At 61.1% G+C, this 336,602-nt stretch carries 332 protein-coding genes, 1 tRNA gene, 1 rRNA gene, 1 pseudogene and 1 riboswitch (1 of these 336 cut by a window edge); of the genes and pseudogenes, 286 read left to right on the forward strand and 49 right to left on the reverse strand.

What is annotated here, in order from left to right; all coding sequences use genetic code 11:
• From FE782_RS06145 to FE782_RS06155, 3 genes are all read left to right on the forward strand, one after another.
• Positions 1-472, forward strand: the final stretch of a protein-coding gene (locus FE782_RS06145) for a Gfo/Idh/MocA family protein (protein ID WP_439116421.1). The gene continues 605 nt to the left of window position 1, outside the view; 472 of the gene's 1,077 nt are visible here — the last part of the coding sequence; its start codon lies off the left edge, out of view; it ends in the stop codon at positions 470-472.
• 55 nt (positions 473-527) lie between these two features.
• On the forward strand, positions 528-1,373 hold the full coding sequence (locus FE782_RS06150) for an AraC family transcriptional regulator (protein ID WP_138193191.1): 846 nt from the start codon (positions 528-530) through the stop codon (positions 1,371-1,373).
• A gap of 132 nt (positions 1,374-1,505) precedes the next feature.
• Complete coding sequence (locus tag FE782_RS06155) at positions 1,506-2,204, forward strand: putative endonuclease domain-containing protein (RefSeq protein ID WP_138193192.1); 699 nt, start codon at positions 1,506-1,508, stop codon at positions 2,202-2,204.
• Positions 2,205-2,735: 531 nt separating this feature from the next.
• On the opposite strand, the gene phnC is transcribed toward FE782_RS06155, so the two are convergent.
• The 4 genes from phnC to FE782_RS06175 form a co-directional block, all read right to left on the reverse strand.
• Entirely contained in the window at positions 2,736-3,485 is a 750-nt protein-coding gene (gene phnC, locus FE782_RS06160; RefSeq protein ID WP_138193193.1) for a phosphonate ABC transporter ATP-binding protein, read from the reverse strand.
• Between the two features lie 16 nt (positions 3,486-3,501).
• Entirely contained in the window at positions 3,502-4,260 is a 759-nt protein-coding gene (phnE, locus tag FE782_RS06165; protein WP_138193194.1) for a phosphonate ABC transporter, permease protein PhnE, read from the reverse strand.
• Positions 4,261-4,275: 15 nt separating this feature from the next.
• Positions 4,276-5,163 (reverse strand): phosphate/phosphite/phosphonate ABC transporter substrate-binding protein, encoded by an 888-nt coding sequence (phnD, locus tag FE782_RS06170; protein WP_138193195.1) that lies wholly within the window; start codon positions 5,161-5,163, stop codon positions 4,276-4,278.
• Between the two features lie 120 nt (positions 5,164-5,283).
• Positions 5,284-6,168, reverse strand: a complete 885-nt coding sequence (locus FE782_RS06175) for a LysR substrate-binding domain-containing protein (protein ID WP_158299269.1) — start codon at positions 6,166-6,168, stop codon at positions 5,284-5,286.
• 176 nt (positions 6,169-6,344) lie between these two features.
• On the opposite strand from FE782_RS06175, the gene FE782_RS06180 reads away from it, so the two are divergent.
• From FE782_RS06180 to FE782_RS06225, 10 genes are all read left to right on the forward strand, one after another.
• Positions 6,345-8,561, forward strand: coding sequence for a bifunctional 2',3'-cyclic-nucleotide 2'-phosphodiesterase/3'-nucleotidase (locus FE782_RS06180; protein WP_138193197.1), 2,217 nt, complete (start codon positions 6,345-6,347; stop codon positions 8,559-8,561).
• A 131-nt stretch (positions 8,562-8,692) separates the two neighbouring features.
• On the forward strand, positions 8,693-9,481 hold the full coding sequence (locus FE782_RS06185) for a hypothetical protein (protein ID WP_138193198.1): 789 nt from the start codon (positions 8,693-8,695) through the stop codon (positions 9,479-9,481).
• A gap of 11 nt (positions 9,482-9,492) precedes the next feature.
• Positions 9,493-9,945, forward strand: coding sequence for a hypothetical protein (locus FE782_RS06190; protein ID WP_138193199.1), 453 nt, complete (start codon positions 9,493-9,495; stop codon positions 9,943-9,945).
• Positions 9,946-10,001: 56 nt separating this feature from the next.
• Complete coding sequence (locus FE782_RS06195; RefSeq protein ID WP_138193200.1) at positions 10,002-11,042, forward strand: glycosyltransferase family 2 protein; 1,041 nt, start codon at positions 10,002-10,004, stop codon at positions 11,040-11,042.
• A 79-nt stretch (positions 11,043-11,121) separates the two neighbouring features.
• Complete coding sequence (locus tag FE782_RS06200; protein ID WP_138193201.1) at positions 11,122-11,574, forward strand: VanZ family protein; 453 nt, start codon at positions 11,122-11,124, stop codon at positions 11,572-11,574.
• 36 nt (positions 11,575-11,610) lie between these two features.
• The gene (gene pxpB / locus FE782_RS06205) at positions 11,611-12,360 is read left to right on the forward strand and encodes a 5-oxoprolinase subunit PxpB (RefSeq protein ID WP_138193202.1); all 750 of its coding nucleotides are present in this window, start codon (positions 11,611-11,613) and stop codon (positions 12,358-12,360) included.
• Positions 12,357-13,361, forward strand: a complete 1,005-nt coding sequence (locus FE782_RS06210) for a 5-oxoprolinase subunit C family protein (protein ID WP_138193203.1) — start codon at positions 12,357-12,359, stop codon at positions 13,359-13,361. Before pxpB ends, FE782_RS06210 begins: the two co-directional genes overlap by 4 nt.
• A gap of 18 nt (positions 13,362-13,379) precedes the next feature.
• On the forward strand, positions 13,380-14,150 hold the full coding sequence (locus FE782_RS06215; RefSeq protein ID WP_138193204.1) for a 5-oxoprolinase subunit PxpA: 771 nt from the start codon (positions 13,380-13,382) through the stop codon (positions 14,148-14,150).
• Positions 14,137-14,958 (forward strand): inositol monophosphatase family protein, encoded by an 822-nt coding sequence (locus FE782_RS06220; RefSeq protein ID WP_138193205.1) that lies wholly within the window; start codon positions 14,137-14,139, stop codon positions 14,956-14,958. Before FE782_RS06215 ends, FE782_RS06220 begins: the two co-directional genes overlap by 14 nt.
• A gap of 85 nt (positions 14,959-15,043) precedes the next feature.
• Positions 15,044-15,181, forward strand: coding sequence for a DUF4023 domain-containing protein (locus FE782_RS06225; protein ID WP_138193206.1), 138 nt, complete (start codon positions 15,044-15,046; stop codon positions 15,179-15,181).
• A gap of 99 nt (positions 15,182-15,280) precedes the next feature.
• On the opposite strand, the gene FE782_RS06230 is transcribed toward FE782_RS06225, so the two are convergent.
• On the reverse strand, positions 15,281-15,499 hold the full coding sequence (locus FE782_RS06230; protein ID WP_138193207.1) for a hypothetical protein: 219 nt from the start codon (positions 15,497-15,499) through the stop codon (positions 15,281-15,283).
• Positions 15,500-15,668: 169 nt separating this feature from the next.
• Between FE782_RS06230 and lepB the strand changes: the two genes are divergently transcribed.
• The 10 genes from lepB to FE782_RS06280 all read left to right on the forward strand — a co-directional run bounded on the left by lepB (position 15,669) and on the right by FE782_RS06280 (position 25,583).
• Complete coding sequence (gene lepB / locus FE782_RS06235) at positions 15,669-16,217, forward strand: signal peptidase I (RefSeq protein ID WP_138193208.1); 549 nt, start codon at positions 15,669-15,671, stop codon at positions 16,215-16,217.
• Positions 16,218-16,250: 33 nt separating this feature from the next.
• Positions 16,251-17,732, forward strand: a complete 1,482-nt coding sequence (locus tag FE782_RS06240) for an amidase (protein ID WP_138193209.1) — start codon at positions 16,251-16,253, stop codon at positions 17,730-17,732.
• Between the two features lie 74 nt (positions 17,733-17,806).
• A complete protein-coding gene (locus FE782_RS06245) occupies positions 17,807-18,829 on the forward strand; it encodes a Gfo/Idh/MocA family protein (RefSeq protein ID WP_138193210.1) in 1,023 nt (340 codons plus the stop codon).
• A gap of 165 nt (positions 18,830-18,994) precedes the next feature.
• Positions 18,995-19,435, forward strand: a complete 441-nt coding sequence (locus FE782_RS06250) for a Fur family transcriptional regulator (RefSeq protein ID WP_138193211.1) — start codon at positions 18,995-18,997, stop codon at positions 19,433-19,435.
• The gene (gene yidD, locus FE782_RS06255; protein WP_138193504.1) at positions 19,435-19,659 is read left to right on the forward strand and encodes a membrane protein insertion efficiency factor YidD; all 225 of its coding nucleotides are present in this window, start codon (positions 19,435-19,437) and stop codon (positions 19,657-19,659) included. The genes FE782_RS06250 and yidD overlap by 1 nt, the downstream gene beginning before the upstream one ends.
• A gap of 397 nt (positions 19,660-20,056) precedes the next feature.
• On the forward strand, positions 20,057-22,054 hold the full coding sequence (gene metG, locus FE782_RS06260; RefSeq protein ID WP_138193212.1) for a methionine--tRNA ligase: 1,998 nt from the start codon (positions 20,057-20,059) through the stop codon (positions 22,052-22,054).
• A 121-nt stretch (positions 22,055-22,175) separates the two neighbouring features.
• Positions 22,176-23,237, forward strand: a complete 1,062-nt coding sequence (locus FE782_RS06265; protein ID WP_138193213.1) for a metal ABC transporter substrate-binding protein — start codon at positions 22,176-22,178, stop codon at positions 23,235-23,237.
• 12 nt (positions 23,238-23,249) lie between these two features.
• Positions 23,250-24,014 carry a metal ABC transporter ATP-binding protein gene (locus tag FE782_RS06270; protein WP_138193214.1) on the forward strand — a complete coding sequence of 255 codons (765 nt, stop codon included), beginning with the start codon at positions 23,250-23,252 and terminating at the stop codon, positions 24,012-24,014.
• A gap of 17 nt (positions 24,015-24,031) precedes the next feature.
• The gene (locus FE782_RS06275) at positions 24,032-24,838 is read left to right on the forward strand and encodes a metal ABC transporter permease (protein WP_138193215.1); all 807 of its coding nucleotides are present in this window, start codon (positions 24,032-24,034) and stop codon (positions 24,836-24,838) included.
• A gap of 37 nt (positions 24,839-24,875) precedes the next feature.
• Positions 24,876-25,583 (forward strand): cytochrome c biogenesis CcdA family protein, encoded by a 708-nt coding sequence (locus tag FE782_RS06280; RefSeq protein WP_138193216.1) that lies wholly within the window; start codon positions 24,876-24,878, stop codon positions 25,581-25,583.
• A gap of 21 nt (positions 25,584-25,604) precedes the next feature.
• On the opposite strand, the gene splB is transcribed toward FE782_RS06280, so the two are convergent.
• Positions 25,605-26,666, reverse strand: a complete 1,062-nt coding sequence (gene splB / locus FE782_RS06285) for a spore photoproduct lyase (protein WP_138193217.1) — start codon at positions 26,664-26,666, stop codon at positions 25,605-25,607.
• A gap of 139 nt (positions 26,667-26,805) precedes the next feature.
• On the opposite strand from splB, the gene mntR reads away from it, so the two are divergent.
• Positions 26,806-27,231: a transcriptional regulator MntR gene (mntR, locus tag FE782_RS06290; protein WP_138193218.1), complete on the forward strand. Its 426-nt coding sequence runs from the start codon at positions 26,806-26,808 to the stop codon at positions 27,229-27,231.
• Positions 27,232-27,329: 98 nt separating this feature from the next.
• Positions 27,330-28,355 (forward strand): patatin-like phospholipase family protein, encoded by a 1,026-nt coding sequence (locus FE782_RS06295; RefSeq protein ID WP_138193219.1) that lies wholly within the window; start codon positions 27,330-27,332, stop codon positions 28,353-28,355.
• Here FE782_RS06295 and FE782_RS06300 read toward each other — a convergent pair.
• Both FE782_RS06300 and FE782_RS06305 read right to left on the reverse strand, forming a co-directional pair.
• Positions 28,352-28,663: a hypothetical protein gene (locus FE782_RS06300; protein ID WP_138193220.1), complete on the reverse strand. Its 312-nt coding sequence runs from the start codon at positions 28,661-28,663 to the stop codon at positions 28,352-28,354. The genes FE782_RS06295 and FE782_RS06300 overlap by 4 nt on opposite strands.
• 4 nt (positions 28,664-28,667) lie before the next feature.
• On the reverse strand, positions 28,668-29,654 hold the full coding sequence (locus FE782_RS06305; RefSeq protein ID WP_138193221.1) for a DUF1385 domain-containing protein: 987 nt from the start codon (positions 29,652-29,654) through the stop codon (positions 28,668-28,670).
• Between the two features lie 160 nt (positions 29,655-29,814).
• Here FE782_RS06305 and FE782_RS06310 point away from each other — a divergent pair, with 160 nt between their 5' ends.
• The 5 genes from FE782_RS06310 (at position 29,815) to FE782_RS06330 (ending at position 33,937) form a co-directional block, all read left to right on the forward strand.
• Positions 29,815-30,342 carry a YqhR family membrane protein gene (locus tag FE782_RS06310; protein WP_138193222.1) on the forward strand — a complete coding sequence of 176 codons (528 nt, stop codon included), beginning with the start codon at positions 29,815-29,817 and terminating at the stop codon, positions 30,340-30,342.
• A gap of 99 nt (positions 30,343-30,441) precedes the next feature.
• Positions 30,442-30,891 carry a type II 3-dehydroquinate dehydratase gene (gene aroQ / locus FE782_RS06315; protein WP_138193505.1) on the forward strand — a complete coding sequence of 150 codons (450 nt, stop codon included), beginning with the start codon at positions 30,442-30,444 and terminating at the stop codon, positions 30,889-30,891.
• A gap of 1 nt (position 30,892) precedes the next feature.
• Positions 30,893-31,969: a M24 family metallopeptidase gene (locus FE782_RS06320; protein ID WP_138193223.1), complete on the forward strand. Its 1,077-nt coding sequence runs from the start codon at positions 30,893-30,895 to the stop codon at positions 31,967-31,969.
• A gap of 12 nt (positions 31,970-31,981) precedes the next feature.
• Complete coding sequence (gene efp / locus FE782_RS06325; RefSeq protein ID WP_138193224.1) at positions 31,982-32,539, forward strand: elongation factor P; 558 nt, start codon at positions 31,982-31,984, stop codon at positions 32,537-32,539.
• A 144-nt stretch (positions 32,540-32,683) separates the two neighbouring features.
• A complete protein-coding gene (locus tag FE782_RS06330) occupies positions 32,684-33,937 on the forward strand; it encodes an aspartate kinase (RefSeq protein WP_138193225.1) in 1,254 nt (417 codons plus the stop codon).
• A gap of 145 nt (positions 33,938-34,082) precedes the next feature.
• Here FE782_RS06330 and FE782_RS06335 read toward each other — a convergent pair whose 3' ends face one another.
• From FE782_RS06335 to comA, 3 genes and pseudogenes are all read right to left on the reverse strand, one after another.
• Entirely contained in the window at positions 34,083-34,550 is a 468-nt protein-coding gene (locus tag FE782_RS06335; protein WP_138193226.1) for a DUF441 domain-containing protein, read from the reverse strand.
• 55 nt (positions 34,551-34,605) lie between these two features.
• Positions 34,606-34,815, reverse strand: a pseudogene (locus tag FE782_RS06340) (2-phosphosulfolactate phosphatase); the annotation flags it as partial.
• Positions 34,816-34,992: 177 nt separating this feature from the next.
• The gene (gene comA, locus FE782_RS06345) at positions 34,993-35,802 is read right to left on the reverse strand and encodes a phosphosulfolactate synthase (protein ID WP_138193228.1); all 810 of its coding nucleotides are present in this window, start codon (positions 35,800-35,802) and stop codon (positions 34,993-34,995) included.
• Positions 35,803-35,951: 149 nt separating this feature from the next.
• On the opposite strand from comA, the gene FE782_RS06350 reads away from it, so the two are divergent.
• The 27 genes from FE782_RS06350 (at position 35,952) to spo0A (ending at position 58,694) form a co-directional block, all read left to right on the forward strand.
• Entirely contained in the window at positions 35,952-36,218 is a 267-nt protein-coding gene (locus FE782_RS06350) for a YqhV family protein (protein ID WP_138193229.1), read from the forward strand.
• Positions 36,219-36,314: 96 nt separating this feature from the next.
• Complete coding sequence (gene spoIIIAA, locus FE782_RS06355; RefSeq protein WP_138193506.1) at positions 36,315-37,346, forward strand: stage III sporulation protein AA; 1,032 nt, start codon at positions 36,315-36,317, stop codon at positions 37,344-37,346.
• Positions 37,340-37,861 (forward strand): stage III sporulation protein SpoIIIAB, encoded by a 522-nt coding sequence (spoIIIAB, locus tag FE782_RS06360; RefSeq protein WP_138193230.1) that lies wholly within the window; start codon positions 37,340-37,342, stop codon positions 37,859-37,861. Before spoIIIAA ends, spoIIIAB begins: the two co-directional genes overlap by 7 nt.
• Before the next feature lie 13 nt (positions 37,862-37,874).
• A complete protein-coding gene (gene spoIIIAC / locus FE782_RS06365) occupies positions 37,875-38,078 on the forward strand; it encodes a stage III sporulation protein AC (RefSeq protein ID WP_138193231.1) in 204 nt (67 codons plus the stop codon).
• 11 nt (positions 38,079-38,089) lie between these two features.
• A complete protein-coding gene (gene spoIIIAD, locus FE782_RS06370) occupies positions 38,090-38,479 on the forward strand; it encodes a stage III sporulation protein AD (protein ID WP_138193232.1) in 390 nt (129 codons plus the stop codon).
• 41 nt (positions 38,480-38,520) lie between these two features.
• On the forward strand, positions 38,521-39,651 hold the full coding sequence (gene spoIIIAE / locus FE782_RS06375) for a stage III sporulation protein AE (RefSeq protein WP_338016883.1): 1,131 nt from the start codon (positions 38,521-38,523) through the stop codon (positions 39,649-39,651).
• A gap of 24 nt (positions 39,652-39,675) precedes the next feature.
• A complete protein-coding gene (gene spoIIIAF, locus FE782_RS06380) occupies positions 39,676-40,437 on the forward strand; it encodes a stage III sporulation protein AF (protein ID WP_138193234.1) in 762 nt (253 codons plus the stop codon).
• A 33-nt stretch (positions 40,438-40,470) separates the two neighbouring features.
• Positions 40,471-41,127, forward strand: coding sequence for a stage III sporulation protein AG (gene spoIIIAG / locus FE782_RS06385; protein ID WP_138193235.1), 657 nt, complete (start codon positions 40,471-40,473; stop codon positions 41,125-41,127).
• 65 nt (positions 41,128-41,192) lie between these two features.
• Positions 41,193-41,918 carry a SpoIIIAH-like family protein gene (locus FE782_RS06390; protein ID WP_138193236.1) on the forward strand — a complete coding sequence of 242 codons (726 nt, stop codon included), beginning with the start codon at positions 41,193-41,195 and terminating at the stop codon, positions 41,916-41,918.
• A 169-nt stretch (positions 41,919-42,087) separates the two neighbouring features.
• Positions 42,088-42,573, forward strand: a complete 486-nt coding sequence (accB, locus tag FE782_RS06395; protein WP_138193237.1) for an acetyl-CoA carboxylase biotin carboxyl carrier protein — start codon at positions 42,088-42,090, stop codon at positions 42,571-42,573.
• Positions 42,574-42,598: 25 nt separating this feature from the next.
• The gene (accC, locus tag FE782_RS06400) at positions 42,599-43,942 is read left to right on the forward strand and encodes an acetyl-CoA carboxylase biotin carboxylase subunit (RefSeq protein WP_138193238.1); all 1,344 of its coding nucleotides are present in this window, start codon (positions 42,599-42,601) and stop codon (positions 43,940-43,942) included.
• A gap of 100 nt (positions 43,943-44,042) precedes the next feature.
• Positions 44,043-44,456: an Asp23/Gls24 family envelope stress response protein gene (locus tag FE782_RS06405; protein ID WP_138193239.1), complete on the forward strand. Its 414-nt coding sequence runs from the start codon at positions 44,043-44,045 to the stop codon at positions 44,454-44,456.
• 142 nt (positions 44,457-44,598) lie between these two features.
• Positions 44,599-45,156 (forward strand): alkaline shock response membrane anchor protein AmaP, encoded by a 558-nt coding sequence (amaP, locus tag FE782_RS06410; RefSeq protein ID WP_138193240.1) that lies wholly within the window; start codon positions 44,599-44,601, stop codon positions 45,154-45,156.
• 9 nt (positions 45,157-45,165) lie between these two features.
• Positions 45,166-45,411, forward strand: coding sequence for a DUF2273 domain-containing protein (locus tag FE782_RS06415; protein WP_138193241.1), 246 nt, complete (start codon positions 45,166-45,168; stop codon positions 45,409-45,411).
• Positions 45,412-45,453: 42 nt separating this feature from the next.
• Positions 45,454-45,909, forward strand: coding sequence for a transcription antitermination factor NusB (nusB, locus tag FE782_RS06420; protein WP_138193242.1), 456 nt, complete (start codon positions 45,454-45,456; stop codon positions 45,907-45,909).
• A gap of 32 nt (positions 45,910-45,941) precedes the next feature.
• On the forward strand, positions 45,942-46,802 hold the full coding sequence (gene folD / locus FE782_RS06425) for a bifunctional methylenetetrahydrofolate dehydrogenase/methenyltetrahydrofolate cyclohydrolase FolD (RefSeq protein WP_138193243.1): 861 nt from the start codon (positions 45,942-45,944) through the stop codon (positions 46,800-46,802).
• Positions 46,799-48,166, forward strand: coding sequence for an exodeoxyribonuclease VII large subunit (xseA, locus tag FE782_RS06430; protein WP_138193244.1), 1,368 nt, complete (start codon positions 46,799-46,801; stop codon positions 48,164-48,166). The genes folD and xseA overlap by 4 nt, the downstream gene beginning before the upstream one ends.
• A gap of 25 nt (positions 48,167-48,191) precedes the next feature.
• Positions 48,192-48,410 carry an exodeoxyribonuclease VII small subunit gene (gene xseB / locus FE782_RS06435; protein WP_138193507.1) on the forward strand — a complete coding sequence of 73 codons (219 nt, stop codon included), beginning with the start codon at positions 48,192-48,194 and terminating at the stop codon, positions 48,408-48,410.
• Positions 48,403-49,317, forward strand: coding sequence for a polyprenyl synthetase family protein (locus FE782_RS06440; protein WP_138193245.1), 915 nt, complete (start codon positions 48,403-48,405; stop codon positions 49,315-49,317). Before xseB ends, FE782_RS06440 begins: the two co-directional genes overlap by 8 nt.
• Before the next feature lie 839 nt (positions 49,318-50,156).
• A complete protein-coding gene (locus FE782_RS06445; RefSeq protein ID WP_338016884.1) occupies positions 50,157-50,762 on the forward strand; it encodes a hypothetical protein in 606 nt (201 codons plus the stop codon).
• Positions 50,734-52,653, forward strand: coding sequence for a 1-deoxy-D-xylulose-5-phosphate synthase (dxs, locus tag FE782_RS06450; RefSeq protein ID WP_138193247.1), 1,920 nt, complete (start codon positions 50,734-50,736; stop codon positions 52,651-52,653). The genes FE782_RS06445 and dxs overlap by 29 nt, the downstream gene beginning before the upstream one ends.
• Positions 52,654-52,682: 29 nt before the next feature.
• Positions 52,683-53,576: a TlyA family RNA methyltransferase gene (locus FE782_RS06455; protein WP_138193248.1), complete on the forward strand. Its 894-nt coding sequence runs from the start codon at positions 52,683-52,685 to the stop codon at positions 53,574-53,576.
• Positions 53,577-53,655: 79 nt separating this feature from the next.
• Entirely contained in the window at positions 53,656-54,105 is a 450-nt protein-coding gene (locus FE782_RS06460; RefSeq protein ID WP_138193249.1) for a hypothetical protein, read from the forward strand.
• Between the two features lie 7 nt (positions 54,106-54,112).
• Positions 54,113-54,562, forward strand: a complete 450-nt coding sequence (gene ahrC, locus FE782_RS06465; RefSeq protein ID WP_138193250.1) for a transcriptional regulator AhrC/ArgR — start codon at positions 54,113-54,115, stop codon at positions 54,560-54,562.
• A 13-nt stretch (positions 54,563-54,575) separates the two neighbouring features.
• Positions 54,576-56,273: a DNA repair protein RecN gene (recN, locus tag FE782_RS06470; protein WP_138193251.1), complete on the forward strand. Its 1,698-nt coding sequence runs from the start codon at positions 54,576-54,578 to the stop codon at positions 56,271-56,273.
• A gap of 117 nt (positions 56,274-56,390) precedes the next feature.
• Positions 56,391-57,716: a SpoIVB peptidase gene (gene spoIVB / locus FE782_RS06475; RefSeq protein ID WP_202914485.1), complete on the forward strand. Its 1,326-nt coding sequence runs from the start codon at positions 56,391-56,393 to the stop codon at positions 57,714-57,716.
• Between the two features lie 138 nt (positions 57,717-57,854).
• On the forward strand, positions 57,855-58,694 hold the full coding sequence (gene spo0A, locus FE782_RS06480) for a sporulation transcription factor Spo0A (RefSeq protein ID WP_138193253.1): 840 nt from the start codon (positions 57,855-57,857) through the stop codon (positions 58,692-58,694).
• A gap of 522 nt (positions 58,695-59,216) precedes the next feature.
• Here the strand turns inward: spo0A and FE782_RS06485 are convergent.
• Complete coding sequence (locus tag FE782_RS06485) at positions 59,217-59,822, reverse strand: YhjD family protein (protein WP_138193254.1); 606 nt, start codon at positions 59,820-59,822, stop codon at positions 59,217-59,219.
• 251 nt (positions 59,823-60,073) lie between these two features.
• Here FE782_RS06485 and FE782_RS06490 point away from each other — a divergent pair, with 251 nt between their 5' ends.
• The gene (locus tag FE782_RS06490) at positions 60,074-60,451 is read left to right on the forward strand and encodes a cupredoxin domain-containing protein (RefSeq protein ID WP_138193255.1); all 378 of its coding nucleotides are present in this window, start codon (positions 60,074-60,076) and stop codon (positions 60,449-60,451) included.
• A gap of 26 nt (positions 60,452-60,477) precedes the next feature.
• Here the strand turns inward: FE782_RS06490 and FE782_RS06495 are convergent, their stop codons facing one another.
• The gene (locus tag FE782_RS06495; RefSeq protein WP_138193256.1) at positions 60,478-60,738 is read right to left on the reverse strand and encodes a DUF2627 domain-containing protein; all 261 of its coding nucleotides are present in this window, start codon (positions 60,736-60,738) and stop codon (positions 60,478-60,480) included.
• A 175-nt stretch (positions 60,739-60,913) separates the two neighbouring features.
• On the opposite strand from FE782_RS06495, the gene lpdA reads away from it, so the two are divergent.
• From lpdA to FE782_RS06515, 4 genes are read left to right on the forward strand one after another with little or no spacing between them, the layout of a single operon-like run.
• The gene (gene lpdA / locus FE782_RS06500) at positions 60,914-62,350 is read left to right on the forward strand and encodes a dihydrolipoyl dehydrogenase (RefSeq protein WP_138193257.1); all 1,437 of its coding nucleotides are present in this window, start codon (positions 60,914-60,916) and stop codon (positions 62,348-62,350) included.
• A gap of 59 nt (positions 62,351-62,409) precedes the next feature.
• Positions 62,410-63,450, forward strand: coding sequence for a thiamine pyrophosphate-dependent dehydrogenase E1 component subunit alpha (locus tag FE782_RS06505; protein WP_202914486.1), 1,041 nt, complete (start codon positions 62,410-62,412; stop codon positions 63,448-63,450).
• 1 nt (position 63,451) lies between these two features.
• Positions 63,452-64,432, forward strand: coding sequence for an alpha-ketoacid dehydrogenase subunit beta (locus FE782_RS06510; RefSeq protein WP_138193258.1), 981 nt, complete (start codon positions 63,452-63,454; stop codon positions 64,430-64,432).
• A 33-nt stretch (positions 64,433-64,465) separates the two neighbouring features.
• Positions 64,466-65,860, forward strand: a complete 1,395-nt coding sequence (locus FE782_RS06515; protein WP_238392368.1) for a dihydrolipoamide acetyltransferase family protein — start codon at positions 64,466-64,468, stop codon at positions 65,858-65,860.
• On the opposite strand, the gene prli42 is transcribed toward FE782_RS06515, so the two are convergent.
• Positions 65,857-65,955 carry a stressosome-associated protein Prli42 gene (gene prli42 / locus FE782_RS32225; RefSeq protein ID WP_158299270.1) on the reverse strand — a complete coding sequence of 33 codons (99 nt, stop codon included), beginning with the start codon at positions 65,953-65,955 and terminating at the stop codon, positions 65,857-65,859. The genes FE782_RS06515 and prli42 overlap by 4 nt on opposite strands.
• A gap of 96 nt (positions 65,956-66,051) precedes the next feature.
• On the opposite strand from prli42, the gene FE782_RS06520 reads away from it, so the two are divergent.
• On the forward strand, positions 66,052-67,188 hold the full coding sequence (locus tag FE782_RS06520; protein WP_138193259.1) for a M20/M25/M40 family metallo-hydrolase: 1,137 nt from the start codon (positions 66,052-66,054) through the stop codon (positions 67,186-67,188).
• Between the two features lie 104 nt (positions 67,189-67,292).
• On the opposite strand, the gene mciZ is transcribed toward FE782_RS06520, so the two are convergent.
• A complete protein-coding gene (gene mciZ, locus FE782_RS06525) occupies positions 67,293-67,526 on the reverse strand; it encodes a Z-ring formation inhibitor MciZ (protein ID WP_138193260.1) in 234 nt (77 codons plus the stop codon).
• An 83-nt stretch (positions 67,527-67,609) separates the two neighbouring features.
• On the opposite strand from mciZ, the gene FE782_RS06530 reads away from it, so the two are divergent.
• The 17 genes from FE782_RS06530 (at position 67,610) to sigF (ending at position 82,838) form a co-directional block, all read left to right on the forward strand.
• On the forward strand, positions 67,610-68,173 hold the full coding sequence (locus FE782_RS06530) for an NUDIX hydrolase (protein WP_138193261.1): 564 nt from the start codon (positions 67,610-67,612) through the stop codon (positions 68,171-68,173).
• Positions 68,174-68,180: 7 nt separating this feature from the next.
• Complete coding sequence (locus FE782_RS06535) at positions 68,181-69,374, forward strand: endonuclease Q family protein (RefSeq protein WP_138193262.1); 1,194 nt, start codon at positions 68,181-68,183, stop codon at positions 69,372-69,374.
• An 80-nt stretch (positions 69,375-69,454) separates the two neighbouring features.
• Positions 69,455-70,120: a stage II sporulation protein M gene (spoIIM, locus tag FE782_RS06540; protein ID WP_138193263.1), complete on the forward strand. Its 666-nt coding sequence runs from the start codon at positions 69,455-69,457 to the stop codon at positions 70,118-70,120.
• 68 nt (positions 70,121-70,188) lie between these two features.
• Positions 70,189-70,653 (forward strand): ferric iron uptake transcriptional regulator, encoded by a 465-nt coding sequence (gene fur / locus FE782_RS06545; protein ID WP_138193264.1) that lies wholly within the window; start codon positions 70,189-70,191, stop codon positions 70,651-70,653.
• Positions 70,654-70,815: 162 nt separating this feature from the next.
• The gene (locus FE782_RS06550) at positions 70,816-71,673 is read left to right on the forward strand and encodes an SDR family oxidoreductase (RefSeq protein WP_238392369.1); all 858 of its coding nucleotides are present in this window, start codon (positions 70,816-70,818) and stop codon (positions 71,671-71,673) included.
• Between the two features lie 21 nt (positions 71,674-71,694).
• On the forward strand, positions 71,695-72,810 hold the full coding sequence (ald, locus tag FE782_RS06555) for an alanine dehydrogenase (RefSeq protein ID WP_138193265.1): 1,116 nt from the start codon (positions 71,695-71,697) through the stop codon (positions 72,808-72,810).
• A gap of 88 nt (positions 72,811-72,898) precedes the next feature.
• The gene (locus FE782_RS06560) at positions 72,899-73,132 is read left to right on the forward strand and encodes a DUF4227 family protein (RefSeq protein WP_138193266.1); all 234 of its coding nucleotides are present in this window, start codon (positions 72,899-72,901) and stop codon (positions 73,130-73,132) included.
• A 169-nt stretch (positions 73,133-73,301) separates the two neighbouring features.
• Positions 73,302-74,198, forward strand: coding sequence for a site-specific tyrosine recombinase XerD (xerD, locus tag FE782_RS06565; protein ID WP_138193267.1), 897 nt, complete (start codon positions 73,302-73,304; stop codon positions 74,196-74,198).
• Between the two features lie 74 nt (positions 74,199-74,272).
• On the forward strand, positions 74,273-75,448 hold the full coding sequence (locus tag FE782_RS06570; RefSeq protein WP_439116422.1) for a phosphopentomutase: 1,176 nt from the start codon (positions 74,273-74,275) through the stop codon (positions 75,446-75,448).
• A 1-nt stretch (position 75,449) separates the two neighbouring features.
• Complete coding sequence (locus FE782_RS06575) at positions 75,450-76,304, forward strand: purine-nucleoside phosphorylase (protein ID WP_238392370.1); 855 nt, start codon at positions 75,450-75,452, stop codon at positions 76,302-76,304.
• 18 nt (positions 76,305-76,322) lie between these two features.
• Positions 76,323-77,171: a purine-nucleoside phosphorylase gene (locus tag FE782_RS06580; protein WP_138193269.1), complete on the forward strand. Its 849-nt coding sequence runs from the start codon at positions 76,323-76,325 to the stop codon at positions 77,169-77,171.
• Between the two features lie 4 nt (positions 77,172-77,175).
• The gene (locus FE782_RS06585; protein WP_138193270.1) at positions 77,176-78,519 is read left to right on the forward strand and encodes a pyrimidine-nucleoside phosphorylase; all 1,344 of its coding nucleotides are present in this window, start codon (positions 77,176-77,178) and stop codon (positions 78,517-78,519) included.
• A gap of 358 nt (positions 78,520-78,877) precedes the next feature.
• On the forward strand, positions 78,878-79,534 hold the full coding sequence (locus FE782_RS06590) for a Fic family protein (RefSeq protein WP_138193271.1): 657 nt from the start codon (positions 78,878-78,880) through the stop codon (positions 79,532-79,534).
• A gap of 358 nt (positions 79,535-79,892) precedes the next feature.
• On the forward strand, positions 79,893-81,056 hold the full coding sequence (locus FE782_RS06595; RefSeq protein ID WP_138193512.1) for a D-alanyl-D-alanine carboxypeptidase family protein: 1,164 nt from the start codon (positions 79,893-79,895) through the stop codon (positions 81,054-81,056).
• A 219-nt stretch (positions 81,057-81,275) separates the two neighbouring features.
• Positions 81,276-81,629, forward strand: a complete 354-nt coding sequence (spoIIAA, locus tag FE782_RS06600) for an anti-sigma F factor antagonist (protein ID WP_138193272.1) — start codon at positions 81,276-81,278, stop codon at positions 81,627-81,629.
• A complete protein-coding gene (spoIIAB, locus tag FE782_RS06605; RefSeq protein ID WP_138193273.1) occupies positions 81,626-82,072 on the forward strand; it encodes an anti-sigma F factor in 447 nt (148 codons plus the stop codon). Before spoIIAA ends, spoIIAB begins: the two co-directional genes overlap by 4 nt.
• Before the next feature lie 10 nt (positions 82,073-82,082).
• Positions 82,083-82,838 carry an RNA polymerase sporulation sigma factor SigF gene (sigF, locus tag FE782_RS06610; RefSeq protein ID WP_138193274.1) on the forward strand — a complete coding sequence of 252 codons (756 nt, stop codon included), beginning with the start codon at positions 82,083-82,085 and terminating at the stop codon, positions 82,836-82,838.
• Here sigF and FE782_RS06615 read toward each other — a convergent pair.
• Positions 82,816-83,250: a GNAT family N-acetyltransferase gene (locus tag FE782_RS06615; protein WP_138193275.1), complete on the reverse strand. Its 435-nt coding sequence runs from the start codon at positions 83,248-83,250 to the stop codon at positions 82,816-82,818. The two genes, sigF and FE782_RS06615, sit on opposite strands and share 23 nt — an antisense overlap.
• A 183-nt stretch (positions 83,251-83,433) precedes the next feature.
• On the opposite strand from FE782_RS06615, the gene FE782_RS06620 reads away from it, so the two are divergent.
• From FE782_RS06620 to FE782_RS06740, 25 genes are all read left to right on the forward strand, one after another.
• Positions 83,434-84,828, forward strand: coding sequence for an aminotransferase-like domain-containing protein (locus tag FE782_RS06620; protein ID WP_158299271.1), 1,395 nt, complete (start codon positions 83,434-83,436; stop codon positions 84,826-84,828).
• 61 nt (positions 84,829-84,889) lie between these two features.
• The gene (locus FE782_RS06625) at positions 84,890-85,519 is read left to right on the forward strand and encodes a stage V sporulation protein AA (protein WP_138193277.1); all 630 of its coding nucleotides are present in this window, start codon (positions 84,890-84,892) and stop codon (positions 85,517-85,519) included.
• Complete coding sequence (locus FE782_RS06630) at positions 85,516-85,956, forward strand: stage V sporulation protein AB (RefSeq protein ID WP_138193278.1); 441 nt, start codon at positions 85,516-85,518, stop codon at positions 85,954-85,956. The genes FE782_RS06625 and FE782_RS06630 overlap by 4 nt, the downstream gene beginning before the upstream one ends.
• A gap of 47 nt (positions 85,957-86,003) precedes the next feature.
• Positions 86,004-87,695 carry a spore germination protein gene (locus FE782_RS06635; RefSeq protein ID WP_138193279.1) on the forward strand — a complete coding sequence of 564 codons (1,692 nt, stop codon included), beginning with the start codon at positions 86,004-86,006 and terminating at the stop codon, positions 87,693-87,695.
• A gap of 76 nt (positions 87,696-87,771) precedes the next feature.
• A complete protein-coding gene (gene lysA, locus FE782_RS06640; protein ID WP_138193280.1) occupies positions 87,772-89,109 on the forward strand; it encodes a diaminopimelate decarboxylase in 1,338 nt (445 codons plus the stop codon).
• Between the two features lie 91 nt (positions 89,110-89,200).
• Entirely contained in the window at positions 89,201-89,632 is a 432-nt protein-coding gene (locus FE782_RS06645) for a peptidylprolyl isomerase (protein WP_138193281.1), read from the forward strand.
• Positions 89,633-89,740: 108 nt separating this feature from the next.
• Positions 89,741-89,908, forward strand: a riboswitch (FMN riboswitch).
• A gap of 134 nt (positions 89,909-90,042) precedes the next feature.
• Complete coding sequence (ribD, locus tag FE782_RS06650) at positions 90,043-91,155, forward strand: bifunctional diaminohydroxyphosphoribosylaminopyrimidine deaminase/5-amino-6-(5-phosphoribosylamino)uracil reductase RibD (RefSeq protein WP_138193282.1); 1,113 nt, start codon at positions 90,043-90,045, stop codon at positions 91,153-91,155.
• A 9-nt stretch (positions 91,156-91,164) separates the two neighbouring features.
• The gene (gene ribE, locus FE782_RS06655) at positions 91,165-91,842 is read left to right on the forward strand and encodes a riboflavin synthase (RefSeq protein WP_138193283.1); all 678 of its coding nucleotides are present in this window, start codon (positions 91,165-91,167) and stop codon (positions 91,840-91,842) included.
• 28 nt (positions 91,843-91,870) lie between these two features.
• Positions 91,871-93,115: a bifunctional 3,4-dihydroxy-2-butanone-4-phosphate synthase/GTP cyclohydrolase II gene (locus FE782_RS06660; RefSeq protein ID WP_138193284.1), complete on the forward strand. Its 1,245-nt coding sequence runs from the start codon at positions 91,871-91,873 to the stop codon at positions 93,113-93,115.
• A 64-nt stretch (positions 93,116-93,179) separates the two neighbouring features.
• The gene (gene ribH, locus FE782_RS06665; protein WP_138193285.1) at positions 93,180-93,650 is read left to right on the forward strand and encodes a 6,7-dimethyl-8-ribityllumazine synthase; all 471 of its coding nucleotides are present in this window, start codon (positions 93,180-93,182) and stop codon (positions 93,648-93,650) included.
• Positions 93,651-93,718: 68 nt separating this feature from the next.
• The gene (locus FE782_RS06670) at positions 93,719-94,510 is read left to right on the forward strand and encodes a segregation and condensation protein A (protein ID WP_138193286.1); all 792 of its coding nucleotides are present in this window, start codon (positions 93,719-93,721) and stop codon (positions 94,508-94,510) included.
• Positions 94,467-95,111 carry an SMC-Scp complex subunit ScpB gene (scpB, locus tag FE782_RS06675; protein WP_138193287.1) on the forward strand — a complete coding sequence of 215 codons (645 nt, stop codon included), beginning with the start codon at positions 94,467-94,469 and terminating at the stop codon, positions 95,109-95,111. The genes FE782_RS06670 and scpB overlap by 44 nt, the downstream gene beginning before the upstream one ends.
• 57 nt (positions 95,112-95,168) lie before the next feature.
• Positions 95,169-95,855, forward strand: a complete 687-nt coding sequence (locus FE782_RS06680; protein ID WP_158299272.1) for a DUF2953 domain-containing protein — start codon at positions 95,169-95,171, stop codon at positions 95,853-95,855.
• 101 nt (positions 95,856-95,956) lie between these two features.
• Positions 95,957-96,469 (forward strand): GerW family sporulation protein, encoded by a 513-nt coding sequence (ytfJ, locus tag FE782_RS06685; protein WP_138193289.1) that lies wholly within the window; start codon positions 95,957-95,959, stop codon positions 96,467-96,469.
• 162 nt (positions 96,470-96,631) lie between these two features.
• Positions 96,632-98,047 carry a CAP-associated domain-containing protein gene (locus FE782_RS06690; protein WP_138193290.1) on the forward strand — a complete coding sequence of 472 codons (1,416 nt, stop codon included), beginning with the start codon at positions 96,632-96,634 and terminating at the stop codon, positions 98,045-98,047.
• A gap of 148 nt (positions 98,048-98,195) precedes the next feature.
• Positions 98,196-99,389: a D-alanyl-D-alanine carboxypeptidase family protein gene (locus FE782_RS06695; protein ID WP_138193291.1), complete on the forward strand. Its 1,194-nt coding sequence runs from the start codon at positions 98,196-98,198 to the stop codon at positions 99,387-99,389.
• Between the two features lie 6 nt (positions 99,390-99,395).
• Positions 99,396-100,031, forward strand: a complete 636-nt coding sequence (locus tag FE782_RS06700; RefSeq protein ID WP_138193292.1) for a nucleoside recognition domain-containing protein — start codon at positions 99,396-99,398, stop codon at positions 100,029-100,031.
• 22 nt (positions 100,032-100,053) lie between these two features.
• Positions 100,054-100,587, forward strand: a complete 534-nt coding sequence (locus FE782_RS06705; RefSeq protein WP_138193293.1) for a spore maturation protein — start codon at positions 100,054-100,056, stop codon at positions 100,585-100,587.
• Positions 100,588-100,655: 68 nt separating this feature from the next.
• A complete protein-coding gene (locus tag FE782_RS06710; RefSeq protein WP_138193294.1) occupies positions 100,656-100,997 on the forward strand; it encodes a peptidoglycan recognition protein family protein in 342 nt (113 codons plus the stop codon).
• A gap of 20 nt (positions 100,998-101,017) precedes the next feature.
• A complete protein-coding gene (locus FE782_RS06715) occupies positions 101,018-101,770 on the forward strand; it encodes a pseudouridine synthase (RefSeq protein WP_138193295.1) in 753 nt (250 codons plus the stop codon).
• A gap of 47 nt (positions 101,771-101,817) precedes the next feature.
• Positions 101,818-102,348, forward strand: coding sequence for a redoxin domain-containing protein (locus tag FE782_RS06720; protein ID WP_138193296.1), 531 nt, complete (start codon positions 101,818-101,820; stop codon positions 102,346-102,348).
• 43 nt (positions 102,349-102,391) lie between these two features.
• Positions 102,392-104,002 (forward strand): cytochrome c biogenesis protein ResB, encoded by a 1,611-nt coding sequence (gene resB, locus FE782_RS06725; RefSeq protein ID WP_138193297.1) that lies wholly within the window; start codon positions 102,392-102,394, stop codon positions 104,000-104,002.
• Complete coding sequence (gene ccsA / locus FE782_RS06730; protein ID WP_138193298.1) at positions 103,999-105,246, forward strand: cytochrome c biogenesis protein CcsA; 1,248 nt, start codon at positions 103,999-104,001, stop codon at positions 105,244-105,246. The genes resB and ccsA overlap by 4 nt, the downstream gene beginning before the upstream one ends.
• A 53-nt stretch (positions 105,247-105,299) precedes the next feature.
• Positions 105,300-106,016, forward strand: coding sequence for a response regulator transcription factor (locus tag FE782_RS06735; protein WP_138193299.1), 717 nt, complete (start codon positions 105,300-105,302; stop codon positions 106,014-106,016).
• Between the two features lies 1 nt (position 106,017).
• Complete coding sequence (locus FE782_RS06740) at positions 106,018-107,490, forward strand: ATP-binding protein (RefSeq protein ID WP_138193300.1); 1,473 nt, start codon at positions 106,018-106,020, stop codon at positions 107,488-107,490.
• Positions 107,491-107,893: 403 nt separating this feature from the next.
• Here FE782_RS06740 and serA read toward each other — a convergent pair whose 3' ends face one another.
• Positions 107,894-109,483, reverse strand: a complete 1,590-nt coding sequence (serA, locus tag FE782_RS06745; RefSeq protein ID WP_138193301.1) for a phosphoglycerate dehydrogenase — start codon at positions 109,481-109,483, stop codon at positions 107,894-107,896.
• 455 nt (positions 109,484-109,938) lie between these two features.
• Between serA and FE782_RS06750 the strand changes: the two genes are divergently transcribed.
• The gene (locus FE782_RS06750) at positions 109,939-110,265 is read left to right on the forward strand and encodes a rhodanese-like domain-containing protein (RefSeq protein ID WP_138193302.1); all 327 of its coding nucleotides are present in this window, start codon (positions 109,939-109,941) and stop codon (positions 110,263-110,265) included.
• Here FE782_RS06750 and FE782_RS06755 read toward each other — a convergent pair.
• The gene (locus FE782_RS06755; protein WP_138193303.1) at positions 110,262-111,173 is read right to left on the reverse strand and encodes a hypothetical protein; all 912 of its coding nucleotides are present in this window, start codon (positions 111,171-111,173) and stop codon (positions 110,262-110,264) included. The genes FE782_RS06750 and FE782_RS06755 overlap by 4 nt on opposite strands.
• Before the next feature lie 74 nt (positions 111,174-111,247).
• Here FE782_RS06755 and FE782_RS06760 point away from each other — a divergent pair, with 74 nt between their 5' ends.
• Entirely contained in the window at positions 111,248-111,850 is a 603-nt protein-coding gene (locus tag FE782_RS06760; RefSeq protein ID WP_138193304.1) for a CPBP family intramembrane glutamic endopeptidase, read from the forward strand.
• Between the two features lies 1 nt (position 111,851).
• Positions 111,852-112,037 (forward strand): hypothetical protein, encoded by a 186-nt coding sequence (locus tag FE782_RS06765; protein ID WP_138193305.1) that lies wholly within the window; start codon positions 111,852-111,854, stop codon positions 112,035-112,037.
• Here the strand turns inward: FE782_RS06765 and FE782_RS06770 are convergent.
• Positions 112,022-112,909 carry a polysaccharide deacetylase family protein gene (locus tag FE782_RS06770; RefSeq protein WP_439116423.1) on the reverse strand — a complete coding sequence of 296 codons (888 nt, stop codon included), beginning with the start codon at positions 112,907-112,909 and terminating at the stop codon, positions 112,022-112,024. The two genes, FE782_RS06765 and FE782_RS06770, sit on opposite strands and share 16 nt — an antisense overlap.
• A 165-nt stretch (positions 112,910-113,074) precedes the next feature.
• On the opposite strand from FE782_RS06770, the gene FE782_RS06775 reads away from it, so the two are divergent.
• The 57 genes from FE782_RS06775 to FE782_RS07045 all read left to right on the forward strand — a co-directional run bounded on the left by FE782_RS06775 (position 113,075) and on the right by FE782_RS07045 (position 159,484).
• Complete coding sequence (locus FE782_RS06775; protein WP_138193307.1) at positions 113,075-113,473, forward strand: hypothetical protein; 399 nt, start codon at positions 113,075-113,077, stop codon at positions 113,471-113,473.
• A 220-nt stretch (positions 113,474-113,693) separates the two neighbouring features.
• Entirely contained in the window at positions 113,694-114,293 is a 600-nt protein-coding gene (locus FE782_RS06780) for a genetic competence negative regulator (RefSeq protein WP_138193308.1), read from the forward strand.
• Positions 114,294-114,440: 147 nt separating this feature from the next.
• On the forward strand, positions 114,441-115,694 hold the full coding sequence (locus FE782_RS06785; RefSeq protein WP_138193309.1) for a Glu/Leu/Phe/Val family dehydrogenase: 1,254 nt from the start codon (positions 114,441-114,443) through the stop codon (positions 115,692-115,694).
• Positions 115,695-115,741: 47 nt separating this feature from the next.
• The gene (prsW, locus tag FE782_RS06790; RefSeq protein ID WP_138193310.1) at positions 115,742-116,437 is read left to right on the forward strand and encodes a glutamic-type intramembrane protease PrsW; all 696 of its coding nucleotides are present in this window, start codon (positions 115,742-115,744) and stop codon (positions 116,435-116,437) included.
• Positions 116,438-116,489: 52 nt separating this feature from the next.
• On the forward strand, positions 116,490-116,645 hold the full coding sequence (locus FE782_RS32555; protein WP_202914488.1) for a hypothetical protein: 156 nt from the start codon (positions 116,490-116,492) through the stop codon (positions 116,643-116,645).
• A 57-nt stretch (positions 116,646-116,702) separates the two neighbouring features.
• Positions 116,703-118,055 (forward strand): germination protein YpeB, encoded by a 1,353-nt coding sequence (gene ypeB / locus FE782_RS06795; RefSeq protein ID WP_138193311.1) that lies wholly within the window; start codon positions 116,703-116,705, stop codon positions 118,053-118,055.
• 159 nt (positions 118,056-118,214) lie between these two features.
• Positions 118,215-118,859: a flagellar brake protein gene (locus FE782_RS06800; protein ID WP_238392371.1), complete on the forward strand. Its 645-nt coding sequence runs from the start codon at positions 118,215-118,217 to the stop codon at positions 118,857-118,859.
• Between the two features lie 89 nt (positions 118,860-118,948).
• Positions 118,949-119,188, forward strand: a complete 240-nt coding sequence (locus FE782_RS06805; RefSeq protein ID WP_138193313.1) for a hypothetical protein — start codon at positions 118,949-118,951, stop codon at positions 119,186-119,188.
• Positions 119,189-119,281: 93 nt separating this feature from the next.
• On the forward strand, positions 119,282-119,971 hold the full coding sequence (gene cmk, locus FE782_RS06810; RefSeq protein WP_138193314.1) for a (d)CMP kinase: 690 nt from the start codon (positions 119,282-119,284) through the stop codon (positions 119,969-119,971).
• Positions 119,972-119,973: 2 nt separating this feature from the next.
• On the forward strand, positions 119,974-120,561 hold the full coding sequence (locus FE782_RS06815; RefSeq protein WP_158299273.1) for a lysophospholipid acyltransferase family protein: 588 nt from the start codon (positions 119,974-119,976) through the stop codon (positions 120,559-120,561).
• A gap of 118 nt (positions 120,562-120,679) precedes the next feature.
• Positions 120,680-121,903, forward strand: a complete 1,224-nt coding sequence (rpsA, locus tag FE782_RS06820) for a 30S ribosomal protein S1 (protein ID WP_138193316.1) — start codon at positions 120,680-120,682, stop codon at positions 121,901-121,903.
• 27 nt (positions 121,904-121,930) lie between these two features.
• Positions 121,931-123,010, forward strand: a complete 1,080-nt coding sequence (gene fni, locus FE782_RS06825) for a type 2 isopentenyl-diphosphate Delta-isomerase (RefSeq protein WP_138193317.1) — start codon at positions 121,931-121,933, stop codon at positions 123,008-123,010.
• A 55-nt stretch (positions 123,011-123,065) separates the two neighbouring features.
• A complete protein-coding gene (locus tag FE782_RS06830) occupies positions 123,066-123,689 on the forward strand; it encodes a YphA family membrane protein (protein ID WP_138193318.1) in 624 nt (207 codons plus the stop codon).
• Between the two features lie 86 nt (positions 123,690-123,775).
• On the forward strand, positions 123,776-125,098 hold the full coding sequence (gene der / locus FE782_RS06835) for a ribosome biogenesis GTPase Der (protein WP_138193319.1): 1,323 nt from the start codon (positions 123,776-123,778) through the stop codon (positions 125,096-125,098).
• Positions 125,099-125,190: 92 nt separating this feature from the next.
• Positions 125,191-125,793, forward strand: a complete 603-nt coding sequence (gene plsY / locus FE782_RS06840; RefSeq protein ID WP_138193320.1) for a glycerol-3-phosphate 1-O-acyltransferase PlsY — start codon at positions 125,191-125,193, stop codon at positions 125,791-125,793.
• Between the two features lie 16 nt (positions 125,794-125,809).
• Complete coding sequence (locus tag FE782_RS06845; protein ID WP_138193321.1) at positions 125,810-126,865, forward strand: NAD(P)H-dependent glycerol-3-phosphate dehydrogenase; 1,056 nt, start codon at positions 125,810-125,812, stop codon at positions 126,863-126,865.
• 84 nt (positions 126,866-126,949) lie between these two features.
• Positions 126,950-127,222, forward strand: coding sequence for a stage VI sporulation protein F (locus FE782_RS06850; RefSeq protein ID WP_138193322.1), 273 nt, complete (start codon positions 126,950-126,952; stop codon positions 127,220-127,222).
• Between the two features lie 161 nt (positions 127,223-127,383).
• Positions 127,384-127,563, forward strand: a complete 180-nt coding sequence (locus FE782_RS06855; protein WP_138193323.1) for a DUF2768 family protein — start codon at positions 127,384-127,386, stop codon at positions 127,561-127,563.
• An 18-nt stretch (positions 127,564-127,581) separates the two neighbouring features.
• Positions 127,582-127,875, forward strand: coding sequence for a 2Fe-2S iron-sulfur cluster-binding protein (locus FE782_RS06860; protein ID WP_138193324.1), 294 nt, complete (start codon positions 127,582-127,584; stop codon positions 127,873-127,875).
• Positions 127,876-127,912: 37 nt separating this feature from the next.
• Positions 127,913-128,548, forward strand: a complete 636-nt coding sequence (locus FE782_RS06865; RefSeq protein ID WP_138193325.1) for a nucleotidyltransferase family protein — start codon at positions 127,913-127,915, stop codon at positions 128,546-128,548.
• Positions 128,536-128,877, forward strand: coding sequence for a 2Fe-2S iron-sulfur cluster-binding protein (locus FE782_RS06870; RefSeq protein ID WP_138193326.1), 342 nt, complete (start codon positions 128,536-128,538; stop codon positions 128,875-128,877). Before FE782_RS06865 ends, FE782_RS06870 begins: the two co-directional genes overlap by 13 nt.
• Positions 128,871-129,617 (forward strand): YphF family lipoprotein, encoded by a 747-nt coding sequence (locus FE782_RS06875; protein WP_138193327.1) that lies wholly within the window; start codon positions 128,871-128,873, stop codon positions 129,615-129,617. The genes FE782_RS06870 and FE782_RS06875 overlap by 7 nt, the downstream gene beginning before the upstream one ends.
• Before the next feature lie 301 nt (positions 129,618-129,918).
• Positions 129,919-131,397: a stage IV sporulation protein A gene (gene spoIVA / locus FE782_RS06880; RefSeq protein WP_138193328.1), complete on the forward strand. Its 1,479-nt coding sequence runs from the start codon at positions 129,919-129,921 to the stop codon at positions 131,395-131,397.
• A 238-nt stretch (positions 131,398-131,635) separates the two neighbouring features.
• Complete coding sequence (hbs, locus tag FE782_RS06885) at positions 131,636-131,908, forward strand: non-specific DNA-binding protein Hbs (RefSeq protein ID WP_138193329.1); 273 nt, start codon at positions 131,636-131,638, stop codon at positions 131,906-131,908.
• A gap of 192 nt (positions 131,909-132,100) precedes the next feature.
• Positions 132,101-132,177: transfer RNA gene (locus FE782_RS06890), tRNA-Pro, on the forward strand.
• Positions 132,178-132,254: 77 nt separating this feature from the next.
• A complete protein-coding gene (gene mtrB / locus FE782_RS06895; RefSeq protein WP_138193330.1) occupies positions 132,255-132,476 on the forward strand; it encodes a trp RNA-binding attenuation protein MtrB in 222 nt (73 codons plus the stop codon).
• Between the two features lie 115 nt (positions 132,477-132,591).
• Positions 132,592-133,128 carry a hypothetical protein gene (locus FE782_RS06900; RefSeq protein WP_138193331.1) on the forward strand — a complete coding sequence of 179 codons (537 nt, stop codon included), beginning with the start codon at positions 132,592-132,594 and terminating at the stop codon, positions 133,126-133,128.
• 102 nt (positions 133,129-133,230) lie between these two features.
• Positions 133,231-134,073: a heptaprenyl diphosphate synthase component 1 gene (locus tag FE782_RS06905; protein ID WP_158299274.1), complete on the forward strand. Its 843-nt coding sequence runs from the start codon at positions 133,231-133,233 to the stop codon at positions 134,071-134,073.
• Between the two features lies 1 nt (position 134,074).
• Positions 134,075-134,791, forward strand: a complete 717-nt coding sequence (locus FE782_RS06910; RefSeq protein WP_439116424.1) for a demethylmenaquinone methyltransferase — start codon at positions 134,075-134,077, stop codon at positions 134,789-134,791.
• Between the two features lie 6 nt (positions 134,792-134,797).
• Positions 134,798-135,661: a UbiA-like polyprenyltransferase gene (locus FE782_RS06915; protein ID WP_138193334.1), complete on the forward strand. Its 864-nt coding sequence runs from the start codon at positions 134,798-134,800 to the stop codon at positions 135,659-135,661.
• Entirely contained in the window at positions 135,658-136,287 is a 630-nt protein-coding gene (locus FE782_RS06920; RefSeq protein ID WP_138193335.1) for a UbiX family flavin prenyltransferase, read from the forward strand. The genes FE782_RS06915 and FE782_RS06920 overlap by 4 nt, the downstream gene beginning before the upstream one ends.
• A complete protein-coding gene (locus FE782_RS06925) occupies positions 136,271-137,158 on the forward strand; it encodes a menaquinone biosynthetic enzyme MqnA/MqnD family protein (protein WP_158299275.1) in 888 nt (295 codons plus the stop codon). The genes FE782_RS06920 and FE782_RS06925 overlap by 17 nt, the downstream gene beginning before the upstream one ends.
• The gene (locus FE782_RS06930; RefSeq protein WP_138193337.1) at positions 137,155-138,123 is read left to right on the forward strand and encodes a polyprenyl synthetase family protein; all 969 of its coding nucleotides are present in this window, start codon (positions 137,155-137,157) and stop codon (positions 138,121-138,123) included. The genes FE782_RS06925 and FE782_RS06930 overlap by 4 nt, the downstream gene beginning before the upstream one ends.
• Before the next feature lie 50 nt (positions 138,124-138,173).
• Entirely contained in the window at positions 138,174-138,617 is a 444-nt protein-coding gene (gene ndk / locus FE782_RS06935; RefSeq protein WP_138193338.1) for a nucleoside-diphosphate kinase, read from the forward strand.
• Positions 138,618-138,651: 34 nt separating this feature from the next.
• The gene (locus FE782_RS06940) at positions 138,652-139,470 is read left to right on the forward strand and encodes a CheR family methyltransferase (RefSeq protein WP_138193339.1); all 819 of its coding nucleotides are present in this window, start codon (positions 138,652-138,654) and stop codon (positions 139,468-139,470) included.
• Positions 139,471-139,537: 67 nt separating this feature from the next.
• Positions 139,538-139,708: a hypothetical protein gene (locus tag FE782_RS32560; RefSeq protein ID WP_202914489.1), complete on the forward strand. Its 171-nt coding sequence runs from the start codon at positions 139,538-139,540 to the stop codon at positions 139,706-139,708.
• A gap of 163 nt (positions 139,709-139,871) precedes the next feature.
• Complete coding sequence (gene aroC, locus FE782_RS06945; RefSeq protein WP_138193340.1) at positions 139,872-141,035, forward strand: chorismate synthase; 1,164 nt, start codon at positions 139,872-139,874, stop codon at positions 141,033-141,035.
• Position 141,036: 1 nt separating this feature from the next.
• Positions 141,037-142,155 carry a 3-dehydroquinate synthase gene (gene aroB / locus FE782_RS06950; RefSeq protein WP_138193341.1) on the forward strand — a complete coding sequence of 373 codons (1,119 nt, stop codon included), beginning with the start codon at positions 141,037-141,039 and terminating at the stop codon, positions 142,153-142,155.
• Positions 142,156-142,524: a chorismate mutase gene (aroH, locus tag FE782_RS06955; RefSeq protein WP_138193342.1), complete on the forward strand. Its 369-nt coding sequence runs from the start codon at positions 142,156-142,158 to the stop codon at positions 142,522-142,524.
• Between the two features lie 268 nt (positions 142,525-142,792).
• On the forward strand, positions 142,793-144,355 hold the full coding sequence (trpE, locus tag FE782_RS06960; RefSeq protein ID WP_138193343.1) for an anthranilate synthase component I: 1,563 nt from the start codon (positions 142,793-142,795) through the stop codon (positions 144,353-144,355).
• Between the two features lie 15 nt (positions 144,356-144,370).
• Entirely contained in the window at positions 144,371-145,411 is a 1,041-nt protein-coding gene (trpD, locus tag FE782_RS06965) for an anthranilate phosphoribosyltransferase (RefSeq protein WP_138193344.1), read from the forward strand.
• The gene (gene trpC / locus FE782_RS06970; protein ID WP_138193345.1) at positions 145,398-146,192 is read left to right on the forward strand and encodes an indole-3-glycerol phosphate synthase TrpC; all 795 of its coding nucleotides are present in this window, start codon (positions 145,398-145,400) and stop codon (positions 146,190-146,192) included. Before trpD ends, trpC begins: the two co-directional genes overlap by 14 nt.
• Complete coding sequence (locus FE782_RS06975; protein WP_138193346.1) at positions 146,189-146,863, forward strand: phosphoribosylanthranilate isomerase; 675 nt, start codon at positions 146,189-146,191, stop codon at positions 146,861-146,863. The genes trpC and FE782_RS06975 overlap by 4 nt, the downstream gene beginning before the upstream one ends.
• Positions 146,863-148,065, forward strand: a complete 1,203-nt coding sequence (gene trpB, locus FE782_RS06980; RefSeq protein WP_439116425.1) for a tryptophan synthase subunit beta — start codon at positions 146,863-146,865, stop codon at positions 148,063-148,065. The genes FE782_RS06975 and trpB overlap by 1 nt, the downstream gene beginning before the upstream one ends.
• Positions 148,066-148,082: 17 nt before the next feature.
• Positions 148,083-148,898: a tryptophan synthase subunit alpha gene (gene trpA / locus FE782_RS06985; RefSeq protein ID WP_138193514.1), complete on the forward strand. Its 816-nt coding sequence runs from the start codon at positions 148,083-148,085 to the stop codon at positions 148,896-148,898.
• A gap of 81 nt (positions 148,899-148,979) precedes the next feature.
• The gene (gene hisC, locus FE782_RS06990; protein WP_138193347.1) at positions 148,980-150,089 is read left to right on the forward strand and encodes a histidinol-phosphate transaminase; all 1,110 of its coding nucleotides are present in this window, start codon (positions 148,980-148,982) and stop codon (positions 150,087-150,089) included.
• Positions 150,086-151,177, forward strand: coding sequence for a prephenate dehydrogenase (locus FE782_RS06995; protein WP_138193348.1), 1,092 nt, complete (start codon positions 150,086-150,088; stop codon positions 151,175-151,177). Before hisC ends, FE782_RS06995 begins: the two co-directional genes overlap by 4 nt.
• 666 nt (positions 151,178-151,843) lie before the next feature.
• A complete protein-coding gene (locus FE782_RS07000) occupies positions 151,844-152,437 on the forward strand; it encodes an RNA polymerase sigma factor (protein ID WP_138193349.1) in 594 nt (197 codons plus the stop codon).
• The gene (locus FE782_RS07005) at positions 152,434-153,042 is read left to right on the forward strand and encodes an anti-sigma factor family protein (protein ID WP_138193350.1); all 609 of its coding nucleotides are present in this window, start codon (positions 152,434-152,436) and stop codon (positions 153,040-153,042) included. The genes FE782_RS07000 and FE782_RS07005 overlap by 4 nt, the downstream gene beginning before the upstream one ends.
• A 164-nt stretch (positions 153,043-153,206) precedes the next feature.
• Positions 153,207-154,499 (forward strand): hypothetical protein, encoded by a 1,293-nt coding sequence (locus FE782_RS32565; RefSeq protein ID WP_202914490.1) that lies wholly within the window; start codon positions 153,207-153,209, stop codon positions 154,497-154,499.
• A gap of 171 nt (positions 154,500-154,670) precedes the next feature.
• Complete coding sequence (locus FE782_RS07015) at positions 154,671-154,862, forward strand: IDEAL domain-containing protein (protein WP_138193351.1); 192 nt, start codon at positions 154,671-154,673, stop codon at positions 154,860-154,862.
• Positions 154,863-155,015: 153 nt separating this feature from the next.
• Positions 155,016-155,453, forward strand: a complete 438-nt coding sequence (locus tag FE782_RS07020; protein WP_138193352.1) for a DUF2487 family protein — start codon at positions 155,016-155,018, stop codon at positions 155,451-155,453.
• Between the two features lie 186 nt (positions 155,454-155,639).
• Positions 155,640-156,185, forward strand: a complete 546-nt coding sequence (locus FE782_RS07025; protein WP_138193353.1) for a QcrA and Rieske domain-containing protein — start codon at positions 155,640-155,642, stop codon at positions 156,183-156,185.
• 18 nt (positions 156,186-156,203) lie between these two features.
• Positions 156,204-156,875, forward strand: coding sequence for a menaquinol-cytochrome c reductase cytochrome b subunit (gene qcrB, locus FE782_RS07030; RefSeq protein WP_138193354.1), 672 nt, complete (start codon positions 156,204-156,206; stop codon positions 156,873-156,875).
• Positions 156,876-156,894: 19 nt separating this feature from the next.
• On the forward strand, positions 156,895-157,803 hold the full coding sequence (locus FE782_RS07035; RefSeq protein WP_138193355.1) for a menaquinol-cytochrome c reductase cytochrome b/c subunit: 909 nt from the start codon (positions 156,895-156,897) through the stop codon (positions 157,801-157,803).
• Between the two features lie 72 nt (positions 157,804-157,875).
• Positions 157,876-158,553 (forward strand): DUF1405 domain-containing protein, encoded by a 678-nt coding sequence (locus tag FE782_RS07040; protein ID WP_238392372.1) that lies wholly within the window; start codon positions 157,876-157,878, stop codon positions 158,551-158,553.
• 43 nt (positions 158,554-158,596) lie between these two features.
• Entirely contained in the window at positions 158,597-159,484 is an 888-nt protein-coding gene (locus FE782_RS07045; protein ID WP_138193356.1) for a sporulation protein YpjB, read from the forward strand.
• Positions 159,485-159,497: 13 nt separating this feature from the next.
• Here FE782_RS07045 and FE782_RS07050 read toward each other — a convergent pair whose 3' ends face one another.
• Positions 159,498-160,385: a YitT family protein gene (locus tag FE782_RS07050; RefSeq protein WP_138193357.1), complete on the reverse strand. Its 888-nt coding sequence runs from the start codon at positions 160,383-160,385 to the stop codon at positions 159,498-159,500.
• Between the two features lie 214 nt (positions 160,386-160,599).
• On the opposite strand from FE782_RS07050, the gene FE782_RS07055 reads away from it, so the two are divergent.
• From FE782_RS07055 to FE782_RS07180, 26 genes are all read left to right on the forward strand, one after another.
• Positions 160,600-160,914 (forward strand): nucleotide pyrophosphohydrolase, encoded by a 315-nt coding sequence (locus tag FE782_RS07055; protein WP_138193516.1) that lies wholly within the window; start codon positions 160,600-160,602, stop codon positions 160,912-160,914.
• A 70-nt stretch (positions 160,915-160,984) separates the two neighbouring features.
• Positions 160,985-161,506 carry a tetratricopeptide repeat protein gene (locus tag FE782_RS07060; protein ID WP_158299276.1) on the forward strand — a complete coding sequence of 174 codons (522 nt, stop codon included), beginning with the start codon at positions 160,985-160,987 and terminating at the stop codon, positions 161,504-161,506.
• Entirely contained in the window at positions 161,503-162,309 is an 807-nt protein-coding gene (gene dapB / locus FE782_RS07065; RefSeq protein ID WP_138193359.1) for a 4-hydroxy-tetrahydrodipicolinate reductase, read from the forward strand. The genes FE782_RS07060 and dapB overlap by 4 nt, the downstream gene beginning before the upstream one ends.
• Before the next feature lie 27 nt (positions 162,310-162,336).
• Positions 162,337-162,741 carry a methylglyoxal synthase gene (locus tag FE782_RS07070; protein ID WP_138193360.1) on the forward strand — a complete coding sequence of 135 codons (405 nt, stop codon included), beginning with the start codon at positions 162,337-162,339 and terminating at the stop codon, positions 162,739-162,741.
• Positions 162,728-163,435 carry a bacillithiol biosynthesis deacetylase BshB1 gene (gene bshB1, locus FE782_RS07075; protein WP_138193361.1) on the forward strand — a complete coding sequence of 236 codons (708 nt, stop codon included), beginning with the start codon at positions 162,728-162,730 and terminating at the stop codon, positions 163,433-163,435. Before FE782_RS07070 ends, bshB1 begins: the two co-directional genes overlap by 14 nt.
• 67 nt (positions 163,436-163,502) lie before the next feature.
• Positions 163,503-164,681 (forward strand): N-acetyl-alpha-D-glucosaminyl L-malate synthase BshA, encoded by a 1,179-nt coding sequence (gene bshA, locus FE782_RS07080; RefSeq protein ID WP_138193362.1) that lies wholly within the window; start codon positions 163,503-163,505, stop codon positions 164,679-164,681.
• Complete coding sequence (locus tag FE782_RS07085) at positions 164,678-166,003, forward strand: tRNA nucleotidyltransferase/poly(A) polymerase-related protein (RefSeq protein WP_202914491.1); 1,326 nt, start codon at positions 164,678-164,680, stop codon at positions 166,001-166,003. Before bshA ends, FE782_RS07085 begins: the two co-directional genes overlap by 4 nt.
• Entirely contained in the window at positions 166,004-166,987 is a 984-nt protein-coding gene (locus FE782_RS07090; protein WP_138193363.1) for a biotin--[acetyl-CoA-carboxylase] ligase, read from the forward strand.
• 294 nt (positions 166,988-167,281) lie between these two features.
• Positions 167,282-168,166, forward strand: coding sequence for a 3-methyl-2-oxobutanoate hydroxymethyltransferase (panB, locus tag FE782_RS07095; protein ID WP_138193364.1), 885 nt, complete (start codon positions 167,282-167,284; stop codon positions 168,164-168,166).
• Positions 168,167-168,172: 6 nt separating this feature from the next.
• Positions 168,173-169,054, forward strand: coding sequence for a pantoate--beta-alanine ligase (panC, locus tag FE782_RS07100; protein WP_138193365.1), 882 nt, complete (start codon positions 168,173-168,175; stop codon positions 169,052-169,054).
• A 6-nt stretch (positions 169,055-169,060) separates the two neighbouring features.
• Entirely contained in the window at positions 169,061-169,444 is a 384-nt protein-coding gene (gene panD, locus FE782_RS07105) for an aspartate 1-decarboxylase (protein WP_138193366.1), read from the forward strand.
• Between the two features lie 102 nt (positions 169,445-169,546).
• Complete coding sequence (locus FE782_RS07110) at positions 169,547-170,218, forward strand: tetratricopeptide repeat protein (protein ID WP_138193367.1); 672 nt, start codon at positions 169,547-169,549, stop codon at positions 170,216-170,218.
• A 126-nt stretch (positions 170,219-170,344) separates the two neighbouring features.
• Positions 170,345-173,239 carry an ATP-dependent DNA helicase DinG gene (gene dinG, locus FE782_RS07115; protein ID WP_138193368.1) on the forward strand — a complete coding sequence of 965 codons (2,895 nt, stop codon included), beginning with the start codon at positions 170,345-170,347 and terminating at the stop codon, positions 173,237-173,239.
• A complete protein-coding gene (locus tag FE782_RS07120) occupies positions 173,236-173,880 on the forward strand; it encodes a redox-sensing transcriptional repressor Rex (protein ID WP_138193369.1) in 645 nt (214 codons plus the stop codon). Before dinG ends, FE782_RS07120 begins: the two co-directional genes overlap by 4 nt.
• Positions 173,877-175,181, forward strand: a complete 1,305-nt coding sequence (locus FE782_RS07125) for an amidohydrolase (RefSeq protein WP_138193370.1) — start codon at positions 173,877-173,879, stop codon at positions 175,179-175,181. Before FE782_RS07120 ends, FE782_RS07125 begins: the two co-directional genes overlap by 4 nt.
• Positions 175,182-175,188: 7 nt before the next feature.
• Positions 175,189-175,725 carry a cell wall elongation regulator TseB-like domain-containing protein gene (locus FE782_RS07130; RefSeq protein WP_138193371.1) on the forward strand — a complete coding sequence of 179 codons (537 nt, stop codon included), beginning with the start codon at positions 175,189-175,191 and terminating at the stop codon, positions 175,723-175,725.
• Positions 175,726-176,027: 302 nt separating this feature from the next.
• Positions 176,028-176,561, forward strand: coding sequence for a hypothetical protein (locus tag FE782_RS07135; RefSeq protein ID WP_138193372.1), 534 nt, complete (start codon positions 176,028-176,030; stop codon positions 176,559-176,561).
• Positions 176,554-178,059, forward strand: coding sequence for an AAA family ATPase (locus tag FE782_RS07140; protein ID WP_138193373.1), 1,506 nt, complete (start codon positions 176,554-176,556; stop codon positions 178,057-178,059). The genes FE782_RS07135 and FE782_RS07140 overlap by 8 nt, the downstream gene beginning before the upstream one ends.
• A 78-nt stretch (positions 178,060-178,137) precedes the next feature.
• Positions 178,138-179,013, forward strand: coding sequence for a 3-hydroxyacyl-CoA dehydrogenase family protein (locus FE782_RS07145; protein ID WP_138193374.1), 876 nt, complete (start codon positions 178,138-178,140; stop codon positions 179,011-179,013).
• Positions 179,010-180,206: an acetate/propionate family kinase gene (locus tag FE782_RS07150; RefSeq protein WP_138193375.1), complete on the forward strand. Its 1,197-nt coding sequence runs from the start codon at positions 179,010-179,012 to the stop codon at positions 180,204-180,206. The genes FE782_RS07145 and FE782_RS07150 overlap by 4 nt, the downstream gene beginning before the upstream one ends.
• A gap of 58 nt (positions 180,207-180,264) precedes the next feature.
• A complete protein-coding gene (asnS, locus tag FE782_RS07155) occupies positions 180,265-181,575 on the forward strand; it encodes an asparagine--tRNA ligase (RefSeq protein ID WP_138193376.1) in 1,311 nt (436 codons plus the stop codon).
• A gap of 21 nt (positions 181,576-181,596) precedes the next feature.
• A complete protein-coding gene (locus FE782_RS07160; RefSeq protein WP_238392373.1) occupies positions 181,597-182,334 on the forward strand; it encodes a DnaD domain-containing protein in 738 nt (245 codons plus the stop codon).
• A 162-nt stretch (positions 182,335-182,496) separates the two neighbouring features.
• Complete coding sequence (locus FE782_RS07165; RefSeq protein ID WP_138193377.1) at positions 182,497-182,754, forward strand: DUF2164 domain-containing protein; 258 nt, start codon at positions 182,497-182,499, stop codon at positions 182,752-182,754.
• Positions 182,751-183,422, forward strand: coding sequence for an alpha/beta hydrolase (locus tag FE782_RS07170; protein ID WP_138193378.1), 672 nt, complete (start codon positions 182,751-182,753; stop codon positions 183,420-183,422). The genes FE782_RS07165 and FE782_RS07170 overlap by 4 nt, the downstream gene beginning before the upstream one ends.
• Positions 183,422-184,153, forward strand: coding sequence for a DUF1361 domain-containing protein (locus FE782_RS07175; RefSeq protein WP_158299277.1), 732 nt, complete (start codon positions 183,422-183,424; stop codon positions 184,151-184,153). Before FE782_RS07170 ends, FE782_RS07175 begins: the two co-directional genes overlap by 1 nt.
• A 1-nt stretch (position 184,154) precedes the next feature.
• Positions 184,155-184,844, forward strand: a complete 690-nt coding sequence (locus FE782_RS07180; RefSeq protein WP_338016885.1) for a VC0807 family protein — start codon at positions 184,155-184,157, stop codon at positions 184,842-184,844.
• A gap of 12 nt (positions 184,845-184,856) precedes the next feature.
• Here FE782_RS07180 and mtnB read toward each other — a convergent pair whose 3' ends face one another.
• The 6 genes from mtnB to proB all read right to left on the reverse strand — a co-directional run bounded on the left by mtnB (position 184,857) and on the right by proB (position 190,865).
• Positions 184,857-185,492: a methylthioribulose 1-phosphate dehydratase gene (gene mtnB / locus FE782_RS07185; RefSeq protein WP_138193381.1), complete on the reverse strand. Its 636-nt coding sequence runs from the start codon at positions 185,490-185,492 to the stop codon at positions 184,857-184,859.
• A 14-nt stretch (positions 185,493-185,506) separates the two neighbouring features.
• Entirely contained in the window at positions 185,507-186,217 is a 711-nt protein-coding gene (locus FE782_RS07190; RefSeq protein ID WP_439116426.1) for a 2-hydroxy-3-keto-5-methylthiopentenyl-1-phosphate phosphatase, read from the reverse strand.
• 1 nt (position 186,218) lies between these two features.
• On the reverse strand, positions 186,219-187,463 hold the full coding sequence (locus tag FE782_RS07195; protein ID WP_138193382.1) for a 2,3-diketo-5-methylthiopentyl-1-phosphate enolase: 1,245 nt from the start codon (positions 187,461-187,463) through the stop codon (positions 186,219-186,221).
• A 136-nt stretch (positions 187,464-187,599) separates the two neighbouring features.
• Complete coding sequence (proC, locus tag FE782_RS07200) at positions 187,600-188,466, reverse strand: pyrroline-5-carboxylate reductase (protein WP_138193383.1); 867 nt, start codon at positions 188,464-188,466, stop codon at positions 187,600-187,602.
• Positions 188,467-188,478: 12 nt separating this feature from the next.
• Positions 188,479-189,726: a glutamate-5-semialdehyde dehydrogenase gene (locus FE782_RS07205; RefSeq protein WP_138193384.1), complete on the reverse strand. Its 1,248-nt coding sequence runs from the start codon at positions 189,724-189,726 to the stop codon at positions 188,479-188,481.
• A gap of 29 nt (positions 189,727-189,755) precedes the next feature.
• Positions 189,756-190,865, reverse strand: coding sequence for a glutamate 5-kinase (proB, locus tag FE782_RS07210; RefSeq protein ID WP_138193385.1), 1,110 nt, complete (start codon positions 190,863-190,865; stop codon positions 189,756-189,758).
• Between the two features lie 447 nt (positions 190,866-191,312).
• Here proB and FE782_RS07215 point away from each other — a divergent pair, with 447 nt between their 5' ends.
• Together FE782_RS07215 and FE782_RS07220 are read left to right on the forward strand one after the other, a co-directional pair.
• Complete coding sequence (locus tag FE782_RS07215; protein WP_138193386.1) at positions 191,313-191,975, forward strand: hypothetical protein; 663 nt, start codon at positions 191,313-191,315, stop codon at positions 191,973-191,975.
• A 137-nt stretch (positions 191,976-192,112) separates the two neighbouring features.
• Positions 192,113-192,775, forward strand: coding sequence for a hypothetical protein (locus FE782_RS07220; RefSeq protein ID WP_138193387.1), 663 nt, complete (start codon positions 192,113-192,115; stop codon positions 192,773-192,775).
• A 6-nt stretch (positions 192,776-192,781) separates the two neighbouring features.
• Here FE782_RS07220 and argS read toward each other — a convergent pair whose 3' ends face one another.
• The 3 genes from argS to FE782_RS07235 all read right to left on the reverse strand — a co-directional run bounded on the left by argS (position 192,782) and on the right by FE782_RS07235 (position 197,504).
• On the reverse strand, positions 192,782-194,467 hold the full coding sequence (argS, locus tag FE782_RS07225) for an arginine--tRNA ligase (protein ID WP_138193388.1): 1,686 nt from the start codon (positions 194,465-194,467) through the stop codon (positions 192,782-192,784).
• Positions 194,468-195,518: 1,051 nt separating this feature from the next.
• A complete protein-coding gene (locus tag FE782_RS07230; protein WP_138193389.1) occupies positions 195,519-196,277 on the reverse strand; it encodes an HAD family hydrolase in 759 nt (252 codons plus the stop codon).
• Between the two features lie 39 nt (positions 196,278-196,316).
• Positions 196,317-197,504 (reverse strand): pyridoxal phosphate-dependent aminotransferase, encoded by a 1,188-nt coding sequence (locus FE782_RS07235; RefSeq protein ID WP_138193390.1) that lies wholly within the window; start codon positions 197,502-197,504, stop codon positions 196,317-196,319.
• Positions 197,505-197,655: 151 nt separating this feature from the next.
• Between FE782_RS07235 and FE782_RS07240 the strand changes: the two genes are divergently transcribed.
• Complete coding sequence (locus tag FE782_RS07240) at positions 197,656-198,441, forward strand: carbon-nitrogen family hydrolase (protein WP_238392374.1); 786 nt, start codon at positions 197,656-197,658, stop codon at positions 198,439-198,441.
• On the opposite strand, the gene FE782_RS07245 is transcribed toward FE782_RS07240, so the two are convergent.
• Positions 198,438-198,788 (reverse strand): hypothetical protein, encoded by a 351-nt coding sequence (locus FE782_RS07245; protein WP_138193391.1) that lies wholly within the window; start codon positions 198,786-198,788, stop codon positions 198,438-198,440. The genes FE782_RS07240 and FE782_RS07245 overlap by 4 nt on opposite strands.
• 64 nt (positions 198,789-198,852) lie before the next feature.
• Positions 198,853-199,764, reverse strand: coding sequence for a LysR family transcriptional regulator (locus FE782_RS07250; RefSeq protein WP_138193392.1), 912 nt, complete (start codon positions 199,762-199,764; stop codon positions 198,853-198,855).
• Positions 199,765-199,897: 133 nt separating this feature from the next.
• On the opposite strand from FE782_RS07250, the gene leuC reads away from it, so the two are divergent.
• From leuC to FE782_RS07265, 3 genes are all read left to right on the forward strand, one after another.
• Positions 199,898-201,322 carry a 3-isopropylmalate dehydratase large subunit gene (gene leuC / locus FE782_RS07255; RefSeq protein ID WP_138193393.1) on the forward strand — a complete coding sequence of 475 codons (1,425 nt, stop codon included), beginning with the start codon at positions 199,898-199,900 and terminating at the stop codon, positions 201,320-201,322.
• Between the two features lie 15 nt (positions 201,323-201,337).
• Complete coding sequence (gene leuD / locus FE782_RS07260; RefSeq protein WP_138193394.1) at positions 201,338-201,925, forward strand: 3-isopropylmalate dehydratase small subunit; 588 nt, start codon at positions 201,338-201,340, stop codon at positions 201,923-201,925.
• A 278-nt stretch (positions 201,926-202,203) separates the two neighbouring features.
• Positions 202,204-202,917: a putative endonuclease domain-containing protein gene (locus FE782_RS07265; RefSeq protein WP_138193395.1), complete on the forward strand. Its 714-nt coding sequence runs from the start codon at positions 202,204-202,206 to the stop codon at positions 202,915-202,917.
• 1,343 nt (positions 202,918-204,260) lie between these two features.
• Here FE782_RS07265 and FE782_RS07270 read toward each other — a convergent pair.
• Genes FE782_RS07270 through FE782_RS07280 form a run of 3 tightly spaced genes read right to left on the reverse strand, consistent with a single transcriptional unit; the run spans position 204,261 to position 206,731 of the window.
• Positions 204,261-204,959, reverse strand: a complete 699-nt coding sequence (locus tag FE782_RS07270) for a TetR/AcrR family transcriptional regulator (protein WP_138193396.1) — start codon at positions 204,957-204,959, stop codon at positions 204,261-204,263.
• 24 nt (positions 204,960-204,983) lie between these two features.
• A complete protein-coding gene (locus FE782_RS07275) occupies positions 204,984-206,012 on the reverse strand; it encodes an ABC transporter permease (RefSeq protein ID WP_138193397.1) in 1,029 nt (342 codons plus the stop codon).
• The gene (locus FE782_RS07280; RefSeq protein ID WP_138193398.1) at positions 206,009-206,731 is read right to left on the reverse strand and encodes an ABC transporter ATP-binding protein; all 723 of its coding nucleotides are present in this window, start codon (positions 206,729-206,731) and stop codon (positions 206,009-206,011) included. Before FE782_RS07280 ends, FE782_RS07275 begins: the two co-directional genes overlap by 4 nt.
• A gap of 246 nt (positions 206,732-206,977) precedes the next feature.
• Between FE782_RS07280 and FE782_RS07285 the strand changes: the two genes are divergently transcribed.
• From FE782_RS07285 to FE782_RS07335, 11 genes are all read left to right on the forward strand, one after another.
• Positions 206,978-208,426: an N-acetylmuramoyl-L-alanine amidase family protein gene (locus tag FE782_RS07285; RefSeq protein ID WP_138193399.1), complete on the forward strand. Its 1,449-nt coding sequence runs from the start codon at positions 206,978-206,980 to the stop codon at positions 208,424-208,426.
• 24 nt (positions 208,427-208,450) lie between these two features.
• On the forward strand, positions 208,451-211,156 hold the full coding sequence (locus FE782_RS07290) for an S-layer homology domain-containing protein (RefSeq protein ID WP_138193400.1): 2,706 nt from the start codon (positions 208,451-208,453) through the stop codon (positions 211,154-211,156).
• Positions 211,157-211,348: 192 nt separating this feature from the next.
• The gene (gene nth / locus FE782_RS07295) at positions 211,349-212,026 is read left to right on the forward strand and encodes an endonuclease III (RefSeq protein WP_138193401.1); all 678 of its coding nucleotides are present in this window, start codon (positions 211,349-211,351) and stop codon (positions 212,024-212,026) included.
• 46 nt (positions 212,027-212,072) lie between these two features.
• The gene (locus FE782_RS07300) at positions 212,073-212,354 is read left to right on the forward strand and encodes an NAD/NADP transhydrogenase alpha subunit (protein WP_138193402.1); all 282 of its coding nucleotides are present in this window, start codon (positions 212,073-212,075) and stop codon (positions 212,352-212,354) included.
• Between the two features lie 163 nt (positions 212,355-212,517).
• Positions 212,518-216,228, forward strand: a complete 3,711-nt coding sequence (locus tag FE782_RS07305) for a dynamin family protein (protein ID WP_138193403.1) — start codon at positions 212,518-212,520, stop codon at positions 216,226-216,228.
• Between the two features lie 193 nt (positions 216,229-216,421).
• Complete coding sequence (locus FE782_RS07310) at positions 216,422-218,206, forward strand: ABC transporter ATP-binding protein (protein ID WP_138193404.1); 1,785 nt, start codon at positions 216,422-216,424, stop codon at positions 218,204-218,206.
• The gene (locus FE782_RS07315; protein WP_138193405.1) at positions 218,203-220,065 is read left to right on the forward strand and encodes an ABC transporter ATP-binding protein; all 1,863 of its coding nucleotides are present in this window, start codon (positions 218,203-218,205) and stop codon (positions 220,063-220,065) included. The genes FE782_RS07310 and FE782_RS07315 overlap by 4 nt, the downstream gene beginning before the upstream one ends.
• A gap of 102 nt (positions 220,066-220,167) precedes the next feature.
• Positions 220,168-221,367 carry a M24 family metallopeptidase gene (locus FE782_RS07320; RefSeq protein WP_138193406.1) on the forward strand — a complete coding sequence of 400 codons (1,200 nt, stop codon included), beginning with the start codon at positions 220,168-220,170 and terminating at the stop codon, positions 221,365-221,367.
• 77 nt (positions 221,368-221,444) lie between these two features.
• On the forward strand, positions 221,445-222,410 hold the full coding sequence (locus FE782_RS07325) for a TAXI family TRAP transporter solute-binding subunit (RefSeq protein ID WP_138193407.1): 966 nt from the start codon (positions 221,445-221,447) through the stop codon (positions 222,408-222,410).
• 66 nt (positions 222,411-222,476) lie between these two features.
• Positions 222,477-223,007: a DUF1850 domain-containing protein gene (locus tag FE782_RS07330; RefSeq protein WP_138193408.1), complete on the forward strand. Its 531-nt coding sequence runs from the start codon at positions 222,477-222,479 to the stop codon at positions 223,005-223,007.
• Positions 223,000-224,955: a TRAP transporter permease gene (locus tag FE782_RS07335; protein WP_138193409.1), complete on the forward strand. Its 1,956-nt coding sequence runs from the start codon at positions 223,000-223,002 to the stop codon at positions 224,953-224,955. The genes FE782_RS07330 and FE782_RS07335 overlap by 8 nt, the downstream gene beginning before the upstream one ends.
• A 123-nt stretch (positions 224,956-225,078) precedes the next feature.
• On the opposite strand, the gene FE782_RS07340 is transcribed toward FE782_RS07335, so the two are convergent.
• A complete protein-coding gene (locus FE782_RS07340; protein ID WP_138193410.1) occupies positions 225,079-225,585 on the reverse strand; it encodes a ferritin in 507 nt (168 codons plus the stop codon).
• A gap of 115 nt (positions 225,586-225,700) precedes the next feature.
• Here FE782_RS07340 and FE782_RS07345 point away from each other — a divergent pair, with 115 nt between their 5' ends.
• From FE782_RS07345 to FE782_RS07375, 7 genes are all read left to right on the forward strand, one after another.
• Positions 225,701-226,300 (forward strand): DUF421 domain-containing protein, encoded by a 600-nt coding sequence (locus FE782_RS07345; RefSeq protein WP_158299278.1) that lies wholly within the window; start codon positions 225,701-225,703, stop codon positions 226,298-226,300.
• Positions 226,301-226,376: 76 nt separating this feature from the next.
• Positions 226,377-227,156 carry a GDSL-type esterase/lipase family protein gene (locus FE782_RS07350; RefSeq protein WP_138193412.1) on the forward strand — a complete coding sequence of 260 codons (780 nt, stop codon included), beginning with the start codon at positions 226,377-226,379 and terminating at the stop codon, positions 227,154-227,156.
• Between the two features lie 13 nt (positions 227,157-227,169).
• Positions 227,170-228,102, forward strand: coding sequence for an ABC transporter ATP-binding protein (locus FE782_RS07355; RefSeq protein ID WP_138193413.1), 933 nt, complete (start codon positions 227,170-227,172; stop codon positions 228,100-228,102).
• Complete coding sequence (locus tag FE782_RS07360; protein ID WP_138193414.1) at positions 228,095-229,087, forward strand: ABC transporter permease; 993 nt, start codon at positions 228,095-228,097, stop codon at positions 229,085-229,087. Before FE782_RS07355 ends, FE782_RS07360 begins: the two co-directional genes overlap by 8 nt.
• Before the next feature lie 46 nt (positions 229,088-229,133).
• Positions 229,134-231,122: a DNA topoisomerase IV subunit B gene (gene parE / locus FE782_RS07365; protein ID WP_138193415.1), complete on the forward strand. Its 1,989-nt coding sequence runs from the start codon at positions 229,134-229,136 to the stop codon at positions 231,120-231,122.
• Positions 231,123-231,148: 26 nt separating this feature from the next.
• Positions 231,149-233,596, forward strand: a complete 2,448-nt coding sequence (gene gyrA, locus FE782_RS07370; RefSeq protein ID WP_138193416.1) for a DNA gyrase subunit A — start codon at positions 231,149-231,151, stop codon at positions 233,594-233,596.
• A 528-nt stretch (positions 233,597-234,124) separates the two neighbouring features.
• Entirely contained in the window at positions 234,125-234,550 is a 426-nt protein-coding gene (locus tag FE782_RS07375) for a MarR family winged helix-turn-helix transcriptional regulator (RefSeq protein WP_138193417.1), read from the forward strand.
• Between the two features lie 4 nt (positions 234,551-234,554).
• On the opposite strand, the gene FE782_RS07380 is transcribed toward FE782_RS07375, so the two are convergent.
• The gene (locus tag FE782_RS07380; protein ID WP_238392381.1) at positions 234,555-235,820 is read right to left on the reverse strand and encodes a CapA family protein; all 1,266 of its coding nucleotides are present in this window, start codon (positions 235,818-235,820) and stop codon (positions 234,555-234,557) included.
• 9 nt (positions 235,821-235,829) lie between these two features.
• A complete protein-coding gene (locus FE782_RS07385; RefSeq protein WP_138193419.1) occupies positions 235,830-236,696 on the reverse strand; it encodes a class I SAM-dependent methyltransferase in 867 nt (288 codons plus the stop codon).
• 120 nt (positions 236,697-236,816) lie between these two features.
• Between FE782_RS07385 and FE782_RS07390 the strand changes: the two genes are divergently transcribed.
• From FE782_RS07390 to cls, 15 genes are all read left to right on the forward strand, one after another.
• The gene (locus FE782_RS07390) at positions 236,817-237,470 is read left to right on the forward strand and encodes a phosphatase PAP2 family protein (RefSeq protein WP_158299279.1); all 654 of its coding nucleotides are present in this window, start codon (positions 236,817-236,819) and stop codon (positions 237,468-237,470) included.
• Between the two features lie 40 nt (positions 237,471-237,510).
• Positions 237,511-239,436 (forward strand): 1,4-alpha-glucan branching protein GlgB, encoded by a 1,926-nt coding sequence (gene glgB / locus FE782_RS07395; RefSeq protein ID WP_138193421.1) that lies wholly within the window; start codon positions 237,511-237,513, stop codon positions 239,434-239,436.
• Positions 239,433-240,587 carry a glucose-1-phosphate adenylyltransferase gene (locus tag FE782_RS07400; protein WP_138193422.1) on the forward strand — a complete coding sequence of 385 codons (1,155 nt, stop codon included), beginning with the start codon at positions 239,433-239,435 and terminating at the stop codon, positions 240,585-240,587. Before glgB ends, FE782_RS07400 begins: the two co-directional genes overlap by 4 nt.
• Positions 240,584-241,693, forward strand: coding sequence for a glucose-1-phosphate adenylyltransferase subunit GlgD (glgD, locus tag FE782_RS07405; RefSeq protein ID WP_138193423.1), 1,110 nt, complete (start codon positions 240,584-240,586; stop codon positions 241,691-241,693). Before FE782_RS07400 ends, glgD begins: the two co-directional genes overlap by 4 nt.
• Before the next feature lie 17 nt (positions 241,694-241,710).
• On the forward strand, positions 241,711-243,138 hold the full coding sequence (gene glgA / locus FE782_RS07410) for a glycogen synthase GlgA (protein ID WP_138193521.1): 1,428 nt from the start codon (positions 241,711-241,713) through the stop codon (positions 243,136-243,138).
• Positions 243,139-243,157: 19 nt separating this feature from the next.
• On the forward strand, positions 243,158-244,333 hold the full coding sequence (locus FE782_RS07415) for a GNAT family N-acetyltransferase (RefSeq protein ID WP_138193424.1): 1,176 nt from the start codon (positions 243,158-243,160) through the stop codon (positions 244,331-244,333).
• An 88-nt stretch (positions 244,334-244,421) separates the two neighbouring features.
• Positions 244,422-245,084 (forward strand): helix-turn-helix transcriptional regulator, encoded by a 663-nt coding sequence (locus FE782_RS07420; RefSeq protein WP_138193425.1) that lies wholly within the window; start codon positions 244,422-244,424, stop codon positions 245,082-245,084.
• 312 nt (positions 245,085-245,396) lie between these two features.
• A complete protein-coding gene (locus tag FE782_RS07425) occupies positions 245,397-247,034 on the forward strand; it encodes a response regulator transcription factor (protein WP_138193426.1) in 1,638 nt (545 codons plus the stop codon).
• A 24-nt stretch (positions 247,035-247,058) separates the two neighbouring features.
• Positions 247,059-248,849: a sensor histidine kinase gene (locus tag FE782_RS07430; protein WP_138193427.1), complete on the forward strand. Its 1,791-nt coding sequence runs from the start codon at positions 247,059-247,061 to the stop codon at positions 248,847-248,849.
• An 88-nt stretch (positions 248,850-248,937) separates the two neighbouring features.
• Positions 248,938-250,683, forward strand: coding sequence for an extracellular solute-binding protein (locus tag FE782_RS07435; RefSeq protein WP_138193428.1), 1,746 nt, complete (start codon positions 248,938-248,940; stop codon positions 250,681-250,683).
• A gap of 131 nt (positions 250,684-250,814) precedes the next feature.
• The gene (locus tag FE782_RS07440) at positions 250,815-251,675 is read left to right on the forward strand and encodes an ABC transporter permease (RefSeq protein WP_138193522.1); all 861 of its coding nucleotides are present in this window, start codon (positions 250,815-250,817) and stop codon (positions 251,673-251,675) included.
• Positions 251,676-251,694: 19 nt separating this feature from the next.
• Entirely contained in the window at positions 251,695-252,579 is an 885-nt protein-coding gene (locus FE782_RS07445; protein WP_138193429.1) for a carbohydrate ABC transporter permease, read from the forward strand.
• Positions 252,580-252,625: 46 nt separating this feature from the next.
• Entirely contained in the window at positions 252,626-253,882 is a 1,257-nt protein-coding gene (locus FE782_RS07450; RefSeq protein ID WP_138193430.1) for an alginate lyase family protein, read from the forward strand.
• A complete protein-coding gene (locus FE782_RS07455; RefSeq protein ID WP_138193431.1) occupies positions 253,879-254,985 on the forward strand; it encodes a glycoside hydrolase family 88 protein in 1,107 nt (368 codons plus the stop codon). The genes FE782_RS07450 and FE782_RS07455 overlap by 4 nt, the downstream gene beginning before the upstream one ends.
• A 203-nt stretch (positions 254,986-255,188) precedes the next feature.
• Positions 255,189-256,634: a cardiolipin synthase gene (cls, locus tag FE782_RS07460; protein ID WP_138193432.1), complete on the forward strand. Its 1,446-nt coding sequence runs from the start codon at positions 255,189-255,191 to the stop codon at positions 256,632-256,634.
• 5 nt (positions 256,635-256,639) lie between these two features.
• Here cls and FE782_RS07465 read toward each other — a convergent pair whose 3' ends face one another.
• Positions 256,640-257,263, reverse strand: coding sequence for a TVP38/TMEM64 family protein (locus tag FE782_RS07465; RefSeq protein ID WP_138193433.1), 624 nt, complete (start codon positions 257,261-257,263; stop codon positions 256,640-256,642).
• 149 nt (positions 257,264-257,412) lie between these two features.
• Here FE782_RS07465 and FE782_RS07470 point away from each other — a divergent pair, with 149 nt between their 5' ends.
• The 4 genes from FE782_RS07470 to FE782_RS07485 all read left to right on the forward strand — a co-directional run bounded on the left by FE782_RS07470 (position 257,413) and on the right by FE782_RS07485 (position 259,946).
• Positions 257,413-257,706, forward strand: a complete 294-nt coding sequence (locus FE782_RS07470; protein ID WP_138193434.1) for a Dabb family protein — start codon at positions 257,413-257,415, stop codon at positions 257,704-257,706.
• A 129-nt stretch (positions 257,707-257,835) separates the two neighbouring features.
• Positions 257,836-258,483, forward strand: coding sequence for a TetR/AcrR family transcriptional regulator (locus FE782_RS07475; RefSeq protein WP_138193435.1), 648 nt, complete (start codon positions 257,836-257,838; stop codon positions 258,481-258,483).
• A gap of 19 nt (positions 258,484-258,502) precedes the next feature.
• Positions 258,503-259,534, forward strand: coding sequence for an alpha/beta fold hydrolase (locus FE782_RS07480; RefSeq protein WP_238392376.1), 1,032 nt, complete (start codon positions 258,503-258,505; stop codon positions 259,532-259,534).
• A gap of 13 nt (positions 259,535-259,547) precedes the next feature.
• A complete protein-coding gene (locus FE782_RS07485; protein ID WP_138193436.1) occupies positions 259,548-259,946 on the forward strand; it encodes a hypothetical protein in 399 nt (132 codons plus the stop codon).
• Here the strand turns inward: FE782_RS07485 and FE782_RS07490 are convergent.
• A complete protein-coding gene (locus FE782_RS07490) occupies positions 259,924-260,805 on the reverse strand; it encodes a pentapeptide repeat-containing protein (RefSeq protein WP_138193437.1) in 882 nt (293 codons plus the stop codon). The genes FE782_RS07485 and FE782_RS07490 overlap by 23 nt on opposite strands.
• A gap of 228 nt (positions 260,806-261,033) precedes the next feature.
• On the opposite strand from FE782_RS07490, the gene FE782_RS07495 reads away from it, so the two are divergent.
• The 4 genes from FE782_RS07495 (at position 261,034) to FE782_RS07510 (ending at position 264,814) form a co-directional block, all read left to right on the forward strand.
• On the forward strand, positions 261,034-261,729 hold the full coding sequence (locus FE782_RS07495) for a CPBP family glutamic-type intramembrane protease (protein ID WP_158299280.1): 696 nt from the start codon (positions 261,034-261,036) through the stop codon (positions 261,727-261,729).
• A gap of 15 nt (positions 261,730-261,744) precedes the next feature.
• A complete protein-coding gene (locus FE782_RS07500) occupies positions 261,745-262,380 on the forward strand; it encodes a TetR/AcrR family transcriptional regulator (protein WP_158299281.1) in 636 nt (211 codons plus the stop codon).
• A gap of 33 nt (positions 262,381-262,413) precedes the next feature.
• Complete coding sequence (locus tag FE782_RS07505; protein ID WP_138193440.1) at positions 262,414-263,763, forward strand: MFS transporter; 1,350 nt, start codon at positions 262,414-262,416, stop codon at positions 263,761-263,763.
• 202 nt (positions 263,764-263,965) lie between these two features.
• Complete coding sequence (locus tag FE782_RS07510) at positions 263,966-264,814, forward strand: hypothetical protein (protein WP_138193441.1); 849 nt, start codon at positions 263,966-263,968, stop codon at positions 264,812-264,814.
• A gap of 15 nt (positions 264,815-264,829) precedes the next feature.
• Here the strand turns inward: FE782_RS07510 and FE782_RS07515 are convergent, their stop codons facing one another.
• Positions 264,830-266,011 (reverse strand): serine hydrolase domain-containing protein, encoded by a 1,182-nt coding sequence (locus tag FE782_RS07515; RefSeq protein WP_138193442.1) that lies wholly within the window; start codon positions 266,009-266,011, stop codon positions 264,830-264,832.
• Positions 266,012-266,129: 118 nt separating this feature from the next.
• Here FE782_RS07515 and FE782_RS07520 point away from each other — a divergent pair, with 118 nt between their 5' ends.
• From FE782_RS07520 to FE782_RS32230, 3 genes are read left to right on the forward strand one after another with little or no spacing between them, the layout of a single operon-like run.
• Positions 266,130-266,669 (forward strand): PadR family transcriptional regulator, encoded by a 540-nt coding sequence (locus FE782_RS07520; RefSeq protein ID WP_138193443.1) that lies wholly within the window; start codon positions 266,130-266,132, stop codon positions 266,667-266,669.
• Positions 266,670-266,693: 24 nt separating this feature from the next.
• The gene (locus tag FE782_RS07525; protein WP_138193444.1) at positions 266,694-268,073 is read left to right on the forward strand and encodes an MATE family efflux transporter; all 1,380 of its coding nucleotides are present in this window, start codon (positions 266,694-266,696) and stop codon (positions 268,071-268,073) included.
• Positions 268,074-268,104: 31 nt separating this feature from the next.
• The gene (locus FE782_RS32230; protein ID WP_158299282.1) at positions 268,105-268,254 is read left to right on the forward strand and encodes a hypothetical protein; all 150 of its coding nucleotides are present in this window, start codon (positions 268,105-268,107) and stop codon (positions 268,252-268,254) included.
• Here the strand turns inward: FE782_RS32230 and FE782_RS07530 are convergent.
• Both FE782_RS07530 and FE782_RS07535 read right to left on the reverse strand, forming a co-directional pair.
• Complete coding sequence (locus FE782_RS07530) at positions 268,249-268,755, reverse strand: DUF3189 family protein (RefSeq protein ID WP_138193445.1); 507 nt, start codon at positions 268,753-268,755, stop codon at positions 268,249-268,251. The genes FE782_RS32230 and FE782_RS07530 overlap by 6 nt on opposite strands.
• An 84-nt stretch (positions 268,756-268,839) precedes the next feature.
• The gene (locus tag FE782_RS07535; RefSeq protein WP_138193446.1) at positions 268,840-269,496 is read right to left on the reverse strand and encodes a TetR/AcrR family transcriptional regulator; all 657 of its coding nucleotides are present in this window, start codon (positions 269,494-269,496) and stop codon (positions 268,840-268,842) included.
• 147 nt (positions 269,497-269,643) lie between these two features.
• Here FE782_RS07535 and FE782_RS07540 point away from each other — a divergent pair, with 147 nt between their 5' ends.
• From FE782_RS07540 to FE782_RS07560, 5 genes are all read left to right on the forward strand, one after another.
• Entirely contained in the window at positions 269,644-271,017 is a 1,374-nt protein-coding gene (locus tag FE782_RS07540; protein ID WP_138193447.1) for a cytochrome P450, read from the forward strand.
• A gap of 107 nt (positions 271,018-271,124) precedes the next feature.
• Complete coding sequence (locus tag FE782_RS07545; protein WP_138193448.1) at positions 271,125-273,179, forward strand: thioredoxin domain-containing protein; 2,055 nt, start codon at positions 271,125-271,127, stop codon at positions 273,177-273,179.
• A 175-nt stretch (positions 273,180-273,354) separates the two neighbouring features.
• On the forward strand, positions 273,355-273,834 hold the full coding sequence (locus FE782_RS07550; protein WP_138193449.1) for a hypothetical protein: 480 nt from the start codon (positions 273,355-273,357) through the stop codon (positions 273,832-273,834).
• A 6-nt stretch (positions 273,835-273,840) separates the two neighbouring features.
• Positions 273,841-274,623, forward strand: a complete 783-nt coding sequence (locus tag FE782_RS07555; RefSeq protein ID WP_138193450.1) for an SDR family NAD(P)-dependent oxidoreductase — start codon at positions 273,841-273,843, stop codon at positions 274,621-274,623.
• Between the two features lie 104 nt (positions 274,624-274,727).
• Entirely contained in the window at positions 274,728-275,636 is a 909-nt protein-coding gene (locus tag FE782_RS07560; protein WP_138193451.1) for a D-alanyl-D-alanine carboxypeptidase family protein, read from the forward strand.
• 51 nt (positions 275,637-275,687) lie between these two features.
• Here the strand turns inward: FE782_RS07560 and FE782_RS07565 are convergent, their stop codons facing one another.
• The 3 genes from FE782_RS07565 to FE782_RS07575 all read right to left on the reverse strand — a co-directional run bounded on the left by FE782_RS07565 (position 275,688) and on the right by FE782_RS07575 (position 278,467).
• A complete protein-coding gene (locus FE782_RS07565) occupies positions 275,688-277,610 on the reverse strand; it encodes a glycosyl hydrolase family 18 protein (RefSeq protein WP_138193452.1) in 1,923 nt (640 codons plus the stop codon).
• A gap of 141 nt (positions 277,611-277,751) precedes the next feature.
• The gene (locus FE782_RS07570; protein WP_138193524.1) at positions 277,752-278,027 is read right to left on the reverse strand and encodes a DUF2653 family protein; all 276 of its coding nucleotides are present in this window, start codon (positions 278,025-278,027) and stop codon (positions 277,752-277,754) included.
• On the reverse strand, positions 278,027-278,467 hold the full coding sequence (locus FE782_RS07575) for a hypothetical protein (protein WP_138193453.1): 441 nt from the start codon (positions 278,465-278,467) through the stop codon (positions 278,027-278,029). The genes FE782_RS07570 and FE782_RS07575 overlap by 1 nt, the downstream gene beginning before the upstream one ends.
• A gap of 128 nt (positions 278,468-278,595) precedes the next feature.
• Between FE782_RS07575 and FE782_RS07580 the strand changes: the two genes are divergently transcribed.
• A complete protein-coding gene (locus FE782_RS07580) occupies positions 278,596-279,120 on the forward strand; it encodes a DUF309 domain-containing protein (RefSeq protein ID WP_138193454.1) in 525 nt (174 codons plus the stop codon).
• Here FE782_RS07580 and FE782_RS07585 read toward each other — a convergent pair.
• On the reverse strand, positions 279,071-279,433 hold the full coding sequence (locus FE782_RS07585; RefSeq protein ID WP_138193455.1) for an iron-sulfur cluster biosynthesis family protein: 363 nt from the start codon (positions 279,431-279,433) through the stop codon (positions 279,071-279,073). The genes FE782_RS07580 and FE782_RS07585 overlap by 50 nt on opposite strands.
• Before the next feature lie 80 nt (positions 279,434-279,513).
• Here FE782_RS07585 and FE782_RS07590 point away from each other — a divergent pair, with 80 nt between their 5' ends.
• The 16 genes from FE782_RS07590 (at position 279,514) to FE782_RS07665 (ending at position 305,971) form a co-directional block, all read left to right on the forward strand.
• A complete protein-coding gene (locus FE782_RS07590; RefSeq protein WP_138193456.1) occupies positions 279,514-281,022 on the forward strand; it encodes a carboxypeptidase M32 in 1,509 nt (502 codons plus the stop codon).
• Between the two features lie 673 nt (positions 281,023-281,695).
• Positions 281,696-281,791: a sporulation protein YjcZ gene (locus FE782_RS07595; protein WP_138193457.1), complete on the forward strand. Its 96-nt coding sequence runs from the start codon at positions 281,696-281,698 to the stop codon at positions 281,789-281,791.
• Positions 281,792-281,948: 157 nt separating this feature from the next.
• Complete coding sequence (locus FE782_RS07600) at positions 281,949-282,518, forward strand: outer spore coat protein CotE (protein ID WP_138193458.1); 570 nt, start codon at positions 281,949-281,951, stop codon at positions 282,516-282,518.
• A 146-nt stretch (positions 282,519-282,664) separates the two neighbouring features.
• A complete protein-coding gene (locus FE782_RS07605; RefSeq protein WP_158299283.1) occupies positions 282,665-284,122 on the forward strand; it encodes a putative amidoligase domain-containing protein in 1,458 nt (485 codons plus the stop codon).
• A 68-nt stretch (positions 284,123-284,190) separates the two neighbouring features.
• Entirely contained in the window at positions 284,191-286,848 is a 2,658-nt protein-coding gene (gene mutS / locus FE782_RS07610; protein WP_138193460.1) for a DNA mismatch repair protein MutS, read from the forward strand.
• A gap of 36 nt (positions 286,849-286,884) precedes the next feature.
• Positions 286,885-288,339 carry a S41 family peptidase gene (locus FE782_RS07615; RefSeq protein ID WP_138193461.1) on the forward strand — a complete coding sequence of 485 codons (1,455 nt, stop codon included), beginning with the start codon at positions 286,885-286,887 and terminating at the stop codon, positions 288,337-288,339.
• Positions 288,332-290,341, forward strand: coding sequence for a DNA mismatch repair endonuclease MutL (gene mutL, locus FE782_RS07620; RefSeq protein ID WP_138193462.1), 2,010 nt, complete (start codon positions 288,332-288,334; stop codon positions 290,339-290,341). The genes FE782_RS07615 and mutL overlap by 8 nt, the downstream gene beginning before the upstream one ends.
• On the forward strand, positions 290,341-291,126 hold the full coding sequence (locus tag FE782_RS07625) for a class I SAM-dependent methyltransferase (RefSeq protein ID WP_138193463.1): 786 nt from the start codon (positions 290,341-290,343) through the stop codon (positions 291,124-291,126). Before mutL ends, FE782_RS07625 begins: the two co-directional genes overlap by 1 nt.
• A complete protein-coding gene (miaA, locus tag FE782_RS07630) occupies positions 291,123-292,094 on the forward strand; it encodes a tRNA (adenosine(37)-N6)-dimethylallyltransferase MiaA (protein WP_138193464.1) in 972 nt (323 codons plus the stop codon). The genes FE782_RS07625 and miaA overlap by 4 nt, the downstream gene beginning before the upstream one ends.
• An 11-nt stretch (positions 292,095-292,105) precedes the next feature.
• Positions 292,106-292,345 carry an RNA chaperone Hfq gene (gene hfq, locus FE782_RS07635; protein WP_138193465.1) on the forward strand — a complete coding sequence of 80 codons (240 nt, stop codon included), beginning with the start codon at positions 292,106-292,108 and terminating at the stop codon, positions 292,343-292,345.
• Positions 292,346-292,472: 127 nt separating this feature from the next.
• On the forward strand, positions 292,473-294,914 hold the full coding sequence (locus tag FE782_RS07640; RefSeq protein ID WP_138193466.1) for a transglycosylase domain-containing protein: 2,442 nt from the start codon (positions 292,473-292,475) through the stop codon (positions 294,912-294,914).
• Between the two features lie 117 nt (positions 294,915-295,031).
• The gene (locus FE782_RS07645) at positions 295,032-295,664 is read left to right on the forward strand and encodes a peptidylprolyl isomerase (RefSeq protein ID WP_138193467.1); all 633 of its coding nucleotides are present in this window, start codon (positions 295,032-295,034) and stop codon (positions 295,662-295,664) included.
• Positions 295,654-296,496 carry a hypothetical protein gene (locus FE782_RS07650; protein ID WP_138193468.1) on the forward strand — a complete coding sequence of 281 codons (843 nt, stop codon included), beginning with the start codon at positions 295,654-295,656 and terminating at the stop codon, positions 296,494-296,496. Before FE782_RS07645 ends, FE782_RS07650 begins: the two co-directional genes overlap by 11 nt.
• 268 nt (positions 296,497-296,764) lie before the next feature.
• The gene (locus FE782_RS07655; RefSeq protein WP_138193469.1) at positions 296,765-297,754 is read left to right on the forward strand and encodes an AAA family ATPase; all 990 of its coding nucleotides are present in this window, start codon (positions 296,765-296,767) and stop codon (positions 297,752-297,754) included.
• 323 nt (positions 297,755-298,077) lie between these two features.
• A complete protein-coding gene (locus tag FE782_RS07660; RefSeq protein ID WP_138193470.1) occupies positions 298,078-300,285 on the forward strand; it encodes a hypothetical protein in 2,208 nt (735 codons plus the stop codon).
• A gap of 19 nt (positions 300,286-300,304) precedes the next feature.
• Complete coding sequence (locus FE782_RS07665) at positions 300,305-305,971, forward strand: S-layer homology domain-containing protein (protein ID WP_158299284.1); 5,667 nt, start codon at positions 300,305-300,307, stop codon at positions 305,969-305,971.
• Between the two features lie 48 nt (positions 305,972-306,019).
• Here FE782_RS07665 and FE782_RS07670 read toward each other — a convergent pair whose 3' ends face one another.
• Positions 306,020-306,913 (reverse strand): AraC family transcriptional regulator, encoded by an 894-nt coding sequence (locus tag FE782_RS07670; protein WP_138193472.1) that lies wholly within the window; start codon positions 306,911-306,913, stop codon positions 306,020-306,022.
• 104 nt (positions 306,914-307,017) lie between these two features.
• Here FE782_RS07670 and FE782_RS07675 point away from each other — a divergent pair, with 104 nt between their 5' ends.
• From FE782_RS07675 to FE782_RS07695, 5 genes are all read left to right on the forward strand, one after another.
• Positions 307,018-308,787: a sensor histidine kinase gene (locus FE782_RS07675; RefSeq protein ID WP_138193473.1), complete on the forward strand. Its 1,770-nt coding sequence runs from the start codon at positions 307,018-307,020 to the stop codon at positions 308,785-308,787.
• A complete protein-coding gene (locus tag FE782_RS07680) occupies positions 308,762-310,414 on the forward strand; it encodes a response regulator transcription factor (protein ID WP_158299285.1) in 1,653 nt (550 codons plus the stop codon). The genes FE782_RS07675 and FE782_RS07680 overlap by 26 nt, the downstream gene beginning before the upstream one ends.
• A 122-nt stretch (positions 310,415-310,536) precedes the next feature.
• On the forward strand, positions 310,537-312,267 hold the full coding sequence (locus FE782_RS07685; RefSeq protein WP_158299286.1) for an extracellular solute-binding protein: 1,731 nt from the start codon (positions 310,537-310,539) through the stop codon (positions 312,265-312,267).
• 76 nt (positions 312,268-312,343) lie between these two features.
• Complete coding sequence (locus FE782_RS07690; RefSeq protein WP_138193476.1) at positions 312,344-313,243, forward strand: ABC transporter permease; 900 nt, start codon at positions 312,344-312,346, stop codon at positions 313,241-313,243.
• Between the two features lie 14 nt (positions 313,244-313,257).
• The gene (locus FE782_RS07695) at positions 313,258-314,142 is read left to right on the forward strand and encodes a carbohydrate ABC transporter permease (RefSeq protein WP_138193477.1); all 885 of its coding nucleotides are present in this window, start codon (positions 313,258-313,260) and stop codon (positions 314,140-314,142) included.
• Between the two features lie 55 nt (positions 314,143-314,197).
• Here FE782_RS07695 and FE782_RS07700 read toward each other — a convergent pair whose 3' ends face one another.
• Positions 314,198-315,022 carry a phytanoyl-CoA dioxygenase family protein gene (locus FE782_RS07700; RefSeq protein WP_138193478.1) on the reverse strand — a complete coding sequence of 275 codons (825 nt, stop codon included), beginning with the start codon at positions 315,020-315,022 and terminating at the stop codon, positions 314,198-314,200.
• 141 nt (positions 315,023-315,163) lie between these two features.
• Between FE782_RS07700 and FE782_RS07705 the strand changes: the two genes are divergently transcribed.
• The 5 genes from FE782_RS07705 (at position 315,164) to FE782_RS07725 (ending at position 320,395) form a co-directional block, all read left to right on the forward strand.
• Positions 315,164-316,039, forward strand: a complete 876-nt coding sequence (locus tag FE782_RS07705) for an AraC family transcriptional regulator (RefSeq protein ID WP_138193479.1) — start codon at positions 315,164-315,166, stop codon at positions 316,037-316,039.
• A gap of 115 nt (positions 316,040-316,154) precedes the next feature.
• Positions 316,155-316,934, forward strand: a complete 780-nt coding sequence (locus FE782_RS07710) for a phytanoyl-CoA dioxygenase family protein (RefSeq protein ID WP_138193480.1) — start codon at positions 316,155-316,157, stop codon at positions 316,932-316,934.
• Between the two features lie 137 nt (positions 316,935-317,071).
• Complete coding sequence (locus tag FE782_RS07715) at positions 317,072-318,091, forward strand: Gfo/Idh/MocA family protein (RefSeq protein ID WP_138193481.1); 1,020 nt, start codon at positions 317,072-317,074, stop codon at positions 318,089-318,091.
• Positions 318,084-318,995, forward strand: coding sequence for an AraC family transcriptional regulator (locus FE782_RS07720; RefSeq protein ID WP_138193482.1), 912 nt, complete (start codon positions 318,084-318,086; stop codon positions 318,993-318,995). Before FE782_RS07715 ends, FE782_RS07720 begins: the two co-directional genes overlap by 8 nt.
• Positions 318,992-320,395, forward strand: a complete 1,404-nt coding sequence (locus FE782_RS07725; protein WP_138193483.1) for a sulfatase family protein — start codon at positions 318,992-318,994, stop codon at positions 320,393-320,395. The genes FE782_RS07720 and FE782_RS07725 overlap by 4 nt, the downstream gene beginning before the upstream one ends.
• Here the strand turns inward: FE782_RS07725 and FE782_RS07730 are convergent.
• The gene (locus FE782_RS07730; protein WP_138193484.1) at positions 320,392-321,330 is read right to left on the reverse strand and encodes a phytanoyl-CoA dioxygenase family protein; all 939 of its coding nucleotides are present in this window, start codon (positions 321,328-321,330) and stop codon (positions 320,392-320,394) included. The genes FE782_RS07725 and FE782_RS07730 overlap by 4 nt on opposite strands.
• 140 nt (positions 321,331-321,470) lie before the next feature.
• Here FE782_RS07730 and FE782_RS07735 point away from each other — a divergent pair, with 140 nt between their 5' ends.
• From FE782_RS07735 to FE782_RS07795, 13 genes are all read left to right on the forward strand, one after another.
• Positions 321,471-322,337, forward strand: coding sequence for a helix-turn-helix domain-containing protein (locus FE782_RS07735; RefSeq protein ID WP_158299287.1), 867 nt, complete (start codon positions 321,471-321,473; stop codon positions 322,335-322,337).
• A gap of 118 nt (positions 322,338-322,455) precedes the next feature.
• Complete coding sequence (locus FE782_RS07740; protein ID WP_138193486.1) at positions 322,456-323,430, forward strand: ABC transporter permease; 975 nt, start codon at positions 322,456-322,458, stop codon at positions 323,428-323,430.
• Positions 323,431-323,445: 15 nt separating this feature from the next.
• Positions 323,446-324,330 (forward strand): carbohydrate ABC transporter permease, encoded by an 885-nt coding sequence (locus FE782_RS07745; protein ID WP_138193487.1) that lies wholly within the window; start codon positions 323,446-323,448, stop codon positions 324,328-324,330.
• Positions 324,331-324,363: 33 nt separating this feature from the next.
• A complete protein-coding gene (locus FE782_RS07750) occupies positions 324,364-326,055 on the forward strand; it encodes an extracellular solute-binding protein (RefSeq protein WP_138193488.1) in 1,692 nt (563 codons plus the stop codon).
• Between the two features lie 90 nt (positions 326,056-326,145).
• Positions 326,146-327,897, forward strand: a complete 1,752-nt coding sequence (locus tag FE782_RS07755; RefSeq protein ID WP_138193489.1) for a sensor histidine kinase — start codon at positions 326,146-326,148, stop codon at positions 327,895-327,897.
• Positions 327,894-329,408, forward strand: coding sequence for a response regulator (locus FE782_RS07760; RefSeq protein ID WP_138193490.1), 1,515 nt, complete (start codon positions 327,894-327,896; stop codon positions 329,406-329,408). The genes FE782_RS07755 and FE782_RS07760 overlap by 4 nt, the downstream gene beginning before the upstream one ends.
• A gap of 126 nt (positions 329,409-329,534) precedes the next feature.
• A complete protein-coding gene (locus FE782_RS07765) occupies positions 329,535-330,608 on the forward strand; it encodes a Gfo/Idh/MocA family protein (protein WP_158299288.1) in 1,074 nt (357 codons plus the stop codon).
• A gap of 82 nt (positions 330,609-330,690) precedes the next feature.
• Entirely contained in the window at positions 330,691-331,797 is a 1,107-nt protein-coding gene (locus FE782_RS07770) for a Gfo/Idh/MocA family protein (RefSeq protein WP_138193492.1), read from the forward strand.
• 40 nt (positions 331,798-331,837) lie between these two features.
• A complete protein-coding gene (locus FE782_RS07775) occupies positions 331,838-332,641 on the forward strand; it encodes a sugar phosphate isomerase/epimerase family protein (RefSeq protein WP_138193493.1) in 804 nt (267 codons plus the stop codon).
• A 14-nt stretch (positions 332,642-332,655) separates the two neighbouring features.
• Positions 332,656-334,053 (forward strand): sulfatase family protein, encoded by a 1,398-nt coding sequence (locus FE782_RS07780; protein WP_138193494.1) that lies wholly within the window; start codon positions 332,656-332,658, stop codon positions 334,051-334,053.
• A 47-nt stretch (positions 334,054-334,100) separates the two neighbouring features.
• On the forward strand, positions 334,101-334,646 hold the full coding sequence (cysC, locus tag FE782_RS07785) for an adenylyl-sulfate kinase (RefSeq protein WP_138193495.1): 546 nt from the start codon (positions 334,101-334,103) through the stop codon (positions 334,644-334,646).
• Entirely contained in the window at positions 334,643-336,055 is a 1,413-nt protein-coding gene (locus tag FE782_RS07790; protein WP_138193496.1) for a sulfatase family protein, read from the forward strand. The genes cysC and FE782_RS07790 overlap by 4 nt, the downstream gene beginning before the upstream one ends.
• A gap of 363 nt (positions 336,056-336,418) precedes the next feature.
• A 16S ribosomal RNA gene (locus tag FE782_RS07795) occupies positions 336,419-336,602 on the forward strand; the annotation flags it as partial.

Below are 336,602 nucleotides of genomic sequence, written 5' to 3' on the forward strand. Positions count from 1 at the left end.
CAGCCATCAGATCGAACAGTTCTTGTTCTATGCAGGCTGCTCCGACGCGCGGGTCGCGTCGAGCAAGGTCGCGAACTATCATAACAAGGATTATCCGGAGCTGGAGGATTTCGGCGACGCGACGCTCGTCGGCGACAACGGCGCGACCAACTATTTCCGCGTCGACTGGCTGACGCCGAACGGACTCGGCACGTGGGGCGACGGCCGGACGATCATCCTCGGCACCGAGGGCTATATCGAGCTTCGGAAGTACATCGACATTGCGCGCGAGAAGTCGGGAGATCATCTGTACTTGGTCAACGGCGAAGGGGAGAAGCACTTGTCGCTCCGCGGCCAGGTCGGGTACCCGTTCTTCGGCGAATTGATCTTGGATTGCCTGAACCGAACGGAGAAGGCGATGACGCAGGCGCACGCGTTCAAAGCCGGCGAATTGTGCGTCCGGGCGCAGCTGCAAGCCGAGCGGGTAGAATAAGCGAGGCGGATCTTGTACAATGGGGGAAAGCCTGATTCGGGAAGGATCCCTGGACATGAGACCCGTAGAGCTCGGACATCGGAAAGATCACCCGTTGGAGATGACGTTCCATTCGCATCCTTACTATGAAATTTTCTTTTTTCACAGCGGACGATGCAATTACGTCATCGGGCCGAACGTCTACTCGCTGTCGCCCGGCGACCTCATTTTGATGCACGGCATGACGCTGCACACGCCGAATCCGGATACGCGGGTGCCGTATGTGCGGAGCATGATTCATTTCCAACCGGAGTTCCTGCATGAGTTTATGAATCGGAAATATATCGCTCCGCTGCTGAGACCCTTCGAAGAGCTGCGCAATTACCGGCTGCAGACCGGGGCGCGGAAGGACGAGGTCGAGCGGCTGCTCGCGGATATGGCGGCGCTGCAGGACTCGCCGGAGGAGCGCGCCTACGAGCGGTTCTTGCTGCGATTTATCGACTTGCTGTACGTCGTGGGCGAGCTGTGCCGCTCGCCGATGGCGGCGGACGCCGTCGACGGCGTCCGCTCGGAGCGGGAGCATCATGTGCAGCGCGTGATCGACTTCATCGAGTCGCATTACGCGGAGGACTTCTCGATGGAGGACGTGGAGCGGGAGCTGCACGTCAGCCGACATTATCTCGCCCGGGTGTTCAAGGCGTGGACCGGCTGGACCGTGTTCCAGTTTCTGTATCAGCGCCGGATCAATCAGGCGAAGACGTTGTTCCTCGTCGACGGCGAGCTGTCCGTCTCCGAAGTGAGCGAGCGCGTCGGCTTCAAGCATCTGTCTCACTTCAGCCGCGTCTTCAAGCAGTGGGAAGGCTGCGCGCCCGAGCAATACAAGCGGTCGCTCGCCGCCTCGCCTCGTTCGTGGCGGAGTTGAGCGGGCGTCAGGGAGCATGGTATCATATCTATATCGAAAATAACTTCTGCGCGCAAAGCATGCGCCGCCGGCCTAATGGGCCAGCGGCGCTTTTTTTTGTTGTTGCGCTATATTTTCAGGAAGGGGAGACGGGTGTTGCTGTTCGAGGAACAATTCGAAGCTTGGCATCGGGGACATGTCGAGGCGAGCGCGGGAGAGCGTCGCCGGCGGTTGAAGGAAAAGTACGGGGATGCGGAAAAGTTGTTTTTACGCAATGTGTGGTTCCCGGCGTTCAAGTCGTTGGATGGTCTGTTTCCTGAACATGAAGTGCTGGATGCGGAAGGGAAGACGAGATTCATGGACCACGCCTACATCGCGCCGGGTTTCTTATGGGGGTTCGAGGTGGACGGGTACGGACCGCATTTGAGAGACATCGATCGGCGTCAGTTCGCGGACGAGCGCAGAAGGGATGTGAGTTTGAAGGCCCTTGGTTGGCGAATCGCGCGGTTTGCATTCGACGACGTCAACGAGAAGCCTTGGGTTTGCCGCCGGCTGTTAGAGATGATTTTGGGTGGATCGGCGAAGGAGAGGGAGGGGAATGCAGAAAGCTTCAGCAAGGACCGCGTCATTAGGCATGCGATGGCGTTGGGAGGGACGATTAGCATAAGGGAGGCCCGGGGACTCCTTGGACAGAGCGATAAGCCGACGCTTGCCCTGCTTCGCGCGCTGGTCCGCGATGGCTTGCTTGAGCCATGCAGCGAGGGGGCGCAGCGGGTGCACCGGTACCGTCTCCGCAAGGAGGCGTTGGCGGAGTACTGGGGGACACATCCGTATAGGAGTCCGAAGAAATAATCGGAGGATATCCGACTAATGGAGCCGCGGAGGCCGCTGGAGGCGGGATAGTCGGAGTTTTTCCGACTAATGGCGCCGCGGAGGCTGGAGGAGGCGGGATAGTCGGAGAATGTCCGACTAATCGGCCCTCGGAAGCCGCTGGAGGCGGGATAGTCGGAGATTGTCCGACTAATGGCGCCGCGGAGGCCGGTGGAGGCGGGATAGTCGGAGAATGTCCGTCTAATCGGCCCTCGGAAGCCGGTGGAGGCGGGATAGTCGGAGAATGTCCGACTAATGTCGCCGCGGAGACCGCTGGAAGCGGGATAGTCGGAGTTTATCCGACTAATCGGCCCGCGGAGGCCGCTGGAGGCGGGATAGTCGGAGATTGTCCGACTAATGGCGCCTCGTAAGCCGGTGGAGGAGGGATAGTCGGAGTTTTTCCGACTAATGGCGCCGCGGAGGTTGGAGGAGGCGGGATAGTCGGAGAATGTCCGACTAATGGCGCCGCGGAGGCGGGCGGGGGCGGGATAGTCGGAGAATGTCCGACTCTCGTTACGCCCCGCCGTAGATCGTCTGCCGCACGGAAGCGTCGACCTCGTCGGGTCGGCCGTCGAAGACGACGCGGCCCTCGCGAAGGCCGACGATCCGGTTGCAGTACGCGAGGGCGAGCTCGACGTCGTGCAAGTTGACGACGGTGACGCGGCGGGCGTCCTCCCGGTGAATGCGGGCGAGCAGCTCGAGGATGCCGCGCGAGGTGACCGGGTCGAGGCTCGACACCGGCTCGTCCGCGAGCAGCACCGCGGGGCGCTGCACGAGCGCGCGAGCGATCGCGACGCGCTGCCGCTGGCCGCCGCTGAGCTGCTCGACGCGGCGCGGACCGAAGCCGCCGAGCTCGACCGCTTCCAGCGCGGCCGCCGCCGCGGCGCGTTCCCGCGCGCTGAAAAACCCGAGCGCGTTGCGCCATGCCGGACGCTGCCCGATCGCGCCGAGCAGCACGTTCGTCAGCGCGCTCGTACGAGGGACGAGTCCGAATTGCTGGAACACCATGCCGATGCCCGCGCGGCAATCGCGAAGCGCCCGCGAACCGAGCCGCGTCACGTCCCGGCCGTCGATCTCGACCGAACCCGACGACGGCTTGACCAGCGCGTTGATGCAGCGGATAAGCGTCGACTTGCCCGCGCCGCTGCGTCCGAGCACGCCCGTCATCTCGCCGGGGCGGAAGTCGAGCGTCACGTCGCGCAGCGCGGGCAAACCGCCGCCCGAGGCGTAATCGACGGTTACCCGCCGGAGCCGAACGGTCATCACAACGCCGCCTTTCTTATATCATCTTTCTTCTCGCCCATGCGCTGAGCGCGTCGGCGAGAAGAACGAGCGCCATTATGACGATCACGTCGACCGTCACTTGGGCGTACTTGAAAATTTTAAAATGCATGAACAATTGCTGTCCGATGCCGCCGGCGCCGATGAAGCCCAAGATAAGGGACGTGCGGATCGCGACCTCGAACCGATAAAAGTATTGCGAGACGACGTTCGGGGCGATCTGCGGCAAGATCCCGTACAACGCCTCCATGCCTCGCGACGCGCCCGCCGCGCGGAGCGCCTCCTGCGGGGCGGGATCGGCCGCTTCGACCAACTCGGAAACGAGCTTCCCGAGCACCCCGACGTTATGAAGCAGGATGGCGAGGACGGCCGGGAACGGACCGAGCCCGACCGCGACGACGAAGAGCAGGCCGAATACGATCTCCGGGACGGAACGCAGTAAGCTGAGGAACGCGCGAACGGCGCCCCTCAGCCATGGCGTCGCGACGTTGCCGGCCGCGAGAAGGCTGAGCGGCAAGGCGACGAGCAAGGCGAAGAAGGTGGACAGGAAGGCGATCATGAGCGTATCGATCGACAGCCGCACCGCGTCGCCGAGTACGCTCCAGTCGGGAGGCAGCCAGTCGTTGCGCAGGAAGACGACGATATTCGCCGCCGCGGCGAACTTCGTGACGTCCAGCTCGAGCCCGATCCAACTCAAGGCGAGCAGGAGCGCAAGCGCCGTTCCTAAGGCGATCGTACTTTTCTTGAGCCAAAGCATACCGCGTAGCCTCCGTTATTCGAGGCGGCCCTCTTTTTCCGCGACGACGCGGATGGACTCGTAATCCTCGTTGCTGGTCGGCGCGAAGCCGGAGATGCCGAAGCCGGACAAGATCGACTCGTCGGTAATCGATACGAACGTATCCTGCAGCTTCTTAATCAGTTCGGCGTCCATGCCTTTCTTGACGGCCCATGGATATTGATACAGCTCCTCGGATTGCCAAATCACCTTGAACTGATTCCCGTCGATCGTGCCTTGTTCGACGAGGTTGTCGTAGATCGCGCTGTCGATCGCGCCGGCGTCCACATCCTTATTTTGCACCGCGATCGCCGTAATATCGTGCGACCCCGTATAACGAACTTCCTTCAGCTTCGACTCCGTCTCCGAAACGAGCACGCCCCGCGCCTTCAATTCGACGCCAGGCACGAGCGAGCCGGAGGTGCTGCTCGGGTCTCCGAAAGCGAACGAGACGGCGCCCGGGTCGGCGAACAATTCGTCGAGCGAATTCCAGGGGTTGTCCTTGTGCGTAATAATGTAAGAATAATAGAGCGGCTTTCCCTTCACCAATTGGACGACGATCGCTTCCGCGCCGCTCTTGTGATGCGCGACGACGTAGGTCAGCGGACCGAAGAACGCCATATCGACATGTCCGAAGTTCATCGCTTCGACGACGCCGTTATAGTCCGGATAATCCGAGATCTCGACCTCTCGGTCAAGCGCGTCGGACAGAATCGTCTGCAGCTTCTTCATCGCTTCGCCGAGCTGTCCTTCGGTTTGTACGGGAATGACGGCGATCTTGAACGGCTCGTCCGCCTTGGCGCCCGATCCCGCGCAGCCCGTCAGCGCTGTCAATGCCAATATGATGGATAATAATGCCAGTAACGCTGTTTTGGAAAATTTCATCCTCTTCTTCTCTCCGTCTCTCGTAAGTTTCCTGAAATTCATGACCCCATTGAAAATTATTCAACGATTACTGTAACAAACGCCCTTCGCATTTGTAAAGACGCGAAGGGCGCTTTTTCGTTACCTATAGATTTCCGCAGCGTTATCGAGGAACAACCGAATCATCGGATCCGATGCGCGAGTCGCTTCGAAGGCGGCATAAAAGCTTCGATCGGTCGGCAGTTCGGCGACCGTCCGTAACGCGCGCGGCAGCGACAGCGCCCAACGGGAGACGACCGTGGCGCCGACGCCGGCTTCGGCGAGCGCCATCGCCGATTCCGTCGAGGACGATACCGCGGCCGTCATCAAATCGGTTGCGGACAGGCCGATCCCCGCGAGCGCCCGATCGAGCGCCTGTCGCGTGCCGGAGCCTTCCTCCCGCAGGACGAAGGGCAAGGCGGTCCACTCCGGAGAAGCGCCGGCGGAATCCCCCGCCGGGGGTTCAATGACGGCGTCCGCGGCCGCGACGACGACGAGCGTGTCCGGCACGACCGGCACGAATTGCAGGACGGGGGAGGGACGGAGAACGCCGACGAACGCGACGTCGATGTGCCGCTGCTCGAGCCGCGATAACACGGCGTCCGAGCCGTCCTCGACGACCGACAGCTCGACGTGCGGATACCGCTCGATAAGCCGCTTCGCGATGGCCGGGAGCAAGTAAGAAGCGGGCACGGTCGAGGCGCCGATGCGAAGCTTCCCCGAGGGGACGCCGGCGCGCGAACGGCACTCGGCCGCCAGCGCATCCCACTCGGCCAGCATCGCCTTCCCGCGCTCGTAGACGAGCCTCCCGGCCGCGGTCGGCTCGACGCCTCCGGTACGGTGGAACAACGGGAGCCCGAGTTCGTCCTCCAACGCTTTGATTTGCTTGCTCAACGCGGACGGGGTCAGCCCGAGGGCGCCGGCCGCTTCCGTGAAGCTGCGGCGATCCACGATATTTACGAACGATTGCAATCTTTTCAGCTGCATGGGGAAAGCGTCACTTCCTTTTTTCCGGACGAGGATCATGATTGTAGTATACACGTCTGAAAGCCGACATGCGTTGGAATCTATTTTTTTTGTAAATATACCTATTTTAGTAGAAAAATGTGGTAGAATCTGAACGTTGGTTAAAAAACGCGAATGGGTCCGGGAGGAGAGCGAGCATGCGCAAGAATGCATGGAAGCGAGGCGTGTTAGCGGCGACAGTGGCATTCAACGTGATGGCGGTGCCCGTATGGGCGTCGGCGGCGGAGGAAACCGCGCCTGTCGTCAAGCTGCGGGTGTTGGAAACGACGGATTTGCACACGAATATGGTCAACTACGATTATTTCGCGGACAAGCCGACGGACGAATACGGCTTCGCCAAGACGGCGACGCTCATCAAAGAGGCTCGCGCGGAAGCGAAAAACAGCTTGCTGTTCGACAACGGCGATCTCATCCAAGGCAACCCGCTCGGCGATTACGTCGCCAAGGTGGATCCGCTGCAGCAAGGCGAGACTCATCCGGTATATAAAGCTATGAATCTCTTCGGCTATGACGCGGGCAATATCGGTAATCATGAATTCAACTTCGGCTTAGACTTCCTGGCTACGTCGCTCGCAGGAGCGGACTTCCCCTATGTGAACGCGAACGTATACGTCGACGACGGCGACGCGGACGAATCGAACGATCGTCATTATTTCGAACATCCATATCTCATCCTCGACCGCGAAGTCGTCGACGAGTCGGGAACCAAACATACGATCAAGGTCGGGGTCATCGGCTTCGTACCTCCTCAGATTATGGCATGGGACAAGGCGCATCTCGAGGGCAAGGTCGTCGCGAAGGACATCATTCAGACGGCGAAAGCGCTCGTGCCCAAGATGAAGGAAGAAGGCGCGGACATCGTCGTGGCGATCCCGCACTCCGGCTTCGAAACCGTTCCGCAAACCGACAATATGGAAAACGCGACGTACTACCTGAGCGAAGTGCCGGGCATTGACGTCATCCTGTTCGGGCATGCGCACAAGAACTTCCCGGATCCTTCCTTCGCGAATACGCCGGGCATCGACTTGGAGAAGGGGACCATCAACGGCGTAGCCGCCGCGATGCCGGGGTTCTGGGGCAACCATCTCGGCGTCGTAGATTTGGAGCTCACCCAAGTCGACGGCGAATGGACCGTATCGAATTCGAAGGTCGAGCTGCGGAAAATTTTCGACGCGACGGCGAAGACGGCGCTCGTCGAGGCCGATCCGGCCGTGGTGGAAGCGGTGGAAGCGGAGCATCATGCGACGATCGAATACGTTCGCGGTCCGGTCGGCGAGACGTCGGCTCCGATCAACAGCTTCTTCGCGCTGCTGCAGGACGACCCTTCGATCCAGATCGTAACGGATGCGCAGACCGCTTATATCGAGAATGCGCTGCAAGGCACGGAATACGAAGGATTGCCGATTTTGTCCGCGGGCGCCCCGTTCAAGGCGGGCGGCCGTCAAGGTCCGAACTACTATACGAACATCCCCGCGGGACCGATCGCGATCAAGAACGTGGCGGACCTGTACTTATACTCGAACACGGTGCACGCGGTATGGCTGACGGGCGCGGAAGTGAAGGAGTGGCTCGAGTGGACGGCGGGACAATTCCTGACGATCGATCCGACTTCTACGGAGGCGCAGCCGCTCGTGGACCCGACGTTCCCGACGTACAACTTCGACGTCATCGACGGCGTCACGTACGAGCTCGACGTGACGCAGCCGCCTCGATACGACGCGAGCGGCAAAGAGCTCGCGAATCCGAATTCGCATCGGGTCGTCAACCTGCAGTATAACGGCAAGCCGATCGATCCGGAGCAGAAGTTCGTCGTCGCGACGAACAACTACCGCGCTTCGTCCTCGCTTCGCGCCAATCCGGACGGCGAACGCATTATCGTGAAGGCGCCGGACGAAAATCGCCAAGCGGTCATCGATTACATTCGCGACAACGGAACGATCAACCCGTCGGCGGACGGCAACTGGAAGCTCGCGAACACGTTCGGTTCGGCGAAGGTGACGTTCCAGACGTCCCCGGCCGCGGCCGAGTTCGCGAAGTCGATGGATACGCTGCAATACCTTGGCGAGACGGCCGACGGCTATGCGGAATACCGCGTCGTCTTGGGCGGCGATTCGGCGTCAACGCCTGCGCCAACGCCAGCGCCAGCGCCAACGCCAACGCCAACGCCAGCGCCAGTACCTGCGCCTGCTCCATCGCCGGCCGCAGAGCAAACTTACGTCGTGAAATCGGGAGACAACCTGACGAAGATCGCGAAGAAGTATGGCGTCGCTTGGCAGCAAATCGCGAAGCGCAACCAACTGAAAAATCCGAATTTGATTTATCCGAACCAAGTACTCGTCATTCCGATGAAGTAAGACGATTCGGCCCAATTTCGACCCGGGGGGAAGCCCTCGGGTTTTCTTTTGCATTTTCAAGAGAGGAGAACGCATGAAAACGGACGCGACAGCAAAAAATACCAACCGTGAACCATAACGGGGGGAGCGCCATGGCGATGCGCAGGGATCGGCGGACGTTCCGTCGGAAAATCGCGGAAATCAGCATGTTCGGAACGACGCATATGCATTTCCGCAACCCGTGGGTCGTCGCTTGGTGGTCGGCGGCGTTCCCGGGAACGGGACATCTGTTGCTTCAAAAATATATGAGAGGATTTCTCCTCTTCGTCTGGGAGATGTTCGTCAACACGAAATCTCAGCTGAACATGGCCATGGTGTATTCGTTCAACGGGCAGATCGAGCAGGCCAAGGAGGTGCTCGATCTGCGTTGGATGGCGCTGTACGCGCCGGTGTATTTGTTTACGATCTACGACAGCTACCGGACATGCGTGGACATGAACAAATACACGATGCTCGCCCGGTACGAGAACGCGCCGATCCACAGCTTCTGCCTCGGACCGTTCGAGATCAATTATTTGGATAAGCGGAACCCTTGGGTCGCCTTCGCGTGGTCGCTGCTCGCGCCGGGCATGGGCTATTTGTACGCCCATCGCATCGTGAACGCGTCGTTCGCCACCGTCACATGGATCGTGTTCGTCTATTACTCGAAGCTTTATGTCGTGTTGTATCATTCGCTCCTCGGGCAGATGGATTCGGCGCTTTCGGCGATCGATTGGGAGTGGTTCATGTTCATTCCGTCGATCATTTTTTTTACGGCGTACGACGCTTATGTCAGTACCGTAGAGTCCAACAAACTGTTCGATCTGGAATTGAAGCAGCATTTCCGGAACGACTATGGGTCGAAAGAAGCGCTTCCGAGCTTGAGGCCGAAGGAAAGTTGAGGAGAGTCGCATTGCACGTCATCGCATCCTTCCATTACTCCACATATATCGAGATCGCGTTGGCCGAGCTGGAGCAGCAGGGGATCGAGCGGAAGCGCTTGATCGCCGTACCGTTGGAGACGCGTCCGAGCGGCCGGTCGATGATCGACACGATGCACCGTTCGGACGGAGAATCGCTGATCGACGCCGGAATGGCGCTCGGCGCCGCCTCCTCCGTCGTCACGGCCTCCCTCGGCATGACGCTCGCGTGGGGACCCGTATATTGGGGGCTGATCGGCGCCGCGGGAGGCTTTACCGTCGGCTTTCTCATCGATTGGTCGCTGACCCGCAGGCGAAGGCGCCGATCCGCTAGGAAGAAGGGCGGCGATGTCGTCTTGGTCGTCGATTGCGAGCCGCATCAAGCGGACCGCGTCGCCGACACGTTGTGGCGGCATCAGGCGCTTGGCGTCGCCGTAGTGACTTGAAGACGCCGGAATCGGAATTATGAATCATTGAACTCGACGTTGTAGGAGGAATTGGTTTGAACCATAGAACGCGTCCCGTATTGGCCGTCGTGGTGCCCTGTTATAACGAAGAAGCCGTGCTGCCGGAGACGATCCGCCGAATCCGGCAGCAGCTCGATCGGCTGAGCGGGCAAGGAAGCATCGCGCCGAACAGCTATATGTTGTTCGTCGACGACGGAAGCGCCGACAGCACGTGGCCGATCATCGCCGCTTATCACGAGCGCGACGCCGCGGTGCGCGGCCTGAAGCTGGCGTGCAACGTGGGTCATCAACACGCGCTGTTGTCCGGCCTGATGCACGCGAAGGACGACGCCGATTGCGTCATCTCGATCGACGCTGACTTGCAAGACGACGTAGAGGCGTTCGGCGATTTCGTGGAAGCGTATCGCCAAGGCAGCGACATCGTCTATGGCGTGCGCGCGGCGCGGAAGGAAGACACCCCGTTCAAACGAGGGACGGCGGTCCTGTTCTACCGGCTGATGCGCCGGATGGGCACGCCCGTCATCCACAATCATGCCGATTATCGGCTGATGAGCGCGAAGGCGCTGGAGCAGCTTGCTTGCTATCGAGAGTCGAATCTGTTCCTGCGGGGACTCATTCCGCAGCTCGGGCTGCCTTCCTCGATCGTGACGTACGACCGGCACGCGCGATTCGCGGGAGAGTCGAAGTATCCGCTGCGCAAGATGATTTCGTTCGCATGGAACGGCATCACGTCGCTGAGCGTCGCGCCGATCCGGCTCGTCATGGCGGCCGGTCTGACGGTGTTCGCGGCGGGCATGCTGGCCGGCGCGTACGCGCTTTACTCGCACGGCCGAGGCGCCGCGGTGCCCGGCTGGACGTCCATGATGCTGACGGCTTGGCTGCTCGGCGGCATCCAATTGATCAGCCTCGGTATCGTCGGGGAGTATGTGGGGAAGGTGTACAAGGAGACGAAACGGAGGCCGCCGTATTTCATAGAAGCGACTGCCGGCGCTTCCCAGGCAGAGTTTCATCGGCAGCGCTTGGGCGCTTCGGCGGTTCACGCGGAGGAGCGCGCCTCCGCCGAAGCGCTGCAATAAAGATCGAAAAAACAATAGAACCCTCGCCTTCGTTGGGCTACAATGGAAGCAGACGACTTGGGACGGCGAGGTGGAACGCATGTTTTACGCGATACGAATCGACAAGAAGGTGGTATGGGGCCTATTCGGCGTTTATACTGCCTTTTTGCTATATATGATGCTTCTTGGATTCGGACGAACGCTGCCCGGAGGCCAGGATCTCGAGTACCGATGGAACCTCGTCCCGTTCGATACGATTCATCGGTACGTGTTTCACTCGAACGCGTTCAACACCGGGACGTGGGCGATCAATCTGTTCGGCAACGTCGGCGTCTTCATTCCTTACGGGCTGCTACTGCCTGCGCTGTTGAAGCGATGCCGGTCGCTGCTCGGCATGCTCGCGGCGTTCTTGTCCGGTCTGTTCGTGGCCGAGCTGCTTCAGCTCGTGTTTCGCGTCGGCAGCTTCGATGTGGACGACTTCATCTTGAACAGCTTGGGGGCTTGCTGCGGGTACGCCGCGTATGCGATGTGGCGCCGCAGCCGAAACCGGTGATCCCGGTTGAATACGACCCGAAGAGGGGGGAGCTCCGTGAGTAAGACGATGCGCCCCGCAATCGCCGCGTTCGGCGAGCAAGCGGTGATCGTTTCGTTCGGGGAGACGTTCGAGCCGGAGACGCATCGACAGGTCGTCCGGCTGTCGCGCGAGCTCGAGACGGCGCCGTTCCCGGGGTTTATCGAATTTGTGCCCGCTTATGCGTCGGTGTGCGTTTATTTCGATGCGCTCTCGATGATCGATCAAGGGTTCGCCGGGGGGAAGGACGGTTCGACGCCGCACGAAGCCGTTCGCCGATGGCTGGAGGAGCGGATCGACCGGTTGCAGCCGGACGTTGCGGAGCCAGCAGGGAAGACGGTGCGCATTCCCGTTTGTTATTGCGTGCGATGCGGTCCGGATTTGCCGGCGCTGGCGTCGGGGAGCGGGCTTGCGGCGGAGGCGGCAGCCTCCTTGCACGCGGCGGCGCGGCATACCGTGTCCATGATCGGATTTCTTCCGGGGTTCCCGTACCTAAGCGGGCTGCCGGAGGCGCTCTCCGCACCGCGGCTCGATACGCCCCGTGCGGTCGTACCGCGCGGCAGCGTCGCGGTGGCCGGGCGGCAGACCGGCATTTATCCCGCGGCCAGCCCCGGAGGCTGGCGCTTGATCGGCCGAACGGCCGCGCTTTTGTTCGACGCGGGACGGGCCGCGCCCAGCTTGCTGGAGATCGGCGATACGGTGACGTTCGAGCCGATCGCTCACGAGGACCTCGAGCGAGGCATGCGAGAGAGGGGGTGGCTCGCATGACGCTGCTCGTGCGAAAGCCCGGTTTATGGACGACCGTACAGGACGGAGGGAGGCGCGGCTGGCAGCGCTACGGCGTTCCCGTCGGCGGACCGATGGACGCCGCATCCTTCGCCGCCGCCAATGCGTTGGTCGGCAACGGGGACGATGCGGCGGCCCTGGAGCTGACGCTTACGGGCGGAACCTACGAGGCGGCCGCCGACCTGTCGATCGCCGTATGCGGCGCGGATCTTTCGCCGACCGTCGACGGCGCCCCGCTTCCGATGTGGCGTCCGGTCGACGTGCCGGCGGGCTCCGAGCTGCGCTTCGGATCGGCGAGCGTCGGGCGATACGCCTACCTTGCGGTCGCGGGCGGCTTCCGGACGGCCGTCGCGCTCGGCAGCCGCTCGACCGCGCCGCGGGACGCGCTTCCGGGCGCTGACGGCCGCCCGCTGTCCGCCGGCGACGCGCTGCCGACGGCGCCCGTCGCCGCGAGCCGCCGCCCGCGAGGCCCCTATGAAGCGGCTAGCTGGTATCTCGGCGAGCCGTGGCGCTTCTCCGGGCCGGCCGTCGCGGGCGAGCGCGTCGTTCGCGCGATGCCCGGCGCGGAATGGGAACGCTTCGACGCGGAGACGCGCCGAACGATCGAGGCCGGCGAATGGACCTGCGTCGTTCGCGCCGAGTCGGACCGTATGGGCTACCGGCTCCGACCGTCTCGTCCGCCGCAGGCGGCGGGCGGAACGAGCCTGCTGTCGTCGGCGGTGACGTTCGGTACGGTGCAGGTGCCGCCCGACGGTCAACCGATTGCGTTAATGGCCGATCGGCAGACGACGGGCGGGTATCCGAGATTGCTGCAGATCGCGGCCGTCGACGCAGGATGTCTCGCGCAAGCGAGGCCCGGCGACGTCGTCCGGATCCGGCTGATCGCTCCGGAGGAGGCGAGCGCCGTATGGATCGAACGAATGCGGCGGCTTCGTTGGCTGCGGGACCGCGTGCGTTGGGCGGAGCGCGAGAGGAACAGGTAAAGAGGGAGAGAGAGGGACATGAACGTCGAAATCGATCTGAATTGCGATACGGGCGAAAGCTATGGCGCGTACCGCCTTGGCGACGACGACGCCTTGCTCCGGCGCGTGAGCTCGGCGAACGTCGCCTGCGGCTTCCATGCCGGCGACGCGACGGTCATGCGCCGCACGGTGCGAACGTGCTTAGCGCACGGCGTGCGAATCGGCGCGCATCCGGGGCTGCCGGACTTGCAGGGCTTCGGCCGGCGCGCCATGGCGCTGTCGCCCGACGACGTGTACGATATTGCGTTGTACCAGATCGGCGCGCTGCAAGCGATCGCGGCGGCGGAGGGCGGACGCGTCGAACACGTCAAGCCCCACGGCGCGTTGTATCATATGGCCGAGGCGGACGACTCGATCGCGGAGGCGCTCGCCCGCGCCGCTTCGCGGACGGGCGGGCTGACGCTCGTCGGGCTGTCGGGCGGCCGGCTGGTCGCCGCGGGACGCGCCGCCTCGGTGCCCGTGTGGGAAGAGGCGTTCGCCGACCGCGCTTACCGGAGCGACGGCGCCTTGCTGCCGCGCTCCTCGCCGGGCGCCGTCCTCGATTCCCCGTCCGCGGCGGCGGAACAGGCGCTGCGGCTCGCAAGAGACGGGGAGGCGATCGCGAACGACGGGCAGGCCGTATCCCTCAAGGTCGATACGATCTGCATTCACGGCGACGGTCCTCATGCGGCGGAAACCGCGGATGCGATCCGCGCCGCCTTGGCGGCCGCAGGCATACGAATCGGGAGGGGAACGCATGGAACGACTTGAGCGGCAGGAGCAGCTCCGCCGGGCGAAGCAAGTCGCGACGGCCGCGGCCGAAGCCGCGGGCCGGTACGCGAAGGAACGATTTTTAACGGCATATGTCGTAACGGAGAAGGATGAGCACGGCGATCTCGTCACGGATGTGGACGTCGAGGCGGAGCGTCTCATTCTCGAGACGATCCGCGCCTCGTTCCCGCACGACGCGATCCGCAGCGAGGAGACCGGCTGGAGCGGCGTCGAAGGCGACTGGCTCTGGCTCGTCGATCCGCTCGACGGGACGAACAACTTCGCGATCGGCTTGCCTGCCTTCGGGGTGGCGATCACGCTCCTGTATCGGAAGGAACCCGTCGTCGGCGTCGTGTACGAGTCGGTCACCGATCGGATGTACGCCGCCGTCGCGGGGCAGGGGGCGACCTGCAACGGAGAGCCGCTCAACGTGTCGGGCGCAATGGAGACGCCGCTACGGAAGCGGACGGTCGGCTGGATCCAAGGGCACCGAGTCCAGAAAGAGCCGGGGGCGATGCGCTTGAAATCGCTGCTGGACGAATCGTGCAAGCGCGCGCTGCGATTATGGGCTCCCGCGCTGCTGTGGACGATGTTGGCCCGCGGGCAGCTCGACGGCATCGTGTTGTACGATTCCGAAGGAGACGATCTATACGCGGGCGTCTTGATCGCGAAAGAAGCGGGGGCGGCCGTTCTCCGCTTCGACGGTACGCCGTTCGACGGCATGGACGAGTCTCCTTATCTCGTCGCCGGGCGCGGGGATGCTCCGGAACAGCTGCTTCGACTCGCGAAAGACGCCTCTTCCGCATAAAACCACTCTTCCGGCAGAACGCTAACCGTACCGCGAGTCGCAAGGCGAAGCGGCAACGAAGGCGAACGAAGGAGGGGGAGCCACGATGTCGGATACGTCCGAATTCGTACGGAAGGTTCACGAGACGCAGGCGAAGGACGAGAAGAACAGAAAGCTGCAAGGCGCGAAGCATCCGGATGATAAACTGCCGAACCATCAGCATCGCAAAGGCAGAGGAGACTAATCGCAACGAACGCGAGCCCCGCTCGACCCTCGAAGCCGCCGACCCGAACGGGAGGCGCCGAGCGTCCCGCGGGGCTCTTCCGCATGCGTAGGAGGACGGTCAGCCTGCCGCGCTGCGATTCGCCTCAATGAGCTTGTTCTTGATGAATTGGATCTTCTTCTTGGCGAAAAAATCGAGCGGCGCACCCGACAACTCCTTCGGCCGAATCGTAGAATTCGTAGCGTTGTCGAAAATGGTAACCGTGCCGTTCGGATAAAACCGGAACGTATAATCGTAACCTCGCTCGATGAATCGATAATTCTGCAGCTTTGTTGTCATGGGATACACCGCCTTATGGGAACGTTTGTTTGTATTGAGTATAGCAAACATCCGTTCGGTTGTGAAGGGGGGATTTTCCATTATTCGACGCATTTTCGCGGGGAAGGAATTTATCCGGGACGGCCCGAATACATAAGTGAGAATTTATAGAAGAAGGCGGCGGTATACAATGTTCGGTAAGAAGTTCTTGCATGCGGCGTGGGATTGGGGCAAGACGGGGATCGTCGCGGTCGTCGCCGCGATTTTAATAAATTCCTACGTACTGCAGGCGTTCCAGGTCAAGGGAGAGTCGATGCTGCCGACGCTGCATAATAGCGATTCGACGTTCGCTTTGAAAATCCAGTCCGCTTACGATTACGGAGACATCGTCATCATCGACAGCCGGATCGGCGAACCTCGTTCTTGGCTCGACCCGGTGCTGGAGCATCCGCTGATCGCCCGTCTCCGCGGGGACGAGGCGGAATATTTGTGGGTGAAGCGCATCGTCGGCAAGCCCGGGGACAAGCTGGAGTTCCGGGACGGGCAAGTCATCCGCAACGGAACGCTTGTCGACGAGCCGTACGTACTGGAACCGATGCAAGCCGCTCCCGAACCCGTCGTCGTTCCGGAAGGAAGGCTGTTCGTCATGGGCGACAATCGCAACAACAGCACGGACAGCCGCATTATCGGAAGCATTCCGCGCGAGAACGTGATCGGCAAGGTCATTTTTACATACTAGATTTTACATACTAGGAACGAGAGAGGCTGCGACATGAACGAAAGACATCCTGAGACTGCGCTTTCGAACCGCTGGCTGGCCGAACGCTCCATCGCCGAGCTCCGGGACGCGCTTCGCCGAGGCGCAACGACGAGCGAACGGCTCGTTCTTCTCTATATCGAACGGATCCGGGAGCTCGACCGGGAAGGCATGAAAATCAACTCGGTGCTCGAGTTGAATCCCGACGCGGCGCGCATCGCGAGGGAGAAGGATCGGGAACGCGCGGAAGGAAAGGCTTACGGACCGCTGCACGGCATTCCGATTCTGCTGAAGGACAACATCGATACGGCCGACCGGATGCATACGAGCGCGGGGTCGATCGCCTTGGCCGAGTCGTTCGCGGACGAGGACGCCTTCGTCGCCGCCAAGCTACGGCAAGCGGGGGCGGTTTTGCTCGGGAAGACGAACATGACGGAGTGGGCCAACTTCATGGCGGAACAGATGCCTTCCGGATACAGCTCTAGAGGAGGACAAGTATTGAATCCTTATCATCCGGGCGTCGCGTTCGTCGGCGGCTCGAGCTCGGGCTCCGGCGCGGCGGTCGCGGCGAGCTTCGCCGCCGCGGCGATCGGAACCGAGACGTCGGGCTCGATCATCTCCCCGGCGAGCCAGCATAACGCCGTAGGCATTAAGCCGACGATCGGGCTCGTCTCGCGCGCCGGCATCATCCCGATCGCGCGCAGCCAAGACACGGCGGGACCGATCGCGCGCACGGTGGCCGACGCGGCGGCGGTGCTTACGGCGATCGCGGGCGCCGATCCCGCCGACGCGGCGACGGCCGCCCTCGCGGGTCGTCCGCCGCTCGACTATACCGCATTCCTCGACGCCGAGGGGCTGCGCGGCGCGCGAATCGGCGTCCCGCGGGCCTACTATAGGGAGCTTCCCGAGGAGGCGGCCGCCCGCATGGAGGAAGCGATCGCCGCTCTTCGCGCGGCCGGCGCGGACGTCGTCGATCCCGTCGCGATTCCGTCGGAAGGCGACGAGTGGGACTATGTCGTGCTGAAATACGAGTTCAAACCGGATTTGAACGCCTACTTGTCCCGACTCGGACCTCGCGTCCCCGTCCATTCGTTGGAGGAGCTGATCGCCTATAACGCCAAGCACGCCGAACGGGCGCTCAAATACGGGCAGTCCGTCTTGATCGAATCGCAGGCGACGTCCGGCACGCTTCAGGACCCCGAATACGTCGAAGCGCGGCGCGCCGATCTGGAACGGTCCCGAACGCAAGGCATCGACTTCGTCCTGGCCGAACATCGTCTCGACGCGCTCGTCTTCCCGAACAACTGGGGCTGCGGCATCGCATGCAAGGCGGGCTATCCGCTCGTCACCGTGCCCGCGGGGTTCGCCGGCCGCGAGCCGGTCGGCCTTACGTTCGCGGCCGGCGCCTTCTCCGAACCCGAGTTGATCCGCTTCGCGTACGCGTTCGAACAAGCGACGAAGCATCGACGCGCGCCCGATGGGTTCGCCGGCGAATAGGACGGGCAGTCATGCATTCGAAGACCGCTTTTGGTTTATGATAGGTGCGAACGAGTAGAAGGAGGTTCTCAACCATGTCGAAACTTAGAGTCGCCGTCATCGGATGCGGTTCGATCGCCATTCATCGCCACGTCCCCGAATATGCGGCCCGCGAAGACGTCGAGCTCGTCGCCTTCGTCGATCCCGTCGCGGAACGCGCGCAGAGGCTGTCGGGGCAGTACGGCGGCAACGTGTACACGGACCATAAGACGATGCTCGCGGCGGAGAAGCCCGGCGCGGTCAGCGTCTGCACGCCGAACGCGCTGCATGCGCCGGTCTCGATCGACGCGGCGAACGCGGGCGCGCACGTCCTATGCGAGAAACCGATGGCCGTCTCCGCGGAAGAAGCGCGGCAGATGATCGATGCGGCGCGCAAGAACGGCGTGTATTTGATGATCGGGCACAACCAACGGTTTATGCCGCCTCACGCGAAGGCGAAGGAGATTTTGAAATCCGGCAAGCTCGGCAGCGTATTGACGTTCCGCACGTCGTTCGGTCATCCGGGGCCGGAGGGCTGGAGCGTGGAGGGCAAGGGCGGCTGGTTCTTCCAGAAGTCCAAGGCGTACGTCGGCGCGATGGGCGATCTCGGCGTACATAAGGCCGACTTGATCCGCTGGATGCTGGACGACGAGGTGGAGGACGTAGGCGCCTTCGTCGGCACGCTGCATAAAGAAGATACGGACGTCGACGATAACGCGACTTGCATTCTGCGCATGAAGAGCGGCGCGATCGGCACGCTCGTCGCGTCCTGGACGTACTACCGGGGCGAGGACAACAGCACGGTGCTATGGTGCGAGAACGGCGTCATGAAGATCGGCACGCACCCGGACGACCAAGTCATCGTCGAGCTGCGCGACGGTTCCGTGGAGAAGCATAAAGTCGGCGGCATCTCCACGAACGAGAAGCAGCTGGCGAGCGGCGTCATCGACGCGTTCGTCGATTCGATCGTAACGAAGACGCCCCCTTCGATCTCCGGCGAAGAAGGCGCGAAGTCGCTGGCGGTCATCTTGGCCGCGATGGAATCGCAAGCGAGGGGCACGATCGTCAAGGTGACGTAAGCATCTTTCGCGAAGGCAAGCTCCCCGCACCGGGCCGTCCGGATCGCGAGGAGCTTTTTCTATTGTGTAACTATGGAAAATGGAAAAGGCGGCCGCCGCTTTGACGGGAACGCCGTTTTGGTGCACAATTAAAGGTACTATTCTCAGGGGAGCGGAGGAACAAGCATGCTGGCGCAAGAAATGATCGACGCGATGTCGAAGCGCGGGCTGCGCGTGACCGACCAGCGCCGCACGTTGGCGCGGCTGTTCGCGGAGGCGCCGGGCTATTTGTCCGCGAAGGACGTATACGACGAGATGGGCAAGACGTACGGCGGGCTCAGCTTCGATACGGTGTACCGCAATTTGCGAGTGTTGCAAGAGATGGACGTGCTCGAGCAATTCGTCTTCGAGGACGGCGTGAAGTTTAAGGCGCACTGCCGGGAGCACGGGCACCATCATCATGCGATCTGCTTGCATTGCGAGAAGACGTACGCCGTCCCGTTCTGTCCGCTCGACATTCAAGTGGAGCTGCCGCAAGGCTTCAGCGTCGTAAAGCATAAGTTCGAGCTGTTCGGTTACTGCGAAGCGTGCGGTCCGCAAGCGGAGGCCGGAGGGGCCGGGCGATGATGCGAAGCATCGTCAAAGCGCCGATTCACGTCTACCGCAAGGCGATCTCGCCGCTGCTGCCGCCGACGTGCCGGTACTATCCGAGCTGCTCCGCGTACGCGCTCGAGGCGATCGACGTGCACGGGCCGCTGCGGGGCGGGTGGCTGGCGGCCAAGCGGATCGCGCGCTGCCATCCGTTCCATCCCGGAGGCATCGATCCGGTCCCGCCCAAGCGGGAAAATTAGAATCCGTTCGACGGCGGCGCCCGGCTCGCTTGACTTCCGAAAGCCGGACCACTATAGTGTTGAGTAAATACACACAATCGTTTCCATGATGAGATGAGTACGGAGCCGTTCGATTATCGCAGAGAGCCGGAACAGGTGAAAGCCGGCATAATCGGAATCCGGAAGATGGTCTCGGAGAAATGGCCGTCGAGCGGGACTCGAATCTACGATTCGTCGCGCAAGGCGGGCACGTCATCCGGCGTTAACGGAGACTCAGTTCGACGAATCGTCGAACTCGACAAGCCGAAGCGGCGCGAGCTCTTCGGGAACTTGGGTGGTACCGCGTGAGCGCTAATGCAGCTCTCGTCCCTTGACCGGGACGGGGGCTTTTTATTATGCATATGGAGGAATCGAGAACATGAGCGAAACACGGAAAACCTTTTACATCACGACCCCGATCTATTATCCGAGCGACAAGCTGCATATCGGCCACGCGTACTGCACCGTCGCGGCCGACGTCATGGCGCGGTACAAGCGGCTGCGCGGCTACGACGTGCGCTTCCTGACCGGCACCGACGAGCACGGGCAGAAGATCGAACGCAAGGCGAAGGAAAAGGGCGTTACGCCGCAGCAATACGTCGACGTCATCGTCGCCGGCATTCAAGATTTGTGGACGAAGCTGCAAATTACGCACGACGATTTCATTCGCACGACCGAGGAGCGGCATAAGCGGTCGGTCGAACGCATTTTCCAACGATTGCTGGAGCAAGACGACATCTACCTCGGGACGTACGAGGGATGGTATTGCACGCCGGACGAGGCGTTCTTCACGGAGCGGCAGCTCGAGGGCGGCAAGTGTCCGGACTGCGGCCGCGAGGTCGAGAAGGTGCGGGAGGAATGCTATTTCTTCCGGATGAGCAAGTACGCGGATCGGCTGCTGCAATTCTACGAACAAAACCCGGGCTTTATCGAACCGGAATCGCGCAAAAACGAGATGATCAACAACTTCATCAAGCCCGGTCTCGAGGATTTGGCGGTGTCGCGGACGACGTTCGATTGGGGCGTGAAGGTGCCGTCCGACCCGAGACACGTCGTGTACGTGTGGATCGACGCGCTGTCGAATTATATTACCGCGTTAGGTTACGGCTCGGACGACGATACGTTGTACCGGAACTACTGGCCGGCGGACGTGCATTTGGTCGGCAAGGAGATCGTCCGCTTCCACACGATCTATTGGCCGATCATGTTGATGGCGCTCGGAGAGCCGCTGCCGAAGAAGGTGTTCGCGCACGGCTGGTTCGTCACGAAGGAAGGCAAAATGTCGAAGTCGAAGGGCAACGTCATCGACCCCGTCGTTCTCATCGATAAGTACGGATTGGATGCGCTGCGCTATTTCTTGATGAGAGAGGTGCCGTTCGGCACGGACGGCACGTTCACGCCGGAAGGCTTCATCGAGCGAATCAACTACGATCTGGCGAACGACCTCGGCAATCTGCTGAACCGGACGATCGTGATGATCGACAAATATTTCAACGGCAAGATCCCGGCGTACGTGCCTAACGCGACCGAGTTCGACGCTTCGCTCGTCGAGACGGCGGCCGAGACGGTCCGCAAGGTCGAGGAAGCGATGGACGCGATGCAGTTTTCCGCGGCGCTGACCGCGATCTGGCAGCTGATCTCGCGCACGAACAAATATATCGACGAGACGCAGCCGTGGAGCCTCGTCAAGGAAGAAGGCAAGCGCGAGCAGCTCGGCTCCGTGATGTACCATCTGGCGGAAAGTCTGCGCATCGTTTCGGTGCTCATTCGGCCGTTCATGGTCGCGACGCCGGCGGCGATGCAGGCGCAGCTCGGCCTCGCGGAGGCGGACTTCGATTGGGAGAGCGCCGCGACGTTCGGGAAGCTGCCGAGCGGCACGAAGGTGAACAAAGCGGAGCCGATGTTCCCGCGTCTGGACGCGGAAGCGGAAGTTTCGTACCTCGCGTCGAAGATCAGCGGCGGCTCCGCGGCCCCGGCTCCCGCGGAAGCGCCGCAGCCGAAGGCGGAGACGCCGAAGGGCGAAGCGCCGCTCGGCGAACAACCGGAGGGCGTCGCGCTCATCGGCATCGACGAATTCGCGAAGGTCGAACTGCGTGTCGCGCAGATCGTCGCCGCGGAGCCGGTGCCGAAGGCCGACAAGCTCCTGAAGCTGCAGCTCGATCTCGGAACGGAGCGCCGTCAGGTCGTGTCGGGCATCGCGATGTATTACAAGCCGGAAGCGCTCGTCGGCAAGAAGATCATCTGCGTGACGAATTTGAAGCCGGTCAAGCTGCGCGGCGAGCTGTCGCAAGGCATGATTCTCGCGGCGTCGGCCGGCGATATGCTGACGCTTGCGACGATCGATGGCGATATTCCGAACGGAGCGAAAGTTAAATAGTAATATTTACGATTAAACCGTTGACATATTTCCGGTAGGGCCCGTATAATCTTTAAAGTAAATCGGAACGTTTACGAATAAAAGAAACGCACATGTATACGGTGCCTATCGGAGGATACGGATGAAACGGATGAAACGTAATACGCTCTTGACGATCGGATTGGCCGCGGCCCTCGCGGCGACGACAGGCTGCGCTTCCCAAAGCGGGAGCGCGATCCAAGAGGAGAAAGTGAACGTCGTGACGTCGTTCTTCCCGCTCTACGATTTCGCGCGAACGATCGGCGGGGAATACGTGAACGCGATCAACATGATTCCGGCCGGCGTAGAGCCGCACGACTGGACGCCGAAGAGCCAGGATATGGCCAACATCACGAAAGCGCAAGTGTTCGCCTATCAAGGGGCGGGCTTCGAGGGATGGACGGACGACGTGCTCGGGGGCATCGATACGAAGGGGCTCGTCATCGTCGAAGCGAGCCGCGGCATCGAGCTGATGAAAGCGTCGGAAAACGCGCATGCGGAAGAAGCTCATGCCGAAGAGGAACATGCGCGCGAGGAAGAGCATGCCGACGAGCACGCGCACGAGCACGAGGAAGAACATGCCGACGAGCACGCGGCCGAACAAGCGGATGAGCACGCCGCCGGCGACGGTCACAACCATGGCGATTTCGATCCGCACACATGGCTCAGCCCTCGATCCGCGATGCAGATGGCGAGCAATTTGCTGGAAGGTCTGAAGCAAGCCGACCCGGCGCACGCCGCCGAATACGAGCGAAACTTCGAGGCGCTGAAGGCGGAATTGGCCGCGCTCGACAAAGCGTACACGGATCGACTGTCTCAAGTCGTCAATAAAGAGATGGTCGTCTCTCATCAGGCGTTCGGTTATTTGGCCCGAGATTACGGCCTCGTGCAGATGCCGATCATGGGCCTAACGCCGGACGGGGAGCCGACGGCGCACGATTTGAAGAAAATCAGCGATTTCGTCAAGGAGCACGACGTGCGGTTCATCTTCACGGAAGAACTCGTCTCGGATAAACTGGCGAAGACGCTCGCGAACGACCTGGGCGTCGAGACGCTGCCGCTGCACCCGCTCGAAGGGTTGACGGAAGCGGAGCGAGACGCGGGAGAAACATATATCTCTTTGATGGAGAAAAACCTAGAGCAATTGGCGAAGGCGCTAAAATAAGGAGGGATACTAATGGCTCCGGTCATCGAAGTGCGGAACTTGAGCTTCTCTTACGACGACAAGAAGGTCATCGAGGACTTGAGCTTTCAAATGAACGCGCGCGATTTCGTCGGGCTGATCGGCTCCAACGGCGCCGGAAAGACGACGCTATTGAAGACGCTGGTGGGCTTGCTGAAGCCGACGTCGGGCGAGCTGCTGCTGTTCGGGAAGCCCATTCGGCAGTTCGACGAATGGAGCCGTATCGGCTATGTGCCGCAGAAGAACGCCCTCAATCCGCTGTTTCCTGCGACGGTGAGGGAAGTCGTGCTGTCGGGGCTGTACGGCAAGCGGAAGCTTTATCGTCGCATTACGGCCGAGGATCGGCAGCGATGCGACGACGCTTTGTACGCGATGCAAATCGCGGACCTCGCCGACCGACGCATCGGGCAGCTGTCCGGCGGGCAGCAGCAGCGCGCGTTCCTCGCGCGGGCGCTCGTCGGCAACCCCGAGCTGCTTATTTTAGACGAGCCGACGGTCGGCATCGACGCGGAGACGCAGCGGTCGTTCTTCTCGATGCTGCGCCATATGCACGCGCATCATAATATAGCGTTCCTTATGGTATCGCACGACGTCGACATGATGCGCGCCTACCTTGGGGACAGCCCGGCCGCGACGAGCGGCAAATTAAAATTTTACGTGAAATCGATGGACGGCGCGGCGTCCTGCCGCGAGACGGACCTGACGCACGCGCTCAAGGATTGGCCGGGCGCGAGCGAACCGATTCCCGCGTACCAATAGGGGAGGCGGGGAGCCGCATGTGGGACATCTTTACATTTCCGTTCTTTCAACGTGCGCTGATCGGCGGCCTCTTGATCGGCGGCATGGCGCCTCTGCTCGGCATGTTCCTCGTGCTGCGGCGTCTGTCGATGATCGGGGATACGATCTCGCACGTATCGATCGCGGGCATCGCGCTCGGCTTCTTAATCAATGTGTACCCGGTCGGCGTCGGCCTCGTCTTTTCGCTGCTCGCCGCGATCGCCATCGAGCGGCTACGCAGCGCGTATCGGACGTACGCCGAGCTGTCGATCGCGATTATCATGTCCGGCGGGGTCGCGCTGGCGACGTTCTTGTTTACGCTGGGGCAAGGCTTTAACATCAATGTCACCAGCTACTTCTTCGGCAGCATCTACTCGCTCGATATGCTAGACTTGTATACGATTCTCGGCGTCTCGATCGTCGTCCTCGGCGTCATCGCGACGCATACGAAGGAATATTTCCTGCTTACGTTCGACGAGGACGCCGCAAGCGTCGGAGGCCTCCCGGTGCGGGCGCTCAATCTGACGTTGACGGTGCTGACGGCGCTCGTCATCTCCGTCGCGATCAAGATCGTCGGCGCGCTGCTCGTCTCCGCGCTCATCACGATTCCGGTCGCTTGCAGCCTGTTGGTGGCGAAGAGCTTCAAGCGCTCGCTCATTCTGGCGGTCGTCTTCTCGGAAATCGCGGTTTTGTTCGGGCTGATCGGCGCGGGGACGTTCAACTTGGCGCCGGGGGCCTCCATTGTGTTATTATTAATCGCGATGCTGATCGGTCTCCTTATGCTTAAGAAGGGGTTCCGGTTATAAGTTTCAACGGCGCGGAAAGCGCGGAGGAGAACCGTTCATGGACGTTACGATTTGGGTTGCGTTCCTCGCGGGGCTGGCGTCGTTCATTTCGCCCTGCTGTTTGCCCTTGTACCCATCCTATCTTTCGTATATATCCGGCATTTCTGTAGCGCAACTGAAAACCGACCAGACGAAAGAAGTGCGGCTGCGAACGCTCAGCCACACTTTTTTCTTCATTCTCGGTTTCTCGGTCGTCTATTATGCGTTCGGCGCCGGCGCAGGCTTCGTGGCGGAAATTTTCCGCGACTATCAAGAGCTGATCGCCAAGCTGTCCGCCGTGCTGCTCATTCTCGTCGGTTTGTTTCTGCTCGGCATATTCCAGCCTCAATTCCTGATGCGGGAGATGAAGCTGAACGTCGGCGGCAAGCCGGCGACGTACGTCGGCTCGTTCTTGATCGGCATCGGCTTCGCGGCCGGCTGGTCGCCTTGCATCGGGCCGATCTTCTCGGCGATTATCGGCCTCGCGACGACGGAGCCGGGCATCTGGTTTCGCTTGACGACCGCTTATACGCTCGGCTTCGCCGTGCCGTTCTTCCTCATGGCGTTCTTCCTCGGCTCCACCAAGTGGATCTTGCGGTATTCGAACGCCATTATGAAGGTCGGCGGCGTACTTTTGATCATCTTCGGCATACTGCTCTATTCCGGGCAGATGCTGCGTATCACGGTATGGTTCAATGCGATTACGCCGGAATGGCTTAAGTTCTAAGCGTTCGCATCGTGTAAGTCGCTACGTGAAATAATCGATCGTCGCCTTCGGGAAGTTCGCGAAGATTTGCTCCGCGATCCACTCCCGAAGGGCGGTCGCCTGCTCGTCCCGATACACGTATTTGCCTTGCCCCCAACGTCCCCACTTATATTTCCTCTTCGCCTCGTCCATCTCCAGCTTCGACTTCGGATACCGCGCCTCGATGACCCGTTTGGCCGTCTTCGTGAAGCGGTGCTGAATCAATTCGAACGTCAGCGTCGGCTCCGCCTCCGGCGGCACCTCGGCCTTCAGCTTGCTAAGCAGTTCCGCGTAGCCGTCCTCCCAGCCTTCGTACCAAATAATCGGCGCGATGATGAACCCGAGCGGGTAGCCGGCGCGCGCGACCTTGCCCGCGGCCGCGATGCGATCGGCGAAGCTGGACGTGCCCGGCTCGAAGTGCCGGATGACGTAATCGGCGTTCACGCTGAACCGAATGCGCGTATGGCCGTTATGCTCGAGTCCGAGCAGCGGCTCGACGTTGTTGAACTTCGTCACGAACCGAAGCCGTCCGTGCTCCTGCTTCGCCATAAATTCGATTAAGCGCGCAAGCGATCCGGAGATGTGCTCGAGACCGACCGGGTCGGACGTACAAGCCGCCTCGAAGCGGGTAATTTCGGGCCGGCGTTCTTCGATGTATTTCGCCGCGCGAGCGACGATGTCGTCGATATTGACGTAGATGCGCACATACGGCTTCGCGCCGAGCGTCGTCTGAAGATAGCAATAATGGCAGTGCGCCATGCAGCCGGTCGCGATCGGAATCGCGTATTCGGCCGACGGCTTCGACTGGTCGAAGTCGAGCGTCTTGCGGACGCCGACGACGAGCGTTCGCTTCGCGATGCGGTACTTCTCGAGCTCGCCCTCCCCGGGCAAATTCGTGATGCGGTTATGCGAAGTCGTCATATGGATCGGCAAGCCTTGATCCTGGGCCCACTTGCGGATGCGCTCGCCCATCGGATACGTCAGCGCGTCCGGCTCGAAATAGACGAGCTCCGGGATGAACGTCTTCAGCTCGGACGTCGGCTTGACCGGGGTTTGCGTCGCCATCGTCGCGCCTCCTTTTTTCGCTTAGGTTGCCTATGGCCGTCGGGGGGCAATCGAGGGAAAAAGAGGTCGTTTTCTTGCGTTAGGCGGCTCCGCACGGTATAGTACAAGTACGCAATCCAATTGGAAGGGGAAGCTGGGTGTGCCGACGCCAAGCATGGAAGATTATTTGGAGCGCATCTACCGTCTGATCGACGAGAAGGGATATGCGCGGGTGGCCGACATTGCCGAAGGCTTGGAAGTGCACCCTTCGTCCGCGACGAAGATGATCCAGAAGCTGGATAAAGACGAGTATTTGGTATACGAGAAGTATCGAGGGTTGATCTTAACGCCGAAGGGCAAGCGAATCGGGAAGAGGCTCGTCGAACGCCATCATCTGCTCGAGCAGTTTCTGGAGACGATCGGCGTGAAGGAAGAGAATATCTATAAAGACGTCGAAGGCATCGAACATCATTTAAGCACGGATTCGATCGCTTGCATCGAATCGCTCGTGGAATATTTCAGGCGGGAGCCGGAGCGGCTGGAGCAGCTCCGTTCAGTGAAAGAACAAATGGATTTGGAATCGTAAAGCGTCCGCGATGGGCGCTTTTTTTCGTTCGTTAGCATCGGGACGCGCCGCATCCGCATACATACTTGTGATGAACGTTCATGAGGAGGCGGCGGCGGATGCGCGTGAACGGAGTGTTTCAGGGCGGCGGCGTGAAGGGAATCGGCTTGGTCGGCGCCGTCTACGCGGCGGAGCGGAGGGGCATCACCTTCCATCAGACGGCGGGCACGTCGGTCGGAGCGATCGTGGCGGCGCTGCTCGCGGCCGGCTACACGGGCGAGGAAATGCGGGATCTGTTACTGGAGACGCCGTTCGGCAGCTTCGTTCAGAAAAACTGGTTTCATTATATATATGTCGTCGGTCCGGCGATTCGGCTGTTTCTAAAGAAAGGCTTGTATTCAGGCGATCCGCTCGAGGAGTGGATCGAAGCAGTGCTGGCTCGCAAAGGGATTCGTACGTTCGCGGATTTGCCTCCCAACGCGCTGCGCGTCGTGGCGTCCGACATTTCCCTCGGCAAGATGCTCGTATTGCCCGAAGACATCGCGCAATACGGCGTCGACCCGATGCGGTTTTCCGTCGCCAAGGCGGTGCGCATGAGCTGCAGCCTTCCGTTCTTTTTCGATCCGGTCAAATTTCGCGTGAAGCGGCGCGAGCCGGGGAAGCGGGTGCCGGTGTTCGGGAAGCCGACTTATATCGTGGACGGCGCGATCCTCAGCAATTATCCGCTATGGATTTTCGACAAGGACATTAAAGAATGGCCGTTGAAGGTGCCGACGATCGGGTTCCAGCTCGTCGGTTCGAAGGATCCCGGCCCTCGTACGATTCGGGGACCGATTACGATGCTGCAAGCGCTGTTCTCCACGATGTCCGTCGCGCACGATCTCCGATATATCGAGAGGCATAGCCGATTCCGCACGGTGAAGATCATGTCCGATATGGTGCATACGACGGAATTTTCGATACAGGAAGATAAGCTGAAGGAACTGTTCGAGTCGGGGATGAAGGCGGGGGACGAATTTTTCTCCGGATGGACGTTCACCGGCTATTCGAACGAATTGGATCAGTGGATCAAGAAGGTACGGCCGGAGCTTATCACGAAAATAGCCGTGGACCCGTCGGGCCCTCCGGCTAAGAAGAGAGTTTAATGATATTTCGGCTTATCGTCGTCGTCCGGCTTATTGCCTTGAATGACGCGGAACTTGGCCCGCTTCGTCGTACGGCCCTTCCGGACGCCGCCGTCCGACGCGCCCCACATCCCGGAGCCGTCGCGACGGTCGTTCCGTAGAAATTTCCAGCGTTGAGGCGGGTACTTATAAAGAAGAAAGACGCCGCCCAACACGACGACCGGGATAATCGCACCGCTAGGGTTCCGTACGATCATGCTCAGAATGCCGATGGCGATCAATCCGACGATAACGTAAAACAGCAGGTTCTGCTTACGCGGTCCTCTCATGTCGTCACGCTCCTACGGCTTTGCCCGGTTCGACGAGGCGGACGGCGTTGTTCCGGTCCGCTTCGAGCATGCGCTGGAACGAGGCGATCGCGACTTCGACCTGATCGTCCGTCGGCTGCTTCGTCGTGAGCAACTGAAGCCACAGCCCCGGATATCCCAAGTACCGGAGCAGCGGGATGTCGCGCACGCTGTTCGTAAAGCGAAGCACCTCGTACGATACCCCGATGACGACCGGCAGCAGCAAGATGCGGATGCCGAGACGTTCCCAGATGGAATCCCACGTAAAGATAGGCAACGAATATAATAAGATGCCGACCAGCACGGTCAATACAAGAAAACTGCTGCCGCAGCGATAGTGCAGCGTGTTATATTTCTGGACGTTCTCGACCGTCAGCGGATCCCCGTTCTCATAGGCGGTAATGACCTTATGTTCCGCGCCGTGGTACTGGAACAACCGCTTGATGAGCGGGGTCTGGGCGATCAAGAGAATGTAGCCGATCAAGAGAACGAGCTTAATGCCTCCTTCGATCAAGTTATGAAGAAAGATGCTCTCGAAGCTGCCTTCGAACAGCATGCTCTCGAGGGCGGCCGGAACTAACGTGAAAATCAGCTTGCCGGCCAAAAACGACAGGACGCCGACGACCGCGACGCCGAGAATCATGGTCAAGTTGTCGGACATCGACTTCTTCTCAGGTTCCTTCGGAGCGACTTCTCCCGATTCTCCCGCTTCGCCCTCGGCGTACGACTCCGCGGAAAAATTAAGATGCTGCGATCCCTTCGCGCTGGAATCGAGCAAGGCGACGATCCCCCGAAGGAGCGGAACTTTCTTCAGCTTCGTCACCCAAGCCTTCTCGGTTCTAGGGGATTCGAAATATGCGATGGAACGGTCTTTCTTCCGTACGGCGGTGACGTTGACGGTCCGACCGGCGAACATGACGCCCTCGATGACCGCTTGTCCGCCATAGGCGACCGGTGCTTTCACTTCAGACAATTGGCGTTCCTCCTCGCGTCTCGCGAAATATGCGTTTCCTTCATTGTACCGGATTCCACCCCCGTTTGCCACCGGAAACCCTCCCCGCTCGTTTACGACCGCGGCCGTTGAAGCATACTACTGCGTATCTACGTTTCCACGAAGGAGAGACCGAACCACTATGCCACATCCTAAAGATTCCGATCCGAAAGCGGCCGGCGTCCAGACGGTCGTCCGAACGAAAAAGCTTCCTTTCGCTCTTAACCTAGGCTTCTTCGCGGGAGCGATCTGGGGCGGCGTCCGGTGGATGTTTTACTATTTCGGCTTCACCGACGTCGTTCCGGGCTTTCTGGTGGAACCGTTCTTCCTGCACGATTTTCTGGCCGGAACGGGCGGCTTTCTCGTCGGGTACGCGTCCTTCATCGCCATGTCGATCGTCGCCGCGCTGCTTTATACGTTCACCGCATATAAGCTGAAGGGGCCCTGGCCCGGCGTCGCGTTCGGCGTCGTCTGGTTCGTCGCCGTCTACTTGGTCGTCGGTCCGCTGCTCGGCATGCTGCTCCCCCTCGGCCGTCTCGATTGGGATTCGATCTGGCTGGACGGCTCCATCTTCGTCTTGTGGGGCGTCTTCATCGGGTATACCGTGAATTACGAATTTACGGACGAGGAGCGCCGGATAAGAGAGAACCCGGTTGCGCCCCCCCATTAAAACCGAATCCTCCGTCGCACTTTCCAATGGGCTGTTCTCAAACCGGGGAAATCTATGGTAAAATGGCTCTTGGTGCAAAAAGAGAAGGTGGTGCGGCTCTTGAAGACGGTGTTGGTGCTCAACGGCCCGAACCTAAATACGCTTGGGTGGCGGGAAAAGAACGTATACGGCACGATGTCTTTGGCCGAAATCGAACGGAACCTGACCGCCCTCGCGGAACGGCTCGGCGTTGAGGTTCGTTGCTTTCAATCGAACCATGAAGGCGCGTTGATCGACGAAATCCATCGGGCGCGGGAGACGGCCGACGGCATCGTCATGAACCCCGGCGCGTTCACGCATTACAGCTATGCCATTCGAGACGCGATCGCCGCGGTGGAGCTGCCGGCGATCGAGGTGCATCTATCCAACGTATATAAGCGGGAGCCGTTCCGTCACGTCTCCGTGACGGCTCCCGTCATGCTCGGCGTCATCGCCGGTCTCGGCCCGATCGGGTACGAGCTGGCGCTGAAGGCGATCGTTGCACAACTTGACAACGTAAAGGGTGAGTGACATGGCCAATACCGAACACCGGCTGACGAAGCTCCGCGCCGCCATGGAAGGCGAGGGGCTCGAAGCGCTGCTCGTCACGAATCCGGTCAACCGGCGGTACCTGTCCGGATTTACCGGCTCCGCAGGATATGTCGTCGTAACCGCAACCCGCGCGCTGCTGTTCACGGACTTCCGTTATGTAACGCAGGCGAACGAGCAGGCGACGGGCTTCGACATCGTCGAGCACGGAACGTCTCCGCTCTCCTCCGTCGGCGACGCGCTTCGCGCGGCGGGCATCTCGCGGCTCGGCTTCGAGCAGCAGCACGTCAGCTACGGCGCGTATTTGTCTTACGGAAGAGACCTCGGGGGCATCGAGCTGACGCCGACCGACGGAATGGTCGAGAAGCTGCGCCGGATTAAAGACGAAGCGGAGCTCGCCGTCATTCGCAAGGCGGTCGCGATCGCGGACGCGGGCTTCGAGTTTATGCTGAAGACGCTGCGCCCGGGCATGCGCGAGATCGACGCGGCGCTCGAGCTTGAGAGCTTCATGAAGAAGCAAGGCGCGAAGGGCCCTTCGTTCGACACGATCATCGCTTCCGGCGAGCGTTCCGCGCTGCCGCACGGCGTCGCCGGCGAACGCGTCATCGGGACGAACGAATTCGTCAAGATGGATTTCGGCGCGTTGTACGATGGGTATTGCTCGGACATGACCCGCACGGTCGTGATCGGCACCCCGACGCCGAAGCATCGGGAAATTTACGACATCGTGCTGGAAGCGCAGATGGCCGCGCTCGCGGGCATCAAACCCGGCATCACCGGACGCGAAGGCGACGCGCTCGCGCGGAACGTCATCGCCGCGCGCGGGTACGGCGACAACTTCGGGCACGGCACGGGACACGCCGTCGGCATGGACATCCACGAGAGTCCGCGCCTTAGCAAGACGGAGGAAGCGAGGCTCGAGCCCGGCATGGTCGTAACCGTGGAGCCAGGCATCTACTTGCCCGGCTTCGGGGGCGTTCGCATCGAAGATATCGTCGTCGTAACGGAGAACGGCTGCGAGATCCTGACGAAATCGACGAAGGACTTTATTACACTCTAGGAGGACGAACCAGTGATTTCAGTTAACGATTTTAAAACGGGTCTTACCATCGAAGTAGACGGCGACATTTACACGGTCATTGATTTCCAACACGTAAAGCCGGGCAAAGGCGCCGCGTTCGTGCGCTCCAAATTGAAAGGCCTCCGGAACGGCAACGTCGTCGAGAAGACGTTCCGCGCGGGCGAGAACGTCTCCCGCGCCGTCATCGACAACCGCGCGATGCAGTATTTGTACAACTCGGGCAGCGAATATACGTTCATGGACAACGAGACGTACGACCAAATTACGTTGGCGGAGAAGCAGCTCGAGTGGGAAAAGAAGTTCTTGATCGAAAATATGGTCATTAACATCAGCTCGTACCAAGGCGAAATCATCGGCATTCAGCTGCCGAACAGCGTCGAGCTGAAGGTCACGGAGACGGAGCCGGGCATTAAGGGCAACACGGCGCAAGGCGCGACGAAGAACGCGACGCTCGAAACCGGCCTCACCGTTCAGGTGCCGCTCTTCATCAACGAAGGCGACGTGCTGCTCATCGATACGCGGGAAGGCAAGTACATATCGAGAGCGTAAGCAATCCGGACCGCCGCTCGCAGGAGCGGCGGTTTTTTGCTGCGCGCGCATTTCGATTTTTTGTCATGATTGCGCTCTTGCCCTATGGTATAATGTTTCAATATGTATGCTCGAAAGAAAGCTTCTTAAGGGAGTGAGAGTTCTTTGGCGTTAGTGGTGATGAAGTTCGGGGGAAGCTCGGTCGGCGACGCGGAGCGCATGAAGCGCGTCGCGAAGCGGGTCGTAGAGAAGAAACGCGAAGGAAACCGCGTCGTCGTCGTCGTATCCGCCATGGGCGACACGACCGACGACTTGATCGATTTATCGAAGCAGCTGACCGACCAGCCGTCCGCGAGAGAGATGGACATGCTGCTCACGACCGGCGAACAAGTATCGGTAGCGCTGCTGTCGATGACGATTCATACGCACGGCGAAGGCGCCGTCTCGTATACCGGCTGGCAGGCGGGCATGACGACGGAGGCGGCGCACGGCCGCGCGCGCATCAGCGACATTCGACCGGACCGCATTCATAAAGCGCTGGACGAGGACAAGATCGTCGTCGTCGCAGGCTTCCAAGGCATGACCGAAGACGGCGAAATCACGACGCTCGGCCGCGGCGGCTCGGACACGACGGCCGTGGCGCTCGCCGCCGCGCTGAAGGCGGACTTGTGCGAAATCTATACGGACGTCGACGGCATCTATTCGACGGACCCGCGCATCGTGAAGGTGGCGCGCAAGCTGAACGAAATTTCGTACGACGAGATGCTGGAGCTCGCGAATCTCGGCGCGGCGGTGCTGCATCCGCGCGCGGTCGAATACGCGAAGCATTATTCGGTGCCGCTCGTCGTACGGTCCAGCTTTACTTACAACGAAGGTACGATCGTGAAGGAGGACGCATCCATGGAGCAAGGCGTAGTCGTCAGCGGCATCGCATACGACAAGAACGTGGCGAGAATCAGCATTTTGGGCGTGAAGGACGTGCCGGGGCAGCTGGCGAAGGTGTTTACGGCGCTCGGCGATGCCGGCATTAACGTCGATATCATCGTACAGAGCGGCGTTCAGAACGGCAAAGCGGATTTCTCCTTCTCGACGGGATCGAGCGACGCGGAGCAAGCGGTGACGATTTTGCGAGGCATGCAGAACGACGTCGGCTTCGACGACGTGACGAGCGAGACGAATCTCGTGAAGGTGTCGATCGTAGGCGCCGGCATGGTAAGCAACCCGGGCGTCGCGGCGAAGATGTTCGACGCGATCTCGAGCCAAGGCGTCAGCATCAAGATGGTCAGTACGTCGGAAATCAAAGTGTCCTGCGTCATCGACGCGGACAAATTCCAAGACGTCGTGCGCGCCTGCCATACGGCATACGGACTGGACTCGACGGAGCAAGCGTTCGTCGGCGGACCGTCCGAACGTCGGTAAGCTTATGCAAGAGGCCGTTCGGTTTGAGTATCCTTACTCGAACCGAACGGCCTTTTTTTTCGTGTCCGCGCGCCCCCCGCCTGCCCAAAAGAAGAACCGCCGGGCGCCGATCGCGCCGAGCGGTTCGAATTTCCGTCCATCCAGGTCACCACTTGAATTTATCGAACAAAAAGGTGAAAACCTTCAGCAGGAACGCCGTAATGCCCGCGGCCATGAGGGGACCGACCGGAATGCCTCGCAAAAACAAAATGCCGAAGATCGATCCGATCACGAGCCCGACGATGAGCTCGGGATCAAGCTTCAGCAAATCCAAGCCTTTGCCGTTCATATAGGTGGCGATCGCGCCGCCGAGAAGGGCGAGAACGCCGGGCCAGCTCGTAAACACGGCTAAGATGTCCTTCTGCGCGATCCGCTCGCTCGCGAACGGAACGAGGACGCCCATGGTCAAAAACAATAAGCCGAACTCGAGTCCGCGTCGTTCGATCGTGGGCAAATACCGCTCGAGGGAGACCAGCTTGATGATCAGCAGGACGCAGGCGGCCGTCGTAATAATGTGGGACCGGCCCACCATGCCGATGATGATTAGAATGACCAATAGCAATTCACCGTTCATCGCGAGACTCCTGTCCTATTGGATTCTCTACATTCTATGAACGGCGTCGACGATTCTAGAACAACCCTAGTCCGCACTCGAACGGCCGCAATTCCCCGCCGGACAGGATCGGCGTGAGCCGATAGACGTCGCGCCGGGCGCAGAAGACGACGTCCTCGCGATACCCTAACGCGACGAGGCGGCTCCCTGTGTCCGAGCCTAACAGCGCATCCTCCAACCGATGCTCGAAATGACGGTACGCCCCTTCCATCGCGGCGGCCAAGTCGTCGGTCGCGACATGCCGTCAGACCTCTTCTTTAATCCGCTTCGCGATCATGCCCGCGAACAGTCCGTCTTCCGGCGCGAACGTCTCCTATTCGGCGCCGCGCTCGTCGCTCGAACGTCTCGCTAACCGTAGAGATGCAATCGATACGCAACCGTCTTCACTCTTTATCGCCGCCGACTACACTCTCGCTTGCATGCCTAGGTGGAACGTATCCGACCGAAGGCCGCGGCGCAGCGCTTCGAGCGACAGCACGTCTTCCGGCGCGACGTTGCCGATGTTCAAGTTCGGGCCGAGCGCCTGCAGCAACTCCGCCTGTTGCGACTTGAGCGGCGCTTCCCACATCAGCACGGAGCTATCCGGCACGCAGTGCATAATCCCGTCCAGATCGTCCGTTTTGCAAACGCCGTTTTCGTCGAAAATTCCTACGCCCTTGCCCGACTCCCTCGCTTCGATCGTGACGAACGTCGCTCCGAGCGCCGTGTCGATCTCCACCGTTCGGGCGAGCTCCTCCGTTTCGATCCCCGATCCGAAAATTTTCTTGCCGTACTCCGTCACGACCGTGAAGCCGACGTCGATCGCCTTAACGATCAGCGCGCTGCGTTGGTCCCGGTTCATCTCGATCGTGCCGTCGGACACCTCGACCGCCGTGAAGCCGAAGCCCCGCGCGGTCGCCAAAAACGTGTCGACGAGGTTTTGCGATACAGCGACTTCGAGGAACGTGCCTCCCGGCATAATCAGCAGCCCGGCTTCGCGCGCCGTCTCGATTTTGCGCCTCAGCTCTTCCTCGGGATATAACGCCGAGGTGCCGAAGCCGAGCTTCACGACGTCGATATAGGGCGCCGCCACCCGAAGCATATCCTCGAACGCGCGGAGCCCGAGTCCCTTGTCGATCACCATCGTGCGACCGGTCGTTCGGGGTTTCGCGGTCCTTCGTCCGGTCGGATCGGCGAGGGACGGATGCCAATCCAATCTAGAAGTTTGGTCCATTCGAATAACTCCTCGCTGGTTTAATAGAATTGTTCGTTTCTGAATGCAATATATGCATGGTCGGATGGGGGTGTGCCCATGATGCTAAACCGAGACGAGCCCGCATATATATGTACAAGTTCGTTCGCGATAGCGGGGGAGGACGCGGTATGGTCGATAAAATCGTAGTCAGTATGGCGCTGCTGAGAGTGTTGTCGGGGTCCATCGAGTTGATGGCGGCCTTTCTCATTTACAGGCTCGCCAGTGTAGAGAAGGCGCTCGTCATCAACTCGTCGCTGGCCTTGGTCGGGCCGATCATCTTTATTTCGATTACGGCGCTCGGGCTCGTCGGCATTACGGATAAGCTCTCTTTCGGCAAGTTGGCTTGGGTCGCCGTGGGGGTAGCTTGTCTATTAATCGGCATTCTGAAAAAGTAGCTTGTCATAATTCGATAGGCCAAGCATACATATGGTTGTAAGTTAGGCCAAGCCGGACTTACGACAACCGCCGACGCGGCGAAAGGGGAGATGACGATGTGGAACGCCGTGCTGGAGTGGCTGCCGGGGTCGATTCGAACCGTTCTGTCGCGTTTGCCCGCCGATTGGACGTCCCGAGCCGAGGAAATCCGGGTGCGGGACGGGCGGCCGCTGGAAATCGTCGCGGCGGGCGACTACACGTTCGTGGAGCCCGACGGAAGCCCGACGCTGCGGATCGAAGCCGCTTTCCGGCCGACGCGCGACGATTGCTTGAAGCTGCTGGACCGGATTACGAACCACTCGGTCTATACGATGGAAGAGCAGCTCCGCCGCGGTTACATTACCGTGCAGGGCGGCCATCGCATCGGTCTGGCGGGGCGGGCGGCGCTGGAGCGCGGTGCGATCAGAACGCTGCAGCATATCGGCGGCTTCAATCTTCGCATCGCCCGAGAGGTGAAGGGCTGCGCAAGCGCGCTGCTCCCCCGGCTGTGGGACGCGGAGTCGCGCCGGCTGCATCACACCTTGATCGTCTCTCCGCCGCAGCGAGGCAAGACGACGCTCCTGCGGGACGCGGCCCGCCTCGTCTCGACCGGCGGCTGGAGCGGCCGAACGGCGATCGATCGGCGGGATCGGGCGCGCAAGGTCGGCATCGTCGACGAACGGTCGGAGATCGCGGCCGCCGTCGACGGCAAGCCGACGTTCGACGTCGGCCCGCGGACGGACGTGCTGGATGCCTGTCCGAAGGCGGAAGGCATGATGCTGATGATCCGCGCGCTGTCGCCGGAGGTGCTCGTCGTCGACGAGCTCGGCCGGCTGGAGGACGCGGAGGCGGTGATGGAGGCGCTTCACGCGGGCATCGCCGTCATCGCCACCGCGCACGGCCGGGACGCGGACGAGGTTCGCGGCCGGCCGTCGCTTGCCGCCCTGTTCGAAGCGCGCGTGTTCACGCGCATCGTGACGCTCGCCGCCAGCGGACCGACGGGCACGGTGCTCGACGTGCGCGACGCCGACGGACGCCGGCTGCCGCCGTCGCGGCCGGCCGCGGCGCCCCCGGCGACGCTGGAACGGAAGGGGGCGACCGGATGCTGAAGTGGATCGGCGCGACGATGATCTTGGCCGCCGGCACCGCCTACGGCTTCGCGCAGGCTTCCCGATACGCCCGTCGCCCGAAGGAGCTGCGCCTGCTCGGGGCGGCGCTCGGGACGCTCGAGTCGGAGATCGTCTACGGGCTGTCGCCGCTGCCGGAGGCGCTGAACCGGGTGGCGTCGGCGACGCAGAAGCCCGTATCCCTTCTGTTCGCGGACGCGGCGGCCCGAATGGCCGATGCGCGGTCGGAGCGGACGGCGGGCGATTGCTGGAAGGAGGCGGTGAACGCCGTCTGGTCGGCGACGGCGCTCCAAGGTCCGGAGAAGGCGTCGCTGCTCGCGCTGGCGCCGACGCTCGGGATGACCGATCGGGACGACCAGGCGAAGCATCTTCGGCTCGCGATCGCCCAATTGCGCGCGGAGGAAGAGACGGCGCGGGAGGAGCAGGCGCGGTACGGCAAGATGTGGAGAAGCTTAGGGGCGCTTACGGCGGCGTTGGTCGTCATTTTAATGTACTAAGGACGGTGCCAGGATGAACGAGGATGTCAATGCCATATTTCAGATCGCCGCCGTCGGCATCATCGTCGCCATGATTCATACGGTGTTGAAGCAAATGGGGAAAGAGGATTACGCGCACTGGGTGACGTTAATCGGCTTCGTCGTGGTGCTGTTTATGGTGATACGCAAACTGGATCAGCTGTTTCAAGAAATTAAAACGATCTTTTTGTTTCAATAGGCGGTGGCGCCGTGGATATGATCCAAGTCGTCGGCTTCGGTCTGGTCGCCACCGTGCTCGTCCTGATCGTCAAGGAGCAAAAGGCGCCGGTCGCCTTCCTGCTCGCCGCCTTCGCGGGCATCGTCATTTTCCTGGCGTTGATCGGGAAAATCTCCGAAATCATCGCGATGCTCGAACGGCTGGCCGATCAATCGAACGTGAATATGGTGTTTTTCCAAACGATCTTGAAAATCATCGGCATTGCGTATATCGCGGAATTCGGAGCGCAAGTCGTTCGGGACGCCGGGCAGGAAGCGATCGCATCGAAGATCGAGCTCGCCGGCAAGGTGCTCATCATGGTGCTCGCCATCCCGATCATCTCGGTGATCGTCGAGACCGTCATGAAGCTGATGCCCGCATAAATCGAGGCGGATGTTCGTCGAAAGGTTGAGGAGGGGTGGACGTGTCGGCAACCGCAGCTCCGGGCGCAGACGACGCCGGCGCGGTCCAGGATTGGGTCGACGCCCAATCGGAGATCGTCCGTACGGACGAAGTAGAGCATTATTGGGACACGCTCATGCGCCAATACGGCGGATGGTTCCCGAACGGGAACCCGTCGTTCCAGGAAGCGCTTATGCCGGGCGGCGACGGGTTTTCTCTGGCGAACGCGGCGAGCGGACTGCTCCAGTTTCTGCTGCACGAGGTCGTCGTCAACGGGAAGCTGCTGGCGATGATCGTCATCCTGACCGTGTTCAGCATCGTGCTGGAGACGCTGCAGACGGCGTTCGAGAAGACGACGGTGAGCAAGGTCGCTTACGCCATCTCGTATCTCGTCATCGTCGTCATCGCGATCAACAGCTTCCACATCGCGATTCAATTCGCGAAGGACGCCATCTCCGGCATGATACACTTCATGACCGCGATGATGCCGCTCGTGCTGACGATGCTGGCGTCGATGGGCAACGTCGCGACGGTGTCGATCATGCACCCGCTTATCGTGTTCATGATTCATACGGTGGGGAACCTGGTTTTCTTCTTTATCTTTCCGTTATTGTTTTTCTCCGCCGTTTTACATATTGTTTCGACGCTGACCGACAAGTACAAGGTGACGCAGCTTGCTACGCTGCTCCGCAACATCGCGATCGGGACGCTGACGATATCGCTCACGGTGTTCCTCGGCGTCATCTCGGTACAGGGCGCCACGGGCGGCGTCGCGGACGGGGTGACGCTCAAGACGGCGAAGTACGTGGCGGGCAACTTCGTCCCGGTGGTCGGGCGCATGTTCTCGGAGACGACGGATACGGTGCTCAGCGCTTCGCTCCTCATGAAGAACGCGATCGGCCTCGCGGGCGTCGTCATCATCGTCCTGATCGCCGCGTTCCCGGCGCTGAAGATTCTGGCGCTCGCCTTTATCTATAACCTGGCGGCCGCGCTGCTGCAGCCGCTCGGCGACAGTCCGGTCATCGGCTGCCTGCAGACGATCGGGAAGAGCATGATCTTCGTGTTCGCGGCGCTCGCGACGGTGAGCCTCATGTTTTTTCTCGCGATTACGATCATTATCGCCGCGGGGAACGTGACCGTAATGATGCGATGAACGCGAACGAGGAGGCGATCCGCGATGATGGAGGCGTTGACCGGCTGGCTGAAACAGATCGTTCTGGTGGTGCTGCTGGCGACGTTCATCGATCTATTGCTGCCGAACCGAACGATGCAGCGGTACGTCAAGCTCGTCGTCTCGCTGTTCATCCTCATGACGATTCTATCGCCGGTGCTGCAGCTGCTCGGTTCGAACGCGAACGTGCGGATGCTCGCCGCGTCCGTCGGCGGCTGGTCCGTCGCCGGGACGGCGGCGCCGGCGCCGATCGGCTCTTCCGGTTCGTCCGGCGGTTCCTCGATGCCGGCATTGGGCGAGCTGCTCTCCGAGGGGGAAGCGATCGCGAGAGCGCAGAGCGAACGGTCGATCGACATGCTCGAAAACCGGATCGAAGCGATGGTCGAAGAGCATGTGCGGTCGAAGCACGAAGCGGAAGCGAGCGTCGAGGCCGCGGTGGACATCGACGGCGACGGCTTGCCGACCGTGAAGAGCATTCGAATCCGCGTCGGAGCGTCGCTCGCGGCCGCCGCGGCGGCGTCGGCGGAAGTCGAAGGGGGCGGCGGAGCGGCAGAGCCCGCGCCGGAGCCGTCCGGCGGGATAAACATCGAGCCGGTGGTCGTCGAGCCTGTCTTCGTCGAGCCGGTTCGCATCGGCGAGACGCGGACGGAAGGAGCCGCGGCGGACGCCTCGGCGCCCGCGCCGGTCTCGGCGGCCGAACGCAAGGCGATCGCGAAATCGGTCGCGGAAGCGTGGGCCGTCCCGGTCTCGAAAGTCAAAGTGGAATGAGAACGGATGCGTCCGGCGAAGGAGGTGATGCGAATGGCGAAATGGTGGAAGGCGTTCGAAGAGCGGTTCGGCGGCGGTCCGGGAGGCGCGAGCCGCACGAACACGTTCCGATGGCTCCTGATCGTGGCGGGCGTCGGCGGCGTCTTCATGATTCTGAATTCGTTCCTGACGGTGGAGGACGTGCAGCCTCCTTACGACGGCGGCGGGATTCCCGAGACCGCGACGAACGGCGCGCCGCCCGGCGGCGAAGTTCCCGCCTTCGGAACCGGCGCGGCGAAGGACTCGAAGTTCGCGGCGTACGAAGCGAGCTACGAGGACGAGCTGAAGGAGATTTTGCAAAAAATCGTCGGCGTCGGCGAAGTGAACGTACTCGTAACGATCGAATCGACCGAGGAGGTCGTGGCCGAGCGGAACGTGACCGAGTCGGCCCAGGAGACGAACGAGCGGGACCCGAACGGCGCCAATCGACACATTACGCAGACGTCCCGAACCGGAGAAATCGTGTTATATACGGAATCCGGCGACAGCGTGCCGCTCGTGCGCAAGACGATCCGGCCGACGATCCGCGGCGTGTTCGTCGTCGCCGAAGGCGCCGAAAACTTGACGGTGAAGAAGATGATGATCGAAGCGGTCGAACGAGGGCTCGGCGTGCCGTCCCATAAGATTTCTGTAGCGCCTAGCAAGAGGTAACCGCGCCGAACCGGCGTCCACATATTCCAAAAACCAATTCAGAAAAGCACAAGGAGGAAACAAGAATGAATACAAGAAGACAAACGGTGTGGCTCGTATCGATGCTGGGGTTGATGGTCGTCCTGTCCGCGTATTACTTGTTCACCGACGAAGCGGATCAAATTCCGGTGCCCACGGAGCAAACGGCGCAGAACGAAATTATCGTCGAAGGCGTCGGCATGATGGATCCGACGGCGGCGCAGCCGGGCGTGACGATCGACGACATCGCCGCGCTCGAAGAGGACGCGACGGCGGAAGGCGCGGCCGAAGGGGCGGCGGAAGGCGCGACGGACGGCGTCGCGGAAGCCGCGGATCCGGCGACGCCGGAAGGCGCGACCGCCGAAGCCGAAGAGACGATCACGGACGAGCAAGTGCTCGAGCAAGTGTCGAACCGATCGAGCGCGGACGCGATTACGGCGATGCAAATCGAGCGCGATTCCGACTTCTCCAGACAGATCGAAGCGCTGACGGCGGCGATGACGAACGAAGAAGCGTCCGAGCAGCAAATCACGGAAGCGATCAATAAGCACAGCGCCCTGATGGATTTGGAAGCGAAGCTGATCGCTTTCGAAGAGAAGCTGCTCGGCGACTACGAGAACGTAGCGGTCATGTACGACGATCAGAAGCAGCACTTTACGGTTCACGTCTCCGCTGCCCAGCTCGAAAAGAGCGAAGCGGTATCGATCGTCACCGAGGCGATGAAAGACCTGAGCATCGCGATTCATCAAATCACCGTCAAGCTGTACAACTAACGATCAGGCTTCGTCGACCGCGCGGCGTAAAAAAACGGAGGGAGCCCGGGGAAACTGGGCTCTTTCCATTTACTTCTTTTAAGGGTATAATTACAACGTCGCTTTTGAGGGTTGGCAAGCCGCTCGCGACGGCGCAGACTCATTCGCTTGAGGAGATGAATGCAAGACGATGTATAAACTTAACGAAATCAAAGAACTTATTCGATTGGTGGACAGCACTTCCATACAACATCTCGAGATCGAAAACGAGAACGGCAAAATCAGCATCAAGAAGCCCGAAGCTCCTGCGGTTCACGTGACGTCGCACCCGACGGCGGCCGTATCGGCGCAGCACGCGTTCGTACCGGCGGCTCCGGCCCCCGCCGCTCCGCAGGCGCCTGCGGCTCCTGCCCCGGCGCAAGAAGAGCGGAACGCCGATCTGCACCCGATCGTCTCTCCGATGGTCGGCACGTTCTACGCCGCCCCGTCCCCGGACGCGCAGCCGTTCGTCAAGGCGGGCGACGCGGTCAAAGAGAAGACGATCGTGTGCATCGTCGAAGCGATGAAGCTGATGAACGAAATCGAAGCGGAAGTGAGCGGCCAGATCGTCGAAGTGCTGGCGGAGAACGGCCAGCTCGTCGAGTACGGCCAGCCGCTCTTCTTGGTGAAACGGTAAGAGCGACAACGGGAGGAAAATACGCATGAAGTTTCACAAAGTGCTGGTCGCGAACCGAGGCGAAATCGCAGTCCGCATCATTCGCGCTTGCAGAGAGCTGGGCATCTCCACGGTCGCGGTGTATTCCGAGGCGGATCGCGAGGCGCTGCACGTTCGACTCGCGGACGAGGCGTATTGCATCGGTCCGGTATCGTCCAAAGACAGTTATTTGAATTTAACGAACATCATGAGCGTCGCCACGTTGACCGGCGCGGACGCCATCCATCCGGGGTACGGCTTCCTCGCGGAGAACGCGGACTTCGCCGAAATTTGCGAACGCTGCAACGTCGTCTTCATCGGCCCGTCCCCGGACGCGATCTCCCGCATGGGGGACAAGTCCGTGGCGAAGCAGACGATGCGCGACGCCGGCGTGCCGGTCATTCCGGGCTCGGTCGGTCTCGTCGAGACGATCGACGACGCGGTCGCGATCGCCCGCGACATCGGCTACCCGGTCATCATTAAGGCGACGGCCGGCGGCGGCGGGAAGGGCATCCGCATAGCGGCATCGGAAGAAGATCTGATCCAAGGCATCATCGCCGCGCAGCAGGAAGCTCAGAAGGCGTTCGGCAACGCCGGAGTCTATCTGGAGAAGTTCCTTACCGGCATGAAGCATGTAGAAATTCAAATCGTCGCGGACAAGCACGGCAACGTCGTGCACCTCGGCGAGCGAGACTGCTCCGTGCAGCGCCGGCGTCAGAAGCTCGTCGAAGAGGCGCCTTGTCCGGTGCTGTCGCCGGAGGTGCGCCGCCGCATGGGCGACGCGGCCGTCCGCGCGGCGCGCGCCGTCGATTATTCGGGAGCCGGAACGTTGGAGTTCTTGCTCGGTCCCGACGAACAGTTTTATTTCATGGAGATGAATACGCGCATTCAGGTCGAGCATCCGGTCACCGAGATGGTGACCGGCGTCGATATCATTAAAGAGATGATTTCCGTAGCGGAGGGACATCCGCTCAGCATTCGTCAATCCGACGTCGTCATCAACGGCCACTCCATCGAATGCCGCGTCAACGCGGAAGATCCGGCGAAGAACTTCATGCCGTCCGCGGGACGCATTAATTTCTACCTGCCGCCCGGCGGCGTAGGCGTGCGCGTCGACAGCGCCGCTTATCCGGGGTACGTCATTCCGCCGCATTACGACTCTATGATCGCGAAGCTGATCGTTTGGGCGCCGACGCGGGAGGAAGCGATCGCCCGCATGAAGCGCGCGCTCGGGGAGTTCGCGGTCGACGGGGTGCATACGACGATTCCGTTCCACATGAGGCTGATGGATCACCCGACGTTCCGACGCGGCGATTTCGACATCAAGTTCCTGGAAGAACACGACGTATAGCGATCGAACTATGCCGATTCGCCCGATTCTCCAAGGTTTGTCATAATTTTGGACGGGTGGTATAGTATTTAATTATAAGACAAGGGGAGGATGATCGATAATGAACACGATTGCCCCGGAATTCACGAAGACCGAGATGGGGAACATACAGATCGCTCCGGAGGTCATTGAAATTATCGCAGGCCTCGCAACGATCGAAGTGGACGGCGTCACCGGCATGAGCGGCGGATTCGCCAGCGGCGTGGCCGAGCTCCTCGGTCGGAAAAACCTGTCTAAAGGCGTGAAAGTCGAAGTCGGCCAACGCGAAGCGGCGGTGGACGTATCCATCGTCATCGAGTACGGTCGACGCATACCGGAAGTCGCGTCCGCCATCCAGGCGAACGTCAAGCACGCGATCCAATCGATGACCGGACTGAACGTCGTCGAAGTGAACGTTCATATTCACGACGTCATGTTCAAGGGTCAAGAACGGATCGAAGAAGAAGAAGGCCCGATCACGACCCGCGTGAAGTAACGAGCGCGGCGGGTCGCGCGGAACGAATGGACATACCGAAATCCCCCGGGCGTCGCCGTTCGGGGGTTTCCTCGTCGTAGCCCTGCGCAAGCGGCGGGAATCGGCATACGGCAAGGACGTACCAGTGGAAGGAGCTGCAGTCATGGGCAGAGTCGCGGACAAATTGTTTTTATTTCTGTACAGCGTGGCCATATTGATCTTTTCGGGGATCGGGCTGATCGTCTCGATGGAATGGGTGGCTCCGGCGTTCGCCGAATCGTTCGTCGATGCCATATATATGACGGGTCCGGCCAAATATGCCGCGATCGCCGTATGCGCCGCATTATTTCTGCTGTCGATCCGATTTCTGTTCGTGTCGCTGCGCAAGAGCCGCGAGCGGAGCGGCTCCATCGATCAGCGCACCGAATTCGGCGATATTCGCATCTCGCTCGAGACGGTGGAAAATCTCGCCCTGAAGGCGGCGAATCGCGTTCGTGGCGTGAAGGATTTGCGCGCGCGCGTGCGCGTCGACGACAGCGGCCTCGATATCCAGCTCCGCTCGGTCGTCGACGGGGAATCCTCGATTCAACAGCTGACGGAGGAGATGCAGCGCGGCGTGAAGGAGCATGTCGAGGACATTACCGGCATTCCGGTCGCTACGGTGACGGTGTACGTCGCCAACGTCGTGCAATCCCAAACGTTCAAAGCTCGAGTGGAGTAGGTGACGCCGATGTGGAAGAAACTCGCGGATTCGATTCTGGAGTGGGCCCTCGCGGGGCGCGTCGGGAGAATCGTCGGAGCCGCGGCGGGCGTGCTGCTCGGGTTCGTGTATTTGATTTGGGGCTTCTGGGATATGCTGGCCTTCGCATTGATCGGGTTTACGGGGTATACGCTTGGTTTAAAATCGGACAATCGGGAAAAATGGGTGGATAGAAACGCCATCGCCCGGTGGTTCACAGACAGATGGTATCGATGAATCCCATGACTGTGGGATTTTTTCGTTAGGAGGAGTTTATCGATGAAGCGAAGGTCCGCGCGCGTCGTAGCGGTGCAATGTTTGTATCAAATGGAGATGAATCGAGTGCCGGCGCACGAGGCGCTGCAAGCCGCGATGGAAGAGGCGCTGAACGACAACGAGTCCGGCACGGACGTCAGCGACGCGGACGCGTTGCTTGCGTACGTTCGGGGATTGTTGGACAAGCTGGTGCCGCTCATCCCGGAAATCGACGGGATGCTGACGGAGTTCCTGCAAGGCTATCAGGTTGACCGCTTGTCGCGGGTCGACCGGGAGGTGCTACGTCTCGCGGTGTTCGAGATGATTTACGCCGACGACGTTCCCCCGAAGGTGGCGGTCAACGAAGCGATCGAGGTCGCGAAGCACTTCGGTACGGACGAATCGGGCAAATTCGTCAACGGCGTGCTGGGGAAGATGGTTAAGCAAGTGGACGAGTTGAAGGCGAAAGCGAACGCGTAAATAACGGGCGAAAAACGGAGGCGTTACCATCCATGACGGCATTGATTCTCGACGGGAAAAAAATCGCGAACGAATTGATGGCAAGATTACATAAGGAAATCGACTCGCTGATCGAGTCCGGCGCGCGTCCGGGACTCGCGGTCGTGCTGGTGGGCGAAGACCCGGCTTCGCAGGTATACGTGCGAAATAAGGAAAAGGCTTGCGCGGATCTCGGCATCCATTCCGTCGTGCACCGCCTGGACTCGGATACCTCGCAGGACAAGCTGATCGACCTCATTCGCGCGCTGAACGAAAGCTCCGAAATTCACGGCATCTTGGTGCAGAAGCCGCTGCCGGGGCACATCGACGACAAGGCGGTCATCGGCGCGATTTCGGCGGAGAAGGACGTCGACGGCTTCCACCCGATCAGCGTCGGCAACCTGCTGATCGGCGACGAAGGCTTCGTGCCGTGCACGCCGGCGGGCGTCATCGAGATGATGCGCTCGGCGGGGATTTCCGTAGACGGCAAGCGCGTCGCGGTCATCGGCCGGAGCAACATCGTCGGCAAGCCGATGGCGGCGCTGCTCATCCGAGAGAACGCGACCGTGACGGTGTGCCACTCGAAGACGGCGAACCTGCAGGAAGTAACGCGAGAAGCGGACGTCATCGTCGCGGCGATCGGCCGGCCGAACTTCGTTACGCCGGAATATGTGAAGCCGGGCGCGGTCGTTATCGACGTCGGCGTCAACCGACTGCCGGACGGGAAGTTGGCCGGCGACGTCGACTTCGAGGCGGTGAAGGAAATCGCGTCCGCGATTACGCCCGTACCGGGCGGCGTCGGCCGGATGACGATCGCGATGCTCATGAAAAACACGGTCGAAGCGGCCCGGAAGACGTTGGAGTCGTCGCGGTGAGTCAAGGGCAAAACCAGAAAGTCTTTTCGGTTCGGGATATAACGAGATATATCAAAATGAAGATGGATGCCGACGCCGTGCTGCAGAACGTATGGGTGCGCGGCGAAATTTCGAACTTCACGAGGCATTCGAGCGGGCACTTATATTTTACTTTGAAAGATAAGGACAGCCGCATCAAGTGCGTGATGTTCGCCGGTCAAGCGTCCCGCCTGCCGTTCGCGCCGAAGGAAGGCGCGCGGGTCGTGGCGAACGGCAGCGTGTCGGTGTACGAACGGGACGGGCAGTACCAAATGTACGTGAACGGCATGCAGCCGGACGGCATCGGCAGCCTGTATCTCGCCTTCGAACAGCTGAAGAAGAAGCTGGATGAAGAGGGGTTGTTCTCCGCGGCGCGGAAGAAGCCGATTCCGACGTTCCCGACGGCGATCGGCGTCATTACGTCGCCGACGGGGGCGGCCGTGCGCGACATTATCATCACGCTGCAGCGGCGGAACCCGGCGGTGCCGGTTTTGCTGTATCCGGTTTCGGTGCAAGGCGAGGCGGCGGCGCCTTCGATCGTGAAGGCGATACGCGCCATGAACGAACGCCGCGAGGTCGACGTGCTCATCGTCGGCCGCGGCGGCGGCTCGCTCGAAGAGCTGTGGGCGTTCAACGAAGAGGCGGTCGCCCGGGCGATCGCGGCCTCTAGCATCCCGATCATCTCGGCGGTCGGCCACGAGACGGATACGACGATCGCCGACTTCGTCGCGGATCTTCGCGCGGCGACGCCGACGGCCGCCGCGGAGCTCGCCGTGCCCAGCCGCCTCGAGCTGCGCGACACGATCGGGCATCTGCGCAGACGGATGACGGGGGCGTTGCAAGGCGCGGTGCAGTCGCGCCGCGAGGCGCTCCTGCGGCTTCGCCGTTCGCCGTTCCTGACGAATCCGAAGCGGCAGCTGATGATGCAGCAGACGGAACGGCTCGACCGGCATACGGCCGCGCTGCAATATCACGCGAAGACGGCGCTGCGAACCGCGGGCGATCGGTTCGTTCGGCTCGATCGGCGTCTCTCATCGGTCAGCCCGAGGGAAGCGGCGCGCCATGCCGCCAAGGGGCTCGACGTCGCGAAGCTGAAGCTGCTGCAGCGGATGAACGCGATCATTCGCGATCGCGGCCACGCGTTCGACATGCACGCGAAGCGCCTCGACGCGCTTAGTCCGCTGAAGGTGATGCAGCGGGGCTACAGCCTGGTCTACGACGAGAACAAGCGCCTGGTCAAAACGGTGGGAGACGTGCAGCTCGGCGACATGGTCCGCGTGCGGCTCGCGGACGGCGAGCTCGACTGCACCGTATGGTCGATGAAGGGGGAAACAAGCAGTGACTGAACCAACGATCGGCTTCGAAGAAGCGATGGAGAAGCTGGAAACCATCGTCGCGAAGCTCGAGAGCGGCGACGTGCCGCTCGAGGAAGCGATCGAGCTCTTCCAGGAAGGCATGCGGCTGTCCCGCATCTGCAGCCAGAAGCTCGAAACCGTCGAACGAAAAATCGAGATGCTGCTCGAAGAGGACGGACAGACGGTGAAGAAGCCGTTCGGCGCCGCGCTCGACAAGGGGGATCCCGTTGAATAACGCAAGAAGCGAATCGATCGAAGCCTACCTGGCTTATGTCGCCGGCCGCGTCGCGGACGAGCTCGGCACGATCGTGCCCGAGGCGTGGGACGTGCCCGCGCCGCTGCGCGAGTCGATGGCGTATTCGCTGCTCGCGGGCGGGAAGCGGCTGCGTCCGGCGTTCGCGCTCGCCGCCGCCGAGGCGGCCGGCGGCGATCCGGAAGAAGCGCTTCCGGCCGCCTGCGCGGTGGAGCTGATCCATACGTATTCGCTCATCCACGACGATCTGCCCGCGATGGACGACGACGACTTCCGCCGCGGCCGCCCGACGAACCACAAGGTATTCGGGGAGGCGATGGCCATCCTCGCGGGCGACGCGCTGCTCACGCACGCGTTCCACGTGCTCGCGACGATGCCGGATCGGTTCCCGCGCGTGTCGGCGTCCGCCGCGCTTCGCATCGTGAAGGAGCTGGCGGCGTACGCCGGCGCGCCCGGCATGGTCGGCGGACAAGCCGCGGATATGCTCGGCGAGCAAGGAGAGACGACGCTCGCGCAGCTCGAGTACATCCATCTGCATAAGACGAGCGACCTCGTCGTTGCCTCTCTCCGCGCCGGAGCCATCGTCGCCGGCGCGAACGAAGAGCAGCTCGAGTCGCTCGCCGTCTACGGTCGATCGATCGGCCTCGCCTTCCAGATCCAAGACGACATCCTGGATCTCGTAGGCGATGCATCGAAGCTCGGGAAGAGCACGCAGAGCGACGTCGCGCAAGGCAAGGTGACGTATCCGTATCTCGTCGGCCTCGCGGCGAGCAAGGCGAAGGTCGAAGAGCTGACGGCCGCCGGCAAGTCGGCCGTCTCCGGCGGCGCGCTGCCGGCGCCCGAGCGGCTGCTTCAGATGGCGGATTATTTAATTACGCGAGAATATTAGATTGCTAGGAACGCCCTCCGGCGACGGCCGGGGGGCGTTCCGTTCTTTCGGAAGAAGGGGAATCAATCCCGCTTCCATTGAGCAGCCTTTTCCCGATGTGGTATAATGGCGGAAGGAATACGGAGTGGCGCAGTATTCTAGTCGGCCTACCGCTTTGAGGGCGAGCCTAAAAATTCGCCGAAGGGCACATCGATGAAGTTCCTGGTGCCGGCTTTCGACGCCCAGTCGGGGGCTGGTGGTGGGAGTTAAGGTTGCGGGGCGATCCGCAATGGCATGCGGGCGTTGACCCTGCTTCCGCGGAGGCCCAAGTGCGTGGCGCGAGCTTGTCGTCTTGCCGACGATCGAGAGAATCGGCCATGGCTCGGGGTATGAACCTGTCATTCGTTCCTGCGTGATTTTGAAGTGATCCTTTATCGCTTATCAGAGATACGCGGGGGCGGTGCAGCGTAGCCTGCCTTGAGTGGGCCAGCAGGGAGTATAGATATAGGCGCGATCGACCTCGGCCAAGGTCGGCCGTAATTGCCCACGCTATATGAAATCTGGTCTGCAAAAGAGGCTAAGAAGCGGTTCTTGCGCTGCCCGAGGAAAACTCCTAGACTGTTCATATCTATGGGGCTTCTTGGGGATTATAGTGTGGACTAAGTGGTAATCCAGTCTGACGGCCGGCGACGGCGTCAAGACGGTCTTAAAGGGGAACCGCCCTGCCGGCGACGGGGGGTGATCGTCTGGGAAAACCTACTGGACCTAAGCCACAGCATTTACTCGAGAAGCCGCCACTCCTCCCATTCCCGAAGAGAGGACCGTAAGAAACGAGAATGAAATCCATTTGGAAGCACTCCATGCGATGGAGTATTTTTATTTCTATAATTACGTTTATATTGGCCAGCGTGTTTTCCGTCGTATCCACAGCGATGCTGCAAGGCGTCGTCTGGGCCGCGGGCGTGGTCATCGTACTGTTTATCGTCCTCGTCGGCATAGGATTCGATATGATGGGCATCGCCTCCGCTTCCGCGAACGAGCGCCCGTTCCACGCGATGGCCGCCGAGAAAGTGCCGGGCGCGAAGCAATCGATCTTTATCGTACGCAACGCGGACCGGTTTTCGAATTTTTGCAACGACGTCGTCGGCGACATCTGCGGCATTATCAGCGGTACGGCCTCCGCGCTCGTCGTCGGGAAGATGATCGTCAGCTCGTCGGAAGGCGACGGGCTTCTGACCGCCGCGGTCACGGTCGTCTTCTCGGCGATCGTCTCCGCCCTGACGGTCGGGGGAAAGGCCGTAGGCAAGTCGTTCGCGATTCATTATTCGATACCGATCGTACTGTGGATCGGCAGATTTTTTTTCCTGCTGGAGCGCCGGTTTGGCATACGCATCTGGGGCGGCAAGAAGAAAACAAACGGAAAGCGGGGAAACAAGCGTGCTGCTCGATCGAATCACTCAGCCTAGCGATCTGAAATCGCTCGACCTCGCCCAGCTCGAACAGCTGGCGCAGGAAATCAGAGAATTTCTCATTACGACGTTGTCGTCGACCGGGGGGCATCTCGCTCCGAACCTAGGCGTCGTAGAGTTGACGTTAGCGCTTCATTACTTGTTCGACAGCCCGAACGACAAGCTGATCTTCGACGTCGGGCATCAAGCGTATGTTCATAAGCTGCTCACGGGGCGCAAAGACCGCTTCCCGACGCTGCGAAAATACAAAGGCTTATGCGGCTTCGTCAAACGCTCCGAATCGGAGCACGACGTATGGGAGGCGGGGCACAGCTCCACCTCTCTTTCGGCTGCGATGGGCATGGCGGCCGCGCGGGATTTGCAAGGGAAGAAAAATAAGGTCGTCGCGCTGATCGGAGACGGGGCGCTGACCGGCGGCATGGCGTTCGAGGCGCTCAATCATATCGGGCACGAGAAGAAGAACTTGACCGTCGTGCTGAACGACAACGAGATGTCGATCGCGCCGAACGTCGGCGCGCTGCACAACTACTTATGCAAGGTACGCTCCGACAAGACGTACATAAAGACGAAGGAAGAAGTCGAATCGCTGCTCAAGAAGGTTCCCGCGATCGGCGGCACGCTCGCCGCTTGGGCGGAGAAGGTCAAAGACAGCTTGAAATATTTGGTCGTCTCCGGCGTGTTGTTCGAGGAGCTCGGCTATACGTATTTCGGGCCGATCGACGGACATAACCTGTCCTCGCTGCTCGAGACGTTCCGCCAAGCGGAGAAGGTCGAGGGCCCGGTGCTCGTGCACGTCGTAACGACGAAGGGCAAGGGCTACGCGCCGGCCGAGGCCGACTCGCATACGTGGCATGGCCTCGGCGCATACAAGATCGAGTCGGGCCAAGTCGTGAAGTCGGCCGGTCCGCCGATGTATACCGAAGTGTTCGGCAAAACGCTGATCGAGCTCGCGGAGCGGGACGAACGCATCGTCGCCGTCACGCCGGCGATGCCGAGCGGCTCGGGACTGATCAAGTTCGCGGAGAAATTCCCGAACCGAATGATCGACGTCGGCATCGCTGAGCAGCATGCCGCCACGATGTGCGCGGCGATGGCGATGGAAGGCATGAAACCGGTGTTCGCGGTATATTCGACGTTCCTGCAGCGCGCGTACGACCAGGTCGTGCACGATATCGCGCGGCAAAATCTGAACGTCGTGTTCGCGATCGACCGGGCGGGCTTCGTCGGTCCGGACGGGGAGACGCATCACGGGGTATACGATATCGCGTATTTGCGCCATGTGCCGAATATGACGATCATGATGCCGATGGACGAGAACGAGCTCCGACACATGCTGTATACGGCCGTTCAGTACGACGGCGGCCCGATCGCGGTCCGCTACCCGCGCATTCAAGGCACGGGCGCGCCGTGGAACGACGAGCTGCGCGCGCTGCCGATCGGCCGCTGGGAGACGGTGCGGGACGGCGGCGACGCCGTCGTTCTGGCCGTCGGTCCGATGGTGCAGCTTGCGCTGGAGACCGCAGAGAAGCTCGCCGCCGAAGGCGTATCGCTGCGGGTCGTGAACGCCCGCTTCTTGAAGCCGCTCGATGCGGCGATGCTGTCCGCCCTGGCGGACGAACGCCTGCCGATCGTCACGATCGAGGAGGGCGCCGCCGCCGGCGGCTTCGGCGGGGCGGTGCTCGAATGGATGTCCGGGCACGGCGTATACGACGTGCCGATTCGCGTCATGGGAGTGCCGGACGCGTTCATCGAGCACGGCTCGATTCAGGAGCAGCGCGCCGAGGTCGGTCTCACGTCCGACCGGCTCGCGGAGACGGTGCGGACGATGCGCGCCGGCGTTCAGGCGACCTACGCGGCGAAGCCGCTCATGACCGGCACGAACAAGTAACGGACGAGAGAAGCTGGGGATATGAACCTATGACAGAATCGAATAACCCGGGACCCGTTCCCGATCGCCCGAAAGACGGTCCGCGCGAGAAGACGAGCCCGAACGCCAAGGAACGCATCGACGTGCTGCTCGTCGAGCGCGGCTTGTTCGACAGCCGCGAGAAAGCCAAGGCCGCCGTTATGGCCGGCCTTGTGTTTTTGGACGGGGAACGCATCGAGAAAGCGGGCATGAAAGTGCCGGCCGCCAGCGCGTTTACGGTGAAAGGCGACCTCCATCCGTACGTCAGCCGCGGGGGCCTTAAGCTCGAGAAGGCGATTCGCCACTTCGGCTTGGACCTGACGGGGGCGGTCATGATCGACATCGGCGCCTCGACCGGAGGCTTCACCGATTGCGCGCTGCGGCACGGGGCGTCGTTCGTCTACGCGATCGACGTCGGCTACAACCAGCTCGACTGGTCGCTGCGGAAGGACGAGCGGGTGCGCGTCATGGAACGGGTGAATTTCCGATACGTGACGCCCGCCGACCTCGTCGGCCCGCCGGCGACGTTCGCGGCGACGGACGTATCGTTCATCTCGCTGCGCCTCATCCTGCCGCCGCTGCGGCCGCTGCTTATGCCCGGCGCTCTGCTCGCGGCGCTCATTAAGCCGCAGTTCGAAGCGGGACGCGAGCTCGTCGGGAAGAACGGCATCGTCCGCGATCCCTCCGTTCACCGCGACGTACTGTTCCGCATGATTCGCTTCGGAGCGGAAGCCGGATACGTCCTGGAAGGCTTGACGTATTCTCCGATTACGGGGGGCGAGGGCAACATCGAATTTCTCGCCTTGTGGCGGCTCGCCGAAGGACCGCTCGAACCGCCGTCGGACGCGGACAAGCTCGCGGCGGACGTCGTGCGCGAGGCGCACGAGGCGCTGCATCGCGCGTAAGGAGACGAACGAAGCAAGGTAGGAAAAAGCAGGAAACCGCCGCCGCGTCTCGAATACGTTACGGTGGAGGTGCGCCGTCGTGAACGATGACGTGGTAGTGCTAATCTTCGTCTTGCTCGTATTCGCGGTATGGGGCTTCGTCTTATTCCGGCGTTGGCTGTACCGAACGCCCGACGTGAAGACGCCGGTCGCGGAAGGCAGCCGGAAGCCGAACGACGAGGTGACCGAGCTGCTGGCCGACCATGGATACGAGGTGACGCACGGGAAGTGGAAGGTGAGCATAACCGTGCGCGTCGACGACAAGGAGCTCGGCAGCCAGATGTTCGTCGACTATTTCGCGAAGAAGGGCGACGGCATCTACGTCGTCAAAGTCGCCAAAGCGCGCAAACCGCTCGATTTGACGGTCGGGAGCGCGATTCGGGAGCGGCTGCTGTCGTACGCGTTGTTGTACGAGGAGACGGCCGGGGTCTTGTACGTGGACGTCGCGGCGCGTCAGGTTCATCAAATACGATTCGAGTTGGAGTTGTGAAAGCGTTATGAAGGGGCAGCGGCATATTAAAATCAGGGAAATCATTACGGGACGCGAAATCGAGACGCAAGACGATCTAGTCGACGCGCTGCGGGCGGCGGGTTATACGGTCACGCAGGCGACCGTGTCGCGCGATATCAAGGAGCTGCAGCTCGTGAAAGTGCCGCTCGCGGACGGGAGATACAAGTATTCCCTGCCTTCCGACCAGAAGTACAACCCTGCGCAGAAGTTGAAGCGGGCGCTCATCGATTATTTCGGCTCGATCGATCACGCCGACAATCTCGTCGTCATGAAAAGCTTACCGGGGACCGCCAACACGATCGGAGAGCTGATCGACAATCTCGATTGGCCGGACGTGATGGGCACGATCTGCGGCGACAACACGGTGCTGATCATCTGTCGCAGCGGCGAAGCGAGCCAACGCGTCGTGGACGAAATCTTAAGCATGCTTTCGTAAGGGGGAATCGCATTTGCTCCTTGAGCTTTCCGTCAAACATTTGGCCGTCATCGAAGAGGTGCGCGTATCGTTCCGAACCGGGTTTCATGTCTTCACCGGGGAGACCGGCGCGGGGAAATCGATTTTGATCGACGCCTTAAGCTTAGCTATCGGAGGAAGAGCTTCGGCCGACCTTGTGCGTCATGGATGCGCCGTCGCTGCCATCGAAGCTCTTTTTGACGTTCCGGCGAACCATCCGGCGAGGGACATCCTGCGGGACAACGGGATCGAAGCTCCGGAAGATGAGCCGATCATCGTTCGCCGCGAGGTGACCGCGGCGGGGAAGAGCACCGCTCGGGTGAACGGGCAGCTGGTGACGATCGTGGCGCTGCGATCGATCGGCGAGACGCTCGTTAACATTCACGGGCAGCACGAGCACCAGTCGCTGCTCCGGGCCGATCGGCATTTGGAATGGCTGGACGCGTTCGGCGGCGGCGGCATCGCGCCGGCCAAAGCCGCCTATCGCAGCGTATACGACGAATACGCCGTGACGAAGCGCCAACTGGAACAAGTGAGCCGATCAGGGAAGGAAGCGCTGCAGATGGCCGACTTGTACCGGTTCCAATGGGAAGAGATCGATGCGGCGAAGGTAAAACCCGGCGAGGATGAATCGTTACAGGAAGAAAGGCAAAGACTAGCGAATAGCGAGCGCTTGTTTGCCGCGGCCAATGACGCTTTCGAAGCGTTATACGGCGGCAAACGCGGGCTCGATTCGGTGACCCGGGCGGTGCAGCGGATGTCGGATATTTCCAAATACGATCCGGCCTCGCTGCAGCCGCTCGTGGAGCAGATGCAGTCGGCGTTCTACCAACTGGAAGACGCCGCGTTCCAAATTCGCGATTACCGCGAGAAAATCGAGTTTAATCCGGACAAGCTCGAGCGAATCGAACAGCGTCTGCAGACGCTGCATTCGCTGAAGCGCAAGTACGGCGACTCCGCCGAAGACATCTTGGCGTACGCGGCCAAGATCAAGAAGGAGCTCGACGACGTCGACAATCAGGAGGAGCGCATCGCGGAGCTGTCCGCTCGCCTCGACCAGCTTACGACGGCGCTGCGGACGCGGGCCGAGGCGCTGACCAGAGCGCGCCGCGCAGCCGCCGAGACGCTGTCCGGAAAACTGATGGAGCATCTGAAGGACTTACATATGGAGAAAACGAGGTTCGAGGTCGAGCTTCGTTCGAACGAGGGCGCGTTCCGGCCGGACGGCTGGGACACGGCCGAATTTCTGATCGCGCCGAATCCGGGCGAGCCGCTCCGCGGACTCGCCAAGATCGCTTCGGGCGGGGAGTTGTCGCGCATCATGCTCGCGATGAAGTCGATCTTCGCCGCGGTCGACCGGGTGCCGTCGCTCATTTTCGACGAGGTCGATACGGGGGTCAGCGGCCGCGCCGCGCAGGCGATCGCGGAGAAGATGGCCCGCCTCGCCGGGCAGGTGCAAGTGTTCGCGATCACGCATCTGCCGCAGGTCGCCTGCATGGCCGACGCGCATTACGCGATCGAGAAGAAGGTGAAGGGCGAGCGGACGTACACCGAGGTGAACGCGCTCGGCGTCGCCGAACGGACGGCGGAGCTGGCGCGCATGCTGGGCGGCGTCGAAGTGACCGATACGACGATGCGCCACGCGCAAGAAATGCTCGCGTTGGCGGATAGCAGAAAGTCCGGGCGGATGTAGGCCGTCAGGAATCATTTCCGAGTTTAAAACGAGCGGGGCGGGGATACCTTATAGGTACGTTATTGGCGACCGCGCCAAAGTGCCTAAGGCGTGAGAACGAAAAGGAGCGTGAGGCGTTTGACTTCCGGCACCAAGAAAAAACTTTTCGGACTTATGCTCGTCTTTCTCGTATGTCTTATTTCATGGTCCCCGCCGTTCCAGCGTTACGCATCGTTCCCTGAGACGCTGCACGTGTTCTCCGGCGAAGGGAAGGAGCTTTCGCTTAGTATGCCCGTTCATGCGGTCGGATCGGTGAAGGACCCCGATATCGTTCAGGTGAACGGCTCGTCCGAGCCGACGTTCGATCTGAACCTGGAGGAGCCGATCTCCCTCCAAACGTACAAAGCGGGACAGACGGAGATGCAGCTCAAGCTGTTCGGGAAAATCCCGTTCAAGACCGTCAAGGTCGACGTCGTACCGGATCTGAAGGTTATTCCAGGCGGACAGACGATCGGCGTCAAGATTAAGTCGAAGGGCATCCTCGTCGTCGGCCACCACTTGGTCCAGACGGAGGATCGCGGCAAAGTGTCTCCCGGCGAAGAGGCGAAGCTTAATGTCGGCGACGTCATCCTCGAGATGAACGGGAAGAAGCTGAACGACGTCAACAAAGTGGCGGACATCGTACAACAATCGGGCAAGGCCAATCAACCGATCGAGCTGCTCGTCCTTCGCGCGGGCGAAAAGCTGAAGTCGTCGATTTCGCCGGTGTACGATCCGTCCGATAAGGCGTACCGGCTTGGCATCTACATTCGCGATTCCGCGGCGGGCGTCGGCACTTTGACGTTCTATGCCCCGGATCAGAAAGCGTACGGCGCGCTCGGACACGTCATCACCGACATGGATACGCAGACGCCGATCGTCGTCGGCGGCGGGCAAATCGTGCATTCCAACGTGACGTCCATCGACAAGAGCGAGAACGGCGAGCCGGGCGAGAAGCGGGCCGTGCTGATCGACGAGGATAAGGTGCTCGGCGACATCCGGAAGAACACCGACTTCGGCATCTTCGGCAAGATGTACGAGGCCCCGGAGTACGCAAGCATGAAGGAGCCGATTCCGGTGGCGTTCGCCGACGAGGTGAAGGAAGGCCCGGCCCATATCTACACCGTCGTCAACGGGCAGAAGGTCGAGAAGTTCGACGTGGAAATCGTCCATGTGGCGAAACAGACGTTCCCGGCGACCAAGGGCATGATCATCAAGATTACGGATCCGCGGCTCGTCGCCAAGACCGGCGGCATCGTGCAGGGGATGAGCGGCAGCCCGATCATCCAGAACGGCAAGCTGATCGGGGCGGTAACGCACGTGTTCGTGAACGACCCGACGAGCGGCTACGGCTGCTTCATCGAGTGGATGCTGCGCGACGCGGACATCTTAATGAATAACCAAACGAATCCTAAGGCGAGCTAAGCGGCCTTGGGTTTTTTTGTCGAAAATTAAATCTTTTTCGACAAAAGTAATTCAGCCTCTCATGTCGAATCCAATAAAGACCAAAAAATATGGCGGATCGCTTCCAACTGTGGCCAAGACGTCTAAGGAGGATTTGGATTGCATAAGATCGAGGTTTTATTGGCGGACGACAATCGGGAATTCGCGAATTTGTTGTCGGAGTACATCAGCGAGCAAGAAGATTTGTCTGTTGCCGGGGTCGCGTACAACGGGGAAGAAGTCATGGAGATGATCGAGGAGAAGGGGATCGTGCCCGATGTCCTCATTTTGGATATTATTATGCCGCATCTAGACGGTCTCGGGGTGCTCGAACGGCTTAGAGAGCTCAATTTGGATCCGGCGCCGAAGATCGTCATGCTGACCGCGTTCGGCCAGGAGAACATCACGCAGAAAGCCGTGCAGCTCGGCGCTTCGTACTACATTCTGAAGCCGTTCGACATGGACGTGCTCGTCAATCGGATTCGCCAGCTGGCGGCCGGTCCGGTTCCGCAAGTGAGCAGCGGCAGCTCGGGCGGCACGTTGTCGTCGATCTCTTCGCAAATGCGCAAGCGCCCGTCGCTGCTCTCGTCGAAGCCGCAAGGCAAGCCGAACTTGGACGCGAGCATTACGAACATTATTCACGAGGTGGGCGTGCCGGCGCATATCAAGGGGTATCAGTATCTGCGCGACGCGATCACGATGGTGTACAACAACATCGAGCTGCTGAGCGCCGTCACGAAGACGCTGTATCCGGCGATCGCCGAGAAGTATCGCACGACGCCGTCGCGCGTCGAGCGGGCCATCCGCCACGCGATCGAAGTCGCTTGGACGCGAGGCAACATCGACAGCATCTCGCATCTGTTCGGGTACACGATCAACATCTCGAAGGCGAAGCCGACGAACAGCGAATTCATCGCGATGGTCGCCGATAAGCTGCGCATCGAACACAAGGTTAGCTAAAGACTTCGAACATACATAACGGAAGAAGGAGAAGGATCCCCTTGCGGGATTCGCTCTCCTTTTTTGTTTTGGCTGACGTAGCGTCGAAAATAAAAAGACCCGGTTTCCCGGGTCTTCCGACGGCGCCGTTGGTTGATTTCACATCTTCAATGAGAAAGCTGTACCGGTATCTCTACCGATGGCGTCTAAAGCCGTCAAGCGTCTTTAGCACATCCCTCGCCCTCTATATCGAGTGAGAACCCTCCTGGCTGTTCGTTTCCGCTGAATTTCTTACGTCCTCCAACGTAACCACGACCTTTCTCGTCGCCGTCTGAGTATATTATGTCCGGCATGCGGCGCTTTAAACATGGCGGAGACAGGAAAATTTCCCCTCTTGGGCGCTTCCGCGCGGGTATCGAGCGATCCCCTTTCGGAAACACTAACGGTACGACAAGTACTGAACAAGACCCGAGGAGGGGCAACCGCATGAACGGACTGCTGCAGTGGATTACCAAGCTGAATTTGGTGTTGACGTTCTTGGTTTTATTCGGGGCGCACGGGCTGCTCTATTTCGCTCTCGGCAACGGGGATTGGTTTTTCCTCGCGTTGTCGGCCGCGCTCGTCTGGACGGGCGTGCTCGCCTTCGCGCAGCTGTTCGCGAGAGGGCGCTCCCGTTCCAAGTGAGCGGGGAGCCCGTCTCGCCACCGGGGCGAGCAGCCATTCGGGCCGCAGATGATCGGGCAGATCGTCCCGCACGTATTTACGAATGTCTTCCCCCAAATACTTGCGCATGCGAACTTCGGTCTCGGCTTTGGCGAAATGCCATAACATCTCGAAGCTCGCTTTATATCCGCGGCACCAATACACGCATCCGACCCCGTCTTCGTCGCGCCGCTCTTCGGTCATCTTGATTCCCTTCTCCTTCAGCCGGCGGCGCAGTCTCGCGAGGTCCGCCGTGACGTCGTCCATCGCCCGCTGCAGCAGGTCGACGTACGGTCCTTTGGTCTTCAATTTGCTGTCTTGAATTACCTTGATGTCTCGGTCGAACACCGTCATAAGGAGGCCCAGGATCAACGCTTCCTTGATCGTCCCGAGCTCGTCGACGGCGGTGACCGGCGGGATCATCGGCACGCGCTCTTGCTTCGCCATTGGCTGTTCCCCCACGACCGCGAATGTATGTTCTCGAATGTATGTTCTTATTTTATGCCAAAGCGGCTCGGTTATGCAAGGGCCTCCGCCCTTTTGCACGTCGGGGACGAGTATGATATAGTTACTTTTGGTCTCGGCCCGCGGAAAAACGTTCGAAAATTCGTCATGTTTGGAGGGAGTTCGGTTCTCCCAAAAAGCGGGCGAGTCTTTATAATAATAGGATGTATATTGTTTGAGGGGGAAGACGACACATGTACAAATGGATTATGGCGGTTCTGTTTTTCGGAGCGGCCGCGCTCGGCGTCGGCATCTTGTTTAGCGAGCTTCCGCAGCCGCCGAGCGAGGAAGAATTGGCGGCAGCCGAAAATACGTTAGAGATCGTAGCGAGCAACTGGGACTTCGACAAGGACGAATACGTCGTCGAGGCGGGGTCCACGATGACGCTGGCGCTCAACAACAAGCAAGGACTGCACGGGATCTCGGTCAGCGGTCTGGGCATCGAGCTGCAGGGCGCGTCGCTGTCGCAGGAAGTGACGTTCGGCGAAGCGGGCGAAGTGTACGAAATTAACTGTATCGTTCTGTGCGGTCAAGGCCACGCGGAGATGACGGCGAAGATCGTCGTTCAGTAAAAATACGAATAACAAAAAAACAGCACCTAGCGGCGCTGTTTTTTCTTTTCGCGGAAACGGGGAGCGACGTAATTGCGCTTGCGGTCGCGGTAAAAAATCCACCCGCCGATGAAGGCGACGCCCGCCGCGAACAGCAGCAGCCCGGCCGCGAACTTCAGCCAAGGCAGCGTGCCGGGGCCGAACGATTCGAACACCGAGTTTTTCATGAGCAAGAAACCGTATGTGGCCATCCAGCCCGGAATGACGAGCAGCAGGACGGCGATGAATCGGGAAAATTTCGTGGGCATGCCGACAGCGTTCCTTTCAAAGTGCCAAGTCGAGTGATTCATTCATTTTACCCTATCCGCCCTTCCTACAAAAAGGGTACAATAAGAAAGAGTCTGACAAATTCATGAACGGCTTGTTATTACATAGAATCAGAGTAAGGAAATCTAGTACAGTATAGTTTCGGAGGAACGTCCATTGACTCGTACATACGATATTGTAGTGCTCGGCGGAGGGCCGGGCGGTTACGTGGCGGCGATCCGGGCGGCGCAGCTCGGGAAGTCGGTAGCGGTAGTAGAGAAGGCCGGGCTCGGAGGGACATGCCTGCATAAGGGCTGCATTCCGAGCAAGGCGTTGCTGCGCAGCGCGGAGGTGCTCGCGACGGTGCGGCGCGGGGCGGAATACGGCATCGAGGTTCCGGCCGCGCCGACGATCGATTTCGGCCGCGTCCAGTCGCGCAAGGCCTCCGTCGTCGAAGAGCTGCACCGCGGCGTGCAGCATCTGATGAAGAAGCATAAGATCGACGTCGTGTACGGGAAGGGGCGCCTGATGGGGCCGTCCATCTTCTCGCCGCAGACGGGAACGATCGCGGTGGAGACGCCGGACGGGGAGGCGGTGACGCTCGTCAACGACCGCCTCATTCTGGCGACGGGCTCCCGGCCTCGCGTCATACCGGGACTCGAGCCGGACGGACGCTTCGTCCTGACGAGCGACGAGGCGCTGGAGCTGGAACGGCTGCCGGCCTCGCTCGCGATCGTCGGCGGCGGCATCATCGGCGTCGAGTGGGCGTCGATGATGAGCGACTTCGGCGTCGCCGTCACGGTGCTGGAGGCGGCGGATCGGCTGCTGCCGACGGAGGAAGAGGATGTGTCGCGCGAGATGGCGGCCTCGCTCGCGAAGCGGGGCGTTCGGGTGCTGACCGGCGCGAAGGTGCTGCCGGAGACGCTGAAGAAGCGGGAGATCGGCGGCGCCTCCGAGGTTCGCGTCGAGGCGGAGCGCTCAGGCGAACGCGTCGCCGTGGAGGCGGAGACGCTGCTCGTCGCGGTCGGCCGCGCGCCGAACGTGGAGGGCATCGGCCTCGAGAGCGCGGACGTGGCGCTCGAGCGCGGGGCGATTCGGGTGAACGGCTTCATGCAGACGAGCGAGCCGCACATCTACGCGATCGGCGACGTCGTCGGCGGGCTGCAGATGGCGCATGCGGCGAGCTATCAGGGCATCGTCGCCGTCGAGCATATGTGCGGCGCGGCGGACAAGCCCTACGATCCGTCGTACGTGCCGAGATGCGTCTTCTCGCATCCGGAGGTCGCGTCGATCGGCCTCACCGAGCGGCAGGCGAAGGAAGCCGGCCGTCGGGTGAAGGCGGCGAAGATGCCGTTCCGCGCGATCGGCAAGGCGCTCGTATACGGCGAGCCGGAAGGCTTCGTCAAGGTCGTCGCCGACGCCGAGACGAACGACGTGCTCGGCGTGCATATGATCGGCTCGAAGGTGACAGAATTGATCGGCGAGGCGTCGCTCGCGCGGCTGCTCGAAGCGACGCCTTGGGAGATCGGCGCGGCGATCCATCCGCATCCGACGCTGTCCGAGGCGCTCGGCGAAGCGGCGCTCGCGGTTGACGGTCGGTCGGTAGGGTTGTAAGATGAATGTGAAGGGGATTATGACCAGGTCATAATACTCGGTCTTAAGGAGGGCTCCCGATGATCAACGAGCACGAGTTGAAGAAAGGGCAGTCGAGGCACGCGCAGGCGGGCTTAAGCGACGACGATGCGATACAGATGTACGCCTTGATGGTCAAGGCGCGTAAATACGACGAGCGGGCGACGGTGCTGCAGCGCGCCGGCAAGGTGGCGTTCCACGTGTCCGGCATCGGGCAAGAGTGCGCGCAGGTGGCCGCCGCGTTCGCGCTGCGGCCCGGCACGGACTTGTTTTTCCCGTACTACCGGGACTACGGCTTCGTGCTGTCCGTCGGCATGACGCTGCGCGAGCTGATGCTGGCGCTGTTCTTCAAGGCGGAGGATCCGAACAGCGGCGGCCGGCAGATGGCCGGCCACTTCGGGCATAAGCGCCTGGGCATCTTCTCCGGCTCCAGCCCGGTGACGACGCAGGTGCCGCACGCGGTCGGCGCGGCGTACGCCGCGAGACTCCGCGGCGAGGAGAGCGTATCGTTCGTGACGTTCGGGGAAGGCTCGAGCAATCAGGGCGACTTCCACGAGGGCTGCAACTTCGCGGGCGTGCATAAGCTGCCCGTCATTCTGATGTGCGAGAACAACCGGTACGCCATCTCGGTGCCGGAGCGGCAGCAGGTCGCCGGACGCATCGTCGACCGCGCGATCGGCTACGGCTTCCCGGGCGTCCGGGTCGACGGCAACGATCCGTTCGAGGTGTATACGGCCGTGAAGCAGGCGCGCGAGCGGGGCCTCGCGGGCGAAGGCCCGACGCTGATCGAGGCGATGATGTACCGCATCTCGCCGCACTCCACGTCGGACAACGACCTGTTGTACCGGACGAAGGAAGAAGTCGAGGAGCATAAGTCGAAGGACGGCATTCCGAAGATGCGCGCCTACTTGGTCGAGCAAGGCCTGTGGGACGACGCGAAGGAAGCGGCGCTGCTCGAGACGATCGACGCGGAGCTGCGCGAAGCGACGGAATACGCCGAGCAGGCGCCTTACCCGCGTCCGGAGGATACGCTGCTGTATGTGTACGGCGACGATCACGCGAGCGAGGGGGACATCGGCTGATATGGCGGTCATGAAATATCTAGAAGCGATCCGCTCGGCGATGCACGAGGAGATGGGGCGCGATTCGCGCGTGTTCGTCCTCGGCGAAGACGTCGGCAAGGGCGGCGTGTTGAACGCGACGAAGGGGATGCGCGACGTCTACGGCCCCGACCGCGTGCTCGACACGCCGCTCGCGGAATCGGCGATCGCGGGCGTCGCGATCGGCGCGGCGATGCACGGCATGCGGCCGATCGCCGAGATGCAGTTCGCGGACTTCATCTTCCCGGCGACGAACCAGATCATCTCGGAAGCGGCGAAGATCCGCTACCGTTCCAACAACGATTGGCACTGCCCGATCGTCGTGCGCGCGCCGTACGGCGCGACCGGCGGCGGGGCGCTGTACCATTCGCAATGTCCGGAGTCGGTGTTTTTCGGCACGCCGGGCCTCAAGATCGTCGCGCCGTCGACGCCGTACGACGCCAAGGGGCTCATGCTGGCGGCGATTCGCGACCCGGATCCGGTGCTGTACTTCGAGCATAAGAAGTGTTATTTGGCCGTCTCCGGCGAGGTGCCGGAAGGCGACTACGTCGTGCCGATCGGCAAGGCGGACGTGAAGCGCGAAGGCGAAGACGTAACGGTCATTACATACGGCATGACGGTGCACTTCGCCCTGGCCGCGGCGGAGCAGCTGGCCGCCGAGGGCGTCAGCGCGCACGTGCTCGATCTTCGGACGCTGCAGCCGCTCGACAAGAACGCGATTCTCGCGGCGGCGGCGAAGACCGGCAAGGTGTTGATCGTCCATGAAGACAACAAGTCCGGCGGCGTCGGCGCGGAAGTATCCGCGATCATCGCCGAGGAGCTGTTATACGACCTCGACGCGCCGATCATGCGGCTGTGCGGTCCCGACGTGCCGGCGGTCGGCTCCAGTCCGACGACGGAGAAGTTTTTCATGTTAAACGCGGACAAGGTGAAGGAAGCGATCCGTACGTTGGCATCGTATTAAGGCTGCGGCAGGGATGGAGAGGAGTTGCGTACGTTGAACGAAACGAAGACGATCGACGGAATTCCAGGCGTCGCCGTTACGGTGCCGCACTTGGCGGAAAGCCTTGTGTCGGCGACGGTCGGCAAGTGGCTGGTGAAGGCCGGCGATTACGTGAAACAATACGACGTCATCTGCGAGCTGGTGACGGATAAAGTGACGACGGAGATGCCGTCGCCTGTGGAGGGCGTCGTGACGCATCTGCTCGTCGCGGAGGGCGTAGAGGCGGCCGTCGGCGAGCCGCTCTGCGTCGTGGCGGGCAAGGACGCCGTCGCCGCCGGAGCGGCTGCTGGCGCAGGCGCGCCGACGGCGGTAGCGGACGCGGCGCCGGCCCGCGGCGAAGCCGCGCACGCGGGCGGCGCTTCAACCGCGGACGGCGCGATGCGCCGCCGTTATTCGCCGGCGGTGCTGGCGCTCGCGGCGGAGCACGGCATTCGGCTCGACGAAGAGCCGATTCCGGGCAGCGGCCACGAAGGCCGCATCACGCGCAAGGACGTGCTCGCCTACGTCGCGAGCGGCGGCCCGCGGGCGGCGCAAGCGGCTCGAGCGGCCCAGGCCCAGAGCCAGAGCCGTCCCGCCGCGGCGGCCGTGCCGTTCGCGCCGGCGAAGGAAGCGGACGGACCGGTCCGGACGACGGGCCTTCATCTGTCGGAGGAGCCGCGCATTCCGGCGATCGAGGTCGAGAAGGGCGACGAACGGGAATACTTCATCGACGTTACGCCGATCCGCAACACGATCGCGAGCCGCATGCGGCAGAGCGTCAGCGAAATTCCGCATGCCTGGACGATGATCGAGGTCGACGTGACGAATCTCGTCAATCTGCGGAACAAGATGAAGGAAGAGTTTCTGAAGCGCGAAGGAATCAATCTGACGTACCTGGCGTTCGTGCTCAAGGCCGTCGTCGGGGCGATCAAGGACTACCCGATCATGAACTCCGTGTGGGCGGTCGATAAAATCATCGTGAAGCGCGACATTAACCTGACGCTTGCGGTGGGCACGGAGGACAGCGTCATGGTTCCCGTCATCAAGCAAGCCGACCGAAAGAACATCGCCGGCCTCGCGCGGGAGATCGACGAGCTCGCCCGAAAGACGAGAACCGGCAAGCTGACCCCGTCCGACATGCAAGGCGGGACGTTCACGGTCAACAATACCGGTTCGTTCGGTTCGATTCTGTCGCAGCCGATCATCAATTATCCGCAAGCCGCGAATTTGACGTTCGAGTCGATCGTCAAGCGCCCCGTCGTCATCAAGGATATGATCGGCGTTCGGTCGATGGCCAACTTGTGCCTGTCGCTCGACCATCGGATTCTCGACGGCGTCATCTGCGGCAGATTTTTGCAGCGGGTGAAGGAAAACCTGGAAAGCTTCGACGAATCGACGAACTTGTACTAGGCGCCGACGAAGCTGACTCCCATGAGAATCGTCGACAACAGCATCGAGATCAAGACGGCCCAGACGACGACCTTGATCCAACCGCGATTTTGCATGAGCGGAATCACGCTCCTTTCGATAGGAAGAAGAAACAGGGCATTCTAAGCCTGTCCCCATTGTAACGCAACGACATGCCGGGAGGAAACTGGAACATGGTGATGCAGCAACGATTGATCGACGAGTTTTTCGAGCTGGTGCGAACCGACAGCGAGACGAAGCACGAGCGCGTCATCTGCGATTCTCTCAAGCGGAAGTTCGCCGAGCTCGGCCTCGACGTATTCGAAGACGATACGGCCGCGAAGACCGGTCACGGCGCGGGCAATCTGTTCGCGACGTGGGCCGCGACCGAAGGCATGGAAGACGTAGCGCCGTTCTTGTTCACGGGCCATATGGACACGGTCGCCCCGGGCAACGGCATCAAGCCGCGCATCGACGACGACGGCTTCATTCGCAGCGACGGCACGACGATTCTCGGCAGCGACGACAAGGCGGGCCTCGCCGCGATGTTCGAAGCGATCCGCGTCGTCAACGAGTCGGGGCAGCCGCACGGGCGCATCCAGTTCGTCATCACGTCCGGCGAGGAGAGCGGTCTCGTCGGCGCGCGCGCGATGGATAAGAGCTTGCTCGACGCGAAGTACGGTTTCGCGCTCGACTCCGACGGCAAGATCGGCGAAATTTGCACCGCGGGGCCAACGCAGACGAAGCTGCGCATTACGGTGACGGGCAAGTCGGCGCATGCCGGCGTCAACCCGCAGGACGGCATCAGCGCGATTACGGTCGCCGCCAAGGCGATCTCGCGCATGCCGCTCGGCCGCATCGACCACGAGACGACGGCCAATATCGGCCGGTTCGAAGGCGGAGGCGAGACGAACGTCGTCGCGGAGCAGGTGATCATCACGGCGGAAGCGCGCAGCCTCGTGAACGAGAAGATGACCGCGCAGATCGCGAAGATGCGGGACGCGTTCGAATCGGCGACGAAGGAGTTCGGGGCGAAGTACGAGTTCGTGGAAAATTACTTATACCCCGCCTACAAATTCGACGACGACGCGCCGGTCGTGCGGGTCGCGGCCGACGCGTTCGAATCGCTCGGCATCCCGTGGAGCACGTTCCCGTCCGGCGGCGGCAGCGACGCCAACATGTTCAACGGCATGGGCGTGCCGACGGTCAACCTCGCGATCGGGTACGAACACATCCATACGACGAAGGAGCAAATCCGCGTATCGGATTTAGTGGGAGCCGCGCGCATGGTCGTCGCGATCATCGAGCAGTCGGTCAAGGTGAAGGCATAAAACGGGCGATACGCGCGTTTTCAACAAAGCAAGCCGCCGGTTCGAGAGGAGAAATTCCTCCGAAGCGGCGGCTTTTCGTTTTCGCAAACAAACGGTTCGTCGGCTCACGCCATCGGATACGAACGGGAATCCGCGATCGAATCATGCGGAGAATAGGCGGAGGCGGAACGGATCGACGCCGGCGCGAGGGCAGGCCGCAAGGCGGGAGGTTGCCGAAGCCATGCCGCCAGCGTCGTCGACGGATCGTCCGCCTGCCGCTGGATGTGACGAAGCTTCTCCCGTACCTCCCATCCTTTGCCTACCAGTCGCAGCCGCTTGCTTCCGTAGTACCCTTTCATCGTGTCCAACGCACCCTTTCCGCAGGTTTGGTATAATCACCCTATGCGCGTTTGGGTAAGCTTATGACGGGGAGGCAATACGAATGGAGAAACAGCATTTGGATTTCACGGAAAAGACGATTTCGACGAAGCCAATTTTTCAGGGGAAAATCATCTCGCTGCAGGTGGACGAGGTCGCGCTGCCGAACGGCGGCACGGCGACGAGGGAAATCGTGAAGCATCCGGGGGCGGTGGCGGTCATCGCCGACGTCGGAGGGAAGCTGCTCGTCGTCGAGCAGTACCGCAAGCCGCTCGAGCGGCTCCAAGTCGAAATTCCGGCCGGCAAGCTGGACGGCGGGGAGGACCCGGCCGAGGCGGCCGCGAGGGAGCTGCGGGAGGAGACGGGATACGCCTGCGAACGGACGACGCTGCTCCACTCGATGGCGACGTCCCCCGGCTTCGCGGACGAGGTCATCCATATTTACGTGGCCGAAGGGCTTCGCCCGGGTGAGGCGGATCCGGACGAAGACGAGTTTCTGAGCGCTTTCGCGTTAACGCCGGAGGAAGCGTCTCAAGCGATCGCGACGGGACGGATTTGCGATGCCAAGACGCTGCTGGCCGTCTACGCCTGGCAGCGGTATCTGACGACGGGAACATGGGGAGTCTGATGACGACGTGAACGAGGGTCTGCGCACCGTATACGCGGATTTGCACATTCATATCGGACGAACGGAGGCGGGCGCGCCCGTGAAGATCAGCGGGTCGCGCGACTTGACGTTCTTCAACATCGCGCGGGAAGCGAGCGTACGCAAGGGGATCGACGTCACCGGCATCATCGACTGCCAGTCGCCCGCCGTGCAGGACGAGATCGAGCGGTATTTGGAAGCCGGGGAGATGGAAGAGCTCGACGGGGGCGGCATTCGCTACGGCAACACGACGGTGCTGCTCGGCAGCGAGCTGGAGGTGAAGGATCCGGGCTGCGGCCCGGCGCATCTGCTATGCTTCCTGCCGAAGCTGTCGGCGATGAAGCAGTTCACGGCGTGGCTGTCGACGCGCATGAAGAACGTCTCCTTGAGCTCCCAGCGCGTCTACGCGCTGGCACGGGAGCTGCAGACGGAGACGGTGGCCTTAGGCGGGCTCGTCATTCCGGCGCATATTTTCACGCCGCACAAGAGCTTGTACGGAAGCTGCTGCAGCCGAATGGAGGAGGTGCTCGATCCCGAGGACGTCGCGGCGGTGGAGCTGGGGCTCAGCTCGAACACGGACATGGCCGACGCGATTCCCGAGCTGCGCAGACACGCCTTCGTCACGAACTCCGACGCGCACTCGCTCGGGAAGATCGCCCGGGAGTATAACGCCTTCCGTCTGGCGGCGCCCACGTTCGAGGAGGTCGCGAAGGCGCTGCGCGGCGAGGACGGCCGCGCCATCGAGGCGAACTACGGGTTGAAGCCGCAGCTGGGCAAATACCATCGCACCTATTGCGAGCGGTGCGACGCGCTCGTCGAGCTGGAGGACGGCCAGACGGAGAAGAAGTGCCCCGCCTGCGGCAGCGGCCGGATCGTGCGCGGCGTCTTCGACCGGATCGCGGCGCTCGCGAAGCCGGACGACGCGGCCGCGGCGCGCGCCGCGATTCAGCGCCCGCCGTATCGGAACCAGGTGCCGCTCGAGTTCGTGCCGGGGCTAGGGCCGAGGAAACGCGAGGCGCTGCTCGAGCGGTTCGGTACCGAGATGAACATCCTCCACCGCGTGCCGGAAGCGGAGCTCGTCGAGACGATCGGCGCCGCGCCGGCCGCCGTCATCGCCGCGGCCCGAACCGGCGACGTCGCGGTCGCGTCCGGCGGCGGCGGACGCTACGGAAAAATCAAGTAAGTCTCGCACGCCCGTCATAGTTTCCTTCCTAGCTTCATATATTCGTATAACGAAGCATGTTGGAAGGAAGGGAAGCCTCCATGACGGGCGTATTTCGCGTATATACCAAGGATTTGTTGCCGTTGTACTTATTCGTGTGCATCCTGTTCATTATGGGCGTCGTCTTCGGCGCGCTGCTCGTGAACGCGCTCACGCTGCAGCAGAAGCATGACGTCGGCCAATACGTCAATACGTTCTTGTCCGGCTTCGGCGGCTCGACCGCGGGCTTGGGAGGGACCGGGGCGGCGGAGCTCCGGACGGCGGGCGCCGGCGCCGTATGGGACGCGTTCGGGGCGCATGCGCGGTGGGTCTTTTTCATCTGGATCCTAGGGTTATCCGTCGTCGGCGTGCCGCTTATTCTGCTGCTCGATTTCTTGAAGGGCGTTCTGATCGGGTTTACGGTCGGCTACCTCGCGGGACAATGGTCGTGGGACGGCATCGTCTTTGCGATCGTGTCGGTCGCGCCGCAAAACCTGGTCGTCGTGCCGGCGATCATCGTATGCAGCGTCGCGGCCATCTCGTTCAGTCTGCTGCTCGTGCGCAGCCGGCTGCTGCATCGCAGCGGGACGGTGAAGCAGCCGCTCGCGTCCTTCTCGTTGACGGCCCTGCTGCTGACGGGCTTGATGCTCGCGGTATCGCTCTTCGAGGTGTACGTCTCGCCGGGGCTGCTCCAATGGGCGGCGCCGATGCTGCTCGACGCCGTTTGACTTGATCGATGGCCTCCCTCTATAATGATTAGAAGAGTTCATAGAGTCGCGTGAGGGGGGACTTCGACGTGGAGGCGCGCATCGAGAAGATTAAACAACAGCTTCAGTCGCAAGGATACAAGCTGACGCCGCAACGAGAAGCGACCGTTCGCGTCCTGCTCGAGAACGAGGAAGATCATCTGAGCGCCGAGGACGTGTTCATGCTCGTCAAGGATAAGGCCCCCGAGATCGGTCTCGCTACCGTGTACCGGACGCTCGAACTGCTTAGCGAGATGCACGTGGTCGAGAAGATGAACTTCGGCGACGGCGTAGCGCGGTACGATCTGCGCAACGACAGCTCGCATCATCACCATCACCATCTGATTTGCGTGCAATGCGGCGCGGTCGACGAGATTATGGAGGATTGGCTGGGCGAATTGGAGGAACGGCTGGAGAAGGAGTTCCGGTTCGCCGTCTTGGATCACCGCCTCGACTTCCAAGGCATCTGCCATCGCTGCCGCGACAAGGGCGTGGCTTTGCCCAAGCGCGGGTAACAACCGAATAGACATCTACTGACACTCCGACGGGAACGGCTCGGAGTGTTTTTTGTCGCGCCTACATATTTTCCCATGAGCGAAGCAACCTATCTCTATCAGCGCAAGCGCGTAAGGAACGACCGCGAAGCGACGAAGGGAAGGAAGGTTGAACATAAGGCCATGGTTATGTCTTTATTTACGAAGGATGACAAGAAGGCGGAGGCGTCGACCGGCGCGGCCGCGAACGCGGCGCCACGGCGCCGCAGACTCGAAGGGAAGGCGGCGATCGTCACCGGCGCGGGCTCGGGCATCGGGCGTGCCGCGGCGATCCGGATGGCGGAGGAAGGCGCGAAGGTATGCCTCGTCGACTTGAAGGAGCGGAACGCCGAAGCGGTGGAGCACATCATTACGGCGGCCGGCGGCGAAGCGATCGTCGCCGATACGGACGTCTCCGATCCGGCTAGGGTCGAAGCGGCGATTCTTTCGGCGGTCGACGCGTTCGGGCGGCTGGACGTCGTCTTCGCCAACGCGGGCATCAACGGGACGATGGCGCCGATCGAGACGTTGACGCCGGAGCAATGGTCGCATACGCTCTCGACGAATCTGAGCGGGACGTTCTACATCGTGAAATACGCGATCCCGCATTTGAAGGAGGACGGCGGAAGCATCGTCGTCACGAGCTCGATCAACGGCAACCGGAAGTTCAAAAATTTCGGCGGCGCGGCGTACAGCGCGTCGAAGGCGGCGCAGGTCGCTTTCGCCAAGATGGCGGCGCTCGAGCTGGCGCAGTACCGGATTCGCGTCAATGCGATCTGCCCGGGCGCGATTCAGACGAACATCGGCGAAAATACGCAGCAAACCGACGAGGTCCAATCGATCGAAATTCCCATAAAATATCCCAAAGGCAGCCAACCGCTCGCGCATCGGGCCGGAAGGCCCGAGCAGGTCGCCGACCTGGTGTTGTTTCTCGCGTGCGACGAGTCGAGTCACATTACGGGGACCGAAGTGTACATCGACGGCGCCGAGTCGTTGCTGTAACGATAGAGGAGGAACGGACGCATGATCGTGGGGGTACCGAAGGAAATCAAGAACAATGAATTTCGGGTCGCCTTGACGCCGGCCGGCGCCGGCATGCTCGCGGCGGCGGGACACGAGGTCGTCGTCGAGGCGGGGGCCGGCGCGGGCAGCGGCTTCGACGACGAGGATTACGAGCGCGAGGGCGCCCGCATCGGACGCGACGCCGGCGACGTCTGGTCGGCGGCCGAGTTGATCCTGAAGGTGAAGGAGCCGCTGCCGGAGGAGTACGGACGCTTCCGGGAGAAGCAGATGCTGTTTACGTACTTGCACCTCGCGGCGGCGGGCGGCCTCGCCGACGCCTTGCTCGAGAGCAAGGTGTCGGCGATCGCGTACGAGACGATCCAGGCGCCTAACGGCTCGCTGCCGCTGCTCACGCCGATGAGCGAGGTCGCCGGACGCATGTCGGTGCAGATCGGCGCTCGGTATCTCGAAGCGTACAACGGCGGACGGGGCATTCTGCTCGGCGGCGTGCCCGGCGTGCCGCCCGCCGAAGTTATCGTGCTCGGCGGGGGCATCGTCGGCCTGAACGCGGCCCGCATGGCGCTCGGACTCGGCGCCCAGGTCGTCATTATCGAGCGCAGCGCCGACCGGATGCGGTACATCGACGAGCTGTTCGCCGGCAGGGTGTCCACGCTCATGTCGAACCCGTACAATATCGCGAGCGCGGTTCAGAAGGCCGATCTCTTAATCGGCGCGGTGCTCATCCCGGGCGCGCGGGCGCCGAAGCTCGTCACGGAGGAGATGGTGACGCGCATGAAGAAGGGCGCCGTCATCGTCGACGTGGCCGTCGATCAAGGCGGTTCGATCGAGACGATCGACCGGGTGACGACGCACAGCGATCCGACGTACGTGAAGCACGGCGTCATCCATTACGCGGTCGCGAACATGCCGGGCGCGGTGCCGCGCACGTCGACGCTTGCCCTCACGAACGCGACGCTGCCGTACGCGCTGCAGCTCGCGAACAAAGGGCTTCGCCAAGCCGCGCTCAGCGACGTCTCGCTGCTGCACGGCGTCAATACGTTCGACGGGCGCGTCGTGCACCGCGCCGTCGCGGACGCGATCGGCAAGCCGTACGTGCCGGTGCAGGACATCTTGTAACAGACATAAAGCCGAGGACAAGTTCATATGTTGTACGAAGATCACGAGACATGTCCGAACGGCTTGTTCGCGGGAGGTGCCCGAACGTATGATCGTTCCGCTAAGGCGATGGATCCATCGCCTGAAATTCATCTTGCTGTTTCTTGCGCTCACCTACGCGGCATACCATCTTTTCGACGCCGTCGCCGCATGGATCGAACCGGATAAGTACCGGGAGCCCGGCGGGCGGGCGGTGAAGGCGTTCCGGCAAGATGATCCGTCCCGAATGGAGTACGACTCCGCGTGGGAGCGGCTGCGCGAGTTTTATTGGATCGGCGAGTGACCGCGGCGCGAAAGCTAGACCGAGGGCATCGGCGGAGCGACCGCCGGTGCCCTCCGTGCGCTTGAAGGAGGTCGGCTCGAGCAGGAAATCGCGGGGCATGCGGCGAAAGGAGTCGGCAAGACAAGCTCGGAAGGAAGCTCCTTCCGGCACAGACAAGGGGCGCGCGACGTTGAAACAGCATCTGCGGTTATTTATCGATTACTTGTCGGTGGAACGCGGGCTCGCCCGCAATACGCTCGAGGCGTACGAGCGGGACTTGACGTTATACCTGGAATATCTGGAACAGTCCGGCGTCGCCGACGTCGCCGAGACGACCTCGACGCACGTGCTTGGCTTCATGGCGGCGGGCAAGCGGAGCGGCAAGGCGTCCGCGACCGTCTTTCGGCGGCAGGTGGCGGTTCGGGCGTTCTATAAGTTTCTTACGGAAGAACGGGTGATCGCGGCGGACCCGACGTCGACGATGGGAACGCCGACGCCCGGCAAGAAGCTGCCTACGACGCTAACGACCGCGGAAGTCGAACGGCTGCTTGCCGCGCCGAACGTCTCCACCCCGCACGGCGTGCGGGATCGGGCGATGCTAGAGCTGCTGTACGCGACCGGCATGCGCGTCTCCGAGCTGCTCGACCTTGACCTTAGCAGCGTACACACCGGCATGGGTTTCGTGAAAGCCGTCGGCAAGGGTTCGAAGGAGCGCATCATTCCGATCGGCCGGATGGCGATATCCTGCTTGAACGATTATTTGAACGGCGCGAGAGGGAAGCTGCACAAGGGGAAGAAGGCGGAGGACGCCCTGTTCTTGAACCATCTCGGCGGGCGCATGACGAGACAAGGTTTTTGGAAAATCATTAAAAAATACGCTCTCGAAGCGGGCATCCGCGCGGAGCTGTCGCCGCATACGCTGCGACACTCGTTCGCCACGCATCTGCTCGAGGGCGGGGCGGATTTGCGCGCGGTGCAGGAGATGCTCGGCCATGCGGACATCTCGACGACGCAAATTTATACCCATGTCGCCAAGTCCCGCCTGAAAGAGGTATACGATCGGACGCATCCGCGCGCGAAGAAATGACGCCTTTTTGCATTCCCCGCCCGGGGAGTGAGATAATGGAGGATGCCACCAATTCCAAAGGGGGAAGTGCACTCTTGCGCACATTCGATAAAATTTGCATGATCGTGCTCGACAGCGTCGGCATCGGCGAACTGCCGGACGCGGCCCGCTTCGGGGACGCCGGGGCGCATACGCTCGGGCACATCGCGGAGCGCGTGCCGTCGCTCTCGCTGCCCCATCTTCGGGAGATCGGGCTCGGCAACATCGCGGACATCCCGGGCATCCCGCCGGTCGAATCGCCGAAGGGCTGCTACGGCAAGATGGCCGAGACGTCCGTCGGCAAGGACACGATGACCGGCCATTGGGAGCTGATGGGCCTGAACGTGACGATCCCGTTCCAGACGTTCCCGAACGGGTTTCCGGACAAGCTGATCGACGCGTTCGAAAAGGAGACCGGCCGCCGCGTCATCGGCAACAAGCCGGCGTCGGGCACCGAAATCTTGGACGAGCTCGGAGAAGAGCAGATGAAGACGGGCGCCTGGATCGTCTACACGTCGGCGGACAGCGTGTTCCAGATCGCCGCGCACGAGGACGTCATCCCGCTCGAAGAGCTGTACGACGCTTGCCGCGTCGCGCGCCGCTTGACGCAGGGCGAATTCGCCGTCGGACGCGTCATCGCGCGTCCGTACGTCGGGGCGCCCGGCGCCTTCAAGCGGACGAGCAACCGGCACGACTACGCAGTGAAGCCGCCGGCGCCGACCGTCATGAACGCGCTCAAGGACGCGGGTCTCGACGTCGTCGCGGTCGGGAAAATCGGGGATATCTTCTCGATGGAAGGGGTCACCGAGTCGCTGCCGACGAAGAGCAACGCGGACGGGGTGGACAAGACGATTCTTACGATGAAGAAGCCGTTCCGCGGCTTCTGCTTCACCAACCTCGTCGATTTCGACTCGCTGTACGGCCACCGCCGCGATCCGGAAGGGTACGCGCAGGCGCTCGAGGCGTTCGATCGAGCGCTCCCGGCGATCATGGAGACGTTCACGGAGCGGGATCTCTTGATCATTACGGCCGACCACGGCAACGATCCGGTGCACGCGGGAACGGACCATACCCGAGAATACGTCCCGATTTTGCTGTGGAGCCCGGCTTTGGCGGGCGGCGCGTCGATCGGCGTGCGCGGCACGTTCGCGGACGCGGGCGCGAGCGTCTTGGACAATTTCGGCGTGCAGCCGATGGAGCACGGCACTTCATTCATCAAGGAGTTGAAGTAAGATGGCGCAAGCGGCAGGCGGGAGAGGCATGATGGCATCGATTCGGGAGGCGGCCGCTTACCTGGAGAGCCGGACGAGCGTACGGCCGGAGATCGCGCTCGTGCTCGGATCGGGGCTCGGCGTGCTGGCCGACTCGATTCAAGACGCGGTGACGATCGATTACGCGGACATTCCGCATTTTCCGGTATCGACGGTGGAAGGGCATGCGGGCGAATTGCTGATCGGCAAGTTGGCGGGCAAACCGGTGCTGCTCATGAAGGGCCGGTTTCATATGTACGAAGGATACGGCGCCGAGACGGTATCGTTCCCGGTGCGCGTCATGAAAGCGCTCGGCGTGAAGACGCTGCTCGTCACGAACGCGGCGGGCGGCATCAACGCGTCGTTCAAGCCGGGCGACCTGATGCTGATCTCGGATCACATCAACTGGATGTTCCGGAATCCGCTGATCGGTCCCAACGATCCGGAAGTCGGCGTACGGTTTCCGGACATGTCCGAGGCGTACAGCAAGCGGCTTCGCGCGCTCGCTCGCCGCGTCGGCGAGTCGGTCGGCGTGACGTTCCAAGAAGGCGTCTACGCGGGTCTGCTCGGCCCGACGTACGAGACGCCGGCGGAAATTCGGATGCTGCGCACGCTCGGCGCCGACGCCGTCGGCATGTCGACGGTGCCGGAGACGATCGCCGCGCGCCATTCCGGCATCGAGGTGCTCGGCATCTCCTGTATCAGCAATATGGCGGCGGGGATGCTGGATCAGCCGCTCTCGCATCAAGAAGTGATGGAGACGGCCGAGCTGGTGCGGGAGACGTTCATTCGCGTCGTGACGGGCATCGTCGCCGAGCTTCCTGGCTCCGGCGACTAAACGGGAGGATACATAGGGATGGCTACATACTACGAACAAGCGCAAGAAGCGGCGGACGCGCTCCGCCTTCAGCTGGGCGGCCGGGAGCCGAAGATCGGACTCATTCTCGGCTCGGGTCTCGGCGACCTCGGCGACGACGTCGCGAACGCGGTGAAGGTGCCTTATGACGAGCTGCCGCACTTCCCCGTGTCGACGGTGGAAGGGCATGCCGGACAATTCGTGATCGGCGAGCTCGAGGGGAAGACCGTCATCGTCATGCAAGGGCGGTTCCACTACTACGAAGGGTACTCGATGCGGAAGGTCGTGTTCCCGGTGTACGTCATGAAGCTGCTCGGCGTCTCGACGCTCGTCGTGACGAATGCGGCCGGCGGCATGAACAAGTCGTTCGCGGCGGGCGACCTGATGCTCATTTCGGACCATATCAATTTCACGGGCGACAATCCGTTGATCGGCGCGAACGATCCGCGTCTCGGCGTGCGGTTCCCGGACATGTCGACGGCGTACGACGCGGAATACCGCGCGGCGGCGCGGCGCTTGGCCGCGGACGTGCGGGGCGAAGACGGCGAGCCGATGCGGCTCGTGGAAGGCGTCTACTGCGGCGTCAGCGGCCCGACGTACATGACGCCGGCGGAGCTGATTTTGCTCGCGCGCGCCGGCGGCGACGCGGTCGGCATGTCGACGGTCGGCGAGACGATCGCCGCGCGTCATGCGGGGCTGCGCGTGCTCGGCATCTCCTGCATTACCGACATGGCGATCGGCGAGGAGCTGGAGCCGCTGACGCACGAGCAGGTCGTGGCGGTGGCGAACCGCACGAAGCCGAAGTTCAAGTCGCTCATTCGCGCTTTCGTTCGCGAAGTAGAGGTATAGAGCGATGCGCGCGGTCGATCTCATTCAGGCGAAACGGGACGGGGCGGAGCTGTCGGAAGCGGAAATTCGCTTCCTGATCGACGGCTACGTCTCCGGCGCGATTCCCGATTACCAGATGTCCGCTTGGGCGATGGCGGTGTATTTCCGCGGCATGACCGCCGCGGAGACGGCCGCGTTGACGCTCGCCATGGCGGAATCGGGCGACACGGTCGACTTATCGGCCGTGCGAGGCGTCAAGGTCGACAAGCATTCGACCGGCGGCGTCGGCGATACGACGACGCTCGTGCTGGCGCCGCTCGTCGCGAGCGCCGGCGTGCCGGTCGCCAAGATGTCCGGTCGCGGCCTCGGCCACACCGGCGGCACGATCGACAAGCTGGAGGCGATTCCGGGCTTTCGGGTCGAGCTGACGCAGGACGCGTTCACCGCGCAGGTGAACGCTCTCGGCGTCGCGGTAATATCCCAGTCCGGCAACATTACCCCGGCCGATAAGCTGCTCTATGGGCTGCGCGACGTAACGGCGACGGTCGAATCGATTCCGCTCATCGCGAGCTCCATCATGAGCAAGAAGATCGCGGCCGGCGCCGACGCGATCGTGCTCGACGTCAAGACGGGCGGCGGCGCGTTCATGAAGACGATCGACGATTCGATCGCCTTAGCTAGAGCGATGGTGGCGATCGGCGCCGAGGTCGGCCGCCGGACCGTCGCGGTCATCAGCGGCATGGACCAGCCGCTCGGCAATTCGATCGGCAACGCCCTCGAGGTGCGCGAGGCGCTCAGCGTGTTGCGCGGCGAGCCGGGCGTATCGCCGGACTTGATCGAGGTGTGCCTCGCGCTCGGCGCGCACATGCTCGTGCTCGGCGGCGCCGCCGATTCGTACGACGCGGCCCGGGCCGAGCTTCGCGAGAAGCTCGCTTCCGGGGAGGCGCTGCGGAAGTTCGCGGCGTTCGTCTCCGCGCAGGGGGGCGACTCCGCCGTCGCCGACGAGCCGAGCCGCCTGCCGGCCGCCGCGCGCGTCGTGCCCGTGCCGGCGCCTCGCGCCGGGTACGTCGGCGCGATCCGCGCCGAGGACCTCGGCACGGCCGCGATGTGGCTCGGCGCGGGGCGCGCGACGAAGGAGGCGACCATCGACCTCGCGGTCGGGATCCGCATGCTGAAGCGGATCGGCGACCGGGTCGAAGCGGGCGAGCCGCTCGCGGAGCTGCACGTCGGCGACGCGACGGGCGAAGCCGCCTTGGCGGAGGTCGTCCGCAAGGCGAGCGACGCCTACGCGGTGCAGGACGCTCCGCCGGCGAAGCCGCCGCTTATCTACGCGGTCGTGACGCAGGACGGCGTCGAACGATTGGCATAATCGCATGACTTTACGAGAGATCCTCCGCATGCGGAGGGTCTCTTTGCCGTCAGGGGGGATGTGTGTTTTGATCTTTCTTCTCCTCGAATTACTTTCGCTCAGCTTGAGGCGCTCATTGGGCGTCGGAAAGTCGATCGGCTGAGCGAAGGGAAGACGAGGAGAAGGGGCGGTAGAAGCGGTATGATGCCCTTTTCAAGCAGAGCTTAGGGGGACGCACTGGCATCGCATCGCCGGATCGGGTATAATCGAAACCAAATCGAATTTCGGTCGCGAAGCACGCGCCGCTTTTTCTCGGGAACGAGAGGAGCGGCGCTTTATTTGTTTTTCGCGCGAACGACGAAGGGGCGGGAACGAGGACATGAACACGTTCGATTCGGCGCATGAAGCATGGTTCGACGCGGCGCTGCGCGGGTTGACGCGGAAGGCGCGGGAGTCGCTCGAACGGGGACACGGACACGGCGAGCGACGGTTTCTGCGCGACGTCTGGTGGCCGGCGGTCGGCTCGTTCGAACATCTGCACCCGCAATACGAGGTTCGGGATTTCGAAGGCAACGCGATCCGCATCGACTTCGCCTACCTGCGTCCTCCGTTCCGGATTTGCATCGAGGTGGAAGAGAATCCCTGCCGCTCGGCAAGCGAGCCCCGCGCGGAACGATTGGCCGCGGATTATTGGATCGTTCTTCGGTTCCCGCTCGCGGACGTCCTCCAGGATCCGCTCCGCTGTCGGCGGACGCTGACCGGCGCATTCGACCGCATGTTCCGGGACGAAACGACGGATCCGAGCCGACTTTCCCCAGGGGAAAAGGATATCCTGCGCCTGGCCGCCCGCTCCGTCCGCCCGACGAAGCCGTCGGACGTGATGCGCGCGCTGCAGGTGTCCGATAAGACGGCGCGCGCGCTGCTGAAGTCGCTCGTCGACAAACGGCTGCTCCGGCCGGCGGGTACCGGCTCCAAGCGCATTCGCGCGTATGAGCCCGCGCTGGAGCCGCTGCTGCTGCTGTACATGGTCGGGTGAGACCTAACCGCCGTTCGCCGCTGGATTGAGAAGCGGCACGAGAGCCCCGAGCGAATGCCGCTCGGGGCTTCGCCATGGTCTTCCGTTCCATTTCGAAGGTTATAGGTCACCTCTTGTCTAGTTACGGTCGATTATACTTCAGGAAGTTTCAGTTTCGTTTAAGCGCGAAAAAAAAAGAGTTCGATCGCCGAGAACGCGCGCCGCGACCCGGTATAAAACGATTCCCCCCCGTCAACAATGGTAAGAGCGCAAAAACCGCATTTTGCCAGTCTCGAAAAATAGGTTCGTCATTTCTTAGGAGGGGTAGAAGTTGATCACTAACAAGAAGAGCAAGAGATTCGCCGTCGCCATCCTCGCCATGCTGGTGGCCCTGACGCTGGGCTCGGGCTCGGCGGCCGCCTCGATCGGCGCGGACGAAGCCGAGTCGGCCGAAGCGCCGGTCGTCGATTTGGCGCCGAACGCACGCTCGGCGATCTTGATGGACGCCGATACGGGCACCGTCATGTTCCAAAAGAACGTATCGGAAAAGCTGCCGCCGGCATCCATTACGAAGGTGATGACGATGCTGCTGATCATGGAGGCGCTCGACGCGGGCAAGATCAAGCTCGACGATAAGGTGTCGACGAGCGAATACGCGGCTTCGATGGGCGGCTCTCAGATCTTCCTGGAGGTCGGCGAAGAGATGACCGTCGACGAGATGCTGAAGGGCATCGCGATGGCGTCCGGCAACGATGCGTCCGTGGCGATGGCGGAGAAAATCGCGGGCAGCGAGCAGCAATTCGTTCAGATGATGAACGAGCGCGCCAAGGAGCTCGGGATGAACAATACGAACTTCGTGAACGTCAACGGATTGCCTGCGGAAAATCACTATACGACGGCCGAAGACATCGCCATCATGTCCCGCGAGCTCATGAAGCACGAGGAAGTCACGAAATATACGAGCGTATATCAAGACTATCTTCGGAAGGATTCGGAGAAGCCGTTCTGGCTCGTGAACACGAACAAGCTCGTGCGGTTTTATTCCGGCGCGGACGGGCTTAAGACCGGATATACGAGCGAAGCGAAGTTTTGCCTTACGGCGACGGCCAAGCGGAACGACTTCCGCGTTATCGCAGTCGTGCTCGGAGAGCCGAATACGAAGACGCGCAATGCCGAGGTGACGTCCATGTTCGACTACGCGTTCGCGCAGTACCAAAACCATACGCTGATTAAAGACGGCGATCAGATCGGCAGCATCAAGGTCGAGAAGGGCCAGCAGGAACGCATCGAGCTGAAAGCCGACCACCAATACAGCGTCCTGCTGAAGAAAGGCGACAACACAGACGAGATTCGTTACGAGCTCAAATACGACGAAAACCTGAAGGCGCCGATCGCGATCGGCCAGCCGATCGGCAAGATCGTCGTGTACAAGGGCGACGGGGTGCTCAAGGAGTACGACCTCGAGTCGCCGGTCGACGTTCCGGAAGCGAGCTGGTGGACGATGCTGAAGCGCACCGCCTCCAAGCTGTTTCTGATCAAGTAACCGAGCGCCCCGGCATCCCGAACGGCCCCCCCCCCCGTCCCCGCCTTCCGAGGCGGGGGCGGAGGTTCTTTTTCCATCGTTCTATCAACCTCCCGCCCTTAGGCAGACCGCGAAATAGAGAGGAAAATGTCGCTTTTCTTCTAGTTTTGTCGCCAGGCAGGAAAGGAAGAGCCTTCCGTAGAATTGGAACGGACAAGACCAGGAAGGAGATGGAACAGCATGAGCTTCGGCATTCATATGGAGCAGCATCGGCAGGCGTTAATCGTCCGGCTCGAAGGCGAGTTGGATCACCACGCCGCCGATTCGGTACGCACCCAAATGGAGGACGCTATCATTCGGGGGAACGTCACGCACCTCATTTTAAGTTTAAAAGAGTTATCCTTCATGGACAGCTCCGGCATCGGAGTCATCCTTGGACGCTATAAGCTGATAACGAGCCGAGGCGGCAAGATGGTCGTATGCGATGCGTCGCCGGCCGTCTATCGATTGTTCGAGATGTCGGGACTGTTCAAGATCGTCGCGATCGAGCCGAGCGAGAAACAAGCGCTTTCGAGTCTGGGGGTCGTATCATGAGCGAGACGAATTTCATGAAGCTAGAATTCTCGAGCCGCTCCGTGAACGAAGCGTTCGCCCGCGTCGCGGTCGCCGCCTTCGTGAGCCAGTTGGATCCTACGCTCGACGAACTGACCGACATCAAGACGGTCATCTCCGAAGCGGTGACGAACGCGATCATTCACGGGTACAACGAGGATCCGAACGGCGTCGTCGCGATCCGGGGGCGCATCGAAGGGGATACCGTGTATCTGACCGTCGAGGACCAAGGCGGGGGCATCGAAGACCTGGACCTGGCGCGCACGCCGCTGTACACGTCGAAGCCGGAGCTCGAGCGATCCGGCATGGGCTTTACGATCATGGAAAACTTCATGGACCGATTGGACGTCGTCTCCGAGCCGGGCAAAGGCACGAAAGTCGAGATGGTGAAGCGCATCGAATCGAAAAAAGTGATGTATAACTAGGAGTTGGGCTATGGATGTCGATGTAAAAAACGCCTCCCACAGCTATCTCGACGACGCTGAAGTCAAGCGCCTGATCGCGCTCAGCCAAGCCGGCGAGACGACCGCGAGGGACACGCTCGTCAATTGCAACATTCGTCTCGTCTGGTCGGTCGTGCAGCGGTTCTTGAACCGCGGCTACGAGCCGGAAGACTTATTCCAAATCGGGTGCATCGGATTGCTCAAATCGATCGACAAGTTCGACTTGTCCTACGACGTTAAATTTTCCACCTATGCCGTTCCGATGATCATCGGCGAAATTCAACGCTTTCTCCGGGACGACGGCACCGTGAAGGTGAGCCGCTCGCTTAAGGAGATGGCGAACAAGGTGCGGAAGACGAAGGACGAATTGTCGAAGCGGTACGGGCGTCTGCCGACGATCAGCGAAGTCGCGGAAGAGCTCGGCGTCACGCCGGAGGAAATCGTATTCGCGCAGGAAGCCAACAAGCCGCCGTCCTCGATTCACGAAACCGTGTTCGAGAACGACGGCGACCCGATCACGTTGATGGACCAGATCGCCGACGACTCGCAGGAGCGTTGGTTCGACAAGCTGGCGCTCGGGGAAGCGATCAACGCGCTGTCCGAACGAGAGCGGTTGATCGTCTATCTGCGGTATTACCGGGACCAGACGCAATCCGAAGTCGCCTCGCGCCTCGGCATCTCGCAGGTGCAGGTATCGAGGCTCGAGAAGAAAATATTGCAGAGCATCAAAGACCAGATCGCCCAATAGGGGCGGTCTGGTTTTTCGTTCTCGCCATCGCCTCCCGACGTACGAAGCCGAAGCGTTCGTACAGTCCGTGAGCGTCGCGGGTGGCAAGCCCCATATTCGTGTCCCGGATCGCCGGGTGCGAGAGGGCCGTCTCCATCAGCCGCTTGCCGATGCCGCCCCCTCGGTGCGCTTCGTCTACGACGACGTCGCAAATCCACGCGAACGTCGCCCGATCCGTCACCGCCCGCAGGAAGCCGACTTGAAGTTCGCCGACGAACGCCGACAAACAAAGCGATCCCCGCACGCTCGCCTCGACGGTGCTCCTATCCCTGTCGGCCGCCCAATAGGAGGCTGCCAGCATCGCGTACACCTTGTCGAGATCGACGAGCTCCGTCTCGTCCGTAATCCGTAAGTCTCCCCATGTCCATTCCATTCTCTTTTCTCCCTTCTTTACTACCGTATTTTCGCGTCCCGACCGGTATTGTATGGGTACAGATGTCGAAATACCGGTGGTCCGGAGGGTTACAGATTCATTATTATGGATGTAAGAGGCGCAGGGAAAGAATCGATTCTTGACTGTGTACGGGTACAAATCTTCGGAGGAGGCGGGGGGACGATGCAGGAAGGAAGCAAGTACGGGAACATCGTTCGATATGCGCTCGATCGGATCGGCGAAGGGGCATGGAAGGCGGGGGCGAAGCTGCCGTCCGTCCGAGCGATGGCCGAACGGAACGGGTGCAGCGTGAATACGGTGCTGCGAGCTTACGAAGCGCTTCAAAGCGAAGGGTACGTGTATGCGAAGCCGAAGGCGGGGTTTTTCGTGGCGGCCGATCCGGATCGGCCTTCGCCTCGGGCGACCGCCGCGATTCCGTTCGACGCGGCTTCGCCGGACGAATCGGCGATGCCGTATAAGGAATTTTTCGAATACATGACCAAGGCGGTCTTTCAACGCAGAGGCGCCCTGTTCGACTACGGCGATCCGCAAGGGCTGCCGTCGCTCAGGCAAGCGCTCGCGAAGCATCTGCAGGACGTCGGCTTGTTCGTCGACGAACGGCGGATCTTCGTCGTCTCGGGATCGCAGCAGGCGCTCCAGCTGCTCGTCTCGATGCCGTTCCCGAACGGCAAGACTCACGTTCTCGTCGAACAGCCGACGTACCACGGCATGCTTCGCGCTTTGCGAACCGCGAACGTACCGGCGATCGGGCTGGAGCGGACCGAGTCGGGCATCGATCTGGAGCGGCTCGAGCGGCATTTCCAAAGCAATCCGATCAAATTGTTCTATACCGCGAGCCGGTTCCATAATCCGACGGGCTGGTCGTATGCGAAGTCGCAGCGAGAAAGCATCGCGAGACTCGCGCGTAAATACGATGTGTACGTCGTAGAGGACGATTATTTGGCCGATCTGGAGCACGATTCCCGGAACGAACCGATCGCCGCGAACGACGGCTGCGACCGAATCGTCTACGTGAAGAGCTTCTCGAAGACGCTGCTGCCCGGCATGCGGCTCGGACTGGCCGCATTGCCGCCGCCGCTCGTCGAGACGTTCCGAGAGCATAAGCTTTGCGCCGACTTCGGGACGTCGTCGCTGTCGCAGAACGCGCTGGAGCTGTATCTTCGCAACGGCTTGTTCGACGTCCACCGGAAGAGCGTTCGAGCGACGTACCGCGACCGTATGACGGAGCTGATCCGCGTCTGCCGGGAGACGCTGCCGACCCAGGTGACGTTGGACGCGCCGGCGGGAGGCATCTTCGCCTCCCTGTTCCTGCCGAAGACGCTGCCGGAGGCGGAATTCGCCCGCGCGCTCGGAGCGGCCGGGGTCCCGATGGTGCCCGGAGAACGATTTTTCCTGCCGGGCTTCCCGGAGGCGAAGCCCCTCATGCGTATCAGCGTCATACGCGCCGACGAAGCGGCCATCCGCCGCGGCGTCGAGCTCGTCGCCGCGGAAGCCCGGCGGTTGCTTCGCACGACGCCGAAGGAGCGGGACGAGGCATCCGGAGGTCATTGGATATAGACCGCGCATGTTCGGAGGGCGTCCCACCTATACTATGGGAACATAGCAGGGGGGGACAGCGATGAAGCCAACCGTGTATTTGCGGCTGCGCAAGCGCGCGCGGATGCCGAAGGGACACGCGATCCGGCTGCGGGACGTCGCGCAGCTGTTGTCGGAGCCGGAGCTGGAGGAGCAGTTGTACGATCTCGTCGTCCATCGGCCCGTTGCCGGCGACGGCAATCTGGTGTTAGTCGACATTCTCCGCGTCGTCTCGGTCATCCGGGAAGCGGCGCCGGACGCCGCGATCGAATCGTTCGGGGAACCGCACGCGCTGGTCGAGCTATACGCGCAGCGCCGGCCTGCGAACCGCATCGCTTTCGCGCTCGTATGGCTGTTGTTGTTTTTCGGCTCGGGGCTCGCGATCATGAACTTCCACGAGGACGTCTCGATGCCGGCGGTGCATCAGCGCATCGCCTTTTTGCTGACCGGGCAGACGATCGATCACCCGTTTTTCCTTCAAATCCCGTATTCGTTCGGTATCGGACTCGGGATGGTCATCTTTTTCAATCATGTGTTCAAGAAGAAGATCAACGAGGAACCGAGCCCGCTCGAGGTGGAGATGTTCAAATACGAGGAGAGCGTGCATCAATACGTCGTAACGGAGGAGTACCGGAAGCTTGACGCTCGGCGCCGCGAAGAACCGAAGCGATGACGGCGGCGATCGGCGGAGCGGTCGCGGGGGCGGCGCAGGCGTTCCTCGGCTTGGCCAGCGGTCTCGCGGTCGGCAGCGGCCTCGTGGCGTTCCTCGTCGTGCTCGACGTCATCCCGCGACTCGCGCAAATAACGGGAACGACGTCGCGCGGCGCGGATCTGGAGCTCGCGGTCGTGTTCGGAGCGGTGTTCTGGACGTGCGCGGACTTCTTCGGATGGTCGCTCTCCTGTCCGGAGGCTGCGCTGATCGGCGTCGGGCTGCTTACGGGCGGCTTCGTCGGCACGGTGGCGGCCGCGCTTACCGAGGTGTTGAACGTGTTTCCGATTTTGGCGCGGAGGCTCCGCTTGGAATCGCACCTGCGATGGCTGTTGGCCGCCATGGTGCTCGGCAAGGTGCTCGGTTCGTTGTTTGAATGGCTGGCGTTCCGGGTACAGTAAAGGAAACGCCGAACAACTGAGGAAAGAGCGAGGAGTGAAGGAATGCCATGAGCAGGACGGACGAACGCGTGCCGAACCAAGACCAAACGATCGTCTTCATTCCCGAAGGGGATATCGACGCGACCTTCGAGCCCGCGGACGGGCTGGGCGACAACGCGGAGCCCGACCTGAAGGAGCGAATCCGAGAAGGGATTCCGCCGAAGAAGAAGCCGCCGGAATCGGATTTATACCGATACACGAAGAAGGAAGAGGAGTTCCTGTTCACCGACGACGTTCCGGAGAAGCTCGAAGACGTCAAACGGGTCATGGAGGAGCGCGCGGGCTTCAACGCCAGCTTCGATGCGATCGCTCGCGATATGACGTACGGCGGCAAGCCGACGTCGTTATATTATTTGAACGGCTTCGTCAAGGACGAAGTGCTGACGATGATTATGTCGCGCTTGTCGATGCTGCCGGGGAACACGCTTAATACGGAAGCCGTGCGGAAGCTGTTCGATCAATACATTCCGCATATTCAGGTAGACAAGCTCGATACGATGACCGAAATCATCGGCAAGGTGCTCGGCGGCGGCAGCGCGTTGTTCATCGAAGGGGAACGGTCCGCGCTCGTCATGGACGTCAAGAGCTTGCCGCAGCGGGGCACCGACGAGCCGTCGGTCGAGAAGGTCGTGCGCGGCTCGAGAGACGGGTTCATCGAGACGCTCCTCACGAACGTAACGTTGCTCCGGCGCCGACTGAAGGATCCGCGGCTGAAGCTGGAGACGATGCAGGTCGGCCGCCGAACGCGTACGGACGTATGCATCGCGTACATTCAGGATATCGCGGACGTCAGTCTGGTGAAGGCGATCAAGACGAAGATCGAAGCGCTGGACATCGACGGACTCGCGATGGCGGACAAGGAGCTGCAGGAGGCGATCATCGACCGGGGATGGAACCCGTTCCCGATTGTTCGCTATACCGAACGACCCGACGTGGCCGCATACCATCTGTTGGAAGGACATGTGTGCTTGTTCGTCGACACGAGTCCGAGCGTCATCATATTGCCGTCGACGTTCTTTCACCACGTGCAGCACGCCGAAGAATACCGGCAGACGCCGTTCGTCGGCACGTATTTGCGGTGGGTGCGGTTCTTCGGCGTCTTCGCGTCGATCTTCCTGCTTCCGCTGTGGTTCCTGTTCGTGCTTAAGCCCGAGCTTCGCCCGATGGTGTTTACGTTCATCGGCCCGCAGGAGACGGGAAGGATTCCGATCCTGGCGCAGTTCTTGATCGTCGAGGTCGGCGTCGACATGATGCGTCTCGCCGCTATTCATACGCCGACGCCGCTCGCCTCCGCGATGGGCCTCATCGCGGCGATCTTGATCGGGGACATCGCCATTAAGGCCGGCCTGTTCGTCAACGAGGTCATCTTGTACATGGCCGTCGCCGCGATCGGCATGTTCGCGACGCCGAGCTACGAGCTGGCGCTGGCGAATCGGCTCGTCCGGATCGCGCTGCTCGTGGCCGTCGCCCTGTTCGGCATTCCGGGCTTCGCCGTGGGCACGGTGCTCATCATGCTGATGCTCATTACGCAACGGTCCCATCATACGCCTTACATGTGGCCGTTCATTCCGTTCGACGGGAAAGCGATGCTGGACATCATCCTGCGAAGACCGTTCCCGACGCAAAAATTTCGCATGACGCTGACGAAGCCGCAAGACCGGACGCGGATGGCGGCGAAGCTCGGGTTGAAGAAGAAATGACTGTTTTTCCCCTTGGTTTTGTGATAATGTCAGTCAGAGAGTACTGATTCGACAGAATAATGAAGGGGATAGGACGATGCATTTGCACGGAACGACGAAGATCAATCGTCACGGACGTTTGGAAATCGGCGGCGTCGACACGGCCGAGCTTGCCGAACGGTTCGGGACGCCTTTATATGTAGTAGACGAAGCGCTCGTACGCGAGCGATGCCGGCAGTTCATGGACGCGTTCCGCGCGTCCGGGGTGCCTTTCGAAGTGTCGTATGCGAGCAAGGCGTTCTGCGTGAAAGCGATCGTCCGCGTCGTCGAAGAGGAAGGGCTGTCGCTCGACGTCGTGTCGGACGGAGAGCTGTATACGGCGCTGGAGGCCGGGTTCCCCGCGAAGAAGATACATTTCCACGGCAACAACAAGACGCCCGAGGAGATCGCGATGGGACTAGACGCGGGCATCGGCTGCTTCGTCGTGGACAACTTCACGGAGATCGCGCTGTTGAACGCGATGGCGGGGGAGCGGGGCATCCGCGCGAAAGCGCTGCTGCGCATCACGCCCGGGGTCGAGGCGCATACGCACGAGTTCATCTCGACGGGCCAAGAGGATTCCAAATTCGGGTTTAACCTCGCGGGCGGCGCGGCGTTCGAAGCGGTGAAGGCGACCGTCGCGGCGCCGCACCTAGAGCTGCTCGGCGTTCATTCGCATATCGGCTCGCAAATTTTCGAGGTGGAAGGCTTCCGTCTGGCCGCCGAGAAGATGGCCGACTTCGCCGTCGAAGCGAAGTCGAAGCTGGGCGTCTCGTTCCCGGTCGTCAATCTTGGCGGCGGCTTCGGCATTCGTTACGTCGAAGGCGACCGCCCGCTGCCGGTGGCCGAGTACGTCAAGGCGATCACCGACGCGGTGAAGGAGCGCTTCGGCGCGCACGGCCTTCCGCTTCCGAGCATCTGGGTGGAGCCGGGCCGCAGCATCGTCGGCGATGCCGGCACGACGTTGTATACGGTCGGCTCGGTGAAGGACATCCCGGGCGTGCGCAAGTACGTCGCGGTGAACGGCGGCATGACCGACAACCCGCGCCCGGCGCTCTATGACGCCGTCTACGAGGCGGTACTCGCGAACCGGGCGAACGACGCCCCGGAAGAGACGGTATCGATCGCCGGCAAGTGCTGCGAGAGCGGCGACATGCTGATCTGGGATCTCGACCTGCCGAAGGTGAACGCCGGCGACACGCTCGCGGTGTTTTGCACGGGGGCGTACAATTATTCGATGGCCAGCAACTACAACCGGCTCCGCCGTCCGGCGGTCGCGTTCGTGAAGGACGGCGTCGCGGAGCTCGTCGTGCGCCGCGAAACGTACGAAGACCTGGTGGCGAACGACGTCGTGCCCGAGCGGCTGCGCAAGCTTCCGGCCGTGAACGGGCGATAAGCGGAGCTGCCGGATCGCCGGATTTGTCCCGAGCCCCCTGTTCGGGTACAATACTGTAGAAACCGAACCGAAGCAGGAGAGTGGGATAAAGATGACGAAGCAAGCGTTGATCAAGATGGCCGACGGCCATGAAGTGAAAATCGAGTTGTTCGATAAGGACGCGCCCAACACGGTCGCGAATTTCGAGAAGCTGGCGAACGAAGGGTTCTACGACGGACTGTCGTTCCATCGCGTCATTCCGGGCTTCGTCGCGCAAGGCGGCTGCCCTAGAGGCAACGGCACCGGCGGTCCGGGCTACACGATCAAGTGCGAAATCAACCCGAACAAGCACGAACGCGGCGCGCTGTCGATGGCGCATGCCGGTCCGAATACGGGCGGCAGCCAGTTTTTCATCGTGTACAAGCCTCAGCCGCACCTGGACGGCGTTCACACGGTGTTCGGCAAGGTCGTCGAAGGGATGGAGCACGTCGACACGTTCCGCGGGCAGGACAAGATGGAATCGATCCGCGTGACGGAAGCGTAAATTTTTGGCCGAAATCGGCTCTTCGCATGCGAAGAGCCGATTTCTTCGTTCCCGTCGATGACGGGATTCCTTGCAAAATAAGGTTTTAGGTGATATTATCACGACAAACATATCCTTCGGGGCCGGGTGAAATTCCCGACCGGCGGTGATGCGCGTGAACTCGCGCTCAGTCCGTGACCCGACGCGACGGAAGGCGGCGACGCCGAAGCCGACGCGGCGGTGGACTCGGTGAAACTCCGAGACCGACAGTGACAGTCTGGATGGGAGAAGGAGACGCAAGATTTTTACGGAGTTCTCATGTGCAATTTTTCACATGGACCGACCGTTCCTTTGCGTTGACCAAAACCGGACGCCCCTGATATGAGGGGCGTCTTTTTTTCGCCCCCTATATGACGGGAGTGGATGCGTACATGGAAGACGAAGATTATATGCGATTGGCGTTAACGCTCGGCAAGGCCGCGCTCGGGCAAACCGGGACGAACCCTTCCGTCGGCTGCGTCGTCGCGAAGCACGGCCGGATCGTCGGCATGGGAGCGCATTTGAGGCAAGGCGAGGCGCATGCCGAGGTACATGCCCTCGATATGGCCGGCGCCGAGGCTGCCGGCAGCACGGTGTACGTGACGCTGGAGCCTTGCAGCCATCACGGCCGGACGCCGCCTTGCGCCGACCGGCTCGTGCGGGAAGGCGTGAAGCGCGTCGTCGTGGCGACGCAGGACCCGAACCCGCAGGTGGCGGGCCGCGGCATCGCGCGGCTTAGGGAGCACGGGATCGAAGTTACGGTCGGCGTGTTGGGCGAGGAGGCCGCGTCGCTGCACGAGGCGTTCTTCCACGCGATCCGCATCGGACGGCCGTTCGTCGCCGCGAAGACGGCGATGACGCTGGACGGGCGCATCGCGGCGAAGACGGGCGACAGCAAGTGGATTACGAACGCCGCGTCGCGCGCGTTCGTGCATGAGCTGCGCCACCGGTACCCGGCGATTCTGGTCGGCGTCGGCACGGTGTTGGCCGACGATCCGTCGCTGACGGCGCGCGGCGATGCGGCGCCGAAGCGCGATCCGATGCGCGCGATCGTCGACTCGCGCCTGCGGACGCCGCTCCATGCGGCGGCGCTGTCGCCCCGCGCCGACGGCGAGCCGCCCGCGATCGTGCTGACGACGGCCACCGCGGACGCCGCCGCGAGAAGCGCGCTCGAAGCGCACGGCGCCGTCGTCGTCGACTGCGGGCCGGGCCCGCGCGTCGACCTCGAGCTGGCTTTGCGCGAGCTGTACCGGCTCGGGATCGGCGCCGTGCTCGTCGAAGGCGGCGGCGCCGTGACCGGCGCGCTGCTCGCCGCCGGGCTCGTCGACAAGACGTACGCTTTCGTCGCGCCGAAGATCGTCGGCGCCGGAGGGCCGTCCGGCTTCGAGTTCCCGAGCGTCGATCGGATGGCGGATGCGATCCGGCTCGACCGCCTTAAGGTGCGGACGTTCGACGGCGACGTCCTGTTCGAAGGGTATCCCGTCTATTCGAAGGAAACGAGGTGACGCTGCCATATGTTTACCGGACTTATCGAAGAGGTTGGAACGTTGCAACATATTAGCAGGCAAGGCGAGGCGCTCGTATTGACGATTCGGGCGAGCAAAGTGCTCGAGGGCGTCCGCATCGGCGACAGTATATCGGTGAACGGCGTATGCCTCACGGCGATCCGATTCGACGCGGCGTCCGTCGCCATGGACGTCATGCCGGAGACGTTCCGCAAGACGACGCTCAGCCGGCTCGTTCCCGGCGATCGCGTCAATCTGGAGCGGGCGATGCTCGCCACGGCCCGTTTCGGCGGCCATATCGTTCAGGGCCACGTCGACGGCACGGGGGTGATCCGGGAGCGGGGCGCGGTCGACAACGCAGTGTATTTCACGATCGAGCCCCATGATCCTTCTTTGTTCCGCTACATCATCGCCAAGGGCTCCATCGCGATCGACGGCATCTCGCTCACGGTCGTGGACAGCGCCGAGCGGACGTTCCGCGTATCGATCATCCCGCACACGCTTGCGGAGACGGTGCTGCAGCATAAGACGCCTGGCGACGACGTCAATCTCGAGACGGACATCGTCGGCAAGTACGTCGAGCATCTGCTCTCGTGGACGGGCGGCGCCGGCGCGTCCGGACGCGGCGCCGCGAGGCGCGGCGGCGGATTGTCGGAAGCCTTTTTCAAAGAACACGGCTATATGTAAATAGATACGGAAACGGAGGAGAAACCGGATGGAGAAAGCGAATGTCAAGTTCGATTGCATCGAAGACGCGATTTACGACCTGATTCTCGGGAAAGCGATCATCGTCGTCGACGACGAAAACCGCGAGAACGAAGGTGATTTCATCGCGTTGGCCGATATGGCCACCCCGGAAGTCATTAACTTCATGATCAAAGAGGGACGCGGCCTCGTCTGCGTGCCGATCACGGAAGAGCGTGCGGCCGAGCTGGAGCTGCCTCAGATGGTGCAGCGCAATACCGATTATCACGGCACCGCGTTCACCGTGTCCGTCGACCATTCGTCGACGACGACGGGCATCTCCGCGGCGGAGCGGGCGATGACGGTGAAGGCGCTGATCGACCCGCGGACGAAGGCGGGCGACTTCCGCAGGCCGGGACATATGTTCCCGCTCGTCGCCAAGAAGGGCGGCGTGCTGCGCCGCGCGGGGCACACGGAAGCGGCGGTCGACCTCGCCCGGATGTGCGGCAGGTATCCGGCCGCGGTCATCTGCGAGGTGATCAAGGAAGACGGCGAGATGGCGCGCGTGCCGGATTTGCGCGTCATCGCGGATCAGTTCGGGTTGAAGCTGATTACGATCAAGGATTTGATTCAATACCGCAACGAGAAAGAGAAGCTCGTCCGCCGCGAAGTGGAGGTTAACATGCCGACCGACTTCGGCACGTTCCGGGCGGTAGCGTACACGAACGAGATCGACGGCAAGGAGCACGTCGCGTTCGTGAAGGGCGAGATCGACTCGGAGCGTCCGGTGCTGGTTCGGGTGCACTCCGAATGTTTGACCGGCGACGTATTCCATTCGCATCGCTGCGATTGCGGACCGCAGCTGGCCGCGGCGCTTCAAGCGATCGACGCGAACGGCTCGGGCGTATTGCTCTACATGCGCCAAGAGGGACGCGGCATCGGCCTTATAAATAAATTGAAAGCTTACGAGCTGCAAGAGCAGGGATTCGACACCGTCGACGCGAATATTAAATTGGGGTTCGCGCCCGATCTGCGCGATTACGGCATCGGGGCGCAAATCTTGAAGGACTTGGGCGTTCGTACGATTCGTCTGCTGACGAACAACCCGAGGAAGATCGCCGGGCTGGAAGGCTACGGCTTGTCCATCGCGGAGCGGGTGCCGCTACAGATGAAGGAAAACAAAGATAACAGCCGCTACTTGCACACGAAGCAGGAGAAGCTGGGACATATGCTGCAATTCGAAGAGCAAGGCGAACCGGAACCGACCGGCAACTGACCCGAACGATCGGCCGACAACACGGCCGATAACCGACAAACAACATCTAAGGAGGATTTTCCCCATGGTACATGTATACGAAGGCAACTTAATTTCGCAAGGCAAGACGTACGGCATCGTCGTCGGCCGATTTAACGAATTCATCTCCTCGAAGCTGCTCGGCGGCGCGCTCGACGCGCTGAAGCGCCACGGCGCCGCCGACGACGAAGTGAGCGTCGCGTGGGTGCCCGGCGCGTTCGAAATTCCGTTAATCGCCCAGAAGATGGCCGAGAGCGGCCGCTTCGACGCGGTCATTACGCTCGGCGCCGTCATCCGCGGCTCCACGCCGCACTTCGATTACGTGTGCAGCGAAGTGTCGAAGGGCGTGGCGGCGATTTCGCTCAAGACCGGCGTGCCGACGATCTTCGGCGTGCTGACGACCGACTCGATCGAGCAAGCGGTGGAGCGGGCCGGCACGAAGGCGGGCAACAAGGGCTGGGAAGCGGCCGCAACCGCGATCGAGATGGTCAATCTCGTCTCGCAGTTTCAGAAGTAAACCGAATCTCGCGGGATACGGCGGGACGGACGGATCTATAAACTTAATGCAAACGGAATGAAGCCGGAATGAGCGTAACCTACAAGCTGTCCTCTTTCGAAGGGCCGTTGGATTTGCTGCTTCACTTGATCGACAAAGCGGAAGTGGACATCACGAATATTCCGATCAGCGAAATTACGGATCAATACATGGAATACGTCTCGCTGATGGAGGAGCTGGAGCTCGAGGTCGCCAGCGAATTTCTCGTCATGGCCGCGACGCTCTTGTCGATCAAAAGCAAGATGCTGCTTCCGAAGCCGCCTCCGATCGAGCTGGACTACGAATACGAGGAAGAGCCTGAGGATTCGCTCGAGGAGCTCGTCCAGAAGCTGATCGAATACCGGAAGTACAAGTCGATCGCCGAGCATCTGCGGGACAAGGAGCTGGAGCAGAGCCTCGTCTATTCGAGGGAACCTGTAGACTTGTCCCCGTACGCGGTCGAAGAAAAGAAGAATCCGGTCGAAGGGCTCGAGACGTTCGACCTGCTGCTTGCGTTCCAGAAGGCGCTGCGGCGCGCCGCGAATCGGAACTCGGTGGCGAAGATTCGCCGCGACGAAGTGTCGGTCAAGGATCGAATGCGCGACGTGCTTCGCCTGGTGCGGCAGCAGGGCGGGCGCATCTTGTTTTCCCGTCTGTTCGACGAGTCGACGACGAGGGACGAGCTGGTCGTGTCGTTCCTCGCGCTGCTCGAGTTGATGAAGATGAAGAAAATATCTTGTTTCCAGCACGGCCGGTTCGACGATATCGTCATCCAGGCGAAGGAAGGAGCGGAGCTCGATGACGAAGAAGAAGAACTGGAACGAGTGGAAGTCGATCATTGAAGGTCTCTTGTTCGCCGCCGGCGACGAAGGACTCGACGTTCGCGAAATCGCGGACGTGCTCGAGCTCGACTGGCGCGTCGCCGAAGAGCTGATCGACGATATGAAGGATACGTACGCGAAGGAGAAGCGAGGCTTTCGAATCGCGAAGGTGGCGGGGTCGTATCAACTGACGACGAACCCCGAACATGCGCCGTACTTCGCGAAGCTGGCGCAGGCGCCGACGCGCGGATCCTTGTCCCAGGCGGCGCTCGAGACGCTGGCGATCGTCGCGTACCGGCAGCCGATCACGCGCGTAGAGATCGACGAAATTCGCGGCGTAAAGTCGGACCGGGCTTTGCATACGCTCGTCGCCAAGGAGCTCATCCACGAAGCGGGACGGGCGGATGCGATCGGACGGCCGATCCTGTACGAAACGACGAAGCAGTTCCTCCACTATTTCGGGTTGTCCGCGCTGAGGGACTTGCCCGATGCCGAACGGATGGTCGGCGAGATCGATCTCGAAGCGGAAACCCGCATGCTGTTCGAGAAGCTGGAGGAGAAAGAGAAGCAGATTACGATCGACGATTTGCCGCAATCATCCAATCCCGAGAACGACGCATGAAAATATGGCCTCCGACCCGATACTAAGATGCACTGTATTGGGAACGGAGGTTTTTTTATGTGGTGGTGGATCGCATCCGCGGCGGCGCTCGCCGTCCTGATCGTCGTCGTGCTGCTCTCTAGCGTGCGCGTACGCTTGAAATATTACCGCGAAGGAGAGAACGACGAGGTCGACGCGTCGCTGTCCGCGTTGTTCGGGCTCGTCCGGCTTCGGTATAAAGTGCCGACCGTGGAGCTGAAGCCGTGGCTGAACGGCATTCGAATGAAGGTGGCGCCGGAAGAGACGAGCGGGGTACTGCCGGAGTTGGATTTCGCGCGAGAGGAAATCCGTCGCTTCGTCCAACGCGTGCGAAAACTGATCGCGCATATGAAAAATTACAAGCGATTTTTCGCGGACACGCTGAAGCATGTTCATGTCGTCGAGCTGCGCTGGGATACCCGCTTCGGATTAACCGACGCGGCGGAAACCGGCATGACCGGCGGAGTCGTCTGGGGGCTGAAGAGCGCCTTGCTCGGCGTCGCCTCCCGGTGGATGTCGTTCGAGCGGCTTCCGTCCGTCACCGTGACGCCGGTGTTCAACCAACCGACGTTCCGAACCGAGATCGTGATCCGGACGCGAATGAAGGTGTTTCGAATCATCGCCATCGGCGCGATGCTGGTGTATCGCGTATTGAAGCGGCGCGGCGGGTGGATCGTCTGGCTTCGCGTCCTGCTCGGCCGGTCGCCGAAGGAGTCGACTGCGTAAAGCATCGCATATTATTGTCAGGATAAGGGGAAATTAGCGTAAGCATGAGGTCCATTCAGGGTTCATGAGAACAGAACATCATCAGAGGAGGACAACGACCCATGAGCGAACATCCGATTCAAGGTCTTATGCGTACGGCCATGGAAAACCTCAAACAAATGGTCGACGTAAATACGATCGTAGGCGATCCGGTGACGACGCCGGACGGCACGCTGATTCTGCCGATCAGTAAAGTCGGCTTCGGCTTCGCGGCCGGCGGCAGCGAGTTTACGGTGGACAACGAAGAAGAGCATCACGAAGCCGAGCGGACGGTCACGCCGTTCGAATCGAAATCGACGGCGGCGGTCGGGTTTCCGTTCGGCGGCGGCAGCGGCGGCGGCGTTTCGATTACGCCGATCGCGTTCCTCGTCGTCGGCACGCACGGCGTCAAGGTCGTGCCGCTCGACAATTCGACCCGCATGATGGAGCGGATTTTCGACTCCGCGCCGCAGCTGTTCGATAAAATCACGAGCATGTTCGGCGGAGACAAGACGACGAACGTGTCGCTCACGGAATTCAACGACGTGACGGTCGCGAAACCGATGGAGCCGATTCCGAACAGCACGATTTCATAAACGCGTGCGGCCGGCTGGGGGACACCCTGGCCGGCCGTTCGTTTGAAGCGAGAGGAGACGACATGCAACTTTTGGCATGTCCCCCGAGCCGGTTCCCCATTCGGCGGCGGTCCTTTATACTGAAGGCACGATACGAAGGACAAGCGTAGGGGGGATCGGCTTATGATCATGCGTAAAACCGTCGGGAAGGCGCTGCTCGTCGGCGTCGTCGCGGCGCTGACGGCGTCGGGGTTCGGAGCGGACCGTCCCGCGGAAGCGGCGGCGTTCAAGGATACGGAGGGACATTGGGCGGAGGAGACGATTCAATGGGGGGCCGAAACGGGGATCGCGAACGGGTTCCCGGACGGGACGTTCCTCCCGAACGGCGCCGTCACGGAAGCCCAATTCACGGCGATGCTGCTCCGGGCGTTCCCGGAATCCGCTCCGGCGGAGAAGAAGCCTTACTGGTATACGGCATACTACGACTTAGCGGAATCGTGGCTGTGGCCGGTCGACGAAGCGAACGCCGCCGCGCCGCTCCGGAGGGGGCAGGTCGCGCAAATCGTCGCCGCCGCGTTCGGAACGCAGCTGAGCGTCGAGGATGCGGTCGAACTCCTGTTGGATCGCGGCTTGGCATCGGGACGCCGCGCGGCGAACGGTCGTGTCGACTTCGGCGAGTCTTCGACGCTTACGCGCGCGGAGGCGGTACAGTTCGTGCGCAACGCGGCGTCCTCGGGCTTACCGATCGGCAAGGCCGATAAAGCTCCGCAGCAAACCGCGAAGAAGAACGATGCGCCGGTTAGCGTAAGCGGCGTCGCCGTCGGGGATTCCGTCGATACGCTGCTTTCGGTATTCGGCGAGCCCGCGCGGAAGGAAGCCAGCGAATACGGGTTTACCTGGTATGTTTACAACGGCGATTACAAGCGGTTTTCGATGTTCGGCGTGAAGGACGGCAGCGTGGAGGCGCTGTACGCGAACGGCACGAATTTGAGTTTGAAATCATCGCTCGGCGACCCGCTCTCCTTTATATTGAAAGGCAATACTAGATTTCTGATCGACTCGGACGGGGAATACGACGTATTCGACGCCGGAACCGCATATGTGACGGTCTTCTACGACGTGCACGAGAACCGTGCGGTGAGCGGCGTGCAAGCGATCGAGAAGAAGACGGAGCAAGGGCTCGTCGGCTTCTATGGCAAGCCGTCCGAGGCGCTTGCCGGAAGCTTCGAGCGGCTGTCGCTGGAGCTCGCCAACACCGCTCGGGCGAAACGCGGGCTGCCCGCGCTCGCGTGGGACGACGGCGCGGCGAACGTCGCCGAAGGGCACAGCGAGGATATGGCGACGAACGGCTTCTTCTCCCATACGAACCTGAAGGGGGAAGGGCTGGGAGACCGGCTGGCGAACGGCGGCGTGCGGTTCCGCTCCGCCGGAGAGAACATCGCGTACGGCCAGACGAACGCGATCTTCGCCCATGAAGGTTGGATGAACTCGGAAGGACATCGGAAAAACATGCTCGGCGCCTTCGAACGGCTCGGCGTCGGCGTACGGTTTTCCGAAGACGACGCTCCTTATTACACGCAAAACTTCTTGACGAAATAACGAGACGACGGGTTTCCCGCGGACGGCGTAACGGCCGGACGAAGGCGGGGGCCCGTTTTTTGTTGTTCGAATATCCGAGGTGGAAAAGCATATACATGTACTACATGTCGTACGGACAAACATATCCGCTTTCTCTCGGGAGGTCACGATGAAACCTGCATTCCGCTTTCGCGCCGTTCTCGCTGCCGTCGTCGCCGCGGCCGCCTTGCTCGCTTCCGCGGGACTACCGCAGATCGCCAAGGCGGAACCGCCGCCGATCTCGTCTCATGCGGTCGCCTCGTCGGTCATCGACGTCGCTTCCGGCCGCATCGTCTTTCAAGAGCGCGGGGACGAACAGCTCCGCATCGCTTCGCTGACGAAGGTCATGACCGCGATCGTCGCCATCGAGCACGGGACGCTGACCGACACCGTCAAGGTCGGTCCAGCCGCCTACGGGAAAGAAGGATCTTCGATTTATCTTCATCTCGGCGAGGAGATGACGCTCCACAATATGCTGTACGGGCTCATGCTTCGTTCGGGCAACGACGCGGCCACGGCGATCGCCGAGCACGTCGGCGGTTCTGTCGAGGGCTTCGTCTATTTGATGAACGAGAAGGCGCGAGCGCTCGGGATGAAAAATTCCAGCTTCAAAAATCCGCACGGCTTGGACGACGAGGGGCATTATTCTTCGGCGAACGATATGGCGGTGCTGACCGCGTACGCTTTGAAGAACAAGACGTTCCAAGAGATCGTTAAGACGAAGGTGAAGTCGGCGCCGAATCCGAACGAGGATTGGGATTACCGCTGGATCAACAAAAACAAGATGCTTAACATGTACGAAGGCGCGGACGGGGTGAAAACGGGGTATACGACGCTCGCGCGCCGGACGCTGATTTCGTCCGCTACGCGGGGCGGCCAGCAATTCGCGGTCGTGACGCTGAACGACGGCGACGACTGGAACGACCATAAGCGGCTGTTGGATTACGCCTTCAAGCACTATCCGTCGACGTCGATCGTGAAGAGCGGCGAACGGGTGCAAAGCCCGAATCTCGTCGTCGCCCGGTCGTTCGATTACCCGCTCGCCCAAGGGGAGATCGGGGAGCTCCGGAAGAAGATCGTCTTGGAGGACCAGACGACGACCGATTTCAGGCTCGGGTTGCGCGGCAAGCTGGAGTTGTATTTGAAGGGCGAGCGCATCGCTTCGCTTCCGTTGTTCGAGGACGGCAGCCCTCGTTATAAAGCGCAGGAACAGGCAGCGTTTCAGTTTGCGAAATTCGAGCAGGGGCAGCGTCGCGCGAGCTTCGCCGACGTCTTTCGTACCTTACTGAAAGCGGTGTTCACGGGCGAAACGAAGGAAGGTTGACGCGAAATGGTCAATTGGATTTGGTTGTTCTTCATCGTCGCCGGCTTCGTCGTCGCGGCGATCAACGGCCGCATCGACGCCGTCACCGAGGCGGCGTTCGAAGGAGCTAAGACGGGCGTGACGGTGTGCTTCGGACTCATTAGCGTGCTCGTATTTTGGCTCGGTCTCATGCGCATCGCCGAAGACGCGGGGTTGCTGAAGAAGATGTCGAAGCTGCTCAGCCCGTTCGTCCGTTTTCTGTTCCCGAGCGTCCCGCGCGACCATCCGGCGTTAGGGTACATCTTGTCTAACATGAGCGCGAACATTCTCGGCCTCGGCAACGCGGCGACGCCCGCCGGCATCAAGGCGATGCAGGAGCTCCAGAAGCTTAATCCGGACAAGGAGTCGGCCAGCGCGGCCATGAGCACGCTGCTCGCGATCAACACGGCCAGTATCACGCTGATCCCGACGACGATGATCGCGATCAAGATGAATTTCGGCTCGAAGACGCCGACCGACATCGTCGGGCCGACGCTCGCCGCGACGGCGATCGCGCTCGCCGCCGCGATTGTGCTCGACAAGTGGTATCAGCGCCGAACGCCGGCGGCGCCGCCGCAGCCTTCGCCGCCGCCCTCGCCGCCGCCGCCTTCCGGCGATACATAACTAGAAAGGGGATCGATTCCGAATGTCATCCGTCATTACCGCCGTGTCCGCCTGGGCGATCCCCGTCATGGTCGTACTCATCCCGCTTTATGCGGCCTACCGCAAGGTGCCCGTCTACGAATCGTTCACGGAGGGAGCCAAGGAAGGCTTCGACACCGCGATTCGCATCATTCCGCACCTCGTCGGCATGATGGCCGCGATATCGATCTTCCGCGCCTCCGGCGCGATGGACATGCTGGTCGGCGCCGTGGCGCCGCTGTTCGCGAGGCTCGGCGTGCCCGCGGACGTGCTGCCGCTGGCACTCCTCCGGCCCATTACCGGGGCCGGCTCGCTCGCGTATACGACCGACTTGATGAAGACGTTCGGGCCGGATTCGTTCGTGGCGCAAATCGCGGCGACCGTGCAAGGCAGCACCGACACGACGCTGTATGTATTGACCGTATACTTCGGCGCCGTCGGCATCCGCAAGGCGGGGTACGCCCTCAAGGTCGGCCTCGTGTCCGACCTGATCGGATTTTTCGCGGCGGTCGCCGTCTGCTACCTCGTCTTCGCGTAACCGTTCGAACCCCCAAGCTCTCCCCCGCATACCTTGTAACCATCGATCCCGGAAGGAGTGACCGACGGATGAGGGTTACAGGCTTCGTCATTCATCAATCCCGCTGCACGTCGATTAACGGCAAGGGGTTCGATTTTTTCGTCGCACGGTCGGGCATCGTCATTCCCGGCGCCGAGACGACCGAACCCGGCCGCGTTCATATTTGCCTCGAAGGCGACTTCGCCGCGAACGACGGCTCGCTCGATCCCGAGACGGAGGAGCAGCTATTCGTCGCCGCACGGCTGATCGCCCGGCTCTCCGAAGCGTTCGGCGTCCCGCCGGACGCGATCTACCCGCACCGGGACGGATGTCCGGGCGCCCGGTTCCCGTGGCGGAAACTTGTGCTTTCCATATCGGATGGGTATCATTAGTTTTGAGGTGAAACCCATCAATGGAACGATTGCAGAAAGTGTTGGCCGCCGCGGGAATCGCTTCGCGCCGCAAGTGCGAAGAGATTATCACGCAGGGCCGGGTGACCGTGAACGGCAAGCCCGTGACGGAGCTCGGCGCGAAGGTCGATCCGACCAGCGACGAAATCGTCGTGGACGGCAAGAAAATCGCATTGCAGCAAAAAATATATTTGGCCTTCCACAAGCCGAAGGGCGTCATTTCCAGCGCGAAAGACCCGGAGGGACGCCAGACGGTAATGGATTACATGCACGGCATTAAGGAACGGGTCTACCCGGTCGGCCGTCTGGATTACGAGACCGAGGGTTTGATTTTGCTGACGAACGACGGCGAATTCGCCAATCTGCTCATGCACCCGAAGTTTCACGTGCCCAAGACGTATATGGTGCACACGAAGGGGGTGCCGCACGGCGCCCTGCTGGACAAGCTTCGGACCGGCATCGAGCTCGAGGACGGCATGACCGCGCCGGCGGAGGTCGAGTACGCGGACGCCGACCCGGACGGCAAGGAAGCGATCGTGCAGATTACGATCACGGAAGGCCGGAATCGGCAGGTGCGGCGGATGTTCGAAGCGATTCGCACGCCCGTCGTCCGGTTGAAGCGGATCCGGTTCGGTTCCGTCTTCCTCGGCGGTTTGCAGCGAGGGAAGTACAGGCACTTGACGAAGGCGGAGCTCGCCGAGCTGCGAGAGCTCGCGGAACAGCAGTCGACACATAATGTTCAAAAAGGGGACTGAACGAGGTCCCCTTCCTTTCGTTATAATGGAGTGTAGGGTGAATAACCATGGGAAAACATAGAAGATGGATCCAAATTTCTATCTTCGCTTTCGTGCTGCTTATCGTCGGCTATACGGTCGCGGGCAGCTTGTTTAAAGGCGAGGAGCGGCCTCCCGAGGCCGGCGATCCGGTCGCGCCGTTCGAATTGGAAGCGCTCGGCGGCGGGATGGTCGGCACCGAAACGTATAAGGGACGGCCGATGGTCGTGAATTTCTGGGGGACGTTCTGCCCGCCGTGCGTCGAGGAGACGCCGGCGCTGCAGCGGATGTACGAGAAGTACGAGGATCAAGGCGTCGTCATTCTCGGCGTCAATCTCGGCGAGAAGCCCGCCGTGCGCATCGAGCAGTTCGTCGATCGGTTCGGCGTCACGTATCCGGTGCTCCTCGATCCCGATCTGGACGTGCGCGACCGCTACGGCGTCCGATCGTATCCGACGACGTTCTTCGTCGACGCGTCGGGCGTCGTTCGCGAGGTGAAGGTGGGCGGCATGACCGAAGGTTATATCGAGGCCGGCATACGGCGGCTGCTACAACAATGAAGCGAGGCGCCGACCGGGCGCTTCGCAAGCGGGGGTGACGCGCGTGAACGAGACGCCGAAGCCGCTCGACATGCGCTACGACGGCGCGCCCAGACGTTCGCAGAAAGCCGACAAGGACTGGCTCGACCATGTGTGGAGCTTCTTCTCGTCGGTGAGGGTCGGGATGTGGCTGATCGTATTGACGCTGCTCGGCGCGGCGATCGGATCCGTCTACCCGCAAGAGGAGGCGTTCTTAACGCCGCCGGGGGTAGATTATTATACGGAACGATACGGATGGACCGGAAAGTGGTATTACCTGCTTGGACTGAGCCACACCTACTCGTCGTGGTGGTTCCAAGTGATCGTCATTATGCTCGGCGCGTCGATCGTCATCGCATCGCTCGATCGCGCGATTCCGCTGTATAAGGCGTTAAAGAAACAAAAGCCCGACCGCACGGTGGAATTCCTTCGCCGCCAGCAGGTGTCGTACGAGACGGATCTGGCGATTCCGACGGACGCCGGCGCGCAGTCGGCCGAAGCGTCGCGCCTCGCGGACGAAGCGGAGAAGGCGCTGAGGAAGCTGCGCTTTCGGACGAGCCGGGTCGGCAACGCGGTGATGGGCGAGAAGTACCGGTGGTCCCGCTGGGGGCCGTACGTAAATCACCTCGGTTTGATCATCTTCCTTCTCATCGTGCTCGTCCGCACCTTGCCCGGATTTACGCTCGAGGAATACGTCGACGTGCTCGAGGGCGACACCGTGCGAATCGCGGGGACGAATTTTTACGTGAAGAACGAACGGTTTACCGTGGAGTTTTATGAAAACGAGGAGCTTCGCGGGCAATTCCAAGAGGAGGAACGCGTCGTTCCGAAGCTGTTCAAGACCGAAGCGGTGCTCTACGAATGCACGGACCGATGCGGCACGTCCGATCCGGTACTCGTAGAAGCGACGCGGGGCGACATCCTCGTCAATCATCCGCTCGAATATCGCGGCTTGTCGATCTATCAATTCGGTTACGAAGCCACGCCGCAAATCCGGAGCGTCGACGTATCCCTGATCGACAAGAAGACCGGCGAAGCGTTCGGCAAGTTTACGCTGAAGACGGTCAATCCCGACCTGGCGTACGAAGCCGGGCCGTACAAGCTCCGCCTACACAACTATTACCCCGAATTTTCGCTCGACGCGAACGGCGAACCGACGACGGTGTCGGCGGAGAGGCCGAACGCGCCCGCTTATATCTTCATGATTACGGGGCCGGGGTTGCCGGAAGCGGGGGCCTCGTATTTATATTTCCCGAGGGAGATCGACAAGGAGCGCTTCCGCCAGGACGACATCAACGCCGCGGTCGGTACGGGCGACATGTTCGACATTCGGGCCGGCGGAATGGAAGACGTCGAAATATCGACGTATACGAGCACCTTGACGGCGCGCAAAGATTTGACGGTGCCGTACTTGCTGCTGGGCGGCGCGATCTGCATGCTCGGGCTTGTCATGGGATTTTATTGGCAGCATCGCCGCATCTGGGTGCGAATCGACGGGAATCGGCTCACGCTCGGCGCGCACACGAACAAAAATTGGCACGGCATGAAACAGGAGACGGCGAAGCTGCTGGCGGCGCTCGGACTCGACGCTTCGGCCGCGCTTTCAGGTAAATCGAAAGCGGGGGACCCTTCTTGAGTTTGTATGATATCAGCAATACGGCGTTAGTGATCGCCTTGTTTACGTACATCGCCTCGTTCGTTATGTTCACCATTAGCATCACGGGGCGCAGCTTCGGAGGCGCGGAGGCCGGGGCGGCCCGGTCCGCCGCCAGAGGCCGCCGCGCGTTCGCGGTCGCCATGATCGGTCTAGGCCTGCACTTGATTTTTTTCGTTTTGCGATGGATCGCCAACCGGCATATTCCGGTCAGCAACTTATTCGAATTCATGACGTTCCTCGCGATGATGATCGTCGTCGCGTTCGCGATCATCTACCGCATCTACCGCAAGCCCTTGCTCGGCGCGTTCGCGACGCCCGTGGCGTTCATCATTCTCGCTTACGCGATGGTGTTCCCTTGGGAAGCGCAGCCTCTCATTCCGTCGTTGAACAGCTATTGGCTGTACATTCACGTGACGACGGCCGCGACGGGCGAAGCGTTCTTCGCGGTCGCGTTCGCCGCCGGACTGATGTATCTGCTGCGCGTCGTCGATTACGACGCGAAGGGACGGCGGGCGACGCTTCAGAAGGCCGGCATCGAATTCACGCTGTTCTCGGTGCTGATCGTCGTCGGCTTCATCTTGGCCGCCTTCACGTTCCGCGGCATGGGCTACGAAGCCGCTTTCGTCGGCCAGCAGACGGTCGAAGGTCAGACGACCGAGGTGACGGTGGAGTACACGATGCCGCCGATCTATTCGCCCCACGGCTACGAATTGGTCGCTATGGATTCGTTCCTCGGCTCCGAGCGGCCGCTCATGACCGCTCCGGAATGGATGAAGGGCGTGAACGCGGGCCGCAAGCTGAACACCGCGGTCTGGTCCGTCCTGTTCGGCATCGCGCTGTACGCCATCCTTCGACTCGCGTTCCGGAAGCCTCTCGGCCGCGTCATTCACCCGAGGCTGGCGGGGATCGATCCGGAGGATATCGACGAAATTACGTACCGCGCCGTCGCGATCGGCTTCCCGATCTTCACGCTCGGGGCGCTCATCTTCGCGATGATCTGGGCGCATATCGCTTGGAACCGGTTCTGGGGCTGGGATCCGAAAGAAGTATGGGCGCTCGTCACTTGGCTGTTCTACAGCGTATACTTGCATCTGCGGCTCGGGCGCGGCTGGCAGGGCAACCGGTCGGCTTGGCTCGCCGTCATCGGATTTATCGTCGTCATGTTTACGTTGATCGGCGTCAACCTGATCATCGCCGGTCTGCATTCCTACGCCGGCGTATAAGGAACGGCGCGTCGACCACATTTTCCCATTGAGGGGTAAGGAGTTGTGGCTCCATGAGCGATAGACAACATACGATTCTCGTCGTGGACGACGAAGAGCGCATCCGCAGGCTGCTGCGCATGTATCTCGAGAAAGAACACTTCCTCATCGAAGAAGCGGAGGACGGCGAGACGGCGCTGCACATGGCGCTCGAGAAGGATTACGACTTGATCCTGCTGGACGTCATGCTGCCGGGCATCGACGGCGTCGAGGTATGTTCCCGGCTGCGCGTTCAGAAGGCGACGCCGGTCATCATGCTGACCGCGAAGGGCGAAGAGGCGAATCGAGTGCAAGGCTTCGAAGTCGGCGTCGACGATTACGTCGTGAAGCCGTTCAGCCCGCGGGAGGTTATCTTCCGGGTGAAGGCGATCCTGCGCCGGTCGTCGACGACGGCGTTCCTCACGAAGGAAGCGCCGTCCAGCAGCACGATCGTGTTCCCGCATGTGATGATCGAGCACGACGCGCACCGCGTCACCGCGGACGGGCAGGAAGTGAGCTTGACGCCGAAGGAATACGAGCTGCTGCACTACTTGGCGGTATCGCCGGATAAGGTATTTTCCCGGGAGCAGCTGCTGAAGGACGTCTGGAATTACGAGTTCTTCGGCGATCTCCGCACGGTGGATACGCATGTGAAGCGGCTTCGCGAGAAGCTGAACAAGGTGTCCCCGGACGCCGCCGCGATGATCACGACCGTCTGGGGCGTCGGCTACAAGCTCGAGGTGCCTCGATAAGATGAAGCAGCTTTGGCGAAATATCGTCATTAAGTTGTGGGGCACCATCATCCTGCTCGTCGCGTTCGTGCTTTCCCTGCTCGGCGTCTTCCTGCTGCCTTATATCGACATGGAGTTTACGTCCAACTCTTATGAGATCAAGCGGCTGTTCGTCATCATCTGTATCATAGGGTTTTCGCTGACGACGTTCTTCGCGTTCTTCCTCTCTTCGAAAATTACGCAGCCGTTGCTGCAATTAAAGCGCGCCGCGGACATGATTACGATGGGGCACTACGATACGAAGGTCGGAATCCGTTCGAGCGACGAGATCGGTCAGCTGGCGGTAGCGTTCAATCATATGGGCGAGAAGCTGGAAGGCACGATCAGGGACCTGAATTACGAAAAGGAACACCTCGCCAGCATCCTCGGCTCCATGACGGACGCCGTCGTGACGTTCGACGCGAGCGGCAAAATCATCTCCTCCAACCCGCACGGCGAGACGTTCCTCGCGCTATGGAGGGACCTGATGGAGAACGCCGCGGAGGGGGGGACGGCGTTCCCGCCCGGAAGCGGCGGGAGAAAGCGAATCCCGCAGCCGCTCGAGGAAGTGTTCGAGGCGGTCGTCGCCGAGGAGAAGGAAGTGACGACGAAGCTGCATGTCGGGGGCGGCGTCTGGTCCGTCGTCATGGCGCCCCTATATACGTCAGGGACGCTGCGCGGCGCCGTCGCCGTGCTGCGGAACGTGACGGAGGAGGTGCGGCTCGAGAAGCTGCGCAAGGACTTCGTCGCGAACGTATCTCATGAGCTGCGGACGCCGCTGTCGATGCTGCAAGGGTACAGCGAAGCGCTGCTCGACGACATCGTCTCGACGCCGGAGGAGCGCCGCGAGCTGGCGCAGGTCATCCACGACGAATCGCTTCGCATGGGCCGTCTCGTGCAGGACCTGCTCGACTTGGCGCGGCTGGAGACGGGCGTACTCGAGCTGCACGGCGTCGAGACCGATCTGGCGCCGCTGCTGCAGCGGGTGCACCGCAAATTCGCGGCGCTCGCCCGGGACCGGGGCATCGCGGTTGAGCTCGACACCCCCGGCGGCGAAGGGGCGCTCGTGCTGGCGCGGGCCGACGAGGATCGGCTCGAGCAGGTGTTCACGAATTTGCTCGACAACGCGATTCGACATACTCCGGAAGGAAAGCGCATCTTCCTCCGCGCGTCGCGGATCGAGGCCGACAACGGACCTTCGCTTCGAATCGAGGTGGAGGACCAAGGCGACGGCATTCCGGCTGAGGACCTGCCTTACATCTTCGAGCGGTTTTATAAAGCCGACAAGTCGCGCAAACGGACGTCCGGCACGGGGCTAGGACTTGCGATCGTCAAAAACTTGGTCGACGCCCACGAAGGCACTATTCACGCCCGAAGCCGAATCGGACACGGTACGACATTCACCGTCACGCTTCCCGTCGCGCCGAAATCGGTTGCTGTTGAAAAAAGAAGATAATTCTTGTTGTTCGTGGAACACTTGTCGATGGAGGGATCGCCCGAGGAGGGCGATCCCTTCTTTGCGTCCTTGCACTTTCGACGTCAACGACGTGTAACCGGAGGCGACCGGCTAAACCCTTGATGGCCTGCGATAGTGCAACTTCTGCACCATGCCTGTGCAAAAAGAGTACAATACGTGTGCAAGTGAGGGGAAGCTGAGGGTGGAGAACATCGTAAGCCATCGGTAATTACCTGCGATAGTGCAGGTTTCGCACCATGCCAGTGCAAAAAGAGCACAAGACGTGTGCAAATGAGAGGAAGAGCAGAGCGGGAGGGAGATGGGAGGAGTCCGCGAAAAAACACCGGTCGGGAGCGTCCCGACCGGTGTCGCATGCGGCGCTAAGCCGCAGTATTTTCCGTCATTACAACGTAATTTCGATCGCGTCCGTCAAATCCGGCAGCTTCTTCAGCTCGTCGATGACGGCCTTCGGCGCCGGCTTGTCGATCGTGAGCACCATGATCGCGGAGCCGCCGACGACCTTCCGGCCGACCTGCATCGTCGCGATATTGACGTCGTTGACGCCGAGCAGCGTGCCGACGCGGCCGATGATGCCGGGCTTGTCCGTGTGCGAGATGAGCAGCAGGTGGCCTTCCGGCGGAATGTCGACCGGGTACGGATCGATCTGTACGATCCGGGCGCCGTAGCCGTTGAGCAGCGTGCCCGCGGCCGAATGCTTCCCTTCGCGGGTGCGAATCGTTACGGAGATCAAGTTCGTGAAGCCTTTGGCCGCCGTCGACTTCTGCGTGATCACTTCGACGCCGCGCGTCTTCGCGAGGTGGAAGGAGCTGACGATGTTGACCTGCTCCTTGTCGAGGTGATGCGATAGAATGCCGGTCAGGATGTAGCGCGTCAGCGGCGTCGTGTCGACGTCCGACAAGTCCCCGGAGTAGCTGACTTGTACTTCGTTAATGGCGCCTTCCGCAAGCTGCGCGAGGAACGAGCCGAGCTTCGTGCCGAGTTCGAAGTACGGCTCGAGCTTCGCTCGCACGGCCGGCGGGATCGGCGGCATGTTGACCGCGTTCTGGAACGCTTCGCCGCGCAAAATATGGAGCACCTGCTCGGAGACGTCGATCGCGACGTTCTCTTGCGCTTCGATCGTAGAAGCGCCGAGATGCGGCGTCACGATGATCTTCGGGTGCGTCAGGAACGGATGGTCCGGCTTCGGCGGCTCCTCCTCGAAAACATCGAACGCGGCGCCGGCGACGATGCCTTCGTCGATCGCTTCCTTCAGCGCCATCTCGTCGATGATGCCGCCGCGCGCGCAGTTAATGATGCGCATACCGCGCTTCATCACGTCGAATTGCGGCTTCGCGATCATGTGATGCGTCTCGTTCGTGAGCGGCGTGTGCACCGTCATGAAGTCCGCCTGGCGGATGATCTCGTCGACGGAGCCGAGGCGCACGCCCATCTTCTCGGCGCGGTCCTCGGACAAGAACGGGTCGTAGCCGATGACTTCCATCCCGAACGCCTTCGCGCGTTTCGCCACTTCGGAGCCGATGCGGCCCATGCCGAGGACGCCGAGCACTTTGTTCCGCAGCTCTACGCCGAGGAACGACTTGCGATCCCACACGCCTTCGACCGTCTTGCGGTACGCCTGCGGGATGTGGCGGGCGAGCGCCATCATCATGGCGAAGGTATGCTCGCACGTCGTAATCGTGTTGCCGTCCGGCGCGTTGATGACGATGACGCCTCGCTTGGTGGCTGCGTCCAGATCGATATTATCGACGCCGACGCCGGCGCGGCCGACGACCTTCAGGCGCGCGCCCGCGGCGAGAATGCGCTCCGTAACTCGCGTCTGGCTGCGCACGAGCAGCGCGTCGTATTCGCCGATGATGGCGACGAGCTCGTCCTCCGACAGGCCGGTCTTTTTCTCTACGGCAATGTCGGCTGCGTCCGTCAGCTGCTGCAGACCCAAATCGCTGATCGGATCCGAAACTAAAACTTTAAGCATGGTCCCTTCTTCTCCTCTCGAAAATGGAAAAATGGAAAACAAAAAACTCTCGACGCTCATACGGATGCCGTATGAAGGGACGAGAGAATCGTTTCGTGGTACCACCCTACTTCGCCGCCTGTTCGCACCTGCGGCCTCGGTCGGTCTTAAATAAGACCCGGAAAGGTAACGGCTTCCGATTCGCCGGCCGCGTCTACTGATCCGCATCGAAGGGACGTTCAAGCAGCAACTCCGGAGCGCTGAAGACATATCGCGTTCGCCGATTTCCACCGACCATCGGCTCTCTGAGGAACGCGCGCGATGTCTCTTCTCCATCATCGTCTTTTATTCGTCTGTTAACACTTGCAAAATAATGTAACATGGCGTGATAGTCGTGTCAATATGAAAAGCGCGGCGAGGATGAGGTATAATAATTTGAATGCAACCATGCGAAGCCTGTCTAAGGGGGAGGACCCATGTCGAATTACGAACATATCTCGCCGGGCGAATTTTTACGTTTGTACGATCGCGGCGAATTGAAAAACGGCCTCGTCATCGATGTACGAGAGCCGTTCGAATGGGATTATTATCATTTGGACGGGACGACCTTGATGCCGCTGCAGACGATTCCGGCTTCGCTCGGTCGACTGCCGTCGGATCGGAAGATCTACGTCGTCTGCGCCCACGGCGTTCGCAGCGAATACGCGTGTCGTTATCTCGCGGAGCAAGGGTACGAGGACGTCGTCAACGTCATCGGCGGCATGGCCGCGCTGGCGGCGGCGCGCGGCTTCGCTTACGATTAATAGAAGAACGGAAGCTGAGGCAGCTTCTCGCCTTCGTAATGCTTCTCCTTCGACCGGAAGAAGTCGTTGCTTCGCACGGCGCCGGTCGAAAGGAGCATCTCGACGGCGGAGCGCAAATCTCCGAGCTGCAGCTGGCCGATTCTGCCTTCCGCGTCGAGATCGTCGATTCGGGCGGCGACGTCCTGCGGATAGAACGGAGAGAACGCGCCGGCGGCGGACAGCGCGCGGGCGAGAAACACGTTCTTGCCGTTCAGCGGCAGCTTGCGCCATTCCTCGAACGTCAAGTTGTCCTTCGTGATCGCGTCGGCGCCGACCAGACCCGGTTCGTTCGCCTCGTTCCACTTCCATATCGATTCGTAGTATTGCGCTTGGGCGGTCAAGGCGAAGCCGGCCGCTTCGGCGACGTACGGGTCCTGCCGCATCGTCTCCGCGAGCGCCGCGCCGTCCGGTCCGTTCTGCAGCCGATCGGTCGCTTCCGCGAATAATGTAAGGCTCTTCAGATAGTTCGCTTGCGACTCGCGCAACAGCGGGGACACCTCTGGGATCGTCGTAGGTTTGATTTCGCCGGCGTGTTCCCGGGCGAGACGCCCGAGCTCCTTCAACAGCGCGTCGGCGTCCGTGGAGCTTCCGCCGGCTCCGATCGTCTCCGAATGCCGGAACCACGTGTCTTGAAACTCTCGGAACGGAAGCAGCACGGTGTGGTAGAATGAAACGAGCTGCTGTTGGTGGTACGATACGTTGTTCTGATTTTTCTCGTCGGTCAATTCCGCGATCATCGCTTGGTATTTCGCGTCGGTTTGCTCCTTGCCGGTCTGCAGACCGAAGAAGAAAGCTCCGACGCCGACGACCAGCGCGAAGATGAATCCGAGCGCCATCATGATGTCGAACTTTGTCAATTTTTTATCCATAAGAACCCCTCTGCCTTCCGTGGCGATTACTGTTTCAGTATAGGGGATAAGCGGCCAAAAGGGAATTGTTGACTATGAAAAAATACGACTTCAAAAAATGGAAACAGGTCAAATTTCAGAAAGTCGACATGTCGAAGCTTGACGATCGAACGCTCTTGCTGAACGTCTATTTAACGCAGGCGCTAACCTTGCTTCTAGGGGCCGTTCTGCTGTGGATTCAGGGGCGAACCGTATGGGGCGTTCTGGCGCTGCCGTCGGGCTGGACGCCTTGGCTGTGGGGCGCGGCCTTGGCCGTCGTCGTGCTCGCCGCCGACGGCGTCTTGTCCCGATTCGTGCCGGAGGACGTGACGGACGACGGCGGAATCAACGACATGCTGTTCCGAACGCGCCCGGTTTGGCACATTGTCCTCTTGTCATTCGTCGTGGCCGTGTGCGAAGAGGTGCTGTTTCGAGGGGCCGTGCAGCATTGGATGGGGCCTTATTGGACGAGCATTCTGTTCGCCGTCGTCCACGTTCGATATTTAAAGCATTGGCTGATGACGGGCATCGTCTTCTCCATCTCTTACGGCCTCGGCTACGTCGCCGTCCGGACGGGCACGTTATGGACGCCGATCGCCGCGCATTTTATCATCGATCTCGTGATGGGACTCATTATTCGGTATCGGAGGGCGGAATGACGTGACGAACTATTCGTCGAATGCGGATCGGGACGAAAAGAAAACGGACGGACCGCTTCCGCCGAGAAGCAAGCTCCATCCGTCCAATAAACTGAAGATGACTCGATTGTTCTACCATTTCCTCGTCGTATGCTTCTTGCTGTTGACGGCCGGACTCGTCTTATGGGGCGTTCAATTTTTGGAATAATCCGGGTCGATCCGGTCCGGATCCAGGAAGCCGTATTCGCGCCGTTCCAGCTCGGTCAGCAGCTCGTCGAGCGCTTCCTCCGTCCAAGCGAGCTCGTGCATCAAGATGTTGCTGCCCGGGTGGAGCTGCTCCAGCACGCTGTCGATGACCTTGCGAGGTTCGTCGTACCCCTTCTCCCAGTCGCGGGAGCCGTTCGACCAGGTCATGTATAACATCCCCGCATCCTTCGCTTTCTTCTTCACGGCGTCCCCGCCGGAGCCGAACGGCGGCCGGAAGAACGCCGGCGCCTCGCCGACGATGTCCCGCACGAGCGCTTGAACGTCGTCGATCTGCTTCTCCATGCGCTCCTGCGTCTCTTTCTTCAAGTCGATATGATCCCAGCCGTGATTGCCGATCGTCTGGCCGCGCTCATGGATCAGCTTTACGAGCTCGGGCTTCTTCTCGGCGCGATAGCCGTTCAGGAAGAAGATCGCCTTCGCCTGATGACGCTCCAACGTGTCGAGCATCGACGTCAGCGTCGCCTCGTCCTTCGGTCCGTCGTCGAACGTCAGCAGAACGACTTTCTTCGGATCAGCGGATTCGTCCTTCGGACGAAGGATGTAGCTTCCGTCCATATAATAATCTTTCTCGACGGGCGGCGCTTCGGCCTCGGGCGCCGGGTCGGGCTTCGGCTGCGGCGCCGATTGCGGCGGCTGCGCCGGCCCCGCCTCTCCCGGATCGGCGTCGCCCTCGGGAGGGGCGACTGGGGCCGGGGCCGTCGTCTCGACCGGCGGCGGGGAGGCGTCCGGAGCGGCGCCTTCGCCGACGCTTCCGCAGCCCGCGAGGGCGGCGACGAGCAGCAGTCCCGCCGCGATCCGTCCGATGTTTCTCATGCGTAGCATCACACTCCTGCAGTCTGTTCGTCGTTCGTTTCGCACATTGTAGCATGCCCGCGGCAGATAAGGTACCCGCCGGTTTCCCTTATTTTCATCAGCATGAATCGGCGCGGCCCGAGACAAAATAGGGCTGTAGTTATTTTTGAAATGGAGGGATTTCCGTTGAGAATGAGCGGGATCGTGGTCGGCGGATTGCTTGGGGCGGCCGCCGCAATGTATTTCAGCCGCAACAACCGGACGTTCAGTTTCTCGGGCATCAGCTCTGCCACGCAGGCGTTGGACAGCATGGTCGAGAAGGCGCGCAGCAAGATGATGACGCCCGATAAGCGGTCGTATTACGGCGACAACGCGAGCGGCGCGAACGCGACCTCGACGGGCGCGGTGACGTCCGACATGAGCGGTATGACCGGTATGACGGGCATGGGATCGACGAACGCAGCTACGTCTTCCCAGACGACCGGACTCGACCGCGTCGAGTCGATCGTCAAGCAAGACCCGGCGCTGAAAAGCCAAGTGAACGACATCTTGAGCGAAAGCCGGGACGCATCGACGATACGTTAAGGGAAGCGGCCCGAAAGCCGCCGGAGCGCAGAGGCTCCGGCGGTTGTTTTGCGTCCGGGAAAAAGGGGGCGTTTACATAGTGCAATCGAGGGAATTTAATGATAACATGGAAGTACGCGAGACAAGCGAAGCGAAGGCGCTTCACTTTTTCGTTCACCATTCCGAGGTTTGAACATACCTTGGAGTAACCGGATTTTTTCGAATAAAGGAGGATCCTGCGATGAAAATCGAGAGGCTAAGCCATGATAAGATTCGGATTTTCCTTACATTCGACGATTTGACGGAGCGGGGCATCCAGAAATACGACATGTGGCGCGAAATCCCGAAGGTTCACGAGCTGTTCAACGAGTTGATGGACCAAGCCTATTCGGAGCTCGGCTTCGAGACGAACGGCCCGCTCGCCGTCGAAGTGTTCGCGATGCCGGCGCAAGGCATGGTCGTTATCGTCACCAAAGGAAAACAATCGGAGAAACGCGGTTCGTATCCCGACGAAGACGACGAAGACATGTTCGAGATGGAAGTGACGCTCGAGGAGAGCGACCTGATCTCATACACCTTCAACGATTTCGAGCACGTCATCTCGGCGGCGAAACGAATCGGACCTCAATATACGGATGCAGGCGCGCTATACGCCTACCAGAACAAGTGGGTGCTCCAGCTGGAGTACGAAGCGGAGGACGATCGCCGGTTCGACAACCTGATCTCGGTCTTGTCGGAGTACGGCGAGGCGAACTCCTACACGGACGCCGTTCTTATGGAATACGGCAAAGTCGTCATCGCGGAGGGCGCCATCGGGGTCGTCCGCGCCCAGTTTGCATAGGTCGTAAGGAACCGGCGAAGAAGCATCTTTTGTCAGCCCCCGAGCGGGGCGGAAAGATGCTTTTTGTCCGTACCGGAATGAACCGGCTTCCGCCAACGAACAATAGCACGTAGAACGTTCGAGATTACGGCATGCGAGGTGGAGAACGTGACTGCAACGGATCATGGCAACGTCCTGACGTCGACGCAGACGGTCATCGGGCAAGCGTTGAAGCGGCTGGGCTATACGGAAGAGATGTACGAGCTCCTGAAGGAGCCGATGCGGGTGCTGACGGTCCGCATTCCGGTGCGGATGGACGACGGCGCGGTCAAGGTGTTCACCGGGTACCGGGCGCAGCATAACGACGCCGTCGGTCCGACGAAGGGCGGCGTTCGGTTTCACCCCGACGTCACGGAGGACGAGGTGAAGGCGCTGTCGATCTGGATGAGCCTCAAGTGCGGGATCGTCGATCTTCCGTACGGGGGCGGCAAGGGCGGGGTCGTGTGCGATCCGAGACAGATGTCCTTCCGGGAGCTGGAACGGCTGAGCCGCGGCTACGTTCGCGCCGTCTCGCAAATCGTAGGCCCGACGAAGGACATTCCGGCGCCGGACGTCATGACGAACTCGCAAATCATGGCTTGGATGTTCGACGAGTACAGCCGCATCCGCGAATTCGACGCCCCCGGCTTCATTACGGGCAAGCCGATCGTGCTCGGCGGCTCCCACGGCCGGGAAACCGCGACGGCCAAGGGCGTCACGATCATGATCCGCGAAGCGCTGAAGAAGCGCGGCATCGACGTCAGGGACGCGAGAGTCATCGTGCAAGGGTTCGGCAACGCGGGAAGCTACTTGTCGAAATTCATGCACGAGGCCGGCGCGAAGGTCGTCGGCATCTCCGACGTCTATGGCGCGCTCTACGACCCCGAGGGGCTCGATATCGAATATTTGCTCGACAAGCGCGACTCGTTCGGCACGGTGACGAAGCTGTTCGAGAAGACGGCGATCACGAACGAACAGCTGCTCGTGCAGGACTGCGACATTCTCGTGCCGGCCGCCATCGAAAATCAGATCACGGCGGGCAACGCGCACGAGATCAAGGCTTCGATCATCGTCGAAGCGGCGAACGGACCGACGACGCTCGAGGCGACGAAGATCGTCTCCGACAGAGGCATTCTGCTCGTCCCGGACGTGCTGGCCAGCGCGGGCGGCGTCATCGTTTCGTACTTCGAATGGGTACAGAACAATCAAGGGTATTATTGGACCGAGGAAGAAGTGCACGCGAAGCTCGAAGACATGATGGTCAAGGGCTTCGACAACGTATATCAAACCCATGCCACGCGAGGCGTCGATATGAGGCTCGCCGCGTACATGGTCGGCGTCCGCAAGATGGCGGAGGCCGCACGGTACAGAGGCTGGGTGTAACGAGGGGCGGCGTGCGCGCCCTATTCTAACGGAAAGGGGGGCGACGCATGGCTTTGTTCTCGATCGCAGCGGCCGCCGCCGCTCCCGGGATCGCGCTGCTGTCTTACATTTACCTGAAAGACCGCTACGAGGCGGAGCCGATCGCGATGGTCGCGAGGCTGTTTCTGTTCGGCATGATGTCCGTGTTCCCGGTCATGGTGCTGCAGCGAGGCTTCGAGCTGTGGCTCGGGAAGGACGATCCGTTCGTGTTCTCGTTCGTGACGACGGCCGGCCTCGAAGAAGCGGCGAAGTGGCTCATCGTCGCGATCGCCGTGTTCCGCCACGCCGAATTCGACGAGCCGTACGACGGCATCGTCTACGCGACGGCCGCATCGCTCGGCTTCGCTACGATGGAAAATATGCTGTACGCGTTTTTCGAGCCCTTTTCCATGTCCACCTTAATCGTTCGCGCTTTGCTCCCCGTATCCGGTCACGCGTTGTTCGGCGTCGTGATGGGATATTACTTCGGACAGGCGAAATTCGCGAAGGAGGAGCGGGGCAAATTTTTCGCATTCGCGTTCATGTTCCCGGTATTCTATCACGGCATGTTCGACTTCCTGCTGACGACGGCGAAATCGAGCTGGATGTGGCTCATGGTGCCGTTCATGGCGTATCTCTGGGCCAGAGGGCTTTGGAAGATGAAGCGCGCGAACCATCACTCGCCGCTTCGCATGATTCGTCGCGAGGAAGAGTTTAAAATGTGACGCGTCCGTCCAAACTGGGTGAAGCATCCAATGGTAAAGGACGGGAAAAACGATGAATCCTCGCGTGAAAGTATCGATTCGCTGCAACCGGTGCGGCGAACGCTTCGTCTTGCGCGGCAAGAAGGAGAAGGGCCGTATCGAGACGGGGTTCAAGCGCTGTCTGTGCGATAACGATCACGATTTTCTAATCGATGAAGAAAGTGTATAACGTCGCCGCCTTCAACGAAAGCTAACGGTAAGTTTTCGTTGAAGGGGGACGTCTAGAGTGTACCAACGTTTAAGCGCCGTCCTGTTCCCGATCGTCGCGGTTCTCCTCGTGGGAGCCGGGCTGTGGGGGTATCAGGAGCACCAAGAGAAAAACCAAATCCTGGTCAAGGCGGAAAACCAATATCAACGCGCTTTCCATGACTTGTCTTATCATATGGACCAGCTGCACGAGGAGCTCGGCAACACGCTGGCCGTGAGCAGCGCGTCGAACTTCCACCGCAAAGGTCTCATCAACATGTGGCGGCTGACGAGTCAGGCGCAATCGGAAGTGAACCAGCTTCCGCTCACGCTGATGCCGTTCCACGAGACGGAGGAGCTGCTGGCGAACATCTCCAAGTTCTCCTACAAGACGGCGATGCGCGATTTGCAGAAGCAGCCGTTGACTCCGGCCGAAATGAAAATTCTTACGACGTTGTACGAGCGGTCGAAGGAGATCAAGACCGATCTTCGGAAAGTACAGGAATCGGTCCTCAACAATCACCTCCAGTGGATGGACGTCGAGGTGCTGCTCGCTTCCGGCGAGGAAAATTACGACAACGACATCATCGACGGCTTTAAGCTGATGAACAAGCGGGTCACCGAAAACGGCGACATCGACTGGGGTCCGACGATGACGGCGATGAATCGGCGCATGTCGATGCAGGGCGTGGAAGGCGCGCCGATAACGGCGGAGGACGCCAAACGAAAGGCTGCGGATTTCCTCGGATTGAAGGATACGTCGAGCATGAAGACGGTCGAAAACGGCGCCGATACCGAGTTTACGACGTATACGGTTTCGGTGCCGGCGAACGATCGGTCGACGCGCCAGCTCGAATTCACCAAAGCCGGCGGAAAGCTGGTGTACTTCTTGACGGAGCGCCCGGTCGAGAACAAGATCGTGGATATCCGCGGAGCGGTGGAAGCCGGTACGGACTTCCTGCAAGAACACGGATACGAAGGCATGCGGGCGGTCAGCTACGACGAATACAACAACGTGGCGAGCATTATGTTCGCCCGCGTCGTCAACGGCGTAACGGTCTACCCGGAGAAGGTGACGGTGAAGGTGGCGCTCGACGACGCGGAAGTGACGGGCCTCTCCGCCGGAGAGCTGCTGTTCCATCCGTCGACCGAGAAGATCGGCGAGCCGGCGATGACCGAAGCCGAGGCGAGGAAGCTGTTGAATCCGAACTTCAAGGTGAAGGACGCCTCGCTCGCCGTCATCCGGAACGACTTGGACGAGGAAGTGCTGTGTTACGAGTTCTTAGGCGGAATCAACGGCGGCGATTACCGGATTTACTTCAACGCCGACAACGGCTTCGAAGAAAAAATCGAGCGGATCCGCGACTCCGACGCCGAGGCGTCCGGGGCGTAACGGAACCGAACGGGAGAAAAAAGCGCAAGGCGGGAACTCCGTCTTGCGCTTTTTCATTCCTTTTCTTCCTCGCGGTTGGTATAATACCAGTATTAGGTCATGGGACGAACGAACCAGGTCATCCGGAAGGTTCGGTTCCGCAGGGGAGGGCCCGAGCGAGTGAAAATCAATCAAACTTTATTTCTTCAAGTGGCGTCGCTCGACGAAGAGGAGAGCAAGCGACAATATAAAACGCGCATCGCGGACGTCAGCGAGGAGAACGTCGCCGTCGAGCTGCCGATCGACGAGAAGACGGGCCGGTTCAAGCGGCTCGACGTCGGCGATCAAATATCCGCCCATTTCGTCACGGGCGACGGAGTGAAAAACTTCTTCGAAACCGAAGTCGTCGGACACCGGACGGACGTCGTCCGACTCGTGATTTTGCGGCGGCCGGACCCCGAGACGATCACCCGCGTGCAGCGGCGCACGTTCCTTCGCGTCCCGGCCACGCTCGAGATCGCCTGCCGGCTCGGCGATCATCTCCAATTTCTCGCGGTGACGGAAGACGTCAGCGGGGGCGGCATTTCGATCGTCTGCGACGGGCACATCCCGATCAAGGCGAACGATTCGCTGCATTGTTGGCTGCTCATCCACTTCCGCAGCGGCCACATCGAGCACGTGCCGTTCAAATCCGAAGTCATTCGCATCAAGCCGCTCGAGACGGGCAAGCAGCTTGCGATGATGCGCTTCCTCGACATCGCGGGGGTCGAGCAACAGAAGATCATCCGTTATTGCTTCGAACGACAGTTCGAAATGCGAAAGTAACGCCGAGTCCGCCATGCATAATTTTCCTATTGCGTAGCAACCTATCGGGAGCGAGATCCGATAGGTTTTTTTACGAAGGAGGAGCGCGGTTGGCTGCGGACGAACGGCGCGAAGAAAGCGCGGAAGAGGAATATGTCGGGCGGTTTCTGCGGCTGGCCGATAGCGTGGAGAAGCGTCTCTTGCAAGGGATCGCCCTATTATTTTTCATCTTGGTGCTAATGCAAGCATTGCTGACGATCGACGCCGTACGGGAGCGAATCGTAGAGGTGGACAGACTGGAAGGGCGTTCCTACGGTTTTGCACCATCCCCCGATCGTGTGCTATACTAAACGAGCGCGAAAGCAGGCCATGCCTGCTTTTCTCTGCGAGACGGCGACGTCTGCAGCGGTCCACTCGCTTTTCATGAAAGGAAGTTCTCGGATTTGAATTGGCCTCCTACTGCTAAGATTAATGTCGCGATCGACGGACCGGCCGGTGCGGGGAAGAGCACGGTGGCGCGGAAGGTCGCCGAAACATTGGGTTACATATATGTCGATACGGGCGCGATGTACCGGACGGTGACGTTGAAGGCGCTTCGCGAAGGCGCGGATTTGGACGACGCGAAGGCGCTTGCGGGGCTGGCGGAGCGGACCGACATTCGGCTCGTTCCCGAGCCGGGCGGGCAGAAGGTGATCATGGACGGCGAAGACGTCACGGAGCCGATTCGGACGAAGGAAGTGACCTCGTTCGTGTCGAAGGTGGCGGCCGTGCCGGACATTCGCAACGTGCTGGTTCGATTGCAGCGCGACATCGCCGATCGGCGCGGCGTCGTCATGGACGGCAGGGATATCGGCACGAACGTGCTTCCCGACGCGGAAGTGAAGGTGTTCATGACGGCCAGCGTCCGCATCCGGGCCGAGCGCCGCTGGCTGGAGCTGAAGGAGAAGGACCCGGAAGCGACGGTCGAAGGCTTGATGGAAGCGATCGCCGCCCGCGACAAGAGCGACTCCGAACGGGCGACCTCGCCGCTGAAGCAAGCGGACGACGCGGTGCTGCTGGACACGTCGCACCTGACCGCGGACGAAGCGGCGGAACGCATCGTCCGCTTATGCCGCCAGGCGTTGGAGGTGTAGCGATGGTATACGTCGTTTCTCGAGCGATCGTCAGGAGACTGCTCTCGATCGTCTTCCTCGTGAAGTCGATCGGGGCGGAGCGGGAGCCGGCCACCGGCCCCGTCGTCGTATGCGGCAATCATCGCAGCTTTCTCGACCCGCCGATTATCGCTTGTTACTTGCGAAGGCAGGTCACGTTCCTGGCGAAGGCGGAACTGTTCCGCGTTCCGGTGCTGTCTTGGTTCATTCGGTCCTGCGGCGCCTTCCCCGTTCAGCGGGGCGGCATGAGCATGGAAACGATGAAAACCGCGATCAAGGTGCTCAAGGACGGCGGCATGCTCGTCGTCTTCCCGGAAGGCACGAGGCAGAAGACGGAGAAGCTCGGCGAAGGCAAGAAGGGGGCGGCCAGCATGGCGCTTCGCAGCAAAGCGAACATCCTGCCGGTCGCGATCATCGGAAAATATAAGCCGTTCCGACGGTTGAAGGTCGTCTACGGGGAACCGTTCGACGCCGCCGAAGCCGTCGCGCATCTGCCCCCGGCGGAGCAGGCGGACGCGCTCACCGTCAAAATCATGAGCGCCATCCAGGACTTGCTGGATCGACATCGTTGATTACAAGTTTCCGAATACCGAAGACGTACAATTGATTTCTAACGTATGGAAATGGTATTTTGGAATTATACTACATTCATCACAAAAGGGTTTTTGGAAATCTGAGGAGGGTATCGTTATGACGGAAGAGACGAAGGTACAAGCGAACGAGCAAGCGGCGGCGGAATCCGCGGACACGGTGGACATGAACGAGGTGTCGACGGTAAAGAAGGGCGACATCGTCACAGGCACCGTCGTGAAGGTGGAGGACAATCAGGTGTACGTGGACATCGGTTACAAATACGATGGCGTCATCACCGCCCGCGAGCTGTCTTCCGTCCCTCTTGACAATATATCGGACGTCGTTCAATTGGGACAGGAAGTTACTTGCAAGGTTATCGGCATCAACGACGCGAAAGAAACGTTGACGCTGTCGAAGAAGCAAGTCGAAGGCGAGAAAGCTTGGGACAAAATGCAAGAGTACCTCGACAACAACGAGACGATCGAAGCGAAAGTCGTGGACGTCGTGAAGGGCGGACTCGTCGTGGACGTCGGCGTTCGCGGTTTCATTCCGGCTTCGATGGTCGAGCGCCACTTCGTCGAAGACTTCAGCGACTACAAGGGCCGCACCTTGAAGCTGAAGGTCAAAGAAATCGATCGTCCGAACAATAAGCTCATTCTCTCTCAGAAGGACGTTCTGGAAGAGCAATATCAAGCGCAAAAGCAACAGATCATGGAGCGTCTGAACGTAGGCGACGTCATCGAGGGCACGGTTCAGCGCCTGACGCAATTCGGCGCGTTCGTAGACGTCGGCGGCGTGGACGGCCTCGTTCACATCTCCGAGCTTTCCTATCAGCACGTCGAGAAGCCTTCCGACGTCGTGAAGGAAGGCGACAAGGTGAAGGTCAAGATCCTGAAGCTCGATCCGGCCAACGAGCGCATCTCCCTCAGCGTGAAAGCGGCTCAACCGGGTCCGTGGGAGCAAGCGGGCGGCCAATTCCAGATCGGCGACATCATTCAAGGCACGGTTCGCCGCCTTGTCGACTTCGGCGCGTTCGTCGAAGTGGCGCCTGGCGTCGAGGGCTTGGTCCACGTCTCCCAGATCGCGCATCGCCGCATCGGCACGCCGCATGAGGTCCTGAAGGAAGGACAGCAAGTGAACGTGAAGGTTCTCGACATCAACGTTGGGGAAAAGCGGATCTCCCTCAGCATCAAGGAGACGGAAGAAGCGCCGGAGCAGCCGCAACGCCAAGAGCGTCCGGAACGCGCGCCGAGACAGCCGAAGGTAGACATCCCGGACGCGCAATCGCTTAACTTGACGCTCGGCGAGCGCTTCGGCGACAAGCTTAGCAAGTTCAAGTAATCGACGAACGACGGGGAGTCGAGACGAATGACGCGAATGTCGCGCAAGATGGATCATGTCCGCCATGCGCTCGCTTCCGGCCAGAGCGGCCGGAACGGCCTGTCGGAAGTGAGATTCGTGCATAACCCGCTCCCCGACACGTCCGTATCCCATATCTCGCTTACGACTCGAATCGGCGAACTCACTATGAGGTCGCCGATTCTTATTAATGCGATGACGGGCGGGGCGGCGGAGACGGAAGAAATCAATTACGGCCTCGGGGAAGCGGCGAGGCTTACGGGCGTCGCGATGGCGGTCGGCTCGCAGATGGCCGCTTTACGCGATCCGGCGCTCGAAGCGAGCTACGCGGCCGCGCGGCGCGCCAATCCCGACGGGCTGCTGTTCGCGAATTTGGGCAGCGAGGCGACCCCGGAGCAAGCGAAGCGCGCCGTCGAGATGATCCGAGCGGATGCTCTCCAAATTCATCTGAACGTCGTGCAGGAGTTGGTCATGCCCGAAGGCGACCGCTCCTTCGAAGGGGCGCTGCGCCGCATCGAGCGGATCGTGCGGAACGTGGACGTCCCGGTCATCGCGAAGGAGGTCGGGTTCGGCATGACCATGAGCGCGGCTTCCCGCTTGCTGTCGGTCGGCGTCTCGGCCGTCGACTGCGGCGGAAGCGGCGGAACGAACTTCGCCCGGATCGAGAACGCTCGTCGGGATCGGCCGATTCCGTGGTTCGACGACTGGGGAAATACGACCGCGGTATCGCTGCTCGAGGCGAAGGAAGCGGCGCCGGCCGGCCGATTGATCGGCTCCGGAGGCATCCGCAACGGCATGGAAGCGGCGAAATCGATCGCGCTCGGCGCGGATGCCGTAGGACTGGCCGGCGCGCTGCTGCGCAAGCTTCGCGAAGAGGGAGTCGAAGCGGTCGCCGCCTCGATCCGCGACCTGCAGGAGGAGCTTCGGCTCGTCATGACCGCGGTCGGCGCCAGAACGATTCCCGAGCTCCAGTCCGCGCCGGTCGTGATCGTCGGCGACACGGCCGAGTGGTGCGCCGCGCGAGGCGTCGACATTCGGAAGTACGCAAGGCGCGCCGTTCGACCGGAGCGGGAGACGGACTCGGAGTAAAACGAGGCGCTTGGAGCGATAATAGGGGAAAGAACCGATTCGCGGAGGTACGAGCATGAATCCGGGCTTTCTCTCTTATATATTGCTCACCTTGTCCCTGATCCTGATCGGCTTCGGCTGGAGAACGCATGCGATCGGCGGGGCGTCGGCGCGGGCGGCGTCGCTGTTCGGCCTCGGCTGGATCGCGGCCGCCGCCGTCGACTGGAAGGCGGGAGCTTGGGCGGGGACTGCGGCGTACGCGCCGCTGCTCGCGCTCGCGGCGATCGGTCTCGTCTCCCCGTACTCGAGGAAGGACGCCGCGTCGGCGCTGTCGTTCGGGTGTTTGCTCGGCGCGATCTATTCGCTGGTGCAGCTCGTCGAGCGAATCGACCCGCTAGCGATCGTCCTGCATCCGTCCGTCGACCCCGTCGCGTTGATCGTCGTCTTGATCGTCTGTTATACGCGGCGCGCCTCGACGCAGTTCGCGATGCTGTCGATCGCGCTCGTCGTGAACGACGCCTATACGGCGCTGCTCTACGCACGATGGCAGACGCCCTTCTTCGGCGGCCGAGAATTTCAAGACGCGTGGTGGATGGCCGCGGCGTCGGCGCGCGCGCTGTCGGTCGCGGCCGCGGCCGTCGTCGACCGGGCGAAGCGGGAAGGCGGAAGGATCAGGGCATGGCTTCGAGTGCGAAGGTAGGACGCCTCTTTCGCATTCGGGGCTTCTTTTTGTTATGATGAGGTCAGTTTCAAACGAAGTCGTATACATAATAGGAGAGTGAACGTATGGCCAGACCGATCGTGGCCATCGTCGGCCGGCCGAACGTCGGCAAGTCGACGATCTTCAACCGAATCATCGGGGAGCGATTGGCAATCGTGGAAGACCGTCCGGGCGTGACGCGCGACCGGATTTACGGAACCGCCGAATGGAACGGCAAGCCGTTCAGCATTATCGACACGGGCGGCATCGAAATTTTCGACGAAGACGAGCTGCTGAAGCAAGTCCGAATGCAAGCGGAGTTGGCCGTCGAGGAAGCGGACGTCATTCTGTTCATCGCCGACGCGAAGGCGGGTCTCACCCCGGCGGACGAGACGATCGCGCAGCTATTGTTCCGTTCGAACAAGCCGATCGTGCTCGGCGTCAACAAGATGGACAATCCCGCGAGCACCGACGAGATTTACGAGTTTTATTCGCTCGGCTTGGGGGATCCCGTCGCCTTGTCCGGCACGCACGGTATCGGCGTCGGGGACTTGCTCGACGAGCTCGTGAAGCGTCTTCCGGAGAAGCCGGAAGAGCTGTACGGGGAAGAAGTGATCAAGATCGCGTTGATCGGCCGTCCGAACGTCGGCAAGTCGTCGCTCGTGAACGCGCTGCTCGGGGAAGAGCGCGTCATCGTCAGCGACATCGCCGGCACGACGCGCGACGCCATCGATACGCCGTTCGAGAAGGACGGACAGCAATACGTCCTTATCGATACCGCCGGCATTCGCAAGCGCGGGAAGGTGTACGAGGCGACCGAGAAGTTCAGCGTCATGCGGTCGATGCAGGCGATCGAGCGCGCGGACGTCGCGCTGATCGTCATCAACGGCGAGGAAGGCATTATCGAGCAGGATAAGCACATCGCGGGATACGCGCACGAGGCGGGCCGAGCGGCCATATTCGTCGTGAACAAGTGGGACGCGGTGGAGAAAGACGACAAGACGATGCAGCGTTTCACGGAATCGATCCGGGATCACTTCCTCTTCATGCCGTACGCGCCGATCGTCTACGTTTCGGCGACGACGAAGCAGCGCCTGCACAAGCTGCTGCCCGTCGTGCAGAACGTCGCGGAGCAGCATTCGATGCGCGTGCCGACGAACGTGCTGAACGATATCGTAGCGGACGCCGTCGCGGTCAACCCGCCGCCGACCGACAAGGGCCGTCGTCTGCGCATCAACTACATCACGCAAGTCGCGGTGAAGCCGCCGACGTTCATCCTGTTCGTGAACGATCCGGAGTTGATGCATTTCTCGTACGAGCGCTATTTGGAAAATCGGATCCGCACCGCGTTCCCGTTCGAGGGTACGCCGGTGCGATTCGCGACCAAACGGAAAAACGACGGGGAGTAACGAAGGAACCGCCGCAAGCGTACCTCCCGAGAGTACGCGATGCGGTTTCGACGAAACGGATGTAAGACCAGGAGTAAGGGGAGAAGGACAACGTGAATTACGTTCTCGCGGTCGTCATCGGCTATTTGATCGGTTCGATCAGCTTTAGCTTTATATGGGGAAGATTGTTTCAAGGCATCGACATTCGCAAGCACGGCAGCGGCAACGCCGGCGCGACGAATACGCTGCGCGTGATGGGCGTCGGTCCGGCGCTCACCGTGCTGGCGCTCGACATCGCGAAGGGCGTGCTCGCGGTATGGGTCGGCTGGTGGCTCGACCCGGTCTCGCTGCTGCTGCCGATTCTCGCCGGCTTCGCGGCCATCGTCGGCCACAATTGGCCCGTCTTCTTCGCGTTCCGCGGCGGCAAGGGGATCGCGACGATGATCGGCGTCGTGGCGACGCTGTGCTTCGTGCCCGGCCTCGTCGCGGGCCTCGTCGGCATCGCTTCCATCGTCGTCACGCGATTCGTCTCGCTCGGCTCGCTGCTGTTCGCGGCGCTGCTGCCGGTGTCGCTCTGGGCGTTCGGCCGGGAGCCGGAATTGATCGTATTCAGCTTGGCGCTCGCCGCGCTGGCGTTCTATCGGCATCGGAGCAACATCGTGAAGCTGGCGCAAGGGAAGGAAAATAAACTTTCGTTCCGCCGCTCGAACCGATAGGGGAGGGAAACACGCGATGAAGAAAGCGACCGTATTCGTGGCGGGCAGTTGGGGAACGGCGCTCGCCGCGGTGTTGGCCGACAACGGCCTCGAGGTGCTGCTCTGGACGCGCGGCGAAGCGCAGGCGCAGGAAATCAACGAGCGCCGCACGAACGAGAAGTACGTGCCGGGGGCGAAGCTCCCTCCGAATATCCGCGCGACGACGAGCATCGAGGAAGCGACGCGGCACGGGGACCTTCTCCTCTTCGTCGCGCCGTCGTCGGCGATGCGCGACGTCGCGCGGCTGGCGAAGCCGTTCATGCGCGGCGATCAATTGATCGTACACGCGACCAAGGGATTCGAAGCGGACACGCTGCTCCGCATGTCGCACGTGCTGGAGGAAGAGTTCGCGGGCGTCCTCGAGCCGGGCAGCGTCGTCGTTTTATCGGGGCCGAGCCACGCGGAAGAGGTCATCCTACGTTCGCCGACGACCGTCGTCGTCGCCTGCTCGCGTCCCGAGCTCGCGGAGGCGGCGCAGGACGCGTTCATTACGCCGGCGTTCCGGGTGTATACGAACCCAGACGTCGCGGGGGTGGAGATCGCGGGCGCGCTGAAGAACATTATCGCGCTCGGCGCGGGCATGTCGGACGGTCTCGGCTTCGGCGATAACGCGAAGGCGGCGCTCCTGACGCGGGGGCTCGCCGAAATCGGGCGCCTCGGCGTCGCGATGGGGGCGAATCCGCTCACGTTCGCGGGTCTCGCGGGCGTCGGCGACCTTGTCGCGACGTGCACGAGCCGGCACAGCCGCAATTGGCGCGCCGGGTATAAGCTCGCCGAAGGGGCGACGCTCGACGAGGTGCTCGAATCGATCGGCATGGTCGTCGAAGGCGTCCGCACGACGAAGGCTTCGATCGCCCTCTCGGAACGATACGGGGTCGAGCTGCCGATCGCCGAGCAGCTGCACGCCGTATTGTTCCAAGGCAAGAACCCGCGCTCGGCCGTCGAGGCGTTGATGGGCCGCGGGCGTACCCACGAGATCGAGGACATCGTTCGCGAAGCCGCGGCGGCGTTCCGCGGCGCGCCGGCCGAATAACGTCTTGCGATCGCGCCGCGCCCGCCTACACCTTCCGCTAGTCCCCATCATACGATGGAGAAAACGGCGGAGGGAGGAACGCGAATGGCGAAGCCTATCGGCAAAGACGTGCTCGGCGCGGTCAAGAAGAAGACCGGGAAGACGATCACGGAGAAGGACATCAACAAGCTCGCTAGCGGCGTGAAGCCGTCGACGATGCAGAGCGAAGCCGAGCTCAAGCAGCTCATCAAGAAGGTCGGCGCAATGGCCGGCGTACCGGTGTCGGATTCCCTGATGAAGGAAATCGTGTCGGCGGTCAAGAAAAGCGGCATGAACCCGAACAGCATGGAGCAGCTTATGAAGATGATGTTGAAATAATCTCGCGCGTCTAAAGGGCGAGATTCCAAAGCGGGCGTCCGTGCAGGTTATGCGGGCGCCCGCTTGCGTGTCGGGGAAATGGCTGTGTATACTGTTATGAAAATGAAATCTCGCTTCGGAGCCGAATGGCGGAGTCCGAAGCGTTTCCGGGAGAAGAGAATATGTCGCCGCTCGACAAAATGTGGGCGTCCTTCGTGGCGCTAGGATTCATGGCCGTCGCTTCGCTGCTCATCACGTACGCGCGCGCAAAGACGAAGGGGGCGGTTCGCGTCGTCCTGTCGGTCGTCGCGTTCGCGCTGCTCGTTTTGATGGTGCCGTTCGCGCTGTTATCCATGTTTTAGTAGAAAAGAGGACAAGCTATGCTGACGTTGAAGGGACGGGCCGTCGTCAAGACGGTGCCCGCCGAAATCGGAAAGACGCTGCTCGACCACGCGCTCGCGAACGGGATCGATCTCGGGTTTTCGTGTACGCGGGGGACGTGCGCGCGGTGCCGGGTTTACGTCGAAGAGGGCCGGGAGCTGCTCAGCGAGCCGAACGACGCGGAGTACGACCGCATGGACGAAGAGGAGATCGAACAAGGGTATCGCCTCGGCTGCCAAGCGGCGATCAAGCGCGAAGGCGAAATCCGCGCCGTCAACCGCACTTATTTTTAATACAGAAGCCACGTTAACGGAATCGAGGGGTAGAACCATGACTTCGGCTCAATTGCCGCCCGCGCTGGCGGAGGCGCTCCGCACGGCGGCCGATCGTTGGTCGTCCGTGCCGTCGCCGTGGCTCGTCGGCGGCAGCTGCGGCCTGACGTACCACGAAGTACCGATCGCGGCCGCGCCTCGGGACCTGGACATCTACGTCGACGCCGAAGGCGCCGACGCGTTCCATCGCGCGCTCGCCGACTTCGCGGTCGACGAACAACAATACAACGAAACCGAACGGTATCGCTCGGTGCTGTCTCACTATGCGATCGGAGGCGTGACGGTGGAGCTCGTCGCCGGCTTCGAGGTGCGCGAGCCCGGCGCCTTGTACCGCGTCGATATCGCGGGCGCGATGCGAACGTACGCGCTGCGGGCCGATGCGAACGGCGCTTCGATCGGCGTCATGCCGCTCGCTCACGAGTTGGCTTTCAATTTGCTGCGCCACCGTCCGGACCGGTACGAACGGATCGCCGCGGCCATGCGGAGCGACTTGCCTTCGCATCTGCCGGCGCTGATTCGGATTCTGGAGGACAACCGGTTCGACGAGAACTGGCGCGCGCGCCTGCTCGGGCTGCTGGACGTACCCGGCGATATCCTCGGGGCGGCCGGGGAGGCGACCGCGTGCCGCGAGTAACGTTCCAACCCGACGGGAAGACGATCGACGTACGTCCGGGGACGACGCTGCTGGCCGCGGCGCGTCAGGCCGGCGTCGCGGTTCGTACGCGCTGCGGCGGCGTCGCGGGGTGTCTAATGTGCAAGGTAAGGGTAGTCGATCCGTCGACCGTCTCCCCGCGCACCGACGCCGAACGGCGCAAGCTGGGGGACGACGCGGACGAGCGGTTGTCCTGCCAGACGAAGGCGACGAAAGACGCGACGGTTCTCGTGCCCGAAGACCCGTTGAAGGCGGCCGTGCGACGCCAACTCGAACGGCAGAAGGAAGAAGAGGAGGGGGGCTTATGGTGATTCGGCGTTGGTCTCGAGTCCTATTCATCCTGCTTGCGGCGGCGATGCTGACCGGGTGCATGTACCGGGGAGAAATCGAGCGCAGGCAAGCGAATCCGGCGTTCGTCCGCGAAGAGATCGACCGCGTCGCGGCGGCGGTAGAACGTTATTACAAGGCGAGAGGCGTCTACCCGATCAAGAACGCCGACGAATCGACGCCGGTGTTCGAGAAATACGTCATCGACCTGAATCGGCTCGTCCGGACGGAGATGTTAAGCTCCATCCCCGCGAATGCGTTCGAAGCCGGAGGCCATTACTATTATTTGCTCGTTCATCCGGAGACCGAGCCGGTCGTCATGCTGATGGATTTGTCCGCGGTGCAGCAGGTCGCGGACTTGCAGCAGGACGTCGATCGATACCGCGACGCGAACGGCAAGCTGCCGGCCGGCGCCGAGACCGCTCCGGGCTTCTTCGCGATCGATTACGCCGCTTTGAAGCGGGACGCGCCGGACATCCGGAGCCCGTTCACGAATCAAATTTTGCCGGTGTTGCTCCATGCGTCGGGAGAGACGTTGATCGACTACGGCCTCGACATCATGGAAGCGTCCCGTCAAGCGGCCGAAGCGGCGGAACCGCCCGTCGCCGAAGGCGAAGACGCGCGGGAATGGCTCGCGAAAGCGTCTCCGCTCGCGCCGGCGCTGTCGTATCCGTACGTCTGGAGGAACGGCGAACCGGTGCTGACGGCGCCGGAAGGGAAATAATCGAATCGAGTTCATTCGTAAGGCGCACGCGCTTCCGGTAAGACGGAAGGCGTGCGTTTTTCATTTTCTAAACATAATCGTTCGTTCGGAACATACAACTAAAAAAGGCTGATTTGTTTGCGTCGTCTATGGGCAAGGGGGCGAAAAAAAGCAGAAGGAAAAAGTCATAACGGCCGTCATGGCACATATATTGATACTAGTCCATTTGCATGTACGAGTTCCGGCGTCTCACGGGCTTGCCTAGAGCGGCGTACGGCGACATCCTCATGACGAAACCAATACTAACTGGGAGGAGATCTCATTGGAAAAAGTCGATATTTTCAAGGACATCGCGGAGCGTACGGGAGGCGATATTTACCTAGGAGTCGTGGGAGCGGTCCGTACGGGTAAATCCACATTCATCAAGCGCTTTATGGAGGCCGTCGTGCTTCCGAACATCCCGAACGAAGCGGAGAGGGCGCGCGCGATCGACGAGCTGCCGCAGAGCGCGGCGGGCAAGACGATCATGACGACCGAACCGAAGTTCGTGCCGAACCACGCGGTGCGCATTCGCGTCGCGGAAGGTCTCGACGTGAACGTTCGCATGGTCGACTGCGTCGGCTACGCGGTGGAAGGGGCCAAAGGATACGAAGACGAGAACGGGCCGCGGATGATTTCCACGCCGTGGTTCGAGGATCCGATTCCGTTCCAGGAAGCGGCCGAAATCGGTACCCGCAAGGTTATTCAGGAGCACTCCACGCTGGGCGTCGTCATCACGACGGACGGCACGATCTCCGACATTCCGCGCGTCTCTTACGAGGACGCGGAGCGGCGCGTCGTCGACGAGCTGAAGGAAGTCGGCAAGCCGTTCATTATGATCGTGAACTCGACGAAGCCGCGCGCTCCCGAGACGCTCGAATTGCGCTCCGCCTTGGCGGAGAAATACGATATCCCGGTCATCGCCGCCAGCGTGGCCACGATGACCGAAGACGAAATCTACGGCGCGCTTCGCGAGGTGCTGTACGAGTTCCCGGTGCACGAAGTGAACGTCAATCTGCCGAGCTGGGTCATGGTGCTCGACGAGCGCCATTGGCTGCGGGCGAGCTTCGAAAACTCGGTCCGCGAGACGGTCAAGGACATCCGCCGCCTTCGCGACGTCGACCGCGTCGTCGGGCAGTTCGGCGAATACGAGTTCATCGAGCGCGCGGGTCTGTCCGGCATGAACATGGGGCAAGGCGTCGCCGAGATCGATCTGTACGCGCCGGATGAGCTGTACGATCGGATTTTAATGGAGATCGTCGGCACCGAAATCCGCGGCAAGGATCATCTGCTGCAGATGATGGTCGAGTTCACGCACGCGAAGAGGGAGTACGACCGATTCTCCGAGGCGCTCGAGATGGTGAAGACGACCGGCTACGGCATCGCCGCTCCGTCTCTCGAAGAGATGGCGCTCGACGAGCCGGAGCTCATCCGCCAAGGCTCTCGTTTCGGCGTTCGCCTGAAGGCGACGGCGCCGTCGATCCATATGATCCGCGTCGACGTCGAGAGCGAGTTCGCGCCGATCATCGGCACGGAGAAGCAATCCGAAGAGTTGGTCCGGTACCTGATGCAAGATTTCGAGGAAAATCCGGTCAAGATTTGGGAGTCCGATATTTTCGGCCGCTCCTTGCACTCCATCGTCCGCGAGGGCATTCAGGGCAAGCTCGCGATGATGCCGGACAACGCGCGTTATAAGCTTCAGGAGACGCTCGCCCGCATCATCAACGAAGGCTCCGGCGGACTGATCGCCATCATCTTGTAAGCGTCTCGCGAACCGAAGACTCCCGATTCGAAGCCATTCGAATCGGGAGTCTTTTACTTTACATCGTAAATTAGATGCTTGCAAAGGATCATAGGTTTGTTTTATGATATTCATTGTCCCGGTTTCCTTGGGAAATCCTTGGAAAAGTTCAGCGTTTTCTTCCCTCGGATGTATAAACTTGATAGAAAACGTGAAGACAAAGAGTAAGACTCTTAAGCGTATTGGGAGGTGACATGGAATGAATAAGACGGATCTGATCGCCAAGGTCGCGGAAGCGACGGAAATGTCCAAGAAGGACGTAACGAACGTGGTGGAAGCCGTGTTCGACTCGATCGCCGACGCGCTGCAGAACGGCGACAAGGTGCAATTGGTCGGCTTCGGCAACTTCGAAGTTCGCGAGCGTACGGCGCGCAAAGGCCGCAACCCGCAAACGGGCGAAGAAATCGACATCCCAGCGAGCAAAGTTCCCGCTTTCAAGCCGGGTAAGGCGCTGAAGGACGGAATTAAATAAGCGATACATAGGGATTGAGGAGAGGCCGTGGACGATTTCAGTTCGCGGCCCTTTACTGTTATTTGGGAACTTGCTATAATAGCATTTGTGTTCACGATTCAGAATGTATATCCTCCGGATGTAACGCCTGAATCGTCCCGGTAAACGGATATCGTCCTTAGAGGACGGCGATGCCGTTTATCCTTGCAGTTTCGGGGTATGGCGCAGCCCGGTAGCGCGCACCCTTGGGGTGGGTGAGGTCGCAGGTTCGAATCCTGTTACTCCGACCATGATAGAGACATCGTCGAAGCCGGTGTCTCTTTCTTTTTCCCCGGATTCGACAAGTCGTCCATAGGAGGAGTCGCCAATGGAAAGCGGCCAGAACGATTACTTCGTCGTGAAGGCGAAGGAGAACGGGGTCCATGTCATCGGTCTTACCAGAGGAGCGGACACCCGGTTTCATCACACCGAGAAGCTGGATAAAGGCGAAGTAATGATCGCTCAGTTTACGGATCATACGTCCGCGGTGAAAATTCGAGGCAAAGCCGTCGTCATGACGAAATACGGCACGATCGAGACGGACGCCTGATTTCTTCAGGCGGTTCGAACGCTTCCGACTTTTGAAAATGTTGGACAAACGGCAGGCATAGCCTGCCTTTTTCATTTGTACAATGTTTTAAAAGGATCGGAAGGGGCAAGTCTTTATGAAAGCGTTCATTCGGATCGGTACGGCGGCGGCGCTGGCCGTCGCCATCTCGTTGTTGATATCTTGGGTCGGCGAGCTCGACGGCAGCGTGCTGTCGCCGAGCGGCGAACCGATGACCGTCTTCAGCGATCGGACGACCGGCGCGCTGACGCCGGAGACGGTCGTCGACGCGTTGGTCGATCTCGGCTTAACGGCCGAAATTCGAAGAGTGTCGGTCCGATCGTCCTTGCTGGAAATCGACCTCGCCCTCTCCGGCGAGCCGATCGACGAGGCGTCGATCCGCGCCGACATGGGCGCCGTCGCGGGCCTCGCGCTGGCGAAGTCGGACAATATATCCCGCGTCTTCGTGCGCGTGCTGGAGCCGGAGCGCGAAGGCAGCGGCGCGAAGCTGCTGCTTGCGTTGTCCGGGGCGAAATCCGAGTTCAGCGCGACGGAGCTGCAGCGGCTTCGAGACGGCGAACCGATGCCGGACGCCTGGCTCGAAGCGAAGATGCGGCTGACGGCCACCGACCGATGGCGCGAGCTCGCTCCTTAGCGCCGCCGCGCGCGGCTCGCCGTGCGTCCGTAATATCGTTATGCTATAATGTCAAGAATGAATGCGAACGAAGGACGACATCGGAGGAGTGCCTGGACACGCATGGACGGATTTAAGGAAACAGCCAAAAAGTATACCGAGCATGACTTGATCAGCACGCACACGAAGCTGCCGGAATATCCGGAGCTTCGTTCGAACGTGCTGACCGCGTTTTTGCAATACGCCGCTTCGACGTCGACGCATCCCAAGCTGCAGGAAGCGATCGGTCTCGCCGTGTCGCTCATGCAGCACGGGCTCGACACGCACGAGCTCGTGGACGGCAATGGCGAGACGCGCCGTCGGCAGATGACGGTGCTCGCCGGCGATTATTTCAGCAGCCGGTTTTACCAGCTGTTGTCGCAGGCGGAGAGCGTGCAGACGATTAAGCTCGTCTCGCAGGCGGTATGCGACGTAAATCGATTGAAGATGAACCTGTACCTCAAGGCGAAGCGGCTGCTGCTGACCGCGGAGGAATACGTCCGCGCCACGGTAGACATCAACACGCACTTGTTCGCGACGTTCTCTTCCTGGATGGACGTTATGTACCGCAAGTCCTGCCCCGCGATTTTGCGCGCGATCGCCGAATGCGAGCTGATCGCCAGCGAGCTCGGCCGGGTGCGGCCGGACAACGTGAAGGACGGCTTCGCGTATTGGTACGTCGTCGAGCACGGCACGACGGAAGAAGTGGATTTGTTCGTCGGAGGGAAGATCGACGAATCCCGGCTCCAGTCCGTATTGATCAAGTATAATTTGATCGGACGGCTGACGGACCGGTGGGATTCGAAGATCTTGGAGCTCCGGCATCTGCTGCGCGGCATCGGGTCGGACAAGCTCGCGGAGGAGCTGCATCGCCTCGCCGAGCCGCTGCTCGCCCGCGGGCATACAACCAGAGCGCAAGAAATATGAGGTGAACGCGGTGAGCGTACGAAACAAAGAGAAGCATGTTCATTCGGTATTCGAGACGATCGCTCCGAATTACGACCTGATGAACGATGTCATCAGCTTCCGCCGGCACAAGGCGTGGCGGGAGTACACGATGCGGCGGATGGACGTGAAGCCGGGGCAGTCGGCGATCGATCTATGCTGCGGCACGTGCGATTGGACGATCGCCCTCGCCAAGGCGAGCGGGACCGGCGAGATCGTCGGACTCGACTTCAGCCGCAACATGCTGGAGATCGGACGCGCCAAGGTTGAGAAGGAGGGGCTCGACGGGACGATCGAGCTCGTCCAAGGCAACGCCATGGCGCTGCCGTTCGAGGACGATCGGTTCGACTTCGCGACGATCGGCTTCGGGCTGCGCAACGTGCCCGACCTCGACGTCGTCTTGAAGGAGATGGCGCGGGTCGTGAAGCCCGGCGGCAAGGTCGTCTGTCTAGAGACGTCCAAGCCGACGGCGGAGCCGTTCCGGACGGTGTATTATTTGTATTTCGAGCATATTTTGCCGCGGCTCGCGAAGTGGTTCGTCAAGCGGTACGAGCAATACAAGTGGCTGCCCGAATCGCTCGCGGCGTTCCCCGGACGGGAGGAGCTCGAGGAGCGCTTCCGACAGGCGGGACTGGCGGACGTGAAGTCCCGCGCGTTCTTCATGGGCGTCGCAGCGCTGCATATCGGAACGAAGGTGTAACGGGAAATGAATAAAATCAAAGTGTTCTTAGAGATGATCAAGTTCGAGCATTCGATCTTCGCCCTCCCATTCGCTTACATGGGAGCGATTCTGGCATCGATCGCGCTGAACGATTCGCTGCCTTCCTGGCCGACGATCGGCTGGATCACGCTGGCGATGGTCGGCGCGCGCAGCGCCGCTATGGGCCTCAATCGGTTGATCGACGCCGCCATCGACGCGGAGAATCCGCGTACCGCGCTCCGCGCCATTCCCGCGGGTCTGCTGTCCAAGAAGGAAGTCCTGATCTTTATCGTCATTTCATTCGTGTTGTTGTTTTACGCTGCGTCGCAATTGAACCCGCTGTGCGTGTGGATGCTGCCGGTCGCCGTCTTTTTCTTGACGTTCTATTCTTACACCAAGCGCTTTACCTGGCTTTGCCATGTCGTGCTGGGCTTAACGATCGGTCTCGGTCCGCTCGGCGGCTGGATCGCGGTCACCGGAGCCTTCGACTTGACCGGGCTGGTGCTGTACGCGACGGTCGCTTTCTGGACGGCCGGCTTCGACATTTTGTACGCATGCCAAGATACCCAGTTCGACCGAGAGAAGGGGCTGCATTCGATCCCGTCGCGATTCGGCGTCGCCAGGGCGCTGCTGATCGCGAGGAGCTTCCACGTCGTTACGGCGGTTGGCCTCGTTGCCGTCTGGTGGATGGCGGACCTGAACTGGATTTATTTGATCGGTCTTGCGATCGCTTATGTGGTCTTGTTTTACGAGCATGCGCTCGTCAAGCCGAACGATCTGTCCCGCATTAACACCGCCTTCATGACGATGAACGGGATTCTCAGCATGGTCATGTTCACGTTCACGCTGATCGACGTGGCGGTACTATGAGCGAGTCGGCGGCGAAGCGCGGATGGATCGTAGGGCTGACCGGCGCCAGCGGGGCGGCGTACGGCGTTCGATTGGTCGAGCGGCTGCTCGATATGGCGTATCCCGTCCATCTTCTTATCACGGACGCAGGATGGCGCGTGTTGAAGGAAGAGCTCGATTGGGACGCGGCGAAGCGCGCGGCGACGATCGAAACGAAGTTCGCGGGTCGGAACGCGCGAGCGACGTATTATCCGATCCAAGATATCGGCGCGGCGGTCGCCAGCGGCACGTTCCGAGTGAACGGCATGGTCGTCGCGCCGTGCTCGATGGGGACGCTCGCGGCGATCGCTCACGGGTTGTCCGACAACTTGTTGGAACGGGCGGCCGACGTGACGCTGAAGGAAGGCAGAAAGCTTGTGCTCGTGCCGCGGGAGACGCCGCTGCATGCGATCCATCTGGAGAACATGCTGAAGCTCGCCCGGATGGGCGTGAGCATCGTTCCGGCGAGTCCGGGGTTGTATCATCGCGCTCAGACCGTCGAGGAGCTCGTCGACTTCATGGTCGGCAAGACGCTGGACAGCATGGGCATCGATCATGAATTGTATCGACGTTGGGGAGAGGGATCGCCGCATGACGAGGCAGAATGAAGAGACGGAACGGCAGCGAGACATTCGCCTCGGGAAGATCGTATTTACGAACGTATGGCCCGTGTTTTACGGCTTTCCGCCCGCGGGTCTCGAGTCGCGCATCGAGGTGACGACGCGGACGCCGACGGAGTTGAACGCCGCGCTGTCCCGCGGAGAGATCGACGTCGCGTCGATCTCCTCGTTCGCGTACGCGAAGCACGCGGACAAGCTGCTGCTTCTGCCGGAGCTGTCCGTCGGGGCGAAGGGATCGGTCGGCTCGCTCTTCTTATTTACGAAGCGTCCGCTCGAGGAAGCGCTGCCGGAACGGATCGCGCTCGCGACGACGTCCGCGACGACCGTGCACTTGCTTAAGATTATTATGGCGAAGCGTTTCGAATTTACGCCGACCTATGTAGATATGTCGCCGATTTTGGATACGATGATGAGTACGTGCGACGCCGCGCTGTTGATCGGCGACGACGCGATCCGCGCAAGCCGCCCTGCGGAAGCTCGGGGCTACCACCGGTACGACCTGTGCACGCTCTGGACGGAATGGACGGGGTTCGGCATGACGTTCGCGGTGTGGGCCGTTCGGGAAGCGTGGGCGGCGGAGCGGGCGCAGGACGCGGCGCTGGTGCACGAAGCGCTCCTTGCGTCCAAGCGGCTCGGCAAGCGTCTTCCGGACGATCTGTTGGACGAAGCGTCGCGGAGGGTCGGGGAGGATCGGGAGTTTTGGCGAGGGTACTTCGGGGGGCTCGACTACGATTTCGGGGAATCGCAGCGTCAAGGACTCGAGCTGTATTTCCGCTTCGCGCACGACCTCGGCTTTCTCGACTCCGCGCCGCCGCTGCGGGTATGGCGAAATCCCAACGTAACGCAGGTGAATGAATGAAGCTATTGGACATATACGCGAAAATGCAAGACGACATCCAATATATCGAGCGGAAGTTGGAGGGCAGCGTCCGCACCGAGGAAGCGGAGCTCAACGACGCTTCGCTGCACCTGCTGAAGGCGGGAGGCAAGCGGATTCGGCCGATCTTCGTCCTGTTGTCCGGCCGCTTCGGCCGGTACGACATCGAACGGCTGTCGCACGTGGCCGTCGCTCTGGAGCTGATCCATATGGCGACGCTCGTGCACGACGACGTCATCGACGACGCCGCGACGCGCCGGGGGCAGCCGACCGTCAAGGCGAAGTGGGACGAGCGGATCGCCATGTATACCGGCGACTACATCCTCGGCAAGGCGCTCGATGTCGCGGCGAACTTGGAACGGCCCGACATTCACCGCATCTTGTCCAAAGCGATGGTACAGATGGTGATCGGCGAGATGGAGCAGTTCCGCCTGTTCTACCGGTTGGACCAGTCGGTCCGCGATTACTTGCTCCGCATCCGTCGGAAGACGGCGCTGCTCATCGCCGTCTCCTGCCAGTTGGGCGCCCTGGCCGCCGGCGTATCGGTGCCGTTGTCTCACCGGTTGTACAAATTCGGGTACAACGCGGGCATGGCGTTCCAAATTCGGGACGACATCCTCGATTTGACCGGGACCGAGAAGCAGCTCGGCAAGCCGCCGGGGAGCGACATGCGGCAGGGAAACATTACGCTGCCGGTCCTATGCGCGATGCGCGACGCGCGCGTCAGGGAGGCTGTGGAAGCCGCGACGCGCGGAACGACGCCGGACGAAGACGCGCTGAAGCAGGCGCTGAAGCTCGTCCGGAAGAGCCCGGGCATCCGCGAAGCCGACGAGCTGTCGCATCGGTACATCGACAAGGCGATCGGCGCGCTGAACGAACTGCCGGACATCCCGGCGAAGAAAGATTTCGTCGCGATCGCCAAATTTATCGCGGATCGCTCGCATTGACTTTTTCCTTGGAGTTTTAAAAAAACATACATATACTTGGAGGAATCACAATGCAAAGAACGTACTTAATGGTCAAACCGGACGGCGTCCAACGCGGACTGATCGGCGAAATCGTGGCTCGCTTCGAGCGCAAGGGCTTCCAGCTCGTCGGCGCGAAGCTGATGCAGGTGACGCGCGAGCAAGCGGAATTCCATTACGAGGAGCATAAGGAGAAGGCGTTCTTCGGCGAGTTGGTCGATTTCATTACGTCCGGTCCGGTGTTCGGCATGGTATGGCAAGGCGACGACGTTATCGCGCTGTCCCGTCTCATGATGGGCAAGACGAACGTGATGGATTCCCAGCCGGGCACCATTCGCGGCGATTTCGCGGCGCACACGCCGAAAAACTTGATCCACGGCTCCGACAGCCCGGAGAGCGCGGAGCGGGAGATCGGCAACTTCTTCAAGCCGGAAGAATTGCTCGGCTACGACAAGGCGATCAACCGCTGGATTTAACGAAACGCCGCTCGCCTCGGGAGGTGGGGACCGCATGGGAGAAGAGGGACGCGAAGGGGAATACGATCCGGATTTCGCCGCGTTCGTCGCCGGATTTAAAGGGTTGACGGGGATCGACCTAGCTTTGTATAAGGAAGCTCAGATGAAACGGCGTCTCACGACGCTGCGGCAGCGAAGGGGATACGACACGTTCGCGACGTATTTTCAGGCGGTTCAGCGGGATAAGGAGCTGCTCGCCGAGCTGCTCGACCGGATGACGATCAACGTGTCGGAGTTTTGGCGCAATCCGAACCGGTGGGAAGTGCTCGAGAACAAGTTCATCCCGGAGATGCTGCAGCATTCGAGACGGTTGAAGTGCTGGAGCGCCGCATGCTCGACGGGCGAGGAGCCGTATTCGCTCGCGATGATCCTGGCGAGGCGAGGAGCGCTTCCGGACGCGAAGCTCGCCGCCACCGACATCGACGACAACGCGCTCGCGAAGGCGAAGCTCGGCGTCTACCACGAACGGAGCCTGAAGGACGTGCCGAAGCCTTATATCGACGCGTACTTCCGCCGGGAAGGCGAATCGTATTTCGTAGCCGACGAGCTGAAGCGGGGCGTGTCGTTCGCGAAGGGCAATCTGTTGACCGACGCCTTCGATACGGGATACGATCTCATCATCTGCCGCAACGTCATGATTTACTTCACGGACGACGCCAAGACGCTGCTGTATCGGAAGTTCGCGGAGGCGCTGCGTCCCGGCGGCATCTTATTCGTCGGCTCGACGGAGCAAATTTTTACGCCGGGCCAATACGGACTCGCGTCGGCCGATACGTTCTTCTATCGAAAAACGACGGCCGCCGACCATGTATAAGCATTTCCAACAATTCCTATACTAGGACTACGGAACTGTTTACTTGGTCAGGAGGAGCCATCCGAGAATGGACAAACGCAAAGTAATAACCGCTTATCGCCGCGGGTTTCTAACGATTCAAGAATGCGCGCAAATTTTGGGCATCGACTCGCCGCAGATCATGAAGCTGGTGAACGATCCGTCGATGTCCGAAACGAAGCCGTTCGCCTTGCCGAAATCCGCAGCGAAGACGGTTTGATTCGCAGCCCAAAACCCCCGGAAGCATGGCTTCCGGGGGTTTCGTTTTCTTGCCAAGGATGATAGATTAACTTATAATAGTTCAAAACGCATTCGCGCATAAAAGCGTTAAAGTCTCGAAGAGTACGGGGTCGGGCTGGGGCAGACAAAAGGAGGAACCGGTTGTGAGGTATTTAACGGCGGGGGAGACGCATGGACCGCAGCTGACGGTCATTATCGAGGGGATGCCGAGCAATGTGCCGTTGACGGCGGAATTCATCAACGAGCAGTTGGCGCGGCGCCAGAAGGGCCACGGCAGAGGCCGTCGGATGCAAATCGAGAAGGACGAGGTCGCCATCGTCGGCGGCGTCCGTCACGGGAAGACGACGGGAGCGCCGATCGCGCTGGTCGTATATAACAAAGATTGGAAAAACTGGACGTCCGTCATGGGCATCGAGCCGGTGGAGGAAGATTCGGAAGCGAAGCGGCGCGTCAATCGCCCGCGTCCCGGCCACGCGGATTTGTCCGGCGGCATCAAATACAATCAGCGGGATCTTCGGAACATTCTCGAGCGCTCGAGCGCGCGGGAGACGACGGTCCGCGTCGCGGTCGGAGGCGTGGCTCGGGCGCTGCTCGCCCATTTCGGCATCGCGGTCGGCGGCCAAGTCGTCCGGATCGGCGAAGTGGAAGCGCCGGCGAACGACCTCCCGCTCGACGAGCTGATCGCGCTGACGGAAGCGTCGCCGGTTCGCGTCGTCGACAAGGCGACCGAAGAGAAGATGATCGCGGCGATCGACGCGGCGAAGGCCGACGGCGACACGCTCGGCGGCATCGTCGAGGCGATCGTCGAAGGCGCGCCGATCGGCCTCGGTTCCCACGTGCAGTGGGACCGCAAGCTGGACGGGCGCATCGCGCAGGCGGTCGTGTCGATCCAGGCGTTCAAGGGCGTCGAGATCGGCATCGGCTTCGAAGCGGCGAAGCTGCGCGGCTCGAAGGTGCACGACGCCATCCACTTCGACGAAACCAAAGGCTTCGTGCGGCCGACGAATCGCGCCGGCGGCTTCGAGGGCGGCATGACGACCGGCGAACCGATCGTCGTTCGCGGGGTCATGAAGCCGATATCGACGCTTTACAAGCCGTTAGCGAGCGTCGACATCGACACGAAGGAAGCGTTCACCGCCCAGGTGGAGCGTTCCGATACGTGCGCGGTGCCGGCGGCCGGCGTCATCATGGAGAACGTCGTCGCTTGGGAAGTCGCGCGGGCGATGGTCGAGAAGTTCGGCGGCGACTCGATCGAGGAGATGCGTCGAAACTACGATTCGTACCTCGCGTACGTGAAGGATTACTAGGATGAGCGGCAACCCATCGCGAGAGCTGGTCGTCGAGCTGGGCGAGCGATCGTATCCGATCTATATCGGGGAAGGGCTGCTCGCCGGCTTCGGACGGACGGCGGAGAAGCACGGACTGCCGAAGAAGTCGCCGATTCTCGTCGTCACCGACGAGAAGATCGCGCCGTTGTACTTGGAGCGAGTCGTCGCGTCGTTGAGAGAAGCGGGCTACGAAGCCGCGAGCCACGTCATCGAATCGGGAGAGCAGGCGAAGCGGCTTGAGGTGCTCGGCGACGTCGTGACGACGGCGCTCGAGACCGGGCTCGACCGCGATTCGACGATCGTCGCTCTTGGCGGCGGCGTCGTGGGCGATCTCGCGGGCTTCGCCGCGGCCTCGTACATGAGAGGCGTCCGCTTCGTGCAGGCGCCGACGACGATCCTGGCGCACGACTCGAGCGTCGGCGGCAAGGTGGCGGTCAATCATCCGCTCGCCAAGAACATAATCGGCGCGTTCCATCAACCGGAGTTCGTGCTCTACGATACGGAGACGCTGCGGTCGCTTCCCGCCCGGGAAGTCCGCTCGGGGCTCGCCGAGGTGGCGAAGCACGGTCTCATCAAGGACCGCGCGTTCGCTCTCTGGTGCGACGAGAACGCGGAGAAGCTGCTCGCGCTCGACCCGGAGGCGCTCGCTTACGCGCTCTACGTCGGCTGCGGCGTGAAGGCGCGGGTCGTCTCTCAAGACGAGAGGGAAGGCGGCCTCCGGGCGATTCTTAATCTCGGGCATACGATCGGACATGCGCTCGAGGCGGTCGCCGGATACGGCGAACTGACGCATGGGGAAGCGATCTCGATCGGGATGTGCGGGTCCGCGCGTCTGGCCGAGAAGCTCGGCGTCGCGAAGGAGCCGGTCTACGGGCCGACGCGGAAGCTCCTCGCGAAGCTCGGGCTCCCCGTAGCGCTGCCGGCGCACTTCGATACGGACGCGATCATGGAAGCGATGATGCACGACAAGAAGTTCCGCGGAGGCCAGATGGTATTCGTGCTTCCGCAGGAGATCGGCGCGGTCGACATCGCGAAGGGCATTGCGTCGACGCTCGTGCGAGACGTCGTCGAATCGTTGAAACAAGGGGAGAGCGAGTAAATGTACTGCAGGGGAATTCGGGGAGCGACGACGGTAGAACATAACGAGGAACGGGAAATATTACACGCTACGGCGGAGCTGCTGTCGACGATCATCGCGGAGAACGGGCTCTCGCCCGAAGACATCGCTTACGTCTATATCACGGTCACGAACGATCTGGACGCGACGTTCCCGGCCCGGGCGATCCGCGGCATGGAAGGCTGGGACCTCGTTCCGCTCATGTGCGGCCTGGAAATCCCGGTGAAGGGCGCGCTGCCGCTGTGCATCCGCTTGCTCGTTACCGTCAATACGACGAAAACCCAGAAGGAAATGAATCACGTGTACTTGAACGAAGCGCGGGTATTGCGGCCGGATTTAGCAAGGCGTTGACCGCGAACGGACCGTTGGTGTATAGTGGGAGGTAGCCGAGTAGAGCCTAGCGAGTTTTTTAGATGAGTGGAGATCAGTCGAGACGAGAGATAAGCGTACCCCGAATCCGGGCGGACGTCGCTTCGCGTTGCCGCGATGCGCGACCTAGACGGCAGGAGGGCATGCTTCCTTTTCCATTGATAATGAATCCACCGGCCTCTACGTTCCGTAGAGGCCTTTCGTTGTTTTTCAGGCTCTTGCGCGGCAATCACGAGACGGAGGCGTTCCTATGATGTACCCAGATCGCGAATCGTTCGGGCGGTTCGCCCGCGATTACAACTTGATTCCGGTGACGCGCACGCTGCTCGCCGACACGGAGACGCCGATCCGCGTGTTCCAGCAGTTCAGCGAGGAGCCGCACGCGTTCTTGCTCGAGAGCGTCGAGGGCGGGGCCAAGTGGGCCCGGTATTCGTTCATCGGCACGGACCCGTTCCTCGTCGTCCGAGGCAAGGAAGGCACGCTCGAGGTCGAGCGCCGCGGCACGTACGAGACGTATGCGGAGCAGCCGGTCGATTTCCTTCGCGGGATGCTGGACCAATACCGAAGCCCGCAGTACGACGGCTTTCCTCGGTTCATGGGCGGGGCCGTCGGATTTTTCGGCTACGATCTGCTCCGGTATTACGAGAAGAAGCTGCCGCCGCATCGCGTCGACGATCTGAAGATGAACGACGTGCAATTTATGTTCTGCGACCAACTGATCGTGTTCGACCACTTGAAGCAGCATATGGTCGTCGTCGCCAACGCGCACGTGCCGCATGGCGCAGACGAAGCTCGGCTGGACGAAGCGTACCGCGACGCGGAAGCGAGAATCGACGCGACGATCGCGAGATTGCAGGGCGGCGGAGGGACGGCGGTCAACGCGTTCACGCCGCGATCGCCGCAGGAACCGGCGGCGATTCGAGCCGAGGAGCTCAAGTCGAATTTAACGAAGGAAGCGTTCCTCGCGAACGTCGTCAAGGCGAAGGAGTACATTCGCGCCGGGGACATTTTCCAAGTGGTGTTGTCGCAAAGATTCGAGATGGAAACCGCCGTCTCCCCGCTGCACGTGTACCGCGTGCTGCGGACGATGAATCCGTCCCCTTACATGTATTATTTGAAAATGGGCGAAGAGCGCATCGTCGGCGCGTCGCCGGAGCTGCTCGTCCGCGTCGAAGGCGGCAAGGTGCAAACCCGGCCGATCGCGGGGACGAGACCGCGGGGCAAGTCGGCGGAAGCGGACGCGGCCCTCGAGCGAGAGCTGCTCGCCGACGAGAAGGAGCTCGCGGAGCATCTGATGCTCGTCGACCTCGGACGCAACGACATCGGCCGCGTGTCCGTGCCGGGCACGGTGAAGGTCGACGCTTACATGGAGATCGAACGTTACTCGCACGTCATGCATATCGTCTCGAACGTCTCCGGCACGATGCGGGAGGATAAAGATTTCTACGACGCCTTCCTATCGTGCATGCCGGCGGGAACGGTGTCGGGCGCGCCGAAGCTGCGGGCGATGGAAATCATCGCGGAGCTGGAACAGGAAGCGCGCGGCGCGTACGCCGGAGCGATCGGATACTTAGGCTTCTCGGGCAACCTCGACACGTGCATCACGATCCGGACGATCGTCTTCCGCGAGGGCAAGGCGTACGTGCAGGCCGGCGCGGGCATCGTCTGGGATTCCGTGCCGGAGAAGGAATACGAGGAGACGGTGAACAAGGCGAAGGCGAGTCTGACGGCCATCAAGACGGCCGAGAGCATCTTCGGCGCCTCGAACCGCGAATCGGTCACCGTGAATCAAGACTACTACGCAAAGCCCTAGGGGAGGGGACGGACGATGAGCGAATCGGTAATGAAGTCTGCGCTCGCGACGCTGCTGGACGGAAGGCCGCTGACGCGGACGGAAGCGCAAGAAGTCATGGGGACGATCATGGACGGCGAGGCGACGCCCGCTCAGATCGGAGGGCTGCTCTCTTTGCTTCGGGTGAAGGGCGAGACGGCCGAGGAGGTCGCCGGCTTCGCGGAAGGCATGCGGTCGCGCGTGAACCGCGTTCCGACGCTGCAGGAGGGGCTGCTCGATACGTGCGGCACCGGCGGCGACGGTCAGCATACGTTCAATATTTCGACGACGGCCGCCCTCGTCGCCGCCGCGGGCGGCGTACGCGTCGCGAAGCACGGCAACCGGGCGATGTCGAGCAAGAGCGGCAGCGCCGACGTATTGGAGGCGCTCGGCGTGAACATCGAGCTCGGCCGGGAACAAGCGGCGGAATGCCTTCGCGAGGCGGGGCTTTGCTTCATGTTCGCCCAAGTGTACCACCCGTCGATGCGGCATGCCGCGGCGCCCCGGAAGGAGCTCGGCTTCCGCACGGTGTTTAACCTGCTCGGACCGTTAACGAATCCCGCCGGCGCGGACCGGCAGCTGCTCGGCGTCTATGACCGGGAGAAGACGGAGCTGATGGCCCATGTGCTTCGCAAGCTCGGGACCGTGCGGGCGCTCGTCGTCGGCAGCCACGACGGTCTGGACGAAATAAGCTTATCGGCGCCGACGCGGGTGACGGAGCTGAAGGACGGCCACCTCCGGACGTACGATATTACGCCGGACGATCTAGGGCTGCGGCCGTGCGCCGTGGCCGACATCGTCGGCGGAGACGCCGCGGAGAACGCCGAGAAGGTGCGCATCGTCCTCTCCGGCGAGAAGGGGCCGTACCGCGACATCGTGCTTGCGAACGCGGGCGCATGCTTCTATGTGTCCGGCCTGAGCGGCACGCTGCAGGAAGGCGTGAAGCGTGCCGCGGACGCGATCGATTCGGGCGCCGCGGCGCGCAAGCTGGACCAATTGGTGAAGACGACGGAGGCGCTGAGACATGTTTCTCGATAAGATCGTAGCGGTAAAAAAACAAGAAGTCGAGCGGCTGAAGTCGTCGACGAGCGTCGCCGAGCTGGAGCGGAACATCGCGGCCATGCCGGCGACGCTAGGGTTTCGATCGGCGCTCGTCGAGCGCGCGAACCGGCCGATGGGGCTCATCGCCGAAGTGAAGAAGGCGTCGCCGTCGAAGGGGCTGATCCGCCCCGACTTCGATCCGGTGGCGATCGCCGAGGCGTACGAGCGAGCGGGCGCGGACTGCTTGTCCGTCTTGACGGACGAGCCGCACTTCCAAGGCGCTAACTCGTACTTGACCGCGGTTCGCGCCGCGGTCGGTCTGCCCTTGCTGCGGAAAGACTTCACGATCGATCCGATTCATATTTACGAAGCTCGCGCGATCGGGGCGGACGCGATCTTGCTCATCGCGGCGATCTTGTCGAAGGAAGAGCTTCGCTCCTTCCTCTCGGAAGCGGCGGGGCTGGGCCTGGACGCGATCGTCGAGGTGCACGACCGCGAGGAGCTGGACGTCGCTCTGGAGCTCGGCGCCGATCTCGTGGGCATCAACAATAGAAATTTAAAGACGTTCGCGACCGATCTCGCGGTGACGGAGGAGCTGCTTCGGACGATCCCGAAGGATCGCTTCGTCATCAGCGAGAGCGGCCTCTCGAAGCCGGAGGACGTGGCGCGCGTCTCCGCGGCCGGCGCCCGCGCGGTGCTCGTCGGAGAGCACTTCATGCGCCAGCCGGACGTAGCCGAGGCGGTCGCCGCGCTCATGGGCGAGCCGGCCGCGCGATGAGCGCGCCGCTGCTGAAGGTGTGCGGCCTGCGGGACGCGGCGACCGCCGCCTCCGCCGCGCCGCTCGCGATCGATTACATCGGCTTCATGTTCGTCGCGACGAGCAAGCGCCGCGTAACGGCGGAAGACGCGCGCGTCATGATCGAGGCGATGCGGGCCGCCGGCGGGCGGCAGAAGTTCGTCGGGGTGTTCGTCGACCCGACGATCGAGGAGCTCGAAGCGCTGCTCGCCGACTCGCCGCTCGACGTGCTGCAGCTGCACGGCGCGGAATCGCCGGCGTTCGTGCGCGAGTGCCGCTCCCGGTTCCCTGGCGTCGCGGTGTGGAAGGTGATGGGCATCGCGGGCGAGGCGGAGCACGGCGACGACGCTGTCGAGGCGCGCCTCGCGCCGTACGGCGATTTGCTCGACGCCTTGCTGCTGGATACCTTCGATCCCGTCGTCGGCGGCGGCACGGGGCGGACGTTCCGCTGGGACGTGATCCCGGCGTATCGGCGATGGACGCAGGCGCAAGGCATTCCGTTGTTCGCCGCTGGCGGATTGCACGAGGGGAACGTCGGCGAACTGCTCGCCGCGGGCATCGTCGACGGCGTCGACGTCTCGAGCGGCGTGGAGACGGACGGCGCGAAGGATCTAGACAAGATACGTACATTCGTGAAAAGGGTGAAACCATAATGGCGATTTCGTTCGTTCCCGACAATCAAGGCCGCTTCGGCAAGTTCGGCGGGCGCTTCGTGCCGGAGACGTTGATGAACGCGCTTCTCGAGCTCGAGGAAGCGTACGCGCATTATTCGAAGGATGAGTCGTTCCAACAGGAAGTCCAGGAGCTCTACCGACAATATTCGGGCCGGCCGACGCCGCTGTATTACGCGGAACGGCTCTCCGAGCATCTCGGCGGGGCGCGCATCTACCTGAAGCGGGAAGACCTGAATCACACAGGCGCTCATAAGATCAACAACACGATCGGGCAAGGCGTGCTCGCGAAGCGGATGGGCAAGAAGAAGGTCATCGCCGAAACCGGCGCGGGCCAACACGGCGTCGCGTCCGCGACGATCGCGGCGCTGCTCGGCATGGAGTGCAAAGTGTTCATGGGCGAAGAAGACACGAAGCGACAGCAGTTGAACGTGTTCCGGATGAACCTGCTCGGCGCGGAAGTCGTTCCGGTCACGTCGGGCTCGCGCACGCTGAAGGACGCGGGCAACGAAGCGCTTCGTTATTGGGTCAGCCACGTCGACGACACGTTCTACATTCTCGGCTCCGTCGTCGGGCCGCACCCGTATCCGATGATGGTGCGCGACTTCCAGCGCATTATCGGCGACGAGACGAAGTCGCAGATGCTTAGGGACCACGGCCGGCTGCCTGACGCGATCGTCGCCTGCGTCGGCGGCGGCAGCAACGCGATGGGCATCTTCTACCCGTTCGTGGACGACGCCGACGTGCGATTGATCGGCGTCGAGGCGGCCGGCGAAGGCGTCGATACGGAGCGGCACGCCGCGACGATGACGCACGGGACGGCAGGCGTCTTCCAAGGCTCGATGAGCTATCTGCTGCAGGACGAGCACGGCCAAGTGCAAGAGGCGCATTCGATCTCCGCGGGACTCGACTATCCGGGCATCGGTCCGGAGCACTCGTACTTGAAGGACATCGGACGGGCGGAGTACGTCCCTGCCAGCGACGCGGAAGCGCTCGAGGCGCTGCAGCTGCTCTCCCGGAAGGAGGGCATCATTCCGGCGCTCGAATCGGCACATGCGATCGCGCACGTACTCCGGCTGGCGCCGACGATGTCCAAGGATCAAATCATCGTCGCGAATTTGTCCGGCCGCGGCGACAAAGACGTCGAGTCGATCATGAAGTATTTGGGAGGGACCGTGCGATGACCGTGGAAAACGTAGCCGTGAACGCTATCGATACGACGTTCGCCGCATTGAAGGCGGAAGGCCGGACGGCGCTCATTCCGTTCCTTACGATCGGCGACCCGGATCTGGACGCGTCGCTCGCGTTGATCCGCGAGCTGGAAGCGGCCAGCGCGGACATGATCGAGCTCGGCGTGCCGTATTCCGACCCGCTGGCCGACGGCCCGGTCATCCAGCGGGCGTCGCAGCGCGCCTTGAGCGGCCGGCTGACGACGATTCTGGACGTGATCGGGATCGCGCAGCGCGCGAAGGAAGAGGGCGTGAAGCTGCCTTTCATATTGTTTACTTACTACAATCCTATTCTGCAGCTCGGCTTCGACCGCTTCTTCGACCTGCTGAAGGCGAACAACATTTCCGGCATGATCGTTCCGGATCTGCCGATCGAAGAAGACGAGGAGCTTCGCGGACTCGCGGAGTCGCACGGACTTCATCTCATTCCGCTCGTCGCTCCGACGTCGAGCCAGCGGGTGAGCGCGATCTCGAAGAAGGCGCGGGGCTTCGTCTACTGCGTCTCGTCGCTCGGCGTCACGGGGGAACGCTCCTCGTTCGCGAACGATATCGACGCGTTCCTCGATACGGTGCGCGGCTCGACCGACGTGCCGATCGCGATCGGCTTCGGCATCTCGAACCGGGAGCAGGTCGCCCGCTTCGAAGGCCGCTGCGACGGCGTCATCGTCGGCAGCGCGATCGTGCGCAAGATCGAAGAGCAGGAGGAGAAGCTCCGCAATCCCGCCACGCGGGCCGAAGGGGCTCGCGCGGTCGGCGACTTCGTGCGGGAGCTGAAAGGCGCGAAATAAGCGTGGATGCGGTTCGCCGGATGCGATACAATGGTTGTATTATTTTCACATGACAGTAATGGGTTAGGAGTGGGTTCGAGGATGCAACCGAAAGCGAGAATCATGCACCTGCCGGTATACCAGCCCGGCAAACCGATCGACGAAGTGAAGCGGGAGCTCGGTCTGACCGACGTCATCAAGCTCGCTTCCAACGAAAATCCGTTCGGCTGCTCGCCGAAGGCGAAAGAAGCGATCATCGCGCACGTGGATCAAGCGAACATCTATCCGGACGGCGCCAGCGTCGAACTGAAAAGCGCGCTCTCCGCGCTGCACGGCGTGACGCCGGATCAGATCGTCTTCGGCGCGGGCTCCGACGAAGTGATCCTTATGATCGCGCGGGCGTACCTGTCGCCGGGCGACGAGACGATCATGGCGGATCGGACGTTCCCGCAATATCGTCATAACGCGGAGATCGAAGGCGCGACGGTCGTCGAAGTGCCGCTCAAGGACGGGACGCACGACCTCGAGGCGATGCTCGCCGCCGTAACGGACAAGACCAAGGTCGTATGGGTGTGCAACCCGAACAACCCGACGAGCACGATCGTCACGAAAGACGAAGTCGAATCGTTCCTGGCGCGCGTGCCGTCGAGCGTTATGGTCGTCTTGGATGAGGCGTACATCGAGTACGTCGTCGACGAGCGTTTCCCGAACGGCCTCGAGCTCGTGAAGAAGTACCCGAACGTCGTCACGCTGCGGACGTTCTCGAAGGCGTACGGCCTTGCGAGCTTGCGCATCGGTTACGGCATCGGACGACCGGAATTGATCAAGTCGATCAATCAAGTGCGGGAGCCGTTCAACACGACCGGCTTCGCGCAAGCCGCGGCGCTCGCCGCCGTGCAGGATCAAGCGTTCATCGACGGCTGCCGCAAGGCGAACGCCGCAGGCATCGTCTACCTGCGGGAGCAGTTCGACCGGCTGGGCCTCCGCAGCTTCCCGGCGCACGGCAACTTCGTATTGGTCGATTGCGCCAGGGACGCCAAGACGGTATACGAGGAGCTACTGAAGAAAGGCGTCATCGTTCGCGGAGGCCATACCGCCTCGATCGGCTTCCCGACCATGATTCGCGTGACGGTCGGGTCCGAAGCGCAAAATCGGACGTTCATCGAAGCGTTGACGGCCGTGCTGCAAGAGACGGCTGTGGCCGCCGAATGACGAAAATCGCGATTTTCGGAGTAGGGCTTATCGGCGGGTCGCTGGCGCTGTGCTTCAAGGGGCGCCCCGGCTTCCGCGTCGTGGGCCACTCGCCGAGGTCCGAATCGGTGCGGAAGTGCGTGGATCGAGGCGTCGTCGACGAAGGGACGACGTCGCTCGAGGAAGCGGCGGCCGATGCCGACTTTTTGTTTCTGTGCGTGCCGGTCGGCATGCTGAACGATTACTTGGAGGCGTTGTCCCGCTGCCCGCTGAAGCCGGGCGCGGTCATTACCGACGTCGGCAGCACGAAAGGCGAGATCGTCGAAGCGGCCTCGCGGCTCTCGTTCGGCGACGCCGTCTTCATCGGCGGCCATCCGATGGCCGGCAAGGAGCGCTCCGGGGTCGAAGCCGCGACGTCGAAGCTGTTCGAGAACGCCTATTATGTGTTGACTCCGACGTCCTCGACGCCGGAGACGTCCTATAACGCCCTGGTGGAGCTGCTGGCGTATACGAACGCGAGACTCGTTCGGATGGACGCGCGCACGCACGACGGCATCGTCGGGGCGGTCAGCCACCTGCCGCATATCGTCGCGGCGATGCTCGTCAACTTGGTCGCGCGCTTGGGCGAGTCGGACGACGGCTACGAGAAGCTGGCCGCCGGGGGCTTCCGCGACATTACGCGGATCGCTTCCGCCGATCCGACGATTTGGCGCGACATCTGCGTGAGCAACCGCGAAGTGCTATTGGAACTGCTGCAGGCATGGATCTCGGAGACGGAGCGGTTCATGGACATCCTCCGAGCGGAAGACGGGGAAGGCATCGCGGCGCAGTTCCGCACGGCGTCCGCGTTCCGCAGCGCGCTGCCGGAGCGTCGGGTCGGGATCGCGACGACGCACTACGAGTTTTACGTGCAAGTGGCGGACGAGCCCGGCACGATCGGCAAGCTGACGACGCTGCTCGGCAGCTGGCGCATCAACCTGAGGAACATCGGCATCTTGGAGCCTACGCCGGGCGGACCGGGATCGCTTCGGATGTCGTTCGGCAACGAGGACGACTTGGGGCGCGCGAAGACGTTGTTGGAACAAGAAGGGTATATCGTGCACTATTAGGATGTTGCAAGCCGTCCCGACGAGGGGCGGTTTTTTTCTAGGTTTAGGAAAGCGCGCGCCAAGTAAGCAGATAATAGGTACCCTGTACGCAGAAAGTACGCACTATGTACGTAGTTGGTCGCGGGAACGCCTCGGCGGACGGCGGACGAGGGGCAGTCTATTATTTCCGAAAATAAAGTACTTTTCCCCCGGGCGGAGAATAAGTACTCAAGTACGCAGTAGTGGGCATACGGTACAACTGAAAGCGTTTTAAAAAAAGTGTTGACAAAATGAAAACGGATACATATACTAAAAGTACAGTATGGTTTCTCTCCACTCCTATCCGATATATGGCACTCTGTGCAACCGCCGCGAGGCGGTCTTTTTTTTGCCCTTTTCCCCCTGCCCGATGGCTGAATTCGGAGATATTTTCCAAATAGGGATAGTCAATATATGGAATTTCTAGTACACTAGGGTTTGGCGGAAGGAGGGGAACGTTGGGAATTGTCGAAACAAGCAGGATTTCTACGAAGAAACACGAATAATCTTTACATATCGCTATGTTGACAATAGGCGAATCGAACTAATTTATTTTATGAAATAAGGTACCGCAACTTTTCCGTTCGGGGATGGTATACACTTGTAGCCGAACGGAATCGCGCACGGAAACCGGCAAGGAGGTTTTCCATGACCGATTCCCAGCTGATTCGGGAAATCAAGGACGGCAACGTTCAGCTCTATAAGGAACTGGTCACGCGTTACGAGCGGAAAATCCTGCTTTTCATCTACCATATGTTGAAAAATTCGCGCATGGATCACATGGCCGAAGATATGTGTCAGGAGACGTTCTACAAGGCATACCGGAGCTTACACTCGTTCCGGGAAGTGGAAGCGTCGTTCTCGACTTGGCTGTACACGATCGCCCGGAATACGGTGCTCAGCGAGCTCCGGAAAAATCGGAACGGCAACGTGTATCTTGAAGACAGCGGGTACGAGCCGATCACGTCGACGGAGGCGCTGCCGGAGCAAACCGTGCTCCGGAGCGAGAAGGTTCAGATGGTGCGCGAAGCGATCAACAGCTTGCCGGAGAAGCAGCGTTCCGCATTGATCTTGCGTGAGTATGACGGAATGGACTACCAAGAAATCGCGAACATTCTCGGGCAAACCGTATCATCCGTCAAATCGTTGTTGTTCCGGGCTAGAGCTAGCGTCAAGACGCAATTGGAGTCTTACGTGGGGGAACCGATCCTAGAGGAATATGAAGGGATGAAACAACGATGAAGTGCGAAGAGATCCGGGAGTCGATGCCCGAATATTGGGATAAGCCGGAAGGCGACTGGAGCCGCGTCCGCGTAGACGAGCACGTAAAGCGCTGCGCGGCGTGCGCGGAAGAGTTCGAACTGTGGCGGGAGAGCGGCGAGCTGCTCCAGGACATGGAGTGGAGCGAGTCGATCGAGCTGCCGGAGCGCGGGAGGGTATCCGCCGGCGTCATGGACCGCATCTACGCCGACGAAGGCTGGCGGCTGCCGGTGGCGGATCGGCTGCATGCGATTCCGCATCGCCTGCGGTTGAGGCTGCTCTCGATCGTCGCCGGCTGTCTGGCGATGTTCGGCTGCGCGTTCCTCTACCGCCTGCTGTCGCCGGACGCGAACGGGGCGGCGCTGCCTAGCTCGGGGCTCATGAGCGTCAACGCCCTCGGGGGCGGCGAGACGAACGAGTTCGCGCTGGCGGGCATCGAAGGAGTACCGGTCGCTTCGATCGGAGATCCGGTCGTACTGGGCTTGTCGGTCGTGGACTCTTACCCCGACTATCTCTTCGTCTTGTCGATGCTAGGGCTCATTTGCGCGCTTCTAACGATGAACTGGCTCGCCCGGATCCGGGCGTAAGCCATTACGATAATTTCATACCGATTCGCGGAAGGCGCCTGCGCGAGGGCGTCTCTTTTTGTGCCCAAAATTCGAAAAAAGATGCTTCCCGGCGAATACTTTTTGCAAAATGCCCAATAATGGGTAACAAAAGCAAGAGAATTCGAAAGGCGGGACGTCAAACGATGAATTTAGCTGACATGCTGAGCTATGCGGACATTCACCAGTTGAACCGAATCGCCGATCATTACGCATGCGATTGCAACACGAACTCCAAGAGAGAATTGATTCAATCGATCCTCAACACCTTAAATCGCAAGGACGTGTTTGAACGGTATGTCGAGACGCTGTCGGTGGAAGACATCCGGTTTCTGAATTCGCTCGTGTTCGATCCGAGAGACGCCTATTCGCTCGAGGAGCTGCTGGCCAGGGCGCAGATCAGCCGCTACGAGGCGGCGAAGCCGGGCGTGATCGGGGCCGCGCCTTCGGAAGCGGGGAGCGAAATCCTGTCGACGATCACGGTCGATCTGAGGGGCCGGGACGACGCCAAGCCTGCGAAGAAAGAGCTTAAGAAGCGGGAGTCGAAAAAGGCGAAGCCGCCCGCGGAGCCCGAGCCTCCTCAGTGGAGCCCTCGGCAGATGATCGTGAAATTCGCGCATCAAGGGTGGCTGTTTAACGGGTATTCCCATCATACGAAGTATTTATACCAAGTGCCGGCGGACCTGAAGCGGCGATTCGGCGATTCGCTGGCCCGCACCTTCCAGAAACAGCTTCGCGTCATCGACGAGCCGAGCGCATACCGGGACGAGCAGCGGATGCTCGTAGAGGATATCGGCAAGTTCCTGTCGTTCGCGGATCGGTACGAGGTGGAGCTGAACGCCGAGGGCACGATGTACAAGCGGTCCCAACAGATGATTCTGGAGACGTTCAACGTGAAAGAGGAGTTGGTGGGCAAGGGCGGATGGCGGTTCGGGTACGGACGGAAAATTAAAGATTACCCCAATCGCTTCTCTCTAATTTACGATTATTGTTTCTATAACGGACTGATCGACGAAGCGGACGGAATGCTGCTATTGACCGAAAAGGGCCGCGCCCAGCTTCTCGAAGGCCGGCCGGCGGATCCCGGAGTCGTATATCAATTTTGGCTGAAGCTGTATAAGAACCCAATCCATAACGTGCAAACGCTCGTGCATTGGATCGATCGGCTGGCCGGAAGCTGGGTGACGCTGGAAACATTGTCGCGGGTGCTGACGCCTTTGATCAGGCCGTATTATTACGACTCTCCGGAATCGATTCTCACGAACCGGATCGTCCTGATGATGATGCACCAAGGGCTGCTCCGCATCGGCGAGCACCCGGAAGAAGGCACCGTGGTCGAGATGACGAAGCTTGGGAGCAGCATCGTGCGGGGCGTGTACGTTCCGGACGACGAAAAAATCGCGCTGCCGGCCGACGCGGCTCCGGAAGCGGCTCCGTAACGAGGCGTTCGCCCGCCGCCGGGCGAATGCATATTCCAACGGCATGAGGGTATTCGCCTTCGTCGGCGCCTCGCCCGACGAATATAATTTTTCTAGAAGGATACGCTCCGACGGTTCGCGAGGTCCGTCGGTCGCATGGGGCGTGCGTCTTCAAGGGATGGAGGGTGACGTATGGATAATAAAATGGTTCCGGCTAACGAAGCGTTCCGACTGCTAATGGCGGAACTGATCGTGGACAAAGCCATACGCGACTACCGGGAGAAAGAACTGTACCGCGAGATCGACAGGGCTTTGGCGCAGGGAGACGAAGCGGCGTTCCTGTTATTGACGAGCGAGCTTCGGTCGTTGCAGGGCATCGCATAGCGACTCGACATGGGAATCGGTCTATGCCCGAGGGGCATAGACCTTTTTGGCTTCGTCGGTGGTGTCCGCCCCGCGGATGTGTTAGATTGAGGGGAGTGTCCGGCGGCGGGAACGCCGAAACGGACGGAATGGAGACACAAGGCGGGATCGAAAATGAAATTCAGCGAAATCGAACGGGAGCGGTGGGCGGAGCTGCAGCCGTATCTGGACACTGCGCTGCTGCCCCTAAGCGGACTGACGGGGAAGGAGTCGCCGTACGAGGCTACGGCGGCGCTGGAGCGGCTGCGCGACGCGCTGGACCCGATCGAACAAGCGTATCGAGGACGCGTCGTAACGTACCCGGCGCTTCATTACGCGTCGGACGACGAGTCGCTCGCGGCGTTGACGGACGAGCTTTGCGAGCGCCTGAAGCGGAGCGGCTTCCGGTACTGCGTCGTCGTGACGGGAGAATCGAGGCTAAGGGGGTTGACCGTACGGAACGCGTCCGCGGTACTGGGGCCGGAGCCCGAGACGAAGGAGGCGCCGAGTGAGTTATATCGCTCCTACGCGAAGCGGACGATCGAAGGAATGTGGCGCGGAGCGGACGCGTGAGCCGGATCGGCGGAGGCGAGTTGTGACAATTTCGCAACAGTTTCCCGCGGATCGCGGCGCAACGGCGGTTTGCCGAGTTGCGCTTTCTTGACGCCCCCTATGCCGTAAGCTATTATAATTATGACTTTGCATGTACAATTTTCAAGGCAAGATTTGACAGGTTTCGGCAAAGGGGGGTAACCGAATATGAGCGAACATCAACAACATGGAAACCACGAGTCCGAACACAAGGAGACGAAGCGGCGCGAGATGTCCCGCCGTCAGTTTCTTTCCTATACGCTTGGCGGGGCCAGCGCGTTCATGGCGGCAGGCGTCGTCATCCCGATGCTCCGTTTTGCCGTTGATCCGGTGCTCCAGGCGAAAGGCGCGGGCACGCTCGTGAAGGTGGTCGAGGTCGACAAGATTACAGAAGAGCCGGCATCGTTCACGTTCAACGTGCATCAAGTGGACGGATGGTACGAAAGCGATCCGGAAATGGTCGCATGGATTTCCAAAGACGCGGACGGCAACATCTTTGCGCTGTCTCCGGTGTGCAAGCACTTGGGCTGCGCGGTCAACTGGAACACGAACGCAGAATACCAGAACCAGTATTTCTGTCCTTGTCACGGCGCGCATTACACGAAGGAAGGCAAGAACTTGGCAATCGCGCCGGCGCCGCTGGACGAATACCAGGTAGAGATTCAAGAAGGCTTCGTATACTTAGGACCGATCAAACCGAACGAACGGGTGTAAGAGGAGGCGTAAAGTCGCATGTTAAAAACCGTATACAACTGGATCGACGAACGTCTCGACATTACGCCGATCTGGAGGGACGTGGCGGATCACGAGGTGCCGGAGCACGTAAACCCGGCGCATCACTTCTCCGCGTTCGTTTATTGCTTCGGCGGGTTGACGTTCTTCATCACCGTCATTCAGATTTTGTCGGGGATGTTCCTGACGATGTACTACGTCCCGGATATCGTGAACGCCTACGCGTCCGTCGACTACTTGCAGCATAAGGTCGCGTTCGGCGTCATCGTCCGCGGCATGCATCACTGGGGCGCGAGCCTCGTTATCGTCATGATGTTCCTGCACACGCTTCGCGTGTTCTTCACGGGTTCGTACAAACATCCGCGCGAGATGAACTGGGTCGTCGGGATGCTGATCTTCGGCGTCATGCTCGGTCTCGGCTTCACCGGATACTTGCTGCCGTGGGACAACAAAGCGTACTTCGCGACCAAGGTCGGCATTCAGATCGCGGCGTCCGTGCCGTTCATCGGCGAATCGATCAAGGTGTTCTTACAGGGCGGAGACATCGTAGGCGCGCAGACGATCGCCCGATTCTTCGCATTGCACGTATTCTTCTTACCGGCTGTTCTGCTTGCGCTTCTCGCGGGGCACTTCTTCCTGATTCGGAAGCAGGGCATCTCCGGACCGTTGTGATAAGGGGGTAACATTAGCTATGGCCGGTTCGCATCATAACGGTAAAGACAACAACGAAAAGATCGTTTACGTCGGCGACTCGCGGGTCCCGAAGCCTACGAAGGTTCATACGCCGCTTGACTATTCGGCATTCCCGGGCAAGTCCGAAGCGTTCATCCCGAACTTCCTGCTGAAGGAATGGATGGTCGGTTGCGTAGCGTTAGTAGGCGTCCTCGTCTTGGTGGTCTCTCATCCGGCGCCGCTCGGCTACCCGGCGGATCCGACGAACACCGGCTTCATTCCGATGCCGGACTGGTACTTCTTGTTCATGTACCAGCTGCTGAAGTATCCGTACATGTCCGACCAGTTCATCGTACTCGGTACGGTGGGCATCCCGGGCCTCGCATTCGGCGGCCTGCTGCTCGCACCGTTCCTCGACCGCTCCCCGGAGCGCCGCTTCTACCGGCGTCCGGTGACGTCCGCGATGATGCTCTTATCTCTTGCCGCGATCGTCTACTTGACGAACGTATCTTGGACGCACTATCAACACGAGCTCGAAGTGAACGGCATCGTGCCGGAGCATATCGAGCGCGAAGAGAAGATGCGCGAAGAGCGCGAAGCGATCAAGAACGGCGAGGAGCCGCCGAAGGAAGCGGAATCGGTCGTGTTCGCGGACGATCCGGCTGCGGAGATTTATCAGAAGGCGACTTGCATCCAGTGCCACGGCACTGACATGAGAGGCGCCGCAGCTTCGCTGATCGGCATCGGCGACAAGTACACGGAAGAAGAGATCGCCGATATCGTGCACAACGGCAAGGGCGGTATGATGCCGCAATACGACGCTAACATCGAACAAGGCCTCACGGCCGAAGAGATGGACGCGTTGATCGCATGGCTCGCGCTGCAGAAAGCCGAGAACGAAGGCAAAGAAGCGCCGGCGGCGCACTAAGCGCAACGACATAGACTCGACCCGATCGCCTAGCCGCGGTCGGGTCGATTTTCTTAAGGAGTGAATCCGCGAGTGATCGACCGAATCTCTTGGCTGTGGGGCCGTTCGCTGCTGCTCTCCCCTTGGTTTCTGCAAGCGTTGCTGTGGGTCAACGTCTTAGGTACGCTGTACGGATACGAATGGTATCGGGGGCAGTTGGTACGAACTTGGAACGAGTACGGGGAATGGTTGGTCGTCTTCGTGCCCGACAGTCCGACGGCGAGTTTATTTTTCAGCATTACGATCTTGTATTTGATCCGCGACGCATCGCGGGCGCGTCGAGGCGTAGAGACGCTGAAGCCTGCCGGAAGCGGCTCCCCGCTCAGCTGGCGAGGCGTCTGGGAGGGGCTCGCGGTCATCACGCAGGTGAAATACGGCATCTGGGCGGTGTCGATCATCTTCTGGGGCGCTTCGCAAGGGGATACGATCGTGTGGCAGGAGTGGATGCTGGTGGCGTCCCACTCGGCGATGGCGATCGAGGCGCTGCTCTACATGCGCTTCTACCGTTTCACGGCGCTCGCCGTCGCGATCGGAGCGGCGTGGACGCTGACGAACGATTACATCGATTACGCGTTCGGCGTATTTCCGTACTTGCCCGCGCCGCTGTACGACAATGTCGGCGAGGTGCAGCTGTTTACCGTATCGCTATCCGTACTCGGCATCGCGTGCGCCTTCCTGGGCGTACGTCTTGCCGCAAAATATCGCGTCTAAACCGGGACATCCCTCCATATCATGATGATAGGAGGGATGTCCAATGGTGTTTTTCGGGCGATTTCGCCGTTACGCCTTGATCGCGGTCGGCGCGGCGACGCTTCTGTTCGCGGCCGGCTGCGGGTCGGACGAGCCGGTCCCGGAAGCGGAAGCGAAGAAGGTCGTAACGGACGTGCAGCGACAGACGATGCGGTTAATGAACGATGCCGCCGAAGGGGCGTACCAAAGCGTGCAGAAAGGCGACCTGGAGCAGACGAAGGTTCGCGTGGCTCAATTGTCCGTCTTATCGACGAAGCTGTCTTACGAAGGGCTGGCGACCGTGGAAGGGATCGAAGCGGTGACCGGTTCGATCAACGCGGCGATGCGCGCGTTGAACGCGTCGTCTCCGGACCGGCAGTCGACGACGATGAAGGTCGCCTCCGCGCGACTCGCGGTGGACGCGTTGTCGCACCGGGAGCAGCCGATGTGGCTCGGCTTCCGCGATACGCTGACGGGCGATCTGGAGAAGATGGCGATGGCCGTCGAGGCGAGGAACGATCCGGCGGCAAGCGAAGCGCTCGCTTCGTGGCGGGGGCATCTGACGATCGTTCGTCCCGCCGTCGTCGTGTCTCGCAGCGCGTCCGAGGCGGTGAAGCTCGATTCGATCACGGCGTTCCTTACGAACGCCCTTCGTTCGGGCGATTGGGACGGTCTTCGGCAGGCGATGCCGAACCTGGAGGCGGCGCTCGGGGAAGTGTTCGCGGAGCAGGATCGGGAGACGACGGTCACGCCGCTCGCGCCGACGGCGGAGCCGCCGCATCCGATTCTTTGGTCGTTGGGTCTCGGGGCGTTCATCGTGTCGGTGCTGACTTACGTCGCGTGGAGACGATACGAGGCCGATCAAGGCGTGGCGAGAGTGAAGACGGAGCGGGATTTCGAAGGGCGAGGCTGAGACCTCGCCTTTTTTATTTGTCCGAACCGGGATCCTCGGATTTAAAGCCTTCCCCGAGTACGTCCTGTACCTCCGATACGATAATGAAGGCGCGGGGATCGGCTTGGCGAACGATCCGTTCGAGACGCCGAGTTTCGTGACGATAGACGACGCAATACAGCATCTCCTTCGGCTGACCGGTGAAGGCGCCCTTCGCCGGGATGAGCGTCACGCCCCGATCGAGCTCTAGCATGATCTGCTTCGAGATGTCCTGCGTCCGCTCGGAGATGACGGTGAACGCCCGCGCCGCGTATTCCCCTTGCTGAATGACGTCGATGATCTTGGCCGCGACGAAGACGACGACGAGCGTGTACAGCACTCTCTCCATGGAGATGAACAGCAGCGACACGGAGATCACGATCGCATCGAAGTAAAGGAAGAACTGTCCGATGCTCCACCCCTTCGTCCGATTGACGATCCGCGCCAGGATGTCGACCCCTCCGGTCGTTCCCCCGAATCGAAACACGATGCCGAGCCCCGCGCCGAGCGTGACCCCCGCGTAGAGCGAGGCGAGAAATAAGTCGTCCTCCGTCGCGAACGGGACGATGAACCCCATATGCAGCACGCGCTCCATGATATAGAGGAAGAGAGTCAACGACAGCGTGCCGAAGCCGGTCAGCAGCATGCCCTTACGGCCCAGCAGCTTCCATCCGATGATGAACAACGGGATGTTGAGAAGCAGCGTGGACACCGAGAGCGGTATGCCGAACGCGTAGTTGAGCAGGATGGAGATGCCGGTGACGCCGCCTTCCGTCAATTCGTTCGGGACGATGAAATAATGGATGCCGAAGGCGTAGATCGCCGTTCCGAGCATGATGGGAAACAATTGCTTCGCAAGCTTGATTCCGTTCTGGATACGCATCGGGAACACCTATTCTTTTTCGAGAGTAAGGAAAGTCGGTTACGTTCGTGCTTATTGTACCATTCTTTTCATCCGCCGTTCAAAAAACGAGCGCGAAAGCGCGACTCTTCCATTCTTGTGCAATCCCCCCGCTTTGCAGTAACATAGGGATAAACCTCAGGATGGTCGCGAAGGAGACCGGAAAGGCGGGGATAGCCCGGTGTCGGACAAGTCGATGCGGGAGATGCAGAAGGAAGTCGACGCGTACATCTCGCAGTTTAAAGAAGGTTATTTCAGCCCGCTCTCGATGCTCGCCCGCATGACCGAAGAGGTCGGCGAGCTCGCGCGCGAGGTGAATCATACGTACGGCGAGAAGCCGAAGAAGCGGGGCGAAGCGGACAATTCCATCGAATACGAGCTCGGCGACATCTTGTTTATCGTCATCTGCTTCGCGAATTCGCTCGGCATCGACCTGCAGAAAGCGCACGAGATGGTGCTCGAGAAATTCAACACGCGCGACGCGAATCGTTGGACGAAACGGGACACCTAAGCTTCGCGTCGCGAATATGCTGTACCATCATCCCTTGCACGTTGGTTCATCCGCAAAGGAGGTGGTCACGATGAGCGGCGAGAAGGAATTGCAGAAGGCTTATGAATCGATCCTCGGGCAGCATTTCGAGCAAGCGGTGGAATGGTTCCAGAAAGCGATCGAGCAAGATCCGGACAATCCGGATTATCATTATAAGCTGTCGATCACGTACGCGCGCAGCGGGCGGATCGACGAAGCGCTCGCGCATGCGCGCAAGGCGGCGTCGCTTGCGCCGGACGGCGCGGAGTACGGCATTCAGGTGCGCGCGCTGGAAGCCAAGCAGCTGATCGCGACGGCGGAGCGGCTGATCGCGGAAGGCCCGAGCGGCGACGCGCTCGCGACGACGTATTTGCGTCAAGCGCTGGCGTTGGATCCGCTGGAAGAAGGGGCGTACGTACTGCTCGCTTCGACGCTGTATCGCATGGAGGAGTATACGTCGGCCATGGCCGCGCTGAAGGAGCTCTTGGAGCTCTCTCCGAATCACCGGACGGCGTCGGCGCTGTTGGAACAAATCAAGTCATCATTCGCGGTTTATTTGGAGGAACGGACATGAACGAACGGAAAATACGCGTGGCGGTCGCCGGAGCGGGCGGCCGAATGGGCCGAGAGGTCGTTAAACTGGTGCTTAGCGAACCCGATTTCGAATTGGCGGCGGCGATATCGCCGTCTTCCCGCGGTAAGGACGCAGGCGAGCTCGTCGGCTTGCCGGCATGCGGGATCGAGGTCGGACACGATCTGGAGGAGTCGCTGAGCGCCGTCCAAGCCGACGTTCTCGTCGACTTTACGACGCCGCAGCTGGCGCTCCGCCACGCATACATAGCGATCGAACGCCGGGTGCGCCCGGTGATGGGCACGACGGGATTTACACCCGGCCATATTTCGGATTTGGACATGTTGTGCCGGGACGCGGGGATCGGCGGCTTGATCGCGCCGAATTTCTCCATCGGGGCGATCCTGATGATGAAGTTCGCGCAGGAAGCGGCGAAATATTTCCCTCATCTGGAGATCATCGAATATCATGGCGACCAGAAGCTGGACGCGCCTTCGGGCACGGCGGTCAAGACGGCGGAGCTCGTCTCGCAAACGCGGGCGCGGATGAAGCAGGGCAATCCGAACGAACACGAGACGATTCCAGGGTCCCGCGGCGGCGAGTACGACGGCTTCCGCATTCACAGCGTGAGACTGCCCGGAGTGTTCGCCCAGCAGGAGGTCGTCTTCGGCGCCTTCGGCCAAACGTTGAAAATTCGCCACGATTCGTACGATCGGGCGGGATATATGCCCGGCGTCGCGACGGCGGTGCGCAAGGTGATGGAGACGACGGGCATGGTGTACGGCTTCGAGCACATGATGGACTGACACGAGGGGACGACAAGGAGGAACGGCATGAATATTTCATTGATCGCGCACGACCGCAAGAAAGACGAGATGGTCGATTTCGCCATCGCTTACGAGCAAGTGTTGTCGCGTCACCGGTTGTTCGCGACCGGGACGACCGGTCAACGCATCATGGAAAATACGAAGCTGACGGTGCATCGGTTTCTGTCGGGGCCGCTCGGCGGCGACCAACAGATCGGCGCCATGATCGCCCAGAACGAGATGGATTTGATCATCTTCCTGCGGGACCCGCTGATGGCGCAGCCCCACGAGCCGGACATTATCGCGCTGCTTCGGTTATGCGACGTGCATAACATCCCGCTCGCGACGAATCTCGGCACCGCCGAGGTGCTCGTGAAGGCGATCGAGCGCGGCGACTTGGACTGGCGAGAGGTTGTCCATGGCGAAGCGTAACGAAGCCGAAGCGCTCGACCTGCTCGTCTTCGGCGCTCATCCCGACGACGCGGAGATCGGCATGGCCGGCACGATGGCGAAACACGCCGCCGCCGGACTTCGCGTCGGCGTCTGCGACTTGACGCGCGCGGAGCTGTCGTCGAACGGCAATCCGACGCTCCGCGCGGAAGAAGCGGAAGCGGCATCCCGGGCGCTCGGCCTCGCTTACCGGTCCAATCTCGGGCTGCCCGACCGCGGGCTGGTCGGCGACGCGGAGCAGCTTGCGCGCGTCGTACGGGAAATCCGCGAGCGGCGCCCCCGGTTCGTCTTCGCCCCGTATTGGAAGGACCGCCATCCCGATCATGTCGCGTGCAGCGCCTTGATCGAAGCGGCGGCGTTCAACGCGAAGCTGCGCCGGTGGATGCCGGACGTCCCCGCTTGGACGATCGAGCGGCTTTATTTTTATTTCATCAACGATACGGACCGCGCGGACGTCGCCGTCGACGTAACGGACTATTACGAAGCTAAGACGGCGTCGCTCGCGGCGTACCGCAGCCAATTCGAGCCGTCGGACGCCGACGCCGTCGCGACGCCGCTCACGCAAGGGTATTTACGGAAGGTGGAGCAACGGGACAGCTTATTGGGCAACGCGCTCGGCGTGCGATACGCGGAAGGGTTCGCCGCGAAGCAGCCGCAGCTCCTGACTCTATTTTGACGGGATTGTGCATATCTATAGATAGATACGAATCGAATTCAACGAATCGGGTCGGAGGTGAACAGCGGTGAGAGACAAAGACAAATTAAACATCGGCATTACGTGTTATCCGTCGCTCGGCGGTTCCGGCGTCGTGGCGACGGAGCTCGGCAAGCTGCTCGCAGAGCGCGGTCATCAAGTGCATTTCATCACTCACAGCATGCCGTTCCGATTGACCGGCTACCACAAAAATATTTTCTATCACGAGGTCGAGGTTTCCGACTACCACGTGTTCAAATATCCGCCTTACGATTTGTCGCTCGCGGCGAAGATGGCGCAGGTGGCCAATATGCAGAAGCTCGACGTGCTGCACGTGCATTACGCGATTCCGCACGCCGTCTGCGCGTATTTGGCCAAAGGGATGGTCGAGCGGCCGCTGAAGGTCGTTACGACGCTGCACGGCACGGATATTACGATTCTGGCGCATAACGAAAGCATGGCCGACCTGATTCGTCTCGGCATCAACGGCAGCGACGCGGTGACGGCCGTGTCCAACGACCTGATTCGCGAAACGCAGGAGCGGCTGCATATTACGCGCCCGATCGATCTGACGTACAATTTCGTCGATAAGCGCGTATATTATCCGCGGGATTGCTCGCGCTACCGGTGCGATTTCGCGCCGAAGGGCGAGAAGATTCTCATGCACGTTTCGAATTTCCGGCCGGTGAAGCGCATCTCCGACGTCGTCGACGTGTTCCGCCGGGTGAACGAAGAGGTGCCTTCGCGCCTCGTCTTCATCGGGGAAGGACCGGAGCTCGGCAAGACGATGGCGCGCGTGCGCGAGTACGGCTTGGAGGAGCGCGTGCTCTTCCTCGGCAAGCAGGACGAAGTGGCGGAGCTGTTGTCCGTCGCCGACATCATGCTGCTCACGTCGGAGAAGGAAAGCTTCGGACTCGTCGCGCTCGAAGCGATGGCGTGCGGCGTCCCGACGGTCGGGACGACCGCCGGCGGCATCCCGGAGGTCGTCAAGCACGGGGAGACCGGATTTTTGTCGGACATCGGCGACACGGACTCCATGGCCGACGATTGCATTAGGCTCTTAACGGATCCGACGTTGTACGCCCGCGTCTCGGCGAACTGCACGAAGCGGTCCCAGACGGTATTCTGCAACGATCTGATCATGGAGACGTACGAGGATATTTACTACCGCATTCTAGGGCGGGAGCGGGAGCAGGTCGTTCGGGAGCGAGTGTGCGCGGTCGAATGACGGACGGGATTTTCTTCGAAGACGAGATGGGGCGGGGCGGCCTTCGGCTGCTCCGGCGGCTGGCCGAACGCGGGTATGCCGCTTATTTCGTAGGCGGCTGCGTGCGGGACGCCTTGCTCGGCCGTCCCGTCAAGGATATCGATATCGCGACGGCGGCGAAGCCGGATACGGTGCTCGAGTTGTTCCCGGAGGCGATTCCGACGGGGCTGAAGCACGGCACGGTGACGGTGCCGCTCGGCTCCTGGCATTACGAGGTGACGACGTTCCGCGCGGAGTCCGATTATTCGGACGGGCGTCATCCGGATTCGGTGTCGTTCCTCGACGACGTGGAAGGGGACTTGGAGCGGCGCGACTTCACCGTGAACGCGATGGCGGTCGACGCGGAAGGCCGGCTCGTCGATCCGTTCGGCGGACGCCGCGATCTGGAAGCGAAACGTCTGCGCGCCGTCGGCGACCCGGCCGCGCGGTTCGGCGAAGATGCGCTGCGCATGCTGCGCTTCGTCCGCTTCGCGGCGGAGTACGGCTTCGCGGCGGACGAGCCGACCTGGGCGGAGGCGAAGCTCGGCGCGCCCGGGCTCGCCGTCGTCGCGATGGAGCGCGTCGCCGCGGAGCTGTCGCGCATGATCGGCGGCAGCGATCCGTATCGGGCGCTGGCGCTGCTTCGCGAGAGCGAGCTGCTCCGGTGGACGAAGGAGCGGCTGCGGCTGCCGCGCGCGCTCGGACTCGCGAACGACGACGGGGCCGACTCGGCTGCCCCCTCGGCGGAGGATCCGTTGCGGCGCCTCGCCGAGGTGGGGGACGAGCTGGCTCGCTGGGCGTTATGGTTCGACCGGATGGAGCTCGGACCGGACGAAGCCGAAGGCGTCTGCCGGGCGCTGCGAACGTCCGGGGCGTTCGAGGGCGCGCTTCGGCGGACGCTCGCGTTCCATGCGGCGCTGCGTGGGGCGCCGACGGAGCTCGCGCGCCGGGCTTGGATCGGCGCGGCGCTGCGGCAAGGCGAGGAGGCGGCGCGGCGTTGGTTGACGCTGGAGCCGGCGTATCGCGGCTTGCCTGCATTCGATTGGACGGCGCCGTACTTCGACGCAGGAGCCGCTTGGCTCGATGAGATGCCGGCGAAGACGCTGAAGGAGCTCGCGATCGGCGGCGCGGACGTGTTGGCCGCGGCCGGGGGGCGCAGGGGCGGACCGTGGACGGCGGATCTGCTCGGCAGGCTGCTGGAAGAGGCGGCGCTCGGGGAGCTGGCGAACGAACGCGAAGCGCTGCTGACGCGCGTTCGTTCGCTGCTGCCGCAATACGGCGCCGGTAACGGAGGGGACGATTAGATGGGGGCGAACGAGAAGCTGTTAGCGTGCTTCGAGGAGGCGCCCGGCGCGTACGTATCCGGCGAGCGGCTGAGCCGGGAGCTAGGCGTCAGCCGAACCGCCGTCTGGAAGCGAATTCGGCGGCTGGAGGAGGAAGGGTACGTGTTCGAGTCGGTGCCCCGGCTCGGGTACAAGCTGGTACGCGGTCCCGATAAGTACCGGATGGACGAGCTGATGAAGCGGTTCTCGGGGACGGCGTTCGGGAAGTCGGTGAAGCTGTACGACGTCGTGGAATCGACCCAAAACGCGGCGCACGAAGCGCTGCTCGCAGGCGCGCCGGAAGGGGCGTTGGTGTTGGCCGAGGGTCAATCGGCGGGCCGCGGCCGCTTCGGCCGCGTCTGGTTTTCCCCGCCCGGGAAGGGGATATATGTCAGCTTCCTCTTGAAGCCGAACGTGCCGCTCGCGGTTGCCCCGCAGATGACCCTGCTCATCTCGGTAGCGCTGTGCCGGGCGATCCGCAAGGAGACGGGCGCGAACGCGACGATCAAGTGGCCGAACGACATCTTGATCGACGGACGGAAGGTATGCGGCATTCTCGTCGAGACGATGCTCGAAGCCGACGTCGTGAAGGCGATGATCGCCGGCGTCGGCATCACCGCGAACGTTCGGCGGGACGAACTGCCCGAAGAGCTTCGCGACCGCGTGACGTCGCTGCTGGAGGCGACCGGGGCGCCGGTGTCGCGCGAGGCGATCGTGGGCTCGTTCTTCGAGCAGCTCGAATGGCTGTACGACGCGTACCGCAAGGAAGGCTTCGGTCCGGTGCGCACGCTGTGGGAGGCGCTCACGTCGACGCTGCACGGCCGGGTCCGAGTCGCGACGCCGCAGGGCGTGTCGGAGGGCGTGGCCGAAGGGATCACCGAGGAAGGCGCGCTGCTCGTCCGCGACGACGAAGGGCGCGTGCACACGATGTATTCCGGCGACTTGACCGCACCGATTTCCCGGTAAAGGCGCGGGCCGGCAGACGACCTATGTACAAAATCGAACGGTTTGATATACTAAGGAGAACGCAAGGAGGACGGTATCCGAACGGAACCGTACCTCCGAGCCGTTGTCTTTTCTTTTTTCTCCATCTATTTTCTGCTCTGAGCCGCAAGGACCGAGACGGAAAGGGACGCATCGCGCACGGCCGCCGACGGCGCCGGAACGCGCGAATTGGTTTTGCGCTGCCATCCTTCTTCGGCTTTGGGCCGGGAAGGATTTTTTTGTTTTCCAGGAAGGAACCCTAAGGAGGAATGTGCGATGTCGGAACAATCGTCATCGGGAACCCGTAAGCCAGTAACGACGACGCGGCTGCGGGCGATGAAGTCGAAGGGCGAGCCGATCGCGGTCGTTACCGCGTACGATTATCCTTCGGCGCAGCTGGCGGAAGCGGCCGGCGCGGACGTGCTGCTCGTCGGCGATTCGCTCGGCAACGTCGTGCAAGGCCGGGAGACGACGCTGTCCGTGACGTTGGATCACATCGTGTATCACGCGGAGATCGTCTCGCGGGCCGTGAAGACGCCGTTCGTCGTCGCGGATTTGCCGTTCGCCACGTACCACGGAGGCGTTGACGCGACATTGGCCAACGTCGCGCGCGTCATGCGGGAAGGCGGCGTCAAGGCGGTGAAGCTCGAAGGCGGCAACGAAATTTTGCCTGCGGTGCGAGCGGCGGTCGGCGCCGGCGTCCCGGTCATGGGGCATCTCGGCTTGACGCCGCAGTCGGTCCATGTCATCGGAGGGTATAAGGTGCAAGGCAAGCAGTCGGCCGCGGCGGAGAAGCTGCTCGACGAGGCGCTGCGGCTCGAGGAGGCCGGCGCGTTCGCGATCGTGCTGGAGCTCGTCACCGACGAGCTGGCGGCGAAAGTGACCGAGCGGCTGTCGATCCCGACGATCGGCATCGGCTCGGGAAAAAGCTGCGACGGGCAGGTGCTCGTGTTCCACGACATTTTGCAATACGAGCTCGACCCGATGGCGAAGAAATTCGTAAAGGCGTACGCGAACGTAGGCGCGGTCGTGAAGGAGGCGATCCGCGAATACGTGGCGGACGTGAAGCAACGATCGTTCCCGGAGGAGCGCCATACGTTCCATATGGAGGAAGCCGACCTGCAGCGGCTATACGGCGGCGGCGCGGCGGACAAGGAGTGAGCGGCCATGGAAGTGTTCCGTACGATAGCATCTTATAAACAATATCTTACCGTTGTCGAGAACGAAGGCCGATCGATCGGCTTCGTGCCGACGATGGGCTACCTGCACGCCGGCCATCTGTCGTTGGTCGAACGGGCCAAACGGGAAAACGACGTCGTCGTCATGAGCGTCTTCGTCAATCCGCTCCAATTCGGGCCGAACGAAGATTTCGAACGGTATCCTCGGGACGAAGCCCGGGATTTGGCGCTCATGGAGAGCGCCGGCGTGGACGCCGCGTTCCTCCCGACGGTCGACGAGATGTATCCAGGCGGCGGCGGGACGTCGAAGACGATCGTGACCGTCGGAGGAACGGTCGCGGAGCGGCTTTGCGGCGCCTCGCGCCCGGGCCACTTCGACGGCGTCGCTACGGTCGTCTCCAAGCTCTTCCACATCATCGAGCCGCGGCGCGCGTATTTCGGCCTGAAGGACGCGCAGCAGGTCGCCGTCATCGAGACGTTCGTCAGAGACTTGAACGTTCCGGTGGACGTCGTGCCTTGCGAGACGCTGCGCGAACCGGACGGCCTCGCGATGAGCTCGCGGAACGTGTATTTGACTCCGGAGCAGCGCAAGAACGCTCCGGTTCTCCGCCGGTCGCTCCTTGCGATCGACGAGTGGCTCGCCGCCGCGCCGGAGACGACGGCGCCCGAGCTGGAACGTAAGCTCGCGGATGAGATCCGCGCCGTTCCCGGGGCGGAGCTCGATTACGCGCAGGTGCTTGCGTACCCGTCGCTCGAGCCGATCGAGGGACCCGTCGCGAAGGCGGCGGGACGGTTCATCGCCGCGCTCGCGGTGAAGTTCGGGGGAACGCGGTTGATCGACAATCGATTATTTCATGAAAACGAGAGGTGACGAGCCATGTTTCGCACGATGATGAAATCGAAGCTTCATCGCGCCGTCGTGACGGAGGCGAATCTGAACTACGTGGGCAGCATAACGATCGACGAGGATTTGATGGACGCGGTCGATATTCTAGCCAACGAGAAGGTTCAAATCGTCAACAATATGAACGGCGCCCGCTTGGAGACGTACGTCATTCCGGGGCGGCGCGGCGAAGGGACGATCTGCTTGAACGGGGCGGCCGCGCGGCTCGTGCAGCCGGGCGACGTCGTCATCATTATCTCCTACGCGATGATGACGGAGGAGCAAGCAAGGAGCTATAAGCCGAAAGTGGCGATTCTGGACAGCAACAACAACATCGTGCAAACGGCGAACGAAGAAGTGCACGCGACGATTTTGTAATCGAGTCCGGAGTCAAAATGATTTGGCAGTATGAAATGCCTCCCCGGCGCAAAAAATGAGGGTACCCTCGCGTCGCGAATCCAACCGAAAGGTGGGAGGCCCATGTTCAAGTACTTGTTTCAATCGATGAACGAGAAGCTGGACGGCATCCTCGAGGCGCTGCCCGCGTCGCACGGAACGAAACACGAGTCGCTGCTCGAACAGCTGCAGGAGCTTCGGGAAATGAGCGACGAAATTATCGAGGAGTGGCTGTTGTTCGAAGAGAAAATGGCGAAAGCCAAACAGCGGCCTCAGCCCGAACCGGCGGCGGCCTCGACGAAGCCGCAAGCCCACGAGCCTCAAGGCCTCTTCGAATCGGTCGACGCCTTCGCCGAGTCGCCGGCGCAGACGATGCAGTACCAACGAGGCGAAGGATATTTCAAGCTGTACATGTTTCCGGAAGCGGCCCGCGAGTTCGAAGCGGTCGTCCGGGCATACCCTGATTTCTTGCAAGCGCGCTTGTTCTTGGCCTTATGTTTCTTACAAAGCGAAAACGTCGCGGAAGCTTCCGGTCATCTTCAAATCATTATTTCGCTTGCGGGCGACGGCAGGATGAAGGCGGTCGCGTACAATGCGCTCGGCTGCGTGCAAGCGGTCAGAGGGAATGTAGAACAGGCGTGCGAATGTTTCCGAACGTCCCATTCGTTGGATCCGAACTTTAAGGACCCCGTGTACAACTTGAAGGCTTGCCAGATCGACGGAGGCGTGCTGCAGCTCGGCGTCGCGATCGGCTGACGCCTTCGTTTTTTTTCTATGGATTCCCTCGCGAGAGGGTTTCTTCTATTTTCTTTTCCCCCTTCGGTTTGGTATCCTTAAAGGTACGAACGACAACGAATCGAAGACGAATGGGGTACCCTATAGATGAAATTTGCGGTTTTGGATTTGGAGACGACGGGCGAACAGCCGGGCCGCGACGAAATTATTCAGGTCGGCATCGTCATCGTGAACGACTTCGCGATCGAACGTACGTACGCATCCTTCGTTCGGCCAAGCGTCCCGATCCCGCCGTTCATCCGGTCCTTGACCGGAATTACGGACGAGATGGTGGCGGACGCCCCGGCGATGGACGACGTCGTGAACGAGATCGTTCCGCTGCTCGACGGCGCGGTGCTCGTCGCGCATAACGCGCCGTTCGACGTCGCGTTCTTGAAGCGCGCGCTCGCTTCGGCCGGGTATCCCGGCTACGACGGACGCATATTGGATACGCTCGATTGGCTGCGGGTGCTGTTCCCGACGTTGACGAGTTATCAGCTCGGCTTCGTCGCGAACGCCTTCGGCATCGCGCACGACCGTCCGCACCAAGCGGACAGCGACGCGGAGGCGACGGCGGAAATATGGGTTCGATGCATGGAGAAGCTGTTCTCGCTGCCGCTCATGACGCTGCAGCGGCTCGGCTTCTTGTTCGCGCATCCGGATTTCGCCTCGCAGCAGGATCAGGCGTGGTTCCTCGAGGAGGTCGTCGCCTGGAAGGAGAGCGCGGAGGAGCCCGGAACCCCGACGCGGTCCCACCGGCAATTCGCGCTCGGGGTCGACGACTGGACGACCGAGGAGGACCGGGATCGGGAGAAGTTCGAGGAGGACTTCGACGCATTCCAGGAAGCCTTGAAGCGGCGCATCCGGGAACGAATGCCCGATTACGAGGAGCGCCCCGCTCAGGAGCGCATGATGCAGGAAGTGTCGCAGTCGCTGAAGGACGAACGGCATCTCGTCATCGAAGCGGGCACGGGCACGGGCAAGTCGCTCGGCTATCTGATCCCGTCGATCCATTACGCGCTGCAGACCGGCGATAAGGTCGTCGTCAGCACGCATACGATCAACCTGCAGGAGCAGCTGCGGCAGAAGGAGCTGCCGATGCTGCACGAGCTGTCGCCGACCCCGTTCCGGTCCGCCGTGCTCAAGGGACGGAGCCATTACTTGTGCTTGCGTAAGTTCGAGGGCAAGGTAAACAATCAAGATTTTCCGAACGAACGGGAAGACCGCGTCATCGCCGCGCAGATGGTCGTCTGGCTCGGCGAGACGAAGCACGGCGACGAGGAGGAGCTGAACCTCGGACAGAAGGGCGGCGAGTTCTGGAGCCATGTCGCGTCCGACGCGGATTCGTGCTTGAACCGAGCTTGTCCTTGGTTCCGCAAGTGCTTTTACCACCGGGCCCGGAACGACGCGGGGGCGGCGGACGTCATCATAACGAATCATTCCTTATTATTCACGGACGTGAAAGCGGAGCATCGCATTCTTCCCGCCTACGGACGTCTCGTCGTCGACGAGGCGCATCATTTCGAGGATGTCGCCAGTCAGCATCTGGGCGTCGATCTGTCTTACTTTTCCATGGTGAGCGCTTTAACCTCCTTGTTGAAGGACAGCCGCTCCGGCCAGCTCCCGCTGCTCAAGTCGCTGCTCGAGCAGCATCCGAACGCGAAGACCGAAGGCTGGGGCGAGCGCATCGGCCAGCTGTTCCCCGACATCGTGAAGGTCAAGGAAAATTGGGACGAACTGTTCGATGCGCTGTACGACCGATTCATCGCGCGCGCGGCCGCGGGGCAGAGCGAGGGCGGGTCGGTCACGGTTCGTCTGAAGGCGGATAAGCTGCCTCACGATTGGAAGTCGTTCGTCGCGATGGAGGACAATTTGTTCTTGACGTTGACGAGCGTGCTGAAGGTGCTGGACCGACTCGTGACGGATGGGAAGGACGACGCGGAGGACTTCGGACTGGAAAGCTTGTTTACGGACCTGGCCGGCACGGTCAAGGACTTGTACAGGGCGCGCGACGCGTTGCGGCTGCTGCTGAAGGCGGACGACCCGAACATGGTGTATTGGATGGAAGCGACGCCGCACTTCAAGTCTCGCTCGCTGCGGTTATACGGGGCGCCGATCGACGTCTCGAGTTTGATGCGGGACTTCTTCTGGGAGCGCAAGGACGCCGTCGTCATGACGTCCGCGACGCTTACGGTCGAGAAGTCGTTCCAGTACGTCAAGTCGCAGCTCGGCTTGTCGGATCGGGACGAAGCGGAGGAGAAGCTGCAGACGGTGCAGCTGCCCTCGCCGTTCAAATACCGGGATCAAGCGTTGGTGCTCATCCCGAGAGACTTCCCGGGCTTCAAGGGCGCGAACGCGGATCCGCTGTTCATGGAACGGCTGATCGATTCGCTTCGCGACGCGGCCGTCGTGACGCACGGCAAGATGCTCGTTTTATTCACATCCCATAAGATGCTTAAGCTTGCCCACGGCCCGTTGAGGGAGGCGCTGCAGCCGCATGGCATTCACGTCCTCGGACAAGGGGTCGACAGCGGCAATCGGAGCAAGCTGACGCGGCTGTTCATGCAAGCGGGCTCCGCCGTGCTGCTTGGCACGAGCTCCTTCTGGGAGGGGGTCGACATTCCGGGCGACGCGCTGACGTGTCTCGCGATCGTTCGCCTTCCGTTCCAGCCCCCGAACCATCCGATGGTGGAGGCGAAGAGCGAATACCTGAAAGCCCAGGGCGAAAATCCGTTCACGAAGCTGTCGGTGCCGCAAGCGGTCATTCGCTTCAAGCAAGGCTTCGGGAGGCTCGTCCGTACGGCGAAGGATCGGGGCGTCGTGCTCATTTACGACACGAGGGTCATCGAGACGTCGTACGGGAAGCACTTCTTGTATTCGCTGCCCGGGCCGAAAATCGAGCATTTGCCGAGCGAGTCGATCCCCGGTCGGATGCGGGATTGGCTGGAAGCGCCGGGCGCGGAGACAGGGAACGGATCCTCGGGAAAGGTGGAAACGACATGAAGTTTCCTAAAATATCGGAAGCGGTCGTCCGCCGTCTGCCGATGTATCTTCGATTTTTGAACGAGCTCGCGAAGAGCGACGTCCAGACGGTATCGTCCCAGGATTTAGGGAGGCGTTTGGATCTGAATCCGGCCCAGATCCGCAAGGACCTCGCGTACTTCGGCGAATTCGGGAAGAAGGGCATCGGGTACGACGTCGGTTATTTGGTCGAGAAGATCCGCGGCATCTTGAAGCTGGATCAAGAAATCCGCGTCGCGCTCGTCGGCGCGGGCAACCTTGGTCAGGCGCTATGCAATTATAACGCGTATTTGAAGGACAATATGCGGATCTCCGCCGTGTTCGACGCGAATCCGAATCGGATCGGCGACCGCATCAACCAACTGTCCGTTCAGCCGATGGAAGAGCTCGTGCGGACGGTCCGGGAGCAGCATGTGCGCATCGGCATCATTACGGTGCCTGCGACGGAAGCGCAGCGCGTGGCGGACCAATTCGTGGAAGCGGGCGTGGAAGGCATTATGAATTTCGCTCCGGCGATCATTAAGGTGCCTTCCCAGATCCGCGTTCATTACGCGGATTTCACGATCGAGCTGCAGAGCTTGGCGTATTATTTGAACCGGGGCGAAACGGAGGAAGAAGAATGACGAAACGTACGGTGATCCGAGGCGGAACGTTCCTGACGATGGCGGAAGGCGCGGAGGGAACGACCGCGTTCGCGGGAACGCTGACGATGCGGGGGGACCGCATCGAATACATAGGCGCGGCGGACGTCGAGGTCGCGCCCGACGACGAGGTGATCGACGGCGCGGGCAAGCTGTACATGCCAGGCCTCGTGAATACGCATGGCCATGCGGCGATGTCGCTGCTGCGCGGTCTGAAGGACGACGTGAGCCTGCAGGTTTGGCTGCAAGAGTATATGTGGCCGACCGAAGCGAAGTTTACCGCGGCGAGCGTCCGAGCGGGAACGATGCTGGCGATGCTGGAAATGCTGAAATCGGGCACGACGACGTTCATGGATATGTACGACCATATGGATCAAGTGGCGGAAGCGGTGGAAGAAGCGGGTATGCGCGCCTGCCTCAACCGCGGGGTCATCGGTTTGTGCCCTGAAGACGTACAGCGCGCGAAGCTGGACGAGGCGATCCGGTTCGCGAAGACGTGGAACGGCGCGGCCGACGGCCGCATCACGACAGCGATGGCGCCGCATGCGCCGTATACGTGTCCGCCGGAATTCATCGCGAAGTTCGTCGAGGCGGCGCATGAATTGAATTTGCCGATCCACACGCATATGTCGGAGACGGCGCGCGAGGTGGAAGAGAACGCCGCCGCCTACGGCGTTCGACCGGTCGAGCATCTGCGGAGGCTCGGCGTGTTCTCGCGTCCGTGTCTCGTCGCGCACGGCGTGCACCTGACGGACGAAGAGATCGACATCCTGGCGGAGCACGGCGTCGGCGTCTCCCATAATCCCGGCAGCAACCTGAAGCTGGCGAGCGGCATCGCTCGCGTGACGGCGCTGCGGCAGGCGGGCGTCCGCGTCTCGCTCGGCACGGACAGCGCGGCCAGCAACAATAACTTGGACATCTTCCGGGAGATCCGCCTAGCGGCGCTCATCCACAAGGGCGTCAGCGGCGACCCGACGGCCGTGCCGGCCGGCGACGCGCTGCGGATGGGCACCGTCGAAGGGGCGCGTTCGCTCTGGTTGAACGACGTCGGCACGCTCGAGGCCGGCATGAAGGCGGACGTCGTCGCGATCGACGTGACGGCGCCTCATTACCAGCCGGAGGCCGATCTCGTATCGCATCTCGTGTACGCCGGCTCCGGCTCGGACGTGACGGACGTCTGGGCGAACGGGAAGCGGCTCGTTCGCGGTCGCCGCTGTCTGACGCTCGACGAAGAGCGCATCGTCGCCGAGGCGAACGCGGCGCTGCGACGCCTGAAAGCGTAGGCGCCGCATGGCCGAACGATTCATGAGCGAGAGCTCGTCGAACCGGCGCCGAGCGCTCCAGGCGACCGCTATCGCGATCGTCTTGATCGGCGCGATCGGGCTGTTCGGCAGCCGGTTTTACCAGACCGTGCAGGAGCCTCATTGGGATGCGTTAAGCCGGGCTCAAGCGGAAGCGGTACAGCGGCTGAACCTGACGCGCGTCGATTTCGTCGAACGATTCGTCGGGGACCGGCCGTACTCGGTCGTCTTCGGCGCGAACGCGAACGGCGAAGACGTCGCGGTATGGATGTGGGGCGAAGACGGCTTGCATATCGAACGGCAGCAGGACGGCCTGACGCGCGATGAGGTGAAGGCGCTCGCGCTGAAGGAGCGGCCGGAGATGCAGCTGCTGCGGATTTCGCCCGGGAAGCTTGGCGAGACGTACGTTTGGGAAGTGTTCTACGCGTTGCGGGAGCCCGGCGGAACGAGGAAATATTACGATTATTACTCGTTCCGGGACGGCGCGAAACTTGAAACTTACCGCCTTGCGCTGGAACGAGAGTAAGCCGGCGCAGGATGCCGGCGCTGCGAACGGAGGACGAGCGACGCGTGAAGTGGTCGTGGAAGACGAAAATATGGTTCGCGCTGACGGTGCTGTTCGGCGCGTTGTTGATCGCAAGCTTCTTTTATAAACCGTAACGAAGGCCGTCCCGATCACCCGATCGGGGCGGCTTTTTCATGCCGGCGAGATGCCGATTTCGCCGGGCGCCGGGTCGCCTTCCACACATTGCATCCCATTTCGTATGCCTATTATGATATACTCTCATATATACGAAATCGATAGATACTAGAAAGGGGGACGAAGTGTTGAAACTGCGTCTCTTACCTGTTGTTATAACGATCGTCGTGTCGTCCGGCGTCTTGTTCGGCGGTTGGTTCGCCTATGAATCGATCGCGATGGAAGACCCGTTCTTGGAGAAGGTCGCCGCCGTGGAAGGCATCGCGGATCCCGTCGTCGAGATCGAACGGGAGCGTGCGATCGTTCGCGCGACGATCGAGCCGGGCGCCAGCCTGCGCCAAGCGTATCGCGGCATCGTGGAGGCGGGAGCCTCGTCCCTCGGAGACCGCGACATCGTCGTGGAGGCTTCGGGCGAAACGAGCGAGAAGCTCGAAGATTGGTGGTCCGAAGCGTTGTTCGACGTCGCCCAAGCGATGGAGACGAAGCAATATTCGCTCATTCCGCAGCGTCTTCGCGAGCTTGCGAAGGCGGACGGCTCGCTCCAAGTACAGACCGAAATGGACGAAAAGAACGTATATATCACGTTGGTGGACGGCCCGAACAGCAAGCATGTCGTTTTGCCGCGACAGCCGGCGATAATGGGGGTGTGGCCGAATGAGTAAATACGGCAAAGAAATCGCGATCGGCTTCCTTCCCGTCTTGCTCGCCTTCCTCGTCTTCATCGGGGTCAATCCGATTCCGGTGCTGCTCGTCGGCGTCATCGGCGGCTCGCTTTTCCTAATGACGCGCATGCGGACCGGAGGCGGTCTCGGCATGGGCGAACGGAACAAGCCGAAGGCGAAACTTCCGACGTTCCTTACGTTCGATCATATCGGAGGGCAGGACCGGGCGAAGAAAGAGCTGATCGAGGCGCTCGATTTCCTCGTCAAGCCGGAGCAGATTCAGAAGTTCGGCATTCGCCCGTTGAAGGGCATCTTGCTGATGGGTCCTCCCGGAACGGGAAAGACGCTGATGGCGAAGGCGGCCGCGCATTACACGGACAGCGTCTTCGTCGGGGCGAGCGGCTCCGAATTCGTCGAGATGTACGTCGGCGTCGGCGCGTCCCGCGTTCGGGATATGTTCAAGGAAGCGCGTCAGAAAGCGATCAAGGAAAATAAGCAAAACGCGATCATCTTCATCGACGAGATCGACGTCGTCGGCGGCAAGCGCGACGGCGGGCAGCAGAAGGAATACGACCAGACGCTGAACCAGCTGCTGACCGAGATGGACGGCCTTCATACGTCGGAGACGCCTCGAATCCTGATCATGGCGGCGACGAACCGTAAGGACATGCTCGACTCCGCGCTCCTCCGTCCGGGCCGCTTCGACCGGCACATTCAGGTCGACCTGCCCGACGCGAAGGGACGTCTCTCGATCCTCGAGCTTCATGCGCGCAATAAGCCGCTGGCGGAAGGCGTATCCTTGCAGAAGATCGCGGACCAGACATTCGGCTTCTCCGGCGCACAGCTCGAGAGCTTGATGAACGAGGCGGCGATCTACGCGATGCGGGAAGGCCGCGAGACGATCGATGAGAGTCAGCTGCTCCAAGCGATCGACAAAGTCATGATGGGCGAGAAGACGGACCGCGAGGCCGCGGCGGAGGAACGCGAACGAGTAGCGATTCACGAACTCGGGCATGCTATCGTTGCCGAGACGGTACGTCCTGGCTCCGTCTCCCAAGTGGCGCTCAGCCCGCGGGGACAGGCGCTCGGGTACGTGCGGCACAACCCGCCGTCCGACAAGTATTTGTACACCAAGGCGTACTTGGAAGACCAGATCATGGTGGCGATCGGCGGTTCGGCCGCGGAAGAGCTGTTTTACGGCGAACGAAGCACCGGCTCTCGCAACGACTTCGAGCAAGCGCTCGGCCTCGTGCGCACGATGATCGACTCCGGTCTTACCGACCTCGGCATCGTAGATTCGCAGATGCTGACCAAAGAAGAGTATAATAAAGCGAACGGCGAAATCTTGGACGCGTTAACGAAGCGGACGCGGGAGCTGCTGGCCGCCCGCCGCGAGGTGTTCGAGCAGTCGCTCGACATTCTGAAGCGGGAAGAGACGTTGTCGGGAGACCGGTTTCGTGATCTTCTTCACAGCGTGGAGCTCCAGCCTGCCGGATAATAGAGTCGTTCATAATGCTCCGGGTGCGCGCATGACGCGCATGCGGAGTATCTTCATACATACATGGGGTGGAAGAGAATGGCAGCGTTTAAGAAAATCGGCGTGATCGGCGCGGGCACGATGGGGCAAGCGATCGCTTCGATGCTCTCGCACAAAGGATTGGACGTCTACATAGCGGAAAAGACGCAAAGCAAAATGGAACACGGCCTAAAGGCGATCGAAATGAGTCTCGATAAGCAAATCGAGAAGTGGGCGCTCACCGCGTCGGAGAAGAAGGTCATCCTCTCCCGCATTCATCCGATCCTCGATCTCGGTCGACTGTCGGAGTGCGAGCTCGTGATCGAGACGATAAGCGAAGATTTGGACGCCAAGAAGGCCGTATTCCAGACGATCGGGGACATCTGCGGCGAAGACGTCGTGCTCGCCACGAATACGTCTACGCTGTCCGTCACCGAATTGGCCGGCGCGACGCGTTATCCGAAACGGGTCATCGGGCTGCACTTCATTCATCCGGTGTCCAATATCGACATGGTGGAAATTATACGAGGATTGCAGACGACCGACGAGACGTTCGACCGGACCAAGGCGTTCGTGGAAGAGGTCATCTCGAAGAAGGGGATTCTCGTGTACGAGACGCCCGGCTTCGTTACGACGCGGCTCATCTGCACGCTGATCAACGAAGCGGTGCATACGCTGTCCGAAGGCGTCGCTTCCGCGGAAGACATCGATTCCGCCATGCGGCTCGGGTACGGCTTTAAGTACGGGCCGCTCGAAATGTGCGACCGGTTCGGCCTCGATTCCGTGTTGGCCGCGCTCGAGCGCATGTTCCGAGATTACGGCGACTTGAAATATCGCCCGGCGGTGCTGCTTCGCAAGATGGTCCGCGCCGGACAGCTCGGGGCGAAGACCGGTTCGGGTTTCTTCCGTTACGACGAGGATGGTGATAAAATATGAAGGTGCTCGTCATTAACGCCGGCAGCTCGTCGCTCAAATATCAGCTGTACGATATGAAGGACGAATCGGTGCTCGCCGCCGGCCGCGTGGAGCGGATCGGCATGGATACGGCCATCCTCACGCACGAACCGACGGGGAAAGCCGAAGTGCGCGAGGTCAGCGAAATATTGGACCACACGACCGCCATCCGCAAGGTGCTCGGCTTGCTCGTACATAAGGAACACGGCGTGCTCGATTCCATCGCCGACATCGAGGCCGTCGGCCATCGCGTCGTGCACGGCGGGGAATCGTTCCGCGAGTCCGCGATCGTGACGCCCGAGGTGAAGCAGGAGATCAAGCGGCTGTTCGATCTGGCGCCGCTGCACAACCCCGCGCATATGATGGGGATTCAAGCGGTGGAGTCGAACCTGCCCGACGTGCCGCAAGCGGTCGTCTTCGATACGGCGTTCCACCAGACGATGGACCGGAACGTGTATTTGTACCCGATTCCGCTGGCCCTCTACCGCAGACATAAGATCCGGAAATACGGCTTCCACGGCACGTCCCATATGTACGTCAGCCGACAAGCGGCGGCGTTCCTCGGTCGACCGATCGAAGAGATGAAGATCGTGACCTGCCATATCGGCAACGGGGCGAGCGTCACCGCGGTGAAGGGCGGTCGATCCGTCGACACGTCGATGGGCATGACGCCGCTCGAAGGCTTGATGATGGGAACGCGGAGCGGGGATCTCGATCCGGCGGTCGTCCCGTTCGCCATGGGCAAGGAGGATCTTACGATCGGCGAAGTCAGCTCGATGTTGAACAAGCATAGCGGCTTGCTTGCCATATCCGGCATGGGGGACATGCGCGAGGTGCAGGACGCGATGGAGAACGGCGACGCGAACGCGAAGCTCGCGTTCGAGATGTACGAATACCGGCTGCGCAAGTATATCGGCGCTTATGCGGCGGCGATGAACGGTCTCGACGCGATCGTCTTCACGGCGGGCGTCGGGGAAAATTCATGGCTGCTCCGGGCGCGGACGTGCCTGAACCTGTCGTATCTCGGCGTCGAGCTCGACCCCGAGGCGAACCTGGTTCGGTCCAAGGAGGCGCGCCGCATCTCGACGGCGAACTCCAAGATCGACGTGCTCGTCGTGCCGACGAACGAAGAGCTCGTCATCGCGCGGGACACGTACGAGCTGGTCAAAAAGTAGCGCCGGGCGCGCGGGCGCGGGACATATCATTTTCATAGGTAAAGTAGGGATCGATGGCATGAATCAAGCAGAGGCGAACCAAACGACGATTCGGGACGTGGCGGCGCATGTCGGCCAAACCGTCCGCATCGGATGCTGGCTGACCCGCAAGCGGTCCAGCGGCAAAATTCAATTCCTGCAGCTGCGCGACGGCACGGGATTCATTCAAGGCGTCGCGGCGAAAAACGAAGTCGACGAAGCGACATGGGCGGCGGCCGATCGGCTGACGCAAGAGTCGTCGCTGTGGGTGACGGGCGTCGTCCGGGAAGAGCCTCGCAGCCCAAGCGGCTACGAGCTGTCCGTGACGGGGGTCGAGATCATTCATTTGACGTCCGATTACCCGATCACTCCGAAGGAGCACGGGATCGACTTCTTGATGGACCATCGTCATCTGTGGCTCCGGTCGCCGAAGCAGCACGCGGTCATGACGACTCGCGCGACGATCGTGCGGGCGATCCAAGAGTTCTTCGACACGCGCGGGTTTACGCAGGTCGACGCGCCGATCCTGACGCCGACGTCCGCGGAAGGCACGACGAATTTGTTCCATACGAAGTATTTCGACGAGGACGCGTTCCTGACGCAGAGCGGTCAGCTCTACATGGAAGCGGCCGCGATGGCGCTCGGCAAGGTATACTCGTTCGGGCCGACGTTCCGGGCGGAGAAGTCGAAGACGCGCAGACATTTGATCGAATTTTGGATGATCGAGCCGGAGATGGCGTTCGTCGACCATGAAGAAAATCTCCGCGTGCAGGAGCAATTCGTCTCCCACGTCGTGCAGACGGTTCTCGCCAAGAACGCCAAGGAGTTGGCGACGCTCGAGCGGGATACGTCGAAGCTCGAGAAGGCGCTCGCGCCGTTCCCGCGCATTACGTACGACGATGCTGTGAAGTTCCTGAATGCGAACGGTTTCCCCGAGTTCGTCTGGGGCGAAGATTTCGGGGCGCCGCACGAAACGGCGATCGCCGAAAGCTACGAGAAGCCGGTGTTCATTACGCATTATCCGACGTCGCTGAAGGCGTTCTACATGAAGCCGGACCCGGACCGTCCGGACGTCGTGCTGTGCGCCGATCTGATCGCGCCGGAAGGCTACGGCGAAATCATCGGCGGCTCGCAGCGAATCGACGATCCGGCGCTCATGGAGCAGCGGTTCGACGAGCATCATCTTTCGAAAGAGACGTATTCTTGGTATTTGGATTTGCGGAAGTACGGCTCCGTGCCGCATTCGGGCTTCGGACTCGGTCTCGAGCGCACGGTCGCTTGGATTTGCGGTCTGGACCACGTGCGCGAGACGATTCCGTTCCCGCGCCTCTTATACCGCTTGTACCCGTAAGAGGAACGGAGGGGGAACGTTGTGACGGATACGGAATCGTACCGCGCGGGGCTTCGAGCCGGATTGCGGCTGGGCACGGTTTCCGTGCCCGGCATGCTGCTGCGCGGCTACGCAAGGCTCGGACTGTCGGAAATCGAAGCGATGCTGCTCGTTCACCTGTTATATTACGCGGAGCGGGAACAGACCCTCTTCCCGACGCCGGACCAGCTGTCGTCCCGGATGTCCACGACGCCGGACCGAGTGCTCGCGGCAATCGAGCGCTTCGTTCGCGAAGGGTTCGTGTCGATCGAGGACGACGTGGACGAAGCGACCGGCGTTCGGAGCGAACGGTACGACTTGTCGCCGCTCTACGATAAGCTGGCAGCCGCTTGGCTGGAGGAGCCGGAGCTCGACGCGTACGCCGCTTCGGCGGCGACGGACGGCGCTTACGGGTCGGCGGAGTCCCGAAGGGAAACCGCCGCCGCCGCGGCGCCGCGGGGACGAGAAACGGCGGCGACCCGGCGGAAGGACTTATTCACCGTCTTCGAGAGCGAATTCGCCCGTCCGCTGTCGCCCATGGAATACGAGACGATCGTCGGCTGGCTCGACCAAGACCGATATTCCGACTCGCTGATCATGACGGCGCTGAAAGAAGCGGTATTCGCGGGGAAGGTGCACTTCCGGTATATCGACAGAATCTTAATGGAATGGCAGCGCAATCGCATTACGACGCCGGAGGAAGCGAAGGCGTATACCGAACGGTTCCGGGGCGGGCGATAACGTCGGCGCTCCGGTCCGATTTTCAGCATTAGAAGACCGAACCGTCCGCGGGTCGGCACGTCGCCTAGACGTCGCCGGTCCGCGGACGGTTTTTTCGCGCCCGGTCGGGTGTGGTAAAATGAGGGAAGCTTACCAGCTTATCGACATAGGAGTGGATCCCGGATGATGACCCTAAAGCTGCCTAGAGAACAAAAAGAAACGATGATCGCGGCGGTGCAGGCGTATTTCGAGACGGAGCGGGGCGAGTCGATCGGCTCGATCGCGGCGGAAGGATTCGCCGACTTCATGATCGGCGCCATCGGCCCGCACCTCTACAATCAAGCGGTTCAGGACGCGCGTCGAACCGTCAACGAACGGCTCGCGTCGGTCGAGGACGACTTGTATGCCCTTGAGAAGCCGCTCCCTCGGCTCGGCCGATGAAGAGCGGGCGCGTCTGCTTGCTGCTGCACGGCTTCACGGGGGGGCCGTACGAAGTGCGCCCGCTCGCTGAACACTTGGAATCGCGCGGCTGGACGTGCAAGGTGCCGACGCTGCCCGGACATGACGGGCCGCTGCGCGACCTGTACCACACCAGGTACGAGGAGTGGGTGCTGGCCGCCGCGGCGATCGCCGGGGAGCTGACGGAGCGGCACGGGAGCTTCGACCTCGTCGGCTTCAGCATGGGCGGCTTGATCGCGGCGTACCTCGCGAATCGGTTCCCGGTGCGGCGCATGGCGCTGCTGAACGCGGCCGTTCATTACGTGAGCCCCGGCAGATTCGTTCGCAACGCGGTAAGGGTGCTGCGCTCCGGCGAAATTCGGGAGCTTCGATCGAAGCGGGAGACGCCGGTCGGGGCGGTCATCGAATTCGCGAAGCTGGTTCGAAGGCTGAAGCCCGAGATCGCCAAAATCCGAACGCCGACCTTCATCGCGCAAGGCGAGTTGGACGAAGTCGTTCACCCGCGGAGCGCCGTCTATATCGCTTCTCGCGTGAAAGGAGAGAAGACGATGACGGTGTACCCGCATTCGCGGCACATGTTATGCTTCGAGCCGGACGCTACGTACGTGTTCCGGCACGTGGAACGATTTTTTTCGGAGGGGGACCGGTAATGCGCGCGACTTCCGCTTTGAGTCCGCTCGGCAACGCCAGGGTCGCCGGACTGCTGGTTTTGCTGTCGCTCGGCTGCTTCGCGATGGTATGTTTTCGGCCGATCGTCTCGGGCGATCGGCTTTTCCTTTTTATGCTTTGGAATTTGTTTCTCGCGTGGCTGCCGTATGCGGCGTCGGTCGCGGCTACCATAATCGCGGGAGGCGGCAACGGTAACGGCGGCAGCGGCGGACGCGGCCGGAAGGCGCCGGGCGTCGCAGCGACCGTGCTCGTACTCGGTCTCGGCGCGCTCTGGCTGCTGTTCTTGCCCAACAGTACGTATTTAACGACGGACTTCATTCATCTCGTCGCGGGGCGTCATCGTTACGTCGATCGCGGCGAATTCGGATATCTCGTCTGGTTCGATATCGTCCTCTTTTTCCTCTTCGCTTGGTGCGGCGTCTTTCTGGCGTATTTGTCGACGTATCAATTCCAGCGGCTCGTCGCGATCCGATTCGGGCGGCCGGCCGGATGGGCGTTCGTCGGGGCGGTATCGCTGCTGACCGGCTACGGCGTCTTTCTCGGCAGAATCGTCCGGCTGAACAGCTGGGACGCTTGGGTGCGGCCGATGGAGTTGATCGGCGAAGTTTTGGGAAATCTACATTGGCGGGGGGCTTCGTTCAGCCTGCTCTTCGGCGTATTTATGGCGGTCACGTATTTGTTCTTGTACCATTTGCAGGAAGGCGATCGTTAGGGTGTTATGCGGGCCGGTCCATACATACACTGTATACGAACACGAGAGAAAGGGGACTTGCCTTACGAAGGGATCCGGAAAGCTCGTCGTTTTCGATCTAGCGTTCTATGCCGTCATGCCTTATGCGATCTGGATGATCACGCGGCATTCGCTCTCGGATTACCACGCGCTCCTGCTGTCCACCGTCCCCGGCTTCGTCTATACGATCGGCCGGTTCGCGAAAGAACGGAGCTGGAACGTCACCGGCATCTTCCTCATCGCCGCGCTGCTCATCGGCACGACCGTCGACCTGTTATCGGGCGATGCGGAGACGATGATCCTCAATAATATACGCACGCTGCTCGTCTTCGGCGTGTTCTTCCTCGCGACGATGCTGGCGAAGCGACCGATGGCGTTATACTTCTTCGCGGATACGGCGCGGGTGCTCGGTTGGCTGCCGGAACATGCCAGAGGCCGCGAACGACTTCGCGACGAGGAGCTCATGCCGTATTTTCAAGGCCTTACGTTTCTGTTCGCCTTGCGGTACGTCGCGATCGCGATCGTCAAGCTGGCGTTGTTTTCGATCCATGGGGTGGAGGGATACGCGTTGTTGATTTGGTGGCGGGTGGCGCTCAGCTGGGGCTTCGGCGCCCTCATCCTGCTGGCGTCGTTGTACGTCGCCGGCAGGGTGAGGAAACGCATCGAAGGGTAGTAGGACGCGAGGTTATTTCGTGAGCAGCAGGTACTTGTACCGATGCTCGAACAAAAACTCGAACGCCTCGAGATGGCGCTTCGCCTCGAACGCATTGGCGCCCCAGGCGTAGATGCCATGGTTTCGCAGCAAAATTCCGGGGATTCCGGGACGGATGGCGCCGGCCACCAGTTCCGCGATTCGCGGAATTTTCGCGTAATTGGGAAGAATCGGCACTTCGATCGACGCGTTCTCTTCCCAGATGTTGAACGCCTTGATGAGCTCGACGCCTTCGATCGGGACCGCCCCGAGCGACGCGTCGTACTCGGAGATGATGTTGTTATAGATCGTATGAACGTGGAAAATGGCGCCGCATCCCGTATGCTTATAAATTTCGCAATGGATGAGCGTCTCGGCCGACGGCTTCAGCCTCGTCGGCTCCGTCGGCAAACCTTCCTGATCGACGATCAGGAAGTCTTCCGGCGTATTCGCGGCTTTATCCTTGCCGCTCGCCGTGACGGCGAAGGCGAATCGCTCGGGCGAGTACTCGCCGACGCGGACGGACAGATTGCCGCTCGTGCCGGGGAACCAGCCGCGCGCGGCGAAGTCGGTTTTGACGGCGCGCAGCTCGGCGAACGCCGCCATTCGTTGTTCCAATGGCAAATTCATTAGAGATTCTCTCCTTACGAAGTTACGGATTCGGGAGCGCCCGGGTTCGCGAGCGTCTCCAGCACGCGGATGACGTCGAAGAACGTGTCGTATTCGTGATGCGGCAGCCCGAGCTCGCGGCATCGCGTCGCCAGATGCGATCTCGCGAACACGAGGTCGGCCAGCTTCGCGCCTTCGAAATCGGTAATGCTGTCGCCGATCAGCATGCGGAAGTAGCGGTCTTCGGGAAAACGGCGGATGACCCGCGTCTTGCACATCCCGCAATCGTTCTTACAGTGCTCGTCGCAAGGATGCGGCCACACGATTTCGATCCGCTCCCCGGCGAAATCCGCCGAATTGCAGAAGATGTGCGATTCCTCGATGTCGAACGGAGCGAGCAGCGGACGGAGGAAGAAGTCGATGCCGCCGCTCGTCACGTAGAACGGTATCTCCTTCTCCCGGCACAGCTTGAGCAGCTCGGCGAAGCCGGGTCGAATGCCGGCGGTGTTCAACACGTACTGCGTAATGTCTTCCTTCAGCGACGAAGGCAGCAGCGCGAACATCTCGCCGACGCCTTGGCGGATGCTCTTCGCCCCGGAGACGATGTCGTTCACGATCTGCTCGCAGCCGGGCGGGTCGAAGTGTTTCATAATCGCGACGATGTTGTCGCTCAGCGTAATCGTGCCGTCGAAGTCGCAGAAGACGATCGGCTGCTTGTCTTGGGGCACGGCGGTCGGACGGTTCAAGTTATTTCTTCACTCCCCATAGCTCGATAGCGGCTTTCAGTTGTTCGCGGCCGGGCTCCGCGGCGTAGGCTTCGAGTTCGACGCCTTGCAGCGCCGCGTCGATCGCCTGGCGGAACGCTTGTCCGCCCGCGGCCGTTCCCATCGGATGCCCGTGGATGCCGCCGCCCGCGTTCACGACCGAACGTACGCCGAAGTCTTCGAGCAGCAGCGGCACCAGCCCCGGATGGATACCGGCGGACGGGACCGGGAAGCTCGGCTTCAACGCCCCTTCGTGCCGCGTCAACGACTCGGCGATCGCGAGCGTCTCGTCCTTCGGCATGACGACGGAGCCGTACGGCGACGGGAAGAGGACGAGATCCGCGCCAGCGAGCCGCATCAGCTTGCCGAGCAAGAGCTGCGGCGCGACGCCGTAATGCCGCGGCGGATACATCGCGCCGGAGAACGCCGGATGCGCCGCGATCGGGACGTTGATGTCCGGGTCCTCGGCGAGCTCCTGCAGCGCGTCGAAGCCATAAGCGAGCACGTTGAACAAGAGCGCGTTCGCGCCGGCGTCGATCGCCTTCTTCGCCTGCGCCCTCAGCTGCGACGTGCGGCCGGTGACGTTCGCGGCGTACAACAGCTTCTGGCCCGTCTGCTTCGAAGCGTCCCGCGCCGCCGCCATGCACGCCTCGACGCGCTTCTCGATGGGAGTGAGCGGATTTTCGAACAAAATCTCGTCGTCCTTGATCAGGTCGACCCCGCCGAGCGCTTGTTGATAGAATTGCTCTTTCAGCTCCGGCAGCTCGTAGCCGACGACCGACTTGAAGATGCTCATCAGGAGCGGACGGTCATGAACGCCGAGCAGCTCCTGCACGCCGTGAATGCCGAACTTCGGGCCCGGGCATGTCTTGCGGAAGCCGTCCGATACGTCGAGGTCGAGCAGCCGGATGCGGCCGTCCATCGACAGCTTGCCGAACGCCGTGACAAGCAGCGCCGGGATGTCGCGGCTGAAGTTGACGTCCGGGTACGCGATCTTAATGTCCGCGTACCGCTCCGCCGCAAGGCTGCCCGGGGCCGCGCCGGCTTCGGGCTCGTGCACGTCGACCGATACGACTTGGCCGAGATGCTTCTCCATGTCTTTCTTCTTCGCTTCGGGCAGTTCCGTCCAGCTGCCGACCGTCAGGCCGACGGCGATGCCCGTCGCCTTCTTATGAAAATCCGCCTTCTCGTCGAACGCGCGATACGTCGCGGTGCAAAACGAGGTCATCGGAAACCACCGCCTTCGTTAGTTTGAACATCATTCCATTATACAAGAAAAAAAGGGAAGGGTAAATTTGGGCCGGGCGCAATAGAACCGCCCGGACGGCATGGAGGCCGGTCCGGGCGGTCGGAAGGGGCGTGGGTTATTCCTTCGCTTGCTGCAGCACCGACGTCGCGATGTCGTCGCCCATCTCGCCGGCGCGGGCGGCCGCGCGGCCGATCGCTTGCACGAGGCCGTCCCGGAAGCGGAACGACTCCAGATGCTGAATGGCGGCGAACGTCGTGCCGTTCGGCGACGTCACCTTGGCGCGGAGCGCGGCGGGGTCTTCGCCGGTCGATTCGACCATATGCGCCGCGCCGAGCACCGTCTGGACGACGAGCTCGCGCGCCTCCCGTTCGGTCAGTCCTCCCTGTACGCCGGCATCGATCATCGCTTCCATCAAGTAGTACACGTACGCCGGACCGGAGCCGGAGACGCCCGTGACGACATTAAGCAGCCCCTCTTCGAGCGGAACGGCTTTCCCGACCGCGCGCAGCATCTGCAGCGCCATCTCGCGCTGTTCGGCGGAGACGGAGGAGGAGAAGGCGATGCCCGTGGCGCCGAGGCCGATCGTCGAAGACGTGTTCGGCATCGTCCGGACGATCGGTTGGACGCGGCCGAGCAGCCGCTCGATCGTATCGATCGACAGTCCCGCCACGACCGACAGCAGCAGCTGCTCGGGCCGGAGGGCGTCCCGGAATTCGATCATAGCGGCGCCGACGTCCTTCGGCTTCATCGCGAGCACGACGATGTCGGCTTCCCGGACGAGCCGCTGCCGCTCCGCGTCGTCGTTCGTCTCCGGCACGCGGATGCCGTAGGCCGCCTTCAAGTCGTCCAAGCGGCTCCGGTTATGACGGTTCAGCACGACGACCGACAACGAACGGACGAGCTTCGCCTCGACGATGCCGCGCAGCAGCGCTTCGGACATCGAGCCGGCGCCGATGAAGGCGATCGTTTGTTCCTTAAGCATGGGGATTCTCCTCTACTGACGTATTTGGCCGTCTCCGACGACGATGTACTTGGACGACGTCAACGCCGGCAAGCCCATCGGACCGCGGGCGTGCAGCTTCTGCGTGCTGATGCCGATTTCGGCGCCGAAGCCGAATTCGAAGCCGTCCGTGAAGCGGGTGGAGGCGTTATGGTAGACCGCGGCCGCGTCGACCTCTTGCAGGAAGCGGCGCGCGTTCGCCTCGTCGTTCGTGACGATGCACTCGGAATGGCGCGTGCCGAAACGGTCGATATGCTCGAGCGCCGCGTCGAGATCGTCGACGACCTTCACGTTCAAGATGTAGTCGTTATACTCCGTCGCGTAGTCCTCGTCGCCGGCCGGCTTCATCCATGCGACGCGCGCTCTGGCGTCGTCGGATCCGCGCAGCTCCACGTTCCGTTCGCGGAACGCTTCGGCGAACGTCTCGAGATGGACCGCAGCGAAGTCGCGATGCATGAGCAGCGTCTCCATGCTGTTGCATACCGAGGGACGCTGCACCTTCGCGTTGAGCGCGATGTCGAGCGCCATGGCCGGTTCGGCCGACGCGTCGACGTACGTATGGCAGACGCCCGCGCCCGTCTCGATGACGGGCACCGTCGCGTTCTGTACGACCGTCCGGATGAGCGAGGCGCCGCCGCGCGGAATGACGCAGTCGAGCAGCCCGTTCAGCTTCAGCAACTCGTCGACGGAGCCGCGGCTCGGATCGTTCACGAGCTGCACCGCCTCCGGCGGCACGTCCGTCGCCGCGAGCGCGTCTTGGATCACTTCGACGATCTTGGCGTTGGAGGACAGGGCGGAGGAGCCGCCGCGGAGCAGCACCGCGTTGCCGGTCTTGAGGCACAGCGACGCCGCGTCGACGGTGACGTTCGGCCGCGCTTCGTAGATGATGCCGATCAGCCCGAGCGGCACGCGCACCTGACGGATGCGCAGGCCGTTCGGCCGCTCGATATCGGCGAGCGCTTCGCCGACAGGATCCGGCAGCGCCTCGACTTCCCGTACGCCGAGCGCCATCGCTTCGATCCGCTGCGGCGTCAGCGCGAGCCGGTCGAGCAGCGACGTCGACATGCCGCTATCGCGTCCTCGCGCTAAATCCTCCGCGTTCGCATCGACGATTTCGCCGCTTCGCGCGATCAGCGCGTCGGCGATGCTCCGCAGCGCGGCGTTCTTCGCCGCCGTCGAAAGACTTCCCATGCGGCTCGTCGTCCGCTTGGCGAGGGCCGCCTTATCTCTAACTTCGCTCATTCGTTCATTCCCCCGATTCGGTACATAGTTTAAAATAAGACCCATTCGTCGCGATGGATGACTTCGATGCGCGACACGTCCAGCCGCCTCAGCACTTCCTCCGAGGACAGGCCGGCCGCCGCCTGCAGCTGCCAAGCCGCGTAGTTGACGACCCCTCGCCCGATCCGCTTGCCGTCCTCGAGCGCGACCTCGATGACGTCGCCCGGATGGAAGTCGCCTTCGACTTGCTTGACGCCGGCGGGGAGGAGGCTCTTGCCGCCTTCCGCGAGCGCCCGGCGGGCACCGTCGTCGACGACGACGCGGCCCTGCGGCACCGAGTGGAAGCCGACCCATTGCTTCTTCACCGACAGCTTCTGGAGCTCGGCGTCGAAATACGTGCCGTCGCCTTCGCCCGTCGCCGCTCGAAGCACGTCCCCCGGCGCGTTCGCGCGGCCGATGAACGTTCGCACCCCGCCGCGAATGGCGATGCGTGCCGCCTCGAGCTTCGAACGCATGCCGCCCGTGCCGACGGAGGAGCCGCTGCCGCCGGCCATCCGGAACAAGTCGTCGTTCAGCTCGGAGACGCGGTCGATGCGCCGGGCGTTCGGATTTTTCCGCGGGTCCTCGGTATACAGCCCGTTCATGTCGGTGCAGATGACGAGGCAGCGGGCCTGCACGAGATTCGCGACCAACGCGGACAGCGTGTCGTTGTCGCCGAACTTCAGCTCGTTGACGGAGACGGTGTCGTTCTCGTTAATGATCGGGACGACGCCCCGATTGAGCAGCTCCTCGAGCGTAGCGGACGCGTTGCGAATGCGCCCCCGCGCAGAGAAGTCGTAGCGGGTAAGCAGTACCTGCGCGACGACGAGCCCGCGGCTCGCGAACGCTTCGTTGTACGCTTGCATCAGAAGCGCTTGGCCGACGGCGGCCGACGCTTGCTTCTCGTGCGTCGCCTTGGGCCGCTTGGCGAACCCGAGCCGGGCGAAACCGGCGGCGACCGCGCCGGACGTGACGAGCACGACCTGTTCTCCGGTCGCCGCGATGTTCGCGAGCTCCTCCGCGTAATAATCGATTTGCTCCCTTCGCAAGCCTCCCTCGGTCGCGGTGAGCGAGCTGCTGCCGATCTTGACGACGGTGCGTCGTCGATTCGTGCCGGTCATGACGGACGGCGCCTCCTTGTTTTCCAAAAATAAAAAAACAGCCCTTCATCCTTCAATCGTTAAAGGACGAAAGCTGCTCTTGTCGGTTGCTCCCGCGGTACCACCTTTATTGACGGCAATAGGGCGACGTCCGCGTAAACGCGTCGTCGGCTTCGGATGCCGTCCGGCTCCATGCCCTCGTATCAGGAGGGTGCACTGTCCGACTCGTCGCCGGCCGTTCCGGGGTGGGTCGGCGTGTCCTGCGGCGACGGATTCTTCCAGCTGACGAATCCGTTCTCTGTACGCCCGTTCGAACGCTTACTGGCCCCTTCATCACGTTAGGGTAATGAAGTTTTTCAATACTATACCATCCCGCGCCGCGGTTTGTAAATAAGCGTCCGCGCATTCGCGCCCCGTTCGCAACATCTTGGCGCCGAACGTCGTCTTCAAGAGTAAGAGGTGAGGCAAGTGTACAAAATGTCGTACGGCTCGATCCTTCTCATGTGCTTTCTCATCTTCGCGTTGGGCGGACAAGACCGTCTTTCTTGGGCGCCGGGGCCGGCGATGCCGGAAACCGCCGTTCGAACGGAGGCGCGGGCGGAGGCGCGGCCGCAGGTGCGGATCGCCGCCGTCGACGACGTCGACGCGCCGCCCGCGGCGACCGATGCGGGAAGGAAGAAGGGCGACGCCGTCGCGCTTCCGGATCCGGTTGCGCTCGCGGCGCCGGTCGGGCTGAAGTCGCCGACCGCCGAGGCCGCCTGCGCCGCGGGCTTTGCGTTGTCGCTGCCCCCGGAAGCGGACGAACGCTATCGGCAGCTCGACTGGGTGACCGAAGAGGGCGTGTCCGCGACGATCCGATTCGAATTCGCGAATGGCGGACTGCTGGAGCTTACGCAGTCGACGAACGATCAAGAACTTGACGTCACGGGCTCGTTAAGCACGGCTCCGCCGCCGCCGCTGCCGCTGCCTAGGATGACCCCAACCGCGTCGATGCCGGCGATCGACATCGCTTGGCAGGACGGGAGCCGCCGGTACGCCCTACGATCCTTCGGTTTAACGGAGAACGAAACGAGGGCGTGGATCCGCTCGCTCGAATCGGCCCGCGCGGGATGTTCCGCGCCGATGTCCTAGTCGAGGGCGGGGGTGGAGACGTCGTTTTCCCGGCCGATTTCCCGGTCCCGAAGGGACGATTATCCCTTGCGGTCGGGACGCCGCTCGTCATACGATGCCTACGAAGCAACGAATCGGATGACCGGGGGAATGTCCGCTTGATCCACGTGCCCGTATCGTTCCTGCGGCTCAGCGGAGGCCTGCTTGCCGCGGGAGGAATGACTTTGTTCATCGTACAGCTCGTTCATTTGGACGATAAGCCCTCCGGCTTGATGGAACTGAACTATTTCGTCGAGGTGGCCGCAGGCGCCCATGCGGCTTTGGCGTTGGCAACGCCGCCCATGATCGTCGGCTTAACCGGACTCTATTTTCGAATGTCCGCGAGCCTCCGGTGGTGGGGGTGGGCAGGCTATGTCGGCATGCTTTGCTTCTTCCTGATCGAGCTGTTTCGCGCCGCGCTGCCCGTTTATCAGTACCCGGCGCTATACCGAGGGATCCGGACCAAGGAGCAATTGCGCGAGGTCAATGCGCTCGTCGAGAGTTTACGATCGCAGGACGGGTTCCCGGCGCTGATCGAGCTGGCGGCGACGCCGCTCGGCACGCTCGGGTTCCTCCTGACGGCCGTGTCGCTCCTTCGCGGGAACGCGCTTCCGAAGCTTCCTGCGCTGTTGATGCTGGCGCCGCCTGCGTCGCTGGCGCTGCCCTGGGACGGACTGGACCCGTACGCCCACGCGGCGGCCTTATTCGCATACGTCTATTACGGCTGCTTGCTGGCGTTCGGCCTCCCGCCCGCGCCGCCGACGGCAGCCGCAGCCCCATGACGCGCTTTACATCCGCTCCGGCGCTTCGACGCCGAGCAAACCGAGGGCGGCTTGCAGCGTGTCGGCGGCCGCTCGCGCCAGACGGAGTTTCGCCGCGGCTTCGGCCGGGTCGTCGACGAGCACCCGCTCGGCGTGATAGAAGCGGTTGAACGCCTTGGCCACGTCGAGAGCGTACCGGGCGACGATCGAAGGCGCGAGCCGCTCCGCCGCTTCGCGCACCGCCGCCGGGTAGCCGGACAGCTGCTTGAGGAGCGCCCACGCGTCGTCGCCGGCGAGGGCGGCCGGGCTCGGCGCCGCCGCTTCGAGCGCCGCCGGTTCGGCCTTGGACAGCAGCGTGCGAATCCGCGCGTGCGTGTATTGCGCGTACGGCCCGGTCTCGCCTTCGAACCGGACCGCTTCTTCCAACCGGAAGTCGATCGCTCCTTCGCGGTCGTGCTTCAGATCCCCGAATACGACCGCTCCGATCCCGACCGCTTCGGCGACCGCCCTGCGGTCCGGCAGCGCCGGGTTTTTCTCGGCGATGACCGCCGCCGCCCGCTCTACAGCCTCGTTCAGCACGTCCTCCAGCATGACGACCCGCCCTTTGCGCGTAGACATCTTCTTGCCCTCGACCCGCATCAGGCCGAACGGCACGTGCGCGCACGCGTCGGCCCATGCGTACCCAAGCTTCTTCAGCACTGCGAACACCTGGCGGAAATGCACCGCCTGCTCCGACCCCACCACGTACAGCAGCCGATCGCCCTTCAGCGTCTCTCGACGGTAGATCGCCGTCGCCAAATCCCTCGTCGCGTAGATGGAGGAGCCGTCGGACTTCACGATGATGCAAGGCGGCAGTCCTTCGTCGTCGAGGCGGACGACTTGCGCGCCGTCGCTCGTCTCGAGCAGACCGGCGTCTTGGAGCCGATCGACGACGGGCTGCATCTTGTCGTTATAGAAGCTTTCGCCGAGCTCGTATTCGAACTCGACGCCGAGCCGGTCGTAGATGCGGCGGAACTCTTGAAGGCTCGTGTCGACGAAGAAACGCCACAGCTTCGCGGCTTCCTCGTCGCCTTGCTCGAGCTTCGCGAACCAAGCGCGGGCTTCGTCTTCGAGCCGCGGGTCGCGCTCCGCTTCCTCGTGGAAGCGGACGTATAGCTCGAGCGCCGCGGCGAGCGGCCGGCGCTCGAGCTGCTCGGCGTCGCCCCAGGCGCGATACGCGGCGATCATCTTGCCGAACTGGGTGCCCCAGTCGCCGAGATGGTTGACGCGGACGACGTCGTACCCGTCGGCCGTCAGGATGTGGCGCAGCGCGTTCCCGATCACGGTCGAGCGCAGATGGCCGATGCCGAACGGCTTCGCGATGTTCGGGGACGACATGTCGATGACGACCCGCTCGCCGCGCGGCTCGCGAGCTGCACGGAAGGCTGGCGCTTCGACGGCTTCGAGCCATCGTGGAGCGACCGCCTCGCGGCGAAGCGCGATGTTGACGTAAGCGCCGACCGCGCGGCAGGTCAGCATCGGGTGCGCAATGCGTTCGGCGAGCTCGGCGGCGATCGCCTGCGGCGGCTTCCGCAGCTCGCGCGCGAGGGCGAAGCAGGGCAGGGCGGCATCCCCGAGCGCCGGATCCGGCGGCGTCTCGAGTCGTCTCGCCGCTTCCTCCTTCGGTACCTGCAAATACGGTGCGATCCACTCGCCGATCGTCTCGATCATCATCGCGTCTTCCTCCTTGGTTTGTTGGATTTGAATTAGCGTCAAAATTTGAGCCTATTTCCGCGATAAGATCAAATTTTGACACTATAGCGGTACCGTGCCTTCGCAGCCCGGCTAGCGTGCGGGCCCCGAGCGATCCGCTGGCGGAAATAGTGTCAAAATTTAAGCTTATTTCCGCGATAAGATCAAATTTTGACACTATAGCGGCACCGTGCCTTCGCAGCCCGGCTAGCGTGCGGGCCCCCAGCGATCCGCTGGCGGAATTAGCGTCAAAATTTGAGCCTATTTCCGCGATAAGATCAAATATTGACACTATAGCGGCACCGTGCCTTCGCAGCCCGGCTAGCGTGCGGGCCCCGAGCGATCCCCGGGTGGAATAGTGTCAAAATTTAAGCCTATTTCCGCGATAAGCTCAACTTTTGACACTATTGCGGCACCGTGCCTTCGCACCGGCTAGCGTGCGGGCCACGAGCGATCCGCTGGCGGAAATAGTGTCAAAATTTAAGCCTATTTCCGCGATAAGATCAAATTTTGACACTATAGCGGCACCGTGCCTTCGCAGCCCGGCTAGCGTGCGGGCCCCCAGCGATCCGCTGGCGGAAATAGCGTCAAAATTTAAGCCTATTTCTGCGATAAGCTCAAATTTTGACATTATCCCGGCGTCGCGGCACCGCAGCCGGCGGACGACAAAAAACCTCCCGTCTCCAGGGAAAGATCCCTAAGAGACGAGAGGTTTAACTCCCGCGGTGCCACTCTTCGTGCCGATCCGCGCGCAACCGCGCAGTATCGACCGCTCGACGCCCGGTAACGGGGGCGACCCGGACCCGCCTGCCGCGTATCGACCGCGCCGAAGAGGGCGCGTCGAAGCATGGGCGAATCGTCTCGCGGGTGCGTTTCGCTTTAGGTACGCTCGTTCGGCGCCGGCTTCCACCATACCCGGCTCGCTGTTCCGTCGGTCGCGCGCTACTGTCCCGGTCAACGACGATGGCATTTCATTTTCCAATCATTATCGAACTATTATACGAATATTCCCAGCGCTTGTAAACGGTGACTCTTAACGATGCTGCCGCCGACCGGCGAGCGCCGCCGGCACCTGCGAGATCGACTCCAGCCGCAGCAGCCTCTCCGATTGCCCGACCGGAATGTCGACCAAGTCGAACGCCCAATTGGAGAGCGGCGGAATGTACACCGCGCCGATGCCGCAGGCGACGGCCGGGGCGATGTCGGTGCGCAGCGAGTTGCCGATCATCCACGTTCGCGAACGATCGAAGCCCATCGTCGTCAGAATGCGTTCGAGCGCTTCGGCGTTCTTATGCTGGGCGACGAAGATGCGATCCTCGAAGAACGGTCCCAGGTTCACCTTCTCCACCTTGGCCCGTTGAATTTTCTCCACGCCGCCGGTGTACAGCGAAATGAGATGTCCTTCGGACCGAAGCCGCGACAGCGTGTCCACGACATGCGGATACAGCTCGAATTCGCTGTCGTACACCGTATAGCCCAAGTCGAGCAGCCGCTGCCGTTCCTCCGGATCCGGCTCCCGACCGAATAGGTCGCTGTAATGGTCGTACGTCTCCGCGAACGATTCGGGGAACCGCTCCGCCGCGAACCCGTGGACGTGGATGCCCGCCAGATCGAGCTCGAGCTGTTTCTTCTTGATCTCTTCCTTGGTCAGCTTATGCGATGCGAACCACGTCTCGACCAAATCCGCGAATTGGTCGATGACCAAGTCGAAATATTTATTGCAATGGATGAGCGTATCATCCAAGTCGAACAGCAGGTTGAGCGTTTCCGTACGATTTCCGTTTTCCGTCATCCAAGCCAACTCCCGTCTCCTGAAGCGAACCTACTCTCTTTATCCGAAAATGCCGAGCCGCCCGATTCGCGCAGCCGCCTCGCGCAGCCGCTCTTCGTCGGTGAGCAGCCCGAGACGAACGTACCCTTCGCCGTGCTCGCCGAAGCCGATGCCCGGCGCGACGACGATATCGGCCTCGTCCAACAGCTTGTCCGCGAACGAAGCTGACGTGTAGCCCTTCGGCACCGGCAGCCAGCAGAAAAACGAGCCTTCCGGCTTCGCCGGGCGCCAGCCGATGTCCGCGAGCGCGCCGTACAGCGCGTCGCGCCGCGACTCGTACGTCGCGACGAGCGCGCGCACGGAATCCTGCGGGCCGAGCAGCGCCTCGCGCGCCGCCCACTGCACGCCGCCGAACAGGCTGCAGTAGAAATGATCCTGCAGCAGGTTGATCTGCGCAATAATTTCCTCGTTGCCGAGCGCGAAGCCGACGCGCCACCCGGCCATATTGTAAGTTTTGGACAAAGTGTAAATTTCAATACCGACGTCGATCGCGCCCGGCGTTTCGAGGAAGCTGACCGGCCGGCGGCCGTCGAAGCCGATCGCGCCGTACGCGAAATCGGACACGGCGAGGACGCCGTGCTTCGCCGCGAAATCGACCGTGTCCAGGTAGAACGAGGCGGGCGCCATCGCGGACGTCGGGTTGTTCGGGTAGTTGACGAACAGCAGCTTCGCCTTTTCCAAATTGGTCTGCGCGATAGCGTTATAATCCGGCAAGTAGCCGTTCGATTCCAGAAGCGGCATCGTCGCCATGCGGCCGCCGGCGATGGCGACGCCCGACCAGTAATCCGGGTAGCCCGGATCCGGCACGAGGGCGACGTCGCCCGGGTTCAGCATGATTTGGCTGATTTCGACGAGCCCGGCTTTGCCGCCGAACAATATCGCCACTTGTTTTTCCGGATCGAGCGTCACGCCGTAATCGAGCCGATACCGCTCGGCGACCGCTTCCTTCAGGAATGCGTACCCCGTGAACGGGGAGTATCTATGGAACTGCGGATTTTCCGCGCCTTGCTTCATCGCTTCGACGATCGTATCCGGCGTCGGACGGTCCGGGTTGCCTTGCCCGAGATTGATGACGTCGCGGCCCGCGGCCGTCGCGGCGTTCGCCTTCTTCACCAAAGACGCGAAAAATTGCTTCGGCAGCTCCGTCATGCGGGCGGCCGGTTGAAAGCGCACCTTCGAATCGTTCATCTTCCATTGCCTCCGTCTATCACGTAAATGCTATTAATCTTATCAAAAACGTCTTCCCCTGTATACCGTTCGACGTCTTGACATCGGCGGCGGGTAGCGTATGATGGGGGAAAACCATTCGAACAGTGGGGCAAAGGGGAACGAGAAACGCATGAAAGTCGCGGTCATTCAAATGGACGTGTCGATCGGAGAACCGGAACGGAATCGGGAGCGGGCGCTGGCCCGGATGGAGGAAGCCGTGAACGGCGGCGCGGAGAAACCGGACGTGCTCGTCCTGCCGGAGATGTGGAATACGGGATATTCGTTGGAAAATATAGAAGAGATCGCCGACGCGAACGGCGAACCGACGCACGCGATGATGTCCGCCTTCGCGGCGAAGCACGGCGTGAACGTCGTCGCGGGCTCGGTGGCGAACCGGACGGAAGGCGGCGTGAACAATACGATCTTCGTCTACGATCGCACGGGCGCGCGCACGTCGGAATATTCGAAGATCCATTTGTTCCGGTTGATGGAAGAAGAGAAGTATTTGAAGCAGGGCGGCGAGCTCGGCCGCCTCGTCGTCGACGGTGAAGCGGCGGGCATGATGGTTTGTTACGACATCCGCTTTCCCGAGCTGACCCGGCGCCTCGCGCTCGACGGCGCGAAGGTGCTGTTCGTGCCGGCGCAATGGCCGAAGCCGCGGCTGCATCACTGGCGCACGCTGCTGCTGGCGAGGGCGATCGAAAACCAGATGTTCGTCGTCGCGTGCAATCGAGTGGGCGTCAGCCGCGGCACCGAGTTTTTCGGTAACTCGATGATCATTTCGCCATGGGGCGACGTGCTCGCCGAAGGCGGGGAAGAGGAGACGATCCTGCGCGCGACGCTCGATCTCGCCGAAGCGGACCGCGTCCGCGGCACGATTCCGGTGTTCCAGGACCGTCGTCCCGAACTGTATTAACCGTTCGCGAGCAGCGTCGCCATGACGCGGTAATTGTCGTGGCGACGCAGCAGGAAGTCGACCTCCGCCTTCAGCCGGTCGGCATCGGCTTGCGCTTGGCGAATGTCCGCATGAAGCGGCCCGGTATACGCGCGGAACGCCGCGAGCCGGGCCGCTTCGTCGTTGTACGGCGCGGCGTCGGCCAAAGGCCACGCGGACTCGGCGTCGGCGAGCCGGCCGCGCTTTTCCGCAAGTGCGTGCTGCGCGCTGTAATACCGCATCTCGGCTTTGCGCAGCAGCTCGGGCAGCAGCTGCAATTCGTCGATGATCGTCTCCGTCAGGAGGTGGCGCGTCGTTAAGGTAGTCATCGCAATCATTCCTTCTGTTGAGGTGGACAAGAGTTATTAGGAATGTATGCGCGGGGGAGTCGACTTATGCTTGGCGCGCGCCGCGTTCGGTCGAGGTCACCTCCATCAGCGTCTCGATGAACGCTTCCGCCGCTTTCGTGAAGTAGCGGCCGCGGCGTTCGGCGATAACGAGCGTGCGGCTCGGCGTCGGATCGGTCAGCGCCTTGAAGACGGGAACGTACTTCCCCTTCTTCGAGGCGGCGATCATGTTCGGGATGAAGGCGACGCCCATGCCGGCGGCGACGAGCGACATGACCGTCTCGATGTTGCTGCTCTCGAACACGATGCGAGGCGCGAAGCCGGCTTCGGCGCAAATGTCCGACGTAATTTGGCGGAAGCCCTGTCCTTTCTTCAGCACGATGAACGCCTCGTCCGCGAGCGAACGTACCGGGATCGGCTCCGGCGCCGTCGCCAGTTCGTGCGACTGGGGCACGGCGAGGCAAATTTCTTCCGTGGCGTAGGGACGATAGTCGAGCGTCGTCTCCTCGATCGGCAGGGAGAGCAGCGCGAGGTCTACGGACCCGGACGACGTCAGCTGCTCCAGGTTGGCGCTGGTGTCTTCGACGAGCGATATTTCGATGCCGGGGTGGCGCTTCGCGAATTCGGGCAGGACGAGCGGGAGAATGTGGGAGCCGGTGATCGGGAGTGTGCCGACGACGAGCTTTCCTTTGCGCAAATTGGAAATATCGTTCATCTCGCTCCGGAGCTGCTCGACGAGGTCGAGGATGACTTGCGCTTTAGTCACGAAAATTTCGCCCGCGTGCGTCGGCTCGACGGCGTTCGTCGTCCGGTGAAACAGCGTGACGCCGAGCTCCTTCTCGAGCTTCGCGAGCTGCTGGCTTAAGGAAGGCTGCGCGATGTGAAGCTTTTCCGCGGCGCGGGAGAAGTTCTTATCATTATAGATCTGAACGGCGTAACCGAGTTGACGGAATTCCAAGGTCGGTCGACCCCCTTATAGATATTACCAATCAAATATATAGATATTATATCTTGGAACAATGACGAAAGAAATGATAGGATACGTTATAGAGGAAATTGCAATTATCGCGAAAACGGGAGAGGTGACGGGAATGGCGAAACGTACATTGTTCGAAAAAATTTGGGACAATCACGTCATTCATCAAGAAGAAGGCAAACCTAGCATCATCTATATCGATTTGCATCTCGTGCACGAAGTAACGAGCCCGCAGGCGTTCGAGGGCCTCCGCCTCGCCGGCCGGAAGGTGCGCCGTCCGGATTTGACGTTCGCGACGATGGACCACAACGTGCCGACGAAGGACCGCTTCAACATCGCGGACCCGATCTCGAAGCAGCAGGTCGACACGCTGACGAAGAACGCGCAAGATTTCGGCGTGACGCTGTATGACCTCAACTCGATCGATCAGGGCGTCGTTCACGTCATGGGGCCGGAGCTCGGCCTGACGCATCCGGGCAAGACGATCGTGTGCGGCGACTCGCATACGTCGACGCACGGCGCGTTCGGCGCGCTCGCGTTCGGCATCGGGACGTCCGAGGTCGAGCACGTGCTCGCGACGCAATGTCTGCAGCAGTCGAAGCCGAAGACGATGGAAGTGCGCGTGAACGGCAAGCTGCCGGCGGGCGTGACGGCGAAGGACTTGATCTTGGGGATTATCGCGCAGTACGGCACGGACTTCGCGACGGGCTACGTCATCGAGTACACGGGCGAAGCGATCCGCGGGTTGTCCATGGAGCAGCGCATGACGGTGTGCAACATGTCGATCGAGGGCGGCGCCCGCGCGGGCATGATCGCTCCGGACGAGACGACGTTCGAATATTTGCGCGGCCGTCAACACGTGCCTGCCGGCGCGGAATTCGACGCGGCCGTCGAGCAGTGGAAGGCGCTCGTCACGGACGAAGGCGCGTCTTACGACCGCGTCGTCGAGTTCGACGCTTCGGCGTTGATCCCGCAAGTGACGTGGGGCACGTCGCCGGGCATGGGCACGAACGTGCTCGCGTCGGTGCCGAATCCGGCGGACTTCGCGACGGAGAACGAGCGCAAAGCGGCCGAGAAGGCGCTGGAATACATGGATTTGAAGCCGGGCACGCCGATGACGGAAGTCGCGATCAACTACGTGTTCATCGGCTCCTGCACGAACGGCCGCATCGAGGACCTGCGCGCGGCGGCGAAAGTCGCTCGCGGCTACAAGGTGTCGCCGAACGTGACGGCGATCGTCGTTCCGGGCTCGGGCCGCGTCAAGATTCAAGCCGAGAAGGAAGGCTTGGACAAAGTGTTTACCGAAGCGGGCTTCGAATGGCGCGACGCCGGCTGCTCGATGTGCCTCGCGATGAACCCGGACGTCTTGTCGCCGGGCGACCGCTGCGCTTCGACGTCGAACCGTAACTTCGAAGGCCGTCAAGGCCGCGGCGGACGCACGCATCTCGTGTCGCCGGAGATGGCGGCGGCGGCTGCGATCGAAGGGCATTTCGTCGACGTGCGCGGCTGGAATTTCAAATCCGAACCGGTAACCGTGTAAGGGGGACATACGAACATGCAAGCATTCACGAAGTCTACAGGACTCGTTTGCCCGGTCGACCGCGTTAACGTCGATACGGACGCGATCATTCCGAAGCAATTCCTGAAGCGCATCGAGCGCACCGGATTCGGCCAATTTTTGTTCTTCGAATGGCGTTGGGACGAGAGCGGGAACGTGATCGAGAGCTTCCCGATGAACCAGCCGCGCTACCAAGGCGCGTCCGTTCTGATCTCCCGCGCGAACTTCGGCTGCGGCTCGTCCCGCGAGCACGCGCCGTGGGCGATCCTCGACTACGGATTCAACGTGGTCATCGCTCCGTCGTTCGCGGACATTTTCTATAACAACTGCTTCAAGAACGGCATCCTGCCGATCAAGCTGTCCGAAGAGCAAGTCGAAGACTTGTTCCAACGCACGGCGAAGCATGACGGCTATAAGCTGACGGTCGACCTCGAGAACAAGACGATCGCGGACGAGCACGGCCTGTCGATCGCGTTCGATCTCGACGAGCACCGCCGTCAGTTCTTGCTGCAAGGTCTCGACGACATCGGCCTGACGCTGCAGCACGAAGACAAGATCGCCGCGTACGAAGCGGCTCGCGCGTAATCGAATACGACGTTCTACGCGTCAGTGCAAAGCATGCGCTGTCTCCCGGATTCCGGGGGGCGGCGCTTTTTTTGTTTGTTGCTTTGGGAGCTGGTCCGAAGCCTGGGTATCCGAACGGGGCGGCTGTGCCGGGCACGGAGGAAGTTCGGCGCGAGCGCATGCAGTCCGGTTTCGTAAACACTTTATTTTTTGGAGGGGGCGGTCGTGATGGAAATGGAACGAAGTTTCGATGAAGCATATGAAGTCTGGATTCGAGAAACTTCTCGGGAGGGGCGGTCGTGATGGAGATGGAACGAAGTTTCGATGAGGCGTATGAAGTCTGGTTTCGGAAACACCTCAAGGAAAGCGCCGGGGACCGTCGGCTGCAGTTGGAACGTCGCATGTCGAAGGGGAGTCCTTATGACCACGAATGCGCGGAAACCCGGTTTTTACGGGACATTTGGTGGCCGGTTTACGGAGAGTTAGAGTCGTTGATTCCGGAGTACGAGATTGTGGACGGGTTAGGCAAATCCCGTTATCTCGATCACGCGATGATCCGATACCCGGTGTTGGCGGACCTGGAGGTTGACGGATACGCCTCCCATCAAAAAGAAGCCTCCCGTTGGAGTTTCGCCGACGACCGTCGCCGCGATGCGGGATTGCGCATGCTCGGGTGGGACGTTCTGCGGATCGCGTTCAGCGATATGCAGGCTCACCCTCTCGCGTGTCAGCAGTTGTTGAGTAGGTGGATGGATTCCATTAAGCCTAAGCCGACAATTAATCAAGAATGGAAGGAACATATCATTCAATATGCCAGGTACCATTCCCCATTCACGATAAGCGACATTATGCAATTATTGCGAACATCGGAGCATACATCTAGGAAACTGCTCAAGGAGCTACTGGCATTGCAGGTTCTCATATCCGCAGGGACGGGAGATAAGAGGGTAACGTGTTATCGTTTAAACGAACAATACCTTCAGAACCGTAAACCGCAGTTATTAAAATTTTAACAAACTAGTTTGGTTGAAAGCGCAAAAACGCGCTTTGAATGTCGGAACGGAGAGGGTCTTAGAGAGATAAGCGCGAATACGCGGTTCGCGAATACGCGGTTAGAGAGGCGGTTGGCAGGCAAAGTGTACGGGATAAGCGCGAATCCGCGCTTAAATCGGCGGTGGCGCGGGGAGCGGGCGAAATAAGCGCGAATACGAGGTTAGAGAGACGGTTGGCAGGCAAAGTGTGCGGGATAAGCGCGGATCCGCGCTTAGATCGGCGGTGGCGCGGTTGAGCGGGCGAAATAAGCGCGAATACGCGGTTAGAGAGGCGGTTGGCAGGCAAAGTGTGCGAAATAGGCGCGGATCCGCGCTTAGATTGGTGGTGGCGCGGTTGAGCGGGCGAAATAAGCGCGAATACGCGGTTAGAGAGGCGGTTGGCAGGCAAAGTGTATGGGATAAGCGCGGATCCGCGCTTAGATCGGCGGTGGCGCAGGGAATGAGCGAGATAAGCGCGAATACGCGGTTAGAGAGGCGGTTGGCAGGCAATGTGTATGTGATAAGCGCGGATCCGCGCTTAGATCGGCGGTGGCGCGGGGAGCGGGCGAAATAAGCGCGAATACGCGGTTAGAGAGGCGGTTGGCAGGCAATGTGTACAGGATAAGCGCGAATCCGGGCTTAGATCGGGCGCAGGGAATGAGCGAGATAAGCGCGAATACGCGGTTGGAGAGGCGGTTGGCAGGCAAAGTGTGCGAAATAAGCGCGGATCCGCGCTTAGATCGGCGGTGGCGCGGGGAGCGAGCGAGATAAGCGCGAATACGCGGTTAGAGAGGCGGTTGGCAGGCAATGTGTATGTGATAAGCGCGGATCCGCGCTTAGATCGGCGGTGGCGCAGGGAATGAGCGAGATAAGCGCGAATACGCGGTTAGAGAGGCGGTTGGCAGGCAATGTGTATGTGATAATCGCGGATCCGCGCTTAGATCGGCGGTGGCGCAGGGAATGAGCGAGATAAGCGCGAAAACGCGGTTAGAGAGGCGGTTGGCAGGCAATGTGTATGTGATAATCGCGGATCCGCGCTTAGATTGGTGGTGGCGCGGTTGAGCGGGCGAAATAAGCGCGAATACGCGGTTGGAGAGGCGGTTGGCAGGCAAAGTGTACGGGATAAGCGCGGATCCGGGCTTAGATCGGCGGTGGCGCGGGGAGCGAGCGAGATAAGCGCGAATACGCGGTTGGAGAGGCGGTTGGCAGGCAAAGTGTGCGAAATAAGCGCGGATCCGCGCTTAGATCGGCGGTGGCGCAGGGAATGAGCGAGATAAGCGAATACGCGGTTAAAAGTGGAGCACAGCCTCACAAACCCGCGGGCGTTACTCCCGCGGGCCGGCCAGGCCGTGCATCAAGAAGTCGATCGTGCGCTCCGTCTCCGCATCTTCGTCCCACGGGTAGTCCGGCAGCAAGATATGCCGGACGAACAAAAACCCGACGGCCGACGTGACCGTCAGCCGTATGACCGCGTCGGACGGGAAGTCCGCGCGCAAAGCGCCTTCGGCTTGGAATCGCTCCACCGTTCGGCGGATCCGGGGCAGGACGCCCTCGACAACCAAGTCCTTATAAGGCTCCCGCAGCTCCGGGTGAAACGGGATCTCCTGCAGCAAAATTCGCAGCGCCGGCAGATGCTTCCGCGCGAAGTCGGAGCGGTTGCGGATGACCGCACGCAGAAAGCTCTCGTAGTTCGGGTACGGCGCCTCCAACACTTTAAAGAAATCCTTGAGCACCAGAGGGGCGACGAGTTTGGCGACGAGGGGAGAGACGATCGAAAACAACAATTCCTTCTTCGTCTTATAATGACGGAAGATCGTGCCTTCGGCGACGCCCGCCTTCGTAGCGATTTCGCTCGTGGAGGCGGCGGAGTACCCTTTCTCGGCGAAGATTTCGATCGCGGCGTTCACGATTCTCGCCTGCTTATCCGTCATCTTCGGGCGGTCGTCCTCCGCCGCCCGAAGCAGCTCCTCGAGCCAACGCTCCTGAGCGCGTCGTTCCGCATCGTCCTTTTCCGGCCGATCCATCTCTATCCCTCCTCCCCGCGAAAGTTACGTCTTGCGATATTTCCGAAGCGCCAGGGCGTTCGCGGCCATGAAGACGAACGCGAAGCCGACCAGCGCGGATACGTCGACGGCGATGTCGCTCCAGCCGCCGCCGCGCACCATTACCTCGCGGAGCGCATCCGCGCCGTAAGTCAACGGAATGACGTGCGAGATCCACCGGAGCGCCGGATGGATCGTCTCGAGCGGGAACAGCCCGCAGAAGAAAATTTGCGGCACGATGACGATCGGAATGAATTGGATCATCTGGAATTCATTCGCCGCGTACGTCGACAGGAACACGCCGAGCGTCAGCGCGGCAAGCGCCAGCAAGGCGGTGATCAGCAGCACGTACCCGAACGATCCGACCAAAACCATATCCAGTATATCAACGGCGAACCATGCGATCAATCCGGCTTGAAGCAGCGTGAAGACGCCGAAGCCGAGCACGTAGCCGAGCACGATCTCGCCGCGGCGAAGCGGGGAGACGAGCAGCCGCTCGAGCGTGCCGCCGGTGCGTTCCCGCAGGAACGCGATGCCCGCGATCAAGAAGACGAAGAAGAACGCGAAGACGCCGATCAAGACGGGTCCGAACCAGTCGAACGGGACCGACGAAGCAGATCCGTAAACGTATTCCACCTCAGGGGAAAAGGAAGCCCCCGAAGCGCCGGCGCCGCCCAACGCTTCGCCGATCAACAGCAGCGCGGCCCGGCTCTTGGACGGATCGCTGCCCTCGAGCGTGACGCGCGGGCTCCCGCCGGCGAACGAGAGCGCGGCGTCGACCTCGCCCGCGGCGAGCGCCTTCGCCGCTTCAGCCGCGACCGCTGTCGCGACAGCCGCGCCGGCGACTTCGAGCCGCTCCGTTACGGAGGTCGGCGCGTCGACGACGAGCAGCGAAGGCTCGTAAGGATCGCCGTCGAAGACGAGCGACATGAGCGTGAGAATGACGAGCGGCGCGACGAACATCAAGGCGAGCGTTCGCTTGTCGTGGAGGAACTGGCGGAAAATGCGCAAGACCAATGCGGCGACGCGGCTCATACGACGGCCCTCCCGTACGCGAGGAACGCTTCCTCGATCGTGGAGGCGCCGGAAGAGGCTTTCAGCTCCGCCGGCGTGCCGACGGCGATGAGCGCGCCGTCGCGCATCAGGGCGAGCGTATCGCAATGCTCCGCTTCGTCCATGACGTGGGTGGTCACCAAGATGGAGGTGCCGTCCGCGCGAATGCGCTCCAGCTCCGCCCAAATCTCGCGCCGAAGCAGCGGATCGATGCCGACCGTCGGCTCGTCGAGCAGCAGGACGGCGGGCTCGTGCAGCAGGGCGACGGCGAGGGAGAGGCGGCGTTTCATGCCGCCGGAGTAGCGGGACACCCGCTTGCCCCGGTCGGCGGACAGTCCGACGAGCTCCAAGACGGCGTCCGAGCGCCGCTTCTTCGCCGCGCCGCGAAGACCGTAGAGCGAAGCGAAGAAGTCGAGATTTTCCCCGCCGGTCAAATCGGAGTAGAGTGCGTCCGATTGAGCCATGTAACCGATGCGGGTTTGGAGCGACAGCTTCGGCATGCGTTCGCCGAGCAGCTCGACGACGCCGGAGGTCGGGCTTTCGATGCCGGCGATCATCTTCACGACGGTCGTCTTGCCGGCGCCGGACGGGCCTAGCAAGCCGAAGATGCGTCCGGGCGGGACGTCGAACGAGACGTCGCGGACGATGGCGCGGTCGCCGAACGTCTTGCCGACCCGCGACAGTCGAATGACGGAATCCATCCAATCCACTCCTTGAAAGAAAATGAGTAATTACTCACTCATATCATACGCGCTTAATCCGAATTTGAGAAGTGAGTAATCACTCATTTTTGTCGAAAAAGATTGAATCGTCGTTTCGACCGAAACTAGCAACTTTTGCTATTCTCGTGCGTCTATTAAGTATCTTAGTGTCGGACGCTCTATTTTTATGTTCTTTTTTGGCGGTTTTTGATAGACTTAACATGGTTGCTAGATTCGGAGGGACTTATGAAGAACGGATGGAGAACCCTGGCTTGGACGGCCGGAGGAGTGCTGGCGGCGGCGATTTGGCTGCAGGCGGCGCCGGGGTCGGCGCTGGCCGCCGCAACGACGGCAACGCTCTACGTTGACGGCGAAGAACGCGACTGGTCGGCCCGATCCATCGACGGCGCGGCCTACTTATCGCTCGAGGCGATCGCCGGGTTGGGCGGCGCCGCGAAGGCGGAGCAAGACGGGAAGACGTATACGATAACGGCCGGCCGGAAGGAAGTCCGCTTCACGCTCGGAGAGAAGCAGCGCTTCGTCGACGGCGCGCCCGCGACGGGAGACGCGACCGCCCGCAGCGAAGAGGGAACGGTGTACGTTCCGGCGGCTTGGTTGACGGATACGCTCGGAGTGAAGGTCGTTAAGGATCGCTTCACCGATTCCGTGTACGTATTTCGGCTTCAGGCGGGAGCGAAGCCCATCGCGACGATTCCGACGCCGCCGAAGGAGAACGAAGCGGTCGTCTCGACGCCGCCGACTTCGGCGGATCCTGGGAAGCCGTCGACCGGCTCGTCCGGCTCGCCCGTGACGGTATCGGAAGCGCAACCGGTGTTCCAAGGGCTGACGCTGGACGGGGACGCGCTTCATATCGAGGCGACGGGCGAAGTGAAGCCGACCGTATTCGTGCTCAAGTCGCCGGAGCGCATCGTCGTCGACTTGCCGAACGCGACGCTGGAACGCGGTCCCGACGGCAGCGCGAGCGGCACGCTCGCCATAGACGCGAACCATCCGTATATCGCGGGCATCCGGTATTCGCTGTTCGCGACGGAGCCGTCCACGGTGCGGATCGTCGTCGATTTGAAGGCGCCTAAGCCTTATTCGCTTCGGACCGCGGCGGACGGATCGGGAGCCGTGCTTCACTTCACCGAAGCGAAGCCGGTCAAAGTCATGATCGACGCCGGCCACGGCGGCAACGATCCGGGCGCGATTTCGCGCACGGGGAAATACGAGAAGGACTTGACGTTATCCGTCACGCAGAAGGTGCTGGATCGGCTCAAGAACGAGAAGCTCGTCGAGCCGTTCTCGATCCGCGAGGACGATACATACTTGTCTCCCGCAGAGCGAGCGAAAGTCGCCAACGCGGCGGGAGTCGACCTATTCATCTCCATTCACGCCAACACCGCCTCCTCGGCGACCGTGAAAGGGACGGAAACGTACTACTGGAACGACAACAGCGTCGAGTTCGCGAAACAAATTCACGATTCGATTCTGCAGGCCGTCGGTTCGGCCGACCGCAAGGTGAAGCAAGAACGCTTCGTCGTCGTTCGCGAGACGACGATGCCGGCCGCGCTGCTGGAGCTCGGCTTCATTACGAACGCCGACGACGAAGCCAAGCTGTACAACGACGCGGTTCAAGACCGGATCGCGGACGCCATCGTCGCTTCGATCAAAGCTTATTTTCGCATTCAATAAAGACTACTCGGGAGGAATCGCTCCATGAATCATAAAGTACGTAAGCCGTTCGCGGTCCTGACGACCGCCGCTCTGACCGCCTCGCTCTTGCTCGGCACGGGCGCGACCGCGTTCGCGGCCGAGACGACGACCACGACCGCGTCATCGACGACGGGCGTGAAGCTGACGTTCCCCGACATCGTGTCGACCCATTGGGCGAAGAGCCATGTCGCCAAGCTGGCGTCCGCCGGCATCGTGAAGGGGTATACCGACGGCGGGTTCCGTCCGAGCCAGGACGTCACGCAACAGGAAGCGATCGTTATGGTGATCCGGATGGTCGGGCTCGAAGAGGAAGCGCTCGCCGGTTCCGGAGACATCGTCACCGGCTTCCAGGAGGACGCCTTCTTCACGAAGTACGTCGTGAAGGCGCTCGAGGAACGCATTATCGACATGAGCGAAGAGACGGCCGCCGCGGCGACGGGCACGACGCCATGGGGCAAGCGTCCGGCGACGCGGGAATGGGTGTCGAAGCTGATCGTCCGCGCGTTGGGCGAACAGCCGGCAAGCGGTGCGCTCGGCTTCGCGGACGCGAGCGACGTGTCCGCCGGCGCCGCGGGCTATGTCGCGAAGTCGCAGGAGCTCGAGCTCGTCACCGGCTTTACGGACAATACGTTCAAGCCGAAGGACGCCGTCACGCGGGCGCAGATCGCCACGATCCTGTCCCGCGCGGATAAGTACATCCCGGACGACGAATCGAAGTATACGAGCGGCCTCGTGTCGAGCCTTAGCGGCTCGTCGCTCGTCCTGCAGCCCGCTGGCGGCGGAGCCGCACGCACGTTCGGCCTGAACGCGGAGACGCTCGTCTTCGACGCCGAGGGCGGATCGCTCGATCGGAGCGCGCTGACGAGCTTGACGCCGATTCGCGTCATTCATCAAGGCGGCCAAGCCTATTATATCGAAGTGACGGGCGGCGCGGTCGAGCTCGAGTCGATCGACGGCGAGCTCGAAGCGCTCGACATCGCCTCTAGCTCGCTCGTATTGCGACGCTCGAACGGGTCGTTGGAACAGTACGATCTTACCTCGACCGTCACGGTGACGAATGCAGGCGGAACGGGGTTATCCTTGTCGCAGCTGACCAAGGGCAGCGAAATTCGATTGCAGCGGATGGCGGGTACGACCGAAGTGTCCGCGATCGTCTTGATCGAAGAGGCGTTCAACGCGAAGGGCACGGGAATCGTCCAGACGGTGAACGCGGCGGCTCGCACGGTGACGTTCACGGACGACAAGGGATCGATCGTAACGTATCCGCTCGTCGACGGCGCGACGTTGACGGTGAAGGGACAGCCGTTGTCCGATCTGAGCGGCATTCAGTCCGGGGATACGATCGCTTACGAGATCGAAGACAGCGAGATCGTGTCCGTCGACATTACGGTGCAGAAGTACGTCACGAAGACCGGCGACTTCCAAGTCATCGCCGGCGATACGATCACGATCAAGGTGAACAGTACGACGCCGGAAGCGTTCATCGTGAGACCGAACGCCGCCGTCAGCATCGATGGGTTGACCAATCCGACGATCGGCGATTTGCAGGTCGGCGATGTCGTGCAGCTGCGCCTCTCGGGCGCTACGAATCAAGTGGATCAAATTACGGTAACGAACCGCAACGTGACCAAGCTGCAAAACGTCACGATCGATACGCTGCAAGCCGAGTACATGATCGTCAGGGATTCGAAGAACGCCGTGCATTTCTATAAAATCACGGACCGTTCCATGTTCGTGCTCGACGGTACGGCGATGACGGATCAAATGTTTAAGACGTACGTCGCCGCAGGCCGCAAAGTGGATCTGAGCGTAACGTCCGACCAACTCGTACGTCTCGACGTCGTTACGAAGGTGAGCGGTACGGTGACGGCCGTGAACGCGACGGCGCGCACGATCACCGTCTCGACCGCGGACAACGCATCGACGACGCTGCCGTACGCGCAGTACACCGTCGTCGAGGTGCCGCTTCAATCGAGCGCCGGCTTCGCGGACGTCGCCGTGGGCGCGAAGGTCCATCTGTCCATGGGATATAACACGAACGAAGTGCAGATGATCCAAGTCGAGAAGTCGTTCGTATATACTCTGAACTCCGTTACGGCGGCGACCCGGACGGTATCCGCGAAAGACGCGAAAGGCTCGTCCGTCTCGCTGGCGTTGGACAGCGAAGCCAAGGTGCTCGGCCGCGACGGTCAACCGGCGGCGCTGGCGTCCCTGACGATCGGTCAGCCGATCGTCGTCAATTACGCGGGGCGCAGAGTCGTGTCAGTCCAAGAGCCGGCCGCGGTCGTCGGCAAGGTGTCGACGCTGGATACGACGGCCGGGAAGCTGTCCGTCACCGACTACAACGGCAACGTGAAAAACTACAGCTTAACCGGCGGCATCTCGGTCCAAAAAGGGACGACCGTCTCGACGAGCGCTTCGTCGCTGATGTTGAACGATCGCGTGTCGCTCATCGTCGATGCGCAAGGAAAGCCTTACGTATACGTCGCGCAAGCGGAGACGCGGAAGTTCAGCGGCTACGACGCGGCGAAGAACGAGGTTTCCTTCAAGATCGCGAAGGTCGGCGACCAGAGCAAATATACGGCGGAGGCGAACGTCAAAGTCACTACGGCCGCCGGCGCCGCGATGACGATGAACCAATTGAAGGAGAACGACACCATCGTCGTATACTTGATGAACGGCAAGATCGTCGAGCTCGTGAAGCAGTAACGAGCTCGCGGAGGGAGCCTCCGGGGCGAGACGAGACGTCTCGCCCTCGTTTTTTGTCCAAAAAAGTTCGCAATGTGACGTCGAATCGCACCCTTTTCCCATTGAAAAACGTTGGGCGGTTCGCTACACTAGAGTACGCTACGAAAAAACGACGAATTTCGAGGATACATACGCGAGAAGGAGGACGAACGGATGAACAAGGCGCAGGTTCGCGAGGCGCTCGACATCGTCGCCGGCATGTTCCCGGACGCGCATTGCGAGCTCGTGCATTCGAATCCGTTCGAATTGACGATCGCGGTGCTGCTCTCCGCGCAGTGCACGGACGAGACGGTCAACAAGGTGACGGCCGACTTGTTCCGGAAGTATCGGACGCCGGAGGATTACTTGGCCGTATCGCTGGAGGAGCTCGAGAACGACATTAAGCGGATCGGGTTGTACCGAAACAAGGCGAAGCATATCCGATCGCTCTGCAGGCTGCTCCTCGACGAATACGGCGGCGACATTCCGGAGGCGCACGAAGAGCTCGTGAAGCTGCCCGGCGTCGGAAGGAAGACGGCGAACGTCGTCGTCTCGACCGCCTTCGGGGTGCCGGCGATCGCCGTGGACACGCACGTCGAGCGGGTGTCGAAGCGGCTCGGCATCGCGGGCTGGGACGATTCGGTGCTAGAGGTCGAGAAGAAGCTGATGAGCAAGGTGCCGAAGGACGAATGGACCGCGACGCATCATCGGCTCATCTTCCTGGGAAGGTACCATTGCAAGGCGCAGCAGCCGAAATGCGAAGGCTGTCCGCTGCTTTCCTTGTGCCGAGAAGGGAAGAAACGTATGAAAACGCCGAAAACTAGAAAGACTGTAAAACATATAGAAGCATGACGCCGAACAGACGCGCGTCGGAGAAGCAGAAGGGTGAGAGAAACATATGAAATGCATTTCCGTATACACGAAGAATTTCGAGCAATTTTCGGATATTTACGATAAAGTGCTTAGCACGAAGCTGAAGGAAGACGAGGAGACCGTCGTCGAAGGGGTGACGGTGACCGAGTCCGGCGCGGTGCCGGAGCATTACATCGACCGCATGCGGGCGAAGCGCGACGTCGTCGTCATGAAAGAGAAGGGACGCGACATTACGATTCTTCAGCATGGCGAAGTGTTCGAGATTTTGGTCCCGGAAGAACATGATTTGAAAGTCACCTCGGTCTAACTTCGGTAGATGCGAGTCGCGTCGACGCCCGTCCCGGCCTTTCGCCCGGGAGGGGCGTCTTTTTTTCGTTCGCGAGGCCGCGGTTACAGGGCGCGGGGGATTGTTGTATAATGACAGAGTTGCACGTATAAAGAACGGTATCGGGTTAGGAGAGACACGGAGCATGATCGCGGAGAAGAGAAACCGGGTGATCGAAGAGCTGGAGGCGCTCGGAAGCGCCCTTCGGGAGCAGGGGGACGCGGCGCTGGCGGAGAAGGCCGACGCGCTCGCGGCGAAGGGGAGAAAGAGCGAGATTTATTTTGCGTTTTGCGGGCATTTTTCCGCGGGGAAGTCGAGTCTGATCAATCATCTGTGCGGCGCGCGGCTGCTGCCGTCGAGCCCGATTCCGACGAGCGCCAACATCGTGGCGATTCGCAGCGGCGCGACGTCCGAGGCGGTGCTGCGGTATCGGGACGGGCGCGAAGCGCGTGTCCGCATCGAGGAAGCGTCCAAGTACGCGAAAGCCGGCGAGGAGGTGCGGTCGGTCGAGCTGCGGCATCCGATACCGATGCTCGGGGACGGCGGCGTGCTGCTCGATACGCCCGGCGTCGATTCGACCGACGACCTGCACCGACAATCGACGGAATCGGCGCTGCATCTCGCGGACGTCGTGTTCTACGTGATGGACTACAACCATGTCTTGTCCGAGATGAATATGGACTTCGCGAAGCGGTTGTCCGAGATGGGCAAGCCGCTCGTGCTCGTCGTGAACCAGATCGACAAGCATCGCGAGGAGGAGGTGCCGTTCGCCTCGTTCCAGGAGGGCGTCGAGAACGCGTTCCGTTCCTGGGGCGTGAAGCCGGCGGCGTGCCTCTATACGACGCTGATGGCGCCGGATCATCCGAAGAACGAGACGAACCGGCTGCGCGCGCTGCTCGGCGCCTTGGTCGAGGGCGGGCCCGAGCTGGCGCTCGCCGGTCTCGCGGCCGCGGGGACGGAGCTCGCGGAGGAAGGCGCCCGCGCCGTCCGGTCGCGCCAGGAGGACCGCCGCGCCGAGCTGGAGCGGCTCGCGGCCGGCGAGGATCGGGACGCCGCCGAGCGATACGAGGCGCTGCGCGCGGAGCTTGAGGCGAGGGCGACGGTGCGGGAGCGGCTGACGGACCGGCTGCGCGCGGAAGCGACGTCGATCGCGGACAACGCGAACATTACGCCCGCGACGACGCGGGACGCGGCGCTCGCGTTCCTGGAGAGCCGGCAGCCGGGCTTCCGAGTCGGGCTGCTGTTCGCCGCCGCGAAGACGGAGGAAGAGCGCCGGCGGCGGCTCGAGGCGTTCCGCGCGGAGTTCGCGGAGCATGTGAAGGTGCGGCTCGTCTGGCACGTCCGCGACACCGTACGGAAGGCCGGGCTCGAGCTGGGCCTCGGCGATGCCGAGGTGACCGCGGCCGTCGAGACGGTGGACGTCGAGGTGACGCCCGAATGGCTGATCGCCATGGTTCGTCCCGGCGCCGTCGCCTCCGGCGAGTACACGCTCAACTACGCGAAGGAGATCGCCGCCGAGGCGCGGCTGACGGCAAGGCGCGCGGCGGTCGCCGCGGCGGAGGCGCTCGCGGACGCGGCCGAAGCGATGTACGCGTTGGACGGCGAGGCGCTCGCCGCGGAGGCGGAGACGCTCGAGGCGGCGCTGTCGCATCGGCGGGCGCTCGAGGCGCTGGACGCCGAGGAAGCGGCAGCGCGGGCGCGCCTGCTCGCGCTGCTGCCGACGGCCGCCGAGACGGCGCGCGCGGGGGCGACGCTGCCCGACGCGCGCAAGCTGCCGAACGCGGCGCCCGAGGCTGCGGCGGACGGCGCGCATGCGCATCCGCTGGCGCCGACCAAGGCCGCCGCGCTGAACCTGTCGCAGGCGGCGTCCGGGCAGCCTCGCGATGCGGCCGGCGGCGTCGCGACGGCCGCGCCGCCGCGCGCCGAGCTGCGCGCGCGCTTCGAGGAGGGCGCCGCCCTCCTCGAGGAGGCGAGCGCCCTCGCGGCCAAGCTGCCGGCGCTCGCCGGCGCGTCGGAGGCGCTGCGAGAGAAGGCGCAGCGTCTCCGGGACCGCCGCTTCACGGCGGCGCTGTTCGGCGCGTTCAGCGCGGGCAAGTCGTCGTTCGCCAACGCGCTGCTCGGCGACGCGGCGCTGCCGGTGTCGCCGAATCCGACGACGGCCGCGATCAACACGGTCGTGCCGCCGACGTCGGAGTGGCCGCACAACACGGCGCGCGTCACGATGAAGACGCGCGAGGCGGTGCTGGACGGCGTCCGGCATTCGCTCGCCGCGCTCGGCGTCGCGACGCCTTCCGGCGCTCTCGAGCCCGCCGAGCTGCCGAAGCGCATCGCGTCGCTCGAGAAGCGCGTCGACGACGTGCCGCCCGGCGGCAAGCCGCACCTCGCGTTCCTGCGCGCCGTCGCGAGCGGCTGGAGCGACGCCGAGCCGCACCTCGGCACGGACGTCCGCGCCGATCGCGACCTCTTCCGCGCCTACGTGGCGGAGGAGCGCAAGTCGGCGTTCGTCGAACGGATCGAGCTCTATTACGACTCGCCGCTCGCGCGCCAAGGCGTCACGCTCGTCGACACGCCGGGAGCCGACTCGATCAACGCGCGCCATACCGGCGTCGCGTTCAACTACATGAAGAACGCCGACGCGATCTTCTTCGTGACCTACTACAACCACGCGTTCTCTCGCGCGGACCGGCAGTTCCTCGAACAGCTCGGCCGCGTGAAGGACGCGTTCGAGCTCGATAAGATGTTCTTCGTCGTGAACGCCGCCGACCTCGCCTCGAGCGAGGCGGAGCTGCAGGACGTGCTAGAGCACGTCAAGGGAAACCTCGCCGCCTTCGGCGTGCGCCATCCGCGGTTGTTCCCCGTCTCCTCGCTCCAGGCGCTTGAAGCGAAGCGAGCCGGCGACGAGAACGCGGCGGCCATGTCCGGCATCGCCGCGTTCGAGGAACGGTTCGACCGCTTCGCGTCGACGGAGCTGGCGGGGCTCGCTTACCGCGCCGCGGGGGCGGAGCTGTCCCGCGCGGTGCATCTCGCGGCGACGGCGCTGCAGGGCGCCAGAGCGGGCGAGACGGAGCGTCGTCAAGCGATGGAGCGGCTCGCGGCGAGCGAGTCGCAGGCGCGGGAGACGGCGCGCGCGTTCGATATCGACGCGATCCGCGCCGAGGTCGTCAAGGAAGCGGGCGAGCAGCTGTATTACGTCAAGCAGCGGTTCCAGCACCGATTCGGAGAATGGTATGCCGCGTCGTTCAATCCTTCGACGCTGCGCGAGGACCGCGGCGACGTCAAGACGTCGCTCGCGTTCGCTTGGCGCGATCTCGTACAGTACCTGCAGACGGAGCTGGTCAACGAAGCGCTCGCGGTGTCGCTGCGGCTCGAGCGGTTCCTGAAGCAAGCGATCGAGGCGTCCGTCGGCCGCTGCAACGAGCGGATCGCCAAAGTCGCTGAAGCGTACGAGCCTCCGGCGTGGGAAGAGCCGGAATTCCGTACGCCCGAGATCGAATCGGTCTGGGAAGGGGAGGCGCCCGACGCGAAGCTGCTGTCGTCGCAATACCGGAGCGCGAAGCATTTCTTCGCGGGCGAAGGCCGGAAGGCGCTTCGAGAAGCGCTCGAGAAGCGTTGGCAGTCGAACGTAAGCGAAGCGGTCGACCGATTGGGCGAGACGTTCGCGGCGTGGATGGAAGACGAGCTGCGACGCGTCGGCGGGGAGATCGAGAGCAAGCTCGAATCGGCGCTCTCGCAATCGTTCGAAAGCGCGAGATCCGCTTGGGAGCGGCCGCTCGACCCGGCGGACGCGGAGCGGACATGGACGCGGTTGCGATCGCTTCGGGACGCCTTCGACGCGACTTCGCGCAAGGGGCAGTAATGTCGCTTGAAAACCGAAGATTTCAATGAATGATTCCCATTGTGTGAACATTTCGTGGAAATAAGGGAAAATAACCTGATTTATGCCGATTTCCCCTTTTTGAATGTTCCCCCCTACGGTGCTACACTGCATAAAGATTACAAAACCGATAGGGAAAAGCTCGCGCGACAAAGCGAGCGAGAGGGGAACCGGCATGGAAGTATTTAAACAGCTCCGAAGTTTTTATTGGCCCGGGAAGTTGAAGTATCTGATTTTCGCATCGATTCTCTGTTTGGCGGTTTCGACGGCGCTTGGTCTAGTGTACCCTTACATGCTGAAGCATCTGGTCGATGAGATCATCATGAAGGGGAACTACGGTCAGGTGCCGTTCGTTGCCTCTACCGTGCTCGTCGTCGTCGCGATCAAGGCGGGATTTCAATTTCTGCACGGTCTCGCGGGCGGCAGACTCGGCAACCAAGTCGCCTACAATCTCAGAAAATCATTGTACGAGAAGCTTCAGTACTTATCGTTCCAATATTACGACAAGGCGCGGACGGGCGACCTGATGTCGAGGCTCACGGGCGACCTCGACGGCATCCGGCAATTCATCGGCTTCGGTTTCCCTCAATTTTTGAACGTATTCCTAATGGTCGGCTTCGGTTCGATCATGATGGCGGCGTTGAACTGGAAGCTGATGCTGATCACGCTCGTCACGATGCCGTTCCTCGTGTTTACGGCGTTCCGGTTCGAGTCGAAGATTCACCCGGCGTTCCGGGAAATCCGCAAGTCCATGAGCGATCTGACGACGGCGGTCCAGGAAAACATTACGGGCGTCCGCACGGTCAAGTCGTTCGCTCGAGAGTCGCACGAGGTCGAGAAGTTCTCGGTGCGCAACGATCAATTCCGAGAAAATCTGACCGGCTCCGCGTTCATCTGGGCTCGCTACTTCCCGGTCATGGAAGTGTTCGCGAACCTGAGCATCGTCATCCTGCTGGCGACCGGGGGCACGTTCGTCCTGCGGGGCGAGATGACGACCGGCGAGCTGCTCGCGTTCTTCTCGCTCATATGGTACATCATCGGTCCGATGTGGGGACTCGGCTTCCACATCAACAATTACACGCAGTCGAAGGCGTCCGGCGAACGCGTGCTGGAAATCTTGAACCAATACATTCATGTCAAGAACAACCCGAACGCCGTCCCGGTGGACGACGCTCGCTCCGAGGGTCACGTCCAGTTTGAAAACGTCACCTTCGCTTATCCGGAAAACGCTCCCGCGCTCGTCGACTTCTCCGTCGACGCGAAGCCGGGCTCCGTCATCGGCCTGCTCGGACCGACCGGCTCCGGCAAGTCGACGGTGTTCCAGCTGCTGATGCGGGCGTACAACGTCAAAGACGGACGCATCCTGCTCGACGGGAAAGACATCAAGGAGCTGGAGCTCGAAAGCCTGCGTCAGCAGATCGCGATCGTCTTCCAGGAGACGTTCCTGTTCTCCTCGACGATCCGCAACAACATCGCGTACGGCCAGCGGGACATCTCGATGGAACGCATCGTCGAAGCGGCGAAGCTGGCGCAAGCGCACGACTTCATCATGGAGCTGCCGCTCGGCTACGACACGATCGTCGGCGAGCGCGGCATGGGTCTCTCCGGCGGGCAGAAGCAGCGCATCGCGATCGCGCGCGCGATCCTGGAAAATCCGAAGGTGCTGCTGCTCGACGACGCGACGAGCGCCGTCGACATGGAGACGGAACACGTCATCCAGCAAGGCCTGCGGCAAGTGATGAACGGACGAACGACGTTCGTCGTCGCGCATCGGATCTCTTCGCTCAAGCACGCGGACGAAATCATCGTGCTCGACGAAGGACGCATCGTGCAGCGGGGAACGCACCAAGAGCTGTTAGCGCAGCCGGGACGTTACCGCGAAACGTATAACATCCAATACTCCGATCACCCCGACCTCGCGGCGACACGGATGGAACAACGAGGAGTGGCACACGGATGACGACCGAACGGCAAGAGAAAAGAACGCAGGCGCAAGCGGCCGAAGCCGCCGAACGGAAGAAGGCGGAACGCTTCGTCTACCAAGACGACGAAGTGATGGAGAAGCCGTTCGACTGGGCGCAGTTTTCCCGATTGGCGGCGTATATCAGACCTTATGCGAAGCAGCTGCTGCCGGTCATCATCGTCGCGATGGTGCTCGGGACGATCACGAAGCTGCTCGTGCCGCTGCTGCTCGGCTATGCGATCGACGAGGTCGGGCCGGAGGGCGGCAAGAACGCGGCGACGCTGTGGACGTACTGCGCGGCGATCGCCGGATTGTTCCTCGTGCAATGGGGGGCGGGCTTCTTCCGCATCCGGTTCACGAACATTATCGGGCAGCGGGTCATCTTCGACCTGCGCGCCCATCTGTTCAAGCATATTCAGAAGCTGAGCTTCCGGTTCTTCGATAAGCGTCCCGCGGGCTCGATTCTGGTGCGCATTACGAACGACGTCAATTCGCTGCAGGAACTGTTCACGAACGGGGTCGTCAACCTGCTCATCGACTGCGTCCAGCTCGTCGGCATCATCGCGATCTTGCTGACGCTGAACGTGAAGCTCGGCCTCGCGATCATGATCACGGTGCCGATCATGTTCGTGCTCTCGACGTCGCTGCGCAAGCGCATCCGCCGGGTATGGCAGGACGTGCGGCAGAAGCAGTCGCGCATTAACTCTCACTTGAACGAGAGCATTCAAGGCATTAAGGTCACGCAAGCGTACACGCAGGAAAAGGATAACATGGCGTTCTTCGACACGATGAACACGAGCAACCGGAAGGCGTGGGATCTCGCCTCCTTGATGAACCAAGCGTTCAACCCGCTGATCGAAGTGACGGCCGGCGTCGGCTCGTTCATCTTGTTTTTCTACGGCGCGTATTTGATCCAGCAAGGCGAGCTGTCGATCGGGATGCTGCTCGCGTTCGCCACGTACGTCGGCAACTTCTGGGAGCCGATCAACCGGCTCGGACAGATGTATTCGCAGCTGCTCATCGCCATGGCTTCGTCCGAACGCATCTTCGAGTTCATCGACGAGGAACCGACGGTCGCGGAGAAGCGGGAAGCGAAGGAGCTGCAGTCGATCAAGGGCGACATCTCGTTCCGCGACGTCGTGTTCGAATACGAGAAAAACCGACCGGCGCTGAAGGGCGTCAGCTTGGAAGTGAAGGCGGGGCAGACGATCGCGCTCGTCGGCCATACCGGCTCCGGCAAGAGCACGTTCATTAACCTGCTCTGCCGCTTCTACGATCCGGTCGGCGGCCAGGTAGCCATCGACGGCACCGACATCCGCGACGTCACGATCCAGAGCCTTCGTTCGCAGGTCGGCATCGTGCTGCAGGATACGTTCATCTTCTCGGGCACGATTCGGGATAACATCCGATTCGGCAAGCTGGACGCGACGAACGCGGAGATCGAGGAAGCCGCGAAGGCGGTCGGCGCGCACGAGTTCATCGTGAACCTGCCGAACGGGTACGATACCCAAGTCGAAGAGCGCGGCAACGTGCTGTCGATGGGGCAGCGGCAGCTGCTGTCGTTCGCGCGGGCGCTGCTCGCGGACCCGAGAGTGCTCATCCTCGACGAGGCGACGGCGAGCATCGATACGGAAACCGAAGCGAAAATCCAAGAAGCCTTGAAGAAGCTGCTGCACGGCCGGACGTCGTTCATTATCGCGCACCGGCTGTCCACGATCCGGAACGCCGATCAGATCGTCGTGCTGGATCACGGCAGCATCGTCGAGCAAGGCGATCACGACGAACTGATGCGGCTGCAAGGGTATTATTACGGCCTGATCGAAGCGCAATATCGGTTTTTGGAAGAAGTCAGCTAGTTCCCGAGAAGCACGGGCCCGGCGCGCAAGCGGCCGGGTCCCTTTTTGTCTTGGGGGAGCAGTGGTAAAATGGGGCAAACGAAAGCATAAAGGGGAAGAGGCATGAGTACGCTGAATCGCATAAACAGACTTCAAAGCATGCTCCGGGAGCAGCGTCTCGACGGCTTCGTCGCGACGCACCCGATCGATATTTTCTACTTGACGGGCACGATGCAAAGCGGGTTTCTCGTCGTTCCGGCGGCGGGAGAAGCCGTCTTCTACGTGCGGCGCAGCGTCGCGCGCGCGGCGGAGGAGTCGACGTCCGCGCGGGTCGAGCCGCTCGGCAGTCTGAAGACGTGGAAGGAGCGCGTCGCGGCGAATACGCCGGCGCTCGCCGGCGCTTGCGCGCTCGCCGCCGCCTTCGACACGCTCGTCGTGGACGGACTCGAGCGGTTGAAGGCGGCGCTGCCGCAGGCGTCTTGGACGAACGGCGCGTCGATCGTGCGCACGCTGCGCATGGCGAAGGACGAGGCGGAGCTGAGCTGCATTCGACGCGCGGCGAAACTCGTCGACGAGGCGCTCGCGGAGGCGGTGCCGAAGCTCGTCCCCGGCATGCGGGAGATCGAGCTGCTCGCCGAGATCGAATACGCGCTGCGCCGGCGCGGTCATCTCGGCCTCATGCGCGTGCGCGCGGCGGGCTCCGAGCTCGTGACGGGCATCGCGGCGAGCGGCGCCGCGGTGGCGAAGCCGTCGGCGTTCGACGGTCCGGCGGGCGGCGAAGGGCTGCACCCCGCCTTCTCGAAAGGCGCGGGCTGGAGCCGGATCGAGCCGGGCGAGCCGATTCTGCTCGACATCGGCTGCAACGTCGACGGCTACGTCATCGACCAGACGCGCACGGCGGTCATCGGCGAGCTGCCGGCCGACCTCCTCGCCGCATACGAGGCGTCGGAGACGATCCTGCGCGCGATCGAAGAGCGGCTCCGGCCCGGCGCGATCTGCGAGGAGCTGTACGAGCTGTCGCTGTCGCTCGCGGCGGAGCTCGGGCTGGCCGAGCATTACATGGGCTTCGGACCGGACGCGGTCAAGTTCGTCGGCCACGGCATCGGCCTCGAAATCGACGAATGGCCGGTGCTCGCTAGAGGCTTCCGGACGGCGCTCGAGCCCGGCATGGTGCTCGCGATCGAGCCGAAGTTCACGTATCCCGGACGCGGCGTCGTCGGCATCGAGAACACGTACGTCATCACGCCGGACGGCTTCGAAAAGCTGACGATTTCCCGCGAAGGGCTGTGGAAGCTGCAGCCCGACATGGGACTACCATTATAAGTAATTCTAATAAGATTCGTTGATAATTTGTCCTCCGCCCGAATACCATTGGTAAAAAAGGAGAGGGGAATGATTCGATGAATCGCACACGCACATCGCTTTTAGCTCTTGTCGTAGCGTTGGCCGGCGCATTGGCGGCTTGCTCCGGCAGCGGAAGCGGGGATCCGGAAACGATCAGCATCGCCACCGGAGGCACGTCGGGTACATACTACCCGCTAGGCGGGGGCATGGCGCAAATCTTTACGGACGAAGTCGTCAACGCGACGGCGGAAAGCACGGGCGCATCCGTAGTCAATATGCAGCTCATCAAGGACGGCGACGTCGACCTCGCCTTCGTGCAAAGCGACATCGCCGATTACGCTTCCAAGGGCGTCATGATGTTCGAAGAGGGCGGCGCGATCGAAAACGTGCAAGCCGTCGCTTCGCTGTATAACGAGACGATCCAGATCGTCGTTCCGGAAAGCAGCGATATTCGAAGCGTCGAGGACTTGGCGGGCAAGAAGGTGTCGATCGGCGAACCGGGCAGCGGAACCGAAGCGAACGCCCGGCAAATTCTCGAAATTCACGGCATGAGCGAGGACGACCTCGGGCAGGTGCAGCGCCTCGGTTTCGGCGACTCGACCAGCTACATTCAAGACGGCACGTTGGACGCGGCGTTCGTCACGGCGGGCACGCCGACGTCGGCGGTCAGCGAGCTGGCGGCCACGAAGGGCGTCCGCATCGTCGGCATGACGGACGAGAACATCGAAGCGCTCATCGAGAAGTACCCGTATTATGCGGCGCAGACGGTGGAGGGCGGCACCTACGCGGGGTTCGACGAGACGGTGAACACGGTTGCCGTCAAGGCGCAGCTGGTCGTCCGCTCGGAGCTGAGCGAGGATCTCGTGTATCGGCTGACGAAAGCGTTGTTCGAGAATCTGGACGCGATGGCCGCCGTTCACGCGAAGGCGTCCGAGATCGCGCTCGAGAAGGCGCTGGAAGGCGTGAGCCTGACGGTGCACCCGGGCGCGGCGAAGTATTTCGAGGAAGCGGGCGTTCAATAATCGCCGGTTCATAAGAGAAGGGAGGGGAGGCGGCGCCTCCTCTCTTTTTCGAAATGGAGGCTGTTTATGAATATTCGCCGGAAGCGGATCGCCGCCTTGCTTGTCGCCGCCGTCGGCCTGGCCGGCGCAGCGCTGTTCGCGCCGACGCGGCTCGCGCTGACGGCGACGCTTGAACCGGAAGGCGGCCTTATGCTCGCCGTGCCGGTCCGGGCGGACGATCCGTTCGAGATCCGCTTTATCCATTCCGTTCATCGCACGCCGGTGATCGAAAGTTATCGGGTCGGGAAGGATCGTTCGCTCGTCCTGGAGCAAGTCGTATATGATTCCTACGGCATCGGCAATCCGTCGTCCCCGGAGCCGGGCGAGCGGTTCCGGATCGAAGACGGGAAGCTCGTCATCGAACAGATGGATCGCCGTTTCCGCGTCCTTCGACTCCGGATGGGACGGGAAGTGGCGAACCACGAGCTGACCGTCGCCGGCCGTACGTATCCGCACGCCGATTGGAGCGAACCCGGACGCCGGATCCGGTTGGAGGCGAAACGCGTGTCGGTTTGGGATGTATGGAGATTAACGTCGGGAGGAGCGGCCCATGGGTAACTTCGAAAGCATTCCGTCCGCGCCTGACCAGAACGAGCTGCTGGCGAAGTACGACCCGGAGTCCAGGGTTCGTCGGTTCGCCGGAGCGAAGGGGTGGTTCGTCGGCGCGTGGCTCGTCGCCTTTTCCATCTATCAAGTGGTTTTCTCGATTTTCCCGGCGCCTCCGGCGCAGCAGCATCTGTCGATCCATCTCGCGTTCGGGCTCGGAGCGATCTACCTGTTGTTTCCGCCCGGGAAACGGGGGGATCGCGGCAAGCTGCCTCTCTACGATGCCGCTCTCGCGATGCTGGCCGTCGCGGCGGCGGCGTACTGGGTGTATAACTTCGACGGACTGATTTCCCGAATCGGCAACTTCTCGGCCGTCGACTATGCGACCGGCGCCGTCGTCGTGCTGCTCGTGCTCGAAGCGGCGCGGCGCGTCGTCGGCGTCCCGATCGTCGTCATCGCCTCGCTGTTTCTGCTGTATGCGCTCTTCGGCGGCTTTCTGCCTGGATTTTTACAACATCGGGGCTATGACTGGGATCGCGTCATCGGCCAGATGTATTTCACGACGGAAGGCGTATTCGGTACGCCGCTGCAGGTGTCCGCCAAGTTCATCTTCTTGTTTCTATTATTCGGCGCGTTCTTGGAGCGGACCGGCGTCGGCGCGTATTTCAACGAGCTGTCGCTGGCGATCGCGGGCCGCCGGGTCGGGGGGCCGGCGAAGGTGACGGTGTTCTCCAGCGCCTTGCAAGGCACGATTTCAGGCAGCTCCGTCGCCAACGTCGTCATGTCCGGCGCGTTCACCATCCCGATGATGAAGCGGCTCGGCTATCGGAAGGAATTCGCCGGCGGGGTGGAAGCGGCTTCGTCCACCGGCGGGCAGATCATGCCGCCGATCATGGGCGCCGCGGCCTTCCTCATGGCGGAGTTCACGGGCATCGAGTACTGGAACATCGCGCTCGCCGCGGCGATCCCCGCTTCGTTGTACTTCGCGGGCATATGGATTATGGTGCATCTGGAGGCAAGGCGAACCGGACTGCGCGGATTGAACGACGAGGAGATGCCGGACCGGTGGGAGGTGCTGAAGCGGTCGTACCTGCTGCTTCCGATCGTCGTCATCATCGTCGCGCTAATGATGGGCGCGTCTCCGATCCGAGCGGCGTTATACGGTATCGCGTCGTCGATCGCCGTCAGCTTCTTTCGGAAGGATACGCGGCTGTCGGTCGCGGATTTCTTCCGGACGCTGCGAGACGGAGCGCGTTCGGCGCTCGGCGTCGTGGCCGCTACAGCGGCGGCCGGCATGGTCGTCGGCACCGTTACGCTGACCGGCCTCGGGCTCAAGTTCGCGAACGGACTGATCGATCTGTCCGGCGGCATCCTGCTGCTGACTTTATTTCTGACGATGATTTCGTCCATTCTGCTCGGCATGGGTACGCCGACGACGGCGAATTACATCATTACGGCGACGATCGCCGCGCCGGCGCTCGTTCAGCTCGACGTGCCGATCCTCGCGGCGCATATGTTCGCGTTCTACTTCGGGATCGTGGCGGATATTACGCCTCCGGTCGCGTTAGCCGCGTTCGCGGCGGCCGGCATCGCCGGCGGCGGGCCGATTCGCACGGGCATCGAATCGAGCAAGCTGGCGATCGCCGCGTTCCTGATCCCGTACGTGTTCGTTTTGTCGCCGGAGCTCCTTCTGATCGACGCGGCTTGGTACGAGACGCTCTTCGCCGTCCTGACGGCGACGGTCGGCATGTTCGGCGTCGGCGCGGGCATGATCGGCTTTTGGTTTCGACCGATGCGTTGGTGGGAACGCGTCTGGGCGGCGGCGGCCGGACTGATGCTGATCGTTCCGGGATGGATTACGGATTCGATCGGGTTCGGCTCGCTGCTCGTCATTGCGCTCATGCAATGGGCGGACATTCGGCGCAAGCCCGGACATTCGAACGCGACGCAAGAGATGTAAGCGGGACATAAACAAAAAAACCTCCCCCTAATTCACCTCAAGCCCGATATTTCGGGTTTCGGCGGATGAAGGGGAGGTTTTTTCGCGGAACAACGCCCGCGGAAGCGTTGCGACGCGCGCGACTTACTCCGTCGGCGGCGTGAACGAGCGCTTCGCGAATTCGGCGTCCATCATGAGGAACGCGTTCGAATCCTTTTCGATCAGCTTCAGCTTGTGCACGATGTTGTCGAAGAGCGCTTCTTCCTCGACCTGCTCGTCGATGAACCACTTGAGGAAGTGCATCGTCGCGTGCTCCCGCTCGTTGAGCGCGATGTCGGACAGGCTGTAGATGCGGCGCGTCACTTCTTTCTCGTGCGCATACCCCTTCTCGAAGGCGTCGCGAATCGACTCGAAGTCGGCGACGGGATCCTTCATGCCGGTAACGACGGCGCGCTTGCCGAGCGTATTGATAAACTTGTAAATTTTCATGGCATGGAACTTCTCTTCCTCGGCTTGCACCTCGAAGAAGTTCGCGAACCCGTCGAAGCTCTCCGCGGCGCAGTAGGACGCCATCGACAAGTATGTCTGCGAAGAGTAGAACTCGTAATTCATCTGCTCGTTCAACGCTTTCAGCAAGTTATCGCTTAACATGAGGTTCGCCTCCCGGTTTTGGTACTCATTGTACACGATGCGGGCGCCGTCTTGCAAAAAACGGTAAACATCTGGGCACCGTATTAGGAAAATGAGGAAAGGCGGGACGCGCGCAATGAAGGGAATGGATTGGATCTGGATGGCGGTGCTCATGACGTTGACGGGCTTCGTCCTTCTCCGATTCGTCGGCCGCAAGTCGATTTCGCAAATGACGATCCCGACGACGGTGATCATGATTTCGATCGGTTCGATCATCATTCAACCGTTCATCGAGAAGAGCATATGGAAGACGATCGGCTCCGCCTTCATCATCGTGATGCTCTTGATCATCGTCGAGAAGCTGCAGATACGATTCCAATGGTTGGAGGCGCTGCTCGGGGGGAAATCGATCCCGGTCGTCGAAGACGGAAAGCTGAACGCGGCCAACTTGCGCAAGCTGCGCATGACCGTCGACCAGCTGGAGATGCGTCTGCGGCAATCGGGCTATGGAAGCTATAAGGAAATCGAGGTCGCGACGCTGGAGCCGAACGGGCAGGTCGGCATTATGCCGAAGCCGGAACATCGCCCGCTTACGGCAGACGCGCTGCGGAAGGAGCTGTCGGCTTATTTCGATTCGAAGTCGGCGAGGGAATCCGACGCGACGGACCCTCCGCCCTTGTATCGAGAAACGACCGAAGGGGGCCACGAGAAACCTGTCGAAGATCGACTCCAATAGATTGAAATTTGCTTAAGGGCAATAAATTGCTTACTCTTGAAGTAAACCTATCGGCGGAAAAGGGAGAGGACCCTGCATGCAACGCTCTAAATGGCTATGGAGGGCGATCGCCGCCGTCTCCGTTTTGTTCACGCTGCTGTTCGTCGCGGGCTTCGCGTACGCCGTCAAGACGGTCGTCGCCCCGCACGGCGCGATTCGCTCCGTCGCCGACGCGAGGGAAGAAGCGCCGTTCGAAGGCGAAGACAGCATCGAGATCGTCGCGCTCGGCGACTCGCTGTCGTTCGGCTACGGCGATTCGACGGGGCAAGGCTACGTCGGCCGTCTTCGCGCCCTGCTCGAGGAACAGGCGGACGTCCCGACGCATGTCGTCGGCAACTTCGCGGTGAACGGGTATACGACGGAGCGGGTGCTGGCGGACTTGAAGGACCGCGAAGGGATCGCGGAAGCGCTTCGCCGCGCGGACATCGTTCTGATGACCGCCGGGGGGAACGATCTGGTCCGGCTCGGCGACGAAATCGACGTCCGGACGTTCGAAGCGAACATTCCGGATGCGCAGGCGCATATTCGAGAAATTTTGGCTACAATAAGGGACGTTACCCCCAGAGCTCACATCTACTACATAGGTTTGTATAACCCGTTCATCGAGTACACGGAAATCGAGGGCACGTCGCTTGCGGTACAGGCTTGGAACGCCGCCGTCTTCGAGGCGACTGAGCCGCTGACGGATACGACGTTCGTGCCGACGTTCGATCTGTTTCAACACGGAGTCGGGCGGTTTCTCTCCTCGGACCGTTACCACCCGAACGACGAAGGATACGCCAGAATCGCCGAGCGGTTGGCGGCGCTGATGAAGTAGGGGGGGGGCAGCCATGACGGATCGGAACGACGCGAACGCGGCGCCGGTATTGACCGTGCGCGGGCTAAAGAAGCGGATCGGCGGGAGGGACATCATTCACGGCCTCTCGTTCGACGTATACGGCGGGGAGGTATTCGGCTTCCTCGGCCCGAACGGATCGGGGAAGACGACGACGATCCGGATGTTGGTCGACCTGATTCGGCCGACGGAAGGGCAAGTGCTGTACGACGGCAAGGACATCCGGCGAGAGCATGACGAAGCGCTCTCGAAGGTCGGGTGCATCGTGGAAAACCCGGAGATGTATCCATACATGTCAGGTTGGGAAAACCTAGAACATTTCGCGGCGATGCTGCCCGGCGTCGGCGCGGAGAGAATCGCCGAAGTCGCCGCGCTCGTCGGCCTTGATACTCGAATTCACGACAAGGTGAAGACGTACAGTCTCGGGATGCGCCAGCGGCTCGGCATCGCGCAGGCGCTGCTCGGACGGCCGAAGCTGCTCATCCTGGACGAGCCGACGAACGGGCTCGACCCGCAAGGGATCAAGGAGCTCCGCGTCTTCATCCGCGGTCTCGCGGAGCAAGGGGTGAGCGTCTTCGTGTCGAGCCATCTGCTAAGCGAGATCGAGCTGATGTGCGATCGCGTCGGCATCTTATCCAAGGGCCGCCTGCTCGCCGTCGATCGCGTGGACAAGCTGCTCGCCCGTTCGACGGAGACGGTGCTTTGGACGGCGTCGCCTGCGGAGCGGGCGCTCGCGCTGTTGCTAGAGGCAGGAGAGGCGAAGCTGGACGAGGCCGGTACGGTGTCGGTGCGCATGGCGCGAGAGGAGGCGGCTCGTTGGAACCGCAAGCTGCTCGACGCCGGCGTCGAGGTACACGGGATCGAGATCCGCCAACCGGCGCTCGAGGATTTATTTTTGGAGCTGACGGAGGGGGACGCCATTGACTAGCCTGCTGCCGCTCGTTCGCAACGAAACGATGAAAGTTTGGCGCAAGAAGCGGTTTCTCGTCATCGTCGTCATATTGGCCGTCCTTATACCGATTTTTACGTACGCGCAGTGGAAGGCGGCGGATACGTTCCGCGCCCAGAGCGGCACCGACGATTGGCGCATTCGCGCGGAGACGCAAATCAATGACTACAACAACCGCCTAGGCAGCGCGCGCATTCCGGAGGAGTGGAAGCAGACGCTTCGGGTGGAGGTGCAGCGGCTCCAGTTCCATCTCGATCACGGCATCGACCCGAATGCGCCCAGCGGCGTAACGTTCACGAGGCAATTCGCGGAAAACGCCATCGGCTTATTTCTGCCGCTCATGGTTATGGTCATCGCGGCGGATCTCGTCTCCTCCGAGCACGCGCAGGGGACGATCAAGCTGCTGCTCACCCGACCGGTGAAACGGTGGAAGGTGCTCGCCAGCAAATACGCCGCGCTCGTCGTCTACGTGACGTTGACGGTGCTGGCGACGGCGCTGCTGTCGTACTTGATTTCCGGCGCGGCGTTCGGCTATACCGGCTGGCGCGTGCCGGTGCTTACCGGCTTCTCGGTAACGGCCGGGGGCATCGATACGACGAACGCGCACACGGTCGAGCAGTGGCTGTACGTGCTCATGGTTCTCGGGCTCGTCTGGTTTTCCTGCATGGTCGTCGCCGCGCTCAGCTTGATGGTATCCGTCCTCGTACGAAGCACCGCGGCGGGGATGGGCATCATGCTGGCGCTCTTGATCGCGGGATCGATTCTCGCGAGCATGGCGTCGAACTGGGAGCAGGCGAAATATTTCTTCATGGTCAACCTGAACACGGCGACGTATTTGGCGGGTCAGATGCCGCCCGTCCCGGGGATGACGCTGCAGTTTTCGCTGACCGTTCTGACCGTCACCGCGCTCGTTTCCGCGATCATTTCATTCGGAGTGTTTACGAGAAGGGACGTTTTGAACTAAAATAAGGCAGAATTGTGTTGCTTGCGAGATCGTTAGGGGGAACAGCATGGCCGATCAAATCGATCTGTTCGCGGACGCGCCTCAGACGTCGCCCGAGACTTCGGGGTACGACGCGGACGATATACAAGTACTGGAAGGCTTAACCGCGGTTCGGAAGCGGCCGGGGATGTACATCGGCAGTACGACGACGTCCGGATTGCATCACTTGATTTGGGAGATCGTCGATAACGCGGTGGACGAGCATCTGGCGAAGTTCGCGAACCGGATCGCGGTAACGATCCATAAGAACAACTCGGTCACCGTCGAAGACAACGGGCGCGGCATTCCGACGGGCATGCATAAAACCGGCGTGCCGACGCCGCAAGTCGTCTATACCGTGCTTCATGCCGGAGGCAAGTTCGGCGGCGGCGGTTACAAGAAATCCGGCGGTCTGCACGGCGTCGGCGCTTCGGTGACGAACGCGCTGTCCGAATGGCTCGAAGTGGAAATCCATCGCGACGGGAAAATTCATAAGATGCGGTTCGAATATTGGGTCGACCCGGACGGCAAAGAACACGTCGGGGAGCCCGTCACCGGTCTCGAAGTCGTCGGGACGACGAGACGAACCGGCACGAAGGTTACGTTCAAGCCGGACGCGCGCGTGTTCCACGGCAACGTGACGATCAACTACGATACATTGTCCGAGCGGCTGCAGGAGCTGGCGTTCCTTAACTCCGGCCTGAAGATTTACTTGAAGGACGAACGCTCCGGCAACGAAGTCACGTACGAGTATGCGGGCGGCGCGAGCGAGTTCGTTCGCTATTTGAACGACGATAAGACCGTGCTGCACGAATGCATTCATTTTTCCGGCGAGAAGGACGATATCGAGGTCGAAGTCGCGTTCCAATACAACGACGGCTATACCGAGACGATCGCGTCGTTCGTCAATTCGATTCCGACGCGGGGCGGCGGTACGCACGAAACCGGTTTTAAGACGGCGTACACGCGCATCATGAACGAATACGCTCGGAAGACCGGATTGCTGAAGGAAAAGGAAAAGAACCTTGAGGGCAACGATCTTCGCGAGGGCATGATGTGCGTCATCAACGTGAAGATGGGCGAGGTCGAATTCGTCGGTCAGACGAAAGATCAGCTCGGCAGCGCATCGGCGCGCGGCGCGGTCGACTCGATCGTCGCGGACAAGCTCGCCGTGTTCGTCGAGGAAAATCCGCAGGTCGGACAGATGCTCGTGAAGAAAGCGGTGCAGGCGGCGAAAGCGCGGGAAGCGGCGCGGAAAGCGCGGGAGGACGTTCGAAGCGGCAAGAAGGGCAAAGGCGAAGGCACCAACTTCGGCGGCAAGCTGACGCCCGCGCAATCGAAGGACCGCATGCGCAACGAGCTGTTCATCGTCGAAGGGGACTCCGCCGGCGGCTCCGCGAAGCAAGGGCGCGACTCGCGCCATCAGGCGATTCTGCCGCTTCGCGGAAAGCCGATGAATCCGGAGAAAGCGAAACTCGGCGACATCATGAAGAACGAAGAGTATCGCATGATCATCGCCGCCATCGGCGCAGGCGTCGGCTCCGAAGTGGAGCCCGAGGAAGCGAATTACGGCAAAATCATTATCATGACCGATGCCGATACGGACGGCGCGCATATCCAAGTGCTGCTGCTGACGTTCTTCTATCGGTACATGAAGCCGTTGATCGACGAGGGCATGATATATATCGCGCGTCCGCCGCTGTACAAGGTAACCCGGAAGGGCGGCCGCGGCGAAACGAAGATGAAATACGTCTACTCCGACGAGGAGCTCGCCAGCGCATCCAAGGAGATGGGCGGGAAAAACATCGAGCTGCAGCGCTACAAGGGTCTCGGCGAGATGAATCCGGAGCAGCTCTGGGAGACGACGATGGATCCCGAGTCTCGCGTGCTGTACAGGGTATTGATCGAAGACGCCGCGAAGGCGGAACGCCGCGTGTCGACGCTCATGGGCGACAAGGTCGACCCGCGGAAGCGTTGGATTATCGAAAACGTGGACTTTACGGAGTATGAAGAATAGATCAGCTTAGGACAGGGTGATAGCCGATGGGTACGTTGGAACAATTTATGCCGGTTGTAATGGAAGAGGTGGTCGGCGAACGATTCGGGCGCTACTCGAAGTATATTATTCAGGATCGCGCGATTCCCGACGTGCGCGACGGGCTCAAGCCCGTGCAACGGCGTATATTGTACGCGATGTACGAAGCCGGAAATACGCCGGACAAGCCGTACCGCAAATCCGCGAAGACGGTCGGCGACGTCATGGGCAACTATCATCCGCACGGCGACAGCTCCATCTACGAGGGAATGGTGCGCATGGCCCAGCCTTGGAAGATGGCGCATCCGCTGGTCGACGGCCATGGCAACTGGGGATCGATGGACGACGACCCGGCCGCCGCGATGCGGTATACGGAGGCGCGTCTGTCGAAGATCGCGTTGGAGCTGCTGCGCGATATCGAGAAGCGTACCGTCCAGTTCCGGGACAACTTCGACAACACGACGAAGGAGCCGGCGGTGCTGCCTTCCCGGTACCCGAACCTGCTCGTCAACGGCGTCAGCGGCATCTCCGCGGGCTTCGCGACCGAAATTCCGACGCATAACCTTCGCGAGGTCATCGACGCTTGCATTAAGGTCATCGAGGATCCGTTCGCGACCGTCGAGGATCTCATGGGCATCGTCCGAGGGCCGGACTTCCCGACCGGCGGAACCGTCATGGGCACCGACGGCATCCGAGAGGCCTATAACACGGGTCGGGGCCGCGTCTTCATCCGCAGCCGCACGGCGATCGAGGATTTGCGCGGAGGGAAGCAGCAGATCGTCATTACGGAAATTCCGTACGGCGTCGTAAAGTCGAAGCTCGTGACGGCCATGGAGACGATTCGGATCGAGAAGAAGGTCGAAGGCATCGCGGAAGTGCGCGACGAGAGCGGCCGCAATGGCCTCCGCATCGTCGTGGAGCTGAAGAAGGACGCCGACGCGCAAGGCATCTTAACGTACTTGCTGAAGAAAACGGACCTTCAGATCGCTTACAATTTCAATATGGTCGCGATCGTCAACAAGACGCCGAAGCAGCTGGGACTGAAGGAGATGCTCGTCGCTTACGTCGAGCATCAGAAAGACGTCGTGACGCGCCGTTCCCGGCACGATCTGGAGAAGGCGGAAGACCGCGCTCACGTGTTGGAGGGGCTCGCGAAGGCGCTCGACATCTTGGACGAGGTCGTCGCGACGATCCGCCGCTCGAAAAACCGGCAAGACGCGCAAAACAACTTAATCGCGGAATACGGCTTTACCGAACGCCAATCGGACGCGATCCTGACCTTGCAATTATACCGACTTACGAATCTTGAGATTACTTCGATCGAGAAAGAGCTCGACGAGGTTCGCAAGCTCATCGCGCATCTGCGCGGCATTCTCGGCAGCGAGATGAAGCTGCTCGGCGTCATCAAGAAGGAGCTGCTCGAAATTCGGGCGCAGTTCGGCATCGACCGCCGTTCCGAAATTCAAGACGAAATCGAAGAGCTGAAGGTGTCGCTCGAGGTCATGGTTACGCCGGAGGACGTGTTGGTGACGCTTTCCGACGAAGGGTACATCAAGCGGACGAGCAAGCTGTCGTTCACGCGCTCTGGCGGCGAGATCGAGAAGACGGGGCTGAAGGAAGGCGACTTCGTTCGCGAGCTGCTCGAAGTGAACACGATCGACAATCTGCTCCTGTTCACCGACAAGGGCCAATACTTCGTGCTCCCGGTACACGCGGTGCCGGAGTACAAGTGGAAGGATAACGGCACGGCGTTAGTGAACGTCGTGCCGATCGCGAAGGAAGATCGAGTCGTCGCGGTCATCCCGGTGAAGGACATGCAAGAGGTCGGCCGTACGCTTCTGTTCGCGACAAAACGAGGGCAAATCAAACGGTCGGAGCTGAAGGAGTACGCCACGAACCGGACGACGGCGATCGCGGCCGTCAAGCTCGCCGAAGGCGACGAAGTGATCGCCGTATGGCTCGACACGCCGGCTTCGACGGACGTTCTCGTCGTAACGAAGCTGGGACAGAGCATCCGCTTCTCGGGGCAAGAAGTAAATACGATGGGCCGGGTCGCGGCGGGCGTCCGGGCTATCGCGCTGCGGGAAGGCGACGAAGTCGTAGCGGCCCTGCCGGTACGGGGAGACGAAGGCGAAGTGCTCGTGCTTTCCGACCTTGGGTATGCGAAGCGCTCGCTCTTAGCCGACTACAACGTGCAGGGACGCGGCGGGAAGGGCATCGCGACGTTCGAGTTCAAGGAAGGCAAGCGCGTGAAGCCGAACGGCAACGGCTTGATCTGTGCCGTATACGTTCGCGAATCCGCCGGCTTCGTCGCCGTGACGAAGGCGGGCAAGACGAGCGGCTTCTCTTCGGAGTCGGTGCCGATCTCGGATTTGCGCGCGACCGGATCTTCGGTCGTCCCGGTGGACAAGGGCGATGAGGTCGTCGCGTTGGTTTCGTTGAAAATCGAAGGATAAACGGATTAGGGAGTCCCGCGGCCGGTGTCGGCCACGGGATTTTCGTTTAGTCTAAGGTATTGTTGGCCACTACCGCGCCTCGGCAGAGGAGCGAACGGAGCAAGAAAGAGGCTGGCTCGAGGAAAGCGTAGATCGTCCTGGCAGAAGAGATAGCGTCAATTATTGCGTTATTTGCTGGGATAAGCGCAAATATGGCGTTATCGGCGGCTGCTGTCGGCATGATCGAGTCGATGCGGAGTCGGTGCGGAGAGTGGCGGCGAATGCGGGCCGGCGATAGCAGGATAATAGCGTTATGCGGCGGGGGCAGGACATATGCCGGGTCGGAAGTACTATTTTCTTAAGAATGTTTCGCCATGCTTCGGAAGAGTGACGGCAACCGCGTGCGACGCGTGTTGAAAGCTGTCGTTTGCGGTCGCCATCATGCGAGATTTATCGATTAATGTCTTAAAATATTAAAGAGCTAAAGCTTTCGCTCTCCCTCGGACAGTGCTATACTTTGGATAAATTAACCGAATGGGGGACGAGGTCATGTATACGAACGAGTTTGCCAAGCTATGGTTCAAACTCACGAAGGATTTGCGGATCCATATGGAGACGCAGCTTGCGCCGACGTTGACCGAAAGCCAATTAAACGTTCTCGAGTACGTGCTTGCCGCGGATCGCATGAAACCCTCCGACTTGATCCATTACCTTGCGACGACGCCGGCCGCCGTTACGACGTTGCTCGATCGGATGGAGAAGAACGAGCTGATCGAACGCGTCCGCGACGACCGCGACCGCCGCATCGTCTGGATCCACGTCACCCCGAAGGGGATCGAGGAAGCCAAGCGAGGGACGGAAATCCGGGAAAGCTTCCTGACCGAATACTTGAGCCGGATCTCCGCGCACAATCAACAACTCTTGGTTTATCTGTTAGGGAAAATCACGAATATCGAGCATCAACGGATTTCGTAACTCGTCATTCCTTTTCCGCGGCCGGGGCTTGTCCCGTTCCCGCGGCTGCCGCAAGCTTGTCCAGGTGCCCGTTCATCTCTTCGGATTTCGCGATCAACGTGGATATCATGCGAGGCGTCAATAGCGGATCGCCGCTCTCCAAGGTTACTTCATCCAGCGACAATACACGGTAGCGCGTCTTGCCTCCGTCTACATATTTATGGACCCAGGTCGGAATCGCATCGACTTCCGCGACGGTCGTTACGGCGGCGCCGTCCGCTTGGTACGTTTTCCGAAACGTGACCTTGAGGACGGCGCCGTATTCTTTGTAATCGCCGAACTGGTTGGACACGAAGTTGCCGAGAGAATACATGATGATGCCTTCGCGGGACGTGCCGTCGGGATTGTCGACCCGATATCGTTCGTACGGCTGTACGACGTGCGGATGGTGGCCGATGACGAGATCCGCGCCCGATTCGATCGCAAGCCGCGCAAGCCGCCGTTGTTCGTCGTTCGGTTCGCGTTGGTACTCGTTGCCGAAATGCAAAGATACGCTTACGAAGTCCGCGCCGGCCGTCCGCGCCCGGTCGATATCCGCCGCGATTCGGGCGTCGTCGATCAGGTTGACGGCGAACGGCTTGTCCTTCGGAATCGGGATGCCGTTCGTGCCGTACGTGTACGACAGGAACGCGCCGGCGACGCCGTTCTTCCCGACGATCGCGAGGGCGTCGGCTTCCTCCTGCGTCTCCGCCGTTCCGACCGGGACGATCCCGCGTTCGCGCAGCGTCTTGAGCGTCGCGGCGAGACCCTTGAAGCCTTGATCGAGCGAGTGGTTGTTCGCCGTCGAGACGACGTCGAAGCCGGCGTCGACGAGCGCATCCGCCAACGCGACGGGCGCGTTGAACATCGGGTAGCCGGGGAAGCCCCGGTCGTCTCCGGCGATCGGCGTCTCCAAATTCGCGACGGCCCAATCCGCTCCCTCGAAGAGGGAGCGAAGCGGCGCGAAAAATCCGGAAAAATCGTACGTATCCGTCTCCTTGTCATAGGCGCCGGGAAGCATCGGCTTATGCATCATGACGTCGCCGATCGCCACCAACGTCGCTTCCACGGGAGGCGGGGGCGGAGGCGGTTCGACAGGTTCCTGCTCGGGCGCCGGCGCGGCGGCGCCGTCCGAGCCGCTCTCGGCGACGGGAGCCTGCTCCTGCTCGGGCGCCGGCTCCGCCGGGGCCGCGGACTCGCAGCCCGCGGCGAAAAGCAGGGAAGCGGCCGCGAGGAGCGCCGCGAGGCGCATCGCAGCCACTTACGCTTCTTCCCAGCGGCACAGGATGCCCGCGGGAAGCACCATATCTTTGGAAGTGATCGGGAGCCCGATCTCGCCGCTCGTAATTCGGCCGCCGTATTTATCGGCGAGCGATATTCGAGCGATGTTGCCGAGCACGGTCGGAGAGATGCCCGTCGTATACGAGTTGATCAGGAAAAACAGCGGATTGTCCGACAGGATCGTCGTGCAAAGCTGAATGAACGGATACAAGCTCTCTTCGAGCTTCCACACTTCGCCGCCGGTGCCGCGTCCGTACGACGGCGGATCCATGATGATGCCGTCGTATTTGTTGCCGCGCCGCTGCTCGCGCTGAACGAACTTGAATACGTCGTCGGTAATGAAGCGGACCGGCCGCTCGGCGAGGCCGGACAGCTCGAGGTTTTCCTTCGCCCAGAGCACCATGCCCTTGGCCGCGTCGACGTGGCATACTTCGGCGCCGGCCGCCGCGGCGGCCACGGTAGCGCCGCCTGTATAGGCGAACAAGTTCAGTACGCGGATGGGACGGCCCGCGCCGCGGATCTTGTCCATCATCCAGGACCAGTTCGCCGCTTGCTCGGGGAACAGTCCGGTGTGCTTGAAGTTCGTCGGCCGGATGTAAAATTTCAGGTCGCGGTACCCGATCGTCCATCGGTCCGGAAGCTTCGTCTTGTATTCCCACTGTCCGCCGCCCGAGGAGCTGCGGTGGTAGTGGCCGGCGACCGAACGCCAAAGCTCGTTCTCGTTCTCGAGCGGCCATATGATTTGGGGATCCGGGCGCCGCAAGACGACGTGCCCCCAGCGTTCCAATCGCTCGCCGCCTCCGGCGTCGATTAATTCGTAATCTTGCCAATCTTTCGCAACAAACATCGTCGTTTTTCTCCTTACCTGTTGAAAGTTTTTGCCTTATCTCTTATCTTGGATGAAAGAAGCTTATCCGTTTATTGTACACACATGTTTCCATCCAATCAAAAGACGAGGAGAAAGACGATGACTGTACCTATTACCCGCATCCCGATTCGGCGGAAAGCCGGCCCCGGACGCCTGCTCCTCTTGACGGCGCTGTTCCTTGCGATCTTCTTCTCGATCGGCGCCGCTCTCGAATCTTCCGGCGTCAAGGCGTTCGATACGTCGATTCACGACGCGACCCGAAGCCTCAAGGGATCCGCGGCGGACGCGGTCGCCCGCGCCTTCGACGCGGCAGGCTCGACCGTCGGCTTCGCGGCGATCACGCTGCTGCTCGCCGGCGTATTTCTCGCCCTTCGGCGCGGCTGGGACGCCGTGCTGACGGCCGCGGCGACGGTAGGCGCTTGGGGGCTGAACACGATCGCGAAGCATGTATACGATCGTCCGCGGCCCGAGCTCGAGGCGTTGTTCACGGCCGACGGGTTCGGTTATCCGAGCGGCAACGCTACGATCGGCGCCGCGTTGGTCGGCTTCGCGGCCATAGCGTTCCTGTCGGAGGCGAGGACGCCGGGGGCGAAGACGGCGATCGCGATCGCTGCGGCCGCGCTCGTTCTGCTGTTCGGCGCGACGCGCATTTACGCGGGCGTGCATTACCCCACGGACATTATCGGTGGATATGCATTAGGATTTGCATATTTGACGGTCCTGGCGGTCCTTCGCCGGAGACTGCTATCGTAAGGCAGGGCAACACACTCTCAAACGGGAGGAACCTGAATCGATGAGCGTACGATCCCTTAGCGACCACGACTTGTTTTTGTTTCACGAGGGCACGCTCCACCGCAGCTACCTCACTTTTGGCGCGCATCCGGCGACGTCCGACGACGGGATCGACGGCGTTCGCTTCGCCGTCTGGGCGCCGCGCGCCGAAGCCGTCTCCGTCGTCGGCGACTTCAACGGCTGGGACTCGGCGGCGAATCCGCTCGAGAAAGTTTCGCACGGCGTGTGGGCCGGCTTCGTTCCGCGCGTCGGAGAAGGAACGGTCTATAAGTATGCCGTCCGATCGACGGACGGACAATGGAAGTTCAAGGCGGATCCTTATGCGTTCTATGCCGAATTGCGCCCGAAATCCGCATCGATCGTGTACGACTTGACGGGCTACCGATGGAAGGACGCGCTCTTCCGTAAAGGCAAGGAGCGATCGCCGCATTACGAACGGCCGATGAACATCTACGAGGCGCATCTCGGCACGTGGAAGACGAAGCCGGACGGCAGCGCGTTGACGTACGAGGAGCTCGCCGAGGAGCTTGTCGATTACGTCGCCGATCTCGGATACACCCATATCGAGCTGCTGCCGATCGCCGAGCATCCGTACGACCGTTCCTGGGGCTACCAAGCGACGGGCTTCTTCGCGGCGACGAGCCGGTTCGGAACGCCGAAGCAGTTCATGGCGTTCGTCGACCGTTGTCATCAGCGAGGGCTCGGCGTCATTCTCGATTGGGTGCCCGGCCACTTCGGCAAGGACGACCACGGCCTCCGCCGCTTCGACGGAACGCCGACGTTCGAGCCCGAGGACGACCGGCTCGCCGAGAAGCTGGAGTGGGGCACGCTCGCATTCGACTTCGGAAAACCCGAGGTGCGGAGCTTCCTCATCTCCAACGCGCTCTTCTGGATGGATTTGTTTCACATCGACGGACTTCGGGTCGATGCCGTCGCCAGCATGTTATACCTCAATTTCGGCAAACCTCGAGACCGCCACGTATACAATCGCTACGGAGGGGAAGAAAACCTCGAAGCGATCCGATTCCTTAAAGATTTGAACGCCGCCGTCTTCGGGCGGTATCCGCACGCGCTTATGATGGCAGAAGATTCGACCGCTTGGCCGCTCGTCACCGCCCCGGTGCACGAAGGCGGGCTCGGCTTTAATTACAAATGGAACATGGGCTGGATGAACGACATGTTGAAATACATGGAGGAAGATCCGCTCCATCGGAAGTACCATCACGAGCGAATCACCTTCTCGTTTTTCTACGCCTTTTCCGAAAATTACGTCCTGCCGTTCTCCCACGACGAGGTCGTGCACGGCAAAAAATCGCTCCTTGACAAGATGCCGGGCGACTACTGGCAAAAATTCGCGAACCTTAGACTCCTTCTCGCTTATATGATCGCGCATCCGGGCAAGAAGCTGCTGTTCATGGGCTGCGAGCTCGGGATGTTTTCCGAATGGAAGGATCTCGAACAAGTGGACTGGCACTTGCTCGACTATCCGATGCATGCCGCGACCCGCGATTTCGTCCGCGAGCTGAACGGATTCTATAAGAAGCAGCCGGCGCTGTGGGAGCAAGACCGCAGCATGGACGGCTTCCAGTGGATCTCGCCGCACGACCGGGAGCAGAGCGTCGTCTCGTTCATTCGAAGGGGACGCGACAAGGCGGAATCGTTGATCGTCGTCTGCAACTTTACGCCCGTGGTCCGAAGGGACTACCGGATCGGCGTGCCGGAACCCGGCGTCTACCGGGAGCTGTTCAACACCGACGAGGAGCGCTACGGCGGCTCCGGGGTGTCGACGGGGGGCCGGTTGTCGGCCGAAGGTCTGCCTTGGCACGACCAGGCGTATAGTATAAGCGTCGCTTTGCCGCCGCTCGGCGCCGTGATGCTGAAGCGTACGGACTCAAACTCTAAAACCAGGAAGGAGCAAGGCGAATGAGACGCAAAGAATGCGTAGCGATGTTGCTGGCGGGAGGGGAAGGACGCCGTCTCGGGGCGCTCACGAAGCATCTCGCGAAGCCCGCGGTCCATTTCGGCGGGAAATATCGGATCATCGATTTCACCTTATCCAATTGCACGAATTCGGGCATCGATACGGTCGGCGTGCTTACGCAGTATCAGCCGCTCGTGCTCAATTCGTACATCGGCATCGGCTCCCCCTGGGATCTCGACCGCAAGAACGGCGGCGTGACGGTGCTGCCTCCGTTCATGGAGCAGAAGGGCGGCAACTGGTACAGCGGGACGGCGAACGCGATCTATCGGAACATCGGATTCATCGAGCAATACGATCCGGAGTACGTCCTGGTCATCTCCGGAGACCATATTTATAAGATGAATTACGACGCGATGCTTTCGTTCCATAAGGAGCAGAAGGCGGAGGCGAGCATCGCCGTCATCGAGGTGAAGTGGGAGGAAGCGAGCCGCTTCGGCATTATGAGCGTCGACGACGCCCACCAAGTGACGGAGTTCGCGGAGAAGCCGAAGGAGCCGAAGAGCAATCTGGCGTCGATGGGCATTTACATTTTCAACTGGAGCGTCTTGAAATCGTACTTGCTGAAGGACGAAGCGAATCCGGACTCGTCGAACGACTTCGGCAAAGACATCATTCCGAGCATGTTGAACGAAGGCGTTCGGGTGAGCGCGTATCCGTTCGAAGGCTATTGGAAGGACGTCGGCACGATCCAGAGCTTGTGGGAATCGAATATGGACTTGCTCGATAACGAGACGCAGCTCAACTTGTTCGACCGCTCCTGGCGCATCTATTCGCTCAGCCCGTATCAGCCGCCGCAGTACATCGCGCCGACGGCGAAGGCGACCCGCTCGCTGCTGAACGAAGGCTGCTTCGTGTACGGCGAGGTCGATCATTCGGTATTGTTCTACGGCGTGCGCGTCGAGAAGGGGGCGCTCGTCCGCGACTCGGTCATCATGCCGAACGTGACGATCGGAGAAGGCGCCAGGGTGTACCGCGCGATCATCGGCGAAGGGACGGTCGTCGAGCCCGGCGCGGTCATCGGCGACCCGAACGCGGCTCCGTCCGAAATTACGCTCGTCGGCAACAACGAAACGGTGCGAAAGGAAGTGTCCGCATGAAACGGATCATGGGCGTCATTAACTTAATCAACGAACCCGATCGGCTCGAGGAGCTTACGCTCGGCCGCTGCCTCGCGTCCGTGCCGTTCGGCGGCCGCTATCGCCTGATCGACTTCCCGTTGTCGAATATGGTCAATTCGGGCATCGAGGACGTCGCGGTGTTTACGCACCACAAGTACCGTTCGCTCATGGACCATCTCGGCTCCGGCAAGGAGTGGGATCTCGATCGCAAGCGCGGCGGGTTGTTCGTGCTGCCGTCCGTACTCGACATCCCGAGCGGCATCTCGAAGGGCGACTTGTTCCAGTTTTTCTCTCACCGGGATTATTTCTATCGCGGCCGTCAAGAGTACGTACTCGTCTCGCGCAGCCATATCGTCTGCAACATCGATTATCGCCGCGTCCTGGAGCAGCACGAAGAGACCGGCGCGGACATTACGTGCGTCTATCACGAGATGGACGACGCGGACGACGCGATTTACCGCAAGCTGACGGTCGAGGCGGACGGACGCATCACGGCGATGCAGGATCGGACGGGACGGCTCGCGAGCCGCAACGTATCGATGGAGATGTATTTGATGAGCAAGAGCTTGCTGCTCGACATCGTCGAGACGTGCCTCTCCCAGGGGGACGATCATCTCGTGCGGGACGGTATCATGAAAAATATTTCGAGATTGAAATTATTCGGATACAAACACGAGGGCTATACGGGCATCGTCAATACGATCCAGAGCTATTACCGCCACAGCATGGGGCTGCTCAAGCCGGAGCTGCTGCGCGAGCTGTTCTTCCAAGGGGCGCCGATCTACACGAAGGTCAAGGACGAACCGCCGACCAAATATACGGAATCGGCCGGCGTCTCGAACTCGCTCGTCGCCAACGGCTGCGTCGTCGAGGGCGTCGTCGAGAACAGCCTGCTCTCCCGCGGCGTGAAAATACACCCCGGCGCGGTCGTGCGCAATTGCATCTTGATGCAAAACTGCGAGATCGGGAAAGACGTCGTTATCGAACACGCGATTCTCGACAAAGACGTCAGCATCGACCGCGGGCGCGTGCTGAGCGGCGCGACGAGCGCGCCGTACATCGCCGCGAAGAAGAAGGTGATCTAGTGTCCGCGAACGTATTGATGATCGCCGCGGAGGCGGTCCCCTTCGTCAAATCCGGCGGACTCGCGGACGTCGTCGGCTCGCTGCCGAAGGCGCTTGTCGCCGGCGGCGCGGACGTCCGCGTTGTGCTGCCGAAGTACGAGGATATCCCCGCGAATCTGCTCGCAAGCGCGGAGCCGGTCGCGGAGTTTACCGTGCAGGTGGGATGGCGGCGGCAATATTGCGGCGTTTCGCGGCTGTCGCACGAAGGGATTACGTATTATTTTCTGGATAACGAATTTTATTTCAAGCGACCCGGCCTGTACGGATACGGCGACGACGGCGAGCGGTTCGCGTATTTCTGCCAAGCGGCGCTCGAAGCGATCCCGAGACTCGGCTGGAAGCCGGACGTGCTGCACTGCCATGACTGGCATACGGCGCTCGTCCCGGTGTTCCTGCGCGCGCATTACGGCTGGAACGATTTCTACGCGGGCGTGCGCTCCGTCTTCACGATCCATAACTTGAAATACCAAGGCGTGTTCGGCTACGGGGCGATGCGGGACTTGCTGAACTTGGGCGACGAGCACTTCCATGCGAACGCTCTCGAGTTTTACGGCAACGTCAACTATATGAAGGGGGCGCTCAATTACAGCGACTTCCTGACGACGGTCAGCCCGACGTACGCGCAGGAAATCCAGACGCCGCATTACGGCGAAGGGTTGGACGGCACGCTGCGGCATCGCCGGGACGCGCTGCTCGGCATCGTGAACGGGATCGACTACGACGCGCTCGACCCGAGCACGGATCCGTATCTGCCCGCGCATTACCGGTCGTCCGCGACGGACGATCCGGGGAAGGCGGCCAACAAGGCGGCGCTGCAACGGGAGCTCGGTCTGCCCGTACGGGCGGACGCGCCGATCGTGTCGCTCGTGACGCGTCTCGTCGAACAGAAGGGCATCGATCTCATCTCGCATGTGCTCGAGGAGCTCCTGCGGGAGGAGCTGCAGCTCGTCGTGCTCGGGGCGGGAGAGTCGCGGTACGAGAAGCTGTTCCGCGACGCGGCGTACCATCATCCCGAGCGAATGTCGACGAACTTGAAGTTCGACGAAGGGCTCGCGCGGCGCATCTATGCGGGCTCCGACTTGTTCCTGATGCCGTCGAAGTTCGAGCCGTGCGGCATCGGGCAGATGATCGCCATCCGGTACGGCACGGCGCCGATCGTCCGGGAGACGGGCGGCCTCGTCGATACGGTGAAGCCCTATAACCGTTATACGGGCGAAGGGCACGGCTTCTCGTTCACTCATTACAACGCGCACGAGATGCTCGACACGATCCGCTACGCGCTCGGGATGTATCGGGACGAAGCGCATTGGTCCGCCATTCGGAGCAACGTCGCGGCGCAGGATTTCAGCTGGACCGCGTCCGCGAAGCAATATTTGGAGTTGTACGACAAATTGATATCGAAGTGAAGCCGGAGGTTTTCCTATTATGACGTTGATTCGAAATCTGGAGCCGCACGAGTTGGACGCGTCGATGACGCTCAGCGAGTTCGCCTTCCAATATCGCGTGCCGACGGACGAGCGGGAGGCTCGTCTCGCGGCGATGAAGCCGCATCAGCAATGGGGGGCGTTCGTCGACGGCGTTCTAGCGGCGAAATATACGCTGCTCGATTTCGAGACGTGGATCCACGGGGTCAAGTTCGCGATGGGCGGGTTGGCCGGCGTGGCGACATGGCCGGATTACCGCCGTCAAGGGCTGGTGGCGAAGCTGCTCGTCCATTCGCTCGAGACGATGCGGGCGAACGGGCAGACGGTGTCGTTCCTGCACCCGTTCTCGTTCCCGTTCTACCGCAAGTTCGGGTGGGAGTATTATACGGATACGAAAAAGTACGACATTCCCGTCGCGAAGCTGCCGCCCGCGCCGCCGGAGACGAGCCGCGTACGCCGAGTCGCGAACGACGGGGCGCTGCTCGACCCGACGTACGCCGCTTACGCGAGCCGTTATTCGGGGACGCTCGTTCGCTCCGAGGAATGGTGGCGGGAGCGTATCTTCCACCGCTCCCAAGAGACGACAGCGGCTTATACGGACGCTTCGGGCACCATGCAAGGATACGTGTGCTACGAGGTCAAGGATCGGACGCTGGCGGTCAGCGAGCTCGTCGCGCTGTCCGAGGAGGCGCGGCGGGCGCTGTTCGGTTATCTCCGCAATCACGACTCGATGGCGGAGACGCTGACGTTGTCCGCCCCGGCGGACGATCCGCTCGCGTTTCTGCTGCCCGACCCGCGGGTGAAGCAGGAGCTCGTGCCGTATTTCATGGCACGGGTGGTGGACGCGGCGGCGTTCGTCGCAGCAATGCCGTTCGTCGCGGGGGCCGGCGCGACGGTGCGGCTGCGCGTGAGCGACGCGCACGCGCCGTGGAACGACGGCGCGTGGACGCTCGCCGTCGACGATGCCGGGCGCGGTACGCTCGCGCCCGACGAGAGCGGCGCCGCGGATGGCGGCGCTTTACAGTGCGGCATCGCGGCGTTCACCGCGATGACGATCGGCGCGCGGCGCCCGGGCTTCCTGCATGCCGCCGGCCTGCTGCAGGGCCCCGCCGACGCGGTGGAGGCGCTGGAGCGCGTCCTGCCCGCGCGCCAGACGTATCTCGCCGACTTCTTCTAGCATGCCGCCTAGGCCCTTCTCCATGAAAATCGGTTCAATCCGGCCGAAATCATGGTATGATAAGGGGAAAGGCGGTGGACATGCGACGATGGAAGACAACAATCCGACGACCCGAAAACAAATCGTGACCATGCTGCGCAAGCGCGGGCCGCTCAACGCGAACGACATCGCGAAGCAGCTAGGCATCTCCGACATCGCCGTGCGCCGTCACTTGAACAACCTCGAACGGGATCGCATCATTCGCTCGGAGACGGTGCGTCAAGCGATGGGGCGGCCGACGTTCGTATATTCCTTGACCGAGCATGCGGAGGATTTGTTCCCGAAGCATTACGCGGACATTACCCTAGAGTTCTTGAACGACGTGCGGGAGCTGCAAGGACCCGGCGCGATCGACGCGCTGTTCGAACGACGGGAAGAGCGGCTCGAGCTGAAATATAAAGAACGTTTGCACGATAAGCCGGCCGGGGCCGACGGGACGGAAGCGCTGGCGGCGCGCGTCGACGAGCTGGCCGCGATTCAGGAGGAACGCGGCTATATGGCGGATTGGCGCGAGGAGCGCGCCGAAGGCGGCGCGTCATACGTCATTACCGAGCATAACTGCCCGATCCACGCGATCGCCCACAACTTCACGCAGGCGTGCGACAGCGAGTTGAGCTTGTTCCGCAAGGTGCTCGAGGCCGAGGTGGAGCAGGTGGAATGCAAGGCGAAGGGCGGACAGCGGTGCGTGTACGTGGTGAAGCCTAAGGCGTAGCTCGACCGCGTCCCTTCCCCCAGCCCGACGACTTCGCAAGCCTCCGGCGTCCGTACGCCGCCGGGAACGAACCGAACAACCTTAGCCGAAGCGCCGGCTAAGGTTGTTTTTCGTTTCCCGCAGTCTTGACGATCGCGGAAGAGGGGGGAGCGGCGTACGGTCGTTCTTAGCCGGTCTTGCCTTTTCGTAACGACTTCTTGCTTTCTCGTGACCTGTCGACAACCGGTCCGTCGCGGCGTGGTATAGTGAAAGCATAGAAGAGCGGGCGCCTGGCGCGTTCGTAAAGCGTTTACATCGTCTGGAGGAACTAATATGTATCGACTGTTGATCGTCGACGACGAGCCGATCATCGTCGAAGGTCTTGCGGATTTGTTCCAAGACCTGCCGGCGGCGCATGACCTCGAAGTGTGCACGGCGCAATCCGGCGCGGAAGCGCTCGAAGTGCTGCGCGCGACGAAGATCGATATCGTGCTGACGGATATCGAGATGCCGGGCATCAGCGGGCTTGATTTGAACGCGGAGATCGTGCGGCATTGGCCGCATTGCAAGGTCGTCTTTCTGACGGGCTACAACGACTTCGATTACGTGCAGAACGCGATTCGCAACGGCGGAACGGATTACGTGCTGAAGACGGAAGGCGACGAAGCGATCGTGCGCGCCGTGCGAACCGCCGCCGACAAGATCGCCGAGGAGTTGGAGTTCAAGGCGCTCGTGGACGGCGCGAATCGCAAGCTGCAGTCGACGCTGCCGTTCCGGCAAAAGGAATATTTGACGGAGCTGCTCCAGGGCGCTGCGCAGCCGGCGGCGACCCGCGCGGCGCGGCTTCAGGAACTGGAGCTGCCGATGGATCCGGATGCGCCGCTCTATGCGATCGTCGGCCGCGTCGATCGTTGGCCGGAAGACGTTCGGGCGGAGGAACGGGGGCTGCTGCGGTACGCGGTCCGCAACATCGCGGAGGAGCTGTTCGGCGTTCGCATGCGCATGGCTCACGTCGAATACGGGAAGGACCGGTGGTCGTGGCTCGTTCAGCCGACGACGCCGTCGACCGAAGGCGGCGCGGCGCATACGTTCATCCACGGCTGCTTGGAGTCGGTCCAGTCGCATGCGAGGAAGCTCCTTAGGGTTCCTTGTTCGTTCGTCATGATGCGCGAGCCGTCGCCATGGGACCGCATCGCCGAGACGTTCGAGCTGCTGAAGTGGAGGTTGAATCTCGGGCTCGGTCAAGGGGAAGAGATGCTCATTACAGACGCTTCCCCTTCGCAGGAACCGAAGACGCCGCCGCGGTCCCGGCGGTACGAAGGGGAGCTGGACGCGCTGGAGACGCTGCTGGAGAGCGGACAGCGGGAGGAATTCGCCGCCCTGTTCGACAAGCTGACCAGGGGAGAGACGGCCTCGCAGACGCCTTCGGAGCCGTGCGACGATCGGTACGAGCTGTACTACGCGATCGCAGTTCGGTTTCTATCCTGCCTCAACCGCTGGGGCTTAATGGCGAAGCTGTCGTCCCGAACGAACTTGAACGCGCTCATGAAAATCGAGGAACACGGGACGTGGGACGACGCCGTTCGATACTTCGTCCGGCTCGCCGATCTGTTCTTCGAACACCGGGAGGAAGAGCAGCGGGAGAAAACGAGCGACGCCGTCGGTAAGGTGAACGAGTATATCCTCCGCCATCTAGGCGGCGACGTCTCGCAGACCCGACTGGCGGAAATCGTGTACTTGAGTCCTTCGTATTTATCGCGCCTCTACAAACAGTCGACCGGCTTGTCGCTGACCGAGTTCATTACGAACGCCCGCATCCAGCGCGCGAAGCAGCTGCTTCGGGACACGCCTCACAAAATACACGATATCGCGGCCGAGGTCGGGTTCGAATCGGCTTCGTATTTCACCCGCTTTTTTAAGAAAATGACGAATATGACGCCGCAGGAGTTCCGGGAGCGAACGAACGGGTAAGGCGCAGAAAGGCGGAGTTCCGCGATGAGACGTACGCCGCATCGGGGCGAAGGGAAATTTACGATTTTCGGAAAACTGATCTTGATGTTTCTCGTCGTCATTACCCCGTTGTATACGCTGGGGCTGTTGATTAACGCGCGCGGGGAGGAAAGCGTCCGCGCGGAAATCGCGAACTCCTTGGAATCCCGCGTCCAATTTTACATGAACGCCTTGGAGACGGAAATCGAGAGGATGGTGCAGCTGGAGAGGGAGTACATCTTCGATAAGGATTTGCAGCGTCTCGCGTTCGCGATGCCGATCATGGACGAATACGAACGGACGCAGCGCATTATCTCCGTAGGGGGCAAGCTCAAAGTCATTAAGAGCTCCAGCGCCTACATCCGCAGCGTGAAGGCGTATCTCCCGAGCTACCGTTACGCGATCACGAGCGACGACTTGACGACGAATTTGATCGCGGAGGAATACGAGGCGATGGTGGCGTCCATCGGGCGAACCGAGGGGGCCGTGTACCATTGGAACGGCCGGTACTTTATCAACCGGGCGTATCCCGACGCGACCCAATTCGATCCGAAACGGTCGTACATTCTGAGCGTCGAGCTGTCGGTGCCGGCGCTTAAGGCGTCTCTCGCCGGATTCGCGAATTACGAAGGGTCGGGGTCGGCGCTGCTCGACGCGAACGGCGCATGGTTCATCGGAGGCGGCAGCGGTATCGACGTCGCTTCGTCGTTGGCGGCGCTGCGGGCAGGGGGCGGCGAAGACATCGGGGTCGCCGGAAGCGTTCGTTCCGTGGAGGCGGGAGACCGCATGTATTTGACGGCCGCTCGGACGTCCGAGCTGCTGCAAGCGACGCTCGTCGTGTTTATTCCGTCGCATGAGGTGCTGGGGAAGCTCGACACGTACCGGAATTGGTTTTGGATTTTATCGCTCGTCTCGCTGTTCGTCATTTTTTTGTTTTCCTTTTGGATGTATCGCCTCATCCATCGGCCGCTGTCCCGGCTCGTCCGTTCGTTCCGCAGCGTCGAGAAGCGGCGCCTCGAATTGATCGAGGATACGGGGAACAAGGGCGAGTTCGGCTATTTGTACCGACAATTCAACGCGATGGTCAACGAGCTGAAGGTGCTGATTCATACCGTGTACGAGCAGAAGATCCGGGCGCAAAGCTCGGAACTGAAGCAGCTGCAGTCGCAAATCAATCCGCATTTTTTATACAATTCGTTTTTTATCTTATATCGGTTGGCGAAGCTGAAGGATCTCGACAGCGTCGTCCGCTTCTCTCAATATTTGGGGGAGTATTTCCAATACATCACCCGCAATGCGGCCCGCCAAGTCAAGCTCGAGGCGGAGGTCAACCACGTGAAGGCTTACGTCGAAATTCAGACCGTGCGCTTCTCCGAACGGATCCAAGCCGAGCTTGAACCGCTGCCGCAGCGATTCGCGTCGGTCGCCGTGCCGCGGTTGTTTCTGCAGCCGCTCGTCGAGAACGCGTATAAATACGGCGTCGAAAGCAAGCCGAAGGGCGGAGCGATCCGGATCTCCTTCCAGGAAGAGGAGAACAAGCTGCGCGTCGTCGTCGAGGATAACGGCCCGGGGATGACGGACGAGGCGCTGGAGGCGCTTCGCATTCGCTTGAACGCATCGGGCGACGATGTGGAGACGACCGGGCTCGTCAACGTGCACCGCCGGCTGTGCATCATGTACGGGGAGGGGTGCGGGTTACGCTTGTCTCGCAGCGACCTCGGGGGGCTCCGGGTGGAGGCGTCGCTGCTGCGGTCGGAGACGGACGAAGGAATCGATCAAGTCATGAAAAGTCAATGAAAGAAGAAATGTTATTATTTTAAAAATTATAGAAAAATTTCATAATTTGAGATAGAAAGTTACACATCCTTACAAGGGGGTCAAACGAGTGAAACCATCCATGAGAAAGCTTGCGCTGGTCTCCTTCGCATTCGCGTTCGTGTTTGCGAGCGCTTGCGCGAACGAGGCTGCGGAGGAGCCGGCGGACGAAGGGCAACCGCAGGAGACGCCGAAAACGGAGGAGCCGGCGAAGACGGAGCCGGAAACGATCGACCCGCTCGGGAAATACGAGCCGGGCATCAGCATGACGACGGCTCGGTTCCAGCGGGACGGGGTGCTGTACCCGCCGGGCGACAGCCTGGACAACAACGTCTGGTACCGGGCGTACGAGGAGCTGCTCGGCATTAAGCTGACCAACAACTTCATCTCCAGCGACACGCCGGACGTCCGGTTGCAGAAGATGGCCGTCACGATCGCTTCCGGAGAGCTGCCGGACGTCATCGAGGTCAATCCGCGGGAGCTGCAGATGCTCGTCGAAGCCGACATGATCGAAGATTTGACCGACGAGTGGGAGAAGTATGCGTCTCCGTACGTGAAAGAGATTCGCGCGTCGGGCGGCCGGGATATCGCGATGGAAGCGGCGACGTTCGGCGGCAAGCTGATGGCGATCCCGGACGGAGGCGGCAGCATCGATTCATCGCCGATGATCTGGGTGCGGACCGATTGGCTGAAGAACCTCGGCCTCGAGCCGCCGAAGACGATGCAGGACGTGTTCGCGATCGCGGAAGCGTTCACGAAGAACGATCCGGACAAGAACGGTCAAGCGGATACGTTCGGCCTTGCGCTGAACATGAACGTCTACGACGGCTTCGCCGGCATCGAAGGGTTCATGGCCGGGTTCCATGCGTACCCGTACACGAAGAATAACCTGACGATGTGGCTGAAGGACGACAGCGGCAAGCTGGCGTACGGAAGCGTGCAACCGGAAACGAAGTCGGCGCTGCAGAAGCTGAACGAGATGTTCGCCGCGGGACTCATCGATCCGGAATTCGCCGTCAAGAACGGCACGCAGGTCGCGGAATCCGTCACCTCCGGCAAGATCGGGCTGTATTTCGGCGAATTCTGGAACGCGTCTTGGCCGCTCGCGGAGTTGAAGAGCCGCGACGCGAACGCCGACTGGATGCCGTTCCCGCTCGTCTCCGTCGATGCCGAGCCTGCGAAGCCCGTCGTATTCAAGTCGTCGCCGGACCGGTATTACGTCGTAAAGAAGGGCTACGAGCATCCGGAAGCGCTCATTAAGATGTTGAACTTGTACTATGAGAAAATTTACGGTCCGAATCAAGATCCCGAGAAGTTTCATACGGTGAAAGGCGTAGACGTGAACGGAGAGAAGAAGGACGTTCCGGTGTTCGGATACGCCGTCATCCGCGGGGGGCTTCGCGACAACAACCTTCAAGCGCATCTTCAAGTGACGGAGGCGCTAAAGAACAACGATCCGAGCAAGTTGAAGCCGGAATTCAAGGGCTACTACGACCAAATCGCCGGCTACCGGGCCGGAACGAATCCGGGCGGCTGGTGGCAGGAGCGCACGTTCGGCGAAGGCGGCGCGTTCGACGTCGTCAACCAATACATGCAAGCGAACAACGTGCTTGTCAATGCGTTCTACGGCACGCCGACGGAGACGATGGCGCAGGTCGGCGCAACGCTTCAACAGCTGGAGATGGAAGTGTTCACGAAGATCATTATGGGCGCCGCGCCGATCGACGACTTCGACAAGTTCGTCGCGGACTGGGGCAAGCTCGGCGGCGACAAGATTACGCAAGAAGTCAACGATTGGCACAACAGCGTGCAATAAGAGAAATAACATATCGCGAACGAAAGGGGAGAGCCGGGGGTTGACCTCCGCTCTCCCTTTCGCTTCCGCGGAAAACGGAGGGACGACAAGTGGCGGGGAAACGCTGGAAACTGGAAATACCGCTGCATCTGATGCTGCTGCCGGGTTTGATCCTCATTTTGGTATATAGCTACGGCCCGATGGCGGGCATCGCCATCGCGTTCCAGAAATTTTTCCCGACGACCGGCGTCTTCGGCTCGAAGTGGGTGGGACTCGATAACTTCGAATACGTGTTTAAGCTGCCGAGCTTCGCGAACGTCTTGCGGAACACCGTCTTTATTTCCTTCATGAAAATCGTCGTCGGCCAAATCGTCCCGATCGTCGTCGCGTTGCTCCTGAACGAAATCGTCAGGAAGGCGTACAAGCGGACGGTGCAGACGTTCATTTATTTGCCGCATTTCTTGTCTTGGGTCATTCTGGGCGGCGTCCTCGTCGATATTCTCTCGCCGTCCGAAGGGATCGTCAATCATCTCTTGGCGTCGTTCGGCGCGGCCAAGCCGATCTTCTTCCTCGCGGACAATCGGTGGTTCCCGTACGTGCTGGTCATGAGCGACGTCTGGAAGGACTTCGGCTTCAGCACGATCGTATACCTCGCGGCGCTCACGTCGATTAACCCGGCGCTGTACGAGGCGGCGGTCGTCGACGGCGCGAATCGATGGAAGCAGACGCTGCACATTACGCTGCCCGGCATGGTGCCGATCGTCGTCTTAATGGCGACGCTGAGCCTCGGCCAAATATTGAACGCCGGGTTCGACCAAGTGTTCAACCTGTACAGCCCGATCGTGTACGAATCCGGAGACATTCTGGATACGTTCGTGTACCGGCTCGGTCTCGTAGAATTCCAATACGGCGTCGCGACGGCCGTAGGGTTGTTTAAATCCGTCGTATCGCTCCTCTTTATCGCCGGTTCCTACTACTTGGCGTACCGGTACGCGAACTACAGAATTTTCTAGGGAGGAGGTCGGTCCGGCCATGGTTCAACAAAAATCGGCGGCAAGAACGCTGTTTACCGCATTTAATTATACGTTCCTCGGCGCGTTGGCGCTGCTTTGCATCGCGCCGCTCGTTCACATCTTCGCCGTATCGTTCAGCGCGAGCAGCGCGGCGACCGCGGGGCTGGTCGGCTTGTGGCCCGTCGAGTTCACGACGAAGTCGTACGGTTTCGTCATGGAGAACGACCTGTTCCTGCGGGCGATGCTCGTCTCGATTCAACGGGTCGCGCTCGGGGTAACGATCGGCATCGGGCTGTGCGTGCTGATCGCCTATCCGCTGTCGAAGGAGGTTAAGGATTTCCGATTCCGAACGGCGTACGTGTGGGTGTTCGTCTTCACGATGCTCTTCCACGGCGGCTTGATTCCGAGTTATATCGTCGTGAAGGAAACCGGCATCATGAATACGATCTGGGCGCTCGTTCTGCCCGGCGCGGTGAACGTATTCAACTGCATTTTGCTGCTCAACTTCTTCCGCGCGCTGCCGAAGGAATTGCTCGAAGCCTCCTTCATCGACGGAGCCGGCCATTCGTCGACGCTGTGGCGGGTCGTCCTTCCGGTGTCGACGCCGGCGCTCGCCACCATTACGCTGTTCGCCGTCGTGGGACATTGGAACCAATGGTTCGACGGCTTAATTTACATTAACGATCCGAAGCGGCTGCCGCTGCAGAGCTACCTGCAGACGATTATCGTGCAGAAGGATTTCAGCGAGCTGACGGCGGAAGACTTGGCGAACGTCGGCATCGTCTCCGACCGGACGGTGAAGGCGGCGCAAATTTTCCTTGGATCGCTGCCGATTTTGCTCGTCTACCCGTTCCTGCAGAAATATTTCATGTCGGGCATCGTGATGGGCAGCGTGAAGGAATGAGTTCGATCAAGCGGAAGGCGACGAATAGAGAGGAGAGAACGACGAAATGACGGAGAAACAGTGGGAACGGCTCGATACGAAGAGGGAGGCGTGGGCGCCCGACGAGGCGCTGCGGACGATCGCGGGCCGCAAGGAACGGCCGGCGACGCGGGAAGCGGTCCGGAAGCTGATCGGCGAAGCGGAGACGTGGCTGACCGCTCCGCGCTTCCACGTGATGAACAAGAAGCATACGCCGCCTTCGCGCGATAAACACGACTATATGAGCTTGTCGGTGTACAATTGGCCGAACCCGAACACGCCGGACGGGTTGCCGTACGTCACGAGGGACGGCCTCGTCAATCCGGAGGTGGAAGACTACGACCGTCCTTCGATGAGCCGCATGGTTTCGGGCGTGGAGACGCTGGCGCTCGCCTACGCGGCGACGGGGGACGAACGATACGCGGCCAAGGGCGCGGCGCTGCTCGACGCCTGGTTCCTCGATCCGGCGACGCGGATGAATCCGCATATGCTGTACGCGCAATACATCCCCGGGAACGGCGGGTTCGACCGCCCGGAACGATACCCGGCCGTCTACGTGCCGGGCGTCGACGGAGAGGGGATTTACGTCGCGTTCGGCGGCGTCATCGAGGGCTGCAGGCTCGTCCCGCTCGTCAACGTCATCCCGCTGCTCGAGACGAGCCGCCATTGGGACGAACGCCGGGCGGCCGGTCTGCGCGACTGGTTCCGCTCCTTCCTGCGGTGGCTGCTTGAGCATCAGCACGGGAAAGACGAAGCCGGCTGCCTCAATAACCACGGTTCTTGGTATTGCAGCCAGATCGTCACCTACGCGCTCTTCGCGGGCGAGGAACGCATCGCCCGGACGTTCCTCGAACGGAACGTGCCCGAGCGCATCGCGATGCAGATCGCGCCCGACGGCAGCCAGCCCGAGGAAATATATCGCGCGATTCCGTTCCACTATACCGTCTTCGGACTGCTGTCGTTTTGCAACAATGCGGTGCGCGCCGCCGAGCTCGGCATCGGTCTGTGGGGGTACGAGACGGCCGACGGCCGCGGCATCAAGCGCGCGCTCGATTGGCTGGTCCCGTACGTACTGGAGCCGTCGACATGGCCGTATCGGTCCGTCAAGCCGATCGAGGAGTCGCTGCCGGACGCCGCCGCGCTTCTGTCCATGGCTTATCGCGCTTACGGCGATCCCGTCTACTTGCGCGCTTGGTCGAGTCTGCCGGAGAGCGCCTACCCTCGGGACCACCGGTACCGGCTCTTGTTCCCGCTGCCGTTGTCGGAGGAGGGGGAAGAAGCATGAGCGCGGGCGAATCGCCATGGGCGAATGAGGCGTTGGCTCGGGCGGTCGCCAAGATCGCCGCGAACAGCCGGCGCATCGGCGCGTCGTTCCCGCACAAGGCGACCGAAGGCCGGTACGATGCGGAAGCGATCGACTGGTGGACGAACGGCTTCTGGCCCGGCTTGTTATGGCTGGCATACATGGAGACGGGCGATCCGTCGCTGTCCGCGCTCGCGCAATCGTGCGAGGCTGCGCTGGACCGCGCGCTCACTGAATTCTACGGTCTCCATCACGACGTCGGCTTTATGTGGACGCTGTCCGCGACGGCGCAGTACAAGCTGCTTGGGACGGAGTCGTCGAAGCGAAGAGGGCTCATCGCAGCCAGTTACTTGGCTTCCCGGTTCAACTTGAAAGGCCGCTTCGTGCGGGCATGGAACGACGACCGGCCCGGCTGGGTCATCATCGACAGCTTAATGAATATGCCGTTGTTGTACTGGGCTTCCGAGGTCGCGAACGACCCTCGCTTTCGGTTCGTCGCGGAAGCGCATACGGAGACGGTGCTCCGGGAGTTTATCCGGCCGGACGGCTCCAGCCATCACATCGTCTGCTTCGATCCGCGCACGGGCCGGCGGGAAAGAGCGCTCGCCGGGCAAGGCTATCGGGAGGACTCGGCATGGAGCCGGGGGCAGGCTTGGGCGCTGTACGGCTTGGCGTTAGCGTATCGCTACACGAAGGAACCGGCGTATCTGGCCGCCGCAGGCCGCGTCGCGGATTTTTTCCTTGCGGGCTTGCCGGAGGACGCCGTTCCGTATTGCGACTTCAAGCCGGACGGCGAAGAGACGATCCGGGACAGCTCCGCGGCGGCGTGCGCGGCGAGCGGCATGCTGGAGCTGTGCCGGTGGCTTCCGGGGCAGGCCGGGGCCAGGTACCGGGAAGGCGCCGTCCGCATCTTGAAATCGCTGTACGAGCGTTACGGCGCGTGGGATCGCGAAGATGAAGAGGGACTGATCGTGAAGGGGGCGGTCGACTGCCACCAGAAACGGCAAGTGTCGCTCATCTACGGCGACTTCTTCTTCGCCGAGGCGCTGCAGAAAGCCGCAACCGGTAAGCATTTCTTCTGGTAACGACGTATTCCGACGTCGCACGCCTCGGGGAAGGTTCCCCGAGGCGTGCTTCCGTTTAGGAACCCTTACTTTCGGACTATGCCGTAAAAATTTAATGATGTATAATATTACCTTGCGAGAGCAGTCTTTTTTGCGTCGGGGCGTGGATTTTTCTTACGCGCATGATACATTATGTAGAGAAGCCGTATCGAGGGAGGCGTCGCATGTTCTCATACGATAATATCAGTATTTTGGTCACGTTATTGAATATCGGGTTGGCCGGCTTCGTCATCTTCCTCGAGCGGCGGAACGTCGCGGCCACCTGGGCATGGCTGATGGTGCTGTTGTTTCTGCCGATCGTCGGGTTCGTCGCCTATGTGTTCTTCGCGCAAAATTTAAGCAAGCGGAAGATGTATAAGCTCGAACGCGAAACCGAGATGCGGCTGGCGGGCATCATCGAAGCGCAGCGTTCGGAGTTCAAAGAGCGCGCGCTGCCGTTCCGGGATCCGGTCATGAACCGATACCGCGACTTGATGTATATGAATCTGAAGAGCAGCTCCGCCGTCTTCACCCAAAGCAACGACGTCCGCGTCTTTACCGACGGACGCGAGAAGTTCGAAACGCTGCTCGCCGAAATTCGAGAGGCGAAGGAGAGCATCCATCTCCTATACTATATCGTCAAGGACGACGCGCTCGGGAATCGGATTCTCGACGCATTGATCGAGAAGGCGGAGGCCGGCGTCGAGGTTCGCTTTCTGTACGATCAGATCGGGAGCTACCGGCTGTCCTCAAGCTTCTTCCAACGATTGACGAAAGCGGGCGGGCATGCCGCGGCGTTCTTCCCTTCGAAAATTCCGTATTTGAACATTCGCGTGAACTACCGGAACCATCGCAAGCTCGTCGTCATCGACGGGAAATACGGATACATAGGCGGCTTTAATATCGGAGACGAGTATCTCGGTCTCGATCCGCGGCTCGGCTATTGGCGCGATACGCATCTGCGCATCGTGGGCACCGCCGTGCTTCAGATGCAGATTCAATTCATGTTGGATTGGAATTTGGCATCGCACGCGAAGATTACCGCGGACGAGAAATATTTCCCGGCGTCGGGGCTGCAGGGCGACGTCGGCGTCCAGATCGTCTCGAGCGGTCCGAACTTCTCGATCGAGCATACGCGCAACGTCTATTTGAAAATGATTCACTCGGCGAAGGAACGCGTCTATATCCAAACGCCGTATTTCATACCGGACGAGAGCGTACTGACCGCGCTGAAGATGGCCGTCCTGTCCGGCGTCGACGTTCGAATCATGATCCCGGGCAGGCCGGACAAACGGATGGTGTATTGGGCTTCCTTTTCATACTTGGGCGATTTATTGCAATTGGGGATGCGCTGCTTCCTGTACGACCGCGGATTTCTGCACGCGAAGACGATCGTCGTCGACGGCGAGATCGCTTCGGTCGGCACCGCGAACTTCGACATTCGCAGCTTCCGCTTGAATTTCGAAGTGAACGCCGTGCTGTACGATACCGATACCGCAGGGCGGCTGCGGAGCATCTTCGAGGAAGATATGACGTATTGCCGCGAGTTGACGTTCGAAGAATATCAAAACCGCTCCAAGGGGGAGCGGTTCCGCGAATCTTGCATCCGGCTGCTGTCGCCGATCTTGTAGTTTCGTCAGGCGGGTTCGGTGGCGGAGTCGCTCCGAGGCGCTTCGTCGGCGAAGCGCGCGTTGATCCGCTTGCTCAGGACGAGAGACGCCGCGACCAAGGCGAGAACGAAGAGCAGGCGCCAGGGCTGCTCGAAGTAGACGCCGGGATCGTGCCCGAAGTACGAGATCGTAAAGATCATAATCGCTTTGCCCCCGGAGACGGCGAGCGCGAACGAACGAGCGTTCATGCGCGTCAAGGCGGCCGCCGTATTGACGACGACGAACGGTCCCGCGGGGAGAAGGCTCAGCAAAAACACGTAACTGAACGCGCGCCGCCGGATCCAGTGCATCGCTCTCGCGACCTTCGGTCTGCGGCTCCACCGCAGCATGATCGGATGCTCCGCGATTTTGCGAACGATCAGGAACGTCGTCATACAGCCGGCGACCATGCCGATCCACGTATAGAGAAAGCCCAGCCAAAGCCCGTACGCGACGGCGTTCCACCCGACGATGACGATCGTCGGAAGCGGAGGGACGAACGACTTGAGGAACGGGACGAGCAAACCGGGCAACGGTCCCCACGCACGATAACGGTCCAGCCATTCCGCGAGGCGTTCCTCGGTCAATATAGAGAGAAGGTCGGCGATCATGCTTGCGCTCACCTGTTTTCGATAAATTTTCTAACGACGGCACTTGTTCCATAGTACTAGAAGGAAGTGATAGCGACAAGGGCGAGCGCTTGCTCTTCCGCACTCCGCCCTGTAAAATGGAACTTTACTGAAAACAAGGAGGACTCATTGTGATCCAACGCACAGTATTGTTGAAATTCGACGAAGCGACGACGCCGGAGACGCTCCAGGAGGTTATCGCGCGATTCAAAGCGCTGAAGAACGACCTGACGGGCGTCGCGGAAATTCACGCGGGACTCAATATGGCGGAGCGCAGCAAGGAATACCAGGTCGTTCTGATGGTGCGGTTCGAGGATCGCGCCGCGCTGGAGGCGTACACCGTCAACGAGCGGCATCAAGCGGTCGCGGCGTTCATCCGCGATTCGGGCCGACTTGACAGTATCGGAGTCGACATCGAAATCTAATACATCAGCAGAGAACGATCTCCCTGAGGGTGGAGGTCGTTTTTTATTTCTCTTGACGGCTAACGATCGTTAGCTTATTATTTGGGTAACGAACGTTAGCTTCCTGAAAGGAGCGTGAACCGAATCTCGATGGAAAGAACTTATATCGATCTTGCATCGAACCCGATCGCAAGCCCGACGAAAATCAAAATTTTGGAGGCCGCCATCGAGCTGTTCTCGAAGCGCGGCTTCAGCGGCGCATCGGTTCGAGACATTACGAACGAAGTCGGCATTAAGGAAAGCTCGCTGTATAAACATTTCAAAAATAAAGACGAAATTTTGGAGACGATCTTCGCGTTCTTCCGCAAGGAAGCGGACAAGATCTTGCCGCCGATGGAGCATCTCGACTTCATCGCGGAGAAGATGAATCTCGTCGAATTTCTAGAACGGGGCATGCAGAACTTTAAACGGCATCTCGACGACGAGATCAATCAGAAAATATGGCGGATCATGTACATCGAGCTGTTTCGGCATCCGATGGCGAAGGATATTTACAGGAACGGCATCGTGAAGCGAACGGTCGATTGCTTAGAGGTCGTGTTCGCGAAGATGATCGAGCGAGGCAAGATGGTCACCCGAGATCCGAAGCGGCTTGCGATCGAGTATCAATACCCGCTGTATCCGATCATCGTGGAATACAACTTGCTGATGTCCGAAGGGAAATCGACGGAGGAGATCGATGCCCAGGTTATCGAACATATCCGGTATTTCGCGGATCAATGCGGCGTCACTTCATGATCGAGCAGGAGGCGAATTTGTGCGTATTTTTGCGAAGAAACCCGACTTCACGATTCCTGAGACCGGCATCAGCGCCGTAGAGAAGGTGAAGGTAGGTGGGATCGATCAATATTTGCTCCTTCAGGGAGAAAGGAAGGACAACCCGATCTTGTTATTCCTCCACGGCGGACCGTCCATGCCGCTGCCGGGCGTATCGTCGAGAGGCAGGGATTACACGGTCGCGACCAATACGAGAGAGCTTGTCAAGCATTATGTCGTCGCGTTCTGGGATCAACGCGGGACGGGCAAGTCGTATTCCGCCGGCATCGCTCCGGAGAGCATGACTTTAGAACAATTCGTCAGCGACGCGAACGACATCGTCGACTTGCTGTCAGCGCGATTCGGGCAGCGGAAGCTGTACCTCGCCGGCCATTCCTTCGGTACGTTGATCGGCTTGACGCTCGCCAAGCGGTATCCTGAGAAGTTTCATTCTTACACAGGACTTTCCCAGATCGTCAGCTGGTCGGAAAACGATAAACTTAGCTACGTCTGGGCGTTGAAGGAAGCCCGGCGGCGAAAGCACAAGAAAGCTCTCGCGGAGCTCGAAGCGGTCGGCGAACCTCCCTATCTGGAAGGCTTGGAGCAGTGGGGCGTGCTGCGAAAGTGGCAAACCCGCTTCCAATCGTTGGTATATTCCGATGAGACGATTCGGCATCCGGGACTCGTCCGCGTGACGATGGACATGTTCCGATCGAAGGATTACGGCTTGCAGGATGTCGTGAATTCGTTCTACCGCGGGTTCAAGCTGGTCTATGCGGGGCCGTTCCTCGATGCGCTGCCGTCGATCGATATGGCGGACACCGTCCGAGAGATCGACATTCCGGTTACGTTCATTCACGGCCGAAAGGACGTTCACGTGCACGGGGAGCTCGTTCGGCGTTATGCCGACAACCTAGAGGCGAAGCGGGGGAAACGGCTGATCTGGGTCGATCATTCCTCGCATCTGTTCCACCCGATCGACACGAAGCAAATCGAAAGCATTCTGATTCAAGAAAAATCGAGAACGCGATAGGAGAATACTGCCGATGAACGAAGCTCTTATCCCGATCGCCGCCGGCCTCTTCGTAGTCATAACGGTCGGCATCGCCGGATTTCAACTTTTGTTATTTCTTGGATATCCGCTCGCCGCTTATAGCTGGGGAGGGGCGCACGAAGGCGTATTGCCGCCGCGTCTGCGTCGAATGAGCCTTCTTTCGGCGCCGCTGCTCCTTGCAATGGGCGCTGTTATGTTAGTACATACGAACTTGATCGAGATCGGAATCCCGCTGCCTACGGAAATATTGGTATGGGCGATTACGGCGTTCCTGGGGCTTTCCACGCTCGGGAACCTCGCTTCCCGGAGCAAGAAGGAGAAGCTTGTCATGACGCCGATCGCGGGCATCGCGTTCGCGTCCAGCCTGTTCATTTGCGTCGCGACGCTTTAAATTCGTATTCTCCGGTCGACCAATGCGGCGGACGAGCGAAGGCGGGCGGCAGCTTCGTGCCCGCGTCCCCTAAAGCCGCGTTCAGCTGAGCTTGGGTGAGGAAGAGGCCGCCGGCGAGGTTCGCCCCTCTCACGTCCGCGTCGCGGAAGTCGGCGCCGATCAAGTCGGCCCCGCTCAGGTCCGCGCCGCGAAGGTCGGCGGCAATCAAGAAGGCGCCTCGTAAATTGGCGCCGCGAAGGTCGGCGCCTCGCAAGTTGGCGCCGACGAGGTCTGCGCCGCGACCGTACGTCTTCCGCCGGCGGGAAGGCGGGATTCGAGCGAGCGTCTCGGCGCGAACCAGCTCGGCGGTGCGCAAGAGCAGCGCGTTGACGTTCGCCCGATGCGCCGCCACGTCGACGTTCGCGATTCGCTCGGGATCGAGGGACGCGAGACGTTCGGTCTCTTCCAGCGATTCGCGCAGGGCGGCTCGAATCGGTTCGGCGGCCGGCAGCTCGAGCGCCTCGGAGAGATACCAGAGCAGCTCGTGGAGCGAGCGCAGGATCGGGAACGTCTCGAACATCAGCGGCGCGGATTCCGGCGATTTCCGCCAGTCGACGCCGCGGAAGCCGGAGCGGGACAGCTTCTGCCCGGCGCCGAAGCAATCGAACGTCGTGCAGCCCTTCAGGCCGTTGTCCCGCAAGCCGGCATGGATACCGCAGCGGAAGTCTGAACGGAGGTGCCGACAAGGCGTCCCGGCGTCTTTGTCGAAGGCGAAGTCCGCCGAAGCGGCGAAAGGGAGGGCGACGCAGCATAAGCCGAAGCAGTTCTCGCAATCGGCCATCAGATCGCGGCGGCGAGGTTGGATTTGATTATGGTTCATATCATGGTGCTCCTATCTATCGTTTCCTAACGAGTAGTATAAGACAGGTTGAAGAGAGTTTCATTATTTTTTCAATATGAACGAACGTTCACTATTTACAAGTTAACGAACGTTCATTTATAATGAGATTCATTCCATCGAATCCCAAAGGAGAATCATTTCATGAACACTGTCGCGTATCGAACCAAACCGAAAGTCGGGAGCGCCGCTGCAACCCGATGGCCCCTTATGATATCTTTAATCATGCGGACGTCGTTTTTTCTCATTTTCGGACTGGCCATTGCCGGAGCGTTCGCGGCCGCCGGGGCGGAGCATCCGCTCCGAGCCGCGGAGAAGTGGTGGCCGTTCCAAGCGATTCTGGCGAACGTCGCAACGTTCTTCGTCCTTCGAGCTCTCGTCCGGAACGAGGGAGGAAGCTACCGGGCGCTGTTCGGAATGAGAAGGAGTCTTCTTGCGAAAGACGGCAAACAATTCGCCGGCTTACTCGTCGTCGGATTCGTCTTGGGCGGGCTGCCGCTGTATCTGTTCTCCTACTTGATATTAGGGAGCGTCGTTCCTCCGGATCTGATGTTCCAGCCGTTGCCGCTGTGGGCCGCCATCGTCGCAGTCATCGCATTCCCGCTTACGAACGCGCTCGTAGAGACGCCTACGTATATCGGATATGCGTTGCCCCGGCTGCGGGAAGCGACCGGCAAGCTGTGGTCGGCGGCGCTGCTGGCAGGGCTGGCGCTCGCCTTCCAGCATGTGGCCTTGCCGATCGTCGCGGACGTTCCTTATATGCTCTGGCGCTTCGCGGCGTTCATTCCGCTGGCGGTCGCGCTCGGTTTCATCTTTCACCGCACCAATCGGCTGCTTCCGATCGCTGCGGCTCACGGCGTCATGGACCTTCAGCTTGCGGTTACTGTACTTTTGTATTCCATATAAGAAAGGGTGCTTGGATTGGATCAACTATTCCCTGCGAAGGAATCCGGCAACACGAAGCGACGGATCCTGGAAGCCGCCATAGACTTGTTTTCGCTGAACGGGTATTCCGCGGTGTCCGTACGAGAGATTACGAAGCAGGTCGGCATTAAAGAAAGCGCGATGTACAATCACTTCAAGACGAAGGACGATATTCTCGACTCGATTTACCGACTGTTCACGAGCATGAGCGAAGGGAACGGACTGCCCGACGAAGCGCAGCTGAAGGCGATCTTGGAGCATACGGACTTGGAAACGTTCTTGAAGCAGGGGTTCGAAATTTACAAGCGGACGATCGAAAATCCGCTCTTGGTCAAAATATGGAGAATATTGAATATCGAGCAGTACCGCGATCCGCGCGCGCGGGACATTATTCTGACGTATATCTATAAAGGGACGATCGACTTCTTGGAGGCGGCCTTCGCCTTGCTGCAGGAGCAACGGAAAATGAATGACGAGTACAGTCCCAAAGTTTTGGCGATCGAGTATCAATATCCGATCTTCTCGATGATGACGGAATACTTGCTGCTTACGTTCGACGGGAAGGAGACGGACGAGCTCGAGGATCGAGTTCGAAGTCACATCCAGTATTTTACGAAGTATGTAAAAAACTAAATTTTAACGTATACGGAAAAAGGGGAAAACATCATGACGGCGCAAACGAACGTCGTAGTAAACTCGGCCAAGGGCTTGTCCACGCCGGCGGTCACCTTTGTTTTTTTACTTGGGATTTTCATGGGGGCGTTGGACCACGGCATCGTAGGTCCAGCCCTGAGTTCGATCATGGCGGAATACGGGCTTCGAAGCGGCTGGGGGGTCTGGAGCTTTACGGTATACACGTTGTTGTTCGCGGTCAGCATCCCGATTTGCGGGAAGCTGTCCGACCGATTCGGACGCAAGCCTGTCTTCGCTGCGGGCATAGCCTTGTTCGGCATCGGTTCGTTACTGTGCGCGTTCGCCCCGACGTTCTCTGTTTTCTTGCTCGGCCGCGCGGTGCAAGCGATCGGGACGGGCGGCATCTTCCCGATTACAGGGGCTCAGATCGCTGCATCGTACCCGCCCGAGAAGCGGGGCAGAATGTTGGGGTTGATCGGGGTAAGCTTCGGAGTCGGTACGATCCTCGGTCCCGTCGTCGGCGGGTTGATCATCGCCAACTTGCCGTGGCAGTGGATTTTCCTGGTGAACGTTCCGATTTCTATTATCATTCTGTTGCTTATTTCTACATACCGAACGCGGCAGGAAACCGTCCGCAAGCCGATCGATTTCGCAGGGATCGGACTGTTGACCGTCGTCGTCTTCGCGATCATGTACGGCGTGTCCGCCGCCGACTGGAAGTTTATCGCCGCGGGTCTCGTTATCGTTCCGATCTTTCTCCGGATCGAGAAGAGGCAGCCGGATCCGATCCTGAACGTACGGTATGTTACCAACGGCTCTATCGTCGTCTTGTTGATTGGCTCGCTCTTCTCGGGTTACGTCATGGCGACGGCGACGAACATGCTTCCCTACTTCGCGGAGAGAGTCCTAGGGATCCCGAGAGGCGACTCCGGTATCAGCGTAACGCCGCTGGCGATCGCGTCGATGGTCGCTTCGCTCGTCGGCGGCATCCTCGTCGACAAGATCGGCGCGAAGCGAACGCTCGTCGCGGGTTTCGCGCTCGTCGCGGCGGGAGCGCTTTCCTTGGCGTTCTTGGTCGAAGGGTTGCCGGAATTCTTGAGCGTGCTCGTCTTGCTCGGCTTCGGCGTCGGCATCGTCATCGGCGCTCCGCTCAACGTCTTGATGCTGCAAGCGGTCGAACCGAACGAAACCGGGTCGGCGATCGGGTACTTAAGTTTGTTCCGCTCCTTGGGGTCCACCTTGGGACCGACGATGGCAGGCATGTTCCTCGTATCGTTCGCGAACGGCTTCGCCGCCGCCTTCCTCGTTAGCGGGATCGTCTCCGCGGTCGCCATCGTCGTTCTATTAACGTTCGCGAGAGGCGCAAGGCGAGCGGGGCAGTAAATCATCGCTGTAATATACAGTCGGGGAGTATCCTATATGATGCACGTATGAACACGCCGGCGTTCCGAAGCGAAATTCGGATTCCCGTTACGAAAAGAACGACGATGTATACGCCTGAGAGGCCGGCTTCCCGCGAAGCCGGCTTTTCATTTTCCGACGAAAAGTTGGAATGATAAGGAACAGAACAAAGGGGGAACGACCGATGAGCGAAACGTTATTGATGGAACTGAAGATGTTCGTCGAGGAGTTGGAGCGTAAGGAGCGAAGCGCAGTCTATCGCGTGCCGGACGAAGCGGTGAAGAACGTAAAGCGGGCGAAATCGTTGGAGCCGCTGTTGCACGATATGTTCATGCAGGCGATCGGGCCCGGCGGGATTCGTCTAGAGCCGATCCTTCGAAGGGAATTCGGCATCGATGCCGCTCTGACGGACCGTATCGACCAATGGGCTCCATACGACAAGGAACGAATGGCGGACGCGCTGCACGACGCCGTCGATCGAGCGGACATTCGGGCAGGCAACCAAGGGGTGTTCTTCAAGGGGACTCCGAGCCGGGAGGAAGCGCAGGACGCGCTCCGGATGCTCCGAACGATCGCGCATGCCGCGGTCGCGATTCGCTTCGCCGAACGCTCCGCCGGGCCGGAGCCGTATGTCGAGATGCTGGATGGGGCGCTCCGATTTTACGAGCTGCCGAATACGTTCCCGGAAGGAACGCCCGCGGATTACCGCAGCTTGCTATCGGAACGGCGGCTCGCTTCCATGTCGGGGAGCGACGACGTGACGAACGCTTTGAAGGCTTTCGCCAGGGCATGGTATCAGCGATCTTCATTCACCTTCCTGGAGAACCCGGACGACTACTTCTCCTACGAGGAGGTAGAGCCATTGCTTTATGCGTTGACGGAGGAGCAGACGGAGCGGCTTCGGGCTCGATATACCGAGCGGGTCCGGGAGCTTTTCGAGACCGCGAGAAGAAAGAAGGACCTCGACCGCGCGCGGAAATTAACGACGATGCTGGAGACGGTCATCGGCTGGCATCCCCGACCGATCCGATAAACGTCCGATGCTTTTCTATTCCTTTATTCTTTTCAACGTGTTCAATATTTCGATCAGCGCTCTAAAGCTTTTCGTCATCGCCGTCGCGGAGCCGAAATTCATGACGATCCGGATGTCGGAATCGGGGCTGTCGAACATGTGCGCGGCAGTTATCCCGATATGCCCCCTCAACCGCGGGAGGTTTCTCAGCAGGAAGAAGAACTCCTCGAAACGAATCTCCATCATGCCGTACCCGTAACGGATCCCGGTTCGGAATCGGTTCGCGAAGTCGTCCATGACGCGAAGCGATTCCGGACGGAGGAAGCCTCCCTTCCTAAGCGCTTTTAAGAAAGTCATAAGGTCTCCGGTCGTCGTAATCACGCCGCCGCCGGCCCAGTCGCAGCTCATGCTGCGATACCGGCTCATCTCGACGCCGTTCAGCCGGATGTCTTGGATCGGTCTGATTCCGCGTTTCGGTTCGCCGTAGAACATCAAGTAGGAATCGTCCATATGCAAGGGGGAGAACATTCGTTGATCGAGACATTCGCCGAAGGTGATGCCGGTAACGCGTTCCACGATTCGGCCCAGCAAGACGTAACCGGTATCCGAGTAATGAAAGACCGTGCCCGGAATGCCGACGCATCGTTGATGTCGTCTCGTGAAGTCGACCAATCGTTCCGGCGTCCAGAATTCATCGGGGCAGCGAACGATACGTTCCAGGAAAGACGGGGAGCGATGGACGGGACCCTCGAAGTAATCGGCGACGCCCGAGGTGTGTCCGAGCAGCTGCTTGACGGTCGCTTGATTCGCGTAATCCTTGCCTTGATACACGAAGAGACCGCTCAGCTCGGAAGGGGACAAATAATTCGCGACAGGATCGTCGATGGAGAGCGCTCCCTGCTCGGCCAGCTTCATTACGAGCGCGGCGGTGAATACTTTCCCGATGCTGGCCGCATGGAACGGCTGGTCGAGATCGATCGGCGCGCCGTTCAGCGCGGAGAGGCTGCCTTCGGAGAAGCGATAGGCGAAGCTCTCGCTCTCTACGTGAACCTGTAAGCCGCTTTGATCTCGCCCGCTTCGCAGCGCGCGGAAAAAATACGCGTCGAGATGCGTTTTCGCTTCCGCCTTACTTAGAGGTCTCGTAGAAAGGCGGTACAGCGCGAATCCGATCAATCCGACCGCGACGAGAAGGAATAACGCTGCTTCCCAATAGGGCATACCTATCGCCTCCGTGGATGTCGATTGAATTTGTGTTCAAGATATATTACTATTAGGTATATATCCAATAGTATGAGTTAGACAAGTCAGCTGTCAACCGCTTTAAGGAGATCGACCGATGGAATATGTCGTGCTAGGGTTGTTGATCTTGAAAAGTCAGACGCTTTATGAATTGAATAAGGCATTTCAGCAAGGGATCGCGTTGTTTTACAGCGCCAGCTACGGCAGCTTGCAAACGACGTTGAAAAAATCGCTGAACCAAGGGCACATCGGGTTCCATGAACAAGTGGACAACGGCCGCAACAAAAAGGTGTATTTTATTACGGAAGCGGGAACGAAGGCGTTCATGGAGTGGATGGAAGCGGAGCTCCCGACGAGCCGATTGGAATCCGCCGCGCTCACGAAAGTATTTTTCCTGGGCTTGATCGACGGCGCGGAGAAAAGAAGGTTCATTATTCAAGAAATCATTGATAAAATAAAATCCGTCCAAACCGATCTCCAACGTATGGACAAGCGCTTACAACAAATCCAAGCGCCCGATGCGCATTCGGATACGTTCGCCTACCAACGGAAGACGTTGGATTACGGCATCGAGGCGCATCGATTCGCAAGACGTTGGTTCGAGGATCTGCTAGCGGAGCTGCGACAGCTCGAATAGAATGCATAAGAGGAGCGAACCGCCATGGCGATCGGACATTCCTTGCGTTCGATCTTGAACCGATACTTTACCGGAAATTCAATGGATTATAAGCAAACGTTCGGCATTATCCTCCCGATTTTCGTGGATAATGCTTTTCTTGTTTTCATGAGCTTGCTCAATACCGCGATGATCGGTTCCGCAGGCGTCGCGGCGATCAGCGCGGTCAGCATGGTGGAGTCGCTCAACCTGTTTATCGTGAATCTATTTCTGGCGTTGGCCGCGGGCGGAACCGTCATCGTCGCGCAGTACAAAGGCGGCGGGCAGCACGAGATGGTGTCGAAGGCGGTCTCGCAAGCTATCTCGGTCGTTACGATCGTCTCATTATTCATTAGCGTCTCGGTCATCGTCTTTCACGTCGGGATCTTGGATTTTCTATTCGGAGGCGCGGAAGCCGAGGTGTTCGACAATGCCCGAATTTTCTTAATCGGCAGCTGCTTGACGTTCCCGCTCCTCGGGGCGTACCAAGCGGTGACCGGCGCGTTGCGGGGCGTCGGCGCGACCAAGGTCAGCTTGTTCCTGTCGGTCATTATGAACCTTACGAATTTCGTCTTGAACATCGTATTTATCGTACTGATGGACCTAGGGGTCGTTGGCTTGGTATTCTCCTTGATCGCGGCCAGAATCGTAGGGGTGGCCGCATCGATGTATTATTTGATCCGGCATAGTCCCAACCTTCATTTCCAATTGCGTCACCTATGGAAGCTGGATGGGGCGATCGTCAAGAAAATTATGTATATCGGCGTCCCGTTCGCCATGGAGCAGATGTTCTTCAACGGCGGAAAATTGCTGACGCAGACGTATATCGTCCAATTCGGAACGATGGCGCTGACGGTCAACGCGATCGGCAACACGATCGCGGGGGTATACCAAATCGGGGCGAACGCGTTGTCCATCGCGATCGTCACCGTCGTCGGCCAGAGCATCGGACGGAAGGATATCCAGGACGCCAGAAAATTCGTCAAATCGTTCGTCGGTCTGTCCACGATTTGGTTCGGGCTCGCGTCGGCGGTCATCTTGCCGTTCTTCCCGTATCTCGTACGACTGTTTTCCCCGCCCGAAGGCATTATCCCGACGGTCTTTACGTTAGTCGTCTTGATCGCGATCGCGCAGCCGCTGTTCTGGACGCTGAGCTTCTTATTGCCGTCGGCGTTGCGGGCAGCCGGGGATTCCAAATACACGTCGATTACGGCGCTGCTCACGATGTGGTTGGTTCGAGTCGTGCTCGGTTACATATTGGGCGTAACGCTTGGATTCGGCATTATCGGCGTCTGGGTCGCCATGATCGTCGAATGGGGCGTTCGCGGGCTGATTTTCGTTTGGAGGTTCAAGGGGGATAAGTGGTACCGTCACGACTTGGTATAGAACCTGTTCGGAATAGGAGAAATCAATTCACGTGATGACGACGCCGATCGTATCCAGCAAGCTGTATATTCCTGCGCCGCGCGCGAACGCGGCGTCCCGCCCTCGGCTGTTGGAACGCTTTGAACGAGCTCGATTCCGATCGGTCCGTATCGATCAAGGCTCCGGGTCCGCGTTCCTATGATGACCGCTTATTATCTAAGACGATCAACTGGGAAGAGGATTGTTTGGCGACGGATTTCGTATGATCCACCAGGTTGACAATATCGCGGTAGGCAATCTTAGCCCCGTAGAGTAACAAGGGGACGCCGATCGCGTCGATTTTCAACCAACGAGACAGCATCCCTCCGAGGGTCATGGGGAGCGGTACCGTCGGAGAAGTGTTTGATAGGACGATCTTCTCGTGCAACCGGTTTTCCTCCATCAACATCGACAACAAATTCACAACCCCCGGAATTAAGATCTTGGACCTGCCCCGCCCCATGGTGTATACCGGGTTCCCTTCGTCGTCGATTCCGTGAAAGAACAGTTTCCCGCGATCCGCATACACAAGCTCGTTGAAGTTATGCGTCGTCAGGATTTCATGTCTGGTCGGCGCTCGCGTCGGAGTTAGCTTCTTCAGATGATACGCCGCGGCCATCACGGTCGTATGGGTACCGCCAAAGTCATTATAGATGTATATCACGAAAACCGCCCCTTCGGTTGGCATCCTGTGTAATCGCTGCGATTCCCCGTCTTGTTCATCCCGTAACCAAAAAATTCTTGAGTATTATTTTCTTTCTTCGCTCCGCCCATACCCTCGACGACGAAGTTCGGTTTCGGTTATTGCATCTTCGCCGCCGGCAAGCCTCGGTTTCCCGATTAATCCGTAGTAGAAAAGACGATCGATATCTTGAAGCATCGCGGGGCTCGAATGCGCCATAAATTCCGGTCGAGCAAGCGCTTCTTTAAACATTTGAATATAAAACAATACCGCTTCTATCGAAAGATTCGGGTCGATACAGCCTTCTTGCTTGCCGATTTGGATCAATTTTCTGAAAAAAGGAATCGTCCGCTCCTCGTAAAACGCTTCGATATACTCGCGAACCGCCGGTTCGCCGCCGAGTTGAACAAGATCCATGCTCACTCGTTCCGCCAATTCGCCCCGACCGCGTAAAAAAAGTTCCATTTTTTCTTGGAAAGGGATCGCTCTCTCTAACATTTCCTCATACTTGTTCATGGATTGATTCATAAGATCGATCAGCGTCATTCGGACGAGCTCTTCCTTGCTGCCGAAATAATTGTAAATGGATACGGGAGATACGTTAGCCAGCTTGGCGATTTCCGCGATACTCGTTTTTTCGATCCCGTATTTGCTGATCAAGTCGATGGTTGCCCTCATAATTTGCTCTTTCTTCTTTTCCGTACGCAATTGATAACCGTTCATATCCGCTCACCCCAAGAAGTACTATACCGAATGTTTTGTAACGTTTCAATTCAACTATTACAAAATTATGTTGCGATCAGCCAATCTCAGTCTTATTATGAATTTAATGAACTATTTCATTACAAAACATAAAAAGGATGTGTGCTCATGAACCGAATACCTGGTCCCCGTTCCATCGCAGGCTGGAGATGGAACATGTTCCGTTTCTTCCGGAATCCGTTCGCCTTTCAGCGGTGGCTGTATGAAACGTACGGCACGCTCTCCGCCCTGGGCCAAGGCGACAAGCCTTCGACGGTTTTCGCTTTCGGTCCCGAGATGAATCGTCAAATCTTGACGAATCCGGATTTTTTCGAGGTCAGTACGGCATTGGTCAAGGTTCCTAAAGACACAAGAATGGGTGAATTGTTTTACAACAACCTAGTGCTCATGTCCGGCGAAAAACATAGACGGCATCGTCGTCTGATGCAGCCGGCTTTCCAACAGGATCAAATTAGACAGTACGGCCGCGATATGGCGACGATAACGGGAAGGCTGGCCGACGAATGGGAGGGAAGGACGGAAATCGACTTGAACGTCGAGATGAAAAAGCTGACGCAGCGAATCGCCGTGAAGACGCTGTTCGGCGTGCAGGACGAGGAAGGTATGGATCGGATGGGATCGCTGATCGACCGAATGACGCGGTCTCTCTTGCTTGTCACGCTCGCGCCCGTCGATATTCCTTTCACTCCTTATCATCGCGCGTTGCGGATTGCGGAGAAACTCCATGCGCGGATTCGTTCCATGATTCATGACAAACGGCGCGATCCGGATGAAACCGATGTACTTGCCGCTCTAATTCGAGCGCATGACGAGGATGACGCGACATTAACGGACGAAGAGCTGATCGGGCATACGTTCTCGCTGTATGTCGCCGGGCACGAAACGACGGCCAACGCCTTGACTTGGGCGCTTTTTCTGCTCGTTCAGCACCCGGATACCTATGCTAGCGTTATGGAGGAGTTGAATGCCGTGCTGAGCGGCAGTCCGCCGACGTTGGAACAGTTGAGCGAACTACCGCTCCTTGACGGCGTGGTCAAAGAGAGCTTGCGTCTGCTGCCGCCGGCCGGAATCGGTACCCGGGTCACCGCCGCTCCCTGCGAACTGGACGGATATTTTCTTCCGGAGCGTACGAACGTCTTTTTTAGTCAGCTCATCACCCATCGGCTGCCGGAACTGTACGAAGAGCCGGACCGGTTCAAGCCGCGGCGATGGGAGACGATCAAACCGTCCGCGTTCGAATATTTGCCGTTCAGCGCGGGACCGCACATGTGTATCGGTTGGCATTTCGCCATGCAGGAGCTCAAGATCGTCCTTGCCGTCCTGCTTCAGCGGTACCGGTTCTCGGTCGTCCGCGACGCTAGAATCAGTCCGAATCTGATGATGCGGCCCGTTCGCGGTATGCCGATGCGCATCGGCCGGCACGACGGAAGGTTCGAACGGGTAACGGTGCGCGGCTCCATCCATCAAATGATCGAATTTTAAGCAGCCGCGACGTCACGGTTGGGATTAGGGTTTCTCGCCATTTTAGGGTAAAATCAATGAAAGATTTTACCATCGAAATCAAACTTTGCACAAGGAAGCGGTGCCCTATGACCACCAACAAGAAACCCAATCGATTAGCTCAAGAAAAGTCGCCGTATTTGCTGCAGCACGCTTACAATCCGGTCGACTGGTTTGCTTGGTCGGACGAAGCTTTCGAGAAGGCGAAACGAGAAAAAAAGCCCATTTTCTTATCCATCGGTTATTCGACCTGCCATTGGTGCCACGTCATGGAGCGCGAGTCGTTCGAGGACGACGAGGCGGCGGGGCTGCTGAACCGCGAATTCGTCTCGATCAAGGTGGACCGCGAAGAGCGTCCCGACGTGGACAATCTCTACATGACCGTCTGCCAGGCGATGACCGGGCAAGGCGGCTGGCCGCTGACGATCGTCATGACGCCGGACAAGAAGCCCTTCTTCGCGGGCACGTATTTCCCGAAGCGCAAGCGATTCGGCCGTAACGGCTTGATCGACGTCCTGGAGCAAATCGCGGGGAAGTGGAAGGAAAACGCGCAGCTCGTCATCGACGCCGGGGAGACGGTCGCCGATCAGACGGCTCGTCGCATGATCTCCAACTTGAAAGGCGAGGTCACGGAATCGTTGCTGGACGAATCGTTCGTCATGTTCAAGCAGCTGTACGACGGCGAGTACGGCGGCTTCGGCGAGGCGCCGAAATTTCCGACGCCGCATAACCTGATGTACTTGCTGCGGTATTACGCTTCGACCGGGGAGGACGACGCGCTGCAGATGGCCGAGAAGACGCTCGACGCCATGTATCGCGGCGGCCTGTTCGACCATATCGGGTTCGGCTTCGCGCGATATTCGACCGACCGGGAATGGCTCGTGCCGCACTTCGAGAAGATGCTGTACGACAACGCGCTGCTCGGCATGGCGTACACGGAAGCGTACCAGCTGACCGGCAAAGCGAAATACCGAGAAATCGCGGAGCTCGTATACGCATACGTCCTGCGGGATATGAAAGAGCCGGACGGAGGATTCTACTCCGCGGAAGACGCCGATGCCGAAGGGGAAGAGGGCAAGTTTACGGTTTGGACCCCTGAAGAGGTGCGCGAAGCGTTAGGCGCGGAGGACGGCGAGTGGTTCTGCGATGTCTACGGCATTACCGCGGAAGGCAACTTCGAAGGGCGCAGCATTCCGAATTTGCTGCATGGATCGCTCGAATCGCAAGCGGCGCGGAGCGGGACGGAGGAGACGGCGTTCGTCGATCGAGCCGATCGGCTTCGCCACAAGCTGTTCCTCCGCCGCGAGGAGCGCGTCCATCCGGGGAAGGACGATAAGGTGCTGACGTCGTGGAACGGCTTGATGATCGCGTCGCTCGCGAAGGCGGCCGCCGCCTTCGACCGGCCGGAGTATGCCGAAGCGGCGACGTCGGCGGTCCGCTTCGTTCTGGAGAAGCTGCGAACGCCCGAAGGCCGGCTGCTCGCGCGCTACCGCGACGGAGATTCCGCGTTCCCGGGATATATCGACGATTATGCGTTCCTGACCTGGGGGCTGATCGAGCTGTACCAGGCGACGTTCGAGCCCGAGCTGCTGCGCTTCGCGACGGAGCTGACGCAGGACGCCGTCCGGTTGTTCTGGGACGAGGAGGGCGGAGGCTTTTATTTCTACGGCTCCGATGCGGAGCAGCTGTTCACGCGAATGAAAGAGGTGTACGACGGCGCGATTCCCGCGGGCAATTCGGTGATGGCGAACAACCTGCTGCGCTTGGCGCGGCTGACGGGGGAGCAGCGGCTGACCGGATATGCGGAGCGTATCTTCGCGGCGTTCGCAGGGGCGGCGAAGCAGTACCCGACGGGACATTCGATGATGCTCATGGGATTGTCGCTCGCGTACGGCAAGCCGCAGGAGATCGTCATCGCAGGGACGAGAGGGGATGCCGAGACGGAGGCGATGCTTCGAGCGGCGCGATCGGCGTTCCTGCCGCATGCGGTCGTGCTGCTGCGGGACGAAGCGCTCCCGCATCTCGCCGACAAGACGCCGGTGAACGGCGCCGCCGCCGCGTACGTATGCGAAAATTACGCATGCCAAGCGCCGGTAACGTCGGCGGAAGCGTTGAAGGCGGCGCTGAAGCCGAAAGAAGAATAAATCGAGAACGTCGATCCCTGCGGGTCGGCGTTTTTGGTTTGCCGGGGAAGCGCTGCCTTTTGCGTGGATCCCGCAATTCTTTGCGGAAGGATCTTCCTTATTTGCGCGTTGCGGCGGCTACGCCGGTGATAGGATGAGGTCAAGACGAACGAATCCTATCTATCGGGAGGAACACATGAACATTCAATTTCTGCAATGGGGTATGCTTTCCTTTATGATCGGCCTAATCTTATCGCTTCCGCTCGCGGCGGTGCATTATCAGAGCTCTCCGTCGTGGACGAACATCTTCACGAACCCCCGGAAGCTGAAATCGGCGCATCTGGATTTCTTCACGCAAGCGTTCGCCGCCACGTTCGCGTACGTGCTGGAATTCGCTTCGGGAACGCAATTTCCCGCTTACGTCGCGATCCCGCTTATTTTCGGAACGATCTGCAATCCGCTTCTGCTTCTGCTCGAAGCGACGCCGCTTCCCCGATCGGGCTTCGGAGCGATCTTGTACAAATCGCTTCGAGCGACAAGCCCGCTCGCCTTGTTGTTCGCTTGGTTCGCCATCGCTTGGATGGTCTTGCCTACTTCGCTGATCCTCTTTCTTGCGCTCTTTACCCTCATCGGCGTACTGCTCATACTTACCTACAAAGGGCGGAAGAAGGAGTAACCGAATATGAAACACCGCAATGTGCTGATCACGGGAGCGAGCGGCGGGATCGGATACGAGCTAGCCAAACGATTCGCCGCGAACCAATGTAATCTAATTCTAGTTGCCAGAGATCGGGCGAGATTGGAGGAAATCCGTTCCGAACTGACCGCGCCGGAAGTCGACATTACGATCATCGAGAAGGATTTGACGGAGCCGATGTCCGCTTCGGAGGTGTACGAAGAAACGGCAAGGAGAAACATCCGGGTTCATGTGCTTGTCAACAATGCGGGCATCGGATGGTACGGACCTTTCCGCGAGAGCCCTTTGCGGCAGCAGCTTCGCATGATCCGGCTCAACGCGACGGCCGTAACGGAATTAACGTATTTGTACGTCAATGATATGATCGAGGATCGATACGGAAGGATATTGAACATCGCTTCCATATCCTCTTTCCTCCCCACGCCGATGATGAGCGTATACGCTGCGACGAAGGCTTACGTGTCTTCTTTCTCCGAAGCCTTGAACAGCGAGCTCAGGAATCAAGGGGACATCTCGGTTACGGCGTTATGCCCCGGATTTACGAAGACGAATTTTTTGGAAAAGGCGAACCTGCAACCGATGGAAGCCTTGTTGGGCAACATCGCTTTGGATCCTGCCGTCGTTGCGCGGGACGGATACCGGGCGCTTCTGGGAAAGAAGGCGATTCGGATCAGCGGCGGACTGAACAAATTTCTTTACGCAATGATTCGAGCGCTGCCGAGGAGCTGGATGCGAACGTCGGCGGCTCTCGTTTTCAAGAAACCTTAAGAAAATATTTAGAAATTCTTCAGCTTATCTTATCGGAAGCGAACGCCGCGTTGTATATGATGAAGGAATAGCAAGCGTTGGCGAACCGATAAGGAGGAAGTTTCTTGAATCGCAAGGGCAGGCGTCTCGCGGCGCTCGTGACGGCGGCGGTCGCGTTGGCGGTCGTCGGCACGGAGGATCTCGATGCGAAGGTCGCGAGAATGATGGATGAGGCGAAGGAAAGATTCGCGGGGAAGACGGCGCCCTCGATCGCGATCGAAGGCAGCGCCGCGACGGTCGTCGACGCGAACAGCGGCGTCGCATTGTTTTCGAAGCAGGCGCATCGACGGATGTACCCCGCCAGCACGACGAAGATCATGACCGCCCTGCTCGCGCTCAAATACGGCGAGCTGGACGAAACGATCGTCGTCGGAGAAGAGGCGCGGCCGGAGGCGCCGGACGAAAGCACGGCCGGGCTGACGGAGGGACAAGCGTTGACGCTTCGCGACGCGTTATCCGGCTTGATGCTGCCGTCCGGGAACGATGCGGCAAGAGTCGTAGCGCGATACATCGTCGAGAAGACGGAGGGGGGGCCCGTCCCGAATTGGAACGAGCGATTCGCGGCGCTGATGAATGCGGAGGCGGAACGGCTCGGCGCACGCGATACGCATTTCGCGAACCCGCACGGTCTGCACGACCCCGATCATTATTCGACGGCGAGCGACTTGGCGCTGATCGCAAGGGAGGCGATGAACGATCCGGCGTTCCGGGACATCGTCGCCGCGAAGTCCTACCGAAGCGAGGCGGGGGACGCGTGGTTCGGCAATCGAAACAAGCTGTTGGACGAGGAGGGGGAGTTTTATCTCCAAGGCGCGAACGGAGTCAAGACGGGTTTCACGTCCGACGCGGGGTACTGCCTCGTCGCCTCCGCCGAGCGCGACGGAAGGCTATTGATCTCTGTCGTGCTTCAATCGACGGAAACCGACGTATGGACGGACACCCTTCGATTGATGGCTCATGGATTTTCCACGTAAAAAAACCGCTTCCCGCGTAAAAATCCGGGAAGCGGTTTTCCGTTATATCGTTTACTTCGCGCGGAGCAGCTCGGTCCACAGCTCCCCCGGCTCGTAGCCGAGCCGCCAAGCCGCTACGCCGGCGAGATCGTGCTTTTTCGCGATGTCGACGCGCGCAAGGATCGTCGCGACGTTTTCCATCCAGAACACGTACCGCTTGCCGTCCTTCGCGTATTCGACCTTCTCCAGGCCGTATCTCGCGTCTTCGGTTCTCGCGACCTGAGCGCCCTCGAGCGCCTTCTCGATGTCCTTCATCCAGACGGCGCGGTTCGACACCAGCTTGCCGGCGGCGTCCACTTCCCAGACCCGAATGTAATAAGGTACCCCGAGCAGCAGTTTGGAACGCGGAATCCCGTAGCTGAGGAATTCTTCGACGCCTTGCTCGGTCCAGCTCATGCCGGCCACCGGACCCGGCGAATCGCTGCCGCTGTAGAACTGATCGTACGTCATAATGGCGACGTAATCGACGTATTGGTGCAGCTTCTCATGATCGAAGGCGGTCAAATGATTCCATGCGGTACTGCCTCTCGGCAGGTCGATGGACATCGTCAGCCCCGCGGCGCGAGCGGCTTCGCTCAGCGCCTTCACGAAAGCGGTGTACCGGTCGCGATCCGACCCGGCCATGCTCTCGAAGTCGAGGTTGAGGCCGTCCGCCCCGAGCGCGACCAGACGGCTCACCAACGCGTCGATGAACGACTTCTGCGCGTTCGCGTCCGCGAGGAACGCCGACGTCAGCTTCGAATCGAATTGGTTATGCACGAGCGGATGCACTTCGACGCCTTGCGTCTTCAGCCACCGGATTGTCTCCGGGTTCGATTCGTCCTTGAGCGTCCCTTTGGCGTCCTGCAGCGTGAACCAGGTCGGAGAATCGATGTCGAGCCCCTGCGTATTGCTCACATGCCCGACGATCGTCGAATGGTTCGAGGTGCCGTTCCAGCCCAAATACATAAGATCCTTCAGGTTGTCCCACACGCGCAACCCGTCGATCGTCACGACCTCGGCGTCGGCGTACCCGTTCGCGAAGGCGGCGGCCGATGCGGGAGCTCCGAACGACTTTAACTTCTTGCCGGATTGAAGCACGGCGTAATAGCCCTCGTTCGACCAAATCCGCCTCCCGTCCCATTCGATCGACGCCTCGCTCAGTTTCGAGGCGGCGTTCAGCGCCGCCGCGAGGCTCGGGAAGGACGCTTTCTTCGCGCCGTTCTGACGGACGACGTACGCATGCGCGTTGGAGAAGACGGTCTTGCCTTTGCCGATGGCGACGACCGTGGAATTCGCCCACTTCAGCGATTCGTTCACGGCGTCTTCCAAATAGGCGAACGTCCATCCATCGAGCGTCTTGGCGCCTTGATAGATGCGGTACGCTTCCGGACCGGCGCGCAGCTCCGTCTTCCGTTCGGCCGGAATGTTGTCCCAAACCCACTTGTTGGACGCCAGATCGATAATATGCGCGTTCGCCCACTTCTTCGCCTCGGCCTTCGCCTGATCGAGCGTCGCGAACGTCCAGTTCGGCAGCGTGTTCTCGCCCTGGTAGAGCGTGTATCCGGGGTGATCGGGATAGTTGTCCCATACCCAGCCGCCGCCGTCCACTTTGCGAACGGAGGCGTTCGCCCACTTCTTCGCTTCCGAGATCGCGGCCTCGAGCGTAGCGAATTCCCATTCCGGCTTGCTCTTCTCCTTCTGGTACACCTTGAACGACGGGAAGTTGTTCCATACCCAGACTCGCGAGCCGATCTGTTCGACGTACGTGTTCTTGAAGCTCTTGGCGTAGAGAATAGCTTGATTTTTGTCGGAAAACTCTTTCAGTGCGCTTGCGTTCTGATAGACTCGGTACTTCGAAGTTCGGTCTCCGGCCGCTAACGCGCTTGCCGGCGCCATCGCCCCGACGAGCATAGCGCAGGCCAGCACGGCGGATGCCGTCGATTTCCATTTCATGCCGCGACGTGTCTCCTCCCATGGTAAGCGATTCTATGAATCTCTTACTCTTTTACGAGAGGAAGGTTCGGATTGTTGCGGTGGAAAATGAAAGAAACCGCCACGCGCTTGCCGCGCAGGCGGTTTCATGCCCAGGTTAATTTACTTGACGTCGACGACGATTTCTTCCGCGAGCCGGAACGAGATGTCGTCGCGGTAAGCTTGCTTGCCGTACTGCTTATGAACGTAACGCGAGACGGCTTCGGCCATATTCGCTTCGATCCAGACGATGTCGCGGCCCTCGACGTTGAGCTCGGCCGAGAAGCCGAGCTCGTCGTCGTAGATCAATTCGACGCGGACGTTCTCCGGGCGAATGCCCTTGCGTTCGGCCATATGGAGGCAAAGCGCATTGACCAGCTCCGCTTCGGACAGCGTCATCACCGATAATCGCCTCGCGGACGATTCCGGTTGGAGAACATCTGGAACAGCTTGCGAACGAGCGCGATCACGACGACGATCGCGAGCACGTTCACGAGCAGGCCGAGAATGCTGCCGAAGGCGCCGAGTCCGCTAAGCAGGCCGCCGAACATGAGGCCGGCGAGACCGCCGAGCATGAGGCCGCGCATCAAGCCGCCTCCGCCGAACATACCGCCGGTTCTTCCGGTCGTTGCGCCGGGCGTCGTCGTTCCGGCACGATTCGTCGTGCCGTTATTGATGTTGTCGGAGCGGTTCGGCGACTGCGCCGGCGCGTCCGGCGTGTACGAGCGGGACGGCGACCGGTACCGCGGCTTCGCGTCCGCGGTATCGGCGAACATCGGCGCGGTCGCGGCGAACAGTAACGTAAAGGCGAAAAATAACGTTGCGATCTTTTTCCACATAACTGCTTCTGTCTCCTCTTCTGGGCATGTAAGACATATATACGATTAATGTGGGCCGCGGTTTCAATCCTTATGCTAAATATTTGTTATAATGCTAATGAAGCTTTATGTCGGGAAGGGGAGCGGCGATGCGTTCGGCATATCCGGAAGCGTACGTGCGGTTTTTGGCGCATTATCAGGGGGATCGGGATTTCTTCGAATGCCATGAGCTGCTGGAGGAATATTGGAAGGAGCACCCGGATTCGCCGTACCGAGACGCGTGGGTCGGTCTCATTCAGGCGGCGGTCGGGATGTATCATTATCGAAGGGGAAATACGGCGGGCGCGGTCAAGTCGTTCGAAGGCTCGCTGCGGCGGAGTTCGCCGGAGCGCCTCGGCGCGCTCGGCATCGATGCGGAGCTTTGGCTCGAACGGCTGACGGAGACGCTGCGGGCGGCACGGGCGGGCGAGCCCTACAAGGACGTCGACCTGCCGGTCGCGGACGCGGCGCTGGAAGCGGAGGCGCGGGCGGCTTGCGAGGCGCTCGGCGCGAAGTGGGGCGACCCGAGCCGGATGGAGGACCCGGAGCTCCTCCATCGTCATGCGCGGCGAGACCGATCCGGCGTTATCGAGGCGCGTCGGCAGGCGTACGAAGCGCGGCGCGCCGGTCGATGACGTCGATCCCGTTGCCGTAAATTTGTCCGTTCGACGATAATCGGAAGGCGCGGCGTTCCGGATTGTAGTCGAGGCGCAGACGGTCCTCGAAGAACACTTCGTGGCGCTGGAGGTATGCGATCGATACGTTACCCACATTCGTCTGCGCTTCTCGTTCGTCGCTCTCGGGCGCGTTCGTCAGCCAGAGCGCCGCGACGCCGCTGACGGCGCAGCCGCAGCCTTCCGCGTCGTAGACGAGCCGGAATCGCTCGCCCTCGGCGAGATCGTAAGAGGAGAGCCGCTCGGCGGCCGCGTCGGTCAAATGAATGTACATAGCAGGCAGTCCTTTCGTTGCGTTCCGTATTTTCCTTATTGTATCATTTGAACGTAGGTTAAAGAAGGAGCGGATGAAGCATGGCGGCGGATGAGCGGCAAGTGCAGGAATATTTGGAGCTTACGAAAAAGATGAAAAGCTACGAAGAGGCGCTCGGCGTCCTGTATTGGGACATGCGGACGGGCGCCCCGCGCAAGGGGCTCAATACGCGCTCCGAGACGATCGGCGTGCTGTCGACGGATCTGTTCAAGCTGAGCACGTCGGAGCGGATGGGCGAATTGCTAGACGCGCTGTCGGCGCCGTCGGCGTTCGAATCGCTCAGCCCGATGCTGAAGCGCAGCGTGACGGAGAGCAAGAAGGAATACGATCGTTCGAAGAAAATTCCGGCGGACTTGTATCAGAAGTACGTAGTGCTCGCCTCCCAAGCGGAATCCGTGTGGGAAGAGTGCAAGCCGAACAACGACTTCGCCACGTTCCGTCCGTACTTGGAGCAGGTCGTCGATTACCAGAAGCGATTCATCGAGCTGTGGGGCTACGAGGACAATAAATACGATACGCTGCTTGACGCTTACGAGCCCGGCATGACGGTGAGGAAGCTCGACGCCGTCTTCGGCGCGCTTCGGGAGAAGCTGGTGCCGCTCGTCGCGGCGGTCGCGTCGAAGCCGCCGGTCGACACGTCGTTCATGTCTCGCAAGGTGCCGATGGAGACGCAGCGGGCGTTCAGCGAATTCATTCTGAAGGAAATCGGATACGACTTCGCGGCCGGACGGCTCGATCCGACGACGCATCCGTTCGCGACGGGCCTCAACCCCGGCGACGTGCGCGTTACGACGCGGTATATCGAGGACGACTTCCAAAACTCGCTGTTTTCCACGATTCACGAAGGCGGGCATGCGCTGTACGAGCAAAATATTTCGCCGGACCTGATCGGCACGAACCTGTGCACGGGCACGTCGATGGGCATCCACGAGTCGCAATCCCGCTTGTGGGAAAATATGATCGGCCGCAGCCGGCCGTTCTGGGAGCGTTATTACGCGGATTTCCAACGGATGACGCCGGAGCTCTCCGACGTGCCGCTGGACGACTTCTACCGCGCGGTCAACGAGGTGAAGGCTTCGCTCATTCGGACGGAAGCCGACGAGTTGACGTACAACCTGCACATCATGATTCGTTACGAGCTCGAGAAGCAGCTCATGAACGACCAGCTGCAGGTGGCCGACCTGCCAGCGGCTTGGAACGCGAAGTACAAGGAGTACCTCGGCATCGAACCGCCGAACGACGAGCTGGGCGTGCTGCAGGACGTGCACTGGTCCGGCGGCGGCTTCGGGTACTTCCCGTCCTACGCGCTCGGCAATATGTACGCGGCGCAGATGATGGACGCGATGCGGAAGGCGCTGCCGTCGTTCGACGCGCTCGTCGCCGCCGGCGACTTCGAGCCGATCAAGGCGTGGCTGACGGACAAGATTTATCGCCACGGCCGCTTGCTGACGCCGTCCGAGGTGATCCGCAGCGTCGCCGGCGCGGAGCTCGATCCGACGTACTTGACGACGTATTTGGAAGCGAAGTATTCGGAGATATATAAAATGTAGATTTGCGGGGCGCCCTTCGGGGCGCCTTTTTGTCCGTCGGGTCGGCTGTTCGAACTGCCGGCACCCGCCTCGTCCGCCGCGAATTGCTCAAATTTTGATCCTATTTTCGAAATAAGCTCAAAAACTGACACTATTTCCTCGCCGCTTCGCTGATCCAACCGAGCTCGCGCCCGCCGGCCGCCGCCGAACTGCCGGGACCCGCCTTGTCCGCCGCAAATAGCTCAAAATTTGATCCTATTTTCGAAATAAGCTCAGAAATTGACACTATTTCCCCTCCCGCGCCACCAATCCAACCGAGCTCGCGCCCGCCGACCGCCGCCAAGCTGCCGGGACCCGCCTCGTCCGCCGCGAATAGCTCAAATTTTGATCCTATTTTCGAAATAAGCTCAGAAATTGACACTATTTCCCCTGCCGCGTCGCTGATCCAACCGAGCTCGCGCCGCCGACCGCCGCCGAACTGCCGGGACCTGCCTTGTCCGCCGCAAATAGCTCAAATTTTGATCCTATTTTCGAAATAAGCTCAGAAATTGACACTATTTCCCCTGCCGCGTCGCTGATCCGGCCGATTTCCGCCCGCCGCCGCCCAACTTTCGCCGCCCCGGGCATTCGCACACCCGAGACGACCCCGACCGTCGTATGATGTACAAATCACAAACGAAAGGGGGACGTCGGAATGACGGCAGTTACTGGCGGCGCGTTCACGTCGGTCGGCGCGATCTTGGTTCTCTTTATCCTGCTCGTGATCATCTCCAGGACGTTGCTCTACTAATAAAGAAAGCAAGACGGCCGGGGGTCCGCCCTCGGTTTACATAGCGTTGCGGCCTCCGAGAGGAGGGCTTGGAAAAACAAAATAAAAGAAGTTATCACAATAGACGAATGTCCTGCATACAATTGAAATTGAATGATTGTATGGAGGAGGTTGTAAGATGGTTGCAGATAACGATTTGCAGTGCCGTGAGATCATCACGAAAGCGGTCTGCGGCAAAGGTCGTAAGTTCTCTCAAGTGACTCATACCGTGACTCCGCCAAACCTTCCCACGAGCATTTTGGGGGCATGGATCATCAACCACCAGTATGAAGCGGTTCGATCCGGCGACGGCATTGAGGTTGTGGGAACTTATGATATCAACATTTGGTATTCGTACGACCGCAACTCGAAGACCGACGTAGCGAAAGAGACGGTGTCCTATGTAGAGCTGGTTCCGCTCTCCAATGTGGATCCGAAACATCGCGCGTCGACGGAGGAAGTATACGCGGAGGCGACGCAGGAACCGAACTGCGTCGAAGCGAGCGTATCGTCCAAAGGCACGAGCGTCGTCATTCGCGTCGAGCGCGAGTTCGAGGTGGAGATGATCGCGGAGACGAAGGTATGCGTCGTCGTATGCCAGAACGGTTGCGACGATTGGGGCGAGAAGGCCGTCGATTTCGCCGGTGAAGGCGACGATCTCGACGACCTTGACGCGGATTTGTTGGACGACGACGACGACCTGAATTAACAAAAGGGTGCCGCTGCCCGATTCCTTGGGGATCTTCCCGTACTTACCACATCGTATGTCAGCCGGGTGTAAGGGGAGAGGGCGGTAGCCCTCTTTGTTTTTCCGAAGGGAAAAAAATCTTTATGCCGCAGGAGGCGAAGAGGAGCATGGGCGTGTTTGTGCTTCACGCGGGACAGCCGGAGCTGGCTCGCTTCCTGGGGCGATTGCAGGTGCCGGCGGGCACGGCGCCGCCGCGGCCGAACGACGGCCGCTCCGCTTGGACGGTCGTGTCCTTCCGCGGGGACGCGAAGCCGATCCGTATGCCCGGAGGCGCCGGCGGCCCGATGCAGCCGGCCGCGGCCGTCCGACGGGCGTCCGACGCGCGGCGCGCGGCCGAAGACTTGCGGCGGCACGGCATCCGCACGGCGCCGTCCGCGAAGGACGAACGCGGCACGATCCATCGGACGTTCGTCGTCCCGGTGTTCGGGCTGGATGCGCTCGGCTCGTTCGCGTCCGGCGCGGTCGGCGGCCCGATGCTCGCCGCGGGGACGCTCCGCCGTCCTCAGGTTCCGGAGCCGCGCGGAGACAACGACGCGGACGCGCCGCGTCCGACCGCGCAGCGACGCGCGGAGCGCGCAGCCGTTCGCGCGGTGTACGCGCTCGGGCTCGATTACGGCGTCGTGCGCGTCCGAACGGGCGAAGACGGCGCGGCGTACGTCGTATCGGTCGACGCCTCGCCGCTCGTCGCCGCAGGCGAGTTCGCGCCGTTGTTCGCGTCCGCCGTAAACCGGCTGCAGGAAGCCGAAGACGCGGCGGCTCGAGCCGGAGAAGGCGGCGGGACGCTGCTGCTCGGCATGGATCCGGAGTTCGTGCTGAAGAAGCCCGGACCCGAAGGGAAAATCGTGTCGGCCTCGCGGTATTTCGAACGCAGGGGCCGCGTCGGCTGCGACAGCGTGCGCATCGGCGATAAAATCGTTTATCCGCTTGCGGAACTGCGTCCCTCCCCCGCGGCCGAGCCGCGGGAGCTGCTCCGCAACTTGTACGCCGCGATGCGCCTTGCCGCATCGCGGATAGACGACGTCAGCCTCGAATGGCTGGCGGGAGGGATGCCCGCCCCGGGCCTTCCGCTCGGCGGGCATATCCATGTTAGCGGCGTTGCCCTCAACGCCGATCTGCTGCGCGCCATGGACAACTATATGGCGCTGCCGCTCGCGCTGCTCGAGGACGAACCCACGAAGCGGCGGCGGCCTCGGTATGGCGCGCTTGGCGATTTCCGCCGCCAATTCCACGGCGGCTTCGAATACCGGACGCTCCCCTCGTGGATCGTCTCGCCGGCCGTCGCGCTCGGAGTCATCTCCCTCGCGAAGGTCGTCTGCGAGCATGTCCGAGAGCTGCGGGAGCGTCCGCTCGCACGGCCGGAGCTGCAAGCGGCGTACTACGCCGGCGACAAGGAGACGCTGCTGCCGGCGGCGCTCGCGCGCTGGAGCGAGCTGGAACGTACGGCGGGCTACGCCCGGTACGCGAAGGCGCTCGACGGACTGAAGCGGCGCATCGAGCGTGCCGAGCCCTGGAACGAACGGCAAGACGTAAGACCCGCGTGGAAAATTCCGCCGTACCGCGTTTAGCCTCTGCGCCCGGCGAGCGATCATGGTATAATGAACGGATACATAACCTACGAAGGACGTTGACGTTCATGGCTAAGGTCACTCCCATGATGGAGCAGTATTTGTCCGTCAAGGCGCAGGCGCAGGACGCCTTTTTGTTTTTCCGCCTCGGCGATTTCTATGAAATGTTTTTCGAAGACGCGGTGCTGGCGGCACGGGAACTCGAGATTACGCTGACGAGCCGCGGCGCGGGGGCGGAGGAAGACCGCATCCCGATGTGCGGCGTTCCCTACCATTCCGCGGAAAACTATATCGCTAGATTGATAGAGAAGGGCTATAAAGTCGCGATCTGCGAGCAGGTCGAGGATCCGGCCGAGGCGAAGGGCGTCGTCCGGCGGGAGATCGTCCGCGTCGTCACGCCGGGCACCGTCATGGACGGCAAGACGCTCTCGGAGCGCGCCAACAATTATTTGGCCGCGGTCGTCGAGCGTTCCGGCCGATGGGCGATCGCCGCCTGCGATCTGACGACGGGCGAGCTGTACGCGGTCGCGACGGAAAGCGCGGCGGATGCGGCGGACGAGCTCGCCGTGTACGCGGTCACGGAGGTCGTCTGCCCGCCGTACGTGTCGGACCGGCTGAAGGAGACGCTGGAAGGGCGTCTGAAGCACGTCGTCTACACGGAGCGGCAGCTCATCGCGGGCGACGACGGCGCGTGGCTGACGGAACGGTTCCCGGCGCTTCGGCTGGACGGGCTCGACGGAACGCATCGGTCCGCGGCGGCGCTGCTGCTGCAGTATTTGACCGAGACGCAGAAACGATCGCTCGGCCATCTGCACGAGGTGCGCGTCTATGAACCTAGCGTTTACATGACGCTAGATCCGTTCACGAGGAAAAACCTCGAGCTGACCGAGACGGTACGGGATCGCGCCCGGAAGGGCTCGCTGCTCGAGATGCTGGACAAGACGGCGACGAGCATGGGCGCGAGGCTGCTGCGCCGTTGGCTGGACAAGCCGCTTATGAGCGCGGGCGCGATTCGCCTGCGTCTCGACGCGGTCGAGGCGCTGCAGAAAAACCTGCTCCTTCGCGAGGACATGCGCGAACTGTTGAAGCGCGTCTACGATCTCGAGCGGCTGTCCGGCCGCATCGCGTACGGCTCGGCCAACGCGCGCGACCTGAACGCGCTCGCCGCGACGCTCGCCGTCGTGCCGGAGCTCATGGAGCTGAGCCGGGGCGCGGGGTCGGAGCTGCTAGGCACGATCTCGGGCGATCCGGACGACGGCGCGGACATTCGCGATTGGATCGAAGCCGCCGTCCATCCGGAGCCGCCGGCGTCGACCCGCGAAGGCGGGCTCATCCGCGACGGTTACGACGCGCACTTGGACAAGCTGCGCGAGGCGAGCAAGAGCGGCAAACGCTGGATCGCGGAGCTCGAGCAGGCGGAGCGCGAAGCGACCGGCATTCGTTCTTTGAAAATCGGATACAACAAGGTGTTCGGCTACTATATCGAGGTGACGCGGGCGAATCTCGGCATGGTGCCCGAAGGGCGGTACGAGCGCAAGCAGACGCTCGCCGCCGCGGAGCGGTACGTCACTCCGGAGCTGAAGGAGAAGGAAGCGCTCATTTTGGAAGCCGAGGAGAAGATGGTCGACCTCGAATACGGCATTTTCCAACAATTGAGAGAGAAGATCGCGGCGGAGATCCCTCGTTTGCAGCGTCTCGCGGAGCGTCTCGCGTCGCTTGACGCGATTCAGTCGCTCGCGAGCGTCGCCGCGGCGAACCGGTACGTGCGGCCCGACGTGCACGAAGGGTTCGACCTGGATATCGAGTCTGGCCGCCATCCGGTCGTGGAATCGGTGCTGACGAGCGGCACGTTCATCGCGAACGACACGCGGCTGACGATGGACGAGACGCGGGCGCTGCTCATCACCGGGCCGAACATGGCGGGGAAGAGCACGTATATGCGGCAGGTCGCGCTTATCATGATCATGGCGCAGATCGGCTCGTTCGTGCCGGCGAAGCGGGCCCGCGTGCCGATCGTCGACCGGGTGTTCACCCGGATCGGCGCGGCGGACGACCTCGCCGGCGGACAGAGCACGTTCATGGTCGAGATGCAGGATATCCAGACGATGATCGCCAAGGCGACCGAGAAGAGCCTCGTCGTGATCGACGAGCTCGGCCGCGGCACGTCGACGGGCGAAGGGATGGCGATCGCGCAGGCGGTCATCGAGCATCTGCACGAGAACGTCGGCTGCAAGACGCTCGTCTCGACGCACTATCACGAGCTGGCGCATTTGGAAGGCTCGCTCCGCTACTTGTCCAACGCGTGCATGGCGGTGAAGGAGAGCGGCGGGCAAGTGACGTTCCTGCGGAAGCTCGTGTCGGGCGCGGCCGATACGTCGTACGGCATCTACTGCGCTCAGCTCGCCGGGCTGCCGGACTCGGTCATCGATCGGGCGTACGCGCTGCTGCACGAATTCGAGGCGAACGCCGAGGCGCGCGCGGCCGCGCCCGCCGTCGTCGGTGCCGCCGCGGGCGGAGGGAAGCCGCAGCGCCGAGGAGGCGCTCCAGACGCAGCGATCCACCAGCTCGACATGTTCGCCGATTGGAACGCCGCGCCGCCGGCGCCGAAGCGCGATCCGCGGGCGGACGAGCTGGTCGAGCTGGTGAAGCGGGCCGACGTCTTGAACATGACGCCGATCGAGGCGATGAACTTTCTGTTCGAGCTGAAGAAGAAGACGTTATCGTAAGACTACCCCTATCGGGACGAAGCGGGAGAGAGACAGATGAAGAAGCTGCACGGAATGGGGACATGGAGACGATGGACGAGGCTGGCGGCGTTGACGGCGGCGCTGACGCTGCCGCTGCCGGCGGTCGCCGTGGCGGCGACGCCCGCGGAACAGCTGAACGAAGTGTTCGGATACATCGAGGATCTTCATGTCTCGGGAACGTCCGGAGAGGCGCTGCGGGACGCGGCCATTCGGGGCATGCTGGACGAGCTGAACGATCCGTATACGGCCTATTACGACGAAGCGATGTGGAAGTCGCTGCACGACGCCTACGAGCAAGTGATGGTCGGCATCGGCATTCAATACGCGCAAACCGATGAAGGACTTAGAATCTTACGCGTGTACGCGGATTCGGCCGCGGAGGATGCGGGACTGCGCGCGGGCGACGTCGTCGTCGGCGTCGGAGGCAAGGCGGTGAAGTCTCATCCGTTGGAAGAGATCACGAACGATCTGCTCGGACCCGCGGGCACCGAGGCGAAGCTGGACGTCCTCGACGGGGCGAGCCGGAAGAAGAAGACGGTCGTCGTCACGCGGAGGGCGTTCCACATTCCTTCGGTGACCTATGAGCTGATGGACGGCGGCGTCGGGTATATCCGGATCGATTCGTTCTCGAGCGATACGGCGGCTCGATTCGGCGATGCGATGTGGACGTTCGCGAACGAACCTTCGCTCGCGGCGATCGTCGTCGACGTACGCGGCAATCCGGGCGGGTACTTGGATGCGGCGAGAAGCGTCTCGTCGTTCTTCATCGAGGAAGGTCCGCTGCTCCACACGATCGATCGGAACGGCGTGGAAGTCGCCCTCGAGATCGAAGGAGGCGGCAAAGTCGGGCTGCCGGTAGCGGTACTTGTGGATGGCAACAGCGCCAGCGCGTCCGAGGTGTTCGCCGGCGCGATGCAGGATTACGGCGTCGGGACGATCGTCGGCGCGAAGACGTTCGGCAAGGGGAGCGTGCAACAGCTGATCGAGCTGCAAGGCGGCGGAGGGCTGAAGGTGACGATCGAGCATTATCTGACTCCGAAGATGAACCCGGTCAACGGCGTCGGCATTACGCCGGACGCGGCGGCGACGCATCCGCTCGACGCGACGGTCACGGCGCTGCGCGAGGTCGGCATCGCGAACGTTCGCGCGGAGCTGCGTTCGTACGAGACAGTCGTCAACGGAGCGACGTTCGGCCACGTCATAAACGTCGTCCGCGAAGGCGGCCGCGTCTACGTGCCGTCGCAGGCGCTCGCGGCGTTGTCCGGGGGCGATGCGAAGTGGGACGGCGCGACGAGCGCGGTGACGATCGACGGGGGAGGACGAACGGCGGCGTTCGCCGCGGGTTCGGGACTCCTCTTGAAGGACGGAACCGGGTATATCGACGTCGGCGCCTTCGCCAAAGCGTTCCCGAACGCTACGGCGAAATCGTCGAGAAGCACCGTCGTATTGGAGTGGAGCGACCATGGGTAAGATTCGATTGTTGGACGATCATCTAGCGAACCAGATCGCCGCGGGCGAGGTCGTCGAGCGGCCGTCGTCCGTCGTGAAGGAGCTCGTGGAAAATGCGATCGACGCGGGCAGCCGGACGATCGACGTGACGGCGGAGGAAGGCGGCGTCAAGTTCATCCGCGTCGTCGACGACGGGTCCGGCATCGAGCCGGACGATCTCGAGCTCGCGTTCGAGCGGCACGCCACAAGCAAAATCCGCACCGGTAAGGATCTCTTCGCGATCCGGAGCCTCGGCTTCCGCGGCGAAGCGCTGCCGAGCATCGCGGCCGTCTCGCGCGTCGAGGTGCTGTCCGGCGCCGGCGACGACGGCGTCGCGCGGCGCATCGTCATCGAGGGCGGCGCGAAGCTCGCGTTCGAGGAGGCGGCCGCCCCGCGCGGGACCGACTTCCGGGTGAAGGATTTGTTCTACAATACGCCGGCGCGGCTCAAGTATATGAAGACGGTCCAAACCGAGCTCGGCCATATTACGGATTACATGTACCGACTGGCGCTGTCCCGGCCGGATATCGCCTTCCGGCTCGAGCATAACGGCACGCAGCTGCTCGACACGGCCGGGAACGGCGATCTGCAGCAGGCGGCCGCCGCCGTATACGGGACGGCCACGGCGAAGCGGATGATCCCGGTCGAAGCGGAGACGCCGGATTATAAGATTTCCGGTTGGATCGCTCGCCCGGACGTGACCCGCTCGAATCGGAACGGCATCACGGTCGTCGTGAACGGCCGATACGTGCGCAACTTCCAGGTGGCGCAGGCGATCCTCGCCGGGTTTCACACGCTGCTGCCGATCAACCGGTATCCGCTCGCGATCGTGCGGCTCGAGATGGAGCCGACGCTCGTCGACGTGAACGTCCATCCGGCGAAGCTCGAGGTGCGCTTCAGCAAAGACGCGGAGCTGATGGAGGCGGTGCAGCGGGCGGTGCGCGCGGCGCTGCAGCGGGAGACGCTCATTCCGAGCGGCATGGCGGGGCGGGAGCGCCGCGTCCTGCCGCCGGCCGGGTCGCAGCCGCAGGCGGTGCAAGAGACGCTGCGGCTGTACGACGCGCGTCCGGGGATCGCGCCGGGGTCGTCCGCGCGGGAGACGTCCGCGCCGCCGCCGGCGTTCAATCCGGCTCCGCAGGGCGGGGCGGCGCCTCGGCCGGCCGCGCCGTACGGCAAGCCGGCGGGGACGTACGGCGCGGCCGCGGGCGGTACGGCGCCTCCGATGCCGGCCGCGCCGTCGCGCCAGTGGGAGCCGCGCGACGCGGAGCGGCTGCTCCGGGCGATGGCGCCGTCTCCGGCGTCCGCGCCGCCGCCCGCGGCGGAAGCCGAGCCGGTGGAGCGGGACGCCGCGTCGCTGGACGCGACCGCGCCGCCGGCGGCGCCGATCGAGGAGGAAGGACCGCGGTTTCCGCATCTGTACCCGATCGGGCAGCTGCACGGTACGTATATCGTCGCGCAAAACGAAGACGGCTTGTTCCTCGTCGATCAACACGCGGCGCACGAGCGAATCAATTACGAGAGGTTCTACCAGAAGTTCGGCAGCGTGGAAGCGGTCAGCCAGCTGACGTTGTTCTCGCATACGATCGAGTTCACGTCTTCGGAAGCGCAGACGCTGCGCGATCGATTGCCGCTGCTCGAGAGCGTCGGGGTTTATCTGGAGCCGTTCGGAGGGAATACATTTAAAGTGCGGTCCCATCCGAGCTGGTTCCCGGACGGCGAAGAGGCGTCGCTCATCGAAGAGATGACGCAGTGGGTGCTGAGCGAGCGCAGCCCCGACGTCGCGAAAATTCGCGAGGCGTCGGCGATTATGTGCTCTTGCAAGGCGTCCATTAAGGCGAACCAATCGCAGTCGATTCCGGCGCTCGAGTCGCTGCTCGCGCGCCTCGCCGCCTGCAAGAACCCGTTCACGTGCCCGCACGGCCGCCCGATCGTAGTCAGCTTTACGAAGCGGGATCTCGAGAAACTATTCAAGCGGGTGATGTAATGCGCGCCGTCATCGTGACGACGACGTACAAGCCCTCCGCCGACATCGAAGCGAAAGGACGGGCGGCCGCGCAGCGTCTCGGCGGGCGGTACGCGCCGCGAGGCGGAGCTTCGGTCCGTAAGCTTCAGGATCGATTTCCGGGGGCGTCGGTCGTCGTCCTTGGACCCAACACGTTGGAGTGGCATCCGGAGCAGGGCGGGAAGCCGTTCTTCTTCCACCCCGGCATGAGTCTCGTCCGGGCGAAGCGGCTTGCCGCCGGCGAACGCGACGCGATGCTCGACGCATGCCGGCTCGAGCCGGGCGACGCGATCGTCGACTGCACGGCCGGACTCGGCTCGGACGCGATCCTGTTCAGCTACGCGGGCGGCCCGGACAGCCGGGTCGTCGCCGTGGAGAGCCAGCTGCCGCTGCACTATATCGTCTCGCAAGGGCTTCGCTCGCACGAAACCGGATGGCCGGCGTTCGACGAGGCGATGCGCCGGGTGGAGCCGGTGCATGCGGACCACTCGGCATACCTCCGTTCGCTGTCCGACCGCAGCGTCGACGTCGTATATTTCGATCCGATGTTCGGGGACCCGGTCCGTACGTCCGCGGGCATCGCGCCGCTTCGCGCCTTCGCGAACGACGCGCCGGTGACGGAGGAGGCGATCGAGGAAGCCCGGAGGGTAGCTAGGAAGACGGTCGTTATGAAGGAGAGAGGCGACGCGGAGGCGTGGCGGCGGTTCGGCTTCACGGTCGAAGCGAGGCCGAACGCCCCGGTCGCATACGGAGTGATACGAATTTGAAGAAGACGCCATTGCTCGTCTTGGTCGGCCCGACGGCGGTCGGCAAGACGGCGTTCAGCTTGCACGCGGGGAACCGATTCCCCGTCGAAATTATTTCCGGCGATTCCGTCCAGGTGTATAAGGGGATGGACATCGGCTCGGCGAAAGCGACCTGGGAGGAGCGGCAGGCCGTCCCGCATCATATGATCGACATCCTGCGGCCGGACGAGCCGTTCACGGTCGCGGATTTCCAGACGCGCGCCGCCGCTCTCATCGAAGACATCGCCGCCCGCGGACGGCTGCCGTTCATCGTCGGCGGAACGGGACTGTATATCGAAAGCGTCGTGTACGATTATCGATTCTCCGAGGCGATCGCCGACGAGGACGCCCGGGCGAAGTGGAACGACGTCGCGGACGCGCAAGGCACGGAAGCGCTGCACGCGCTGCTGCAGGAGCGCGATCCCGTCTCGGCGGCGCGCATCCACCCGAACGACCGCAAGCGGCTCGTTCGCGCGCTGGAGGTGTACGATGCGACCGGACGCCCGATGTCGGAACAAGCGCAAAAGCGGGAGAAGTCGTCGCCGTACGAGCTGTGCATGATCGGCCTGACGATGGACCGCGAGCTGCTGTACCGGCGGATCGAGGAGCGCGTGGACGCGATGCTCGAGAGCGGGCTGGAGGGCGAAGTGCATGAGCTGCTGCGTTCCGGTTACGACCGATCGCTCCCCTCCATGCAGGCGATCGGCTACAAGGAGATGGCGGCTTACCTGACGGGGGAAATCTCGTACGATCGAGCGGTGTATTTGCTCAAGCGCAATACGAGACACTTCGCCAAGCGCCAACTGAGCTGGTTTCGCGCGATGCCCCAAATTCATTGGGTCGATGTTACGGATACGGCAAATTTCATTACCCAAAGCGACGCCATTAATGATATAATAGCCACAACGTTTCCGACTTCGGACTATCCATTTCATTCGCCAGAGGCATAGGGGGCTTCATGATGAACAAGTCGATCAACATTCAAGATACGTTCCTTAACACGCTTCGCAAGGAGAACATCCCGGTCACCGTGTACTTGACCAACGGGTTCCAAATCCGAGGCGTCATTCGCGCCTTCGATAATTTCACGATCGTGATCGACAGCGACGGCCGTCAGCAGATGGTGTACAAGCACGCGATTTCGACGTTTACGCCGCAGCGCAGCGTGTCGCTCGCGTACGAGACGAATTCGGACGCGTAATCTTTTTGAAACTTTTTCGCACGCACATCGTCTATAATGATACGCCGGAGCAACCCTTTCGGGGTTGTTCTTTTTGCGTATAGAGAAGATTAGAGAGAAAGCAATCGGATGGAAGAGGTGACGACAGATGAATTTTCGGAGATGGGTCATCGGCATTTTCAGCGTGTTGACGTTGGGGTTATTGATTTTCATCGCGGGCTACTTCGTCATTTATATGAACGGTCACACGCTGCTCCAGAAAAACATGGAGAAGCTCGACATGGCCGAGGCGACGGTCGTCTACGACCGGAACGGCAACGAGTTCGCCCGTCTGTTCATGCAGAACCGGGAGCTCGTCACGTTGGACCAAGTGCCCGACAAGCTGGAACAGGCGATTATCGCGACGGAAGATCAGCGGTTCGAGTCGCACGCCGGGGTCGATTTCTGGTCGATCGGACGCGCGATCGTGAAGGACATCGTCGCCCGCGATCTCGTGGAGGGCGGCAGCACGATTACCCAACAGGTCGCGAAAAATATGTTCCTGTCCGCGGACAAGACGTTCTTCCGCAAGGCGACCGAGGTATCGATCGCGTTGGCGCTGGAGAACAATTTCGGGAAGGACGAAATCTTGGAGATGTACCTCAACCGGATCTATTTCGGGAACGGGGCTTACGGCGTGAAGGCGGCGGCGGAGCGCCACTTCGGCAAGGACGATCTGGAGGACCTCAGCCTGCTCGAGATCGCGGTTCTCGCGGGGATGCCGAAGGCGCCGAATACGTATTCGCCGACCAACAATCCCGATAAGGCGCTCGAGCGGGCGGCCGTCGTGCTGTCGTTAATGAAGGATCAAGGCTATATTACGGAAGAGGAGCGCCGCGAAGCGCTGAACAGTACGTTGGGCAAACCGGCCCCTCGGGGGGACGGCTCGGCGTCGGCCATGAAGGATTACGTGCTCGAACAAGCGGCGTTGGTCACCGGGAAATCGGAGGAAGAGCTTCGCATCGGCGGGTACGAAATTCATACGACGGTGGACGCCAAGGCGCAGCAAGCGATGGACGAAGCGTTCGCGAATCCGGACTTGTTCCCCGAGGACGGACCGAAGCAAGTCGCGCAGGGCGCGATGGTGATCGTCGAGCCGAAGACGGGCGGCATCGTCGCGATGAACGGCGGAAGGAACTATGTGGAAAAAGGGTTCAACCGCGCGCTCGCGGACCGTCAGCCCGGCTCCTCGTTCAAGCCGATCGCGGTGTACGGTCCCGCGCTCGAGACGGGGAATTGGCAGCCGTATTCGATCCTGAAGGACGAAAAGATGTCGTTCGGCAATTATAGCCCTAGCAACTTGAGCGGCAAGTACGCCGGCGAAATGACGATGATGGAGGCCGTACGTCGTTCGATCAACCTTCCTACGGTCTGGCTGCTGAACGAGATCGGCGTCGACCGTGGGCTTCGGTTCGCGAAAGATCTCGGCATCGACATGGACGCGAAGGACCGGAACCTCGCGATCGCGCTCGGCGGCTTGACGCACGGGGCGTCGCCGCTCGAGATGGCGCGCGCGTACGGAGCGTTCGCGAACAACGGCGTTTTGGCGGAGACGCATGTAATCACCGAGGTGCTGGATACGGACGGACATCGCGTGTACGCCTTCGAGCCTTCGGAGAAACGCGTCATGAGCGAGCGAACGGCGTACTATGCGACGACGCTGCTCGAAGCCGTCACGCAGAAGGGCGGCACCGGCACGAAGGCGAACTTCGGCCGTCCGGTCGCCGGCAAAACCGGAACGACGCAGCTCGGACTGAAGGGCGTGAAAGACTCTGCCGGCAACCGCGACATTTGGTTCGTCGGATATACGCCGCAATACGCCGCCGCGGTATGGATGGGCTTCGACGAGACGAACGCCGAGCATTACGTGAAGTCGGGCAGCGGCACGGCGGCGGCGATGTTCGCCGCGGTCATGAAGAAGGCGATGGAAGGCATGGAAGTACAGGACTTCAAGCGTCCTTCCGGGGTCGAAGAGCCGAAGGAAGTCGAAGCGCCCGCGGCGATCGCCGATCTGTCGGGGTTCTACGACGCCGAGAAGCGGGAAGCGGTGCTGACGTGGTCGGCGCTGCCGGAAGCGGAGGGCATCGAGTACCGGCTGTATCGGAAGGTAGAGCCGTTCGACGCGCCGGCGGAGATGCTGCACGCCTCGGATTCGACGACCGTGATCGATATTTCGGGCGCTGCCGGGAAGAAGTACATGTATTACGTGACCGCCTACTCGAAAGAGACGGAGCTCGAGAGCGCGCCGTCGAACGTCGTCGAGGTCGTCGTGCCGGGCGAGGGCGAAGGGGCCGGCATCGGCGACGACTTGCCGGTGCTGCCGGATATCTTGCCTGGCGAAGACGGCGCTGGCGGCGACGGGGCCGGTGACGACGGTCAAGAGACCGGCGGCGGCAATGGCAATGGCAACGGTAACGGCAACGGCAACGGCAACGGCGGCAATGCCGGCGGGTCCGGCGGCGACGCGGGGCAACCGGATCAGCCGACGGACGACGACGAGCCGGTCGATAGCGACGACGGCGAGGATGCGGACGCGCCGGAAGGGTTGTAAGCAAGGTAGGGGAGTCGGCGAACATGGCCGGCTCCCTTTTTTCTACGATGGGATTTGATTGTCGTGCGGCGGTCAAGCTACAATGACATTGGAAGTTTACGGAGGAGGCACACAGGGATGAAGAAGTGGGTACGCGCCGCATTGATTTTGACGACGGCGGCGGCGATGTCGGCCGGCTGCGGAACTCAGCCGGCTCAGGAGCAGGGAAGCGGCGGCGGGGAGCGGCAGACGTCGTTCGACAAGGCGCCCGAGATGCAAATCGACGAAGCGAAGTCGTACGAGGCTGTCGTGAAGACGTCCAAGGGGGAATTCACGATCGAGCTGTTCGCGAAGGACGCGCCGGTTACGGTGAACAGCTTCGTCTTCTTATCTCGTCAGAAGTATTACGAAGGGATCGTCTTCCATCGGATCGTTCCGGATTACATCATTCAGACGGGCGACCCGACGGGCACCGGACGCGGCGGACCAGGCTATTCGTTCGAGGACGAGCTCGGCGGACCGCATGAATACGGCCCGGGCATCGTAGCTATGGCGAATGCCGGCGCGAATACGAACGGAAGCCAGTTTTTCATCTGCACCGGCGAATGGAGCAAGAAGCTGAACGAGATTCCGAATTACACGATCTTCGGCCGCATTAAGGACGGCATGGACACCGTGCTCGCGATCGGCGCGACGCCGGTGGGCGGCATGAACAACGACACGCCGCAGGAGAAGATCACGATCGAATCGATTACGATTCATGAATCCTAATTCGGGCGCGATCCGTATCTACGGCGTCGACTTCAGCGGGGCGCGCGATCCGTCGGGCAAGCTGTTCGTCGCATCCGGGACGCTCGCGGCGGACGGCTCGGCGTTCGACCTCGAGCGCGTCGCCATGTGCGACGACCGGCTGGACGCGTTCGCGATGATGCTGCGTTCGCCGGCCGGCTCGATCTGGGGATGGGACGTTCCGTTCGCACCCGCCGGGCCGGCTTATGACAAGCTCGGATTTACCGCATGGGAGGAGTGGCTGTCGCTGGCGGCCGGCTCCTCCCGTTCGTCGTTCCTTGAGAAGCTCGACGCTGCGTTCCCGCCTTTCGAGACGCCGTGCGCGGCCCATGGCTGGGCTTGCCGGCATACGGACGTCGTCTGCCGCGCCGCCAGTCCGTTCAAGCGCGTGCAGCCGAATTTGCGCGCCATGATCTACGCCGGCTGGAAGCTGCTGGCGTACGCGAGGGAAGCCGGCTGCGCCGTCTTTCCGTTCGACGACGCCGGCGGGACGCGCGGCGGTCCGACGCTCTACGAGGTGTACCCGTCGCACACGGCGCGGCTGGCGGGCGGCGCGCGTCGTCTCGACCTGTCGGCCGCCGCCGAGGCAACGCGCGCCGTCGCAGGTTGGCGTCTCCCGCCGGCGACGGAAGGCGTTGCCGGCGCGGTGCCGAGCCAGGACGCCGCGGACGCCTGCGTCGCGTGTTTGACGCTGGCAGCCGCCTACGCGCGCGAGAGGGCGTCGCTCGCCGGCGGCGGGCGGCCGTCCTTCGCGACCGACGCGGAGTGGGCGGCCCGCCGTCGGGAGGGGCTGATCGTGCGCCTGGCCGAGTAGCCGGAGTAACGCCGACTAACCGCGGGCCGGCGAGCCCTCGGCCGCCCCCCTTGCCGAGAAAGCTCATGCTTCGGCGTTCTCCCGCATAAGATGTACCATCGTCCGTCATCCCGCCTTTTCTCCGCATTCCGCTCGCCGACCCGGCTTCGTACGCACCCTTTACCCGCGACAAAATATTTATCGGTTCTCTAGACGGGTGCCCGCACGAGTCACGCATTCCTGGGCACTTGCGTATACTGCTAGCACCTTCCACAAACGAGGTGAGCCCATGAACAACCGCAGCACGCTGAGAGACGCGAATGCCGCCGTTCCCGTTCCTCCCGCCGCCGCCGATAAACCGTCGCGAAAAATCCAAGTCGTCCTGCGCAACGGAGACGGATATCCGAACCAGGCCCCTCAACCGGCGCCGACGGTCCATCCGAAGACGCTGCTTCTGCAAAGCCCGTTCGGCGACATTTTCAAAGAGCTTGATCAGATGGTCGGTCTGGAGCATGTGAAAGAGCTCGTGTACGAAATTTACGCGATGCTTCAAATTTCCCAATATCGCGCCGACGCCGGGCTTCAGAGCAAATCGCACGTATATCATATGATTTTCAAAGGGAACCCGGGCACGGGCAAGACGACGGTCGCCCGGCTCGTCGCCAAGCTGTTCCATCGAATGGGCGTGCTGAGCAAAGGGCATTTCATCGAGGTGGAACGAGCGGATTTGGTCGGCGAATACATCGGCCACACGGCCATTAAGACAAGGGAGTTAGTGAAGAAAGCGCTCGGAGGAATATTGTTTATCGACGAAGCGTACAGCTTGGCCCGGGGCGGGGAGAAGGATTTCGGCAAAGAGGCGATCGACGCGCTCGTCAAGGGGATGGAGGATCATCGCGAGGATTTCATCTTGATTCTGGCCGGCTATTCCGAAGAGATGGAGCAGTTCCTTACGCTGAACCCCGGCTTGCCGTCGCGCTTCCCGATTCAGATCGACTTCGGCGATTATTCCGTCGACGAATTGCTGTTGATCGCGGAATCGATGGCGAAGGAACGCGAATATGTGCTGCTCCCCGGGGCGACGCATCGCCTGAAGCAGATGTTGACCGAAGAGAAGCACGTGTTCTGGCGATCGTTCGCGAACGCGCGGTATGTGCGCAACTTGCTCGATAAGGCGGTTCGGAATCAAGCGGTGCGGCTGCTGCACCAGCATCCGAACGTACCGTCGAAGCAGGAGCTGATGACGCTCCGTCCGGAGGATTTGGCAACCAAGCGATAAGCGGAAGAAGAACCGAAAAGACCGTTAGGCGAGCGCGACGCCTAACGGTCTTTTTTATGTCGTGCGCTTTCGCGGCGCACCGATCGTCGCGACGTCCCCAGCTCGCGCTTATGCTTGTCCGTCTTTGTCGGAAGCTGTCGCGCCATCTGTACAGTTCAAGATTGACAGTCGCTTGGTGCCCATTTGATAACAGGAGGCGCTTATTTACAGTTTCCTCGCGGGGCAAGGTTTGGCATGCTGAAAGCGCTTGCCGTCATCTTAGAAAATTCAGGCAGAGGGAGGATCGCGCATACACGAAACAACTCGATAAGGAGGAGCGCACGATGAATCGAATCGGTACGGCGTTAACGAAGAAACATCTGGCTATGCTGTTAGCCGCCCTGCTTCTGGCGTATTCGGCGTTCTCGTTCGCGGCCGCGCAGTCGGACGGTGGTTCGACGGCCGTAACGGAGGACGTCTATGGAGAGCAACCGCCGGGAACGGGCGACGGGAGCGACGAACCGACCGTCACGTCGAACGTATACGACGAGAGCGGCCTATGGGTCACGCAGGCGGACCTCGCGGTATTCGAGCCGGCGGCCGGCGGCGTCACGTTGTCCGGCAAAGACGCGATCGCCGCGTACGCGCCGAAGAAGTTCAAGGACGAGGCGTTCAGCTTTACGTTGAACGCGAGCTTGGAGAACGGCGCATGGCCGGCGGTCGCGCTTCGGATGGACAACTACGCGACGCCGATCTGGCACGACAATGCGGGGTACTTGATCGTCTTTAAGGCGGAGAAGCTGGAAATCCAAAAGTTCGGGGAGAAAGGGTACTACAAGGAGCTTCCGAACGCGGGCATCGTCGGCAGCGGCACGGACCATCAGGTACGGGTCGGCGCCGTCGACATCGAAGGCGGCGTCAAGCTGACGTTGATCGTCGACGGGAAGCTCGTGTACGAATGGGAGGACACAGATCACCCCGTTTTGAACGAAGGCTTCTTCGGCCTGTACGCGATGGCCGGCATGCCGGCGACGGTGAAGCAGTTCACGATCCACGAGGAACGACGCGCGAACGGTTGGGTGACCAGCGCGCCGGCCGCCGTACTGGAGCCGCTTGCGAACGGCGTAACGCTGTCGGGCTCCGATGCGATCGCGGCGTACGAGAAGAAGCAGTACCGCAACGCTACGTATGAGTTTACGTTCAATGCGGACCTGCAGGAGACGTGGCCGGCCGTCGCGCTGCGAATGGACAACTACGACACACCGATCTGGACCCGAAACTCGGGCTATTTGATCGTGTTTAAAGCGGGCATGTTCGAGGTGCAGCGCTTCGGAGCGACGCATTATATCAAGGAGCTGCCGAATCCGGGTCTCTTCAACGACGGCACCGATCATAGGGTGAAGGTCGGCGCGGTAGACGTCGAAGGCGGCGTGAAGATTACGCTCGCGGTCGACGGGAAGCCGATTCACGAATGGATCGATTCCGAGAATCCGATTTACGACGAAGGCTACTTCGGTCTGTACGCGATGGCGGGCAAGCCGGCCGCCGTGAAAAACCTGGTTATCCGCGAGGAACGGCGGGCGAACGGCTGGGTTACGAGCGTAGAGACCGCTTCGCTCGAGTCCGTCGAGGGCGGCGTCACCTTGTCCGGCAACGGCGCGATCGCCGCTTACGACTTGAAGAAGTTCCGCAACGAGACGTTCACGTTCGACTTCAACGCGGATCTCGAAAATACTTGGCCCGCAGTGGCGATGCGCATGGACAATTACGACACGGAAATTTGGAATCGGAATTCCGGATACCTCGTCGTCTTTAAATCCGACAAGATCGAGGTGCAGCGCTTCGGCGCCGCGCACCATATCGCGGAGCTGCCGAATCCCGGCATCGTCAACAGCGGCACGGATCATAAGATACAGCTGAGCTCCGCGGACGTCGCGGGCGGCGTAAAGCTGACGCTGAAGGTCGACGGCGCGCTCGTGTACGAATGGGTCGACTCGGAGCATCCGATCTTGAACGACGGCTATCTCGGCCTGTACGCGATGGCCGGCAAACCGGTTTCGATCAAGAACCTGAGGTTCGGCAAAGAAAACGACCCGTTTACGAAGGGACCGCTGGAGGACCTCAAGTTTACGGACGTGACCGAGGCGACGCCGTTTCGGGATTCGATCCATTTCCTAACGTACACGAAGGTGGTACCGAACGAGGCGACGACGTTCGAGCCGGAGCTTACGGTCTCGGCGGACGACTTCGTCCGCATGGCGGTAACCGCGATGTGCCATACAGTCTCGCAGCCGTGCGACGGCCTGACCGGCGCCGCGGCGATCGATAAGGCGGTCCAAGCGGGCCTTATCGCGGACGGCGAGCTTCCTTCGGAGGATCCGATTCGCTACGGCGACGCGATCGACATGCTGACGCGCGCGTTGACGTATTCCGAGATCGACGCGGCGGAAGCCGAGCAATTCGCGAACGCGATTCCCGGCGCCGGCGACGACAGCACATTGACGAGGGCGCAGACCGCCGAGCTGCTGATGCGATTCATGCATGTCTACTAAACGAGAAGGAGGGGCACCGATGCGGAAACAGATCAGCCTAGTCACGGTCGCCGCGATGCTTCTTTCGCTCCTAAGCGGCATGCCCGCGCCTGCGTCCTACGCCGCGGACGCGGCCGTCTACGTAGACGCGGAGCGCGGCAGCGACGCGAACGCCGGAACCGAGGCGGCGCCGGTCAAGACGTTAGCGAAGGCGAGAGACCTCGTGCGCACGATGAACGACGATATGACGTCGGACCTCTATGTGTATTTGAGAGGCGGCGATTACGGGTTCGACGCGACGGTCGTCTTCGACGAACGGGATTCCGGCACGAACGGGTTCGACGTCGTCTATGCGAGCTACCCGGGGGAGAAAGCCGTGCTTCATGCGGGCGAACGCGTCACCGGTTGGGAGCCGTACGAGGGAGAGATCTATAAGGCGAACGTCGGCGCGAACTGGACGTTCGAGACGTTGACGGAAGACGGCGAGATGCTGACGAAGGCGAGGCACCCGAATACGGGGTATAGCCGCGTACACAAGTATAGCAGCGCCTCCCCGAGATCGTCGTTTTACTTCCGGGACGGCGATATTCCGCCGATCGCGAATCTGGCCGGATTGGAAATCTTCGCGATTCCGGGCGGTCCGACGGGCGAATGGAGCTGGGCCAGCTCGATTACGGACATCGTCAGCGTGAACCGCGAGACGAAGTTCGTGCAGCTTGGGAATACCGTGGCTTACGAGATGGGCATCGGCTCGCGGTATTACGTCATGGGCAGCCTGGAGCTTCTTGACGCGCCGGGCGAGTTTTACCTGGATAAACAAGCCGGCGTACTGTACTACTGGCCGCTCGAGCTGCCGATCGAGGCGCAGACGATCGTCGCGCCGAAGATGCGCAAGCTAATCGAGCTGAAGGGCAGCAGCCCGGACAGCCGCGTCGCGAATATTACGTTCCAAGACCTGACGTTCACCGGCGGCGATCGCCGCACGCGTGACGACGCGTACGACCAAGCGCTCGTCACGATGACGAACTCCGCGGGCATCTCGATCTTGGACAACGTGTTCGAGAATACCGGCGCGACCGGCGTATCCGCGGTCGATTGGGCGGAGTATATCCGGATCAGCGGCAACGTGTTCCGCAACATCGGCACGTCCGGCGTTCAGCTGGTTTCCGGGAACTACAAGACGCTTCAGTACAAGAACAAGTTCAACGTAGTATCGAACAACCATATTCACGACATCGGCTTGTTAAGCGCCGGCTCGCCGGGCATCGCCCTAGCGAATTCGGGCGACAACGAAATCGTTCATAATTTGATTCATGACGGACCTCGAAGCGCGATCGCGCTCGGCGGCTTCGCGACGAACGGCAGCAACGGGGCGATCGCGACCGGCGAAGTCGTCGACGGCGTGCGAGTCACCTTGGAAAACCGTCACGACTTCAAGCATACGCGCAACAACCTCGTCGCGTATAACGACGTGTTCGCGCTCAACCAAAACACGCAGGACACCGGCCTCATCTATATTTGGGGCGGAGGCTTGAACAATCGGTTCGCGAACAACTACGTGCACGACAGCAATATCGAATTTTCGTTCGGGCACGGCATCTACAGCGACGACGACACGGACGGCACGATCATCGAAAACAACGTGTTGTATCGTCTGCAGTACGAGAAGACGGAAGGCAAGCTCGGCAACGCGATTTTCGCGAGAGGCGTAGGCACGAAAATCAAAAACAACGTCATCGCGGACAACGACATTACCGACGCGGTATTCGGCTCTCAGCCGGGCGGCGCGCCGCGGGAGCAGTTCGAAATCGAACGCAACGTCGTGTTGAATCGCGGCACGTCCGGAAAGTACGTCTATTCGTTCTCGGATTGGACGGACGCCGCGGTAAAGTCGGCGTCGAACAATCTGTATTTCAACGAAAGCGGAGAGTACATGGTGAACGGCGTACCTCCGGGCAATATGCCGCTGCTCGATTGGCAGCAGCTGCAAAACAATAAGTTCGATCAATCGACGATTCATGAAGATCCGTTGCTGCGGAATGCGGTAAAGGAGGATTTCCGGTTCCGGTATCAATCGCCCGCTTACGGTCTTGGGATCGAGAACGTCGACCTGTCGAACGTCGGTTTGACGTCCGATTTCAAATACGCGGTACCGGGCGATCCGCTCGGCAGCGTATTCGTGAAAGGCGAGCAAGGCGAGGTCGCGGCCGTCGAGCTGACGGAAGGCGCGAGCTCGGCGCTGCAAGTCGCCGCACGTACCGAGAAGGGCTTCGTTCTTGATTTGTCGGGCGCGCAAGTCTCGTTTCAAAGCTCGAACGAGTCGGTCGCGACCGTCGACGCGGACGGCGTCGTAACGGCCGTCGGCTCCGGTCTTGCCGTCGTCACGGCAAGCGTGACGGCGGGCGGCGCGACCGAGAGCTCCGACATCGACGTCGCGGTGGGCGACGAGCTGACCGGTCTGGAGCTGTCTGCCGTTCGCACAGGACTTTTGGTCGGCCAGCAGGTTTCGCTGTCGGCCGTCGGCACGACCGCGTTCGGGGGGCGCCTCGTTCCGAACGTCGCGTATGCCAGCTCCGACGAATCGGTGGCGACGGTGGACGCGAACGGTCGAGTTACGGCCGTCGGACTCGGCGCCGCGACGATTACCGCATCGGCGAACGGCGCAGACGCGGCGATCGGAATTTCCGTGAGCGCGGCGATTCTGAACTCGATCGCCTTCGCGGCGGCGGTCGCGTCGCCTGCGGCGGGAACGGAAACGGCCCTGTCCGCGACCGGGAAGCTGACGGACGGGAGCGATGCGGATTTATCGAATGCATCGATCGTGTACGCCGTCGACAATCCGTCGATCGCGTCCGTGTCGCAGGACGGCGTCTTGTCCGCGCTGACGACCGGTCGCGTACAGGTAAGCGTGCGGGTGACGCTCGGCGGCGTGACGAAAATCGCTACGCGAAGCATATTCGTAAGAGAAAGCGGATCCGAACCGGGCGGGGGCTACGGCGGCGTTCCGGGTTGGGACGTCCTGATGTACGGCGACGCGGAAGGCTCCGCGTCGGCGCAGGGCGACAACTTCGTGCTCTCGACCGAAGGCGGACGAATTTCCGGCATCGCGGACGAGATCGCCCTGCTGTCCCAGACGGCGGGCGCCGAGCATCATCGATCGACGGTTACGCTGCAAGCGAGAATCGAGCGGATCGACAGCGCGGACCCGAACGCGATCGTCGGCATAACGTTCCGAAAGAACGACACGTCTTACGCCAAGAACGCCTTAGCGGGCTTGAACGGGAAAGGCGAGCTCGTCCTGAATACGCGGAATAACGCATCGCTGCCGGGAACGCGGACGTTAGATCACGCGTCGGAGACGCTGGCGCTGCCTGCGGATCTGAAGCTGGTGAAGACGGGGAACACGGTGACCGCATATTACGGCAGACAGCCGGAAGGCTACGACACCGAGCTCGGTACGGCGGAAGTCGAGTTCGCCGGCGACTTCGTGCTCGGACTCGTCGCGTTGTCGCCGGCGGGGGAAGCGGTGACGGCGGAATTTTCCAACGTTGCGGTTACGATCTCCGAGTCGGACGCCGCGGTCGAGAGCCTCTCCCTCGACAACGACGAGTATTCGCTCGTCGTCGACGACACGCATCGGACGATCGTCACCGCGAGGTTCGATGACGGCGCGATCGCGAACGTAACGACGCAAGCGACGTTCGCGACGTCGAACGCGACGGTCGCGACCGTCGGCGCGGACGGCAAGGTGAGAGGCGTCTCTCGCGGCGTCGCCGAAATTACGGCGAGCTATCGAGGGAAGACGGCGAAGGCCGTCGTCACGGTGCGCGAGGCGATGCCGCCGGAGGATACGATCGTAGGCATCGCGCTCGATGCGGCGTCGTACGCGCTCGCCTCCGGTTCGACGCATCGGACGCGCGTGACGGCGACGTTCGACCATCCGAGTCTCGAGAAGTACGAAGCGGAGCTGGCGGCGCTGTCCGGTGGAGCGATCGTGTCCTCGAACAGCGACATTCCGGCGTCCGGCGGCGGGTTCGCGGACGGCTATTGGGCGGTCGGCGCGAGCGCGACGTGGACCGTGGAGGCGCCCGCGGGCGCGCAGGATCTCGCGATCCGTTATGCGAACGCGGGAGGTCCTCGGACGGTGAGCCTATACGCGAATGGCGCGAAGGTTAAGCAGGTGGAGCTTGCGAAGGTGGCGGACAGCTGGAGTCAGTGGAGTACCAAGACGGAATCGGTCACGCTGCTGGAAGGCGTCAATACGATCGCGCTCGCGTACGATGAGGGCGACACCGGCAACGTCAACTTCGATTATATCGGACTGACGAGAGACGCAACGGTTCTCGACGTTACGGAGGATGCTTCGTACGCGACATCCAACGCCTCCGTTGCGACGGTCGACGAGACAGGACTCGTAACGGCGAGATTCGCCGGGCAAGCCGATATAACGGTGTCGTATCTGGGGCATTCCGCAACGGCGAAGGTGACCGTACCGGGATCCGACGAAGGCTCTGGCGCGCCGAGCGATCCGCCGGCGGACGGCGCCGTGACGGTGGAGCCGGGCAAGGTGACGATCGAATCGTCCGTCGACGAGAACGGAACAGCGGCGGCCGCTGTAAGCGTCCAGCAACTGAAGGACGCCATGGCCTCCGAAACCGGGAACCTCGTCGTCGCGGTGAAGCCGGCGGGCGGCGCGACGCGAGTGGAGGTCAGCCTTCCGGCGCAGGCGTTGATCGAAACGATGCAAGGCAAGAAGACGGCGGTCCAAGTAGACACCGGAATGGGCTCGGTAACGATTTCGATCGACGAGTTGGCGCGGCATCTGGACGAGGGCTCGGCGGACGTATCGTTGTCCGTGTCGAAAGTCGATCCGGCGACCCTCCCGGACAACGTGAGAGCGGCGGTCGGCGCGAACGCCGTGCTCGACTTGAGCTTAAGCGTCGACGGGAAGGCGATCACGGACTTCGCGGGTCGGAACAACGTCGAGGTCACGTTCCCGTACGAATTGGCGCCCGGACAGAAGCCGAACCAAGTCGTCGTTTATTACATCGATAACGACGGGAAGCTGGAGACGGTGCGCAACGGGAAGTACGACGCGGCGACAGGCACGGTAACCTTCCGCCCGAAACACTTCAGCATGTACGCGGCCGCCGCGAACGCGATATCGTTCGTCGATACGTCGGAGACGGCATGGGCGACGGAAGCGATCGAGTCGCTTGCGGCGCGAGGCATCGTGCAGGGCGTAGGCGAAGGCGCATTCCGACCGGCGCGCGAAGTGACGCGCGCCGAGTTCGCGCACATGCTCGTCGGGGCGCTTGACGTCGGCGCCGTCGAGATCGACGAATCCCGGTTTACGGACGTTACGGCGGGCGATTGGTACGCCGAGTCCGTAACCGTCGCGGAGACGCTCGGGATCGTGAACGGCAGGCCGAACGGCGCCTTCGGAGCCGACGACGCGATTACGCGCGAGGAGATGGCCGTCATGATCGATCGGGCGGCGAAGCTTCTGGCCGCGGCGCTGCCGACTGGCCCGAAGAAGACGTTCGCCGACGAACGCGACATGTCCGCGTTCGCGGCGGAAGCGATCGGCCGAATGCAGCAAGCGGGCTTGATTCAAGGAATGGGCGACGGTTCGTTCGCGCCGAAGGCGACGGCGACCCGCGCGCAGACCGCGAATATCGTATACGCTCTATTTAAGCTTCTGTAAACAACTTGAGGAGCCGTCCCTAGGTGAAGAGGGGCGGCTTCTTGCCGTCTATTCGACTTGCGAACCGTGAAGCCGGCGGTAATGCCTCGGCGACATGCCGGTATGCTTGCGGAAGACGCGATTGAAGAAGCTGACGTCTTGAAATCCGGCGCTGTACGCCACGTAGACGATCTTCGTATCGGACGTTCGCAGCATGTCGCACGCATGGCGAATTTGCAAGGAATGCTTATAGTCGAGGAAGCTCATCCCCGTCGCCTTCTTGAACTTCGCGGTGAACGACGACACGCTCATGCCGCACGTCGCGCTCAGCTGGGCCAGCGTTAACGGCTGACGATAGTGCTCCCGCACGAAATGTACGATCGACCGCATCCATTCGTCTTTGCCGAGGGACGACTCGTCGGCGCTCCCGTTTTCCTCGTAGAACCGGTTTAACAAGACGAGACACTCGATCCATCTCGACTTCAGGATGAGACGATAGCCGCTCGCCTGCGACTCGAACTCCTCGCTCATCTTGGACAGATGCGTCTCGATCGCCGTGCGTTGACCGGGCAGCAGCGAGACGTGAGGAATGAAGGACGCGCTCTTCCGCAGGAACGGAGCCAAGTAGAAGGAGTTCACGATCGCAGGCATGCGCAAGAGGTCGTCGAATTCCCGCTGAAGGAACTCTTTCTTGAATAACACGTTATAGACGATCGTATCCTCGGCATCCGAGCCGGTGTAGCTGTGATACGTTTCCGGTTCGAGCACGAACACGTCGCCCGTAGACAGCAAGTAGCGTTGATTGGCGATGTCGTGCGTCGCGCCGCCATGGGCCACGTAGACGAATTCCAAAAAATCATGCGTATGCGTCGGGACGACTTCGCCCCGGCGTATCGTATATTTCTGGATGAAAAAGGGGAACGAAGCGTCCGGGAAAAAGGCCGCCCCTCTCAAAACGTTCACGCGCGTTCCCTCCTAGTTCTAGTTTCCTATGCGGGAAGATTCTTCTCCTAAGTATATTCGCTTCTGCTATATTGTAAATATTCTGAATACAGGATTCGAAGGAGATGAGGGCAACGAAGCCGTTCGGTCCATCGCCGCAGCACTCTATTTTTTACAAGATCGTGTTGACGTTCCTCTGCTTGCTCCTCCCGTTATGCGGATTGAACTTATTCATGAACGATTCCGGAGCCGGCATCGTCCGATCCGAAATCGTCCATTCGATGGACGGCAAGGTAGAGCTGTACGTCGACTTGATCGAATCCGACTTCGACCGAGTCATACGGCTTGTCCAGACGTACGTCAACGACGACGATCTGCTCATGCTCAGCTCCGCCGCGTCCGTCATGTCGGACGTGGAACGAACGAAGGCGATCTTATCGCTGAAGCGGAAGATCGATCTCGTCAAGGCGTCCAGTCGTTTCGTGGAAAATGCAAGCGCCTTCATCCCGATGCTGGACCGCACGGTCACCTCGAACGACAACTCGATCGCTACCTTCGACGAAGCGCGGTTCGAAGCGTTGTCCGCGACGACGAACCGGTACGACGCTCCGTTCCTGCGCTATGACGATAACTTGTACATCAGCGTTCCGTATCCGGACCCCGCGTTGTCCGGGGGACGTCCGCCGCAGTTTTTGCTGACGGTGGAAGTGTCCGAACGGGAGCTGCGAGAGACGTTGAAGCGTTTCGCGAACAACGGGGAGAAGGCGGTATTATCTTCGAACCGGTTCGATTGGGCCGTCCGAAGCGACGAAGGGTTCGGCGCCGCCGTTCCGGCCGATTCGGACCAAGCGTCCGGCGACTCCGTCCGGCTGGACGGAGAACGTTATCTCGTCGTGTCGCAATCGTCGGATCGGCTCGATACGACGCTGACGATTTTCGCGCCGGAACGCCGGATCTTCGGTCCCTTAACGAAATACCGGACTTGGCTGCTGCTCATGTCGATCTTCTCCGTCGTCGTCATCTTGTTCTTCGCGCTCAGTCTGCATCGGATTATCGAACGGCCGCTGCGGACGCTGGTGCGTTCTTTAAGTCAGGTGGAGAAAGGCAACTTGCAGGTGGCCGTCGCGTACGAGCGCAAGGACGAGTTCGGCTTCTTGTTTACCCGGTTCAACGCGATGGTTCGTCAGCTGAACGTGCTCGTCCATGAAGTGTACGAGCAGAAGTATCTCGTCCGACTCGCGGAGCTTCGCCAGCTGCAGTCCCAGATCAACCCGCATTTCCTGTATAACAGCTTCTTTATCCTTCACCGGATGGCCACGCTGCGCGACAACGACAACATCGCCCGGTTCACGAAGTACCTGGGCGACTACTTCCGTTATATTACGAGAGACGGCGCTTCGAACGTTCCGCTCTCCGAGGAAGTAAACAATGCGCGCACGTACACCGATATTCAGGCGTTCCGATTCGGACGCCGCATTGCGGCGACGTTCGGCGATCCGCCGAAGGAATGGGAGGGCTTTCGCGTTCCGCGGTTAATTCTGCAGCCGTTGATCGAGAACGCTTACGCGCACGGGTTGGAGAACAAGACGAAGGATGGGCGGCTCCTCGTCGAATTTCGCGCGGCGGAGGAGACGCTGCTCGTCGTCGTCGAGGACAACGGCGAGCACTTGACCGAAGAGACGCTGCAGCAGCTAAGGCAACGGCTGACGGCGCCGGAGTCGGCGGCCGAGAGCACCGGTCTCCTGAACGTGCACCGGCGCTTGCAGATCATGTTTGGAAGGGAGAACGGCTTGACCTTGTCGCGGGGCGCCGAAGGCGGCCTCCGCGTAGAGCTCCGCATACCGAGAGGCAGAGAAGGGGAGGATGCGTTTGTATCGTCTGTTGATCGTCGATGACGAACCGTATACGGTCGACGGCTTGTACGAATTCTTGCAGGAAGCGGACTTGCCCGAAATCGAAATGTACAAGGCTTATTCGGCGGAAGAAGCGCTGCAGAGGCTCGATCGAGCGAAGTTCGATCTCGTAATCAGCGACATCCGAATGCCGGGCATGAACGGGCTGCAGCTGCAGAAGAAGATTAAGGCCAGGTGGCCGGCATGCAGAGTGATCTTCCTTACGGGCATCAACGACGCCGACTACGTGCGCGAAGCGCTGCGCGAGGGCAGCGCCGATTATTTGTTGAAGACGGAAGGGGACGAGCCGATTCTCGCCGCGATTCGGAAGGCGATCGGCGAACTGGAGCGGGAGCTGATGAACGAGCGGGTGCTGACCATGGCGGAAGCTCGGCTCCGCGAGGCGCTTCCGGCGCTGCGCAACGACTGGTTCCGGCGGCTGCTGCAGTATGGCATCGAGGAGAACGGATTATCTCAGACGAAGCTGGACGAGCTGGAATGTCCGCTCCAGGCGAAGTTACCTGTCCTGCTCATCGTCGGACGCGTCGACCGGTGGCCTACCGTCCTGTCGGCGACGGATCGGTCGCTCTTGATGTACGCGATCGAGAACGTCGTCCAGGAGCACTTCGAACCGATCGCGTCGCAGTGGATCGCCGTCGACGAAAGTTATTTCACGCTGCTGGCGCAGCCCCGGACGCGCGTGGAGTCGGAAGAGGGGGGCCTGGACGGTCCGGACGATTCGCCCCGGTGGGAACGAGCGGTTCGATTCGCGCAGGGCGCGTTGGACACGGTGCAAACCGCCTGCGCACGGCTGCTCAAGCTGTCGGTTTCCGTTGTCTGCGGAAGGGAGCCGATCGATTGGGTGGACCTGACGGAGAGAAGCTCGTCGATGCGCAACGCGTTGGTCGTCGGCGTCGGGGACGGCAACAGCATGATGCTCCTGAACGGCGGCAGCGCGGGCGAGCGCGCGACGCGCGAACGAGACGAGGCGGCGGCCGCCCGTCGGAAGGAACGATTCGGGAACGCGCTGGAAAACGGAGATTCGATCGCGGCGCGCGAGGCGTTGGAGGACTGGTTCCAAGGCGCGGAGACGTATCCCTTGTACGTGGAGGCGTATTATGCGGCGGCGAATCGGCTGCTGCGCCTCGCGAACCGGTGGGGCGTCTCGGAAAGGCCGGGGGCGGGGTTTCGGCTGGAAGAGCTGATGAACATCCGGGCGCATCCCTCCCGCGAGGAGGCGATCCTCTTCCTGCAGGAGACGGCCGACCGGCTCATCCGCGACAAGCGCGCGACGCAGCAGGACCGCGCGCACTGCATCGTCGACAAAGTCAATCGCATCATTCGGGAGCGCATGCAGGAGGACGTCTCGTTGACGGCGCTCGCCGACGCGGTTTATTTGAATCCGACGTATTTGTCGATGCTGTACAAGCAAGTGACGGGAGCGAACATCTCGGAAATTATCGTTCAGCTGCGGTTGGAGCGGGCGAAGGAGCTGCTGGCGGATTCCCGCTACAAGATTCATGAGGTGGCCGCCGCGATCGGCTTCGACAACGCCGGATATTTCGCCCGTTTCTTCCGCAAGCACGCGGGCGTCGGACCGCAGGAATATCGAAATCAGTCGAGCGTATAAGGAGCCCGGAACGAAGTTCTGAACGAAGTCGCATGAATCCAAAGATTGTATCATTCTCAGGAGAGGATGCAAGCTCCTATACTAATAACAGGATGGATCATCCAAATAAAGGGAGGATGACGATGAAGCGGAAGAAGGGGAAATACGGACTGTCTGTTGCTCTGATTGCGATTCTTTTATTTGTAAGCGCTTGCTCCGGTGGTGGGGGCGCAGGGGAGCCGGAGGGGGCGGAAGGAACGCCGAACGGAACGGGGAATGCGGAGAAGCCTGCGGAGACGCCGGCCGGGAGCGAGGAGGGACCGATCGATCCGCTCGGGAAATACGATCCCCCGATCGAAATCACGAGCGTTCGGATCGTCAACGATACGTTTAAGTACCCGGAAGGCGACGACATCGGCAATAACGTATGGACGCGCACGCTTCAAGAGAAGCTGGGCATCAACGTGAAATACGACTGGGTCGTCAGCGGCGACGGACCCGGCGGGCAAGGCGAGCAGAAGATGAACGTCTCGATCGCGTCCGGCGATTTGCCGGATTTCATTCCGGTCAACGCTAAGCAGCTGAAGCAGCTGGTCGAAGCGGACCTGCTGATGGATTTGACGGACGTATACGATAAATACGCCTCGGACTTTACGAAGGAAATTATGTTGCAGGACGGGCCGAACGCGCTGGCGTCCGCGACGTTCGGCGGAAAGCTGATGGCTATTCCCAACACCGGCTCCGCGATGGACGGCGCGATGATGATCTGGATCCGGGACGACTGGCGGAAGAAGCTGAACTTGCCGGTGCCGCAGACGCTCGACGACGTGATCGCGATCGCCGAGGCGTTCACGACCCAAGATCCGGACGGCAACGGTCAAGCGGACACGATCGGCATGTCGCTGAATAAAGATTTGTACGGCGGCTACGCGGGCATCGACGGATTTCTGAACGCGTTCCATGCGTATCCGCGGCAATGGATCAAAGACGACAGCGGCAAGCTCGTCTTCGGCAGCGTGCAGCCGGAGATGCGGCAAGCGCTTCAGAAGCTGCAAGAGATGTTCAAGAACGGGCTGCTCGATCGAGAGTTCGGCGTGAAGGATCAAGGGAAGGCGGCGGAATTCGCCGCGTCGGGCAAGGTCGGATTGCACTTCGGGCAAATGTGGAACCCGCTCTGGCCGCTCGTCGACAGCAAGAAGAACGATCCGGCCGCGGAGTGGCAGTCGTACCCGCTCGTATCCGCCGACGCCGAGCCCGCCCTGCCGCGGGTCGGATTGACGGTAGGCGGGTATTACGCGGTGCTGAAGGAAGCGAAGCATCCGGAAGCGCTGCTGAAGATCATTAACCTGTTCACGGAAACGGGCTGGGGCGAATCGACGACGCCGGACAATTACGCGGCGCACTTCACGAGCGACGGCTTCGAGAAGCACAAGTACATTCCGTTCCAAACGTGGCCCGCTCGGAAAAACTTGGATATCCATCTTCACATCACGGAAGCGATGAACAGCGGAGACTTCTCGAAGCTGAACCCCGAGGAGCAGAACAACTTCCAACAGATCGACGCCTTCCTGAAAGGCGAGGCGGGCAGCGAGATCGGCTGGGCGTATAACCAGGTGTTCGGCAAGGAAGGCTCCTTCAAGGTGATCAACCAGTACGTGAACGACGGAAGCCTGCTCCAAAACGAGTTTTTCGGAGCCCCGACGCCGACGATGGTCGACAAGGACGCGACGCTGCAGAAGATGGAGCTCGAAGTGTTCACGAAGATCATTCTGGGCGATCCGATCGAGCTGTTCGACAAGTTCGTCGAGGACTGGAAGAAGCTGGGCGGCGACGCGATGACGCAGGAAGTGAACGACTGGTACGCAAACAAGTAAATCGCAATCGGCGAGGGGAGCGATTCTCACATATCGCCTTCCCTCGCTTCCCTTTCGCGGAAGGAGGCGCAAGCGCATGCTGCAGAAAATAAAATCCCCCTACTGGCCGCTTCACCTCATGCTGCTGCCGGGGGTGCTTCTCGTTCTCGTCTTCAGCTACGGTCCGTTGTTCGGCATCGTCATCGCGTTCCAACGATTTCTCCCGGCCAAGGGCTTCTTCGATTCGCAGTGGATCGGGCTCGACAACTTCCGATACGTGTTGGACTTGCCCGATTCATCAAGAATACTATGGAACACGGTCATCATCGCGTTCTTCAAGATCGTCGTCGGTTTCATCGTCCCGGTCGTCGTCTCGCTGCTCTTGAACGAGGTGCGCAAGGAGATGTTCAAGCGCAGCATCCAGACGATGATCTATTTGCCGCATTTCTTGTCTTGGATCATTCTGGGCGGCATCCTGATCGACATTCTGTCGCCGTCCAGCGGCATCGTGAACCAATTCCTCGTCTGGTTCGGCATCGAGCCGATCTATTTCTTAGGCGACAACGCCTGGTTCCGTCCGGTACTCGTGTTATCCGACGTCTGGAAGGAATTCGGCTTCAATACGATCGTCTACCTCGCGGCGCTTACCAGCATCAATCCCTCGCTGTACGAGGCGGCGATCGTGGACGGGGCGGGGCGATGGAAGCAGACGCTGCATATTACGCTGCCGGGCATGATGCCGATCATCGTCCTCACGTTGACGCTCAGCCTCGGCAACGTGCTGAACGCCGGCTTCGATCAGGTGTTCAACCTGTACAGCCCGCAAGTGTACGAGACGGGGGATATCATCGATACGTTCGTGTATCGGATCGGCCTCGTCGACGCGCAATACGGCGTCGCGACCGCGGTCGGCTTGTTTAAATCGGTCGTTTCGCTCGTCTTCATTTCGGCATCGTATTATTTGGCTTATCGATTGGCGAATTATCGCATTTTCTAAGGAGGAGGGGGAAGATGGTAGAGCATCTCGGCTTCGGGAGAAGGCTGTTCCTCGGCGTCAACTACGCGGCGTTGGCGGCGCTCGCCTTGTTGTGCCTCCTCCCGCTGATCCATGTGCTGGCGATCTCGTTCAGCTCGAGCCAGGCGGCGACGGCGGGACTCGTGAAGCTGTGGCCGGTCGAATTCACGGTCAGCTCGTACGAATTCGTTCTCGCCAAGCCCGCCTTCACGCAATCGATCGGCGTCTCGCTGCAGCGGGTGTTGCTGGGCGTTCTGGTCAATATGCTGCTTACGGTATTGATCGCCTATCCGCTCGCGAAGGAAGCGAAAAAATTTCCGTACCGCACGGCGTACGTCTGGTTTTTCGTCATTACGATGTTGTTTCACGGCGGACTCATTCCGCTGTACATGACGGTGAAGTATACGGGCATCATGAACACGCTGTGGGCGCTCGTGCTGCCGAACGCCGTCCCGGTATTCAACGTCGTCCTGCTGCTCAACTTCTTCCGGGGATTGCCGAAGGAGCTGGAGGAGGCGGCGTTCATGGACGGCGCCGGCCATTGGACGACGCTGTGGCGCGTCATGGTGCCGTTATCCGCGCCGGCGCTCGCGACCATTACGCTGTTCGCCACCGTCGGCCACTGGAACGCATGGTTCGACGGGCTCATCTTCATGAATTCGCCGGACAATTACCCGCTGCAGAGCTATCTCCAGACGGTCGTCATCAATCGCGACTTATCGCTCGTCTCTTCGTCGGACTTGAAGGCGCTGGCGGAGGTGAGCGATCGGACGGCTAAGGCGGCGCAAATCTTCCTCGGCGCGCTGCCGATCCTGCTCGTATATCCGTTCTTGCAGCGGTTCTTCATGAAGGGGATCGTGCTCGGCAGCGTGAAGGAATGAAGTCGATCGGAAGGAAGGAGGGGCGCCCGCAGGATCGGGCGCCCCATTCTTATGATTACGATATTTTCTCGTACACCGTCGGGAAGTGGTCGCCGGCGAGAATTTCGCCGGGCTTCACCTGCACGTAATCGTGCATCGGATGATTCGCGAGCGGCTCGTACCGGGTATGCCCGGGCATGTAGTGGACGGCGATGGCGCGCCGCTTCAGCTGCGATCGATTATGCGGCGAGCCGTGCCACGTCAGGCAGTGGTGATAGCCGACTTGCCCCTTCTTGATCTCGAAAGGAACGGCTTCGACGACGGCGCCCTCGGGGAGCAGCTCCGGCTGCTTGTGGTACGGCTTGAAGTCCGGCGTCGCTCCGATGTATTTCTGATGGTTGCCCCACTTGTGACTGCCGGGCACCATCCACATGCAGCCGTTCTCGATGACGGCGTCGTCGAGCGCGACCCACGCGCTGACGAGGTCGGCGGGCTGGATGATCGGCCAGAGCGGATGGTCCTGATGCCAGCCCGTCGGCCCACCGGATAACGGCGGTTTGTACTGCACTTGATCGTGCCAAATTCGCACCGCGTCCGTTCCGCACAGCTGCGCGATTTCCTCGCAGATCGTCCGGTTCGCCGCGTGCTGATAGAAAGCGTCGCTGGCCATCCAGATGTTTACGATCTGCACGACGCGCTCGGTGACCGTCATCTTCATGTTATCGTACAAAGAGTTGTTTCCCAGCATATTGTGGTTGAGCACCGGCTTCTTCACGGACTTGCCTTCCATAACGAGATCGAGCTCCGCGCGAAGCGCTTCGACTTCCTCGTCGTTCAGCACGACGTCTCCTTTCAAAAAACCGTTCCGGTGAAATTCCTCGATTTGGGCTTCCGTCAACATATGCTGTTCTCCCCTTCGAAATAATGTTGTTTACGGTTCCATCATACGGAAGGAGGAGCCGAACGTATTTAGAATTAATCATAGAGTAGTTGCGATTTTTCAAGATCGCGCATCCAGAAGGGAACCGGAGGTGCCGCGTACATGCATGAGGGATCGGTGAACGATATGCTGCCGGTCGTAAACTTCGCGAGCAGGGATGCGGCGGACGCGGGAAATTACTGGGGACCGCGCGTGATTCCGGATTATCAGCTGTTCTATGTCGCGTCGGGCGAAGCCCGGCTGACGGTCGGCGAGGAGGAGCACAGGATCGATCCCGGACAATTCGCGTATTTCGGCTATGACCATCCGCATCGGCTGCAAGTCGTTCGGCCGACCGAATATTTCAGCATTCATTTTCTATGGAACGGGCCTTCGTCTACGCCGGTCCATCCCGCCTACGGCATTCGGGAGGTGGACGAGGCGATGCTGCGCCGCGCGGGCGGCCTTCACCGCGTCGAGTGTCCGGGCTTCGGGTCCGTCGAGCTGCCGCATCGGCTGTCCGCCGTCGGCGTCGAGCCGATTCTGACGCGCATCGTGAAGGAATACCGCCAGGAGCAGCCGGGTTATCCGGCGATGCTGCGGGCGCATATGACGGAGCTGCTGATGGAGCTTCTGCGGAGCCGGATGGAGGGGGGCGCGGCGAGTCGTCGCGGCCGGATCGACGTCGCCCTGCGCGCGATGCGGGAGCAGCCGGCGAAGCCGTGGACGGTAGCGGAGCTTGCGAGTCTGTGCGGATACCATCCGAGTTATTTCACGTTGTTGTTCTCGCGGGAGATGGGGCGGAAGCCGAAACATTTCCTCATCCACGAACGGATCAAGCAAGCGAAGCAGGCGCTGCTGCGCGGAGAGGCGATCGATTCGATCGCCGAGCGGCTCGGCTACGGAAGCATCCATTACTTCAGCAACAACTTCAAGAAGGAGACCGGCTTGTCGCCGAGCGAATTCAGACAGCGGCCCGATCGCGGTTCGGACGGTTGACGATGCGGAGCGTTTGGCGAATCGACCAACTTTTTTTACAGATCCTCCAAGATTGGAAGCGGTTGAACGACTTATACTGTCCGTAGAAATCCAAATACGAAGGGTGAGGACGGGAATGAACGATCGCCGGGTATTGGAACAGGAGAAGATCGATTATTATCGGGAAAACGGGTTCGTGCAAATCGACGATGTCTTATCGAGCGAAGAAGTCGAGGAGCTGCGCGAGTATTTGTTCGAAACGATGGATCAAAGCGGCGGAAGAAGCTTACAGACGGACAAGGAAGACGGATTGTATTACCGCGTACTCAATCAACGCGTGAATACGTGGCGGGATCACGGGGGGATGGCGCGCTTCGTGCTCGGCTCTCGGTTCGCGGACATGGGCAAGCAGCTAACGGGCTTCGAGGGCATTCGTCTGTTCCATGACCACGCGCTGTTCAAGATGCCGAAGGATTCGAAGCCGACGCCGTGGCATCAGGATTGGCCGTACTGGCCGATGCGGGAGACCGGGGCGTTCTCGATTTGGATCGCGCTCGACGACGTGGACGAGAACAACGGCTGCATGATGTTCGTCCCGAAGTCGCAAAAGATTAAAAATCTAAAGAGCGTAAGCTTGGTCAGTCCCGAGGACATCTTCGCCCAAGACGGCGCCCGGGAGGTCGATCGGAACACGGCGGCGATCGTCCGAATGAAGGCGGGCAGCTGCACGTTCCACGACGGCCTCACGTTCCATTACGCCCACGCCAACCGGCTAGATAAACCGCGTCGCGCGCTCGCGATCATCTACATGGCCGACGGCACGACGTACAGCGGGGCGCCGCACGTATGCACGGACGGCTTGGGCCTGGCGCCGGGCGACGTTATCAAGGGCGGGCTGTTCCCGAAGCTGGCCTAGGCGGATTCGGATCGATTCGAGCAACATGCCCGCATCCGACGGACGTATGTCCGGATCGACCATGACAGGGCGATCCGGACACGATATGATCGAGGTAGCAAGCGCTTCCACAAGCGCATTCGGAAAGGATGACGATCATGATCAACATCGCCGTCGTCGGCGTCAACAACATCGGCAAGCTGCATTGCCAAGCCTATGCGAAGCATCCGAAAGCGCGGTTGGTCGCGGTTTGCGACCTGCTCGAAGAGCGGGCGGCGGCGGCCGGCCGCGAGTTCGGCGTTCCCGCCTATACGAGCTTGGAGCGTCTGCTCGAGTCCGAGTCGGTCGACGCTGTGGCCGTAGCGACGGCCGGGGAGGAGAAGGGTGGCCATCATTTCGATCCCGCGATGCTCGCCATGCGCGCGGGCAAGGACGTCTTGGTGGAGAAGCCGATTTCGAACCGAATCGAATTGGCCCGCGAGATGGTCGCGTTCGCGCGCGAGAAGGGCGTGCGTCTCGCCTGCAACTTGAACCACCGCTTCTCGCCCGCCGCCTTCCGCGCCAAGGAGCTCGTCGAGGAAGGCAAGCTCGGAACGATCCTGTTCGTAAATATGCGCCTGACGATCCGCAATCCGTCCGACGAGACGCCGTGGCTCCACCTTCGGGCGCTGCATCCGCACTCGATCGACGTGATGCGTTATTTCGCCGGCGACGTCCGCCGCGTACAGTCGTTCCTGACGCAGGCGCCCGGCCGGACGTCCTGGTCCACCGCGTCGATCAATATGGAGTTCGAATCCGGCGCGGTCGGCCATCTGACGGGCAGCTACGACATGTCCATGCGTCACCCGATCGAATGCCTGGAAATCGGAGGGACGTCAGGCCGTCTGCTGCTCGATAACGTCTATGAGACGATGACGTACTTCCCGCACGACTCGGACGACCGGCTCGTGCTGCAAAATCCGATCTTCGGCGGCATGCAAGGGTTCAACGATACGTTCCGGCTGCGGATCGACCGCTTCCTCGAGGATATCGCCCGGGGCGCGTCGCCGGACGACGTCGCCGCCTCGGGCGAGGACGCGCTCGCCGCGCAGGAGACGATCGAAGCGGCGATCCGCTCCTTCCAATCCGGCGGAGCGCCGGCCGTCGTCGAACGCAGCGGGGGACGCGATCATGCGTAAGCTGAACAGCAGCGCGTTCATGAAGGAGGACTTCCCGTTCTGGATCGCTCGCACGACGCAGGGCAACGTCGACGAGCACGGGCACGACTTCGTCGAGCTCGTCTACGTCGTCCGCGGAAGAGGGCGGCATCGCTTCGACGGCGCGTCGTACGATATTCATGCTGGCGACGTGTTCATTATCAATCCGGGAGAGACGCATGCGTACTCCGTCCAACCCGGCGATTCGATGGAGATCGTCAACTGTCTGTTCATGCCGTCGTTCATTCCGGACTCGCTGCTTCGGGAGCTGAACGTCACGGATGCGATGGATTATTTCTACGTGCATCCGTTCCTCCAGCGGGACCAGCGGTTCAATCACCGCTTGAACCTGCACGGCGAAGACGCGGACAACGTGCTCGGCCTGCTCGAGAGCATGCTTCGCGAACAGGGGGGAGCGGGCACCGGCTTCGCTACGATACTGAGGCTGAAGCTGCTCGAGCTGCTCATTCTGTTGTCGCGTTTTTACAAGACGATCGGACGCGGCGCTGCCTCGCCGTCGCCGAGACAGCAGGACCGAACGATGACGGCCAGACGCCTGTACGGTTATATGGAGAGAAATTACGATAAGAAGCTGACGCTGCAGTCGTTGTCGGAGCTGTTCAACATCAGCTCCCGGCACTTAAACCGGCTTATCCGCCGCCAATACGGCAAGAGCGTCGTGGACGTCCTGCACGACATTCGCATCGGCCGCGCCAAGCGGCTGCTTCTCGACACCGACGAGAAGGTCATCTCGATCGCGTCGCTCGTCGGCTACGAAGATTCCTCCTTCTTCACGCGCCTGTTTCAGCGCCACGTCGGCTGCTCCCCGAGCCGGTATCGGTCGCTTCACGACGGCGAGGAGCTGGAAGGCGGACGCACGTCGTGAGCCGCAAGCGCCCGAACGTGCTGCTCGTCACCGCGGACCAGCTCCGCTACGACGCCGTCGAACCGAACGCCCCCGGCGCGCCGAGCACGCCGCATCTGGCAAGGCTCGCGGCCGAAGGAGTCCGCTTCGCGCACGCGTATTCGCATATTCCGGTATGCGGGCCGGCGCGACAGTCGCTGCTGTGCGGCCGACGGCCGGAGACGTTCGGCGGCCTCTGGAACGCCGGCGGAGCGCTGCCGGTCGCGTCGCTGCCGCCGGACGCCTGGACGTGGTCCCAGGCGCTCGCGGACGCCGGCTACCGAAGCGCATTCCTCGGCAAGTGGGGCGTGCATCCTACGCTCGATCCGACGAGTTACGGCTACGATACCTACGTCGGGGAATCCGACTATGCCGCATTTCGGAAAGCGGAATATCTGGAGGTCGAGTTTAAGAACGGCTACTTCGGGGAACCGAACCCGATTCCGGTCGAGGCGTCCTCGACGCATTGGTTCGCGGATCGGGCGGCGGCGGAGCTGCGCCGTCTCCACGCGTCGGGCGGCCCATGGCATATGGCGATCCATTTCGCCGAACCGCACTTGCCGTGCCGCCCGTCGGGCCGGTTCGCCGACATGTATGCGCCGGAAGCGATCAAGCCTTGGCCCGGCTTCGAAGAGACGTTCGCGGGCAAACCCTACATACAGCGCCAACAGCTGTATAACTGGGGCGTCGAACGGTATACGTGGGCGGATTGGTCGCCGATCGTCGCTCGGTACTTCGGCGTCGTCAGCCAGCTCGACGACGCGATCGGCCGCGTGCTCGGCGCGCTGGACGATCTCGGCGCGGCCGATGACACGCTCCTCGTCTTTACGTCCGATCACGGCGACATGTGCGGGTCGCACCGGATGATGGATAAACATTACGTCCTATACGACGACGTCGTCCGCGTGCCGATGGCGATGCGTTGGCCCCGCGCGCTTCCGCAGGGGACGGTGCTCGACCGATTCGCTTACAACTTTCTGGATTTGGCGCCGACGTTCCTCGAGCTTCTCGAGCTCGAGGCGGACGCGAGCGTTCGAGCCGGCTTCCACGGTCGATCGCTTGCGCCGCTGCTCTCGGGACGTCCGGATCCTTCTTGGAGGGAAGACGTCGTCGCCACGTATAACGGGCAGCAGTTCGGCTTATACACGCAGCGGATGATCCGCACCGAGCGATGGAAGTACGTCTGGAATTTGACCGACGTCGACGAGCTGTACGACGTTCAGGCGGATCCCGGAGAGCTTGAGAACCGAATCGGCGAGACCGAGCTCGCGGACACGGTGCGCGGCCTGCGGGTTCGGTTGCACGAGACGCTTCGCCGGGACGGCGACGGCTTCGACAACGAGTGGATGAGGCGCCAGCTGGTCGAAGGCAGGAAGCTCTAACAAATTTTTTCTTGCTGCCAGCGAATGCTCTGATCGAACGGGACGTACTCGAACGCGCTTTCCTTCCAATAATACATAAGCTCTCGACGCGTCCACCCCTCGTAAAGCTCCTCCCATTCGTACGGACCGTGCGGCCGGAGGGAGGCGGCTTCGATCGGATCGCTCGCCCGTTGGTAACGAAAGTCGCACGACAGCCGGATCGTGCCCGGACGAAGGTTGGGCAGCGCCTTGTGCACGGTATGGCTGTGGAACGCGAGCACGTCGCCCGCCTCGAAGTCGACCGTCTCCCATTCGTAGTCCAAGCCGCATAGAATCGACTCGAGTCCGCCGGCGCCCGCCGCATGCGTGACGCCGAGCAGCCCTTCGCGATGGCTGCCCTTCAGCACGGCGAGTCCGCCGAGCGCCCGCGGCACGTCTCCAAGCGGTATCCAGCACGTCCACGTATCCGAACTACCTTGCACATGCAGGAAGTCCTGATGGGACGGCGTCGTACGAACGTCCGGATGCGGCAGCATGACGCGGGCGATATTCCGCGGATGCACGAAAGGCTCGCCGCCGAACACGGCCGTCAACATGCGCCGGATCGCCGGCGCGTGCGCCAGCGCGTGGAACGACTCCAGCTTCTGGATGTCCCGATACACGTCGAGCGGCGCGCCTACGCCGTTCCATGCGACCTCCTCGGCGGTATAGCGGCGGATGCGCGCTCCGTCGCCGATCGCCTCGTCTTCGCGTCCGGCCTCGAGCAGCTCGTAAGACCGAAGCACGCCGAGAACGTCGCCGCGAACGGCCATCACCGTCTCCCTCGGAAGCAGCCCCCGAAAGAAAATCATCCCGTCGAGTTCCGCGCGTTCCCGGATGAGATCCGGCGTTTCGAGCAAGGGCGTCGCGTCTTGGAACGTGCCGGAGACGGGACGTTTATCGTTGTCCGTCAACATTTCGATCAGCTCCTTATATCGCTTGCAGCGGATGTATCGTCAGCGTATCAAACCTGTCGGCGGTTGTATTTGTCCGATACCCATGGCCCGTTGCACTTTACCGGATTCGGATGACGCTCGGACGAGAGGAGAGACCCCTTATGCCGCTGCTTGCCCCTTCCGGCGCGGAGTTCGCGCCCGTCGTCGGCTACGCCAATCGGCTCGTGTGCACGCCTTCGGAACGATTCGGGCCTCGCGCGATTTCGGACTTTCAATTCGTGTTCGTCGCTAGCGGCGCGGGCCGATTCGCAATCGGAGGACGCAGCTACCGCGCCGCTGCAGGCTGCTTGTTTTTCTACGGGCCGGACGTGCCGCACGTCATCGAAGCGGACGACGCCGACCCGTTCGTGTTGTACGGCGTTCATTTCATCCCGGAAGGACCGCTGCCGGAGCGCCCGCCGGAGTCGCCCCTCGGCATCCGGCCGGCGAAGGGAGACGAACCGTCTCCCGCCGAGCCCGGCCTGCCTTTCCCGCCGTGCGCGAGGACCGGGATGTGGCCGCTGCCGTATTTCGAAACGTTCGCCCGCGAATTCGTCGAGAAGCGGCCGTTCGCGCCCGAAGCGCTCCGCGGGGCGATGCTGCAATTCGCGGCGAGGCTGCTGCGCTGGTGCGAGAGCGGCAGCTTGCCCGCGCCGACGCCGCTGGAGGCGCGCATCGCGGCGGTGCGGGCGATGCTGGAGGAGCGGGCCGGCTCGCCTTACGACGCCGGTTGGTTGACGGAGGCGTCGCCGTATACGCATGACTACGTCTCCCGGAAGTTTCGGGAACGGTTCGGCGCGGCGCCCCAGCGGTATCACGACGAACGCAGAGTAGAGCAGGCGATGCGCTTGCTGGCGACGAGCGCGGACTCCGTCACGGACGCTGCGCGGCGTCTCGGGTTCGACAGCGTGCATTACTTCTGCCGTTGGTTCAAGAGCCGAACCGGGGAACAGCCGTCCGTCTTCCGGCAGCGGAATCGTACGATTTGACGCCGAAGGTCCGTCGAATCGTGCACCTTTTCCATCGTATCGTGTACATCGGGAAGCGAGGAAGCCGGTTACAATTGGACGTAGTAAGCGCTTACTCCAAGAAAGGAAGGGGGAGCTTATGCCCGCCGAGACGGAAGTGAACGGAAACCTTCGAGGGACGGAGAGAGGCGCGCCGGCGGTTCGGGAGGCGTCGCTCCTGCGGCGGATGGCGGCGCACAAAACGTTGTATTTGTTATTTATCCCCGTCTTGCTGTACTACGCGCTCGTCCGGTACTGGCCGATCGGCATGGCTTGGATCGTGGCGTTCAAGGACTTGCAGCTGGGCGCGGGCGTATGGCAGAGCGAATGGGTCGGACTGGACAATTTCCGCGTCATGTTCACCGATCCGCAGCTTGTGAAGGTGCTTCGAAATACGGTGGAAATCAGTCTGCTTCGGCTCGCCGTCGGGTTCGTGCCGCCGATTATCCTGGCCATCATGTTTCACGACCTTGCGAGCAACCGGTTCAAGAAGTGGACGCAGACGATCGTGTACATCCCCCATTTTTTCTCGTGGGTCATCGTCTTCGGCATCGTCTTCGCGCTGTTTTCGACCGGGTCGGGGTTCGTAAACAACATGCTCGAGTGGTTCGGCTTGCCGCGGAAGGAGTTTTTCCTCGATCAAGACTGGTTCCGGCCGCTGCTCGTCGGTTCGGCGGTCTGGAAGGAAATCGGCTGGGGCACGATCATTTATTTGGCCGCGCTCGCCTCCGTCGATACGCAGCTGTACGAAGCGGCCGCGATGGACGGAGCGGGACCGCTGCGGCGCGTATACCATATCACGCTGCCGTCGCTCGTGCCGGTCATCATTTTCCTCGTTTGCTTGAATCTCGGGACGATCCTCTATGCCGGCGGGGAGCAAATTCTCCTGTTCTACAATCAAGCGGTGCTCGATACCGCGGACGTCGTCGATACGTGGATTTACCGGGAATCGCTCGCCCGGCTGCAGTTCAGCATCGGGACGGCGATGGGGCTGTTCCAGTCGTTCGTCGGCATGCTTCTCGTGCTCGCGACGAACGCCGCATCGAAGAAATATACGGGCCGGGGCATCTGGTAGAAGGGAGCCGTTCCGATGTATGCATACGCATCGCGTTCCGAGAGAGCATATCAGATTTTCATTCATACCGCCGTGGCGCTCGTCGCGCTTTCGGCCTTGTTTCCGCTCGTCTACGTCGTCGGCATGTCGCTGACGTCGCAAAGCGAGATGATCGCGCGAGATTATTTCGTCATCGTCCCCCAGGAGCCGACGTTGGAGGCGTACAAGCGGATTTTCGCGTCGCCGCTCGTCTGGCAGTCGATCGGAATGTCCGTGCTGCGAAGCACGCTGGGGCCGCTGCTGACGCTTGCGCTCACGACCGTCGGGGCGTTCGTGTTGTCCCGGAAGACGCTGCCCGGGCGCGGACCGCTTCTGTTCCTAGTGCTGTTCACCATCTTGTTCCACGGCGGTCTGATCCCGTCGTACCTCGTGATGAAGCAGCTGCACTTGATCGATTCGTTCTGGGCATTGATCGTGCCGATGCTCGTAGACAGCTTCGGTCTGCTCGTCATTAAGATTTTCATCGAAAATTTGCCCGACGGCCTCATGGAATCGGCTCGGATCGACGGCGCCGGGGAAATTGCGCTGCTGACGCGCATCGTCGTGCCGATGGCGGCGCCGGCGCTCGCGGCGATCGGCATGTTCAGCATCGTCAATCATTGGAACAGCTGGTTCGACGCGCTCATTTACTTGAACGACAAGCAGCTGTACCCGCTGCAGATGGTGCTCCGGAATATGCTGACGGTGGACAGCATGGCGAACGATCAAATGAACTTCATCTTGAAGGACACCCAGCGCGTCAGCTCGGAGACGATTAAGATGGCGACGGTCGTCGTCGGCATCTTGCCGATCATGTGCGTGTACCCGTTTCTGCAAAAGCATTTCATTAAAGGGATGTATCTCGGCGCCGTGAAGGGCTGAAGAGAGAATATCAGGAAAAGGGGACGAAGAGACATGAAGCGAACGTTACGCTCCGGAATGGCCATCATGCTTGCGTCGCTGATCGCCGTGTTGAGCGCCTGCACCGAACGGGCGGCGACCGACGAACCGCCCGGGAACGACGTGCCGTCGAACGGAGAGGCGGCGCAGCCGGAAGGCGGAGCGTCGGCGGAGCCGGCGAAGGAGCCGGAGCCGATCGGCGAGTTTCCGGACGCTTTCCCGATTCCGAAGGCGGTCGACCCGTCGAGTTATGCGTACGACGATCTAAGCGAAAAGTACGAAATCGAAATCATGCTTCCCGGGGCGTTCAATCAGCCGATTCCCGACGATCCGATCAAGAAGTATTTGGACGAAAAGTACAACGTCGATCTGACGCTGACCAACTTGACGGCGGCGGACCTTAGAAACAATGTGGCGGTCCGGTTCGCCTCCGGCGACGCGCCGGACGTCGTCGTCATGCCGTTCAAGGACGTTGCAATCTCCCTCTATAAGCAAGGACAACTGGCCGAGGCGTCCGATATCCTGCCTTACATGCCGCAGGCGGCGCAGTACGTGACGAAGACGTTCGCGAACTGGGCGACGGTCGACGGCGAGATGATCGGCATCCCGCGGTACAGCACGTTCCAGGACAACTGGGGATTTTTCATCCGGGAGGATTGGCTGAAGACGCTCGGCCTCAGCATGCCGAAGACGGTCGATGATCTGTACGCCTACGCCGAGGCGGTGACGAAGAACGATCCGGACGGAGACGGCAAGGCGGATACCTGGTTCATGGGCGGCGCCGGCGGCGGCAACGGGTTCGGCATGCTGGATAGCCTCCGCAGCGCGTTCGGTCACCCGTCCTGGAACGTCGTCGACGGGAAGATCAACCACCCGATGCTGGACGGGACGACGCGCGGCTACCTCGAGTTCTTGAAGAAGCTGAACGACGAACAGCTGCTCTCTCCCGACTGGTACACGATCTCGTGGGAGCCCTTCAAGACGTACACGTTCAACGATCAGGTCGGCATGGTGCATTACCCCGGTGCGAACTTGATCGACGAGACGTACCATGCAAAAAATCGGGACATGAGCGTACTGAATGTTTGGAAACCGATCGCTCCGCCCTCGGCGGACGCGGGGGAAGAAGGCAAATACGCACCGGGCGGGGCGCCGGGCGGGATGTTCGTATTCTCGAAGAAGGCGGTCGAGGATCCGGGAAAGATGAAACGAATCGCCCACATCATCGATACGATGATTTACCCGAACGAAAATTATTGGACCGTCTCGCAGGGCGGCGGCCCCGAGATTTATCCCGACGGGTCCCGCGTCGTCTTCAACGAAACGGACGGCACGAACGTCTTTTTCATCGACAAAGAGAAGCACCCGGCTGCGATTAAGCCCGAGCTCAACAGCTTGCCGGATTGGCAATTCGTCGGGTATACGCTGCTCTGGCAAATTTACGACGACGAGGTCGGCAAAATCGGCGGCGAGCACAACATCTACGTAAACAACTTGCCGAGACACGAAAACTTCGGCATCTTCATTACGCTCGACGGACCGACCGAATCGAAGATCAACGATTTCCAATTGAAGAACGAAATCGCCTTCGTGCTCGGCAACCGCAGCTTCGACGATTGGGATGCGTACGTGGGGGAATGGAAGGCGTCGGGCGGACAGAAGCTGATGGAGCAAGCGGCGGAGCAGCTGGACGCGTCGATGCCGTAAGGCGGGCGACGAAATACGAACGGGAAGACGGAGCGGCCTTGGCGGGCGGCTCCTTTTCTCCCGTTCTTCGATAAACGGGGGGCTTCCGGGATGGAATGGACTCGCTTGAAATCGCATTGGAAGCTGATCGTGCTGCTTATGATCCCAAGCGCCGCATTCGCCTTGATGCTGGTGCAGGCGTCGAAAAATCAAGCGATCGATTATTTGGAACAGTCCAAGCGTTCGGCGATGCGCGAGATGGCCGAACAGGCCGCGTTGTTCGTCCGGGACCATATGGACCGGGCGGCGGATCTGATGCTGGACGTCGAAGGGACGGTTCTTCAAGACAATACGGACAAAGAAGGGCTGCCGGCGTACATGGAAACCGTCGCCAAGGTGCGCGCGGACCTGATCCGCGGCATCGTCTTCATCGGCGACGACGGCGGCATGATCGGATACCCGGAGAGCTACTGGCCCAGCTTCGCTGCGAAGGAGCTGTCCGTCATCGAGTCGCAGCCGCTCGACCGATACCCGCCGATCGATTGGAGTCCGCCTTTCTACTCGAACATGGGGAAGTTCGGGTTGTTCAGCACGGTGGCCATGGTCAGCAAGCGGGTGTACGACAGCGACATGAATCCGATCGGACGGCTATCCATGGCGGTCGATACGACGGGCTTCCTGAACAAGACGATCGCGTTCGTCGACAACTACGATGTGCAGGTGCTGCTGTACGACCAGAACGATAATCTGATCGATTCGTTCATGACGCTCGGGAGCAACCCGCTTCGCCCGATGCGGCAGTCGAACGAAGCGATCCGGAGCTTGCCCGGGGCGCAGCGCTATTTTCAAGAAAACGGATTTTATTACGCGTCCGCCGACATTCCGGCGCATCCGCGATGGAAGATCGTCGTCGTAAGCGATCTCGAGGCCGTGGAGCGGACGTTCCGCCCGGTGACGACGCTGAGCGTGGTCGTGCTCTCGGTCGGCATCGTCGGTTTTATGTGCATTTACGGAATCGTCTCCTGGTGGTTCACCCGTCCGATCCGGCAGCTGGCCGTCGGCATGCGCCGGATCGCCAAGGGCGACCTGCACTACCGGATGAAGCTGGAGCGGGCCGACGAGTTCGGAGAGCTCGCCGAGCAGTATAACGCGATGACGGCCACGATCCGGGAGCTGATCGCGAACCTGAAAGCGACGGAGGAGCGGAAGCGGCGTACGGAGATGCGAGCGCTGCTGTCGCAGATGAACCCGCATATGCTCTACAACACGATCAATTTGATCGACGACGTGATCGACCACGGGGGCAAGGAGGAGCTTCATCGTCTCCTCGAAGCGCTTGGCGAACTGCTGCGGTACGGCTTGGATCAGCGCCGCGGCAACGTCCGAACGCTCCGCGAGGAAATCGAAAACGTCGAGTTTTATTGGTTTATCGTCAATCAGCGGTACGGTCAGCGCTTCACGCTGACGGTCGACGACAGCGTCCGCCGGCACGCCCCCGCGTCGGCGCTGAAGCTGATGCTCCAGCCGTTGGTCGAGAACGCGCTGTTTCACGGCTTGCTGCCTTCGCCGAACGCGAACGGCGTCGTGACCGTCTCGGCCGAGCGGCAGGGCGACTCGCTTGTCATCGCTGTGCGCGACAACGGGGTCGGCATGACGCCGGAGGCGGCGGCGGCGCTGGAGGCGCGGATCGCCGCGCCCGAAGAAGGCGAAGCGGACGGCATCGGCGTGCGCAACGTCCATCAGCGGCTCGCGCATACGTTCGGAGCCGCGTACGGCCTTCGCATCGATAGCGGCGGCCCGGGCGAGGGGACGACTGTCCGCATCCATATCCCGTACCGCGCGATAGAGGAGGAACGTCGATGAACGAACCGATTCGGCTCGTCGTCGTAGACGACGAGCCTTACGTTCGCAAGAAAATTCGCGGCTTCTTGTTGGAGGAACGCGGCTACCGCATCGTCGGGGAAGCCGACAACGGCGTGGCGGCGCTCGAGCTCGCGAAGCGCGTTCGACCGGACATCGTCATCGCCGATATCGGCATGCCCGTCATGAACGGGTTGGAGCTGCTGCGGCGTCTCCGGGAGCTGCCGTCTCCGCCGGAAGTGCTGATGCTCACCTGCTACGATCAATTCGAGAAGGCGCAAGCCGCGCTGCGATACGGCGCGGCGGATTACGTCACGAAGCTGCTGTTCAAGGCGGCGGATTTCGCGGAGTCGCTGGACCGCGTCGCGGGGAAGGCGCGGGAGGCGGCGGCGCTTCGACGGCAAGCGGCCAAGGAGCGGCTGTCCGTCTGCGCGGCCGGATCTCCTGCGGCGCCGGCGGCGATCGAGCGACTGTCAGCGGAGATGCCGCTCGGGGCGGCCGTCGTCGCCGTGCTGCGGGCGTCGCGAGCCTCGGCGGCTTGGGCGGCGGCGCAAGCCGATCGGCCGCCGGCGGCCGGCGAAGGGGATGCGGCGATCGCCTTCCGCTTGGACCGCGACGCGTGGGCGTTCGTCTATTACCGGAGCGCCCGGGGGATGCGCGGAGCGCTCGCCGCGGACGTCGCCGCCGCTTGGGACGCTCTCTTTCGGGAAGCGCCGCAAGCTTTCAAAGCGCGGCTCTTGCTGACCGACGAGCTGCGCGATTGGCGTGAATTCGGCGAGGCGGTGCGCCGAGCGCATGCGGAGGCGGACGACGGGCTGTTCCTGCCCTTCAATGCGGCGCTGCGTCTGAGCGCGCTGCCTTCGAGCGCGGCGCCGTTGCCGTCGCCGCCTTCCGAGGAGCGGCTCGCCCGCCTTCCGCGCGCCGAGGCCGCCGCTCTTCTCCGAAGGTGGATGCGGTCGCTTCCTGGAGAAGGCGGGGCGGCGGCGGCCGCCTGGCCTGCGGCGCGCGCGGCGCTGCCCCGGCTGCTCTGCGCCGCCGTCTCCGCCGAAGGGGCGCCGCCGCTCGACCGCTACGCGGAGGCGAGCGAGCGGCTGCAATCCGTCTTCGACGCGTCGGAGTTATTCGACGCGGTCGACCGATTGCTGGACGAATGGGCGAACGACGCGCGCCGCGGAAGCGCGGAGGCGGGCGCGCGCAGCGAGGTGCGGCAGGGGGTGGAGTATGTGCATCGGCATTACGATCAAGATATACATCTGCACGATGTCGCGAGGCGCGTCAATCTAAGCCCGAGCTGGTTCGCCGCCTTGTTCCGCGCGGAGATCGGGAAGCCCTTCAACGAATATGTCCAGCGCTATCGACTCGAGCGGGCGAAACGGCTGCTTCGCGAATCCGACCTGAAAGTATACGAGGTCGCCGAGTCGGTCGGCATCGCGAACGCGCGGTATTTTTCCCGTCTGTTTTACGACGCGTACGGGGTCACCCCGCTGGAATACAAAAAAGGGGGAGGTGGCTGAATCGGATGGCACATTGTCCCGATCCGCCATGAATGACGGCGGACGGTTATTTTATGATACAGAGAGAAAGGCGGAATGCATCGCAACGCAACGAACGGACTTCTTGAACTCGAAAGGGGGAGCGGGATGGAACATCGCCGATGCGTGAACGCGGCGATCCTCGGATTCGCCCACGGGCACGTCAACGGGTACATCGAGGAATGGAGAAGGAACGAAGACTATGGGATTCGAGTCGCAACGGGCTGGGATCATGATCGGACGCGGCTCGCGCAAGCCGCTGAGGCGCACGGGTTGGAAGCTTGCACGGACGTCGAAGCGCTGCTGGCTAGACCCGACGTGCACGCCGTCGTCATCGCCTCCGAGACGTCGCTGCATGCGGAGCTCGTCGTCCAGGCGGCCGCCGCCGGCAAGGCGATCGTGCTGCAGAAGCCGATGGCGCTGACGTCGGCCGAAGCGGACATGATGGTGGAAGCGGTGAAGCGGTACGGCGTGCCGTTTACGATGGCGTGGCAGATGCGGGTCGACCCGCAAAACGCGAAGATGAAAGCGCTTCTTGACGAAGGCCGGCTCGGTCGCGCGTTCACGGTTCGGCGCCGGCACGGCTTAAGCGTCGGGCTGCAGCCCGCGTTCGCCGATTCGTGGCACGTCGACCCGAAGCTCAACCGCGACATCTGGGCGGACGACGCCTCGCATCCGGTCGACTTCTTGTTATGGCTCCTGGGCGAGCCGGAGAGCGTCACGGCGGAAATCGAGTCGCTGCATCACCCCCGCATTCCGATGGACAACGGCGTCGCCTTGTTCCGGTACCCGGGCGGCCCGCTCGCCGAGGTGAACTGCTCGTTCACGTGCGCGGCGGCCGAGAACACGACGGAGATCGTCTGCGAGAAGGGGACGATCGTACAAAACTTCGGCGACGCGGTCAGCTGCAACGTACCTAGAGCGCCGGGCGCGCCGGGCCTCCGATGGTATTCGACGGAGGAAGGGCGCTGGATCGACAGCGGCATCGAGACGCCGGAGACGCACTTCGCCCGCATTCGGGCGCTCGCGGAGCCGCTCGCGGCGTTCCTGCGAGGCGAACGCGGCCCGATCGCGACGGCGGAGGAAGGGCGTACCGCGCTTCGCATGGTGCTCGCGACGTACGTTTCGGCGCGCGAGGGACGCCGGGTGAGGCTCGACGACGCAGCGATCGAGAGCGTGTAGGGATCATCCATTTTCTGAATATAAACAAGGAGGTGAACGCTTTCGCGACCGCTGCGACGCGCAGCGTCTCGAAAGCGACTCGATGGCATTGAAAATCGGCATCGTAGGCATGGGCGGCATCGGCAACAATCACGCCGCCTGCTACCAGAAGGACGAATTGGCGGATCTCGTCGCCGTGTGCGACGTCGTGAAGGCGAAGGCGGACGCGGCCGCGGAGAAGTTCGGCGTGAAGGCGTACTACAGCCTGCAGACCATGCTCGAGAGCGAGCCGGATTTGCAAATCGTCGACGTCACGACCGGCGGCATCGACAACGGCAGCTGGCACTTCGAGCCGGCGATGGAGGCGATTCTCGCGGGCAAGCACGTGCTGGTCGAGAAGCCGTTGGCGCACGACATCGAGGAAGGGCGGCAGCTGTACGCCGCGGCGGAAAAGATGAAGGTATATCTCGGCTGCAACCTGAACCATTACTTCACTCCGCCGGCCGAGAAGGCGATGCAATACGTGAACGAGGGCGGCGTCGGGGAGCTCGTTTACTGTTTGATGAAGATGGGCTTCAACGGCGGCGAAGCGGGATATGCGGCCGCGGGCTCGCCGAAGATCAAAGATCATCCATACTTCCATATGAAAGCGTTCCTCACGCATCCGTTCAGCGTCATGCGCCACTTCTGCGGCGACATTACGCATATCCAAACGTTCTCCGATCGTCCGGGCTTCCGCCGGAACGCGGGCGACGTGATGGTGTCGATCAACAGCATCCACGTCAAATTCGCGAACGGCGGCGTCGGCTACCTGCTCAGCCAGCGCGGCGACGCGGTGTACGGCCTCGGCGGCTGGTGGAGCTTCGAGATGGCGGGCTCGAAAGGCACGTTCGCTATTGAAAACTGCGTCGAGAAGGTGTCTTATTGGAAAGCGGAAAAGGGCATCCCCGCCATCAGCGTCCAACCGGAGCCGGAGGTGACGAACTACGGCACGAACGACTTCGGCACGACGTTCGGCAACCGGCTGCACGCGTTCCTCGAGGACGTCTCGAACGGCGTGCCGCGCGAGCAGCTGCGGGCGAACGGACGGGACGCGTTGGCGGTGCTGGAGTATACGTTCGCGGTCATCGAATCGTACGAACGCGGCGGCGAGCTCGTCCGTCCGCGGCGGCTGCCGCCGCTGCACGGCGATCCGCTGACGATGCTGTGATCGGGAATACCCATTTTCCACGAAGGAGTGATACGTAACGATGATACGATTAGGCGTCAATTCGGTGTTGTTTAAAGAATTCGACTTCAGGACGGCCGCACGGTCGATCGCGCGCGCCGGCTACGACGGCGTCGAGCTCGCGGCGATCCAAGGCATGTGCGAGCATCTCGATCTGTCCCGTTGGCAGGAACAGAGGGACGAACTGCTGCGAATCGCGGAGGAGAACGGCCTCTCGCTGCTCTCCATGGAAGTGGCGACGCTGAACGAGGAACGCTTGACGACGGCGCTGGAAGCGGCGGCCGGTCTCGGCATCCCGGTCGTGAACGTCGGCCCGGGCGGCAAGTCGGGCGTCGAAGAGGATGTAGCGGCGTCGATCGCCCAGCTCGCGAAGATGTCGCGCAAGGCCGAGGCGCTCGGCGTCACGCTTTGCGTCAAGGCGCATGTCGGCAACGCGATCTACAATACGCCGACGACGTTACGCGCGATGGCCGAGATCGATTCGCCCGCCTTCGGCATCGATATGGACCCGAGCCATATTCACCGCTCCGGGGAAAACGCCGAAGAAGCGCTCCCCGCCGTCCTCAGCCGCGTGAAGCATATTCACATCCGCGATTGCCAAGGCAGGGCGCAAGGACCCGGCCCGATCGAGCTGCAGGCGTGCGGCCGCGGCGACATCGACTTGTTCGGCTATTGCAAGGCGATGGTGGACGGCGGCTACGACGGACCGGTCGTACTGGAGGTCATCGGCGCGAAGCCGGAGCATTCGCTCGCGGACGTTGCGACCGTCGCGGCTGAATCGTACGGGTACTTGAACGCATGTCTGAAGCAGTTGAACGCGAGATAAGGAGGAACGAGCGAATGGCGAAGAAGCAACCGAACGTGATCGTATTCGGCATCGACAGCCTGCGCCGCGATCATATGAGCTCTTATGGATACGGAAAATTAACGACGCCTTATCTCGATGCGTTCGCGAAGGAAGGGACGTTGTTCGAGGCGCACTTCAGCCCGAGCATCCCGACGACGCCGGCGTACGCGTCGATGCTGACCGGCATGGATATGTTCGGAACGGACGTCGTGGCGCTGCGTCATAAAGGTCCGCTCGGCGGGCATGTGCGCACGTTGGCCGAGATGCTCGGCGACGCCGGTTACAACACGACCTGCCTCGGCTTTACCGGCAATCCGTCCTCGCGCGGATTCCAGACGTATTTGAACTACGAGTCCTGGCTGCCGGACGACACCGGGCGCACGCCGAAGGCGCAGCTGCTGAACGACGTCGCGATTCCGGAGTTGGAGCGATTGGCGGCGGACGAGAAGCCGTTCTTCCTGTTCATGAGACATATGGACCCGCACTCTCCGTATTTGCCGCCGAAGCCGTACGACCGCATGTTCTACGGCGCGAACGAGAAGGATCCGTCCAACCGTTCCATGGAGCCGGTGTACGCGTTCAAGCCGTTCGCCGACTTCTTGAAGTCTTGGATTCCGGAAGGCGTCACGGACCACGAATACGTCAGCGCCCAATACGACGGAGCCGTTGCGTATATGGACGCCTGCATCCAAGCGATCTTCGCGAAGATCGAGGCGCTCGGCATCATCGATGAGACGCTCGTCGTCATTACGTCCGACCACGGCGAGACGCTCTACGAGCATGATTGCTTCTTCGATCATCACGGCTTATACGATTGCACGCTGGTCGTGCCGCTCATCATCAAGTTTCCGGGACGCGTGCCGGCCGGCAAGCGGGTCGCGGACGTCTCGCTCATCCAAGACATTACGCCGACGATCGTGCAGCTGCTCGGCCTCGAGCCGCCGTACGCGTTCGACGGCCGCAGCCTCGTGCCGGCGATGTACGGCGAGAAGAGCGAGAAGGTGAGCGAATTTTATATCACCGAGTGCACCTGGATGCGCAAGCATGGGTGGCGGACGCCGGAGTGGAAGCTCATTCGCGCGCTGGAGCCCGACTTCCATGGCAAGCCGGAGGTAGAGCTGTACAACCTGATTCGGGACCCGGAGGAAAACGAAAACGTCGCCGACCGCGAGCCCGACGTCGTCGCTTATCTCGAGCAGCGCATGCTGGCGCATATCGCGAAGCGGGAATCGGAGACAGGCCGAACGAATCCGATCTATACCAATACAGATTGGAGCGGCACCGGGAAGACGTTCCGCTCGTCGCAGGAAGCTTATGAATCGCTCTATATCGGCTCGATCTCCAACGCCCGCTCCCTGCAGGCGAAAGAGAAGGAAGCGCAAGCGAAATGACGGCGTCGGCGCGGACGAAGTCTCGAGGAGAGAGGGTGAATCACAGCATGAATACATCGCAAGCAAGCCCGGTGCTCTGGTTTACGGGATTGTCGGGCTCCGGCAAGACGACGACCGCCCGATGCGTCGAAGAGATGCTCCGGGAGCGCGGGGTTCGCGCCGAGCTGCTGGATGGCGACGAGCTGCGGGAAACGATCTGCAGAGGATTGGGGTTCTCGAGAGAGGACCGGTTGGAAAATATTCGTCGCATCGCGTACGTCGCGAAGCTACTGTCGCGCAACGGCGTCACCGTGCTCGTCTCGGCGATCACCCCGTATCGGGAGATGCGGGAATACGTTCGCGCCCATGTTCCGGGATACACCGAAATTTACGTCCGCTGCCCGCTCGACGAATGCGAGAAGCGGGACGTCAAGGGATTGTACGCTAAGGCGCGTCGCGGGGAAATCGCCGCGTTCACAGGCATCTCGGACCCGTACGAGGAGCCGACCGACGCGGATGTGGTCATCGACACGCGGTCGGGGGCGCTGGCAAGCAACGCCGCGGCGATCGTCGATTTGGTCGCGCCGCCGCTCCGAAGAGGTGGCGTCGGATGAAGATCGTCTTCGTGTCGCTCGATACGCTGCGCGCGTCCCGGCTCGGCTGCTACGGGTATTCGAAGCCGACGAGCCCGTATTTGGACCGTATCGCCTCCGAAGGGGTGTTATTCGAAAAGGCGTACGCCGCCGACATCCCGACGGAGGTCGCTCACACCGGCATCTTCAGCGGCAAGGTCGGGCTTCGTACGGGCATCGTCTCGCACGGCTCTTCCTTGACGAAGCTGCCGAAGTCGCGGGATTGGCTGCCTACGATGCTGCGCGGCGCGGGGTTTACGACCGCGGCGGTCGACAACTTGTATCAATTGAAGGAATGGTTCGCGCGCGGGTTCCGTTATTATATGAACAGCGTCGACGACCGCCGGCGCTGGATCGACGGACGGACCGTCAACGATATGGCGTTGCCTTGGTTGACGCAGCATAAAGACGAATCGCTCTTCTTGTTTCTTCATTATTGGGATGCGCATACGCCGTACTTGCCGCCCGAAGAGTACAAATCCATGTTTTACGAAAAGGGCAGGGATCCTTACGATCCTGCGAACCGGAGCATGGATGCCGCCTATAACCATCTGGCATACCCGTTCTTCAAACACCATCATTACGATCTAGTCGGTCCCGTTACGGATAGTGTCTACTACGACGCAATGTATGATGCTGAAATCCGGTATTTGGACGACCGGCTGCGGGAGCTCGACGAGCATCTGGATCGGCTCGGGATTCGGGAGGAGACGCTGCTCATCTTCTTCGGCGACCACGGCGAGAGCTTGACCGAGCATGACATCTATTGGGATCATTGCGGACTGTACGAGCCGACCGTGCATGTGCCGGTCATTATGCGTTGGCCGGGCGTCATTCCGCCGGGCCGGCGGGTGAGCGAGCTCGTGCAGCAGGTCGACCTGCTGCCGACCGTGCTTGCGGCCGTCCGGGACGCGTCGCCCGACGGCATCGACATCTCGTCGCTCGCGGAGCCGGAAGGGTTGGACGGCCGCAGTCTGTGGCCCGCCATTCGCGGCGAGACGGAGCGGACGCACGACGCCGTCTTCCTTAGCGAATGCGCTTGGCAGGCGGCACGCGGCATTCGCGACGATCGTTATAAGTATATCCGCACTTACGATTCGGGTCCTTTCGTTCGACCGCCCGCGGAGCTGTACGATTTAGAGGAAGACCCGGGGGAAACCCGCAATTTGATCGACGAGCGACCGGATGTGGCGGCGGCCATGCAGGAGCGGCTAAACCGTTGGGTGTATGGAATTCTCCAGGGCAAGCCGGATCCGATGCAGGAACAGTTGTCGGTCGCGGGGCTGCCGTTCCGCCGCCGGATCGAGGCGATTCTGGAGCATTCGGGATTGACATGGGACGATTGGCGGTCGGACCCGAGGCGCGAGCGGTTCGATCGGGTTTGCAAGTAAGAGGCATTCGTATAACGGCACCCAGGCCGCGAGGCTTAGGTGCCTACTTTGTTGTTGTAACAAAATACCATTTGCATCCTTAATAAAAAGCGAGTATAGTATATTCTTGTCGCCGCGAGATACGGGCGGCACGGTCGAATGACCCGAAGCGATGGAAAACATTGTCGCTTGCAGGCGAGCGATCGGCTGTGGTAGAGTATTTATCCGGCCGAGAGAAGCCGAGTAAGACAAGCTTGCTCCTTGAAAACTGAACATGAGCCGGAGTTTTTTCGCAGGCGAGGAACTCGCCGAGAAAAAATCTCCAAGCATATGCTTAAAGTAAGAAATGCTAGCTTGTAATGAGCGCAGTATATTGAACTACCCTTTTTGGAGAGTTTGATCCTGGCTCAGGACGAACGCTGGCGGCGTGCCTAATACATGCAAGTCGAGCGGAGTGTTCCCTTCGGGGTTCACTTAGCGGCGGACGGGTGAGTAACACGTAGGCAACCTGCCCATAAGACCGGGATAACTGGCGGAAACGCCTGCTAATACCGGATAATCGATTCGC

The sequence above is a fragment of the Paenibacillus antri genome, from assembly GCF_005765165.1.
In the GTDB taxonomy this organism is placed as follows: Bacteria; Bacillota; Bacilli; order Paenibacillales; family YIM-B00363; genus Paenibacillus_AE; species Paenibacillus_AE antri.

Coding starts and splice junctions, on each gene's coding strand:
- FE782_RS06150 (WP_138193191.1), top strand. CDS start 528: ATGAGACCCGTAGAGCTCGGACATCGGAAAGATCACCCGTTGGAGATG.
- phnC (WP_138193193.1), bottom strand. CDS start 3,485: ATGACCGTTCGGCTCCGGCGGGTAACCGTCGATTACGCCTCGGGCGGC.
- phnE (WP_138193194.1), bottom strand. CDS start 4,260: ATGCTTTGGCTCAAGAAAAGTACGATCGCCTTAGGAACGGCGCTTGCG.
- phnD (WP_138193195.1), bottom strand. CDS start 5,163: ATGAAATTTTCCAAAACAGCGTTACTGGCATTATTATCCATCATATTG.
- FE782_RS06175 (WP_158299269.1), bottom strand. CDS start 6,168: ATGCAGCTGAAAAGATTGCAATCGTTCGTAAATATCGTGGATCGCCGC.
- FE782_RS06180 (WP_138193197.1), top strand. CDS start 6,345: ATGCGCAAGAATGCATGGAAGCGAGGCGTGTTAGCGGCGACAGTGGCA.
- FE782_RS06185 (WP_138193198.1), top strand. CDS start 8,693: ATGGCGATGCGCAGGGATCGGCGGACGTTCCGTCGGAAAATCGCGGAA.
- FE782_RS06200 (WP_138193201.1), top strand. CDS start 11,122: ATGTTTTACGCGATACGAATCGACAAGAAGGTGGTATGGGGCCTATTC.
- FE782_RS06210 (WP_138193203.1), top strand. CDS start 12,357: ATGACGCTGCTCGTGCGAAAGCCCGGTTTATGGACGACCGTACAGGAC.
- FE782_RS06215 (WP_138193204.1), top strand. CDS start 13,380: ATGAACGTCGAAATCGATCTGAATTGCGATACGGGCGAAAGCTATGGC.
- FE782_RS06220 (WP_138193205.1), top strand. CDS start 14,137: ATGGAACGACTTGAGCGGCAGGAGCAGCTCCGCCGGGCGAAGCAAGTC.
- FE782_RS06225 (WP_138193206.1), top strand. CDS start 15,044: ATGTCGGATACGTCCGAATTCGTACGGAAGGTTCACGAGACGCAGGCG.
- FE782_RS06230 (WP_138193207.1), bottom strand. CDS start 15,499: ATGACAACAAAGCTGCAGAATTATCGATTCATCGAGCGAGGTTACGAT.
- lepB (WP_138193208.1), top strand. CDS start 15,669: ATGTTCGGTAAGAAGTTCTTGCATGCGGCGTGGGATTGGGGCAAGACG.
- FE782_RS06240 (WP_138193209.1), top strand. CDS start 16,251: ATGAACGAAAGACATCCTGAGACTGCGCTTTCGAACCGCTGGCTGGCC.
- FE782_RS06245 (WP_138193210.1), top strand. CDS start 17,807: ATGTCGAAACTTAGAGTCGCCGTCATCGGATGCGGTTCGATCGCCATT.
- FE782_RS06250 (WP_138193211.1), top strand. CDS start 18,995: ATGCTGGCGCAAGAAATGATCGACGCGATGTCGAAGCGCGGGCTGCGC.
- yidD (WP_138193504.1), top strand. CDS start 19,435: ATGCGAAGCATCGTCAAAGCGCCGATTCACGTCTACCGCAAGGCGATC.
- metG (WP_138193212.1), top strand. CDS start 20,057: ATGAGCGAAACACGGAAAACCTTTTACATCACGACCCCGATCTATTAT.
- FE782_RS06265 (WP_138193213.1), top strand. CDS start 22,176: ATGAAACGGATGAAACGTAATACGCTCTTGACGATCGGATTGGCCGCG.
- FE782_RS06270 (WP_138193214.1), top strand. CDS start 23,250: ATGGCTCCGGTCATCGAAGTGCGGAACTTGAGCTTCTCTTACGACGAC.
- FE782_RS06275 (WP_138193215.1), top strand. CDS start 24,032: ATGTGGGACATCTTTACATTTCCGTTCTTTCAACGTGCGCTGATCGGC.
- FE782_RS06280 (WP_138193216.1), top strand. CDS start 24,876: ATGGACGTTACGATTTGGGTTGCGTTCCTCGCGGGGCTGGCGTCGTTC.
- splB (WP_138193217.1), bottom strand. CDS start 26,666: ATGGCGACGCAAACCCCGGTCAAGCCGACGTCCGAGCTGAAGACGTTC.
- FE782_RS06295 (WP_138193219.1), top strand. CDS start 27,330: ATGCGCGTGAACGGAGTGTTTCAGGGCGGCGGCGTGAAGGGAATCGGC.
- FE782_RS06300 (WP_138193220.1), bottom strand. CDS start 28,663: ATGAGAGGACCGCGTAAGCAGAACCTGCTGTTTTACGTTATCGTCGGA.
- FE782_RS06310 (WP_138193222.1), top strand. CDS start 29,815: ATGCCACATCCTAAAGATTCCGATCCGAAAGCGGCCGGCGTCCAGACG.
- FE782_RS06320 (WP_138193223.1), top strand. CDS start 30,893: ATGGCCAATACCGAACACCGGCTGACGAAGCTCCGCGCCGCCATGGAA.
- FE782_RS06335 (WP_138193226.1), bottom strand. CDS start 34,550: ATGAACGGTGAATTGCTATTGGTCATTCTAATCATCATCGGCATGGTG.
- comA (WP_138193228.1), bottom strand. CDS start 35,802: ATGGACCAAACTTCTAGATTGGATTGGCATCCGTCCCTCGCCGATCCG.
- FE782_RS06350 (WP_138193229.1), top strand. CDS start 35,952: ATGGTCGATAAAATCGTAGTCAGTATGGCGCTGCTGAGAGTGTTGTCG.
- spoIIIAA (WP_138193506.1), top strand. CDS start 36,315: ATGTGGAACGCCGTGCTGGAGTGGCTGCCGGGGTCGATTCGAACCGTT.
- spoIIIAB (WP_138193230.1), top strand. CDS start 37,340: ATGCTGAAGTGGATCGGCGCGACGATGATCTTGGCCGCCGGCACCGCC.
- spoIIIAC (WP_138193231.1), top strand. CDS start 37,875: ATGAACGAGGATGTCAATGCCATATTTCAGATCGCCGCCGTCGGCATC.
- spoIIIAF (WP_138193234.1), top strand. CDS start 39,676: ATGATGGAGGCGTTGACCGGCTGGCTGAAACAGATCGTTCTGGTGGTG.
- spoIIIAG (WP_138193235.1), top strand. CDS start 40,471: ATGGCGAAATGGTGGAAGGCGTTCGAAGAGCGGTTCGGCGGCGGTCCG.
- FE782_RS06390 (WP_138193236.1), top strand. CDS start 41,193: ATGAATACAAGAAGACAAACGGTGTGGCTCGTATCGATGCTGGGGTTG.
- accB (WP_138193237.1), top strand. CDS start 42,088: ATGTATAAACTTAACGAAATCAAAGAACTTATTCGATTGGTGGACAGC.
- accC (WP_138193238.1), top strand. CDS start 42,599: ATGAAGTTTCACAAAGTGCTGGTCGCGAACCGAGGCGAAATCGCAGTC.
- FE782_RS06405 (WP_138193239.1), top strand. CDS start 44,043: ATGAACACGATTGCCCCGGAATTCACGAAGACCGAGATGGGGAACATA.
- amaP (WP_138193240.1), top strand. CDS start 44,599: ATGGGCAGAGTCGCGGACAAATTGTTTTTATTTCTGTACAGCGTGGCC.
- FE782_RS06415 (WP_138193241.1), top strand. CDS start 45,166: ATGTGGAAGAAACTCGCGGATTCGATTCTGGAGTGGGCCCTCGCGGGG.
- nusB (WP_138193242.1), top strand. CDS start 45,454: ATGAAGCGAAGGTCCGCGCGCGTCGTAGCGGTGCAATGTTTGTATCAA.
- folD (WP_138193243.1), top strand. CDS start 45,942: ATGACGGCATTGATTCTCGACGGGAAAAAAATCGCGAACGAATTGATG.
- xseB (WP_138193507.1), top strand. CDS start 48,192: ATGGAGAAGCTGGAAACCATCGTCGCGAAGCTCGAGAGCGGCGACGTG.
- FE782_RS06445 (WP_338016884.1), top strand. CDS start 50,157: ATGCGATGGAGTATTTTTATTTCTATAATTACGTTTATATTGGCCAGC.
- FE782_RS06455 (WP_138193248.1), top strand. CDS start 52,683: ATGACAGAATCGAATAACCCGGGACCCGTTCCCGATCGCCCGAAAGAC.
- ahrC (WP_138193250.1), top strand. CDS start 54,113: ATGAAGGGGCAGCGGCATATTAAAATCAGGGAAATCATTACGGGACGC.
- FE782_RS06485 (WP_138193254.1), bottom strand. CDS start 59,822: ATGGCGAAGCAAGAGCGCGTGCCGATGATCCCGCCGGTCACCGCCGTC.
- FE782_RS06490 (WP_138193255.1), top strand. CDS start 60,074: ATGTACAAATGGATTATGGCGGTTCTGTTTTTCGGAGCGGCCGCGCTC.
- FE782_RS06495 (WP_138193256.1), bottom strand. CDS start 60,738: ATGCCCACGAAATTTTCCCGATTCATCGCCGTCCTGCTGCTCGTCATT.
- FE782_RS06505 (WP_202914486.1), top strand. CDS start 62,410: ATGATCAACGAGCACGAGTTGAAGAAAGGGCAGTCGAGGCACGCGCAG.
- FE782_RS06510 (WP_138193258.1), top strand. CDS start 63,452: ATGGCGGTCATGAAATATCTAGAAGCGATCCGCTCGGCGATGCACGAG.
- prli42 (WP_158299270.1), bottom strand. CDS start 65,955: ATGCAAAATCGCGGTTGGATCAAGGTCGTCGTCTGGGCCGTCTTGATC.
- FE782_RS06520 (WP_138193259.1), top strand. CDS start 66,052: ATGGTGATGCAGCAACGATTGATCGACGAGTTTTTCGAGCTGGTGCGA.
- mciZ (WP_138193260.1), bottom strand. CDS start 67,526: ATGAAAGGGTACTACGGAAGCAAGCGGCTGCGACTGGTAGGCAAAGGA.
- FE782_RS06530 (WP_138193261.1), top strand. CDS start 67,610: ATGGAGAAACAGCATTTGGATTTCACGGAAAAGACGATTTCGACGAAG.
- spoIIM (WP_138193263.1), top strand. CDS start 69,455: ATGACGGGCGTATTTCGCGTATATACCAAGGATTTGTTGCCGTTGTAC.
- FE782_RS06550 (WP_238392369.1), top strand. CDS start 70,816: ATGGTTATGTCTTTATTTACGAAGGATGACAAGAAGGCGGAGGCGTCG.
- ald (WP_138193265.1), top strand. CDS start 71,695: ATGATCGTGGGGGTACCGAAGGAAATCAAGAACAATGAATTTCGGGTC.
- FE782_RS06560 (WP_138193266.1), top strand. CDS start 72,899: ATGATCGTTCCGCTAAGGCGATGGATCCATCGCCTGAAATTCATCTTG.
- FE782_RS06575 (WP_238392370.1), top strand. CDS start 75,450: ATGGCGCAAGCGGCAGGCGGGAGAGGCATGATGGCATCGATTCGGGAG.
- FE782_RS06580 (WP_138193269.1), top strand. CDS start 76,323: ATGGCTACATACTACGAACAAGCGCAAGAAGCGGCGGACGCGCTCCGC.
- FE782_RS06585 (WP_138193270.1), top strand. CDS start 77,176: ATGCGCGCGGTCGATCTCATTCAGGCGAAACGGGACGGGGCGGAGCTG.
- FE782_RS06590 (WP_138193271.1), top strand. CDS start 78,878: ATGAACACGTTCGATTCGGCGCATGAAGCATGGTTCGACGCGGCGCTG.
- FE782_RS06595 (WP_138193512.1), top strand. CDS start 79,893: ATGCTGGTGGCCCTGACGCTGGGCTCGGGCTCGGCGGCCGCCTCGATC.
- spoIIAA (WP_138193272.1), top strand. CDS start 81,276: ATGAGCTTCGGCATTCATATGGAGCAGCATCGGCAGGCGTTAATCGTC.
- spoIIAB (WP_138193273.1), top strand. CDS start 81,626: ATGAGCGAGACGAATTTCATGAAGCTAGAATTCTCGAGCCGCTCCGTG.
- sigF (WP_138193274.1), top strand. CDS start 82,083: ATGGATGTCGATGTAAAAAACGCCTCCCACAGCTATCTCGACGACGCT.
- FE782_RS06615 (WP_138193275.1), bottom strand. CDS start 83,250: ATGGAATGGACATGGGGAGACTTACGGATTACGGACGAGACGGAGCTC.
- FE782_RS06620 (WP_158299271.1), top strand. CDS start 83,434: ATGCAGGAAGGAAGCAAGTACGGGAACATCGTTCGATATGCGCTCGAT.
- FE782_RS06625 (WP_138193277.1), top strand. CDS start 84,890: ATGAAGCCAACCGTGTATTTGCGGCTGCGCAAGCGCGCGCGGATGCCG.
- FE782_RS06630 (WP_138193278.1), top strand. CDS start 85,516: ATGACGGCGGCGATCGGCGGAGCGGTCGCGGGGGCGGCGCAGGCGTTC.
- FE782_RS06635 (WP_138193279.1), top strand. CDS start 86,004: ATGAGCAGGACGGACGAACGCGTGCCGAACCAAGACCAAACGATCGTC.
- lysA (WP_138193280.1), top strand. CDS start 87,772: ATGCATTTGCACGGAACGACGAAGATCAATCGTCACGGACGTTTGGAA.
- FE782_RS06645 (WP_138193281.1), top strand. CDS start 89,201: ATGACGAAGCAAGCGTTGATCAAGATGGCCGACGGCCATGAAGTGAAA.
- ribD (WP_138193282.1), top strand. CDS start 90,043: ATGGAAGACGAAGATTATATGCGATTGGCGTTAACGCTCGGCAAGGCC.
- ribE (WP_138193283.1), top strand. CDS start 91,165: ATGTTTACCGGACTTATCGAAGAGGTTGGAACGTTGCAACATATTAGC.
- FE782_RS06660 (WP_138193284.1), top strand. CDS start 91,871: ATGGAGAAAGCGAATGTCAAGTTCGATTGCATCGAAGACGCGATTTAC.
- ribH (WP_138193285.1), top strand. CDS start 93,180: ATGGTACATGTATACGAAGGCAACTTAATTTCGCAAGGCAAGACGTAC.
- FE782_RS06670 (WP_138193286.1), top strand. CDS start 93,719: ATGAGCGTAACCTACAAGCTGTCCTCTTTCGAAGGGCCGTTGGATTTG.
- scpB (WP_138193287.1), top strand. CDS start 94,467: ATGACGAAGAAGAAGAACTGGAACGAGTGGAAGTCGATCATTGAAGGT.
- FE782_RS06680 (WP_158299272.1), top strand. CDS start 95,169: ATGTGGTGGTGGATCGCATCCGCGGCGGCGCTCGCCGTCCTGATCGTC.
- ytfJ (WP_138193289.1), top strand. CDS start 95,957: ATGAGCGAACATCCGATTCAAGGTCTTATGCGTACGGCCATGGAAAAC.
- FE782_RS06690 (WP_138193290.1), top strand. CDS start 96,632: ATGATCATGCGTAAAACCGTCGGGAAGGCGCTGCTCGTCGGCGTCGTC.
- FE782_RS06695 (WP_138193291.1), top strand. CDS start 98,196: ATGAAACCTGCATTCCGCTTTCGCGCCGTTCTCGCTGCCGTCGTCGCC.
- FE782_RS06700 (WP_138193292.1), top strand. CDS start 99,396: ATGGTCAATTGGATTTGGTTGTTCTTCATCGTCGCCGGCTTCGTCGTC.
- FE782_RS06705 (WP_138193293.1), top strand. CDS start 100,054: ATGTCATCCGTCATTACCGCCGTGTCCGCCTGGGCGATCCCCGTCATG.
- FE782_RS06710 (WP_138193294.1), top strand. CDS start 100,656: ATGAGGGTTACAGGCTTCGTCATTCATCAATCCCGCTGCACGTCGATT.
- FE782_RS06715 (WP_138193295.1), top strand. CDS start 101,018: ATGGAACGATTGCAGAAAGTGTTGGCCGCCGCGGGAATCGCTTCGCGC.
- FE782_RS06720 (WP_138193296.1), top strand. CDS start 101,818: ATGGGAAAACATAGAAGATGGATCCAAATTTCTATCTTCGCTTTCGTG.
- FE782_RS06735 (WP_138193299.1), top strand. CDS start 105,300: ATGAGCGATAGACAACATACGATTCTCGTCGTGGACGACGAAGAGCGC.
- FE782_RS06740 (WP_138193300.1), top strand. CDS start 106,018: ATGAAGCAGCTTTGGCGAAATATCGTCATTAAGTTGTGGGGCACCATC.
- serA (WP_138193301.1), bottom strand. CDS start 109,483: ATGCTTAAAGTTTTAGTTTCGGATCCGATCAGCGATTTGGGTCTGCAG.
- FE782_RS06750 (WP_138193302.1), top strand. CDS start 109,939: ATGTCGAATTACGAACATATCTCGCCGGGCGAATTTTTACGTTTGTAC.
- FE782_RS06755 (WP_138193303.1), bottom strand. CDS start 111,173: ATGGATAAAAAATTGACAAAGTTCGACATCATGATGGCGCTCGGATTC.
- FE782_RS06760 (WP_138193304.1), top strand. CDS start 111,248: ATGAAAAAATACGACTTCAAAAAATGGAAACAGGTCAAATTTCAGAAA.
- FE782_RS06770 (WP_439116423.1), bottom strand. CDS start 112,909: ATGAGAAACATCGGACGGATCGCGGCGGGACTGCTGCTCGTCGCCGCC.
- FE782_RS06780 (WP_138193308.1), top strand. CDS start 113,694: ATGAAAATCGAGAGGCTAAGCCATGATAAGATTCGGATTTTCCTTACA.
- prsW (WP_138193310.1), top strand. CDS start 115,742: ATGGCTTTGTTCTCGATCGCAGCGGCCGCCGCCGCTCCCGGGATCGCG.
- FE782_RS32555 (WP_202914488.1), top strand. CDS start 116,490: ATGAATCCTCGCGTGAAAGTATCGATTCGCTGCAACCGGTGCGGCGAA.
- FE782_RS06815 (WP_158299273.1), top strand. CDS start 119,974: ATGGTATACGTCGTTTCTCGAGCGATCGTCAGGAGACTGCTCTCGATC.
- rpsA (WP_138193316.1), top strand. CDS start 120,680: ATGACGGAAGAGACGAAGGTACAAGCGAACGAGCAAGCGGCGGCGGAA.
- fni (WP_138193317.1), top strand. CDS start 121,931: ATGACGCGAATGTCGCGCAAGATGGATCATGTCCGCCATGCGCTCGCT.
- FE782_RS06830 (WP_138193318.1), top strand. CDS start 123,066: ATGAATCCGGGCTTTCTCTCTTATATATTGCTCACCTTGTCCCTGATC.
- der (WP_138193319.1), top strand. CDS start 123,776: ATGGCCAGACCGATCGTGGCCATCGTCGGCCGGCCGAACGTCGGCAAG.
- FE782_RS06845 (WP_138193321.1), top strand. CDS start 125,810: ATGAAGAAAGCGACCGTATTCGTGGCGGGCAGTTGGGGAACGGCGCTC.
- FE782_RS06850 (WP_138193322.1), top strand. CDS start 126,950: ATGGCGAAGCCTATCGGCAAAGACGTGCTCGGCGCGGTCAAGAAGAAG.
- FE782_RS06855 (WP_138193323.1), top strand. CDS start 127,384: ATGTCGCCGCTCGACAAAATGTGGGCGTCCTTCGTGGCGCTAGGATTC.
- FE782_RS06860 (WP_138193324.1), top strand. CDS start 127,582: ATGCTGACGTTGAAGGGACGGGCCGTCGTCAAGACGGTGCCCGCCGAA.
- FE782_RS06865 (WP_138193325.1), top strand. CDS start 127,913: ATGACTTCGGCTCAATTGCCGCCCGCGCTGGCGGAGGCGCTCCGCACG.
- FE782_RS06875 (WP_138193327.1), top strand. CDS start 128,871: ATGGTGATTCGGCGTTGGTCTCGAGTCCTATTCATCCTGCTTGCGGCG.
- hbs (WP_138193329.1), top strand. CDS start 131,636: ATGAATAAGACGGATCTGATCGCCAAGGTCGCGGAAGCGACGGAAATG.
- mtrB (WP_138193330.1), top strand. CDS start 132,255: ATGGAAAGCGGCCAGAACGATTACTTCGTCGTGAAGGCGAAGGAGAAC.
- FE782_RS06900 (WP_138193331.1), top strand. CDS start 132,592: ATGAAAGCGTTCATTCGGATCGGTACGGCGGCGGCGCTGGCCGTCGCC.
- FE782_RS06905 (WP_158299274.1), top strand. CDS start 133,231: ATGGACGGATTTAAGGAAACAGCCAAAAAGTATACCGAGCATGACTTG.
- FE782_RS06915 (WP_138193334.1), top strand. CDS start 134,798: ATGAATAAAATCAAAGTGTTCTTAGAGATGATCAAGTTCGAGCATTCG.
- FE782_RS06920 (WP_138193335.1), top strand. CDS start 135,658: ATGAGCGAGTCGGCGGCGAAGCGCGGATGGATCGTAGGGCTGACCGGC.
- FE782_RS06925 (WP_158299275.1), top strand. CDS start 136,271: ATGACGAGGCAGAATGAAGAGACGGAACGGCAGCGAGACATTCGCCTC.
- FE782_RS06930 (WP_138193337.1), top strand. CDS start 137,155: ATGAAGCTATTGGACATATACGCGAAAATGCAAGACGACATCCAATAT.
- ndk (WP_138193338.1), top strand. CDS start 138,174: ATGCAAAGAACGTACTTAATGGTCAAACCGGACGGCGTCCAACGCGGA.
- FE782_RS06940 (WP_138193339.1), top strand. CDS start 138,652: ATGGGAGAAGAGGGACGCGAAGGGGAATACGATCCGGATTTCGCCGCG.
- FE782_RS32560 (WP_202914489.1), top strand. CDS start 139,538: ATGGACAAACGCAAAGTAATAACCGCTTATCGCCGCGGGTTTCTAACG.
- aroB (WP_138193341.1), top strand. CDS start 141,037: ATGAGCGGCAACCCATCGCGAGAGCTGGTCGTCGAGCTGGGCGAGCGA.
- aroH (WP_138193342.1), top strand. CDS start 142,156: ATGTACTGCAGGGGAATTCGGGGAGCGACGACGGTAGAACATAACGAG.
- trpE (WP_138193343.1), top strand. CDS start 142,793: ATGATGTACCCAGATCGCGAATCGTTCGGGCGGTTCGCCCGCGATTAC.
- trpD (WP_138193344.1), top strand. CDS start 144,371: ATGAGCGAATCGGTAATGAAGTCTGCGCTCGCGACGCTGCTGGACGGA.
- trpC (WP_138193345.1), top strand. CDS start 145,398: ATGTTTCTCGATAAGATCGTAGCGGTAAAAAAACAAGAAGTCGAGCGG.
- FE782_RS06975 (WP_138193346.1), top strand. CDS start 146,189: ATGAGCGCGCCGCTGCTGAAGGTGTGCGGCCTGCGGGACGCGGCGACC.
- trpB (WP_439116425.1), top strand. CDS start 146,863: ATGGCGATTTCGTTCGTTCCCGACAATCAAGGCCGCTTCGGCAAGTTC.
- hisC (WP_138193347.1), top strand. CDS start 148,980: ATGCAACCGAAAGCGAGAATCATGCACCTGCCGGTATACCAGCCCGGC.
- FE782_RS06995 (WP_138193348.1), top strand. CDS start 150,086: ATGACGAAAATCGCGATTTTCGGAGTAGGGCTTATCGGCGGGTCGCTG.
- FE782_RS07000 (WP_138193349.1), top strand. CDS start 151,844: ATGACCGATTCCCAGCTGATTCGGGAAATCAAGGACGGCAACGTTCAG.
- FE782_RS07005 (WP_138193350.1), top strand. CDS start 152,434: ATGAAGTGCGAAGAGATCCGGGAGTCGATGCCCGAATATTGGGATAAG.
- FE782_RS32565 (WP_202914490.1), top strand. CDS start 153,207: ATGAATTTAGCTGACATGCTGAGCTATGCGGACATTCACCAGTTGAAC.
- FE782_RS07015 (WP_138193351.1), top strand. CDS start 154,671: ATGGATAATAAAATGGTTCCGGCTAACGAAGCGTTCCGACTGCTAATG.
- FE782_RS07020 (WP_138193352.1), top strand. CDS start 155,016: ATGAAATTCAGCGAAATCGAACGGGAGCGGTGGGCGGAGCTGCAGCCG.
- FE782_RS07025 (WP_138193353.1), top strand. CDS start 155,640: ATGAGCGAACATCAACAACATGGAAACCACGAGTCCGAACACAAGGAG.
- qcrB (WP_138193354.1), top strand. CDS start 156,204: ATGTTAAAAACCGTATACAACTGGATCGACGAACGTCTCGACATTACG.
- FE782_RS07035 (WP_138193355.1), top strand. CDS start 156,895: ATGGCCGGTTCGCATCATAACGGTAAAGACAACAACGAAAAGATCGTT.
- FE782_RS07045 (WP_138193356.1), top strand. CDS start 158,597: ATGGTGTTTTTCGGGCGATTTCGCCGTTACGCCTTGATCGCGGTCGGC.
- FE782_RS07050 (WP_138193357.1), bottom strand. CDS start 160,385: ATGCGTATCCAGAACGGAATCAAGCTTGCGAAGCAATTGTTTCCCATC.
- FE782_RS07055 (WP_138193516.1), top strand. CDS start 160,600: ATGCGGGAGATGCAGAAGGAAGTCGACGCGTACATCTCGCAGTTTAAA.
- FE782_RS07060 (WP_158299276.1), top strand. CDS start 160,985: ATGAGCGGCGAGAAGGAATTGCAGAAGGCTTATGAATCGATCCTCGGG.
- dapB (WP_138193359.1), top strand. CDS start 161,503: ATGAACGAACGGAAAATACGCGTGGCGGTCGCCGGAGCGGGCGGCCGA.
- FE782_RS07070 (WP_138193360.1), top strand. CDS start 162,337: ATGAATATTTCATTGATCGCGCACGACCGCAAGAAAGACGAGATGGTC.
- bshB1 (WP_138193361.1), top strand. CDS start 162,728: ATGGCGAAGCGTAACGAAGCCGAAGCGCTCGACCTGCTCGTCTTCGGC.
- FE782_RS07085 (WP_202914491.1), top strand. CDS start 164,678: ATGACGGACGGGATTTTCTTCGAAGACGAGATGGGGCGGGGCGGCCTT.
- FE782_RS07090 (WP_138193363.1), top strand. CDS start 166,004: ATGGGGGCGAACGAGAAGCTGTTAGCGTGCTTCGAGGAGGCGCCCGGC.
- panB (WP_138193364.1), top strand. CDS start 167,282: ATGTCGGAACAATCGTCATCGGGAACCCGTAAGCCAGTAACGACGACG.
- panC (WP_138193365.1), top strand. CDS start 168,173: ATGGAAGTGTTCCGTACGATAGCATCTTATAAACAATATCTTACCGTT.
- panD (WP_138193366.1), top strand. CDS start 169,061: ATGTTTCGCACGATGATGAAATCGAAGCTTCATCGCGCCGTCGTGACG.
- FE782_RS07110 (WP_138193367.1), top strand. CDS start 169,547: ATGTTCAAGTACTTGTTTCAATCGATGAACGAGAAGCTGGACGGCATC.
- dinG (WP_138193368.1), top strand. CDS start 170,345: ATGAAATTTGCGGTTTTGGATTTGGAGACGACGGGCGAACAGCCGGGC.
- FE782_RS07120 (WP_138193369.1), top strand. CDS start 173,236: ATGAAGTTTCCTAAAATATCGGAAGCGGTCGTCCGCCGTCTGCCGATG.
- FE782_RS07125 (WP_138193370.1), top strand. CDS start 173,877: ATGACGAAACGTACGGTGATCCGAGGCGGAACGTTCCTGACGATGGCG.
- FE782_RS07130 (WP_138193371.1), top strand. CDS start 175,189: ATGGCCGAACGATTCATGAGCGAGAGCTCGTCGAACCGGCGCCGAGCG.
- FE782_RS07140 (WP_138193373.1), top strand. CDS start 176,554: ATGAGTAAATACGGCAAAGAAATCGCGATCGGCTTCCTTCCCGTCTTG.
- FE782_RS07145 (WP_138193374.1), top strand. CDS start 178,138: ATGGCAGCGTTTAAGAAAATCGGCGTGATCGGCGCGGGCACGATGGGG.
- FE782_RS07150 (WP_138193375.1), top strand. CDS start 179,010: ATGAAGGTGCTCGTCATTAACGCCGGCAGCTCGTCGCTCAAATATCAG.
- asnS (WP_138193376.1), top strand. CDS start 180,265: ATGAATCAAGCAGAGGCGAACCAAACGACGATTCGGGACGTGGCGGCG.
- FE782_RS07165 (WP_138193377.1), top strand. CDS start 182,497: ATGATGACCCTAAAGCTGCCTAGAGAACAAAAAGAAACGATGATCGCG.
- FE782_RS07170 (WP_138193378.1), top strand. CDS start 182,751: ATGAAGAGCGGGCGCGTCTGCTTGCTGCTGCACGGCTTCACGGGGGGG.
- FE782_RS07175 (WP_158299277.1), top strand. CDS start 183,422: ATGCGCGCGACTTCCGCTTTGAGTCCGCTCGGCAACGCCAGGGTCGCC.
- mtnB (WP_138193381.1), bottom strand. CDS start 185,492: ATGAATTTGCCATTGGAACAACGAATGGCGGCGTTCGCCGAGCTGCGC.
- FE782_RS07195 (WP_138193382.1), bottom strand. CDS start 187,463: ATGACCTCGTTTTGCACCGCGACGTATCGCGCGTTCGACGAGAAGGCG.
- proC (WP_138193383.1), bottom strand. CDS start 188,466: ATGCTTAAGGAACAAACGATCGCCTTCATCGGCGCCGGCTCGATGTCC.
- FE782_RS07205 (WP_138193384.1), bottom strand. CDS start 189,726: ATGAGCGAAGTTAGAGATAAGGCGGCCCTCGCCAAGCGGACGACGAGC.
- proB (WP_138193385.1), bottom strand. CDS start 190,865: ATGACCGGCACGAATCGACGACGCACCGTCGTCAAGATCGGCAGCAGC.
- argS (WP_138193388.1), bottom strand. CDS start 194,467: ATGATGATCGAGACGATCGGCGAGTGGATCGCACCGTATTTGCAGGTA.
- FE782_RS07230 (WP_138193389.1), bottom strand. CDS start 196,277: ATGACGGAAAACGGAAATCGTACGGAAACGCTCAACCTGCTGTTCGAC.
- FE782_RS07235 (WP_138193390.1), bottom strand. CDS start 197,504: ATGAACGATTCGAAGGTGCGCTTTCAACCGGCCGCCCGCATGACGGAG.
- FE782_RS07240 (WP_238392374.1), top strand. CDS start 197,656: ATGAAAGTCGCGGTCATTCAAATGGACGTGTCGATCGGAGAACCGGAA.
- FE782_RS07245 (WP_138193391.1), bottom strand. CDS start 198,788: ATGACTACCTTAACGACGCGCCACCTCCTGACGGAGACGATCATCGAC.
- leuC (WP_138193393.1), top strand. CDS start 199,898: ATGGCGAAACGTACATTGTTCGAAAAAATTTGGGACAATCACGTCATT.
- leuD (WP_138193394.1), top strand. CDS start 201,338: ATGCAAGCATTCACGAAGTCTACAGGACTCGTTTGCCCGGTCGACCGC.
- FE782_RS07270 (WP_138193396.1), bottom strand. CDS start 204,959: ATGGATCGGCCGGAAAAGGACGATGCGGAACGACGCGCTCAGGAGCGT.
- FE782_RS07275 (WP_138193397.1), bottom strand. CDS start 206,012: ATGAGCCGCGTCGCCGCATTGGTCTTGCGCATTTTCCGCCAGTTCCTC.
- FE782_RS07280 (WP_138193398.1), bottom strand. CDS start 206,731: ATGGATTCCGTCATTCGACTGTCGCGGGTCGGCAAGACGTTCGGCGAC.
- FE782_RS07285 (WP_138193399.1), top strand. CDS start 206,978: ATGAAGAACGGATGGAGAACCCTGGCTTGGACGGCCGGAGGAGTGCTG.
- FE782_RS07290 (WP_138193400.1), top strand. CDS start 208,451: ATGAATCATAAAGTACGTAAGCCGTTCGCGGTCCTGACGACCGCCGCT.
- nth (WP_138193401.1), top strand. CDS start 211,349: ATGAACAAGGCGCAGGTTCGCGAGGCGCTCGACATCGTCGCCGGCATG.
- FE782_RS07300 (WP_138193402.1), top strand. CDS start 212,073: ATGAAATGCATTTCCGTATACACGAAGAATTTCGAGCAATTTTCGGAT.
- FE782_RS07305 (WP_138193403.1), top strand. CDS start 212,518: ATGATCGCGGAGAAGAGAAACCGGGTGATCGAAGAGCTGGAGGCGCTC.
- FE782_RS07310 (WP_138193404.1), top strand. CDS start 216,422: ATGGAAGTATTTAAACAGCTCCGAAGTTTTTATTGGCCCGGGAAGTTG.
- FE782_RS07315 (WP_138193405.1), top strand. CDS start 218,203: ATGACGACCGAACGGCAAGAGAAAAGAACGCAGGCGCAAGCGGCCGAA.
- FE782_RS07320 (WP_138193406.1), top strand. CDS start 220,168: ATGAGTACGCTGAATCGCATAAACAGACTTCAAAGCATGCTCCGGGAG.
- FE782_RS07325 (WP_138193407.1), top strand. CDS start 221,445: ATGAATCGCACACGCACATCGCTTTTAGCTCTTGTCGTAGCGTTGGCC.
- FE782_RS07330 (WP_138193408.1), top strand. CDS start 222,477: ATGAATATTCGCCGGAAGCGGATCGCCGCCTTGCTTGTCGCCGCCGTC.
- FE782_RS07335 (WP_138193409.1), top strand. CDS start 223,000: ATGGGTAACTTCGAAAGCATTCCGTCCGCGCCTGACCAGAACGAGCTG.
- FE782_RS07340 (WP_138193410.1), bottom strand. CDS start 225,585: ATGTTAAGCGATAACTTGCTGAAAGCGTTGAACGAGCAGATGAATTAC.
- FE782_RS07345 (WP_158299278.1), top strand. CDS start 225,701: ATGAAGGGAATGGATTGGATCTGGATGGCGGTGCTCATGACGTTGACG.
- FE782_RS07350 (WP_138193412.1), top strand. CDS start 226,377: ATGCAACGCTCTAAATGGCTATGGAGGGCGATCGCCGCCGTCTCCGTT.
- FE782_RS07355 (WP_138193413.1), top strand. CDS start 227,170: ATGACGGATCGGAACGACGCGAACGCGGCGCCGGTATTGACCGTGCGC.
- parE (WP_138193415.1), top strand. CDS start 229,134: ATGGCCGATCAAATCGATCTGTTCGCGGACGCGCCTCAGACGTCGCCC.
- gyrA (WP_138193416.1), top strand. CDS start 231,149: ATGGGTACGTTGGAACAATTTATGCCGGTTGTAATGGAAGAGGTGGTC.
- FE782_RS07375 (WP_138193417.1), top strand. CDS start 234,125: ATGTATACGAACGAGTTTGCCAAGCTATGGTTCAAACTCACGAAGGAT.
- FE782_RS07380 (WP_238392381.1), bottom strand. CDS start 235,820: ATGCGCCTCGCGGCGCTCCTCGCGGCCGCTTCCCTGCTTTTCGCCGCG.
- FE782_RS07385 (WP_138193419.1), bottom strand. CDS start 236,696: ATGTTTGTTGCGAAAGATTGGCAAGATTACGAATTAATCGACGCCGGA.
- FE782_RS07390 (WP_158299279.1), top strand. CDS start 236,817: ATGACTGTACCTATTACCCGCATCCCGATTCGGCGGAAAGCCGGCCCC.
- glgB (WP_138193421.1), top strand. CDS start 237,511: ATGAGCGTACGATCCCTTAGCGACCACGACTTGTTTTTGTTTCACGAG.
- FE782_RS07400 (WP_138193422.1), top strand. CDS start 239,433: ATGAGACGCAAAGAATGCGTAGCGATGTTGCTGGCGGGAGGGGAAGGA.
- glgD (WP_138193423.1), top strand. CDS start 240,584: ATGAAACGGATCATGGGCGTCATTAACTTAATCAACGAACCCGATCGG.
- glgA (WP_138193521.1), top strand. CDS start 241,711: ATGATCGCCGCGGAGGCGGTCCCCTTCGTCAAATCCGGCGGACTCGCG.
- FE782_RS07415 (WP_138193424.1), top strand. CDS start 243,158: ATGACGTTGATTCGAAATCTGGAGCCGCACGAGTTGGACGCGTCGATG.
- FE782_RS07420 (WP_138193425.1), top strand. CDS start 244,422: ATGGAAGACAACAATCCGACGACCCGAAAACAAATCGTGACCATGCTG.
- FE782_RS07425 (WP_138193426.1), top strand. CDS start 245,397: ATGTATCGACTGTTGATCGTCGACGACGAGCCGATCATCGTCGAAGGT.
- FE782_RS07430 (WP_138193427.1), top strand. CDS start 247,059: ATGAGACGTACGCCGCATCGGGGCGAAGGGAAATTTACGATTTTCGGA.
- FE782_RS07440 (WP_138193522.1), top strand. CDS start 250,815: ATGCTGCTGCCGGGTTTGATCCTCATTTTGGTATATAGCTACGGCCCG.
- FE782_RS07445 (WP_138193429.1), top strand. CDS start 251,695: ATGGTTCAACAAAAATCGGCGGCAAGAACGCTGTTTACCGCATTTAAT.
- FE782_RS07450 (WP_138193430.1), top strand. CDS start 252,626: ATGACGGAGAAACAGTGGGAACGGCTCGATACGAAGAGGGAGGCGTGG.
- FE782_RS07455 (WP_138193431.1), top strand. CDS start 253,879: ATGAGCGCGGGCGAATCGCCATGGGCGAATGAGGCGTTGGCTCGGGCG.
- cls (WP_138193432.1), top strand. CDS start 255,189: ATGTTCTCATACGATAATATCAGTATTTTGGTCACGTTATTGAATATC.
- FE782_RS07465 (WP_138193433.1), bottom strand. CDS start 257,263: ATGATCGCCGACCTTCTCTCTATATTGACCGAGGAACGCCTCGCGGAA.
- FE782_RS07475 (WP_138193435.1), top strand. CDS start 257,836: ATGGAAAGAACTTATATCGATCTTGCATCGAACCCGATCGCAAGCCCG.
- FE782_RS07485 (WP_138193436.1), top strand. CDS start 259,548: ATGAACGAAGCTCTTATCCCGATCGCCGCCGGCCTCTTCGTAGTCATA.
- FE782_RS07490 (WP_138193437.1), bottom strand. CDS start 260,805: ATGAACCATAATCAAATCCAACCTCGCCGCCGCGATCTGATGGCCGAT.
- FE782_RS07495 (WP_158299280.1), top strand. CDS start 261,034: ATGATATCTTTAATCATGCGGACGTCGTTTTTTCTCATTTTCGGACTG.
- FE782_RS07505 (WP_138193440.1), top strand. CDS start 262,414: ATGACGGCGCAAACGAACGTCGTAGTAAACTCGGCCAAGGGCTTGTCC.
- FE782_RS07510 (WP_138193441.1), top strand. CDS start 263,966: ATGAGCGAAACGTTATTGATGGAACTGAAGATGTTCGTCGAGGAGTTG.
- FE782_RS07515 (WP_138193442.1), bottom strand. CDS start 266,011: ATGCCCTATTGGGAAGCAGCGTTATTCCTTCTCGTCGCGGTCGGATTG.
- FE782_RS07520 (WP_138193443.1), top strand. CDS start 266,130: ATGGAATATGTCGTGCTAGGGTTGTTGATCTTGAAAAGTCAGACGCTT.
- FE782_RS07525 (WP_138193444.1), top strand. CDS start 266,694: ATGGCGATCGGACATTCCTTGCGTTCGATCTTGAACCGATACTTTACC.
- FE782_RS07535 (WP_138193446.1), bottom strand. CDS start 269,496: ATGAACGGTTATCAATTGCGTACGGAAAAGAAGAAAGAGCAAATTATG.
- FE782_RS07540 (WP_138193447.1), top strand. CDS start 269,644: ATGAACCGAATACCTGGTCCCCGTTCCATCGCAGGCTGGAGATGGAAC.
- FE782_RS07545 (WP_138193448.1), top strand. CDS start 271,125: ATGACCACCAACAAGAAACCCAATCGATTAGCTCAAGAAAAGTCGCCG.
- FE782_RS07550 (WP_138193449.1), top strand. CDS start 273,355: ATGAACATTCAATTTCTGCAATGGGGTATGCTTTCCTTTATGATCGGC.
- FE782_RS07555 (WP_138193450.1), top strand. CDS start 273,841: ATGAAACACCGCAATGTGCTGATCACGGGAGCGAGCGGCGGGATCGGA.
- FE782_RS07565 (WP_138193452.1), bottom strand. CDS start 277,610: ATGAAATGGAAATCGACGGCATCCGCCGTGCTGGCCTGCGCTATGCTC.
- FE782_RS07570 (WP_138193524.1), bottom strand. CDS start 278,027: ATGACGCTGTCCGAAGCGGAGCTGGTCAATGCGCTTTGCCTCCATATG.
- FE782_RS07575 (WP_138193453.1), bottom strand. CDS start 278,467: ATGTGGAAAAAGATCGCAACGTTATTTTTCGCCTTTACGTTACTGTTC.
- FE782_RS07580 (WP_138193454.1), top strand. CDS start 278,596: ATGCGTTCGGCATATCCGGAAGCGTACGTGCGGTTTTTGGCGCATTAT.
- FE782_RS07585 (WP_138193455.1), bottom strand. CDS start 279,433: ATGTACATTCATTTGACCGACGCGGCCGCCGAGCGGCTCTCCTCTTAC.
- FE782_RS07590 (WP_138193456.1), top strand. CDS start 279,514: ATGGCGGCGGATGAGCGGCAAGTGCAGGAATATTTGGAGCTTACGAAA.
- FE782_RS07595 (WP_138193457.1), top strand. CDS start 281,696: ATGACGGCAGTTACTGGCGGCGCGTTCACGTCGGTCGGCGCGATCTTG.
- FE782_RS07600 (WP_138193458.1), top strand. CDS start 281,949: ATGGTTGCAGATAACGATTTGCAGTGCCGTGAGATCATCACGAAAGCG.
- FE782_RS07605 (WP_158299283.1), top strand. CDS start 282,665: ATGGGCGTGTTTGTGCTTCACGCGGGACAGCCGGAGCTGGCTCGCTTC.
- mutS (WP_138193460.1), top strand. CDS start 284,191: ATGGCTAAGGTCACTCCCATGATGGAGCAGTATTTGTCCGTCAAGGCG.
- FE782_RS07615 (WP_138193461.1), top strand. CDS start 286,885: ATGAAGAAGCTGCACGGAATGGGGACATGGAGACGATGGACGAGGCTG.
- mutL (WP_138193462.1), top strand. CDS start 288,332: ATGGGTAAGATTCGATTGTTGGACGATCATCTAGCGAACCAGATCGCC.
- FE782_RS07625 (WP_138193463.1), top strand. CDS start 290,341: ATGCGCGCCGTCATCGTGACGACGACGTACAAGCCCTCCGCCGACATC.
- hfq (WP_138193465.1), top strand. CDS start 292,106: ATGAACAAGTCGATCAACATTCAAGATACGTTCCTTAACACGCTTCGC.
- FE782_RS07640 (WP_138193466.1), top strand. CDS start 292,473: ATGAATTTTCGGAGATGGGTCATCGGCATTTTCAGCGTGTTGACGTTG.
- FE782_RS07645 (WP_138193467.1), top strand. CDS start 295,032: ATGAAGAAGTGGGTACGCGCCGCATTGATTTTGACGACGGCGGCGGCG.
- FE782_RS07650 (WP_138193468.1), top strand. CDS start 295,654: ATGAATCCTAATTCGGGCGCGATCCGTATCTACGGCGTCGACTTCAGC.
- FE782_RS07655 (WP_138193469.1), top strand. CDS start 296,765: ATGAACAACCGCAGCACGCTGAGAGACGCGAATGCCGCCGTTCCCGTT.
- FE782_RS07660 (WP_138193470.1), top strand. CDS start 298,078: ATGAATCGAATCGGTACGGCGTTAACGAAGAAACATCTGGCTATGCTG.
- FE782_RS07665 (WP_158299284.1), top strand. CDS start 300,305: ATGCGGAAACAGATCAGCCTAGTCACGGTCGCCGCGATGCTTCTTTCG.
- FE782_RS07675 (WP_138193473.1), top strand. CDS start 307,018: ATGAGGGCAACGAAGCCGTTCGGTCCATCGCCGCAGCACTCTATTTTT.
- FE782_RS07685 (WP_158299286.1), top strand. CDS start 310,537: ATGAAGCGGAAGAAGGGGAAATACGGACTGTCTGTTGCTCTGATTGCG.
- FE782_RS07690 (WP_138193476.1), top strand. CDS start 312,344: ATGCTGCAGAAAATAAAATCCCCCTACTGGCCGCTTCACCTCATGCTG.
- FE782_RS07695 (WP_138193477.1), top strand. CDS start 313,258: ATGGTAGAGCATCTCGGCTTCGGGAGAAGGCTGTTCCTCGGCGTCAAC.
- FE782_RS07700 (WP_138193478.1), bottom strand. CDS start 315,022: ATGTTGACGGAAGCCCAAATCGAGGAATTTCACCGGAACGGTTTTTTG.
- FE782_RS07705 (WP_138193479.1), top strand. CDS start 315,164: ATGCATGAGGGATCGGTGAACGATATGCTGCCGGTCGTAAACTTCGCG.
- FE782_RS07710 (WP_138193480.1), top strand. CDS start 316,155: ATGAACGATCGCCGGGTATTGGAACAGGAGAAGATCGATTATTATCGG.
- FE782_RS07715 (WP_138193481.1), top strand. CDS start 317,072: ATGATCAACATCGCCGTCGTCGGCGTCAACAACATCGGCAAGCTGCAT.
- FE782_RS07720 (WP_138193482.1), top strand. CDS start 318,084: ATGCGTAAGCTGAACAGCAGCGCGTTCATGAAGGAGGACTTCCCGTTC.
- FE782_RS07730 (WP_138193484.1), bottom strand. CDS start 321,330: ATGTTGACGGACAACGATAAACGTCCCGTCTCCGGCACGTTCCAAGAC.
- FE782_RS07735 (WP_158299287.1), top strand. CDS start 321,471: ATGCCGCTGCTTGCCCCTTCCGGCGCGGAGTTCGCGCCCGTCGTCGGC.
- FE782_RS07740 (WP_138193486.1), top strand. CDS start 322,456: ATGCCCGCCGAGACGGAAGTGAACGGAAACCTTCGAGGGACGGAGAGA.
- FE782_RS07745 (WP_138193487.1), top strand. CDS start 323,446: ATGTATGCATACGCATCGCGTTCCGAGAGAGCATATCAGATTTTCATT.
- FE782_RS07750 (WP_138193488.1), top strand. CDS start 324,364: ATGAAGCGAACGTTACGCTCCGGAATGGCCATCATGCTTGCGTCGCTG.
- FE782_RS07755 (WP_138193489.1), top strand. CDS start 326,146: ATGGAATGGACTCGCTTGAAATCGCATTGGAAGCTGATCGTGCTGCTT.
- FE782_RS07760 (WP_138193490.1), top strand. CDS start 327,894: ATGAACGAACCGATTCGGCTCGTCGTCGTAGACGACGAGCCTTACGTT.
- FE782_RS07765 (WP_158299288.1), top strand. CDS start 329,535: ATGGAACATCGCCGATGCGTGAACGCGGCGATCCTCGGATTCGCCCAC.
- FE782_RS07770 (WP_138193492.1), top strand. CDS start 330,691: ATGGCATTGAAAATCGGCATCGTAGGCATGGGCGGCATCGGCAACAAT.
- FE782_RS07775 (WP_138193493.1), top strand. CDS start 331,838: ATGATACGATTAGGCGTCAATTCGGTGTTGTTTAAAGAATTCGACTTC.
- FE782_RS07780 (WP_138193494.1), top strand. CDS start 332,656: ATGGCGAAGAAGCAACCGAACGTGATCGTATTCGGCATCGACAGCCTG.
- cysC (WP_138193495.1), top strand. CDS start 334,101: ATGAATACATCGCAAGCAAGCCCGGTGCTCTGGTTTACGGGATTGTCG.
- FE782_RS07790 (WP_138193496.1), top strand. CDS start 334,643: ATGAAGATCGTCTTCGTGTCGCTCGATACGCTGCGCGCGTCCCGGCTC.